This is a genomic window from Halomonas sp. BMC6, assembly GCF_964204995.1.
Taxonomy (GTDB): domain Bacteria; phylum Pseudomonadota; class Gammaproteobacteria; order Pseudomonadales; family Halomonadaceae; genus Vreelandella.
In genome coordinates this window covers 3472750-3932369 of sequence record NZ_CAXNSH010000001.1, presented here as the reverse complement: position 1 = coordinate 3932369, position 459620 = coordinate 3472750, and the positions used below count along the sequence as shown (strand labels likewise).

Annotated in this window: 411 protein-coding genes, 4 tRNA genes, 4 pseudogenes, 1 riboswitch and 2 other annotated features (1 of these 422 running past the window's edge); of the genes and pseudogenes, 264 read left to right on the top strand and 155 right to left on the bottom strand. The window is 58.0% G+C overall.

The annotated features are described in order from the left end of the window. The 3 genes and pseudogenes from AB6K10_RS18895 to AB6K10_RS18885 form a co-directional block, all read right to left on the bottom strand. A pseudogene (locus tag AB6K10_RS18895) lies at positions 1–2172 on the bottom strand (efflux RND transporter permease subunit); the annotation flags it as partial. After that, a complete protein-coding gene (locus AB6K10_RS18890; RefSeq protein WP_339119578.1) occupies positions 2169–2642 on the bottom strand; it encodes a hypothetical protein in 474 nt (157 codons plus the stop codon). The gene AB6K10_RS18890 and the pseudogene AB6K10_RS18895, both read right to left, overlap by 4 nt. Beyond that, entirely contained in the window at positions 2612–3373 is a 762-nt protein-coding gene (locus tag AB6K10_RS18885; RefSeq protein WP_339119577.1) for an HlyD family efflux transporter periplasmic adaptor subunit, read from the bottom strand. The genes AB6K10_RS18890 and AB6K10_RS18885 overlap by 31 nt, the downstream gene beginning before the upstream one ends. Before the next feature lie 215 nt (positions 3374–3588). Between AB6K10_RS18885 and AB6K10_RS18880 the strand changes: the two genes are divergently transcribed. Further along, positions 3589–4176 (top strand): TetR family transcriptional regulator C-terminal domain-containing protein, encoded by a 588-nt coding sequence (locus AB6K10_RS18880; RefSeq protein WP_339117707.1) that lies wholly within the window; start codon positions 3589–3591, stop codon positions 4174–4176. An 11-nt stretch (positions 4177–4187) separates the two neighbouring features. On the opposite strand, the gene AB6K10_RS18875 is transcribed toward AB6K10_RS18880, so the two are convergent. Next, positions 4188–4508, bottom strand: coding sequence for a helix-turn-helix transcriptional regulator (locus tag AB6K10_RS18875; protein WP_339117706.1), 321 nt, complete (start codon positions 4506–4508; stop codon positions 4188–4190). A 99-nt stretch (positions 4509–4607) separates the two neighbouring features. Beyond that, a complete protein-coding gene (locus AB6K10_RS18870) occupies positions 4608–5618 on the bottom strand; it encodes a zinc-binding alcohol dehydrogenase family protein (protein WP_062374058.1) in 1011 nt (336 codons plus the stop codon). A gap of 119 nt (positions 5619–5737) precedes the next feature. Between AB6K10_RS18870 and AB6K10_RS18865 the strand changes: the two genes are divergently transcribed. The 3 genes from AB6K10_RS18865 to AB6K10_RS18855 all read left to right on the top strand — a co-directional run bounded on the left by AB6K10_RS18865 (position 5738) and on the right by AB6K10_RS18855 (position 9159). Beyond that, positions 5738–6622, top strand: a complete 885-nt coding sequence (locus AB6K10_RS18865; protein WP_339117705.1) for a LysR family transcriptional regulator — start codon at positions 5738–5740, stop codon at positions 6620–6622. Between the two features lie 30 nt (positions 6623–6652). Further along, positions 6653–6823 (top strand): hypothetical protein, encoded by a 171-nt coding sequence (locus AB6K10_RS18860; protein ID WP_339117704.1) that lies wholly within the window; start codon positions 6653–6655, stop codon positions 6821–6823. Between the two features lie 143 nt (positions 6824–6966). Then, a complete protein-coding gene (locus tag AB6K10_RS18855) occupies positions 6967–9159 on the top strand; it encodes an OsmC domain/YcaO domain-containing protein (protein ID WP_339117703.1) in 2193 nt (730 codons plus the stop codon). A 247-nt stretch (positions 9160–9406) separates the two neighbouring features. Here AB6K10_RS18855 and AB6K10_RS18850 read toward each other — a convergent pair whose 3' ends face one another. The 4 genes from AB6K10_RS18850 to AB6K10_RS18835 all read right to left on the bottom strand — a co-directional run bounded on the left by AB6K10_RS18850 (position 9407) and on the right by AB6K10_RS18835 (position 13377). Continuing rightward, positions 9407–10636: a nucleoside recognition domain-containing protein gene (locus tag AB6K10_RS18850; RefSeq protein ID WP_339119576.1), complete on the bottom strand. Its 1230-nt coding sequence runs from the start codon at positions 10634–10636 to the stop codon at positions 9407–9409. Between the two features lie 75 nt (positions 10637–10711). Next, positions 10712–11644, bottom strand: coding sequence for a lysine exporter LysO family protein (locus AB6K10_RS18845; RefSeq protein WP_305946924.1), 933 nt, complete (start codon positions 11642–11644; stop codon positions 10712–10714). Further along, positions 11645–12286: a hypothetical protein gene (locus AB6K10_RS18840; RefSeq protein WP_305947007.1), complete on the bottom strand. Its 642-nt coding sequence runs from the start codon at positions 12284–12286 to the stop codon at positions 11645–11647. A 155-nt stretch (positions 12287–12441) separates the two neighbouring features. Continuing rightward, positions 12442–13377: a glyoxylate/hydroxypyruvate reductase A gene (locus tag AB6K10_RS18835; protein ID WP_159343046.1), complete on the bottom strand. Its 936-nt coding sequence runs from the start codon at positions 13375–13377 to the stop codon at positions 12442–12444. A gap of 313 nt (positions 13378–13690) precedes the next feature. On the opposite strand from AB6K10_RS18835, the gene doeA reads away from it, so the two are divergent. The 3 genes from doeA to AB6K10_RS18820 are packed head-to-tail and all read left to right on the top strand — an operon-like array spanning position 13691 to position 16438. Further along, positions 13691–14890: an ectoine hydrolase DoeA gene (doeA, locus tag AB6K10_RS18830; RefSeq protein ID WP_285262963.1), complete on the top strand. Its 1200-nt coding sequence runs from the start codon at positions 13691–13693 to the stop codon at positions 14888–14890. 25 nt (positions 14891–14915) lie between these two features. Next, positions 14916–15947: a N(2)-acetyl-L-2,4-diaminobutanoate deacetylase DoeB gene (gene doeB / locus AB6K10_RS18825; protein ID WP_159343044.1), complete on the top strand. Its 1032-nt coding sequence runs from the start codon at positions 14916–14918 to the stop codon at positions 15945–15947. Between the two features lie 8 nt (positions 15948–15955). After that, positions 15956–16438, top strand: a complete 483-nt coding sequence (locus AB6K10_RS18820) for an Lrp/AsnC family transcriptional regulator (protein WP_305946922.1) — start codon at positions 15956–15958, stop codon at positions 16436–16438. Here AB6K10_RS18820 and AB6K10_RS18815 read toward each other — a convergent pair. Continuing rightward, positions 16433–17662: a diguanylate cyclase gene (locus AB6K10_RS18815; protein WP_339119575.1), complete on the bottom strand. Its 1230-nt coding sequence runs from the start codon at positions 17660–17662 to the stop codon at positions 16433–16435. The genes AB6K10_RS18820 and AB6K10_RS18815 overlap by 6 nt on opposite strands. 346 nt (positions 17663–18008) lie before the next feature. On the opposite strand from AB6K10_RS18815, the gene AB6K10_RS18810 reads away from it, so the two are divergent. Together AB6K10_RS18810 and AB6K10_RS18805 are read left to right on the top strand one after the other, a co-directional pair. Next, positions 18009–19505 (top strand): NAD-dependent succinate-semialdehyde dehydrogenase, encoded by a 1497-nt coding sequence (locus tag AB6K10_RS18810; RefSeq protein WP_339119574.1) that lies wholly within the window; start codon positions 18009–18011, stop codon positions 19503–19505. 194 nt (positions 19506–19699) lie between these two features. Then, positions 19700–21133, top strand: a complete 1434-nt coding sequence (locus AB6K10_RS18805) for an aspartate aminotransferase family protein (RefSeq protein ID WP_339119573.1) — start codon at positions 19700–19702, stop codon at positions 21131–21133. 71 nt (positions 21134–21204) lie between these two features. Here the strand turns inward: AB6K10_RS18805 and AB6K10_RS18800 are convergent, their stop codons facing one another. The 3 genes from AB6K10_RS18800 to AB6K10_RS18790 all read right to left on the bottom strand — a co-directional run bounded on the left by AB6K10_RS18800 (position 21205) and on the right by AB6K10_RS18790 (position 25322). Next, the gene (locus AB6K10_RS18800) at positions 21205–23160 is read right to left on the bottom strand and encodes a TonB-dependent receptor (protein WP_339119572.1); all 1956 of its coding nucleotides are present in this window, start codon (positions 23158–23160) and stop codon (positions 21205–21207) included. A gap of 84 nt (positions 23161–23244) precedes the next feature. Next, positions 23245–24639: a histidine kinase sensor domain-containing protein gene (locus tag AB6K10_RS18795; protein WP_339119571.1), complete on the bottom strand. Its 1395-nt coding sequence runs from the start codon at positions 24637–24639 to the stop codon at positions 23245–23247. Continuing rightward, a complete protein-coding gene (locus AB6K10_RS18790; protein WP_339119570.1) occupies positions 24636–25322 on the bottom strand; it encodes a response regulator transcription factor in 687 nt (228 codons plus the stop codon). Before AB6K10_RS18790 ends, AB6K10_RS18795 begins: the two co-directional genes overlap by 4 nt. 159 nt (positions 25323–25481) lie before the next feature. Here AB6K10_RS18790 and AB6K10_RS18785 point away from each other — a divergent pair, with 159 nt between their 5' ends. The 3 genes from AB6K10_RS18785 to AB6K10_RS18775 all read left to right on the top strand — a co-directional run bounded on the left by AB6K10_RS18785 (position 25482) and on the right by AB6K10_RS18775 (position 27093). After that, complete coding sequence (locus AB6K10_RS18785; RefSeq protein WP_339119569.1) at positions 25482–26159, top strand: haloacid dehalogenase type II; 678 nt, start codon at positions 25482–25484, stop codon at positions 26157–26159. Between the two features lie 64 nt (positions 26160–26223). Further along, positions 26224–26571: a putative quinol monooxygenase gene (locus AB6K10_RS18780; RefSeq protein WP_062360950.1), complete on the top strand. Its 348-nt coding sequence runs from the start codon at positions 26224–26226 to the stop codon at positions 26569–26571. Between the two features lie 54 nt (positions 26572–26625). Beyond that, complete coding sequence (locus AB6K10_RS18775) at positions 26626–27093, top strand: S-ribosylhomocysteine lyase (RefSeq protein WP_285262969.1); 468 nt, start codon at positions 26626–26628, stop codon at positions 27091–27093. A gap of 92 nt (positions 27094–27185) precedes the next feature. On the opposite strand, the gene AB6K10_RS18770 is transcribed toward AB6K10_RS18775, so the two are convergent. Continuing rightward, entirely contained in the window at positions 27186–28457 is a 1272-nt protein-coding gene (locus tag AB6K10_RS18770; protein ID WP_339119568.1) for a PAS domain-containing methyl-accepting chemotaxis protein, read from the bottom strand. Between the two features lie 308 nt (positions 28458–28765). On the opposite strand from AB6K10_RS18770, the gene AB6K10_RS18765 reads away from it, so the two are divergent. From AB6K10_RS18765 to AB6K10_RS18745, 5 genes are all read left to right on the top strand, one after another. After that, positions 28766–30511 (top strand): diguanylate cyclase, encoded by a 1746-nt coding sequence (locus tag AB6K10_RS18765; protein WP_339119567.1) that lies wholly within the window; start codon positions 28766–28768, stop codon positions 30509–30511. Between the two features lie 23 nt (positions 30512–30534). Beyond that, positions 30535–31551: an IS30 family transposase gene (locus AB6K10_RS18760; RefSeq protein WP_339117984.1), complete on the top strand. Its 1017-nt coding sequence runs from the start codon at positions 30535–30537 to the stop codon at positions 31549–31551. Next, positions 31552–31827 carry a GGDEF domain-containing protein gene (locus AB6K10_RS18755; RefSeq protein WP_368473628.1) on the top strand — a complete coding sequence of 92 codons (276 nt, stop codon included), beginning with the start codon at positions 31552–31554 and terminating at the stop codon, positions 31825–31827. It abuts the gene before it with no gap. 97 nt (positions 31828–31924) lie between these two features. After that, complete coding sequence (locus AB6K10_RS18750) at positions 31925–32962, top strand: CNNM domain-containing protein (protein ID WP_159343034.1); 1038 nt, start codon at positions 31925–31927, stop codon at positions 32960–32962. 103 nt (positions 32963–33065) lie between these two features. Then, positions 33066–33716, top strand: coding sequence for a peroxiredoxin (locus tag AB6K10_RS18745; RefSeq protein ID WP_253017723.1), 651 nt, complete (start codon positions 33066–33068; stop codon positions 33714–33716). A 92-nt stretch (positions 33717–33808) separates the two neighbouring features. On the opposite strand, the gene AB6K10_RS18740 is transcribed toward AB6K10_RS18745, so the two are convergent. From AB6K10_RS18740 to AB6K10_RS18725, 4 genes are all read right to left on the bottom strand, one after another. Then, a complete protein-coding gene (locus AB6K10_RS18740; protein WP_339119566.1) occupies positions 33809–35077 on the bottom strand; it encodes a PAS domain-containing methyl-accepting chemotaxis protein in 1269 nt (422 codons plus the stop codon). Positions 35078–35215: 138 nt separating this feature from the next. Further along, positions 35216–35914, bottom strand: coding sequence for a DUF3047 domain-containing protein (locus AB6K10_RS18735; protein ID WP_253017725.1), 699 nt, complete (start codon positions 35912–35914; stop codon positions 35216–35218). Beyond that, positions 35904–36104: a zf-HC2 domain-containing protein gene (locus AB6K10_RS18730; RefSeq protein WP_253017727.1), complete on the bottom strand. Its 201-nt coding sequence runs from the start codon at positions 36102–36104 to the stop codon at positions 35904–35906. The genes AB6K10_RS18735 and AB6K10_RS18730 overlap by 11 nt, the downstream gene beginning before the upstream one ends. Before the next feature lie 6 nt (positions 36105–36110). After that, a complete protein-coding gene (locus AB6K10_RS18725) occupies positions 36111–36689 on the bottom strand; it encodes a sigma-70 family RNA polymerase sigma factor (protein ID WP_339119565.1) in 579 nt (192 codons plus the stop codon). A 56-nt stretch (positions 36690–36745) separates the two neighbouring features. Here AB6K10_RS18725 and AB6K10_RS18720 point away from each other — a divergent pair, with 56 nt between their 5' ends. After that, positions 36746–37522, top strand: a complete 777-nt coding sequence (locus tag AB6K10_RS18720) for a ZIP family metal transporter (RefSeq protein ID WP_159343029.1) — start codon at positions 36746–36748, stop codon at positions 37520–37522. 2 nt (positions 37523–37524) lie between these two features. Here the strand turns inward: AB6K10_RS18720 and AB6K10_RS18715 are convergent, their stop codons facing one another. Then, positions 37525–38538, bottom strand: coding sequence for an isocitrate dehydrogenase (locus AB6K10_RS18715; protein WP_339119564.1), 1014 nt, complete (start codon positions 38536–38538; stop codon positions 37525–37527). 509 nt (positions 38539–39047) lie between these two features. On the opposite strand from AB6K10_RS18715, the gene AB6K10_RS18710 reads away from it, so the two are divergent. Beyond that, complete coding sequence (locus AB6K10_RS18710) at positions 39048–40538, top strand: SulP family inorganic anion transporter (protein WP_339119563.1); 1491 nt, start codon at positions 39048–39050, stop codon at positions 40536–40538. Positions 40539–40568: 30 nt separating this feature from the next. Here the strand turns inward: AB6K10_RS18710 and AB6K10_RS18705 are convergent, their stop codons facing one another. The 3 genes from AB6K10_RS18705 to crcB (AB6K10_RS18695) are packed head-to-tail and all read right to left on the bottom strand — an operon-like array spanning position 40569 to position 42349. Further along, positions 40569–41558: an arsenic resistance protein gene (locus AB6K10_RS18705; RefSeq protein ID WP_339119562.1), complete on the bottom strand. Its 990-nt coding sequence runs from the start codon at positions 41556–41558 to the stop codon at positions 40569–40571. A 4-nt stretch (positions 41559–41562) separates the two neighbouring features. Next, positions 41563–41958, bottom strand: coding sequence for a fluoride efflux transporter CrcB (gene crcB, locus AB6K10_RS18700; RefSeq protein ID WP_339119561.1), 396 nt, complete (start codon positions 41956–41958; stop codon positions 41563–41565). Between the two features lie 13 nt (positions 41959–41971). Further along, entirely contained in the window at positions 41972–42349 is a 378-nt protein-coding gene (crcB, locus tag AB6K10_RS18695; protein ID WP_339119560.1) for a fluoride efflux transporter CrcB, read from the bottom strand. 186 nt (positions 42350–42535) lie between these two features. On the opposite strand from crcB (AB6K10_RS18695), the gene AB6K10_RS18690 reads away from it, so the two are divergent. Next, on the top strand, positions 42536–43390 hold the full coding sequence (locus AB6K10_RS18690) for a universal stress protein (protein WP_339119559.1): 855 nt from the start codon (positions 42536–42538) through the stop codon (positions 43388–43390). 59 nt (positions 43391–43449) lie between these two features. Here the strand turns inward: AB6K10_RS18690 and AB6K10_RS18685 are convergent, their stop codons facing one another. Further along, on the bottom strand, positions 43450–45132 hold the full coding sequence (locus AB6K10_RS18685; RefSeq protein WP_339119558.1) for a 2-isopropylmalate synthase: 1683 nt from the start codon (positions 45130–45132) through the stop codon (positions 43450–43452). Between the two features lie 248 nt (positions 45133–45380). Here AB6K10_RS18685 and AB6K10_RS18680 point away from each other — a divergent pair, with 248 nt between their 5' ends. After that, on the top strand, positions 45381–45857 hold the full coding sequence (locus tag AB6K10_RS18680) for an Lrp/AsnC family transcriptional regulator (RefSeq protein WP_285262983.1): 477 nt from the start codon (positions 45381–45383) through the stop codon (positions 45855–45857). Between the two features lie 81 nt (positions 45858–45938). Further along, positions 45939–46298 (top strand): RidA family protein, encoded by a 360-nt coding sequence (locus AB6K10_RS18675; protein ID WP_159343021.1) that lies wholly within the window; start codon positions 45939–45941, stop codon positions 46296–46298. Positions 46299–46310: 12 nt separating this feature from the next. On the opposite strand, the gene hexR is transcribed toward AB6K10_RS18675, so the two are convergent. From hexR to AB6K10_RS18655, 4 genes are all read right to left on the bottom strand, one after another. Further along, the gene (gene hexR / locus AB6K10_RS18670; protein WP_159343020.1) at positions 46311–47174 is read right to left on the bottom strand and encodes a transcriptional regulator HexR; all 864 of its coding nucleotides are present in this window, start codon (positions 47172–47174) and stop codon (positions 46311–46313) included. Further along, entirely contained in the window at positions 47164–48933 is a 1770-nt protein-coding gene (locus AB6K10_RS18665; protein ID WP_339119557.1) for an EAL domain-containing protein, read from the bottom strand. The genes hexR and AB6K10_RS18665 overlap by 11 nt, the downstream gene beginning before the upstream one ends. Then, positions 48930–51554 carry an ATP-binding protein gene (locus AB6K10_RS18660; RefSeq protein ID WP_339119556.1) on the bottom strand — a complete coding sequence of 875 codons (2625 nt, stop codon included), beginning with the start codon at positions 51552–51554 and terminating at the stop codon, positions 48930–48932. Before AB6K10_RS18660 ends, AB6K10_RS18665 begins: the two co-directional genes overlap by 4 nt. A 71-nt stretch (positions 51555–51625) precedes the next feature. Next, a complete protein-coding gene (locus AB6K10_RS18655; RefSeq protein ID WP_339119555.1) occupies positions 51626–52981 on the bottom strand; it encodes an aldehyde dehydrogenase family protein in 1356 nt (451 codons plus the stop codon). A gap of 170 nt (positions 52982–53151) precedes the next feature. Here AB6K10_RS18655 and AB6K10_RS18650 point away from each other — a divergent pair, with 170 nt between their 5' ends. The 12 genes from AB6K10_RS18650 (at position 53152) to lpxL (ending at position 63850) form a co-directional block, all read left to right on the top strand. Beyond that, the gene (locus AB6K10_RS18650; protein ID WP_339119554.1) at positions 53152–54300 is read left to right on the top strand and encodes a GNAT family N-acetyltransferase; all 1149 of its coding nucleotides are present in this window, start codon (positions 53152–53154) and stop codon (positions 54298–54300) included. Between the two features lie 82 nt (positions 54301–54382). Continuing rightward, the gene (ftsB, locus tag AB6K10_RS18645) at positions 54383–54748 is read left to right on the top strand and encodes a cell division protein FtsB (protein ID WP_159343015.1); all 366 of its coding nucleotides are present in this window, start codon (positions 54383–54385) and stop codon (positions 54746–54748) included. Then, positions 54745–55452, top strand: coding sequence for a 2-C-methyl-D-erythritol 4-phosphate cytidylyltransferase (gene ispD / locus AB6K10_RS18640; protein WP_339119553.1), 708 nt, complete (start codon positions 54745–54747; stop codon positions 55450–55452). The genes ftsB and ispD overlap by 4 nt, the downstream gene beginning before the upstream one ends. Then, on the top strand, positions 55452–55940 hold the full coding sequence (ispF, locus tag AB6K10_RS18635) for a 2-C-methyl-D-erythritol 2,4-cyclodiphosphate synthase (protein ID WP_339119552.1): 489 nt from the start codon (positions 55452–55454) through the stop codon (positions 55938–55940). The genes ispD and ispF overlap by 1 nt, the downstream gene beginning before the upstream one ends. After that, the gene (gene truD, locus AB6K10_RS18630; RefSeq protein ID WP_339119551.1) at positions 55933–56973 is read left to right on the top strand and encodes a tRNA pseudouridine(13) synthase TruD; all 1041 of its coding nucleotides are present in this window, start codon (positions 55933–55935) and stop codon (positions 56971–56973) included. The genes ispF and truD overlap by 8 nt, the downstream gene beginning before the upstream one ends. A 21-nt stretch (positions 56974–56994) precedes the next feature. Continuing rightward, positions 56995–57741 carry a 5'/3'-nucleotidase SurE gene (gene surE / locus AB6K10_RS18625; RefSeq protein WP_339119550.1) on the top strand — a complete coding sequence of 249 codons (747 nt, stop codon included), beginning with the start codon at positions 56995–56997 and terminating at the stop codon, positions 57739–57741. Beyond that, positions 57728–58405, top strand: a complete 678-nt coding sequence (locus AB6K10_RS18620; protein WP_159343010.1) for a protein-L-isoaspartate(D-aspartate) O-methyltransferase — start codon at positions 57728–57730, stop codon at positions 58403–58405. Before surE ends, AB6K10_RS18620 begins: the two co-directional genes overlap by 14 nt. Beyond that, positions 58402–59367 (top strand): DUF368 domain-containing protein, encoded by a 966-nt coding sequence (locus AB6K10_RS18615; protein ID WP_159343009.1) that lies wholly within the window; start codon positions 58402–58404, stop codon positions 59365–59367. The genes AB6K10_RS18620 and AB6K10_RS18615 overlap by 4 nt, the downstream gene beginning before the upstream one ends. Positions 59368–59395: 28 nt before the next feature. After that, positions 59396–60436, top strand: a complete 1041-nt coding sequence (locus tag AB6K10_RS18610; protein ID WP_339119549.1) for a peptidoglycan DD-metalloendopeptidase family protein — start codon at positions 59396–59398, stop codon at positions 60434–60436. A gap of 151 nt (positions 60437–60587) precedes the next feature. Beyond that, positions 60588–61562, top strand: coding sequence for an RNA polymerase sigma factor RpoS (gene rpoS / locus AB6K10_RS18605; RefSeq protein WP_159343007.1), 975 nt, complete (start codon positions 60588–60590; stop codon positions 61560–61562). Between the two features lie 260 nt (positions 61563–61822). Continuing rightward, on the top strand, positions 61823–62923 hold the full coding sequence (alr, locus tag AB6K10_RS18600; RefSeq protein ID WP_339119548.1) for an alanine racemase: 1101 nt from the start codon (positions 61823–61825) through the stop codon (positions 62921–62923). A 12-nt stretch (positions 62924–62935) separates the two neighbouring features. Continuing rightward, entirely contained in the window at positions 62936–63850 is a 915-nt protein-coding gene (lpxL, locus tag AB6K10_RS18595) for an LpxL/LpxP family Kdo(2)-lipid IV(A) lauroyl/palmitoleoyl acyltransferase (protein ID WP_339119547.1), read from the top strand. Between the two features lie 77 nt (positions 63851–63927). Here the strand turns inward: lpxL and speD are convergent, their stop codons facing one another. The 4 genes from speD to AB6K10_RS18575 all read right to left on the bottom strand — a co-directional run bounded on the left by speD (position 63928) and on the right by AB6K10_RS18575 (position 67125). After that, positions 63928–64722: an adenosylmethionine decarboxylase gene (speD, locus tag AB6K10_RS18590; RefSeq protein WP_159343004.1), complete on the bottom strand. Its 795-nt coding sequence runs from the start codon at positions 64720–64722 to the stop codon at positions 63928–63930. A 219-nt stretch (positions 64723–64941) separates the two neighbouring features. Then, positions 64942–65361, bottom strand: a complete 420-nt coding sequence (locus tag AB6K10_RS18585; protein WP_159343003.1) for an OsmC family protein — start codon at positions 65359–65361, stop codon at positions 64942–64944. Positions 65362–65455: 94 nt separating this feature from the next. After that, the gene (murU, locus tag AB6K10_RS18580) at positions 65456–66118 is read right to left on the bottom strand and encodes an N-acetylmuramate alpha-1-phosphate uridylyltransferase MurU (protein WP_339119546.1); all 663 of its coding nucleotides are present in this window, start codon (positions 66116–66118) and stop codon (positions 65456–65458) included. After that, on the bottom strand, positions 66115–67125 hold the full coding sequence (locus tag AB6K10_RS18575; protein ID WP_339119545.1) for a phosphotransferase: 1011 nt from the start codon (positions 67123–67125) through the stop codon (positions 66115–66117). Before AB6K10_RS18575 ends, murU begins: the two co-directional genes overlap by 4 nt. Before the next feature lie 70 nt (positions 67126–67195). Between AB6K10_RS18575 and AB6K10_RS18570 the strand changes: the two genes are divergently transcribed. The 7 genes from AB6K10_RS18570 to AB6K10_RS18540 are packed head-to-tail and all read left to right on the top strand — an operon-like array spanning position 67196 to position 74982. Beyond that, the gene (locus AB6K10_RS18570; RefSeq protein ID WP_253017751.1) at positions 67196–69643 is read left to right on the top strand and encodes an LPS-assembly protein LptD; all 2448 of its coding nucleotides are present in this window, start codon (positions 67196–67198) and stop codon (positions 69641–69643) included. Between the two features lie 37 nt (positions 69644–69680). Then, complete coding sequence (locus AB6K10_RS18565; protein ID WP_159342999.1) at positions 69681–70721, top strand: peptidylprolyl isomerase; 1041 nt, start codon at positions 69681–69683, stop codon at positions 70719–70721. Further along, the gene (gene pdxA / locus AB6K10_RS18560; protein WP_305946900.1) at positions 70721–71764 is read left to right on the top strand and encodes a 4-hydroxythreonine-4-phosphate dehydrogenase PdxA; all 1044 of its coding nucleotides are present in this window, start codon (positions 70721–70723) and stop codon (positions 71762–71764) included. The genes AB6K10_RS18565 and pdxA overlap by 1 nt, the downstream gene beginning before the upstream one ends. A gap of 26 nt (positions 71765–71790) precedes the next feature. Beyond that, positions 71791–72633: a 16S rRNA (adenine(1518)-N(6)/adenine(1519)-N(6))-dimethyltransferase RsmA gene (rsmA, locus tag AB6K10_RS18555; RefSeq protein WP_159342997.1), complete on the top strand. Its 843-nt coding sequence runs from the start codon at positions 71791–71793 to the stop codon at positions 72631–72633. Continuing rightward, positions 72630–73007, top strand: a complete 378-nt coding sequence (gene apaG / locus AB6K10_RS18550; RefSeq protein ID WP_139526510.1) for a Co2+/Mg2+ efflux protein ApaG — start codon at positions 72630–72632, stop codon at positions 73005–73007. Before rsmA ends, apaG begins: the two co-directional genes overlap by 4 nt. A gap of 22 nt (positions 73008–73029) precedes the next feature. After that, positions 73030–73845, top strand: coding sequence for a symmetrical bis(5'-nucleosyl)-tetraphosphatase (locus AB6K10_RS18545; RefSeq protein ID WP_159342996.1), 816 nt, complete (start codon positions 73030–73032; stop codon positions 73843–73845). After that, positions 73846–74982 carry a polynucleotide adenylyltransferase gene (locus tag AB6K10_RS18540; protein ID WP_339119544.1) on the top strand — a complete coding sequence of 379 codons (1137 nt, stop codon included), beginning with the start codon at positions 73846–73848 and terminating at the stop codon, positions 74980–74982. Here the strand turns inward: AB6K10_RS18540 and folK are convergent. Then, positions 74979–75524 carry a 2-amino-4-hydroxy-6-hydroxymethyldihydropteridine diphosphokinase gene (gene folK, locus AB6K10_RS18535; RefSeq protein WP_159342994.1) on the bottom strand — a complete coding sequence of 182 codons (546 nt, stop codon included), beginning with the start codon at positions 75522–75524 and terminating at the stop codon, positions 74979–74981. The genes AB6K10_RS18540 and folK overlap by 4 nt on opposite strands. After that, positions 75521–75901 carry a dihydroneopterin aldolase gene (gene folB / locus AB6K10_RS18530; RefSeq protein ID WP_159342993.1) on the bottom strand — a complete coding sequence of 127 codons (381 nt, stop codon included), beginning with the start codon at positions 75899–75901 and terminating at the stop codon, positions 75521–75523. The genes folK and folB overlap by 4 nt, the downstream gene beginning before the upstream one ends. Positions 75902–76003: 102 nt before the next feature. Here folB and AB6K10_RS18525 point away from each other — a divergent pair, with 102 nt between their 5' ends. Further along, complete coding sequence (locus AB6K10_RS18525) at positions 76004–76573, top strand: glycerol-3-phosphate acyltransferase (RefSeq protein WP_339119543.1); 570 nt, start codon at positions 76004–76006, stop codon at positions 76571–76573. A gap of 9 nt (positions 76574–76582) precedes the next feature. On the opposite strand, the gene tsaD is transcribed toward AB6K10_RS18525, so the two are convergent. Beyond that, the gene (tsaD, locus tag AB6K10_RS18520) at positions 76583–77626 is read right to left on the bottom strand and encodes a tRNA (adenosine(37)-N6)-threonylcarbamoyltransferase complex transferase subunit TsaD (protein WP_285263002.1); all 1044 of its coding nucleotides are present in this window, start codon (positions 77624–77626) and stop codon (positions 76583–76585) included. A gap of 200 nt (positions 77627–77826) precedes the next feature. Between tsaD and rpsU the strand changes: the two genes are divergently transcribed. The 3 genes from rpsU (at position 77827) to rpoD (ending at position 82181) form a co-directional block, all read left to right on the top strand. Next, positions 77827–78042: a 30S ribosomal protein S21 gene (gene rpsU / locus AB6K10_RS18515; RefSeq protein WP_016416934.1), complete on the top strand. Its 216-nt coding sequence runs from the start codon at positions 77827–77829 to the stop codon at positions 78040–78042. Between the two features lie 187 nt (positions 78043–78229). Next, a complete protein-coding gene (dnaG, locus tag AB6K10_RS18510; protein ID WP_339119542.1) occupies positions 78230–80089 on the top strand; it encodes a DNA primase in 1860 nt (619 codons plus the stop codon). A gap of 235 nt (positions 80090–80324) precedes the next feature. Then, positions 80325–82181 (top strand): RNA polymerase sigma factor RpoD, encoded by a 1857-nt coding sequence (rpoD, locus tag AB6K10_RS18505; protein WP_339119541.1) that lies wholly within the window; start codon positions 80325–80327, stop codon positions 82179–82181. 109 nt (positions 82182–82290) lie between these two features. On the opposite strand, the gene AB6K10_RS18500 is transcribed toward rpoD, so the two are convergent. After that, positions 82291–83862, bottom strand: coding sequence for an AbgT family transporter (locus AB6K10_RS18500; RefSeq protein WP_062361022.1), 1572 nt, complete (start codon positions 83860–83862; stop codon positions 82291–82293). Positions 83863–84040: 178 nt separating this feature from the next. Continuing rightward, positions 84041–84685 carry a hypothetical protein gene (locus tag AB6K10_RS18495; RefSeq protein ID WP_339119540.1) on the bottom strand — a complete coding sequence of 215 codons (645 nt, stop codon included), beginning with the start codon at positions 84683–84685 and terminating at the stop codon, positions 84041–84043. A gap of 186 nt (positions 84686–84871) precedes the next feature. Between AB6K10_RS18495 and AB6K10_RS18490 the strand changes: the two genes are divergently transcribed. After that, positions 84872–86239, top strand: coding sequence for an L-serine ammonia-lyase (locus tag AB6K10_RS18490; protein WP_172514801.1), 1368 nt, complete (start codon positions 84872–84874; stop codon positions 86237–86239). Here AB6K10_RS18490 and AB6K10_RS18485 read toward each other — a convergent pair. After that, positions 86236–87123 (bottom strand): LysR family transcriptional regulator, encoded by an 888-nt coding sequence (locus tag AB6K10_RS18485; RefSeq protein ID WP_339119539.1) that lies wholly within the window; start codon positions 87121–87123, stop codon positions 86236–86238. The genes AB6K10_RS18490 and AB6K10_RS18485 overlap by 4 nt on opposite strands. Positions 87124–87247: 124 nt before the next feature. On the opposite strand from AB6K10_RS18485, the gene AB6K10_RS18480 reads away from it, so the two are divergent. The 4 genes from AB6K10_RS18480 to mtgA all read left to right on the top strand — a co-directional run bounded on the left by AB6K10_RS18480 (position 87248) and on the right by mtgA (position 91076). After that, entirely contained in the window at positions 87248–88237 is a 990-nt protein-coding gene (locus AB6K10_RS18480; protein WP_339119538.1) for an MBL fold metallo-hydrolase, read from the top strand. Positions 88238–88302: 65 nt separating this feature from the next. Then, complete coding sequence (locus AB6K10_RS18475) at positions 88303–89412, top strand: S-(hydroxymethyl)glutathione dehydrogenase/class III alcohol dehydrogenase (protein WP_159342983.1); 1110 nt, start codon at positions 88303–88305, stop codon at positions 89410–89412. 82 nt (positions 89413–89494) lie between these two features. After that, positions 89495–90349 (top strand): S-formylglutathione hydrolase, encoded by an 855-nt coding sequence (gene fghA, locus AB6K10_RS18470; protein WP_159342982.1) that lies wholly within the window; start codon positions 89495–89497, stop codon positions 90347–90349. Between the two features lie 10 nt (positions 90350–90359). After that, on the top strand, positions 90360–91076 hold the full coding sequence (mtgA, locus tag AB6K10_RS18465) for a monofunctional biosynthetic peptidoglycan transglycosylase (protein ID WP_159342981.1): 717 nt from the start codon (positions 90360–90362) through the stop codon (positions 91074–91076). A 7-nt stretch (positions 91077–91083) separates the two neighbouring features. Here the strand turns inward: mtgA and AB6K10_RS18460 are convergent, their stop codons facing one another. Next, on the bottom strand, positions 91084–91773 hold the full coding sequence (locus tag AB6K10_RS18460) for an EAL domain-containing protein (protein WP_159343809.1): 690 nt from the start codon (positions 91771–91773) through the stop codon (positions 91084–91086). A 117-nt stretch (positions 91774–91890) separates the two neighbouring features. Further along, complete coding sequence (locus AB6K10_RS18455; RefSeq protein WP_253017767.1) at positions 91891–92814, bottom strand: DMT family transporter; 924 nt, start codon at positions 92812–92814, stop codon at positions 91891–91893. Positions 92815–92960: 146 nt separating this feature from the next. Between AB6K10_RS18455 and AB6K10_RS18450 the strand changes: the two genes are divergently transcribed. The 3 genes from AB6K10_RS18450 (at position 92961) to AB6K10_RS18440 (ending at position 96254) form a co-directional block, all read left to right on the top strand. Continuing rightward, the gene (locus tag AB6K10_RS18450; protein WP_159342979.1) at positions 92961–93350 is read left to right on the top strand and encodes a DUF4168 domain-containing protein; all 390 of its coding nucleotides are present in this window, start codon (positions 92961–92963) and stop codon (positions 93348–93350) included. Positions 93351–93616: 266 nt separating this feature from the next. Beyond that, entirely contained in the window at positions 93617–95527 is a 1911-nt protein-coding gene (locus AB6K10_RS18445) for a DUF294 nucleotidyltransferase-like domain-containing protein (protein ID WP_285263008.1), read from the top strand. 1 nt (position 95528) lies between these two features. Further along, positions 95529–96254 (top strand): 3'-5' exonuclease, encoded by a 726-nt coding sequence (locus AB6K10_RS18440; RefSeq protein WP_339119537.1) that lies wholly within the window; start codon positions 95529–95531, stop codon positions 96252–96254. Between the two features lie 81 nt (positions 96255–96335). Here the strand turns inward: AB6K10_RS18440 and AB6K10_RS18435 are convergent, their stop codons facing one another. The 4 genes from AB6K10_RS18435 to AB6K10_RS18420 all read right to left on the bottom strand — a co-directional run bounded on the left by AB6K10_RS18435 (position 96336) and on the right by AB6K10_RS18420 (position 101264). Beyond that, positions 96336–97976, bottom strand: coding sequence for a BCCT family transporter (locus AB6K10_RS18435; RefSeq protein WP_339119536.1), 1641 nt, complete (start codon positions 97974–97976; stop codon positions 96336–96338). A 228-nt stretch (positions 97977–98204) separates the two neighbouring features. Continuing rightward, positions 98205–99077 carry a glycine betaine ABC transporter substrate-binding protein gene (locus tag AB6K10_RS18430; protein WP_159342973.1) on the bottom strand — a complete coding sequence of 291 codons (873 nt, stop codon included), beginning with the start codon at positions 99075–99077 and terminating at the stop codon, positions 98205–98207. Positions 99078–99225: 148 nt separating this feature from the next. Next, a complete protein-coding gene (locus AB6K10_RS18425) occupies positions 99226–100062 on the bottom strand; it encodes a proline/glycine betaine ABC transporter permease (RefSeq protein ID WP_159342971.1) in 837 nt (278 codons plus the stop codon). Further along, complete coding sequence (locus AB6K10_RS18420; protein WP_285263011.1) at positions 100062–101264, bottom strand: glycine betaine/L-proline ABC transporter ATP-binding protein; 1203 nt, start codon at positions 101262–101264, stop codon at positions 100062–100064. The genes AB6K10_RS18425 and AB6K10_RS18420 overlap by 1 nt, the downstream gene beginning before the upstream one ends. 397 nt (positions 101265–101661) lie before the next feature. Here AB6K10_RS18420 and AB6K10_RS18415 point away from each other — a divergent pair, with 397 nt between their 5' ends. Then, positions 101662–102099 carry a hypothetical protein gene (locus AB6K10_RS18415; protein WP_159342968.1) on the top strand — a complete coding sequence of 146 codons (438 nt, stop codon included), beginning with the start codon at positions 101662–101664 and terminating at the stop codon, positions 102097–102099. 229 nt (positions 102100–102328) lie between these two features. Next, entirely contained in the window at positions 102329–102541 is a 213-nt protein-coding gene (locus AB6K10_RS18410; protein WP_159342967.1) for a hypothetical protein, read from the top strand. Positions 102542–102581: 40 nt separating this feature from the next. Here the strand turns inward: AB6K10_RS18410 and AB6K10_RS18405 are convergent, their stop codons facing one another. The 5 genes from AB6K10_RS18405 to AB6K10_RS18385 all read right to left on the bottom strand — a co-directional run bounded on the left by AB6K10_RS18405 (position 102582) and on the right by AB6K10_RS18385 (position 108606). Next, entirely contained in the window at positions 102582–103985 is a 1404-nt protein-coding gene (locus AB6K10_RS18405) for a sigma-54 dependent transcriptional regulator (RefSeq protein WP_159342966.1), read from the bottom strand. 11 nt (positions 103986–103996) lie between these two features. Continuing rightward, entirely contained in the window at positions 103997–105442 is a 1446-nt protein-coding gene (locus AB6K10_RS18400) for a sensor histidine kinase (protein WP_253017775.1), read from the bottom strand. A 25-nt stretch (positions 105443–105467) separates the two neighbouring features. After that, complete coding sequence (locus tag AB6K10_RS18395; protein ID WP_254436391.1) at positions 105468–106664, bottom strand: PQQ-dependent sugar dehydrogenase; 1197 nt, start codon at positions 106662–106664, stop codon at positions 105468–105470. A gap of 74 nt (positions 106665–106738) precedes the next feature. Continuing rightward, a complete protein-coding gene (locus AB6K10_RS18390; RefSeq protein WP_253017779.1) occupies positions 106739–107614 on the bottom strand; it encodes an AEC family transporter in 876 nt (291 codons plus the stop codon). 68 nt (positions 107615–107682) lie between these two features. Beyond that, positions 107683–108606 (bottom strand): LysR family transcriptional regulator, encoded by a 924-nt coding sequence (locus AB6K10_RS18385; RefSeq protein WP_159342963.1) that lies wholly within the window; start codon positions 108604–108606, stop codon positions 107683–107685. Between the two features lie 189 nt (positions 108607–108795). Between AB6K10_RS18385 and AB6K10_RS18380 the strand changes: the two genes are divergently transcribed. After that, positions 108796–110754, top strand: coding sequence for a ligand-gated channel protein (locus AB6K10_RS18380; RefSeq protein WP_339119535.1), 1959 nt, complete (start codon positions 108796–108798; stop codon positions 110752–110754). A 51-nt stretch (positions 110755–110805) separates the two neighbouring features. On the opposite strand, the gene AB6K10_RS18375 is transcribed toward AB6K10_RS18380, so the two are convergent. The 4 genes from AB6K10_RS18375 to AB6K10_RS18360 all read right to left on the bottom strand — a co-directional run bounded on the left by AB6K10_RS18375 (position 110806) and on the right by AB6K10_RS18360 (position 117425). Continuing rightward, entirely contained in the window at positions 110806–111429 is a 624-nt protein-coding gene (locus AB6K10_RS18375; RefSeq protein WP_339119534.1) for an efflux RND transporter permease subunit, read from the bottom strand. Continuing rightward, complete coding sequence (locus AB6K10_RS18370) at positions 111368–113953, bottom strand: efflux RND transporter permease subunit (RefSeq protein WP_339119533.1); 2586 nt, start codon at positions 113951–113953, stop codon at positions 111368–111370. The genes AB6K10_RS18375 and AB6K10_RS18370 overlap by 62 nt, the downstream gene beginning before the upstream one ends. Beyond that, entirely contained in the window at positions 113953–115053 is a 1101-nt protein-coding gene (locus AB6K10_RS18365; RefSeq protein ID WP_339119532.1) for an efflux RND transporter periplasmic adaptor subunit, read from the bottom strand. Before AB6K10_RS18365 ends, AB6K10_RS18370 begins: the two co-directional genes overlap by 1 nt. 239 nt (positions 115054–115292) lie before the next feature. Continuing rightward, positions 115293–117425, bottom strand: coding sequence for a TonB-dependent receptor (locus AB6K10_RS18360; protein ID WP_058577522.1), 2133 nt, complete (start codon positions 117423–117425; stop codon positions 115293–115295). 290 nt (positions 117426–117715) lie between these two features. Here AB6K10_RS18360 and AB6K10_RS18355 point away from each other — a divergent pair, with 290 nt between their 5' ends. The 5 genes from AB6K10_RS18355 (at position 117716) to AB6K10_RS18335 (ending at position 123513) form a co-directional block, all read left to right on the top strand. Then, complete coding sequence (locus tag AB6K10_RS18355) at positions 117716–118651, top strand: ABC transporter substrate-binding protein (RefSeq protein ID WP_339119531.1); 936 nt, start codon at positions 117716–117718, stop codon at positions 118649–118651. 56 nt (positions 118652–118707) lie between these two features. Further along, entirely contained in the window at positions 118708–119676 is a 969-nt protein-coding gene (locus tag AB6K10_RS18350) for an iron ABC transporter permease (protein WP_339119530.1), read from the top strand. Positions 119677–119702: 26 nt separating this feature from the next. Continuing rightward, positions 119703–120833: an iron ABC transporter permease gene (locus AB6K10_RS18345; protein ID WP_339119529.1), complete on the top strand. Its 1131-nt coding sequence runs from the start codon at positions 119703–119705 to the stop codon at positions 120831–120833. Then, a complete protein-coding gene (locus AB6K10_RS18340; RefSeq protein ID WP_339119528.1) occupies positions 120830–121630 on the top strand; it encodes an ABC transporter ATP-binding protein in 801 nt (266 codons plus the stop codon). Before AB6K10_RS18345 ends, AB6K10_RS18340 begins: the two co-directional genes overlap by 4 nt. A gap of 107 nt (positions 121631–121737) precedes the next feature. Then, a complete protein-coding gene (locus AB6K10_RS18335) occupies positions 121738–123513 on the top strand; it encodes an ABC transporter ATP-binding protein (protein ID WP_273682439.1) in 1776 nt (591 codons plus the stop codon). Positions 123514–123538: 25 nt separating this feature from the next. On the opposite strand, the gene AB6K10_RS18330 is transcribed toward AB6K10_RS18335, so the two are convergent. Next, positions 123539–124114 (bottom strand): hypothetical protein, encoded by a 576-nt coding sequence (locus AB6K10_RS18330; protein ID WP_339119527.1) that lies wholly within the window; start codon positions 124112–124114, stop codon positions 123539–123541. Positions 124115–124252: 138 nt separating this feature from the next. Here AB6K10_RS18330 and AB6K10_RS18325 point away from each other — a divergent pair. Beyond that, a tRNA-Ile gene (locus tag AB6K10_RS18325) sits at positions 124253–124329 on the top strand. A 39-nt stretch (positions 124330–124368) separates the two neighbouring features. Here AB6K10_RS18325 and AB6K10_RS18320 read toward each other — a convergent pair. Further along, complete coding sequence (locus AB6K10_RS18320; protein ID WP_339119526.1) at positions 124369–125367, bottom strand: integrase; 999 nt, start codon at positions 125365–125367, stop codon at positions 124369–124371. 448 nt (positions 125368–125815) lie between these two features. On the opposite strand from AB6K10_RS18320, the gene AB6K10_RS18315 reads away from it, so the two are divergent. Then, the gene (locus tag AB6K10_RS18315) at positions 125816–126895 is read left to right on the top strand and encodes a hypothetical protein (protein WP_239285475.1); all 1080 of its coding nucleotides are present in this window, start codon (positions 125816–125818) and stop codon (positions 126893–126895) included. A gap of 51 nt (positions 126896–126946) precedes the next feature. Here the strand turns inward: AB6K10_RS18315 and AB6K10_RS18310 are convergent, their stop codons facing one another. Beyond that, positions 126947–127747, bottom strand: coding sequence for a DUF3987 domain-containing protein (locus tag AB6K10_RS18310; protein WP_339119525.1), 801 nt, complete (start codon positions 127745–127747; stop codon positions 126947–126949). 73 nt (positions 127748–127820) lie between these two features. Here AB6K10_RS18310 and AB6K10_RS18305 point away from each other — a divergent pair, with 73 nt between their 5' ends. From AB6K10_RS18305 to AB6K10_RS18290, 4 genes are read left to right on the top strand one after another with little or no spacing between them, the layout of a single operon-like run. After that, a complete protein-coding gene (locus AB6K10_RS18305; RefSeq protein ID WP_016915086.1) occupies positions 127821–128108 on the top strand; it encodes a hypothetical protein in 288 nt (95 codons plus the stop codon). Further along, positions 128105–128449, top strand: a complete 345-nt coding sequence (gene tnpB, locus AB6K10_RS18300) for an IS66 family insertion sequence element accessory protein TnpB (RefSeq protein ID WP_044630870.1) — start codon at positions 128105–128107, stop codon at positions 128447–128449. The genes AB6K10_RS18305 and tnpB overlap by 4 nt, the downstream gene beginning before the upstream one ends. Before the next feature lie 28 nt (positions 128450–128477). Continuing rightward, positions 128478–130139, top strand: a complete 1662-nt coding sequence (locus AB6K10_RS18295) for an IS66 family transposase (RefSeq protein WP_339118472.1) — start codon at positions 128478–128480, stop codon at positions 130137–130139. Next, on the top strand, positions 130129–130398 hold the full coding sequence (locus AB6K10_RS18290; RefSeq protein ID WP_062375866.1) for a hypothetical protein: 270 nt from the start codon (positions 130129–130131) through the stop codon (positions 130396–130398). Before AB6K10_RS18295 ends, AB6K10_RS18290 begins: the two co-directional genes overlap by 11 nt. Positions 130399–130423: 25 nt before the next feature. Here the strand turns inward: AB6K10_RS18290 and AB6K10_RS18285 are convergent, their stop codons facing one another. Continuing rightward, positions 130424–131101 (bottom strand): DUF3987 domain-containing protein, encoded by a 678-nt coding sequence (locus tag AB6K10_RS18285; RefSeq protein WP_339119524.1) that lies wholly within the window; start codon positions 131099–131101, stop codon positions 130424–130426. A 479-nt stretch (positions 131102–131580) separates the two neighbouring features. After that, on the bottom strand, positions 131581–132267 hold the full coding sequence (locus AB6K10_RS18280) for an inovirus-type Gp2 protein (RefSeq protein WP_239285471.1): 687 nt from the start codon (positions 132265–132267) through the stop codon (positions 131581–131583). Positions 132268–132915: 648 nt separating this feature from the next. Here AB6K10_RS18280 and AB6K10_RS18275 point away from each other — a divergent pair. The 13 genes and pseudogenes from AB6K10_RS18275 (at position 132916) to AB6K10_RS18215 (ending at position 150576) form a co-directional block, all read left to right on the top strand. Next, a complete protein-coding gene (locus tag AB6K10_RS18275) occupies positions 132916–133254 on the top strand; it encodes a hypothetical protein (protein ID WP_239285469.1) in 339 nt (112 codons plus the stop codon). A gap of 98 nt (positions 133255–133352) precedes the next feature. Then, the gene (locus AB6K10_RS18270) at positions 133353–134321 is read left to right on the top strand and encodes a DUF932 domain-containing protein (protein WP_219862285.1); all 969 of its coding nucleotides are present in this window, start codon (positions 133353–133355) and stop codon (positions 134319–134321) included. Positions 134322–134445: 124 nt separating this feature from the next. After that, positions 134446–134640 (top strand): hypothetical protein, encoded by a 195-nt coding sequence (locus AB6K10_RS18265; protein ID WP_239285467.1) that lies wholly within the window; start codon positions 134446–134448, stop codon positions 134638–134640. A gap of 62 nt (positions 134641–134702) precedes the next feature. Then, a complete protein-coding gene (locus AB6K10_RS18260; protein ID WP_239285465.1) occupies positions 134703–135494 on the top strand; it encodes an ERF family protein in 792 nt (263 codons plus the stop codon). Continuing rightward, positions 135380–136137, top strand: a pseudogene (locus AB6K10_RS18255) (lambda exonuclease family protein). The gene AB6K10_RS18260 and the pseudogene AB6K10_RS18255 overlap by 115 nt, the downstream one beginning before the upstream one ends. Positions 136138–136227: 90 nt before the next feature. Continuing rightward, a complete protein-coding gene (gene radC, locus AB6K10_RS18250; RefSeq protein ID WP_239285462.1) occupies positions 136228–136725 on the top strand; it encodes a DNA repair protein RadC in 498 nt (165 codons plus the stop codon). Positions 136726–136785: 60 nt separating this feature from the next. After that, positions 136786–137199, top strand: coding sequence for a lysozyme inhibitor LprI family protein (locus tag AB6K10_RS18245; RefSeq protein WP_239285460.1), 414 nt, complete (start codon positions 136786–136788; stop codon positions 137197–137199). A 216-nt stretch (positions 137200–137415) separates the two neighbouring features. Next, a complete protein-coding gene (locus AB6K10_RS18240) occupies positions 137416–140967 on the top strand; it encodes a helicase-related protein (protein ID WP_239285458.1) in 3552 nt (1183 codons plus the stop codon). After that, positions 140964–142397, top strand: coding sequence for an AAA family ATPase (locus AB6K10_RS18235; protein ID WP_239285456.1), 1434 nt, complete (start codon positions 140964–140966; stop codon positions 142395–142397). Before AB6K10_RS18240 ends, AB6K10_RS18235 begins: the two co-directional genes overlap by 4 nt. A gap of 2 nt (positions 142398–142399) precedes the next feature. Further along, positions 142400–143044, top strand: a complete 645-nt coding sequence (gene ptuB, locus AB6K10_RS18230; protein WP_239285454.1) for a retron Ec78 anti-phage system effector HNH endonuclease PtuB — start codon at positions 142400–142402, stop codon at positions 143042–143044. Positions 143045–143053: 9 nt separating this feature from the next. Next, on the top strand, positions 143054–145945 hold the full coding sequence (locus tag AB6K10_RS18225; protein WP_239285452.1) for a DUF1156 domain-containing protein: 2892 nt from the start codon (positions 143054–143056) through the stop codon (positions 145943–145945). A gap of 54 nt (positions 145946–145999) precedes the next feature. Further along, positions 146000–147685, top strand: coding sequence for a DUF262 domain-containing protein (locus tag AB6K10_RS18220; protein WP_239285450.1), 1686 nt, complete (start codon positions 146000–146002; stop codon positions 147683–147685). A gap of 2 nt (positions 147686–147687) precedes the next feature. After that, the gene (locus AB6K10_RS18215; RefSeq protein ID WP_239285448.1) at positions 147688–150576 is read left to right on the top strand and encodes an ATP-binding protein; all 2889 of its coding nucleotides are present in this window, start codon (positions 147688–147690) and stop codon (positions 150574–150576) included. A 131-nt stretch (positions 150577–150707) separates the two neighbouring features. Here the strand turns inward: AB6K10_RS18215 and AB6K10_RS18210 are convergent. Next, positions 150708–151933, bottom strand: a protein-coding gene (locus AB6K10_RS18210; protein ID WP_339118477.1) for an IS3 family transposase whose coding sequence is annotated in 2 segments (ribosomal slippage) — positions 150708–151648 and positions 151648–151933 — 1227 coding nt in all. Because the reading frame shifts where the segments join, the coding sequence is not laid out codon by codon here. Next, positions 151539–151655 (bottom strand) — a sequence feature (AL1L pseudoknot). (Overlaps the previous gene by 117 nt.) Between AB6K10_RS18210 and AB6K10_RS18205 the strand changes: the two genes are divergently transcribed. Next, positions 151932–152768 (top strand): transposase, encoded by an 837-nt coding sequence (locus AB6K10_RS18205; protein WP_339119523.1) that lies wholly within the window; start codon positions 151932–151934, stop codon positions 152766–152768. The two genes, AB6K10_RS18210 and AB6K10_RS18205, sit on opposite strands and share 2 nt — an antisense overlap. Before the next feature lie 22 nt (positions 152769–152790). On the opposite strand, the gene AB6K10_RS18200 is transcribed toward AB6K10_RS18205, so the two are convergent. The 5 genes from AB6K10_RS18200 to AB6K10_RS18180 all read right to left on the bottom strand — a co-directional run bounded on the left by AB6K10_RS18200 (position 152791) and on the right by AB6K10_RS18180 (position 157701). Further along, complete coding sequence (locus tag AB6K10_RS18200) at positions 152791–155103, bottom strand: heavy metal translocating P-type ATPase (protein ID WP_339119522.1); 2313 nt, start codon at positions 155101–155103, stop codon at positions 152791–152793. Beyond that, a complete protein-coding gene (locus AB6K10_RS18195) occupies positions 155096–155554 on the bottom strand; it encodes a hypothetical protein (protein ID WP_008958467.1) in 459 nt (152 codons plus the stop codon). The genes AB6K10_RS18200 and AB6K10_RS18195 overlap by 8 nt, the downstream gene beginning before the upstream one ends. 27 nt (positions 155555–155581) lie before the next feature. Then, positions 155582–156919, bottom strand: coding sequence for an APC family permease (locus AB6K10_RS18190; RefSeq protein ID WP_008958468.1), 1338 nt, complete (start codon positions 156917–156919; stop codon positions 155582–155584). Between the two features lie 220 nt (positions 156920–157139). Further along, on the bottom strand, positions 157140–157484 hold the full coding sequence (locus tag AB6K10_RS18185) for a hypothetical protein (protein WP_022522184.1): 345 nt from the start codon (positions 157482–157484) through the stop codon (positions 157140–157142). Positions 157485–157524: 40 nt separating this feature from the next. After that, positions 157525–157701 (bottom strand): DUF2933 domain-containing protein, encoded by a 177-nt coding sequence (locus tag AB6K10_RS18180; protein WP_008958470.1) that lies wholly within the window; start codon positions 157699–157701, stop codon positions 157525–157527. Positions 157702–158756: 1055 nt separating this feature from the next. On the opposite strand from AB6K10_RS18180, the gene AB6K10_RS18175 reads away from it, so the two are divergent. Together AB6K10_RS18175 and AB6K10_RS18170 are read left to right on the top strand one after the other, a co-directional pair. Further along, complete coding sequence (locus tag AB6K10_RS18175; RefSeq protein WP_101147219.1) at positions 158757–159701, top strand: IS5 family transposase; 945 nt, start codon at positions 158757–158759, stop codon at positions 159699–159701. A 506-nt stretch (positions 159702–160207) separates the two neighbouring features. Next, positions 160208–162352 carry a TonB-dependent siderophore receptor gene (locus tag AB6K10_RS18170; protein WP_339119521.1) on the top strand — a complete coding sequence of 715 codons (2145 nt, stop codon included), beginning with the start codon at positions 160208–160210 and terminating at the stop codon, positions 162350–162352. A gap of 70 nt (positions 162353–162422) precedes the next feature. On the opposite strand, the gene AB6K10_RS18165 is transcribed toward AB6K10_RS18170, so the two are convergent. Together AB6K10_RS18165 and AB6K10_RS18160 are read right to left on the bottom strand one after the other, a co-directional pair. Further along, the gene (locus AB6K10_RS18165; RefSeq protein ID WP_339119520.1) at positions 162423–163136 is read right to left on the bottom strand and encodes a Crp/Fnr family transcriptional regulator; all 714 of its coding nucleotides are present in this window, start codon (positions 163134–163136) and stop codon (positions 162423–162425) included. 188 nt (positions 163137–163324) lie between these two features. Next, positions 163325–164053, bottom strand: coding sequence for a Crp/Fnr family transcriptional regulator (locus AB6K10_RS18160; protein ID WP_339119519.1), 729 nt, complete (start codon positions 164051–164053; stop codon positions 163325–163327). A gap of 455 nt (positions 164054–164508) precedes the next feature. Here AB6K10_RS18160 and AB6K10_RS18155 point away from each other — a divergent pair, with 455 nt between their 5' ends. Then, positions 164509–165543 (top strand): diguanylate cyclase, encoded by a 1035-nt coding sequence (locus AB6K10_RS18155; RefSeq protein ID WP_339119518.1) that lies wholly within the window; start codon positions 164509–164511, stop codon positions 165541–165543. Here the strand turns inward: AB6K10_RS18155 and AB6K10_RS18150 are convergent. The 4 genes from AB6K10_RS18150 to sstT all read right to left on the bottom strand — a co-directional run bounded on the left by AB6K10_RS18150 (position 165534) and on the right by sstT (position 168429). Further along, positions 165534–165866 carry an AzlD domain-containing protein gene (locus AB6K10_RS18150; protein ID WP_339119517.1) on the bottom strand — a complete coding sequence of 111 codons (333 nt, stop codon included), beginning with the start codon at positions 165864–165866 and terminating at the stop codon, positions 165534–165536. The genes AB6K10_RS18155 and AB6K10_RS18150 overlap by 10 nt on opposite strands. Then, positions 165863–166603 carry an AzlC family ABC transporter permease gene (locus tag AB6K10_RS18145; RefSeq protein WP_339119516.1) on the bottom strand — a complete coding sequence of 247 codons (741 nt, stop codon included), beginning with the start codon at positions 166601–166603 and terminating at the stop codon, positions 165863–165865. Before AB6K10_RS18145 ends, AB6K10_RS18150 begins: the two co-directional genes overlap by 4 nt. Continuing rightward, positions 166600–167130 carry an XRE family transcriptional regulator gene (locus AB6K10_RS18140; protein ID WP_339119515.1) on the bottom strand — a complete coding sequence of 177 codons (531 nt, stop codon included), beginning with the start codon at positions 167128–167130 and terminating at the stop codon, positions 166600–166602. Before AB6K10_RS18140 ends, AB6K10_RS18145 begins: the two co-directional genes overlap by 4 nt. Positions 167131–167211: 81 nt before the next feature. Then, the gene (gene sstT, locus AB6K10_RS18135) at positions 167212–168429 is read right to left on the bottom strand and encodes a serine/threonine transporter SstT (protein ID WP_339119514.1); all 1218 of its coding nucleotides are present in this window, start codon (positions 168427–168429) and stop codon (positions 167212–167214) included. A 234-nt stretch (positions 168430–168663) separates the two neighbouring features. On the opposite strand from sstT, the gene AB6K10_RS18130 reads away from it, so the two are divergent. After that, on the top strand, positions 168664–168993 hold the full coding sequence (locus AB6K10_RS18130; protein WP_339119513.1) for a hypothetical protein: 330 nt from the start codon (positions 168664–168666) through the stop codon (positions 168991–168993). A 75-nt stretch (positions 168994–169068) separates the two neighbouring features. On the opposite strand, the gene AB6K10_RS18125 is transcribed toward AB6K10_RS18130, so the two are convergent. Together AB6K10_RS18125 and AB6K10_RS18120 are read right to left on the bottom strand one after the other, a co-directional pair. After that, positions 169069–169386, bottom strand: a complete 318-nt coding sequence (locus AB6K10_RS18125; RefSeq protein WP_339119512.1) for a hypothetical protein — start codon at positions 169384–169386, stop codon at positions 169069–169071. A 572-nt stretch (positions 169387–169958) separates the two neighbouring features. Then, complete coding sequence (locus AB6K10_RS18120) at positions 169959–170570, bottom strand: CDP-alcohol phosphatidyltransferase family protein (RefSeq protein WP_159342917.1); 612 nt, start codon at positions 170568–170570, stop codon at positions 169959–169961. Between the two features lie 226 nt (positions 170571–170796). On the opposite strand from AB6K10_RS18120, the gene AB6K10_RS18115 reads away from it, so the two are divergent. The 6 genes from AB6K10_RS18115 to AB6K10_RS18090 all read left to right on the top strand — a co-directional run bounded on the left by AB6K10_RS18115 (position 170797) and on the right by AB6K10_RS18090 (position 179559). Continuing rightward, the gene (locus tag AB6K10_RS18115; protein WP_254436386.1) at positions 170797–172467 is read left to right on the top strand and encodes a DASS family sodium-coupled anion symporter; all 1671 of its coding nucleotides are present in this window, start codon (positions 170797–170799) and stop codon (positions 172465–172467) included. 183 nt (positions 172468–172650) lie between these two features. Further along, positions 172651–173973 (top strand): ammonia-dependent NAD(+) synthetase, encoded by a 1323-nt coding sequence (nadE, locus tag AB6K10_RS18110; protein ID WP_339119511.1) that lies wholly within the window; start codon positions 172651–172653, stop codon positions 173971–173973. Between the two features lie 61 nt (positions 173974–174034). Further along, the gene (locus tag AB6K10_RS18105; protein ID WP_339119510.1) at positions 174035–175183 is read left to right on the top strand and encodes an exonuclease SbcCD subunit D; all 1149 of its coding nucleotides are present in this window, start codon (positions 174035–174037) and stop codon (positions 175181–175183) included. Next, entirely contained in the window at positions 175180–178245 is a 3066-nt protein-coding gene (locus tag AB6K10_RS18100; RefSeq protein ID WP_339119509.1) for an SMC family ATPase, read from the top strand. Before AB6K10_RS18105 ends, AB6K10_RS18100 begins: the two co-directional genes overlap by 4 nt. 109 nt (positions 178246–178354) lie before the next feature. Continuing rightward, positions 178355–179083: a tellurite resistance TerB family protein gene (locus AB6K10_RS18095; RefSeq protein WP_159342913.1), complete on the top strand. Its 729-nt coding sequence runs from the start codon at positions 178355–178357 to the stop codon at positions 179081–179083. Then, positions 179083–179559 carry a phosphatidylglycerophosphatase A gene (locus AB6K10_RS18090; protein WP_339119508.1) on the top strand — a complete coding sequence of 159 codons (477 nt, stop codon included), beginning with the start codon at positions 179083–179085 and terminating at the stop codon, positions 179557–179559. Before AB6K10_RS18095 ends, AB6K10_RS18090 begins: the two co-directional genes overlap by 1 nt. Before the next feature lie 104 nt (positions 179560–179663). Here AB6K10_RS18090 and AB6K10_RS18085 read toward each other — a convergent pair whose 3' ends face one another. The 3 genes from AB6K10_RS18085 to AB6K10_RS18075 all read right to left on the bottom strand — a co-directional run bounded on the left by AB6K10_RS18085 (position 179664) and on the right by AB6K10_RS18075 (position 182882). Then, on the bottom strand, positions 179664–181046 hold the full coding sequence (locus tag AB6K10_RS18085; protein ID WP_339119507.1) for an NAD-dependent succinate-semialdehyde dehydrogenase: 1383 nt from the start codon (positions 181044–181046) through the stop codon (positions 179664–179666). Between the two features lie 230 nt (positions 181047–181276). Further along, on the bottom strand, positions 181277–181900 hold the full coding sequence (msrA, locus tag AB6K10_RS18080) for a peptide-methionine (S)-S-oxide reductase MsrA (RefSeq protein WP_159342910.1): 624 nt from the start codon (positions 181898–181900) through the stop codon (positions 181277–181279). Positions 181901–181973: 73 nt separating this feature from the next. Then, positions 181974–182882, bottom strand: coding sequence for a LysR family transcriptional regulator (locus tag AB6K10_RS18075; protein ID WP_253017857.1), 909 nt, complete (start codon positions 182880–182882; stop codon positions 181974–181976). Between the two features lie 138 nt (positions 182883–183020). Between AB6K10_RS18075 and AB6K10_RS18070 the strand changes: the two genes are divergently transcribed. From AB6K10_RS18070 to AB6K10_RS18045, 6 genes are all read left to right on the top strand, one after another. Beyond that, positions 183021–184532, top strand: coding sequence for a CoA-acylating methylmalonate-semialdehyde dehydrogenase (locus AB6K10_RS18070; RefSeq protein ID WP_305946854.1), 1512 nt, complete (start codon positions 183021–183023; stop codon positions 184530–184532). 27 nt (positions 184533–184559) lie between these two features. Then, positions 184560–186236 (top strand): GMC family oxidoreductase N-terminal domain-containing protein, encoded by a 1677-nt coding sequence (locus AB6K10_RS18065; RefSeq protein ID WP_339119506.1) that lies wholly within the window; start codon positions 184560–184562, stop codon positions 186234–186236. Positions 186237–186426: 190 nt separating this feature from the next. Next, positions 186427–186633 (top strand): cold-shock protein, encoded by a 207-nt coding sequence (locus tag AB6K10_RS18060; protein ID WP_054641278.1) that lies wholly within the window; start codon positions 186427–186429, stop codon positions 186631–186633. Positions 186634–186935: 302 nt separating this feature from the next. Then, positions 186936–188705: an SLC13 family permease gene (locus AB6K10_RS18055; RefSeq protein WP_253017860.1), complete on the top strand. Its 1770-nt coding sequence runs from the start codon at positions 186936–186938 to the stop codon at positions 188703–188705. 72 nt (positions 188706–188777) lie between these two features. Then, positions 188778–189443 carry an alpha/beta fold hydrolase gene (locus AB6K10_RS18050; protein WP_339119505.1) on the top strand — a complete coding sequence of 222 codons (666 nt, stop codon included), beginning with the start codon at positions 188778–188780 and terminating at the stop codon, positions 189441–189443. Then, positions 189444–190439, top strand: a complete 996-nt coding sequence (locus tag AB6K10_RS18045) for a YihY/virulence factor BrkB family protein (RefSeq protein WP_285263046.1) — start codon at positions 189444–189446, stop codon at positions 190437–190439. Between the two features lie 77 nt (positions 190440–190516). Here AB6K10_RS18045 and AB6K10_RS18040 read toward each other — a convergent pair whose 3' ends face one another. Both AB6K10_RS18040 and AB6K10_RS18035 read right to left on the bottom strand, forming a co-directional pair. Then, positions 190517–191926: a PhoH family protein gene (locus AB6K10_RS18040; protein WP_159342903.1), complete on the bottom strand. Its 1410-nt coding sequence runs from the start codon at positions 191924–191926 to the stop codon at positions 190517–190519. Positions 191927–192140: 214 nt separating this feature from the next. Beyond that, on the bottom strand, positions 192141–193010 hold the full coding sequence (locus tag AB6K10_RS18035) for a LysR family transcriptional regulator (protein ID WP_339119633.1): 870 nt from the start codon (positions 193008–193010) through the stop codon (positions 192141–192143). A 117-nt stretch (positions 193011–193127) separates the two neighbouring features. On the opposite strand from AB6K10_RS18035, the gene AB6K10_RS18030 reads away from it, so the two are divergent. Then, positions 193128–193991: a cation diffusion facilitator family transporter gene (locus AB6K10_RS18030; protein WP_339119504.1), complete on the top strand. Its 864-nt coding sequence runs from the start codon at positions 193128–193130 to the stop codon at positions 193989–193991. Positions 193992–194095: 104 nt separating this feature from the next. Then, a complete protein-coding gene (locus tag AB6K10_RS18025; RefSeq protein ID WP_159342901.1) occupies positions 194096–194365 on the top strand; it encodes a hypothetical protein in 270 nt (89 codons plus the stop codon). A 57-nt stretch (positions 194366–194422) separates the two neighbouring features. Here AB6K10_RS18025 and AB6K10_RS18020 read toward each other — a convergent pair whose 3' ends face one another. Continuing rightward, a complete protein-coding gene (locus AB6K10_RS18020) occupies positions 194423–194611 on the bottom strand; it encodes a DUF3008 family protein (RefSeq protein WP_139526597.1) in 189 nt (62 codons plus the stop codon). A 107-nt stretch (positions 194612–194718) separates the two neighbouring features. On the opposite strand from AB6K10_RS18020, the gene ybaK reads away from it, so the two are divergent. The 6 genes from ybaK to AB6K10_RS17990 all read left to right on the top strand — a co-directional run bounded on the left by ybaK (position 194719) and on the right by AB6K10_RS17990 (position 201752). Beyond that, positions 194719–195186 carry a Cys-tRNA(Pro) deacylase gene (gene ybaK, locus AB6K10_RS18015; RefSeq protein WP_339119503.1) on the top strand — a complete coding sequence of 156 codons (468 nt, stop codon included), beginning with the start codon at positions 194719–194721 and terminating at the stop codon, positions 195184–195186. A 108-nt stretch (positions 195187–195294) separates the two neighbouring features. Next, a complete protein-coding gene (gene dbpA / locus AB6K10_RS18010; RefSeq protein ID WP_159342899.1) occupies positions 195295–196692 on the top strand; it encodes an ATP-dependent RNA helicase DbpA in 1398 nt (465 codons plus the stop codon). 48 nt (positions 196693–196740) lie between these two features. Then, on the top strand, positions 196741–197598 hold the full coding sequence (locus AB6K10_RS18005; RefSeq protein ID WP_159342898.1) for a PA4780 family RIO1-like protein kinase: 858 nt from the start codon (positions 196741–196743) through the stop codon (positions 197596–197598). Between the two features lie 98 nt (positions 197599–197696). Further along, entirely contained in the window at positions 197697–198740 is a 1044-nt protein-coding gene (locus AB6K10_RS18000) for an AbrB family transcriptional regulator (RefSeq protein WP_339119502.1), read from the top strand. A gap of 67 nt (positions 198741–198807) precedes the next feature. Further along, positions 198808–200700, top strand: coding sequence for an ABC transporter ATP-binding protein (locus AB6K10_RS17995; RefSeq protein WP_339119501.1), 1893 nt, complete (start codon positions 198808–198810; stop codon positions 200698–200700). 44 nt (positions 200701–200744) lie between these two features. Continuing rightward, positions 200745–201752 (top strand): NAD(P)-dependent alcohol dehydrogenase, encoded by a 1008-nt coding sequence (locus tag AB6K10_RS17990; RefSeq protein WP_339119500.1) that lies wholly within the window; start codon positions 200745–200747, stop codon positions 201750–201752. A 102-nt stretch (positions 201753–201854) separates the two neighbouring features. Here the strand turns inward: AB6K10_RS17990 and AB6K10_RS17985 are convergent, their stop codons facing one another. Further along, positions 201855–202121 carry a hypothetical protein gene (locus tag AB6K10_RS17985; protein ID WP_159342894.1) on the bottom strand — a complete coding sequence of 89 codons (267 nt, stop codon included), beginning with the start codon at positions 202119–202121 and terminating at the stop codon, positions 201855–201857. Between the two features lie 137 nt (positions 202122–202258). Here AB6K10_RS17985 and AB6K10_RS17980 point away from each other — a divergent pair, with 137 nt between their 5' ends. From AB6K10_RS17980 to AB6K10_RS17970, 3 genes are read left to right on the top strand one after another with little or no spacing between them, the layout of a single operon-like run. Then, positions 202259–203437, top strand: a complete 1179-nt coding sequence (locus AB6K10_RS17980; RefSeq protein ID WP_305946846.1) for a hypothetical protein — start codon at positions 202259–202261, stop codon at positions 203435–203437. Positions 203438–203446: 9 nt separating this feature from the next. Then, a complete protein-coding gene (locus AB6K10_RS17975; RefSeq protein ID WP_339119499.1) occupies positions 203447–204274 on the top strand; it encodes a mechanosensitive ion channel domain-containing protein in 828 nt (275 codons plus the stop codon). Further along, the gene (locus tag AB6K10_RS17970) at positions 204274–205029 is read left to right on the top strand and encodes a DUF429 domain-containing protein (RefSeq protein WP_253017883.1); all 756 of its coding nucleotides are present in this window, start codon (positions 204274–204276) and stop codon (positions 205027–205029) included. Before AB6K10_RS17975 ends, AB6K10_RS17970 begins: the two co-directional genes overlap by 1 nt. Before the next feature lie 4 nt (positions 205030–205033). On the opposite strand, the gene AB6K10_RS17965 is transcribed toward AB6K10_RS17970, so the two are convergent. Then, positions 205034–205765, bottom strand: coding sequence for a YebC/PmpR family DNA-binding transcriptional regulator (locus tag AB6K10_RS17965; protein WP_159342890.1), 732 nt, complete (start codon positions 205763–205765; stop codon positions 205034–205036). Positions 205766–205997: 232 nt separating this feature from the next. Between AB6K10_RS17965 and AB6K10_RS17960 the strand changes: the two genes are divergently transcribed. Continuing rightward, positions 205998–206615: a LysE family translocator gene (locus tag AB6K10_RS17960; RefSeq protein ID WP_285263054.1), complete on the top strand. Its 618-nt coding sequence runs from the start codon at positions 205998–206000 to the stop codon at positions 206613–206615. A 76-nt stretch (positions 206616–206691) separates the two neighbouring features. Continuing rightward, the gene (locus AB6K10_RS17955) at positions 206692–207177 is read left to right on the top strand and encodes a glutathione peroxidase (RefSeq protein WP_159342888.1); all 486 of its coding nucleotides are present in this window, start codon (positions 206692–206694) and stop codon (positions 207175–207177) included. A gap of 18 nt (positions 207178–207195) precedes the next feature. Here AB6K10_RS17955 and AB6K10_RS17950 read toward each other — a convergent pair whose 3' ends face one another. Then, on the bottom strand, positions 207196–207579 hold the full coding sequence (locus AB6K10_RS17950) for a hypothetical protein (protein ID WP_159342887.1): 384 nt from the start codon (positions 207577–207579) through the stop codon (positions 207196–207198). 161 nt (positions 207580–207740) lie between these two features. Here AB6K10_RS17950 and fabV point away from each other — a divergent pair, with 161 nt between their 5' ends. The 4 genes from fabV to AB6K10_RS17930 all read left to right on the top strand — a co-directional run bounded on the left by fabV (position 207741) and on the right by AB6K10_RS17930 (position 211489). Continuing rightward, on the top strand, positions 207741–208946 hold the full coding sequence (gene fabV, locus AB6K10_RS17945) for an enoyl-ACP reductase FabV (protein WP_159342886.1): 1206 nt from the start codon (positions 207741–207743) through the stop codon (positions 208944–208946). 68 nt (positions 208947–209014) lie between these two features. Continuing rightward, the gene (locus tag AB6K10_RS17940) at positions 209015–209230 is read left to right on the top strand and encodes a hypothetical protein (RefSeq protein ID WP_253017884.1); all 216 of its coding nucleotides are present in this window, start codon (positions 209015–209017) and stop codon (positions 209228–209230) included. Between the two features lie 283 nt (positions 209231–209513). Next, a complete protein-coding gene (locus AB6K10_RS17935) occupies positions 209514–210359 on the top strand; it encodes a PRC-barrel domain-containing protein (RefSeq protein WP_339119498.1) in 846 nt (281 codons plus the stop codon). Positions 210360–210514: 155 nt separating this feature from the next. After that, positions 210515–211489 (top strand): GlxA family transcriptional regulator, encoded by a 975-nt coding sequence (locus AB6K10_RS17930; RefSeq protein WP_339119497.1) that lies wholly within the window; start codon positions 210515–210517, stop codon positions 211487–211489. Between the two features lie 4 nt (positions 211490–211493). Here the strand turns inward: AB6K10_RS17930 and AB6K10_RS17925 are convergent, their stop codons facing one another. Next, positions 211494–212288 (bottom strand): SDR family NAD(P)-dependent oxidoreductase, encoded by a 795-nt coding sequence (locus AB6K10_RS17925; RefSeq protein WP_253017887.1) that lies wholly within the window; start codon positions 212286–212288, stop codon positions 211494–211496. A gap of 229 nt (positions 212289–212517) precedes the next feature. On the opposite strand from AB6K10_RS17925, the gene AB6K10_RS17920 reads away from it, so the two are divergent. The 6 genes from AB6K10_RS17920 (at position 212518) to AB6K10_RS17895 (ending at position 219254) form a co-directional block, all read left to right on the top strand. Further along, positions 212518–213732, top strand: coding sequence for an aspartate aminotransferase family protein (locus AB6K10_RS17920; RefSeq protein WP_139526614.1), 1215 nt, complete (start codon positions 212518–212520; stop codon positions 213730–213732). A gap of 35 nt (positions 213733–213767) precedes the next feature. Further along, positions 213768–214832, top strand: a complete 1065-nt coding sequence (locus AB6K10_RS17915) for an arginine N-succinyltransferase (protein WP_339119496.1) — start codon at positions 213768–213770, stop codon at positions 214830–214832. Next, positions 214832–215863 carry an arginine N-succinyltransferase gene (gene astA / locus AB6K10_RS17910; RefSeq protein ID WP_339119495.1) on the top strand — a complete coding sequence of 344 codons (1032 nt, stop codon included), beginning with the start codon at positions 214832–214834 and terminating at the stop codon, positions 215861–215863. Before AB6K10_RS17915 ends, astA begins: the two co-directional genes overlap by 1 nt. Before the next feature lie 81 nt (positions 215864–215944). Beyond that, entirely contained in the window at positions 215945–217417 is a 1473-nt protein-coding gene (gene astD / locus AB6K10_RS17905; RefSeq protein WP_339119632.1) for a succinylglutamate-semialdehyde dehydrogenase, read from the top strand. After that, positions 217414–218772 (top strand): N-succinylarginine dihydrolase, encoded by a 1359-nt coding sequence (gene astB / locus AB6K10_RS17900; RefSeq protein ID WP_339119494.1) that lies wholly within the window; start codon positions 217414–217416, stop codon positions 218770–218772. The genes astD and astB overlap by 4 nt, the downstream gene beginning before the upstream one ends. 56 nt (positions 218773–218828) lie before the next feature. Beyond that, positions 218829–219254: a GNAT family N-acetyltransferase gene (locus AB6K10_RS17895; protein ID WP_339119493.1), complete on the top strand. Its 426-nt coding sequence runs from the start codon at positions 218829–218831 to the stop codon at positions 219252–219254. 28 nt (positions 219255–219282) lie between these two features. Here AB6K10_RS17895 and AB6K10_RS17890 read toward each other — a convergent pair whose 3' ends face one another. Next, entirely contained in the window at positions 219283–220461 is a 1179-nt protein-coding gene (locus tag AB6K10_RS17890) for a glycosyltransferase (RefSeq protein WP_339119492.1), read from the bottom strand. 106 nt (positions 220462–220567) lie between these two features. Between AB6K10_RS17890 and AB6K10_RS17885 the strand changes: the two genes are divergently transcribed. The 5 genes from AB6K10_RS17885 (at position 220568) to AB6K10_RS17865 (ending at position 225365) form a co-directional block, all read left to right on the top strand. After that, complete coding sequence (locus tag AB6K10_RS17885; protein WP_339119491.1) at positions 220568–220795, top strand: hypothetical protein; 228 nt, start codon at positions 220568–220570, stop codon at positions 220793–220795. After that, on the top strand, positions 220788–222278 hold the full coding sequence (locus AB6K10_RS17880) for a sodium:solute symporter family protein (protein ID WP_339119490.1): 1491 nt from the start codon (positions 220788–220790) through the stop codon (positions 222276–222278). The genes AB6K10_RS17885 and AB6K10_RS17880 overlap by 8 nt, the downstream gene beginning before the upstream one ends. 62 nt (positions 222279–222340) lie before the next feature. Beyond that, on the top strand, positions 222341–223669 hold the full coding sequence (locus tag AB6K10_RS17875; RefSeq protein WP_339119489.1) for a DUF2252 family protein: 1329 nt from the start codon (positions 222341–222343) through the stop codon (positions 223667–223669). Between the two features lie 562 nt (positions 223670–224231). Next, positions 224232–224567: a DUF305 domain-containing protein gene (locus tag AB6K10_RS17870; protein ID WP_339119488.1), complete on the top strand. Its 336-nt coding sequence runs from the start codon at positions 224232–224234 to the stop codon at positions 224565–224567. 84 nt (positions 224568–224651) lie between these two features. Beyond that, the gene (locus AB6K10_RS17865; RefSeq protein ID WP_339119487.1) at positions 224652–225365 is read left to right on the top strand and encodes a trimeric intracellular cation channel family protein; all 714 of its coding nucleotides are present in this window, start codon (positions 224652–224654) and stop codon (positions 225363–225365) included. On the opposite strand, the gene AB6K10_RS17860 is transcribed toward AB6K10_RS17865, so the two are convergent. Beyond that, positions 225362–228310, bottom strand: coding sequence for a hypothetical protein (locus AB6K10_RS17860; protein WP_339119486.1), 2949 nt, complete (start codon positions 228308–228310; stop codon positions 225362–225364). The genes AB6K10_RS17865 and AB6K10_RS17860 overlap by 4 nt on opposite strands. A 107-nt stretch (positions 228311–228417) precedes the next feature. On the opposite strand from AB6K10_RS17860, the gene AB6K10_RS17855 reads away from it, so the two are divergent. The 4 genes from AB6K10_RS17855 to AB6K10_RS17840 all read left to right on the top strand — a co-directional run bounded on the left by AB6K10_RS17855 (position 228418) and on the right by AB6K10_RS17840 (position 232089). Beyond that, positions 228418–229125, top strand: a complete 708-nt coding sequence (locus tag AB6K10_RS17855; protein ID WP_159342868.1) for a DUF3581 family protein — start codon at positions 228418–228420, stop codon at positions 229123–229125. A 135-nt stretch (positions 229126–229260) separates the two neighbouring features. Then, entirely contained in the window at positions 229261–230247 is a 987-nt protein-coding gene (locus tag AB6K10_RS17850; RefSeq protein ID WP_159342867.1) for a TRAP transporter substrate-binding protein, read from the top strand. Between the two features lie 43 nt (positions 230248–230290). Further along, positions 230291–230827, top strand: a complete 537-nt coding sequence (locus tag AB6K10_RS17845; RefSeq protein ID WP_159342866.1) for a TRAP transporter small permease — start codon at positions 230291–230293, stop codon at positions 230825–230827. Next, on the top strand, positions 230824–232089 hold the full coding sequence (locus AB6K10_RS17840) for a TRAP transporter large permease (RefSeq protein ID WP_253017935.1): 1266 nt from the start codon (positions 230824–230826) through the stop codon (positions 232087–232089). The genes AB6K10_RS17845 and AB6K10_RS17840 overlap by 4 nt, the downstream gene beginning before the upstream one ends. Before the next feature lie 18 nt (positions 232090–232107). On the opposite strand, the gene AB6K10_RS17835 is transcribed toward AB6K10_RS17840, so the two are convergent. From AB6K10_RS17835 to AB6K10_RS17825, 3 genes are all read right to left on the bottom strand, one after another. After that, positions 232108–232986, bottom strand: coding sequence for a transglutaminase family protein (locus AB6K10_RS17835; protein ID WP_159342864.1), 879 nt, complete (start codon positions 232984–232986; stop codon positions 232108–232110). After that, positions 232983–235391 carry a circularly permuted type 2 ATP-grasp protein gene (locus tag AB6K10_RS17830; protein ID WP_339119485.1) on the bottom strand — a complete coding sequence of 803 codons (2409 nt, stop codon included), beginning with the start codon at positions 235389–235391 and terminating at the stop codon, positions 232983–232985. Before AB6K10_RS17830 ends, AB6K10_RS17835 begins: the two co-directional genes overlap by 4 nt. Positions 235392–235464: 73 nt before the next feature. After that, positions 235465–238818: a transglutaminase family protein gene (locus tag AB6K10_RS17825; RefSeq protein WP_339119484.1), complete on the bottom strand. Its 3354-nt coding sequence runs from the start codon at positions 238816–238818 to the stop codon at positions 235465–235467. A gap of 434 nt (positions 238819–239252) precedes the next feature. On the opposite strand from AB6K10_RS17825, the gene AB6K10_RS17820 reads away from it, so the two are divergent. Both AB6K10_RS17820 and AB6K10_RS17815 read left to right on the top strand, forming a co-directional pair. Further along, positions 239253–240737, top strand: a complete 1485-nt coding sequence (locus AB6K10_RS17820) for a circularly permuted type 2 ATP-grasp protein (RefSeq protein ID WP_159342861.1) — start codon at positions 239253–239255, stop codon at positions 240735–240737. A gap of 4 nt (positions 240738–240741) precedes the next feature. Continuing rightward, complete coding sequence (locus AB6K10_RS17815; RefSeq protein WP_159342860.1) at positions 240742–241740, top strand: alpha-E domain-containing protein; 999 nt, start codon at positions 240742–240744, stop codon at positions 241738–241740. Here the strand turns inward: AB6K10_RS17815 and AB6K10_RS17810 are convergent, their stop codons facing one another. Continuing rightward, positions 241741–242802 (bottom strand): putative zinc-binding metallopeptidase, encoded by a 1062-nt coding sequence (locus tag AB6K10_RS17810; RefSeq protein WP_253017940.1) that lies wholly within the window; start codon positions 242800–242802, stop codon positions 241741–241743. It abuts the gene before it with no gap. Positions 242803–243024: 222 nt separating this feature from the next. Here AB6K10_RS17810 and AB6K10_RS17805 point away from each other — a divergent pair, with 222 nt between their 5' ends. After that, the gene (locus AB6K10_RS17805; RefSeq protein WP_305946825.1) at positions 243025–244521 is read left to right on the top strand and encodes a CoA-acylating methylmalonate-semialdehyde dehydrogenase; all 1497 of its coding nucleotides are present in this window, start codon (positions 243025–243027) and stop codon (positions 244519–244521) included. 49 nt (positions 244522–244570) lie between these two features. On the opposite strand, the gene AB6K10_RS17800 is transcribed toward AB6K10_RS17805, so the two are convergent. Continuing rightward, positions 244571–245260 carry a hypothetical protein gene (locus tag AB6K10_RS17800; protein ID WP_159342857.1) on the bottom strand — a complete coding sequence of 230 codons (690 nt, stop codon included), beginning with the start codon at positions 245258–245260 and terminating at the stop codon, positions 244571–244573. A 174-nt stretch (positions 245261–245434) separates the two neighbouring features. Here AB6K10_RS17800 and AB6K10_RS17795 point away from each other — a divergent pair, with 174 nt between their 5' ends. The 4 genes from AB6K10_RS17795 (at position 245435) to AB6K10_RS17780 (ending at position 250051) form a co-directional block, all read left to right on the top strand. Beyond that, positions 245435–246043: a peroxidase-related enzyme gene (locus tag AB6K10_RS17795; RefSeq protein ID WP_339119483.1), complete on the top strand. Its 609-nt coding sequence runs from the start codon at positions 245435–245437 to the stop codon at positions 246041–246043. Positions 246044–246087: 44 nt separating this feature from the next. Continuing rightward, positions 246088–246191: riboswitch (TPP riboswitch) on the top strand. Next, a complete protein-coding gene (locus tag AB6K10_RS17790) occupies positions 246181–247560 on the top strand; it encodes a sodium:solute symporter (protein WP_339119482.1) in 1380 nt (459 codons plus the stop codon). (Overlaps the previous riboswitch by 11 nt.) Before the next feature lie 74 nt (positions 247561–247634). Continuing rightward, complete coding sequence (locus AB6K10_RS17785; RefSeq protein WP_339119481.1) at positions 247635–249065, top strand: diguanylate cyclase; 1431 nt, start codon at positions 247635–247637, stop codon at positions 249063–249065. Positions 249066–249082: 17 nt separating this feature from the next. Then, on the top strand, positions 249083–250051 hold the full coding sequence (locus AB6K10_RS17780; RefSeq protein ID WP_159342853.1) for a magnesium transporter CorA family protein: 969 nt from the start codon (positions 249083–249085) through the stop codon (positions 250049–250051). Here AB6K10_RS17780 and AB6K10_RS17775 read toward each other — a convergent pair. Next, positions 250048–251226, bottom strand: coding sequence for an MFS transporter (locus tag AB6K10_RS17775; protein WP_339119480.1), 1179 nt, complete (start codon positions 251224–251226; stop codon positions 250048–250050). The genes AB6K10_RS17780 and AB6K10_RS17775 overlap by 4 nt on opposite strands. 164 nt (positions 251227–251390) lie before the next feature. Between AB6K10_RS17775 and AB6K10_RS17770 the strand changes: the two genes are divergently transcribed. The 3 genes from AB6K10_RS17770 to AB6K10_RS17760 all read left to right on the top strand — a co-directional run bounded on the left by AB6K10_RS17770 (position 251391) and on the right by AB6K10_RS17760 (position 254267). Next, positions 251391–251969 carry an NnrU family protein gene (locus AB6K10_RS17770; protein ID WP_339119479.1) on the top strand — a complete coding sequence of 193 codons (579 nt, stop codon included), beginning with the start codon at positions 251391–251393 and terminating at the stop codon, positions 251967–251969. Between the two features lie 64 nt (positions 251970–252033). After that, on the top strand, positions 252034–253206 hold the full coding sequence (locus tag AB6K10_RS17765) for a zinc-binding dehydrogenase (protein ID WP_339119478.1): 1173 nt from the start codon (positions 252034–252036) through the stop codon (positions 253204–253206). A gap of 11 nt (positions 253207–253217) precedes the next feature. After that, entirely contained in the window at positions 253218–254267 is a 1050-nt protein-coding gene (locus tag AB6K10_RS17760) for a proline racemase family protein (RefSeq protein ID WP_339119477.1), read from the top strand. Between the two features lie 14 nt (positions 254268–254281). Here the strand turns inward: AB6K10_RS17760 and AB6K10_RS17755 are convergent, their stop codons facing one another. Together AB6K10_RS17755 and arfB are read right to left on the bottom strand one after the other, a co-directional pair. Continuing rightward, positions 254282–254488, bottom strand: coding sequence for a DUF1289 domain-containing protein (locus tag AB6K10_RS17755; protein WP_253017970.1), 207 nt, complete (start codon positions 254486–254488; stop codon positions 254282–254284). Between the two features lie 44 nt (positions 254489–254532). Then, positions 254533–254949, bottom strand: coding sequence for an alternative ribosome rescue aminoacyl-tRNA hydrolase ArfB (gene arfB / locus AB6K10_RS17750; RefSeq protein ID WP_159342847.1), 417 nt, complete (start codon positions 254947–254949; stop codon positions 254533–254535). Positions 254950–255057: 108 nt separating this feature from the next. Between arfB and AB6K10_RS17745 the strand changes: the two genes are divergently transcribed. The 6 genes from AB6K10_RS17745 to AB6K10_RS17720 all read left to right on the top strand — a co-directional run bounded on the left by AB6K10_RS17745 (position 255058) and on the right by AB6K10_RS17720 (position 261048). Then, positions 255058–255669 (top strand): flavin reductase family protein, encoded by a 612-nt coding sequence (locus AB6K10_RS17745; RefSeq protein ID WP_339119476.1) that lies wholly within the window; start codon positions 255058–255060, stop codon positions 255667–255669. A gap of 103 nt (positions 255670–255772) precedes the next feature. Beyond that, positions 255773–256930: an ABC transporter substrate-binding protein gene (locus tag AB6K10_RS17740; RefSeq protein ID WP_339119475.1), complete on the top strand. Its 1158-nt coding sequence runs from the start codon at positions 255773–255775 to the stop codon at positions 256928–256930. 51 nt (positions 256931–256981) lie between these two features. Further along, entirely contained in the window at positions 256982–259093 is a 2112-nt protein-coding gene (locus AB6K10_RS17735) for a methyl-accepting chemotaxis protein (protein WP_339119474.1), read from the top strand. A gap of 126 nt (positions 259094–259219) precedes the next feature. Continuing rightward, positions 259220–259846 carry an SDR family oxidoreductase gene (locus AB6K10_RS17730; protein WP_339119473.1) on the top strand — a complete coding sequence of 209 codons (627 nt, stop codon included), beginning with the start codon at positions 259220–259222 and terminating at the stop codon, positions 259844–259846. A gap of 172 nt (positions 259847–260018) precedes the next feature. Beyond that, positions 260019–260588: a DJ-1/PfpI family protein gene (locus AB6K10_RS17725; RefSeq protein WP_339119472.1), complete on the top strand. Its 570-nt coding sequence runs from the start codon at positions 260019–260021 to the stop codon at positions 260586–260588. Between the two features lie 91 nt (positions 260589–260679). Continuing rightward, positions 260680–261048 (top strand): ribbon-helix-helix domain-containing protein, encoded by a 369-nt coding sequence (locus AB6K10_RS17720; protein WP_159342841.1) that lies wholly within the window; start codon positions 260680–260682, stop codon positions 261046–261048. 13 nt (positions 261049–261061) lie between these two features. Here the strand turns inward: AB6K10_RS17720 and AB6K10_RS17715 are convergent, their stop codons facing one another. After that, the gene (locus AB6K10_RS17715; protein WP_339119471.1) at positions 261062–261826 is read right to left on the bottom strand and encodes a DUF1499 domain-containing protein; all 765 of its coding nucleotides are present in this window, start codon (positions 261824–261826) and stop codon (positions 261062–261064) included. Positions 261827–261939: 113 nt separating this feature from the next. Between AB6K10_RS17715 and AB6K10_RS17710 the strand changes: the two genes are divergently transcribed. Continuing rightward, a complete protein-coding gene (locus tag AB6K10_RS17710) occupies positions 261940–262287 on the top strand; it encodes a hypothetical protein (protein ID WP_339119470.1) in 348 nt (115 codons plus the stop codon). Here AB6K10_RS17710 and AB6K10_RS17705 read toward each other — a convergent pair. Further along, a complete protein-coding gene (locus AB6K10_RS17705; protein ID WP_159342838.1) occupies positions 262284–262496 on the bottom strand; it encodes a DUF3820 family protein in 213 nt (70 codons plus the stop codon). The two genes, AB6K10_RS17710 and AB6K10_RS17705, sit on opposite strands and share 4 nt — an antisense overlap. 147 nt (positions 262497–262643) lie before the next feature. On the opposite strand from AB6K10_RS17705, the gene mqo reads away from it, so the two are divergent. After that, positions 262644–264317 carry a malate dehydrogenase (quinone) gene (gene mqo, locus AB6K10_RS17700; protein WP_305946812.1) on the top strand — a complete coding sequence of 558 codons (1674 nt, stop codon included), beginning with the start codon at positions 262644–262646 and terminating at the stop codon, positions 264315–264317. 64 nt (positions 264318–264381) lie between these two features. Here the strand turns inward: mqo and AB6K10_RS17695 are convergent, their stop codons facing one another. After that, a complete protein-coding gene (locus AB6K10_RS17695; RefSeq protein WP_253017985.1) occupies positions 264382–265251 on the bottom strand; it encodes a LysR substrate-binding domain-containing protein in 870 nt (289 codons plus the stop codon). Between the two features lie 145 nt (positions 265252–265396). On the opposite strand from AB6K10_RS17695, the gene AB6K10_RS17690 reads away from it, so the two are divergent. Next, complete coding sequence (locus tag AB6K10_RS17690; RefSeq protein WP_159342835.1) at positions 265397–265822, top strand: VOC family protein; 426 nt, start codon at positions 265397–265399, stop codon at positions 265820–265822. Between the two features lie 20 nt (positions 265823–265842). Here the strand turns inward: AB6K10_RS17690 and AB6K10_RS17685 are convergent, their stop codons facing one another. Then, entirely contained in the window at positions 265843–266736 is an 894-nt protein-coding gene (locus tag AB6K10_RS17685) for an AraC family transcriptional regulator (RefSeq protein ID WP_339119469.1), read from the bottom strand. A 195-nt stretch (positions 266737–266931) separates the two neighbouring features. Between AB6K10_RS17685 and AB6K10_RS17680 the strand changes: the two genes are divergently transcribed. Further along, a complete protein-coding gene (locus tag AB6K10_RS17680) occupies positions 266932–267993 on the top strand; it encodes an NAD(P)-dependent alcohol dehydrogenase (protein ID WP_285263086.1) in 1062 nt (353 codons plus the stop codon). Positions 267994–268164: 171 nt separating this feature from the next. Beyond that, on the top strand, positions 268165–269814 hold the full coding sequence (locus AB6K10_RS17675; protein ID WP_285263087.1) for a methyl-accepting chemotaxis protein: 1650 nt from the start codon (positions 268165–268167) through the stop codon (positions 269812–269814). A 97-nt stretch (positions 269815–269911) separates the two neighbouring features. Here the strand turns inward: AB6K10_RS17675 and AB6K10_RS17670 are convergent, their stop codons facing one another. Next, a complete protein-coding gene (locus AB6K10_RS17670) occupies positions 269912–270679 on the bottom strand; it encodes a class I SAM-dependent methyltransferase (RefSeq protein WP_285263088.1) in 768 nt (255 codons plus the stop codon). A gap of 178 nt (positions 270680–270857) precedes the next feature. Here AB6K10_RS17670 and AB6K10_RS17665 point away from each other — a divergent pair, with 178 nt between their 5' ends. Genes AB6K10_RS17665 through AB6K10_RS17655 form a run of 3 tightly spaced genes read left to right on the top strand, consistent with a single transcriptional unit; the run spans position 270858 to position 273219 of the window. Further along, positions 270858–271787 (top strand): formate/nitrite transporter family protein, encoded by a 930-nt coding sequence (locus AB6K10_RS17665; RefSeq protein ID WP_339119468.1) that lies wholly within the window; start codon positions 270858–270860, stop codon positions 271785–271787. 36 nt (positions 271788–271823) lie between these two features. Then, positions 271824–272555: an oxygen-insensitive NADPH nitroreductase gene (gene nfsA, locus AB6K10_RS17660; protein ID WP_339119467.1), complete on the top strand. Its 732-nt coding sequence runs from the start codon at positions 271824–271826 to the stop codon at positions 272553–272555. Positions 272556–272565: 10 nt separating this feature from the next. Next, positions 272566–273219 carry a hypothetical protein gene (locus tag AB6K10_RS17655; RefSeq protein WP_253018001.1) on the top strand — a complete coding sequence of 218 codons (654 nt, stop codon included), beginning with the start codon at positions 272566–272568 and terminating at the stop codon, positions 273217–273219. Here AB6K10_RS17655 and AB6K10_RS17650 read toward each other — a convergent pair. From AB6K10_RS17650 to AB6K10_RS17630, 5 genes are all read right to left on the bottom strand, one after another. Next, on the bottom strand, positions 273216–274058 hold the full coding sequence (locus tag AB6K10_RS17650; RefSeq protein ID WP_339119466.1) for a PEP-CTERM/exosortase system-associated acyltransferase: 843 nt from the start codon (positions 274056–274058) through the stop codon (positions 273216–273218). The genes AB6K10_RS17655 and AB6K10_RS17650 overlap by 4 nt on opposite strands. Before the next feature lie 6 nt (positions 274059–274064). Beyond that, a complete protein-coding gene (locus AB6K10_RS17645; protein WP_339119465.1) occupies positions 274065–276923 on the bottom strand; it encodes an EAL domain-containing protein in 2859 nt (952 codons plus the stop codon). A gap of 28 nt (positions 276924–276951) precedes the next feature. Next, entirely contained in the window at positions 276952–278163 is a 1212-nt protein-coding gene (locus AB6K10_RS17640; RefSeq protein ID WP_339119464.1) for a porin, read from the bottom strand. Continuing rightward, on the bottom strand, positions 278132–278599 hold the full coding sequence (locus tag AB6K10_RS17635) for a hypothetical protein (protein ID WP_339119463.1): 468 nt from the start codon (positions 278597–278599) through the stop codon (positions 278132–278134). The genes AB6K10_RS17640 and AB6K10_RS17635 overlap by 32 nt, the downstream gene beginning before the upstream one ends. Positions 278600–278863: 264 nt before the next feature. After that, positions 278864–279763 carry a glycerophosphodiester phosphodiesterase gene (locus tag AB6K10_RS17630; protein ID WP_368473631.1) on the bottom strand — a complete coding sequence of 300 codons (900 nt, stop codon included), beginning with the start codon at positions 279761–279763 and terminating at the stop codon, positions 278864–278866. Positions 279764–280043: 280 nt separating this feature from the next. On the opposite strand from AB6K10_RS17630, the gene AB6K10_RS17625 reads away from it, so the two are divergent. After that, positions 280044–280733: a VIT family protein gene (locus AB6K10_RS17625; RefSeq protein WP_253018011.1), complete on the top strand. Its 690-nt coding sequence runs from the start codon at positions 280044–280046 to the stop codon at positions 280731–280733. Positions 280734–280766: 33 nt separating this feature from the next. Next, positions 280767–281165 (top strand): VOC family protein, encoded by a 399-nt coding sequence (locus tag AB6K10_RS17620; protein ID WP_339119461.1) that lies wholly within the window; start codon positions 280767–280769, stop codon positions 281163–281165. On the opposite strand, the gene AB6K10_RS17615 is transcribed toward AB6K10_RS17620, so the two are convergent. Further along, positions 281162–282052, bottom strand: a complete 891-nt coding sequence (locus AB6K10_RS17615) for a LysR family transcriptional regulator (RefSeq protein ID WP_339119460.1) — start codon at positions 282050–282052, stop codon at positions 281162–281164. The two genes, AB6K10_RS17620 and AB6K10_RS17615, sit on opposite strands and share 4 nt — an antisense overlap. Before the next feature lie 123 nt (positions 282053–282175). Here AB6K10_RS17615 and trpB point away from each other — a divergent pair, with 123 nt between their 5' ends. The 6 genes from trpB (at position 282176) to AB6K10_RS17585 (ending at position 286174) form a co-directional block, all read left to right on the top strand. Beyond that, positions 282176–283393 carry a tryptophan synthase subunit beta gene (gene trpB / locus AB6K10_RS17610; protein ID WP_285263098.1) on the top strand — a complete coding sequence of 406 codons (1218 nt, stop codon included), beginning with the start codon at positions 282176–282178 and terminating at the stop codon, positions 283391–283393. Between the two features lie 20 nt (positions 283394–283413). Further along, the gene (gene trpA, locus AB6K10_RS17605) at positions 283414–284232 is read left to right on the top strand and encodes a tryptophan synthase subunit alpha (RefSeq protein ID WP_339119459.1); all 819 of its coding nucleotides are present in this window, start codon (positions 283414–283416) and stop codon (positions 284230–284232) included. Between the two features lie 112 nt (positions 284233–284344). Next, positions 284345–284596: a type II toxin-antitoxin system Phd/YefM family antitoxin gene (locus AB6K10_RS17600; RefSeq protein WP_062372637.1), complete on the top strand. Its 252-nt coding sequence runs from the start codon at positions 284345–284347 to the stop codon at positions 284594–284596. Next, positions 284586–284870, top strand: a complete 285-nt coding sequence (locus tag AB6K10_RS17595) for a type II toxin-antitoxin system RelE/ParE family toxin (protein ID WP_089675540.1) — start codon at positions 284586–284588, stop codon at positions 284868–284870. Before AB6K10_RS17600 ends, AB6K10_RS17595 begins: the two co-directional genes overlap by 11 nt. Positions 284871–284912: 42 nt before the next feature. Further along, positions 284913–285233 carry a hypothetical protein gene (locus tag AB6K10_RS17590; protein ID WP_253018019.1) on the top strand — a complete coding sequence of 107 codons (321 nt, stop codon included), beginning with the start codon at positions 284913–284915 and terminating at the stop codon, positions 285231–285233. 47 nt (positions 285234–285280) lie between these two features. Continuing rightward, on the top strand, positions 285281–286174 hold the full coding sequence (locus AB6K10_RS17585) for a dihydrodipicolinate synthase family protein (RefSeq protein ID WP_339119458.1): 894 nt from the start codon (positions 285281–285283) through the stop codon (positions 286172–286174). A gap of 29 nt (positions 286175–286203) precedes the next feature. Here AB6K10_RS17585 and AB6K10_RS17580 read toward each other — a convergent pair whose 3' ends face one another. From AB6K10_RS17580 to AB6K10_RS17570, 3 genes are all read right to left on the bottom strand, one after another. After that, positions 286204–287172: a putative zinc-binding metallopeptidase gene (locus tag AB6K10_RS17580; RefSeq protein ID WP_339119457.1), complete on the bottom strand. Its 969-nt coding sequence runs from the start codon at positions 287170–287172 to the stop codon at positions 286204–286206. Between the two features lie 85 nt (positions 287173–287257). Further along, the gene (locus AB6K10_RS17575) at positions 287258–288031 is read right to left on the bottom strand and encodes an SDR family oxidoreductase (RefSeq protein ID WP_339119456.1); all 774 of its coding nucleotides are present in this window, start codon (positions 288029–288031) and stop codon (positions 287258–287260) included. Then, positions 288028–288357 carry a nuclear transport factor 2 family protein gene (locus AB6K10_RS17570; RefSeq protein ID WP_339119455.1) on the bottom strand — a complete coding sequence of 110 codons (330 nt, stop codon included), beginning with the start codon at positions 288355–288357 and terminating at the stop codon, positions 288028–288030. The genes AB6K10_RS17575 and AB6K10_RS17570 overlap by 4 nt, the downstream gene beginning before the upstream one ends. Positions 288358–288449: 92 nt before the next feature. Here AB6K10_RS17570 and AB6K10_RS17565 point away from each other — a divergent pair, with 92 nt between their 5' ends. Both AB6K10_RS17565 and AB6K10_RS17560 read left to right on the top strand, forming a co-directional pair. Then, positions 288450–288824 (top strand): helix-turn-helix domain-containing protein, encoded by a 375-nt coding sequence (locus AB6K10_RS17565; protein ID WP_339119454.1) that lies wholly within the window; start codon positions 288450–288452, stop codon positions 288822–288824. Continuing rightward, positions 288808–289311, top strand: coding sequence for a GNAT family N-acetyltransferase (locus tag AB6K10_RS17560; RefSeq protein ID WP_339119453.1), 504 nt, complete (start codon positions 288808–288810; stop codon positions 289309–289311). The genes AB6K10_RS17565 and AB6K10_RS17560 overlap by 17 nt, the downstream gene beginning before the upstream one ends. Here the strand turns inward: AB6K10_RS17560 and AB6K10_RS17555 are convergent. Further along, positions 289286–289471 carry an ester cyclase gene (locus AB6K10_RS17555; protein ID WP_228168641.1) on the bottom strand — a complete coding sequence of 62 codons (186 nt, stop codon included), beginning with the start codon at positions 289469–289471 and terminating at the stop codon, positions 289286–289288. The two genes, AB6K10_RS17560 and AB6K10_RS17555, sit on opposite strands and share 26 nt — an antisense overlap. A gap of 57 nt (positions 289472–289528) precedes the next feature. On the opposite strand from AB6K10_RS17555, the gene AB6K10_RS17550 reads away from it, so the two are divergent. Next, positions 289529–289864, top strand: a complete 336-nt coding sequence (locus tag AB6K10_RS17550; RefSeq protein WP_044628437.1) for a zinc ribbon domain-containing protein YjdM — start codon at positions 289529–289531, stop codon at positions 289862–289864. Positions 289865–289932: 68 nt separating this feature from the next. Then, entirely contained in the window at positions 289933–290628 is a 696-nt protein-coding gene (locus AB6K10_RS17545) for a haloacid dehalogenase type II (RefSeq protein ID WP_044628438.1), read from the top strand. Between the two features lie 149 nt (positions 290629–290777). Here the strand turns inward: AB6K10_RS17545 and AB6K10_RS17540 are convergent, their stop codons facing one another. The 6 genes from AB6K10_RS17540 to AB6K10_RS17515 all read right to left on the bottom strand — a co-directional run bounded on the left by AB6K10_RS17540 (position 290778) and on the right by AB6K10_RS17515 (position 295843). Next, positions 290778–291638, bottom strand: coding sequence for a LysR family transcriptional regulator (locus AB6K10_RS17540; protein WP_009287603.1), 861 nt, complete (start codon positions 291636–291638; stop codon positions 290778–290780). Further along, a complete protein-coding gene (locus tag AB6K10_RS17535; protein ID WP_022522623.1) occupies positions 291632–292642 on the bottom strand; it encodes a phosphonate dehydrogenase in 1011 nt (336 codons plus the stop codon). Before AB6K10_RS17535 ends, AB6K10_RS17540 begins: the two co-directional genes overlap by 7 nt. Before the next feature lie 9 nt (positions 292643–292651). Then, positions 292652–293482 (bottom strand): phosphonate ABC transporter, permease protein PhnE, encoded by an 831-nt coding sequence (gene phnE / locus AB6K10_RS17530; protein WP_027960098.1) that lies wholly within the window; start codon positions 293480–293482, stop codon positions 292652–292654. A gap of 9 nt (positions 293483–293491) precedes the next feature. Further along, entirely contained in the window at positions 293492–294361 is an 870-nt protein-coding gene (gene phnD, locus AB6K10_RS17525; RefSeq protein ID WP_022522625.1) for a phosphate/phosphite/phosphonate ABC transporter substrate-binding protein, read from the bottom strand. Next, positions 294358–295203: a phosphonate ABC transporter ATP-binding protein gene (gene phnC, locus AB6K10_RS17520; protein ID WP_022522626.1), complete on the bottom strand. Its 846-nt coding sequence runs from the start codon at positions 295201–295203 to the stop codon at positions 294358–294360. The genes phnD and phnC overlap by 4 nt, the downstream gene beginning before the upstream one ends. Positions 295204–295453: 250 nt before the next feature. Further along, a complete protein-coding gene (locus tag AB6K10_RS17515; protein ID WP_022522627.1) occupies positions 295454–295843 on the bottom strand; it encodes an ester cyclase in 390 nt (129 codons plus the stop codon). A 99-nt stretch (positions 295844–295942) separates the two neighbouring features. On the opposite strand from AB6K10_RS17515, the pseudogene AB6K10_RS17510 reads away from it, so the two are divergent. The 3 genes and pseudogenes from AB6K10_RS17510 to AB6K10_RS17500 form a co-directional block, all read left to right on the top strand. After that, positions 295943–296065: pseudogene (locus AB6K10_RS17510) on the top strand (alkylphosphonate utilization protein); the annotation flags it as partial. A gap of 51 nt (positions 296066–296116) precedes the next feature. Next, positions 296117–297333 (top strand): IS3 family transposase gene (locus AB6K10_RS17505; RefSeq protein ID WP_339119452.1). Its coding sequence is split into 2 segments (ribosomal slippage): positions 296117–296402 and positions 296402–297333, totalling 1218 coding nucleotides; the frame shifts between segments, so codons are not numbered across the junction. Continuing rightward, positions 296392–296508: a sequence feature (AL1L pseudoknot), on the top strand. It overlaps the preceding gene by 117 nt. A gap of 45 nt (positions 297334–297378) precedes the next feature. Then, positions 297379–297600, top strand: a pseudogene (locus tag AB6K10_RS17500) (alkylphosphonate utilization protein); the annotation flags it as partial. A 456-nt stretch (positions 297601–298056) separates the two neighbouring features. Here the strand turns inward: AB6K10_RS17500 and AB6K10_RS17495 are convergent. Beyond that, a complete protein-coding gene (locus AB6K10_RS17495) occupies positions 298057–298950 on the bottom strand; it encodes a LysR family transcriptional regulator (protein ID WP_044628443.1) in 894 nt (297 codons plus the stop codon). A gap of 147 nt (positions 298951–299097) precedes the next feature. Here AB6K10_RS17495 and AB6K10_RS17490 point away from each other — a divergent pair, with 147 nt between their 5' ends. The 9 genes from AB6K10_RS17490 to AB6K10_RS17450 all read left to right on the top strand — a co-directional run bounded on the left by AB6K10_RS17490 (position 299098) and on the right by AB6K10_RS17450 (position 308430). Then, positions 299098–300345: a YbfB/YjiJ family MFS transporter gene (locus AB6K10_RS17490; RefSeq protein WP_339119451.1), complete on the top strand. Its 1248-nt coding sequence runs from the start codon at positions 299098–299100 to the stop codon at positions 300343–300345. Beyond that, complete coding sequence (locus AB6K10_RS17485) at positions 300345–300944, top strand: glutathione S-transferase N-terminal domain-containing protein (protein ID WP_153843793.1); 600 nt, start codon at positions 300345–300347, stop codon at positions 300942–300944. Before AB6K10_RS17490 ends, AB6K10_RS17485 begins: the two co-directional genes overlap by 1 nt. Before the next feature lie 572 nt (positions 300945–301516). Continuing rightward, positions 301517–302107 carry a TIR domain-containing protein gene (locus AB6K10_RS17480; RefSeq protein WP_153843792.1) on the top strand — a complete coding sequence of 197 codons (591 nt, stop codon included), beginning with the start codon at positions 301517–301519 and terminating at the stop codon, positions 302105–302107. 57 nt (positions 302108–302164) lie between these two features. Continuing rightward, entirely contained in the window at positions 302165–302653 is a 489-nt protein-coding gene (locus AB6K10_RS17475) for a TIR domain-containing protein (RefSeq protein ID WP_339119450.1), read from the top strand. Beyond that, positions 302647–303312, top strand: coding sequence for a hypothetical protein (locus AB6K10_RS17470; RefSeq protein WP_153843791.1), 666 nt, complete (start codon positions 302647–302649; stop codon positions 303310–303312). Before AB6K10_RS17475 ends, AB6K10_RS17470 begins: the two co-directional genes overlap by 7 nt. Before the next feature lie 15 nt (positions 303313–303327). After that, complete coding sequence (locus tag AB6K10_RS17465) at positions 303328–305340, top strand: TIR domain-containing protein (protein WP_339119449.1); 2013 nt, start codon at positions 303328–303330, stop codon at positions 305338–305340. Positions 305341–305374: 34 nt separating this feature from the next. Next, on the top strand, positions 305375–306544 hold the full coding sequence (locus tag AB6K10_RS17460; protein WP_196781555.1) for a nucleoside triphosphate pyrophosphohydrolase family protein: 1170 nt from the start codon (positions 305375–305377) through the stop codon (positions 306542–306544). Then, complete coding sequence (locus AB6K10_RS17455) at positions 306534–307205, top strand: uracil-DNA glycosylase (protein ID WP_153843789.1); 672 nt, start codon at positions 306534–306536, stop codon at positions 307203–307205. The genes AB6K10_RS17460 and AB6K10_RS17455 overlap by 11 nt, the downstream gene beginning before the upstream one ends. Positions 307206–307485: 280 nt before the next feature. Next, a complete protein-coding gene (locus tag AB6K10_RS17450; RefSeq protein WP_339119448.1) occupies positions 307486–308430 on the top strand; it encodes an IS5 family transposase in 945 nt (314 codons plus the stop codon). A gap of 796 nt (positions 308431–309226) precedes the next feature. Here AB6K10_RS17450 and recD read toward each other — a convergent pair. Together recD and recB are read right to left on the bottom strand one after the other, a co-directional pair. Further along, positions 309227–311425: an exodeoxyribonuclease V subunit alpha gene (recD, locus tag AB6K10_RS17445; RefSeq protein ID WP_339119447.1), complete on the bottom strand. Its 2199-nt coding sequence runs from the start codon at positions 311423–311425 to the stop codon at positions 309227–309229. Then, positions 311422–315204, bottom strand: coding sequence for an exodeoxyribonuclease V subunit beta (gene recB / locus AB6K10_RS17440; protein ID WP_339119446.1), 3783 nt, complete (start codon positions 315202–315204; stop codon positions 311422–311424). Before recB ends, recD begins: the two co-directional genes overlap by 4 nt. Positions 315205–315490: 286 nt before the next feature. On the opposite strand from recB, the gene pncB reads away from it, so the two are divergent. Continuing rightward, positions 315491–316666 (top strand): nicotinate phosphoribosyltransferase, encoded by a 1176-nt coding sequence (pncB, locus tag AB6K10_RS17435; protein WP_228168541.1) that lies wholly within the window; start codon positions 315491–315493, stop codon positions 316664–316666. Positions 316667–316676: 10 nt separating this feature from the next. Here the strand turns inward: pncB and recC are convergent, their stop codons facing one another. Further along, positions 316677–320240, bottom strand: a complete 3564-nt coding sequence (gene recC / locus AB6K10_RS17430) for an exodeoxyribonuclease V subunit gamma (protein ID WP_339119445.1) — start codon at positions 320238–320240, stop codon at positions 316677–316679. Positions 320241–320374: 134 nt separating this feature from the next. Here recC and ilvD (AB6K10_RS17425) point away from each other — a divergent pair, with 134 nt between their 5' ends. Both ilvD (AB6K10_RS17425) and chrA read left to right on the top strand, forming a co-directional pair. Continuing rightward, entirely contained in the window at positions 320375–322060 is a 1686-nt protein-coding gene (ilvD, locus tag AB6K10_RS17425; protein ID WP_339119444.1) for a dihydroxy-acid dehydratase, read from the top strand. Positions 322061–322161: 101 nt separating this feature from the next. After that, complete coding sequence (chrA, locus tag AB6K10_RS17420) at positions 322162–323358, top strand: chromate efflux transporter (protein WP_159342795.1); 1197 nt, start codon at positions 322162–322164, stop codon at positions 323356–323358. Positions 323359–323412: 54 nt separating this feature from the next. Here the strand turns inward: chrA and AB6K10_RS17415 are convergent, their stop codons facing one another. Next, entirely contained in the window at positions 323413–323685 is a 273-nt protein-coding gene (locus AB6K10_RS17415; protein WP_159342794.1) for an XRE family transcriptional regulator, read from the bottom strand. A gap of 215 nt (positions 323686–323900) precedes the next feature. Here AB6K10_RS17415 and purE point away from each other — a divergent pair, with 215 nt between their 5' ends. The 4 genes from purE (at position 323901) to AB6K10_RS17395 (ending at position 329229) form a co-directional block, all read left to right on the top strand. Continuing rightward, positions 323901–324419, top strand: a complete 519-nt coding sequence (gene purE, locus AB6K10_RS17410) for a 5-(carboxyamino)imidazole ribonucleotide mutase (RefSeq protein WP_159342793.1) — start codon at positions 323901–323903, stop codon at positions 324417–324419. 33 nt (positions 324420–324452) lie between these two features. Next, a complete protein-coding gene (locus tag AB6K10_RS17405; protein ID WP_339119443.1) occupies positions 324453–325583 on the top strand; it encodes a 5-(carboxyamino)imidazole ribonucleotide synthase in 1131 nt (376 codons plus the stop codon). Between the two features lie 223 nt (positions 325584–325806). Next, positions 325807–327405 (top strand): sensor domain-containing diguanylate cyclase, encoded by a 1599-nt coding sequence (locus AB6K10_RS17400; RefSeq protein WP_305946508.1) that lies wholly within the window; start codon positions 325807–325809, stop codon positions 327403–327405. Between the two features lie 204 nt (positions 327406–327609). Beyond that, positions 327610–329229, top strand: coding sequence for a diguanylate cyclase (locus tag AB6K10_RS17395; protein WP_339119442.1), 1620 nt, complete (start codon positions 327610–327612; stop codon positions 329227–329229). On the opposite strand, the gene AB6K10_RS17390 is transcribed toward AB6K10_RS17395, so the two are convergent. The 9 genes from AB6K10_RS17390 to AB6K10_RS17350 form a co-directional block, all read right to left on the bottom strand. Then, positions 329207–330031, bottom strand: coding sequence for a TraX family protein (locus tag AB6K10_RS17390; protein ID WP_285263119.1), 825 nt, complete (start codon positions 330029–330031; stop codon positions 329207–329209). The genes AB6K10_RS17395 and AB6K10_RS17390 overlap by 23 nt on opposite strands. Positions 330032–330106: 75 nt before the next feature. After that, a complete protein-coding gene (gene iadA / locus AB6K10_RS17385; RefSeq protein ID WP_339119441.1) occupies positions 330107–331252 on the bottom strand; it encodes a beta-aspartyl-peptidase in 1146 nt (381 codons plus the stop codon). Positions 331253–331342: 90 nt separating this feature from the next. Beyond that, positions 331343–332140 carry a transporter substrate-binding domain-containing protein gene (locus AB6K10_RS17380; protein WP_339119440.1) on the bottom strand — a complete coding sequence of 266 codons (798 nt, stop codon included), beginning with the start codon at positions 332138–332140 and terminating at the stop codon, positions 331343–331345. A 336-nt stretch (positions 332141–332476) separates the two neighbouring features. Further along, a complete protein-coding gene (locus AB6K10_RS17375) occupies positions 332477–333247 on the bottom strand; it encodes a transporter substrate-binding domain-containing protein (protein ID WP_159342787.1) in 771 nt (256 codons plus the stop codon). A 135-nt stretch (positions 333248–333382) separates the two neighbouring features. Continuing rightward, positions 333383–334114 (bottom strand): ABC transporter permease, encoded by a 732-nt coding sequence (locus tag AB6K10_RS17370; RefSeq protein ID WP_339119439.1) that lies wholly within the window; start codon positions 334112–334114, stop codon positions 333383–333385. 1 nt (position 334115) lies between these two features. Beyond that, positions 334116–334817, bottom strand: coding sequence for an ABC transporter permease (locus AB6K10_RS17365; RefSeq protein WP_253018065.1), 702 nt, complete (start codon positions 334815–334817; stop codon positions 334116–334118). A gap of 19 nt (positions 334818–334836) precedes the next feature. Then, on the bottom strand, positions 334837–335607 hold the full coding sequence (locus tag AB6K10_RS17360; protein WP_339119438.1) for an ATP-binding cassette domain-containing protein: 771 nt from the start codon (positions 335605–335607) through the stop codon (positions 334837–334839). Between the two features lie 228 nt (positions 335608–335835). Then, entirely contained in the window at positions 335836–336822 is a 987-nt protein-coding gene (locus tag AB6K10_RS17355) for a succinylglutamate desuccinylase (protein WP_159343795.1), read from the bottom strand. A 204-nt stretch (positions 336823–337026) separates the two neighbouring features. Continuing rightward, on the bottom strand, positions 337027–337467 hold the full coding sequence (locus AB6K10_RS17350) for a hemerythrin domain-containing protein (RefSeq protein ID WP_159342784.1): 441 nt from the start codon (positions 337465–337467) through the stop codon (positions 337027–337029). Between the two features lie 229 nt (positions 337468–337696). On the opposite strand from AB6K10_RS17350, the gene wrbA reads away from it, so the two are divergent. Next, complete coding sequence (gene wrbA / locus AB6K10_RS17345; RefSeq protein ID WP_339119437.1) at positions 337697–338296, top strand: NAD(P)H:quinone oxidoreductase; 600 nt, start codon at positions 337697–337699, stop codon at positions 338294–338296. Between the two features lie 95 nt (positions 338297–338391). Here the strand turns inward: wrbA and AB6K10_RS17340 are convergent, their stop codons facing one another. Then, positions 338392–339465: a tartrate dehydrogenase gene (locus AB6K10_RS17340; protein WP_159342782.1), complete on the bottom strand. Its 1074-nt coding sequence runs from the start codon at positions 339463–339465 to the stop codon at positions 338392–338394. Between the two features lie 131 nt (positions 339466–339596). Between AB6K10_RS17340 and AB6K10_RS17335 the strand changes: the two genes are divergently transcribed. Further along, positions 339597–340514 carry a LysR family transcriptional regulator gene (locus AB6K10_RS17335; RefSeq protein ID WP_339119436.1) on the top strand — a complete coding sequence of 306 codons (918 nt, stop codon included), beginning with the start codon at positions 339597–339599 and terminating at the stop codon, positions 340512–340514. Positions 340515–340518: 4 nt separating this feature from the next. Here AB6K10_RS17335 and AB6K10_RS17330 read toward each other — a convergent pair whose 3' ends face one another. After that, complete coding sequence (locus AB6K10_RS17330) at positions 340519–341010, bottom strand: lipocalin family protein (protein WP_253018163.1); 492 nt, start codon at positions 341008–341010, stop codon at positions 340519–340521. Positions 341011–341238: 228 nt separating this feature from the next. Here AB6K10_RS17330 and AB6K10_RS17325 point away from each other — a divergent pair, with 228 nt between their 5' ends. Further along, a complete protein-coding gene (locus AB6K10_RS17325; protein ID WP_159342780.1) occupies positions 341239–341667 on the top strand; it encodes a secondary thiamine-phosphate synthase enzyme YjbQ in 429 nt (142 codons plus the stop codon). Between the two features lie 42 nt (positions 341668–341709). After that, complete coding sequence (locus AB6K10_RS17320; RefSeq protein ID WP_159342779.1) at positions 341710–343986, top strand: glycosyltransferase; 2277 nt, start codon at positions 341710–341712, stop codon at positions 343984–343986. 8 nt (positions 343987–343994) lie between these two features. Here AB6K10_RS17320 and AB6K10_RS17315 read toward each other — a convergent pair whose 3' ends face one another. From AB6K10_RS17315 to AB6K10_RS17300, 4 genes are all read right to left on the bottom strand, one after another. Then, positions 343995–344687, bottom strand: a complete 693-nt coding sequence (locus AB6K10_RS17315) for a TVP38/TMEM64 family protein (RefSeq protein WP_305946518.1) — start codon at positions 344685–344687, stop codon at positions 343995–343997. 71 nt (positions 344688–344758) lie between these two features. Continuing rightward, positions 344759–345133 carry a glycine betaine ABC transporter substrate-binding protein gene (locus tag AB6K10_RS17310; protein WP_368473630.1) on the bottom strand — a complete coding sequence of 125 codons (375 nt, stop codon included), beginning with the start codon at positions 345131–345133 and terminating at the stop codon, positions 344759–344761. Continuing rightward, positions 345030–345689 (bottom strand): glycine betaine ABC transporter substrate-binding protein, encoded by a 660-nt coding sequence (locus AB6K10_RS17305; RefSeq protein WP_368473627.1) that lies wholly within the window; start codon positions 345687–345689, stop codon positions 345030–345032. Before AB6K10_RS17305 ends, AB6K10_RS17310 begins: the two co-directional genes overlap by 104 nt. Positions 345690–345721: 32 nt before the next feature. After that, positions 345722–346897 carry a TauD/TfdA family dioxygenase gene (locus tag AB6K10_RS17300; protein WP_339119435.1) on the bottom strand — a complete coding sequence of 392 codons (1176 nt, stop codon included), beginning with the start codon at positions 346895–346897 and terminating at the stop codon, positions 345722–345724. Positions 346898–347022: 125 nt separating this feature from the next. Between AB6K10_RS17300 and AB6K10_RS17295 the strand changes: the two genes are divergently transcribed. From AB6K10_RS17295 to AB6K10_RS17280, 4 genes are all read left to right on the top strand, one after another. Further along, positions 347023–347886 carry a LysR substrate-binding domain-containing protein gene (locus tag AB6K10_RS17295; RefSeq protein ID WP_339119434.1) on the top strand — a complete coding sequence of 288 codons (864 nt, stop codon included), beginning with the start codon at positions 347023–347025 and terminating at the stop codon, positions 347884–347886. Positions 347887–348018: 132 nt separating this feature from the next. Beyond that, positions 348019–349470 carry an alanine/glycine:cation symporter family protein gene (locus AB6K10_RS17290; RefSeq protein WP_339119433.1) on the top strand — a complete coding sequence of 484 codons (1452 nt, stop codon included), beginning with the start codon at positions 348019–348021 and terminating at the stop codon, positions 349468–349470. Between the two features lie 185 nt (positions 349471–349655). Then, positions 349656–350264, top strand: coding sequence for an NAD(P)H-dependent oxidoreductase (locus tag AB6K10_RS17285; protein WP_339119432.1), 609 nt, complete (start codon positions 349656–349658; stop codon positions 350262–350264). 29 nt (positions 350265–350293) lie between these two features. Continuing rightward, a complete protein-coding gene (locus AB6K10_RS17280; protein WP_159342773.1) occupies positions 350294–350596 on the top strand; it encodes an MGMT family protein in 303 nt (100 codons plus the stop codon). A 121-nt stretch (positions 350597–350717) separates the two neighbouring features. On the opposite strand, the gene AB6K10_RS17275 is transcribed toward AB6K10_RS17280, so the two are convergent. Together AB6K10_RS17275 and AB6K10_RS17270 are read right to left on the bottom strand one after the other, a co-directional pair. After that, complete coding sequence (locus AB6K10_RS17275; RefSeq protein ID WP_159342772.1) at positions 350718–352286, bottom strand: carbon-nitrogen hydrolase family protein; 1569 nt, start codon at positions 352284–352286, stop codon at positions 350718–350720. Between the two features lie 43 nt (positions 352287–352329). Then, entirely contained in the window at positions 352330–353247 is a 918-nt protein-coding gene (locus AB6K10_RS17270) for a DMT family transporter (RefSeq protein ID WP_159342771.1), read from the bottom strand. A gap of 214 nt (positions 353248–353461) precedes the next feature. Here AB6K10_RS17270 and AB6K10_RS17265 point away from each other — a divergent pair, with 214 nt between their 5' ends. The 5 genes from AB6K10_RS17265 (at position 353462) to AB6K10_RS17245 (ending at position 361808) form a co-directional block, all read left to right on the top strand. Continuing rightward, a complete protein-coding gene (locus tag AB6K10_RS17265) occupies positions 353462–355483 on the top strand; it encodes an NADPH-dependent 2,4-dienoyl-CoA reductase (RefSeq protein WP_159342770.1) in 2022 nt (673 codons plus the stop codon). 140 nt (positions 355484–355623) lie between these two features. Beyond that, the gene (locus AB6K10_RS17260) at positions 355624–356682 is read left to right on the top strand and encodes a low specificity L-threonine aldolase (protein ID WP_159342769.1); all 1059 of its coding nucleotides are present in this window, start codon (positions 355624–355626) and stop codon (positions 356680–356682) included. Between the two features lie 259 nt (positions 356683–356941). Next, complete coding sequence (locus tag AB6K10_RS17255; RefSeq protein ID WP_159342768.1) at positions 356942–358864, top strand: PrkA family serine protein kinase; 1923 nt, start codon at positions 356942–356944, stop codon at positions 358862–358864. Positions 358865–358935: 71 nt separating this feature from the next. After that, on the top strand, positions 358936–360225 hold the full coding sequence (locus AB6K10_RS17250) for a YeaH/YhbH family protein (protein WP_159342767.1): 1290 nt from the start codon (positions 358936–358938) through the stop codon (positions 360223–360225). Between the two features lie 20 nt (positions 360226–360245). Beyond that, a complete protein-coding gene (locus AB6K10_RS17245) occupies positions 360246–361808 on the top strand; it encodes a SpoVR family protein (protein ID WP_159342766.1) in 1563 nt (520 codons plus the stop codon). An 84-nt stretch (positions 361809–361892) separates the two neighbouring features. On the opposite strand, the gene AB6K10_RS17240 is transcribed toward AB6K10_RS17245, so the two are convergent. Continuing rightward, positions 361893–362207, bottom strand: a complete 315-nt coding sequence (locus AB6K10_RS17240; RefSeq protein WP_159342765.1) for a high-potential iron-sulfur protein — start codon at positions 362205–362207, stop codon at positions 361893–361895. Positions 362208–362459: 252 nt separating this feature from the next. Here AB6K10_RS17240 and AB6K10_RS17235 point away from each other — a divergent pair, with 252 nt between their 5' ends. Both AB6K10_RS17235 and AB6K10_RS17230 read left to right on the top strand, forming a co-directional pair. Further along, positions 362460–362735: an Lrp/AsnC family transcriptional regulator gene (locus tag AB6K10_RS17235; RefSeq protein WP_044628486.1), complete on the top strand. Its 276-nt coding sequence runs from the start codon at positions 362460–362462 to the stop codon at positions 362733–362735. A 64-nt stretch (positions 362736–362799) separates the two neighbouring features. Continuing rightward, the gene (locus AB6K10_RS17230) at positions 362800–363663 is read left to right on the top strand and encodes a DNA/RNA non-specific endonuclease (protein ID WP_254436377.1); all 864 of its coding nucleotides are present in this window, start codon (positions 362800–362802) and stop codon (positions 363661–363663) included. A 199-nt stretch (positions 363664–363862) separates the two neighbouring features. Here the strand turns inward: AB6K10_RS17230 and AB6K10_RS17225 are convergent. From AB6K10_RS17225 to AB6K10_RS17215, 3 genes are all read right to left on the bottom strand, one after another. Beyond that, positions 363863–363949, bottom strand: a tRNA-Leu gene (locus AB6K10_RS17225). 46 nt (positions 363950–363995) lie between these two features. Continuing rightward, positions 363996–364082: transfer RNA gene (locus AB6K10_RS17220), tRNA-Leu, on the bottom strand. Positions 364083–364169: 87 nt separating this feature from the next. Further along, a tRNA-Leu gene (locus AB6K10_RS17215) sits at positions 364170–364256 on the bottom strand. A gap of 270 nt (positions 364257–364526) precedes the next feature. Here AB6K10_RS17215 and rnr point away from each other — a divergent pair. From rnr to AB6K10_RS17170, 9 genes are all read left to right on the top strand, one after another. After that, entirely contained in the window at positions 364527–366911 is a 2385-nt protein-coding gene (gene rnr, locus AB6K10_RS17210) for a ribonuclease R (RefSeq protein WP_159342764.1), read from the top strand. A 2-nt stretch (positions 366912–366913) separates the two neighbouring features. Then, positions 366914–367708: a 23S rRNA (guanosine(2251)-2'-O)-methyltransferase RlmB gene (gene rlmB / locus AB6K10_RS17205; RefSeq protein ID WP_159342763.1), complete on the top strand. Its 795-nt coding sequence runs from the start codon at positions 366914–366916 to the stop codon at positions 367706–367708. A gap of 211 nt (positions 367709–367919) precedes the next feature. Further along, positions 367920–368297: a 30S ribosomal protein S6 gene (rpsF, locus tag AB6K10_RS17200; RefSeq protein WP_044628490.1), complete on the top strand. Its 378-nt coding sequence runs from the start codon at positions 367920–367922 to the stop codon at positions 368295–368297. A gap of 33 nt (positions 368298–368330) precedes the next feature. Further along, positions 368331–368558: a 30S ribosomal protein S18 gene (gene rpsR, locus AB6K10_RS17195; protein ID WP_009097135.1), complete on the top strand. Its 228-nt coding sequence runs from the start codon at positions 368331–368333 to the stop codon at positions 368556–368558. 12 nt (positions 368559–368570) lie between these two features. Beyond that, entirely contained in the window at positions 368571–369422 is an 852-nt protein-coding gene (locus AB6K10_RS17190) for a hypothetical protein (RefSeq protein WP_159343791.1), read from the top strand. A 15-nt stretch (positions 369423–369437) separates the two neighbouring features. Continuing rightward, positions 369438–369884, top strand: a complete 447-nt coding sequence (rplI, locus tag AB6K10_RS17185) for a 50S ribosomal protein L9 (protein ID WP_044628492.1) — start codon at positions 369438–369440, stop codon at positions 369882–369884. A gap of 158 nt (positions 369885–370042) precedes the next feature. Continuing rightward, positions 370043–371431, top strand: a complete 1389-nt coding sequence (gene dnaB, locus AB6K10_RS17180) for a replicative DNA helicase (protein WP_139526810.1) — start codon at positions 370043–370045, stop codon at positions 371429–371431. A gap of 82 nt (positions 371432–371513) precedes the next feature. Next, entirely contained in the window at positions 371514–371807 is a 294-nt protein-coding gene (locus AB6K10_RS17175) for a hypothetical protein (RefSeq protein ID WP_044628494.1), read from the top strand. A gap of 139 nt (positions 371808–371946) precedes the next feature. After that, complete coding sequence (locus AB6K10_RS17170) at positions 371947–372249, top strand: DUF6482 family protein (RefSeq protein WP_339119431.1); 303 nt, start codon at positions 371947–371949, stop codon at positions 372247–372249. A gap of 13 nt (positions 372250–372262) precedes the next feature. Here AB6K10_RS17170 and AB6K10_RS17165 read toward each other — a convergent pair whose 3' ends face one another. Both AB6K10_RS17165 and AB6K10_RS17160 read right to left on the bottom strand, forming a co-directional pair. Continuing rightward, positions 372263–372667, bottom strand: a complete 405-nt coding sequence (locus tag AB6K10_RS17165; protein WP_159342761.1) for a thiol-disulfide oxidoreductase DCC family protein — start codon at positions 372665–372667, stop codon at positions 372263–372265. Then, on the bottom strand, positions 372664–374277 hold the full coding sequence (locus AB6K10_RS17160) for a cryptochrome/photolyase family protein (protein WP_339119430.1): 1614 nt from the start codon (positions 374275–374277) through the stop codon (positions 372664–372666). Before AB6K10_RS17160 ends, AB6K10_RS17165 begins: the two co-directional genes overlap by 4 nt. A gap of 109 nt (positions 374278–374386) precedes the next feature. On the opposite strand from AB6K10_RS17160, the gene hemH reads away from it, so the two are divergent. The 13 genes from hemH to AB6K10_RS17095 all read left to right on the top strand — a co-directional run bounded on the left by hemH (position 374387) and on the right by AB6K10_RS17095 (position 385745). After that, on the top strand, positions 374387–375466 hold the full coding sequence (hemH, locus tag AB6K10_RS17155; RefSeq protein ID WP_253018100.1) for a ferrochelatase: 1080 nt from the start codon (positions 374387–374389) through the stop codon (positions 375464–375466). A gap of 200 nt (positions 375467–375666) precedes the next feature. Beyond that, entirely contained in the window at positions 375667–378015 is a 2349-nt protein-coding gene (locus AB6K10_RS17150; protein WP_339119429.1) for a putative monovalent cation/H+ antiporter subunit A, read from the top strand. Then, positions 378008–378439, top strand: coding sequence for a Na+/H+ antiporter subunit B (locus AB6K10_RS17145; protein ID WP_159342757.1), 432 nt, complete (start codon positions 378008–378010; stop codon positions 378437–378439). Before AB6K10_RS17150 ends, AB6K10_RS17145 begins: the two co-directional genes overlap by 8 nt. Positions 378440–378472: 33 nt before the next feature. After that, on the top strand, positions 378473–378820 hold the full coding sequence (locus AB6K10_RS17140) for a Na+/H+ antiporter subunit C (protein ID WP_159342756.1): 348 nt from the start codon (positions 378473–378475) through the stop codon (positions 378818–378820). Beyond that, entirely contained in the window at positions 378817–380418 is a 1602-nt protein-coding gene (locus tag AB6K10_RS17135; protein WP_339119428.1) for a Na+/H+ antiporter subunit D, read from the top strand. The genes AB6K10_RS17140 and AB6K10_RS17135 overlap by 4 nt, the downstream gene beginning before the upstream one ends. Further along, on the top strand, positions 380415–380888 hold the full coding sequence (locus AB6K10_RS17130; protein WP_159342754.1) for a Na+/H+ antiporter subunit E: 474 nt from the start codon (positions 380415–380417) through the stop codon (positions 380886–380888). Before AB6K10_RS17135 ends, AB6K10_RS17130 begins: the two co-directional genes overlap by 4 nt. After that, positions 380888–381157 (top strand): monovalent cation/H+ antiporter complex subunit F, encoded by a 270-nt coding sequence (locus AB6K10_RS17125; protein WP_044628502.1) that lies wholly within the window; start codon positions 380888–380890, stop codon positions 381155–381157. Before AB6K10_RS17130 ends, AB6K10_RS17125 begins: the two co-directional genes overlap by 1 nt. Beyond that, positions 381150–381554: a monovalent cation/H(+) antiporter subunit G gene (gene mnhG, locus AB6K10_RS17120; protein WP_044628503.1), complete on the top strand. Its 405-nt coding sequence runs from the start codon at positions 381150–381152 to the stop codon at positions 381552–381554. Before AB6K10_RS17125 ends, mnhG begins: the two co-directional genes overlap by 8 nt. A 194-nt stretch (positions 381555–381748) precedes the next feature. Then, a complete protein-coding gene (locus AB6K10_RS17115) occupies positions 381749–381925 on the top strand; it encodes a DUF2256 domain-containing protein (protein ID WP_083025732.1) in 177 nt (58 codons plus the stop codon). Next, positions 381909–383330, top strand: coding sequence for a DASH family cryptochrome (locus AB6K10_RS17110; protein ID WP_253018102.1), 1422 nt, complete (start codon positions 381909–381911; stop codon positions 383328–383330). Before AB6K10_RS17115 ends, AB6K10_RS17110 begins: the two co-directional genes overlap by 17 nt. A gap of 2 nt (positions 383331–383332) precedes the next feature. Further along, positions 383333–383779 carry a DUF3429 domain-containing protein gene (locus AB6K10_RS17105; protein ID WP_159342752.1) on the top strand — a complete coding sequence of 149 codons (447 nt, stop codon included), beginning with the start codon at positions 383333–383335 and terminating at the stop codon, positions 383777–383779. Between the two features lie 59 nt (positions 383780–383838). Next, complete coding sequence (locus AB6K10_RS17100; RefSeq protein WP_285263141.1) at positions 383839–385122, top strand: lytic murein transglycosylase; 1284 nt, start codon at positions 383839–383841, stop codon at positions 385120–385122. Between the two features lie 125 nt (positions 385123–385247). Further along, positions 385248–385745 (top strand): ATP-dependent zinc protease, encoded by a 498-nt coding sequence (locus AB6K10_RS17095; protein WP_167520899.1) that lies wholly within the window; start codon positions 385248–385250, stop codon positions 385743–385745. Between the two features lie 19 nt (positions 385746–385764). Here AB6K10_RS17095 and AB6K10_RS17090 read toward each other — a convergent pair whose 3' ends face one another. Further along, positions 385765–386475 (bottom strand): 16S rRNA (uracil(1498)-N(3))-methyltransferase, encoded by a 711-nt coding sequence (locus AB6K10_RS17090; protein ID WP_339119427.1) that lies wholly within the window; start codon positions 386473–386475, stop codon positions 385765–385767. Between the two features lie 135 nt (positions 386476–386610). Between AB6K10_RS17090 and phaR the strand changes: the two genes are divergently transcribed. The 5 genes from phaR (at position 386611) to AB6K10_RS17065 (ending at position 390184) form a co-directional block, all read left to right on the top strand. After that, positions 386611–387075 (top strand): polyhydroxyalkanoate synthesis repressor PhaR, encoded by a 465-nt coding sequence (gene phaR / locus AB6K10_RS17085; protein WP_159342748.1) that lies wholly within the window; start codon positions 386611–386613, stop codon positions 387073–387075. A 69-nt stretch (positions 387076–387144) separates the two neighbouring features. Further along, complete coding sequence (purD, locus tag AB6K10_RS17080) at positions 387145–388431, top strand: phosphoribosylamine--glycine ligase (protein ID WP_253018109.1); 1287 nt, start codon at positions 387145–387147, stop codon at positions 388429–388431. A 47-nt stretch (positions 388432–388478) separates the two neighbouring features. Continuing rightward, the gene (locus tag AB6K10_RS17075) at positions 388479–388919 is read left to right on the top strand and encodes a thioesterase family protein (RefSeq protein WP_339119426.1); all 441 of its coding nucleotides are present in this window, start codon (positions 388479–388481) and stop codon (positions 388917–388919) included. Further along, positions 388919–389791, top strand: a complete 873-nt coding sequence (locus tag AB6K10_RS17070; RefSeq protein ID WP_339119425.1) for a phosphoribulokinase — start codon at positions 388919–388921, stop codon at positions 389789–389791. Before AB6K10_RS17075 ends, AB6K10_RS17070 begins: the two co-directional genes overlap by 1 nt. Before the next feature lie 51 nt (positions 389792–389842). After that, positions 389843–390184, top strand: coding sequence for a histidine triad nucleotide-binding protein (locus tag AB6K10_RS17065; protein WP_159342744.1), 342 nt, complete (start codon positions 389843–389845; stop codon positions 390182–390184). Positions 390185–390261: 77 nt separating this feature from the next. On the opposite strand, the gene ettA is transcribed toward AB6K10_RS17065, so the two are convergent. The 4 genes from ettA to AB6K10_RS17045 form a co-directional block, all read right to left on the bottom strand. After that, on the bottom strand, positions 390262–391923 hold the full coding sequence (gene ettA / locus AB6K10_RS17060; protein ID WP_339119424.1) for an energy-dependent translational throttle protein EttA: 1662 nt from the start codon (positions 391921–391923) through the stop codon (positions 390262–390264). Between the two features lie 186 nt (positions 391924–392109). Next, positions 392110–392322 (bottom strand): PA3496 family putative envelope integrity protein, encoded by a 213-nt coding sequence (locus AB6K10_RS17055; RefSeq protein ID WP_044628513.1) that lies wholly within the window; start codon positions 392320–392322, stop codon positions 392110–392112. Positions 392323–392562: 240 nt separating this feature from the next. Further along, positions 392563–393000: a PAS domain S-box protein gene (locus AB6K10_RS17050; protein ID WP_139526853.1), complete on the bottom strand. Its 438-nt coding sequence runs from the start codon at positions 392998–393000 to the stop codon at positions 392563–392565. A gap of 187 nt (positions 393001–393187) precedes the next feature. After that, complete coding sequence (locus AB6K10_RS17045; RefSeq protein ID WP_339119423.1) at positions 393188–394501, bottom strand: MFS transporter; 1314 nt, start codon at positions 394499–394501, stop codon at positions 393188–393190. 125 nt (positions 394502–394626) lie between these two features. On the opposite strand from AB6K10_RS17045, the gene AB6K10_RS17040 reads away from it, so the two are divergent. The 12 genes from AB6K10_RS17040 (at position 394627) to AB6K10_RS16985 (ending at position 417244) form a co-directional block, all read left to right on the top strand. Then, positions 394627–394896 carry a SelT/SelW/SelH family protein gene (locus AB6K10_RS17040; RefSeq protein WP_253027689.1) on the top strand — a complete coding sequence of 90 codons (270 nt, stop codon included), beginning with the start codon at positions 394627–394629 and terminating at the stop codon, positions 394894–394896. Further along, positions 394893–395780 (top strand): DMT family transporter, encoded by an 888-nt coding sequence (locus AB6K10_RS17035; RefSeq protein ID WP_339119422.1) that lies wholly within the window; start codon positions 394893–394895, stop codon positions 395778–395780. The genes AB6K10_RS17040 and AB6K10_RS17035 overlap by 4 nt, the downstream gene beginning before the upstream one ends. Before the next feature lie 271 nt (positions 395781–396051). Further along, on the top strand, positions 396052–397860 hold the full coding sequence (locus AB6K10_RS17030; RefSeq protein ID WP_339119421.1) for a TolC family outer membrane protein: 1809 nt from the start codon (positions 396052–396054) through the stop codon (positions 397858–397860). A 123-nt stretch (positions 397861–397983) separates the two neighbouring features. Further along, on the top strand, positions 397984–400182 hold the full coding sequence (locus AB6K10_RS17025; RefSeq protein ID WP_285263150.1) for a type I secretion system permease/ATPase: 2199 nt from the start codon (positions 397984–397986) through the stop codon (positions 400180–400182). Then, positions 400182–401612 carry an HlyD family type I secretion periplasmic adaptor subunit gene (locus AB6K10_RS17020; RefSeq protein ID WP_253018125.1) on the top strand — a complete coding sequence of 477 codons (1431 nt, stop codon included), beginning with the start codon at positions 400182–400184 and terminating at the stop codon, positions 401610–401612. The genes AB6K10_RS17025 and AB6K10_RS17020 overlap by 1 nt, the downstream gene beginning before the upstream one ends. 194 nt (positions 401613–401806) lie before the next feature. Further along, positions 401807–402235: a response regulator transcription factor gene (locus tag AB6K10_RS17015; RefSeq protein WP_339119420.1), complete on the top strand. Its 429-nt coding sequence runs from the start codon at positions 401807–401809 to the stop codon at positions 402233–402235. Between the two features lie 50 nt (positions 402236–402285). Further along, on the top strand, positions 402286–405357 hold the full coding sequence (gene murF, locus AB6K10_RS17010; RefSeq protein WP_339119419.1) for a UDP-N-acetylmuramoyl-tripeptide--D-alanyl-D-alanine ligase: 3072 nt from the start codon (positions 402286–402288) through the stop codon (positions 405355–405357). Between the two features lie 64 nt (positions 405358–405421). After that, positions 405422–406387, top strand: coding sequence for a hypothetical protein (locus AB6K10_RS17005; RefSeq protein WP_339119418.1), 966 nt, complete (start codon positions 405422–405424; stop codon positions 406385–406387). A gap of 10 nt (positions 406388–406397) precedes the next feature. Next, the gene (locus AB6K10_RS17000; protein ID WP_339119417.1) at positions 406398–408173 is read left to right on the top strand and encodes an ABC transporter ATP-binding protein; all 1776 of its coding nucleotides are present in this window, start codon (positions 406398–406400) and stop codon (positions 408171–408173) included. Between the two features lie 521 nt (positions 408174–408694). Continuing rightward, complete coding sequence (locus tag AB6K10_RS16995; RefSeq protein ID WP_339119416.1) at positions 408695–412930, top strand: hypothetical protein; 4236 nt, start codon at positions 408695–408697, stop codon at positions 412928–412930. Next, positions 412927–416817 carry an Ig-like domain-containing protein gene (locus AB6K10_RS16990; RefSeq protein WP_339119415.1) on the top strand — a complete coding sequence of 1297 codons (3891 nt, stop codon included), beginning with the start codon at positions 412927–412929 and terminating at the stop codon, positions 416815–416817. The genes AB6K10_RS16995 and AB6K10_RS16990 overlap by 4 nt, the downstream gene beginning before the upstream one ends. A gap of 103 nt (positions 416818–416920) precedes the next feature. Continuing rightward, positions 416921–417244: a hypothetical protein gene (locus AB6K10_RS16985; RefSeq protein ID WP_044630740.1), complete on the top strand. Its 324-nt coding sequence runs from the start codon at positions 416921–416923 to the stop codon at positions 417242–417244. A gap of 60 nt (positions 417245–417304) precedes the next feature. Here the strand turns inward: AB6K10_RS16985 and AB6K10_RS16980 are convergent, their stop codons facing one another. The 3 genes from AB6K10_RS16980 to AB6K10_RS16970 all read right to left on the bottom strand — a co-directional run bounded on the left by AB6K10_RS16980 (position 417305) and on the right by AB6K10_RS16970 (position 420646). Next, the gene (locus tag AB6K10_RS16980) at positions 417305–419212 is read right to left on the bottom strand and encodes an EAL domain-containing protein (protein WP_339119414.1); all 1908 of its coding nucleotides are present in this window, start codon (positions 419210–419212) and stop codon (positions 417305–417307) included. A gap of 13 nt (positions 419213–419225) precedes the next feature. Further along, entirely contained in the window at positions 419226–419930 is a 705-nt protein-coding gene (locus AB6K10_RS16975; protein ID WP_339119413.1) for a transglutaminase-like cysteine peptidase, read from the bottom strand. Between the two features lie 104 nt (positions 419931–420034). Next, complete coding sequence (locus tag AB6K10_RS16970) at positions 420035–420646, bottom strand: arylesterase (RefSeq protein WP_339119631.1); 612 nt, start codon at positions 420644–420646, stop codon at positions 420035–420037. 124 nt (positions 420647–420770) lie between these two features. On the opposite strand from AB6K10_RS16970, the gene AB6K10_RS16965 reads away from it, so the two are divergent. The 4 genes from AB6K10_RS16965 (at position 420771) to glyA (ending at position 427303) form a co-directional block, all read left to right on the top strand. Then, positions 420771–421586 (top strand): ABC transporter ATP-binding protein, encoded by an 816-nt coding sequence (locus AB6K10_RS16965; RefSeq protein ID WP_339119412.1) that lies wholly within the window; start codon positions 420771–420773, stop codon positions 421584–421586. Continuing rightward, positions 421579–424143: an FtsX-like permease family protein gene (locus AB6K10_RS16960; RefSeq protein WP_339119411.1), complete on the top strand. Its 2565-nt coding sequence runs from the start codon at positions 421579–421581 to the stop codon at positions 424141–424143. Before AB6K10_RS16965 ends, AB6K10_RS16960 begins: the two co-directional genes overlap by 8 nt. Positions 424144–424477: 334 nt before the next feature. After that, complete coding sequence (locus AB6K10_RS16955; protein WP_339119410.1) at positions 424478–425881, top strand: hypothetical protein; 1404 nt, start codon at positions 424478–424480, stop codon at positions 425879–425881. Between the two features lie 156 nt (positions 425882–426037). Beyond that, positions 426038–427303 (top strand): serine hydroxymethyltransferase, encoded by a 1266-nt coding sequence (gene glyA, locus AB6K10_RS16950; protein ID WP_339119409.1) that lies wholly within the window; start codon positions 426038–426040, stop codon positions 427301–427303. 73 nt (positions 427304–427376) lie between these two features. Here the strand turns inward: glyA and AB6K10_RS16945 are convergent, their stop codons facing one another. From AB6K10_RS16945 to AB6K10_RS16935, 3 genes are all read right to left on the bottom strand, one after another. After that, positions 427377–428189, bottom strand: coding sequence for a glycosyltransferase (locus tag AB6K10_RS16945; RefSeq protein ID WP_339119408.1), 813 nt, complete (start codon positions 428187–428189; stop codon positions 427377–427379). An 80-nt stretch (positions 428190–428269) separates the two neighbouring features. Further along, positions 428270–428854, bottom strand: coding sequence for a FlgO family outer membrane protein (locus AB6K10_RS16940; RefSeq protein WP_339119407.1), 585 nt, complete (start codon positions 428852–428854; stop codon positions 428270–428272). A 5-nt stretch (positions 428855–428859) separates the two neighbouring features. Further along, positions 428860–429600 carry a hypothetical protein gene (locus AB6K10_RS16935; protein ID WP_368473626.1) on the bottom strand — a complete coding sequence of 247 codons (741 nt, stop codon included), beginning with the start codon at positions 429598–429600 and terminating at the stop codon, positions 428860–428862. Between the two features lie 104 nt (positions 429601–429704). Here AB6K10_RS16935 and AB6K10_RS16930 point away from each other — a divergent pair, with 104 nt between their 5' ends. The 3 genes from AB6K10_RS16930 (at position 429705) to AB6K10_RS16920 (ending at position 433414) form a co-directional block, all read left to right on the top strand. Further along, complete coding sequence (locus AB6K10_RS16930) at positions 429705–430775, top strand: OmpA family protein (RefSeq protein WP_339119405.1); 1071 nt, start codon at positions 429705–429707, stop codon at positions 430773–430775. Positions 430776–431227: 452 nt separating this feature from the next. Beyond that, the gene (locus AB6K10_RS16925; RefSeq protein ID WP_339119404.1) at positions 431228–432175 is read left to right on the top strand and encodes an HAD-IIB family hydrolase; all 948 of its coding nucleotides are present in this window, start codon (positions 431228–431230) and stop codon (positions 432173–432175) included. An 18-nt stretch (positions 432176–432193) separates the two neighbouring features. After that, entirely contained in the window at positions 432194–433414 is a 1221-nt protein-coding gene (locus tag AB6K10_RS16920; protein WP_339119403.1) for a glycosyl transferase, read from the top strand. A 52-nt stretch (positions 433415–433466) separates the two neighbouring features. Here AB6K10_RS16920 and AB6K10_RS16915 read toward each other — a convergent pair whose 3' ends face one another. Further along, positions 433467–435068: a methyl-accepting chemotaxis protein gene (locus AB6K10_RS16915; RefSeq protein WP_339119402.1), complete on the bottom strand. Its 1602-nt coding sequence runs from the start codon at positions 435066–435068 to the stop codon at positions 433467–433469. 200 nt (positions 435069–435268) lie between these two features. Here AB6K10_RS16915 and AB6K10_RS16910 point away from each other — a divergent pair, with 200 nt between their 5' ends. From AB6K10_RS16910 to AB6K10_RS16900, 3 genes are read left to right on the top strand one after another with little or no spacing between them, the layout of a single operon-like run. Beyond that, the gene (locus AB6K10_RS16910; RefSeq protein ID WP_339119401.1) at positions 435269–436135 is read left to right on the top strand and encodes an MBL fold metallo-hydrolase; all 867 of its coding nucleotides are present in this window, start codon (positions 435269–435271) and stop codon (positions 436133–436135) included. A gap of 44 nt (positions 436136–436179) precedes the next feature. Further along, positions 436180–436641, top strand: a complete 462-nt coding sequence (locus AB6K10_RS16905) for a YeeE/YedE family protein (protein ID WP_339119630.1) — start codon at positions 436180–436182, stop codon at positions 436639–436641. Next, positions 436638–437060, top strand: a complete 423-nt coding sequence (locus AB6K10_RS16900) for a DUF6691 family protein (protein WP_339119400.1) — start codon at positions 436638–436640, stop codon at positions 437058–437060. Before AB6K10_RS16905 ends, AB6K10_RS16900 begins: the two co-directional genes overlap by 4 nt. 187 nt (positions 437061–437247) lie before the next feature. Here the strand turns inward: AB6K10_RS16900 and dsbG are convergent, their stop codons facing one another. Both dsbG and AB6K10_RS16890 read right to left on the bottom strand, forming a co-directional pair. Further along, complete coding sequence (gene dsbG / locus AB6K10_RS16895) at positions 437248–438030, bottom strand: thiol:disulfide interchange protein DsbG (RefSeq protein ID WP_339119399.1); 783 nt, start codon at positions 438028–438030, stop codon at positions 437248–437250. Between the two features lie 126 nt (positions 438031–438156). Beyond that, positions 438157–439917 carry a sugar phosphorylase gene (locus AB6K10_RS16890; RefSeq protein WP_339119398.1) on the bottom strand — a complete coding sequence of 587 codons (1761 nt, stop codon included), beginning with the start codon at positions 439915–439917 and terminating at the stop codon, positions 438157–438159. Positions 439918–440172: 255 nt separating this feature from the next. Between AB6K10_RS16890 and nrdR the strand changes: the two genes are divergently transcribed. The 13 genes from nrdR (at position 440173) to AB6K10_RS16825 (ending at position 457282) form a co-directional block, all read left to right on the top strand. Continuing rightward, the gene (gene nrdR, locus AB6K10_RS16885) at positions 440173–440670 is read left to right on the top strand and encodes a transcriptional regulator NrdR (protein ID WP_159342716.1); all 498 of its coding nucleotides are present in this window, start codon (positions 440173–440175) and stop codon (positions 440668–440670) included. Then, the gene (ribD, locus tag AB6K10_RS16880; protein ID WP_339119629.1) at positions 440670–441818 is read left to right on the top strand and encodes a bifunctional diaminohydroxyphosphoribosylaminopyrimidine deaminase/5-amino-6-(5-phosphoribosylamino)uracil reductase RibD; all 1149 of its coding nucleotides are present in this window, start codon (positions 440670–440672) and stop codon (positions 441816–441818) included. Before nrdR ends, ribD begins: the two co-directional genes overlap by 1 nt. A 72-nt stretch (positions 441819–441890) precedes the next feature. Continuing rightward, positions 441891–443057, top strand: coding sequence for a bifunctional 3,4-dihydroxy-2-butanone-4-phosphate synthase/GTP cyclohydrolase II (gene ribBA / locus AB6K10_RS16875; RefSeq protein WP_339119397.1), 1167 nt, complete (start codon positions 441891–441893; stop codon positions 443055–443057). A gap of 4 nt (positions 443058–443061) precedes the next feature. Then, positions 443062–443550: a 6,7-dimethyl-8-ribityllumazine synthase gene (gene ribE / locus AB6K10_RS16870; protein WP_139526976.1), complete on the top strand. Its 489-nt coding sequence runs from the start codon at positions 443062–443064 to the stop codon at positions 443548–443550. Next, entirely contained in the window at positions 443547–444050 is a 504-nt protein-coding gene (gene nusB / locus AB6K10_RS16865) for a transcription antitermination factor NusB (RefSeq protein ID WP_159342714.1), read from the top strand. Before ribE ends, nusB begins: the two co-directional genes overlap by 4 nt. A gap of 34 nt (positions 444051–444084) precedes the next feature. Continuing rightward, entirely contained in the window at positions 444085–445062 is a 978-nt protein-coding gene (gene thiL, locus AB6K10_RS16860; RefSeq protein ID WP_285263524.1) for a thiamine-phosphate kinase, read from the top strand. Further along, the gene (locus AB6K10_RS16855; RefSeq protein WP_159342712.1) at positions 445059–445532 is read left to right on the top strand and encodes a phosphatidylglycerophosphatase A; all 474 of its coding nucleotides are present in this window, start codon (positions 445059–445061) and stop codon (positions 445530–445532) included. The genes thiL and AB6K10_RS16855 overlap by 4 nt, the downstream gene beginning before the upstream one ends. 53 nt (positions 445533–445585) lie before the next feature. Then, the gene (locus AB6K10_RS16850; protein WP_159342711.1) at positions 445586–446842 is read left to right on the top strand and encodes a DUF945 family protein; all 1257 of its coding nucleotides are present in this window, start codon (positions 445586–445588) and stop codon (positions 446840–446842) included. Positions 446843–446971: 129 nt separating this feature from the next. Further along, complete coding sequence (lon, locus tag AB6K10_RS16845) at positions 446972–449446, top strand: endopeptidase La (protein WP_339119396.1); 2475 nt, start codon at positions 446972–446974, stop codon at positions 449444–449446. A 148-nt stretch (positions 449447–449594) separates the two neighbouring features. Next, the gene (locus tag AB6K10_RS16840; RefSeq protein ID WP_285263522.1) at positions 449595–451778 is read left to right on the top strand and encodes a PAS domain-containing methyl-accepting chemotaxis protein; all 2184 of its coding nucleotides are present in this window, start codon (positions 449595–449597) and stop codon (positions 451776–451778) included. 219 nt (positions 451779–451997) lie between these two features. Beyond that, positions 451998–454169 carry a methyl-accepting chemotaxis protein gene (locus tag AB6K10_RS16835; RefSeq protein ID WP_339119395.1) on the top strand — a complete coding sequence of 724 codons (2172 nt, stop codon included), beginning with the start codon at positions 451998–452000 and terminating at the stop codon, positions 454167–454169. Between the two features lie 140 nt (positions 454170–454309). Next, the gene (gene ilvD / locus AB6K10_RS16830; protein WP_339119628.1) at positions 454310–456154 is read left to right on the top strand and encodes a dihydroxy-acid dehydratase; all 1845 of its coding nucleotides are present in this window, start codon (positions 454310–454312) and stop codon (positions 456152–456154) included. A gap of 72 nt (positions 456155–456226) precedes the next feature. Then, complete coding sequence (locus AB6K10_RS16825) at positions 456227–457282, top strand: oxidoreductase (protein WP_339119394.1); 1056 nt, start codon at positions 456227–456229, stop codon at positions 457280–457282. Positions 457283–457331: 49 nt separating this feature from the next. On the opposite strand, the gene nudE is transcribed toward AB6K10_RS16825, so the two are convergent. Further along, on the bottom strand, positions 457332–457946 hold the full coding sequence (gene nudE / locus AB6K10_RS16820; protein ID WP_339119393.1) for an ADP compounds hydrolase NudE: 615 nt from the start codon (positions 457944–457946) through the stop codon (positions 457332–457334). A 70-nt stretch (positions 457947–458016) separates the two neighbouring features. On the opposite strand from nudE, the gene yrfG reads away from it, so the two are divergent. The 3 genes in view from yrfG to hslO are tightly spaced (at most 53 nt apart) and all read left to right on the top strand, a layout consistent with a single transcriptional unit that may run on beyond the window. Beyond that, entirely contained in the window at positions 458017–458694 is a 678-nt protein-coding gene (yrfG, locus tag AB6K10_RS16815) for a GMP/IMP nucleotidase (protein WP_159342705.1), read from the top strand. A gap of 9 nt (positions 458695–458703) precedes the next feature. Next, the gene (hslR, locus tag AB6K10_RS16810) at positions 458704–459093 is read left to right on the top strand and encodes a ribosome-associated heat shock protein Hsp15 (protein ID WP_062361748.1); all 390 of its coding nucleotides are present in this window, start codon (positions 458704–458706) and stop codon (positions 459091–459093) included. A gap of 53 nt (positions 459094–459146) precedes the next feature. Continuing rightward, a protein-coding gene (hslO, locus tag AB6K10_RS16805; protein ID WP_253015678.1) for an Hsp33 family molecular chaperone HslO crosses the window boundary here: on the top strand, positions 459147–459620 show its 5' portion. 402 nt of this gene lie beyond the right edge of the window; 474 of the gene's 876 nt are visible here — the first part of the coding sequence; it begins with the start codon at positions 459147–459149; its stop codon lies off the right edge, out of view.

Below are 459620 nucleotides of genomic sequence, written 5' to 3'. Positions count from 1 at the left end.
TGCCGGTCAGCCCGAGTGAACGACCTTCGGCGGAGAGGCGCATCTCTAGCTGTGGCTTGCCATCGCCCAGGCCGCTGTCGATATCGGTCAAGCCATATTCGGCTAGCCGTTCGGCCAAATCTGCGGCGGCGGCCTCCAGCACTTGGGTATTGGGGTGAGAGAGGCGCAGGCTCAACGCCGCCCCGCTACCGGGGCCGCCAAAGTCAGACTCGAAGCGTACCGACTGCGCGCCTAACAGATCCCCGGTGAGGTCCGCCACTCCCGAGCGATGCGAGAAGGAGGCCAGGCATCCAGGCTTTCCGGCGCGATATCCAAACGCACTTCCAGGCTTTCGCCATCTAGGCTACTGCGGGTGCTGCTGAAGGTGAGGGTCTCTTCCTGCTCGCTGAGCTGTGCGGCGGCATCGAGGAGCTGTTGGCTTAGCTCGCGGCTTACGCTGATATGGCTGCCAATCGGCAGGGTGACGGTGGCTTGCACCTGATCAGACTCGACCCGAGGCATCAGCGAAAAACCTAACCGCCCGCTCATCGCCCAGGCCATGGTCACACAGAGAATGGCGACCCCCATAGCGACGGTGAGCAGGCGCTGATTGAGTGCGCGCTGTAACAGAGGCTCAAACTGTTGATAGGTGAAGTGATGCAGGCCGCGCTGCATACTGAGTCGCACCGCTTCGATAGGCCGCTGCCACGCGGGCGTTTGGCGGGGCTTGCTGGCGTGAGCCAAGTGGGCGGGCAGAATAAACAGCGCTTCTACCAGCGAAATCACAAACACGGTAATCACCACCACCGGCACGGTGGCAAAAATCAGCCCCAGAAATCCCGGCAGGAACAAGAGCGGTAGAAACGCGACGATATTGGAGAGGATGGCAAAGGTCAGCGGAGTGGCAATTTCTTGAGCGCCTTTAACCGCCGCATCTCGCAGCGAGTAGCCCTGCTCTCGGTAACTGTAGATGTTTTCGCCCACCATGATGGCGTCATCCACCACGATGCCGAGGGCAATGATAAAGGCGAACATCGACATCATATTGAGCGACACGCCGACCCAGGGTAGAAACAGCATGGCCCCTAAAAACGCCGTGGGAATGCCTAGCGTGACCCAAAAGGCCAGCCGCGCCTCTAAAAACAGCGCCATCAAAATCAGTACCAGCGCCAAACCCATCCAGGCGTTTTTCAGCAGTAGGCTGAGGCGGTCTTCGTACACTTCCGAGCTATCCCGTGAAACGTCCAGGCTGACGCCATCGGGCAGGCTGGCCCGCAGCCGCTCCAACTCGCCGTAAACCGCATTAGAAATACCAGTAGGCGTTTGGTCGCCGATTTGATACACGTCCACCGATAGCCCCGGCTGGCCGTTGTAGAACTCCTCCCGATCAGTTTCGGCAAAGCCCTCGCTCACCCTGGCAATATCGCCGAGCATAACGGGCGCGCCCTGGGCGGTGGTCAAGATGGGCAGTTCGGCAAACTCCTCGGCGCTGTTGCGCCGCCCCTGGTAGCGAATCAGCCACTCACCCTCGTCGGTTGTGAGCTGGCCGCTGGCAAGGTCCAGCGCTTCCTCGGCAATGCGGCTGGCTAGCTGTTGATGATCCAACCCGTAGCGCTCGATGGCCTCGTCATCCAAATGAACCTGGATTTCCCGTTCGCGGTTGCCGGAAAGCTCGGCGCGGGAAATACCGCTGGTGGCCTGCAGCTCGGCGCGTACGTTCTCTGCCGCATCGTGAAGCGCGGCCAAGCCCACGTTGCCATACACCTGAAGGCTGACCACGCTGCGCGAGCGGCCTGCCAGGGTGAAGCGGGGCGGGTCGGCGGCGGCGGGCAGGGTGGTGATGGCGTTCACGGATTGCTGAATATCCTGATACGCCCGCATCACGTCCACGCCATCAATCAGCGTGGCGCTCACCACGCCGCTGCCTTCGCTGGCGCTGGCGGTCAGTTCATCGATGCCTTCCACATCGGCAATCGCGGCCTCGACCGGCAGCAGCAGGCTCTGCTCCACATCCTCGGGCGTGGCACCCGGGTAGCTGATGGTGACCTGAACGATTTCGGTCTCGAATTCAGGGAAGACCTCTTTTTTAATCGCCAGCGATGCCATTAACCCGCCGATGATAAACAGCACCATCATCAGGTTAGGGGCGACGCCGTGATCGACCATCCACGCCAGCGGGCCTTTACGCATCATTGAGCCGCTCCCTCATCCTGAGCGGGGGTATCGCCACGCTGGCGAATCCGCACTTCCTGGCCCTCTCTGGGTTGGGCTAGCCCGGCAGTCACTACCCGCTGGCCGGGCTCCAGGCCGCTGCGTATCAGCACTTCTTCCTGGCCGCGATAGGCGAGCGTGACCTGGGTGCTTTGCAGGCGATTATCCTCATCCACCCACCACACCTGCTCGCCGGGGCGAAGTGCGGCTGAGGGCAGCGCAATCAAGGGCTCTTCGGCGGTGGTATGAAACGCCACGCGCAGCACATCTCCCAAGCGCAGGGCGGGGCCGTCCTGGTTGAGCGCCAGTGGATCATCCACGGCGATCAACAGCTGGGCCTGCAGGCCGTTCTCTTCGAGGTTGGGCAGAATAGAGAGCAACGTGCCTTCCCGAGAGGCCCCTTCTGGCCAGCCTTGGCTGGTCAGCGTGACGCTCCCCCCGGCGAGAGCCAATCCAGCGTTTCGCCCGGCAGCGAGGCGCGCACCCAGAACTGCTCGACGCCGACCAAACTCGCCACGGCGGTGCCTTGGCTCAGCAGGCTGCCAGCGCCCACCAAACGCTCTTGCACCATGGCGCGCCACGGGGCGGTCAAGGTCGCACGCTCCAGGTTGAGCGCCGCTTGGTCTCGCACCACGCGGGCTTGGGTCAGTTGAGCTTGGGCCTGACGGAGCTGTGGTTCACGCAGCACTAGCGCGCGGCGTTCGGCGCTGAGCTGGCGGCCAAAGGATTCGTACTCGCTGCGCGCACGCTGCTGCTCGGCCTGCTCTAAGGCGAGCTGCGCCTGGGCATTCGCCAACTGGGCTTCGGCGTCTTCTAGCGTTAAGCGCAGGTCGGCTTGGTCGATGTGGGCCACCGGCTCGCCCTGCTCCACGACTCGCCCAGGCAGCACGCCATCGCCAAAGCGCTCTAGCTGGCCCGCTACGCGGCTGGCAAGCTCGGTGGATTTTTCTGCCTCAACGCGGCCAAAGCCGTTCAGCGTGGGTGACTGCACCTGCTGTTCCGTAGTGATGACATCGACCACAGGCGGCGTTGGCAGTGGCGGCGGGCGGCGCTCGACCCGTGGCGGCTGGCTAACGATCCACCAAGCGAGAGCTAAACCACCGACAAACACCAATAGCGCTGCCAGCGCACCGAAGCCGATGCGACCTTGCTGAGAAAAAGCGTAAGAGCGAGAGGGGGTCATGGACGGGTGTTATCCGTTGGCTGAGAGCAAAAATTCCAGAAAAGAGCGCGTATCATGCTAGCATCACCGATTGCCACGCAGCGATTAGGTAAGCTTTGTGCAAAAAGTGTGCAACCCGACGTGACGGGGCTTTTTTGCACCAAACGCTGACGCAGCAAGTAATAGCTGCCATCATTCATGTGAAAAGCCATAGACTTCCTGGTCTGTATGACGTTATGAAAAACACCGCCACCCGCGACAAACTCATTGATTCTGGTGCCGAGCTGATTGCCCAGCAGGGCTATAATGCGACGGGTATCAATGCTGTATTAAAAACCTGCGGTGTCCCCAAAGGCTCGTTCTACCACTACTTTTCCAGCAAAGAAGACTTCGGTTTGGCGGTCATCGAGCGCTTTGCCGACGATTACGATGCGTCGTTAGCGGCGCTGCTGGAAGACCCCGCCCTGCCGCCCCTGGAGCGTTTGCGCCGCTACTTTGCCACCGGGCGCGCCCATATGCTCGACTGCGATCACACCACCGGCTGCTTGATCGGTAATCTCGGTCAGGAGCTTTCCGGCCAGAGTGATACCTTCCGTGATGCCCTGAATTTGGTGTTTCAGCGTTGGGAAAAACGCTTTGTGGTCTGCTTGAGCCAAGCCCAAGCCGACGGCACGATCAATGCCGCCATCCCGCCTGAGGCGCTGGCCAGCTTTATTCTCTCCGGATGGGAAGGGGCGATTCTGCGGGCTAAAACACTCAAATCTCTGGCCCCTATGGAACACTTCGAGGCCATTTTGTTCGATCAAGTGCTGGTGCCACGCTAGCAGGCGATACATCAATGGCAAGCGCGGAAGTGGTAATCACCGCTGGTCACGTCGTTGTTCACGGCGGCGAGCAGAGAGGTGCTCGCGGTGTCGGCATTGAGCTGGCCGGTTTGTACCAGCGCCCGAAAATCGTGGTGGGGTAGGGCAATGTCGTCCGGCGTGACGCCAAAAAAGTGGCAAATACGCTGGAGCGCGGCATGGCTGGGGTAGTAGCGTCCGCTGAGGTAGCGGTTGAACTGCGCCCGGTTGATGGGCAGGCGACGGCACACGTCGGCAATAGAGGGGTAGTAGCTGCACAGCAGGCGCAAATTGGCCACAAATTCATCGTGCATAGGCGTGACTCTTGGGCGGTGGCGGCTAATGTGCCGCCTTGCGCCCAAGAGTGCAACGGCTCGCTCTTTACGTCCGCTTAAAATAAGCCGTGCGCGTGGTTAGAAGCCCTCTAACACCAGCTTACCCACGGTGCGGTTGCTCTCAATCAGCGCGTGGGCACGCGTTAGGTTATCGGCAGTGATGGGGCCAAGCACCTCGCCCAGCGTCGTGGTTAAACGGCCGCTATCCACCATGGCGGCGACTTCGCTCAATAGGTCGTGCTGCTTGGCAATGTCCTCGGTGGTAAACAGCGGCCGCGTGAACATCAGCTCCCAGTGCAGTGACAGGCTTTTGAGCTTGAGTTTGCGCACATCGATCAGTTCCGGGTCATCGATCAGCGCCAGCTTGCCCTGGGGTTTTAGAGCATTGATGATCGCCTCGAAGTGGTGATCGGTTTGATTGAGGCTGACCACCATATCCACCTGCTCATAGCCTGCGGCTTTGAGCGCTTCATCCAGCGGTTGGCGGTGGTCGATCACCGCATCGGCGCCGAGCGACGTGACCCAGGCTTGGCTTTCCGGGCGTGAGGCTGTCCCAATCACGGTGATATCGGTGAGCTGCTTGGCGAGCTGAATCAGAATCGAGCCAACACCCCCCGCAGCGCCTACCACTAATAGGGTTTTGCCTTGGGTGTCGCGCATGCCCAGCTCTAGGCGGTCGAACAGCAGTTCCCAGGCAGTAATGGCGGTTAACGGCAGGGCGGCGGCCTGGGCGTCGGAGAGGCTCTTCGGCGCTAGGCTGGCGATGCGCTCATCGACCAGCTGGTACTCAGCGTTGGAGCCTTGGCGTGCGATGCTGCCCGCGTACCACACCCGGTCACCCGGCTGAAAGCGAGTGACCGCACTGCCCACGGCATCGACCACGCCCACCGCGTCGTAACCCAGCACGCGAGGCTCGCCGCCTTCGGGCAGCGCGCTCTTGCGCACCTTGGCATCCACCGGATTGACGGAAACTGCGCTCACCGCGACACGAATATCGTGGGGCTCAGGGGTGGGCAGTGGCAGCTCGACGGCGTGCAGGGCGTCTGGGTGGTCGATCGGCAGGCTTTTGGTAAACGCGAATGCTTTCATGGTCGTTCTCCAAGCGATGATGAATGGCGACATCATGCCTGGGTGTCGTTTTATGAAAAAGAGGGCTAATGTAGCTAACAGTTTCCAATTTTTTTTGAAAATAAGGGCGCTATCGCTCCATGCGTACCGATGACCTAAACGTGCTTGTCTATGCCGCCGAGCACGGCAGCCTTTCCGCCGCCGCGCGGGAGCTGGCGATTACCCCAGCGGTGGCTAGCGTGGCGATCAAACGGCTTGAAGACGCTCTAGGCACGCGGCTGTTGGTGCGCTCTACCCGCAGCTTGCGGCTAACGCCCGCTGGGGCGCACTATTTAGTGCACGCGAAAACGGCGCTGAGTGCCCTTGCCGAAGGGGAAAAAGAACTGCACCGCGAGCGCCAGGAGATAGCGGGAGAGCTCAGCCTCTCCATGCCGTCTGATCTGGGCCGCAACGTGCTGCTGGGCTGGCTGGATCGCTTTATGGCGCGGCATCCGCAGCTGCGCCTGCGGCTTCGGGTGAGTGACCGGGTGAGCGACCTGTTTCGCCAACCGGTGGAGATTGCCCTGCGCTACGGCGTGCCGGAGGATTCCAGCCTGGTAGCCCTGCCGCTAAAAAGCGATAACCACCGGGCGGTGTGCGCAGCACCAAGCTATATCGCGCGCCACGGCGAGCCTGCCACTCCAGATGAATTACGCCAGCACAACTGCCTCTGCTTCAACCTGGGCGAGCGGGTGCACAACCAGTGGCAGTTCGGCAGTGAGCGTATCAGCGTGCAGGGCAATCGAGTGAGCGACGATGCCGAGTGTGTGCGCCGCTGGGCGCTGGCGGGAGAGGGCATTGCCTATAAATCTCGCCTCGATGTTCAGGCGGATCTCCGCGCAGGCCGCTTGGTGGCGCTGTTGGCTGCGTTTCCTACCGAGCCCGCGCCGCTGTATCTCGTCTGCCCGCATCGGCTGTCGCTCACGCCCGCCGTGGTCGCGCTGAAAGACTTTCTGATCGAGCGGTTACAAGAGAACGCCAAGTGAAGAGCATCATCTATCCGCGAGGAGCTAGCCATGTTTAAAGGGCTTGAAAAACAGACACGCCGCGTTAACGGCGTCGATACTGCCTATCGGATGGGCACCCGCAGCGCGGGCATGGCACCGTTCGCCCCGGAAGCGCTGGCGGAGTACGAGCGCTGCCTTGCGGGCACTATATCGCCGAAGAGATTCCTGACCTGCTGCTAGAGGAGTCGCTGCCGTTCTTGCTGGAGCCGCAATAAGCGATTCACGCGACTGCCCAAGACGAAGCGGGCAAAAAACTGGATAATGGCCGCCATTCGCCTGATGCGTTGGCGCTCAGGCACACTCATTACTCTGGACGCCCGCTTATGGAAATCAAAGTTAACTATCTCGACAACCTCCGCCTGGAGTCCAAGTTCGACGATTTTACGGTCATCTCCGACCAGCCGATTCGCTACAAGGGCGACGGCTCGGCCCCTGGCCCGTTTGACTACTTCCTGGCGTCGTCGGCTATGTGTGCCGCCTACTTCGTCAAGGTGTACTGCAACGCGCGCAATATTCCCACCGAGAACATTCGCCTGTCGCAAAACAACATCGTCGACCCGGAAAACCGCTACAAGCAGATCTTCAAGATTCAGGTAGAGCTGCCGGAAGATATCTCGGAAAAGGATCGCGAAGGCATCCTGCGCTCCATCGACCGCTGCACGGTGAAGAAGGTTGTTCAGACCGGCCCCGAGTTCCAGATTGAAGTGGTCGAGAACATCGACGAGGACGCCCAAGCGCTGCTGATGGGCGCGCCGGAGGGGAGCAGCACCTACATCGAAGGCAAAGATCTGCCGCTGGAGCAGACCATTGCCAATATGAGCGGCATTTTGGCCGACCTCGGTATGAAGATTGAGATCGCCTCCTGGCGCAATATCGTGCCTCACGTTTGGTCGCTGCATATTCGCGATGCGGCGTCCCCCATGTGCTTTACCAACGGCAAAGGCGCGACCAAAGAGAGTGCGCTTTGTTCGGCGCTGGGCGAGTTTATCGAACGCCTGAGCTGCAACTTTTTCTATAACGACCAGTTTTTGGGTGAAGAGATTGCCAACAGTGAATTTGTTCACTACCCCAATGAGAAGTGGTTCAAGCCGGGCCCGAACGACGAGCTGCCCGCCGAAATTCTCGACGAGCACTGCCTGGCGATTTACAACCCTGAAGGCGAGCTGGGTGGCTCGAACCTGATCGATACCAACTCGGGTCGTGAAGACCGGGGCATCGTTTCGCTGCCCTTTGTGCGCCAAAGCGATGGCGAAACGGTCTACTTCCCCTCTAACCTGATCGAAAACCTGTTCCTCAGCAACGGCATGAGCGCGGGCAATACCCTGGTGGAAGCTCAGGTGCAGTGCCTTTCAGAAATTTTCGAGCGGGCGGTGAAGCGGGAGATTCTCGAACAGGAGCTGACCCTGCCCGACGTACCCCAAGAAGTGTTGGCCAAGTACCCGAACATTGTAGAGGGCATTAATGCCCTGGAAGCCCAAGGCTTCCCGGTGCTGGTGAAGGATGCCTCCATGGGCGGGCAGTTCCCGGTGATGTGCGTGACGCTGATGAACCCGCGTACCGGCGGCGTGTTTGCCTCCTTCGGTGCTCACCCAAGCTTTGAAGTAGCGCTGGAGCGCAGCTTGACCGAGCTGCTCCAAGGCCGCAGCTTCGAAGGCCTGAACGACCTGCCGCTGCCAACTTTCAACTCGCAGACTGTCTCTGAGCCGAACAACTTCGTCGAGCACTTCATCGACTCGGTAGGCGTAGTCTCCTGGCGCTTCTTCAGCGCCAAGCCCGACTTCGAGTTCAGCGAGTGGGACTTCTCCGGCAGCAACGAGGAAGAAGCCGAGACCCTGTTCGGTATTTTCGAAGAGCTGGGCGCGGAAGTGTACATGGCAGTGCACGAAGACCTGGGCGCGCCGGTATGCCGCATTCTGGTACCTGGCTACTCCGAGGTGTACCCCATCGAAGACCTGATTTGGGACAACACCAACAAGGCGCTGGACTACCGCGAAGATATTCTCAATCTGCATCGCCTGGATGACGAGCAGCTCACCGATCTCGTCGAGCGCTTGGAAGAGAGCCAGATGGACGACCACGCCGATATCATCACGCTGATTGGTATCGAGTTCGACGAGAACACCGTGTGGGGCCAGCTAACCATTCTGGAGCTGAAACTGCTGGTTTACCTGGCACTTGGCCGCCATGAAGAGGCGCTGGACTGCGTGCAGATGTTCCTCCAGTACAACGACAACACCGTTGAGCGCGGGCTGTTCTATCAGGCGGTCAACGCGGTGCTGGAAATTGCCCTGGACGACGAATTGGAGCTGGACGACTACCTCCCCAACTTCCAGCGCATGTTTGGCGAAGCGACTATGGAGGCGGTCGTGGGTTCAGTAGACGGCAGCGTGCGCTTCCACGGCCTCAAGCCCACCAATATGCAGTTAGAGGGCTTGGATCGCCACCAGCGCCTGATCGAAAGCTACAAGAAGCTTCACGCAGCGCGAGCGGCTAAAGCGGGGATTGCGCGCATGTAACCTGTAGAGGCGATTGGGGTTGACGAGGCATTAAGTACTCCGTAAGCTAGAAATTATCCACGCCTTAGGCAGTAAGCTTTCCCACATATCTCGGGATAAGCCGACCCCTAGGGCGTTTTTTGTTTGAAGCAGGAAAAGGCCCGCACCGTTTTTATGTGGTGCACTCTGGCGCAGTGAGTGCAATCAACTGCACCGCTGCGCCAAATTTAATTACATGCTTGGCTTGGTACAACACTCTTCGCGCAATTCAGCCAAAGAACCAGTAGCACACCAGAATGGCGGTGGTGATGCCTGCTATATCGGCGACCAGGGCGCATCCCAACCCATGGCGAATGCGGGTGATGCCTACGGCACCGAAGTAAACCGCCAGCACGTAAAACGTGGTTTCGGTGCTGCCTTGGAAGGTGGCTGCCAGTAGCCCAGGGAAGCTATCGACACCAAAGGTGTTCATGGTTTCGATCATCATGGCACGGGAGCCACTGCCGGAGAGGGGCTTCACAAAGGCGGTGGGCAGCGCATCCACAAAGCGGGTGTCCCAGCCGATGCCTTCAACCAGCCAGCGGATACCGCCAAGCCCGGCATCCAGCACGCCGCTGGCGCGTAGCACACCCACCGCGACTAGCATGGCAATCAGGAAGGGCAGCAGGGTGATGGTAAAGCTCATGCCCTCTTTAGCCCCTTCGATAAAGGCGTCGTACACCTTCACTCCGCGCAGCGCGCCAACCACCAGAAACATCATCACAATGCTAAACAGGGTCAGATTGCCCACCAGGGTTGAGGCCGCCGCCAGCGCCTGAGCGGACATCCCCGCCAAGGTAGTGATCAATAGCCCTAACGCTAACGCAGCCGCCACTAAATAGGCCAACACTACAGGGTGCCAGAGCTTTAAACGCTGCATCACCGCTACCGCCAACAGCCCAGCCAGGCTAGAGGCGCTTGTCGCTAACAAGATTGGTAAAAAGACCAGCGTCGGGTCGGTGGCTCCTTGCTGGGCTCGGTACATAAAAATAGTGACGGGCAGCAGGGTGAGCGACGAGGTATTGAGTACCAGAAATAGAATTTGCGCGTTGCTGGCAGTCTCACTGCTGGGATTAAGACTTTGCAGCGAATGCATCGCTTTGATACCGATTGGCGTGGCGGCGTTATCCAGGCCGAGAATGTTCGCCGCGAAGTTCATGCTGATTAGCCCCATGGCCGGGTGGCCACGGGGCACTTCTGGCATCAAGCGGCTAAACAACGGGTCGAGTACCCGCCCCAGCAGTCGTATTAATCCCGCCTTTTCGGCAATGGAAAGAAACCCCAGCCACAGCGTCATGGTGCCCAGCAGCACCAAGATAATATCGACGCTCACTTTCGCCATATCGAACAGTGACTGCACCAAGCGGGCAAACACGTCGCTGTCGCCACCCACCAGCCACTGCCAGAGCGATGCCGCAAAGGCGGCAATAAAGAAGCTTAACCAGATTCCGTTGAGCATGGCGGGTGGGCGTCCTTGGTCATAAAAGAGGGTATGCGCTTGCTGCGTATCCTAACCAAGGAGCGCCCGTGCGTGCTAACCCGAAAGCGAAAGAAAGAACAGTATCAGCGGCGGGGAGAGCAGCGAGAGGATAAAGCCGCTCACCACGGCAATGGGCACACAGGCCACGCCGCCGTGTTGTTGAATGACGGGCAGGGTGAAATCCATGGAGGTCGCCCCGCCGTAGCCAATCGCCAGCGCGGTGTGGCGGTGAATGACCAGCGGGATCAGGATGAACGCCAGCAGCTCGCGGGTGAGGTCGTTGAAGAACGCCACACCACCCATCAGCGGGCCAAGCTGGTCGCCAATCAGGATGGCGGACAGCGAGTACCAGCCGAAGCCTGAGGCCATGGCCAGGCCCTCGTTCCAGCTCAGCGAAAGCAGCGGGGCGGCCACTAAGCCCGCTAGCAGCGAGCTAACGGCCAGCGTGGCTGCAATGGCGAGCCCCAAGCGGTTGAGCAAAATTTGCTTCAGCGGCATACCGGAGTTGCGTAGCTGGCAGCCAATCAACACCAGCAGCAGGTACAGCACCCACTCGGCTAGCCAGTCAGCGGTGGTGAACAGCGCCTCGCCAACCATTGGCCCAAGCAGCAGCCCCATGGTGACGCCCGCCGCCACCACGCCCACCAGCAGCAGTGAGCCCTGCATGGCGGCCAGCTTGCTGGTAGGCGCATCTTTCACTACCGGCGAGCCGCCAGCGCTGAGTCGCACTCGCCGAGAAAGCCACCATAATGCGGCTAAGTTAAACAGCGTGGTGATGCTAAACAACAGTAGCGCATTGCCACCCAAGCGGGAGAGCTGGCTGCCCAAATTCTCAAGCCCGGCGAGGCTCACGCCCATCAACAGCAGAATCAGGTACACCGAGCCGCTAACGGCTCGGTTAATCAGATTCAGCAAGTGGGTCGAACGGACACGTACCAAGTAGCCCAAAAATAGCGGCAATAAAACGATCAATAGGCCAGAAAGCATTTAGGGAGCGTTACCCCCGGCGGGGTTGAATTGGGTCATGGTGAGCGTCGTTTGTCTGCGTCCCTCTTTCTCATACGTGGCAGAGAGGATGAGTCCCGGCCATTCGGGATGAAAATTGATCAGCAGGTGACGATCAGGCTTCTCGGCATCGATCAGCGTGACCTGTTTGGCCTCGAACTCACCGGCAGGCACGCGGGCTGTGGTGGGCGCATTCACATAGTACTGAAAGTTTTCGTCCCGCCCGCGATGGTCCACGAAGCTGATATCGCAGGGGCTGCTTTCTGTGCAGCCCTCGGTGCCTGCCCGGCGGGAGAGGTCGAAAAGCGCGGCCTGACGGTCGATGGAGCTAATATCACCCTCGTTGAGCTGATAGCTGTCACCCACCCCGAAGAGCGAATAGCTGCTGTTGTAGAGCAGTGAATGAGTGCTGTCGTCGTCAATCGAAAAGCGGCTGCGCTCCTGGCCGCGGGCCACCGCAATGGAGAAGCTCATATCGCTCAACCAGTGCGAGCTCTCGTTGGTGAGCGTGTGCGTGATGGTCGCGCCGGGCCAGCCGCGAATCTCTAGCCGGTACTGCGCCTCGAACGGTTGTGGAGACACCAATGACGCGCCATCATCGGCAAGCGCAGCGGTGCTTGTCATCAGCAGGGCACTCAAAGCAGCGCCAATCAAGCCGCGTTGCGCGGCACGAGCGAGTGTGTGATGCAAAGGCCCTTCCTCCATCCAGTCTGTTGTCCTAAGAGCCTTTAGCGAGCGCTTGGTTCCTTGGGCGAGTATAGCGAGCGCAGGGGGAGCCGTCAGTAGCCCATTGCCGGGTTCACGGTGGCCAGTGGCTCCCCTGCATCGAAAGCATGCAGGTACGAGATCACCTGATCGATGGCGTCGTTCAACGGCGTGGGCGCCGCCATATGGGGTGTGACGAGGACCTTGGGGTGTTGCCATAACGGGTGGTCAGCGGGCAGGGGCTCTTCATGGAAGACATCCAACAGCGCGCCGCGCAGATGACCTGAATGCTCGTCCGAACCCAACGCGTTCAGCAGCGCCTGCTCATCGATCAAGCTACCGCGCCCAGGATTGATGACACTTGCCCCTTTGGGCAGTTGGGCCAGCCGCTGGGCGTCGAGAATGTGCCGAGTCGCTGCCGTGTCAGGCAGGATCGTCACCACGCTTTGCACTTGGCTCAACAGCTCGTTCAACCCGTCATCGCCGTGTAGGCAACGCACGCCGCTGATCTTTTTAGGCGTGCGGCTCCAGCCCAAGACGGGAAAGCCCGCCTGTTGAAGAGCGCTGGCGACATAGCTGCCGATGGCTCCTAGCCCCAATACGCCCACTGGCCAGCTCGCTTTATCGGGCACGGCATGGGGCTGCCACCGAGCAGTGGGCTGCTGCGCGGCGTAGCGATCCATGCTGCGGTAGAAGTGCAGCACGCCATAGAGCACGTAATCGGCCATGAGCTCGCTCATACCCGCGTCGCGCAATTTCACGATGGGCACGTCTTTGGGCAGCCCGGGGGTCTTGAGCAGATGATCGACGCCTGCGCCTAGATTGATAATGCCTTTTAGCTGGGTTTGTTCCTGCAAAAGGTGCGCTGGCGCTTTCCATACGGCCAGGTAGTCGGCGTTGATGCGCTCGCTAGCAGGCGCGTCGCTGGTGAGAACGGTCGCCTGAGGCAGCGCTTCGGCAATGGCGTGTTGCCACTGTTCTGCGTCGTCGATATGCACCACGATTTTCATACCATCTCCTGATCATCTGCCCAATGCCGTTGCCCACTATCATGGGTGAGAGCGATAGGCGTGCGCAACCCGCGCTATGCCTGACGCTGACCTCGTAAAGGCGCTGTTAACATTCGAATGAAGGGGGCGTTAACGGCATATGAAATTTTTGTCATAAAGGTTTTGACCGGCAACCAAGGGTGGGTGCTAGTATCGGCTTAAGACGACATTGGCGGGCCAACAGCGGCGGTGGCCAGGTCGATCCTGTGGCCCAGCGCGGCAAGCCACTTTGGCTTGTGCTGGTTCTTAGTGATCTTTGATGGCGAGTTGCCCGATGACTGAGGTTTCCCTGCCTTTCACTCGTGAAGAGTATGCGAACCGCCTGTGGAAGGTGCGTACTGAAATGGCCGTTCGCGGCATCGATGTACTGATCGTCAGCGACCCTTCCAACATGGCGTGGCTGACCGGCTACGATGGCTGGTCATTTTACGTTCACCAGTGCGTATTGGTGGGGCTGGAAGGCGAGCCGGTATGGTTTGGTCGTCGTATGGATGCCAACGGCGCGTTGCGTACTTGCTGGATTCATCCCGACAACATCACCTACTACCCGGATTACTACGTCCAGAACCCCGATATGCACCCGATGGAGTATCTGGCGCAATCGATCATGCCTGATCGGGGCTGGCATACCGGCGTGGTGGGCATGGAGATGGACAACTACTACTTCTCCGCCAAAGCGTATCAGAGCCTATTGAAAGAGCTGCCCCATGCGCGGTTTATGGATGCTAACGCGCTGGTCAACTGGTGCCGGGCGATCAAGTCGCCCCAAGAAATTGCTTATATGCGGATTGCGGCCAAAATCGTCGAAGGGATGCACTCGCGCATTCTTGAAGTGATCGAACCCGGCCTGCCCAAGAGCAAACTGGTATCAGAAATTTATCGTGTCGGTATCGAAGGGTTTATCGACGAAAACGGCAAAGTATTCGGTGGTGACTACCCGGCCATCGTGCCCATGCTGCCGACCGGAAAAGACGCAGCTGCCCCGCATTTAACCTGGGACGACACGCCGTTTCGTACCGGAGAGGGCACGTTCTTCGAAATTGCTGGCGTGTTTAAACGCTACCACGCCCCTATGTCGCGCACGGTCTTTCTGGGCACACCTCCCACCGACTTCATTCGTGCGGAATCGGCGCTATTGGAAGGGATCGAAAACGGCTTAGCCGTTGCCAAGCCCGGCAACCGCACGGCAGATATCGCCATGGCGCTGGGGGCTGCGATGGATAAATACGGCTTTGACCGTGGCGGTGCCCGCTGTGGTTACCCCATCGGGATCTCCTATCCGCCCGACTGGGGCGAGCGCACCATGAGCCTGCGCCCCTCGGATGAAACCATCCTGCAGCCCGGCATGACGTTTCATTTCATGCCTGGCCTCTGGGTCGATGACTGGGGCCTGGAAATCACCGAAAGCATCCTCATTACCGAAGACGGCTGCGAAACCCTGGCAAACTTCCCCCGCCAGCTGTTCGTTAAATAGCCGCGCACAAGACAAGGGACACACAATGACGCATCAACCGAACCAACTGCGGCCAAGCCCCATTTCCGCCACCGTTGATTTCGACGCCGACGGCGTGCAGCACGGCTTTTTAAAGCTGCCAATCTCCACCGATGAATCGGCTTGGGGCGCGGTGATGATTCCCGTCACGGTAGTCAAGAATGGCGAAGGCCCCACGGCGCTGCTCACCGGCGGCAACCATGGCGATGAGTACGAGGGCATCACCTCGCTGCTGAAGCTCTCCTCAACGCTGAAAGCGGAAGACGTGACCGGTCGCGTGATCATCGTGCCCTGCATGAATACTCCCGCGGTGATGGCGGGCAAACGCACCTCGCCCATGGACAAAGGCAACCTGAACCGTAGCTTCCCTGGCGACCCTAACGGCACGGTGACCTCGCAAATTGCCGACTACTTCACCCGCGTGCTGGTGCCCATGAGCGATGTGGTGCTCGACCTGCACTCCGGCGGCCGCACGCTGGATATCCTGCCGTTTGGTGCGTCTCACGTATTGGACGACAAAAAGCAGCAGCAGGCAGCCTTAGAAGGTGCCAAAGCGTTTGGCGCACCTTACGCCATGGTGATGTTCGAGCTGGATGCCGAAAAGCTATTCGACACCGCCTGCGAGCGCCAGGGCAAAGTGTTTGTGGCCACTGAGTTGGGCGGCGGCGGCACCTCTACGCCGCAAAGCATTGCCATTGCCGAGCGTGGCGTGCGCAACTTCTTAATTCATTACGGCTTGGTAGCCGGTGAAGTGGAGATGCCCAAAGGCGGGCAGATGTACCTTGATATGCCGGATGCCAGTTGCTACGTGCAGAGCCAACACTCCGGCGTGTTGGAGCTGTTAGTGGCGCTGGGGGATGAAGTGAAGAAAGGCCAAACCATCGCCTACGTCTACGACATGACCCGCAGCGGCACGGCTCCGGTGGCCTACCAAGCTGAGCGTGACGGCATTCTCATGGCCCGCCGTGCGCCATCGCTGATCAATATGGGGGACACCCTGGCGGTGATCGCTGATGTTGTCGAACGCCTGGAGGCGTAGCCCCCGGCATGATGAAACTGGACCGTTTTGATCTCAAAATCCTCGATATCCTCTCTAGGGACGGGCGCATCACCAAATCGAAGCTGGCCGAGGCGATTAACCTTTCGGTCAGCCCCTGCTGGGAACGGGTGAAGCGCCTGGAAAAAGCCGGGGTGATTGAAGGGTATACGGCGCGCATCAATGCGGAGGTGTTGGTGCCGCGCAACCCTGTGTGGGTACAAATTGAGCTCAAACAGCACAACGCCGAAAGCTTTGCTCGTTTTGAAGCCTTGGTGATGCAAACCCCCGAGGTGACCGAGTGCGTGGCCGTTGGTGGCGGCGTCGATTATCTCGTGAAGTTCGAAGCTCGCACCATTGATAGCTACCAGCGCTTGATGGATAAGTGGCTGGTATCGGAGGCGGGCATTGAGCGCTACTTTACGTATATCGTGACGAAGACCGTAAAGCATGCGCCTATTGGTATTGAAACGGATACAAACGCTGCGCTATAGCGGATTATCCATATGTAAGGTAGACCGCTTAGGCAGATGAGAGGATTCGTCGCTAAGTTGCTGACTTAATCGAACACGGTTGCGGCCTTGTCGCTTCGCTTCATATAAGGCTGCATCCGCTGACTTGATCAACTGGCCTAGTTCTGTATCTGTACCCAGTGTGCCTATATAAACGCCAATGCTAATAGTCACTTTTTTCTCCTGGGTAGGCTGATGAGGGATGGCCAGTTCTACGACCTTGGAGCGAATGTTCTCTGCAAAGGCGAGTACATGGCTCGTCTGGGTGCTTTGATCTGATCGGACTATTAAAAACTCTTCGCCCCCAAAACGACATACCACATCGTCCGATCGACAGGCGCTACGAATAGCATTAGCAACGTCGCGCAGGCAGTTATCTCCCTCTGAATGTCCGTAAAAATCGTTAAAGGCTTTAAAGTGATCTACATCGATAATAATGGCGGCAATGCAGTGTTGCGCGTTGGGATGCTGCTGTAAATCATCCGCGTAGCGAGCCAAGCCTCGGCGATTGGTCAGACCCGTCAATGGGTCAATATGAGAAATCCTTTCGAGTTCTGCATTGCGGGCTGCCAGCTCTTCGCGAAGCTGCTCCACGCTGACGTTTTCTAAATAGAGCCGCAAAGATTCAGCAGAAAAGCGGTAATTGGCAATCAAGGTGAGCACCAACACAGGAGCGCCCAGCGATAAATGATTAATGACGTAAAAGCTTGTTGCGCCAGATAAAAACCAAATAGACGAGTAAAGACAAGCGAATACGAAAAGCGAGCTATAGAGACTCTGTTCGAAAGGCGGTGTTAAAACGATGGTCAGTACCATAAGAAAGACAAGGCCCGCATAAAAATAGCTGAGCACTCGCTCATTCTCAGAGCCAAGTAAAATGGCACACCAAACGACGGCTGATAAGGTGATGACAAGGACAGCTGCTAGCTCTTTACGGCGAATCGAAACAGGGCGTTTGTAGTAGGCAAAGAGAAAAAATGTCACTGGAAGCATGACCAGACCGCGAAGCAGCACCGAGCGCAGAGCAATATCTGGCAGCAGATAGATATCTACCAACGTGTAGGAGAAATAGAAGATAGCGAGAAGCGTGGTCAGCAGCCGCAACGTCTTGATCCGCTCATCATGGCGGTCAATGTCGTACTTCTCGCGTACCGTCATCGCGCCCATGCGCGTTGACAATTGTTGATAGTAAGTGGGTCGGTACACAACATGATCTCCCGGCCTATAGGGCTACTTCAGCTTAACCGGGAATCAATAGAAAAGGGCAAGTAAAAGGCGGCTGCCACAATTTTTCGTAGTTTAAAGGCATTGCAGAGACCGCTATGACTGCGGGCATGCGTCATCACCAAAAAAAAACGTTATAAATGGCCTCGCCACAAAAAATGTGGCTGAAATCAGCTGCGCTTTCAAAAACACTTCAAGGCGGTTCTCCCTTACGCTAAGTACATCAATTCAGCGCGGCCATTGGGCCGCTGTGATAACCCTTTTGATGTGCACGGTGTGTCGCCCTTAATGGGCCTCATCGTACTGGCTGCAACCTGGGGAGGTTCCCATGACCACACTATCGACCACGCTCGTGAAACGCCTGGAAGACCCGCGCTTGTTCCGGCAGTACGCCTACGTGAACGGCAAGTGGACCCACGGTGAAGGCGGCCGCGAAGAGGCTGTCTTTGATCCCGCCACCAACGAAGCCATTGGCCATATTCCGTTGCTGGAGGCGAATCAAATCACTGCGGCGGTGGATGCGGCGGAAGCAGCGTTTGTTCACTGGCGGGCACTGCGCGCCGACGAGCGCTGTGAACGCCTGCTGGCCTGGTACGACCTGATTCAAGCCAACCGCGAAGACCTAGCGACCATCATGACCCTGGAGCAGGGCAAACCGCTGCCCGATGCCCGTGGCGAGGTGGAGTATGGCGCAAGCTTTGTGCGCTGGTTCGCGGAAGAGGGCAAGCGCACCTACGGCGAGACCATCCCGAGCCATATTCCCAATGCATCGCTCGGCACCATTAAAGAGCCGGTGGGCATTGCCGCGATGATTACGCCTTGGAACTTCCCGCTGGCGATGATCACCCGTAAAGCCGCTGCCGCGCTGGCTGCAGGTTGCCCGGTGATTGTAAAACCCGCCAACGAAACGCCATTCTCGGCGCTGGCGCTGGCAGAACTCGCTGAGCGAGCGGGCATTCCCGAAGGTATCTTCAACGTGGTGCTGGGCGAGCCTGCGGAAGTCTCCAAGATTTTGTGCAGCGAACCGCGTATTCGTGCGCTCTCGTTTACTGGCTCCACCCGCGTTGGCCGCCTGCTCATCGAGCAGAGCGCGAACACCGTGAAGCGTCTTTCGCTAGAGCTGGGTGGTAACGCGCCGTTTATCGTCGGGCCGGATATGGACCCGAAAGAAGCCGCCTTCGCGGCGGTAGCGGCAAAGTTTCAAACGGCAGGGCAAGACTGCCTGGCCGCTAACCGGATTCTGGTACACGAATCGATTCACGATGAGTTCGTGGCCCAGTTCACCGAGCGTATGGCCGCCCTTACCGTGGGCAATGGCCTGCATGGCGAAGTCGATCTTGGCCCGCTCATTCACCGCCAAGCGGTCGAAAAAGCAGCCGCGATTGTGGACGACGCGATCTCCCAAGGCGCTACGATGGTGGCGGGCGACCAAAGCCAAGCGCCGGGCGACAACTTCTTTATGCCCGTGCTGCTGACCGGTGTGACACCGCAAATGAAAGTATGGCGGGAAGAGAACTTTGCCCCCGTGGCCGGCATTACCGCTTATAGTAGCGACGACGAAGTGATCGAGATGGCCAACGACACCGAATACGGCTTGGCCGCGTACATCTACACCCACGATATTCGTCGTATTTGGAAGCTGATGCGCGCACTGGAGTACGGCATGGTGAGCGTCAATTCCGTGAAGATGACCGGCCCGCCCGTGCCCTTCGGCGGCGTCAAACAGTCTGGCCTTGGCCGTGAAGGTGGCGCTACAGGTATCGATGAGTACCTGGAAACGAAGTACTACTGCCTTGGGGCGCTGGGTTCCGTATCGGGTAGTTAAAAAAGAGAGCAGATACTCAAGGATCAAGAGAGGCTGGTTAGGTGCTAAGCGAACCGTCTTTTTCAGGGATGAAAAAGCCGAGCGCCCAGGGAGGGGGTTACAGCATGTTCGTGTGTACCTAACCAGCCGGAAGCCTTCATTATTTAAATAACCTCCCCACTGTTTGGGGAGGTTTATCGTACAGAGAGAACGTTATGAGCTTGCATCAGGATCTGATCGAACGCGACCGCAAAGTCACCTTCCACGCCTCTACCCATCTGCGCGACTTCGCCCATGGCGATTTGCCTGGCCGAGTCATCACCGGCGGTAAAGGCATTCATATCGTGGATAAAGATGGCCGCGAGTTCATCGACGGTTTTGCAGGTCTTTACTGTGTGAACATCGGCTATGGCCGCACCGAAGTAGCAGAAGCGATTTATAAGCAGGCGCTGGAGCTCTCCTACTACCACACCTACGTAGGCCACTCCAACGAGCCGCAAATCGAGCTGTCCGAGCGCGTGCTGAAAATCGCAGGCCTCAACATGTCCAAGGTCTACTACGGCATGTCCGGCTCTGACGCCAACGAAACCCAGCTCAAAATCGTGCGTTACTACAACAACGTATTGGGTCGCCCGCAGAAGAAAAAAGTCATCTCGCGTATGCGCGGTTACCACGGCTCTGGCATCGCGTCTGGCTCACTCACTGGCCTGAAAGCGTTCCACGACCACTTCGATCTGCCGATTGACACCATTCGTCATACCGAAGCGCCGCACTACTACCTGCGCGCCGCCGAGCAGCACGGCATGACCGAGCGTGAATTCTCTGCCTACTGTGCGGATAAGCTCGAAGCGATGATTCTGGAAGAGGGCCCGGATACCGTGGCCGCCTTTATCGGTGAGCCGGTACTCGGCACCGGTGGTATCGTGCCGCCGCCGGAAGGCTACTGGGAAGCGATTCAGCCGGTACTGGATAAGTACGACGTACTGCTGATTGCCGACGAAGTGGTGTGTGGCTTTGGCCGTACCGGCTCCGACTTCGGTAGCCACCACTACAACATGAAGCCTGACCTGATCACTATCGCCAAAGGCCTGACCAGCGCCTACCAGCCGCTGTCGGGCGTGATTGTCGGCGATAAAGTGTGGAAAGTGCTAGAGCAGGGCACCGGTGAGTTCGGTCCCATCGGCCACGGCTGGACCTACTCAGGCCACGCTCTTGGCTGTGCGGCAGGCCTCGCCAACCTGGATATCATCGAGCGTGAAAATCTGGTGGGTAACGCGGCGGAAACCGGCGCTTACTTCCAGCAGCAGCTGAAAGCGACGTTTGAAGGCCACCCGCTGCTGGGTGATGTGCGCGGCGTTGGCCTGATGGCGGCGCTGGAGTTCTCCCCGGATGCGAAACAGCGTCTGCATTTCGACCCTGCGTTGAAAGTGGGCCCGCGTGTTGCCGCGGCGGCCATGGAAGAGAACCTGATTGCCCGCGCCATGCCCCAAGGCGACATTCTTGGCTTTGCTCCGCCGCTGACCATCAACCGTGGCGAAGTAGACGACATGATCGGCCGCGCCAAACGTGCCATCGACCGCGTGACCGATGAGCTCGTGCGCTCTGGCGATCTGAAAACGGGCCAACAAGAAGCGGCCTTCACGATCTAACGCCAGCGATCACCCGATTGGCGAAACACACACTGCCCGCTTGCTGCGGGCAGTGTCGTGTTAGCGCATCATCAGAAGCGGTAGTTGACGCCGAGACGAATATCGCGACCCGGCTCTGCCAGCCCCACGATGCCCTCATAACCGGGGATGTGCTCGAAGTCGGCGTTGCTAGCATGGTCCAGGTACTGTTTATCCAGCAGGTTATTGACGGTCAGCGTGACGGCGAGGTCGTCGCTTTGGGTGGGTAGCCAGCGAACGTAGGCATCGTGCACGCCATATCCCGGTTTACCGATGGTGCCTACCGAGGTATCCAGCGCGTCGATCCCCTCGACGAACTGGCCCCGCCAGCCTACCTGCCAAGCGCGGTTGACGTGGTAATCCACCTGCGCCGTCCACGTATCGCCCACCGTGTTACCAATACCGTTGTACTCATAGACGGTGAGCGGCTGGCCATTCAGTTCGATGTCATTGTGATGGAAACTGAGCCCGGCGGAGAGTGACGCCCACTGGTAATTCGCACTGAGCACATAACCGTTGGACTCTAGATCTCCCACGTTTTGGTAACGCGTGGGGCGACCCAGCGGGTCGGCAATGACGTCGTCGATAGTAGAGCGGTACAGCTCCGCGCTGAACTGCCAGGGGCCTTGCTCGAAGCGCGCTGCGAGTTCGCTGTTGCGAGCGTGTTCACCGCGTAAGTCCGGCGCATTGGTTGCTCCCTCTAACTTGAACGCGTCGTGCGCTTTGGGGCCCCGGAACGCGCGAGCATGAGCGGCACTCAGGGTGATCTGGTCAGTTACCATCCTCTGGGCGTCGATATTGGGGCTAATGTCATCCTCGCGGTAGGAGAGGCCGCTGTTATCGGTTAGGCGGTAGCGGTCATAGCGGGCGCCTAGCCCCAATTGAACGTCATCGGTGAGCTGTAGGGCGTTTTGCAAGAAGACGCCAGCGATGTCGCCACTTTCACGCTCCTGGGTAGGGTTATCGGCATAGCCCGCCGTGACCTCGTCGTCACGATAATCAAGGCCGTAAGTGAGTCGATGGCTACCTACCCGGCTGGTGTTGGCGATGGTCAGCCCGGTGGAAGCGGATTCACCAAAGTAGCGTCCCCAGCGGTCGGCAACGTTTTGCTCCACATCGGCGGTGGTGTGGTACAGCGTGGCCTCCAGGTCGAGCCGCTGTTGGCCTTGCGGGCGCAGCCGATAGTTGAGCGTGCTGGTTTGGCGCTCGGCGTCCAGTGTGTAGAGGCGGTTGAAACCGCTCACGATCCACTGCGGGCGTTGGGCGCGTTCGCCCTCGTCCTGACGAATCTCGTGACTGAGCGTAAAACGCTGGGCGCCAAAGTCCCCTAGCAGTTTCACTTGCCCCAACTGTTGATTGGCCTCGGTACCGGCCTGTTCGCTGCCGTTGCCATCTTCATAACGCTGCTGGTCGCGTTCGACGAGCGTGCCCATGGCGCTCCACTGGTCGTTGACGCGTCCAAATAGCGTGGTACTGACACGGTAACTCTCTGGGTTGGTGCCCGCGCCCGCTGACAATAGCCCGCCTAATCGCTCGCCGTCGCGTAACAGGTCATCCGGGTCTTTGGTGACGAAGCGGACGCTACCGCCTAGGGCACCTGGGCCGTCGGTAGCTCGACCAGCACCCGTGGTGACTTCGACACGCTTGAGTAGAGCTGGGTCGACGCCAATACGTCCCGTATGGTGAAACAGGCTGCCGCTTTGCGCCGCGCCATCAATGGTGACGTTTAGCAGCGGGTCTTCGACGCTACGCACGTAAAGCTTCTGTGCAATACCGAGCGCCCCCCCCACGCTGATTTGCGGGTCTTGGTCAAATAGATCGCCTAGGTCGTCGGCTTGGTAACGCTCCAGCGTGTCGGCGTCTACCACGCTATCCCTGTGGTGAAGCGCTTCCGCCACGACGTGGACGGTGTTTAGCGTTGGCGACGACTGAGCAAAGGCCGCGCTGCTCATCAGCGCAGCGATCGTCAGGCCGAGGGGGTGACGTAGAAAACGAGCGGTTGACGGCATGATAACGAGGAGGCTCCCAATGTTTTTCTATTTGATTATTATTCTCGTTTGAGAGAGTGTCGTTGGCTACCGTTTTTACAACTGTTACAACTGGCGGCGGGAGGAGAAGGCAACGTGCGGCTGGGCAGCGTTCTTTGGCAGCGTGATGACGTGTTCCAAACCGCCGTCGGGATGGTTACGCGTACTGATACCCCCCTGCACTGCCTGGATATGACGCAGTGCCAGCGCTAGTCCCAGCCCGGTACCCTCTGGGCGCGATTGACGCGCCTCCGCCGTGCGGTAGAAGGGCGTAAACACGTGTGGAAGCTGCGACGCCTCTACCCCCGGGCCGTTATCGCGTAGCGTTAACTGATAGCTATGTGGCCCGGCGCTTAAGGTGAGTGTCACCGTCGGCGGTTTGGCGACCCCGTGTGGCGCAGATGAATAGTGACAGGCGTTGCGCAAAAGGTTTTCCAACGCCTGGCCCAGCGCTCGCTGGTTGGAGTGCATTAGCAGAGCGCTTTCGGGCAGCGACACGCACCAGCGGTGATCGGGATACTCAAAGCGCACGTCATCCAGCAGAGCATCCAGCAAATCGACCAAATCAAACGTGTCGTTGCCCACCGCCGGTGTCTCGTGGGTGAGCCAGGCCAGCGTCAGCGCGTCGTTGACCAACTGACGCATCTGCTGGCTCTCCTGCTCTAGGCGGACAAGCGATGCCGGTGAGGTAGCGCCCGCTTTCATTTGCTCAATCGCCAAGCTAAGACGGGTCAGCGGCGCACGAATTTCATGGGAAAGGTCGGCCAACAGCTGCCGCTGGGCGGTAATGGTCGCTTGGGTTTTGCTCGCCATGCCATCGAACCGGAGCATCAGTTCGCCTAACTCATCATGCCGGGTCGGTAGGTTTCGGTTGGCATGGGGCTGACCCTCGGCAATGGCCGTCGTGGCATCTTGCAGGTAGCGCAGTGGTCCGCTGATATGTCGATATAGCAGCCAGCCAATAGCGAGTAGCGTCAACAGAGGAATTAGTCCATTGACGAGCCAAATCACGCTCTTGAGATGGCTACCGGGGCGCATACGCTGGGGTAGGGTGATCAAGAAGTGGCGGTGGCCACCTGCGAAGGTAATGTCCATGATGGGGTTGTCGGGAAAATAGAGGTGGATTGGCCATTCGATCAACCGACCCAACCGATACCCCTCCTCGAACTGGGCGGACAGCGTGCCCCCCGCCACCGGTGTCACGCTGGAGGTCACCACCGCTGCCCAGGTGTTCTCTTGCGCTTGCAAAGCCTCTAACCAGGCGGCCAATGCGGCGTCATCGCCCGCGCGGTAAAGCGCTTCGGCCGTGGCTCCCCAGTCGGCCAAGGTGCGCTGATGATGCGGGGCAATCACGCTCATTTGCCGTTCTGCCCATTTTTCGAGTAGCGACGTCGAGATCACCAAGGCAAGGCCGCCGGTCGCTACGATGCCGCACAACTTCCAGAGCAAACGCCGTTTCATTGTAAGCAGTAGCCTTTCCCGTGTTGCGTTTGCAGTCTCAGCGCATCGAAACCGGCGCCGCTGAGCTTGCGACGAATACGGCTCACATGCATGTCCAAACTGCGGTCATACGGGCTGTAATCGCGCTGAAATAAACGATGGTACAGGTACGTTTTACTCAGCGTTTGGCCTCGATGGTGCGCCAGCAGCCACAGTAAACGGAACTGTAGCGGAGTGAGTTCGACGGGCGTTCCTGATACCTTGAGTTCCACCCGGGCAGGGTCGAAAGAGAGGCTATCCACCTGCAAGCAGTGTGTGAGGTTGGCAGACTGCAGCCCCGTGCGGCGCAGCAACGCTTCGATCCGTAGTACCAGCTCCAGTGGGTGAAACGGCTTGGCTAAGTAGTCATCCGCTCCGTGCTGAAGTCCACGAATACGCGCTTCTTCGGCACCGCAGGCACTCAGCATCAACACCGGTAGCGTGGTGTTTTTGCGCAGCGCTGACAGCAGCTCTAAGCCGCTCATGCCGGGCAGCCGAACGTCCAACAGCAGCAGGTGAATGTCGCCCTCTAGCGCGCGTTGAAAGCCGCTGTTGGCATCGAGACAGTGGGTGACACGATACTCCCGCTGGCTAAGTAAATGGGTCAGCTGTTCGCCGAGGATGGGATCATCGTCGATCAATAAAAGATGATGTGGGGCAGACATGAGGAATTGGAAAACGCATTTTGCCAGTGAATGATAATAATGATTGTTTACATTCTTATTGGCAAGTGGAGACGCGAGGCGCGCGACATGAATGGAGGTTTTCGCTCGGCCCGCTACGCTTAACTCCATGGAGCCATCAACGTTGAGAAGGAGCCCGTTATGCAACCGGTACTCGCTTTTGATGTATACGGTACGCTAATCGATACCCTGGGGGTCACCATCGAGCTGGAGCGCCGCCTGAGCGATGCCAGCAAGGCAGGTGAGTTCGCCAAGCGCTGGCGAGAAAAGCAGTTGGAGTACAGCTTCCGGCACAGCCTGATGGGTGCGTATGTGCCTTTTGCCGAGTGCACCCGAGAAGCGCTGGTCTTTACGGACCGCGCGCTACAAACCGGCCTGTCCGATAACGATCGTGACCATTTGATGGCGGTTTATGCTGAGCTGCCCGCTTTCCCCGATGTGGTGCCAGCGCTGGATCGATTACGCGATGCCGGTATTCGCTGCGTGGCGTTCTCGAACGGCACCGAAGAGGCCGTCAATCAGCTACTGACGCGCGCTGAGGTGAAGAGCCATATGGACGCCGTGGTGAGTGTCGATGCCATCAAGCGCTTCAAGCCCGCCCCGGCCGTTTATGCCTATCTCCGTACGCGGCTGGAGACGCGACCGGAAGCAACATGGTTAGTATCCAGTAATCCGTTCGATGTGATTGGGGCCACCCACGCGGGCCTGCGCAGTGCTTGGATACGCCGCCACTCCGATGCACCGTTCGATCCATGGGGGATTGAACCCGATATGACGGTACCCGAGCTTGAAACCTTGGCAGACCGGATGATGCGCTAGGTTGGTATCTCGCGCTACCGGCCCCATAATGGAAGCGAGCCTTACTCTTAACTTGGAAGACGACATGTCGAAAAAAATCTACTGCATCGCGAGCTTCAAACCCAAAGCCGGTAAAGAAGAAGCCGTTTTCAAAGCGCTGCAGACCCTGGAGCCCAATACGCATCGCGAAGATGCCTGTCTGCACTACACGGTGACTCGCCAAATCGATAACCCGTTTGCCCAGGGCACGAGCTACCCGATCGTGTTCCACGAGATTTGGGCCAGTCGCGAAGAGTTCGAAGCCCACTGCCAGCGTAAGGAAATTCAGGACTTCTTCGCCAAGCATGTCGAGTCGCCAGAAGGCGATATCGAAGACGCCAACGTGTGCGTTTACACCGACGAGCCGTGGAATTTCGACGCTCCCAAGGTGTAACTCACGCTCAGCGTGTAGAATAGGCGAATGAAAGAGAGCGACTACGGAGCCAACATGACCGAAAAGAAGATGAACGTCGAAAGCTTTAACCTAGATCACACCAAGGTGAAAGCCCCCTACGTACGTTTGGCCGACATCAAAGAGGGCCAACACGGCGATCGTATCCATAAGTACGACCTGCGGATCTGCCAGCCCAACAAAGAGCACATGGAGATGCCCGCGCTGCACTCCCTAGAGCACTTGATGGCGGAAATGTCGCGCAACCATACCGATAAAGTGGTCGATATCAGCCCGATGGGCTGCCAGACCGGCTTCTACATCGCGTTGATCAACCACGATGATTACGACGACGTGCTGTCGATCATCGAGAAAACCCTTAACGACGTACTCACCGCCACCGAAGTGCCCGCCTGCAACGAAATGCAGTGCGGCTGGGCCGCCAGCCACAGCCTGGAAGGCGCCCAGAAGCTTGCCAAAGGTCTGCTAGACAAGCGCAGTGAGTGGACGGAAGTGTTTGCGTAAGCAGCCTTGCGTCGATTCAGAATGCAAAACGCCCCCTTATGGGGGCGTTTTGGTGTAAGGGTGCACGTCCCTGTGCATGAAAATCGGTCGCTCTAAATATGCGTATCCGCCGCCAACTGCTCGATGGAGTGGGCAACGCTTCTGGCGTCTTGCAGAATCTTGTTCACGATGGCGTCGATTTCGCTGACGCTGGACTGGCTGGCCTTACCTTGTTGAATGACCTGCTGCATGGCTTGCGTGGTGCGTTCGACTAGGCTGCTGTTGTCTTTGAGCACGCGGGTAATTTGGTCGACGGCTTCAGTAGCCCCTTTCGCCAGTTGGCGGACCTCGTTGGCGACTACCGCAAAGCCGCGACCTTGCTCTCCCGCGCGAGCGGCTTCTACGGCAGCGTTCAACGACAGAAGATTGGTTTGGCTAGCGATCTTGGCAATCGACTCCGTGATCGTGTTGATGCTTTGCGACTGCTTATGCAGCGCATCGATCAGTTCTTGCGCCTTTGCCAGGGTTTGGGCAGCCTGCTCGGAGCCTTTCACCATTTCATCCAAGTGGTCCAGGCTATCCTTGGCGGTGCGTTCGATTTGCGAGGTGCTGCTCTGGGCCGAACTGATGGTGCCTGATGTGGCATTGGCTTTTTCGACCAGTGGCGTGATGTCGCTGGCGAACTTGACGACTTCGACGACATTGCCATCAGCATCCGTCACCGGGTTATAGGTTGCTTCCAGCCAGACCGTTTTACCATGGGCATCTACTCGCTCGAACCGCCCTTTATTGAATTCCCCCTTAGCCAAGCGTTGCCAAAAATCCGGCTGTTGACGGTAAAAGTCGGGTCGGCAGAACATCTTATGGTGCTGTCCAATCAGCGTATCTCGACGATACCCCATCACGTTTTCAAAGTTCTGGTTGACGTCCAGTATGTAGCCTTCGGGAGAGAACTCAATCACCGCCATGGAGCGGTGCAGGGCGTGAAGCAAGGCATCTTGATGTCGCGCTTCCTGGTGGCTGCTGGTGACTTCATTGGCAACTTTAAAAATTTCCGTAACTTTGCCAGAGCGCGAGCAAATCGGTAGATAGGTAGCTTCCAGCCATACCTCGTCACCATTCTCTTTGAAACGGCGAAAGCGGCCGTGATGACTTTCACCCCTGGCAAGCTTTTGCCAAAACTGCTGATACTCTGGTCGTTGCGCTTCGGCGGCATCGCAAAAAATGCGGTGGTGCTGCCCCTTAATATCCTGTAACCGACAGTCCATGACGTCCAGAAACGGCTGGCTGGCGTGTTTGATCACTCCCTGCGGTGTAAAGAAGATACAGGCAGTGTGAGTAAGTAGCGCTTGATAAAGAGATGCATTTAAAAAAAGAGTATGCATTGTTGCCTTCTCTATTTTCAGTGTTCCATACAGGAGGAGGCGCAAGGGGAGGCACCTAAGATAAACATGGCATGGTTTTTCTTGGAAAGTTAATTTTTATTAGCCGTGCGCGATGTTTTTTCAAGCCGAGCCTTTATTCACTATAGTCGTTTTAATTAAAGCATAGGTTCATGGGGAATGTGAAAAAATGCAAACTTTATTACTCAAGTGATTGATACTAATAGCCCCCGAAAAAGCAGTGGTTTTTACGGATTGACACTGCTGCTTGTATCGCGTGATAAAGTAAACCTAAGCTCATGATGTGGGCAATGAAGTTTGCGCCACCCGGGTATAACGTGATGCTCAACAAACGCTGGCAACACATCAGTCAATACAAATTATCCCCTGACGTCGATACCGATGCATTGGACAGGCTCATTGCGTCGGTCGCCGATTTTTTTGAGTTCCCCATTGCGCTGGTGTCCGTTCTCGGCCAGAAACAGTGGTTCATCGCCAAGTCGGGGTTGGACGTGGACTTCACGTCGTTAGAGGACGCGTTTTGTCGCCATGTGGTTGCCTTAAGGGCACCGCTGGTCATTGAGGACGCCAGCCAGCATCCTGATTTTCGTGATAACCCGCTCGTGCTAGCCGCTCCGCATATTCGCTTCTATGCGGGTGTTCCGCTGACCGCAGGTGGGCGTGAAGTGGGGGCCGTGTGCTTGATCGACAGCCGTCCTAATACGCTCTCCGACAAAGATTTGCGCTTTTTGGAGTCGCTAAGCTATTTCATAAGCGACTATATCCATCTGATTGATAAACAACGGGCGGGAATCAGCGATGGCGATTTCGCCATGATGATCGAGTCCGCAGACGTAGGCGTTTGGGACTGGGAGATATCCAACGACCACAACGTGTTCAACCAGCGTTGGTGTGAGATGCTGGGTCTGGAGAGCGATGAGGTAGAGAGCCGCTCTAGCTTCTGGAAAAGTTTGATTCATTCCGACGACTTTACGTCGGTCAACAACGCCATTCGGCGGCACTTGGCGCAGGAAGACGAGGTATTGAACGTCGAGTATCGGATGCGTCATGCCGAAGGCCATTGGCTCTGGGTGAACACCTACGGCCGAGTGGTCGCCAACGACAGCGCAGGGCGACCACTGCGTTTAACCTGCGTGACTCGGGATATTTCGGACAAAAAGAGCGCCGAGCTGCGTGAGCGAAAGCAGGTGCAGTTACTCAACTTCATGAACCGCGCCCAGAGCGTTTTTCTTCACGAAAAAGACATCCGCCACTCCTGCGAGCTGATCTTCGACGAGCTATTACATCTCGCAGAGAGCCAGTTTGGGCTGATCGGCCAGGTGCAAGTGCGAAGCGACGGAGAGAAGTCCCTGTTCATCCACGCGCTTTCGAACATCAGCTGGAGCGAGGAGACCAATGAGCAGTACCGTGCCTACCAACGGGGCGAGCTATTTTTCAACAACCTAGACAATCTGTTTGGCCATGTGGTGACCAGTGGCCATGTCGTGTTAGCCAATCGCCCTCGCCAGCATCATGCGTCTCGCGGGACACCCACAGGCCACCCTCCCTTGCTGCGATTTTTGGGTTTACCGATCAAAATTGCCGATGAAACCGTTGGGATGATTGGGCTTGCCAATAAAGAAGAAGATTATACTGAAGAGGATGCGCTGTTTTTACAGCCCCTTTTAGATACATTGGGTGCGCTGTTTTATGCTTTGGACGTCGAAAAGTCACGTCACCATGCAGAACAGCAGTTGCGCTATCTTGCTGAAACGGATGTATTAACGAAATTACCCAATCGGCGTGCTTTTATAGAGCGCACATCGGCGTTTTATTCTCAGCTTAAATTTACTTTTTCTATTGCAGTTATTGATATCGACTATTTTAAATCGATTAACGACCAGTACGGGCATCAGGTCGGTGATGAAGTGCTTCAAGAGGTAGCGTTCCGCTTAAGTCACTCGCTGCGCTCCGATGACTTGGTCGCGCGGCTTGGGGGCGAAGAGTTTGGTATCTGTTTATACGACTTGGCCGCAGAAACTGAGTGCAACACCTGAGCATTTCGCTAAGGTGTTGTCCCATGTCTTACCTCGAACTCAGTATTGAAGAACGTGCCAGCATCCAAGTGGGTCAAGCCCAAGGGATGAGCCTTCGGCATATTGCCCAGCTCCTGGGGCGAGCTCCTTCAACCATCTCTCGTGAAATACGCCGTAACCAAATGGCCCAGAACGGTTACTGCGCCCGGTACGCCCAACGTCAGCGAGAAAAGCGTCGAGAGGTCTGTCGTCCTGCGCGTAAGCTTTTGCCAGGCACCGAGCGGTTTGATCTCATCGTGCATATGTTGCGGCGATGCTTGTCTCCCGAACAAATTAGCGGCAAGCTCAAGACGATGAAACTCCCTGATTTGCGCGATGCCTACGTCTGCCGAGAGACCATCTACACGGCCATTTATGCCTTGCCTGTTGGCCACCTTCGCAAGGAACTGATTCACTGCTTGCGACAAGGTAAAACCACACGCAAGCCTCGCCGTGGCGAAGTGGATCGACGTGGACAGATCCCTGACATGGTCAGCATTCACTTACGTCCGCCCGAGGTCAGTAAGCGTGAAATGCCCGGCCACTGGGAAGGCGATCTGATCAAAGGTAAGAATAACGCGTCCGCGGTAGGCACCTTGGTAGAGCTTAGCAGTGGCTATCTGATCCTCGCAAAAATGGACGACGCCACCGCCACATCCGCCGTAGCAGGGTTTAGTGCCGCCCTGAACCGAATGCCGGCCACCGCTCGAAAAAGCATGACCTATGATCAGGGGCGTGAAATGGCACAGCATGCAAAAATCACTCAAGAAACGGGCGTTGCGATTTATTTTTGCGATCCCCACAGCCCCTGGCAACGTGGGGCCAATGAGAATATCAATGGTCTTATCCGTCAATATTTACCGAAAGGAACGGACCTTTCAGCACATAGCCAGGAAGAGCTGGACGCCATTGCCTTTGAGCTGAATATGCGACCTCGAAAACGCTTTGGATTTAAATGTCCGATAGAAGTGATGAGCGAGCTGATGGCCAAGTACCATGAAAGCCCATCAACCATCCAATGAGTGTGTTGCACTCAGAGTCTGCATCCGCCCGATACCCACGATGCCCCGACGTTGGAGCTACTTCGCCGAGCGATCGCCGAGACCCCCATCTTGACCAGCGAAGGCGCAGTACATGTCACGGTAAGCATTGGTGCCTGCCAAGTGAAGCCGAGAGGCAGCGCGGAGCACTGGGAGGAAGACCTACGCCGTGCCGATATGGCACTGTATCGCGCCAAGAAAGAGGGACGTAATCGCGTTCGATGGCATATGCCGAGTAAGGAGACCAGTTTTACATAGGTGGGCTGGCGGCGCAGCGGTGAGTTGCCTAGGCTAGTGATTGACACCTGATGATCGAGTCTCTATAACGCTATTTCACCCACTACCTAGAGCTTCCATGTTCCTCCTCATCACGATTGCTACGTTCTCAATCGCGTTCTCCTTTCTGTGTTCTATTCTAGAGGCAGCGCTGCTGTCGATTACGCCGAGCTACATTGCCAAGCAAAAAGAAGACAATCCAAAGCTGCATACAGCGCTGACCAAGCTGAAAACCAATATCGACCGGCCGTTAGCCGCGATTTTGACCCTCAACACCATTGCCCACACGGTTGGTGCAACGGCCGTTGGTGCCCAAGCGGCGGTCGTATTCGGCGAGTCTTCCATCGCGATCGTCTCTGCCGTCATGACCATGTTGATTCTGGTCCTGTCAGAGATCATCCCCAAAACGATCGGCGCCACCTACTGGCGCGGCCTGGCTCCGCTGTTGCCGAAGCTTTTGAACCCGATGATCATTGGGCTGCTGCCCTTCATCTGGATGTCGGAGCAAATTACGCGTCGTCTAGGCAAATCTGAGCACGATGTGGACCTGCGTGACGAAATCAAAGTGCTCGCGCGAGTGGGTCTCGAAGAGGAGGTGCTGGATGCTGACGAATCACGCACCATCATCAACATGCTCAACCTGCACGATATTCTGGTGAACAAGGCCATGACGCCGCGCACCGTGTGCGAAACCGTGCCACCGAACATGACCGTCAGCGAATTCGACGAGCAGTACGGGAAAGCACCGTTCACCCGTTTCCCGGTGATGGACAACGGCGAGCAGGCGTTTGGGTATGTGCATAAGGCCGATATGTACCACGCCGACGACACCAAAACGATGCGTGAGTTGATGCATCCCATTGGCAGCGTCGACGTCTCCAATAATGTGGAGCAGGTCTTCACCTCCATGTTGAAAGATCACCTTCATATGCGAGTGGTCTACGATGAGCACGGCACCTTCGTGGGGCTGATCACGCTGGAGGACATTATCGAGACTATCTTGGGTCAAGATATCGTCGATGAAACCGACAGCGTGGCGAACCTGCGCCACTACGCGAAACAGCGCTGGGTCAAGCGGATTAAACGCGAAGAGAAAGACGTGAAACCGGCAGAGTGAACGCCGCCGTCATCTCATTGTCTTTAGCGCTAAACGTTCTATAGTGAAGGCGTTGAAAGTCATATAAGGTATGAGAACCACTTCACGTTAACGAGGAGCAACGATGTCATTACGTATCAATGCAGTCGTGCCTGATTTCGAAGCAGAGACGAGCCACGGTCCGATCCGTTTTCACGATTGGATCGGCGACAGCTGGGCGATTCTGTTCTCACACCCAAAAGATTTCACGCCGGTATGCACCACGGAGTTCGGCGCCGTCGCAACGCTGAGTGCCGAGTGGGAGAAGCGTGGCACCAAGGTCATCGGTGTGTCCGTCGATGGTGTAGAGGATCACAAGCGCTGGGCTGGCGACATCGAAACCGTGAGCGGCAGCAGCGTCGGCTTCCCGATCATTGCGGATGAGAGTCTCAAGGTCTCCAAGCTGTTCGATATGCTGCCGGAAGATGCTTACCTGCCCGATGGCCGCACCCCCGCCGACAGCGCTACGGTGCGTTCGGTCTTCATCATCGGTCCAGACAAGCAGCTCAAGCTTTCCATGACCTACCCGATGACCGTTGGCCGTAACTTTGCGGAAATTTTGCGCGCGTTGGACGCGCTGCAAACCACGGCAAAGCATGGCATTGCCACTCCGGCGGATTGGACGGTTGGCCAGGATGTTATCATCCCGCCCAGCGTCTCAGACGAAGACGCCAAGCAGAAATTCGGTGAGTTTGATGCCGTACTGCCTTATTTGCGCAAGACCAAGCTGCGTTAAGCACGCCGATAGTACGCGTTAAAGATAGTACGCGTTAAAAAAGCCCCGTCAGCACAAGCTGGCGGGGCTTTCGTGTTCCTAGGGCGTCACCGTTAGGAAGGTTCGAGCGTCAGACGTTCAATGGAGTGAGAAACGCTCTGTGCCCCTTGAAGAATTTCGTTCACGATCGACTCGATCTCCTGCACGCTGGTCTGGCTGGTTTGTCCCTGTTCCACTACCTGCTGCATCGCCTCAGTGGTGCGCAACACCAAGGCGCTATTCTCCTTGAGCACTCGGGTGATCTCGTTGACGGCATCGCTAGAGCCTCGGGCGAGCTGACGCACCTCGTTAGCTACGACTGCAAAGCCGCGCCCCTGCTCGCCCGCCCGTGCGGCTTCCACCGCCGCATTGAGAGAGAGCAAGTTGGTTTGGCTGGCAATTTGAGCAATCGTGTTGGCCGTTTTATTGATCTGCTCTGCCTGTGTATTGAGATCGCTAATCAAGCGCTGCGCGTCTCCCAGCGTGCTGCTGGCATGCTGAAAGTGAGTGATGACTTTACGCAGATGCTCAAGCCCCTCTTGTGCAATGCGCTCGGTCTGATTGGAAGAGGTACGAGCGCTGCCCACGGTGGCGCGAGCGGCTTCGGATGCTTCCATGGCGCGGGTAATGTCCGTGGCGAATTTCACCACCTTCACCACCTTGCCATCATCGTCCACGATGGGGTTGTACGTGGCTTCCAGCCATACCACGCGGCCCTTTGCATTCAAGCGCATGAACTTGCCTTGCTTGAACTCACCCTTGGCGAGCTGCTTCCAGAAGTCTGGGCGCTGCTGGTAGAACTCCTTCGTGCAGAACATACGATGATGCTCGCCACGGATGTCATGTAGCGAATAGCCCATGGCCTGCTCGAAGTTGCGGTTGGCGTCCAGAATGTAGCCATCGGGGGTGAACTCGATGACCGCCATCGAGCTATCCAGCGCCTGTAAGATGGCACGTTCACGAGCGGCGCGCTGATGCTTCTCGGTGACGTTGCTGGCCACTTTGAACACCTGCACGACGTTGCCTCGGCGATTTTTGATAGGAACGTAGGTGGCCTCTAGCCAAACCTCTTCACCGTAGGCATTGATACGGCGAAAACGTCCTTGCTGACCCTCTCCTGCGGCCAGCGCTTTCCAGAAGGCGGTATACGCTGCGCTCTGGGTGTCTTCTGGATAGCAGAACATACGGTGATGCTGCCCTTTGATCTCGTCCAGAGAGTAGCCCACCGTTTCTAGAAATAGCGGGCTAGCATCCTGAATGATGCCCTCGACAGAGAAGTAGATACAGGCCGTGTGCTGGGCCAGAGCGGCACGTAAATTTCCAGAGGAAAAGGGGCTGAACATGGGGGCAGACTCTCAAACGCAGTATTGTAAATGCGCTTAGAATAGACCAGTTTCTTATAGAAAACACTGTTTTGTATCGGTGTGGCACAAAATGTCACAATGGTAAGGTTAAGTATCTGTTTTAACGTAAGTTAACGATTAGGGGCAGGTAGGTGGGGTCGCCGTGGCGGAAAACCCGAGATGAGTAAACCAGGCGCTGGCGCTGCCGCCTGCGTTGTCCCCGTCGCTCATCAAGGCGATGCCGTGAATCTCGTCGGGCGCACTGCCAAACAGCGTTCGGTAGTCGGCGCGCACATCACGGACTTCTGCCTGCCACTGGCCGACGTTGTGTTCGCCACTTTGTAGGGCCAGAAGATGGGCGCGGTCGGTGAATGCGTTGGGCCAATGAGTGCCTTGCGGCTGTTGGGAAGCCCAGACGTAGTTTACGGATTCGACTTGCCAAGGCAGCAGGCCGGTTTTCCGGGCGACGTACACCCTCGCCGGATAGTCGTCGCCCGCTTGGGTGGTTTCGTCCAATCCTGGGTAGATCCCGCTCACTTGCCAGCACCAGTGCAGATACGGTGTGGCGTTCAGGTCGATGGTTCGCTCAAGATAGCGAGCGGAGGCTTGCCCCAAGGCATCTGCTTGAAGCACGCGCTGGCCGGATTTTTCCACCACCCGGTACTGCGTTTCTCCAGCGAAGCTACGCGTTGGCCATGTCATCATTCGCTCCGGTGTAAAGCGCACCTCCTGTGCCAAGGCCGCATGCGCGATGACGCTACTGACGCCCAGGCCCATGACCAAGCGTTGCCAAGCCGCATAGGACAGCGTGTGGTTCGGTCTTTGGCTACGCGTCATGGCGGTCATCTCCGGCGGGGGCCGCAGGGTGGCGGTGTCCTAGGTCGTGCATGAGATCGAACTGGCGCGCGCAAGCTCGGCAGGCGCTACAAATGGAGAGGTGTACACGCAGCGCCGTGCGCTCTTTGAAAGTCAGCTTTCTATCCAACTTGAGCGACATCAAGCGCGTCGCTTCTCGGCACATCAGCATACGGATTTACTCCTGCTCGCGAATCCAGCCGCGCTCTAAGCACTCTCGAAGGCGCAGCCGAGCCCGGTGTAAAATAACCCAACAGTTGGTTTCGGAGACGCCGGCCTCCTTACAGATATCGTCAGTGGAGAGCCCCATCAACTCCCGCAGGCTGAAGATACGGGCAATGTTCTCGGGGAGGGCAAGCATGCAGGCGTCGAACACTTGCCAAAAGCGCTGATTGTCGAGCACATGCTCAGGCTGCCCCCAGTCGTTGGGTCGCGCGTTGGGTTGCCAATGCCCATTGGCTTCGAACAGGCGGTCTAAGGTATCGTCATCGAGATCCTCGTTCAGCGGCTGCCAGCGCCCCTGCTTTTTTTGATGGCGCAGCTGATCGAGAATTTTGAATTTCAAAATGCCGAATACCCAGGTTTCGAACTCTGAGCGGCCCTCGAAGGTGGCGCTTTTTTCGAAGGCAGTCAGCAGCGTTTCCTGGACGGCATCTTCAGCGGCGGCGGCATCTCTGAGCTGCAAGCGCGCAAAGGCGACTAGGCGAGGGCGCATGTGGCTGAAGTGCGTAGCGGCCAGCGAAGCGGTGATGGTCACGGTGTCCCCTTGTCGTTGTTTATTCCTTCTCATCGCACATCGAGTTTACGATATTCATGGAAAATACGCTGTTATTAGGATTTTTAGGCAGTTTGGTGGCTGGGCTATTGACCGCCGTGGGGGCGTTGCCCGTGCTGCTGGGCAAAACGCCAAGTCGGGGGTTTCGTGATTTAGCGCTGGGCTTTGCGGCCGGGGTGATGCTGGCGGCTTCGTTTTTTTCCCTGATCATTCCTGCCCTGGAGGCCGCAGAAATCTACTACGCCGGTGGTCCGGTGCCCGCAGCGCTGGTATGCACTGCGATTTTGCTCGGCATGGGGGCCATTGCGCTGCTCAACGAAGGTTTGCCGCACGAACACTTCCAGCAGGGGAGAGAGGGGCCGGAAGCCGCTTCGCTGCGTCGCGTATGGCTGTTTGTGTTTGCCATTGCGATTCATAACCTGCCGGAAGGGCTGGCGGTCGGTGTGGGTTTCGGTGCCAATGGCTTAGAGGGTGGAATGCCGCTGGCGCTTGGCATTGGCTTGCAGAACATGCCGGAAGGGTTAGCGGTGGCCGTCGCGCTGATGGGGGAGGGCTACTCCAAGTGGCGCTCCTGGTCGATCGCGGCGCTGACCGGACTCATCGAGCCGATTGGCGGGCTGTTTGGCGCCAGCGTCGTCACCGTGTCTCAAGTGCTGCTGCCTTGGGGGTTGGCGTTTGCGGCAGGGGCCATGCTCTACGTGATCAGCCATGAGATCATTCCCGAAACCCACCGCTGCGGCCACCAGAAGAAAGCGACGTTTGGCCTAGCGATGGGCTTGGTGATCATGCTGTTTCTCGATGTGTGGCTGGGCTAGGCTCAGCCTTTTAAGTGCTCCACCAGCGCCTGGGCGAAGGTATCGGTGGTGCCGGTGCCGCCCATGTCGGGCGTGACCATATCGCGGCGATTCTCTAGCACGGCGCGAATCCCCTGACGAATGGCATCCCCCTTGGCGGTCATGCCGAGGTGGTCGAGCATCTGGGCGGCGGCGAGCAGCAGGGCGCAGGGATTGGCAATTTTCTTGCCTGCAATGTCCGGCGCCGAGCCGTGTACCGCTTCGAAAATCGCCGCTTTTTTACCGATGTTTGCCCCTGGGGCGAGGCCCAAGCCGCCTACTAGGCCAGCGCACAGGTCAGAAAGAATATCGCCGAACAGGTTGGTGGTGACGACCACATCGAACTGATGAGGGTTCATGACCAGCTGCATGCAGGCGTTATCCACGATCATCTCTTGGAATTCGATTTCGGGATACTCGCTGGCGATGTCGCGGGCTACGTCTAAAAATAGGCCGGAGCTGGTTTTGATGATGTTGGCTTTGTGAACGGCGGTGACTTTCTTGCGGCCATTCTGCTTGGCCAGCTCGAAGGCGTAGCGCACGATGCGCTCGGAGCCTTGGCGGGTCACTTTGATCACCGAGATGCCGGTATTGCCGTCATCGATCATTTCTTGACCGTCGGAGAGGTAAGCCCCTTCGGTGTTTTCCCGCACGGTGATCATGTCGATATCATCGTAGCGGGAGCGGGTGCCCGGAAAGCTGATGGCGGGGCGCACGTTGGCATAGAGGTCAAAGTGGCGGCGTAGCTGCACGTTAATCGATGAAAAGCCCTTACCAATCGGCGTGGTGAGCGGGCCTTTCAGGGCAATGCCGTGCTTTTCGATGGCATCCAACGAGGCTTGAGGAATCAGCGTGCCGTGCTTGTCGAGTGCGACCAAGCCCGCATCGATGAATTCGTAGGTCAACCCGCACTCGAGTGAGTCGAGCACTTGCAGGGTGGCGTCCATGATCTCAGGGCCGATGCCGTCACCTTTGATCACTGCGACTGTCTGGCTCATGTGCGGGTCCTCTCGTTCGGTAGCGTGGGGAAGATCAAGATGTCGAGAAGGCGACGGTAGTATCGCCGTGTGGGTGCCATGGTAAGCCAAGCTTGGGGGAAAGGTCATCGTCTAAACGTCTAGGGCGACGGGTGCGAACGGGCCTGTTTGCTGGTAGAATACCGCGCTCAAGACGACTGGAACGCACTTGGCTGCCGCTCCTCGCCTGAATAACGATGATAGAACAGCAAGGTTTATCTGTAATGAACAATGTCATGGCAGCCGTTGCTCTGCCGACACCAGGGCTGATGACTCCACCCTAGGTTTTCCCCTCCTTATCAGCGCCATAACGCTCTTCGCGTTATATCGGTGCTATGGCACCCCGTTGCCGCTATTTAGCTATCGGCGCATGTGCGTCTTCGATTGGTAGCATTCATCCGACAATCTATTCCTAACGTGCGCTCTTGTGCTGCCTTTGTGTGCGGCTGCGGTGCGCAATGTCTTTAACCCCCTAACCATGGACTCCCTGAATGGCACTTTTCAGTAAGCATGAGTGGTTCTCTAACATTAAGGGCGACACGCTCTCAGGTATTGTCGTCGCGCTGGCGCTAATTCCTGAAGCGATCGCCTTTTCCATTATCGCGGGCGTGGACCCGAAAGTGGGGCTGTATGCCTCGTTCTGTATTGCGGTCGTTATCGCCTTTACCGGTGGCCGCCCCGGCATGATCTCTGCGGCCACCGGGGCGATGGCGCTGCTGATGGTGACACTGGTGAAAGAGCACGGGCTCGAGTATTTGCTGGCCGCCACGCTGCTGACCGGGGTGCTGCAAATCATTGCGGGTTACCTGCGGCTGGCGGAACTCATGCGCTTCGTCTCTCGTTCGGTGGTCACTGGGTTCGTGAATGCGCTGGCGATCCTGATTTTCATGGCGCAACTGCCGGAGCTGACCAACGTGACGTGGCACGTGTATGCCATGACGCTGGCAGGCCTGGGGATTATCTATCTATTCCCTTATTTGCCGATGATTGGTAAATCGGTGCCTTCGCCGCTGGTATGCATCGTGGTGCTGACGGTGGTGTATATGGTGAGCGGTATGGATATTCGCACCGTGGGCGACATGGGCGAACTGCCCGACACGCTGCCGGTTTTCCTGTGGCCGAACGTGCCGCTGACTTTCGAAACGCTGATGATCATCTTCCCTTATGCGATCATGCTGGCAGTCGTGGGCCTGTTGGAATCGATGATGACCGCCACGATCGTGGACGATCTGACCGACACGCCCAGCGACAAGAACCGCGAGTGTAAAGGTCAGGGCGTCGCCAATATTGGTGCGGGTTTAATGGGTGGTATGGCCGGTTGCGCAATGATCGGACAGTCGGTGATCAACATCAAATCGGGGGGGCGTACGCGTTTATCGACGCTGATTGCGGGCGTGGTGCTGTTGCTGATGGTAGTGTTCTTGGCCGATTGGGTATCGCAAATCCCCATGGCGGCACTGGTGGCGGTGATGATCATGGTCTCGATTGGCACCTTTAGCTGGGCCTCCATTCGCGATCTGAAAAAGCATCCGATGAGTACCAATATCGTCATGCTGGCGACCGTCGCGGTCACGGTGGGAACGCATAACCTCGCCATTGGGGTTTTCGTGGGCGTACTGCTGGCAGCACTGTTCTTTGCCAACAAAGTCGGCAATATCATGTACGTGGGGTCGAAAGAGGTAGAGGCCGGCACACAGCGCGAGTATCAAGTGGTAGGGCAGGTGTTCTTTGCCTCTTCCGAGCGCTTTATGGCGGCGTTCGATTTCAAAGAGAGCATCGATAAGGTGACCATCAATCTCTCCAAGGCGCACTTTTGGGATGTCACCGCCGTTCAGGCGCTGGATCGCGTGGTGATCAAGTTCCGCCGTGAAGGAACCGAGGTAGAGCTGATAGGCCTGAACGAAGCCAGCGCTACCGTAGTAGACCGCTATGCCGTTCATAACGACCCGGTCGCAGTCGATAAACTGATGGGCGGCCACTAACTCTCACGGGCACCCTGTCATCGCCGACGCTTACTTGCCGTAAGCGTCGGCTTTTTTGTGACCTGAGCTGGGGATTAGCCGCTTCGGCACCCAGCGAAGGTATGCGACCATACCCAGCAGCTCGACCAGCGATTGGCATACGATGATGACCACCGCGGCTTGCCAACCGTTGGGCAGGGTGAGTGCAATGGGTAACATGACGAAGGAATTACGGGTGCCGAAGCTAAACACCAGGGTGCGAGTGCTGGTGGGCGGCAGGTTAAAGAGGTGGCCAAGCGCTTTGCCCAGCCACGCTGCAACGATCAAGAAGCCTACGAAGATCAACACTGCCTGCCAGAGAAGCTGACGCAAGGCCAACACTTGAGCGACTTGAGTAGCCGCAATGATCAGCACCACGCATGCCAAGAGCGGTACCGGCATCCAACCCAGTGCACGGGTAGCCCGTTCGATGGTGATGAATTTCTGCGCTGCGCGCTCGGTGAACCAGGCGAGCAGCAGGGGCAGCACCATCAAACTCAAAAAGGCGCTCAGTAGCGCAGGGGAGAGTGTCAATTGCAACCATTCGCTGCCTAGCAATAGCCATAGATAGGCCGGTAGTGCCGCCATCTGCACGAGCAGCAACAGGGGCGTCGCGGCAATGGCTCGGGCAGCGTCGCCTTTACCTAAATGCGCAAAAGTAACAAACCAGTCGGTGCAAGGCATCAGTAGCACCAATAGGATGCCCGCCAGCACGGGTGGCGGGAGGGGAAGCCACACCACTAACACGCCCAGCAGCGCAGGAATCACAACAAAGTTGCCTACCAACAGCGCCGTCATGAAGCGCGTATCTTGAAGACTTTGCGTTATTTGCAGCAGCGGGATTTGGGTGAAGGTGGCGAAGAGCAGGAAACCGAGCAGCGGCCATAGCGCCTGCCCAAACGCTGCCATCGCTTCTGGCGCCAGCAGGCCCAGGCAGAGCCCAAGCGCGATAAACGCTAGATAGATCCATGACTGCTGCTGTTCGAGCTGTTCGCGTTTCAAGAGATTAGGTCACGGTTGCTTTCAAAAAGGCTAGGCGCTCGCCCACCCAGGCGGCGGCGACGCACAGTGGTAAGCTGCCTACGCCGTAAAGCAGCGCCAGCCCTAGGTGGCTCTGCTGCGTCAGGCGCAGCGTTTCCAGGCTAAAGAGCGAAAAGGTAGTGAAGCCGCCGCAAAATCCTGCTATCAGCAGCGGTTGATGTCGTGCCAGCGCGCCTCGAGGCAGGCGGGACGTCGTCGCGGCTAGCCAGCCGATGAGGCAGGACCCCAACACGTTGACCAGCAGCGTCCCCCAAGGGAAGTGACTACCTAGCACGGCCATCGACACCAGCGAGACGCCATAGCGCAGCACGCTCCCCAGAGCGCTGCCAAGGCCGACGGCGAGATAGGCGTTAACGTTCATCGAGGGCTCCTCTTCAACCCTGAGCCAGCCACCAGCCCAATGCTGCCATGGCGATGCCCAGCAGTAGCGTAGCGACCATGTTGAGCGCGGCACGCATCGCCTGGCCGCGCTGGAACAGCTCAAGGGTCTGTAAGCTAAACGATGATACCGTGGTATAGCCACCGAGCAGGCCCGCTATCGCAAATAGCCAAAACGGTTGTGCGTTAGGCACGCCGTAAATGCCTAGCAGCCCTCCAGCAAAAAATGCACCGCTGGCATTTACAAGCAGCGTGCCCCACGGGAAGGCATTACCCAGTAAATGGGCCATGGCATTGGAGACGGCAAAGCGTGCCATCCCGCCCAGTGCGCCGCCCAAGCCGACAAGTACGACGTTGGTGATGCCATGTCCCATATGACGCCTCGCGCTGTGTTGGTGAAAATCGCTAGGCGGCTAAGTGTAACACCGCAAGGGAGCGCGCGCAGACAGCGGCAGTCGAGCAAAAAAGCAGGCGCTACGGTGTTGCCGATCCGCCTCTTCGTGTACAAAAGAGTCAGAATAACGATAACTTTTCATGCACTCGCGCAAGGAGACGCCCTTATGTCTGATTACGTGTTAGCAGCCATCGACGGTTCTCACTACTCAGAAAGTGTGTGTGACTATGCGGTGTGGGCCGCCACGGCACTCTCAGCCCCGCTGCGTTTTCTGCACACCGTCGACAATCACGCCCAGGTCGCAGAGCCTGACCTGACGGGCCATCTCGGCCTAGGCACCCGGGAGCACCTGTTGGAACAGCTCTCGGACATCGAAGAGCAGCGCGGAAAACTGGCCCGCGAACAGGGGCGGTTAATGTTGAATGCCGCGAGGGAGCGAAGCGAGGCGGCCGGCTTTTCAGAACCTCCCTGCATGCAGCGCAACGGCACCCTCGTGGATACTCTGGCGGAACATGAGAAAGAGATCCGACTGCTGGTGCTTGGTAAGCGAGGAGAAACGGCGCATCAGGCCAGCGGCCACCTTGGGTCTAACCTCGAGCGTGTCGTTCGCGAGCTTCATCGGCCCATTTTGATGGTGCCCAAAACGTTCACCCCGCCCAAGCGCATTCTCATGGCCTTCGATGGTAGCAACACGGCCCGTAAAGGGGTAGACATGCTGGCCAAAAGCCCGCTCTTTGACGGTGCAGAGTGTCACGTGGTGATTGTCGGGGCGGACACTGCAGAGAACCGCTCCCAGCTTGAGTGGGCTACCGAGGCCCTTCGCTCTGCGGGGCACCAAGCCGAGGGGGCGATTCGTGCGGGGGAGGTCGAAGAAGCACTACGTGCCTATAAAGAGGAGCAGGAAATCGATCTTCTCGTGATGGGCGCATACGGCCACTCGCGCATTCGTCATTTGCTAGTGGGCAGCACCACCACGGCAATGCTGCGTCACGCCCACTTGCCGGTCTTGATTTTACGCTGAGCCATGAGGGCCGCATAGCGTTGGCCGCTGCGCCGTCGGGCGGCGGCCAACGGTGCGATTCAAGCGAGGCTGGTCGCCACTTGCTGGGCAGCATGAGCAGGCTGTGCCGCATTGATTCCAGAAAGCACGGCTTTGAGTGACGCGCTCACCGTGTCGCTATCTTCCGCGACGGCGCATACGCGCTGACCATCGATGTTGAGCTGCACAAACGCGATGGCGTTGGCTTCACTATCGCCGCCCAGCGAGTGCTCGCTGTAATCGAGTATGGCAACGTGGCTGCCGGTATGGCGTTTCCAAGCGTCGGTGAAGGAGGACATCGCGCCATTCCCCGTGCCGGATAAACGCAGCGTGTCGGCACCTTGCCACAGCGTGATATCGATTCCCTCCTGCTGCCCCTTCGACAGCCGATAGTCGGCCAGCGCGAGCGGCGCACCATGGGAGAAATGATCGAACATCACTTGGCGAATCATCTCGCTGGAGAGTTCGCTATTACGGCGTTCGCTCTCTTTTTGCACGTAGGGAGCCAGCGCGAGCATCATCCAACGAGGCAGGTTGATGCCGTAGTCGCGCTCCAGCAGAAAGGCCATGCCGCCTTTACCCGACTGGCTGTTCACCCGAATGACGGCCTGATAATCCCGGCCAATGTCGTGAGGGTCGATGGGCAGATAGGCCACTTGCCACGGTTCGTCGGGTTTTTGATGTTTGAGCGACTTACGAATCGCATCCTGGTGGCTGCCAGAAAAAGCGGTATACACCATCTCACCCACCCAGGGGTGGCGGGGGTGCATCGCAATCCCGGTGCACTCGTGCACTACTTGAATGATCTCGTCGGGATTGGAAAGATCCAGCTCAGGGTCGATGCCCTGGCTATAGAGGTTCATGGCCAGCGTGACGATGTCCATGTTGCCGGTGCGTTCACCATTACCCAACAAGGTACCCTCGACCCGGTCGGCCCCCGCCAGCAGCGCCAGCTCCGCGGACGCCACGGCGCCGCCCCGGTCATTATGGGTATGCACCGAAATGATCACGCTGTCGCGGCGGCTAATATGCTGGCAGAAGTACTCGATCTGATCAGCGTGATGGTGGGGGCCTGCCACTTCCACGGTGGTGGGCAAATTGAGAATGCACTTGTTGTCTGAGGTGGGCTGCCAGACATCCATCACCGCTTCGCAGATGGCCAGCGAGAAATCGATTTCGGTGCTGGAGAAGCTCTCCGGCGAGTACTGAAAGCGCCAATCAACCTCGGGATACTGTTCGGCATACGTCTTCACCCACGTCGCCCCTTGAACGGCGATATCGGTGATACCGTCGCGGTCCATCTCGAACACCCGCTCTCGTTGGATCGTGGACGTGGAGTTGTACAGGTGAATGATGGCGCGCTTGACGCCCACCAATGACGCGAACGTTTTTTCGATCAGGTGTTCCCGGCACTGCACGAGCACGGCGATGGTCACGTCGTCAGGAATTTGATCCTCTTCGATCAACCAGCGCACGAAATCGTAATCCGGCTGGCTAGCGGAGGGAAAGCCGACCATCACTTCCTTGATACCGACCTTGATGATCTGATGCCAGAAGCGCTGTTTCTGTTCGACCGTCATCGGCTCGAGCAGGGCCTGATTGCCATCGCGTAGGTCTTCGCTCACCCAGATGGGCGCTTGGGTCAGCTCCCGGTCGGGCCACTGACGGTCAAACGTGGGCACCCGTGGAGCAGGACGATATTTGCGATGATCAAAAGCAGGCATGGTGAGTTTCCTGAAAACGGTGAGTTGTTTGGGGCGGCTGCTTGTGGCGCAAGCCGCTCGAGCGTGCTCTGTCAGGGTAAGAAGAGCCTTGGGGGACGCCTGGGTAAGGCGTCAATCGAGGACCGCTTGTGGCAGTCAACACAGTCTAAGGCATGGGTCGCGACAGGTTATTGCGAAAATATGGCTTTTTCAGGATTTAATGGCAGAATATATCAATAACTATTTTTAAATTGGCAGGAGTTACCGACATGGCTACCGCGCCTTTGACGCTCGACCGTTTCGACCGCCGTATTCTGGAGGTCCTGCAGCAGGAGGGACGCATCAGCAATCAGGAGCTTGCCGAGCGCATCGGGCTATCGCCTTCGCCCTGTTTACGGCGCGTGCGGGCCTTGGAGGAGCATGGGCTGATTACCCAATATCGGGCAGTGGTGGATGCGCGCCCGCTCGGGTATCAGCTCATGGCGCTTTTGCATATCTCGATGGACCAGCACACGCCCGAGCGCTTCGATAACTTCGAACGTCATATCCGTAACATTCCCAACGTGGTGGAGTGTTTGATCATTACCGGACAAGCGGCGGATTTTCAGCTCAAAATTCTGGTGAAGGACATGGATGATTACCAACACCTGCTCCTCCACGTGATCAACCGTATCGAAGGGGTCACCGGGGCCCACACGAGCTTCGTACTGCGCCGCGTGTTCGAGCATCGCCCCGTGCCGACCTAAGGCTCGCTGGCTAACGAAGCATAGGCAGCGGCTGGGTAGCGGTTTACACTGCCTTTTTGCATCGACCTAGGAGAACGAACTATGAGCATTCAGCGTCATGATACAAAAGCCCGCATGAGCCGTGCGGTGATTCATCAGGGCGTGGCCTATTTGTGCGGCCAGGTGGCGGGCCCCGACGCGCGCCATGGCGATATCACCGCCCAGACCGAGAGCATGCTGGCGCGGGTCGATGCACTGCTGACAGAGATCGGCTCCAGCCGTGAGCAGCTGCTGAGCGCCACGATTTACCTGAAAGATGGCGGTGATTTTGCCGCCATGAACGCGGTATGGGATGCCTGGGTACCGGAAGGTCATGCACCGGCACGCACCTGCGTATGCGCGCCAATGCCTGCCGACGAGTTGAAAGTCGAGATTACCGTGACGACGGCGGTGGATGCGTAACCCTAGCGACGCTTATTTGGTGGGTTTTTCCACTGGAAACCGAGTATCGCGCAGGCTGTCCTTGATCTTTTTTAGGTGCGGCAAGAAATCTTCGCCGCGCCTAAGCGTCACCCCAGTGGCGAGAGCATCGATCAGCGTAAGTTGAATGACCCGCGAAGTCATCGGCATGTAGTGGTCGGTATCTTCGGGAGTGGCGACTTCCAGCGTGGCCGTGCACTCCTGCGAGAGCGGAGAGTCTGGCGCGGTAATCCCCAACACCACGGCGCCAGCCTCTCTGGCTACCTTGGCAATGTCGACCAGCTCACGCGTGCGCCCGGTGTAGGAGATGATCACCACCACATCGCCGGTATGGCAGGCCGCTGCCACCATGCGCTGCATCAGCACGTCGACGTACGCCATGACCGGCAGGTTGAAGCGGAAGAATTTATGCTGGGCGTCCTGCGCGACGGCGCCGGATGCCCCCAACCCAAAAAAGTGAATCTGCTTGGCTTGCGTCAGATAATCCACCATCCGCTCGACGGCCGCCATGTCCACTTCCCGCTGAGCTTCATCAAGCGCGGCAATGGTCGCCCCAAAGATTTTATGGGTGTACTGCGTGGCGGTATCGCCGGGTTCGACGGCGCGGGTTACATAAGGCGTGCCGCCTGCTAGGCTTTGGGCCAGTTTGATTTTGAAATCGGGATAGCCCTTGGCGCCGAAATTACGGCAGAACCGGTTGACGGTAGGCTCACTGACGCTCGCCGCTTGGGCGAGGCTGGCGATGCTCAGGCTGGTGGCCGCTGCGGGATCTTCCAAGATGACGTTCGCGACTTTACGCTCAGAGCGGTTCAATTCTTCCAAGCGTTCCCGTAAGCGTTCTAGCAGGTCATGCGCCATTAACTGACTCCGTGGCAAGCGTTAGATGTGAATGGGGTGTCCAGTCCCTGCACCAGCGATAGAACTCATCGGCGGGCAGCGGACGAGCATAGTAATACCCTTGTGCAGCTTCGCAACCAATTGAACGTAAGTAGTCGGCCTGGGCCGCGGTTTCGATGCCTTCGGCCACCACGTTGCAGCCCACGGCATGGGCAAGCTGGGTGATGGTGAGCGCTAGATGCCGGTCGATTGGATCTTTTTCGATGTCCATGACGAAGGCACGGTCGATTTTCAACGTCGAGAACGGCAGCGTTTTGACATATGCCAGCGACGAGTGCCCGGTACCAAAGTCATCGATGGCCACGGCTATGTTCACCTCGGCCAGTTGTGCTAGCTGAATGCGCGCATTGTGCATATCACTAAGCAGGCCCGACTCGGTGACTTCCAGGGCGAAAAACCGCTCCGGTATGCCGTGCTTGGCCAGGCGAGCTAGCAGGTTTTCGGCAAAGTCCTTACGCGCCAGCTGGCGCGCCGCCACGTTCACGGCAATATGGAAATTGTCGTCCAGCAGCCCCTTGGCCCGCCAGTCGGCAATATAGCGCATGGCTTCTTCCAGCACCCATTCGCCAATCGAGAGGATATCACCGCTCGCCTCTGCCAGCGGAATGAAATCGCCGGGAGAGACGTGGCCCAGCTCTGGGTGATGCCAGCGTAGCAGCGCCTCAGCCCCGATCACGCGCTGGGTCTCGAGCGAGAGCTTGGGCTGAAAGGCGAGCGACATTTCCCCGCGCTGGGTCGCGCCACGAATGGCCTGCTGCAGATGCAGCCGATGGCGCTGCTGGTTTTCCAGGGTTTCGTTGTAGCTTTGCAGCCTGAGTGAGCCGCTTTGCGGCAGCGCCAGGGCGGCCATGTGCACCAAGCGCTCGGTCTTGAAATGGCCTTGAGACCAGCTGATGCCGATGCGGGCGTTCAGCGGTAGCAGCAGGTCGCCCAAGGTTTGATCGTGCTCGAAGCAGCTCAGCAGTCGCGAGGCCAACTGGCGCAGCTCGCTCAGCTCGGCCGTTGGGGTGATCACCAAGAGCTCGCTGCCGCCCCACAGCCCGAGCGTGCTGCTCGCTTCCAACTGATCGTCGAGCCGATGGCTGATATGCACCATGAGCTGGTCGGCAATGCCGTAGCCATGTAAACGGACGACATCATCGAGGTGATCCAGCGCGATGAACAACAGCCCCGTGGGGCGGCCCTGTCGCGCCGCGTCGGCCAGGTACTGCGTTAGCGCCCGCCGGTTGGGTAGTTGGGTGATGGGGTCGGTACGCGACTGGCGGTCCAGCTCTTCGGTGCGCTTGGCGACCATTTGCTCAAGCGTTTCGGCCTGCTTGTCGCGCACCTGATAGCGATGCTCCACGCTTAGGGTGTTGCGTATCCGCTGCAGCACTTCGTCATGCTTGAAGGGTTTGGTCAGAAAGTCGCGCACTCCCATGCTTAACGCTCGGTGACGCGTTTCGTCATCGATTTGTGCGGTCAGCACGATAACCGGCGGCGTATGTTCGGCAAACGTTGACTGCAGCTGCTCCATGACGCCGTAGCCATCGAGGTAGGGCATACGAATGTCGAGCAAGATCAGGTCGGGGAGTGCCGCTTGACAGTGCGCCAGCACAAGCCGCGGGTCGCTGAGGCCGTGCACATTGTCGAATCCCTGGTCGTCCAGCAGGTCCAGCAGTAACTCGACGTTGATGCTGTTGTCATCCACTACCAGTAGATGCTTGTTCATAAACGTCATGGCGCCTTCCTTGGTGTTTCTGTGACAGAGGCTGCCGATACGTAGCGACTCAGTGTCGAGGAGAGTTGGTCGATATCAATCGGCTTGGTGAGATAGTCGGCAAACCCAGCGGCTAAACCGTGCGCTCGGTCGCGCTCCATGGCGTTTGCGGAGAGTGCCACCACCGGAATATGCTGCAATCGCGGATCGTGCTGAATCGCATCCAACGCTTGATAGCCGTTCATGCCGGGCAAATGAATGTCCATCAGCACCAAATCGGGGGGAGAGTGGCGCATGATGTCGAGCCCCAACTCGGCACTGGTGACGGTCTGCAGCCGCACTTGATCAAAATCCTCCATGATATCTTCCATCAAACGCTGGTTAGTGGGGTTGTCTTCGATATACAGCAGGTGTAGGCGGCGCGGGTTCGCCGCGGCGTTGGATAGCGTTCTCGCCACCGATGACTCATTCGGGGGACTGGCCTCGGTGAGCGGAAGCGTGAACCAGAAGGTGGCGCCCTGCCCAGGCGTGCTCGTCACACCGATCTGCCCCCGCATGCGCTCCACCAACTCACGGGTGATCGCCAGCCCAATACCGGTGCCTTCGATGGTGCCATGCTCGGCATCGAGCCGATTGAACGGTTCGAAGAGTTCGTGTTGGCGCTCCGGCGCGATGCCATACCCAGAATCCGTCACGCGAACGCACAGCTCGCTGCCCTGCTGTTCGACGGTCATCCGTATCGAACCTTGCGGGCGATTGTATTTGATGGCGTTGGAGAGCAGGTTGAGCAGCACCTGCTTGGTACGGGTGTAGTCAGCGGCCACCTGCCATGGCTTGGCCAGCGGCGGGCGCTGAAGCGTCAGCCCGGCGGCATCGATACTGGCTTCCAGCGTGCTGCAGGCGTCGTCGATCACGCCCTCCATTGCAATGGGCTCGATGGAGAGCGTCATGTGGCCTGACTCGATTTTGGCCAAATCAAGCACTTCGTTGATCAAGCTCAGCAGGTGCTGCCCGCTCTTTTCGATTTGATTGACCTGGCGCTGCTGCTTCTCGCTGAGCGGGTCGCGGCGCCCTTTGCCCAATAGCTGCGCAAACCCGAGGATGGCGTTAAGCGGTGTGCGCAGCTCGTGGCTCATGGACGACAGGAACTCGCTTTTCGCCTTATTGGCCTGTTCGGCCTGATCTCTAGCGGCAGCAAGATCCCGGGTGACCTGCTCACGCTTGGCCATCTGCCGGTACAAATTGATCAGCAGGGCACAGGTGTCGGTAAACGGCTGCAGCCAATCCAACAGCGTCTGGCTGAGCGTTTGCTGGCTGTTGGCAATGGCGAACATGCCAATCAGCTTATCACCGCTGAAAATCGGCGCACCCAAGTAGTTGTCGATTCGCGGATGGCCGGTAGGGAAGCCGCCACGCTGGGCGTGGTGATACACGTCGTCGGTGATCACCACGTCGCCGTGGGCGAATACGCGTCCCAGCAACGAGTCGGGGTTAGTCAACCTCATATCCCCGCTGCGTAGCTGCTCCATCAAATGGCGCGATTCATCGCTCCAGGAGAGATCGGTGATGGCGTGAATTTTGAGGGCGTTCGTGGTGCTCGTCGGCAGCACTTCGCCAATCAGCGCATAATCGCTGTCGGTCAGCTCACGCAGCGCTTCCATGAGGAAGGACCACAGCTGCTCGCCGGACATCAAGGCTTGGTAGTCGGTAATTCCCTGGTGCAGCACCTTCAACAGGCTCTGCTCTTTATGCATTCGGTGGTTGGCGTCGTACACATCGCTCAGGTTGGTGAGAATGCCGAGAAACTCCACCACCTCGTCCTGTTCGTTGTGAATGGCGTTGACCGCAAGATGAACGGGGACGAGACGCCCCTCTTTATGCAGCGCCTCCACTTCCCGGCCTCGACCGATCACCTTGGGGTCGCTGCCCGTCAGAAAGCGCGCGATAAAGTGGTCGTGCTCCGCGCGAATCGCGGGCGGTGTTAGCATCGAGACGTTACGGCCAACGACCTCCTGTTTGGTATAGCCCAGCATCGTGAGCGCATAGGGGTTGATGCCCAGCACTTTGCCTTCGCGGTCGATACGCACGATGCCGGTTGCGCTCTCATTGAACAACGCCTCGTAACGCCGGGTGACCTGCGAGAGGGTATGACGCATTTGGTGCTGGCGTAGCAGCTCGTCCACTTGTCCTGCCAAGCGAGCCAGTATCTGCCTGTCTCGCGCCGAGAAAGTGCGAGGCCGGTCGCTGATCAAGCACAGGGTGCCCACGGCCAGCTCTCCGGTGGGTCTGAGCGGATGTCCGGCGTAAAAGCGGATATGGGGCATCCCTTGCACCAGCGGATTGTCGGCAAAGCGTGGATCATCGCCGGTATCTTCGATGACCAACGGCGTATTGGCAGCGACCGCATGGGCACAAAAGGAGATCTCGCGACGGGTTTCGCAGGCATCAAGCCCATGATGCGATTTGAACCACTGACGCTCCTCGTCCACGAGCGACACCAGCGCGGTCGGAACGTCGAAGAGATCGCAGGCAAGCTGGGTCAGCTGCTCGAAAGCGTCGTCGATGGGCGTATCGAGGATGCGTAACGCATGCAAGGCTGTCAGGCGCTGTGATTCATTCTCCGGTCGCTCGGCGGCTTGCATGGCGTTTCCTAAACGTGAGGGGCTTATGAAAAAAACGTATTAGAGAAGTATCGGACATTAGCCCGCTAGCTTTAGCCAAGGCGAAGTAATTTTAGCAGCCAGCGATGATAAGGCGGTCGTAGCCAGCGGCTGCTAGGGCGCTTGGACTGGTAAAACATGCTGCGAAGATGGCTAAACCGTTCGAAGCCGTGTCGACCGTGATACGCGCCGCTGCCGCTCTCGCCCACGCCGCCAAAGGGGAGCGAAGGGACGGCGTGGTGGATCAGGGTGTCGTTGAATACCAGCGCGCCGGAGCGGGTGCCGCGGCGCAGGGTTTCCTGCAGCGTCGTCTGGTGTGTAAAGGCATACAGCACCAAAGGGTGGGGACGTTGATTGATCAGCCGCACGGCGTCGTCAATTCGCTTGACGCTGATGACAGGCAGCGCACGTCCAAAAATCTCTTCTTGCATCAATGGCAGGCGCTGGTGCGGATCGATCACGAGGGCCGGTGCATGGTCGCCGTGCTCGATCACGCGGCAGCCGTGGTCACGGGCGTCGTTCAGTAATGCGTCGATCCGCACCCGGTGGGCCTCACTGACGTAGCCGGTCGCCTCGATGTCTGTGGGTCGCTGACGGCGAATGGCATGCTCCAGGGCATGGGTCAGCGCATCCAAGCGGCGGCTCTCCACGATCACGTAATCCGGCGCGATACAGGTTTGTCCGCCGTTGAAACCTTTACCGAAGATAATCGCGTCGGCGGCGCTGTCGAGATCCGCATCGCTGGCCACCAGGGCCGGTGACTTACCGCCCAGCTCCAAGGTGACGGGGGTAAGGTTCGCGGCGGCGGCCATCGCCACCTGACGGCCCACGTGGGTCGAACCCGTAAACACCAAATGATCAAACGGTAACGCGCTGAACGCTCTGGCCACCTCGATTCCGCCCTGAATCACGCAGAACTCCTCTGGCGTGAAGTATTGAGGCGCCAGCTTGGCGAGCAGCGCGCTGGTGTGGGGCGTCAACTCGCTGGGTTTGAGCATGACCGTGTTGCCCGCTGCCAACGCATCGATGACCGGCATCAAGCTGAGGCTCCATGGGTAGTTCCAGGGAGACATCACGCCCACGACGCCTAGAGGCTGCGGGGCAATGCGGGCGCGAGCGGGCCAGAGCCGCAGAGGAACGCCCGCGCGGCGAGGTCGCATCCAGTGCCAAAGGTGTCGGCGGGCGTGGCGCGCTGCGTGGAGTACCGGAATGATCTCGGCCAGGTGGATCTCGGTCTCGCTGCGTTGACCAAAATCGCGCTGGATGGCCCGTACGATCGCCTGCTGGTGGCGTTTCGTCATACTGGCGAGGCGTGCCAAGCGTTCACGACGAACGGCCAGCGTTGGAAAAGGCGCGGGGCCGGCTGCTTGGCGCTGCGCCTGTAAACTATCCGTCAAGTCGCGAGTCATGGCCTCTCCTTGGAGTCACGGGTGTCGGTACAGCGTGCTTGTGAGCGGCGTTGGCGCACTTCTGCCCAGCATCCCCGCTGGTTGATAAATGAAGGCGGTTCATACGCATAGGCGGCCGGAGTGGTACAGTAAGCCATCCGCCATTTGTGCCAGTGTGCCCGGGAGATGTTATGCCTCTACGTCCGCTCTCCTTCTCCATTCTACCTGCCATTGAGGCCGTTGCGGCAAGTCAGTGGGATACGCTCGTGCGTGACGATCAGCCTTTCCTGCGTCACGACTTTTTGCATGCGCTGGAGGTTAGCGGCTCTGTCAGCGCGGCGACCGGCTGGGAGCCTTGTCATCTATGTGTTTGGCAGGGCGAGACGCTGGTCGGTGCGCTGCCAATGTATCGTAAGCATCACTCCTACGGAGAGTACGTGTTCGACTGGGGGTGGGCCGAGGCGCTGGAGCGTGCGGGTGGGAAGTATTATCCGAAAGCACTGAGCGCCATTCCCTTCACGCCAGTGCCAGGTCCGCGAACCTTGATCGCTCCCGACGCCGATGCCGACGCTGTTCGAGCGCAGTTGGCGATGGGCTGGCGGGAGCAGTGTGACGCCATGGCGCTGTCGAGTTGGCATCTGCTGTTTGCCGACGAGCCGGAGGTCGAGGCGTGGCAGCGCCACTGTCCGGACTTGATCGCTCGGGAAGGCGTACAGTTTCAGTGGCGGGATCGCGGTTTCGGTGATTTCGACGGTTTTCTTGCCAGCCTCACCGCCAAACGGCGGAAAATGATCAAGCGCGAGCGGCGTTTAGTGGCCGACCAGGGGATTACCCTGCACCGCTTGGAAGGCGCGGAGATCAGCGAAGTGGACATGGCGCATTTTTACCGCTGCTACACCATCACTTACCACGAACGCGGACGTCCGCCCTATCTCAATCACGCCTTCTTCGAACGGTTGCGCCAAGTGATGCCCGAGGCGCTGATGCTGGTGCAGGCGCGGCTGGAGGGGCGCCCCGTCGCTGCAGCGCTCTATTTTCAGGGAGGGAGCACGCTCTATGGCCGTTATTGGGGAAGCGAAGTCGTGGCCGATTGCCTGCACTTCGAAGCCTGTTACTACCAGGGCATCGACGCCTGCTTGGCTAAAGGATTGACGCTGTTCGACCCTGGCACCCAGGGCGAACATAAGCTCGTGCGGGGCTTTGCCCCCCAACGGGTGCGTTCGCTGCACTATGTGGCACACCCGGGGCTGGCCGCTGGCGTGGCGCAGTTTTGTCAGCAAGAGGGTGTCCATATCATGGCCTATCGCCACGCCGCCGAAGAGGCGTTACCGTTTAAGTAACTCCCACCGCGTCGCGGCTCGCTGGACTCAGCCCTTAATGGCATAATGCGCGCCGTTTCCGCTTTCACAAAGGATGTCCGTGATGCACAAATGGCTCGTAGGCCTGCTGCTGGCCGTGCTGGGGTTGCTGCAGTACCAGCTTTGGCTGGGAAACGGCGGCTGGCAGGACCTGCAGCAGGTAGAGCAGCGGGTCGCCATTCAGGAAGCTGCCAACGACCCGCTGCGTGAGCGCAATGCGCGGCTGGCGGCGGAGGTCACCGACTTGAAAACCGGGCTGGATGCCATCGAAGAGCGGGCCCGCAGCGATATGGGCATGGTGCGTACCGACGAGCAGTTTTTCTGGGTGCCGGGCGTGGCCATCGAAAATGAGCTGGTCGGCATCCATGCCGGGCTCGTGGCCCAGCCTGGGGTCATCCCGCCAGACGAAGGTGAGGACGTGCACCCATGACGTCGCGACTCTGGCTCGTCGTGCCCGCTGCCGGGCAGGGTAAGCGCATGGGGGCCGACAAGCCCAAGCAGTACCTCCATCTGGAGGGCCAACCGATCTTGGCGCATACCTTGGCGCGTTTGCATGAAGCCTTCCCGCAGGCGCGTTTAGTGCTCTGTTTGGATCCCGAGGACCGCTGGTTTCAGCCAGACTGGGTGCCGTTTGCCCAGTGGCAGCGGGTGCCTGGGGGCGAAGAGCGCATGCACAGCGTCGTGAACGCCCTGCAGGCCATGGCCGCCGATGACGACGATCTGGTCATGGTCCATGACGTCGCACGGCCCTGCATCACCCGCGACGATCTTCGCGCTCTGTATCATGCGGCCCAGGCCCACCGGGGTGGGGCTTTGTTGGCCATGCCGGTCGCTGACACCATGAAGCGCGACCGGGGCGATCATTTGAGCCACGCTACCGAGCCGCGCGATGGCCTGTGGCACGCGCTGACGCCACAGGGGTTTCGCTATGCGCTGCTGCATCACGCGCTGACCCAGGCCCAGCAGCAGGGCACCGTGGTCACGGACGAAGCCTCCGCCGTCGAGGCGCTGGGGGAGGCCCCTAAGCTCGTCAGTGGGCGGCGCGACAACATGAAGGTCACCCACCCTGACGATTTAGCGCTGGCCGCTGCCATCATGGCTGCCCAGCGCAGCACGAGTAACAGGAGTTTCTAATGCGAATTGGCCACGGCTTCGATGTACACCGCTTTGGGCCGGGTGATCATTTGATGATCGGCGGCGTCAAGCTGCCGTTCGACCATGGGTTCGTTGCCCACTCCGATGGCGATGTCCTGCTTCACGCCATTAGCGACGCGCTGCTCGGTGCCTGCGCGCTAGGCGATATTGGCCGCCACTTTCCCGATACCGACCCGGCATGGAAGGGCGCGGACAGTCGCGGCCTGCTTCGTCATGTGGTCGCGCTGGTGCGGGGCGAAGGGTTCGAGGTCGTGAATCTAGACGCCACGATCATGGCACAAGCCCCCAAAATGGCGCCGCATATCGAGGCCATGCGCACCGCGATTGCCGAGACACTGGGCGTGACGCTGGGGCAGGTCAACGTCAAAGCCACCACGACCGAGCGTCTTGGTTTTACCGGGCGAGGGGAAGGAATCGCCGCCGAAGCGGTGGTGCTGCTGGCCGCGCAAGAGGCGTCGAATGCTTAACCTCCCCGCGTGGCAGCGCAGCTTGACGCCCACGTTGGGCGCGCCCGCCCCCGGCCAGTATCGCGTGCAGCCGGAAGACTTCATCGTCGATGAGCAGCTCGATTTCACCCCGGAAGCCCACGGTGAGCACCTGTGGCTACGTCTTGAAAAGCGCAATCAAACCACGTTAGATGTGGTGAAACTGCTCAGCCGTTTGTGCGGTGTCACCCCGCGCGATATCGGCTACTCCGGCATGAAAGATCGCGTGGCGGTGGCGCGCCAGTGGCTGAGCGTTCACTTGCCTGGTCGCGAAGCGCCTGAGAACTTATCCGCCGCCCTCGGCGCGGCGGGCATCACGGTGCTGGCCAAGGCGCGCCATCCGCGTAAATTGAAGCGGGGCGTGCACCGTACGAACCATTTCACGCTGCGCCTGAGCGGTGAAGCGGTTCGGCTAGACGCCTTACTCCCGCGCTGGGAAGCACTCTGTGCCCAGGGAGTGCCCAACTATTTTGGCCACCAGCGTTTCGGCGCCGGGGCGCGCAACTTGCAGCGCGCCGCTGCCGTGCTGGCCAAAGGTTGGCGTAAACGAGACGACCGCCAGGGGATGATGCTTTCCACGGCACGCAGCTTTCTATTCAACGAACTGCTGAGCGCTCGGCTGGCGGATGACAATTGGTGCCAGCCCATTGCAGGCGATACGCTCATGCTCGACGGCACCCAAAGCGTCTTTACCATCGATGACGTCGAGGAGAGCCTAGTGGCGCGTGCCGCCGCGCTGGATGTTCACCCCACGGGCGTCTTATGGGGCGTGGGGGAGGCGGCCGGCGGTGACGCTGGCCGCTACGAAGCGCAACTGGCGGCCCAGCACCCTGCGCTGTGCGCTGGGCTCGAACAGAGTGGCGTCAAACGCGGCCAACGTGCGCTGCGTGCCCGGCTGATCGCGCCCCAGGCCACGTTCGAGCAAGAGGCCGTGCTACTCTCATTCGCGCTGCCCCGTGGTAGCTTTGCCACGGCGGTGATTGGCGAACTAATTCATCATCCCGATACGGCATGATGCTGAGGTAAGGAGATTCTGATGCGGCGACTGCTGCTTTCCAACGATGACGGTGTTCACGCTCCCGGCCTGCGCGCGCTGTATGATGCGCTCTTGCCCCACGCCCATCTTCGCGTGGTCGCCCCGGATCGAGACCGCAGCGGCGCGAGCAATTCGCTCACGCTGTCGCGTCCGCTGTCGCTGAGCGCCTTAGAAAACGGCTTTTACAGTGTCGATGGCACGCCTGCGGACTGTGTCTACCTGGGTGTCAACGGCGTGTGGGACGAGCGGCCGGATCTGGTCATGTCGGGTATTAATCACGGCAGCAATCTGGGTGATGACGTACTCTACTCGGGCACGGTAGCCGCCGCAATGGAAGGGCGTAACCTCGGCATGACGGCCATTGCCATGTCGCTATGCGGCACCCAGCACTTTGCCACGGCGGCCAAATTCGCCGCGAGCTTGATCGGCGCTGCCGACCAGCTCTCGCTGCCGCCGCGCACGCTCCTGAACGTGAACGTGCCGGACGTGCCGTGGGAAGCGATCAAAGGTGTGAAGGTCACTCGCCTGGGCTACCGCGGGCCAGCAGAAAAGCCGGTACCCGTACAGGATCCCCGGGGGCGGACGCGCTACTGGATTGCGCCGGTCGCCGCCAATGCGGATGACGGCGAGGATACCGATTTTGCCGCCATCGAAGCAGGCTATGTATCGATCACGCCGCTGCAAACCGATTTAACGCGCCACCCGGCTCGTCGCGATGTGCAGGATTGGTTGGATGCCTTTGCCTGATCTGTCCCCTGGGGAGCTGCGCGGTAGTGGTATGACGTCTCAGCGCACCCGAGATCGTATGATCGAGCGCCTTGTGCAGCAGGGCGTGAGCGACCCGCGTGTGCTGGACGTCATGGCCAGCGAGCCGCGTCATCTGTTCGTCGATGAAGCGCTTGCCCACCGCGCCTATGAAGACACCGCGCTGCCCATCGGCTTCGGTCAAACGCTTTCGCAGCCCCTGACGGTGGCGCGAATGACGGAATTGGTGCTGCGCGCCTCGCCACGTCGCGTGCTGGAGGTGGGAACCGGCTCAGGTTATCAAACCCTGATCCTATCGCGTTTGGTAGAAACGCTTTACTCCCTGGAGCGAATCTATACCCTGCACGAGCGCGCGGCCGAACGGTTGTGGCGACTGCAGGCACCGGCCACCCTGGCCGTGGCGGATGGCGGTGAGGGGTGGCCGGAGGCGGCGCCTTTCGATGTCATTCTGCTCACCGCCTGTGCGCAAACGCTGCCGGAAGCGCTGCTCGAGCAGTTACGACCCGATGGTGTGATGATCGCACCGTTAGAAGCGTCAGACGGTAGCCAGTGGCTGACGCAAATCAAGCGGATTGGCTCCGCCTTTGAAAAGCGCCGACTAGAACCCGTGCGCTTCGTACCTTTATTGCAAGGAGTGGTGGATTGAAGCGTCGACCCCTAGGACTGTTTTTAAGAGGCGCCGGGATGGGCGCTGCCGATGCAGTTCCCGGCGTATCGGGAGGCACGATTGCCTTTATCACCGGTATTTATGAAGAACTCATCAATACCATCAAGCAGTTTGGTCCCAGCGCTCTCGGTGCCTGGCGCAGCGGCGGCTGGACAGGGCTGGCGCGGCATCTGAACGTAGCGTTCTTGATCCCCCTGCTGTCGGGCGTGGCGGTGAGCTTGGTCAGCGTAGCCCATCTCGCGCTGTGGCTGATGGAGGCCTATCCGCTGCTGCTGGAGGGCTTCTTTTTTGGGCTGGTTGCCGCGTCGGCACTGGTCGTCGGTCAAGCCGGTGAGCGGTGGAAAATGTGGTACTTGCTGCCGCTGCTCATTGGTTTGATGCTGGCCAAGCTGCTGCCGGGAATGATGCCGCTAGTGCTGATGGTGGGGAACGAGTCGCTGGTCGTCATCGTGGCGGGGGCCATAGCGATCAGCGCCATGCTGCTGCCTGGGGTGTCGGGCAGCTTCTTACTGCTGACCATGGGGCTCTACGGCACCATCATGGGGGCTATTCGCAGCTTCGATATCGGTATTATCATGCTGTTTGGAATGGGCTGTGTGGTGGGGTTGGCGCTCTCGTCGCGTCTGCTGTCATGGCTGCTACGGCGGTATCATGGCGCAACGCTGCAGCTACTGCTGGGCTTCATTATCGGCTCGCTGCCGGTTCTCTGGCCCTGGCGGGAGCTGTTACGCTACCAGTTAGGTCCTGATGGGCAGATGATTCCGCTGGCTTACCGCTATTTGTTACCCAGCGATTACGCCGTGCTGACAGGGGCGTCGGCGCAGGTAACTGGCGTGATAACGTTGATGGTCGTCGGCGCGCTACTCGTCGTAGCACTCAACCGTCGCGCGACTACTCATGCCCAGCATCACTCAACAGACAGTCATTCCATTGATCGCTAGCACGGCGTTGAACAGGAGTAGGGTTTGCATGCGTAAGGTTTTCATGATGACGGTACTCGCACTGGCGGTGAGTGGCTGTGCCAGTCAGCAGTCCAACACCCCCCAGGTGCGCGACTTGAGCGACGCCCGGCGCGCGGTGGAGAACGCGCCGCAGTACACGGTGAAAGCGGGCGATACGCTCTACGGCATCGCATGGCAGCACAATCTGGACTATCGCCAGCTCGCCGCCATCAACAATATCGATGCGCCCTACCAAATTTACCCCGGCCAAACCATCGCGCTGCGGGAAGGTGCGGGAGGCATGGCGGCGTCGTCTGGCGGCAACGGGTCCCCCGCTGCCACCAGCGGTGCCGTAGCCACGGGGCTACAGCCCCAAGCCACCGCCGTGGCGAGCAATGACCAAGAGCTCGACTGGCTGCTGCCGGACGAGAGCGCCATCGAGCGCAACCAGCGGTTGACGGCAGAGCGTGCCGAGCGCACGGCGGTCGAGGCGTCTCAACAAGTCGCTGCCGCTGCCGAGCCGTCTGAGGAGGCAGCTCCTCAAACGCCAAGCGTTCAGCCTGAACAAGAACCCGCGCCCGAGCCTACCCCAGAGCCGGAACCTGAGCCGACCCCGGCCGCCGCACCAGCGCCTGCCGCTGAGCCTACGCAGACGGCCCGCACCGATCGTTCGACACGGACCTTCACGCCGGCCGAAAACATCGACTGGCGTTGGCCCACCGATGGCCAAGTGACCGGTGAATTCGGGCAAGGAGGCAGCATCACCGCCGGGATTGATATCGCCGGGCAAAAGGGGCAACCTGTTCGTGCTGCAGGCCCGGGGATCGTGGTCTACGCCGGTAGCGGTGTGCGCGGCTACGGTAACCTAATACTACTGAAACATAACGATCAGTTTCTCAGTGCTTATGCACATAATGATAGCTTGAACGTCAAAGAGAATGATGTCGTCGAGGCAGGAGAAGTCATTGCCACGATGGGCGATAGCGATGCAGATGCCGTCAAACTGCATTTTGAGGTGCGCCGCGATGGCCAGCCGCAAGATCCGTTGGACTATCTGCCATCTCGCTAGCCATCCCTTGGCAGGTGTAGAGTGATGCCTGCTAGGAGTACCCGAATAGCTGAACCAGGGCGTCATATAACAATAAGGTGCACGCGCACAGGGAGTGCGACCACCCTTACTTTTTTACATGGCGGATAGGCGAGACCACGGGGGTATGACCATGAGTATGCTGGAGAAGGACCTACAGGAGATTGACCTGGATGAAGTTGAGGAGGCGTTGGACGACGCCGACGACGACGTTACGGCCGAGGAGGATGCGTTTGAAAAAGCGCTGGGCCGTGAAGACCGTCAATCGACTCAAAGCTTGGATGCGACACAGATCTACCTTAACGAGATCGGCTTTTCTCCGCTGCTGACGCCGGAAGAAGAAGTGTATTACGGCCGCCTGGCACGCAAGGGCGATGCGCTTGGTCGCTCCAGGATGATTGAATCTAACCTGCGCCTGGTGGTCAAGATTGCCAGACGCTACCTGAACCGAGGCTTAACGCTGCTCGATTTGATCGAGGAGGGGAATCTTGGTTTGATCCGTGCCGTCGAGAAGTTCGACCCCGAGCGGGGGTTTCGCTTCTCTACGTATGCCACCTGGTGGATTCGTCAGACCATTGAGCGTGCGCTAATGAATCAGACGCGCACCATTCGCCTGCCCATTCACGTGGTAAAAGAGCTCAATATCTATCTGCGCGCTGCTCGTGAGCTGACGCAAAAATTGGATCACGAAGCGACCGCCGAGGAGATCGCCGAGCATCTCGACAAGCCGGTCGAGACGGTCAAGAAGATGCTGGGGCTCAACGAACGAGTGTCGTCGGTGGATTACCCCATGGGCGGTGACAGCGACAAGCCGTTGATCGATACGCTCACTGACGACGAAGTCCTCGGTCCGGAAGCGTGTTTGGTGGATGGCGACGTGCGTGAGCACGTGGACCATTGGCTGGATGAGCTGAGCGAAAAGCAGCGCGAGGTCGTGGTACGCCGCTTTGGTCTACGCGGCCACGAAGCCGCGACGCTGGAAGAGGTTGGCGCGGAGATTGGTCTCACCCGTGAGCGGGTGCGCCAAATTCAGGTAGAAGCGTTAAAGAAGCTGCGCCGCTCGCTGGAAAAACAGGGACTCTCCCTCGACGCGATTTTCGAGAGTTAATCCAGGGTCGTGCGGTACGTCAGCCATTCTGGCCGAGCTTAGCGACGTTAACAAAGGCAACACCCATAGCGCACCGAGTTATCCACTCGGTGCGCTGTTTTTGGGCAGACGGTTTTTCACTCCCCGCTGTTGGGCCGCTGACTGTCCCAATGTGGCGAGCCTGCTGAGCCACTGCCCATCGGAGCCTGAGTGAATGAACGCGTGACGGACAGAGCGACGAAAAGAGTCAAGGAAACAGTCAATTGGAGAGTGAGAACGCTATGCGCCCGCTAGTGGCCCATATTGATTTGGACGCGCTGCGTCACAACTATCAGCTGGCGTGCCGCTGCGCCCCGCAAAGCCGCTCAGTGGCCGTGATCAAAGCCGATGCTTACGGTCACGGTGCGCTGGCCTGCGCTCGCGCGCTGGAAGCCGACGTGCCGGCCTTTGCCGTGGCTTGCATCGAAGAGGCGCTGAGCCTGCGAGAAGGCGGTATCCAAGCGCCCATCGTACTGCTCGAGGGTATCTTCAGCGCTGAAGAGCTGGCGCTGGTCGACCAGCACCGCCTCTGGATCAGCGTCCATAGCGCCTGGCAGGTGGAGGCGCTGCTGGCCTATTCGCCTCGGCAGCCAATTCCCGTGTGGCTGAAAGTGGATTCCGGCATGCACCGGCTGGGGTTCTCGCCGGAGCAAGCGCCCAGCGTGTGGCAGCGGCTGGTCGATGCGCCTCAAGTGACGGCGCTGCATCTGATGAGTCACTTTGCCAATGCCGATGCGCAAGATCCCAGCTACTTCAACCGCCAGATGCGCCTGCTGCAAGGACTGGCGGCCGAGCTGAAAGCGCCGCTCTGTTTGGCCAACTCCCCGGCGACGCTGGCGTGGCCAGCCGCTCATGGGGATTGGAACCGTCCCGGCGTGATGCTCTATGGCAGCGACCCGTTGGAAGTGGCCAACGACATCACCCGCCAGCTACGTCCGGTCATGTCGCTACGCTCAGAGATCATCGCGCTGCGCGAACTCGATACCGGCGAACAGGTGGGGTACGGCGGGCGCTGGAAAGCAGCACGCCCATCGCGCATTGCAGTGGTTGCCGCAGGCTATGGCGATGGCTATGACCGTCATGCCGTCGATGGCACGCCGGTACTGGTCAACGGCCAGCGCTGCCCGATTGCCGGTAAGGTCTCCATGGACATGCTGACGGTGGACGTGACCGACGTCCCTGACGCGGCCATTGGCAGTGACGTGGTGCTATGGGGAGCGGCCAGCAACGGTGCCGTCTTGCCCGTGGATGAAGTGGCTCGCTACTGCGATACCATCAGCTATACGCTGCTGACGGGGGTACTGCCTAGAGCCCCACGGCGTTATCATGGGGCTCACGTTTAAACGGTTATCGGTATGTCTAAAGCGTCTTATCCGCGCTCCTTTGCGCACCCTCGTTACTGGCCGACATGGCTGGCGATTGGCCTGATGTACGTGGCCGCATGGCTCCCCTGGCGCGTGAAGCTCTGGGTGGGGAAAGCGATTGGCCTGCTGGCGTGGCGCTTCGTAAAGCGTCGTCGGCACATCACCGCCACGAACATCGCGCTCTGCTTTCCAGAAAAAAGTGCCGATGAGCAGCGCCAACTGGTCAAAGAGACCTTCATTGCCAACGGGATTGGTTTGGTCGAAACCGCAACCGGCTGGTGTCGGGATGCCGAAGGGCTGCGTCATCGAGTGGCCTATCACGGCCAAGAGCACCTTGCACGCGCCAAAGCCCAGGGCAAAGGCGTGCTGGTGGTGGGTATCCACTTCTCGACGCTGGACCTAGGCGGGGCGTTACACTCGCTGTTTTTCCCGGCGGATGTGGTTTACCGCCCCCATAACAACCCGCTGTTCGAGCGCTTCATGACCCGTGCGCGTTCACGCATCTTTGGCCAAGCCATCGATCGCCATGACTTGCGCGGCGTGGTACGCCGCATCAAAGCGGGTCATATCGTGTGGTACTCACCGGATCAGGATTTTGGTCGCGATGTCAGCGTCTTTGCGCCGCTGTTTGGTCAGCAGGCGGCGACGATTCGTCTCACCTCGAAAATCGCCCGCATGACGGGCGCTCCTGTGGTGCCGCTGATGTTCCACCGCAACCCGGATAATCACACCTACACCATCGAGTGTTTGCCTGCCTTCGAAGATTTCCCCAGTGGTGATGAAATGGCCGATGCCACGCGGGTGAATGCCTTTATCGAGCGGGCGATTCGTAAGCACCCAGAGCAGTATCTGTGGCTGCATCGACGGTTCAAGACCCGCCCGGCGGGTGAAGAGGGCGTTTACTAGCGTTAGCCCGTATAGGTAAGAAAAAAGCTGCCCGTGGGCAGCTTTTCATTGGCATCGACGCGGCTGCAGGCCGTGCCTCAGTCGAAGTTGCGGGAGTAGAAAATCTCCAGCATCTCTTTGCGCAGACGACTTTCGATGTCGCGCGCTTCTTCGAAGGTGATGTCGCGGCGCGAGGTGCCGAACAGGTAGTTATCCAGTTCGAAGTCCTTGAGCAGCATCTTGGTGTGGAACATGTTCTCTTGATACACGTTCACGTCGATCATCTGGTAGGCCTGCTTGGTGTCTTCTGCCAAGTAGTCCTGAATCGAGGTGATGTCGTGGTCGATGAACAGTTTTTTGCCATCCACATCCCGCGTGAAGCCGCGCACGCGGTAATCCATGGTCACGATGTCGGAGTCGAAGCTATGGATCAGGTAGTTCAGCGCTTTCAGCGGGCTGATATGACCACAGGTCGACACGTCGATATCCAAACGGAAGGTGCTGATGCCGTTGTCCGGGTGGGATTCTGGATAGCTGTGCACCGTGACGTGGCTCTTGTCCAGGTGCGCCACGACGGTTTCAGGCAGCGGGCCCGGGCCTGGCTCGGTTTGACCCGGCGTGGGGTCATCCAGCTCGTGCTCGGCGATCAGGATGGTGACGCTCGCACCGTGCGGCTCGTAATCCTGGCGTGAAATATTCAGCACGTGGGCACCGATGATATTGGTCACGTCCTTGAGAATCTGCGTCAAACGTTCGGCGTTGTAGAGCTCATCGATATAGTCGATATAAGCCGCACGCTGCTCCTCGGTTTTGGCGTAACAGATGTCGTAAATATTGAAGCTCAACGAGCTTGTCAGGTTGTTGAACCCGTGGAGTCGGAGATTATCTGACACGTCCGAACCTCCCTATGGCAGATGAAGACACCCCGACGATCCAGCGCCGGAACCGATAAACACTTGTTACCGTGCTGACGCAGCCGCTGTGCATGGAGCGGCCCCGCACTACGCAGTAGGGGGAAAAACAAGCGGGCGTATTATGCCCGCCCGTGGCGCGGGTTGCATCCGGCCACACTACTTTTTTTGAACCTGAGCGAAAGTGTCGCAGCGTGGGGCTCAAGCGTCGACGATCTCGAAAGAGTGGGTAATCTCAACGCCACCGTTGACGAGCATGATCGAGGCGCTGCAGTACTTCTCTGCCGAGAGCTCCACGGCCCGCTGTACCTGCTTCTCTTTCAAGCCACGCCCCGTCACCACGAAGTGCACGTGGATCTTGGTGAACACGGACGGCACCTCATCGGCGCGCTCGGCGTCCAGCTCTGCCACGCAGTCAGTGACATCGGCGCGGGCTTTGTCGAGGATGTTTAAGATATCGAAGGCAGTGCAGCTACCCATGCCCATCAACAGCATTTCCATCGGCCGTGGGCCAGTGTTACGACCGCCGTGGTCGGGCGGGCCATCGATCACAACGCTGTGTCCGCTACCCGATTCTGCGACGAACTGACGACCATCGGTCCATTTTACCCGTGCTTTCACGTTGCTCTCCTCATCTTGGCGACGAAAGGTAAGTCGCGCAGCATAACATTTCTAGGCGACAGCGCACGGCTTCATCGTGCGCTGGTCATGGCGGTCAAGCCTGAGCCAAGTGCTGCTCCAGTTCGGTGAGCCGCTCTGGGGTGCCAACATCGACCCAGTGGCCGCAGTAATGTTCACCGCTGACGCGCTGTTCGGCCATGGCGCGCTTCAGTAGCGGAGCCAGTGCAAACGCTCTTGGTGGCTCTGTTGCGACGAGGTCAGGGTGCAGAACGCTAATGCCCGAGTAGGTCAGGCGTGACTCGCCCGTCTGCGTAACGCGGCCCCGGTCGAGCGCAAAATCGCCGCCAGGGTGGTGGTTAGGGTTATCCACGAGGATCAAGTGGGCGAGGTCGCCCTCTGCCAGCGTGGCAGCACTGGGTAGGTAGTCGCACCATACATCGCCATTGATCAGTAGAAACGGCGCTTCGCCCAGCAGAGGCAGCGCTTTCTGAATGCCGCCGCCGGTCTCGAGCGGGCTAGCCTCCTGGCTCCAGTGAATGCGCAGTTGGTGGGCAGAGCCGTCGCCTAGCGCGGCCATGATCTGCTCGGCGCGGTAGCTCACGTTGATCACCACCTCCTCGATACCCGCACGCTTCAAGCGCTCCAGATGATGGACGATCAGCGGCTTGTCTGCCACGGGCAGCAGCGGTTTCGGGCAGTGGTCGGTGAGTGGGCGCATCCGTTTGCCTAAGCCCGCCGCCAGAATCATCGCTTTCATGGCGCTGATGCCTCCAGTCGCTGGAGAATGGCCGGGCGCAGTACCCCGCGGACCCAGTCGGCAAAGTCACCGTGCTCGGGTAGGGCTGCCAAGCTATCATCCAAGTGGGTTAAAAAGTGTGGCAGGCGGGCCAGGTAGCCCTGTTTGCTGTCACGCAGGGTCAGCCGGCAAAAAATGCCCAGCACTTTCAGCGAGCGCTGAGCGGCCATAGTGTGGCACTGCGCTAAAAAAGTTTCCTCGCTGACCGAGCGGGTCAGGCGACCTTCCTGCCGCGCCTGCTGATAGAAGGTGCTCACAAACGTGGCAAACTGGTCAGGGCTGAAACGGCAGTAGCGGCCTCGCAGTAGCGAAATAACGTCGTAGCTGAGCGGACCTGCCACGGCGTCCTGAAAATCGATCATGTAAAGCGTTTGCTGGTGGAGCATCAGGTTCATCGCATCGAAATCACGATGAACGCTCACCACCGGTTGTTCCAGGGCGCGCTCGATCAATGTGCCGCGGAGCGCCTCCCAGCTATCCGGAACCGGCAGCGACAGCCAGCGACTCAGGCACCATTCGGGAAAAAGATCCAGCTCCCGGCCAAGTAGGGCGGCGTCGTAGGCGGGCAGGGCGGCTGGGTTGGCGCGGTTTTGCAATTCGGCAATCAGCGACAGCGCAGCGTGGTGGTGCTCCTCCGTGCGCGCCGGGTCAGTAAAGGTGGCTTGCAGGGGCGTATCGCCCAGATCATCCAGCAGCAAAAAGCCGGCGTCCAGATCACTGGCGTGAATGGCGGGCACCGGCAGTCCGGCGGCATGCCAGCGCTGGCCTATGGCCACAAACGGCGTGGAATCCTCCTGATCCGGCGGTGCATCCATGACGATTTGCGTGTTGCCATCCGGCAGCGTTAGTCGAAAATAGCGCCTAAAACTGGCGTCACCGCCCGCAGCAGAGAGGCGAAGAGTGGCGTGATCAAGGCCGTGTTGTTGCGCTGCCCACTGAGTGAGGGCGTCGATCCGAGAAGAGGACATGCAAGCTCCTTGCTGGTCGGGCATCATGCGGGCTGTATAATACCGATTCTGGATGCCAAGGATAACGAACATGGGCAAGCGAATCTCGCGCACCGTACCGGTTGCGCATACGCTGCTGGGCAGTTTGCTCGCTGGCGCCTCGTTTTCAGCGGTGGCGCAGGACCGAACCCTGCCCGCAGAGGCGCTGGACTGGCAGGCCTGGAGCCAAGACGAAGCGCCGCAACAGCTATGCCGGGGGCGCTATGTGATGCCCGGCTACCGCTTGCCAGCGGAACAGAACCCGGAAACGCTTTCGGTCGAAACCGAAGAGGTGGACTACGCCGCTGACGGCGAAGCCCTGCTGCGTGGCGATGTGGTACTGCGCCGGGGCAATACCGAGCTAGAGGCCGAACGTGTCTTTCTCCCGGCAGATCGCCAGCGGGTAGATGCCGAGGGCAACCTCGCCATTCGCGATGGTCAAGCCCTCGTGCGCGGCGAACACGCCACGTTGATGTTGAACGAAGATCGCGCCTCGCTACGTAACAGCCACTATGTGCTCTACGAGCAGCACCTGCGTGGGCAGGCGCGTGAGCTGCAACAGACCGGAGAGGAGCAGTACCGTCTGCAGGAAGCCACCTTCACGACCTGCGACCCCGGTGCTAACAGTTGGCAGTTGGTAGGTAGTGACATTCGTCTCGATCAGGCGGCAGGATTCGGCACTGCCCGCCACGCGCGGCTGGAAGTCAAAGACGTCCCGGTATTTTACTGGCCGTGGCTGCGTTTCCCCATCGATGATCGCCGTCATACGGGGCTGCTCTCGCCGTCAGTAAGCTTCTCAAGCGATGGCTTCGATTATACGCAGCCGTTTTACTGGAACATTTCGCCGAACCAGGATGCCACCATTACCCCGCGCTGGATGTCGGACCGGGGGCTGCTGCTCAATGGGGAATACCGCTACCTGCTCGAAGAGAGTCAGGGCTTGGTGGAGGGCGGCTACCTCGATAGCGACGGCGGCACCAATAACGGTGATAACCGCTTCGAGGGGGACGACCGCTGGTACATCGACGCCCAGCATGCAGGACGGCTCACGCCGCGCAGCGACTACCGGCTGCGCTACGGCGCGGCCAGCGACGGGCGCTACTTCGATGACTTTGGTGGCGAGTTCGGCAACAGCGACCGGGTCAGTATGGAGCGTCTGGCCCAGGTCGATTACCGCGGCGAACGCTGGCAGCTCGATGCGCGGGCCCAGGGCTTTCAGCGCCTGGAAGACCCGCTCAGCGACACCGATCGCCCGTTTTACCGCCTGCCTAGCCTGACCGCCAACTCCGATTGGCAGCTAGGCAACGGCCTCTATACGCAGTGGCGCTCCAACGCCACCTATTTCTGGCGCGATGTGGACGAGCGGCGGGTGCCGGAACGTGAGGCGGCCATTGGGTCGCGCCTGCACCTCACACCGGCGGTGGGCTGGCGTTACGAGCAGCCCTGGGGCTATATCGAACCCCGCACCGAGCTTTGGCACACGGCTTACGAGCTGGATTACGGCGACCGAGTGACCGATCGCACCACATCGCCTTCGCGCAGCGTCGCGATCACCTCCATCGACAGCGGCCTTGTCTTCGAGCGTGAACTGGAGCTTGGCGGGCGCGATTATCGCCAAACCCTCGAACCCCGCGTGAACTACGCCTACGTACCGCGCACCGACCAGACTCAGCTGCCCGATTTCGATAGCCGTGAACGGGCGTTTTCATGGGATCAGCTCTGGTCGCCGCACCGTTTCTCGGGGGCTGACCGCGTGGGGGATCTCAATCGCGTATCGCTCGGTGTCGAATCACGGTTGATCGAAGATAGTGCCGGGCGTGATCGTCTGACCTTTGGTGTCGGCCAGAGCTACTACTTCTCCGAGCGGCGCATCGATAGCGAAGGCGACCCGGACACGCTGCCAGCGCGCCCCAGTGAAGACCCTTCGGTGAATCCGGAAAGCCGCTATCAGGCCACCCGTGACCGCTCCCCGCTGGTCACTCGCCTGGATTGGCAAATATCGGATCGCTGGAGTACGGGCTACGAATGGCTCTACGATGACGAGCGTGAACAGACCGAGCGCTCTAGCGTAGATGTTCGCTACCGTCACCCGGAAGGGCACGTAGTGAACCTTGGCTACCGTTGGGAGATCGAAGGGTTCGATCCGAGCGTGGTGCCGGGCGACGACGGTTTCCGCGACTACAGCCGCGAAGAGTGGGATCTCTCGCTGGCGTGGAAAGCGAGCCCAAGGATTGATTTGATTGGCCGCTACCTGCACGATCAAACCAACAACCGTCCCCTGGAACAGCTCGCGGGCCTGCAGTGGAACGACTGCTGCTACGGGGTACAGCTGGTATGGCGTGAATGGATCGACGACAACGATACGGCGCGGGTTGGCGATGACTTCAACGACCGCGGGCTATTTTTGCGCTTCGTGTTTCGTGGTCTAGGTGGCGTGGGTCAAGAGGCCGACGGCTACTTTGAACAGGCGATTCCCGGCTACCGCCCTACGCCCCTATGAACGACCACTTTAAAATAGCGACTGAAAGAGACTTTTTATGATGATCAGAAAGACCTTGCTGAGCTGCGCGCTGAAGAAACGAGCCACCCAGCTGTCCGCAGGCAGCCTGATGGTGCTCTGCCTGGGCACGGGTGCGGCGCTGGTTCCGCTGACCGTTCATGCGCAAAATTTCGAGTCGGCCCAGCGTCAGCAGTTGGATAGCGTCGTCGCAGTCGTCAATGATGGCGTCATCATGCGCAGTGAGTTGGATGACCGCATTGCCCAGGTGGAGCAGCAAGCAGCGGCTCAGGGCGGCAATTTGCCGCCGCGTAATCAGCTGGCCCAGCAGGTGCTGGAGCGCATGGTCATGGATGAAATCCAGCTGCAGATGGCCCGCCAAGCCAACCTGAGCGTGGATGACACCGAACTCAACCGCCAGCTGCGCAGCATTGCCGAATCCAACAACATGACGTTGGACCAGTTTGCCGATGCGGTAGAAGCTGACGGCATTACCCTGGCCGACGTGCGCGAAGACGTACGCCGCGAAATGCTGATGCGCCAGGTACAGCAGCGCCAGATTAGCCAGCGCGTCACGGTTTCCGACCGCGATGTGGAGCGTTTCCTGAGCCAGCAGCCAAGCCAACAGCAGGGGCAGGCGTTTATCGAAGAGACCCGTGCTCGCCACGTGCTGGTGGAGCTGACGCCTACGCGTAACGAGAACCAAGCCCGCGCCCGCGCAGAAGAGGCTCGCCAGCGTTTGCAGCAGGGCGCAGACTTCGCGTCGGTGGCCCGTGAGTACAGCGACGACCGTGGTAGCGCCATGAACGGCGGCGACCTTGGCTGGGTGCGCCCTGGCCAAACGGTGCCTGCGTTCGAAGAAGCCATGACGTCTCTCAGCCCGAACCAGCTCTCCGAGCCAGTACGCTCTCAGTTCGGCTATCACGTCATCGAAGTGCTGGAGCGTCGCCGCCAGGACGTGACCGAAGAGAGCCGTCGTGAGCAGGTGCGCCAAGCGATTTTCCAGCGTCGTGCCAACGAAGAGCTGCAAACCTGGCAGCGTGAAATTCGCGAACAGGCCTTCGTGGATATTCGTCTCTAATGACGCGGCCGCTGCTGTTAACCACCGGTGAACCTGCGGGCATCGGGCCAGAGCTGACGCTGATGCTGGCCGCTCGTGGGCAATTAGCCAACACGGTGGCGGTGGGTGACCCGCAGATGCTGCGCCAGCGCGCCGAGCTGCTCGGGCTGGCCGTAGAGGTCGTCGAGGCCGCGCCGGGTAGCTTGGATATATCCTCTCCAGGGCGTTTGGTGGTGTGGCCCGCCGCACTGCGCGCGCCTTCCACGCCTGGGGTGCTCAATCCCGCCAATGCCAGCTACGTGTTGGAGACACTGCAAATCGCCGTAGACGCCTGCCAAGCAGGGCAGGCCGCGGCGATGGTCACCGCGCCGCTACATAAAGGGGTCATCATCGAAGGGGGCTTTCCCCACTTCACCGGCCATACCGAGTGGCTGCGCGATGCCTGCGGCGTGGATGACGTAGTGATGCTGCTGGCGACCGATGCCGCGCTGCATGCCAAGAACCCGCTGTGGCAAGGCAGCGGCGATTTGCGCGTGGCGCTGGTGACGACTCACCTGCCGCTGCGTGACGTGGCCGATGCCATCACGTTCGAGCGGGTCACCCAGATCAGCCGCTTACTGGCCGCTGACCTGCGGCGCCAATTCGGCATCTCGCATCCGTGCATTGCGGTATGCGGCCTCAACCCCCATGCGGGGGAAGAGGGGCATTTGGGGCGCGAAGAGCTGGATATTATTATTCCTGCCCTCGACGCGCTGCGTGCCGACGGGCTGGATATCCAAGGGCCGCTGCCTGCCGATACGCTGTTCACCCCGCGTCACCTAGCCGGAGTCGATGCGGTGCTGGCGATGTACCACGACCAGGGCTTGGCAGTGCTAAAATACGCCGGCTTTGGTCAGGCCGCGAACATTACCCTGGGGCTGCCGCTGGTGCGTACCTCGGTGGACCACGGCACCGCGCTGGATTTGGCGGGCCATGGTACTGCCGACCCCAATAGTCTGGGCGTCGCGCTTGCCCTCGCGCAGCGCCTTGCTGCTCAGCGTGCCAGCTCCCTGGCCGCTTCATGAATCAACCCTCCAAGGAACACTGTTAGATGTCTCAAGTGCCTCAGCAGCACCGTGCTCGTAAACGCTTCGGTCAAAACTTTCTGCGTGACCTCGGCATCATTTCGCGTATCGTCCGCGCCATCGGGCCACGCGAAGGCGACCGTCTCGTCGAAATTGGCCCCGGGCAAGGTGCACTGACGGCGCCGCTGCTGGAAGCGGCGGGGAAGCTGGAGGTGATCGAGCTGGACCGTGATCTGATTCCAGGCCTGCGGGTGCAGTTTTTTAACTACCCTGAGTTCGTGATTCATGAAGGCGACGCGCTGAAGTTCGATTTTGCCGAGCTCAAGGGCGATGGCCCGGCGCTGAGGGTGGTGGGCAACCTGCCTTACAACATCTCGACACCGCTGATCGTGCACCTTCTAAGCATGGGTAACGCCATTGCCGATATGCACTTCATGCTGCAAAAAGAGGTAGTGGAGCGCCTGGCCGCCGAGCCGGGTAGCACCGACTGGGGGCGCCTGTCGGTGATGGCGCAGTACTACTGCCAAGTGGACCAGCTGTTCATCGTACCGCCGGAGGCCTTCGTGCCGCGCCCGAAGGTGGACTCCGCGATCGTGCGTCTCACGCCCCATGAACATCTGCCCCACACCGCCGATGATCCGGCCCTGCTGTTCGAACTGGTCAAGCTGGCCTTTGGGCAGCGGCGTAAGACCCTGCGCAATAACCTGAAAGGGCGAGTCAGCGCCGAGACGCTGGAAGCGTTGGGCATCGACCCGGCGCGACGCCCGCAAACCCTGACGGTGGCGGAGTACGTCACCATCGCCAATCAGGTCGCGGCCAACGAGGCGGCCACTGCGGACGACGGCAACCAGGGGGGCGACGAGGCGTGAGTGGCTTGGAGATCGAGGTCAGCGTCACGCCCGAGTTTCGTGATGCAGAGTCGAGCGACAGCGAATCCCGCTACGTGTTTAGCTACACCGTAACGGTCCATAATCAAAGCCCGCACAGCGTGCAGCTAATGGCGCGTTACTGGAAGATCACTCAAGGCAGCGGCGATAGCCAAGAGGTGCGTGGTAAAGGCGTGGTGGGCCAGCAGCCGCTGATTGGCCCTGGTCAGCGTTTTCGCTACACCAGTCGGGCGATTCTGCAAACGCCGGTCGGGGTGATGGAAGGTGCCTATACGCTACTCAATACTTACACGCAGCGCGCCTTCGATGTGCCCATTGCGCCGTTTCGTTTGGCGGTGCCGCGTCAACTGCACTGAACTCTGTTAGTCGGGAATGCCCATGAGTACCTATGTCATAGGCGACCTGCACGGCTGCCATGCCGAGTTTGTTCGCCTACTGGACGCTGTGAATTTCAGCCCCACCCACGACACGCTCTGGCTGGTGGGCGATGTGATCAATCGAGGCCCCGGTTCGCTTGCCTGCTTGCAAGAAGCTCAGGCCCTCGGTAGCGCCGTGCGCTGCGTGCTGGGGAACCACGATTTTCACCTGCTGGTGGTGGCTCGTGGGGGCGGCAAGTTGAAAAAGAATGATACCTTGGACGATATTCTGGCCTCCTCCCAGCGGGAGTCGCTGCTGGATTGGCTGCAGAGCCAGCCCCTGGTCGTGCATGAGGGCAATACGCTTATGGCCCATGCCGGACTGCTGCCCAGTTGGAGTGCCGAACAGGCGCTGACGCTAAGCGGTGAAGTGCAGTCGGCGCTGCAAAGCGAGCACTCAGGCGCATTTTTAAGCCAGCTTTTCGGCAATCAGCCGGACCGTTTTCGGGACGACTTGGAAGGTATGGATCGCCTGCGCTGTATCGTCAATGTGTTGACCCGGATGCGCTTCATCGACGCCGAGGAGCGCCTCGATTTTGCGGCCAAAGAGGGACTCGATAGCGCCCCTGAAGGGTTCGCTCCCTGGTTTCAGTTTCCACGCCAGGATGATCTGCGCCTTCTGTTTGGCCACTGGGCCGCGCTGGAAGGGCGCACTCCCCACGCCAAGGTCAACGTCGAGGGATTGGATACCGGCTGCGTATGGGGCGGGGCCTTGACGGCGATGAACCTGGAGACCGGCGAGCGCACCCGCGTCCCTAGCCAGCAAGGAGGTCGTTAAGTGTTTCAACAGGATGCGCTCACCCAAGGGTTGTCGGTATACCGCGTAGGCGGCGCGGTGCGGGATGCGCTGCTGGGCTGGCCGGGGGTCGATCACGACTGGGTCGTGGTGGGAGCAACGCCGGACGACATGCGCCAGCGGGGCTTCAAGCCCGTAGGTCGCGACTTTCCAGTTTTTTTGCATCCCCATACGTCAGAAGAGTATGCGCTGGCGCGCACCGAGCGGAAATCCGGGCACGGCTACGGGGGGTTCGAGGTGTATGCCAGCCCGGATGTAACGCTGGAGGAGGATCTCTCCCGGCGTGACTTGACGATCAATGCCATTGCCCAGGGGCCCGAGGGGGAACTGACGGACCCGTTTCACGGCCAGCAGGATATCCGGCAGCGACTTTTACGCCACGTATCGCCTGCCTTCAGCGAAGATCCGCTGCGGGTGCTGCGCACTGCGCGCTTTTTAGCCCGCTATGCGCATCTGGGCTTTACCATCGCCCCAGACACCCACGCGCTGATGCGCCACGTCAGCGGCAGCGGCGAACTTGGCCACCTAGCCGCAGAGCGGGTGTGGGTAGAGACCGAAAAAGCGCTGGGAGAACCCAATCCAGAGCGCTATTTCACGACGCTAAACGAGTGCCAGGCGCTCGCCACTTGGTGGCCGGAACTTGACGATGACGACACATTGGCCGCTGCCCTCGACGCGCTAGCCAGCGCGCCTGAGACCTCTTCACCCGCGCTTGCCCACTGGCGCTATGCGCTGCTGGTTTCGGTGCTCAGTGACGAGCAGCGCGACGCGTTAGCGGGCAGGCTGCGGCTGCCCAACGCGGTGGCGCAGTTAGCTCGCCATACCGCGCTGACGACAGCGCTACTCGATGCACCGCTCAACGATGAGCGAGTGCTGCACTGGTTGGAGCGCTTGGATGGCTGGCGCAAACCTGCGCAGGTCGCTGCGCAGTTGCAGCTCGTCGGCCGTTTGGCTCCTGAGTACCAAGCCCTGCTGGAGGCGGCATGGCAGGCAGCCCAGGCAGTGAGCCCCCAGGCGCTGCTCGGTGAAGGGTACCGTGGTGCCGCTTTGGGAGATGCGCTGCGCCAGTATCGCCAGAGGGCGGTGGCAGGTGCGCTAGGCGAAAGGGCGTCGCACTAGCGCGCTATGGCCGCACGAAGCTGCGGGTCGGCTTGGGAAATCCAGCGGCCCCGCCAGTGAAAATCAATGGGCCAAAGGCGCTGGTCGCCCAACGCGAAGCGTTTCCAAAGCGTGGCATAGGAGGTGTGGCAGGCGGGGTGACGCGTGTTAGGTAGTAGCTCGGCCAGTGGCTGAAGCACGAAGGCATTGCGGGTGATCTCCCCGCGGGGCAGGGTGACATCATCGATGATCCCGCAGGCATCGCCGACGGTCAGTAAATCGATATCCAGCGCGCGGGGGCTGCACTTCTTCATGTCTGGCGTTCGGCCGTGGGCAATTTCGAGCGCTTTGGACCACGCTTGGAGGTCGCTCACCGACCAATCACTGTAAAATGCGACCACTAGGTTGTAGAAGTTACGGCTATCTTTAAAGCCTACCGGCTCGCTTTCAAAAATTCGCGAAATCTGCAGCGGGCCAAACGTCTCTTCTAGGGCATCCAGACAGAGCCGGATATGGGTGTCGGGGTCGATGTTGCTGCCCAGGCTCAGGGTCACCAGATTCATAACGTCGTGTCCTGCGTGGCCTCCGGCAGCGTGCCGCGGGTGATTTCCAGACCGACGCTGGCCGCTTGAGGGACGGCACCGGGCTTGCGGACGGTCATGCGTAGCCAGCGAATCGGGAATTCATGCTGTAGGCAGGCCGCGAGACGCTCCGCGAAGGTTTCCACCAGGGCAAACTGATGCTCGTCGGCGAACTGCTGGATTCGTTGGCAGATCGCGGCATAATCCAGCGTCAAGCGTAAATCATCCGTGGCGGCTGCGGGCCGAATGTCCGTTGCCAGCGATAGATCCAGGCTCAGCGATTGCGTTATCGTGCGTTCCCAGTCGTACACACCGATGACGGTGTCTACGGTGAGTGCTTCGATCAAAATGCGGTCCACAGGCCTTCCCCCAGGGTCAACAAGCGGGCGATTGTACTTGAGGATGACCAGAAACGACAGTAAGGCAGCGGCGTTGGCCGCCAATGCCAGGGTGGGCAGGCCATGATATGGATAGTGATCGGCTACTTGAGTGGCAGTTGGCTGGCGGCAGTGAGCGTGTGCCGCTGGGCAGGTGTCGACGATCCTCGGTTTTGTGGCTCCTACAACCCAGGGTTTTCCAACGTACTGCGCCTGTATGGCCCGCGACTGGCCGCCGCCACGCTGCTGCTGGATGCGATAAAAGGCGTGCCCGCAGTGCTGGCGGCCAAATGGCTAACGCTGCCGGTATGGCTCCAGGGAGTTGTGGGGCTCGCCGTGCTGCTGGGGCATAGCTACCCCCTTTGGTATGGCTTTCGCGGGGGAAAGTCGGTGTCCAGTGCGTTTGGCGTGCTGCTGGTGCTGGTGCCCAGCGTGGCGCTGCTGACGGCACTTGGTTGGACGCTGCTTGCGTGGCGGCTGCGCACTGCCGCAGCGGCATCGCTTGCCTGTGCGCTGCTGGCGCCGCTGCTGTGCCTCTGGCTGGCCCCCGGTTACGTGAGTGTCGTAGGGGGCTTTAGCCTACTGGTGCTGGCTCGACACGGCCTAAATATTCGCCGCTTGCGCCGAGGGGAAGAGCCGCACCTGCGTGGGTAGGCGCGGCGATTACTCGGGGGCGTTCAAGGTATCCAACGGCCAGCGGGGCGTGGCCTGCATCACGCCGTTGTCATCCCGCTCGCCTGCCGCCAAGCGCTGCGCCCCGACATAGGCAATCATGGCGCCGTTGTCGGTACAAAAACGCCCGCGGGGGTAATAAGCGCGGGCTTGGCGCTTTTGAGTCTCCAGCGCTAGCCGTTCACGCAGGCGGGTGTTGGCGCTCACGCCACCTGCCATCACGATGCGCTTTAGGCCGGTTTGATCGAGCGCACGGCGACATTTGATCACCAGCGTATCCACCACGGCCTCTTCAAAGGCCCGTGCAATATCGGCTTTCGACTGTTCATCCAGCTCACCTGCGGCTTCTAGCTGGCGAATCGCCGTTAGCGTATGGGTTTTTAGACCAGAGAAACTGAAGTCCAAGCCCGGACGGTCGGTCATCGGGCGCGGAAAACGAAACCGTTTCGGGTCGCCCTGTTCGGCGAGTTTGGCCACCAGCGGGCCGCCAGGATAGGCAAGGCCGAGCATCTTGGCGGCTTTGTCGAAGGCTTCTCCGGCCGCGTCATCCACCGATTCACCCAGCAGTTGGTAATGCCCTAACCCTTGTACCTCCACCAACTGGGTATGACCGCCCGAGACCAGAAGAGCGACGAACGGAAACTCGGGGGCATCGTCTTCCAGCATGGGGGCCAGCAGGTGGCCCTCCATGTGGTGAACGCCCAGCACCGGTATGTTCAGCGCTTTGGCCATGCCGTGGGCAGTGCTGGCACCCACCATCAGGGCGCCGACGAGGCCCGGTCCGGCGGTGTAAGCGATACCGTCCAGGTCTTGGCGGGTGAGCTGGGCGTCTTTTAGTACTTGCTCGATCAACGGCAGCAACTTGCGGGTGTGATCTCGGGAGGCCAGCTCCGGCACGACGCCGCCGTACTCCGCATGCATGGCGATTTGGCTATACAGCGCATCGGCCAGCAGGCCGCGCCCACCGGTAAACGCGGTATCGTAAATGGCGACGCCGGTTTCGTCGCAAGACGTTTCAATGCCCAGTACGCGCATAGCAAAAGAACTCGTATAGGTGGTAAGGCAGAAGCTTGAAACCGGCTAGTTTAGCATTATGGCAGTGAAGGGGCGTAAGCATTTGCAAAGATCGCCAACCACGACTAGACTACTGTGCGCTGTAAAACTGGGTCGTACACCGTCGTGTTCGGTGTGCGTACTATCCGAACTCAAGACTCCTTAAGGTAGGTGAGTGCTTAATGCCTTCTGTAAAAGTACGTGATAACGAGCCGTTTGACGTCGCCCTGCGTCGCTTCAAGCGTTCTTGCGAAAAAGCTGGCGTTCTGTCTGAAGTACGTCGTCGCGAGCACTACGAGAAGCCGACTGCTGAGCGCAAGCGCAAAGCGGCAGCTGCCGTAAAACGTCACGCTAAGAAATTGCAGCGTGAGCGTAAGCGTTTCGAACGGCTCTATTGATCCGTACCTGGGGATAGCCTGCGCTGTTAGCCGGTTATCTCAAGAGGGATGCCAAGCGGCCGCCACTAGGTGGCCGTTTGTTTTTCGTTCTGTGATGTGTGTTTTGCGCGGTTTAAGGTGATCAGGCGCGTTGCCTGATGACGTTAGACCCGCCCATAAGCGCTTCGCGCGAGGATGCCCGCAGTTCATGGCAGGCCAAATTCCACAGCGTTTCATTGACGACCTGCTTGGCCGCGTTGACGTGGTGGAAGTGGTCGGCGAGCGCGTGCAGCTCAAAAAAGCGGGCCGTAACTTCTCCGGTTTGTGTCCTTTCCATCAAGAAAAAACGCCGTCGTTTACGGTGAGTGCCGACAAGCAGTTTTATCACTGTTTTGGCTGTGGCGCTCACGGCAACGCGCTGCGCTTTTTGATGGAGTATGACAAGCTGCCGTTCCCCGAAGCGGTAGAGCAGTTGGCTGGACGTCTAGGGCTCGACGTACCCCGTGAGGGAGCGGATGACCCGCGTGCCCAGCAGCGCGAGAAGAAGCGTAAAGAGGGCGTCAATCTGCTGGAAGTGGCCGCTAGCTTCTATCGTGAACGGCTGAAAATGCAGGAGGGCCAGAGTGCCCAGCGCTATCTGCAGGGTCGCGGTCTATCGCCGGAGGTGATCGACACCTACGGTATCGGTTATGCGCCGGGTGGCTGGGAAGCGCTCAAACAGCATCTGTCGGCAAAAGGGATCGGCGAGCCGGTACAGGTCGAGTACGGCCTGCTGATCCACCGCGAAGACACTGGCCGCACCTATGACCGCTTTCGTGACCGGGTGATGTTTCCCATCCGCGACTTGCGTGGCCGAACCATCGCCTTTGGTGGCCGCGTTATGGGGGATGAGCAGCCTAAATACCTGAACTCTCCAGAAACCCCTGTCTTTCATAAGGGGCGCGAGCTGTATGGTTTGTATGAGGCGCGCCAAGCGTCCAGCAAACTCGAGCAGTTGGTGATGGTCGAAGGCTATATGGACGTGGTGGCGCTGGCTCAGTTCGGCATTCATAACGCCGTCGCTACGTTGGGCACGGCGACCACGGAAGATCACTTGAGCCGCCTGTTTCGTTTGGTGAGCCGGGTAGTGTTCTGCTTCGACGGTGACCGGGCGGGCCGCCAAGCGGCAAGTCGCGCGTTGGAAACCGCACTCCCGCAGATGATCGATGGGCGCGAGGCAAGGTTTCTGTTTTTGCCGGAAGGTGACGACCCGGATTCGCTGGTGCGTCGCGAGGGCAGAGAGGCGTTCGAAGATCGTGTCACCTGTGCGATGCCGCTCTCGGAGTTTCTCTTCGAGCAGGCCGCCCAGGGGCGCGATTTGAATACCGTGGAAGGGCGCGAGCGTTTTGCCACCCAGGTGCTAGAGGCATTGAACAAAGTGCCTGAAGGCATGCTCAAATCGCTACTGCTTGAATCACTGGCAAAGCGTAGCGGGCTGGCACAGTCGCAGTTGCAGGCGCTGTTAGATAGGCGCACGGCAGATGCCGCTGCAAAAGCGTTGCCGCAGTGGGGGCCTGTTGAGGAGCCAGCCGCTGAAATGGTGCCAGAGCAGGCGCCGCCTCGCGCGGCGGCGCGTGGCCGCCGTCAAGGGGCAAAGCTGCAAGCGCTCTCTACGGTGAGTCGTATTGTGCAACTGTTGCTTCATGAGCCGTGCTTGGTGACATCGTTGCCCGAATCGCTGGATTGGCTGCCAGAAAATAGTGAAGAGGCGCCGCTGTGCCGCGCTTTAATCGAGTTACTGCGTGCTGGGCGCTATCGCAGTCCGCAGGTGGTGCTAGCACACTTTCAGGGTAGTCATGAGGGGCAGATCTTAGCAGAGCTGGCGCAGCGGGAACTGCTGATTCCTAAGAGTACAAGGGAAGCAGAGCTAAGCGGGCTGGTAGAGCATTTGGTCGAGAAGCAGCGTAAGCGTTCGCCCCAGGAAGAGTACGATGCGCTGTTGGCACTAGAGCGTTCTGGCCAGAAGCTGGATAAAGCTCAGCGGCAGCGGTTGGCGAGTCTGATGATGGAGCTAATTCAGCGCACATGAGGGCGTCAAACCAAAGCAATTCGCACAATGGGGTTGAATTAACAAGCTTCAGCACCACATACAGGGTTAGTCGCCAGGCGCTGGCCTAACCGAACAACCTAACACACCTGAATGACCGCGCAAATACGTTTCGCTGGAAAAATTCCAGCTATTTACGCTATACTGTTCGGCTTGTTGAGTTTAATCGATTCAGCGCCCCAGGTGTTTCATTCTTCTTCGTCGAGATAGGGTTTCTATGGCTGGAAATGCGCAGCAGCAGTCACGTCTGAAGGAGTTGATCGCGCGCGGCAAGGAGCAGGGCTACCTGACCTATGCCGAGGTCAACGACCATCTACCCGAGGATATCGCCGACCCGGATCAAGTGGAAGACATCATTGGCATGATCAACGACATGGGTATCAGTGTCGTTGAGGAAGCGCCAGATGAAGACACTTTGATGATGTCGGATCACTCCACGGACGAGTCCGCTGCGGAAGAGGCCGTTGCGGCACTCGCCGCCGTGGAAAGCGACGTAGGTCGCACCACCGACCCCGTGCGCATGTACATGCGTGAAATGGGAACGGTTGAGCTTTTGACCCGCGAAGGCGAAATCGAAATCGCCAAGCGGATCGAAGAAGGCACGCGGGAAGTGATGTCCGCACTGGCGTATTTGCCGGGCGCGGTCGCGTCGATCCTCGAAGCCTACGACGCCACTCAGGACGAAGAAGCGCCTGGGCGCTTGTCCGATCTTTTCTCTGGTTTCATCGACCCCGACGAAGGTATCCCCGGGGTTGCCGAAGCAGAAACGCCGGAGCCTGACGTCGATACCGAGCTGAGCGACGATGACGATATCGATAGCGATGCCGACGATGACGAAGAAGACACCAGCGCCAGCGAAGGCGGTCCAGATCCAGAAGAAGCCAAAGCGCGTTTCGAGCAGATTCGTGAGCAGAACGCGGCGGTGGAAGCCGCGCTAGCTAAACACGGTCGTGGTAGCTCCGAATTGAAGTTCGAACAGGAGCGCCTCGCCGAGCTGTTCTCGCCGATCAAGCTGGTGCCGAAGCACTTCGAGCGACTGGTAGGCCAAGTGCGGATCAGCGTCGAGCAGGTGCGTGCCCAAGAAAAAGCGGTCATGCAGCTGTGCGTCAAGAAAGCCAAGGTGCCGCGCAAGACGTTCATCAAGTCGTTCCCGGGCCACGAGTCTGATCCGAAATGGCTCGACGCTTTCCAGGAAGCGCAGCCTAAATACGCTGACCGCCTAGAGCCGCTGCGTGCTGATATCGCCCGCGCTCAGCGTAAGATTGCCTTCGAAGAGGACATGGTGCAGCTCTCGGTTGCCGACCTCAAAGAGGTGAACCGCAAGCTGTCGATTGGTGAAGCAAAAGCTCGTCGCGCCAAGAAAGAGATGGTTGAGGCGAACTTGCGCTTGGTAATATCGATTGCCAAGAAGTACACCAACCGTGGCCTGCAGTTCCTGGACCTGATCCAGGAAGGCAACATCGGCTTGATGAAGGCGGTAGACAAGTTCGAATACCGTCGTGGCTACAAGTTCTCGACCTACGCGACATGGTGGATTCGTCAGGCCATCACTCGCTCGATTGCCGATCAGGCGCGGACCATTCGTATTCCGGTCCACATGATCGAGACGATCAACAAGCTCAACCGCGTCTCCCGTCAAATGCTGCAAGAGATGGGGCGCGAGCCGACGCCGGAAGAGCTGGGCGAGCGTCTGGAAATGCCTGAAGACAAGGTACGTAAGGTGCTCAAGATTGCCAAAGAGCCGATCTCCATGGAGACGCCGATTGGTGATGACGACGATTCGCACCTGGGGGATTTCATTGAGGACGGCACCATGCTGCTGCCGATCGATATGGCCACCGGCGAAGGCTTGATCGAGGCGACCCGCAACGTGCTGGGTGGTTTGACTGCCCGCGAAGCGAAAGTCCTGCGTATGCGTTTCGGTATCGACATGAATACCGACCACACGTTGGAAGAGGTGGGCAAACAGTTTGACGTCACCCGCGAGCGGATTCGTCAGATCGAAGCCAAAGCGCTGCGCAAGCTGCGCCACCCCAGCCGCTCAGAACCGCTTCGTTCGTTCCTGGACGAGTAAAGCCGCGAGTAGTGAAGAGTGAGTGGTGAAATAGAGTTGCCACGAAGACCGAAAAGCCCGCCGTTCTCTGAACGGCGGGCTTTTCGGTTTATGTTATGCCGTTTAAAGCTTAGAGCGTGTAGTAAGTGGCAGAGCCTGGACCAACCGGCAAGCCAAGAATAAACACCCAGATAAAGAACAGCACGCTCCAACCGATCAGCATGAACAGCGTGTAAGGCAGCATGAGAGCGACCAGCGTGCCGATGCCCATGTCGTTACGATAACGGGTCGCCACTGCGAGAATCAGGCCAAAGTAGCTCATCATGGGCGTAATCAGGTTGGTGACGGAATCGCCGATCCTATACGCCGCCTGAATGACTTCGGGCGCGTAACCCATGAGCATCAGCATGGGGACGAAGATAGGGGCAGTGACCGCCCACTGCGCCGACGCGCTACCCAGCGACAGGTTCACGAAGGCGCACATGAGGATGAACAGCGCAAACAGGCCAGGGCCGCGCAAGCCAAGGGAGTCCAGCAGGTCAGCGCCCGCCACGGCAGTCACGGTGCCAAAATTACTCCAGTTGAACAGCGCCACGAACTGAGCGGCAAAGAACACCAGTACAATATAGAGCCCCAGGCTGCTCATGCTTTTGGCCATGGCATCGACGATATCGCGATCGTTTTGCATGGTGCCCGCGAGTCGGCCATAGACAAAGCCCAGCACGGTGAAGGCAATGGCGACGATAACCACAATACCGCGCAGGAAGGGCGAGCCGCTCACAAGGCCCGTCTCCGGGTTGCGCAGAATGCCACTCTCCGGCACTACCATGACGGCCACTAACGCTACCAGCGCCAGGGCGGCCAAGCCCGTACCTTTGAGTGCCCGTTTCTCTGTAGCGGTCAGACCCTCCATACGGTGCTGGTCGATATCGCTATCGGCATAGGCTGAATCGAATTTGCCAAGCTTGGGTTCCACGATGCGTTCGGTAACCAAACCGCCAATCAGGGTGACGAAGAACGTGCTGGCAAACATGAAGAACCAGTTAGCCTCGGCGCCAACGATGTAGGCAGGGTCGAGTAGGCGTGCGGCTTCTTGGGTGATGCCGGAAAGCAGCGGGTCGACCGTGCCGATTAAAAGGTTGGCGCTATAGCCACCAGAAACGCCGCAGAAAGCTGCTGCCAAGCCAGCCAGTGGGTGGCGACCCAAAGAGTGGAAAATCATTGCAGCCAACGGAATGAGCACCACATAGCCAAGCTCGGAGGCCATGTTCGACATGATTCCGGCAAACACTACGGCATAAGTCACGATGCGCGGAGAGCGGTTGAGCACCAGCGCGCGCATACTCGCCGATAATAGGCCGGAGTGTTCGGCAACCCCGACTCCTAACATGGCCACCAGCACTGTGCCCAAAGGTGCAAAACCGGTGAAGTTGGTCACCATATTGGTGACGAGAAGGCGTAGCCCTTCCGCATTGAGCAGTGAATTCACCGCAATCCACTCGCCCTCGTTTGCTGGGCGCGGGTCGGCGACGGATATGCCCAGGGCGGCAGCGATACCGCTAGCCAGCACGACCAGTACACACAGAATGGCAAACAGTGTGACCGGGTGCGGTAATAGATTTCCCAGCCACTCGACGCTATCGAGAAAGCGGGTAAATGCTCCGCGTTTTAGGTTTTCTTCGCGATTTTGTGGGTTTGTCATAAGATTTATATCGTTGATAGGTTATTTTTCAGCAAAAATGCCCATGTAGGTTTGGTGGCTGACACTACGTTGATAATGCAAGCGGCGCAAATGGCTTTACGTATAGGGAGATGTAAAAAATGAAACACCGCTGATGCGGGGCGTCAGCGGTGTTTGGCTGGGGGGGATAAGTGATTGGTTAAGGTGTTTGCCGTGCGCGATAGATGCGTCGTGCGAGAAAGAGAAGCTCGATGGTGGCAAACAGAATCAAGCTGTAGCCGAGTAGTTCGATGGCCTCTTCGGCAATGTCTTTGAAGTCACGGATATAGTGCTCTTGCAACACGGCTCGCCAAAAATCTTGGCGTCCATAAAGGCGAGAAAAGATATAGGTGACCAGCACACCTGCCGCAAATAGACCAAACGAGAAGGTGTTGCTGTAGTGGCGAAACTCTTCCAAAAACCGCTGGCGGTGAAAGATGACCCAGCCAAGACTAGGGAGCACAATCAGCGCGACGAGATATTTCCAGGTGTCTTCCGCCACGTAGTGATCGAGAAAGTAGTCCTGCTCACGCACGAGCGAGGCACCGATAAACGCCAGCAGCAGCAGCGTGACGGTGGGCCATACGTTCAATACGTGGCGAATATAGATCAGTAGCGCGCAGCAGCTTGCCAATACCAAGGTTTGGGTGAATTCGGTAAAACCAAGCTCGGTGTAGCGAACCTCGGGCAGGTAAAGCACTTCCAGGTAACCGCCTTGGGCGATACCGCCGATGGCGAGCGTGTACAGAGTGGCACGAAGTAGCGCGGTGCGAAAGCTAATCGCCCAGGGAGGAGATGGTGACATACCAGTGTCCTTATCGGAGATAAAATGTTACGGGAGGCAAGCAAACATGCAGGGGTGAATGTTCATTATATCGTCACATTTCTATGCTCGCACGTCTAACTAACTGAGAATTGCTCGACGGCTAGCCGGTTAGGCTACAAAGTAACGCTACAAGCGTAATAATTACCTCTCGGGGCAGGCACTTTTATGGCAATTAGTGTGTTTGATCTGTTTCGGATTGGCATTGGCCCATCCAGCTCACATACCGTTGGGCCCATGCGGGCAGCGCGAGATTTCGTCATGGCGCTGACAGCGCCCAAGGTGAGCCGTGTTGTGGTAAGGCTGCACGGCTCGCTGGCAGCGACTGGTGTCGGTCACGGCACTGATAATGCCGTGGTGATGGGGTTGATGGGCGAGACGCCAGAGGCGGTTGACCTTGATACTATCGCCGAACGCTTAGCCGCATTGGATAACAGCGAGCCATTGAGGCTTCCCAACGGCCAAGCGCTAGCGTTTCAGCGCGCACGTGATATCGAATGGGATGAGGCCTGCCTGCCGTTTCATCCTAACGCCATGGTCCTCACGGCGTATGAAGGCGATACGGTGATCAGTACGAACACCTATTACTCCCTGGGCGGTGGATTTTATGTGGACCAGGCCTGCGCTGACCGAGGCGGGCTGGATGAAGACAAAACAGCGTTGCCTTATCCCTTTGAGTCAGCAAATGAGTTACTGACACTGTGCCAGCAGCACGGCCTAAGCATCAGCGAGCTGATGTTAGAAAACGAGAAAGCTTGGCGTAGCGAAGCCGCGATACGTGACGAATTACTCACCATCTGGCACGCCATGCGCCAGAGCATTGATAATGGCCTGGAGGCCACCGGGCGCCTACCGGGCGGCTTAAATGTCCGCCGCCGCGCCCATTCACTGCATCAGCAATTGCTCTCGCCGCCCGACAATCAGCGCCTGATTGTGACCAGTTTTACCGTGATGGACTGGGTCAACCTGTTTGCCCTGGCAGTTAACGAAGAGAATGCCGCTGGTAAGCGAATGGTGACCGCGCCTACCAACGGTGCCGCGGGTATCGTGCCCGCCGTGCTGGCGTACTATCTAAAGTTCGAGCCGGACGCCTGCGATGCCGATGTAGTGAATTTTTTGCTGACTGCCGGTGCCATGGGCATTCTATGCAAAAAGAACGCTTCAATTTCCGGTGCTGAAGTGGGGTGCCAAGGGGAGGTGGGCTCTGCCTGCGCCATGGCGGCGGCCGGGCTGGCCGAAGTGCTGGGCGGTACGCCGCGGCAGGTAGAAAACGCTGCGGAAATTGGCCTGGAGCATAACTTGGGGCTGACCTGCGACCCAGTGGCAGGACTCGTCCAGGTGCCCTGTATTGAGCGCAACGCGATTGCGTCTGTCAAGGCGATTAATGCCGCCCGCATGGCGCTACACGGTGACGGCGACCACTTCGTCTCGCTGGATAAAGTGATCCGCACCATGCGCGATACCGGTCGCGATATGCAGGATAAGTACAAAGAGACCTCGAAAGGTGGTCTCGCAGTCAATGCCATCGAATGCTAATGAGCGGGTAACAGAGTGTGGATATGGTCGACCAAATGGTCGACCAACTGACGAATCTTGGGCGATAAGTGGCGGTGGCGCGGGTAGACCGCCCACACCGCCGTGTCGTGGTGTTGGAACGGCTCCAGCACCGACACTAACTCTCCACTGGCCAGATAAGGCGCCACGTAGTAATCCGGCAGCTGGGCGAGCCCCAGCCCTTTGAGGGCGGCATCCAGCAGGGCAGGCCCCGAGTTGCTGCTCCAGCACCCCTCTACCTTGACCTCTCGCCGCTGACCGTGCACTTCGAACAGCCAGTTGGGGCGCGACCCCAGCAGGCAGCGGTGTTGGCTCAGTTCGCCCAGCGTGTGGGGACGGGGCGCCTGACGAAAATAGGCCTGTGAGCCCACCACGTATTCGCGGCGTCCGCACAGCCGCCGGGCAATCAGGCTGGAGTCTTTCAACACGCCCATGCGAATGGCGATGTCGAAACCCTCTTCGATCAACTCCACTGGGCGATTGGTGAAGTGCATGTGTACTTCCAACTGGGGGTGCAGGCGCTGGAAATCATTGACCAGCGGGGCAACGTAGCGCTCACCGAAAGTCGTTGCCGAGGTCAGTTTTAGTAGCCCATGGGGTTTGGCCTGCAGCTCGCTGATCGCCTGCTCGGCATCACGCAGCCCATCGAACAAATGGCGGCAGTGCTCCGCGTACAAGGCCCCAGCATCGGTCAGCCGAATCTGCCGTGTGGTGCGGTAGAGTAGCTGCACGCCTAGCTGGTTCTCTAGCTGGCTGACCAAACGGCTGATATGCGAGGTAGAGACTTTGAGGTGTCGAGCGGCGGCGGAAAAGGTGCCCAGCCTGACCACCTCGACGAAGGCTTCGATACGATCCCAGCGCTGCATGGCGAACCCTTAATTAAAGAGATTGTTGCTCAGGAGCAATAATCTTGTGAGTGTATCCCGCTTTATCTTTCTCGCCTAGCTGACCTACACTTCAGGTCTATCTCGCGTTTTCATGGAGTGTTTGATGATGTCGATGATCTCTTCACGCTGGTCTCGGCGTGCATTGGTGGCTGCTATCAGCGCCGGTTGGGTCGCTGCCGCTCAGGCAGAGGTGCCTGCCCAGCAGCAAGAGCAGGCATCGGGTTGGTTCCGTATGATGGTAGGCGATACCGAAGTGACGGCGCTGTACGATGGCCATACCACACTAGACACCTCGCTCTTAAAAGGCATGGAGCATGACGAGATTCTGCGCCATCTCGACGCATTGTTCATCGATGCCGAGAACGGCATGCAAACTGCCGTGAACGCTTTTTTGATTCACACCGGCCAGAACCTGGTGCTTGTTGATGCAGGGTCGGCGGCGTGCTTTGGTCCCACTCTGGGCCAGGTCGAGCAGAACTTACGCGCGTCGGGCTATGCACCGGAACAGGTCGATACGATCTTGATGACCCACCTGCACCCGGACCATGTGTGCGGTTTGGTGGATGAGAACGGTGAGGCGGTCTACCCCAATGCCGAGCTGCGCGCCAGCCAAGGCGACGCTGACTTCTGGTTGGACGAAGAGCGCTCTCAAGCGCTTCCAGAGGAGGAGCGTGCCTTCTTTACCATGGCACAAGAGGCCGTGGCGCCCTATCAAGAGGCTGGCCAGTTCAGCCCCTTTGTGCCGGGCGATGAGCTGCTGATGGGTATCGTCGCGCAGGATACGCACGGCCATACGCCGGGCCATGCGAGCTTTATGCTCAACAGTGACGACGACGCCATGTTGGTCTGGGGCGATGTCGTCCACAGCTACGGCGTGCAGTTTGCCGACCCTAGCGTTGCCATCGAGTTCGATTCCGACCCTGAGCAGGCGGTGCGCACCCGTGAAGCCGTGCTAGAGAGTGCGGTCGATGAGAAGCACTGGGTGGCCGGTGCTCACATGCCGTTCCCGGGCATTGGTCATATCGTCGAAGACGAGGAAGGCTACCGCTGGCTGCCCATTGAGTTTGGGCCGGTTTCTGGCGATAGCGAGTAACTCACCCCCTTTTTAGACGAGCACGTCGCGGCGTGCTCGCCCACTGCGAATCCATAGGAGTGACCATGAAATCACGTGCGGCAGTTGCGCTCGAAGCGGGTAAGCCACTCGAGCTGGTGGAGATCGATGTAGAAGGTCCGAAGGCTGGAGAAGTGCTGGTCAAAATGGCCGCCACCAGCGTGTGCCACACCGATGCCTATACGCTCTCCGGCGCTGACCCAGAAGGTAACTTCCCAGCGGTACTCGGCCATGAAGGCGCGGGTGTCGTTCAAGAAGTGGGGGAAGGCGTTACCAGCGTAAAGCCGGGTGACCACGTCATCCCGCTCTACACCGCAGAGTGTGGCAAGTGTAAATTCTGCCTCTCGGGTAAAACCAACCTGTGTGGCAGCGTACGTGCCACACAGGGTAAAGGCGTCATGCCGGACGGCACGTCGCGCTTCTCGCTAGACGGCAAGATGCTGCATCACTACATGGGCACCTCGACGTTCAGCGAGTACACGGTGCTGCCGGAGGTGTCGCTGGCGGTGGTGTCCAAAGAAGCGCCCATGGACAAAATCTGTCTGCTGGGCTGCGGCGTGACCACCGGTATCGGTGCCGTCTTGAACACCGCCAAAGTAGAGCCGGGGTCGACCATTGCCGTGTTTGGGTTGGGCGCCATTGGGTTGGCGGTCATTCAGGGCGCGGTGATGGCCAAAGCGTCCAAGATTATCGCGATCGACGTCAATCCGGATAAATTCGCCCTGGCCAAGCAGTTCGGCGCGACGGACTTCGTCAACCCGAAAGATTACAGCGACCCGATCCAGCAGGTTATCGTCGATATGACCGATGGCGGCGTCGACTACTCCTTCGAGTGTATCGGTAACGTCAACGTCATGCGCTCGGCGCTAGAGTGCTGCCACAAGGGCTGGGGGGAATCGATCATCATCGGCGTGGCAGGCGCTGGCGAAGAGATCTCCACACGTCCGTTCCAGCTAGTTACTGGCCGCGTGTGGAAAGGCTCCGCCTTTGGCGGCGTGAAGGGCCGCAGCGAGCTGCCGGGCTACGTGGAGCGCTACATGAACGGCGAGCTCAACATCGACGACTTCATTACCCACGATATGCCGTTCGAGAAGATCAACGAAGCCTTCGACCTGCTGCACGCGGGCAAGAGCATTCGTACCGTGCTGCATTACTGAGTATCATCGAGCTTAAGAAACCGGGTAAACGAACGCGGTAGGGGAGACCCGCCGCGTTTTCATCTTCTAAGGAGCCTGCCCCATGAGCATGAGTGAAACTTTAGAACTGGTGTCGGCCAACCGCAGCTGCGGTGGCTGGCACAAGCGCTACCGCCACTACTCCCGGGCGCTGGACTGCGACATGGTGTTCGCCGTGTACCTGCCGCCGCAAGCGGAAAACGAGCGCGTGCCGCTGCTGTGGTGGCTATCGGGCCTGACCTGCAACGACGAAAACTTCATGCAGAAGGCCGGCGCGCACCGAATTGCCGCCGAATTAGGTGTGGCGATTGTCTGTCCGGATACCAGCCCGCGTGGCACCGATCTTCCCGGCGAGCACGATAGTTACGATCTCGGCTCTGGGGCGGGCTTCTACGTGAATGCCACCCAGGCGCCGTGGAAGTCGCACTACCGTATGTACGACTACGTGATCGAAGAGCTGCCCTCGGTCGTGCGCCAGCACTTTCCCGTCAACGGGCGCGAATCGATCAGCGGCCACTCCATGGGCGGTCACGGCGCGCTCATTCTTGCCCTGCGCCATCCGGGTCGGTTCCGCTCGGTCTCCGCCTTTGCGCCTATCGTGAACCCGATGAATTGCCCTTGGGGCCAAAAAGCCTTTACCAGCTACTTGGGCGACGACCAGTCGCGCTGGCGCCAGTACGATGCCTGCGAGTTAGTGGCCAACGGGGCGTCCCGCCAGCGTCTGTTCATCGACCAGGGCGAAGCGGATCAGTTCTTGGAAGAGCAGCTCATGCCGGAGCGTCTGGAAGCCGTGTGTGACGAGCACGACCACCCGCTGACGCTGCGTCGCCAGCCGGGGTACGATCATAGCTACTTCTTCATCGCCTCGTTCATCGAGGATCATTTGCGCTATCATGCGGAACACCTCATGAAACGCTAAGGATTCCGAGATGCTCAATCGCGCGCTGCGCCGCTTTCTTCGTCTGTTATGGCGTCTTCTCTGGCGTGGTGCGCTTGGTTTCGTGGTGCTCTCGGTTGCCCTGGTGCTGCTATTTCGCTTCGTGCCCCCGCCTGGCTCCATGGTGATGGTCGAGCGTAAAGTGCAGAGCTGGATCAACAGCGAGCCCATCGATATTCAGCGCCAGTGGCGTGGTTGGGAGCAGTTGTCCAGCAATGCCAAGCTGGCAGTGATCTCCGCCGAGGATCAGCGTTTTCCCCAGCATCGCGGGTTCGATTTCGTCGAGATGCGTCGTGCCTGGGAAGCGAGCCGAGACGGCGAGCGGCTGCGTGGCGCCAGTACCTTGAGCCAGCAAACCGCTAAAAACGTGTTCTTGTGGAGTGGACGTAGCTGGATACGCAAAGGGCTGGAGGCGTGGTTCACGCTGCTGATCGAAACGCTATGGGGTAAACAGCGGATCTTAGAGGTCTACCTCAACGTTGCCGAGTGGGATACCGGCGTGTTCGGTCTGGAGGCGGCCGCCAGCCACTACTTCGGTGCCTCAGGCAGTGCGCTGACCGAACGTCAGGCGAGCCTGTTGGCTGCCATTCTACCGAGTCCGCGCACCCGCAGTGCCTCCCGTCCCGACGCCCAGGTCGAGCGTCGCAGCCAGTGGATTCGTCAGCAGATGCGCAACCTGGGCGGCACTGCCTACCTCGAACGGTTATAGCGCCGCGCTACTCGTATCTTTCTAGCGCAACGGTGGGGAGCTCGCCCACTTGAGGGCGGGCAAAATAGTACCCCTGCTGCACCGAAATACCCAGTGCCAGAAGGCAGCGAGACTCTTCTCGGGTCTCGACGCCTTCGGCCACGAGTTGCGTTCCCAAGGTGCGAGCCAGTGACACCATGCTTTTGAGGATGGCCTGACGGCGCACGTTGCTGTCGCAATCCATGACCAATTCTCGGTCGATTTTGAGCGTGTCGGGGCGAAGATCGGTCAATAAATCCAGGTTAGCGTAGCCGTTGCCAAAGTCGTCCAGCGATGTGGTGAAGCCCATTCGCCGGTAGCAGTCGATGATCGAACGCATGTGCGCGCGGTCGACCACGCGCTCGGTCTCGGTAATTTCAAAATTGAGTCTTTCGGCTGGCCAGCCCACGCGGTGTGATGTTTCGAGCGTGGACTGAATGCAGGCTTCTGGTTCGTACACGGCATTCGGTAGAAAGTTGATCGACAGCCGCGCGTTCATGCCCAGCTCGCTGGCCAATTCGATCGCCTTGACGCGGCAGGCTTGGTCGAAGCGATACATGAGTTCATCGGTCACTTGATCCAGGATCGAAAACGCCGATTCACCGTTCACGCCGCGAACCAGTGCTTCGTAGTACACCACTTGTCGCTGAGCGACATCGACGATGGGTTGAAAGGCCATCGTAAAGGCGAAGGGAACCGGCGTATCGCACCGGTTGCAGACGCCGTTGACCCTGGCGCAGTGAGGTTGTGCAGTCATTTTTCCAAGCCCTGGAAGATTCGTCTTTTTTCGTATTGGTTATGTCGTCGAGGGGCGCACGACCATGACCACGCCCATAATGGCGATGACCATGCCTGCCAAGCCAAGCAGCGGCAAACGCTCATCGAATAGCCACCACGCCTGTAGCGCAGTGACCGGTGGCACGAGATAAAAGAGACTCGCCACGCGGGAAGCCTCCCCCTTCTTTATCAATGCCATCAGTAGCAGGATAGCGGCAATCGACAGAATCAGCACGAGCCAACCAAGCGTCAGTATGAACGTCGTGCTCCACTCCACCTCGCGGCTTTCGAAAAGCAGGGCACCTACCCCCAGCAGTGCGCCCGCCGCCATGTACTGGATGACCGCGCCCGATAGCAGCGGCATGCTGGTGCAGTAACGCTTTTGGTACAGCGTGCCCAGCGAAATACCCATCAGGGCGGCCATCACGCTCACCAGCGCCCCAACCCCGAACCCGCTAAAAAGCGTACTGCCGAGTTCCAGCTTGCTACCCAGTACCAAACTGATGCCGAGTAAGCCCAAGAGCAGACCACACCACTGTCGTTTGGTCAGCCGCTCGCCTAGCAACGGTCCCGCGCAGGCCGCCGTGAGCAGTGGCTGTAGGCCAACCAGTAGGGCGGCCAAGCCGGCGGGCATGCCTAAATAAATGCCGTAAAACACGCCGCCCAGATAGGTGCCGTGGACCAGCAAACCCGATACCGCAATATGTTTCCATAACGTAGGTGATGAAGGCCAGGCAATGCGCATCAGCCACGTCAATGGCAGCAACAGCAGCAGTGTGAGCACGAAACGGATGAACAAAAAGGTGAAAGGTTCGGCGTAGGGCAGGCCAAACTTCGCGCCGATAAAGCCGGTGCTCCAGAGCAGAACGAAAAGCCCTGGCATGGCGGCCAGCCCAAGGGAGGCGGCGTCTTTCTCTCCTAACATTTTGAAATTAATAGACATAGTGCTCCTGGGATAGCATGATTCATGGGGTAGATAACTTACGTTTTGTTCTTTTTGTTACTGAGTTTTACATAAAAGATTGAACCAGCGCCCAAACGACGCGTCACACTGGGCACATTCATAACGCGCCAATGAGGTTTCTTACCATGCAACGTATGACTGCTTTGTTCTCTGCTGCACTTCTCGCCACGGGTCTGATGGCGGGCACCGCTCACGCCCAACAAGCTGAAGGTCAAGCGCAAGATCCAATGGCCACTCAGCAAGCCCCGGCTCAGGATTTTTCTGATCAGCAGCTACAGCAGTTCGCCGATGCTTCTCAAGAAATCGCCGTGATCTCACAAGAGTACACACAGCGTCTGCAGGAAGCAGAAGACGAAACCGCACAGCAGGAAGTTCGCGCTGAAGCCAATGACCGCATGATCGAAGTCGTCGAAGACAGCGGCTTGGATGTCGATACCTTCAACGCTATCGGTCAATCCATCCAGCAAGATCCGGAAATGATGCAGCGCGTTCAAGAAATGGCGAGCCAGTCGTAAACGCCATGAGTTGAATGTTTCATTCAAGGCTATGCGGATAGTGCCAGATTTTCCTTAACGTGCGAAGTATCCGCCACACCGCAAGTCGACCAAAGCCCAGCGCTCGTGCGCTGGGCTTTTTCGTGTCGGGCTATCCGTCCCGCTCTTTCGTTTCACCTTCAAAGGGTTGTCCATGGCGAGTGTTCACGACAAACTTAGCCCTTGACGACACCACTCTCGTCAAAGCACCGTCCGTTCAATAGAGTCAGCGCCCAGCAGGAGAGCGTATGGACGTCGAGTTATTAGAAATACGCCAACACATGGGGCAGTTTCCCCCGTTTGATGGTTTGTCGGATGAGTTGCTGGACGCCATTGCCGAGCAGGTAGAAGTCAGCTATTTCAAAACGGATAGCGATATTCTGACGCTGAACGATACGCTGAATGAGCTTTGCTACATTCGCAGCGGTGCGGTTGAGGTGTATCGCCGCCAGGGCGAGCTCTATAACCGCCTAGGTGAGGGCGATATCTTTGGCCACTTCAGCCTGTTGCGTAACCACAAGGTGCGTTTTCCCGCCAAGGCTATCGAAGACACGCTGATTTACTTTATCCCCGACGCAGTGTTTCAACGTCTATGCGAAGAGGATGACGACTTCGCCGATTTCGTCGAGCTAGAGCGTCCGCGGCTAGAGACCGCCGCCGAGCAGCAGAAGAAGTCGAACGACATGATGGTGACCCGCATTCGCAAACTGGTCACTCGCTACCCGGTGATGGTCGAATCCACCACCAGCGTACAGCAGGCAGCTCGACAGATTATCGACGCCCAAGCGTCTGCGGTGCTGGTCATCAATGAGGGGAGCGATAACCCCCGCTATAGCTTCCAGGATAGCGAGGGCAAAACTTGGCAGATGTGCGGCATTCTCACTGACAGCGACTTTCGCACGCGCGTCGTGGCCGAAGGTCTATCGCCCACGACCCCCATCGGAGAGGTGATTTCGGAACGACTCATTACCATCCAGTCCGATGCCTCGGTCTATGAAGCGATGCTGACCATGCTGCGTAGCAACGTTCATCACCTGCCCGTGCTGTATCGCCAGCGCCCGGTAGGCGTGGTGCACCTATCGGATATCATTCGCTACGAAACCCATAGCGGCCTTTATCTGGTGAGCAATATCTTCAACCAGTCCAGCGCCCAGGGGCTGGCCAAGCTGGCACCGGACGTTCGAGCGGCGTTCGTACGCATGGTGCAGGAGGGGGCGAACTCGCAAATGGTGGGCAGCGCGCTCTCCACGATTGGACGCAGTTTCACTCGCCGGTTGCTGGAGCTGGCCGAAGATACCCTCGGGCCGCCGCCAGTGCCTTATTGCTATATGGTCAATGGCTCCATGGCGCGTAATGAGCAGAGCATCGTCACCGACCAGGACAACGCGCTGATTCTTTCTGACGACTTCGTTCCCGAAGAGCACGACGAGTATTTTCGTGCCCTGGCGGCGTTCGTCAGCGATGGCCTGGCCGCCTGTGGCTACACCTACTGTAAGGGCGACGTGATGGCGACCAACCGCCAGTGGCGTCAGCCGCTGGCGGTATGGAAGCGCTATTTTCAGGACTGGATGGCGAACCCAACCCCCGAGAAACTGCTGCACAGCTCGATCTTTTTCGATCTGGATAGCATCTATGGGGAAGATTTGTTCGTCGAAACGCTCCAGGATTTGATTGCCCAAACCGCTCCCAAGTCGCCGCTGTTCCTGGCGGCCATGGCGCGCAATGCGCTCAATCGAACCCCACCCCTCGGCTTTTTCCGCACCTTCGTGATGGAGAAAGATGGCAAGCACAATAACTCCATCAATCTCAAGCGGCGCGGTACGGCACCGATGGTGGATTTGATTCGTGTGCATGCCTTGGCCTGCGGTTCCAAAGCGCAAAACTCTTTCCAGCGTCTGGACGACATCAGCAAAACCCAGCTGCTGGCGACGGGTGTCAGCGACAAGCTGAACTATGCGTTCGAGTTTTTGTGCATGTCGCGGATACGCCATCAAATGATCGACCTGCAGGAGGAGCGTGAGCCGGATAACAACATCGAGCCCGAGAACGTGGAAGATAGCGAACGCCATACCCTGAAAGACGCATTTCAGGTGTTGAGCAATGCCCAGAAGTTTTTGAAGTTCCGCTACCCCGTTCCCACCCAACGGCAGGGGCGCTGATATGCACGGCATACGACCGCGCCAAAAAGTCACCCAGGCCGACTGGCAGGGCTATATGGCCGCCCGGGCCGAGCGGGCCCAAGACGAGATGTTGAAGCGCTTTTTCGACACGCCCATGCCCGACCCGGATACCCCCTTGTCGGAAGTGCCCATGGTGGCGCTGGATATGGAAACCACTGGGCTCGACGAGCGCCGCCATGCGATTGTCAGTATTGGCGTCGTACCATTTACGTTGGGGCGTATTCCCATGGCCCAACGCCGTTACTGGGTCGTGAAGCCATCCCGGCCGCTGGACGAGACGTCGATTGCTTATCACCACATCACGCACTCGGAGATCGCCGATGCGCCAGACCTCGATGACGTGTTGGATGAACTGTTGACGGTGCTGGCAGGGCGTATCGTGGTGGTTCACTTTCGAAACATCGAACGCCCCTTTCTCGATGCGGCAGTGAAGGCGCGCCGGGGCGAAGGGGTGCTGTTTCCAATGATCGATACCATGTCGCTGGAAGCGCGACTGCATCGTCAAACTCTGTGGGCTCGTTTCCGCCGTTGGTTAGGTCGGCCGCCGGTATCGATTCGCCTCAACGCCAGTCGTGAGCGCTACGGTTTGCCTGCCTATCAAGGGCACCATGCGCTGGTCGACGCGCTGGCCACCGCGGAGCTTTTGCAGGCGCAAATCGCCAATCGCTATACGCCAGGCACGCCCTTAAAAGCGCTGTGGTGTTAACGCTTGAATCTCTCCACCCTGATAGGCAAACGGGCAGCCCATGGGCTGCCCGTTTGCGTCTTACCTAGGTAAAGCAGATCGTTAGACCGCTTTGGGCTCGCTCATCAAGCCTTTGATGATGGCGTAACACGCCACCAGAAGAATGATGGTGAACGGGAACCCGGTAGAGACGGCCATGGTCTGCAGTGCGGTCAAACCACCGCCCAGCAGCAGCGCAATGGCAATCGCACCTTCGATGATCGCCCAGAACACGCGCTGCGGTTTCGGGGCATCCACCTTGCCGCCTGCGGTGATGGAGTCGATCACCAGCGACCCGGAATCCGACGAGGTCACGAAGAAGACGATGACCAGCACGATGGCAATGAACGAGGTGATCTGCGAGAGCGGCAGTTGCTCCAGCATGATAAACAGCTGCAGATCCACGCCCGCATCGCGCACGGCTTCTATGCCTTGGCTGACGTACTGGTCGATGGCGGTGCCACCGAACGTCGTCATCCACAGAACCGAAACGACCGACGGTACGATCAGTACGGAGATCAGGAATTCACGAACGGTACGGCCACGGGATACCCGCGCGATGAACATACCGACGTACGGAGACCAGGAGATCCACCACGCCCAGTAGAAGGCCGTCCAGCCTTGGCTGAAGTTCGCGTCTTCACGGCCAAACGGGTTCGATAGCGCCGGCAGGTGAACCACGTAGTTCACCAGGTTTTCGAAGAAGCCAGTGGCAATCAGCAGCGTGGGGCCGACACCGATCACGAAGAACAGCAGCGCGGCGGCCATGGCAATGTTGATTTTCGATAGCAGCTGTACGCCTTTATCGACCCCGGCCACGATCGAGCAGATCGCGATCATGGTGATGCCGATGATCAACAGAATCATCGTGATGTCGCTTTCCGGCGCGCCAAACAGGTAGGTCAAACCGGCAGCGGCTTGGGTGGCGCCCAAGCCCAGCGACGTGGCCAGACCAAACAGCGTGGCAAAGACCGCCAGGATATCGATCAAGTGCCCCGGCCAGCCCCACACGCGCTCACCCAGCAGCGGGTAGAACACCGAGCGCATGGAGAGCGGCAAGCCTTTGTTGAACGAGAATAGCGCCAGTGACAGCGCTACGACGGCATAAATCGCCCACGGGTGCAGACCCCAGTGGAAGATCGTCGCCGCTATGCCGAGTGCCGCCGCACCCGCCGCATCGCCTTCAGCGCCAGCCAACGGTGCCCAATCGCCACCATCGAGAGAGGTGCCAAAGTGCGTCAGCGGTTCGTTGACGCCAAAGAACATCAGCCCGATGCCCATACCGGCCGCAAACAGCATCGAGAACCAGCCGGTGTAGGTAAAGTCCGGTTTGGCATCTGCCCCGCCAATTCGGATTTTACCCAGGGGCGATACGATCAAACCCAGGCAGAGGATGACGAAGATATTGGCGGCTAAAATGAAGAACCAGGCCAGGTTGCCGGTCAAAAAGCCAAAGATGGAATCATAAACCGGTGCAATCATGTCTTGCAGAGCAAGAGTCAGTACCACAAACAGCAGCACGATGAGCGCAGAAATGGTGAATACCTTGCCGTGCAGGTCAAGGTTGAAGCCCATTGCACTCGTCGTGATGTTGTCTTGACCGATCACGTAGTCGGTATCGATCAGGTTGGCCGGACCATCAGGGGCGGGGATGCCTTCTGATACCGGCTCATCAGCGGGACGCTTAGAGTCAGGATTATCCACGGGAGCCTCTCCATGTCGGACAGAAACCGCTAAACGCACGTTGATGGACCAGCGGTTTCCCTCTGGTCATCCATGGGTGCGGTAGCAGGCGTGCATTACATCAGTAACAGTAGCAAACGTTGCTTAATCTTTATTCAACGCGCGGGCACATTACCACGAAAAAGCGACATAACTATAACGACAACAGAGGGCCGTAGCCCCCTGTCATTAAACGCTTATGAGCGGGCGTTAGCTATTGAGCCACTGCTCGACGACGTCTTGGTTCTCTTCTACCCACTGTTTGGCATTGTCGTAGGGGTCGCTGCCTTCTTCCTGGTTCATCAGCATGACTTCGCCCATCTGCTCGGGCGTCCACTCGAAGGCATCCAGGATGGCATACGCGTCGGGCATGTCCTCTTCCAGGCCGCTACGAACCACGGTATGGATCTGCTCGGCACCGCCGTAGACGTTTTCCGGGTCTTCGAGGTATTTCAGATCGAAACGAGCAAACATCCAGTGCGGAGTCCAGCCGGTGACGACCACGTCCTCTTCGTTTTGAATGGCGCTGGCCAGGGCCGCTGTCATGGTGGCGCCGCTGCCGCTGCGCAGGTCCAGCCCAAGGTCATAGGTATCCACAACCTCTTCGGTGAGTGCCATTAGGCCTGCACCGGGGTCAATACCGATGATCTCGCCGTTGAAGCTGTCGGCGTTGTCGTTCAGATCGGCAATGGAGTCCACGTCGGTGTACTCAGGTACGACCAAGCCGAGTTTGGTGCCATCCAGGTTGGGGCCCAGGTCTTCGGTATTGCCACCGACGCGCTCCATGTAGTCCGCGTGGGTGGTGGGCAGCCAAGCGGCCACGATGGCATCGGCATCGCCCGTGGAGAGCGCTTGGAACATTGCCGCCGCGGACAGAGACGTCAGCTCCACTTCGAAGCCTGCTTGCTCGAGTACCGCCGCCATGACGTTGGTGGAGGCGACTTCAGACGACCACTCCACGTAGGCCAGGTTGATCGTGCCCTGGTCCTGTGCGTGGGCCAGGCTGCCAGCGGCGAGGCCAGTACCGGCGACCAGGGCCATAGAGGCGAGGCGGATGCGGTGATTCAACGTATGCGTTTTCATTCACTTGCTCCCTGTTGATGGGCAGTGGCACTCACCACTGCGGTATGAAGAGGTCTTTCTTGTCTTAACCTAAGTGATCGGTTGACCCGTTCAGCATGGTCACTCATGACCGGTGGTTCAAGTGCCCGGGTCAACGCAGCGTCGAGTGCTATGATGAGCGGCGCGATTTGCGCAGTGATTGCGTCAGGCGGTCTAGCAGCATGGCCAGGATCACCACGGCGATCCCTGCTTCGAAGCCGTCGCCCGGGCGTAGACGCTGAATGGCGCGCCACACTTCGCTACCCAAGCCATCGGCACCGATCATGGCCGCAATCACCACCATCGACAGCGCCAGCATGATGGTCTGGTTGATGCCTGCCATCACCGTGGGCAGCGAAAGCGGTAGCTGTACTTTGAACAGTTTTTGGCCCCGCGTGGCACCATAGGCGTCGGCAGCTTCGATGAGCTCGGTCGGCACTTGACGAATGCCCAGCGTGGTAAAACGAATCGCAGGAGGCATGGAGAAGATGACCGTGGCGAAAATCGCCGAGACCGAGCCAATCCCGAAGAACGGAATGGCAGGAATCAGGTACACGAACGCGGGCATGGTCTGCATGAAGTCCAGCACGGGCATGATCAGTCGGTAGAGCCGCTCGGAAAGCGCCGCGGCAATCCCCACGGGTAAGGCAATGACCACCGCCACTAGCGTAGCAATCACCACTAGCGTCAGCGTCTCGATCATCGGGTTCCAAAGCCCTAGATTCCAGATCAACGCCAGCCCGGCAACTGCACCAATGGCCAGGCGAGTACTGGCGAGTTTCCAGCACAGCAGCGCAATGATCGCCAGCAGTGCCCACTCGGGTAGCCACATCAGGCCATCGTTGAGGCTGTTGATCCCTGTTTGCGTCACGCGGGAAATGCCGCGCGTCACGACGGAGTATTCGCTGGTCAGCCACGTCAGGCCGCTTTCGATCCAGCTACCTAAAGGAATACGTGCGATCTCCATTACTGCTCTCCTGCTCGTGCCAGTTCATCCAGTACCGCGCCTTTCACCACAACGCCCAGCAGGCGCTGCTGCTCATCCACCACCGCAATCGGGTAGCTCTTTTCGCTAAACATGGCGAAGAGGTGTTGCAGCGGCTCGTCTGGCGGCACTTTGCGGAAGTCCTGAGTCAGGTGATGGGTAATGGTCTCGGCTTTTTCCTCGATGGCACGGCTGGCCGCATCGGCTTCGAGTAGCCCGAGCAGTTGGCGGTCACGGTCGGTCACGTAAATGGAATCGATGCTGTGATCGCGCATACGGTGCAGCGCCGTTCGCGGGCCGTCGCTGTCCCGTGCGGTGGTGCGCACCGGGCGCATGGCGCTCTCGGCGGTCAAAATGCGCGAGCGGTCCACCCCTTCAATAAAGCGGCGGACGTAGTCATCGGCGGGCTTGGTGAGGATCTCTTCCGGCGTGCCGATTTGTACGACTTCACCATCTTTTAGCAGCACGATGCGGTCGCCGATATTGAGCGCTTCATCCAGGTCGTGGGTGATGAAGACGGTGGTTTTCTGCATTTTGGTTTGCAGCTGCAGAAGCTCTTGCTGCATATCTTTCCGGATCAGCGGGTCGAGGGCCGAGAAGGCCTCGTCCATCAGCAGAACGCTGGCATCGTTCGCCAAGGCGCGGGCAAGCCCGACGCGCTGCTGCATGCCGCCCGACAGCTGGTTTGGGTAGGCGTCCTCCCAGCCTTCCAAGCCCACTTGCTTCAGCGCGTTATGAGCAATCGACTGGCGCTCCGATTTTTCGACGCCGCGAATTTCCAGGCCGAACTCGGCGTTCTGCTGAACCGTGCGGTGAGGAAAGAGCGCGAAGTTTTGAAACACCATCGAGAAGTGGCGACGGCGGCACTCCAGCAGGGCCTTTTCGCCCAGCGTTGGGATGTTTTCGCCATCAATGACGATCTCACCTTCGGTGGTGTCGATGAGGCGGTTCAAGCAGCGAATCAGGGTCGATTTACCCGAACCCGATAGGCCCATGATGACCAGTAGCTCGCCTTCGTAAACGTCGAAGGAGATATTGGAAAGGCCCAGGGTTTGGCCCGTTTTTTCGAGAATTTCAGGGCGCTTGAGGCCTTGGTCGCGTAGCTCGAGTGCTTTTTTGGGCTGCTTGCCAAATACCTTGCTCAAGCCGCGTACCTGAATTTTGACAGGGCGTGTCTCGTCCATCAGCGGTGCCTTTTGATTGAATGAGCAGCCTTGTGTCGTTACTCAATGCGCTTACCTGCGGCCTTTACGTGCTTCCTGCAAGCAGCGACACAAAACGGTTCATAAGTAGAAGTTAAGATTATATTTGATAAGTTATTACAAATTATTATACATAAGTGAGCGGGATGTGCCACAACGCTCCCGTCCATCCCGTCAATTTACGCCACATGTGCCATTTTGAACCCCCGTCTATGACCCTGTCATGACAGCGGATGGCATCCTGATTTTGTTTTTAAGATATTGTTTTTTAAACTTAAAAATTATTTTATGTGGATGTTGGCACGAAGTGTGAAGGTATCGTTTTAGAAATGCTTGGCAAGTGACGCAAGCACGTTAGTCGTCAATGGAGGCAACCCTTATGGACAAGCAAGTGAGCCAACCGCGTAAGCGTCCACGTGTACTGACGCTGTGTATGTTAGCGGCAACCGTCAGCACCCTGGCCTTGGCTGGCTGTGGTAATGGCGACGAGGAGATGCCCCCGGCACAGCAGCCCGACACGCTGGAGCAGGATGCCACCACCTCCACCGCCCCGGCTGCTGAGAACGAGCCTGCCATGGCAGACGAGCCGATGAACGAAGACCCCGGCCTGGGTGACGACCCGGCAGCAGCGCAAGAGCCGATGCCTGATGAGCAGGCGCCCATGCCGGAAGAGAATACATCGGCGGCCTCCGCAAACGATCCTGAAGAGAATCCTGGTTTCGGTGAAGGTACCGACCCCATGCCCGGTGCCGATGAAGCGGGTACCGATGACGCCCCTAGTGGCGATGAAGAGGAAGACATGACTAACGGCCAATAGTCGTCAACGCTCCCTACGATGGTAGGCCGACCCAGCTGTCTGTTCCCTGCGGCTGCTCCACGCGGTTTACCATCCTTTTCGCCCCCGCGCCCGCGGGGGCTTTTTTTTGCCTTAGGGCGGTGCATGCCGGGTGGCGCTCGGTTTTGCAAGATCGCGGACAGCCGCTAAGGTTAGGGGAGCAGTCGCTGCCTTGGCGGCTGTTTGCCCATGATCAAGGAAGGAGAACGACATGATGTCACGATTACACAACGCGCGTGGGTTGGCGTTACTGCTGAGCGCACTGCTCATGGCAGGCGTGCTGACGGGGTGCGGCGATTCAGAGGCACCGACCACCGATTCAGAAGCACCGGCAGACGAACCTCAAGAGCCCATGGATACCGGGCCCATGGCGAACGACGGCCAGGCAACACGGGAGTCGCCCGGCGAGGGCGTCACGGAGTAGGCGTTAAAAAGCCGGTCGTCGAACGGCGACCGGCATGGGATTACTCTTCGCTATCTTCCAACCGCCGGTAGAGCGTGCGGCGGGCAATCCCCAGCACTTCGGCCGTGCGCCGTTTATTCCCACCTGTGGCTTCCAACACCTTGCGAATATAGCGCTTCTCGACCTCTTCTAGGCTCGGCCAGCGGGCCGGTGCGGGTGCCGGGATCTGGGTGCCGGGCAGCACCTCACCGCTGAGCGTAGGCGTGGTGTCGGCACTGCTCTTTTGCTGGCTGGATTGTTCGCGCAGGCGTTCGGGCAGGTCCTGATGCTGCAGCACGCCCGCTTCGCTTAGTGTGACCGCGCGCATGATTGCATTCTCCAGTTCGCGTACGTTGCCTGGGTAGCTGTAGTTCAACAGGCTGTTGAGGGCCTCCGGCTCGATCTGCTCGATCTGTTTGTCCTGGGCTTCCGCGTGTTTGTCGATCAACGCAAAGACCAGGTGTTCGATATCCGTGCCGCGCTCGCGTAGCGGTGGAATGCGCAGTGAGAATGTTTCCAGGCGGTAAAACAGATCGCTTCGGAAGTTCTCCTGCTCGATCTCTTTTTCCAAGTGGCGGTGAGTGGCGGCAATGATGCGCACGTCCACCGGCTCCTCGCGCTCGCCCCCCACTGGGCGAACGGTTTTCTCTTGCAGGGCGCGCAGCAGCTTGGCCTGCAGATTGATCGGCATTTCGCCAATCTCATCGAGAAACAGGCTGCCGCCCTGGGCGCTGTGAAATAGGCCTTTACGGGCCTCGTTAGCGCCGGTAAAGGCGCCTTTCACGTGGCCAAAAAATTCGCTCTCCATCAGGTCGGCAGGAATGCTGGCGCAGTTCACGGGCACGAACGGAGCATCGTGGCGGCTGCTCTCCTGATGAATCGCTCGGGCCAGCAGCTCTTTCCCGGTACCGCTTTCACCCAAAATCAAAATAGGCGCATCGCTTTTCGCCAACCGCGACGCATCGTGAAACAGCGACTGCATGGCCGGGCTCTTGCCCACGATGCCGTGAAAATGGCTAAGTTCCGTATCATGGGAAAGGGACAAACGCTGGCGCTCCAGTACGCGAAAAACGGCCTCGCGGATAGCGTCTAAATCCAGAGGTTTGGTCAAAAAGTCGTCCGCCCCTAACTTGAGGGCCTCAACCGCTTGGTCAATGGTGCCAAATGCGGTAATCACGATGATGCCAAGCTCGCTGCCGCTCTGGCGGAGCTGTTGAAGTAACTGAATGCCGGTCATGCCCGGTAGCCGTACATCGGTAATCATCATGGCCACCGGCGTATGGCTCAGCAGAGCAATGGCCTCTTCTGCGCTGGGGACACCCAGTGTGTCGTAGCCCGCGTCGTTGAGCTCTTCCTCTAATAACTCACGGATAGCGGCGTCATCTTCCACCACCAATAACGGTAAAAGGTGTTCCTGATGGGTCACAAACGTCGTCCTCAAGCGGATGCGGTTTCACTAAGGGGTAGCGTAATTTCAAAGCCAGCGCCGCCAAGCGCGCTGTCAAATACGCCAATCGTCCCGCCGTGGTCGTTAATAATGCGGTGCACCATCGATAATCCCAAGCCGCTGCCTTGGCCCACCGGCTTGGTGGTGAAAAATGGATCGAACACTTGATGATGGTGCGAAGCTGGGATGCCAGGCCCGTCGTCTTCTACCCAAAGGGTCAGCTCTTCGCTGTGTGCCTGCGCGCGCACACGGATATGGCTGACCTGGGGAGCTTGGGCGGCGTTGCGTAATAAATTGGTCAGCACTTGAACGATTTGCTGACCATTGACCAATAAATGGGGGGTCGGAGTAGGAAGATCAATATCCAGATGGATATTTCGTGGTTCCAACTCCTCTTCGACCAGCTCACTGGCACTGATGATAAGCTGATCGAGCGCTTGGTGTCCTTTCTCCACGTTATGTTGTCGGCCAAGTTCCATCAGCTGACGGACGATCTCGACGATGCGTTCCACTTCGCCACGAATGCGGCCAAGCCGTGCCCGCTCATCGTCGCCAATCGTATGACGGCGAGCCAAGCGCTGAGCTTGGCCATTGATGACCGTCAAAGGGGCGCCGATCTCGTGGGCGACCCCAGCGGCGAGCACGCCCAGTTCGGCGAGCTTTTTGGACTTGCGTAGACGCTTTTCCAGCTCGATTTCGCGCCGCTGTCGCGCATCGATGTCGCGATCTTTTTCGGCCATGGCGTCCAGCATGCCGTTCAAGCCCGACGCAAGGCGGCGATACTCCGTGGGGCCATCTGCCGTGGCCCGCTGGCTGCGGTCGCCATCTTCGACGAGCAGCATGACGCGCAGCAGGCGGTTGAGCGGCCGCTCGATATAGTGGCGAAATCCCCACCAAATGCTGAACACGATGCCCGCTGCCCCAATCACGAAGACCAGTACGGCCACGATGCTAATAAACCCGGTGTAGTTCTCGATGCCGGTATTGAGGCGGTTCACCTGCAGCACGCCCTGCACGGTGCCATCTTGGGTGCGCAGGGGCGTCAGCGCGGAGTAGTAGGTCCAGCCCTCTTGCTGACGGTAGCTGCTGTGCATGTCGTCGGTGGCGATGACCTGTTGGATCTCTTCTGGCGTGAACAGGTCTTTCCCCAGGCCCAGGCCGTATATTTCTCGGCCTTGGGGGTCGAATACGTAAGCGCCATAAATGCGGTGAAACGAAAACGCCGATTGCAGCGCTTCTTCCAACGGCGTGGCGCTGTCGCGGGCCACTGCGTAGCTCAGCGAGGTGCTGAGTGCGCGGGTGATGATCTCGACTTCGGTTTGCAGCTTGGAGCGCACGTTGTCTTCCAGCGATTTGATCGCCACTAGACTAAACACCACCAGAATCACGAACAGCGGTACGATGACCGTTAAAATGATGAGGTTACGTAGTCGCATCGTGCTTCCTGGTGGTGGCTCGAGATTAGCGCTCGGTCGGTGTCAGGCGGTAAAGGCTGCCTTGGCTGCCGTCGGTTAGCAAGTAAATCGCCTCATCGGGCCCTTGGCGCACGTCGCGGATGCGGCCAATCTCGCCATCCAGAATCAGCTCTTCGTCGGCCACTTGGCCCTCGTCGAGGGTGAGGCGCAGCAGCTTTTGGCTGCCAAGGCCACCCGCCAGCAGGCTTCCTTGCCAGGGCTCAAAGGCATCGCTGGTCACTTCGGCAAGACCCGAAGGGGCAAAGCGCCCATCGAAGCGATAGACCGGGTCTTCCATGCCGGGTTTGGATTCCACACCAATGGGTTCGTTGGTGGCGTAATCGTTGCCCAGGCTCACCTCCGGCCAGCCGTAGTTGTTGCCAGGCACGATCTGGTTCAACTCATCGCCGGTGCGCGGGCCGTGCTCGGTGGCCCAGGGCTCGCCATTGCTTAGCACGGTCATGCCCTGAATATTGCGGTTGCCTAGGGTGTAAATCTCATCCAGCGTATCGTCGTCATCCACGAAGGGGTTGTCATCTGGCACGTCGCCGGTCTCGGTGAGCCGCAGCGTAGAGCCTGCGTGGTCATCGCGGGCTTGGGCGCGGGAAGGGTCGACGCCGCGGTCGCCAATGCTCATGAGTAGCGTGCCATCTTTGAGCCACGCCAAGCGGGAACCGTAGTGCCGGCCGGGAGAGGAGGCGCGATCCTGCTCGAACAAATGCTCGACCTCGCCCAAAGCGTCGTCTTGCCACTTGACGCGCGAGAGCGCCGAGCGGCTTTGACTGCCTTCTGGCTTGCTCCAGGTGAAGTAAATCCAATCGTGTTCGCCGTCGCCGAACTCAGGGTGCAGCGCCACATCGAGCAGGCCCCCCTGACCGTTTTGGCTGACTCGGGGCAGGCCACTCAACGCCTCGATGCGTCCCTCGGCGTCGACGAGGTTCAACCCCCCGCTGCGCTCGCTGACCAGATAGCGGCCATCGGGCAAGAACGCCACCGCCCAAGGGTTGTCGAGGCCGTCGGCCACGCGCTCGATGGTGAGGGCTAGATGCTCGGTGTCTAATGCTTGGTGAACGACGTCCGCATGAGCTGCGCTGGCGAGCAGAAGCCCCGTGACGCAAGGGGCCACCCAGCGAACGGCGCGATGGCAGAGCGAGCGGGGGTGTGGCGTTTGCGGTCGAACGGGCAGGGAGTGTCGCATTGGCATTGTATGTCCTCGAGTGGCGCAACGTCAGTAGTAGTCTAGCAGTGACTGCCAACGACGGGCAGGGGTTCCCGGCGCTACATCAGCAGCGCCAGCAAGGCCGGTAAATAGAACAGCGCCATCAAGGTCGAACAGAACACGAGGCTGGCCACATAGGCCGGTTCGCGCTGGGCACGTTGGGCGAATAAATAGTTGAAGACCGCCACCGGCATGCACATCTGTACCACCAGAATGTTCTGCGCCAGCGGTGGCAGACCTAGCCAGCCAGCGATAAGCCACGCAGCCGCCGCGGCCAGCGGAATACGGATGAGACTAAAGCCAACCCCAGAGCGCAGGCTTTTCACCTGAATGCTAGCCAGCGATACGCCGAGGGTGATGAGCATGAGCGGTACGGTGAAGCCCGACATGAGATCGACCGTGTTGGCCATCCATAGGGGCAGCGGGGTATCGGTCAGCAGCAGCGCCATGGAGATGGCGATGGCGTACACCGTCGGGGTTTTGAGCAGAGTTTTAACCGGGTTGCCCTGGCTACTGAGCACCGCCCCCAAGGTGAACTGAAACAACGAAACCGTCACCATCACCGTAATGCCGTAAGCAAAGCCCGCGCTGCCAAAGGCGTACAGCACCACCGGCAGCCCCATATTGCCCGTGTTGGGGTACATCATCGGCGCGATGAGCACTCGCCAATCTCGGCGCAGCACCTTGGCAACGGCAAAACTAGCGGCCCCCATGCCGACGATCACCAGGGCGGCAGCCAGCATGACTTGACCGAACGTGCTGGCATCGATCGTTGCCCCAGACAGCGACGCCAGCACCAGCGCGGGCGTACCAATATTGAAAACGAGGCGTGTCACAAAATCGACGGGGTAGGGTTGGCCGAGGCGAACCCATAGAAAGCCTAGCCCGGCACCGGCCAATACAGGGGCCATGACGGCGAAGAGTTCAGCGAGCATTAACGTTCCTTGACGATCATCGGCCGCCTATTGTGGGTAATTAGGCGGCTAACTGGCAAGGCGAATCGCTAGTGCGTGTGCACGGCGCCAGTGCGGGTTTGCCATGCGGTGGGCACCTGATCACGCAGAAAGTCCAGCAGCGCGTTGACCCGGCGGGAGTGGTGCCCGTAGGCATACAGCAGCGTCACGGGTAGGGGAGCAGGTTCCCAGCCGGGCAGGCAGTTGACCAGATCACCAGGGTGGTGGCGCTCGCGTTTCTCGACCACCCAGTGGGGCAGCAGGCCGATCCCTTGGCCATAGGCGATGGCATCGATGTGCAGTGCTGTAAGATCCACCCGGAGCCGCGAGCGGGGTGCGTTGAACAGGTAGTCGGCGTGTTCGGCGTGGTGCAGCAGTAGGCCGCTGGATGCAGTATCCAACAAGTCGATCCAGGCATGCGCATCCAGCTCTTGAGGGTGCTGCGGCGTTCCTGCGTGGGCTAAATAGTGCGGGTTGGCGTAGAGGCCGCGGGTGAGGTGGCCCAAACGCTCCTGATTCAGCCCGCACTCATGGGTGGCGCCTAGCCAAATGTGCACGCTGTTGCTGTGCATCTTAGTCGGCGGAGTCTCCCGGGTATGCAGGGTTAGCTCGACCTTGGGGTAGCGGGTCAAGAACGCATCCATGACGCCTGCCATCCAGCCTCGTGCCAGCGCGCCGTGTACTTCGAGCGTGACTTTACCGCTGATCTCCTCGCGCAGCTCCGCCAGCGCCTCTTGGCTGTGGGCGGCCATGGCCAGCAGCTCGGTGCAGTACTGATGAAACAGCAGGCCCGCTTCGGTGGGAATCAAACGGTTCGCCTGACGACGCAGCAGCGGTTGGTTTAGCCGGGCTTCTAGCTGGCTGATTCGGCGACTCAACGTCGATTTTGCCAGCCCGAGCTTCTGTGCGCTGCGTGTCAGACTGCCGGTGGTCATCACATCGGCAAAAGCGGCGAGTTCATCAAAATCGTACATAGTCGGGACCACTGGCGAAACGGAGTCACGCTATTGTGCCACTTAATTTGTTGAATGAAAATAATTGCTATTTGTGTTCCGATTAGTTGAACGTACCGTCCCGCCCCTTTGTGCAAAGAGTATGCAAAAATATAAATGCTAATAATTCGTATTTGTAAGCAAGTGCTCTTTATATCAAAGGAACCCGCTATGTCTTCTCGTTTGCGCCGTACGCTGCTGGCCAGCGCTATTTCATCTCTCGCCTGCGGGGCAGCCGTGGCTCAAGAAACGCCCCAGCTTAACGATATCGTGGTGACGGCCTCCGGCTTCGAGCAGCAGATCAGTAGCGCCCCCGCCTCGATCAGCGTGATCTCCCGTGAAGAGCTGGAGCGTGGTCACTACCAAAACGTCACCGATGCGCTGCGCGACGTACCGGGCGTGGTGGTCACGGGCGGCGGGCGTGGCGATGTCGGCAACGACATTTCCATTCGCGGTATGCCTTCCCAGTACACCCTGATCCTGGTGGATGGCCGCCCGATCAACTCACGCGAATCACGCCCCAACGGCGACGCGGGCTTCGAGCAGGACTGGCTGCCGCCGCTGCAGGCCATCGAGCGTATCGAGGTGGTGCGCGGGCCGATGTCGACCCTGTACGGCTCCGATGCCATCGGCGGGGTGATCAACGTGATTACCCGCAAGGTAGCGGATACCTGGCACGGCAACATCCAGCTCGATACGGTGCTGCAGGAGGACAGCGCCTCCGGCGACAGCCGCCAAGCGAACTTTTACCTCAGCGGGCCGTTGGTGGGCGAGCGCTTAGGGCTACAGCTCTATGGCCGCACCTCCGAGCGCGACGAAGACGACATCGAGTACGGCTACGAAGAAAAAAGCCTGCAAAGCCTGACCGCACGGCTAAGCCTGGCCGCTAGCGACAATCACGACTTTACCGCCGAAGCGGGCATTACCGAGCAAGACCGCCGCTCGCTGGTGGGGCGCTCCGGGCCGGTGGACGGCTGCCGTGGTGGCTGCACCGACAGCATCGGCGAGTACACCAACACCCACGTGGCGGTGACCCACAGCGGACGCTTCGATTGGGGCACCAGCGAAACCTTCGTGCAGCGCGAGCGCAGCGAAAACCAGTCTCGGGATATCGAGATTACCAACACCACCGCGAAAACCAGCGCCCTGATTCCCTTGGGTATGCACATGCTCACCGTCGGCGCGAGCTGGGAAGAGGAGTCGCTGGACGATAGCTCGACCAACCAAATCTCCGACCGGCAGACAATTGAAAACAGCCAGTGGGCGCTGTTCGTGGAAGACGAGTGGATGCTGACCGACGCCTGGGCACTGACCGGCGGGCTGCGCTTGGACGATGACGACAACTACGGCAGCCATCTGAGCCCGCGCCTTTACAGCGTTTGGAACATGACGCCGGAGTGGACGCTGAAAGGCGGTGTCTCCACCGGCTACCGCTCGCCCAACCTACGGGAAATCACCCCGGACTGGGGGCAAATCAGCCGTGGCGGTAATATTTACGGTAACCCGGATCTCGAGCCGGAAACCTCGCTCAACAAAGAGATCGCGCTGCTGTACGGCAACGACGCAGGCCTGAACGGCAGCCTCACGCTGTTCCACAACGACTTCGAAGACAAAATCACTCGCATCGCCTGCCCGACCGATATTTGCCGCGATGGAGCGAATGATTTCGGCAGTGACCCCACGTACCGGGTCAATATCGACGATGCAGTGACCCAAGGGGTCGAGGCCAGCCTAGGCGCACCGCTAACCGACACGCTAGCGCTAACCGCCAGCTACACCTTCACCGATTCCGAACAGAAAAGCGGCGAGTACGCTGGCGAGCCGCTGACCCAGCTGCCCCGCCACCAGGTGTCGGCCACGCTGGATTGGGACGTAAACGCACGGCTTAGCCAGTGGACTAAAGTGACCTACCGGGGTGAAGAGAGCCAGCCCACCACCGGGCCCTCGCAAAGCGCCATCGTCGCGCCGTCTTACACCTTCGTGGATGCCGGTATCGGCTATCAGCTCAACGATAGCACCACGGTGAACGCCGGTATCTACAACCTGTTTGATGAGCGCATCACCTACGACGAATACGGCTATGTGGATGACGGCCGCCGGGTATGGCTGGGCCTGAACGTCGCTTTCTAAACATATTGTTAGTAGGTAATAGACGCGGCCACCGATGGGTGGCCGCGTTTTTTATGCCCGTGAGCGGGCTGAGCGGCGCTCGGTGATCTTGAGCACGCTGATCATCAGCGCAGGCAGGAAGGTCACCGTGACCACCGCCGCACCCAGCAGGCCAAACAGCACAATCGCCCCCACGCCGCGATACAGCTCGGTGCCTTCGCCGGGTAAAAAGACCAGCGGCGACAGCCCGCACAGGGTGGTCAGCGTGGTGATGGCGATGGGGCGCAGGCGGGTTTGTACCGCCTGTGATACGGCCTCCTGAACGCTGAGCGTTTTGTCATGCAGCCGCCGTCTGGCCTGGTCGACTACCAGAATGGGGTTATTCACCACCGTACCCATCAAGATTAAAAAGCCCAGCATGGTAATCATATCGAAGGGCTGGCTGAGCGGTGCCACGCCGATTAACGGCAGCAGGCTACCCACGCCATTCATGGCGGCCAGCCCCATAATGCCGCCTACCACGCCTAGCGGTATCGAGGTTAAAATCAGCAGCGGATAGCCCCAATGGGAGAAGATCGCCACCAGCAGCAGGTAAACGATCACGATAGCGATCAGGAAGTTGCCGGTAAGCGCCTCACGGGTGGCGTTTAGCTGGTCGCTGGCGCCGGAAATTGAAACATCCACCGTCGAGGGCAACACGCCTTCCTGGCGCAGCCGCTCCAGCATCGCCTCGGCCTGCCTCTAATGCAATGCTGGCAGGGGGAATCACGTTCAGCGTTACCGTGCGGCTGCCGTCTACCCGGCGAATCACGCTGGTATCCATGGTTTCATCGATACGCGCCACTGCCGATAGCGGCAGCGTATAGCCATCGGGAGTGTGCAGCGGCAGGTTCGGCAACTGATCTAATGGCAACGACGCCTGCGGGCCATAGAGGTAAATATCGATCTTCTCATCGTCTAAAAAGAAGTCATCCACATACGCCCCTTCCCCCAGGGCAGAGACCGAAAACCCCACCGCCTCGGCGGAAATTCCCAGCTCCGCGACCCTGGCCCAGTCGGGGCGAATTTGAATCAAGGGCTGGTCGAGCGACAGCGACGAAGGCTGGCTTTGAATACGCGGATTGCCGAACTGCGCCTGGGCTTCCCGGTAGAGCGTATTGGCCGCGCCGTACACCGTGGCTAAGTCCGGGCCAGCCACATCCAGGTTGATGCTGCGCGTGCCGCCATCGTTGCTGGAAATAATCGAGCCTTTCGAGGCAAAGGCGCGCATGCCGGGGAAGCGCTCGTAGTAGTTCGTGAGTGCCTCCATCAATGCTTCGATATGCGAAGAGTCGACCGCTTCGGCAACAATGAAAAGCTGCGTGGGGGCCACACGCATGTTCATGTAAGCCAGCGGCGGCACCTCGGTATCGCCCGCTAAAAAGGCATCCGGCTCCGCCTGCACATGGGGTAGAAAGTACGCTTCGACCTGCTCGGCAATGCTGGCCATCTCCTGCAGGCTGTAGCCAGGGGGAGGGCTCATGCGTGCAAAGGTTTTGGGCTCCTCGCCTTCGGGCAAGTACTCGGCGGGCGGTGTCAGGGCCATGATCGTCCAGCCGCTGATCAGCAGCGTCAGCACTAGGATCACCCCACGGCGTAGCGGCGTCGCAATCAGCCGCTCAAGCAGCGCGCCCAGTCGAGAAGGGCGCTCGTCGCCGGGCGCTTGAACGCCATCGGGTTTAGCCGCGTGATGCATCGAAAAGCTGAATCGCGAGCAGAGCGAGGGCACCAGCGTGACGGCCACCAGCATGGAGGCAAATATCGCCGCCGACACCGCAATGGCCACGTCGGAGTAGAGCTGCCCGGCCTCCTCTTCGATGAAGAGAATCGGTAAAAACACCAGAATGGTGGTGGCGGTGGAGGCGAGTGTGGCGGGCCACACCTCCTGCACGCCGCGCAGTGCCGACTCAATACGGTCCAGCCCCTGGCGGCGGTAGCGCTCGATGTTCTCCAATACCACGATGCTGTTATCCACGCTCATGCCGATGGCAAAGGCAATGCCCGCCATAGAGATGACGTTGATGGTGCGGCCAGTCAGCATTAGCCCCAAAAAGGCGGCAATAGTGCAGAATGGAATGCCGATGACGCCGATAAACGTGGCGCGGGCCGAGCGCAAAAACAGGTACATCACCAGGGTTGCAAAGGCAGCCCCCAGCAGCAGGTTGCTCCACACGTTGCTCACGGAGGCTTCTACGTAGCGCACGTCATCGGCCGTCAGCACGATCTCCATGCCGGCAGGGCGCAGAATAGTCTCGTTGATCGCCGCCAGTTCATCCTGCACCGCGTATTTGATGTCGATGACATTGGCGCCGCTCTCACGGCGCAGGTCCATGCCAATCCCCGCCTGGCCGTTGTAGAACGACAGCTGGTTTAGCCGCGACTGCCCTTGGCGCACGTCTGCTACATCGGCCAGCCGCACGATGCTATCGCCCTCGCGGGCCACCACCAGCTCTGCCAGCGCCTCGGCGCTATCAAACCGGCCCAGCGTGCGCACCAGGTAACGCCGTTTTCCCGCGTCCAGCTCGCCGCCGGAGATATCCCGGTTGCGCTGGGTAATCGCTTCGCGCAGCTCCAGCAGCGAGATGCCGCGCTGGGCCAGGGCGGCGGGGTCGACCAAAATTTGCAGCTGGCGCTGAGCGCCGCCGTTTACGCCGACTTCCGAGACCCCTTCAATGCCTTCCAAGCGCGGGCGCACGCGGTCTTCGATGAAGTCGCTCATCAGCTGGATATCCAGCGCGTTGGGGTTGCCGGGCAGGGTGCCGACGTGAAAACGCAAAAACGCATCGGTGGAGAACGCGGCCGACACCACCCGAGGCTGGTCGACGTTATTGGGGTAGGAGGAGACCTGGCTTAAGGCGTTGTTCACCTGAATCAGCGCGGCGGTCATGTCCACGCTGAACGGAAACTCCAGCTCGATCTCGGCGCTGCCGCTTTCCGCTACCGCCGTCATGCGGGTGAGGTTGGGCACGTTGCGCAGGTACTGCTCCTGCTCCACCAGGATCTCTTTTTCGATATCCTGGGGCGTCGCGCCCGCCCAGCGCGTTTCCACGGTAATGGTGCGCGCTTCGATATCCGGAATCATCTGTACCGGAATACGCAGCGTCGCGGCGATGCCTAGCAGCAGGAAAATCAGCGCAATCACGGTCACCAGCGTTTGCTGGCGCAGCAGGGCAGCAAACATTATTCGCCACCCTCCGAGACGGCTTCAACGCTGACGCCTTCCACCAAGGATTCATTGCCGCGAACCACTACCTGCTCACTGCCGGAAAGCCCGCTGGTAATTTCCACGCGCTCAGCGAAGTTGATGCCCACCTCGACCCTTTGTTCGCGCACCTGGTGCGTGCCGCTGTCGTCAGGCGTGGCGACCCAAACCGTGACTCGGCCATCAGGGTAACGGCTAAGCGCATCCCGGGAGACGGTGATGCCATCGCGCCCGGTGGCGGCTTTCACCACGGCGTCGACCGCATTGCCAGGGTAGAGCGGCAGCGCCTCGGGCACCTCGGCACGCAGCAAAAACGTCCGCGCGCTAGAGGCGCTGACCGGCACTAAGGTCGCGATGCGGGCTTCAGCGCTCTGCTCGCCTGCCGTGAGGGTGAGTGTAGCGTTCTCGTCCAGGGCGGTATAAAACGCTTCGGGCACCTGAAAATCGGCGCGCAGGGCGTTGAGGTTGACCAAGCGGGCGACGCTGTCGCCTGGCGTTACCCACTCGCCCAGGTTGACGCTTCGCTCGCTGACCACACCGCTGAACGGTGCAGTCATCGTGTGGCGCTCCAACAGCGCGTTGAGCCGTGACTGTTCGGCGTTCAGGCGAGAAAGCGCTGCGTTGGCGACGCTCACCGCGCTGCGCCGGGCGCTCACTTCCGTAGCGGCAATGTTGCGCCCCGCCCCCACGGATTCCGCCTCCCGCAGCAGCCGCTGCGCTTCGCTAAGCGCGGCCTGGGCTTCCTCTTCTGCCGCTTGCGCCCCGGCTAGCTCAAAGCGCGCTAAATCATCATCCAGCGCCACCAGCGTGTCGCCTGCTTCGACTCGGTCGCCCGGGTTCACGTTAATCGCCGCGACCAGCCCGGCCACCGACGAGGAGAGCAGCGCATCCTCCAGGGAGTTCACCGTGCCGACCAGGTTAAGCTCTTGATAAATCGGCTCACGGTTGACGCTGGCCAGCTCAACCCGTGGGGCAGATTGGGCCAGCGCGGTGCCAGCAACGAGTGAAAAAGCCAGTAGCAGCACCAAGCGAGCTAAGGGAACTAAGGGAAGAGGGTGGGCAAGTAAAGGCACCGTCATAACAGGTTGTTTCCTAACTTAGGTGAAGGGCAGTCAAGGCGCAGACGAGCAAGTAACGTACTGAGCTCATACTACCCAAGCGAATGCGTTGAAATAGATTAAAACCATGAATCATGACCATAGAGGGAAGCTACTGCGGGACGATCCAACCAAAAGCGCGCCATAAAAAAAGCCCCGACGCGTAGCCGGGGCAGCAAGTGAGCATTGAAACAGTAAGCAGAAACTACATGGGCGTCTGTTTAGAACTCATAGCGAGCAGATAGCCACAAGCGGCGACCCTCTTCGCTGTTGGCGTAAACGTTGCCGAAGCTGGTGCCATCGCCGTAGGCGCGGTAGTCGACAAAGTCTTTGTCAAATAGGTTGTAGAGGGTGGCGCTGACGTTAAATTGGTCGGTAAACGCGTAACTGCCGCCTAGGTGAAACAGCGAGTAGGCTTTGAAATCCCCCAGGTCAGCGAAGGAGGGCGCGCCCCTAACACGTTCACGGTTGCGATAACGCTCGCTGCGGTACTCGGCAGAGAGCCAAGTATCTAGCTTCGGTGTCGCCTGCCAACGCAGCGTGGCGTTCAGTGCGTGTTCGGGCGTATCGGTCAGCGGTTCGCCACGATTATTGCCGCTTTTCTGCTCGCTATCGGTGTAGGTGTAATTAGCGGATAAGCGCCAATCGGGGGTGAATTGATAGCTGGTGGAGAGCTCGACCCCCTGAGTCACCGCTTCATCGATATTCACGTCCTGGCTATACACGCCATCCGGGATAAGCGGGTCGTTTTCAATCAGGATATCGTTGCCGCTGGCAATTTTATCGTCGAACTGGTTGTAGAACAGCGTCGCGCTGGCGGTAAAGCCTGTTTGACTATCGTAGTGCGCGCCGATTTCGCTGCTGGTGCTGGTTTCCGGCTCAAGGTCCGGGTTGCCGATCGTCAGGATCGTGCCCTGGCCGGTCACCCCGTTAATACCCGAGTGAAGGTCATTCAGGGTCGGGGTCTTGTAGCCACGGCTCACACCGCCTTTTAGCGTCCAGTTCGGCGTGGTGTTCCAGACTAAATAGCTACGGGGGCTGAACTGGCTGCCAAACGCATCGTGGTGGTCGTAGCGGCCGCCCAGCGTCAGCGCGAGATCATCACGCAGCATCCACTCGTCTTCCGCAAAGAGCGACCAGGTGGTTTGCTCGAAAGTCTCATTGGCCAAGCCATCATCCAACTCAGCATCCCACCACTGTAGGCCAACGGTGGTCATGTGGTTACCCAGCGGCATAATAAACTTGCTATCCAGTACCGTATTGGTGGTTTCCAGCTTACGCGGGGCACCGCCAATAATGCTGGGGAAGCCCTCATAGGCAACACCCTCTTCACCGGGAATCGTACGGCCAGTGGTTTCCGTGGTGTTACGCATTAGGCTCGATTCCAGCGTGCCTGTGGCAAAGCGTCCAGTATGGCCGATAGCCACCTGTTCCCGCTCAAAACGCAGCTCGTCGGCATAGCCGTTTGCCACGCCAGGGTTGGGCGCACAGCTGCGGGTACGGCCGTCCAACGTGCCGAGTTGGCACTCGTCGTTGTTGTAGCGCTGGCGGTTCACTTCCCCGTCCAGCCAAAGGTCGTGGCTGTCGTTAGGCGTCCAGGTTAGTTTGCCGCCCAGGTTGTACACATCGCCCTCTACCGGGCTAGGGCCACGCTGGCTCACCTCAACCGGGTTGCCGTTAGCGTCGGTGTAGACAAGCTCTGATGCGTCACGCTCATAAAAACGCCCGCGCAGTTGAACGCCCAGCGTGTCCTCTACCAGCGGGCCGCTGGTGTAGAGGTTAATTTCACGGCGGTCGCCAAAGTCACGATCTTCATTAAAGGTACTCTCGACGCCGACCGAGCCAACCCATTCGCGGTCTACTCGGCGGGTAATAATGTTGATCACGCCGCCCATGGCATCTGAACCGTATAGGGTGGACATCGGCCCGCGAATCACCTCAATACGCTCAATGCTGGAAACCGGCGGGAAGAAGCTAGTCGAGGTTTCGCCAAAACCGTTAGGCGTGACGCTTCCAGCCGCATTTTGGCGGCGGCCATCAATCAGGATTAGCGTGTAGTCGCTGGGCATACCGCGAATGCTGATATTGCTGCCACCGGTTTTGCCCACTTGTCCGCCAACATCGACTCCTTCTACATTACGCAGTGCATCAGCCACGCTGGTAATGCGTTCGCGCTGAAGCTCTTCTCTGGAAATAACCGAGATACTCGCCGGAGCATCCACCATTGCCTGCTCAAACCCACTGGCAGAGACAACAATGTTATCCAGTTGCGCTGATTCTTGCGCATTAGCCACCGAGGCAGTAACGCTAAGCGCGATGGCACTGGCTAGGGCGGTGCGAGTAAAGCGTGGCATGGCGATCCCCTGATATGAGTCTTGTTTGCTAATGAAACTGATTATCAAATGAGTTGCGGATTCTAAGAAGAAAAGTTCCCACTTGCGAGATGGTTTGATCGAACATGGTGTTGCTATTAATGGAACAGTGCCGGGTGGGGAGCGCCTGCCTGCAGAAGGTTGTTAGACCGCTAGCTAATATGGGCAGCCTGACGTTGCAGTAACTGCAACACGTCATTCGGTGTAATAGGAGTGCAAGTGATTTTGAGAATCGTTACTATTGGGTTAACGGTTAATCAGGAGAGGCTCACATGCGACACACGTTACTGCAGCGAGGTTTACTGGGAATGTTGATGGGCGGCTTGCTGGTGGGCACCGCCCAAGCGCGCACGCTGGAGACGGCCTACGGCGACGTGGAGGTTGCTGATAACCCGGTGCGTGTCGTCACGCTGTATGAAGGCGCGCTGGATGCCGCGCTGGCGGCGGGCGTGACGCCGATAGGGGCCGTCACCACCCGTGGCGGCGATAACGTAGCGCAATACGTTACTGACTACCTGAATGCCCATGAGCTTGCGCACCCCGAGATCGTGGGCGTCGTGCGGGAAATCAATATCGAAGCCGTGTTGGCCCAGCAGCCGGATCTGATTCTAGCCGCAGCACAGCTGCCGGAGGAGCAGTACCAGCTTTTGTCACAAATCGCCCCTACCGTAGTGCCCCACACGCAACCACTGGCGGCCGACAACTGGGAAGCTGAAGCGCGCCTGTTCGGCCAGGCTTTGAACCAGAAAGAGGCCATTGACGAAGCGATCAGCGCCGTCGATCAGCGGGTCGACGCTATGTCAGACGCAGTAGCTGAAGCCGAGGTGGGCAGCAACGCCTATCTGGTGCGCTGGATGCCCGGCGGCCCCATGGTGATGTCGGAAAACCTGATTGCCACCGGCCTGTTAGAGCGCGTAGGCCTGGATGTGCAAGGCGGCGAGCTGATCGGTGAACGGGGCGTGCATAGCGACGTATTAAGCCTTGAAAATCTCTCTCAGGTAGACGGCGACTGGCTGTTTTTAGCCACGCTAAATGATGACGGCCAAGCCGCGTTAGATAGCGCCAAACAGAGCCCCGCCTTCAACCGCTTGAACGTGGTACAGAACGAACGAGTGGTGCCGGTCAACGGCCAGCTCTGGAGCAGTGCCAACGGCCCGCTGGCGGCCCAGGCGATTCTGGATGACATCGAGAACGCCCTGTTGCCGTGATGCTACTTACCAAGGCAGGGAGTAGCGCCAGGTGGCGCTGTTCATCCCGACACTGGATGCTGATTCTGCTCACCGCCCTTGTGGCGGTGAGCGTCGTTAGTTTGTTGATAGGCGCAGGCAGCGTTGGCCCCCGCCAAGTGCTGGGGCTGCTAAGCGGTAGTGATCACGCGGAAGCGCGCTTTATCGTCTGGGAGATGCGCGCCCCTCGCACGCTAATTGGTATTGCCGTTGGCGTTGCGCTGGGCGTAGCGGGGGCGCTGTTGCAAGCGGTTTCACGCAACCCGCTGGCCGAGCCGGGCTTGTTGGGCGTGAGCGCAGGCGCTGCGTTTGCTGTTTCCCTGGCACTGGTGTTAGGGGCCAGCGCGGCCACTTTACGCATTCCCGTGGCCCAGTTAGGCGCGCTGATCGGCTGCGTGTGCGTACTCAGCGTGGCGCGGCTGCGCGGTGTGGGGAGCGACCCGGTGCGCTTGGTGTTAGCGGGTGCCGCGTTTTCCGGGCTGCTTGGCTCGCTCAGCGCACTGATGCTGCTCTACGACCAGCGCGCCGCCGATGAGATTCGCTTTTGGGTGGTGGGCAGCTTGGCCGGTAGGCGGCTAGACGATTTATGGGCCGTGCTGCCCAGCCTGCTGGTAGCAGGAGTAGGCGTTGTATTGATTGCCCGGCCGCTGGCCGCGCTGGCGCTGGGGGAGCGGGCAGCCAGCGGTTTAGGGCACCGTCCTGGGCTGATTCGCTGGCTGGCCGTGGGCTGTGTGGCGCTATTGGTCGGTGCAGCCACCGCCATTGCCGGGCCGATTGCGTTTGTGGGGCTGGTAGTGCCTTTTGTGGCGCGGGCCATCGCCGGGCCGGATATTCGCCGCACGCTCTGGTTCTGCCTGCCTGTCGGCCCGCTGATCGTACTCACCGCCGATATTATCTCCCGTGTCGTCGTTGCTCCCTCCGAGCTGCCCTTGGGCGTACTCACCGCGCTATGCGGTGCGCCGGTGCTGATTGCGGTGGTGCGGGCCAAGCGCCTGCCGATGCTCTAACGCACTCTCTTTGGTTATCTGATGCTATGAAAATGACGGCAAAACAGTCGATGAGCGGTGTGGTACTGCCCCGCACATCCACCGCTTATCAAGAAGAGGTGAGTGCCCAAGCGGTCGCGGCTCCGCAGGGCTACTGGCGCGCCGCGCTGCCTCGTTATGGGGTGAGCGTGCTGCTGGAAAAACGTGCCGTGGCAGTAAATATAGGGCTTAGCGCCGCGCTGCTGGCCGCCTGCGTGCTCTATTTAAGCCTGGGCAGCGTGACGCTTTCCCCCAATGCGGTGGTGGCTTCCTTGGTGGGGCAGGGCGATAGCATGACCGCGTTTATGGTGCAGCAGCTGCGCCTGCCGCGCCTGATCGCCGCCTGTTTCACTGGAGCTGCGTTTGCGCTGGCCGGGGTATTAATGCAAACCCTGGCCCGTAACCGCTTGGCGACCCCTGGCATCATCGGCATCGATAACGGTGCCACCGCCTTTGCGGTGGCCTCGATTGTTGGGTTAGGAGTAGGGATTGCCCCGCCCGCCATGGCGCTGACGGGGGCGACCACCGCCGCCGTGCTCACTTTTGGCTTGGCCGCAGGCAGCGGCACCCAGGGCTACCGCTTTATCGTGGCGGGCATCGGCGTGGGCGCGGTATTTGGTGCGGTCACGCAGCTGATGCTGGCGCGGGTAGCGATCGATACCGCCAACGCCGCCTACCCCTGGACCGTCGGTTCCCTCAATGCCCGCCCGGCAAGCGCGGTAAAGCTATTGGGTATTGGCTTGGCGCTTGGGCTGGTGGCCGCGCTGGCGCTGGCCCGCTCGCTCACGCTGCTGCGCTTTAAGGATGCCATCGCCAGTGGCTTGGGCACCGCTGTGAAAGCGCGGCGGCTGCAGGTGCTGTTACTGTCAGTGGTGATCACTGCGCTAGCGGTTGCCGTGGCGGGGCCGGTGGGCTTGGTGGCGCTGATTGGCCCTGAAATCGCCCGTTCGCTCTCCAGTGCCCGCCATGTGCCCATTTTAGCCGCCACGCTGGCGGGGGCGCTGGTGATGGTGCTGGCCGATTTAGCGGGCCGCACGCTGTTTGCTCCCATTGAGATCCCCGTGGGGATTGTTACCGCCGTAGTGGGTGGCCCCTGGCTACTCTGGATACTAATGCGCCCGCAACGGAGCCGCCCATGACTTCATTACCCACGCTTTCCACCGATGCGCTCAGCATGAGCTACGGCCAGCGCCAAGTGATTCACGAACTCGGCGTTAGCTTGCCCAGCGGGCAGGTAACCGCCATTGTTGGCCCCAACGGCTGTGGTAAATCCACGCTGCTCTCTGGGCTTGCCCGCCTGCATAAACCCGACTGCGGTGCCGTGCTGCTCAACGGCCACGACATCGCCCAGATGCCCGCCCGCAAATTGGCTACTAAGCTAGCGCTACTGCCCCAAGAGGCGGTCGCTCCGGAAGGGCTGACCGTCACCGAACTGATTCGCTTTGGCCGTCAGCCCCACCAAGGCTGGCTGCGCCAGTGGTCGGCGGAAGATCAACAGGTGGTGCACCATGCGCTTGCCGCTGCCGGGTTGGAAGCGCTTGCCGACCGGCCGTTGGAAGCGCTTTCCGGCGGCCAACGCCAGCGCGCCTGGATCGCCATGACCATCGCACAGCAAACGCCGCTTTTACTACTCGACGAGCCCACCTCCGCGTTAGACTTAGGCCACCAAATCGAAGTATTCGAGCTGGTGCGCGACCTGGCCTGCCAAGGCCGCACCGTGGTGATGGTGCTGCACGACCTCGCCAGCGCCTGCCGCTACGCCGACCACCTGATTGCCATGCGCGACGGGCAGATTGTTGCCCAGGGCGCGCCCGCTGAGGTGGTGACGCCTGCGCTGGTGCGGGAGCTGTATCAGGTAGACTGCACGCTGCTGCTCGACCCCGATACCGGCAGCCCTTTGCTTGCCAACGTACGGCGGGCGAGCCAACCCGCGTAACGTGTCGACGGGTAACCACCCTAGATAACAACGTAAAAGGAATTGATGTGGCTTCTTCCCCGACCCCCGCTGACAAAGCGTCCGTCAATCAAAGCTTTCACGCCTTAATGCGCCTGCTGCGCTACGCCAAAGGCTATCGACGGCAGATTATCACCGCCACGATGTGCTCGATCATCAACAAGCTGTTCGATATCGCCCCGGAAATTCTGATTGGCGTGGCGATCGATGTGGTGGTGAACCAGGAAAACAGCTTTGTGGCGCGGCTGGGGTTTGAATCGCCTCAAGAGCAGATCACCATTTTGGCGGTGCTCACCTTCTTTATTTGGGCGGGGGAGTCGCTGTTTGAGTACCTGTTCCAGATTCTCTGGCGCAACCTAGCCCAGCGGCTGCAAGCGGATATGCGCCAAGACACTTACGAGCACGCCCAGCGCCTCGACATGGCGTTTTTTGAATCGAAAAGCTCCGGTCAGCTAGTGGCCACCATGAACGATGACGTCAACCAGCTAGAGCGCTTTCTGGATGGCGGTGCCAACGCGCTGATTCAAGTAGTGGTCACGGTGGTGGCCGTAGGCGCGGTGTTCTTCGTGCTTTCTCCGCTCATCGCGCTGCTAGCGTTTACGCCGATTCCGCTGATCGTTTGGGGCGCGTTCTTCTTCCAGCGCAAAGCCGGGCCGCTGTACAGCGACGTGCGCGAAAAAGTAGGCGACCTTGCCAGCCGTCTCTCCAACAATCTCAGCGGTATCGCTACGATTAAAAGCTTCACCAGTGAAGCGCGGGAAGCCGAGCGGCTGCGGGATGCCAGTGAAGCCTATGTGGAAGCCAACCGTCGCGCGATTAAAGTCAGTTCTGCGTTTATTCCGGTTATCCGCATGGCGATTTTGGCGGGCTTTCTCGCCACCTTTACTGTTGGTGGCATGATGGCGCTGAACGGCAGCCTCAACGTGGGCGCTTACGGCGTGCTGGTGTTTCTGACCCAACGCCTGCTGTGGCCGCTCACCGGCCTTGCCCAGGTGATTGACCTGTTCGAGCGCGCCATGGCCAGCACCAAACGGATTCTGGATTTGCTCGAAGTGCCGATTACCGTAAAGGACGACAGCACCACGCCCTTGGCTGCCCCGGTAAAAGGCGACGTGCGTTTCGAAGCGGTGAGTTTCCAATATGAGGCTAGCCAAGTAGGCGTGAACGGCGTTGATCTACACGTTCCCGCTGGCAATACGCTGGCGCTAGTGGGGGCCACCGGCTCGGGTAAATCGACGTTGATCAAACTGCTGCTGCGCTTCTACGACCCCGCCAGCGGCCGTGTGTTGGTAGATGGCCAGCCGATCACCGACGTAAGTATGCACTCACTTCGTCAAGCGATTGGCCTGGTCAGCCAGGACGTGTATCTGTTTGAAGGCAGCATTCGCGACAACATCGCCTACGGCCAGCCGGATGCCAACGATGCCGCGATTATCGACGCCGCTAAAACCGCCGAAGCCTGGAGCTTTATCGAAACGCTGCCCCAAGGGCTGGATACACCGGTGGGCGAGCGGGGTGTGCGACTTTCTGGCGGCCAACGCCAGCGGCTTTCTCTGGCGCGGGCGCTGTTAAAAGACCCACCGATTCTGGTGCTGGATGAAGCCACCAGCGCGGTGGATAACGAAACCGAAGCGGCCATTCAGCGCTCGCTAAAACGCATCGCCCACGGCCGCACGGTGATTATGATTGCCCACCGGCTTTCCACCATTGTGCACGCCGATGAGATTGTGGTGATCGAAAAAGGCCAAGTGGCCGAGCGCGGCACCCATGCCAGCCTGCTAGACGCTGACGGCCACTACGCTGCCCAGTGGCGGGTACAAACCGGGGCCGCCCAAGCAGGCGATGTTGAAGCGCTTAGCCACTAAATACCCATAAATGGCTAAGCTAACGTTAACGGTTCACCAGCAGCGCATTTAGCGTGACGGGCACATGCTCATCGATCTGCTGGTAGCCCAACATCGACAGTACGGTGCGTACCGTGCTGTTGGCCATCAGCGCGTTGCCATCCAGCGCCATGGGTTCGGCGTGGGTCACGCGCACCTCGTTTAACCCTTCGCGGGTAAAGCGCAGTGGCACCGCCTCTTCTTGGTTAATCAGGTCGGTTTGCACCCGAAAGGTGAGGGTTTCCACCATCGACTCGCCAATATCCAAGCCGTCTAACCGCTCCGGCGGCATTTGCGCCACCAGCGTCACCAGCGTGGTGTTCGCCAGCAAGCCCACCCACGGCGGCAGCTCTCCAAAGCGACTGAGCAGGTCGGTTTGGCTCAAGCGCAGCGGCAGGCGCAGCGTGCCATCGGCCGAAATATCACCCTGCAAATTGCTCACTTGATGGTGATGGGTTTGCGGGGCCTCACCATCCAATTGGGTAATCGACGCCCGCACCTGGGACTCGCCAGGATCAAGCTGCCAATCCGCCTGCACCGGCAACGCTAACAGCAGCGGGAAAAGAGCCATCAAAGCTTTCAAAGCGATTCTCCATAGAAGCATTCACCACCAGACCCCAGCGCCGCCAATTAGTGCCGAAAAAATGCCGATCACGCCTTAAGATAGCGCCCCAAGGGGTAGCCTCGCTCCCTCACATTCGCTATTATATGCACGCTTTTCGGGCCTATAGCTCAGTTGGTTAGAGCAGGGGACTCATAATCCCTTGGTCGTAGGTTCAAGTCCTACTGGGCCCACCAATGAAATCAATTGGTTACAGAGATTAGAGCTTGTTTCTGTCAGTGCTTGGTTGCCATTTGGTTGCTAATGCGCGGCAATCTGGCAACCACGCTATCCCATCGTGTCGGATCAGCATGAGCATATCGGCTGGTCACAGTCAGCGATGAGTGCCCCAACAAATCCCTGATACTCGTTAGTGATTCCCCCTTGCTGGCTAGCAACGAAGCATAGCAATGCCGCATATCGTGAAAACGGATGTCTGGCCGTCCAATAGCTTCGCGTGCTCTCTCAAACGCTCCCCTGACTCTATCCCCCGTTGTATCAAACGGTAAGCTTTCAAGCAGCGGTATCGCTTCTTCGGAAAGCGGGATGACCCTTGGTTTGCCGTTTTTCGTTTGGTGTGGTTTGAGAACAATCCGGCCGTTGTAAACATTCCCCGGCTCTAACGCCATCAGCTCGCCACGTCTCATCCCTGTCAGCATGGCTAACAAAATCACCTTCCGTTCGACTTCGTATCGTGGTGGTACCGCTTCTAGTAGCTCAGCAAGTTCTAATTCAGAAAGGTAAACGTGGCGCTCGTTTTTAGGCGAGGGCTTGCGTAGCTTGCCGTCAAGTGGCAAGTCTATCCAATCCCATTCGCGATACGATAGCGAGAGCACTCGCTTGACAGCCTGTATGCGGTTGTTGATGGTCGACTGTGCCAATCCCTTTTCTTTCAGAGCCTTCTGCATCCTACGAGCCGCGTCTAGCAGTTCCTGGCCGATGATGACGCCTGGAGCATGCTCATCCATCCACCTAGCGACCAATAGGATGTGCTGCTTCTGAGAGCGAACGTCATATTCGCTGACCATCCGTTGCAGCCCCTCTGAGAAGGTGTATTTGGGCTTGCGGCCCATAACACCATTAAACTCATCTTCTTGGCGCTGGGCTTCTGCCTTTAACGCGTACTGCCTCGCTTCTCCTTCTGTGCGAAAAGTTCGTTGAGTACGCTGGCCGTTGACCCTGGCGCGCACGATCCACGTGCCACGATCTTTCCTTTGTGAGACGGTGTATCCCATTTTCGATCCTCCTTACGCTGAGGACCGCGCCTGCAGTTCCTAGCGTACTCCTCAACCTCTTGCTGATCAAAGCGCACAGCGCTCCCAAATTGAACGAATCCGATGTCTTGCTTGTGCTCGTATACCCAGCTCAGGCTCATACCCAACTGCTCTGCTACCTGCTCTGGTTTTATTAGCGATCTGGCCATAAGTATCCTCGCCACTGAAGAAGTTGACGAAAATATGATTGCGAAAAGTCTTGGCTTTTTCATACTGTCTGCTAAGCGACAGTTTTTTAGACAAGCAGAGGTGTTGACTTTTTTAGTGAGTCGTGAGCCGTGGATCGTGAGTCGCTTGAGGAGCTGCTCTGAATCGATTAGGTGGATGCGTCTAAGGCTGAATAAAGAGTTTTCTAGTTCGCATTGATTTTTGGTCTGCTTAAACTTTGGTAATGATTAGGTGGTGTTTTATGCGTGGGGATGAGATGGGGCTAAATATGGTAGGTGATGAGAGGCCTGGGGAAGAGATATTGCGCCCTAAGTCGATCGGGGCTATGTTTTGGGTTTTCCAAGAGTTAGGTGCTTGTGCGCAGAAAGTTGTCAATCAGGCTTTCAAGCGTTTAAGTATTTTCGATGAAAATAAGCGAGAAGAATACTTATCAAAGCTTGAGAAAAGTATCGTTGATATCCGTTTTAAGGATCGTAAGTTATATCAAGCTATCGAGTTTAATCAGTATGAAGTTAAAGGTGTTGAGTTTCGGAGGCTCTGTGCTGACCAAGCGATGCGATATGCTGTTGCAGTTTTGGAGGAGTTCAATAGAAATGTAAAAACCTCGCTAGTATACCCTGAAGAACCTTTTTTAAAACAATCAGCTGAGTCCTTTCAGCTCATGATAAGCTGGCTCGTTGAATCGCATCGGCACTTGGCCGCATTAGATGTTTTGGAAAATGTTAGGAAGGAGACTTATACCATTCGAGCGGCCAAAGGTGGGCACTCACGATCACGATCTGCTTCAGAAAAAGATCAGCGGAAACTTCTAGAAGTCATGATAAAAGGATTGATGATCTCAGATCCAAAGGCGCCAAGCCGAGTTGAGCGGAATGTTACAGCAGTAGTAGATGAGTGGGCAGAAAAAATTTACGAGATTAATAAGAGAATTCCTATTTTTAGCTGGGGCGGTGGGCTTGATAAGTTTCAAGGAGAAGTTCTAGATGTATTAATAAAGAAACGTAGTAAGAGTGAAGGTGTTAGCGAAAGTCAAATGCGTTCAAGATTGAAACTTCAAGGCCTTTCAGAAAGGAACAGTAAGTCTAGTAGTGACGATAGCAGGTGTGAAGATGCAGAGCTGATACGCGAGCAAGGTCAAAGAGAAGGGTTTCAATTCGCTCTAATAAATGTGTTAGAGCAACGTTTCGGTGAATTGCCAGATGAAGGGCTAGATCTGGTTCTTTCGATTTCTGATATTGATAACCTCCAGGCCTGCCTTGGTCGGTTGCCCGAAGCGGTGTCTTGGCAAGCCGTGCTGCAGGTGCCTGAAGAAGACAAATGATGTAATTGTACTTGCCGCCCAACCCAGCTGGGCGGCAATAAACCACGAATGTCAGTAAATGCTCGGGTTCTGCGGACCCAGCCAAGGAGCGATGTCGATGTGGCGGGTTCGGTTGAGAGTAAAAACAGCCACTTGCTGATGGTTAAGCAGCACATCAAGCGCTGCTTTGAGCCGCTTCTTATCACGCAACGGGCGTGGACCGCGTTGACGCACTTCGTTGTACCGAATAATACGCCAGTTGAATTGCCTCAGCTCATTGAACCACTCGTTTAGCCGCTGAGCATCTTGCTCCTCTTGTGGAGGTGGCATGAAAACCTGCATGAAGTGGCCAGAGTAATAGAGGCTGATATCCATTGCCATCAACACTGTCTCTTGTGTGATACCCCCGTCATAATCCTCGAGCAAGTGGATCAATGCCGCGATGCGAGCCACGTTTTCCGCCAGCTTCGAGCCATGGTCGGGACACGCTTCAAAGTATCCCCCGGGGCGCATCTGTTGCTCGATCTCATTGGCCATCTGTATCCAGCAGGCTGCACCTTCTTGCGTAAATTCAAGTACCTCTCTTGGTGTGTCTGGTTCGTTTGTCAGGATCAGGTTCTCCCGCATCAGAGTGGTCAGGCGTACTTCAGCTTGTTCCCAAGCATCCCATGTCGAGGAGGACGGTTGCGAGTGGAGCCGTTGACCGCGAGTCGGTAGCGGTGCACAGACGAGAAAGCGAGCGAGCATGCCGGAGTCTCTTGCCTGTCGACCCTGTGCTTCTATGTAATTGTCCAGGATGCCGGGCTGCACCATCAGTAGCAGCATCAGGCGGACATCATCTAAGGCAATATCTTCTTTAGTGTAAGCGTTCATTCCACGACGTTCTGCCACCCTGCTGAAAATCGCCCTACAGTAACCTCACACTTTCCAACACGAGGTTACCCCCATGAGAAAGCACCGCACACCCGAACAGTGGCAGGCTCTGGTCAATCAGCAGCGTGACAGTGGTCTGTCAGCTTCGAAGTTCTGCAAACAAGAGAACATCGGCTACGCCAGTTTCTGTAACTGGCGCAAGCGCCTGTCCGATCAGGCGGCCGGTGACTCAGCGGATTCCGGCGAAGCCGGTTTTCTGGACCTGTCCTCTCTGATGGGTGCGGCGCAGTCCGGCCCAGGCTGGAACATTGTGCTGAGCCTGGGCAACGGCGTCGAACTGCGGCTGAGCCAGAACGGATGATCGGGCTCGATAGCCAGGCGCGCATCTGGCTGTGCACCGAGCCCACCGACATGCGCAAATCGTTCCGGGGCCTGAGCGCCCTGGTTCGGAATCAATTGAAGCACGACCCCCTCAGCGGTCAGTATTTTGTCTTCGTCAATCGCCGTAAGACCCAGATGAAGATGCTCTACTTTACCGCCACCGGTTACTGTCTGTGGGCCAAGCGCCTGGAGCAGGGCCAGTTCCGGGTGCCGTTATCCGCCTCCGGTCAGCGAACCCTGACCCTGACGGATTTGCAGCTGCTGATTGACGGCATTGAGGTGCAGAAATACCGCCAGTTCAAGCGTTTTCGAGGGGTATAGAAGACAGAGTTCCGGTATAATATCGGCCATGAATTCAACGGCTTCAGCTTCTTCTCCCGGTACACTTTCCTCCTCGGCTCTGGCCGAGGAGAATGCACTGTTGCGGGAGCAGTTGGAGGCCCAGGCGGAATCCATTCGGCAGTTGAAACACCAGTTAGACTGGTTCAAGAAGCAGCTGTTCGGCCCCAAATCCGAGAAGCAGGTGGTCGATCTGCCCGGGCAGGACAGCTTGTTCCAGCCAGAGGAGGCACCGCGACCGGAACAGCCTGCCGATGAAGAAAAACGCACTATTAAGGCTTACCAGCGCGGCACCGGCAAGAAGCAGCGGGACGACGATTGTCTGAACGACACTGGCCTGCGCTTTACTGCCGGGGTGCCGGTGGAAGTCATTGAACACCTGCCACCGGAGCTGACCGGTCCGGACGCCGACCAGTACGACATCATTGGCACTAAAACGACTTATCGCCTGGCCCAGCGCGCCTCCAGCTATGTGGTGCTCAAATGCGAACGCCCGGTGTTCCGTCGTAAGGGCACTGACTCAAAACCTGTGACGACGCCAGCCCCGTTCAACGTGCTGGACAACAGCCTGGCCGATGTCAGCCTGCTGGCCGGGTTGCTGGTGGACAAGTTCCAGTTCCACCTGCCGCTGTATCGCCAGCACCAGCGCATTCAACAAGCGGGTATTACCCTCAGCCGCAGCACCCTGACGAACCTGGTGAAGCGGGCCATCGACCTGCTTCGGCCCATTGTGGACGCCCAGACCGACAACGTGCTGCGCAGCCGGGTGCTGGCCATGGACGAAACACCCATCAAAGCGGGCCACCAGGGCCGGGCAGGCCCGCAGAAAGGCAAGATGAAAACAGGCTGGTTCTGGCCCCTATACGGTGATGACGACGAAGTGGTGTTTACCTACTCGAACAGTCGGGGCCGACTGCACATCGAGCAGGTTCTGAACGACCAATTCAGTGGCACTCTGATCAGCGATGGTTATGCCGCATATGCCCGCTATGCCGCGGCCCAGAAAGGTATTACTCATGCTCAATGCTGGGTGCATAGTCGCCGTTGCTTCGTTGAGGCCCAAAAGGATCATCCTGAGAAGGCCACCGAAGCCCTGCAACAGATCGCGAAGCTGTACCAGATTGAAGATACCATTAAGGAAAAGGAGCTCACCGGCGAGAAGAAGCGCCAATACCGGCTGGACCATGCGAAGCCGGTCGTCAGCGGCTTCTTCCAGTGGTGCCGGGATCAGTTGGCACAAGGCGGCCTCGTGCCCAGCGACCCGCTGACCAAGGCCCTGAACTACGTGCTCGGTCGCGAAGCGAGCCTGACCGTGTTCCTGGAAAACCCGGACGTGCAGCCAGACACCAACCACCTGGAACGGGCGCTACGCCCCATTCCAATGGGCAAGAAAAACTGGATGTTCTGCTGGACCGAACTGGGCGCGGAACACCTGGGCATCATCCAGAGCCTGATCAGCACCTGCAAGCTGCACGATATTAACCCCTACACTTACCTGGTGGACGTGCTGCAACGCGTCAGTCAGCATCCCGCCAGTGAAGTGGCGAACCTGACTCCGCGGCGCTGGAAAATCCGGTTCGCCGAGAATCCGCTACGGGCTCTGATCGATCCCCGTCATCCGGACCGACAAGCCACGCAACTCACACCGGTGGAGGTCGTCCATGCGCATTGAGGACATGAGCATCGACGAGTTGCTGGAACTGAACCAGTACATCTGCCAGCGCATTGATGAACTGCAAGAACAGGAAACCCTGCAAGCCTTGAGTCGGTTGCGGGTTGGTCTGAAAGTGACCTTCGAAGGCCGAGAAGGACCGGTGTTGGGGATCGTCACCAAGATCAACCGCAAGAGTGTGATCGTGCTGGGCGAGGAAGGCAGGAAACAGTACAAGGTCTCGCCGGAGTTACTTAGGCCTCTGCGTGACGTGAAGTAGGTCAACTACGTCGTAGGATGAACGCTTACTCTTTAGTAGCCCTGGTGATGATTGTGCTACCACCGCTCCATAAGGAGTTGATATGGCTGCGTGCCCGATTCATAGGGCCCTTGAAGAATAGCTCCGCTTCGTCTGTCGCCAACGCGGCGCTTGGCACCCTTTTGTCCAGTCCTGAAAAGAGTGCTTCTGGTGAGGTGTCGTCATACAGTAACCGGAACTCGCGTGGTAATTGGGGCCGGCGTTGATGCAGCTCTTGCAGCAATTGTCGTTCACGCTCCGCTGTACCGCCTTTGGTCCGTTTGCGATAGATTGATTGAGTCAGCACCTTCTCCTCGGTTCGCCACTCCTCTAGCTCCCCTTGATAGGTATCCAGCTGTTTGCGCCACTCCTTGCGCTGCCTGCGCTGTTCTTCTTGAATGGGGTGTAGCACTTTGTCGAAGAGCGGAGATTTACCTTCGCCGGAGCCAGCAACTCCTAGCACGTTGATAGAGATTGGTTTGATCGCACCAAAGGGCATCCTCAAATCGTAGCGACCCTGAGCCACTATACTGACCCCTGCTAACAGGGTCAGAGTGGTGAGGTCTTGCGACGCCTGGCAATTCTGACTGAGCTCATTGCTGGATCGCCACAATAGAGTTGATGCGACGCGTTGGGGATTGAAACTGCCCGGGGCAGGCAGTATCGGGTAAAAGAGATAGCTCATTGTCACTCTCCTAATTCGTGTGGTTGGGCTCCATCGAGCCTGTTTCGGTGTCAGTGAAGAGAGTGAGGCTTGTTGAAAGTGGTGAAACTAGCGCTGCTTACAAGCGAGACGGCTGGATAAGCAGAGGGGTTGACAAAAGAATTAAAATAATGACGAGGTTTTTGAATATTTAAAGGTAAACAGTCAATCTAGCCGGTCATTTTGGCTACGGATAGCCAAAATGACCGGCTTTTACACTGGCAGTAGGAGCTATGCCCCATACCGATGAGCACCTACAGGGTGTGGGTGGTTAAAATTTATATTCTATTTCTTTATATACTAAGTTGATAATGGATGGTTTATGGGAGGTTTCTAGCTTGCCGCGCTACATGCCAATGAGTAAAGACGTTGCTTTAATCAGTCGATACGGGGGTGATGGAATTACGTTCTGAGCTTGGAACAACTTAGAGATAATCCAAATATGGGGTCCAATTAAAGACTTAACGGCTACTGCCTTGGTGACAGCGGATTCTTTGGGCGATGGGCTTGGAGTAGGCTTTGCTCAGATAGGAGGCTGCGTAGAAAACCTGTGCAAAAGTTTCCGCGTCATTTCGGTGCATTCGATACACATAGGGCTGCTTTGTCAGCTTGTCCGTGGCGACATGGAGTAGTCCAGCCATGTCGTAAATCGGCCAGTTGATGGCCCAGCTCCAAGCCCTAACGCAGCGGTGGTAGAGATTGCCCTGCTCGTATTTACCACTGAAGGAGGGGGAGAAGCACCCCAGTGAACAAAAGGCATCATAGTTAAGCAATAACTGCATATGGTAGTGAGGCTTGTCGCTAGTGTCCTGCTCTCGGGCCCACAGGTAGCGGATTTCGGTGTGATACTTGGTGCCTGCCGCTTCAAGCTCCTTCCGCAAGGCATAAAAAAACCGGTTAAGGCACGCGTTGTCAGCGTGGATCGGCCCAACTGGCATTGCTTGGGGGAAGCGCAGGTCGAGGCGAAACGCCAAGGTTCGGTTCTGCTCGTAGGTAGTGTGCTGTAGTACCCGCAGAGTGGTCTCCAGATAGTTCTCAATCTGAGGGCCCTGTAGACGCTGCTGAACTGGTAGCCCCTGGTACCAGCTATCGTAATAGAGGCGTAGCTTTGGGTTGTAAGGGTGGCGTTTTGGTTTATTCGTGAACATGAGAGTCTCTTAGATGTAGTTAATGACACACGCGTACACGGCACTCTCCGCAGTTAAGCGGTGGCTTTGATTGATGGTCATTGGGTGAACGTCAATGCCCTTACATGGGGTGGCCTTGGGCGAATAAGGAAGCGCAGCGCTGTAAGGGGTGGTCAGTAGAAGGGTTGTCTGTGTATCGCCTTTTGGAAAGGCGATCTTCTGAGGTGGCCTTATTGTCATGGCGTTATTCGCCATCAAGTTGCTGTCGGTGTGATCCTTCCTGTTGATACTGTGAGGAACAGCATTTCTCTGGCCTCTTTTATGGGATGGTCGGAGCCTCCGAAAGTCCTCCTCCCTGGTAAATCTGTTTCTCAACCTCCTCAGTACCTTTATTACTATTAGTTATGAATTTGCTATTGCATATTACTATTACCGTCATTATTCCTATTCTTATGGTGGTGTCGGCACCATTCGAGGCATGATGTTCAGTGATAGATGTGTTGAGGGACTATCCCTGAAGATGAAAAAAATAATTCCATTTAATCAATGAGATAATAAGAAAGCTTTCAGGCTCACAGTATCAGTCACGCCAGTAAAAAATATTCAGACCTATATCACTCCTATGCATCCACCCCACGGGAACCTTTTCCGCTGCATAGGAGCTTCAATATGTCCCTACCCTGTAAGCGTTGTGCATCAACACGCCTGCTGAACCTGGAGACTGCCCAACGCGTGAGCGTGGTAGGCAGCACATTGATTGGCGGTGCTATTGGCGCATGGCGCGCAACCGCCGTCACCGGCCCATTGCCATTGGCGGTGACTCGCTTTCCACTGGCAAAACTGCCTGCCGCCATGATGGGGGCCGTGGTCGGTGGCCAAACCGGCTCGCGCATGGCCACCTCATTGTTTGAACAGTGGCTGCCAGTAGGTAGCGGAACACCATGGTTATGCTTGTCGTGCGGCTGCACCTACCGCGACGCCTATCCGCCTTTAGCACCTAACGCTTAACCTATCGTTGTTCGCCCTGTGTGGGGCGAATGATCCGCCTATTCACTTTCTCGCGCTGGCCTTTGGTCGGCGCTTTTTTTATGTCTGGAGAATGACTCATGGCACATCTCGTTGAACACATGGCTTACGTAGGCGATACCCCTTGGCATGGCCTGGGGCAACAGCTGTCTCGTCATCAACCGCTGGAGGTCTGGCAGCAACAGGCCGGTATGAATTGGCATATCGAAGAAGCGCCGGTGCGCTTTATTGCCGAAGGGGCTAGTCACCTGGGCAGCATTCACTCGTTCCCTGAGCAAAAGGTGCTCTACCGCTCAGATACCAAAGCACCGCTGTCGGTGGTGTCTCAGCGCTATAAGGTGGTGCAGCCCGAGGAGATTTTGGAGTTTTACCGTGACCTGACCGAGTACGCCGGTTATGAGCTAGAAACCGCTGGCGTGCTCAAAGGCGGACGTAAGTTCTGGGCCCTGGCGCGTAGCGGCTTAAGCACGTCACTCAAAGGTCAGGATGAGGTCAACGACTACTTGCTGTTGGCCACTTCCTGCGATGGCACCCTTGCCACCATGGCAACGCCCACCACGGTGCGGGTGGTGTGCAACAACACGCTGCAAATTGCCGTCGATGGCACGTCGCAAGCGGTGAAAGTGCCCCATCGTTCAGAGTTTGATCCGCGTGCCGTGAAGCGTCAGTTAGGCATTTCGGTGTCGCAATGGAATGACTTCATGTACCGGATGAAAACCCTAGCGGAGCGTAAAATTACTCGGCAGGAAGCACAGCAGTATCTTCAGTCGGTGATTTGTGGGGCCGAGAAGCCGCTGGACGATCCCTCCAAACTGCCCAACTACCGGGCGCTGAACAAGGTGCAGAAGCTCTACCACGGCGAAGGGCGTGGAGCTCACTTGGTGACCGCCAAAGACACGGCCTGGGGCCTGCTTAATGCCGTGACTGAGTACGTCGATCACGACAAGCGGGCACGCAGTAACGATACCCGTATGGACTCAGCCTGGTTTGGTCAGGGGGCACAGCTCAAACAAGAGGCCTTAGATGCCGCCCTTCAGCTGGTGTCTTAACCATCAATACACCCACCCCCACAAGCGATTCACCTAATGATCATCCTAACCCTCACGGCATAGACGCCCAGCCCCTGAAAAGGCTGGGCGTTTTGCTGTGAGGCTTATGCCGAGAGGTAACTGCATGAGCTTTATTTCCGACGCCATTGAGATGGCGCTCACTCGACTAACCAAACAACTGCTAGAGCACGACGCCCACAACGCAACGTCGCTGGTGTGCGCCCAGGGCGAGTTTTATCGCGCGGAGATACGCCTGGAGCGTATCGATCCCGCTGACATTGCGCGTCACTTACCCGACGTTCCGGCGCTCGTTAAATGACACACCCCATGAACAGGGCTGACTAGCCCGCATTTCTCTATTCACATAAAAGGAGGTGCCCCATGGCACAGCGTACTCATGTAGTAAATGCGTCTCCCCAAAAAGGCCCAGTACCTTCCATTCCAGCAGACGCCAACGCTCAACATTCCCCAAGCTCAGCGGCGCTAGAAGCGCATCCTACAGCTGATAGCACCGCGATCATCCAGGTAATCGAACGTGCTGCTCTTAACCCAGACGTTGATATCGACAAGATGGAGCGCCTGCTGCAAATGCAGGAGCGCGTGATGGACCGCCAGGCCATGATGGCCTACAGCGCTGCTATGGCAGCGATGCAGACCGAGTTGCCCAGCATTGAAGAGCGCGGCCAAACCAACAACGGTTGCTACGCCACGCTGGAGGATATCGTCGATACTGTGCGGCCCATCCTGCAAAAACACGGCTTCGCAGTGAGCTTCCGTATTCAGACCCAGGAACGCGGTATCCAAGTAACGGGCGTGCTGATGCACAAGGACGGCCATCGGGAAGAGACCAGCATGCTATTGCCTGCGGATATGAGCGGTAACAAGAATGCCGTTCAGGCCTTTGGATCGTCTACCAGCTACGGCAAGCGCTACGTACTCTGCGCCTTGCTCAATATCACCACACGCGGGCAAGACGATAATGGCCAGACCAGCACACGAGCAGCTGTAAAGAGGGTTACGGCCTTTCAGGCGGGGCAGATTCAGCGTTTGATCAGCCAATGCCCAGCCACAACGCAAGAGTGGTTCAGCGGCAAATACGGCGCTGCGGTTCAGGTGCCTCAGGCAGATTTCGACAAACTCCGCGCATCCCTCACCAAACGAGCCGTGAAATAGCGGCTCAGCCCGACCACTCATCGCCTAAAGGAGGCGTTATGAAGATACTCACCATGCCACAAGGCTCGCCGGAGTGGCTGGCGGCGCGTCTTGGGCGCGTCACCATGTCAGAACTCAAGGCATTGCTGGTAAATGGCAAAGGTCCCGGCGGGTTGGGTACCGGAGCCATAACCTATATGCACCAGTTGATCGGTGAGCGTATGACCGGAGAGCTGGCCGAGCCGTTTCAAGGCAATGCCCACACCAAGCGAGGGCAGGAGCTAGAGAGCGTCGCCCGCTCGCTGTATCGCGATATGACCGGCGCACCGAAACCCCAAGAAGTGGGCCTGATCCTCAACTACGACGTGGACCGGATAGCTTGATCGGCAGAAACGGCCTGCTGGAGATCAAAACCAAGCTGCCTAAGTTCCAAATTGAGGTGCTGCTCAGCGGGGAAATACCCGACGAACACGTGCCCCAATGCCAAGGTGGGCTATGGGTCAGTGAACGGGAATGGATCGACTTTGTGAGCTATTGGCCCGGAATGCCGCTGTTTGTGAAACGCGCTTACCGAGACGAGGCTCTGATCCGCACGATTGCCGAGCGGGTTGATGCCTTTCATGAAGAGATGGAGCGACGCATCAGCCAAGTGATGGCCGCGTGACTTGCCCACTGAACCACAATACACATCCACAATTAACGACATAGATGCCGGGGCCACCACCCCGGCATCTTTATTTTTTTGGAGGTCATCATGCCCCATAGCAAACTCAAAGCCGGTGAAGTGGCAGGCACCTACTTAGTCACTTCGCCGGTCACGGAAACTGACATCATTACGATGGCCAAGCGTTTCGCACGCCGCAAGCTCGCCAAAGGCCGCAAGATATCCAAGCCCTCGCAAGCGTTTGAGCACCTGCAGCTCCTGCTTCAGGACTATGAGTACGAGGTCTTCAGCGTTCTATTCCTCGATAGCCAACACCGTGTCATCCGCTTTGAAGAGCTGTTTCGCGGCACAATTGATTCTGCCAGCGTGTACCCACGAGAGGTACTAAAAGCGGCACTCGCTTACAACGCCGCCGCTGTCATTCTGGTACATAACCACCCCAGCGGTGATCCTGAGCCTAGCGATGCGGATCGGCGTATTACTGAACGCCTCAAAGAAGCGCTTGGCTTGATGGATATACGGGTGATTGATCATGTGGTAGTGGGAAGCGATGGGTGCAAATCACTTGCTGAGATGGGATATATCTAAGAATGATGAGACTATGGTGCTACCCATTCACTTTATATTGATCATGAAGCGGAGCAGTAAATGAAGAGTCAGACAGCTATCAAGGCGGCGTTGATTGTTGGGGCATGTGTTACTGCATTAGTGTCGTTGCCTGTTGCCGCAGAAACAGCGTATTCAGACCAGTACTATGCGTGCTTAGGCAATATTGATGATAGTGCTTTTAGAAACTCTCAGCTAGATAACTGCGTAGAAGGCGAGCTTGAAAGGCAGGATGTGGTGCTTAATCGCGAGTACCAACAGCTACGTGGAAGCTTTTCGCAAGATCAGCAGTCAGCACTGCTTGCTGGTCAGCGAGCGTGGCTCAATTTTCGAGAGAGCTGGTGCCAGCTTGAAGGCGTGACAGATTACGCCCCAGGTGGTGAATTAAATTATAAGCTTTGTATGATGAGCCAAACCGCTAAGCAGATTGATCTGATTGTGTCGCTGCAACCTTGATGTGCCCCATAAAGCCGCCTCATTTGGCGGCTTGTTTGTCACAGTATTTTTTTTGATTTTTGTAGGCAATTAAGTGAGCAGCGGCTGAGTTTCTGTGGGAGCGCTGAAGAAATGCAGCGTATCAGTTAGTATTAGCCCAGTAGGGGCAATACTCCAGCTGGCCTAGATCGACGATAAATGAAGAAACGGCAAAAGCCGACTTGCGGAGGGAGCTGCATGCTGAAGCTGGAAGAGATCAAACAGGATGCTCAGGTTCGTGGCATCAAGCCTGATGAGGTGGTACGAGTTGTAGCCGTGGTGCCAGTGGGCGCCGATGCGCTGACCATTTACTACAAGGATAGCCAGGGCGCGGTTCATGAGCAGATGCTGTTTCGTGACAACGAGCCCAACCTCTCGCTGGCCCAGGCTGGGCGTCCTTGGGCCTTTGACGCCCCAGGCGCTGACTTCAAGCTGGGCCTAGAGGCCTACCGCATCAGCCAGGCTGCGCTGTTTGATCCCATGATGGCGGTGCATACCTCCAACGTGGAGCCTTTACCCCACCAAATATCTGCTGTCTACGAGGCTATGCTACCTCGTCAGCCGCTACGTTTTGTACTGGCTGATGATCCCGGTGCTGGTAAAACCATCATGGCGGGCCTGTTGATTCGCGAGCTGCTGATGCGTGCCGATGCTAAGCGCATCCTCATCGTGTCGCCCGGCGGGCTGACCGACCAATGGCAGGATGAGCTGCTAGAGAAATTTGGCGTGCAGTTCGAAATCTTTAGCCGCGAGAAACAGGAGCAGTGCGCTTCTGGTAACTATTTCGATGAGCAAAACCAACTGATCTGCCGCTTGGACCAGCTCTCGCGCAACGAGCTTTATCAACAGAAGCTCGCCAATACGGAGTGGGATCTGATAATTGTCGATGAGGCCCACAAGCTATCGGCCAACTACTTCGGCAATAAGATCAACAAGACCAAGCGCTTCCAACTCGGTGAGCTGCTAGGCTCGATTACCCGCCACTTTTTGTTGATGACGGCCACCCCGCATAATGGCAAGGAAGAAGACTTCCAGATTTGGCTATCGCTGATTGATAGCGACCGCTTCTACGGCAAGTTCCGCGAAGGTGCCCACAAGGTCGATGTTTCCGACATGATGCAGCGTAGGGTTAAGGAAGAGCTGCTCAAGTTCGATGGCACCCCACTTTTCCCTGAGCGCCGCGCCTACACCGCTAATTACGACCTCTCCGACTCAGAGGCTTCGCTCTACGAGCAAGTGACCGACTACGTTCGCAACGAAATGAACCGAGCCGATGCGCTCTCTGGTAAACGAAAGGGCACTGTAGGTTTCGCGCTAACTCAGCTGCAGCGGCGGTTGGCGTCCAGCCCAGAAGCGATTTACCAGTCTCTCAAGCGGCGCCGTCGCAAGTTGGAAGACCGCCTAAATGAGATGAAGCTTATGGCTCGTGGTCAGGCTATTCATGAAGGGAAGGTCGCCTCCACCCTGGGCACTTATGCGGTACAGAAGCAGATTGAACTGCCAGATAATTTAGACGAGCTAGATGAAGAACTGAGCGCCGAGGAGTACGAGCTCTACGCCGAACAGGTAGTGGATCAGGCCACCGCCGCGGAGACTGTGCCTGAATTGGAGGCTGAGATACTGATTCTTCAGGACTTAGAGGAGCAGGCCTCGCAGCTGGTCGCATCTGGTAACGACCGCAAGTGGGAAGAGCTTTCGCACCTGCTACAAGACAGCCCTGAGATGTACACGTCCGGCGGCAGCCGCCGAAAGCTGATCATCTTCACCGAGCACAAGGATACGCTCAACTATCTGGTTGATCGCATCCGCAGCCTGTTGGGCTGCCCTGAGGCGGTGATCACCATCCATGGCGGCACTAACCGTGATGAGCGCCGTAAAGCCCAAGAGCAGTTCCGCAACGACCCGGATGTGCTGGTATTAGTGGCCACTGATGCCGCCGGTGAGGGCGTTAACCTACAGAATGCCAACTTGATGGCGAATTATGATTTGCCTTGGAACCCAAACCGGTTGGAACAGCGCTTCGGGCGAATTCACCGCATCGGCCAGACTGAGGTCTGCCACCTATGGAACCTGGTGGCTAATGAGACGCGTGAAGGTGCCGTATTTCAGAAGCTTTTCGACAAGCTCGAGGTGGAGAAGAGCGCGCTTGGTGGCAAGGTCTTCGATATTCTTGGTGAGGCGTTTGAGAATACTTCGCTGAAAGACCTGTTAGTAGAAGCCATTCGCTATGGCGAGTCCGACGAAGTGAAGTCGCGGTTAGAGCAGGTGATTGAAGGTGCGTTGGATACCGACCACTTGCGCGAGATCATTCGCCGGAATGCCCTCGTCGAACAGCATATGGGCCTGGAAGAGCTCTACGCGGTGAAGGAGGAGATGGAAAAGGCCGAAGCACGCAAGCTACAGCCCTACTTTATCCGCGCTTTTTTCACTGAAGCATTTCAAGGGCTGCGAGGCGAAATGCGCCCAAGAGAGCAAGGGCGCTATGAAGTACGCCACGTTCCCGCCGCCATACGTGAGCGGGATCGCATCGTTGGGGAAAGTAGAACGCCAGTGCTGAGAAAATATGAGCGTATCTGCTTTGAGAAAGAGCATGTACGCCTGCCTGGCAAGCCAATGGCGGACTTGATTCACCCCATGCACCCGCTAATGCATGCCACGACCGATTTGGTGCTGCAGGCCCACAGGGCCAAGCTAAAGCAGGGCGCCGTGCTTGTCGACCCCAACGACGACGGCACTGAGCCTAAAGTGCTGTTCATGGTCGATCACTCGGTGCGTGAAGTTGAGAAACAGATCAACGGCTCACCCCGGGTGGTTTCACGCCGCCTACAGTTCGTGGAAATCGACGAGCAGGGCAGAGCGATCCATGCGGGCTGGGCGCCGCATTTGGACATGCAGCCCGTTGATGATCATGAACTCAACCTGGTGCAGGATGTGCTCAAAGCGCCTTGGATCACTGGCGACCTAGAGGCCCTAGCGCTCAATCACGCTGTGGAGGCGCTTGTGCCAGAGCACTTCCGCGAGGTGAAGGGGCGCCGCGAACGCCACGCCGACAAGGTGCTCAATGCCGTCAACGAGCGGCTGGTTAAAGAGATTAATTATTGGTCGGATCGCTATATCAAACTCACCGACGACATGAAGGCCGGAAAGCAGCCACGCATGCAGCCAGAGATGGCGCGCAGGCGGGTGGATGAATTGACCGAGCGGCTCAACCAGCGCCGCAGCGAGCTCGATGCCATGAAGCAGGTGGTCTCCAGCACGCCAGTGGTGATTGGCGGTGCCTTGGTGATTCCGCAGGGGCTGCTGGCCCAGCGCCAAGGTGAGACCCAGTTCAGCGTCGATGCTCAGGCCCGTGCCCGCATCGAACAGCTTGCCATGCAGGCGGTAATGGACGCCGAGCGTGCCATGGGTAATCAAGTGTTTGACGTATCTGACCAGAAATGTGGTTGGGATGTAACGGCTCGCCCGCCAGCCAACCCGGATGGCTCGATTCTGCCTGACCGCCATATTGAGGTGAAGGGGCGTGCAAAAGGGCAGAGCACCATTACTGTTTCACGTAACGAGATTATCTATGGCCTTAACCAAGCCGACAAATTCTGGCTGGCTATCGCCATTGTTGAGGGCGATAGCGTAGATGGGCCTTATTACGTGCAGAAGCCCTTCACGAGTGAACCTGACTTTGGCGTGGCCAGTATCAACTATGACCTGGAGGAGCTGCTTTCTAAAGCAGCGCCAGTGGGTGTCCTCGAATGAAGCTCTCCCAACTACGTATCAAGAATTTTCGCTGCTTCACCGACCTTGAGTTGGAACTCAACGAACAATTGACGGTTCTTGTTGCAGAGAACGGCCAGGGTAAATCGGCACTGCTGGATGCCATTCGTATTGGTCTATGGCCATTTGTTAGTAGTTTTGATCTTGCTCGGTCAGCTTTTAATCCGCCGGGCAATGCTATCGCTATTAGTGATGTTCGCTTGGTTCGTTTACCAAATGGAGATATGGCTAGGCAGCTACCTACCGAAGTGGCGCTCACTGGTGATTTCGGTATGGGAAGCTCTGATACCTGGGTACGCTATCGTGATAGTGAAGCAAAGGCGACCAAGACCAAAGACGATGGCGATACCAGTAAGATGAAAAACTGGAGCTCTGCCGTTCAAGCCCAGATTAGGAGCCCCGACAAACCTACGCTGGACCTGCCAGTTTTTGGTTACTACGGTACAGGAAGGCTCTGGGCGCAAAAGCGTCTGATTGAAAAGCCAAAAGGGAAAGATGATACGCAGGATCCTGATTTTTATATTCGAACCTTTGGCTATGTGAACTGCCTTGACCCAGCTTCTTCTTACAAGCACTTCAAAGAGTGGTTTATCTGGGCCTATGAGAGCCTGCGAGAGCAGCAGATCAACAAGATGGAAGGTCGTGCCAACGACGAGGAGCTGAGCGCAGCACAGGGCCGCATCCGTGTGGTTCAGCAGGCGATCGATACCTTTTTAAAGCCCATCACCGGCTGGCATACGCTGGAATACAGCATCAGCCGCGAGAAATCGCTGATTCTGCACCATGAGGATCAAGGCACTCTCGATGTCGAACAGCTCAGCGACGGCATTCGCAGCGTATTGGCCATGGTGGGGGACATTGCTTACCGCTGCATCAAACTTAACCCACACATGGGCGTCAATGCCGCACGGGAAACGATAGGCGTGGTAATGATTGATGAAGTGGATATGCACCTGCACCCACGCTGGCAGCAGGTGGTGCTGCAGCAGCTGCAAGAGGCTTTTCCACAAGTGCAATTCATCGTCACTACGCACAGCCCTCAGGTGCTTAGTACCATTCCGGCTGAATGCATTCGAATCCTGGTGTCGGAGTTGGATGAGGAACGTGACCAGCAACGCATCGTGGTTCATCCGGTGACTCGTCAGACTCAAGGGGTCGCAAGCTCAGATTTGCTGGCAGAGATCATGGGTACCGACCCATTACCGAATATCGAGATTGTCCGCCAGCTCAGCCACTACATGGCGCTGATTCAGCAAGACTTGGAATCAAGCGATGAGGCAAACCAGTTACGCTCGCTGTTGGAAGTGCACTATGGAAAGCATCATCCACACATGCTGGAGTGTGATCGGTTAATCAGGCTGCAGGCGCTTAAACGGCGTAAGCATACTCGGCGTAATGAAGAGGGGCGCTAGGAATGCATTTTCTCGCCCGTGGCCAAGCGCCTGATTGCCTAAAAAACTACCAGCATGGCCGAGATAACTGGCGCGACTTAAGCCATGACGACCGAGTTGAACTCTGGCAGGCACTTGAAGCCATGCAGGGAAACCGCTGCGCCTACTGTGAGGCAGAGCTTCAGCAGGGTCGGCGTCATGTAGAACATTTTGTTCAGAAAGGTCGAGACCCTCGTGTGACGTTTCAGTGGGATAACCTCTTTGGCTCGTGTAACCGCCAAGATACCTGCGGTAAGCACAAGGATCATGACGCTGGACACTACCATGCGGCTGACCTACTAAAACCTGATACTGATGACCCCGATGATTTTTTTGTATTTGTTCCAGACGGAACGATTTATCCACGGCAATGGCTCAATGCTGAGCAACAGCGCAGGGCAGAAGAAACCCTGCGCATCTTCAACCTGGATGCTGAGCACGGTGCGTTGCGCCGAATGCGTAAAGCCGCGACGGCTGGCTATTTAGACACTGCCGAAGAACTTTGGTCGTTAGTTAACGAATTCTCTGATGAAGAGTGGCAAGCGCTGCTCGATGAAGAACTTGCTGCTATTGAACACCTCCCGTTTGTCACTGCCATTCGGCACACGTTGTGCCGGGTGAGCGGATAAGGAATACCGATGCACCCGATTAAATCCCCCAAAAAGCTGATCGAAGTGGCGTTGCCGCTGGACGATATCAACGTTGCGGCCGCCCGTGAGAAATCGATCCGCCATGGCCACCCCAGCACATTGCACCTGTGGTGGGCACGTCGCCCCTTGGCGGCGGCTCGGGCGGTGCTGTTTGCCCAGTTGGTTAACGACCCCGGCTATCAGCGCGAATTAGGCTACGGGGTGAATAAGCAAGAAGCCGAGCTTAAACGCGAGAAGCTGTTCGATATCATCCGCGACTTGGTGAAGTGGGAGAACACCAATAACGAAGAGGTGTTGAATCGTGCCCGTGAGGCGATTTGGGAGAGCTGGCGGGAGACTTGTCATCTCAATCGCAACCACCCCGAGGCAACCGAGTTATTCAACCCTGAGAAGCTGCCAGCCTTTCACGATCCATTTGCCGGTGGTGGCGCGATACCACTAGAAGCCCAGCGGCTGGGGCTTGAGAGCTACGCCTCGGACCTCAATCCCGTAGCGGTGATGATCAACAAAGCGATGATCGAGATACCGCCTAAGTTTGCTGGTCAGCCGCCAGTGGGGCCGATTCCCGAGGGCGAAAAGCAGCAAAAAATGCATGAGGACTGGTCCGGCGCCAAGGGCTTGGCAGAAGACGTGCGCCGCTATGGCCACTGGATGCGCGAAGAAGCTTTCAAGCGGATTGGGCACCTTTATCCTAAAGTAGAGATCACTTCGGAAATGGTCGCTGAACGACTTGATTTGAAGCAGTATGAAGGTGAAAAGCTGACGGTGATTGCCTGGCTGTGGGCCAGAACGGTGAAAAGCCCTAACCCGGCGTTCAATGATGTCGATGTTCCCTTGGTGCGTTCGTTTGTTCTTTCCTCCAAAAAGGGCAAAGAAGTTTGGGTCGAGCCTGTTATTGAGGGTGACAACTATCGCTTTGAAGTCAGAATGGGGCAGCAACCCGACGAAGCAATTGAAGGGACGGTAAAGCGCACCGGTGCTACTTGCATCATGTCGCAAACCGCTATGCCATTTAAGTACGTCAGGGCAGAGGGTAAAGCTGGTCGTATGGGCGAACGACTGATGGCAGTTGTTGCAGAGGGAGCCCGAGGTAGAGTTTACCTCTCACCGACTGAAGAAATGGTGCAGATGGCTCGAATAGCTCAACCTGAGTGGAAGCCAGAACATGCTTTGCCAGTGAACCCACGAGATTTCAAAACACCTAACTATGGGCTTAACACTTTTGGAGACCTGTTTACTTCTCGCCAATTAGTAGCATTAAACACCTTTTCTGACTTGGCACAGGAAGCCCGAATAAAAGCTATTGCCGATGCCAGAGCAGCCGGAATTGCGGATGACAATCAGGGGCTTGCAAAAGGAGGTTCAGGGCCGACTGCTTATGGGGATGCAGTAGGAGTATATTTAGGTTTTGGTGTCAGTAGACTAGCAGACATACTTAACTCACTTTGTAGTTGGGAGTCTTCCAAGACCCAAGTGCGTCACTTGTTTACGAAACAAGCTATACCTATGCTTTGGGATTTCGGTGAAAATAACCCTTTTGGAAAAGCTGCAGGTGGCTTTTTAGTAAGCCTAAGCAGTCTTCTAAAAGTAGTTTATAAGCTGCCTGCTTTTATCGGAAGTAGTGCGCAACAACTAGATGCAGCTTCGCAAAACTTGAGTGTCAATAAGGTTATTTCGACTGATCCTCCTTATTACGACAACATTGGCTATGCCGACTTATCAGATTTTTTCTATGTATGGATGCGCCGCTCCTTGCGAAGTATTTATCCTTCGCTGTTTGGAACGATGGCTGTCCCCAAGGCAGAGGAGCTGGTTGCCACGCCTTACCGGCATGGGAACAAAGAAAAAGCCGATGCCTTCTTTATGGATGGCATGACACGAGCTATTCATAACCTGGCAGAGCAGGCTCATCCAGCTTTTCCAGTTTCTATTTACTATGCTTTTAAGCAGTCTGAAACCAAAGACGGCAGCACCACCAGTACCGGCTGGGTCACCTTTCTTGAGGCAGTTATACAAGCCGGCTTTTCAATTGACGGCACCTGGCCCATGCGCACTGAAATGGCTAACCGGATGATCGGTTCAGGCACCAACGCCCTTGCGTCCTCAATCGTGCTTGTCTGCCGCAAACGCTTAATTACCGCTGAGACCATTTCTCGCCGCGACTTTCAACGTCAGCTTCGCGAGGAAATGCCCGAAGCCTTGGAAACAATGATCGGCGGCGTTACCGGCCAGGCGCCAATTGCACCGGTGGATCTAGCCCAGGCGGCGATCGGCCCAGGTATGGCAATCTATTCCAAGTACGAAGCAGTGCTGAACCAGGATGGCTCAAAAATGAGTGTCCACGATGCCCTGGTGCTGATCAACCGTGCAATTACCGAGTTCTTAAGCCCCGATTCCGGCAACTTCGATGCCGATACTCAGTTCTGTGCCAGCTGGTTCGACCAGTACGCCTGGAGCGCTGGACCTTTCGGTGAAGCGGATACGCTTGCACGGGCCAAGGGCACCAGTGAGGCTGGCTTAAAGGAAGCCGGTGTTATCGAATCCGGTAGCGGCAAGGTGCGCCTGCTTAAGTGGGGCGAGTACCAATCTGAATGGAACCCGACCACCGACAAGCGCACGCCGGTGTGGGAAGCCTGCCATCAGATGATCCGCCGCCTGCAGAACCATGGCGAATCCGCTGCCGGTGAGCTGCTGGCCAAGATGCCGGAGAAGGGCGAGGCGATCCGTCAGCTGTCGTACCACCTCTACACTCTCTGCGAGCGCAGGAAGTGGGCCGAGGAAGCACGCGCCTACAACGAGCTAATTGGCTCCTGGCATGCCATCGTGGCGGCGTCACATGAATCGGGACATGCGGGTGAGCAAGGCGGGCTTGGGTTCTGACGAAGATCCTGAACGGAAATAATTATCGAATAGCAAGGTTAAGGACAGAGCACGATGCCGAGTAAATCAATCAAGGCGATGGTTCAGGATATTAATAACCCGGAAGCTGACGGTGGCGGGCTTTGGCTGCCTAATATCCAACGGGAATTCGTATGGGAAGAAGAGCAGATTGAACGGCTGTTTGACTCAATCATGCGTCAGTACCCCCTGTCATCAATGTTGATCTGGAAAACACGTGATGATATTAAGCACCGTGCCTTCATCCAGAGCTACAACGATGCGAAGGTTAGTCTAAAGTCGCACTATCAGAACAATCACAAATGCACCAAGCGCCTGGTGCTGGATGGTCAGCAGCGTCTACAAAGCCTTTATCTGGGCCTGCGCGGCAGCATCGATGGCCGTGAGTTGCACTTTGATATTCTCAGCGGTGATGCCAGCCCTACAGATGACGTGCGTTATCGCTTCAGTTTTATGAATTCCAAAGACTCAGGCTGGCCTTGGGTGTCGGTGGCTAATTTGGTATTCACCAATGATTTGCCATCTCAAATACTTCCAAGGCTGATGAAGTTACACGACGTTAAGTTGTCGTCAGCTGAGAAGGATCAGGCTTCGATTAACATTGAGAGGGTTTCTCGCGAATTCAGCAACGAAGGCAGCCTGCTCTATCAGGAACTGGATAACACCTACGAAGATAACGGCATGTCGTTTGAAGACGTCGTTGAGGTGTTTATTCGTGCTAACTCTGGCGGTACCAAACTCAGCAAGTCTGATCTGATGTTCACCTTGCTGACAACGGAATGGTCAGATGCGGATATTGAGCTGGAAGACTTCTTAGAAGATATTAACGACAACGACCGCTTCCAATTCACGCGTGACTTCATGATCAAACTGAGCACAACTCTGCTTGGCTACGGTGCCAAATACGATGTTGATAAACTACGCAGAGAGGATGTCAGAAAGTCCATCAGCGAGCGTTGGACGGATATTGAAAAGGCGCTGCGGTTCGTTAAGGATGAGGTAGTCAAGAAAACTTATATACGTTCTGGCAAGGCGATGGTGTCTTACAATGCATTGATTCCGCTGGTGTATACCTATTATCACTACCCCGAAAGCTGGGGCCGAGCGGTATTTTTGCCCAAGTACTTGATTCGTGCGCTACTGAGCGGTGCCTTCTCAGGTCAGCCGGATGGCTTGATTGATCGCATGATCAACACCATCAAAGAAGACCAAGGTTTTAAGCTTAACAGTATCTTCGACACCATCCGAGATAATGGGCGCACACTCGATATCAGTGAAGAAAAGCTGCTGTACCGTTGCGGGTATGGCAGCGGCAATATCCACCTGCTGTTTAATCTCTGGTATGGCGCTGAGTACAAGGCGTCCAGCATCAAACATGAACCTCAAATCGATCACATTTTTGCCCGCACTATTCTGAAACAACAGAAAGAGGTAAGTCCCGATACGGGACGAATGGTGCAACGCTATAGCAAGCGTGAAATTGATCAGCTAGCAAATTGCATGCTCTTGCCTGCACACCAAAACAGTGTGGGCGATAAAGGCGCGAAATCCTTAGATCAATGGCTTAAAACAGTCGATGATGATTTTCTCGATTTGCACTGCATACCGCGTAAAAAGTCTTTATGGAAACCGGAAAAATTTGAAGAGTTCATCGAGCAACGGCAGGTGCTGATCCTTGAGAAGTTCAAAGCGATGGACTTGCTAGATGATGAGGAGCATTGAGTATGAGCCTAAAGCCCTGGCGTGAAATCGCCCGTCCCCATAAAGATGTTCAAAAAGGCTTGTTCCAACAAGCGGAGTTTGCTGCGGATATCACTCAGGTAGCAACCGGTACGGCGCCCGAGGAGTACCAAGACGCAGAGAAATTCTTCTCACGTACCTATATTACCGAGGGTATGCGCCTACTTCTGATTTCGGTAGCCCAGCGCCTCTCTGGCAACGGTGGCGACCCAGTTATTCAGCTGCAGACAGCTTTCGGTGGTGGCAAAACCCACACGATGCTGGCGGTCTATCACCTCGCATCTCGCAAGACTTCTACCGATAAGCTGCATGGCATTCCCCCTATTTTAGATGAGGCTCGTATTCATGAGCTGCCCCATGCTCGTGTAGCCGTTATCGACGGTATCAACATGGCTCCGAGCCAGCAGTCGGTTAAAAAGCAGGGGCAAAAAGTCACGACCCTATGGGGTGAGCTGGCGTGGCAGCTGCTGGGTGATGAAGGCCTGGCGTTGGTAAAAGAATCCCACGAGCAGGGCACGTCGCCGGGTAAGCAGGTGCTGGTCGATTTGCTACAGCGAGCCGCTCCCTGTGTAGTGCTGGTAGATGAGCTGTTAGCTTATATTCGTCAGTTTGAGCTAGGAAAATCGTATTCTGCAGGTACCTACGACAGCAATATCAGCTTCATCCAAGCGCTGACTGAGGCGATGAAGGCGGTTCCCAGTGCCATCCTGCTGGCTTCGTTGCCGGAGTCTGAGCTCGAAGTAGGCGGCACAATGGGCCAGCAAACGCTGACGGCCCTTGAGAAGTATTTTGGTCGTGTAGAATCGGTGTGGAAGCCGGTGGCTACCGAAGAGGCATTCGAGATTGTTCGCCGCCGCCTGTTTGAACATGCCGGTGAGCGTGCCGAAATAGAAGGCATCAGCCGTCAGTTTTCTGACTTTTACCGGCAGTACGCCGGGCAGTTTCCTAACGAGACGCAGTCCAACGAGTATTTTGAGCGACTTTGCCGCTCTTATCCGATCCATCCCGAGGTGTTCGACCGCCTTTACGAAGATTGGTCAACACTGGATAAATTCCAACGCACCCGTGGTGTGCTGCAGTACATGGCGTTCGTGATCCACAAATTGTGGGAGTCGGGCAATCATGACGCTTTAATTATGCCTGGGTCGCTGCCTTTAGAAGACAGCCATGTGCGAGATAAGAGCATTCACTATCTGCCCGGAGGTTGGCAGCCGGTGATTGAGCGAGAGATAGATGGGCCTCGTTCGGCAGCACAAACGCTTGATAATGAGGTTGCCCTCTTTGGTGGCGTGCATGCAGCCCGTCGTGCTGCGCGCACCATCTTTTTGGGTAGTGCTGCTTCCAACAGCATCCAGGCCGCTAGAGGTATCAAGCAAGAGCGTATCTTGCTGGGTGCTGTTCAACCGGGGCAGTCAATTGGCATTTTTGAAGATGTGCTCAAACGCCTGCGTGATCGGTTGCACTACCTCTACTCCGAGCAGGATCGTTTTTGGTTCGATACGAAGCCTAACCTCCGAAAGGAGATGGAAAGCCGCAAGCAGAACATTAGCGACCGTGATGCACTGATTCCACTGCTTAAAGATCGCACGACCCGTCTAATGGGACGTCAACACCACTTTGCGGGCATCCACGTATTCACTCAATCTAGCGATGTGCCGGATGAATACGGAATTGGGCCACGTTTGGTGGTGTTGCCGACAGAGTCCGCTTATAGCCGCACAGAGAGTAATCAGGCTTATCTGGCGGCGCAGGACATTTTGCAAACCCGTGGTGAACAACCACGCCAGAAGCGGAACCGGTTGATTTTTTTGGCAGCCGACTTTGATGTAGTAAGCCGCTTGAAGGATCAAGGTCGTACCTATCTAGCGTGGAAATCGATTGTGGAGGACATCGAAAATGGTTCTCTGAATCACGATATGACGCACTTACGGCAGGCCAAACAAAGCCGTGATTCGGCAGATTCGTCGCTGTCTCAGTTAATCCGCGAGACTTATAAGTGGCTGATGGCGCCGGTAGAGGAGTTCGTAAAAGGTAAACCAACACTGGAGTGGGAAGTGGTTCAGGTCTCGACCACAACGACGAACTTAGTAGATACCATTGAGAACAAACTGCGTGAAGAAGAGTGGCTGATTTACGAATGGTCGCCAATCTTCTTACGCAATATCCTCAATCAATGGTATTTCAAGGATGGCGTGACCGCGGTCAGCGCCCTGAAGGTGTGGCAAGACAGTTGTCATTATCTTTACTTGCCACGCCTTGTGAATGATCAGGTATTTAAAAATGCCATGAACCAAGGTGTCGCCTCGGAGGATTTCTTTGGCTACGCCTCTGGAAAAGAGGGCGACACTTATCTTGGCTTTACCTTTGGGGAAGGGAGTATTGGTGGGCTGGATGGTGAGGCACGCATTATCGAGCGTGAGGCTGCTAAAGCCTACCGAGACAAGCTCGTGGCCGACGCTGCCCAGCGGCGCGCTAGAGAGATTGCTGATCGCAACACAGACGATTCATCTGGCCAAAGCGATGAAAGGGTAAGAGGTGGTGGTTCAGGCGTAGGGGTAGGCAGTGGAATAGCTCACCCTATGGGCGCTGGAGTAAGCAGCGGTAGTTCGGCTGGGCCAGAGGCTGCTCCTACTCATATTGCCAAGAAGCAATTCTACGGTACGGTGAGTCTTGATCCGGTAAAGGCCAAAATGGACTTTGCGACCGTCGTTGATGAGATTGTCGAGCAGTTTACTCTGCGCACAGGCGTAGAGGTGAAGATCTCCGTAGAGATTGAAGCAACGAGTACCGATGGCTTTGATGAGGCGCTTCAGCGGACAATCAAAGAGAACTGCAATGTGTTGAAATTTAGCAGCTCAGAGTTTGAGGGGTAGTGGCGTATAGGAGCGCTACAACGCTCCTTTTTTAAAGAATACAATAATTGGGGTCGTGTCATGAAAGAAAAAGAATACTTTGACAGTAAAATTGAACCGTACCGGTTTTCTCGGAGACCCGTTAGTTTGAGTCAAGCAGCCTTATTTGCCTGACTCTGTTGCTCATAATACATGGCTTCTCGCTCTGCTGGTGGGATGTGGCCAATCGGCTCCAGTAACCGCCGGTGATTGAACCAGTCGACCCACTCCAACGTTGCAAACTCAACCGCTTCTAGTTGCCGCCATGGTCCGCGTCGGCGAATCACTTCGGTCTTGAAAAGCCCTATCACGGTTTCAGCCATTGCGTTGTCGTACGAATCGCCCACGCTTCCGACAGAGGGCTCAATGCCGGCATCTGCTAAACGTTCCGTGTAGCGAATTGAGACGTATTGAACGCCTCGGTCGCTGTGGTGAATAAGATCACCTTTAGGTCGCTGAGGGCGCTCATGAAGCGCCTGTTCAAGCGCATCCAACACCATATCGGTTCGAGGTGTACTGGAAACTCGCCAGCCGATGATTCGGCGAGCAAACGCATCAATGACGAAGGCGACATAAACAAAGCCCTTCCATGTGGCAACGTAGGTAAAATCTGATACCCACAGTGCGTTCGGCTGAGCTGGCTGAAACTGCCGCTTGACCAAATCCGCCGGACAGGCCTTGTTAGGGTCAGATACAGTCGTACGCACCGGCTTACCACGTATCACACCGCGCAGCCCCATTTGGCGCATCAGGCGAGCGACGGTGCAGCGAGCCACCGGAGTGCCTTCTCGGTGTAGTTGACGCCAGACTTTGCGGATGCCGTAGACACCGAAGTTCTCTTCCCAGACGCGCTGAATTTCGGCCCTCAGCCAGCGCTCACGTTTATTGCGGGGAGGCGCTCGGTTGGGCTCGCGTGCGCGGGCACGATGCTCATAGTACGTCGACGGGGCGATCGGCAGGACACGGCAGATCGGCTCGACCCCGTATAACGCTCGGTAATCTTCGATAAAGTTGATCATCACTTCCCGCGGCGGTCGAGCTCCGCCTGGGCAAAATATGCAGAGGCCTTTCGTAGGATCTCGTTGGCTTGCTTCAACTCTCGGTTTTCACGCTCTAGCGCTTTGATCTGTTCACGCTCGGAGGTCGTAGCGCCTTCCCGACGCCCTGTGTCACGCTCGGCCTGTCGGACCCAACTGCGCAGTGTTTCAGGCGTACAGCCGATTTTTGGGGCGATGGCACCGAGGGCTGCCCACTGGGAGGAATAATCGGCCTCGTGGTCGAAGACCATACGTACCGCCCGCTGGCGAACTTCAGGGGAATATCGATTTGATTTGCTCATGGCTCCATCCTCTCAAGGTTTGGAGCCTCCGGGAATCCCGGTACGGTTCACAATCGTCCCGCATCCCCGCTTTCTGAAACTTAGCGGAAGCATTCCGGTGTTCCTCGACATGCAGCGCAAGCGGGAACCGGTTATCTTTGCCGTCCCAGGCTGCGGCAAGGATGCCATCCAGGCTTTCAGCGCCTTCCTGGCGGCCCATGGCGGCGACCCGAATAATGTGGTCGAGGTCGTCTGCGATATGTCGCCAGCCTTCCTTAGCGGCGTGACCGAGCACCTTCCCAAGGCCGAGGTAACGGTCGACTGGTTCCATATCGTACAGACCTTCACCAAGCGGCTGGACGAGGTACGCAAGAAAGAGCGCCGGGAGCAGGGGCACCCCAAGTCGCTGCGCTGGGCCCTGCTGAAGAACCTGGATAACAAGAACCTGACACCCAAACAGCTTTCGGCGCTCCAGGAGTTGGTGGCCGATCAGAGCGCCACGGCCGATGCCTGGGTGATCAAGGAGAAGCTACGCTGGATCCAGAAGGCTCCAACGCCCAGAGCGGCTCGGTGGCGCATCACGAACTACCTCAAGGTCATGCAGGCGGCGGTGTCTGAAAAGCCACTGCTGAAGCCGATGGGGAAAGCCCTGGCGACGCTTGAGCGGCACGCCGACGCGGTGGTCAGACGCTGGCTCTCGGGACTGACGAACGCAAGACTGGAAGGAATGAATGGTCTGTTCCAAGCGGCTCGGTCACGAGCACGTGGCTACCGGAACGAGGCCAACTTTATCGCCATGATCTACCTGATTGGCAGCCCGGTGGGCCGCCTATTCGATCAGGCCAAATCCACGTGAAGTGACGAAGAACCAGATATTGTTACTTAATAGCAATCATCCTAAGTCGTAAAGCATTGCCAATCACGCTCACTGAAGAGAGTGACATCGCCGCCGCCGCGATAATCGGTGATAACAGCATACCTGTGAAGGGGTACAAAATCCCTGCGGCAATGGGGATGCCTGCCGCGTTGTAAGCAAAGGCAAAAAAGAGATTTTGGCGAATATTACGCATGGTGGCTTTTGAGAGCTTATGCGCCGTGGCAATACCGGTAAGATCTCCTCGCAGTAGAGTAACCCCAGCGCTTTCTATCGCCACATCGGTGCCGGTTCCCATGGCAATGCCGACATCCGCTGTAGCCAGCGCAGGTGCATCGTTCACGCCGTCGCCGGCCATGACAACAATGCGCCCTTCATCACGGAGACGCTGAATCACTCGGCCTTTATCCTCTGGAAGCACTTCAGCTTCGACCTCATCAATGCCTAGCCGACGTGCCACAGCGTTGGCGGAGGTGCGATTATCGCCTGTCAGCATCACCACTCGAATGCCGTCAGCCTGGAGTGAACGAATGGCTTCTTCGGTGGTTTCCTTGACCGGATCGGCAATGGCGAGCAGCCCAGCTAAATTCCCGTCGATGCTCGCAAAGATGACAGTAGCACCGTCGCTGCGCAATTGATCGGCATGTGTGTCTTGAGACTGGGTGTTAACGCCCTCGCTTTCCATCAATAGCCGGTTGCCCAGGGCAATACGCTTGCCATCTATCTGGCCTATAACGCCCATGCCATTGGGAGCCTCGAAGTCCAACGCTTCTGTTAATTTTACCTCTGCCTCTTTAGCCTTTTCGACTATTGCATGGGCCAAGGGGTGCTCGCTGCCTCGCTCAAGACTAGCTGCCAAGCGCAAAAGCTCCGATTCAGCAATGCCTTCAGTGAGAATCAACTCGGTCACTCGTGGTTTGCCTTCGGTAAGCGTGCCGGTTTTGTCGACGACGACGGTGTCGACCTTCTCTAGACGTTCAAGAGCTTCGGCATCGCGAATCAACACGCCTAACTGGGCACCGCGCCCTACACCGACCATAATTGACATGGGGGTAGCAAGACCTAGCGCGCACGGGCAGGCAATGATCAGAACACTAACCGCCGCAATAAGGCCAAACGCCATCGGCGGGGTAGGGCCCCACAATGACCAGGCGATGAAAGCCACAACAGCAATGAGAATAACGACGGGTACAAAGATGCTGGCGACTTTGTCGGCAAGCCCTTGAATGGGTGCGCGGCTGCGCTGGGCGCTGGCGACCATTTGCACAATCTGCGACAGCATCGTGTCCTGGCCCACCTTGTCAGCGCGCATGACAAAGGATCCTTGACCATTGATGCTGCCGCCAATGACGCCATCGCCGACTTCCTTTTTCACCGCTAGTGGTTCACCGGTAACCATGGATTCGTCAACGTTGGAGCGACCTTCCATCACTTCGCCATCTAATGGCACCTTATCGCCGGGGCGCACCCGGAGACGATCCCCTACCTGAACCTGGTCAAGAGAGATATCTTCCTCATTGCCCTGATCATCAAGGCGTCGAGCGGTAGCAGGCGCCAAGTCGAGCAGAGCACGAATAGCGCCAGAGGTTTTTTCACGAGCGCGTAGCTCTAATACTTGTCCCAGTAAAACTAAAACGACAATCACTGCCGCTGCTTCGAAATAAACGGCCACCGAACCATCGGCTTGACGGAAGGCGTCGGGAAAGATGCCCGGTGTGAGGGTGGCCAGCAAACTGTAGAGCAACGCGGTGCCGGTACCGATCGCGATTAGCGTGAACATATTAAGGCTGCGATGCACTAGCGAACGCCATCCGCGTACAAAGAATGGCCAACCTGCCCAGACGACTACCGGCGTTGCCAGCAGCAGTTGAATCCAGTTAGAGGTTTGCTGGGAAATAAAATGCATAAGGCCAAACACGTGGCCACCCATTTCTAGGGCAAACACGGGGAGGGTCAGTACTAGGCCGATCCAGAAACGCCTGGTCATGTCCTTGAGTTCGTCCGAAGGGCCGGTGTCAGCAGAGACGGTCTCAGGTTCCAGCGCCATGCCACAGATTGGACAGTCGCCTGGGCCTTCTCGTCGAACTTCTGGGTGCATCGGGCAAGTATAAATAGACCCCGAGGGTACTGACGCTTGTGACTGTTTGCTTGGCTCAAGATACGCATCAGGCTTGGCAATAAACTTTTCCTGACACTTTTCTGAGCAGAAGTACCAAGTCTTACCCGTGTGATCGGCACGGTGGCGGGAGGTATGGGGATCAACGTCCATGCCACAAACAGGGTCTTTCACCTTTGTCTCGTTATGGTCTTCAGACATCGTTCATTCTCCCCGTTTGGCGAACAAGGCGCATGGCTTCGTGCTCTTCAAGTGCTAAAAGGGAATCTAAGAGCTCTTTAGCCTCAGGAATTTCCGCTTTGCCAACGAGGGTTCGATAAAGGTTTATCGTTTGTTCATGGAAATCAAAAACCTCTCGGCAAATGTCGTCAACACTTAGCGTGGAATAGGGCGCATCGCAGGTACGATGCGTACGGATAGGTTTATGCTCCAAATAGTCATAAACGTAGGTTTTTAATGCTTTCGCGTCAGCAGTCTGTTCAAAGCGCGCCACAACGCGCTGCATTTCCGCTTCCTGTGCAGCTAAGTAATTGAGCAACATGCGAGCGCGCTCTTCTTCGTGTATATCGGCGCAATGAGCAAGGCAAGCTGCAAGATGCTCGTGTAACTGACGGGTCCAATCGATCAATTCACCAAAGGTTCTAACGTCCATTTGGTACCTCCTATAACGCTATTAACGTTAATGAGTGTGAGAGTGCTCGCTATCGTTTGAAGCGTCGCGTTTGGATAGGAAAATCCATTCGCCGAGTAAAAGAGTAGCCATTACTACGCCAGCAACGATGAGCACCATGGGGTCCGAGATGGCTTTTACCCATAAAAAGCCGATTAACACGACAGCATCTAGTAGTATGGCAATGCTAGGAATAACAGGATTAGCCCCCACTCTGTCCTTGAGATGACGAAGCACACCCCAGTGGATGGCCATATCCATGATCAGGTAGAAAATGATGCCTAATGCTGCGATGCGGCTCAGGTCAAAAAAAGCGGTGAGCACTAAGCCAAATACGATGGTGTACACCAGTGTATGCTTTTGTACACTGCCGGGCATGTGGAAATGGCGGTGAGGAACCAGCTTCATTTCTGTCAGCATGGCGAGCATGCGTGAAACGGCAAAGACGCTGGCGATGATACCGCCCGCCGTTGCCAACATGGCGAGAATGACGGTAAACGCAACTGCCGCTTCACCCAGTGCGGGACGGGCAGCGGCGGCCAGGGAGTAGTCTTGGGTTTCGATAATTTCAGGCAAAGATAGGTTGCTGGCAACGGCAAAACCGACAAGGGCATAGATCACCACGCATAGCGCAATCGAGATCGTGATAGCTTTGCCAAGATTCCGCTTAGGATCTTTAAGCTCCGAACCACTATTGGTAATCGTCGTGAAGCCTTTAAATGCCAGTATGCCGAGCGCCGTAGCACCTAAAAAGCCCGTTATCGTAGGCGTAGGTGCATCGTTGCCAGCACCCATTTCGATGGAGTCGGCAATAAACACGCCGACAATACCAAACACTATAATGCCACCTATTTTGATAAATCCGAGCACCGAGGCGACGGTCTCGATCAAGCGGTTGGCGGATAAATTGATCAAAAAGGCTATTAGCAGTAAACCAACCCCGAGTAGGGGCACAAATAGTGAACGATCCCCCAGGTCAAACAACTCAAGCGTGTAGGAACCAAACGTTCTCGCCAAAAAACTCTGTGCGATCACCATGGAAAAATACATCAGGAGGGCATGAAAGGCGGTGGGAAGCGTCGGGCCATACGCTTTCTGTAAATACATGCCAATCCCACCTGCTGATGGGAAGGTATTGGACATTTTAACGTAAGAATAAGCGCTGAAAGAGACAATGACGGCAGCGGCCAGAAAGGCTAGAGGAAATAGCCGACCAGTCATTTCGGCCATTTGGCCGGTTAGCGCAAAAATACCGGCCCCAATCATCACGCCGGTGCCTAATGCAACGGCACCGACCAACGAAAGACTGTTTTCTTTATATTGTGGCGTTCTATCCTGCCCAACCATGAAAGCGACTCCTTGTATTAACGGCAACCACAGCAGCAATAACTGCCGAGGACTCCTGTGCGGTGTTTTTTGATGCTATATAAATTAAATATAGAACCTATGTGCAGCCACATGGCAAATGACTAACGGAAGGTCTGATTTTGCGAGGCCACAGGCAAGCAGCTCTTACCCTAAACTAGCTAGTCTTGCTCCTGGTTGTGTCATGTAGCCGTTATGACTATTAATGACAGCTCCAAGGTTCCTGTTTAGCGTTGTCTTTAACGTTCTGATCGACGAAACGGTAATACTCCTTCTTAAAGCGGTTCCACCGATCAGCGCTGACCTGTATGTCATGGAGCTTGAGAATTTTTTCAACGTCATCGATGCAGAGCCTCAGCGCATCGTAAGCAAGGCTGATATTTCGGTTTTTCTCGTTGTAGACCACCTTATCCATTCCATAGAGTCGGTCGATATCTGACAGCGCTTCTTCAATGCGTTTGGATTTACTAGGCTTGATTTTTAAATTCCGAGTCACCAGTGTGTTTTTGGAAACACCCAAGCGGTGCTCTTGTTGTGTCGTTTTCATGGTCTTTCTCCCAGGCGCGTACATGTATATATAGAGTGGTTCAGTCCTTGTCTATTTTGTCCTTATGACCGCCGTGGTGTTTATGCATGAAAATATGCATCAGTGGGCATGCTGCCAAAAAGAGGAAAGGTAAGAACTGAAATAGGTGGAGACGGTGCTCGGTTCCAATCAGGTATCCCGCCCAAATGACAAACCCAGCAAGTGGCACCCACAACATCAGCAAACGACTACTTGTACTGTTACTCATAATCACCTCAGTAACTCGCCCAAAGAGCCAACAGCAGTTAAGGCCGTTGGTTTGGGAAAAATCAAATAAATAACCCCAATAACATCATGGATGATTTGTCTGAACGCAACCTGAACAGCATCGGAGGGAAATATGATCCTGATCAAGCGCCTCGCAAAAAGTAGGCGATAATTACCCAAGCGGTATCCATAGCCTCATTCCCATCATCATTAGGTTTTCGGTGAGCGATACAAAGCTTAATGGGTATTACTGTTGCCGACACAGGCGCACTTGAGCTCACGTTTATCGAGGTATATCGCTTTAAAGACAGAACCTGTCACACGGTGCCAACGAATAGCGCCAGTGGCGCAGCCAGCCAGATAAGCGTATCGGCCAGCAATTAGTAGCTTCGGAAGTATCTAGGCGTGAAGGTAAACGTAACTGAAGGGGACTTGGCGCTGGGCGTGCAGGTCATAGTTGAGAAACATGGCGCTAAAGCTCGCTACGCCCTGCAGCTTTTGCAGACCCGGGGGTATGATCGCTGTGGCTACGGCATACTCTAGCACGCGTGCAGTGAATATTATGCACTGAACCTCCCAACTGGCAGAAAAATCGATGAGTAACGCAGTGGCAAAAATTGCCAGCACAGGGCGATAGGTGGTCGCATTAGGGTCTGAAACGCTAACTCCCAGGTGCTCATGAAGCTCTTCATAGCCGCCAATACGTTCATAGCCCAGATATCCCTGGGAAATCGTATCGACATGTTCCTGCTCTGTAAACGCGTCAATCTCTTATCGCGAAGTCAGCAGGTTTACGTTCACCTAAGGCCCATGTGCACGAGCAGGTCAACGATCTACAAGCCAAACGGACATATGTACTCTCCTGTTTGCAACCATAAGCGCGAGCGCTGGAGTGGGTCGTTGTCACCGTTATGAACCTCTTAGTTGTTTATTAACACTATATTGCTTACCTAAGGAAGCTCTGAAAAAGTCACTGCCATCAGCGATAATACGGCTATCGTCAACTGCATAGGATTCAGTGCTGCCATGGATCAAATCACCTTCTCAGAAGCCGAGTACCAGAACAAGAAGCGAAAGACCCGCCGCGAACTCTTTCTGGAGCGGATGGACAAGCTGATCCCCTGGACGCAGTTGGAGAAGAAGGTAGCCCGTTATTACCCCAAGGGCGAGAGCGGGCGGCCTCCGTATCAACTGTCTGCCATGCTCCGCGTCCATTGCATGCAATTGTTTTACAACCTGAGCGATCCGGCCATGGAAGACGCCCTCTACGAGATCGAGTCCATGCGCCAATTCGCCGGTTTGAAACTGGACCGATTGCCGGACGAAACCACGATTCTCAAGTTTCGCCATTTTCTGGAACGCCACGGCCTTGGCAAGGTGCTGTTCCAGGAAGTGAACAACCACCTGGAGAAAAATGGCCTGATGCTGCGCGAAGGGAGCATTGTCGATGCCACTATCATTTCTGCGCCTAGTTCCACCAAAAACAAAAAAGGCGAGCGCGATCCGCAAATGCACCAAACTAAAAAAGGTAGCTCTTGGCACTTTGGCATGAAAATGCACATAGGGGTCGACGATAAGCTTGGGTTGATTCACAGCATTGAGACCACGGCTGCCAATGTCCATGACATTGTGCCTGCCGATAAGCTCCTTCACGGTGAAGAGCAACGCGTCTTCGGTGATGCCGGTTACCTTGGTATTCAAAAACGAGACGAGCACAAGCACCGCAACGATGTCTCTTGGTATATTGCCAAACGGCCTGGCACCCGCAAGCAGCTAGATGCCAGGCGACAGAAAGTCGAAAAAATCAAAGCCAGTATCCGTGCCAAGGTGGAGCACCCCTTTCGGTACATCAAACAAGTTTTTGGTTATGGCAAGGCTCGCTATCGTGGACTGGCCAAAAACACTCAGCGCCTGCACTTGCTGGCGGCGTTCAGCAACCTGCTGATCAGTGAGAAATACCTATGGGAATAGGGCGATTGCGCCCGTTTTCCGCTCAATGAGCGGGAAACGGGCAAAAATACACAAAGAACGGGAGAAGAATGTCTGAATTTTCGATTTTTTCTCGGCTCAAGTGAGCGGTGATGAATATCGGCAGTTATTCAGACCTTCCTTAGAGTCTGCTTAGACATGTACAAGTAACTGGAAAAACGGCCAAAGGCAATTATTGGCACGCTTTGTAAGCGGCTCATAATCCCTTGGTCGTAGGTTCAAGTCCTACTGGGCCGACCATTTCTTAGTCTCTCCCCCTAGATCGCCTTCTTTTTAAGCCGCTGACCAACGTCAGTAAACGGCTCCTTTGCCATATTCGCAGTTTCTCAAAACCTCATTTGTCTCTATTGGTTCTTCCACCGATCCTCCTTCGAACACCCCGTTCCTCCCCAAACCTCTTGCCTCAACAGAGTGATTGTGGTTGTGAATAAAAATCCGTATCATTCGTCTTACTATAACGAACTCCTCATACCCGTTGAGACTCACTCATGCTCCGTAAAACCATGCTGTTTTCCGTCGCGCCGTTGCCTGCCGCTATTCGTCGTTCACTGGTGGTGTCGCTCGGTGGAATGCTGAGCGTTGCGCCGTTGGCCGCGCTTGCCCAAGAAGAAACCATTAACACCGGTACCACCGTGGTCACCGCTACCGCGTTGAAGGTAGATACCCCCGAGGTAGAAACGCCTCGCGCGATCTCTACCGTGAGCGCGGCAGAGCTGGAAACCCGTGGCGTTAATAAGTATGACGAAACGTTCCAGTATCGTTCTGGCGTTGTTTCTCAGCCTTACGGTGATGACAACAACACGGATTGGTTCTTCTTACGTGGCTTCAGCGCGGAAAGCGCGACCTACCAAGATGGCCTGCGTTTATTCCGCACTGGCGGCTACTTCTGGTGGATGAATGAAACGTTTGGCGTTGAGCGGGTGGATCTGCTCAAAGGCCCGGCTTCTATTTTGTACGGTGAAGCGCCTCCCGGCGGTGTGATTAACGCCATCAGCAAGCGCCCGACCAGCGAGCCACAGGGCACGTTGGAAATTGAGGCGGGCAACCAGCAGCATCGCCAAGTGGGCATTGATGTCTCTGGTCCGGTGGCCGAGCGTGACGATATGCGTTACCGCATGGTCGGGCTGTATCGCGATGGGGAAGGGGAGCTTAACGGTAGCGAGAAAGAGCGCTACTACTTTGCGCCTAGCCTGGAAATGGATGTCAGCGACGATACCACGGTCACTTTCCTGGCCAGCGTGCAGAAAGATGAGGGCGTGCCCACTACCGGTTTCTTCCCTGCGCTGGGTACGCTGAACGACTCTCCGTTCGGCCAAATCGACCCCGAGACCAACCTGGGCCAGCCGGATTACGACCGTCTGGATCAGCGCCAAGTGGGCATTGGTTACGAGCTTGAGCACCAGATCAACGATACGTGGGAGTTCCAGCAGAACGCTCGCTATACGCATTTAGATCTTGAGTTGCGTAACGTTTATCCCAACTCGTTTGTTACCCCGCCGCGCAGTATTTCCCGTGGCGTGATTGATCGCGACGGCGAGTACGATGCGTTCAACATCGATAACCGCTTGATTGCACGCACCTACACCGACAACACGGAAAACACATTGCTGGTGGGCGCGGGCTATCAAGAGTTGAACCTGAACTACACCAACCGCGATAGCTTCCGTACCCTGGGCGATGGCTCTACGTTCTTCGCCAACGTCGATACCGTAGACCTCTACAACCCGGATTACGCCGCCTTTACCGCGCCGGATACCGGCGACCCCACCCAGCATGATGTGGACCGCCGCCAGTTTGGTATTTACGTGCAGGACCAGCTGCGCGTCGCGGATAAATGGGTCTTCCTCGCGGGTGCACGCTACGACAGCGTGGATAGCAGCGACGACTTCAGCGATGTCACCGGTAGCAGCAGCCAGGGCTACGATGACGAGCAGCTATCACTCACCGCTGGCGCCATGTACCTGGGCGATAACGGCATTTCACCTTACCTTAGCTACAGCGAGTCGTTTACACCTGTCGCGGGTATCGGGCCGGATGGTGCTAGCTATGAGCCGCTGGAAGGTAGCCAGCTAGAAGCCGGTGTGAAAATTGCCCCGTTTGATGTGGATGGCTATGTGACCGTTGCCGTGTTTGACGTGGAAGAAGACAACACGCTGATTTCCACCGGTGCGCCGGTGCAAGAGCAGGCTGGCGAGCGTCGTTCGCAGGGTGTGGAGATTGAAGGTGTGGGCTACCTCACTGATGATCTACAGCTCACCGCGGCGTATACCTACACCGATGCGCGCTACGATGTTAGCGATGCCCAGCAGGATGAGCGTGTGCCGCTGGTGCCTTTCCATATGGCTTCAGCGTGGCTGGATTACGATATGAGCAGCAGCTTGCCTGGGCTTTCCGTTGGGGCGGGCGTGCGTTATATCGGTGAAACGTCACCGAGTCCTGGCAGTGGCATTAACCGCGATGTGCCTTCCACCACACTTTACGATGCCATGGCCAGCTACGATATTAACGACAGCTGGACCGCGCAGGTGAACGTGAACAATATCACCGATGAAGAGTACGTGAGCGGCTGCGATTTCTACTGCTATTATGGTGCTTCTCGCAGTGTGATCGGCAGCGTGAAATACCACTGGTAAGTAATCGCTAATCGCCAAGCACTAACGAACCGCGCCCGGCTTAAAGCCGGGCGTAGTCGTTGTGGGCCCGTTAAGGCGTGGCCATGGCGTTGGCGTACAGCGCGCAATCCTGGGTATAGCACTGGCAGGCGGCGGCCATTAAGCCGCTGCGGTTTAGAATGATGATGTCGCCACGGTGGTAGCGAATCAATCCGCGTTGCTGCAGGGCAAGGGCGGCGAGGGTAATGCCTGCCCGTCGAACGCCTAACATCATGGCAAGAAATTCATGGGTAAGCTGTAAATGGTCGCTTTGAGCGCGGTCCTGCGTCATCAGCAGCCAGCGGGCGAGCCGCTCTTCAATGCGGTGAAAGTGGATGCAGGCCGCTGAATTGGCCAGCTGATTCATCACGATATAGAGATAGCGTATGAGCCGCTGGTGCAGCGTTGGGCTGCTGGGTAGCAATGCTTGAAACTGTGTCGCAGGGATACGCAGGGCAACGCCAGCACCTTGCACCACGGCCAGCAGCGGCGCTTTGTTGAAGCCCAGCACCAGGTCAATACCGAGCATGCCTTCAAGGCCTGCCATGGTAACTTCGAGGCGGCTATCGTTGTTAAGAATGACGATATTGGAGACGAAGCTATCGATAGGGAAATAGGCGTACGTCACCGTGTCGGTCGGCTGATAGATAACTTCGCCAAAGGCGAGCGGCACTACTTCACAGCAGGCGGCTAAAGCAGCCTGTTCGGCGCTTGGCAGGTCTGCCAGCAGTCGGTTGGTATTGATCGCGCGGGAAATAGAAATCATGCGCCTCTCCGGTCAAATGAACCTGGCAAACGGCACAATGATGGTGGTTCTCATTTTGATGTCGGCTGCAGATGGGGTTCCAGAGATGGATAACCCATCTGAATATTACCATTTGGTAAATCACCCGTCGGCACGCTAGCGTACACAACTCGTGCTTATCTTAGAGCGCTTAGGGATCTATGGCGGGATTAGCAAGCCATTGTCACGGCTGGATATTTCAGCAGTCGGTCATATTCGTTTTTGACCCCCGCATAACATTCACAGACGCGGGCTTCTAACCCCTGCCTGTCTAGCACCGTAATATGGCCCCGGTTGTAGGAGATCAGCCCCGCCTTTTGCAGTTTTCCGGCAGATTCTGTCACCCCTTCACGGCGCACGCCCAGCATGTTGGCAATCAGCTCTTGCGTCATAATCAGCTCATTACCGGGCAGCCGGTCTAGACTGAGGAGTAGCCACCGACACAGCTGTTGATCCAAGCTATGGTGGCGGTTGCACACCGCCGTTTGCGCCATCTGCGTGAGTAATGCTTGGGTATAGCGCAGCAGTAGGCGTTGCATGGTGCCTGCTCGGTCAAACTCACGCTTGAGCAGGTGGCTTTTTAGGCGATAGGCTTGCCCAGCACTTTGTACGATGGCGCTAGTTAATGTGGTTTCTCCCCCCATAAACTGAGAAACGCCCACTAAGCCTTCGTGGCCTACCACGGCAATTTCTGTTGAATCACCGTTCTCCATAACGCACAGCAGTGAGACGATAGCATCCAATGGGAAGTAGACGTGGCTCATGTGCCGGCCAGATTCAGACAGCGATTGGCCCAGGGTCAGTGATACTTCTTCAAGATGTGGCAACAGGTGTTCGAGTTCTTTTTCAGGCAGTAGGCCAAGCAAGGCATTTTGCTGAAAATGACGCGTTTGAAGCATTGAATATCTCCCTTATTCCTAGCTTTCGCGCAGCGTCTGGTGAAATTGAACGATGTGAGGCGCTTTTTTAAGTGTTTTTTAATCGGCCACTTTGAATGTCGTCCGTCGCCGAACGTACCGTTCTTAAGTATAGGGCGCACGGTAAAAAACTCTGTACGCTATCGCACATAGGGTAGTGGATTCATGAAAGAGTGCGCTGCCCAAAGTGGTAAAAGATCGCGACAAATAACAAACGTTACACATATTTTGTTGCCATGTTCGGTAGCGCACAGTCAATAATGTCAACGGCGTCTAAGGTTGCTTCAGTGAGGCAACGGAGATGCCTAAACAGGATGTTGCACTGCACGCTGCAGGGATCGCGGCGCCACCCTATCGATGAGTATTGCTGCACTGTTACACCACACCAAAGAATAAAAAATGCATCCCGGACCAGATTACACATGGGGAGTGATGTCATGCTGTACGGTGATTGCCATCGCAATAATGATTCTTCAAAAGAGGGGGGAGAGCAGAGTACCGACGAGCGGTTACGCGGTGCCGAGGCCGCCCTGCAGGCCGAAAGAGAGTGGGCACAGGTAACGCTAAACTCGATCGGCGATGCTGTTTTAACCACTGATGTGCAGGGCCGAGTGACTTACTTGAACCGGGTGGCAGAGGAGCTTACCGGTTGGGCCAGCAGCGATGCGCTGGGAAAGCCCGTGGAGCACATCCTAAAACTCGTCAATAACCAAACCTTTCACACGGCGACGAACCCTGCACGTCGGGCCATGACGGAAAATAGAACCGTCGGTTTGGCCATGAACTGTATGCTGATTCGTCAAGATGGCAGCCAGCTAGAAATCGAAGATTCGGCGGCTCCTATTCATAACCATCAAGGGTTCACGGTGGGCGCGGTGGTGGTATTTCACGATGCCTGCCAGTCGCTGACGCGTTCTGCGCAGTTTGCTTACCAAGCGCAGTATGATGCGCTAACGTCACTCCCCAATCGTTTTCTGTTTGCCGAGCGGCTTTCCCGTGCTATTGGCTTGGCCAAACGCCATCGGCATCAAGTGGCGCTGCTGTACCTGGATATCGACAACTTTAAGTGTATCAACGATTCCCTAGGCCATGCTTTGGGTGATCGTTTGCTACAAGCAGTGGCTGAACGCCTGGGCGAGTGTATCCGCATTACGGATACCGTCTGTCGTCAAGGGGGCGATGAGTTCGTCATTCTGCTCAGTGAGATTGAGCACGCGCAGGATGCGGTAAGAGTCGCTGAAAAAATTCTAGCCACGTTAGCTAAACCCTGCCTGATGGGGCATGTCGAGCGCTCTATCAGCGCCAGTATCGGGGTTAGTTTATATCCAGACCACGCCAGCAACGAACACGAATTACTCAATAACGCCGACGCCGCCATGTATCACGCCAAGCGAAGTGGCCGTAACCAGTATCAGGTATTTCAGGACGGTATTGATGTCATGCACCTGTCGCTGAAGCATTATCAAATGTAGGCGATCACCTCCACCGCTCCAAAAACCGCCACCCCTGCCGCCACCGGCCAGCCCAGTGAGCGCAGGCGACGCCACACCAGTAGGGTGACGCTCAGGCCAATTGCGGTGGCCAACCAAGAGATAGCGCTGGGGTTGACGGGCACTATCGAGACGCCCAGTACGGCAGCAATCATCATGGGGCCCAGAATCACCAGCCATTGGGGCATGGCGTTCATTCCCGTTGCGCTGCCCAACCGCCGCTGCATCCATAAAAAGGGCACCACTCGCATAAGCAGCGTGCCGAGTGCGCAGATAATGACGGCGATCCACATGGCGCTGCTCATGGGCGGCTCCTCCGTGGTTGGAACGTGACCGTGTAGAAGCACAGCGCGCCGCAGGCGGCTGCAAGGGGAATCGCCACGTTGCTCCACCCGGCCAGGTTTAACCCTAGCGCGGCGAGAATGGTACAAAGCATAGCGGCGGCCCAGCGCTTGTCGGTAAAGCGCGGTGCCACCATGGTGAGAAACAGCGCGGGGAGGGCGAAGGGCATGATCTCCCCCAGCAGCGGCCAGCGGGCGGTAACTGCTTCGCCGCCGGTCGCGCCTATTACCGTGCCGATAATCCACACCGCCCACGCCAGCAGCGAGGCACCCACAAACCAGCTAAACCGCTTTACTTCCGGTAGTTGGGGGAGCCGTGTGAGCGCCAAAGCAAAGACTTGATCGGTCAGGCCGTGCATTAGCCAAGGCCAGTGGCGGCTACTAGGCAGCAGCGCGGCCAAGTTGGGGCCGTACACCACGTGGCGCACGTTGATGAGTAGCGTCATGGCCACCACCAGCCATAGCGGCGCACCAGCGGCAATCATGCCCACGAACAGAAACTGCGAGGCACCCGCGTAGATCAGCGCTGAAATGGCGGCCGCTTCCCAAGTGGTAAAACCGGCCTGGGTCGCGACCAAACCAAACGAGAGCGCGACCGGAATATAGCCGCCTAACAACGGAATTGCTTCACGCACGCCCTGTAAGGCAGAGCGCAGCGGTGAGTGGTTGGCGTGCACCGTGTGATCGGCTGGCTGGCTCATGGTGGGGTCCCTTCTTGGCCGTAGGTGACGGTGAGTAGCAGGGTGGCTTCATCGGTGTGCGTACGGTACAGGTGCGGCTGGTCGGCCTGAAAGGTGATGCTTTCGCCAGGGGTGAGCGTGGTGGTAGCACCCTCTGGGCCTACTTCTAACCATCCGCTAATGAGCGTCAGCGTTTCCCGCGTGCCCGGGGTATGGGCCTCGGCGTGGCGCAGCGTATTGGGCGCGCAGCGCATCCAGTAGGCATCCACCTGTGGCACGCCCTTACCCTGGTCGATCAACTGTACCTGCACGCCATCCTCACCGAGCGGTACGCTAATCGGTGCCACCAGGGTGCCAAACGGAACGTTGAGTTGGACGGCCAGCCGCCAAATGGTGTCCAGCGTGGGGTTACCGTTGCCCTGTTCTAAGCGGCATAGGTTGGATTTCGCGATGCCTGCCGCGCTGGCAAGCTGCGACAGCGAGAAGCCCTGAGTTTTACGAAGCGTTTGGAGGTGTTGGCCTAACGTAACAAGAGAGTGCGCGTCCATGGTGATTGCCCGTTGTTCCTTTTATAGAACGTTCTATATAAGGAACAGCGGGCTGTCAATCGACAAGCAATAAAGAAGTGGTTAGGTGAGCTTGCGCGCTCGGCAGGCGGCGGCGGTAAACAGCACGTCGGTGGAGGAGTTGAGCGCTGTTTCGGTGGAGTCTTGTATCACGCTAATCACAAAGCCAATGGCCACCGCTTGCATGGCGACTTCGGTAGGAATGCCGAACAGGCTAGCGGCCATAGGGATCAGCATTAATGAACCGCCCGCCACGCCAGAAACGCCGCAGGCCGCGAGGGCCGACACCACGCAGAGCAGCAGCGCGGTGGGGAAGTCGACGCTAATGCCCAGCGTATGCGTGGTGGCCAGGGTGATCACGGTAATCGTGATCGCCGCGCCGCACATATTGATGGTGGCGCCCAGCGGAATGGAGATCGCGTAGGTATCGGCATCCAGGTCCAATTGGCGGCACAGCTCCAGGTTCACCGGAATATTGGCCGCCGAGCTGCGGGTGAAAAACGCCGTAATGGCGCTGCCCCGTAGGCAGGCGAATACCAGCGGGTAAGGATTTTGGCGGGTGGCTAAATAGACCAGCAGCGGGTTACTCACCAGCGCCACAAATAGCATACAGCCAACGATCACCCCCAATAGCTGGGCGTAGTTCAGCAGTGCCTGAACGCCAGACTCCGCCAGCGTACCGGCCACCAAGCCGAAAATACCCAGCGGCGCTAAGCGAATCACTAGCGTGACAATACGCGTAACCGCCGCCGATAAATCGCTAAGCGCTTGGCGGGTAGTGTCGCTGGCCTGGCGCAGCGTTAGACCTAAGCCAATTGCCCAGGCCAGAATGGCAATGAAGTTGGCTTTCATCAGGGCCGTCACGGGATTGGCGACCGCGTTGAGCAGCAGATCACGCAGCACGCTAAGAATATCGCTGGGAGGGTTGCCATCAACTTGGCCTGCATCCAGCGCCAGCTCCGTAGGGAACGCAAAGCTGGCCGCCACAGCAATTAGCGCGGCAATCAGCGTACCCGCGACATACAGCACCAATACCGAGCGGATATGGGTGGGTTGGCCTGCTTGGTGGGCGGCAATGGCCGCCGCCACCAGTACGAAGACTAAAATCGGCGCAACCGCTTGCAGCGCAGCAATAAACAGCTGGCCAAGTAGCGCAACATCGCTGGCAATCCCAGGGGTGAATAGAGCTAGCAGCACCCCAGCGGCAATACCAATCACAATTTGAGGGATAAGGCCCAGCCGTAAAATTGGCCGAAAAATGGCATTGACGGTGGCAATCATTGCGCGACTCTCAGGTAGTAGGAGGAGGGATGCGGTGAGGCGGTTAGCCACCACACGCCTGAAAGGGGCAGCATTCTACCAGTTGCGGGCGCATCTTGGGCGTGCATGTAAAAAAACGTGACCCGCTATCTTTGGCCTCAGCGCCAGATTATACTTTGTTGGCTGTGGGGCATTACCGCAGCGCGGCACTTATGCCACCTCCCGCCTGTTAAAAAAAAGAAAAAGGAACGTTCCATGCGTATGAAAGTGTTGTTAGCTGCACTGCTGTTGATGTGTAGTTCGTCGTTGGTCATGGCCGCCGACTACTATGTGGATATCACCAACCGTACTGGCTATACCATTTACTATATGTACGTAAGCCCAGGTGACTCAAAGAGTTGGGAAGAGGATGTACTGGGAAGTGACGTGCTCGCAGATGGGGACACGCAGCGTGTCACGCTAACGGGCTACACGAGCCCCTACTTCGATATCCGTTTGGTCGATGAAGACGACGACAGCTATACCTTCTGGAACGTCGATGTCTCTACCCAGGACATCGTCGTGACGCTGGATCATTTGGACTGAACATAAAAACGGCTTGCCACTTGGAAAGAGGCAAGCCGTTTATAGCGATAGGGAGTTACACGGTCGCTTGAACGCTTAAGCAACGGCGCTAGAAGTGGTCAAGGCTGAGGCGCGCTGAGACATCGCCACGGACGCGTGGGCGGCATGCTGCGCGTTTAAGCTCGCCATGTCGGCATAGGCGCGTTCGGTCAGGGCTACGACGTCCGGGGAAGCTCCCCACTTCAATAGCATGTCGTCGATGTGTCGCTCGGCGGCGTCGAACTGGCCACAGTGGCTCAGCAGTTTCGCAATGGTGTAGTCACACTGCGGGGTATCGAACATCTCTTCCTTGATTTCTTGAATGGCGAGTTTCAAGCCCGCTTGTGAGATATCGACTAGAGAATGAGTATGCATGCCACGACTCCTTGTGAATGCCAACGGCTGCTCGGCAAGAGCAACAGAAATATCAAAACGCTATTTATACGCGTCTTGTACTCTTCGAGAGTAATACAGGGGTGGGTGAGAATCAATCACCCGTTTCGGCTGTCTGCAAAAATTCACATGAATCAAGCAGGACAAAAAAATCCCCACGTTTCACGTGGGGATTTCGCTGTCTGTGGGCACAAAGCGGTGTGTGCTAGAACGTGAAGGTGGCTAGTAAAGTGACCAGGCATCCCGCGAAGAACGACACGGTCGCGACGGTCACTACGTCTAGCTGTTTTGCTTTTTCACGACTATGTTTTTGTTCCATAAGATATTTCTCAAGATGTTCTCGGCTGCCAGGCTGAGTGCCTTTGAAAATATGTTGACGGATCATCTGACCTCCCCAATTCGGGTAATGTGGGTGATCCCCCTCAAAGAGAGCAGCCGTGTCGTCTTCCAGACCCCTTAGGCACGGCTGACTCATACTCACAGAATAGACCAGCGACTCGGGAAAGGCGTTCATAAAAGCTATACAAAATGTTAACAATGGTGTCATCGTCGGGTCATGCGCGCAGTGTCCAGTAGCCGCCCCATAGACGTGTGACCGTTGTGATTAGACAGGCAGCGGCGAACAGGCTGGCCAGCAGCGGAAACGCCTTCGGAAACAGGCAGAACAGTACCAGGGCGGCAACCGTCTCAGTGCCTTCGGTCAAGCCCTCTAAATAATAAAATGCTTTCTTAGGAAAATTGGGGCGCTCTACTTGGCGGGCTTTGGCGGCAATAGCAAAGGCCAAAAAGGAGGTGCCGGTACCAATGAACGCAAACAGCAGTAGCGCGGCGGGGAGGGCATTTTGCGCCGAGTCCGCCAGTGCAAAACCGAGCACCACCGCCGCATAAAAGACAAAGTCGAGCCCAATGTCCAGAAAGCCCCCTGCATCGCTTTGCTGGCCGCTCAGGCGGGCCAAGGCGCCGTCTACCCCATCTCCCAGACGATTGAGCACGATGGCGGCCAGTGCCAACCCATACTGTTCGAACGCCAGCAGCGGCAGGGCGCAGATGCCAATGATAAAAGCTGCCAGCGTGACCTGATCCGGGGTGATGTGTCGATGATGCAAGGCGTGCGCCAGATAGCGAAGCGGGCGCTGGGTCATCGGCATGGTAAAGCGGTCTAACACGATGATATCTCCGTAAAAGGTGGTTTCGTTTAATGTTAGTAGTGACTAAACATTGCGACTAAAGTGGTTAGACTTTGGTTGTAATCGTCGCCAATTGACTGGACTAATGGCCTATTGCAGTGAATAAAGGGCACCGAAAACGCCAGTGGCGTTGGTTAGACATGCCATCGGGCCAGCCACCTCCTGAGCCCTTTCGTTCCCCCTGACTGCGAGCGGTACATTTATAATGCGCAGAACTGCCACGATGACGCTGTGGGACCACCTCTGGCACTCCCACGACCAAGTCAAAAACCTCCTGATGTGTGCGTTGCCGACCTCGAGTGCGGGTGGCGCTGCATCGCGCGGAGAGTCACACGACGCCCAAGACGGTCACGGCCCCGGCGGCCAACCACCAAAACCCCCTGCCTACAACCGGGCTCAGACGATCGGTCTGGTGCTGGGCCCGCTGCTGTTTGCACTGGTGGTGCTGTTTTTCCACCCGGCCGATCTGAGCTTCGAAGGGCGCATGGTGTTGGCCACCACCTTATGGGTGGCGGTGTGGTGGATCACCGAGGCCATTCCCATTCCCGTGACCTCGCTACTGCCGATTATACTGCTGCCCATTACCGGTGCGCTGGAGGGTAGCGCCGTCACGGCGGCTTACGGTAACCCGATCATCTTCCTGTTCTTGGGCGGCTTCATGATTGCCTTGGCCATGGAGAAGTGGGATCTGCACAAGCGTATTGCGCTGTCGATCATCTCCGTGCTCGGCACCAGCATTAACAGCATCGTGTTCGGTTTCATGGCGGCAACGGGCTTTTTGTCCATGTGGGTATCCAACACCGCCGCCGTCATGATGATGCTGCCCATTGGCACCGCGATTGTCTACCAGGTCACCCAGGAGCTGAACAAAACCGAAGGTGACCACAGTGAAGAGATCGATAAGTTCAGCAAAGCGCTGATTTTTGGTGTGGGCTATGGCGGCACCATTGGCGGTTTGGGCACCCTGATTGGCACGCCGCCGAACATTATCCTGGCAGCCATCGTCAATGAACTGTTTGGCGTCGAGATTTCGTTCGCGGGGTGGCTGATGTTCGCTTTCCCGGTGGTCGTTTCGCTGCTGGTGATTGGCTGGGTGATGCTGACGCGCTTCATCTACCCGATCAAGCTCGCCAAACTGCCGGGCGGCCGTGCGCTGATCCGTAAAGAGAAAGAGGCGCTGGGTAAGATCACCTTCGAAGAGAAGGCGGTACTCGGTGTGTTCCTGTTCGCCGCGTTCTTCTGGATCACTCGGTCGTTTTTATGGCAAGGCCAGATCATTAACATCCCTGGCATTAACGACACCATGATTGCGATCACCGCTGCTGTGGCGCTGTTTCTCATTCCTTCCCCCAACAAAGGCGGCTGCCTGCTGGGGTGGGACGTGGCCAAAGACGTACCGTGGGGCATCTTGCTGCTGTTCGGCGGCGGCTTGGCGATTGCTGCAGGCTTTGGCTCGTCGGGTCTGGCTTCCTGGATTGGCGGCCAAATGAGCGTGCTGGAAGGCGTGAACTTCCTGCTAGTGATTCTGCTGGCCACCGGTATGGTGCTGTTCCTGACCGAAATCACCTCCAACACGGCCACGGCCACCATGATCCTGCCGGTACTGGCGTCGCTGGCGCTGGCGCTGAATATTCACCCGTTCGTGCTAATGGTACCGGCGGCCATGGCGGCGAACTGCGCCTTCATGCTGCCCGTGGGCACGCCGCCTAACGCGATCATTTTCGCCACCGGCAAAATCAAAATCATCGAGATGGTGCGTAACGGCTTCTGGCTGAACATCATTGCGATGTTCCTCATCGTGGCCGCGGTCTACTTCCTGCTGCCGATGCTGTGGGGCGTTGACTTAACGACCTATCCGGATGCGTTTCGGGACTAATCTAGATTAAATTTATCCGGTAAGCCTTCAGCCCCCATCCTGCGATGGGGGCTTTTTTATGCGGCTTTCAGCGCGAAACGGCATGCCGGGGTGGGTTGGCCGCCTTTCGACAAATGGCAGGGATTACCTATAGTGGCTTGAGGGATTTCAACACGCAGGCATACCCCAAAAAAGGAAATGGCAATGGAACTGCTCGAACATGTCCGCGACTATCTGCAAAAGCACGCCTTGAAACTCGCCACCGCCGAGTCCTGCACGGCTGGGCTGATCGTGTCGGAGCTAGCGCGAGTGCCCGGCAGCGGCCAATCAATAGATGGTGGCTTGGCCGTCTACTCCCCGGACGCGAAGCAGCGCTATCTCTCCGTGAGCGCCCATACCATTGAGACGTGCGGATTAACCAGCGAGGCCACCTCCAAAGAGATGGCGCTGGGGGCGTTGGCCAACAACGATGCCAACGTGGCCCTGGCTAATACCGGCATTGCCGGGCCAGAGCCCCACGACGGCATTCCAGTAGGTACGGTATGTTTTGCTTGGGCGTTTTACCACGAACAGCAGTACTACCTGATATCCGAGACGCGGCGCTTTTCCGGTGACCGCAACGAGGTGCGTTTAGCTGCCGCCCACTACGCGCTGAAGCGCCTACCTGAGCATCACTCAGCCGTGGTAGAGGGGCAGGGGAGTGCCATCGCTCATCAAGCCAATCAGGCCCATATCCAGACAGCGCTACAGGTGTCGCCCACCCTTGATCCGCAGCAGGAAGTGGAGCGTCGCGTGGCATTTTTATATCGCCAGCTAGTGAGCACTGGGCAGAAGAGCTTGGTGCTGGGCATTAGCGGCGGTGTCGATTCCACTGTGGCCGGTCGGCTGGCGCAGCTAGCGGTCGAAAAAGCCCGCCAAGAGGGAGTCGAGGCGCACTTCTACGCTATGCGTTTGCCCTACGACACCCAGCAGGATGAAGAAGACGCCCTGCAGGCGCTGGCGTTTATCCAGCCGGATAACGTACTGACGGTCAATATTCAGGCGGCCAGCGATGCGCTGTTGGCCTCGCTTGAAGCCGGTGGGCTGGGCTTTACCGACGCCCATCAGCGGGATTTCGTGCTGGGTAACATTAAAGCGCGCCAGCGGATGGTGGCCCAGTACGCCGTAGCAGGCGCCAACGCAGGGTTGGTGGTAGGTACCGACCAAGCGGCCGAAGCGTTGATGGGCTTTTTTACCAAGTATGGCGACGGTGCCTGCGATATTGCGCCGCTCACCGGGTTGACCAAAGCCCAGGTGCGGCAGCTCGGCGCCGTGCTAGGGGCACCGGAAGCGCTGGTAGAAAAACAGCCCACCGCCGACCTGGAAACCCTCAAACCACAGCTCGCCGACGAAGAAGCGCTGGGCGTTAGCTATGCGGATATCGATGCCTTTCTTACCGGCGAGCAAATAAGCGAGAGCGCCCGTGCTACCATTATCCAAACCTACCAGCGCTCGGCGCACAAGCGTCAGCTGCCTATCACTCCCTAAGCGCTAGCGTCGCGGTGTCAGGTTGTTATGATGCAGCTAACGTTTCTGTGTCGAGCCTGTCATGCGATTACTTCATACCGCCGATTGGCATTTAGGGCGGCTGTTTCACAACCTTTCCCTGCTGGAAGACCAGCGTCATGTGTTGCAGCAGCTGCTGGAGATCATCGACCGCGAGCAAGTGGATGCCGTGCTGGTGGCGGGCGATATTTACGACCGCTCGGTGCCTCCGGCAGCGGCGGTCACGCTGCTGGATGAGATCTTAGGCGAGCTGTGCGAGAAGCGTGGCCTGCCGGTCGTGATGATTTCCGGTAATCACGACGGTGCCGAGCGGCTGGGGTTTGGCGCACGCCACCTGCGCCAGGCCGGGCTGCATATTCTCACCGACCTAGCCACCTGCGACCAGCCGGTCACGCTCACGATTGGCGATGACACGTTGGATATCTTCGGCATCCCCTACGCCGACCCAGAATATGTACGCAGCGAGTTTGGCGAAGACGTGCGCGACTTCGACAGTGCCCACCGCTACCTGCTGGAGCGCATTGAGGCACAGCGCCAGCCGGGCCGCCCGACGCTACTGATGAGCCACTGTTTTGTGGATGGCGGAACCGCCAGCGACTCCGAACGCCCGCTCACCCTGGGCGGAGCGGAAAGCGTTGCTTGGGAACCCATGCAGGGCTTTGACTACGTGGCGCTGGGCCACCTTCACGGTCCTCAAATTCGCGGTGGCGAACATATTCGCTATAGCGGCTCGCTGCTGAAGTACAGCTTTTCCGAAGCCACCCAGCGCAAAGGCGTCACCCTTGTTGAGGTGGGCAGCGAAGGCGTCACCCAAATAGCCCACCATCCGCTGCTGCCCCGCCGGGACGTGCGCGTGCTAGAAGGTGAGCTGGACCAGCTTTTGGCCCAAGCGGCCGCTGACCCCCACGCCGATGACTATCTGCTGGTGCGCCTCACCGACCGCCACGCCATTCTCGACCCCATGGGCAAACTGCGGGCGGTGTACCCCAACGTGCTGCACTTGGAAAAGCCCGGCATGCTGGAAGCGAAAGGCCGCCAACAGCTAGACCGCGAGCGGCTCGCGTTCAGCGCGCTGGATATGTTTAGCGACTTCTTCACTCAAACCAGCGGCGAGCCAATGAGCGACGCCCAGGCCCGTGCCATGGGCGAGTTGATCACTACCCTGAGCTGTGAGCAGGAGGGCCAAGCATGACGCCATTAACGCTGACCATGCAGGCCTTTGGCCCCTTTGCGGGCAGGGAGACGATTGATTTTACTGCGCTAGGCAGAAGCCCGCTGTTTCTGATTAACGGCCCCACCGGCGCGGGTAAAAGCTCGATCCTCGATGCGATTTGTTTTGCTTTGTACGGCCAAACCACCGGCAACGAGCGGGACGCGGGCCAGATGCGCTGCGACCAAGCGGATGCTTCTCTGCTCACCGAAGTCAGCCTGACGTTTCGCCTGCGTGATGCCATGTATCGGGTGCGCCGAGTGCCTCTGCAGGAGCGTCCCAAAGCCAGCGGCGAAGGCACAATGACACAAACCGCAGAAGCCCAGCTGTGGCGACTCACTCCAGAAGGCGAGGAGGACGAGTGCCTAGTGGCGCGTAAGGTCACCGATGCCACGGCCGAGCTGCAAGCGCTAATAGGCCTAGACGCCAATCAGTTTCGTCAGGTGATGGTGCTCCCCCAGGGTAAGTTCCGCGAACTGCTGCTGGCAGGCTCCAAAGATCGCGAAGTCATTTTCTCCCAGCTGTTTCAAACCCAGGTATTCCAGCGTATTGAAGAGCGCCTGCGCACTCAGGCTAATCAAATCGAGCGGGCGGTGAGCGATCATCGCCAGCATATCAATGGCATTCTTGCCGGGGGGGATCTTGAGAGCGAAGCCGCGTTGGCGCAAGAGATGGAGGCGCTTACCCCTCAGGTGGGCCAGTCGCGTGAGCGCTTTGAAACGGCACAGCAGCAACGCCGCCGCGCCGAACAGCAGCGCGATGAAGCCCTGGCGCTGCAGCGCCAATTTGAGGCTCGGGACGCACTGGCTGCCGATAAAGCTCGCCATCTTGGGCAGCGCGGCGAGGTCGACAACAGCCAATTACGGTTAGCGCAAAGCGCCCATGCCCAAGCGCTGCGCCCCCAAAAAGCCGCTTTAGACCAAGCGCAGCAGGCGTTGGCTACTGCTCAGGCGGAACAGCACCAGGCGCACGCCGCGTTAACGACGCAGCGCACTAGCGCTGAGCAGGCGCAGCAGGCGTTAGAATCGGCGCGCCAGCGTCAGGTAGAGCTTCCAGAACTAAGGGAGCGGCACCGTCAATTGGGAGAGTTTATTCAAAAGAGCCAGCAGCTCAGTGAGCTGCAGCGGCACTTTCAAACGTCTCAGACTGCCTGGCAACAAGCCGATGAGGCGCTTAAGCGCGATGAGCGGCAGCTAGATGGCATTCGCCAACAGGGCGAAGCCATTGGCGTTCACCTGGAACGCTTGCAGAGTGAGTTTCAGCAACTGGCGAGCGCCCCCGCTGAGCTAAGCCGCCATCACCACCTGCTAGCCCTGCGCCAAGAGCTGGATGAACTCACCCAGCGGCGCCAGGGGTTAACCACGCAACAGCAGCAGGCTAAAAACGCGCTCAGCCACCAACAAGGCGAGACCGAGCGTGCCGAACGCTACGCCACTGAGCAGGAGATGCGTTGGCACCAGGGCCAGGCCGCGCTGTTAGCGCTGACCCTTGAGCAGGATGCCCCCTGCCCGGTATGTGGAAGCCTGGAGCATCCCGCCCCAGCGATAAATCGCGCCGAGTTGGTCACCCAGGCTCAGGTGGAAGACGCTAGAACGGTGCAAGAACAGGCGCGCCAGGCACTGCAACGTGCAGAGCGTCACCACCATCAGCTCACTCAGCACATCGACAGCCACAACGAGCAGGCTCAGCGGCTTACCCAGCAGTTGGGGGAGTGGGCTAGCCAGCCGTTGCTTGCACTACAACAGGCCTATGAAGACCTGCGCCAACAGGTACAGCGCCGGGAGCAGGTTGAGGCTGAGATTCGCCAGCAAACCGCTGCACGGGAGTCGCTGCGACGTGAGTGGGGCACGCTGGATAAGCAGCTCAAAGCCCAGCGTCCTGAGGTGGAAAAGGCAAAAGAGAGCGCGTTACGCCTAGAGAGCCGACGTGATCAGCTGAGCCAGTCGCTGCCGGAAGACGCCCGTCATCCTGAAGCAATGCGCCAAACCCTGGATGAGCTGGAGCAGCACATCGCCCAGCTTGAAAAGGCCTGGGAGAGCGCCCAGCAAGCGCTTTCGACTAGCCAGACCCAACTGGCGCGGGCGGAAGAGCAGTTACGCGGGGCGAACGAGCGGGTCGAGCGTAGCGAGCAGTCGCTTCAGCAGGCTCACGCCGAGTGGCAGGCCGCGTTGCAGGCTAGCCCCTTTGGTGATGAAGCGGAATATCAGGCCGCCCAACTGAATGATGCCCAGCGGCATGAGCTGACGCATCGGGTGGAGGCGTATCAACGCCGCTTGGCCGAGCTTGAGGGCGCGCTAGAGAATTACCAAACCCAGCTGGTGGAAAAAACGCCGCCGGATCTCGCCGCACTGACTGCCCAGGCTGAAAGTGCACAGGCTCAAGAAAACAGCCAGCTAGAGACCTGGCGGCAACTGGATGGGCGATTAACCACGTTGCAAAACATTCACCAAAAGCTGGCGGCTGCCCACGCCTCCCAGGCGGAGCTGGAAGCCCAATACCAGCTGTGGGGCACGCTGAGCGATGTCGCCAACGGCCGCACCGGCCACCGCATCAGCCTGCAGCGCTTTGTACTGGGCGTGCTGCTGGATGATGTGTTGATTCAAGCATCTGAACGTTTGGTGCGCATGAGCCGTGGGCGCTACCAGTTGGTGCGCCGGGAAGACCCCTCTAAAGGCAATAAAGCGTCTGGACTAGAGCTAGACGTGGCTGATACCTACACCGGCAAAAATCGCCCGGTGGCCACGCTCTCTGGTGGGGAGTCGTTTATGGCGGCGCTGTCGCTGGCGCTGGGGCTTTCCGATGTGGTGCAGGCCTACGCGGGCGGTATTCAGCTCGATACGCTATTTATCGATGAAGGCTTTGGCAGCCTGGACCAAGACGCCCTGGATCAAGCCATTGCCATGCTGAGCGAGCTGCAAATGAGCGGCCGCATGATTGGGATTATTTCCCACGTCAGCGAACTCAAAGAGCAGATGCCGGTTCGTATTGAGGTGAGCGCTAGCCGTCATGGCAGTTCGGTCGCGGTGAAAGGGGCGCTGAGCTAAGCGCTAGCGCGGGGTTAATTCATGCTGCATTCATGTAGCATGCGTTATAACAAGGGTTAAACGACCCGCGTTTGCCCCGTCGAACGAATGTTTATTGAGGAGTGCAAGGATGAACGCAAGCAAAATTCTACAGCAGCTGATGAGCCAGGCCAGTGGTAGCAAAGGCAGCAGCGGCGGCATGGATGTCAAAGGTGTGATTGATGGGCTCTCCCGCCATTTAGGCGGTAATAGCAGCCAAGGTACACGTCAAAGCAGCGGTTCCAGCGGTTTTGATGTGAAAAGCCTGCTGGGCGGCGGTGCCATGGGCATGCTGGTGGGTTCCAAACGTGGCCGTAGCATGGGCGGTAAAGCGTTGAAATATGGCGCGATTGCGGGTGTAGGCATGCTGGCGTGGAAAGCGTGGCAAAGCTCGCAGGAAAAGAAAGGAGCGGCGACCCAATCCTCATCAGAAGGCGAGCGCGTCGAGGTGCTGAGCGGTGAGTATCAAGAGCGCCGCAGCCTGGAGCTGTTGCAGGCAATGATCATGGCCGCCCGGGCGGATGGTCATATCGATGAGCAGGAGCAGGCGCTAATTACCGATCAGATTGATGCCCTTGGCGCGGATGAGGAGATGCACCGCTGGGTGGAACAGCAGCTAAAAGCGCCGCTGGATGCCCAGTCACTCGCCCGTGAGGCGGATTCCCCCCAGGCAGCTCGCGAGATGTATCTGATCAGCGTGGCAGTGATTGACGACCAAAACCCCATGGAGCGGGCATGGTTGGATCAACTCGCCAGCGCGCTAAACCTAACGCCAGAGATGGCGGCAGAGCTTGAACGTCAGGCACAGCAGGCTGGCTAATGCTCGATACGATTAATTTTTGGCTAGCGACCGGCTTTGGGCTAGGGCTAGCGCCCGTTGCGCCAGGCACCTTTGGTTCATTGATTGGCTTGCCGCTGGCGTGGTGGCTCTTGGGTCGCCCGACCGGACAGCAGGCTGCCATCATCGCGCTGATGCTGGTGGCCGCGGTGCCGGTGTGCCATATCGCGGCGTGGCACTACGATGGTTTGGATCACGGTAGCATTGTCGCCGATGAGTACGTCGCCTTCCCGCTGGTAGTGCTGGGGCTAAAAGCCGCTCGCCATCCGCTGGTACTGGCCTTGGCGTTTGGCGTCTACCGCTTCTTCGATGGCTTGAAACCGCCACCTATTCATTTAGCGGAATACGTTAACGGCGGGTTGGGCATCGTGTTGGATGACGTGATCGCCGCGCTGGTAAGCTGGCTGGTGGTGGCACTGTTGATGACGCTATGGCAGCGTCGGCGGCAAATCGCCTAACGCTGCTTTTAGAATACGCTATCCATAAAAACGCCGCAGGTCGTGAAACGACACTGCGGCGTTTTTATGGGTTAGCCCATCGTGAGCCGATGGGCTTGGTGATGTTAGCTTTGCACCACAATCACCGATTTCGCATTAACGAACTCATGCATACCAAAGCCGCCGTGCTCACGGCCATAGCCTGAATCTTTCACGCCGCCAAACGGCATTTCAGGCGTTGCCACACCAAAGCCGTTGATAAACACCATGCCGGTATCGAAATACTTGCTGGCAAGCTCGGTGGCACGCTTCACGTCTTTGGAGATGATGCCGCCGCCCAAGCCGTAGCGGCTGTCGTTGGCGATGCGCATGGCGTCTTCATCATCTTTGGCGCGAATCAACGCGGCAACCGGGCCAAACAGCTCGTCGTCGTAGGCGGGCTGTCCGGGGGTGACGTTATCCAGCACGGTGACCGGGTAGAACGCCCCTTTGCCTTCCGGCTTCTCACCGCCGCAGAGGATTTTCGCGCCTTTACGCACGCTCTCTTCCACCTGCTCGTGAAGGCCGTCGCGAAGATCGACACGGGCCATCGGGCCTAGGTCGCTATCTTCTTTGGTCGGGTCGCCCGCTTTCAAGTCCTTCATGCGTGCCACGTAGCGCTCTTTGAACGCTTCGTAGTTTTTCTCGGTGACCACAAAGCGTTTTGCCGCCACACAGGTTTGGCCGCCGTTAAACACGCGGCCAGTGACACAGGTATCTACTGCCACGTCCAGGTCGGCATCGTCCAACACCAGGTAGGCATCGTTGGAGCCTAGCTCTAGTACGGTCTTTTTCAGATGCTCGGCGGCTTTAGCGGCCACTTTGCGGCCAGCGCCGTCGCTACCGGTCAAGGTCACGCCACGTACGGCTTTATGGGCGATGACAGTGTCGGACACATCGTGTGAAATGACGAGCGTACGGAAAACGTTTTCCGGCAGGCCCGCTTCACGGTAGATTTTTTCCAGCAGCAGGCCGCTGCCCGTCACGTTTTCAGCGTGTTTTAGCAGCACGCTGTTACCTGCCATAATATTGGCGATGGAGTAGCGCACTACTTGGTAAGCAGGGAAGTTCCACGGCTGAATGCCGTAAATCACGCCCATGGGGGAGTAGGTGACGATGCCGCGCTCGCCGTTACCGGGTTTGCGCTCTTCATCAGCCAGCTTGGTGGGACCATGCTCGGCGGTGTAATCACAAATGCCGACGCAAAGATCCACTTCCTGACGCGCTTGCGAGGGCAGCTTGCCCATCTCTTTAACCATTAGGTCGGCAAGCTCTTCTTTATGCGCGCTCATTGCTTCGCCAATGGCTTTCACCACCTTGGCGCGGTGCTCGAGCGGCTTGAGCCGCCAATCCAGAAACGCCTCATGACTGGCCTCGACTACCTGCTTGGCCTGGCTTTCATCCATCAGCGTATAGGTCTCAAGCGTTTCGCCGGTGGTCGGGTTCACTGTCGTAATGGTGTTGCTCATAAGATCTCCTATCTTTAGATCAACGGGGCGTTTAATCAGATAGAGCAGCCCTTTAGCCGACTGGTCTATTAATGCTGACTTTCTACCTTAGTAGAAAAATGGCGGTTTGCCCAAATGAATGAGTCGCCATCATATAAACCTGCTAGTAGGGCAGGGCGCATAGGGAATCGTTCCATAAAAACGCCAAGGCGAATCAACCGCCTTGGCGTTTTGAGGCTAACGGGGTGAGATTACTCGACAGTAGGGCCGCCCGCTTCTTCGCCCCACACTTCTTCTAGACGGTCATCCCGACCGCAGCTCAGGCGGTAGAATTTGTAGCGTAGCGGATTTTTTTCGTAGTAATCCTGGTGATACTCCTCGGCTGCCCAAAACTCGCTGGCAGGAACGATTTGAGTCGCTATCTCTTGATCGAAACGGGCTTCCATCTCGGCTTTCGACGCTTCGGCCAAGGCCCGCTGCTCATCATTATGATAAAAGATCGCCGACCGGTACTGATCACCGCTATCGCAGAACTGGCGGTCGACGGCGAAGGGGTCTATGTTCCTCCAGAAAATCTCCAACAGCTGTTCATAGCTGATTTGGCTGTCGTCATACTCAATTTGCACGACTTCCGCATGGCCAGTACCGCCTCGGGATATCTGCTCGTAGGTCGGATTCTCAAGCTCGCCGCCCATGTAGCCGGATATGGTGGCGCTCACGCCCGGCTGTTTGTCGTAAGGCGGTTCCATGCACCAGAAGCAGCCGCCAGCAAAGGTCGCCTCGCTATTGGACTGCGCGTGAAGCGATGCGCTTGCCAGACCGGCGGCGGCCATCACGCACAGGGTTAAAGGGCGAAAAGAGGGAAATCGGATCATTGTAAACACTCCGGTGGCGGTGACGAATCAATGCTCGTTATTGAGCCCATTAGTGTCGAGAGGTTCCGCTTCCTTACAGCGACCTTAGACGATGCGGCCATACCGTATCGAGGGTGTCCAGCGCCGCCTTAATCGTAGGCTCGGTGGCGCGGTCGCTGCGCCAGATCAGGCTTAATGCGCAGGGCAGGCGAACGTTGTCCGCCACCGCCAAGCCGCTCTCTTGGCGTTCGGCCATGGCCAGCGCGTCTCGCGCTAGGCTCAGGCCCACGCCTGCTCTGACTAAATCCAGCATACACGCCTCTTGGTCGACCTGGGCAACACGGTTCGGGGTCGCGCCGCTTGCGGCTAACGCTCGCTTGAGTAGCCGGGAGTGCGCTGACACAGCGGGGGTCACAATCCAGGGCAGTTGCGCAAGCGCCTCCCAGCGGGTGTCGGCAAGTTTGGCTTCCCAGCCCGGCGGTGCCACCACGTGGTAGTGAAAGTGGGTTAACTCTCGCCATGCTAGCGTAGGATTGCCAGTGCCTTCGCCGGGCGGGGCGAGAAAAAAGCCCACATCTAACTCCCCCTGCTCGACGTTGTCCAATACGCTGCCGCTCATGCCGTGGTGAAGCTCGGTTTCCAGCTGTGGCGCGCGGGCCATCAAGCGGCTGAGAAAATCACCCAAGCGAATAAATTCCGGGTCAACAATGGTGCCAATGCGCAGCTTGCCCCGCAGCGTGCTGTGTAACGCGCTGGCGCTCTGCTCGAAGGCCAGCGCGCTGGCCAGGGCATTTTCAGCGGCCGGTAGCAAGGCGTAACCATCGGCGGTCAGCGTTAACCCTTGCGGGCGGCGGGTAAACAGCGTTAGTCCCAGATGTTGCTGTAGCTGCTTCAACTTTAGGCTAACGGCGGGCTGGGTCAGGTGGAGCTGCTCGGCCGCCTTTGAGACGCTGCCGGTATGGGCAACGGCCACAAAGGCCCGCAGCGTGGCGTACTCCTGCATGGTGGTGAACCTTCATTGTTATGTTATTAGCAAAGCTTATATCTGGGTTAAAAATTACTCAATTGCTTGGCCTGTTAGGCGGGGTAGTCTAGTGATCATCCTCCGATCACTTAAGCTTTTGTTATAAAGGTAGCGACAATGACAACCAACGCCATCCACCACTTTATTAACGGCCAACGCAGCGAAGGCGCCTCCGGCAGCGCCCAGGATGTCTTTAACCCTGCCACCGGGCAGGTCACCGGCCGCGTTGCCCTGGCTTCGGCCGCCGATGTAGACACCGCCGTGCAAGCCGCCCAAGCAGCATTTCCAGCCTGGGCCGATACGCCGCCTATTCGCCGCGCTCGGGTCATGTTCAAATTCCTGGAGCTGCTGAACGCCAATAAAGATGCCCTGGCCGAAGCAATCACCAAAGAGCACGGCAAGGTATTTACCGATGCCCAGGGCGAAGTGGCACGGGGTATTGATATTGTCGAGTTTGCCTGCGGTATTCCCCAGCTATTAAAGGGTGATTACACCGAGCAGGTTAGCACCGGCATCGATAACTGGACCGTGCGCCAGCCGCTGGGCGTGGTCGCCGGTATTACGCCGTTTAACTTCCCGGCGATGGTGCCGATGTGGATGTTCCCCATCGCCATTGCCGCCGGTAATACCTTTATTCTCAAGCCCAGCCCGCTGGACCCTAGCGCCTCGCTGATGATCGCGGATCTGTTGACACAAGCAGGCCTGCCCGATGGCGTGTTCAACGTGGTGCAGGGCGATAAAGACTCCGTTGAAGCGCTGATCGACCACCCACACGTTAAAGCGCTGTCGTTCGTCGGCTCTACGCCGATTGCCAACCTGATTTACGAGCGCGGGGCTAAGCACGGCAAACGCGTGCAGGCACTGGGCGGGGCGAAAAACCATATGGTGGTCATGCCAGACGCCCATCTTGATAAAGCAGTGGATGCGTTAATTGGCGCAGCCTACGGCAGTGCGGGCGAGCGCTGCATGGCGATTAGCGTGGCCGTGCTGGTCGGCGATGTGGCCGATAAAGTCGTGCCGATGCTCACCGAGCGGGCTAAGACGCTGAAAGTCAAAGATGGCATGCAGCTGGATGCAGAAATGGGGCCCATCGTGACCCGCCAAGCGCATCAGCGGATCACCGGGTACATCGAAAAGGGTGTGGCAGAAGGCGCGCAGCTTATTGTCGATGGGCGCGAGTTTGATAGCACTCAAGCGGGTGAGGGCTGTGCTGACGGTTTCTGGATGGGCGGCACCCTGTTCGACCACGTCACGCCAGAGATGACTATCTATAAAGAGGAGATCTTTGGCCCGGTGCTGGTATGCGTGCGCGTGCCGGATGTGGCGACCGCCATTCAACTGATCAACGACCATGAGTTTGGCAACGGGGTGAGCTGCTTTACCGAAAGCGGCAGCGTTGCCCGGGAATTTGGCCGCCGGATTCAGGTGGGCATGGTCGGCATCAACGTACCGATTCCGGTGCCTATGGCGTGGCACGGTTTTGGCGGCTGGAAGCGCTCGCTGTTTGGCGATACCCACGCGTATGGCGAAGAGGGTGTGCGCTTCTACACCAAGCAGAAGTCGATCATGCAGCGCTGGTCGGACTCCATCGACGCGGGTGCAGAGTTTGTGATGCCGACGGCGAAGTAGCGCCTGACCGTTACGGGAGCCAAACCCATGCCAACAAATACAACCACTCATCCCACCGCAGAAGCATTTGATTACATCGTGATTGGCGCAGGCACCGCAGGGTGCCTGATGGCCAATCGACTGAGCGCCGACCCCAATAATCGGGTGCTGCTGATTGAGGCAGGCGGTCGGGATAACTACCACTGGATTCATATTCCAGTGGGCTACCTTTATTGTATCAATAATCCGCGCACCGACTGGCTGTTTCGTACCGAGCCGGACAAAGGGCTCAATGGCCGCTCGCTGATCTACCCACGGGGGAAAACCCTGGGGGGCTGTTCTAGCATCAACGGCATGATCTACATGCGCGGTCAGGCCAGGGATTACGACCACTGGGCCGAGGTCACCGGCAGCGACGAGTGGCGTTGGGAGAACTGCCTGCCCGACTTTATCAAACACGAAAACCACTACCGGCTGGATGAAGGCAGCGACGGTGATGAGACTCACCGCGCTTTTCATGGCCATGGCGGCGAGTGGCGGGTCGAGAAGCAGCGCCTGAAATGGGAAGTGCTGGATGACTTTGCCGAAGCAGCGGTGCAGGCGGGCATCCCCCGCACCGACGACTTCAACCGGGGGAGTAATGAAGGGGTTGCCTATTTTGAGGTAAACCAGCGGGATGGTTGGCGTTGGAACACCGCCAAGGCATTTTTGCGTAGCGCGCTAAAGCGGGACAACCTGACGCTTTGGCACTCCACCCAGGTGAATCGGTTCTGCTTCGATCATACGCAAGCGCTTCGTTGTACGGGGGTAGAGGTAGTGCGCAGCGGCAAAACCCAGCGCGTGCAGGCGCGAAAAGAGGTAGTGCTGTGTGCAGGGGCCATTGGCTCGCCTCACCTTTTACAGCTGTCGGGTATTGGGCCTGCTGAGCATTTGCGTGAGCACGGCATTGAAGTGGTGCACGACCTGCCTGGGGTAGGTGAAAACCTGCAAGATCATCTCCAGATTCGCTCGGTGTATCGTGTCAGTAATGCCAAAACGCTCAATGCTATTGCCAGTACGCTGTGGGGCAAGGCGGGGATTGGCTGGGAGTATGTGACCAAGCGCACCGGGCCGATGAGCATGGCGCCTTCGCAGCTTGGTGCGTTTACCCGCAGTTCTGACGATCAGCCGTACCCCAATATTCAGTATCACGTTCAGCCGCTCAGCTTAGAGGCCTTTGGGCAGCCGCTGCATCCGTATCCGGCCATTACGGCGAGCGTATGCAACTTGAACCCTACCAGCCGAGGAACGGTGCGTTTGAAAAGCGCCGACCCGCGTCAGGCACCGGCGATTTCGCCGAACTATCTCAGCACGCCGGAGGATCGCAAGGTAGCGGCTGATTCGCTGCGGGTGACTCGGCGTATCGCCGAACAGCCTGCCTTCGCTAAATATTCGCCTGAAGAAGTGAAGCCGGGCGTTGAGTATCAAACCGATGACGAGCTAACGCGACTCGCAGGGGATATTGGCACAACGATTTTTCACCCGGTCGGCACCACGCGGATGGGGAAACGTGATGACCCAATGGCGGTGGTGGATGAAAAATTGCGGGTGCGCGGGGTGGCGGGATTGCGGGTCGCAGACGCGGGTGTGATGCCGACCATCACCAGTGGGAACACCAATTCTCCGACGTTAATGATCGCCGAAAAGGCGGCGGGATGGATTTTGAAAGAAAATTCATTGCATTGACTTTTTTTTCCATCATAGTGTTGACGTGCGGCGTCGTTAAGCGCATGCTGCATGCAGTTGGTTAGCAAGTCGAACGTTGTCAGCAGTATCGAAACGCTCTAGCGTTGAGTCTGGTGAAAGTTTCTTGTTCTACCCACTGCAACTCGGGTATTACCCGGCTCTACATTAAGCTAAATCGAGGATTTCGATCATGGCAACTGGTACCGTTAAGTGGTTTAACGACACTAAAGGCTTCGGCTTCATTTCTCCGGACGACAACGGCGACGACCTGTTCGCGCACTTCTCCGAAATTCAAGCTGACGGCTTCAAAACTCTGCAAGACGGCCAGAAGGTTTCCTTCGACGTCACTCAGGGTAAAAAAGGCCTTCAGGCTTCCAACATCAAAGTTCTGGGTTAATCCAGCTTGATGTTTGCCGCTAGCACTCGATGCTAGCGCGCTAGAAAAACCCCGCCTTGTGCGGGGTTTTTTGCTTGTGGATTACTATCTGACTCACACCTCACACCTCACACCTCACACCTCACACCTCACACCTCACACCTCACACCTCACACCTCACACCTCACACCTCACACGCATATTCTTTTTTGTTCTGACTGTGTTTCTAAAAATAACTTTTTAGAATATCTGCTAGGCGGCACAATGCCCTTCATATTGTTCGGTTATATCAGTTGAGTGGGCTTGAGAAAGGATGTGGGGTTATGTCGCTGGATGCTTGGATTGCAATAGGGGTCGTGCTGACGATTTTTCCGCTGATGGCGCTCTCTCGCCTCGGTCCGGACATCATTTTAATGGGCGCAGTAGTGGTGTTAATGACACTGGGCGTCATCGATCCTCAACAGGCGCTGGGTGGATTTTCCAATAGCGGCCTGTTTACCGTCGCGTTCATGTACGTGCTGGTGGCTAGTATTCGTGAGACTGGCGGTATCGATCTGATCATTCGCTACGTGTTGGGGCGTCCATCGAGTGAACGCGGCGCGCTGACACGTCTATTGTTACCCGTAGCGTCGCTCAGCGGCTTTCTCAATAACACCCCGGTGGTGGCGACCTATATTCCCGCCGTTTTGAGTTGGAGCCGCCGTTTGCGGCTTTCCCCACAGCGTTTGCTCATGCCGCTGAGCTTTGCCTCTATTTTAGGCGGTACTATCACGCTATTTGGTACCAGCACTAACCTGGTAGTGCATGGGCTGCTGATCGAGCGCTACCCTGATTTGGCCATGGGGCTTTTCGACTTGGCGAGGGTAGGCATTCCGGTCGCGGTCGCGGGCTTGGCATACCTGATTTTCCTTGGCCCGCGTTTATTGCCCGCCCGTGGCGGCACGGCTAAAGCCTTTGCCAACCCACGCGAGTTCACGATCGAAATGGAAGTCGACCCGGCAGGGGTGCTGGTAGACCGCACGGTCGAAGAGGCGGGGCTGCGCCATTTGCAGGAACTGTTCCTTGTAGAGATTGAGCGTGCCGGTAACGTGGTCAGTGTAGTTGGACCAGGGGAGCAGCTCAAAGGCGGGGATCGTTTGGTGTTCGTGGGTACCTCGGATGCCGCTGTGGAGCTTCAGCAGATCCGTGGGCTGATCCCTTCTCGGGATGGCGCTTCTAGCTTAGAAAAAGAGTTCAAAGAGCGCCGTTTGGTCGAGGCGGTGGTCTCCAATCAATGCCAGTTTATTGGTCAACGGATTCGTGACGGTCGATTTAGAACGCTATACGGCGCGGCCGTGCTGGCGATTTGTCGCGGCGGCGAGCGCGTGAGAGGGAACCTCGGCCAAGTGCGCTTGCAGCCTGCCGATGTATTGCTATTGGAGGCACGCCCGCCGTTCATCGAGCGCCACCGGCAGTCGAAAGATTTCTTATTGATCAGCGAACTCAACGGCTCGGCGCGGCCCATTCATGAAAAGGCGCCGCTGGCGTGGGGAATTTTAATAGGTGCGGTGCTGCTGGCGGCGTTGGGCGTGCTGAGCATGCTCAATGCCGCCATGCTGGGCGCGGCCATGGCACTGTTGACCGGCTGTTGTACGGTGGGCGCCGCCAAGCGCGGGCTAGACACCCAAGTGCTTTTGACCATCGCCGCTTCGTTTGGGGTGGGGGCAGCGTTACAGTCGTCAGGTGCTGCGGATGCCATGGCAGGCAGCGTGCTATCGCTGGTGGCGGGCAGCCCGTGGCTGCTGCTGGTGGGAACTTACTGCGTCGTGGCGCTGCTTACGGAGTTAGTGACCAACAACGCGGCGGCGGTAATCATCTTTCCGGTGGTTATGGCGGCCGCAGAAAGCCTCGGCGTCAGCCCCATGCCTTACGTAGTCGCGGTGATGTTTGCTGCGTCGGCCAGCTTTCTTACCCCGATTGGCTATCAAACCAACTTAATGGTGCATGGCCCCGGTGGTTATCGCATCACTGATTTTCTCCGCGTCGGCGGCGGCTTGAACGTGCTGACGGGGGGGATTGCCGTGAGCCTGATTCCTTGGGTATGGCCGTTCTAAGCCGCTAATGACTCGCTCCCCGCGCTGCTTTACGCTAGGGTGGCGCTTTTCATATCAGCAAGGACATAGCCCATGACAGCCTCAGGCGAACTGATTATTGAACCGAAAAATGGTCAACCCGCCGATGCGTGTGTGTTCATCATTCACGGCTTAGGTGCCGATGGGCACGATTTCGAGCCGCTAGTGCCTGCCTTGGCGCTGCCGGACAGCGTCAACGTGCGCTTCATCATGCCCCATGCCCCGCGCCTACCGGTGACCATCAACGGCGGCATGGTGATGCCCGCTTGGTACGACATCCTGGCGATGGACTTGGGGCGTCGGGTCGATGAGGTGCAGCTGAAAACATCCGCCGAGCGTATTCAGGCGCTGATCCAAGAGCAGATCGACCAAAGCATGGATAGTCGGCGCATCATCGTGGCGGGCTTTTCCCAGGGCGGGGCAGTGGCGTATCAGGCCGCGCTGTCGTTTCCTCAGCCGCTGGGTGGGCTGTTGGCGATGTCGACCTACTTTGCCACCGCCGACAGCATCGAGCCTGCTGAGGCGAACCGTCACGTGCCGATCGACGTTCATCACGGTAACTTCGACCCCATCGTGCCCGAAACCCTGGGCCGTAGTGGCGTCGAGCGTTTGAAGGCCATGGGATATAACGTCAACTATCGCCAGTACCCGATGGCCCATGCGCTCTGCCCGCAGCAGGTCAACGATATCGGCAAGTGGCTGAGCGAGCGGTTGGGCTAAATGGATAGCCACCGTCGAGGTCGCGCCGCCGACGTGCCCAGCGATATCCCGCGGCGGGGCTGGCACGATATTGCCTGGCGCGTTGTGCGTGCGGCTCGCCGGGATCGAATCACCATGTTTGCCGCAGGGGTGGCGTTTTACGCGCTGCTGGCGCTGTTTCCAACCATTGCGGCGGTGATCTCGGTGTGGGGGCTGCTGTTCGATCCGGTGGAGGCGGGGCGTCAGCTCTACACGATCAGCCGTTTCATGCCACCAGATGCGGCCAATTTGATCGATCAACAGGCGCAGGAAGTGGTCGAGAGCACCGAAGCGGGTAACGTCATGACCGCGTTGGCGGGGCTACTCATTGCCATGTTCATTGCCTCGAAAGCCGTTTCGGTGCTGGTGATCGGTCTCAATGCGGTATACGGCGAGCAGGAAAAGCGCTCGCTGCTCTACCGGGGCGTGGTGCTGGTGTCGCTGACCCTGGGCTTGATTGGCATGACGTTGGTCTCGTTGGGGTTCATCGCCATCGTGCCTGCCATGGTGGATAGGCTCATGATCGATCCTCCCTTGGATCGCGTGCTGCAGTGGCTGCGCTGGCCGGCCCTGTTGGTGTTGATGAGCCTGCTGATCGCGCTGCTCTACCGCTTCGCGCCTTATCGGCGCTCACCGCAGTGGCGCTGGCTGAGTTACGGCACCCTGTTTGCGACGCTAATGTGGTTGCTAGGCTCTGGCGCGCTGTCACTCTATGTGCGCTACTTTTCGACGTTTAGCGAGCTGTACGGCTCGATAGGGGCGGTCGTGGCGCTGATGCTGTGGTTTTGGCTCTCGGCATTCGTCGTGCTGTTCGGGGCGGAGCTCAATAGCGAAATGGAGCGCCAAACCTGCCATGACACCACCGTGGGCGAAGCGCGCCCGCTAGGTGAGCGCGAGGCGTTTGCTGCCGATACCATCGGCGTCGAGAACCCCTGGAACAGCGACAATGCCGCAAAACGGCAGCCGCCGTGCGATTGAAGACAAAGGAGAACCGCCCAGCGAGCTGGGCGGGGTAGAGTAGCGAGAGAAGGGTAACGACAGAAGTGCAAAGAGCGCTACAGCAGCTCTTCGGCCGCCAGGGCCAAGCGAGAGCGCTCGACGCTTTTCAAAGTGATATGCCCGGCGTGAGGCCAATCTCTGAACCGCTCGACCACGGCGGCCATGCCGCAGGTATTGGCGGTGAGGTAGGGCGTATCGATCTGCCCGACGTTGCCCAAGCAAACGATCTTGGTATTGCGCCCTGCACGAGTGACCAACGACTTTAGCTGTTTAGGGGTGAAGTTTTGCGCCTCGTCGATGATCAAGAAGGTATCGTTCAGGGTGCGCCCGCGCATAAAGCTCGGTGAGCGGATTTGTACCCGTGAACCAATTAGCTGTCGTGTGGCACCGTTGTCCCACGTCGACTCTCCCTCTTCGTTGCGCAGCAGGTTATCCATGTTGTCGTGGAAGGCGCCCATCCACGGTGACATTTTCTCCTCCTCGGTACCTGGCAAGAAACCAATGTCCTCGCCCATGGGAATCGGCGCGCGGGTGAAGACGATACGCTCGAAGCGCTTGGCGTCCAGGGTTTGCTGGAAAGCCGCCGCCAGGGTCATGAAGGTTTTACCGGTGCCCGCATTACCGGCAATGGTGACGAGGTCGATCTCAGGGTCCATCAGCAGGTTGAGGGTGAAGTTCTGACGGCTGTCGTGGGCGTGCACGCCCCACACCCCTGCGTGGTGGCGATAGTTGGTGAGTAGCTGCAGCCGCGCAGAAGAGGATGACAGCTCCCGCACGATGGCCTCGAACTCGGCGCCGTTCTCGCTATCGGAGACCAGCATGCCCACGTGCCAGTCGCGAGGCATTTGGCCACTGAGCTGATAGAAAGTGTGATGGCCCACGCGCTCGACGGTGACGTCGACATTCAGCGCTTCCCATAGCGAAGCGCCGTCATGCCCTGCCTGGCTGTATACCTGCGCGCCCTCGATCATCGCATCGCTATCGGAGAAGGCGCGGTCGTTGAGGTAATCCTCTACCGGTACTTTCAGCGCGGCGGCTTTGACCCTGAGGTTAATGTCTTTCGTAATCAGAATGACCGAGGCATCCGGGCGTTCGTCACGCAAACGGCAGGTTTCTGCCAGGATTCGGTTGTCGGGACTATCGTCTAACGAGTCGAAGGGCTTGAGGTCGTTGTAGCACAGAAAGTGCAGGCGGCCGGATTCTCCGCTGATGCGGGGGATGGGAATGCCTTGCTGTATTTCGTCGAACGTCACTTGGCTGGTGAGATCGGACAGGGTGCGGCTGATTTGCCGTGCCGTACGGGCGATTTCGCGGATGCCGTTCTTGTGCTTGTCCAGCTCTTCGAGCACGGTCATGGGGATGACCACATCATGCTCATCGAAATGGTAGAGCGCGGCGGGGTCGTGGATCAGGACATTCGTGTCTAGGACGTACAGCCTAGTCGCTTTCTTATCGAGTCGTACCATCGCGGAAACTACTCCTTGGTTGACGGCAACATCGACACTGGCAGATGCACTTTACGCTTAGATGACACTTGCCTGTGTCGGTTCTCTAGCGTGTCCTTTGGGCTCCTTCAATGGCCTGTTTTTTTACAGCGTGGCGGGCAATTGCTTTTTTCGCCACTGCTAAATTTCAACGCTGCTCATGCGCGGTGCTCCGCTTTTCGACTGAGAGGGGCGCTTAGCGTGTGGTGCCTAAAAAACGGATGACGTTGGTCAGCAGCGCCGTGGCGACCACGCCGAGACTCTCGCCTTCCACGTAACGGTAGTAGTGACTTTCCAGCAGCAGGTCGTGGTTGAGCGCACACAGACTGTGGCTGGCCAATGCCTCTTTGACGAGCGGGTAGGGAAGCAGTGCCCAGCCGGTGCCATTGATCACTGCATCGCGAATCACCTCGAACATGGTCAGGCCAAGATAGTTGGTGGAAAACAGCGCTTCGCTCACCAGTTTGTCGCCCTGATCGAAGGTCAGACATACCTGGGTGTACTGGGCCAAATCATCTTTAGTGACGTTCGGCAGGCGGCTGAGTGGATGGCCTGGCGCCGCGACCAGGCTCATGCTCACAGGCGCAAGGTTGCTGGCATTCACCGCCGCCCCTTCGGCGGTATACAGCCCAAAGGCGATATCCACCGTTTGACGCAGCACGAACTGGGCGTGCTCTTGGGGGGGCAGCAGGTACACCGAAATGGCCGTGAGTGGGTAGCGCTGTTTCAGGTCGTGCATGACCTGTCGCCAAAATGCCTCGGGCAGCGCGTCGTCCCGCGCGATGCAAAGCTGACTCTCCACGCCTTGTAAGTGTTGCTGGCAGTGCTTATTGATGCGGTTGGCACTGGTCAGCAGGCGATAGCAGTCGGGCAGCACGCTTTCCCCCACGGCCGTGAGCTGAAGGCTGTTCCCCGAACGCTCGAAGAGTGCCACGCCCAGGTTATCTTCCAGCGCATTGACGGCGGCGCTTAGCGTGCTGCGCTTCATGCCGGTGTGCCGTGCGGCGGCGGCAAACGATCCGTGCTCCGTGACATCGATAAACGCCTGGACTTGTTCTGCGCGCATGATGGTCTCTTGATTAACGTGCTTAGTGCCAAAATAGTTGGCGCTGAGCGACTGGTGAAGCGTCAGTGTACTCACTATGATGGCCTGCGTTTACCACTCTTTACTGGAGCAACCCGCGTGACCCCCTTTGTCGCCGAGCGCCGTGCGCTGAGATTTTCCGCCATTTCCGCTAGCCTGTTTGCCTTTACCGGGCTTGCCTTGGGCCTTGCGAGTGGCTCGATAACGATACTCTTCGATAGTGGCTATTCGCTATTAAGTTTAGTGCTGGCATCGCTCTCTCTGTTTGCGCTGCAACAGGCTCGCAAACCGGCGGATGATCACTACCCCTTTGGGCGGCTGACGGTCGAACCGCTGGCCGTGCTGCTCAAAGGCGTGGTGATTGCGCTGGTGTGTTTGTTTTCATTGGTCTCAGCACTTTGGAGTCTGGCGCAAGGAGGGCGTCTGGTCACGTTGGACTTGGCGCTGATGTTTGGCGTGGTCAACGTGACCGGTTGTTTGCTCACTTGGTGGTGGCTGACCCGCTATGCCAAGGTAGCGCAGTCCTCGCTACTGGCCGCAGAGCTTCGCCAGTGGCAGATGGATACCTGGTTAAGTGCGGCTGTGATGCTGGGCTTTGCCCTCACTTGGGGGCTTACGCTCTCGCCTTGGGCGCACTTGGCACGTTTTGCCGACCCGGTGATGGTCCTGATTATTGCCGGTTACTTCCTGCCCATGCCGATTCGCATGGTCAAAGGAGCGCTGCGTGAGCTGATGTTTGGCGAACCGGTAGGCAGCGTCCGCCAAGAAGTGGTGCAAGAAGTGGCGGATTTCGATATCGCCGACGACGATGTGCGCCTTGCCCAGGTAGGCAGCTTCTTGATGGTCGACATTCAGCTCGATAAGCAGCAGATCGATGACGCAGAAGAGATCGTCGAGAGCGTCGAGCAGCACTGTAAGCTGCGTAATTTGCGCCCGGTGACGAGCATTACGCTGGTCACGTAATGCTTGCATTGAAAAAGTGTTGACGCTGTCGAAGGTGTGGTGATATTTAGCGCTACCGACAACTGGTGTCGGCCTAACACTGCACTTTTGAGGGTTGCAAAAACATGCCACTGCGCCGCTGTTTGCCCGTGCTGCTGGTCACCGCTTTGGTGGCTGGCTGCGCAAGTTCTACCATTGCCCCACGTTACACCACTGAAAATCCGGACGTCATGCGGATCGGCGGAGAGCGCCCCGTCAGCGCGGACCCACGTACCGAAAACGCCGGTTCGTTCTGCCTGGAAACCACCGAGCGTTGGAACGAACATGGCCGCACGCCGGATGGCCAAACGCTGTGGGCGAAAGATACGCTGCGCCGCGTGGTGCCTTGCCAATAATTGGCTGACATAGGTTCACGCAAGCTGCGCCAGCGCAAGCCGCTGGCGCAGCATCGATCAATCGTCCTCTTTCTTTTGCGGTTTGCCCTTACGCTGGGTACCCGCCATCTCTTCCAACTCCTCTTCGCTCATCGAGTCATACATCTCTTTCGAAGCGTCATATAGCTCGCTCGGCTTGGTCTCACCGCGTTTGGCGGAAAGGGCCGCGCCAGCGGCTTTCTGCTGTGCTTTAGAGGTGGCTTTCATTTAACGACTCCTGTCAGTTGACTTCCATGAGGTGCTCACGCTATTAAGCCTAGCAGTGGGAAGTGATGTTTTCAGATAGGCTGACGCGTTTAACTTAAGAGAACTCCATGACACCGGCGATTAACAGCGCAAGGCATGCAGGTATTGCGTTTCAACTCCATGAGTATCAGCACGATGCCGCCGCCCCGTCCTATGGGCTGGAAGCGGCGGACAAACTTGGCGTGACGGCCGAGCAAGTGTTCAAAACCCTCGTCGTTAGCTTGGATGGCAAGCAGTTGGCCGTTGGTATCGTCCCCGTGAATAGCCATTTGGGGCTGAAGCAGATCGCCAAAGCCGCTGGCGCTAAAAAGGCCGTGATGGCCGCACCGGATGTCGTCGAGCGTACCACCGGCTACGTGCTGGGCGGTGTGAGCCCGCTGGGCCAAAAAAAGCGCCTGCCTACCTTTATAGATGCGTCGGCGCAGGCGTGGTCGACGCTATACGTGAGCGCCGGGCGGCGTGGGTTGGAAATCGAGCTCTCGCCGGAGGACCTTGCCGCACTCAGCCAAGGGCGATTCGCAGCGCTCTCTGCGTAGGCACGACGCGTCAGGATCAGCGCGTGGCAAAGCAGGGGGTGGCACTTTCTGGTATGGTGCTTCACATTATCGGTTTGCTGGGCATCACGCCCCCTTCAGGAATTTTTCGTGTCAGATACCTCGTTTGCCTCTCTTGCCCTCTCGCCCGCGCTGCTGAGCACGCTCGACTCCCTGGGCTATCACGCGATGACGCCCGTTCAAGCACAAAGCCTGCCACCCATGCTGGTGGGACGCGATGTGATGGCGCAAGCCAAAACGGGGTCAGGCAAGACCGCCGCCTTTGGCTTGGCGATTCTTTCCCAGTTGCGCCTCGAGGCGTTTAGCGTCCAGGGTTTGGTCCTGTGTCCCACCCGTGAACTGGCCGACCAAGTGGCGGAAGAGTTGCGCCGTCTAGCCCGTGGAATGCCCAACGTGAAAGTGCTCACACTCTGCGGCGGCGCCCCGTTTGGCCCGCAGCTCGCATCGCTGGAGCACGGCGCCCACATCGTGGTGGGCACGCCGGGCCGGGTGGATGAGCATCTGCGCAAGGGTTCGCTCACCCTTGGGTCACTCACCACGCTGGTGCTGGATGAAGCGGACCGCATGTTAGACATGGGTTTTCAGGTCACCATCGACGATATCATTGCCGATACGCCTGCCGACCGCCAAACGCTGCTTTTTAGCGCGACATTCCCTGATGAGCAGGCCTCCGGCGGTCTCGCAGCTATGACGCGTGGCGTCATGCGCGATCCGGTCAGCGTTAAAGTCGCAGAGACCCATGACGCGACGACCATCGAGCAGCACTTTTACCGTGTGTCTCATGACGACGACCGTTTTGCTGCATTGACCGAGCTGCTGCTCGCCACGCGTCCTACCACCAGCGTGGTGTTCTGTAACACCAAGCGAGAAACCCAGGCGGTAGCCGATGGTTTGGTCGACGCGGGCTTCAGCGCCGTCGCTTTGCACGGCGATCTCGAGCAGAAAGACCGCGACCGGCTGCTGGTGCTGTTTGCCAACCAGAGCGCATCGATTTTGGTCGCCACCGATGTCGCCGCCCGCGGGCTGGACATTGCCCAGCTGGACGCCGTCTTCAATTACCAAATCGCCCGCGAGCTGGACGTCCACGTTCATCGGGTAGGCCGAACGGGGCGCGCCGGGGCCAGCGGTATCGCCTGTACCCTGGTGACACCGCAGGAAGATTATCGACTCGAACGCCTCGCTGAGCTGTTGGGCGAGCCGCTCTCGACCGAGCCGCTGCCGACAGCGGCTAACGGCACACCGTTCGAGGCTCCCATGGCTACGCTACAGTTGGCGGGTGGTAAAAAGGATAAGCTGCGCCCAGGCGATATTCTGGGAGCATTGACCAGCGAAGGCGGCTTGCGCGGGGATCAGGTGGGCAAAATCAAAGTGCTGGCCCGAAGTGCATACGTCGCGGTCGAGCGCAGCGTCGTCCAGAAAGCTCAGGCCAAGCTGGAGCGGGATAAACTCAAAGGGCGCGCTTTCCGCGTGCGACGCATTCGCCATTGACGACCCCCACGACGGGGTCGTTACCAGAAGGAGCCTTCGCAGCAAGCTATGAAAACACCCAAACGATTACAGCCCTTGGTCGATGATGGTCTGATCGATGAGGTGCTGATGCAGTTGATGAGCGGCAAGGAAGCGCAGGTGTATGTGGTGCGCTGCGGCGACGACACGCGCTGTGCCAAAGTCTTCAAAGAGGCCAAGCAACGCAGTTTCAAACAGGCGGTGCAGTACCAAGAGGGGCGTAAAGAGCGCAACAGCCGCCGGGCCCGTGCCATGGCCAAGAAAACCCGCTACGGCCAGAAAGAGCAGGAGCAGGCGTGGCTCACTGCCGAGGTGGACGCGCTGTACCGCCTAGCCGCCGCCGATGTGCGCGTACCTAAGCCGTACGGTTTCGTGGATGGCGTGCTGCTGATGGAGATGATCACCGATGCCGAAGGCGACGTGGCACCGCGCTTGGACGATGTCACCCTGACCGAAGAGCAGGCGCTGCGCTATCACGCCAAAGTGATTCAAGACGTGGTGAAAATGCTTTGCGCTGGTCTGATTCACGGTGACCTTTCTGAGTTCAACGTGCTCGTCGATGCCGATGGCCCGGTCATTATCGACTTGCCCCAAGCGGTCGATGCGGCCGGTAATAACAGCGCCGCCGCCATGCTGGAGCGCGATGTCGATAACATGCGCGCTTATTTTGGTCGCTTTGCTCCCGAGCTGCTCACTACTCACTACGGTAAGGAGATGTGGGCGCTCTATGAAGCGGGTGAGCTGCACCCCGATAGCAAACTCACCGGCCACTTCGAGTTTGATAGCCACATTGCCAACGTGGATGAGCTGATGGAAGTCATCGACGACGCCAAAGAAGAAGAGGCCGAGCGCCAAGCGCGAATGCGTGATGACGACGACGAGGATTAACCCCAATAGTGATAAACTGAGGCAACGCTTAGCAGAGTAAGTAGTTGGATGAAACGACTCTGCCATATCGCATAGCCGAAAGATCACCGGAGGGGAGTGTGAAGGGCAGCCGTTTCAGTGCAGGGAGAGCCAAAGCGCTTGTCTTATCGCTCAGTGTTGGTGCAGCAGGCGGTGTGCTGTTTCACATTTCGGGGCTGCCGCTGGCCTGGATGCTTGGCCCCTTGGTGGCGAACCTGCTGGTGTCTGCCAAAGGGGTGAAGGTTGAAGTGCCTGAATCGCTGCGCAGCGTGTTTTTAGCGGTGATGGGCATGGTTCTCGGCAGCCAAGTCACGCCTGAGCTGGCCCACCGGGTGCTGGATTGGCCCGTTTCGGCCATGCTGCTGTTGGCGGGGGTCGCGGCGTCAACCGCCGTGGCGTCAGCCTGGTACCGCCGCTGCGGTTTCGACCCGGTCAGCGCCTGGTTTGGTGCCTCGCCGGGCGCCATGACCGCGATGATCCTACTGGGTGAACGATGCGGCGGCGACCCGCAGCGCATTGCCATTGCCCAGTCGCTGCGTATCGTGCTGGTGATCCTCTTTCTACCGCCGCTGTTTTGGGCATTCGAAGGGGGAGAAGGCACACTGGGTCCGACAGCGTCAGCACTTACCGATGGCTGGCTGTTGCTGGCTATTCCACTGTTGCTGCCGTTGGGTCAATGGCTACGCCTGCCAAGCCCCGCGCTGCTCGCTCCCTTGTTAGCCACCGCGCTACTCTCCGGGCTGGATATTGCTAGCCTCGCCTTGCCAAGCTGGGGTATGAATCTGATGCTCTGGGTGCTGGGCAGCGCCATTGGTTCACGCTTTCAAGGTATGACGCGGCGGCTCTTGGGGCGCTATCTTTGGCAATCCGGAGTGGCGACGCTGTTGGCCCTCATCGTGCTGGCCGTGTTTGCCGAACTGATCCACCAAACCGTGGGCGTGGGTCGCGATGTGGCGCTCTTGGCGCTGGCCCCTGGTGGTATTGGCGAAATGGCGATACTTGCCGTCGCGCTCAACATTGACCCAGTGTTTGTGGCGTTTCACCACCTGCTGCGGATGGTCACCCTGATGATTGTCGCTCCCTTCTGGGCCCGCTGGTTAATGCGTCATCATCCTGACGCCTGACATCGCGATCATTATGCAAACATTCCTACGCTGTACTCCCTTTTATCGCGTCTTGTAAGGACTTTCCATGCTGTCACGTCTGCTCTCGCCGCTGTTCCGTTTCTTTGAGGAGCGCGTCAACCCTTATCCAGAGGGTGAGGTCACCACGCCGCCCAAAGGGCTGTTGCCGTTTATCTGGCACTTTTCGCGCCCGGTGTGGCCGTGGCTGCTGGTGATGTCGCTGATTACGGCGGTGGTATCCGCCGCAGAGGTGGTGTTTTTTAGCTATATGGGCGATTTGGTGGATTGGCTGGGCGGCGTCGAGGGCGCCGATTTTTGGGCCAACCACGGGCTGTGGCTGGCGGGCCTTGGTTTGTTAGTGGTAGTGGGCCTGCCGCTATTGGTGCTGCTGCAGTCGCTGGTCACTCACCAGAGCATTTTTGGTAACTACCCGATGATTGGCCGCTGGCTCTCTCATCGCCATATGCTCAGCCAGAGCCTGGCATTCTATCAGGATGAGTTTGCCGGGCGGGTATCGCAAAAAGTGATGCAAACCGCGCTGGCCGTGCGGGAAACCGTCACGAAAGTGATGGATCTGCTGGTCTACGCCATCGTCTATTTTACCGGGGCGGCCATCTTACTAGGCCGCGCCGATCCATGGCTGCTGCTGCCGCTAGGGCTTTGGCTGATCGGTTACTTGGGCATCATGCGCTTTTTCGTACCGCGCCTGCGGGATGTTTCCATGGCCCAGGCGGATGCTCGCGCGCAAATGACTGGCCGCGTGGTGGATAGCTACAGCAATATCCAGACTATCAAGCTGTTTGCCGATACTCAGCGCGAAGAGCGCTACGCCAAAGATGCTATGGAGGGCTTTATGGTCACCGTGCATCGCCAGATGCGCTTGGTCACGGTGATGAGCGTCTGCTTGACGCTGCTTAATACCCTGCTGCTGGTCGGCACGGCAGGCATGGCGATTGCAGCGTGGTACATGGAGGCGATCTCTCTGGGTGTGCTGGCCATCGCCATTGCCCTGGTGATGCGGATCCGTTTTATGTCCGACTGGATTTTATGGGAAGTCGCCGGGCTATTTGAAAACATCGGCACGGTGCAGGATGGCATGAACACCATCGCCCAGGAGCCGACGGTGAAAGACGCGCCCAACGCCAAAGCGCTGACCGTGCCCAACGGCGAGATCGTCTTCGATACGCTGCGCTTCCAGTATGCCCAGGCAAAAGGGGAGAGCAAAAACGTGTTCGATGGGCTGAACCTGACCATCAAGCCCGGTGAAAAGATCGGCCTGATTGGCCGTTCCGGGGCGGGAAAATCGACCCTGGCGAACCTGCTGCTGCGCTTTTACGACCTGCAGGGCGGGCGCATTTTGATCGACGGACAAAACATTGCTGAGGTCACCCAGACCTCGCTGCGCCACCAGATCGGCATGGTGACCCAAGACACCTCGCTGCTGCACCGCTCGCTGCGGGACAACATCCGCTATGGCAGCCCGAATGCCAGCGATGAGGATGTCTGGCAGGCGGTATGCCGTGCCCATGCCGATACCTTCATCAATGACCTAGTCGATCCCAAAGGGCGGCGCGGTTTGGATGCTCATGTGGGCGAGCGGGGCGTGAAGCTCTCCGGCGGCCAGCGCCAGCGCATTGCCATCGCCCGGGTGCTGCTTAAAGACGCCCCCATCCTGGTGTTGGATGAAGCCACCTCGGCGCTGGATTCCGAAGTCGAAGCGGCGATTCAAGAGCAGTTGGATGCCTTGATGGAGGGCAAAACGGTGATTGCCATCGCCCATCGGCTCTCTACCATTGCCATGCTAGACCGTTTGATTGTGGTGGATGAAGGGCGCATGGTGGAGAGCGGCACCCATCAGGAGTTGCTCGCCCGAAACGGCATCTACGCAGGCCTATGGCAGCGTCAGTCGGGCGGCTTTTTGGGCAACGACCTTGATCCTGATGACAACGCCCCCATTTGAGGCTAGACCGGTCGCCTACAAGGGCGCGTTAACAGGAGAGAGTGATGCAAGCGATTGAGCTTCAACAACCCGGCGGTTTAGATAAATTGAACGTTGTCGACGTGGCAGCCCCAGGGGAGCCAGGCCCCGGCGAGATCAAAGTGCGCCTGCACGCCAGCTCACTGAACTTTCACGACTACGCGGTCGTGGCGGGGATGATTCCCACCGATGATAAGCGCATCCCGATGTCCGACGGTGCGGGCGTTGTGGAAGCCGTTGGCGAAGGTGTGGAAGAGTTTGCCGTGGGCGATGCGGTCGTCTCGACTTTCTTCCCTTACTGGCTGGAAGGCCCGGCGCGCGTAGGCGATTTCACCACCACCCCAGGCGATGGCGTCGATGGCTATGCCCGCGAGCAGGTGATTCGCCCGGCCACGTGGTTTACTCGCCAGCCGCAAGGTTACAGCCATGCCGAGTCCGCCACGCTGACCACCGCAGGTCTAACCGCTTGGCGCGCGCTAGTAGTGGACGGCGGTTTGAAGGCTGGCGATACCGTGCTGGTACTGGGCACCGGCGGCGTCTCCATTTTCGCCTTACAGTTTGCCAAACTGATGGGCGCTCGGGTGATCGCAACGTCTTCGTCTAATGAAAAGCTGGAACGCCTGCGCACGCTAGGCGCGGAGCACACCATCAACTACCGTGAGACCCCGGAGTGGGGCAAAGCCGTGCAAGCGCTCACCCATGGCGAAGGCGTGGATCACGTGGTCGAAGTAGGTGGCCCCGGTACGCTGCCGCAATCCATCGATGCGGTGAAGATTGGCGGGCATATCTCACTGATTGGTGTGCTCACCGGCCGTGAAGGTGAGATTCCGACGGCTAAGCTGATGGCAAAACAGGCTAAATTGCAGGGGCTTATCGTAGGTAGCCGTCGTCATCAGATCGAGATGATCCAAGCGATCGAAGCGGCGAAGCTCAAACCGATCATTGACCGTGAATTCCCGCTCAGCGAGATCGCCGATGCGTTTCGTCATCAAGAGTCAGGCAAGCACTTTGGTAAGATCTGTCTGACCTATTGAGCGAAGCGCGACGCTTTGCACAATGAGTAAAAAAAGCGACGAGTCAAAAGCGCGTCTGCCAAAAGCAGGCGCGCTTTTTTTGCCATGAGGGGGGAAGCTACGTTACTCCCCCAGTCGGCTGTAGACCACGCCTTTGACTTCCAGCTCCCAAATATCGTCGTAGGGCACGGTCACGCCATCCATATCCCCTGGGTCACCGGTACTGTTTTTGATGACGGTTTCAGGAATGACTTTTACCCCCATCACACCGACATGCTGGATACGGCCGCTGAATCGATTCCCTTCCTGCTCAATGAGCACCCGCTCGCCCGCAATGCACTTTGCAAGCTTCTCGTGAAGCTCCGCCATCGTGACATTCACCACGCTCATCGTTGCCTCCTGCACATCGCTCAAAGGGGAGTTGCTTGGCTATAACGACTTTATTCTAGACGATAAGTTCGACTAGCCCCGAGGGCAGCGCCTCAGGCATGCTAACCTTAATCTACTTTACCGAACCGAGGCAGACGATGGCGCAAGGCTCAACGAACGCGGCGTTATCGCCATGGAACGTGGTGGCACTGGACACCTTTCACACCCCCGAACGCACCCAGGCCAGCCAGTGGCGGCGTAGCTGGCGAGCAGCCACGACTTGGATGATCGGCCGCGAGGCCTCAGAGCGCCAAGCCAAGCAGGAGAGCGAGCTGCGCGCGCTGCCGGAGGTCAAGCTGGCCCACTGGGCACCCAGTATCGATTGGACGCCTGCCGCCCACCGTTTGGAGCAGGCACTACGCGCCTATGAAGAAACGCCCGTCGTGCTGTTCATTTCACCGCCCCACGGTGGGCACGAAGCGGTAGTGAGCCACTGGGCCGCGCAGCAAGGTATCGAGTGCCTCACGGCTCCTACGTTGTCCGAGCTGGTCGACGGGCGTTTGGCCTGGGTCGATCATGCCACGCCACTCAAACGCTGGGCCATCCCAGCGCTGGAGCGTCACTTTCTGAGACATACCAACGGCCTTCAGGGCGTGCGTGAACTGGTCGAACGCGCTCTGAGCGGGCGTCTGGGCATGAGCGTGATCGGCTGTGATAGCTGGACGTATGCCTACTTGCAGCACGCCGTCGGCCTCGAGGGCGTACCGGTATTGACTCTGCAAGGGCTCGAAGGCGAGCAGTTGGCCCACTACTTCTCCCACCGCGTGACCCAAACGGCGGGAGCATGTCCGACGGTATATAGCACGCGGACCGGGAAACCGATTCTATCGAGCGAAAGCGATAGTAAGGCCGTTTACAAAGAACTGCAGCGGCTGGCAGCGCACTGCCGCGGACATTTGGGAATTGCGTGGCACTACTGGCGAGAGCGACTGCGGGAGCCGTCGGAGGCGAATACCTCCGACGACGCGCCAGAGACGCGCAGCAACGCGCAAGAGCTATGGCTACTCGATGCCCTAGCCGATGCCGAGCTTCCGGCAGATACCGGCGACTTAGCCACGCTGCTACTGCACACGCTGCTGATTCACGGCGGGCTTGAAGACCAAGCCCTGAAGCACGTGCTGCCGTTTTCCGATCACGAAGCGCTGAACGCACGTTTTGCGCTGGCGCGGCGTGGCATTCTCAGCCGTCAGCAGGGGCGTTGGCAGGTCGCACCGTTGAGCTATGCCAGCGTACGGCAACTGCTAGAGTCGCGTAATTATCTGGTAGACCCGCTTTAAGGAGCGTAGATGGACGATCAAGGGCAGTACGCCAAACTGTTTAACGAGATGGACAGTCAAGCGCTGATCACGCTGGGCATCATTTTAGGTAGTACGATCTTGTTGATCATTGCCAGTCAGCGTGGTCTCAACTGGCTGGCCAATCGGCTGCATGGTCAAGTGCGCTTCCGCGTCTTTGCACTGGTACCGCTGACGCGGCTGATCATTCTGATCGTTGCGCTGGCCATCGCCGTCCCGATCATCATTGAGCCGTCGCTACGCAATATGGTCACTCTGCTGGGTGCCATTGGCTTGGCCATTGGCTTTGCGCTGAAAGATTATGTGAGCAGCCTGATCGCTGGGGTCGTCTCGGCGGTGGAGCTGCCTTATCGCCCCGGCGACTGGGTCAATATCGAAGGCACGTACGGTGAGGTGAAACACGTTGGCATGCGCACGGTGGAAGTGCAGACTCCCGATGATGACTTGGTCGCCGTACCACACTTGAAGCTGTGGGATTCGGCGATCTATAACGCCAATAACGGTGGCACCAGCCTTCAGTGCGTGGCGAGTTTTTATCTACACCCCGAGCACGAGGCGGGTTGGGTGCGCAAAGCGCTGCGCGATGTCGCGCTGACCAGCGCTTATTTGAAGTTCGACGAGCCGATTGTCGTGGTCGCCGAAGAGAAACCCTGGGGAACTCACTACCGTATTCGCGCGTATCCGGTAGACCCGCGTCAGCAGTTTCTCTTTATTACCGATTTGACGGTGCGTGGCAAGGCGGTACTGAGTGCGGCAGGCGTCACTCCCGCGCTGCTACCGCCCGATGCGGCACTCGATGCCAAAGGCGCGGTCAGCTAATGACGACGACCACCCTATATCTTGGATGGGATGTGGGCGGCTGGAACTGCGACCACAATCCCGCCAGCCGCGATGCGCTGGTCGTACTGGACGAGTCGCTGACCTTGCTGGGCACGCCCTGGCGGGGCAATCTACGCCAAACGCTCAACGATGCGAGCTCGACTCGTGACCTGTTGAATCGCTTGTTGGCGCTGTGCCAAATCACGGCCAGTGGCCAAGAACGGGTCGTCATGGCCATCGACACGCCTTTGGCGTTTCCCCAAGCACTGCTGGCCCTCGCTCAGGGTCAGCCCGTCGATGCCCTGGGCCGCTCGCAGGACAATCCATACCTGTATCGCCAAACGGAGCGTTGGCTCTTTGCTCGTGGGGTGACGCCGCTCTCTCCGATCAAGGACATGATTGGTAGCCAGGCCACCAAGGGCATGCACGTGCTGGCGCGCTTTGCGCCCCATCGCGTGCAGTGCGGCCAGTGGACGAGCGAGCAGGGAGAGCTGTTGGCCGTCGAGGGGTATCCGTCGCCGGCGAAACGCTCGGTAGCGTTTGCCGCATTGCTAGAGAGGGTTCGCGCCCCCGAGGCCGTCGTTACCCTGCTGCATCAGCCAACGCCGAAGCAGCAGGATAGCCAGGATGCCTGCTTTTGTGCCCTGCTTGCCTGGAGTCTCGAGCAGGCGCCTGCGCAGATTGCGTGGCCGCCGGCAGAGATGCCAGCGGCGGAAGGGTGGATCTTCGTGCCGAGGGATGCGTTGAGCGACTAGCGGCTCAAGCCTCGTCTTCCGGCAGTTCCGCGTTATGGAAGACGTTCTGGACGTCGTCCAGCTCGTTGAGCATGCCCAGAAACTTTTCAAACATAGCCACGTCGTCGCCTTCGATGGGCGTGGTGGTTTGTGGCAAGAACTGGATTTCGTCGACTTCGAAGTCGATCTCACCCAGCGCATCCAACAGTGCCTGCTTGGCTTTGGCGTAGTCGGTATGCGGCGCAAAGACGGTGATGCGACCCTCTTCCTGTTCGATATCGGTCACGTCCACGTCGGCTTCCATCAGCGCTTCCAGTACGGTTTCTTCATCGCTACCAGCGAAAGAGAAGATCGCACAGTGGTCGAACATGTGGCTCACGCTGCCCGGCGTGCCGATTTTGCTTTTGGTTTTGGTGAAGCAGCCGCGCACGTCGCCAAAGGTGCGGTTGGGGTTATCGGTCAGGCAGTCGACGATCACCATAGCGTTGCCGGGGCCAAAGCCTTCGTAGCGCGCCGGGGAGAAATCTTCACCGCCCGCGCCGCTGGCTTTGTCCAGGGCCTTGTCGATCACGTGGGACGGCACCTGATCTTTCTTGGCGCGCTCCATCAATCCACGCAGCGCGAGGTTACCGTTGGGGTCCGTACCGCCAGCTTTGGCACAGACGTAGATTTCACGCCCATACTTGCTGTACACCTTGGTTTTCGCAGCGGCCGTTTTGGCCATGGATTCCTTACGGTTTTGAAACGCCCTACCCATATTGAAGTCCTTTATTAGCCATGAACCGCCTGCATGGCAGGCGTCATCGTGTTCAAAAAGGGGAAAATTTTACCCAACAGCGTACCATGCTAACAGCGTTATTTAAGCGTCTGACACGTTAATGCGGTGCTGCGAGGTGTTGCGGCCACTCCCGACGTTAGGACGAGCGCCGAAGAGGCCAGCGCTGGCGTATACTGGCACGCTTGTTCCATAACGTTTCAGGGAGGACACCATGCCGCTGACCCTTTGGCTTTCGCTGGCTGCCATTTGTGCGATGGGGGCCATGTCGCCCGGACCAAGCCTTGCGCTGGTGCTGCGCCACACCTTGGGAGGTGGCCGTGTGCCGGGCGTAACGGCAGCCATCTTCCATGCCCTGGGTGTCGGATTTTACGCGTTGCTGACGGTCTTGGGATTAGGCGCGGTCATGGTGCGCTTTCCCGAACTGTTTCACATCATTACCTGGTGTGGCGCGGCCTATTTGGCGTGGTTGGGAGTCAAAGCGTTACGAGCGGGCCGAGGCGGCGCACTGTCGCCGAACGCTGTGGTCACCACGCCGCGCCAGGCGGCCAAAGAGGCCGTGTTGGTGGCACTGGGTAACCCGAAGCTGATCATCTTTTTCGTTGCGCTGTTAAGCCAGTTCGTCACGCCGGACATGAGTCTGCTGGCCAAGGCGATTATCGTCGCCACGGCTATTATGATTGATGGTGGCTGGTACGTGTTGGTGGCCGTTGGGTTGTCTCACTCGCGGGTGTTGCCCTGGCTGCAGCGCCGCGCCCACTGGATCAACCGCCTCACCGGTGTGCTGCTGATCGCGCTGGCGCTGCGGGTGGTGGCAGGGCCCATCATTTAATCTCCATGCTGGTGTCGTTACCGTTGCCGTGGCAAGGTAAGGCGCATGCTGGTAAAGGCATTCTAGAGGCCTGGCGATGACGATTTACGAGCAGGATTGTTATACCCACCAAGGTAAGCCGTTCAACCTTCGCGCGCTGCGCGGACAGGTGTTGCTGGTGGTCAATGTGGCCAGCCAGTGCGGTTTTACCCCCCAGTTGAAAGAGCTGGAAGGGCTTTACCAGCGGTACCGGGATCGTGGCTTTACCGTGCTGGGGTTCCCCTGTAACCAGTTTGGCCGTCAGTCTCCTGAAAGTGCCGAAGCGTTTTGCGCCTTTGGCGAGCAGCAGTTTGGCGTGAGCTTTCCGCTCATGGAGAAAGTGAAGGTCAACGGCAACGATGCCCATCCGCTGTTCGTTCAGCTCAAGCAAGAGGCGCCGGGGATCTTGGGAACCAAGGCTGTGAAGTGGAATTTCACCAAGTTCTTGGTGGGGCGCGATGGCAAGGTGGTGGCTCGTTTTGGCCCCAAAGATCGCGGGCTGACGCTGCGCTTGGCCCTGGAGGCCGCTCTGGACAAAGAGTAAGCCTCACGACGTGACGCGCTACACCTCACCTCGGGCGACCACCAGACGCTGCATCAGCTCGTTCCAACGGTGACGCACCATCATGGTCGTCAGCCCTGAAAAGAGTGCCCAGCTTTTGCGTCGCCAGCCGGTCAGCTTCATGTTGTGGCTCACGAGTTGCTTCATCAGTTTATAATCGTCGAACTTGCGCCACTCGCTGGCGACCGAGAGCTGGTGGCGCGACATGACCGGTGCCAGCTCTAGACGCAGCATCCACTCCAACTCCTTGAGCGACATCTGGTGCTGTTCGATCACTTCGATCATACGGGCGTAGTCGCGCTCGCTGGGTTCGCGATCAAGCCAGAGCGGGGCCAGGGCAAGCCACAGATCGCCTCGCTCATCGACTAGCTGCTGTGCATTCATCAAAGGTCTCGTCGGCAAGTGGTGGGCAGGCCGCTATCCTGCCGCGAATGGCGAAGAAGCTCAAGAGCGGACAGGGCGCGCCGAGACCGCTAGAATACCCCTCATTGGTAACTCGGCACTGCCGTGCCGAACGCAATACTCATCTGATGAAGGGGTCCAATGTGATCATTAAACCGAAAGTGCGTGGCTTTATCTGCACCACCACCCACCCGAAAGGCTGCGAGCAGAACGTTCTCGAGCAGATCGAAGCGACCCGCGCCCGTGGTTTGGATAAACGCCAAGGCCCGAAGAAAGTGCTGGTGATCGGTGCCTCTAGCGGTTACGGCCTAGCGGCACGTATTACCGCCGCCTTTGGTTATGGCGCCGACACCTTGGGCGTGTTTTTCGAAAAGCCGGGCACCGAGAAAAAGCCGGGCACGGCGGGCTGGTACAACAGCGCGGCCTTCGATAAATTTGCCAAGCAGGAAGGTCTGTACAGCAAGTCCATCAACGGCGATGCGTTCTCCCACGAAGCGCGGGAAAAAGCCATCGAGCTGATCAAGCAGGACATGGGTGAGATTGATCTCGTGGTCTACTCGCTGGCGTCTCCCGTGCGCAAACTGCCTGACAGCGGTGAGCTGAAGCGCTCCAGCCTGAAGCCGATTGGTGAAACCTACCGCGCCACGGCGATCGATACCAACAAAGACGCCATCATCGAAGCCGAAGTGGAACCGGCCACCCAGCAAGAAATCGACGACACCATCACCGTGATGGGCGGCGAAGATTGGGAACTGTGGATGAGCGCTCTGGATGACGCGGGCGTGCTCGCCAAAGGCGCGCGCAGCGTGGCCTTTAGCTACATCGGCACCGAAATTACCTGGCCGATCTACTGGCACGGCGCTCTGGGTAAAGCCAAAGAGGACCTGGACCGCGCAGCGTCCGCCATCGATGCCAAGCTCAAAGAGAGCGGCGGTGGTGCCAACGTGGCCGTGCTGAAATCCGTGGTGACTCAGGCCAGCGCCGCGATTCCGGTCATGCCGCTGTATATCGCCATGGTCTACCGCATCATGAAAGAGCAGGGCCTGCACGAAGGCACCATCGATCAGCTGAACCGCCTGTTCGGCGAAAGGCTTTACTCCGGTGAGCCCGGCGACATGGTTACCGACGACCAAGGCCGCCTGCGCCTGGACGACTGGGAACTGCGCGACGACGTTCAAAAAGCCTGCCAAGACCTGTGGCCGGAAGTCACGACGGACAACCTCTTCGACATTACCGACTATGCTGGTTACAAGCATGAGTTTTTGAAGCTGTTTGGCTTCGAGCGTAACGACGTGGATTACGACGCCGATGTGAACCCGGACGTGGAATTCGATGTCGTGACGTTATAAGGCGACGCGCGACGGGTAACGCTGGCCGCCGCGCTGTTGATCATCGACCGGACTGGATGAGGTGCCGTATGGATACCCGAGAGAGCAAAACCCCGGAAGAAGAGAAAGAGCACGTATTGAGCGAGCGCTTACCCGAAGATTTCGAAACCTCGCAACCTCAGCAGCAGCCAGAAGCGAAGAAATCCGCTAACGGGCTGCACAACATGCTGCCGCTGATCATCATAGTGATGGGGATCATCGTGGCGGGTATTGTCATGCTGGGAATGGGCAATAGCGGCGGCTGAGACGTCGTTGTTGCAGCGCATATCGCCGGGCCTGTGGCCCGGCGATATGCGTTTCAGGCCTTTGGTAGCGAACGTTCCATAGCGGTCACTAGGAGTGCCTGTGTTTAATGTTTGTCAGCTTTTGTGCCCATCTTCTGCTAAACGTCCGTTAATCTAGGTACAACGTAGCGGTTGTGTGCCGTTTCATCTTGCCTCGATGCGCCGTGCTTAACTAGTGTGCAACGTGTACTTCAGCACAAAGTGTGCTTTAGAAACGATGCACGTCAGTAAACGGAGAACGAGCATGAAACGGACAGCACTCGCAGTCGCCATGGGCACGGTATGCGCTAGCCTCTCAGGTATTGCCCTCGCGCAAAACGATGATCACACCGATCCTTCGACCACCCGAGACATGTCGCAACAGCGACAGAACGAAGTGGCCGAACAGCAGCGCCAAAACAGCCAAACCCCAGATGGCAACGAGACGATGGATGTCACGGTTGACCAAGCGCCTGCGGATGTTCAGGTGCAGCAGGAGTCGCCCAACATCACGGTCGAACAGTCAAAACCTGACGTCACCATCGAGCAGCCTAAGCCCGACGTGACCATTGAACAGCCCGAGCCAGAAGTCACGGTGGAAGAGGCGGAGCCGAACGTCACCGTTGAGCAGCGCGGTGAACCGGAGGTGACTATTGAGCAGGCTGACACTGCAGAGGTAGAGGTTAACCGGGATAACGAAGGGCGCGATCAAGAACAGACGTCAGCGCAGCAGCAGAATCAACAAGTCGTGCAGGAAGACGTTCAGCAAAGCGACCAGGGTAACTCGCTGATGGCAGAGCGCGCAAGGGATCTTGAGGGCATTACCGTCGCTAATCAGCAGGGTGATGAAGTGGGTGAAATCCAGCACATTGCCCGTCATCAAGAGAGTGGCGAGCTGTTTGCGATTGTCTCGATTGGCGGCATCTGGGGCTTCGGCGCTAGTGATGTAGCGCTCCCCGTGAAAGAGATGCAGCGCGAAGGAGACCAGTTGGTCGTCAACACCGACTACGGTAGCGAAGAGATCGAAGCGTCCGCCGACGAATACCGCGAGAGTGACTACCAGATTATTGATAACCAAACGACGCTTTCAGACGCGGAAGAGAACAGGTAACACTCACTCGCTATAGCCCTGCGACGTCTTTTTTGAGATAGCGACAGCAGGCGCTGCCTTCAGTGGCACAATTGGGTAAGATGTTGGTAACACAAATGACCCAGTTAGCCAGCGGCGGTTTTCATGCATCGCAATAGGCAGTACAGCGAACCCACATGCACTCCAGTACGTTAACGCCACCCCCTAGCCACCGCAGGCGGGTGGCGTTTGTGCTGCTGCCGGGGTTTTCGCTGTTGGCTCACGCCAGCGCTATTGAGCCGCTGCAAATGGCCAACCAGCTGAGCGGCCAGATGCTGTACCACACCGTTACCCTCAGCCTGGATGAAGAGCCCGTGCGCAGCGGCGCGCAGCTATCACTTATCGCGCAGCATTCGTTAGGAGCCCCCCTTGGCCCGCTGGATTTACTGCTGGTGTGTGCGCCTACGCCGCTACCCTACGTATTGCCCGCGAAGCTCAACGAGTGGCTGCGTAGCCACCAGGGCCGAGGCGTGGCCTTTGGCGGTTTGGCCGGTGGCACCGAGGTGCTGGCCCGCTGTGGTTTGCTGGAAGGCTACCGCGCTACTTTGCCTTGGCAGCGCTTCGATGCGTTTGCCCAAGCCTACCCCCAAGTCACGCTCTCTCAGCAGCTCTTCGAGATTGATCGTGACCGCCTGACCTGCGCGGGCGGCACCGCCGCTATGGATATGATGCTCACGCTAATTGGCAAGCATCACGGCCCACGCCTAGCCGAGCAGGTCTCCGAACAGTTCGTCTGCGACCGTATTCGCTTGGCTGATGAACGCCAGCACGTGCCGCTGCGCAACCGTTTGGGCCACGCGCCCCAAAGCTTGGTGGATGCGGTCACCCTGATGGAAGCCAATATCGAAGAGCCGCTCTCGACGTTGGAACTGGCCGAGCATTTGGGGATCTCTCGGCGTCAGTTGGAGCGATTATTCAAGAAGTACTTGCAGGCGGTGCCCAGCCGCTACTACCTCGACCTGCGTTTGCAGGAAGCACGCAAACAGCTGCGTGAGAGCGACCGGGCCGTCGGTGATATTGCCTTTGCCACTGGGTTTTCTTCAGGGGCTCACTTCTCAACCGCCTATCGCCACCATTTCGGTATGACGCCGAGAGAGGAACGGCTCGGATAACGCTTTACGTCAGCGTATCCACAATGCCGCCCTCTACGCGAAGCGCGGCACCGGTAGTGGCACTGGCTTGTGGCGAGGCTGCATAGACGCTCATGTGGGCGACTTCTTCGGGCGTCGCCAAGCGCTGAATGATCGACGACGGACGGTTCTCTTTGACGAAACGCGCTTCTACTTCCTGCTGCGAGATACCCTCTTTCTGAGCGATGTCGCTGAGCATGTTCAACACGCCCTCTGAGCGCGTGGGTCCTGGAAGAATAGCGTTGACCGTGACTTGGGTGCCACTCAATACTTTTGCCAATCCTCGTGAAATGGACAGTAGCGCAGACTTTGTCATGCCGTAGTGAACCATTTCGCTGGGAATGTTGATCCCGGATTCGCTGGACACGAACTGGATGCGGCCCCAATCGCGCTCACGCATGCCCTTGGCGTAATGACGCGACAAACGAACCGCGCTCATGATGTTAACATCGAAGAATTGTTGCCAAGTGGCGTCATCTACGTCGAAGAAGTCTTGTGGGCCAAAGATGCCTACGTTATTGATAAGGATGTCGGTCTCGGGCTGCTGGTCAATCAGAGCCTGACACCCTTCTGCAGTACCTAGATCGGCGGCTACCCCGGTCGCGCGGGCCTCGGGGAGGCGCTTTTTTAGGGCAGCGATGGCATCATCCACCCGCTGCTGCGTGCGCCCGGTAACGACTATTTCTGCGCCCGCGTTGGCCAGTCCTTCTGCGATGGCATAGCCGATACCGGCGGTAGATCCGGTGATAATGGCATGCTTGCCGCGTAGATCGATCTTCATGGTTCAGCTCCTTGGGTCAAAAATGTCCGTGCCGCTCCACAAGGCACTAGTGAATGCCCTACTAATGACAATGGGGCGCTTTAGACATTCTTCAAGGTGATGCGAGCCAGTACTTAGATGTAAATGCACACGTCTCTATTCATAATTTACCGTCCCAATACTGAAAGCAGGGCGTCCTACGCCCCCCGTATACTGATTCAATCGCTTACTCCACTGGAGGTACTGTCCCATGAGCCACACCCCGAACCGTCAAGACTTCGACCACTACATGGCGCCTAACTACGCGCCGCAGCAGATTATTCCGGTACGTGGTGAAGGCAGCCGCTTGTGGGACCAAGAAGGCCGTGAGTACATCGATTTCGCTGGCGGTATTGCGGTGAACTCCCTGGGTCACTGCCATCCGGTGCTGGTCAATGCGCTGAAAGAGCAGGGCGAAAAGCTTTGGCATCTCTCCAACGTATTCACCAACGAACCGGCGCTCAAACTGGCCAAAACCCTTACCGAGCGCACCTTCGCCGATAAGGTCTTTTTATGCTCCTCCGGCGGTGAAGCTAACGAAGCTGCGCTGAAGCTGGCCCGCCGCTGGGCGGTCGACCACTACGGCGAGCATAAAGACAAAATCATCTCGTTCTACCAGTCGTTCCACGGCCGCACCTTCTTTACCGTCAGCGTAGGCGGCCAGCCCAAGTACTCCCAAGGCTTTGGCCCGGTACCGGGCGGCATTCTGCACGCCAACTTCAACGACCTGGAGAGCGTGCGTAAGCTCGTGGGCGACGACACCTGCGCCATCATGGTCGAGCCGATGCAGGGCGAGGGCGGCATCGTTCCCGCTACTCAGGAATTCCTGCAGGGCCTGCGCGATTTGTGTGACGAGCACAACGCGCTGCTGATTTTCGATGAAGTGCAAACCGGCGTTGGCCGTAGCGGTGAGCTCTACGCCTACAAGAACTTCGGTATCACGCCAGACATTCTCACCAGCGCCAAATCGCTGGGCGGCGGCTTCCCGATTGGTGCCACGCTGACCACCGACGCTATCGCCAAATCGCTGGCCATCGGTACCCACGGCTCTACCTACGGGGGCAACGCGCTGGCCTCAGCGGTAGCGCTGGCGGCGGTCGAGTTCATCGATACACCGGAGGTGCTGCAAGGTGTCAAACATCGCCACGACCTGTTCCGCGAGCACCTGGAAACCATCAACCGCAAGCACGGCGTTTTCAAAGAGATCCGTGGTATGGGCATGCTGATGGGGGCCCAGATGTCGGACGCCTTCGAAGGCCGCGCCAAGGATATTCTGCCGCTGGCGATTGAAGAGGGCGTGATGGCGCTCATCGCGGGGCCCAACGTGCTGCGGATGGCCCCCTCGCTGGTGATTCCCGAGGAAGACATTGCCGAAGGCATGGCGCGCCTAGAACGTGCCATCGAGCGACTTGTCGCCAGCGCATGAGTAGAGCGCAAGTCACACAAGAGGGGGCGCTGAACATGTTGGTAATCCGACCGGTCACCCTGGCTGACCTTCCCGCCTTGGAGCAACTGGCAGAGCACGCGGTGCCACGGCTGACCAACCTGCCCGCCAACCGTGAACGCCTTGAGGAGCGCATTGTGCGCTCCCAGGAAGCATTCGCCAGCGAGATCGAGTTTCCCGGTAACGAGCACTATATGTTCGTGCTAGCGGACGATAGCCGCAATGACGTGCTGGGCACGGCCACTATCCGTGCCCAGGCGGGGGCCGCCGAGGCCTACTACACCTACCGCCAAGAGACGCTGATTCACGCCTCTCAGCAGCTTAACGTTCGCCGTGAAGTGCAAACGCTGGCGCTGTCTCATGAAGCCTCGGATGCCACGCTGCTTTGCGCGCTGTCGCTCAACCCACGCTACAAAGGCACCAGCGCGGAGAGCTTGCTGCGCCGGGCGCGGCTGATGTTTATCGCCCAATACCCGGAGCGCTTCTCGCGGATATTAGCAGTGGCCTTCCCCGGCTATTTGGATAGCCAGAACGAATCCCCCTTTTGGGAGAGCGTGGGCCGCCACTTCTTTGCCCGCAGCTTCCAAGAGATGAATCACATGGCAGGCGTGCGTTCGAAAAGCTTTATTGCGGAAGTGATGCCGCAGTTTCCGCTCTACTTGCCGCTACTCACGCCCCAGGCCCGCGCTGCGATTGGCCGCGAGCATCCGGCCCATGAAGAGGCATTGGCGGAAATGCTGGCCGAAGGCTTCGTGCGCTCCCGGCATGTGGATATTTTCGATGCGGGCCCCATCCTCAAAGCCGAACGCGAGCGCCTGGAAACGTTCCGCCGCGCGGCCTGGCACCCGGTGCGGATACGCCCCGAGCACGCGCTGCCGGATGCCGAACCGGCGATGATTGCCAATCAAACGCTGAGCGATTTCCGCTGTATCGTCGCGCGCTACGCGCTCTCGCCCACGGGACAGCTGATGCTCTCCCCGCAGCACGCGGAGCGCTTGGGCGTAGAAGAGGGTCGGGCGGTGCTGGCGGCACCGTTAACCCTGCCAAGCGCCATCGATGCGCTTGATGAAGGAGAGATGTAATGCGCATTCGACCCATTGCCCGTAATGATCTGGATGGGCTCCAGGCGCTTGCGCAGCAGGCCGGTGTTGGCTTTACCTCGCTGCCGGATAACCGCGAGTTTTTGGCCGGTAAGATCGAGTCTGCCGCCCGCGCGTTCGAAGAGCGTACGCCGGTGGATGACCGTCTCTACTTCTTTGTGCTGGAAGATGAAACCAACGGCGAGCTAGCAGGCTGCTGCGCCATCGAAGGCCAGGTAGGGCGTGAAGTGCCGTTCTACAACTACCGGCTTGGCACGCTGGCGCACTCGTCGGTACAGCTCGATCTGCATCGCACCATCGACACGCTGTTCTTAAGCTCCGACCACACCGGCGACGCCGAAGTGTGTTCGCTATTTCTGCGTCCGGAGTATCGCGGCGAGGCCAACAAATACCTGCGTAACGGGGCGCTGCTTTCCAAAGCGCGCTGGCTGTTTATTGCCCAGTTCCGCGACCGCTTTCCGCAGAAAGTGCTGGCCGAGATGCGCGGCGTGTTCGATGAGAACAACGTTAGCCCCTTCTGGGAGAGCCTGGGGAAACACTTCTTCCCCATGGATTTCAACGAAGCCGACCGCTTGACCGGCCTGGGCCAGAAGAGCTTTATCGGCGAGCTGATGCCCAAGTTCCCGATCTACACCACCTTCATGTCGGAAGAGGCGCGGGCTTGTATTGGGCAGGTGCACCGGCACACCCGGCCAGCGCTGGAGATGCTCAAAAAAGAGGGGCTGCGCTGGGAAGGCTACATCGACATCTTCGATGGTGGACCCACGGTGGAGGCCTACATCGATGACGTGCGGGCGATTCGCAACTCGCAGCTTTATCAGGTGGAAGTTTCCTCTAACGCGCCACAAGAGAGCGTTAGCCGCTGGCTGGCGGCATCTACCCAGATGCTGAACTTTACCGCGAGCTGGATCGGCCGCGGCCCGGCAGATAGCAGCACAATTGTGCTCACCCCCGACGAGGCCGAGCGGCTAGGCGTTTCCACCGGCGACGCCGTTCGCCTGCTGGAAACCTAATATTGGCAATCTAAGCGCCCCCTCGACCCGCGCCAAGACGACAAAAACTCAGTGAAGGAGAGCACGATGCACACCCAGAACATGCACGCCCAGCAGCAGCAACTGATCAACGGCGCCTGGGTCGTCGGCGACGCCGAGCCCTTTACCAAGCACGACCCCGTTGCGGGAACGCTGCTATGGCAAGGGGCGGCTGCCTCTAGCCGTCAGGTAAGCACGGCGGTGGAGGCAGCCCGTGCGGCGTTTCCTGCCTGGGCGCGCACGCCCTTTGCTGAGCGCCAGGCGCTGGTGGAGCGCTTTGTAGACGTATTGACCGCACGTCGCGAGGACTTGGCCATTGCCATCGCCTCGGAAACCGGCAAGCCATTGTGGGAAGCACGCACCGAAGCAGGCGCGATGATTGGCAAGGTCGCGCTCTCCATCAAGGCGTACCACGAGCGCACCGGGGAGCGCGAAAAAGAAGTGGGCAGCGCCAAAGCGGTTCTGCGCCACCGCCCCCACGGCGTGATGGCGGTGTTTGGCCCCTATAACTTCCCTGGCCACCTTCCCAACGGCCATATGGTGCCTGCCCTGTTGGCGGGGAACACCGTGGTGTTCAAACCCAGCGACCAAACCCCGCTCACTGCGGATTTCACCCTGCAGTGCTGGTTAGAAGCCGGATTGCCTGCCGGCGTGATCAACCTCGTGCAGGGCGGTGTCCCGGTCGGGCAGGCGCTCTCCGCCCATCCCGGTATCGATGGCCTGCTGTTTACCGGCAGCGCCAAAGTGGGTGGAATGCTGCAGCAGCAGTTCGCCGGGCAGCTGGATAAAATCCTCGCGCTGGAATTAGGCGGCAATAACCCGCTGGTGGTGAAGGATATCGACGACGAGCGCGCAGCGGTGCTGACGATTCTGCAATCAGCGTTTCTCTCCGGCGGCCAGCGCTGCACCTGTGCGCGCCGCTTGATGGTGCCCCAAGGCGAGGTGGGCGACCGTCTCATCGACGCGCTCTCTGAGGCTATCGCCAAGCTTCATGTGGCGGGGCAGTTCGACGAGGAGCCCGCGCCGTTCTATGGCGGCTTGGTAAGCGTTGCCGCAGCCGATGGCCTGCTCAACGCCCAGGATGAATTGGAAGCCATGGGCGGTACGGTCATTAACCGTATGCAGCGCCTCAAAGAGAACACCAGCCTGCTCAGCCCCGCGCTGATCGACGTGACGGGCCTGGACGTGCCCGACGAGGAGCACTTCGGCCCGCTGCTGAAAATCCATCGCTACGCGGGTTGGGATGAGGCGCTCGCCCTTGCCAACGACACCCGTTACGGCCTTTCTGCCGGGTTGATCGGTGGCGAGCAGGCGGATTGGGACGACTTCTTATTGCGTATTCGCGCAGGCATTGTGAACTGGAACCGTCAGACCACCGGTGCCTCTGGCGATGCGCCCTTCGGCGGCGTAGGCGACAGCGGCAACCACCGCCCCAGCGCCTACTACGCGGCGGATTACTGCGCCTATCCGGTCGCTTCCATGGAAGCCGAAAGCCTGGAAATGCCCGAAACCCTGCCGCCGGGAGTCAACCTATGAGCGTCAACAGCATTCGCGAAGTCAACTTCGATGGCTTGGTAGGGCTTACCCACAACTACTCGGGGCTTGCCCACGGCAACGTGGCCTCCATGAGTCACGGCGGCTTGGTCTCCAACCCCAAAGAGGGGGCGCTGCAGGGGCTGGCCAAAATGAAGTCGCTGATGGACGCAGGCTACGCCCAGGGCGTGCTGCCCCCTCAGCAGCGCCCAGACTTAGGTGCGCTGCGTGATTTAGGCTTTAGCGGCAGCAATAGCGAGATCCTCGCTAAAGCCGCGAAGCAAGCGCCGCAGCTGCTGCGGGCGGTATGTTCAGCCTCCAGCATGTGGACGGCTAACGCAGGCACCATTACGCCTAGCGTCGATGCACCGGATGGCCGGGTGCACTTCACCCCCGCCAACCTGCAGTCCAGCTTTCACCGCTACCTAGAGCCGAAGACTACCGGCCGCGTGCTACAAGCGATTTTCCGCGACGAGCAGCGCTTTGCCCATCACCCGGTGCTGCCCGCCACGCCCGCGTTTTCTGATGAAGGGGCGGCCAACCATACTCGCCTGTGCGGCGAATACGGCGAGCCAGGCGTTCATCTCTTCGTTTACGGCCGCCAAGCGTTTGGCGACCCGAGTAGCAGTGGGCGCGAACCCAAGCGCTATCCCGCCCGCCAAACCCTGGAAGCCAGCCAAGCGGTGGCTCGTCAGCACGGGCTGAGCGACGCGCAAACCGTCTTCGCCCAGCAGCACCCGGAGGCCATCGATGCTGGGGTGTTCCACAACGATGTGATTGCCGTGGGTAACGGCCCGGTGTTGCTCTACCACGAAATGGCGTTTCTTGATGAAGAACGCACGCTGGACGAGCTGCGCGCCAAGATGAGCACGCCGCTGATTCCCGTTCGGGTGCCGGTGGAAGCGGTGAGCATGGAAGACGCGGTGGCGTCGTACCTGTTCAACTCCCAACTGCTCTCCAACCCAGACGGCACCATGACCCTGGTGGTGCCCAGCGAGTGCCAAGAGCGTGAAGCCGTTTGGAACACGATTCAGAACTTCATCCTGGCGGGCAATAACCCCATTGGCGAAGTGATCGTCAAAGACGTGAAGCAGAGCATGCGCAACGGCGGCGGCCCCGCCTGCCTGCGCCTGCGGGTGGTGCTAACGGAAGCCGAGCGCGCCGCCCTTACCGGCCGCGTACTGCTCAGCGATGCACTTTATAGCGACCTCACCGCCTGGGTGAACCGCCACTACCGCGACCACCTCACCAGTGAAGACCTCGCCGACCCCCAGCTCGCCACCGAAGTGCTCACCGCGCTGGACGAACTCACTCAGCTACTGCAAATTGGCCCGGTGTATCCGTTCCAGTTGGGGTAGGCAATGAACGGCCAAATTCGTGTTTGCCAACGGCCGGATGGTTCAGGTGTTAAACGATGACGCCTGTGATCCAGCCGACGGGCGATAAGGCGTTTGCCGAAACGCTCATTCGTCACAACATGGCGGCTTACCACCAGCAGCTAGGATGGCACTGGGACTCCGCCCTGTTCCATCAGCAGTGGCGCGAGTTAGAGAGCTTTGAGTTAGTCATCAATGCGACCCCTGTGGGCGTGCTATGCCTCCATCAGGAAGGTGACGCCTACCATATTCGAGAGCTGCAAATTGCCCCGCCGTGGCAGCGCCAAGGCTTGGGAACGGCGGCGCTCCACTTCGCCGAAGCGCATGCCCGGCAAGCGGGTATTCACCGACTGCGGCTGCGGGTATTTAGTATCAACCCCGCCATGGATTTATACGAGCGCATGGGGTTTCGAGTGCTGAACACCGAAGACGCAGTGCACGCCATGGAGCGGTGTATTGTGTGATCCTCTCTATCGACAACTATATCGACAACTAAGCAGGCGATGAAGCAAACGCTTTAGGGCATTGGCTCTCATAAAGCGCTGACAGTGCTTCGGCTTTGGTATCTTCATTCCAGCGCTGGGCGTAAGCTTGGCCGCGGTGGGCGAGGGTGGTGCGAAGCGCGTCATCAGAGAGCAGTCGGCTGACGTGTTCTGCAAAGCGGGCAGGGTGCTCTTCCGCGATCAGGCAGCCCTCATCCTGTTGCAATACATCTTGAGTGCCCATGATGGCGGTTGAGACGACCGGAGTGCCCAACGCCATGGCTTCCAGCAGTACCAAGCCTTGGGTTTCGGTGCGGGAGGCAAACACAAAGGCATCGGCTGCTCGGTAGGCATCTTGCAGTGCGCCATCTCTGGGAAGGTAGCCTAAAAAGTGAACCGCATCGGATAGGCCTGCTTGCTGGGCCTGCTGTTTCAGTGAGGCGAGTGCCGGGCCTTCTCCGACGATGACTAGGTGAGTCTCCGGGTGTTGGTGGCGCACCTGAGGCAGCATATCGATCAAAAAGCCGACATTTTTCTCATACGCGGCGCGCCCTACAAACAGCAGCAGTCGACCCTGTATTGGGAGGCCATGACGCTCGCGAAACTCTCCGCCAGCGGTTTGCGCGACGAAATGAGTGAGCGACAAGCCCGTAGCGATGGTCGCGATCGGGGAGCGAACGCCATAGACCGATAGGGCAGTGGTCATGGCGGACGAAGGAGCGACGACGGCGGAGAGCTGATGGCACTGGTGCACCGAAAATCGCCGGGCGGCAAAGCGCAGGCTGCGGCGAGGCAGCCACGGCACGTAGTGGTGTAGATACTCTTCAAACAGCGTGTGGTAGGTGCCCACCACGGGTACGCCGAGCCCTTTACTTAATGCCACGCCCGCGTAGTGCGCCACAAACGGGGTGTGAATGTGGATTAGGTCGAACTCGATGGCGTGCAGTGACGGAACCAGCGCCATGATGGCTTGGTAGCGCATCATGCGGTCTTCCGGGTCACCTAATACGCCTCGTGAATCGATACGCCAAAGGCGCGGGTCTTCGTTGGCGTGATCCATATAGCGAGGGCAAATCAGATGTACTTCGTGGCCCAAGCGCTCCAGCGCCCCACGAAAGCTTTCAATCGACGTGGAAACGCCGTTCACCCGGGGGAAGTAGACGTCGGAAAGCATTAAAATCTTCATCATAAGCGGCTTAACGGCTGGCATTGCGGCCTAGTGTGGCAATGTGCCGTGACACCGCCATGACAGCCGCTGAGGCTACCACTTCTTTTCATCATCTTATGGATATGACATGCGACGTTTTTTAGTGCTGCCCACGTCTCGGGCGGGCTGGGGGCTTTTCATTGCCTTTGTGGCGCTGGTATTGGCCGGTATTTGGCCAGTGATTGGTTGGGTGAACCGGGCCACGCTGGTGATGGGACTGCCACTGCTGGTGGTGTGGAGCTACATGATCATGTTTGCCTGCGTGGCGGTCATGCTAGTGGGCAACCGCATTGTAGAGCGAGACGACCATGAGTAGTGCCTGGCCGCTGGTCATTACGCTTTTATACGTGGCCACCGCGATGCTGATCGGCCTTCGCGCACGGGCAGGCCGATCCATGAACAGTCTTGAAGAGTGGGGCGTGGCGGGGCGCAGCATGGGGCCAGTGACGCTTTACCTGCTGATCGCGGCGGGTAGTGTGAGTGCTTACACCTTCATGGGCGCGCCGGGCTGGGCTTATTCCAAAGGCGTGGCGGTTTTTTATGTAGCGATTTATCTGGCGTATTTGGCGCTGGTGGCGTGGTATTTCGGGCCAAAGGTATGGCAGTTCGGCGAGCAGTTTGGCCATGTGACGCAGGCAAGCGCCATTGCCGACCGCTACCAAAGCCCTGCATTGGGGGCGCTGTCCGCGCTGGTCATGGCGGTAGGCTCCGTGGCCTACGCGGTGCTACAAACGATTGGCTCTGCTTATATTCTGTTTGTGATGAGCGGCGGGTTGATTCCCGTTTGGCTGGGCGTACTGTTGGTGCTGGCCTGCATTGCCGTTTATCTCTACGCCAGCGGGCAGCGGGCAATTGGCCGCACCAACGCGTTCCAGGGCGTGCTGATGCTGGTGGTGGCCTGGGCGGTAGGCCTGTGGGCCATATACAGTGCCACCGGCGGGCTGAGTTTTGCGGGCGTGTTTAAACGCATCGCCGCCGAGCACCCCGAGTTTCTGACCCTACCCGGCGCGGGGGGCGATATGAGTTTTAGCTTCTGGACCACGTCGATCATCGTCTCGATGTTCTCGTTTATGCCCCCCGTCTGGACGCAGTGGATGAGCGCCTCTTCAGCGCGCACCATCCGCCGCAGCGCGACGTGGTTACCCACCTACTACGTGGTGATTCTGCCCATGGTGGTGGTGGGCTTTATCGGTATTTTCTCGCTGCCGGAGCTGGCGCGGGCAGATACCGTGGTGCTGGAGTACGCTATGCAGCACTTGCCCGTGGTGTTAGTTGGACTGCTGGGCGCGGGCACCTTGGCCGCCTCTATGTCCTCCAGCGAGCCGTTTATTCATTCGGTTTCCCTTTCCGTGAGTAAAGACGTGCTGCAGCCGTTGCTCAAGCTCTCGGAGGGCACCACCGCCAAGCTGGCGCGTCTTTTGATTCTGCCCATTATGTTTCTGGTGATTGCGCCGCTGGCGATTGCTGAGCCGGGGAGCCTAGTGATGATTTTGCTGGTGGGGCTTGGCTTTGCCTCGCAGGTTTTGCCCGCCTTTATCGGCATGTTCTTTTGGCCTCGCGCCTCAAGGCTGGGCGTTATGGCGGGCATTTTAGGCGGTTTTATAGTTACCGTGGCGTTCACCACCTTATGGCGGCATCCGCTCGGCATTCATGCAGGGTTTTGGGGGCTGATGGTCAATTTGCCGCTGTTTGTGCTGGTGTCGCTAGTGACCCCTGCTACGCGTGAAGAGGTGGTCGAGCGCTTCTTTCGCATTTCAGCGCCCCGTGGTCTGACGCGTTTGGGCAAGCGGGTGTCTTAATCTGTTAACGTGCATCGTCTACGCTTAACCTAAGCGATTTAATGCACACATAAAGGGACTGTATGAGCCACGCATTGACAGGACATAACCGCCCTCAGCAGGTCATTGAGGCCATTCAAAAGGCGAATGCACCGCTGAGTACGGCGCATCGGCAGGCGAAATACGCCAAAATGGCGGCCTCTCCCTATCGCTTCTTTCGAGGCTCAAATCACCTTTATTGGCAAGACGTATGGCACGACTGGCGCTTTGCGCTGTTCGGCGGTTGGCCGAATACGCAAACCTGGCTTCAGGGCGATGCCCATGCCTACAATTTTGGCGCTTACGGCCATCACGATGACCAAGTACGCTACGGCATGGATGACTTCGACGATGCGTTGATTGGGGATTATCAGTACGACGTGTGGCGGCTGGCGATTAGCCTAGTGCTGGATGCCCGCGAGAACGCCGAGCTGAGCCCCAAAGCCATTGATAAAGCGCTGAGCAAACTGTTAGAAGGGTATATAGACACCCTTAGCATTCATCGTGAGGATGACGTGGCGATCCATGCGATTACGCTGGATAGCGCCAAAGACCCGCTCAAATCCTTTATGGGCAAGGTGGCCGATAAACAGAGCCGTGCCCGCATGCTGGAGAAGTGGACGACGCTAGACCCAGATAAAGGGCGTCAGTTTGCCGAGCGCCCCGGCAAGCTCGCCAATCTGCCAGCCGATGTGGCAAGCCAGCTACGGCGCATCATTGAGCAGGAGTACCAGCAAACGCTGCAGCACCCTATTAAGGAGAGCGACCCGCAGCACTTCTTCGTTAAAGATACCGCGCGGCGCTTGGATGCAGGCACTGGGTCGCTGGGCGTCGAGCGGTACTACGTGCTGATTGAGGGCGGGGCGGATCATGAACACGACGATGTGATTCTGGACATCAAAGAACAGGTGACGCCAGAAGCCTACCGCCTGATGGACAAAGCGCAGCAGCAGGCGTGGCGTAAGCTGTTTCCCAATGAAGGTATTCGCCATGCCGCGGCGTTCCATGCCATTGCGGAGCACCCGGATGCTTACCTTGGCTGGTTGACCATGAACGGCAAGGTGTTCTCGGTACGCGAACGCTCGCCTTTCAAAAAGGATTACCCCACCCATAAGCTCTCTGGCGGTAAAGCCTACCGCAAGCTGGCGCGCCAGTGGGGTGAAATTCTAGCCCGTGAACACCTGCGGGGTGCGCAGGCACTTAACCGAGGCAAAGCCTCACCGTTTGCCGACGCGGTATGCCAGCGGTTAGAAGGGCGTGAGGAGCAGTTTATCGGCGTGGTCTCAACGCTTGCTAAGGCCTACGCCGACTGTGTGAATCAAGACTACCAAGTGTTTATGGAGCATTTTCTAGCCACTGACACGGCATCATAGGCTGATCAGTACCGTGCCAGTGGCGTAACGCGTTAGCTGCTACTGGCACCACCGAGAATGCCACTTCTTAAGCCGCTTTCCTGACCGGAGCGGCTTTTAGCGGGAGTTCTCTTCGTTACCGCCGATAGCGCTAAGCACCCGCTTGATGGACTCCTACTCTTCTTGGGCGCGCAAAATGGCAGATTCTTTATCGCCTTGAACGTACAAGATGGCGGATTACCGCTGGCCCTGGGCCATAGCAGCGATACTGGGCGTCAACAGCACCATCGCGCCAGCGGTCAGTTCGGGTACGCCCAACAACAGGACGAGTACCAGTCAGCCGTAAGCAGGGTGCTAGTCCATGTGTACTCCATGACTAATGGCGAAGGGGATTAACAGAGTAACGCGATTAGCGCATCTTGACCTGTGGGCAGCCTGTAAGTTTTAGACTTCGATGATCTATCTTGCTGAGAAGAGCGCTGCTATGCCGATCTCTAGTTCTGTTAGCCAAGTGTTAATTTCCCGGCCACTCTTTGCACACCGTATGGCTGTTCCTTTATGGGTTTTAGCAGGATTACTGATCGTGCCGCCTGCTATTGCTCAGCAGCAAGTCCACTCTGGTAGCCACGACGAGCACACCAATACCGCTCACTCTCGCAGTGATAACCCTGCGGTAGCCGCCTACCAAGCGGCCAGCGCGCGTATGCACGAAGAGCTGGCGACAGCATTGACAGGCGATCCTGATGTGGATTTCGCCCAAGGTATGATTCCCCATCACGAAGGTGCCATTGCCATGGCGGAAATCGTGCTGGAGCACGGCGAAGATGATGAGATTCGTCAACTGGCTGAAGAAATTATTGCTGCTCAAGAGAGTGAAATTGCTTTCCTAAAAGAGTGGTTGCAGCGTCACGGCTATTAAGCCGACCGGCTCTCTGATCACTACACCCCTGCCGAATGAGTGATATTCTGCCCGCTTAAACAGCAGGTGATGAGGGAGAGCCGCGTGTCGGGTGTGATTTATTGGTTGGATATGGCGGGGGTGATTGTGTTTGCCCTGTCGGGCGTGATTTTGGCATGCCGCTCGCGGATGGACCCTTTCGGTATGCTGGTGCTGGCGGCGGTGACGGGCATTGGGGGCGGTACGCTGCGTGATTTGGTGCTGGGCGTTAGGCCGGTGTTCTGGGTGACCGACCCGACCTACCTGTGGGTGATCTTGGCCACGGTGGGCGTGTCGCTGGTGGGGTTTCACTACATTCATCGTCTTTCCCGAGGCTTTTTGCCCGTAGCCGACGCCTTTGGGCTGGCGCTATTTACCGTGATCGGCACGCACAAAGCGCTGCTGCTGGGAACCTCTGGCGTGGTGGCGGTACTGATGGGCATGATGACCGGCGTGGCGGGCGGCATGATTCGTGATGTGCTGGCCCAGCGGGTGCCGATGGTGCTGCGTGAAGAGATTTATGCCACCGCCGCCATGGCGGGCGGGATTGTTTATGTTGCGCTGCAGGCGCTCGATGCGCCGTTAACATCCACCATTGCCGCCTCATTGAGCGTGACGCTGGGCCTGCGCTTAGCGGCAATTCATTGGCACTTGGCCCTGCCGGTGTTTGCCTGGGTCACGGTGCCGCCTAAACACCAAGACGCCAACGCGCCGCTGTCTACACCTCAAAAGGCCAAAGAGCGCGTGCGTATGATTCGTCGAGAACGCACACGCCGCTAAGGCCTTGGAAAGCGCTGGGCCTCTCGCCAGCGGTCAAACCAGCGCTTGGGTTGTAGCACGCGCAGGGCCGGTTCGCTGTCGTTCAGCTCCACGCCGAGACCCACGGCGCCCAGCCGCGCATAGAGCGCGCCGTTGGCTTGGCCGTCCGCTAAGGTAACATCGGAAAGCAGAAGCAGCGGGCCGCCTGTGAGCGTGAGGTCATGCAGGCGTATTTGCTCGTCGCTCACTGTGAGTAGGGCGTGACCGTTGATGTCATGCACGTTTAAAAGCCTGCCCAGCCAGTCGCTCTCCCGGGCACGGGCGAGAAATAGCCGTGCCAGCAGCCCAGTATCGCGCATGTCTAACCGTAGCTGGCTGGTGAGGTGTATCGGGTCGCCCCAGTTGAGTTGGGCTTCTTCCATGGTGAGCTGCACCCACCAGCCTGCGTCCTGAGTGCCGTCGTCGCTTCGGCGAAAGACGTTTTCCAGGCGCAGGTAGGAGTCATTGGCGACAAAGCGGCGCGTCTCGATATCGCCCTCGGTGTGCTGTAAATGCAGCGTCACATCGCCCTTTAGGCGCTGTTCCAGTAGCGCCATCTCCGTTTCAAAAGCGCGCAGCGTGATATCACCTTGGGCGCGCAGTCCCTCTAGCAGCCATTCGCTGGCTAGGCTGGCGTTGCCGGAGAGTAGCTCAACCCCCGCATCTTCTGGCAGGTAGCGGTTGTAGCGGGTAATGTCCGGCACCTCGGTGATTGGCAGCGCAACGCGAGTGGTGAAGTGTTCGGGAGCGGGGGCGTCCAGCACGTCACTAAAGCGATCGGTTTGGGTAGTGAGCGCAAAATGGCGGCCTTCCAGATGCGGGCGGTCATCATCTTGCCGACGTAGGGCGAACTGTGGAATGCCCAGCGAAAGCTGTGCTTGCTCGGGGCTATCTAACTGTGCGGTCAGCTCGCCGCGCCCGGTGGCCAAGTAGTCGAGAAACGTCACTTCCAACTGGTTAGCATTAACCCGTAGCCGTGTAGGGGCTTGCAGCGTGTCGTCTATAAACGCTCCCTGTAAAAAAAGCTGACCGTTGCCGGAAAGCGATACGCCGTGAGCGTCCGGTAAAAACGTGTTGAGAAACCCTAGCCGCTGCACGCTGCCTTCCAGCGTGAACTGCCCGCTTGGGGTGGCGTTTTGGCGCTGAAAGCGACCGTCGCGCAGCACCAGCGTGCTCTCCAGCGCTACGCCGGGATGTTGCGGGTCGGCCACCTGCCAGCTTAACCGCGAGCCGCTGATGTCCAGCGCTGTGCCATCCAGCGCCGCTTGGTTGATGGCCAGCGCAAGCTGCGTATCGCTCACCAACGTGCCGCTCTGCTCGCTTCGTTGCCAGCCGGTGGTCAGCGCGTTGCCAGCTAAATAAAGCTCTCCGCTCAGTTGCTCGGTCGTGAAGCGAAGCTGACCGTGGCTGGTGGCTGAGCCGCTGTTTAACGTTAGCGGAGAAGGGCTGGGCAACACTGACGCAAGGTAGGGTTGTAGCGCTTGAATATTGGGCAGCGTTGCTTCTTCCCAGCTCAGTTGCGCCGTGGCGCTTTGTTGTGCCTGTTCGGGGTCGAGGGGGCTTTGTGCGGCTAGCGTTAGCGCTGCGTCCGCCAGTAAGGTTCGCTCCTGATGGCGCAGCGTGGCGTCTGAGAAGGCCAGCGATGCCGCTACTTGCTCATCGGGGGAGAGCGTCGCGTCGAGCGTACCGCTGCCTTGCGCGATGAGTTCAAGCAGCTCTGCGCCTAGCGTGGGGGCTTGAACGGTCAGCGATGCTTCATAAGGGCGCGCATCCCGCAGCGTCGCGCTCGCGGTGATACTTCCCTGGCCGGTTAGCCGAATCCCTTGGCCATCGAAGGCCGTTGCGAGATAGCGGTCAAGCATGTCCAGGCGCGTTACCTCGCCCGATAGCTCAAGTGAGGCGCCAGTGGGCAAGTCGAGCTGATCCAGGCGCTGGTTGGGGATGTGTGTAGAAAGGGCGAGCCGTGTGTTTGTAGCGTAGGGGTGCGTGTCGGCTAGCGTGACGTCTTCCAATTGAGTAGCGAAGCGTAGTTGCCTATCTTCCACGGCGAGCCTGACGCGCCCCTGGCCCGTGGCGGTATGCGGCGGCGGTGTGTCATCCGCTACCAGCCAGCGGCGCGTGTTATCGGTACTCCTCAAGCGCTGCTCATCGATAGAGAGCGCAAGCCTTGGGGCTGCTAATGTGAGTTCGCTGCCCGGCTGTAGTTGGCCCTCGGCAAGCGCAAGCTCACCTTCCAATACGCCGCTGCCTGCCAGGCTCAACCAGGGTAGCGCTTCTAGGTAGGGCATGAACACGTCCCAAGCATCCGCTTGAGCTGTGATGGCAAGTTGGGCGGTGAGGGCGTCGAGCAGCGCCTCCGTCAGCGCATCGTTACTTTGCTGGGTAGAAAGTGAGTCCAGTGACGCCGTACTGCGTAGCTGAATGTCCTGCACCAGCGTGGTTTGATCGCTCAAGCGGACGAGGCGGCCTTGGGTAATGTCCAAACCTACATAAGGCACGCTAAGGGTCTCTTGGCTGAACTGGGTATCCTCGACCTTCAGCTGGCCCTCTGCCTCCAGGGCAATGTCCCCGACGGTAAAGCGGCGAATGCCGTTCGCTTCCAGTGCTTGGATATGTAGCTCTCCGCGCAGCAGGGCAAGCAGCGATAGCGACAGGGTGGCTTGGCTGGCCTCGACGGTAATCGGTAGCGCTTCGTCTTCCCGGGCTAGGTAGAGGTTGTCGACCTCCCAACGCCCTGGGTGAAGGCTCTGGGCGTTAGACCAGCGCACCTCGACCCCTTCTATGGTGGAGATTCGTTGCGGTAGCCACTGGCTGTTGAGTAGCCAGTAGCTGCCTATCAGCCAAATCAGCACAAGCGCTAGCGCGCCAAACAGCAAGGCGATGAGAAGGCGAAAACGGCGTGGAGTAGCGGGCGTGTCACTCGTCATACGGGCTTCCTAGCAGATGACTCCTGTTGGCGCGTGTTTTATGGCATTATGCGCGACGTGGGGCAGTTTTGGGTTTTCGATTTCAACGCTAGGCAGGCAGCAAAGCCATGTTCAAGGATTTTTACGCGCAGCGCGGAGAGTATGTGGTGATCTCCGCTGAGCAGGCCAGCCGCTTCGCTAAAGGTGTGGCCGGCGACTACAACCCGATTCACAATCCGGATGCACGGCGCTTTTGCGTCCCCGGCGACCTGCTATTTACGCTGGTACTGGTGAAGTTCGGGCTGTCGCGACAAATGGAATTTCGCTTCACCAATATGGTGGGTGCTGATACACCCATCAAGTTCAGTGAAACCGAGAACGGGGATATCCACGTCTGTGACGACAGTGGCAAGTGCTACTTGCAGGTTGTTCGCAGTGGCGAGATGACCCGCGATGAAGCGGTGGTAGAAGGGTTTGCCCGCTGCTACGTAGCGTTTTCGGGTAAGAACTTCCCCCACTATCTCAAACCGCTTATGGAGCAGCATGGGGTGATGTTCAACCCCAAACGTCCGTTAGTGATTTACGACAGCATGGGGTTCTGTCTGGAGCGTTTGGATGGCTTCTCGCCCAACTTGGCGCTCACACAATCCTCGTTAGACGTACAAGGCAAGCGTGCCGATGCCTTGTTGGAGTTTTCCATCGAGTCTGCCGGTGAATCGGTCGGCGTGGGCTCGAAGAAGCTCGTGGTGAGCGGGCTGTGTGACTACGATGCCACCGAAATGGCGGCCATCGTCGACGAGTTTTATCGCTTGAAAGCCGCCTACGAAGCTGCCTAAGTAGCCGACCGCGCTACGCTGCGTTAGCGCAATGGCGGGTGCCATAAACGCCATCGCTAAGGTATTCTCAAAGCCGCTAATTAAAAAAACACCCAAAGCGCCGTATGGCGCTTTGGCTGGACAACGAGGCTTTGCATGAACCGAATGAAAACGCTGACGCTTGCCTGCGCCGCAGCCGCTCTGGCCGTTTCTTCCGTTAGCGCCCAGGCGCGTGATTTCCGTTTGGGGCTGATTACCCCCGCCCAGCATCTGTGGTCTACCGAAGCTGAAGCGTTTGCCCAAACGCTGAGCGAGCGCTCAGGCGGTGAGCATAGCGTAAGCGTGTTTCCTGCTCAGCAGTTAGGTAACGAAGCGCAGATGGTGCAGCAGCTGCAAACCGGCGCGTTGGACATGGCCTTTCTGACCATTGCCGAAATCTCCAACCGCATTCCTGATTTTGGCGCGCTCTACGCCCCGTATCTGGTGGACGACGTGAATCACGCTGCGCGCCTGCTGCGCTCCGATGCCGCCGGAGAGTTGCTGGACCTGATGCCGGAAGGTGTCGGCTTGGTCGGTGTGGGTTACGGCATGGTAGGCATGCGTCAAGTATTGAGCCGCAGCCCCATCGAGAGCGCTGACGATCTGCAAGGTCAGCGGCTGCGTATTACGCCCTTCGAGCCGATCCGTGACTTCTACACCGCGACTGGCGCGGCCCCTGCGCCCATGCCGCTGTTGGAAGTCTACGATGCCCTCGCCAATGGGCAGGTCGACGCCATCGACATGGACTTCGATTCCATTCTGATTCTGAAATTCTACGAGCAGGCGAATAACCTGCTGATCTCCAACCATATGATGTTCCCGATGGTGGGGGTGGTGTCTGGGCGCGTCTGGCGCGAGCTCTCTGAAGAAGATCGTGAGTTGATCGATACCGCCATGGCCGAACACCTGGAAAACGTGCTGACGGGGTTCGAAGAGATGGACGCCGCTCAGGAAGAGGAGATTCGCGGGTTGGACATCAATATCGTCGAAGCCGATGCCGAGTTCTTCTCCGAGGCGATTGCCGAGTGGGAACGTATTTGGGCACCCAAAGCGCCCATGCTGGAAACCCTGCGCGCCGAGGCGGACCGCCTGCGCGACGAGTAATCCTTAACGTCAAACAAGCCGTTGATAAAGGCCTTTAATCATCATGTTGCAACGCCTGTCCAACGGGCTGGCCCGCTGTGAAGAGATCACCGCCGCTGTCTTGGCAGCGGCGGTGACGTGTTTGATCCTTACGAACATCGCCTTTCGCGCGCTGGGCAGCCCGCTTTACTGGGTCAGTGAACTGGCGATCTACGCCATGATCTGGATGACGTTTTTGATTGCCGGGGCAGTGCTGAAACGCCGCCAGGGCATCGCGGTGACGCTGTTGAGCGACCTGCTGCCGCCAACGGGTAGAAAGCTGGTTGGCGTGGCGGTGGATGCCATGGTGCTGCTGTTCGCCCTGCTGCTGGTATGGCTCTGCTGGCGCTGGTACCAGCCGCTGACGCTGGCCCAAACCGGCTTCGATACGCGAGCCTTCCAGGGGCAAACGTTCAATTTCATCTATGCGGAAAACACCTCCACGCTGGGCATTAAGAAGTTCTGGGCGTGGCTGATCGTGCCCTGGTTTGCGCTCTCGCTGAGCCTACACGGCGTGTCGAATCTGGTGCAATCGCTAACGGCCAAGAGGGGGCGCGTATGACAGTCGTGGTGTTTCTGTTGCTGTTACTGGGGGCGGTCCCCATTGCTTTGGTGCTAGCGCTCACGGCGATGTGGTACATCCAAGCTTCCGGCAATACGGTGTTATTCGACTCCTATCCGCAGCAGTTGTTTAGTGCCATTGAAAGCTACGGCCTGTTGGCGATCCCGCTGTTCATGCTGGCCGGGGAGTTGATGAACGAGGGCGGACTCACCAAGCGCTTGATTGCCCTCGCGCGGATTCTGGTGGGAGGCTTTCGCGGTGGCTTGGCCTATATCAACTTGGTGGCCAACATGATGATGGCGGCGATCATTGGGTCGGCGGCGTCACAAATCGCCATCATGTCCCGTGCCATGGTGCCTGCGATGGAGGAGGAGGGGTATGACACGCCCTACAGCGCGGCGATTACGGCGGCGGGCGGGCTGCTGTCGCCGATCATTCCGCCCTCCATGCTGTTCGTGCTGTTTGGTGTGATGGCCCAAGTACCCATTGCGGAGATGTTTATCGCCGGGCTACTGCCGGGGCTGTTATTGGGCGCGAGCTTTTTTATAGTCATCGCTCTGGTGGGGCTGGTGCAGCAATACCCGAAAGGGCAGTGGCCCAGTCGGCAACAGGCGCTGCACGATGCGCTATGGGGGATGCCTGCACTGCTGATTCCGGTAATTATCATCGGCGGCATTCTGCTGGGCATTGCCACGCCCACGGAGTCGGCGGCGCTGGCCTCGCTGGCGGCGCTGTTAATGGGACGCTTTGTGTACGGCGATCTGCGTTTGAGTCAGCTTCCTCAGGTGCTCACGCGCACGGCGATCAATGCCGGACTGGTGATCATGTTGATTGCCGCAGCGGGCGTGTTTGGCTGGGTGGTGATTTACGAGCAGCTGCCGCAAATGGCCGCTGAATGGATTGCCGCGCTGACCAGCAGCCCGTTTCTCTTTCTGCTGTTGGTGATTGGGGCGCTACTGCTGGTGGGAATGGTGATCGATGGCATTGCCGCGCTGATTTTGGTGGTGCCCATTTTGATGCCCATCGCCCAGAGCCAGTTTGCCATCAGCCCCTATCAGTTTGGCGTGGTGGTTTGCTTGACGCTGGTGATGGGCTTGCTGACGCCCCCGGTGGGGGCTGGGCTATTCATTGCGTCCTCCATGACCGGCGCGCCGCCGCTGAAAATTTTCCGAGCGCTGCTGCCTTTTCTATTGGCGACGCTGGTCACGCTGGTGCTGCTGGCGTGGTTGCCGTGGTTAACCAACGGGTTGATTCAACGGTGATCGTTCCACGGGCGCGGCTCAGGCCGCGCTGTTGTCGGTGAGGGGCATGACGTCCACCTCCACCTCTAGACGGTGGTCGCCGCCGCCGTTCATCACGCCTTTGAGCGGTGCTACGTCCGCGTAATCGCGACCCCACGCCAGCACCGGATGCTGTTCTCCGGCCACCGTGCCGTTGGTCGGGTCCAGCGCCAGCCAGCCCCAGTCGGGAATCCATGCGGCCAGCCACGCGTGGGAGGCATCGGCACCTATCAGCCGTGGCTGCCCAGGCGGCGGCTGAGTTTCCAAATAGCCGCTCACGTAGCGTGCCGCCAAGCCGACCGAGCGCAGTGCACCAATGGCCAGGTGGGCGAAGTCTTGGCAAACCCCCCGTCGGTTGGCCAGCACCTCGCTGAGTGGTGTCGCCAGGGTGGTGAAGCTGGGGTCGTAGTCGAAGGTGTCGTAAATCAATTGGTTGAGCGCCAGCGCGGCATCGACGAGCGGGCGGCCGGGCGTGAAACAGCTGCGGGCAAACGCCGCCAGCTCGTCGTTACGACGAATGAACGGCGAGTCGAGCCGGTAGAGCTGCCGATCGAAGCGGCTGTCTTTGCTCAGCTGGTCGGCTACACGCTCCCACGCTGGCGAGCTGCCTGGCAGTGGTCCCAGAGGTTGGGTGTTGAGCGGCGTCACGACGGTCACGTCCAGCGTTTGGTGCACGTCCTCTAGTGCGAAGTAGAGCACGCGGTTGCCAAACACATCGCGCCGCTCGGCCTGCACCTGGGGCTCGGGGCTGATGGTAAGCGTGGATGCACCGCACTGCTGGTGCTGGGTTTTGCGCGGCAGCACGCGTGCCTCGCTATGGCAGAGCGTCACCGGCGCGCTGTAGTGGTAGCGTGTGGTGTGCCGCAGCGTGTAATTCATTCGTCGGGCTCCATGCTGACAAGTTGGCGCGGCCGCTCCACGTGGCTAAAGTGGCTGTGGCTAATGGCATCGGAGAGCGCGTTGAGCGGGGCAATCAGCTCGTCCAGCAGTTGCTCCAGCGCGGCCTGCGCATCCGGGGTATCGGCCAAGTGGCTGATCCGGTCGATATCGGCGAGATGCAGCGCGGCGTTGGCTTGAATGAGCAAACGCCGTTCGGCATTCCGGTAGGGCGATGAGCTGCCGGGCAGTCGGTCCATCTGCCGCTCCAAGCGCTTGAGCATATAGCCCACCGAGCGCGGGTTGGTCTCATCGAATAGCAGTAGATCGAGAATCGCTTCTGGGTGCAGCTCGCTGCGGTAGCGCCGCCGGTAGGCGGTAAAGTTATCGGTGGTGGCAAGCACCACTTCCCATAGCGCCAGCCCCGGCGAGTGGGGCGCGTTGAGGGTGAGTTTGAGCAGCGACAGCAGCCCCAGTACGCGATCCAGGAAGCGGCCGATATCCATGAAGCGCCAGCCGTAGTGGTGGGGCATGGTTTCGTTACACAAGCCAAAGAACGCAGCGATCTGCGCGGAAAGCCCTTCGCAGGCGCGGCGTGCGGCGCTGGCGCCGAGGCTTGGATTGAACGTATCCACCCGCTGGCGCAGTTGGTGAACGACTCGCCAGGAGTCATCTCCCAGGTGGTCGCGAACGCTGCGGGCATTGCGCAGCATGTTCGCAAAGAGCGGCTGCAGGGCTTGAGGGTCGCGTTCATCGAACTGGGCCAACAGCGCCGTGCGTTTTTGTGTAAAGCCGACGAGCGGCGGTTTGGCATCCTCACCATCACGATGGAGCGTGGTGATGTCGAGGGCTAGCAGCAGCTCATCCAGCAGTTGGTCTGCGATTTCGTCCTGATCGTACTCCATCAGCCGCATCAGCGCTTCACGCAGCAAGCGGGCGCGCGCATCCAAGCGCTCGCCGTAGCGACCCAGCCAAAACAGGCTTTCCGCCACTCGGCTGGGCAGGTCGGTGCCATCGCGGGTGGCGACCACCGGGCCACGCGCTTGGCGTAGCTGGCTGACATGGGGTTGGGGCGTATTTGCGGTCACCCACACATCTTTGACGATCGGGCTGCTCAGTGATGGAGACCCCGGCGTACCCACCCACGCAAGCCCGCCTGGCATGACGTGGTAGTCGCTGGGCTGCTGGCGCTGTGTCGCGACGCTGCCCGGCATCCGCGAGACGAAGCAGCGTAGGTTGAGCGTCGCTGGGGATAACCGCTGCATATGGGCATCGAACACCGGTGCCGTGGCCGATCGAGTGCTCGTGTCGGCATTGGGCAGCAGCAGCTCTTCGCCCAGCACATGCTGGCAAAGGGCAGGCAGGTAGTCTGCCAGCTCGGCCATCTCCAGCACTCCCACGCCTAGCGCATTCGACATGGCCACACCGCTGGCGCGGGTCGCTTGTAGCAGCCCCGGCACGCCCAGTTGCGAGTCACCGCGCAGCTCCAGCGGGTCGCAGTAAGCGTCGTCGCAGTGGCGCAGCACCACATCCACGGGCTGCAATCCCCCTAAAGTGCGCAGCCATAGCTGACTATCGCGCACGACCATGTCTTGTCCTTCGGCGAGGTCGATGTTCAGGTAGTTCGCCAGATACGCGTGCTCGAAGTAGCGTGGGCTGCCAGGACCGGGGGTGAGCAGCACGATCGTTGGGTTATCGCGGTGCTGGTAGGCCAGCGCGGTCAGGGTGCGGTGGTACTTGTCCAAGAAGCCGGCCAACCGCTTGAGCGGCGCGTTGCGGTACATCTCCGGCAACGCGCGGGCCATCAAGATCCGGTTTTCAAGCGCGAACCCGGTGCCCGAAGGGGCCTGCAGGCGATCCCCGATCACCCGCCACTGGCCGTCGGTATCTTGGATAACGTCAATGCCATGAAAGCTGATCGCGGGGCGGTCGCTGGGTTGCGAACCGTGGCAAGGCAGCAAAAAGTGGGGAGAAGCGAGAATGGCCTGGGTCGGTAGTAGCCCCGCGTCGACCAGTTTGCGCGGGCCATACAGGTCATCGTAGAGCGCATTGAACAGGCGCGTGCGCTGCATCAATCCGACTTCTAGCGCTTGCCACTGCACTTGATCGATCACCCAGGGGAGCGGGTCGAGCCGCCAGGAGCGGCCCTGGGTATCTTCGTGCATATTGAAAATCACGCCGTTTTCCGCCAGCAGGCGCTGAATCTCTTCGTGCTGCTGGTAGCGGCCATCCGCGCCGAGTGTTTCCAGGGCGTTGAGCAAGCTCTGCCAGCCGGGGCGCAGTTGCCCCTGACGATCGAGCATCGCATCAAACGTGCCGGGCTGTCCCTTGCCTAGCTGATTCGAGTAATCCTCAACGAGCCCGGCAGCGCCGAGCTCGAGCAGTGAGGGAGAGACAGGGGCGGTCATGATCCTGTTTGTCCTAAGCGGGTAGGGGGAGGATTATCCTGTAGCTAGCGCGGATAAGAAAGCATTAGCCGTTTCATGAGCGTGGGTTCCAGCGTAGATCCAGCGTGCAGGGCAGCTCCTGGCTCGGCATTTCGGGCGTAGGAACCCGATAGCCATGGGTATGGCCACTGTCGCTGAAACGCCCTAAACGGCGGGCTTCGGCTTCAAACGCATTCACAGGGAAGGTTTCAAAGCTGCGCCCTGTGGGATGTACCACATAGTAGGTGCAGCCTGCTACTGAACGTTGGTTCCAGGTGTCGATGACATCGAACACCAGCGGCGCGTGAATCGGAATCTGCGGATGCAGCGCAGAAGGGGGCTGCCAAGCGCGGTAGCGTACCCCAGCCACGGCTTCACCGTTACGTCCGGTGGCGGCCAACGGCACCGGACGGCCGTTGCAGGTAACGACGTAGCGGTCGCCGCTCATGCCGCTCACTTTGACTTCCAAACGCTCCACCGATGAGTCGACGTAGCGTGCGGTACCGCCTGCGGTCGCCTCTTCGCCCAGTACGTGCCAGGGCTCGATGGCTTGGCGAAGCTCGATCGAGAGCATCGGCGTATGCAGACGACCGTGCACCGGGAAGCGGAACTCCAAGAACGGCGCAAACCAAGCCAGCTCGAAATCGAAGCCATGATGGCGCAGGTCGCTGAGCACGTCGTTCAAGTCTTCCCATAAATAGTGGGGCAGCATCCAGCGGTCTTGTAGCGCACTTCCCCAGCGAACCGGTTTGGCACGGTACGGCGTTTTCCAGCAGCGGGCGACCAGCGCGCGAATCAACAACATTTGCATCAGTCCCATCCGCGCGTGGGGAGGCATTTCGAAGCCACGCAGCTCCAGTAGCCCCAGGCGGCCGCTGTCGCTATCCGGCGAATAGAGTTTATCGATACAGAACTCGGCGCGGTGAGTGTTGCCGGTCAGGTCGGTGAGAAGGTGCCGCAGTAGGCGGTCGACCAGCCATGGCTGTACTACCTCGCCCTTGGGCATTTGCTGTAGGGCAATTTCCAGTTCGTAGAGTGCTTCGTGGCGCGCTTCATCGACGCGCGGCGCTTGGCTGGTGGGGCCAATGAACAGCCCAGAAAACAAGTACGACAGGCTCGGGTGATGCTGCCAGAAAGTCACTAGGCTGGCCAGCAAGTCGGGACGACGTAAGAACGGCGAATCGTCCGGGGTGACGCCGCCCAAGGTCACGTGATTGCCGCCTCCGGTGCCGGTATGGCGGCCATCCAGCATGAACTTTTCGGTACCCAGGCGTGCTTGACGCGCTTCGTCATAGAGCCGTTCGGTCTGTGCGACCAGCGTCTGCCAGCTGGCGGCGGGCATGATGTTGACTTCGATGACGCCCGGGTCGGGAGTGATCTGGAAACTTTCCAGGCGCGGGTCACGGGGCGGGGCGTAGCCTTCGATCATGACTGGGCAGGCAAGCTCGCGGGCGCACTCTTCGATGCTGCTGAGCAGGTCGAGGTAGTGCTCGAGCTGAGTCAGGGGCGGCAAGAAAACATGCAATCGTCCCTCACGGGGTTCGACACACAGGCTCGTATGGATGATCGTGTGCTCTCGATCCTCCTCTGCGCTGGGTTGCTGCTGCACCGATTCGCCTTCCGGGTGACCATGGCTTGGATGGGTGGTCTGCCCCAAGCGCTCGGCATTCGTGAAGCGGTGCTGTTCGGCGTTACGGCGGGCCACTTCGCCATGGATGTCGCCCAGCGCCGGGCGTGGGGCAAACAGCGACTGCGGCTGGGGCTGGTCTTCTGGGTCGGCCCAGGGCAGGGCAGAGAGCGGCAGGCGCAGCCCCATGGGCGAGTCGCCGGGCACCAGGAAAAGGTGGTCGCGCTTCAACGGCCAGCGACCGCTTTCCCAGCGATGCGACTGGGCGATAGAGTGGCGTAGCGGCAGCGCATAGCCAACGACCGCGCTGAGATCCTGCTCCAACAGGCGAGCGAGGCGTCGGCGCTCGGCGTCGTCTTTCAAATCAGCTTTACGTGGGTCCACGTTGATCGGCAGCGTTTGCTCTTTCCACAGGTAGTAGTAGGCATCTTCAAAGGCAGGAATCCAGTGGCGCTCGGCAATACCCAACTGTTTGCTAAGCGCACGGGTAAAGCGCTGCGCCATAGCATCATCGACGGCCACAGAGGGCGCACCCTCCATACAGGCAAGCCAGGTCGGGTCGCGCCACAGCGGTACGCCATCTTTGCGCCAGTAACAGGCCAATGCCCAGCGGGGAAGCGGCTCGCCGGGGTACCACTTGCCTTGCTGTTGTTGGATGACGCTGCCCGGAGCGTAGGCAGCTTGAAGCCGTGTTAGCAGCGCTTCGGCACGTTCGCGCTTATGCTCACCCAATGCTTCAGTGTTCCACTGGGGGCTTTCCATATCATCAATGGAAACAAACGTTGGCTCACCGCCCATGGTGAGGCGAACATCCTGCTCGTTGAGCTCGCGATCCACTTGGTCGCCTAGCTTAAGAATTTTTTCCCACTGTTGGTCGCTGTACGGTTTGGTGACACGCGGGTCTTCATGAATGCGCTCAACGCGCATTTCCACATCAAACTCCACCTCGCACTTATCAGAAAAACCAGTGATGGCCGCAGCGCTGCCGGTGGTGGGGGTGGCGGCTAGCGGGATATGCCCTTCACCGGCAAAGAGGCCAGAGGTGGGATCGAGGCCGACCCAGCCTGCACCAGGTAGGAAGACTTCGGTCCAGGCGTGGAGGTCGGTAAAGTCCACGTCGGTGCCGCTGGGGCCATCAAGCGCTTTGACATCCGGCGTGAGCTGAATCAGATAGCCCGACACAAACCGCGACGCCAGGCCCAAATGGCGCAGTATCTGCACCAACAGCCAAGCGCTGTCGCGACAAGAGCCGCTCGCCAGGGCCAGCGTCTCTTCGCAGCTTTGTACGCCAGGCTCCATGCGTACCAAGTAGCTGATGTCTTTCTGCAGGCGCTGGTTGAGGGCGACGAGGAAGTCGACGCTGGTGGTCGGCTCGAGAGAGACGTCTTTTAGCCACTCCAGCAGCCGTGGTCCCGCTTCTGTCACCTCCAGGTAAGGGCCAAGCTCTTTGGTGAGCTCGTCGGGGTAGGTGAACGGAATCTTCTGGGCAGCGTCATCCAAAAAGAAGTCGAACGGATTGATCACCGTCATCGGCGCAACGAGTTCGACGGCAATGGTCAGCTCTTTGCGCGGTTCAGGAAATACCACACGAGCATTGAAGTTACCGAACGGATCTTGCTGCCAATTCAGAAAATGATCATCCCCAGAGATAGTCAGCGAATAGGCATCGATATGAGTACGGCAGTGAGGGGCCGGGCGTAACCGGATCACATGAGGTGACAGCTTGACGGGGCGGTCGAAGCGGTAGGTCGTGCGGTGATGCAAGGCAACGCGAATGGTCATGAGCCACCCTCAAAGAAAGCCAAAAGTCACCGCGCGACGCCAGCGTAACGCGACGGTGAAGAAAATAAGTACCCAGAAGTATCGTTGGAGTTGAACCATTTTGCAGCTGCAATATGAACTAAGACGTTTAAAGAGTGTGGAAAATTGTCATCGCCTCATGAGTATTAACTTTCATGCACTGTTTTGGTGCCTTTAGTTTAATGGGGGACTAAAAAGGAGCAGTGTCAGTGCATTTATGCATAACAAGGGGACCAATAACGTTAGATAGAGAGAAACGCGAGTATCAAACTCGAATTAAGCGTTGAAATAGCGGGAAATATGGTACGAGTTTTGCGTGTTTATATGGTCAAGTTGCTACGTACATTGCACGCGGCAGGCCTACACTACTGAATTAAGGAAGTTGCCGCTTCCACCCTAGCGCCAGGAGAGCGCCCATGAGCCAAGTCGATTGGAATAACTATGCGTGCCGTGATTTTTACGATGAGCTGCTGGCGGCACCGGGCAAACCACGTGCTTCTGCGGATGAGTTATGTAACATGTTGGCGCGCTTCAGCGCTGAAGAGTTGGCCGAACGCAAAACGGCGGCAGAAATTGCCATTCGCACGATGGGTATTACGTTTACCGTTTATTCAGAAGGGGCGATGATCGACCGTGCTTGGCCTTTCGATATCGTTCCCCGCATCATACCCGCCAATGAGTGGCGTAAAACGGAAGCGGGCTTGAAGCAGCGGGTGCAAGCGCTGAACTTGTTTATCGACGATCTGTATCACGAACAGAGCGTCGTGAAAGATAAAGTACTCCCTGCGGAAGTATTGGCTCAGTCGGCCAATTTCCGACCTCAATGTGTAGGCATCAATCCTCCCCATGGCGTTTGGGCACATATTTGCGGGTCTGACTTGGTGCGTGGCGGTGATGGCACGCTCTATGTGTTGGAAGATAACCTGCGCATTCCGTCGGGCGTTTCGTACATGCTGGAAAACCGCAACGTCACCAAACGCGTACTACCGGAGCTGTTCGCGTCGGGCAAGATCTTGCCGGTGGATGACTATGTCGCGCAGCTTTACGACATGCTGGCAGCCATGTCGCCGCGCCCGGGTGATGACCCACAGGTGGTCGTGTTGACACCGGGGATCTATAACTCTGCCTATTTCGAACACGCTTACCTTGCCCAACAAATGGGCGTCGAGCTGGTACAAGGCAGCGATCTGCTGGTCGATGACGACGACGTGGTTTACATGCGCACGGTAGAGGGCCTGCGCCGTGTCGACGTGATCTATCGCCGGGTGGACGATGAGTTCCTCGATCCAGAGGCGTTCAACCCTCACTCCATGCTGGGCGTGCCGGGGCTGATGCGCGCCTGGCGCGCAGGAAAGGTCGCGCTGGCCAACGCACCTGGGGCAGGGGTTGCCGACGACAAAGTCGTCTACGCCTTCGTCCCTGAGCTGATCCGCTACTACCTGGATCAAGAGCCGTTGCTGCCAAACGTGCCGAGTTATTTGTGCATGTTCGAAGAGGATCGCAAGTACGTGCTGGACCATCTGGATGAGCTGGTGGTGAAACCCGCCAACGAGTCCGGCGGCTACGGCATGCTGATCGGCCCACGCTCCACCAAAGAGACGCGCGACGAGTTCGCGCGCTTGATCAACGAAAATCCGCGTAACTACATGGCCCAGCCGACGCTGGCCCTCTCGACCACGCCAACGCTGGCCAACGGCTTGCCTCAGCCTCGCCACGTCGATCTGCGTCCCTTCATTCTCTCCGGCCCGGAAACCCACGTCACCACCGGTGGACTCACTCGCGTGGCGCTGGTAGAGGGTTCGTTGGTGGTCAATTCGTCCCAAGGGGGCGGTAGTAAAGACACCTGGATCGTCGAGACCGACGAGAACGCGGCGGGTGCCGCTGAGCAGAAAGGAGCCTAGCGCCATGCTGTCACGCGTTGCTGAAAACCTCTACTGGATGGCGCGCTACATCGAGCGTGCCGAAGATACCGCGCGGTTACTGAGCGTCAACAGCCATTTGATGCTGGACTTGCCTCGGCATTTGCCACTGGGCTGGGCGCCGCTCATCGAAATGACCGGGACGCTGGAGGCCTTCAATGCCCGCCACTCCAGTTTCGACGAGCGTAGCGTGGTGCACTTTTTGTGTGCCGATGCCCAAAACGGCAGCTCGATTCTCTCGGCGCTGGCGAGCGCCCGGGAGAACTTACGCACCACCCGGGACGTAGTGCCCCGCGAGATTTGGGAAGAGGTCAATCAGCTCTATCTCAACGTCGCGGACCACGCGGAAAACGGCGTGAGCCCTCGACGTCGAGACGCATTTTTGAAAAACGTCATTCGTGGCTGCCAAACGTTGACCGGGTTGATCGAAGGCACCTTGAGCCACGGCCCGGCGCGCACGTTCATCAAACTGGGCCGCCAGCTTGAGCGGGCAGATATGACCACGCGGATCGTCGATGTGCGTTCGGCCAGCCTGCTGCCGCAAAACCCTGAAGAGCTGCTGCCGTTCGAGAACCTGCAGTGGATGAGCGTCTTGAAGTCACTCACCGCGTATCAGATGTATCGTCAACAGGTCAGGCTACGGGTGCGCGGCCCGGACGTGCTGCGTTTTCTGCTGCAAGATCCGCATTTGCCTCGCTCCATTGCCTGTAGTTTGGAAACCTTGGGGCACGAGCTACAGCTACTGCCCCGCCAAGACCGCGTCGCGGCGACGGTGTCGTTGGTACGGGCCGACGTGGTCGATGCGGATATTCAGGCGCTGGCGCACTCGCCGAGCAAGCTGCACGCTTTCGTGGACGAACTGCAAATTGGCTTTGCCGCCATCCACGATACGCTTAGCGCTACCTACTTCGTGAACGGCGACGGCGTTCCTCGGGTCACCCAGCGTCAAACCCAAAGCCACACAGGCGACCATGACAACGATTAACTAGGCCGCTTGAGAGCTGGCGTTCGCCTGTTGAATGAGTTCATGCAGGTACGCCAGCTTCTCACGCACCGCCGGGGCGATGACGCCGGGTGCCAAGTCCAGCAGGCCCATGTCACGATTGAGTTCGTTCACTGCCATGCCCACCTGATGAAACGCCTGAAGCATGCTCTCCAAAGAGCCGTCGTACTCGGCACGTGAGAGGCCCATGTGCAGTGCCGTATCCAGCACGGCCACCATGTCCAGATAGAAGGCAAACGTCTCGGCGAAATCCTCCCACGGATGCATGGCGGCGTAGGCGGAAATGAACCGCGAGGGCCAGTCTGCCGGCGCGCCTTGCTGATAGTACTGCTCCAGGGCTTCGCCATAGGTAGGGTGGTTGTGGTCGCCGAATACGCGAATGCTGGCGGCTTCGTCTTGGTCTTTGACCAGCAGATCCCAGTAGTAGTGGCCGATTTCGTGACGAAAATGGCCGATCAGCGTGCGGTGGGATTCGTTCATGTCGACACGCAGCCGCTCACGCTCTACGTCATCGGCTTCTTTGACGTTGATGGTGATATGGCCGTTGGCGTGGCCAGTGTAGACCTTCTCTTGGTTCGCCGTGGAGCGCCATAGTCCTTGGTCGGGCAGCGCATCGGCCATGAACGAAAAGCTCAGCGGAACGCGGATGTCCTCGCCCTCGACGCCATGGGGAAGCTTGAGCAAATCCAGCGTATAGAAAAGCCGCCGTTTGGCACTCTCCAGCGCTGCCCAACGCTCCCGGTTGCCGTCGACCTCTAAATCGGGAATCACCTCGTTATAGCGGCAGCAGTCGCACAGCGTATCCGCGTGCCCTTCGGCCATCACGACCATCCGATTACAAACGTTTTCGACGGCGTAGTTGTGGCACTTCATCAGCGCCGTACCGCAGCCTTCATGGGTGCAGCGGTAGCCGCCGCTATCCAGCGGTGCCAGTGCCACGATATGACGACAAGCGGGGCACCAGCCTACCTCCGACTCACAGGCCAAGCAGTGAGTGTTCTCGAAAAACAGCGGATTGCCACAGCGGCAGCTAAACGTCTGCATGGATGCCTCCTTGTGATCACCACAGCGCATCTCACGAAGGTGAGTGCTGATACGCAACTGTCTCAGCATAGCGAGGCCCTGACTGAGAGGGAAAGCCAAATCGTCGCTCGATGCGGAAATTATCTTTGCCCAGAGGCTAATTGACGTTTACGTCAACTTGCTGATATACCCTAGTAGCGCCTTATTCGATCCCATAACAAACACAACCCGAGGAAACGCATCATGTCTGTTCGTGAAATACCGATGTATATCGATGGCCAGCCAGTCATGTCCCAAAGCCAAGAGTGGCGCGACGTGGTGAACCCAGCGACTCAAGAAGTGGTCGCCCGGGTGCCCTTCTGTACGTCCGACGAGGTCGAGCGCGCCATCGCCAGCGCCAAGACGGCGTTCAAAGAGTGGCGTAAAGTGCCGCTGGGCAAACGCATGCGCATCATGCTCAAACTGCAGGCGCTCATCCGAGACAACACGGCGGAGCTAGCGGCACTGATTACCGAAGAGCATGGCAAAACCCTGCCGGATGCGGAAGGTGAAGTGGGGCGCGGCTTGGAAGTGGTCGAGCATGCGTGCTCCATTACCTCGCTTCAGCTAGGCGAGCTGGCCGAAAATGCCGCCAATGACGTCGATGTATACACCATGCACCAGCCGCTGGGCGTGGGAGCGGGCATTACGGCCTTCAACTTCCCGATCATGCTGCCCTGTTTCATGTTTCCGCTGGCTATTGCCACGGGCAACACCTTCGTGTTGAAGCCCTCCGAGCAGGACCCCAGCTCGACCATGCGGCTCGTGGAGCTGGCGCACGAAGCGGGTATTCCTGCCGGGGTCTTGAACGTGGTCCACGGTGGGCCGGATGTCGCTAACCAAATTGCCGACCATCAGGATATCAAGGCACTGTCGTTCATCGGTTCGACCCATGTGGGGTCACTGCTGTACAACCGCGCTGCCGCCGCTGGCAAGCGCATGCAGGCCATGATGGGCGCAAAAAACCACTGTGTCGTCATGCCGGATGCCAACCGTAGTCAAGCCATCGATAGCCTGCTGGGCTCTGCTTTTGGTGCCGCCGGTCAGCGCTGCATGGCGAACTCGGTGGTCGTGCTGGTGGGAGAGGCGCGCGAGTGGATCAAGGATATCGAAGCCGGTGCGCGCGGTATGACCGTGGGGCCGGGCACTCAGCGTGAAGCGGACCTAGGGCCGCTGGTATCGCCACAGGCCAAGGCCCGCGTCGAGCGCTTGATTACCGCAGGCGAAGCAGAGGGCGCCACGCTGCTGGTGGATGGTCGCGGCTACACGGTCGACGGCTACCCGGATGGTAACTTCGTCGGACCGACTCTGTTTTCCGATGTGACGGCAGACATGACGATCTATCGCGAAGAAATTTTTGGCCCAGTGTTGTGCGTCGTCAACGTCGAGACGCTGGACGACGCCATCGCTTTCATTAATGCCAACCCGAATGGCAACGGCACCTCGATCTTCACCAACTCGGGCTGGGTAGCACGGCGCTTCGAGACCGACATCGACGTGGGCCAAATCGGTATCAACGTGCCGATTCCAGTGCCGGTGGCTTACTTCAGCTTTACCGGCTCTCGGGCCTCGAAACTGGGTGACTTGGGGCCCAACGGTAAGCAGGCGATTGCCTTCTGGACCCAAACCAAAACGGTCACTGCCCGCTGGTTCGAGCCGGAAAACGTCTCAAGCGGTATCAACAGCACGATTTCGCTATAGCGCGCCCCGGGCGCAGTAAAGCGCCTCCTCGGCCGAGGAGGCGCGCAGCTCAATAACGTTCGAACAGCGGCAGGCTTTCCGAGAGCAGTTGGGCGATGGGACCCAGCTGACTTTCGTGAAGGACTAGCAAATAAGGCGCGTCCTGCTCCTCGCTGATGGGCACCAGCAGCGCAAACTCACCCTCCTCTAAATGAAACTCATGGATCTCGCGAGGGCCGTGGGGGGTGTCGCACTGGGAGCAGCGGTAGGTGTCATCTTCGCCGTAAACCAAGCGGTGGTACATCTTGAACAGCGTGTAGAGGGCGAGCCCACCTTCGAACGCGGGCCAACGGGCCGGCGTTTCGCGGATGTCGTCGGTCAGTGCGTTGCCATCTGCTTCGGCATCGGCAATGGCGTCGGCTAGCGGCTCGGCCAGGATGGCGGTTTGATCCGCAGGCAACGGTGCGTTTTTCTCGGCAGCCGTAGCGAAGCGCGTCACGGCAGCATCGAAATCTGTCAGGCTGTGCAGGGTAAAGTCGGCGTGCTGCAGGTCGGCGGGTTCGAAGCCACCGTTCTCCCAGCCGTGAATCACACGAAGCGTTACCTGACCTCGCTTCATGGGGCGGGCCAGCAGGGTGTGAAGCATGACGCGGATATGCAGCTGACGCTCATCCGTATCGTTTTCGAACGCACGGTAAGGGTCGGCGAACAGTTCATGCAAACGCCCTGGCGTGTGCTCTTTTGCTTCGGAGTATGACATGGTGGTTTCCCTGTTAGTACACCGCTTGGCTAATAGCGTACGGCTCTTATGACATTAAATCATTAAGAGTATGGCGAGCGTTAAGGCGTATTGAAAGACTCTTTAGTTAGCAATTTGTTACGAGTAAACGCCATTCAGCAGTTAGGCGCCACGTTACAAAAAACAGGAGTGCGTATGTCTGTCTCGATAAGTCGATTTACACTTCCTGAGACGCTAGAAGAAGTTCCCGAGGATATCCGGGAAGCCATGTTAGCGGTGCAGGAAAAAGCGGGCTTCGTACCCAACGTATTTCTCATGCTCGCGCATCGTCCCCAGGAGTTCCGTGCTTTTTTTGCCTATCACGATGCGTTGATGGAGCGGGCGTCCGATACGCTGACGAAAGCGGAAAAAGAGATGATCGTCGTGGCCACCAGTGCCCGTAATCGCTGTTTGTACTGCGTTGTTGCCCATGGCGCGCTGGTGCGTATTTATAGTAAAGACCCTTTGCTGGCGGACAATATCGCCATTAACCATCGCGTGGCGGGACTCAGCGAGCGTCATCGGTTGATGCTCGATTTTGCGCTGCATAGCGCCATCGAGCTGGGGGAGTTTTCAACCGAGTGGCAAATGCGCCTGGAAACCGTTGGGTTTACCCTGGACGACTGTTGGGACATTGGCGCCATTGCGGCCTTTTTCGGCATGTCCAACCGCTTGGTGACGCTGGCGGGAACGCCGCCCAACGCCGAGTTCTATACGATGGGGCGCGTCCCCAAACAGCCGGAGGAGAGTGCTCGACAGACCTGAGACTTTACTAATGCGCTAGTTTGATTGAGGATGTCGCCTCCATTCACTGTCGCCAGGGGAGCCCCATCGGGGCTGAGAATGCGCGTAACGCAGACCCTGGAACCTGATCCGGTTCGTACCGGCGGAGGAAGCGCGACATGCCTTACCTAACGTCTCTCGTATTAGGCGCAGCGTTGTGCTGCTTTGCTTTTTTGGGCCTTCGGGCCCGCTTTGGTGGCAGCTCGTTGGATGACTATGTCACCGCCCGCAATTCTCAAACCGCGTCTACCTTGGGGCTCTCCTTTTTGGCCTCGGGTATGGGGGCGTGGATTCTGTTTGCGCCCCCGGAAATTGGCGCGTTCGTGGGCCCCGTAGCGCTGCTGGGCTATGCGCTTGGCTCGGCGCTGCCTTTCATCGTGCTGGGCCTTTATGGCCCCAAAATACGCCAAGCGCTGCCGGAAGGGCGCAGCATCGCCGAGTTTGCTGATACGTGCTACGGCACGGGCGTGCGCCGCTTCGTCGCGCTCGTTTCCGTGGCTTACATGGGCTGCTTCCTGGCTGCTGAACTCACCGCCATCGGGGCGATTACCGCGCTACTCTCCGACGTGCCTCCTGCCGTGGTCATCATCGGGGTGGCGCTCACCACGCTGGTCTACACCGTGATGGGTGGGCTTCGGGCAAGTCTCGCCACCGACCGCTGGCAAGCGTGGCTGCTTTTGGCACTGCTGCTCGCCGTCGCCAGCGTAACGCTCTGGCGACTACCCAATATGCCGAGTGACGCACAACTCCCGTCGCTCCCCATCGGTAGCTCGCTCAGCGTCGCGTTGACGCTGGTGATCGCCGTGACGGCAGCGAACTTGTTTCACCAAGGCTATTGGCAGCGGGTATGGGCGGCCCAAGACGACGCGAGCCTGGGGCGCGGTGCCTTGCTGGGCGGCGGCCTGACCGTTCTGGTCGTCATGGTGATCGGTGGTGTTGGCATCATGGCAGCGATGAGCGGGGTCAGCCTCGGCGAGCCGCCCATGCCGTTTTTTGCGCTGCTTAGCGATGCCCCGGTATGGATCACGCTGCCATCCCTGGTCCTGGCCGTCACGCTGGTCACCTCGAGCGTCGACACTTTACAAAACGGTATTGCGTCACTGTGGGCCAGCGGCCACCGGCCCGAGGCCCTCAACAAAGCGCGCTGGCTCACCGTGGCCATCATGCTGCCCGTGATCATGATTGCTTTACAGGGGCTGTCGGTGCTGCGGCTGTTTTTGATTGCCGACCTGCTGTGTGCAGCGATCGTGGTGCCGGTGCTGCTGGGCTTGTGGCAACGAATGACACCGACGGCTGCGATCAGCGGTGGGCTAGCGGGGCTAGTAGGCGCCGTGCTGCCTGGCTGGCTGAGTCAAGGTAGCGTCAGCGCGGGAGTATTGGCCGCGACGTTCCCCGGTAGCGTACCGACACTGGGGCCGTTCGTGGGGGCGCTGCTGCTCTCCACGGTGGTGAGCGTGGTGTGGGCCGGGTTGACCCCGCGGCGTATCGCCGTGCGTTAAGTGGGGCGTTGAGCAGAAAATTCCGTTTCACGGTATGCTGTTAGGGGACTGATGACCACTTAGGTGTGATCGCCATGAGCCACCTGTTACCCCCTAACGAAACCGCCCGTTTGGCTGCGCTTAACGAGCTGGCCCTGCTGGATACGCCGAACGAGCCCGTTTTCGATCGCATCACGCGGTTGGTCACCGTGCTGCTCGGCGTTCCTAAGTCCACCATCAGCTTGATCGATACCGACCGTCAATGGTTCAAGTCGCAAGTAGGCATGGAGTTCTCCGAGAGCCCCCGGGACATGGCATTTTGCGCCTATACCGTGCTGGAGGACGAACCGCTGGTGGTCGAAGACGCTCAGAGTCACGAGCGCTTCGCTACCAATCCCATCGTGACGAAACCCGGCGGCATCCGTTTTTATGCCGGGATACCGTTGCGCAACTCCCATGGTCTAGTGCTTGGATCGCTGTGTGCGATGGATACGCAGCCGCGCCAGTTGACTCCTCAGGAACAAGCTGCGATGCAGGATTTGGCCGATATCGTGATCGGCGAAATTCATCTGCGCGAGCGGCTCATCAACGAGCAGAAAATTCGCGCTGCCACTCAGCAGTCGCTCACGGCGCTTCATCAAAGTCTTGAACAGCGTATTGAGCAGCGCACGCGTGAGCTCAATTTGGTGATCGAGTCTGCCTACGACGCCTATCTGAGCATCGATGCGCAGGGGCGCGTGTTGGACTGGAACCGGGCCGCCGAAAGCATGTTCGGCTGGAGCCGCAAAGACGCGTTGACGCGCCCACTCACCTCGCTCATGTTCCCACAGGGGCTGACCTGTGACGACGCCGCGATGCCCTTGACCTGCGACGCCATACGACGAGACGGGGTTCGCTTGCCGGTCGAGGTGCGGCTAAAGAGCTTTGAAGTGAATGGCCGCCCGCGCCGCAGCGTCTTCATCCACGACATTACCGAACGCCAGCAGCTTGAGCGTCTGCGTGACCAGCAGGCCCGAGAGGACGTACTGACGCGCTTGCCCAATCGTCGCGCACTGGATGAGCGGCTTCCCGAAGCGATGGCGCGGGTACGTCGTACCCTGGCGCCGCTTGTCGTGCTGTTTCTGGACCTCGACGGGTTCAAGCGCATCAACGACCAGCACGGCCACGGCATGGGCGATGAGCTGCTGCGTGAGGTCGCGCAGCGCCTTCAGAACGCCGTCCGCGAGACGGACTTCATTGCCCGTTGGGCGGGAGATGAGTTCGTCGTACTGCTCGAAGGGGTGACTACCGAGGCTCTTGAACCGTTGGCAAACAAGCTGATTCAGGTGATCGAAGAGCCGCTACACGTGGGGAGTGCCACGCTGCGAGTGAGCACCAGCATTGGCGTGGCGCTGTTCGTGCCCAACGCGGCTGAGACGCCACAGGAGCTGCTGAAACGTGCCGACGACGCCATGTATAACGCCAAACGCGCAGGTAAAGCGCGTGTCGCGTTGGCGCGTCCGGCGGATACCCCCAACCCTCTTTAACGAACCCAGGGACGCGTATGATTCGTTGTTTATTGACCACCCCAGAAGGCGATGTGCGTGAGGGCGATTTGAGCCTGATGGACGAGTGGAAACGCATGCCCACGGCACATCTGTGGGTCGATATGAAAGGCGAGAGCGAAACGCAGGAGCGTGACGTGCTAGAGCGTTTCGATTGCCACCCCATGGCGATCCAAGATGCTCATAAAGAGCGCCACCCCCCAAAGATCGAAGAGTTCGACAATCACACGCTGATCATCTATCGCGGTATTTCGTCGTTCGATGCCCAGCTCAATTTCGTGCCCCAGCAGGTCTGTTTCTTTGTTGGCGAGCGTTTTCTGGTCACGCTGCACCCCGGCGAGGCGCTCAGTATCGAGCGTTTATTCAATGAGCACGGCAAAGCCCTGCTGGCCCAATCGCCCGAGCAGGTCGCGTTAAGAGTGATGTATACCTCTGCGGGCTTTTACATCGACAGCTTGCTGGAGTTCGAGACGGAGTTGAGCGATCTCGAAGATGAGCTGCTGGAGAACGGCAACGATGTGTTGATGCGTAAAATCACCACTTATCGTTCTCGTCTGGTCAAAATGCGCCGCATCTTCAGCTACCACAAAGGCATCACACAAGAGCTGACGGCGTATGATTACGCGCATTTACCCCGAGGCGAAAGCGAAACGCTGCATGCCATTACCGATGTCGAAGAGCGTTTCGAGCGACTCTATACGCTGACGCAGATGTACTACGACATTTGTGGTGATTTGGTCGATGGCTATATCTCCATTTCGTCTCACCAGCTGAACATCACCATGCGCGTATTGACGGTGATTACCGCTATTTTCGTTCCGTTGACGTTTATCGCCGGTATTTACGGCATGAATTTCGAGTACATGCCTGAACTGAGCTATCAGTACGGCTACTTTTTCGTTTGGGGCGCCATGCTCGGAATTGGTGGGATTCTCATTTGGCTGTTCAAACGGAAAGACTGGTTTTAAAGCCCTTGCCGAGCCGTCAACTGCCGCAGACGGTACGCCAGCAGCATCAGCCCCAGTGCAATCAGTAGCCAAAGCGTGGCCAGTAGAATGGGAAACGCCTGGGCCCCCGCCATATCCAACAGTGGGCCGGTCAGTGACGGGATGACCAGCGCACCGCTGCCCGCAGCGGTGAAGATGGCGCCGGTGGTGCGTCCTCGCATGACGATCGACTGGTTGCACAGCGCAAACAGCGTGGGGAAGAAAGCCGAGGCGGATAGGCCAAACAGCAGCGCGCCGACGCTAAGCGGCAGCGCGTTGGCGTGCAGCCCTGCCGCCGCGCTCAACCCCAGCGCCAAGCAGCCGGCAAGCACCTGCCAAGGTGAGCAAACGCGCAGCAGCGGAATCGCCAGCAGACGCCCTGCCGATAGCGCCAGCCAAAACAGCGTTGCCAGCAGCGCCGCCTGCTCGGTGCTCAACCCAGAGAGCGTGCCATACGCGGTAACCCAACCGGCGAACGTAATCTCGATGCCCACATAAACGGAAAACAGCAGCATGAATAGCCCCAGCAGCAGCGGGTCTCGGTGCTTGAGGGCGGCCGCGGTGTCGGGATGAGGGTCGACGGTGGGCATGGTCGGGCTGACGAAGCGGGACAGCGGCCACAACATGACCGCCACGCTAGCCGCAACGATCCAAAACGTGAGATGGAACTGCCCGGTGAGCGATAGCGCGGCAATCATGATCAGCGGCGTCAGCATGTTGCCGAAACTAAAGCAGAAGTGCAGGGCGCTCACGTTGGGGCCTGCCGCATCTCGATGCAGCCATAGCAGCAGCGTGTTGCCTCCCGCGTTGAGCGATACCTCCGCAAACCCCAGCAGCATGAATAGAAGCGTCAACAGCAGCAAAAGCGGGCTAAGCGGAGCCACGGCTAGCCCAGCTACCGCCAGCACGCCCATCATCACCAGCACGCGGTGGCCGTTGAAGCGGTCCATGAGCAGCCCGGTGACCATCGCGCCGCTCATGTTGCCCACGGCGCGTGCGGTAAACAGCACGGCGATCTGGCTCATGGAGGCACCGCTGACCTCGGCCAGGTGCGGCAGGGCCGGGCCAAGCAGGCCGCCGGTCATGCCAATGGCAATGAACAGCCCAAAATAGGTCCAGGTGAGACGGCAATGGTACGTCGAGGGGAAGTGAAGCATACCGATCCTTGGCGAGGGCAGAGGCACAGTCAGTCGTCTAGCTTGACGGGTTTTGCTCTCCATCACTATTGGCGAAAAGTTGACGCCGCGCCATGTGGTTTGCCAAGGAGTGTGGCATGCTCCCACTCGACCAACGACTTGCAACTCACCGGAGAGTGACCACCATGACCCTCATGATCTTAGGCCTGCTGATCTTTTTAGGCGGGCACTCGGTACGTATCTTTGCGGAATCCTGGCGACAGCAACAGATCGCTAACCGTGGCCAGAGCACGTGGAAGCTGGCTTACTCCGTGGTGGCCCTCATTGGCCTTGCCATCGCCATATATGGCTACGGTCAAACGCGCCTCGACCCTATCCACCTATGGTTTCCGCCGATGGGCTTACGCCATGCAGTGGCGCTACTGATGCTGCCCGCCTTCATCATGCTGGTGGCGGCGTATGTGCCGGGCAATGCGATCAAAGCCAAGCTGGGCCATCCGATGATGCTGGCCGTCAAAATTTGGGCGTTTTCGCACCTGCTTGTGAATGGCCGACTAGGCGATGTGCTCTTCTTTGCTGCGTTTCTCGTCTGGGCAATCTTGGCGTTTAAAGCCGCGAAACAGCGTAGCCGTCAACAGCCCGCTGCACCGGCATCGACCTCGCTGGCGGCGACGCTGGCCACGGTGGCGATCGGCGTAGTGGCGTATGCCCTGTTTGCCTTCTACTTACACCCGGTGCTCATCGGTGTGCCGGTCTTCGGCTAGTCCCTTGAACCTCGCCCGGCGTTTGTTATTGTCGCGGCATATCCACTGAATAAGGAGCCCACCCATGGCCCATACGGATAACAGCGCGGCGATACCGGCCACGATGTCAGCGATGCTCTTAACCGGCCACGGTGATGTGGACGCGCTGCAGTACCGCCAAGACGTGTGCACGCCACAACCTGGCCCCGGCCAGGTGTTGGTGCAGGTCACGGCCACGGCGAAAAACAACACCGACCGCAAAGCACGCGAAGGGCTATACCCCACCAAAGGGAAAGAGGACGTCACTTCGTTTGCCATGGGCGGCTCCCCAACGCTGACGTTCCCTCGCATACAGGGGGCCGACGTGGCTGGGCGGATCGTCGCCGTGGGGGAGGGCGTTGACGCCCAGCGTATCGGCGAGCGCGGTCTGCTGGATTTCAACCTATACGCCGACGAGCGTCGTGACATCAACCTGACGCCGGACTACTACGGCCACGGTGCCGATGGCGGCTACGCCGAGTACGTGGCGGTGCCTGCCGACCAGTTCCACCACGTGGCCAACCCCGAATTGCACGATGCGGAGCTGGCGGCCATGGGCATGTGCTCCTATCAAACGGCCTACCACATGATGACTGCCGCCAACGTTCAGGCGGGCGAGCGCGTGCTGGTCAGCGGTGCCAGCGGAGGGGTCGGCACGGCATTGATTCAACTCTGCCGCATCGTCGGCGCGATTCCCTACGCCGTCAGTCAGCTTGATAAAGCCGACGCGCTGCGCGCGCTCGGCGCAGAAGCGGTGATAGATCGCGGTGACTTACCGACGTTTGTCGAGCGTGTGTTGGCAGAAACCAAGGGGCAAGCCATCGATGCCGTGATGGATCTCGTGGGCGGTGAGATGACCGACCTGTTTATCGACACCATGATTGGCGATATGCAGCGCCGCACCACGTATCCTCGGCTTTCCATTGCCGGTGCCAGCGGTGGCAATCTTAGCGAGATTATGTGGACCCGCATTTATCTGTATCAGGTGCAGATATTCGGGGTCTCCCACGGCACTCGCGAGGAGGCCGAGCAGCTAATCGCCTGGATTCGTAGCGGTGAGTTGAAGCCGGTGCTGCACGGCGCGTTCAAACTCTCGGAATTACATCAGGCCGAGCGCTACTTTGTGAACCGGGGCAGCAACTACCTGGGGAAAATCGTTATTGTCCCCGATGCTCAGTGGGACACCCACGGTGCACCGTTTGCCATTACCACTGCCTAGGAGCCGGGTGAGTGAAAAACCTTCATACGATTCAATTGTTGGACACACATGCCGGGGGCGATGTGAGCCGCATCGTCACTGGCGGTATCGATACGCTGCCCGGTGCCACGGTTCGCCAGCAGATGGAGTACCTGCGTGACGACGCCGATGGGTTGCGCCGTTTGCTACTGGAAGAACCTTACGGCATTCCCGAAATGTCGGTGGATCTATTGGTGCCCGCCACCGACCCAGAAGCAGTTGCCGGGTACATCATCATGGAAGTGATGGGTTACCCAATTTACTCGGGCTCGAACACGCTGTGTACGGCGACGGCCGTGCTGGAGACCGGTATCGTGCCCAAGCAGGAGGGGGTTCAGCGCTTCAAGCTGGAAGCCCCGGCGGGCTTGGTGCAAATCGAAGCGCAGGTGCATAACGGCGTGGTGGAATCCGTGACTTGCGAAGGCTTGCCCAGCTATATCGACACCTACCGCGACACCATCCAAGTCCCGGGTATCGGTGAAGTGACTTACTCGGTCGCTTACAGCGGCGGCTTTTACGCCCTGGTCGATGCCGAGGCGCTGGGCTTCAAACTGGTGCGTGATGAAGAGCAGGCGCTGGCGGCGTGCGCTCACAAAATCGTCGAGGCGATTCAGGCGCAGCGCGGCTTCTCCCACTACACCCTCGGGGATGTGGGGCCGCTGCCGTTTTTGCACTTCATGGGGCCAGAAGAGCCGGTGGCGGAAGGCTATATCCGCTCTCGCTCCACGACGTATGTTCACCCTGGCGTGATTTGTCGCAGCACGACGGGCACCGGTACGTCGGCACGGCTGGCATTGATGAATTACGAAGGGCGGTTAAAGCTGGGCGACAAGTTAGAAACGATATCGCTGCGGGAGACCGGTTTCATCGGTACCTTTACCGGTACGCATCAAGAAGGCGCTTACCAAGTAGTAGAAAACACCATTACCGGACGCAGCTACGTGCTGGCGGAGTCTAATATTGTCATCAACTGCGATGATCCGATGGTGGCCTGTGGTGAACTTCACCATATCTTGAGCGACCGCCACGACGAAGAGCGTTGAGCGATCCCAAGCGTTCACTCTGGGGCGGCATCATCGGACTGCCGCTCGACATAGCCCGCTTGTTCGATACGTTCCCACACCGGGGCCTTCTCGGCCTCGGTCATGCTTCCCCAGCAGGCAATTTCATCCAGCGTACGTCCGCACCCTTTGCACATCTGGGTGCTTGGCACGATTTGGCAAACGTGGATACAGGGCGAAAGCGGACGGGGTGTCGTTGGCATCAAGGTCACTGTGTCAGGTAGAGAGTAAAGCGGCGCGTGCAGCGCTAGCTCACCGGCACTTTACCACGCAGCGACTTGATTTTGCCTTTGCGGGTTTTGTGATCGACCCGGCGGCGCTGGGAGCCCTTCGTGGGTTTGGTGGGACGGCGCGTTTTGGGCTGTTTGGCTACGCTCTTGATCAGCGCCTGAAGACGCTTCAAGGCATCCTCTTTGTTCAGCTCCAGCGTGCGGTAACTCTGGGCTTTGATGATCACCACGCCCTCTTTGCTAATGCGCTGATCCGAGAGGGCCATCAGCCGCTCTTTGTAAACCGGCGGTAGCGTCGAGCGCTGAATGTCGAAACGCAGGTGCACGGCAGAGGCGACTTTGTTGACGTTTTGACCGCCAGCCCCCTGCGCGCGAATTTGGCTCAAGTCGATTTCCCAATCGGCCAAGCTAACGCTGTTGGAAATAGTGAGCATTCAGATCCTTCGTCTTTCAATGTGCGTACAAGGCTAACACACTTGACAGGGGGCGGGCGTCGGCGGCCTATTAAGGGCATCGTTATCACCCAGTGATCAGGAGCGCCCATGGATACCCTACTTGAACAGTCCCCTCTCAGTGCAGGCACGCTCTACCGCTTGCTGTCGGGCAGCGTGTGCCCAAGGCCCATTGCGTGGGTGGCCACCCAAGACAAGCACGGTAACGCCAATTTGGCGCCGTTCTCGTTTTTCAACGTCGCCAGCATCGATCCACCCATCTTGGCGTTTTCGCCTTTGCTGGATGGTAGCGCGCAGCCCAAAGATACGCTGCGCAACTTGGCAGAGGTCGATGAGTGCGTGGTGCATGTAGGCACGGAAGGGCTGGTCGACGCGCTCAACACCACCAGCGCGAGCCTGCCCAGGGGGGAGGACGAGTTCACCCTGGCAGGGCTCGAGAAGGCCGCCATGCCGGGCGTTCGCGTGCCTCGCATCGCAGCAGCCCCGGTGGCGTTTGGCTGCAAGCTGGTGGACGTGGTTCGCTTTGGCGACCGGCCGCTGGCAGGCAGCCTGGTGCTGGCGCAAGTCGTCGCGATACATATCGACGATGCGCTCTGGGATGGACGGCATGTGGATATGGAGGCGCTCCAGCCCATCGGCCGTTTGGCTGGGAGCGACTACGTGCGTATCACCGACCGTTTCGCCATCGAACGCCCCTCCTAGTCCAAGACACGTTTTATTACATTCTGTTTAAAGCTAGCTAGGCTTAAGTCGTATATTCTTCCGCCGATAAGAGAAAAAAGCATCACGATGTGGGGGAGAATCGATGCGACGAATCACGACATGGCTCATGACGGCGGGACTATTGGCCGCACCACTGGCGCACGCAGCGCTTGAGGTTGGCATGGTGGCCCCAGCGAGCGGCAGCGCGGCGCCGTTGGGCATCGGCATGCAGCAAGGGGTGCAGGCCTATTTCGCCCAACTCAACAGCGAAGGCGGCATCGATGGAGAAACGCTCAGCCTAACGACCTTCGATGACCAATACTCGCCGTTGCTGGCGGCCAAACACACCCGCGACCTGGTGGGAAATGACAACCTGTTGGCGGCCATCGGCAACGTAGGAACACCCACCGCCGCCGTCACTATACCCATCTATAACCAGGAAAAGACGCTGCTATTTGGGGCCTTTACCGGCGCCGGTATTTTGCGTCGCTCCCCGCCAGACCGCTACGTGATCAACTATCGGGCCAGCTACGTGCAAGAGACGGCGACGATGATCGAGGGGTTGTTGGCCGCCGGTATCGAGCCTGAGGAAATCGCATTTTTTACCCAGAACGATAGCTTCGGCGATGCGGGCTACAACGGCGCGATTCGCGCGCTCAATGCGCAGGGCTTTTCGAACACGTCTCAGCTCGTGCATGGCCGCTTCACTCGCGGTACGCGTAACATTCACCAAGGTCTTGCCAGCATTCTGCAAGCGCCGGTCACTCCTCGGGCGGTGATCATTGTCGGCACGTTTGGCCCCGCTGCGGATTTCATTCGCGAAGCACGACAAGACCTGCCCGATGCACTGTTCCTGAACGTCTCGTTCGTGGGTAGCCAAGCGCTGCTGGACACGCTCGGCCCGCTGGCCGAAGGCGTCATCGTGACGCAAGTCGTGCCCCCGTTGGACGCCGACCTGCCTGCGGTCGAAGAGTACCGTCAGGCACTGGCGGAATTCGCGCCCAATGCCAGCCCGGACTTTATCTCCTTGGAAGGCTATTTGGCCGCCAAACTGTTTGCCGAAGGCGTCAAAGCCGCAGGTGATCATCCTGATCGTGAAGCCATCGTGGATGGCCTGCTGAGCCTGGGCAGCATCGATATCGGCGTTGGCGAGCCGCTGACGCTAGGGCCGAACGACCATCAAGCCAGCGATGCCGTATGGCCCACCATTATCCGAAACGGCCAGTTCGAGCCGGTGGATTGGAACAACTTAGTGCAGTAATCGTGGTTCCATATTCCGTATGCATTATCTCTGACACAGCGAATACCCCTGATGAAAAAAACCATAAGTATCCGCGCGATGCTCATTAGCCTCTTTGCTGCCGCCGTGCTGGGTAGCATGGTGCTGGCAGGTACGGGTTGGATGACCAACCAGCGGCTGATCAACGTCCAGCACTTTGTGACCGATGAGGTGCTGCCGCTGCAAGACGCCAGCCGTAGCATGGTGTTGACCATGGGGGCCTTTGGGCAGCGCCATGCCGACCTGCTGGCGGTCGACAGCAACCAAGCGCTAGATGACGTGACGCCTCGTAGTGAGTTGGACGCGCGCTATCGCCAAGCGCGTACGGGGCTGGCGCGTATCGAGCAAACCGATGCCGCCGAACAGCTTGCCGCGCTGGACAACGAGTATGACGCATTGCTGGCCGGTGACGAGGCGCTGGAAAACGTGCGCCGTGATGCGCTGACTCTGCAAGCGCAGATGGACGAGCAGATCGTTCAGATGCAAGCGGCCATCACCAACGTCATGCGCAGTGCCGAAGACATTGCCGGACGTACTGCCTTGGCTCAAGTGCGTGAAGAGCGCCGCCAGCGGGAACTGATGGAAGCCTGGCGGGAGGAGGGCACCACGACGCTGCCTACCCAGCTGCTGGATAACATGTTTACCGCCCGAGTCGATATTGGTCGCCTGAGTGGCAATGCGCGCATGGCCGTTGCCACGCTGTCCGATTTAGGGCGGCAAATGATGCAGGTGGATAGCATCGATGCCCTGGTCAACCTGCGCAGCAACGAGATTTCCCAACAGGTGTCGCTGGCGCGCCAGTCCCTGGCGGCGATCGCCGAGGCGCCCAGCACCACCGTCGAGCAGCGCGCCCTGATCAGCGAACTCGATGAGGTTATCGTCGAGTTGAACGGCGTGATGGTGGAAGACGCCGATTCGGTCTATGCGCTGCGCCAGCAGCAGTTGGAGCTGGGGGCCCAAGTACAGGCCGCACTGACCAACGTGGCTGCCGCGACGACCGAAATGCGCGCAGCGCTTAGTGACATCGAAGCCTATACCGTTGCCCAGGCAGCCAGCGCCAGCGAAGAAGCCGAAACGCTGGCCAATGCAGGGCGTACGCTACTGATTTTGGTGACGGCAGGGGTCATCGGGGTGCTGGCCATCTTTGGCTGGCGCACGCTGGTACGTGTGCTTGGCCCGCTGGTGGCCATGCGTCGTCAAATGGAGAGCATTAGCGGTGCCGCCGGTGAAAACGCCGACCTCTCCATGCGGTTAGCGCTTCAGCGTAACGATGAGGTCGGCCAAGCCGCCCAGGCGTTCAACCGGATGATGGACACCTTCGAAGGCATGGTGTCGCAGATTCGTGAAAGCGCCGAGGCGATTGCCGCCAGCAGCCGCCAAATCGCTTCCGGCAATGAAAACCTGTCACAGCGCACGGACCAACAGGCGGCATCGCTGGCGGAGACGGCCTCCAGCCTCGAGCAGATTACCGCCACGGTCAAGCAGACCGCTGACTACGCCGATCAGGCCAAAGGCGCCAGCAGCAGTGTGGATGATCGGGCGCGCTCTGCAGGCGACGTGGCTAAACGCACCACGGCCGCCATGAGCGATATTCGTCAGGCGAGCGAGAAGATCACGTCCATCATCAAAGCCATCGACGACATCGCCTTCCAGACCAACCTGCTGGCGCTGAACGCCTCGGTAGAAGCGGCCCGTGCCGGTGAGCAGGGGCGCGGTTTTGCCGTGGTAGCACAGGAAGTACGCAAGCTGGCGGGGCGCAGCGCAGAAGAAGCAGCGCAGATTCGCCATCTAGTGGACGACAGCGTGCAAAAAGTGAGCGAAGGCGAGCAGTTGGTCAACGCGTCGAGCCATCACTTGCAGGACATCATCGACAGCCTCTCGGAGGTAACCCGCTACGTCACCGAAATTGCCGATGCCACAAAAGAGCAGTCGGCGGGTATCGATCAGATCAACCAAGCCATCTCCCAGTTGGATCAGGTGACGCATCAAAACGCGCGCTTGGTTCAAGATGCCTCCAGCGCTAGCCAAACGCTGGATGAGCGCGCGGGCGACATGCATACGCTGGTCAGCCGCTTTCACGTCAGTCCCAGCGCCGGACAACAGGCTGCGCTGCCTGCTCGTGAGGAGCACGCGCGCCTGACGTAAGCCGATGAGCGGGACCGACGTTCTTACCGCGGGCACCGAAAGGTGCCCGCGGTTTTTGCCTCTAGGGTTGAACTTTAGGCGTGCCGCCTACACTGATAAAGCAGACACGATAGACAAGGAGGCAAAATGAAGACCCTAGTGATTGGTGCCAATGGTCAGATCGGTAAACAGTTCTGCGCGTTAGCCCAAGAGGCTGGCACGCCCATCAAAGCCATGATTCGCCATGAAGAGCAGGCCGCCTGGTTCCAAGAGCGGGGCATTCAAACCGTCGTGGGCGACTTGGAAGGCGACATGGAACACGCCTTCGAAGGGTGCGATCAAGTCGTCTTTACCGCCGGTTCTGGCCCGCACACCGGGCCGGACAAAACGCTACTCATCGATCTGTTTGGCGCGATCCGTGCGGCGGATATCGCCAGCCAGCAGGGCCTGTCGCGTTACATCATGGTCAGCGCCATTCGGGCGGAAAAACCCTTGGAAGCCCCCGAAAAAATGCGCCCCTACATGGCCGCCAAATTCGCAGCCGATGCGCATCTGCGGCACAGCGACGTTTCCCATGTGATTTTGAAGCCCGGCCGTCTCACCGATGAGGCGCCGACGCACAAATTCGCCAACAGCGTCGAGGAAGCGGGAGACAACCAGATCTCCCGGGCCAACGTGGCTTATGCACTGCTTCGCGTGGTGCAGACCCCGAGTCTCATCAACCAGGAGATAACGCTGCTGGATGGGCAGCGGCCCATCGACGCGCTGCTGTAATCGATATCCATCCAGCTCAAGCCCGCTCGTTCGTAGCGGGCTTTTTTTATGATGAACGGGTGCCATTGGGCGTGTAGTAACGGCGTACTACCTATCCCACCTGATGGCTTGCTAGTCTGCCATGACACGCCCACCGCGTGCTCGACCGACGACAATCACAAGGAGAACGGAGATGAGCAGCAAACGCATTTTAATGATCACCGGCGACTTCACCGAAGATTACGAAACCATGGTGCCTTTCCAAGCGCTGATGGCGGTCGGGCATTGCGTCGATGCAGTCTGCCCGGGTAAGGCTTCGGGAGATACCGTGGCCACAGCCATTCACGACTTCGAAGGCGACCAAACGTATACCGAAAAGCCAGGCCACCGGTTTGCCCTCAATGCGGATTTCGCAAGCGTCGACCCGGCGGATTACGACGCCCTGGTCGTGCCCGGCGGTCGAGCGCCGGAGTACCTGCGGCTCAATCAAGACGTGCTCGCCATGGTGAAACACTTTTTCGATACCCAGAAACCGGTCGCGGCGATCTGCCACGGGGCTCAACTGCTGGCGGCAGCCAAGGTGCTGGAGGGCAAGCAGTGCTCGGCGTACCCCGCTTGCCAGCCCGAGGTCGAACTGGCCGGTGGTCGGTTCGCAGCGTTAGACGTCACCGAGGCGGTGACCGATGGCAACCTCGTCACGGCCCCCGCTTGGCCCGCCCACCCCGCTTGGCTGGCGCAGTTCATGGCGCTACTCGACAAATAGTGGCCTCGTCGTGAAGGTGCGCGCCTCTGCTGGGCGCGCACTCGCTCAGCCGCTATGCTGATCGGAGACGGTTGGTTTGGAGGAAGTGACCATGTGCAAACTGTTTATCGATGCGGACCCGGCACTGTGGCGCAGCGCCACGCACTCACTGCGTATCGATGGCATGGTGACCAGCGTGCGGATGGAGAACTATTTCTGGCAACTGCTGGAAGAGATTGCCCAGCGCGACGGAATGAACACCGCGCAGATGATCACCCGGCTGTACCATGAATCGATCGATGCCGGGCATGACCTGGGTAACTTCACCTCGTTCTTGCGGGTGTGTGCGCTGCGCTACCAGGCGCTACAGCTAAGTGGGGAGATTCCCGCCAGCGTGACAGTGCCCATTGGCGAGCTGGACGCCCAGCAGATTTTGGCCCGCGAACGTACGCGGCATGACCACCAAAAACGCGTTCACTAAGGTCGGCGCGGTGCTACTCCAACCGCTTGCGTAGTGCGTTCAAAAAGGTCTCGATGCGCAGCGCATTGGTGCCCACGTCGCTGGCACCCAGTCGCGATGCCGACCGCATGTCCACCTGAGTACGCTCGCCCTGTTCGGTCAGTCGAATCACCACGTCATCCTCAAAGCCAAACCAGCGCGTCACGGCAGTGGCTTCCAAACGGGTCGGGGTGATCTCGGCAATGTCCCAGCCGGCGGCATCTACTTCGGCTTGAACCGCGGCCAGCACGGTCGCGGCGGGAGCATTCACCACCAGGGGTTGTACGTTCGGGTAAGCGGTCCGCTGCTGCTCGGCGGTGTCATCGCCTGGATACGCCACCCCGTTAGGGGCCGCCTCGCGCTCATCACGTAGGGCAACGAATGGGGGCGGCTGCTGGGTATCGGTGGTGATGTCATGAATCACCGGCGCTTCTTGGGCGCGCTGCCACTGTTGCCATGGCATGTAAAGTAGGGCGGCCGTGGCAAGCAGAACGCCAATGGCCGCGATAGCCGTTCCCCCGCGCCGTAGGATGGCACTGAACAGCAGCACGAGTACGCTCAGCGCGACGGCGGCCGTCGCCGCATAAACGCCGTTTCGCAGTAGGTTGAAGGCCTCCCCTAAGGAGATCCACTGCCAGCGATAGGCGGGACCAGCGCCTGCCATGAGTAGTGCCGCTGCCAGCAGCGCCAGCACGCTCAACCAAACGATGACATGGAGCCAGCGGCGTCTGGCGGGCAGATGTGGGTGTTGTCTAACCATAAGCTCCCTCTTGGTGATTGCCACTCAATCGTCACGCATTGGCCACAGCATAGCCAGCGATGTGGTAGCGTGGCTATCTTTCTCTACCGCCGCTTAGAACGAGTAACTCCCTTATGCGCTCAGCCGATGTCGACGCTCTTGCCCGCCAAGTCCGTGCCCTTCTGATGCAAGCTCCCGCCAACGCGTTGCCGATGACCTATCAGCACGTTGCCAACGCGCTAGGGCTGACGCCCCCGCGCACCATTGCACGGGTGGCCCAAGCGCTCGAGCAGTTGATGGACGAGGACGTCGCCGCTGGGCGGCCCATGATCGCCGCGCTGGTCATCAGCCGTCGGGGTGACGACATACCGGCCACCGGCTTTTTCGAGAAAGCCGTCGCGCTAGGCCGGTTTCCGGACGACCCCGACCAGCATCGCCACCGTTACATGGAAGAGCGAGCGCAGGCGCTGCGCGCTCGTTAACGGTTGCGTAGCGGTGTGAGCAGGTCGCTCAGGCCGTTATGGTCGATCTCATGCATCAGTTGCAAGAGCTGTCCAATCTCGCCGTTGGGAAACCCCTCCCGGGCAAACCAGTTCAAATAAGGGCCCGGTAGATCGGCGATGAGCCAGCCTTCGTATTTGCCAAACGGCATCGTTCGCGTCACCAAGGTTTCCAGGTCTTCTGGCTTCATGCGTTAATTCCTTTCATTCTCATTTAAGATTTCTTTTATGTTCCCGTGAACAGGGTTATTTGTTAGACTTTCGTCGCAATTTTTATCCCCTCGACGCTGGGCACCCGCTGTTCCGGCACGTCATTTCTGTATCGTCAGGGACATGACATGCAAAAACGTTTAAGTCTGTTACTTTGTTCACCACTGTTAGCCCTTGCCGCCATGCCCGTTGCCGCCGATGAACCGGTCGACGTAGTGCTGATTGGCGGCGGTATCATGAGCGCGACCCTGGGCACTTACTTGCAAGAGTTAGAGCCTGAGTGGGACATTCATCTCTATGAGCGCCTGGATCAAGTCGCTCAAGAGAGTTCCAATGCTTGGAACAACGCCGGTAGCGGCCACTCTGCGTTCATGGAAATGAACTACACGCCGGATGCCAGTGGCCGTGTCGAGATCCAGCGCGCGATCAACGTCACCGAGCAGTTCGAGATCTCTCGTCAGTTCTGGGCGCATCAGGTCGAGAACGGCATTCTTGGTGAGCCCTCCTCATTTATCAATAGCGTGCCGCACATTGCCGTGGTGTGGGGCGATGAGGACGTCAATTTCCTGCGCGAGCGTTACGACGCCATGACGCAGAATCCGCTGTACGCGGGCATGGAGTACTCGGAAGATCGCGCTGAGCTGGCCGAGTGGATGCCGCTGGTCATGGACGGTCGTGAAAACGACGACCGCCCGGTGGCTGCCACGCGCATGCAGATGGGAACCGAAGTTAACTACGGGGCTCAGGCCCGTGAGATGGTCGAAGCGCTGACGCGCAGCGAGCATTTCACGCTGGGGTTGAACAGCGAAGTGCGCGACCTGACCCGCAACGACGATGACACTTGGCACGTCACCATTGCCAACTTGGAAAGCGGTGAAGAGAGCACCGTCGATGCGCGCTATGTGTTCATCGGCGCAGGCGGGGCTGCGCTTCCGCTGCTGCAGGCATCGGGGATTCCCGAGGCCGAGGCTTACGCGGGCTTCCCCGTTGGCGGCCAGTTCCTCTACACCACCAACCCGGACGTGGTGTCGCAGCACGACGTGAAAGCGTACGGTAAAGCGGGGGAAGGGTCGCCGCCCATGTCCGTTCCGCACCTGGACCTGCGCTACTTGGATGGTGAACCAGCGCTGTTCTTCGGCCCCTTCGCCACGTTCTCCAGCAAGTTCTTGAAAGAGGGCTCTTGGACGGACTTGTTTGGCTCCATGACGCTGGACAACACCTGGCCCATGGTGGAAGTCGGTCTGGATAACTTCAATCTGGTGAGCTACCTCGTGGGCCAGGTACTGATGTCTGACGATGACCGCTTCGAAGCGCTGCAAGCCTACTACCCCAACGCTAACCGCGACGACTGGGAACTGTGGACGGCGGGTCAGCGCGTACAGATCATCAAGAACGATCCCGAGCGTGGCGGCGTGCTGCAATTCGGTACGGAAGTCGTGACGTCGCAAGACGGCACCATGTCTGCGCTGCTAGGCGCTTCGCCGGGTGCTTCGACTGCGCCGTCGATCATGCTTGGCCTGCTGGATCGCGTATTCCCGACTCACGTGGCAAGCGACGAGTGGCAGGCCACGCTGACCGAGATCATTCCTTCCTACGGCCAAAAGCTGGCAGAGAACCCTGAGCTGTTGAGCGAGGTGCGCGCTTACACGGCACGGACGCTCGCGCTAGACGAGCCCATGAATCTGTCCAACGAGGCCGACGCCGCAGACGAATCCAACCAAGCCGCTGACGAGGCATCGCAAGAAGAGCCGAGCGCTACAGAAGACAGCGCTACGGAAGACGAGAACACCACCGAGGCCTAGGCCACGTGCAGGATGGGCTCATTTGCGCCAGCCTTCGGGCTGGCGTTTTAGTGTGCAGCAGCGGTTACTTGGTGGCTACTTGCGTCAGCAGGGCGGCCAGGGCCTGGGCCGGTTCGCTGAGCTGACCGCTGGCGCGGTGAACGATACCGATATCGCGATGGAAGGTGTGCTCGTTCAAGTCGATGGCCCGCACGCCAGTGGGCCAGCGCTGGAGAGCGCTTGGTTGCGGTGCCAGCGCGACGCCCACGCCGTTGGCCACTAGCTGTACGATGGCGTCGAGCTCGTCGACTTCACACACATCATGTACTTGGCAGTGATTGTCTCTCAGAAAGCGGTCGACCTGGCGCCCGCCAAACGAGGCGCGGTCATAGCGCACGAACGGCTGGCTGGAGAGTAACTCACGCCAATCGTTACCGGCCATTTGGCGGGGCACCAGTAACCGAAACGGCTCATGGGCAAGAGGCTGCCAGCGTAGGTCGCTGTGTAGCGAAAAAGGTGGACGAATGATCACCGCCATATCCAGTTCTCCCGCATCCACCTGATTCATCAGCGCCAGTGACAGTCCCGGCACCACGCGGGAGCGGCATTCGGGAAATTGGCGATGAAAGCGCGCCAATACGCTTGGTAGCAGCGAGCGCTGAATGGAGGCTATCGCCCCCAAGGTAACGCGGGTAGCGGCCTCTTGCCCAGCGGAGGAGGCGCCTAAGGTGCCGTACAGGGCCAGCAGTGCCTGGGCTTGTTGTAGCGTTTCGTGTCCGCGCTGGGTGAGAACCGCTGCCCGCCCGCTGCGTTCGAACAGCGCCACGCCAAGCTCGGCCTCCAAGCGCTTCATCTGCGCGCTGACGGCGGCTTGGGTCAAGCCGATACGTTGGCCCGCTGCCGCAAAGGTGCCGTGCTGGGCAACGGCGATGAGCGTCCTGAGTTCGCGGATCATGGTCTATGTATTCATCAATAAAAGTTGTGAATAGATCAAAAAACAATTGATTTTATTTTTACATGTCGCCTTTTAGGATAGTGACACGGGCCTAGCGCAGCGCGCTAGCCATCTACCAACAAAAGCACCCTATCAGGAGACACCCATGAGCCTTTCCCCTTTCCACTTAGCGATTCCGGTGTACGACGTTGCCTTGGCGCGTACTTTTTACAATGACGTGTTTGGTCTGGAAGAGGGTCGCTCCAGCGATCACTGGGTCGACTTCAACTTCTTCGGCCATCAGCTCGTCATTCATGAGCACCCCAAAACGCCGGGTCAGGAGAGCGCCCATACCAACCCGGTAGATGGTCATAACGTGCCGGTGCCGCACTTTGGGGTGATTTTGGAGTGGGACGAGTGGGAAGCGCTGGCCGAGCGGTTGAAAGCGCGTGGCACTGACTTCGTCATCGAGCCTTACATTCGCTTCAAAGGCGAAGTGGGCGAGCAGGCCACCATGTTCCTGCTCGACCCCTGCGGTAACGCGCTGGAGTTCAAGGCCTTCAAAGACAAGCGCCAAATCTTCGCTAAATAAGCGTCGAACGCCCGTGCGCCTCACGCGCGCAGCGCCTGCTCCTGGCGGCGATGCTGGAGGGGCGACTCACCAAAATAGCGTTTATAGTCGCGGCTGAACTGCGGCACGCTGCGGTAACCCACCGCCAGTGCCGCTTGATTCACGTTGTGGCTATCCTGCAAGAGGAGCTGCTGCGCTTTGATCAAGCGCAGCCGTTTGAGGTACTGGGCAGGCGAGGCGCGGGTAATTTGCTTGAAGTGCTGGTGAAACGTCGACACGCTCATGTTCGCTTGCTGCGCGAGCTGCTCTACTGAAAAATCGTCAGCAAAGTGGCTGTGGAGCTGCGAGAGCACTTGCACGATACGTGAGTAGTTGCCGTGCCCCTGTACCAGCGCGCGCAAGGCAGGCCCTTGTTCGCCCTTGAGCGCCTCGAATACCACGTCGCGTATGCGGGCATCGCCCATGGTGCTGCACTCCACCGCATCGTGCAGGGTGCGCGCCAAGCGTAAGACGGCCGCCTGCATCCCCTCGTTCATTGCCACCGAGGCCATCGGCAGGGGCGTGATGTCCGGCTGGTAACGGTCGCCCATGGCGGTGACCATTTCACTGAGCAGTGCCGGGTCGAGTTTGACCGAAATGCCCAGCAGCGGCGCCTCCGGAGAGCCGTGGGTCTCGCACTCGAATGGCAGAGGAAGCGTTTGAACCAGGTAGTGCCCAGGGTTGTAGTGAATCTCTCGGTCGCCTAGATAGCCTACTTTACGCCCCTGGGCGATGATGATGAGACTCGGTTCATACATTAGCGGCGTGCGTACCTGGTGTCGGCCTAGGCAGAGCAGGCTGACGCGGTTCAGGCGGGAGGGGCTGGGTCCATCGCTCTTTACGAGCGGAGTGATGAGGTCGGCAAGGGCATTGCCGACACGGGCGGTGCTGGCCATGGACTCTCCTTACGCTTTGCAATCGTTGGGTTGCGAGAATTATGACGTTTTTCTGACTTATTTTGTTATTTTATTGCACCTTATTAGAGAAATAAGCAAAAAAAACGTAGCTTCGTTCATCGCTATCTCCCCTTAGGCGGCCAATAATGGAAGCACCTTTCCGCACCTGCGGGATGTATTTAAAAAGGAGTTTTCATGAGCCAAGCAAAATCTTACGCCGCGTTTTCCGCTGACAAGCCCCTCGCGCCGTTTACCTTTGATCGTCGTGAGCCGCGTCCCGACGATGTTGCCATTGAAATCCTTTACTGCGGCGTATGCCACAGCGACCTGCACTTTGCCCGTAACGACTGGGGCATGAGCCAGTACCCGGTCGTGCCGGGCCACGAAATCGTGGGCCGTGTCACGGCCGTGGGCAGCGACGTGACCCGTTTCAAAGCCGGTGACCTGGTCGGCGTGGGTTGCATGGTCGATTCCTGCCGCACCTGCTCTGCCTGTCAAGATGGCGTAGAGCAGTACTGCCTGGAAGGGTTCACCATGACCTACGGCAGCCCGGACCGCCAGGACGGTACCCTGACTCAGGGCGGCTACTCCGACTCCATCGTGGTCAGCGAGCACTTCGTTCTGCAGATGCCTGACGGTATCGATCTGGCCTCCGCTGCGCCCATCCTGTGTGCCGGTATCACCACCTACTCGCCGCTGAAGCATCACGGCGTGGGCAAAGGCCACAAGGTCGGCGTGATCGGCATGGGCGGTCTGGGCCACATGGGCGTCAAACTGGCCAAGGCGCTGGGTGCCGAAGTGACCGTATTCACGCGCTCCGATGCCAAAGTCGAAGAAGCCAAGCGCAACGGTGCCGACCACGTGGTGGTCTCCAGCGACCAAGCACAAATGGATGCCGTGGCCGAAACCTTCGACTTCATGCTCGATACCGTGCCGGTTCAGCACGACTTGAACCCCTACTTGGCGTCGCTGAAGTATGACGGTACGCACATTCTGGTCGGCCTGCTAGAGCCCATCGAACCAGCCATCGAAGCGTTCAACCTCGTGTTCAAGCGTCGCGTCGTGGCAGGCTCTTTGATCGGCGGCATTGCGGAAACCGAGGAGCTACTCAAGCTGTGCGCCGAGCAGAACATCACCTGCGATATCGAAATGCTCGATATCAACAAGATCAACGAAGGCTTCGAGCGCATGGAGAAAGGTGACGTGCGCTATCGTTTCGTGATCGACATGGCGACTCTAAAAGAGACCGCTGCCTAAGCCATCGAGCATCGGCAAGCCCACCCCCTCAAGGCGGTGGGCTTTTTTGTTTTGTCGTTATGTAAAATTTATTGGTATACAAAGGTCGTAGTGGCGTCATATTTCTGCTCGTCTTGCTTTACCCTCCTGACAGGTGGGGTAACAACTAATAAAGCAGAAGGGAACGCAGCGATGAAACAACTCTCCATCAAGTGGAGCCTGACGGCTGCCTTGGCACTGCTCGTAGTGATGATCGGCTTGATCAGCGCGTTGGGGTTTTACACCAATACCACCAGCGATCGAGCACTCAGCGAGATCAATAACATCAACGTGCGACTCGCCAACTTGGCGAACCGCACCCAAGTGAATGCGCTTAGGGCGCAAACCTTCCTCGACCGCTCGGCCAGTTTCAGTACCCAGGGCAATCCGGATAAAGGGCAGGAGAGCCTGGCCATGGCGGCAGACGCCGTAACGGCAGCGCAAAGCCGCTTTGACGAGTTCTCGGCGATTCCCGTAACACCGGAAAGCGAGCTGGCCCAGCGGCGTGACAACGTGATCGCGGCCTATCACGCCTTTGTGACTGACGGCATCGTGCCGTTATTGGATGCCGCGCCGTTTCAAATTCAGCGCCAACAGGAAGCGTTGGGCGAGCTGGGGGCTAACCTGGATACCGCGATGGGCGAGTTCGTGGCCTACACCGAGGCACGCGGCCAGCAAGTCATGGGCCAGGTGGAGCGCTTGGCGACGATTGGCGGTGCGGTAGCGGTTGGTCTGCTGCTGTTTTCCCTGCTGGCGGCGGTCGTCATTCGTATGGCGATGATGCGTGGCGTGGTGACCCCGCTCCAGCAGGCGCTGGGGCATTTTGACCGCATTGCCAACGGTGATTTGACCGGGCGTATCGAAGACCGTGGCCGTAACGAAATTGGTCAGCTCTTCATCGGTTTAGCGACCATGCAAGAGAAGCTGAAGACGCTGGTGATGTCGCTGCGTAGCAGCAGTGAACACGTCTACAGCGGCGCCAGCGATATCTCGTCGGGCAGTCAAGACCTCTCTTCACGTACCGAGCAGCAGGCCTCGGCGCTGCAACAAACGGCCTCCAGCATGGAGCAAATGGCCACCACGGTGAGCAAAAATGCCGAAATAGCCCAGGAGGCCGACCAGCTCTCGGTCGCGGCCTCCCAATCTGCCGAGGCGAGCGGCGAAGAGGTCGAGCGTACTGTCCAGCTCATGCGCGAGATCGCCGCCAGCGCCGATCGGGTCAACGATATCATCGGTGTGATCGACTCGATTGCCTTCCAAACCAACATTCTGGCGCTCAACGCCTCGGTAGAGGCGGCGCGGGCAGGCGAGCAGGGGCGTGGCTTTGCGGTGGTGGCGAGCGAAGTGCGCTCGCTGGCGACCCGCAGTGCGGAGTCGGCCAAAGAGATTCGGGGGCTGATCGAACAAACCACCACCCAAATCAACAGCGGCGCCACGCAGGCCGAACGGAGCGGCGAGACGCTGAGCCAGACCGTCGACGCCATTCGTCAGGTCACCACGCTGATGGGGGAGATCTCCACGGCTACCCGAGAGCAAAACAGCGGCATCGAACAGATCAACGCCGCACTGACGGAAATGGACTCGGTGACCCAGCAAAACGCTGCGCTGGTGCAGCAAACCAGCTCGGCGGCAAGCGCGCTGGAAGGGCAAGCCAGCCAGCTTGCGACGCTCATGGCGACGTTCCGGCTAGCCGAAGGGAGCCAGCCGCCTGCGGCTAGTGCCCCGTTGGTGGAGCAGCGCCCGGCGGCCAAGCCTGCTGCGCAGTCGACGGTGTCGAGCAGCGACGACTGGGATGAGTTCTAGCCAGCGGCCCTATCTGTCTATCTTTCTCATCCGTACATCCCTCTCAGGGCGGCTATCGAGCCGCCCTGTTTTTTTGGAGCGATAAGAGGAAACGCGTTTAAACGTGGGCGACGACGCGGATGCGCACGTAGTCTGCCGTCCAGTTACCGTGGCCGTCGCTCAGGCTGTGGGCCAGCAGGTTGAGGGTGTTATCGAAAATGGCATCTTTCAGGTCCTCTTCCAGGCCGTGGAAGAAAGGACTGGCAAAGGTATCCAGCCAGCTCGCCATGCCCGTCGGCAGCGGCGTAGGGCGGGGAATGAGCTCGACGCTATCGACCCGAAAACCGACCGTTTGCAGCAGGTTGGTGTACTCCTGGGTAGTGGGGAAGTACCACGGGTGACGGCCCTTCGAGCTGATACCGCGGAACTGGAGCGAGGCAATCAGCGCGGTGCAGATAGCCGCCACGTTGCCATGGCCACCAAACTCTGCCACGAAACGCCCACCGGGCTTCAAGGCGCGTTTTATGCCCGCCAGTACGGCTTGCGGGTCGAGCATCCAGTGCAGCGCCGCGTTGCTGAAGACCGCGTCGAATTCGTGGTCGAAGGGCAGCTGATGCCCGTCGATCACGCGCGCCGTTACGCCGCGCTGTTGGGCGGCGGCAACCATCTCTGCTGAGGCATCGATTCCTACGACGTCCGCGCCAAGCTGCATGATGCGTTCGGTGAGGGCACCGTCGCCGCAGCCCACGTCCAAAATGCGCTGCCCTGGTTGGGGCGAAAGCAGGCGGAGGACCTCCGTACCTAGATCGGGAACAAAGCTGGCGTGCTCCGCATACCGACCGGCGTTCCATGCCTGGCCGGGCGGTGTGTGAGAGGCGTTAGACATATCGGCTTCCTAGCAACGTGATGAGGCCTGAGGGTTAGAAATAGTATAGCGAGCGTTGTCTTTCTCGCGTGCAACATCGCGTAAAAATTCTTTATCCACCGTACGTTAACCCCCTTGAGTGGCTACCCAATCTTAGACAATAGCGTTACGCTGAAAACTCACTAGGGAGAGAGCCAGCATGAACCAACAGTACCAAGCGGATGACAATTTTGAAGGGGGGGATCAGCGTCGTGAGGAGCACGGCCAGCATGAGCCAACTTCCCAGGCGTCGGGTAATCAGCAGGAAGCGCGAGAGGCGAACTTGCCCTCCAGAGCTGCCGTGGTGCATCAGCATTTACGCTTAGAGGGGCAAAAGGAGCTCTCGCGAGACTCCATGGCGCTGCTATGGTCGGCCATTGCGGCGGGTATCTCGATGAGTTTCTCCATGGTGGCGCGCGGCGTCATGCATGCCCATCTGCCGCAAACCGACATTGGTTTTTTAGTCGAGTGCCTAGGCTATACCGTGGGCTTCATTGCCGTCATTTTGGCCCGCCAACAGCTCTTTACCGAAAACACGGTCACGGCCGTGCTGCCCGTCATGAGCCGCCCAACGTTGCCGAACCTTGGAGCACTGGGCAGGTTATGGGGCGTGGTACTGGTAGGCAACCTGATGGGGGCCGCGCTCTCTTCCTTTACCTTCCTGCACATGCCGATGTTCGACGAGGCAACGCACCAAGCGTTCATCGCCCTTGGGGAGCACATGATGGCGAATACGCCCATGGAAATGTTCTCTAAAGGGATTCTCGCTGGCTGGATGATTGCGACCCTGGTGTGGCTGATTCCCGCCGCCGACCAGGCCAAGGTGTGGATCATCATCATCGTGACCTACGTCATGGCGATTGGAGAGTTCACTCACATCATCGTCGGCACCAGCGAAGCGCTGTATTTGGTGTTCGATGGCCATATTTCCTGGTATGACGCGGTGGTGGGTTTTGCACTGCCGACGCTGGCCGGTAACGTCATTGGCGGCACCTTCATTTTCGCGCTGATCAGCCATGCACAGATTCGTGGCGACGTCGAGGCGCAGCGGGAGTGTAAGCAGGGCCTGTTCAACCGCCGTAAACACTAACCCGCCCAATGGACAACCACCCAAGAGGTACGTGATATGAACGATGTGATCAAGCTACTCAATGCCCACCGGTCGATTCGTAAATTCACCGATCAAGCGATTCCCCAGGGGCTACTGCGTGAACTGATTCAAGCGGGCCAAGCGGCAGCGACATCGAGCCATGTGCAGGCGTACACGGTGATTCATGTCAAAGATACCGCCAATCGCGAAGCGATTGCCGAGCTGGCCGGTGGCCAAGGTTACGTGGCTAGCAGCGCGGCGTTTTTGGTCTTCTGTGCCGACATGAAGCGCCCCACCGACTCCTCTGAGCGTACCGGCGCCAACGTCGAGCGCGGCATGACCGAACAGCTACTGGTCGCCACCGTGGATACGGCGCTCATGGCGCAAAACGTGGCGGTCGCCGCCGAATCAGAAGGCCTGGGTATTTGCTACATCGGCGGTATTCGCAATGACCCGGACGCCGTCAGTGAGCTGCTGCGTCTGCCAGCCCATGTCTACCCGGTGTTCGGCATGTGTCTGGGCTACCCAGCGCATCAGCCGGAAGTGAAGCCGCGCCTGCCCGTTGAAGCGATTCTGAAAGAGGACTACTACACTGATGATAGCGATCATGTGGCCGCCTTTGACGACACCATGCAGGCGTACTATCAGTCTCGGAGTAGCGGCAATAAAAACAGTGATTGGTCGCACAACCTAACCCCTCTGTTCGATAGCAAGCTGCGCCCCCATATGCGTGACTTCTTGGTGAAACGCGGCTTTACCATGAAATAAGGAGTCCTCTATGTCTCTACAGCGTGCCTACGTGCTACTGGCCGGACTTTATAGCCTGCTACCCGTGATGGGAGTCGTGGCGATCTTTTCCGGTGGGGGAACACCGCTTGCCATGGCGCACCTGTTTTTCGGGGCGCTGGGCGTGGCAGGGCTGTGGGGATACATCTTGAATCGCGCCGTCATGAGTCAGCGCATGTGGCGACCATTGGCAGCGGTCTTGTCGTTGGGGAGTTTGCTGCAGCTCGTCATCATGCTGACCATGCCGGTGTCCGGCGTGCTGCTGACCTGGATGCTCACCAGCAGCATTTTCGCCGTGCTGCTGGCGGTGCTGCTCTACCACTACGGCAACCGCGACCAGCCGCTATGGGCCACTGACGAAGAGCGTGACGCGGCCCAGCGGCTAGCGACGCTGCTGGCGCAGCAGCCAAACGTCACGCTGTTACACCGGGAGCCGGGCCATGAAAACAGCGTCAAGGTGGCGAAGGTGGGCAGCGACTACCTCGCCAACGTCACGCGTCGCTATCACACCGAAGACGAGGTTCGCCAGGAAACCTTCGAACGTCGCTTCCGACATCCCGAAACGCTGGTCTATTTCGTCGACAAGTTTGCCAGCATCACCCCCCAAAGCGTGTCGACACCATCTACCGCTGCGCCTGCGGCTTAATGAGCATAGACGCAGGTGGTGGCCGGTAGTTGGGCGGCAAGCTGCGTCTTGATGGTGTGGTAAAGCGGAACGATGCGCTTAGGCAGGCTCTCTTCCGCGACCCGCTGGTCGATGTAGTAGGGCGCGCGACTGCCGCAGTAATTGATGACCCCACCTACCTGATGGAAATGCAGCCCCGAGGCTTTCAATAAACGGCTAAAGCGCGGCTCTAACATGGCAAAAACATGGTAGCGCCCGCTGAGCCCCACCATGGCCGTGGCCGCTAAAAAGAGGCTCAGGCTTAAGAGCGCCGGGCTCTCTTTGATGCTTTCGTAAGGCGTTTGAAGCGCTGGAAAAGGCGAGGGACGTCGTGCATCAGAGGTGGAAGCGGCTGGCCCAGCGCGGCCTTTCGGCTTTTTACGAACGGTGGGGTGAACGGCTAAGCGCGATACTTCGCAGGTTTTATGAAGTGGAAACGTATGCGGGTGGGCGTCGGGAATAAAGAGGTGGGCATGATAGTAATCTTCCAGCGGTAGGCCTCGGGCGGGTTGTCCTGGGGCGGGGTCGATCAATACCACCCTGACGCAGCCCACGTCGATCCCCGTGGCGTTATGGTGAAGCAAACAGAGCAGCGAGTGTTGATCGTGCTCGTCGCGCTCGATGTTCAGAGCGCTTTTCTTGCCAATGGCGTAGTTGAGTTCTTCGATGAAGACCGCGTGGCGCAGTGCAAACGCCCGGTGCTGCTCGTCGAGGGTTTGGGCAATCAGCAGCCTGAAGTGGTCGTTGAAAAACGTAGGGCTAAAGGTCGTGTCTTCGAGGATCTCTGGAGTGGTCATAGCGGGGGTTATTGTCGTTATCACCAGCGTTCATCCTTTTAGTAGCTGCGCCAGGGGCAGGGGTTTGCCTACATAAAAGCCTTGTCCGTAAGCAATGCCGTACTCTTTTAAAATAGGCAGCAGTGCCGCCTGGTCGACAAACTCTGCAATGGTTTGTTTGCCAAACCCTTTGGCGATGTCGGCGATGGCTTTCACAATGGTATGGCTATCGGGATTGATCAATAAGCTGCGAATGAACGAGCCATCTATTTTGATGTAGTCCACCGGTAGCTGACCCAAGTAGTGAAAGCTGCTGAACCCAATGCCGAAGTCGTCCAGGGCCGTACGGCAGCCTAAATCGCGTACGGTTTGCAGCACGTTGCGCGCGGTCGAAAAGTCGGTGATCGCGGCGGTTTCGGTGACTTCCAGAATCAAATGGTGGGGGTCGGTGCCGCTGCGCTGTAACTCGTCGGTCAAGTACTGTTTGAGCTCCAGGTCGTGCAGCGACTGCCCCGACAAATTCACAGCCAAGGAAATGCCCCGCGCTTGCAGCGTACCCAGGGCTTCCAGGCTATGTCGGAGGACCCATCGGTCAAGCGGCACGACCAAGCCGCTCTGTTCGGCAATGGCAATGAAGTGCTGAGGGGCGATCAGGCTGCCGTCCGGCGCGCGAAGACGCAGCAGCACTTCATAGTGCTTCATTGATTGGTCGGACAAGTGCACGATGGGTTGCACCATCAGTTCGAAGCTGTCGTTCTCCAGCGCGTGATGGAGCTGCTCGACCCAGTAAACGCGATCTTGTAGTTCGTCTTTGGCGTTCTCGGCCTGAGAGAGTAGATACCAGCGCTGGTGAGTGCTCTCTTTGGCCTTGTACATCGCCATATCGGCGCTTGCCAGCAGGTCGGCGGGGGTGCGGCCATGTAGAGGGAAAAGCGCAATGCCCATGCTGGCAGAAATATGGTGCTTTCGGCCTGCCGATTGAAAACCGATGCCGCTCAGTAGCTGGCTGATGTACCCCGCCATGCTAATGGCCTGCTCACTGCTGACGCCCTCCAGTAGCAGGGCGAATTCGTCGCCTCCCAGACGGGCGATGATGCTGCGCTGGCCGAGGTTCAAGAACAGCGTCTCGGCGACCTCACGCAGCAAGTGATCGCCGACATGGTGGCCGCTGAGTTCATTGATCTCTTTGAACTGATCCAAATCCAGCAGCACGATGGCCCCTTCGCTGTTCTTCAGCAGGGCGCTCTGCAGCGCATCCTGGAAATAGCGACGGTTGAACAGCTCGGTCAGCGGGTCGCGCTCAGCGAGCCAGGTCAGTCGCTCTTCGGCGGCTTTGCGTTCGGTAATGTCCAGCCCGACCGAAATGCGCAGCGCATCGTCTCGGGGGCTGACTGGCAGCACGGAGTGGTACCAGACCACGGTACAGCAGCGCTTGTCGGCGGTTTGCAGGATTTTTTCTTCCTGCTGGGGCGTGGTCAGGGCGGTATCGAGTGGCGCGTCTTTTGCAATGAAACGGCTTGGCAGCCCGGTGAGCGGGGCATGGTCAAAAATGTCCGCAAAATACCGGCCCATCAGTTCGCTATCTTTCAGCGCGAGCCGGGTGCGCGTGTACGCGTTGACTCGCTGAATGCGCCCCTCACGGTCGTGTACCACGATGAAGACCTGAGCGGTATCCAACAGGCTATTCACGAAGTCTCTTTCATGGGCCAGCTCGTCGATGCGCTCGGCAAGCTGGCTGCTGTGCTCGGTCACGCTGGACTCCAAGTGCTCGAGCTGGTTCGCCAGGGTGCGGGTCGCGTTCTCCAGGACATCGATCTCATTGGAGAGCCGAGGCGCGCGCTGGGGCAGCTTGCCTCGCACTCCCGTAAAGTCGCCCCTCGCTAGTGCTGGTAGCAGCGCGGCGACCCGGCGCAGCCGGGCCATGGGCCCGAGCAGAATGGCGAGCAGCAGCAGCTCGGCGGCCAGCCAGCCCACCACGCCGAGTAAGAGCAGCGTATTGGTGGCTTTCTGAATGGCCACGGTTTGCGCCGTGACATCGGAAATCAGTAGAAAATAGCCCGTGCTGCGCCAGTCGGCATCGTCCTCCATGTACACGGCGCTGAGTTCCAGGTAGCGCTCCGCGTACGGCAAATTCAGCGGCCGCTCGGCCAGCTCCACGATGGGCGCCGTGAGCGCAGCGCGCTCCAATAAGGGGAGCGTGATCTCGCGGCTGGTGAGGGCAACCAAATGGCCGTTCCACTGTGCTATCCGGCGGCTGGCGTCTATGCCGGGCGTGCCGCTATAGCCCGTCACCATCAACGCGACTTCGCTGCCGGACACCTCTCTGGCTTCGCGGGTCACGTCGGCCAGCGAGCGGGATAGCACCACCATGCCAATGCTGCTGCCCTCCATCAAAATGGGCACGGCCGCATACTGCTGGCAGTTCAGCCCACAGCGTAGCGTGGTGATGGGGGCCTCGCGGGCGAGCACGTCCTCCACCCACCCCTCGACGGGGATATCCACCGCGCTTTGAATGCCGCCGGAGTGGCCGAGCAAGCGCCCTAGCGGATCGAAGACGAAGACCTCATCGATTCCCGCCTCCAACTGCAAAGAGGGCCACTGAGCGCGTAGGGCGTCGTCGATGGCGGTGGTGTCCCCCACGGCCAGCGCATCCACGAGGGGCGGTGCCGAGGCGGTCAATCCTGCTAGTTGACGCAGGTTGTTTGCTGAGCGCTGAAGAGCGAGCCGTATTTCGCGCTGCTGGCGCTCATGGTGGGCCAAGCGGCTACTTTCGAACTGCTGGGCAAGATGGTGATGCCCTAACCAAATGAACAGCGCGACCAATATCAGCAACAGCAGGCTGCTAAGCGCGGTGACCCGCCAGGCGAGACTAAACCGATGACGTGCTGGCAATGGTGAAAACCGATTCATCACGGCAGTTCCCGATCCGTTCAATGGGCTAGAAGCGCAGCGATAGTTGAAACAGCAGCATGTTCCAGTGTTGGTGTGTGGCGCTGGCCTCTGGGTTGTCTTGTTTCGGCAGCCAACCGGTGCCATCCACGGCGTGGTACTCACCCGCTAACATGAGCGTAGGCGTGGGCGACCACTGTACGCCCAGCGTGACGTCATCGGCGAACTGTGAGTGGGCTGGGCCGAGGCTTGACTGTTCGTAACGCTGGCCCGAGCGGTCGTCGGTATTGTTGATCAGGCGATCAAAACGAACTAGCCCACTCCAGCTAGGCGTGAAGCGATACTGATACTGCACGTACCAACTCTCGCCGGTGATATCGAACGTGCGCGGCAGGTTTTCGCCAGCCAACGACTGCTGGCGTAGCGCGTATTCCGCCGTCAGGCTCCAGAACTCTTCGTTGTATTGAAGCGACACAATCCAGGGCTGGAAATCGAAGTCGGCCGCTTGCCCGCCGAACGAGGTGTCGAGGTTCACCGTGGCGGTGCTTAGCGCCGCGACCCACTGGCCGGAAGGGGCTTCGTATAACAGCTGGGCAATCGCGGAAGGCTCTGCTGCCGAGACATCGTTGGCCGCACCGTTGAAGAGCTGTCGCGTTAGCTCCGAGCCCGTTTGCGGGCGGCCCAGCCCGCTACGAAAACGCAGTGTGCCCGCGTCCGTGTGCTCTTCCCAATAAAAGCTAACGCCGTCGGCGGCTAAGCCAAGGGCGCGGGTGCGGTCAAAATAGATGGATTGCGGCAACAAGATGCTGGGCCGGGTAAACGCCACGTCGCGGGTTTGGTTGTACAGGCCAAAAGGGTTCTTGAAGCGACCTAGCTGGACACCCAGCGTGCGCGAGGTGGTCGAGCGCATTTGGTAGTCGATCACCCCGTAATCCAGCGTTGGCACGGCATCCTCGGTATCGCCGCCGGCACGGCGGCTGAGCAGTTGGGCGGCCACCAGCACCTGACGGTGAGGGCGGTACGAGGCATTCAGCCCCAGCTCGGTGAACTCCAGACTACCCGCGTGATCGCTACTGGCACCAAAAACGTCGTTATCATCGGTAATGACCAACGCCTGACTGAGAAAACCGTGAACCTGAAGCGTATCCCAGCGGCCTCCATCGCCATGGACGCTCAGGGGCAGCAGGGCCAACAGCCCTGCGGCTAGCCACGCCGTCGGCGCTCGGTATTCACTCCATTGAAATGACAAGGACGCTCTCATCCAAGTACTCCCTTTCAAGGTAACCCAGCGCACCCGGAGTGCCAGCGACCCGCTCACGCATCTCGGCTTGGTCGCGTACTCGGTTGGGGGCTTGCCCCATGCCGGAAAACACCATTCGATCCCACGCTAACTGTAGCTGATGGGGATAGACCCCCAGCTGCTCCTTGGTAAACCGGCCATGAACGGGATCTCGGTTAGGCAGCACGAAGACTTGGGCGGCTTGCCCATTGGGCCACGTGCGCTGGCGCATGGCGAACATGGCCCGCACCGTATCGCGGTGCACCTTTAGCGTGCCCACGGACGGGTGGGCAATCAACACGATCGTATCGGGTAATTCGTTGGGCTGGGCTGACGTCGTCACCAAGAACAGGCCGAGCGTCATTAACGCTGTCAGTGAAGCGCTAATGAGCGTGCGTCGCGGCCTCTTAAACGGCATGGCTCAGGGGGTACCTTGGCTTGCCGAACGTCAGGTTCATGCACCCTGTGGGGGTGGCCCACACGTTAGCTGTGAATGAGTGAATGACGTTTCTCCCTTACGGCGATCAACCAAAAAGATGAGTTAGAGAAAAGAGCTTATCGGCTTTTTTACGTAACGCAAGCAACAAAAAATGGCAAAAAGTGACAGGGCGCTTAGGGTAATTTACATCACCCCAAGCGCCCTTGCGCTGCGGCGTATCAACGTTGCCACTCACTTTCCGGCTTATTCGTTTACCAGTTCCAGCAGGCGGTCAGGGTAATCGGTAAACAGGCCATTGACGCCCAGCGCCATCAAACGCTTCATGTCCTCTTGTTCATTGATGGTGTACACGTGAACCGGCAGGCCATTTGCCTGTGCCTGACGAACAAACGCAGCATCGATCACGGGTTGGCCCTGGTAGGCGGCATTGGTGCCAATCCCCACGGCGTATTCAGCAATGCGCTCGAAATCCTCGTCACGGATCGTGTCGGCCCCCGGCGTGATGTCGTTCCACTCGGTGAAAGTGGCGTTATCTTGCTCGCTGGGGGAGTACCACAACAGTTGAATGAGCGGTATGTCTGGGTTCAGGTCGCGCACTTTCAGCAAACTCTCCTGATCGAAGGACTGCACCAGGACGCGGCCTTGCTCGATCATGTCGTAGGCTTCCAGACGCGTCACCAGGGCTTCTTCCAACCCAGGGTTGAGATCGGGAGACTTGGTTTCGATGTAGTAACGGGTGGTATGGCCGAAATGATCGAAGAGCTCATCGAGCGTCAGGATCTGCGCGCCGCGATAATCCTCGTCCAAGCGATCAGGATAGGCTTCATGGAACCACGAACCGGTATCCAACGCTTTCAGTTCGGCCAAGGTGTAATCGTGGATATGCCCTTCACCGTCACTGGTGCGCTCGATGGTGCCATCGTGAAACAGCACCACCTCGCCATCGGCTCTGAGCTGTGCATCCAATTCCAGGTAATCCGCCCCCCAGCGGTGGGCTAGCTCATAAGCGGCCAGCGTGCTTTCCGGGGCGTGCCCGCTGGCCCCTCGGTGAGCAATGACCTGAAAGCGATTCAGATCATCGAGTTGTTCAGCTAGCGGGGTGGCGTCGGCTGCCAGGGCCAACGAGGAAGTGCTGGCCAGCAGAGTGAAGGTGGTGGTCCATAAATAGCGCAACGTCATCACTCCTTAAAGTAGGTAAGTGTAATGACCTTACTCGCCTCACATGACAAACGCACGAAGTTGTGGGGCAGGCAGCAATGAGCGGCTCGCCATCCCACTAAATGAAGTGAGGGAGCCAGTCACTGCGCGGCGTGAGGGGGAGGCAGACAATATGCCTGCTGCGGTCGGGTCATAACCTGCTAGTTTAAAAAGAGGGCCGATGAGACATCAGCGCCACGTCACTCATCCAACGGATAGGATAGCCATGACCCATCAAGAACATCACCGCTCTCATCGCTCAGGTTGGTTAAGAGCCGCCGTGCTTGGTGCCAACGATGGGATCGTGTCCACCAGTAGCCTGATTTTAGGGGTGGCAGCGGCGTCAACTGCGCAAAATGAGATCGTGTTGGCGGGGCTTGCGGGGTTGGTCGCGGGGGCCATGTCGATGGCGGCGGGGGAGTATGTCTCGGTCAGCTCGCAATCGGATACCGAGCGCGCCGATTTGGCCATGGAGCGAAAAGCGTTAGATCACCATTTCGACGACGAGAAAGAGGAACTGGCCGCTATTTATGTCGAGCGAGGATTAACGCCAGATCTAGCCCGTCAAGTGGCCGATCAACTAATGCAAAAAGATGCCTTGGGCGCTCATGCCCGCGATGAAATCGGCATCACTACTGTCAGCCAAGCGCGGCCGTTGCAGGCCGCGTTCTCATCGGCGGCGATGTTTACCCTGGGGGCACTGCTGCCGCTGCTCGTCGCTTGGTGGGCACCCTCGGTGCTGCTGATCCCACTGGTGGCCATGGCCTCGTTAGCGTGCTTGGCGCTCCTGGGCGCGCTGGCTGCCAAAGTGGGCGGCGCTCCGGTGCGAACTGCCGCCCTGCGTGTGCTGTTTTGGGGAGCGCTGGCCATGGCGTTGACGTCGCTGATTGGCCGACTGTTTGGCGTTATGGCATAACCTAGGGGGACCAAGCGCGATAAGGAGAACCGTATGCTGGCTTATACAATGGTGGGAACCCAAGACCTAGCGCGTGCCCTGCAATTTTATACGCCGCTGTTCAATGCCATGGGGCTGGATATTTGCTGGCAGGACGATAGCGGTGTCTCGTTTGGCGACCCGGACGATGTCAACGTACCCCAGTACTTCGTGGGCTATCCCTTCGATGGCCACGACGCCACCGTGGGCAACGGGACCATGACCGCCTTTCAATTCACCGACATCAAAGAAGTCGACACGCTGCACCAGCTCGCCCTGGAAAGCGGCGGAAGCGACGAAGGCGCACCGGGCTTTCGCCCGCAGTACGGCGAAGGCTTCTACGCCGCCTACGTCCGCGACCCGGATGGCAACAAGCTAGCGTTTGTGGTGTACCCGCACCGGGTAGGGCTTTAGCCTTCCAAAGCCTTGCGTAACCAATCAGCCAGCGATTCGCTGCGGCGGGCGTTGGCGTGTTTGGGTAGCCACAGGCAGAGCTGTGCCGGGGTTTCGATGCTGCCCCAAGGGGCGACAAGTCGTCCGCTTTTCAGATCATCTTCTACGAGTAGCTTCGGGGCAATGGCGACCCCTAGGCCCGCCACGGCAGCCTCTATGAGGTAGTAAAGATGCGCAAAGCCTTGGCCCTGTTGGAGGGCCGTTTCCAACGCGGCGGTTTCCAGCCCTTGGGCGTCTGCCCACTGGGGCCACGCTTGGGGGCGTGAGGCGGTGTAAAGGAGCTTGTTGGTAAACAGCGATGCGGGATGAGCGGCATCGCACCCATCCACCAAACGTGGGCTGGCCACGGCGCAAATTTCCTCAGACATCAGCTCAATCAGCTCGCCCTCGTCAGGCCACGGAGGCTCGAAAAAGGCCAGCGTTGCGCTGGTCTCCGGCTGGCCGGGCTGCTCAGAATCGCTCACTACCACCTGAAGTTTTAGCTCCGGTAGCGCCTGGTTTAAGCGGTCTAAACGGGGAATCAACCAGCGGGCCAGCAGGCTGCCGGGGCAGGCCAGGGTAAACGGCGCTTCTTCCACCTCATGCTTGAGCCGGGTGCAACTATCTCTGAGTTTAGCGAAGGCTCCCCCCACGCCGCTTTGCAACCGTTCACCGTGGTGAGTGAGCACTAGGCCCCGCCCGGCTTTGGCGAACAGCGCCACGCCAAAATGCTCATCCAGGCTCTTTAGCTGGCGGCTTACCGCGCCGTGGGTCACGCTTAGCTCATCGGCGGCGGCGGTCACGCTGCCTAGCCGGGCGGTGGCTTCAAAGGCGCGCAGAGCACTTAAGGGCGGCAGGCTGTGTTGCATGGGTGTCTCTTTCAATAGTTGCGTAAAACTCACAGGTTGATGCCATCTTATCGATTTTTCTTCCCGCCTGCCTGCGCTAACGTCATCACAACCCTAAATCGCACCCAAAACGCAGAGGTCGTGATGAACAAACCTTTAAGCCTACCCGATGCCAACGGGCTGTTTGGCAGTTTCGGTGGCCGCTTTGTCGCTGAAACCCTGATGCCGCTGATTCTTGAGCTGCAGGATGAGTACACCACCGCCAAAAACGACCCGGAGTTTCAGCGCCAGCTCGCCTATTTTCAGGGTGATTACGTCGGCCGCCCTAGCCCGCTCTACTTTGCCGAGCGGCTCACCGAGCACTTCGGCGGCGCGAGCATTTATCTCAAGCGTGAAGAGCTTAACCACACCGGCGCGCACAAGATTAACAACTGCATTGGTCAAGTATTGTTGGCCAAGCAGATGGGCAAAAAGCGCATCATCGCGGAAACCGGCGCAGGCATGCACGGCGTTGCCACCGCTACCGTGGCTGCGCGTTTTGGTTTGCCCTGCGTGATTTACATGGGCGCCACCGACATCGAACGCCAGCAGCCCAACGTGTTCCGCATGAAGCTGCTGGGCGCAGAGATCGTGCCGGTCACTTCCGGCACCGGCACGCTGAAAGATGCCATGAACGAAGCGCTGCGCGACTGGGTCACGAACGTCGACGACACCTTCTACATCATTGGCACTGTGGCAGGCCCGCACCCGTACCCAGCCATGGTGCGCGATTTCCAAGCGGTCATTGGCCACGAAACCCGCACCCAAATGCTCGAAAAACAGGGGCGTTTGCCGGATTCGCTGATTGCCTGCGTGGGCGGCGGCTCTAATGCCATGGGCCTGTTCTACCCGTTCATTAATGACGACAGCGTTCACATGGTGGGAGTGGAAGCAGGCGGCAAAGGCGTCAACAGCGGCCTGCACGCCGCCAGCCTGAACGGCGGCACCCCCGGCGTGCTACACGGCAACCGCACCTACCTGCTGCAAAACGAAGATGGTCAGATTATCGACGCTCACTCGATTTCCGCAGGGCTGGACTACCCCGGTATCGGCCCCGAACACGCCTGGCTGCACGAGCAAGGGCGGGTCGAGTACGTTTCCGCCACCGATGACGAAGCGCTGGAAGCGTTCCAAATCTGCTGCCGCCAAGAGGGCATCATCCCCGCGCTAGAAACTGCCCACGCCCTGGCGGAAGTGGCTAAGCGCGCGCCGACACTTCCCCGCGAGCACCTGATGGTGGTCAACCTAAGTGGCCGTGGTGATAAAGACATGATGAGCGTGGCCCATCATCTGGGGGATAAGTTCGGAGTAAAAAACGTATGAGCGCGATACAGGAGAACGACATGACTAGCACCTCTCGTCTTGAACACTGCTTTACCGCGCTCAAGCAACAAAACCGCCCCGCGCTGGTCAGCTACCTTACCGCTGGCGACCCGGACGCCGAGACCTCCCGCCGCCTGCTGCACGGGCTGCCGGAAGCAGGCGTGGATATCATCGAACTCGGCATGCCGTTCAGCGACCCCATGGCCGATGGCCCCGCCATACAAAAAGCCGCCTTGCGAGCGCTGGAAAACGGCCAGACCCAAGCCAAAACGCTGGAGATGGTGCGCCAGTTCCGTGAGCAGAACAGCACCACCCCCATCGTGCTGATGGGCTACTACAACCCGATTTACTGCTATGGCGTCGAGCGCTTCTTAACCGATGCCGCCAAGGCCGGGGTAGACGGGCTGATCGTGGTAGATCTACCGCCCGAACATGACGAAGAGCTGTGCCAGCCTGCCGCTCAGCACGGCATCGATTTTATCCGCCTCGCCACGCCCACCACCGATGCCAAGCGCCTGCCCAAAGTACTGGCCAACGCTTCCGGGTTTATCTACTACGTTTCCGTGGCGGGGGTGACGGGCGGCAGCGCCCCCACACCGGAGCGTTTAGAAAGCGCCGTTAATCAGCTGCGCGAACACACGCCGCTGCCCATCACCGTAGGCTTTGGTATTCGCACCGCCGAACAGGCCGCCACCATTGGCCGCTTCAGCGACGCCGTGGTCGTGGGCTCTGCGCTGGTAGATTGCATCGAACACGCCAGCAGCGGTGATGACGCTGTGACGCGGGTGCATGGGCTGGTGAAAGAACTTGCGGAAAGTGTGAGAGGGTGTAGACATTAGGCATCGCATCGTTGAGCAGTGAATGTAAACAGCGAACGCTTGGAGTAGTTGCAAAAAAAGAGCTAATATGAGGGCTAGAAAAGGAGCTTTTTTATGGCTTCAGGAGGTTTCCATGCACCAAGTATTAGCTAACTTTTCGGTCAGTATTTCTGAGCTAAAGAAAAACCCTTCGGCACTGCTGAGCCAGGCAAGCGGTGCCCCCATTGCTGTGTTGAATCACAACAAGCCCGCCGCTTACCTTGTCCCTGTAGAAACTTATGAGGCGATGATGGAGATGCTGGAAGACTACGAGCTGGCCAAGCTAGTTGAAGAGCGTCGCGCCGATAAAGACAAGGCCGTCACGGTATCACTGGATGACCTATAAGCTACGCTTTTTGCCCGCGGCCTTGAAAGAGTGGGAAAAGCTTAGCCCACCCGTCAAACAACAGTTCAAAAAGAAGCTGGCTGAAAGGCTAGAAACCCCACGTGTGCCTGCCGATAAACTCAGTGGTTTCGATGCCTGCTATAAAATAAAGCTTCGAAGCGTAGGCTATCGTCTGGTCTATGAAGTAGTGGATGATGAACTGTTTATCTACGTTATTGCTGTGGGTAAGCGTGACAAAGGCAAAGTCTACGCGTCGCTAAAGCGCCGGATGTAATCCATCACCTATCGTGCAAATGACCACAAACAGAGGCAAATAATGGGCAAGCTCTTTTCATTGCTGGTACTGCTGGGGCTGGGCTACGCAGGTCTCTATTTTTACTACGGCGTGGTGGTTGAGAAGGAAGTCGCGGAGCAGTTAGAAGCCCGTGGGCTGTCGTCGGTGAGTGTGGATAACGTCGAGTACGATTGGCTGGCCCCAGTGAGTGACAGCGCCTATGTGGCCGTCACGCTTGGCTACCGTGGCTCTCAAGCAGCGGTCAACATGCAGCTACAAGGCCACCCGCTGTTTTCTGATGAGGTCACGGTACAGCTCGATAGCCTGCAAGCGCTGCGCTTGGGCCTTAGCTTTGGGCAGTAGTCTTGAGTAGCCGTCTCGTGAAATAACTCCCCAAAAAGGACACCCCCATGTTTACCGGCCTGAGTGCGTTTCCGCTAACCCCCATGAATGAGCAAGGCATTAACGAGCAGGAGTTTACCCAGCTCGTGGCCCGTTTGGCCCAAGCGCAGGTGGATTCCATTGGCGTGCTGGGTTCTACCGGTAGCTACGCTTATTTAAGCGTGGAAGAGCGGACGCGGGTGGCCAAGCTGAGTGTGGAGAGTGCGGCGGGGGTGCCGGTGGTAGTAGGCATTGGCGCGCTGCGCACCCGCGATGTGCTGGCCAATGCCGAGCACGCCCAGCAGGCCGGAGCGAGCGGGCTGCTGTTAGCGCCTGTGTCGTACCAAAAGCTGACAGATGACGACGTGTTCAACCTGTTCAGTACCGTCAGCCGCGCCATCAGCGTGCCGCTGTGCGTGTACGACAACCCCGGCACCACCCACTTCACGTTCAGCGACGAGCTGCACGGGCGCATTGCCGAGTTGCCCCAGGTGCGCTCAATCAAAATTCCGCCAGTGCCCAACAACCTTGAAGATGCCAAAGCCCGCGTGGCGTGGCTGCGGGCGCTGATTCCTGATGATGTAACCATCGGCATCAGCGGCGACCCCGCCGCCGCGACGGGCCTGCTGGCAGGCTGCGAGGCGTGGTATTCGGTGATGGGCGGGCTCTACCCAGAATTAGCGCTGGCGCTAACACGCGCCGCCCAAGCGGGCGACGCCGAACAGGCTCAAACCCGCTCAGACGCCTTAGCACCGCTCTGGGCGCTGTATCACGACTATGGCGGCAGCCTGCGGGTGGCGGCGACCATTGCCGAACTCACCGGGCGCGTTAGCGCCCCCTGCCTACCCCAACCGTTGAACACCCTGCAAGGGGAAGCACGCCAACGGGTCGCAGCGGTGATTGAGGCGCTAGGCCTTCACTAAACCGCATCAAGCGAAGCGCCAGGGCTGGCTTACAGCCCTTGCGCCCCACGCCGCAGCCAGTCGTGAACGAACGCCAGCTTGCGCAGCGCCACTTCGGAAAGCACAAACGGGTAGAGATCCGATAGCCCCATCGAACGGTTTACATGGTTCACGCCCGCCACTAAGGATGCTGCAATATGAATCAGCCGCTCTGAATCCGGTTCAGCGTAGGCATCCCAGTTGTGGTCGTCCGGTAGCGCGGGTGACGTCATGCCCGAGGATACGAAGCTGTCGGTGATATCCGTTAGGTGCAGCAGGTGCGAGGCGGTTTCCGCCCAATCCTCGTGGGGGTGGGAAGACGCATAGGTGGAGAGAAAGCGCGTTTGCCAATCCGCCGGCGGGCCGTTTTGGTAGTGGCGCTGCAAGGCCGCCGGGTAATCCTCCCGCTCATCGCCAAACATCTCGCGGAAGGCCGCCAGAAAATCCTCCCGCAGGCTAAGCCGCCACCAGAGCATATGGGCAATTTCATGGCGCATATGGCCAATCATAGTGCGGTAAGGCTCATCCAACGCCTCTTTGCGGGTGGTGCGCACCACGGCATCCGCTTCCGCCACGCTGATCGTTACCACGCCGCCCACGTGCCCCATAGGGACAGGCGTTCCGCCTTCCGCCAGCATATGAAATACCGGCGGCGCGCCGGGGTCTTCCGGGCGAAACCAGTGCCAGCGGCCCAGGTTATCGATCACCCAGCGCTTGGCCGCCTCGGTGTGTGCCCAGTTGGGTATCGCATCGGAAATGGAAGGGTCTGGGGCCAGGGCGGTCATCGCGCAGGCACGGCAGAACTCGCCCTGCTTCGGGGCAATCCAGTTACAGCCAATCACGTCGCGGTTGGCACAGAAGGGCGGCATGGGAATGAACGCCCGCGCCTGGGGGTCGTAGGCCACCGGCACACCATCCGCCGTGACCAAATTATCGAACCAGAGTGAACCGGCACCGACCGGATTAGAAAAAACGCGCATAGGTCGGGTATCTCAAGAGAAACGAAGCTTCAGTCTAGGAGCCGCCGCCCGCCAACGCCAATTGAGATACCCGCCGACTCAAGCGCTACGCCACCGGCACCGTGCCGCCATCAATCACAAACTCGGTGCCCGTGATTGAGCCCGCCAGCGGCGAGGCCACGAACGCAATCAGGTTCGCCACTTCCGCCGGGGTAGAAGGCCTGCCCAGCGGGATGCCGCCCAGCGCGCCCATGATGATCTGCTTGCCGCCCTCGTAATCGGTGCCTGCCTGCTCAGCCAGACGCTCCGCCAAGGCAACGGCGGCTTCCGTCTCTATCCAACCCGGCGAGACGCGTACCACCCGCACCCCTTGTGGCGACACCTCCTTCGACAAACTCTTGCTATAGGTCGAGAGCGCCGCCTTGGCCGCCGCGTAGGCGGTGGTGGATTCCGGCAAAGGCAGCTCCCGCTGAATCGAGGTCACGTGAACGATCACCCCTTCACCCTGGGCCAGCATGCCCGGCAGCAGGGCGCGGTCTAACCGCACGGCGGGGAACAGGTTCAGGTTCAGCTCCTGCTGCCACTCGTCTTCACCTAGGGCCGCAAAGCCGCCCGCCGGGGCGGATGAGCCGCCCACTACGTGCACGATGATATCCATGCCGCCCATGCGCGCCTTCACGGCTTCCGCCACGGTGGCGCAGCCTTCGGCCGTGGTGAGATCGGCGGCGACGAACAGCTCTTCAGGCAGGGCAGCGGGGCGGTTACGGGCGGTGGTTAGCACCTGCGCGCCCTCTTCACGAAACAGCGCCACCACCGCCGCGCCCGCACCTTTACCGCCACCCGTGATCAATACGCGACGCCCGCTAAGCTGCAGGTTCATGGGGTAATCTCCAAGCTTTGAATGCGTTCATCGGCCAGTTCGATATGGTGAAACAGCTGCACCGGGCTGCCGGGAAAATCGCCGGTCACGGTGGTGGTAATCACCATCTTGTCGCCATCACGAGAGACGTCGGTGGGCGCCACGTGGTACTCAAACTGGCGGCGGGTGTCGCGTAACCAGGCACGAATGGCGGCAATGCCCTGGTGGGTTTGCCCTTCATCCACCACGCGAGCATCGGCGGTAAAGCACTCCGCCAGTGGGGCATCATCCGCGCCGTTGCTAATGGCGATATAGGTGGCAATGGGAGTGGAGAGTGACACGCTCATGGTAAGCCTTCCTCATCGTGGTTGCTGTACGAGGATCTTCTGCTTAGGCTTACCGATTATCAAGAACGCACAAAAAGGTAAGTGGCTTACCCATGAGAAGGATTTACACGCCCACTAGCGCGGCCAGCGGAGTGGAAGATGTATTAAAAATGCTGGAAGGGCGCTGGAAGCTGATTATTCTCTTCCACCTCTTCGACGGTAACGTGCAGCGCTACTCCGATTTTGAAAAGCTGATCCCTGGCATCTCGCAAAAGATGCTCGCCCAGCAGCTACGGCAACTGGAAGCCGACGGCATTGTGGCGCGCAAGGTGTACCCGCAAGTGCCGCCCAAAGTGGAGTACCGCCTAACCGAGTGGGGCCAAGCGCTCTGCCCCGCGTTGGATGCGCTGCTGAAATGGGCTGAGCAGAAGGATCACTTCAACCACCTTACCGAGCAGAACGAACAAGACGATGTTGCCACCCAATGAGAACCGCCTGATGCGCTACCGCACCATGACGATCAACGACTACGAAGCCGCCATTGCCCTGTGGAGCGAAAGCCAAGGCGTGCGGCTACGCGATGCCGATTCACGGGAAGGCATCGAGAAGTACCTACTGCGCAATCCCGGCCTGAGTTTTGTGGCCGAATTAGAAGGCGAAGGAGAGAGCAAAGAGGGAGATAGAAACCAAGAGAGAGCAGGAGAGCTGGTGGGTACCATCATGGCGGGCCACGATGGCAAGCGCGGCTATGTGCAGCACTTGTCGGTATCACATACACACCGCCGATTAGGCATTGCCACACAGCTGGTTAGCCTCTGCCTGGAAGCATTGAAGAACGAAGGTATTTTAAAATCACACCTGATGATTCTTCCTGAGAACGAAGCCGCCCAGCGGTTTTGGGCAAGCCAAGGCTGGGCCTACCGATCTGATATTTTGCTTTATTCGTTTGTTAACGGGGATAACCACAACGTTTAACTGAGCTGAGCCTCAATCGCAGCCTGCACGCGACATGGGGTGAATCAATCGCCAAAAGCTCAATATTGAAGTGAAGGTCCGGTATCTGCTCATAATTGGCTTCAAGCATAGCGCGATAACCCTCAAGCCCTAGACTGGTTGGCGTGCGGGCATTCGCCAAGGGTAAGCAGGCTCAGTATCATACGCAGTCTAAACCAAGCCAAAGAAGTTATCGTTTATGTCATGCCCACCGTGCCCCCATTGCCAATCCGAATTCGTCTATCAAGATCAAAGCCTATTCATCTGCCCCGAATGCGCCCACGAATGGAACCCTGCTGAGGTTCAGGCGGAAGACACCGTCACGGTAAAAGATGCCCACGGCACGCTGTTAGCGGAAGGCGACAAGGTCACGATGATCAAAGACCTCAAGGTCAAAGGCAGCTCACTGGTACTCAAGGTGGGCACCAAAGCCGTGATCAAGAGATTAATGGACAGCAAGGATCACCAACTAGACTGTAAGGTAGATGGCGTCGGCGACATGATGGTGACCGCCCACTTTGTGAAAAAAGCCTAAACCAGCCCAGGATGCTTCTTGCCACCTCACGACGCCGTCAGCAATAACCATCCAACAAGGAGATACGAATGAAAGCCATCGTGTTTGACGTATTTGGCACTATTGTTGATTGGCGATCCAGCTTGATTCATCAGTTCAGGGGACTTGAGAAAGAACTGGGGATCGATCTACTCAGTGAAGAACTGGCTGACCAATGGCGGCAGCTTTATGCGCCTTCCATGGACAGGGTGCGCAGAGGGGAAATCCCCTGGACGGTACTCGATGAGCTGCATCGAGAAAGCTTGGTCAAACTATTCGATCAACAAGGCATAGCGCTAGACGAAGCGACCATTGATCGCGTCAATCACTTTTGGCACCAATTAGACCCCTGGCCGGATGTACCGCTAGGCCTACAGCGCTTGAAAGAGCACGGCATCATCGCCACGCTAACCAACGGTAATGTCTCATTAATGGTCGATGTTGCCCGTCACGCCAAGCTACCGTGGGATATGATTTTTTGCGCCGAGTTATTCGAGCACTACAAGCCTGACCCAGAGGTTTATTTAGGGGCTTGCCGCTTGCTACGCCTGCCGCCGGAAGAGGTAATGCTGTGCGCCGCGCATAATGCTGACCTGCGTGCTGCCCGCGCAGTGGGCATGAAAACGGCGTTTATCCCCCGGCGCACCGAGTATGGGCCCCACCAGAGCAAAGATTTAGAAGCTGAAGAAGCGTGGGATTTTGTGGCTGAAGATCTCGTCGCGTTGAGCGAGCATCTAAGACAGTGAGCCAACAACACGCACCTTAAGCGCACGGCGGCGTTGGTTCGAAAGCGGGTTGGAAAGGGCACGCGGGGGCCGTTTAAAGGCGACACACTCTAAAAGTGTATTCTTCTAGCATCCCGCGTGCACCGCAGTCATCACTAGTCCCTCCCTTCTCACTGACAGATATGACTAACGAAAGTGGAGACTGGTGGTTGCCGTGCAAGCGTCTCCGGGCAGATGACGCTCAGGTTCTTGGCCAGCCCGGCATCACTGACCGGGATAGCACACAAAGTGCCCGCTCGGATCTCCGCTTCGACGCAAGCCGCCAGCACCAGTGATACGCCCAGGCCTGCTTTGACAGCCTGTTTAACCGCTTCGGTACTGCCCAGTTGCATTGAAACCTTCGGGAACGGCCCTCTTTCGCCGAAGAAACTCGCCAGCAACCGGCCCGTACCTGTTCCGGGTTCACCGCCCAGCAGGCTCATTCCTGCGAGGGTTTTCCGGTCTATTTCATGCCATTCCGCACAGGGGTGATCGGGTGAAGTAATTAACACCACGGGCTCCTGTCGCCAATCCATTGCCTGGAAGCCAGATTTCGGGTGCCACCACTCCATCACCGCTATATCCAGCTCGCCGCTAGTCAGTTGTCTAGCAATGTTAGGATTGTTATCAATCACAAGATCCAGCTCAGGTACCGCCGGAATGTTCTTGAACGTGCTCACGTAGGGCTGGAGCATGTAAATACCGATGTTGGAACTTGCCCCTACGCGTAAACGCGTACCGCTAACGACTTCTCGAGCACGCTCGTCCAGTTGCAACATACTAAGCGCAAGCGGCATAAGCGCCAGGGCTGCTTTGGTGGGCTCGCAACCCGTTTTACTGCGGCGTATCAACAGGGCACCTAGCTGTTCTTCGAGCTTTTGAATGTGCTGTGAAAGCGTGGGTTGTGCGATACCGAGAGCTTGGGCGGCGGCCTGAAAACGTCGGTGCTGAACCAGTGTGGTAAAACTTTTCAGCCAGACCAAGTTCAGCATGGAGTTGTCTCAGTGATAGTGGGCGAATTAGCCGCATCCTGAGGGCATTCTCCTTGTAACGCTTGAAGAATGTTGTCGGCAGCACGCTGTTCAATCATCAGCCGCACATCCTGGACGGCAGAGCCAATGTGTGCCGTAAATAGCGTGTTGGGATGTGCTCGCAAGGTGGGGCAAATCTCTTGCGGGCGATCCTCTCGAGCCCAATCTTCCATTTCAAAAACATCCGCTGCGTAGCCGCCTAACTGCCCTGACTCCAATGCTTCCAAAACGGCAGCTTCCTGCACTACAGAACCCCGGCATGGGTTGATCAAAAAAGCGCCTGGTTGCATCAGGGCCAAGCGCGCAGTGTTCATGGTATGCAGGGTTTGTTTATTGAGCGGCAGGGCCAAAATGACAATGTCGGCTTGCCCGAGCAGCTCTTCAAGCGACTTGCGCGCCACGCCTAGCGCGGCCTCCTCAGCAGCGGGCAAGGCGTCTGGCTGAGAATACAGCAAGCTCGCGCCCCACCCCTGGAGCCGTGTTGCCACTGCCTGGCCGATGGGACCCATGCCGACGATACCCACGGTCGCGCCGGCAACCCCCAGCCCATAAAACGTGGGCTGCCATCCCTTGAACTGGCCGGAACGAACGTACTCATCGGCCGCTCGGACATGGCGGATTAGGCTAATGGTTAGCCCGATGGTTAGCTCAGCCGTTGGCACCGTCAGCAGATCCGGCACGAAGGTCAGCCAAACGCCATGACGCGTACAGGCCTCCACATCAAAATTATCGTATCCCTTCAGGGCGGCACCAATAACTTTCAGCTTGGGACAGCCCGCTAGAAATTCCTCGCTGACCTGGTCCGGCATAAACACCATCATGGCGTCTGCGGTTGCCGCGCGGGCCTTTACCTCGGCGGCGGTCAAGGTAGTGGCTGACTGGTTGGTGATCACTTCACAGTGTTGTTCCAGCCTTTCCAACACACTGTTGTGTACCCGGTGGGTAATGAAAACCCTTGGTTTCATTTGATTTCCTTACTTGAATTTCTTACGAAGATGGCCGCTAAGGCTATCCACCATCGTCACCATAACGAGTATGACAATCAGGATGGCGCTGACTTCCTGGTACTGCATGACGCGTAAAGAGCCCATTAGCTCGAAGCCGATCCCGCCAGCCCCCACCATGCCCATCACCGTAGAGGCGCGGAAATTGTATTCCCAGCGGTAGATAGAGACATCAGCAAACTGCGGAAGCACCTGCGGGAGCACCGCGTGCCAATGAACCTGTAATCGCGTCGCGCCAGCGGCATTGGCGGCCTCTACCGGGGCTGGGTCGACATGCTCGATCGCTTCGGCAAAGAATTTACCCACCATGCCGATAGAATGAAGGCCGAGCGCGAGCACGCCCGGTAAGGCGCCAAACCCCACGGCAGCAACGAAAATAATGCCCATAATCAGCTCGGGCACCGAGCGAAGAGCGTTCAGCAGCGTGCGGGTTACGTGGAATACCACGGGGTGGGGCGAGGTATTGCGAGCGGCCAGGAACGCCAGGGGTACGGAAGCAGTGACCGCTATCGCCGTGCCGGCAATGCTCATGGCAAGGGTATCGACCAGCGGCGCTATCCAATCCATGGCGTTGGTAAAGTCGGGCGGTAGGGATTCTCCCATTAGGGTAGCGATGGCAGGCACCCCGTTGGCCAGGGTGCGAAAATCCAGCAGATCTACATACCAACTCGCCAGAAGAACCACTGCCAGCACCAAGCCCGCTTGGAAGAGCTTGCTCCGCCAGCCGCGGGCGTGTTCGTCCAACACGGCGTCAGGAGAAAGCGATGAAAGGGGTGGCGGCACTGTTTTGGACGGATTCATCATGCCCCCTTACATCTTGCCGAAGTCGAGGTTGAGCAGACTACCCATTTCCCGAATCACATCGTAATCGGCGTCCGTGATAACGGCGAAACCTTCGGCTTTTAGGTTGTCCAGAATCTCTTCATCATCGATGCTGATGAAGGCATCCTGGATCTGCTGCTTGAGTTCAGGGTCCAGGTTGGAACGCATCGCCCAAGGGTACTGAGGGTACTCCCCGCTGTGACCCAACACCCTAACCTGGTTGCGGTCTATCAGGCCGCGGTCCATTACGTGCTCAAAGATCACTTCCGATAGCCCGCCTGCATCCGCATTACCATTGGCCACGTTCACCGCCACGGCATCATGGGAGCCAACGAAATGGGCTTCATAGTCCTCGCCTGCTTCCAGCCCCGCCGATTCAAGCAGCACGGTTTTGGGAATCAGGTGGCTTGACGTAGAGGCACGGTCGCCATAGGCCATTTTCATGCCTTCGATATCCGCATAGGACTCAACGCCGGAATCGACATTGGCAATAATGATGGAGCGATAGGTGGGCTTGCCATCCACAATCATGGCGGCAAAGGGTTCGATCTCACTTTTGCTTCTTGCCATCACATAGGAGAGCGGGCCGAAGTAGGCGAGGTCGATGCGACCAAAGCGCATGGCTTCGATCATGGAGGAGTAATCCGTGGTGACGATTAACTCAATTTCTTTCCCAAGGGTACTTTCAAGATACTCTTTCAATGGCTGGTTGCGTTTGATCAGTTCAGAAGCGTTTTCATCGGGGAGTAGCGCGACTTTTAATAGATCCGGATTTGGATCAGGGTCCGCCGCCAAGGCCGGCATGGCGATTCCAAACATAAGACAGATGGCAAAGAAAAAGCTGAATAGCGGTTTCATTGGGCAATCTCCAGTTTTATCGGGGAGGGAGTGGTGGTTTGAGGGTTGGGTTCGGTGGTCTCAGCGGCGTCGGTCACAGCTCCGCGCGTGCCGTGGTAGATCTCGTTCAGGTGGCGTTGCTGTAACTGTGAGGGGGCCGCATCGAAAACGATTTGGGCATTCGCTAACCCGATAATGCGGTCAGCAAACCGCTGGGCATACTCCAGCTGGTGCAGTGAAATAATGGCGGTAATACCATCCTCACGGCATATATCTCGCAGTAGCGTTAGCACTCGCTCAGAGGTTGCCGGGTCAAGGCTGGCCACTGGCTCGTCCGCCAATATCATGGCGGGCTGCTGCGCCAAGGCACGCGCAATGCCCACCCGCTGTTGCTGCCCGCCGGAGAGTTGATCGACCCGGGTAAGCGCTTTCTCGGCCATGCCTACGCGGTCCAGGCAGTGCAGAGCAAGCGCCTGTTCCTGCCTGGGTAGCGGAAACAAACTGCGCCAGGTGCTGTGGTAAGCAAGCCGACCGGTCAGCACATTCTGGAGCGCCGTATGGCGTTCAATGAGCTGATGGTGCTGGAAAACCATGGCGGTTTTGCACCGATGGCGGCGTACCGTAGACCGGGTTTCGAGCGCACCTAGCTCGGCCGAGATCACTTTGCCAGTGCTGGGCCGCACCAAGTGGTTGAGAGAACGCAGTAACGTCGATTTACCCGCACCGGAAAGGCCGAGTAGTACCGTAAACTCCCCTTTGTGGAAATCGACGGTGGTGGGGCGGAGTGCGAGGACATTCCCAGGATATGTCACCCCCATTTTCTCGATGCGGAGCATTAAGTCAGAGGATTGAATAGGCTCCATTGGATCACCTTCTGCAATGTATAAGCTCACTTTATTGTGACTTACAATGCAACGGTAGCCCGCCTAAGTGACAAAGCTGTGTCGTTCAGGTGATAAGTTAATGACTATCCAAGGAGCGCAGGTAGCCAGTCAAACGGCTCAGATAACGCTTCTCTAGACCAATATCGTCACAAAACGAGGCCCACCAAGGCTGGGCGTACCGATCCGATATTCTGCTCTATTCGTTTGTTAATGGAGATAACCACAACGTTTAACCAAGCTGAGCCTCAATCGCGGCTTTATCAATGACCGACCAGACCTCCCTAATCTTGCCATCGCTAAACAGGTAGAACGCGTTTTCGCAAAACGTCACGTTTTTGCCATCCACCGCAAGGCCAAGGAAGCTACCTTTGGGTGTGACATCGAATCGCAACCTGCACGCGACATGGGGTGAATCAACGGCCAAAAGCTCAATGTTAAAGTGAAGATCCGGTATCTGCTCGTAATCGGCTTCCAGCATGGCGCGATAACCATCAAGCCCTAGGCGCCTGCCGTTGTGGTGGACATCGTCATGCACGAACTGGTCAAGGTTCGTCCAGTCTTGATTATTGAGGCAGGTGATGTAATCACGGTAGGTTGCTTCCAGGTCACGTTTGTTCATCCTGGTTCTCCTTTCTTGGGCAGGCGTGAAGGCATTCGCCAAGGGTATACAGGCTCAGTATCATAAGCAGCCTAAACCAAACCACAGAAGTCATCATTCATGTCGTGCCCACCTTGCCCCCATTGCCAATCCGAATTCGTCTATCAGGATCAAAGCCTGTTCATCTGCCCCGAATGCGCTCACGAATGGAACCCTTCTGAGGCTGAGGCAGAAGAGACCGTGATGAACCGCCCCGGCTTTACCGGAGACTCCATATCTTGAGAGGATGGAGTTATGAACTCACCAAAACGATATTCCCCAGAAGTCCGGGAGCGAGCTGTTCGATTAGTCCTTGAACAGCAAGACGAATACCCGTCCAAGTGGGCGGCGATCTGCTCCATTGCCAGCAAGTTCGGTTGTACACCAGAGACTTTGAGAGCCTGGTGCAAACGCACAGAACTCACGCAGGAAAACAGCTCGGTTAACTTGTCTGAACATGAACGACTCAAGCAGCTAGAGCGTGAAAACACCGAATTGAAGCGTGCCAATGAAATTCTCCGTAAGGCGGCTGCTTTTTTCGCCCAGGCGGAGCTCGACCGCAAACCCAATTGATGGTGTCATTTATCGACGAGCATCGTGCTCAGTTCGGGGTCGAGTCGATTTGTAGTCAACTGCCAATCGCCCCATCGACGTATTACCACCACAAGGCACTTGAAGCTGATCCTGAACGGCGGGCAGACCGGTATCGACAGGATGCGTTTCTTACCGCTGAGATTCAGCGCGTGTGGGAAGAAAACTTCTGCGTCTACGGTGCCCGTAAGGTCTGGCGGCAACTCCGCCGTGAAGGCGTTAATGTTGCTCGTTGCACTGTAGAACGGCTCATGCGCCGCCTAGGAATTCGCGGCGTGGTGCGAGGCCAACGCCCCTTCACGACCATCAGTGATCCCGGCCAGAAACGGGCACCTGATTTAGTGAAACGTGACTTTACGGCCATGCGTCCTAATCAGCTTTGGGTGGCCGATTTTACCTATGTCGCTACCTGGTCTGGCTTCGTTTACGTTGCGTTCGTTATCGATGTTTATGCACGCTGTATCGTGGGTTGGCGTGTAGCGACGTCGATGAGAACGGCACTGGTGCTGGACGCTCTGGAGCAAGCTCTGTGGGCACGAAAACACAGACAAGGGTTGATCCACCATAGTGATAGGGGAAGCCAATATCTCTCGATCCGCTACACCGAGCGTATGGCTGACGAGGGTATCAATGCCTCAGTCGGCACCACCGGCGACTCCTACGACAATGCGCTGGCTGAAACCATCATCGGCTTGTTCAAAACGGAGGTGATCCATCATCGTGGCCCATGGAGGGGACTGGATGCCGTTGAGTATGCCACGCTGGAGTGGGTTGACTGGTTCAACAACCGCCGACTGCTGGAACCCATCGGAAACGTTCCACCAGCAGAACGAGAAAGGACGTATTATCATCAACTGGAAGAGTCGGGTGAAGCTGCCTGACTCAAACAAACCGGTCTCCGGAATAACCGGGGCGGTTCAGTGACGGTAAAAGATGCCCACGGCACCCTGTTAGCGGAAGGCGACAAGGTAACGATGATCAAAGACCTCAAGGTCAAAGGCAGCTCATTGGTACTCAAGGTGGGCACCAAAGCGGTTATCAAGCGGCTCTTGGATAGCAAGAATCACCAACTGGACTGCAAGGTCGACGGCGTCGGCGACATGATGGTGACGGCCCATTTTGTGAAGAAGGCCTGCAGGAGCCAGTAGGCATCAGTAGCATTTGTTGGGATAGTGGCAGTTATAGGTATTAAGTATTTAAGCCGTGAGTTGGATTCCTGGGCCCAGGCTCAAGCAGATAGCGGAGGCAATCAAAAATATTTAAAAGGACACGCGATGTATTTGCAGAAAATGGCATAAACCGCAACATTCACGGTAACCCAAGGTAACCTATAAAAGTATTTTCTACGTACCTAAAAAAGGTAGTCACCATGTCAGCCACGATGAGCAAAGATGACGCGCACAAGCTAATTGAGCAACATTCCTGTGAATGCCACCTGGGAAGACCTTATGCATGAGATCTACATCCGGGAGACCATCGAAAAGGGCATGGCAAATAGCCAAGCGGGTAACATTACGAGTGTGGCGGATATTCGCAAGAAATACGGCTTGCCTGAATGAATGTGTTTTGGACAGCAACGCTATAGCGTATTGTCGCTACCCCATTCACGACGCAGTCAACTGAAGTTCATCCTCCACCACCGCATCACGCAACGTCTCAGCGAAGCTTGCCAGGGCGGGTGTCCAGGTTTCTGGTTCGGGGGCGACAAAATAGGTATCTATATTGGCGATGGACGCGGGCAGTGCCAGCGTGTGAATCCCGAACCGGTGCTGGTGGGCTTCAACCGTGCCACGGGGGAGCACCGTGTAACCCATTCCGGCAGCAACGCAGCCAAGCATTGCGTCCAGTGAACCAAACTCGAAGATCCGACCTGCATTGACACCCTGGGAGGCCAGCAGCAGCTCGATACGCTGGCGGTAGCTGCATCCCTGGCGAAACGCCAAGAAGGCAGATGTCAGCAGCGCTTGTGAAGAGGGCATCTTCGTCATCGGCGCAGAGCCGACTAATACAAGCTGCTCGCTAAACGCTTTGAGCGAGTGGTAGCGGCCATGCTCGAGCCGACCGGCCACGAAAACACAGTCCACCTGCCCGTTAAGCAACAACTCGACCAACTCAGCCGTAGGCCCGGTCTTGATCTGGATATCAACGTCAGGCTGCGCTGCGTGGTACGCCGCTAGTATCGGCGGAAGGCGCAACGCCGTCGTGGTCTCCATGGCGCCGATGCGCAGCCGCCCACACGCCTTCTCCTGGCCTTTGAACAGCGACACCGCTTCATCGTGGGCCGACAGCATGCGCTCGGCGTACTCCACCAGCGCCAACCCGGCACTGGTAGGGCGAACCCGCCCCGCACGGTGAATCAGCTGTACGCCTAACTCCTCCTCGAGCTTTTTAATGTGGGTGGTCACATTGGATTGCACCGTGTGCAGCTGCTTGGCCGCCGCACCAAAGCTGCCGGTGTCGGCCACGGCCACGAGCAGTCGCAGCGATTTAAGTTGCACGCGCCGTCTCCCTGTCAGGTTATCTATAAACAAGATAGTAGCTATCAAAACTAATCGTTTCTAGAAATAATTCCTCGCGCGTAGTCTGGCGATGTACCAACGTGCTGACGACCCCACCAAAGGGTGGCACAAAAAGGAATTGGCGTGATGAAGCGAACACTCACTACCCACGATCTGCCCGCGCTGATGACAGGCATAATGGCTACCCTGGCGGCGATTGGCATCGCACGCTTCGCCTATACGCCGCTATTGCCTGCGATCATTCAAGAGGGTTGGTTCACCGCGAGCCAAGGCGCTTACCTGGGGGCCGCCAACCTGCTGGGATATTTTATCGGCGCACTCGCCGCCCACTCGCTGAGTGAGCGCTTTTCTCCTCGCATGGTGATGGCCGCAAGCTTCGCGGGTATCGCGCTCAGCTTTGTGCTCTGCGCCGGGGCGGGTGGTTTTCTATGGTTCTTCTTCTGGCGGCTGGTCTCGGGGGTTGCCGGGGCCATCTTAATGGTCGTTGGCCCCTCGCTGGCGCTAGCAGCCACGCCACCTGAAAGGCGAACGCGTGTCGGTGCCATGGTGTTTACCGGCATTGGCTTTGGGGCACTGCTTTCGGCCTTTATCGTACCGCTACTCCTAGCGTTAAGCCTCTCCGTCACCTGGGGCACGCTTGGGCTGCTGTGTGTTGCCGCTGGCCTTTTGTGCGACTGGGGTGTAGCACACTTGGCCTCACCGATCACTGCTAACCCAAAGGGGAATAGCCCTTCAGGGTATGCGGGGGTAAAGATAATCGTGATGTTGGTGGTGGGCGCTTATGCCCTAGATGCGATTGGCTTTGTGCCCCATACCGTGTTCTGGGTGGACTATCTCGCCAGGGAAAACGCCCTAGGCAATCAAGCGGCTTCACTGCAGTGGGGAATCTTCGGGTTAGGCGCCCTGTGTGGGCCGTTCATGGTAGGCACGCTGGCGCATCGAGTAGGTTGGCAGGGTGGCTTGATGATCGCCTTTGCGGCGAAGGCCGCCGCCGTCTTGCTGCCGGTCTTCTCGCTCGCACTGCTAAGCCAGTCAGTTTCCTCGTTCATGGTGGGAGCGATGATCCCCGGCATTGTCGCCCTTACCTCTGGCCGCCTTGCAGAGCTGGTAGGGCCAACCGCCCACAAGAAGCTCTGGGGGCAAGCCACCGCCGCTTTTGCAGCCGCCCAGGCAGTGGCAGGCTATGCCATGTCGGCGCTTTATGGCAGCTGGGGCAGCTACACACCACTATTTGCCATCAGCGGCCTTATCCTCGTCGCGGGCTTTTTGCTGGTGCTGCTTAGCCGGGGCGTACAGCATCGCCACACGCAACGTTCTGCCCAACAAATCACAAAGCACGCTACCCAGCACTCTACACACCACGGGAGGCAATAATGGAACTCTACCTAAACGCAACCTCGCCCTATGCACGCCTAGTGCGCATCGTATTACTAGAAAAAGGCTTGATGGATGCCGTGACGCTGAAGTGGTGCGACCCCTGGGCAGACGATGCCGAGCTGTTAAAGGCCAACCCCGCCGGGCGCATTCCCGCACTGGTAACGGAGGAGGGCACCACGCTTAGTGAATCCATGCTGATTGCCGTGTACCTGGATAGCGTAAGCCCCAACCCGCCCATGCTGCCAGCAGCCAGTTTGGGGAATGTGCTACACCTAGCGGGGCTGGGCCAAAACCTGATGGACGCCGCGTTCACCACCGTGATTGCCAGAAAGCATTACGGCAACGAGATTGACAATAGCGAGCTGGGCCAGCGGCGCTCGCGAGCCATTCAGCGGCTGTTGAATCAACTGAACAGCGAGCTTGGCGACAAACAGCAGGCCTCTATTAACCTGGGTGAAATCGCTATTGCGGTCGCGCTGGATTATTTGGCATTCAGGCTGCCAGAGGTGAATTGGAAAGAAGAGTATCCGCGGCTTCAGGCATGGCATACTGGTGTGACTGCACGCGATAGCTTTCAGGAAACTGCATTCGCTTAGCATAACCGCCCAATAAACTCATTGCCTTCATCGCCTCGCTACTGCGAGGCGTTTTCGTGATGCCTTCCTGCAATGCATGATACTCAAAATATTACAGATCCTAGCCGTACTGTTCTGGAGTAGCTTAGGAAGGAGTAGGGCGGTAATGAGGTATGAGCATGACTTAGGCCATAGCCGTAGCCTAAAGTTTAATGAATCAAACATGGGCTTCAGCGAAATTAGCTGCTAGTCTGAAATAGTTAGGGCAAAAAATCGCCATAACAAACAACTAAAATGGGAATGGCTCTCGCATCGGGCTTCAGTCCCATCGTAAAATCTTGCAAATTATTGACAACGGATGTTACTTAAAAATGCCACTGAAAATCCGCTAGTGCGTCTAAACAAAACGGCATTAATTTTTTATTGGCGCGATATAAGCATATTTTTCATTCATTAAATAGTATATGCATGGAGCGTTTTACTTTAGTGCGTCCACTCTTTTGGTCATATTTCTGCTCGGTTATATGAGAAGAAAATTTTAAAGAAAGTGTATGGTTTTTACGAGAGGTTTTTTTAATTTTTAGGGGGTGGTTATGTTATTCGAAGAAGCAAATGTTAAAAAAAGAGCTCAAGAAGAAAAATCAAAATATTTTTTTAAAAGTGAAAGTGAGATTTTAACGGAATCTCTAGAGTCATTTGATGAAAATAAAAATTATAATATTTTTTTATCTCATAGCCTAAATGATGCTGACATTATTTTAGGTATTAAAGGAATTTTGGAAGATTTGCAATATTCTGTTTATGTGGATTGGATAGAAGACCCCTTTTTAGATCGAGAAAGAGTAAATAGAAATACAGCAGAAGCACTAAAAAACAGAATGAAATCGTGTGATTCTTTATTTTATATTACTACTGAAAATTCTTTCCATTCAAAATGGATGCCTTGGGAGTGTGGTTTTTTTGACGGTTTTAAGGGGAAAGTTGCTATAACTCCTGTTGTAAAAAAATCGTATGATAATGATTTTAAAGGACAAGAATATCTTGGGCTATATCCGTATAGTGTTAAACAAAAAAGCAAATCAGGACGAGATGTTTTATTTATATTTAAAAATAATTCAACTTATGCAACATATGACCATTGGGTTTCAAGTAAAAATGAACATATAGAATGGAAAGATATGTAAAGTGTAAGTTATAACTTTTTAAGATTAATATGAGCATTCGGTTAGAAGGGGGCTGGCGTGACTAAAAAAATTAAGAATGTATTTGTGAGCCACCATCACAAAGATGATTCAAGCGTCGATGGTTTAACTAAAATGCTATCTGGAAAAGAATATAAAATAAGGAATAGCTCAATTCGTGTAAAACCAGAAAATCAAGAGCGTATTGATAAAGATAAGATTAGTAATAGAACAATTGAAAGACTTTTGAGAATGAAGATGCGGTGGGCGAGCCAAGTTATAGTCATTATTGGCAAAGAAACACATCAAAGAAAATGGGTGAACTGGGAAATACAAGCAGCACATAAGCTCGGTAAACCTATAATTGGAGTTTATGAGAGTGGCTTGAAAAATAAAGTCGAGCTACCTGAGAACCTTAAGAAATATGCAACCTCAATCGTAGGCTGGAGATCAGCTACAGTGATAAGTGCTCTTGAGGGTGAAAGTCAATTTCAGAACCCAGATGGTACACCATCTCCTAAAACTGATGGACGGCACATAGTATGTTAATAGAACCAAATTCCCGTCTGTTTACATATGTCATAGCAAGAGACTTTGGTTTTGCACCTAACCCTTTCCATGGTATATGTACACTTGCCACATGTAAGCCAGGCATCAGGAGGTCAGCATGTGTTGGCGATTGGATTTTAGGAGTGGCTGGCAAAAGGCTAGGCTCTGTTCACAAAAAATGTATTCTTCTGATGAAGGTTACTGAAAAAATTAGTTTTCAGGAGTACTGGGAAGATGAACGTTTTTTATTAAAAAAGCCTTGTCGCAATGGCAGTAATGTAATGATGCTTGGTGATAATATTTACCATCAAGATATTGAAGGTAAGTGGGTTCAAGAAGATTCCCATCATAGTAATCCAGATGGGAGCCTCAATATAGAGAATTTAGAAAGAGATACGGGTACTTCTGATAAGGTTTTAATTTCAAATTTTTTTTTCTATTTTGGTTCACAAGCCATACCAGTAAACTTGGCTTCTATCAATTATAAATCTGGAGTTGGTTTTAAAAAGACAGAAATTTCACAATCCAATGAAGGAAGAAAGTTGATAGAGAGAGTCTATGAGCATTATTTTAATGATTTGAATAGTGTGGTATCAGATCCTTGTCAGTTTATTGATTCCCAAAAAAGGGTTAATCAGAAATTGGGTAAAATATACTAATTGGAAGGTAGGTAAATGAAAGAATCGTATATGTCACCTTTGGCTGTAAGTTTTGTTTGGAATCTTTCAGATCAAGAATATGTATTGCCGATAATAGAAGTTCTTAGAGTTAGTTTGGCACGTGACAAAAATAGACCCTTTTCCCGTGGCTTAAACATTCCTTTATTTTTTTTTAATTCATCAAGCCCTGTGATTCCACCTAAGAATAAACCAAAAAAATTAGCTTTAAAGAACATTATTTTTGTTTTTACAAGTGTAAATACATTGGGTAATGAAAAATGGAAAAAGTATATTGAATCAATTCCAGCAGGTGATTCTTTTCATATTATTCCTGTGGCTGTAGACAGAAATGGGTTAGCTCATAATGGCGCGCTATTTGGTCTAAACTGTATTCGTATGTATGAATGGGCTCAAGTTGATATAGGCCTTTATGCTACGGTTTTTTTATCTCACGAAATTTATCGTTTTGGACTGTGTACGCTTAACCCAAATAAGGAGGGTAAAAGTTCATCTATCTCTATATTTTTAAGTCATGCAAAAGCTGGCGATACAGGACGTATTTATTCTGAGAGAATCAAACAGTTTATCGATAATACAAATATGAATAGATTTTTCGATGCTAATGAAATATCTCCTGGCTATGGATTTGATAATGAGATTATTGAACATATAAAAAAGTCAACATTAGTTGCGCTCGAAAGTGATGCTTATTCTTCTAGGTACTGGTGTCAACGTGAGATATTGTTGGCTAAAGAGTATAATCGCCCAGTGATAGTAGTCAACTGCCTTGAGGATTATGAAGACCGTATTTTTCCAGCAGCATCAAATGTACCATGTGTTCATTTAGCATCTTCTGGTGACATTACCGATAAAGATATTTTAAGAATACTTGCTGCTACTATCATAGAGGCAATTCGTTTTGAATATTCGATGAAATGCCTAGAATCTTATAAACGTGCAAGATGGATTAACAGTGACTGTGCTCTAGTGGCAAGACCGCCAGAAATTAGGCAGGTCATAAAATTAAAAAAAGAAAATAAGAAGATGATTTGTTATCCTGAGCCTCCTATTTATTCTGAAGAAGCTGATTGGCATGAGTTTATAGGGATAGAAGCATTTACTCCTCTTTGGAATAAGGAAGATCAAAATTGTTTTTATCAAAAAAGAGTTGGTCTATCAATTTCAGATTTTACTACATCTTATTCTTCTAGTGAAAACATTCATCAAGATTGTTTAGTAAATCTCTCGCAAGACATTGCAAGGCACTTATTAGCTCGATCGGCGATTCTTATTTATGGTGGGGATTTGAGGCCGGGTGGGTTTACAGAGTTTATATTAGATGAGGCACGGATATTAAATGAGAGACTTACAGAACCCTCTATTCATGTAGAAAACCACTTGGCTTGGCCTTTGTATATTTCTAATACAGAAGTTGTAGCTTGGAGAGCAAGATATAATGATGTAATGAGTACTAAAGAGCATCCAATACCTAGTGATTTGGCCGGAGAGGTAAGCGAGAATACTTTTCTACCTCCAGATACGCCTCAGAATCTATACATATGGTCTAGGTGTCTAACTGAGATGCGAAGGTCTTCTATTCTTAATTCCACTGCAAGGATCTGTGCTGGTGGTAGAGTTTCTGGCTATAAAGGCAAGATGCCGGGAGTGTTAGAAGAAATAATCATTGCTTTAGAAGAAAACAAACCCATTTTTTTATTGGGCGCATTCGGTGGAATTGTTAAGGATGTTTGTGAAGCTATTATTGATAAAAAAACCCCCGATTCATTAACCTTAAAATGGCAGGTTGCTCATAACGCAGGTTATGATGAATTACAAAAAATAGCCAGCGAACAAGGTTTTGATGCCAAATATTATGAAATTTTAAAAGTTTTACAGAATACGCAATTATCTAGTTTGGCATCATTGTGTGGGTTGGATGAAAATGAATACAAGAAGTTGATGACCTCTCCTTTTATAGATGAGTGCGTACATATAGTATTAAAAGGCTTGAAAAATATAAAAAACTAATTGTATATGATTAAGTCAAAGGAGATATTGTTTTATGGAAAGGTTAAGCCCAAAAGATTTTGAAATCATGAGCGGTTCTATTCCTCTGTGCGAATATGAGCGTTTAATAAAAGAAACCGACCGGTTTGAAGAAGATGTTATAACGCCGATCCTTCTAGGACTTTATGGTGAAGTTGGTAGCATTATGTCAGCGTCAAAGAAATACCATAGAGAAAAGCAGGCTTACATTGGTTATAAAGAGGCTGTTGAAGAAGAGTTCGGTGATGCGCTATGGTATTTTACAGCCTTATGTCGTCGTGTGTCTTTAAATATATCAGAGGTATTTGACGAAGCAACTATTAGAAGTTTAAGTAAATTAATATCGGCAAATGATCAAGAGCATGCACCCATTTCTCAACTTATATTTGCTGAGAATGCAGAGAGTCTCGATGCCTCTTTGTTGGAACTAGGATACATTGCTGCGCAGCTTTTAAAAGTCGATGTGAATTCGGATGATGGAAGAAAGACATTAGTTGCATTTGCACGTGTCTATGTTCAAGCGTTACAGACAACAAAGCTTTCATTTGCAAAGGTTATAAAAGGAAACGTCAAAAAAACATTCGGCAGATTTTCAAAACCAGTAATAGAAAACTTACCAGATTTTGATGTGTTTTTTCCAGAAGAAGAACAGCTTCCTCGATATTTTGAAATTTATATTTCTGAGCGAAAAAGCGGACAATCATATATGAGGTGGAATGGTGTTTTTATTGGTTCCCCTTTAACTGATAATATTAAAAACCCAGACGGATATAGATTTCACGATGTGTTTCATTTTGCTTATGCTGCAATTTTACACTGGTCTCCAACATTCAGGGCATTAATAAAGCATAAGCGGAAAAGTGATCCTTTCTACGACGAAGCTCAAGATAGTGGGAGAGCAATCGTTGTAGAGGAGGGGCTGACTGCGTGGATTTATTCTTATTCTAAAGGTCTTAATTATTTTGATGGTCATGATGGAGTATCTTTTGACGTCTTAAAAACAATTCAGAAATTTATTCAAGGTTATGAGGTGGAAGAATGCCCTCTTAAATTATGGGAAGATGCTATTCTTCAGGGATATTCAGTCTTTAGGAAGGTCAAAGATAATAATGGTGGAATTGTTATCGGCGATAGAGAAAAAAGAACATTAAAGTATAGAGCTATTGGAGAAGAGAATGAGGGCTGATAAATTCATTCAGAAAATAAGTGATTTTCATTTTGAAAATGTTTTTAATCCTTATTCTGATCGTTGTGAAGTTTATGATTATGCTGATGCGCCTAAGAAGCGCCGTGTTCTATTGAAAAAAATGCTTTGCGCAGCAAGTGAAGTTGAAATTGATTCGATATGGATAGGTCGGGATTTGGGATATCGTGGGGGACGACGTACAGGATTAGCCTTAACTGATGATATTCATTTGATACATCATGCTAATCGCTGGGGTATTGCATGTGAAAAAATCAATAAAGGCAATGCTGTTCCAGAGAGAACAGCGGCTGTAATTTGGAGTGCACTGGCCCATATTTCAGCGCCAGTTTTTTTATGGAACGTTTTCCCGTTTCACCCATTTGAGTCTGGTAAGCCTTTTAGTAACAGACCTCATAATGCTGCAGAAAGGAAAGTGGGCGAGGAATTGCTTGATGATCTAATTGGAATTTTAAAACCTAAAAGACTTATTGCTATTGGTAATGATGCTGAGAAAACTGCTCGCCGATATAGCGATAAGTGTGAATACGTAAAAGTAAGGCATCCAAGCTATGGTGGTCAGAATGTTTTTCTTGAACAGATTGAATTGCTTTATAAAATAAAAGAACGCTCTTTGACATACAATCTTTTTGAAGAAACTTAATCTAATCCGTTGGTTGATGATTGATTTTTTTTAAATAAATATAATATGTTTGTATCTGGGTGTTCGAGATTATAAATGTTTGTTTTATTTTTTCAATATTTAATATTTATTAATATGCACTGTGTTAGTGTAATTTTTTAAGTTTATAAGTAATAGTAGAACATAGTTAAACCATCGATATCTTCTCTTCAGCTGTTTTCTTTGTTAGGGAAGCTCTGAAAAAGTCACTGCCATCAGCGATAATACGGCTATCGTCAACTGCATAGGATTCAGTGCGGCCATGGATCAAATCACCTTCTCCGAAGCCGAGTACCAGAACAAGAAGCGAAAGACCCGCCGCGAACTCTTTCTGGAGCGGATGGACAAGCTGATCCCCTGGACGCAGCTGGAGAAGAAGGTAGCCCGTTATTACCCTAAGGGCGAGAGCGGGCGGCCTCCTTATCCGTTGTCTGCCATGCTCCGAGTCCATTGCATGCAGTTGTTTTACAACCTGAGCGATCCAGCCATGGAAGACGCCCTCTACGAGATCGAGTCCATGCGCCAATTTGCCGGTTTGAAACTGGACCGATTGCCGGACGAAACCACGATTCTCAAATTTCGCCATTTTCTGGAACGCCACGGCCTTGGCAAGGTGTTATTCCAGGAGGTGAACAAGTACCTGGCGAAAAATGGCCTGATGCTGCGCGAAGGGAGCATTGTCGATGCCACGATCATCTCTGCGCCTAGTTCCACCAAAAACAAAAAAGGCGAGCGGGATTCGGAAATGCACCAGACTAAAAAAGGTAGCTCTTGGCACTTTGGCATGAAAATGCACATCGGTGTCGACGATAAGCTTGGGCTAATTCACAGCATCGAGACCACGGCTGCCAATGTCCATGACATTGTGCTTGCCGATAAGCTCCTTCACGGTGAAGAGCAACGTGTCTTCGGTGATGCCGGTTACCTGGGTATTCAAAAGCGAGACGAGCACAAGCACCGCAACGATGTCTCTTGGTATATTGCCAAACGGCCTGGCACCCGCCAGAAGCTAGATGCCAGGCGACAGAAAGTCGAAAAAATCAAAGCCAGTATCCGTGCCAAGGTGGAGCACCCCTTTCGGTACATCAAACACGTTTTTGGTTATGGCAAGGCTCGCTATCGTGGACTGGCCAAAAACACTCAGCGCCTGCACTGGCTGGCGGCGTTCAGCAACCTGCTGATCAGTGAGAAATACCTATGGGAATAGGGCGATTGCGCCCGTTTTCCGCTCAATGAGCGGGAAAGGGGCAAAAATACACAAAGAACAGGAGAAGAGTGTCTGAGTTTTCGATTTTTTGTCGGCTCAAGTGAGCGTTGATGAATATCGGCAATTATTCAGACCTTCCTTAGAAAAGTTGCCCTATCCCACTAACCCTCATAACCTCCCTCATCACCGCATTCTTCAAAATCTCGTATTTGGTTTCGATCAGCATGAGCCATTCGCGGGCGCGGGTGATGTCGACCAGGTCGCGTGTGATAATCGGTCTGGACGTTTATGGTAGATGGGGAATGATCTTTAAAAAAATCGATGGTTTATTTAATTTTAATATTTTTGTTGTATGATTTTATTTATAGTGATTTTAGTTTTAAAGAACAGTATTTTTTATGAGGTGGTTTTATGCAATATGAAACAATTGAAAGTAAGAAAATGAAAATTGATTACTTGAAGTTTGTGGTAAAATTTTTAATGCTTACAGTAGGTGGGATGCTAACTATTTCAAGTGTTTATTTTTAAAATTCAGAGCATGATTTTTTCTTATGGTTAGCTGTTTTTTTAAGTGTTCTAGCCGCAGCGGTAGCAATGACTATAGCTGAAGGCATAATTCTTAAAATGACTCCTCAGCCTAGTTGGTCTTTGCTAGCAAAGATTGTAAGAAAAATCCCAAATGGTACAAATGCAGAGTATATTCGCTCTACTCTATCAGGTGTTTTGATAGCTTGTTCTTGGATTTCTTTCTTTATTTTTGTCTTGCTTTCTAGGTAGTGTTTTTATTAAGCGGTATTTACCTCTTCACTCCACTAACTCTCATAACCTCTCGAGTCACCGCCTCATTCAACACCCCGCGTTTGGCTTCCGCCACCGTAAGCCATTCGCGGGCGCGGGTGATGCCGGTGTACACCAGCTCGCGGGTCAGAATGGGGTTTAGTGTGGGCGGCAGCAGTAGGGCGGTGTGCAAAAACTCCGAGCCTTGGGATTTGTGAACCGTCATCGCAAACACGGTTTCTACCGCGTGCAGGCGGGAGGGCAGCACCCAGCGGATAGGCTTTTCCTTGTCGCTGCTGGGGAAGGCGACTCTTAATAGCATTTGCTGAGGGTTGCGCGGGTCGGGCACGGCCAGGGTAATACCGATATCGCCGTTCATTAGTTTCAGGCCGTAGTCGTTTTGGGTGACCAGTACCGGGCGGCCCTCATACCAGCCTTTCTCCAGCGTGACGTCGCTGCCGTACAGCAGCTTTTCGCGGCGCAATGTGCTGGCGATGCGCTGGTTTAACCCTTCTACCCCCCAGGGGCCTTTGCGCAGCGCGCACAGCAGTTGGAAGTGGCTGTAGGCGCTGAGCACCTCACTGGCCCAGGCGTTGTAGGCAGTTGTGTTCTCCTCGAACGACTCCCCCCGTGGGCGCTGTGCGTGCAGCACGTTTAAATAGTGGCGGTAGCCGGTGGGCGGGGCGATGGGCTGGCTTTGGTGGTCGGTGCGGCCTTCGCCGTTGCCTGCAAAACCGCTGGGGCTGCCGTGAATCACCAGCTTATCTAGCGCGGCGTCGTCACTCATCACTAGGTGGTGAATATCCGGGTAGCCGTGGCGCAGCACGGCTGTGACCGCCTGCTGTTTTTCCCGTTCGCTTTGCGCATGGCCCGGCTGGTTAATGGCTTTGGCGAGCTGGCCGATGCCGCTGTGTTCATTGAAGCGGTGGCTAACCCGCAGCATGGTAATGGCTTGGTCGAGCGGTTGGCCTGCGGGGTCGATGAACTCGGCTGGCAGCGGCTGGCCGGTGGCTTGGGCCAGCCATTCGGCGGTGGCCGGGGTGTAGTGGGCGGCGTCGGCGCGGCGGCATAGGTCGCCGAGTACCGAGCCTGCCTCTACCGAGGCGAGCTGGTCTTTATCCCCCAGCAGAATGCACTGGGCGTGGGCGGGTAGGGCGCTGAGGGTCGCGGCCATCATTTCAATATCCACCATCGAGGCTTCGTCGATCACCAGCACGTCCAGCGCCAGCGGGTTGGCGGCGCTGTGGCGGAAGTGGCGAGTGTCGGGGCGTGCGCCGAGTAGGCGGTGGAGGGTGGTCACTTCCGTAGGAATCGCGATCTCGCTGGTTGCCGGCGCAGGTGAGTGTTCACTGAGTAGCGTTGCCAATTCAGCGAGCGGTAACGCATTCACCTGTCCGGCGATGGATTCGTTCAAGCGGGCGGCGGCTTTGCCGGTGGGGGCGGCTAGGCGGATGCGCAGCGGCTGGCTGGGGTGCTGGGCCAGTTGCAGGGTTTGCAGCAGGGCGAGCAGGCGTACCACGGTGGTGGTTTTACCGGTGCCGGGGCCGCCGGTAATGATGCCGAAACGGCTGCGGGCGGCCAGGGCGCAGGCGGTTTTTTGCCAGTCTAGGCCGTTGCTTTGTTTAAAGAGGATGTTGAGCGCTTGGGGGAGTAAGCCCGAGTCGCTGGCGTCATTCGTCGTTTCCAGGCGGGCGGCGATGTGTTGGTGCAGGCTTTGTTCGTACTGCCAGTAGCGGCGCAGGTAGAGCCGTGTGCTGGGGGTGCCGCTGGCTGAGTGAGTGGTTACTACTACCAGCGGCGTGTTGCCGGGGCCTTCGCTGGTGAGCAGCGGGTGGTGCAGGGCGGCTTGCCATTCGCTGAGCGTGAGCGTGGCCAGCACGTCGCTGGGCAGCGGCGGCGGGTCGGTGAGGTCGTCGCCTTCGGGCGGTAGCGACAGGGCGAAATCCGGCGCGTTGAGCGTGGCGTTGATATCCAGGCATACGTGGCCGCGGCCTAGCTGGTGGCTGGCCAGCGCTGCCGCCAGTAGTAGCAGCGTGGGGGCGTCTGGGGCTTCACTGGCGAGAAAGCGCACCAGGGCGCGGTCTAAATCCCGCAGCCAGCCTCGCGCTACCCAGCGTTCGCACAGGGCCAGCAATTCCGGGGTGCTGCTGAGTGCCGGGTGGGCGCTGGCGGCTTCGCCGAACATATCGAAGGTGTGGGTGTCGTGCTGGCGGCTCATGCCGTGGCCTCCTGCTGGGTGGCGTGTGGCTCGCCTGCAAACAGGCTATCCAGGGCTTCGATGAGGGCAACCGGGGCGGGTTCGCCCACCACCCCGCGCCCAGGGCTGCGGCTGCCGCGCAGGAATACCGTCATCGAACCGCCCAAATGCTGGTGCGGGTCGTAATCCGGCAGGCGCGCTTTTAACAGCCGGTGCATGGCGAGCAGGTAGAGCGCAGCCTGCAGGTCGTAGCGTTTGGCCAGCAGCGCGTGGCGCAGGGCCTCGGGTTCGTAGGCGCTGTCGTTGGGGCCCAGGTAGTTCGATTTCCAGTCCAGCACGTAAAAGCGCCCCTGGTGCTCGAAGGCCAAGTCAATGAAGCCTTTCAGCATGCCGTTGAGGGTGTCGGCATCCAATGCTGGGCGCTCGATGCCTGGCAGTAAGTGCTTGCTTACCAGCGCGTCGATGGCTTGGGTGTTCACCCGCTTGGCGGCAAACCAGAACTCCAGCTCTACTTGGTAGCTTTCTAGTTCATTCAGCGCCACGCTTTGCGGGGTAGGCGCGGCCAGCGGTAGCGGTGTGGTGAGCAGGGCGCTTAGCCAGCCTGCCAGCGGTTCTTGCCATGCTTGCCAGCCACGTAGCTGCACCCGCCGCCACAGCATGTCGTTAAGGGCGTCCATATCGTTGGCGGCGGTGTCGAAGCCTTGCTTGCCCGCCCACTCCAGCAGCCCGTGCAGGAAGGTGCCGGGGCCGGGGCCACGGGGGAATTTGTGCAGGTGATATGCTTCCGGTTGAGATAGATCCCGAGGTTCATCCAGCACTTCAAACGCGGTGGCTTCCTGGGCGGTGGTGGGCTCCAGCGGTGGCAGTACCGGGGCGGTGAGCGTGCCGGAAAGCCGCAGCGCGGAGTAACTGGCAATCCACCAGTGCTCTTTGGCGGGGCGCGTGGGCGTGCGGGCGTGGCCCAGCTCACTGCTTTGCGCCACTTGTGCCACGCGCTCTGTGGTGGGCGCGGGCGGTTGGTGAACCTGTATCTCGCTGCCTTCCACCAGCTTACCAAGCGCGTTATTGAGCGCCTCCGGTGACAGGGCATTGCCGCCTTTTAGCAGGTAGCCCAGCGCGCTGTTCTCCAGGCCTTTCAGCGGGGCCAGCCCCAGCCAGGTGGCGTGGCGGGCGCGGGTAAGCGCGACGTAGAGTTTGCGCAGGTCTTCCCCCAGCCGTTCGCGGTCGGCGATGGCGAGTATCGTGTCATCCGCTTCTAAGCTGAGCTGTAGGTTGCCTTCGCCGTCGTGCCAGCGCAGCGGTACGTCCTCGGCTTTGACCGGGCGGTGGTTGGCGATGAAGGGCAGGAACACCAGCGGGTACTCCAGGCCTTTGGATTTGTGGATGGTGACCACTTTGACCAAATCCGCGTCGCTCTCCAGGCGCAGTTTGTGGCTGTCGCCGTGGCTTTCCGGGTCGGCAATGGCGTCAAACAGAAAGCGAATCAGCGCGTGTTCGCCGTCCAGTTCGGCGCTGGCCTGCTGCAGCAGTTCGCCCAGGTGCAGCAGGTCGGTGAGCAAGCGCTCACCCTCTTCAAACTCCGCCAGCAGGCGGGAGGGAATATCAAAATCCACCATCATGCGTCGCACCAGCGGCAGTACCCCCTGGCGCTGCCATAGGCGGTGGTAGCGGCTGAACTGCTCGACTCGCGCTTCCCAGGCCAGCTCGTTTTGCTGCAGGTGGTCCAGCTCCGCCAAGCTTAGCCCCAGCACCGGCGTGGCCAGCGCGGCGCGCAGGTGCGCTTCGGCCTGGCGGGAGCTAGCCAGCGGCTCGGCGCAGGCGCGCAGCCAGCGCTCTACCTGGGCGGCCATGGGCGAGCTAAACACCTTATCGTGATCAGAAAGATACACGCTCTTCACCCCACGACTGGCCAGCGCTAGGCGAATGGCGCGGGCTTCCTGCAGGCCGTTCACCAGCACCGCCATATCCGAGGGCTTGAGCGGGGTGAGCGTGTCGTCGGTTTGAAAGCCGCTCTCGCCTTTTTGGCCTGCGTTGAGCAGTTCCGCCATGTACGAGGCGCAGCGTTCGGCCATTTCGGTTTGGTAGGCGGTTTTGGAGAGCGGCTCGTCGGCTTCCAGCGGCCAGAGCGTCATGGCGGGCAGCGGCTGGCCTTGGTGAATGAGCTGTTCACTTCGGCCTTTGGCGTCTACCGGCAGAAACGGTAGCGGGTTATTGCCGCCTTCTTCGCGGAACAGGAACGCTCCGGCCGGGTGCTGGTCGGCGTAGCGGAAGCAGTGGTTCACCGCCTCGACCATGGCGCGGCTGGAACGGAAGTTGGTGCCCAGCGTCACGTGGCGACCTGCGGTGTCTTCGCGAGCTTTTAAGTAGGTGAAGATATCCGCGCCGCGAAAGGCGTAAATGGCCTGCTTGGGGTCACCGATCAGCAGCATGGCGGCGTCTCGGCGGGGCTTGGCGACCTCATACACCGCGTTGAAAATGCGGTACTGGATGGGGTCGGTGTCCTGGAACTCGTCGATCAGCGCCACGGGGAACTGGCGCAGTATCTGCGCGGCTAGCGCCTCTTTGTTGGGGCCTTGCAAGGCGCGGTCCAGGTGGGTGAGCAGGTCGTTGGGGCCCATTTCGGCGCGGCGCTCTTGCTCCCGCTCCAGGCGCACTTTGCACCATTGCACGGCGTGAATCAGCAGGTCGTTGCGTGGCTCGGGCAGGGTGTTTAGCGCAGCGGGCAGCTCGGCCAGTGCTTCCCAGGCGGCGGGGCAAGGGGGCACGCCCTCTTTCCATATCTCGGCCATGCCGTCTGGGGTGAGGCGTTTCCAGGCGGCATTGGTGAGCGCGGGGCGGGTAGCGTCGCTGTCGCACCACTCCCGTAGTGCGCCTAGCCAGTTGGCGCGGCTTTTGGCGTTGAAGCTTTGGCCTTTGAAGGCTTTGCGTTTGGCGGCGTCTTCCAGTGCGGGAACTAGGTCGTCTAGCCATGCGGGCCAGGGGGCTTTTAGCTCGGCTAGGCGTGCGCTGCGCTCGGCTTGGGCGGCGCTTAGGGTCTGCTTGGGTTCGGGGCGTGGGGCGCCCAGCGCGTCGCTTTCGTGAAGCAGTTTGCGCACGTCTTGGTGTAGTTGATCGGGGGATTTCCAGTAGCCGGTGATGCTGCCCAGGGCCTCGGCGTCCAGCGGGTAGTAGAAGGTGCGCCAGTAGTCGCGCACTACCTCTTGCTCCAGCTCTTGCTGGTCGTTTTCCAAATTGAGCGAGAACAGGCTGCCGCTATCGAAGGCGTGCTCCCGCAACATGCGGTAGCACCAGCTATGGATGGTGGAAACGGCGGCTTCGTCCATCCACTCAGCGGCCAGCTCTAAGCGGCGGGCGCAGGCGGGCCAAGTGGCCTCGGGGTATTGGCTGCGTAGTTGGACAAGTAAAGGGTCGTCAGCAGACTCGGAAGCAGGCCACTCCGAGGGCGCTGTGAACCCATCCTTGGGCGCTACTTTTTCCATCCCTGGAAAAAGACCCTCTCCGTGGCCTGCTTCCTTCGTGTTTGGTGCTTTCCTAAACACCGCCGCTGCTTCCACCAGCCGATGGCGGATACGTTCGCGTAATTCTTGCGTGGCGGCGTTGGTAAACGTGACCACCAAAATTTCCGGCGGGGTGAGCGGGCGTACGAAGGCGGTGTCGTCTTCACTGTGCTGCCCGCCCAGCACCAAGCGCACGTACAGCAGCGCAATGGTGAAGGTTTTCCCTGTACCCGCGCTGGCTTCAATCAAACGGCTGCCGTGAAGCGGTAGCGTCAGCGGGTTCAGCGGGGCGGGCTGGCTCATTCTCATTCTCCGAACATCACGGCAGGCGGAAAGCAAAGCGCCTTTGGCGGGTAGCCAAAGGCACCGGCACTATATCGCGTTGCCAAGAGCTGGGCAAAAGAGCAAAGCAGCGTTAGAGGTTGGTTTGAAAGACGGTGTCGAATTCGTTGTAAACAGGTAGGCACGCTCGGCTTCCATGGCCGTAAGCCACAGTAAACAGGGGTTAGGCTGTGAGGTATCGTCGCCAACTGGTAATCTAGCGGGCTAGCCGCTCTTGGCGATCTGTTGATGCTGGTGAAGGGATCTCATGCTGACCTCGCTTCTGGATAACGATTTTTACAAGATCACGATGCAGAATGCCGTGATTAAACGCTTCCCCTATGCCCATGCCCGCTACGCGTTTATCAATCGCGGCGAGCATGCGTTTCCTGAGGGTTTTGGTGAGGCGCTGCGTGGTGAAGTGGATCGCATGGCGACGCTGCGCTTGTCGGATGAAGAGAAGCGCTACCTGCAAACCACCTGCCCTTACCTAGACCCCACCTATCTCGATTTTCTGGCGGGCTTTCGTTACGACCCCAGTGAAGTGACGATCGAGCAGCAGGGCAGCGAGCTCTCGGTGGTGATGGAAGGCCCGTGGTACCGCACCATTTTGTGGGAAGTGCCGCTGATGGCGCTGATCAGCGAGCTTTGGTACCAACTGCGCGGCGTGGGGGTGTCGGAGGATGACGAAGCGCTCATCGAGCAGCGCACGCGGGAGAAAATCGAGCTGTACCGCCAGCACGGGTTGAAGATAGCCGAGTTTGGCACCCGTCGGCGTTTCTCATTTGCGGTGCACGACCGAGTCGTCAAAGCGCTGCGCCACTACGGCGGCGAGGCGTTTAGCGGCACCAGCAACGTGCTGCTGGCCATGCGACACGGGGTGAAGCCCATCGGCACCCACGCCCACGAGTGGTTTATGTTCCACGGCGCTCGCTTTGGTTTCAAAATGGCCAACAGTTTGGCGCTGGAGCACTGGGTGGACGTGTACCGGGGAGATTTGGGTATCGCGCTGACCGATACCTTTACTACCCGCGCCTTTTTCGAGAGCTTCGATAAGAAGTTCGCCAAGCTGTTCGATGGCGTGCGCCACGATAGCGGCGACCCGATTGAATTTGCCGATGCCACCATTGCCCACTACCAGCGCCTGGGCATTAACCCGCTGAGCAAAACCATCATCTTCTCCGATGCCCTCACGCCTGAAAAAGTGGAGCGCATCCGTGCCTTCTGCCAAGGGCGAATTGGCATGGCCTTTGGGATTGGAACCAACTTCACCAACGATATTGGCGTGGCGCCCATGAACATGGTGATCAAAATGGTCGAGGCCCGCCCCGAAGGGCAAGGCTGGCTGCCAGTGGTGAAGCTGTCCGATGTGCCCACTAAGAACACCGGCGACCCGGAGATGATTGCGTTGGCGAAGAAAGTGCTCAGTATGGGCAGCTCGTAGCTGCTTGGCTTTACTCTTTTTTGCCTTTAACAGCGAAAAAGAGCGGCGCGTAGAGCGCTTCTGTGAGCGTAGCAAAGGTGTGCCCGTTGGCTTGCTCGAAGAACAACCGCTCGAAGCGGGGCCACTGGCGGCTTAAATACGCGCTTTGGGCCACTTCACCGGCTTGGAAGCGGCCGCCTTCATAGGCGGTTTCAGAGGCGGCGTAGGCGTCGCTGTCTCGGCCTTTTTCTTGCGCCATATCCGGCGTGCCTTGCTTACTTAGCCAAGCAAACGCGGCTTGCGGTGCGAGCGGCAGCGGGGTTTCTAGGCCCGCTTGCCACGCGGCTAGCTGGGTTTCTAAATGCTGGCGGGCGGTCTCGGCATCCACCGGCGCTAACGAGACATGCCCCGCTTTGGAGAGCAGTTGCGTCGTCATCGGGCCATCCAGGTTGCCCGCTAGGTGCGCGACCCAGGGGCGCAGCAGGTGGCTCCAGCGGTACTGGCCGCGCCCGCTGCCTTGGCTAATCAGGCTGCTACTGAGCAGCAGCAGGCGGCAGCGGTGGCCTGCTTCGTCCTGGCGCAGCTCGCCCAAGGGTTCTTCCAGCGTGAGGCCGTGGGCTTCGAAGTGAATCATGGTGTCGGGCAGGAGATGCGGCCATGCGTCTAGCGCTTCTTCGTAGGCGTTGAAAAGCGCCTCCATGGGTTCAGCGAGTGCCGCGCGCATGCGTTCGCCGAACGCGCCCATGGCCAGCACGCCTTGGCCTTGAAAGCGCTCTAACGCGTCATGCAATGCTTGCATGCGAGGCTGGCCGTTATCCACCGCGTGGCGTTGGGCGGCAATCAGCTGGTCTTGGAGCTGCCAGTTTTGCAGGCCATCCAGGGCGAAGGGCTCGGCGTCCAGCTCGGCGATAGCTTCCTGCTCGAAATAGACCCCCAAGCGAGTATTAAAGAAGCTGCGCACCGGCTCGCGTAGAAAGCTGCCTAGCTGCCCAAGCGAGAGGCTGGTGGGGGCGTGTTCCGGCGCTGGCAGCGTGCGGCTAGCGGCGGGTGGAGTGCGTGGGGCGTGCACCTCGCGCCATTCGTGGGCGTAGGTGAACAGTCGGCTTGCTGAGTGGTGGAAGTAAGCGCGGCTAAAAGGCTGCAGCGGATGCTCGGTGGTGAGTGTTTCCAGCAGCGGTGCGCCGTTTTCCGTTTGCCAGCCGGCTTCCAAGTGGTCGCGTAGTTGGCCCACCAGCACCGAGGGCGGCAGCGGCGTATTGTCGATCTGGCTGCGGCCGACCCAACTCACGTAGAGCTGGTCGCGGGCGGAGAGCAGCGCTTCCAGAAACAGGTAGCGGTCGTCTTCCCGGCGGGAGCGGTCGCCGGGGCGGTAGTCGCTGCCCATTAGGTCGAAATCCAGCGGCGGCTGGGAGCGGGGGTACTCGCCGTCGTTCATGCCCAGTAGGCACACCCGCTTGAAGGGAATGGCGCGCATGGGCATCAGCGTGGCGAAGTTGACCGCCCCGGCCAAGAAGCGTTGAGAAAGGCTGTGCTCATCAATCTGCGCCAGCCAGTGCTCCCGCACCATCGAGAGCGGCAGCGGGTCGTTGAGTTCGGCTTCCCGGCTGCTTTCCAGCATCTGCTGCAAGCCGCTTTCCAGCTTGGTGAGCATGATGCTCTCTTGGGCGTCGTCGGTAAGAAAGAAAGTTTCCAGCAGCTCCCGTAGCCGTGCGACCCAAGTAGCGGCATCGGTGGGTTGGCAGAAGCTCTCCCAGGTGGCTTCTAGCTTCTCCAGCAGCGTCGCCAGCGGCCCAGCCAAGCCCGCCTCCAGCCCGCCGATATCATCAAACGGTTCAATACCTTGCCACGCGTGGCCGTCGCCCACGGTGTAGCCCAGCAGCAGGCGGCGCAGGCCGAATGCCCAGGTGTTTTGGCTCAGCCCGCCGGGCAGTTCCAGCCGCTGGCGCTGCTTGGCGTTGAGCCCCCAGCGGATGCCCGCGCCTTCTATCCAGCGCTCTAGCACCGGCAAGTCGCGCTCTTCTAGGCCGAAGCGCTGGCGCAGGGCGGGTACATCCAGCAGGTCGAGTAAATCGCTCACCGACAGGCGCAGCTCCGGCAGCCGTAGCAGCTTTTCCAACGCAATCATCAGCGGCAGGCGGTGGCGGCTGGCCTGGTCGGAGAGCGTGTAGGGAATGTGCCGCGGGTCGTCGGTGGGCAACTGGCCGAACACCGCTTCGATGTGCGGCGCGTAGCGGTCGATATCCGGCACCATGACGATGATGTCTCGCGGGCGCAGGTGCGGGTCGGCACTGAAGGCGGCCAGCAGCTGGTCATGGAGAATCTCCACTTCCCGCTGGGGGCCGTGGGCGATATGGAACACGATGGAGTCATCGGAAGCGGGCAGGGCGGGCCAGTGGCCTTGCGTTTCCGCCACGGGGCGCAGCTCGCGGATGTCGTCTTGCAGCTGGCTGAGCAGGCAGTGGCGATCCTCGCCGCTGAACGGCTCGAACATATCGATGCGCAGTGCCTGCTGCTCGAATAGAGTTTGGTAGTTGCCCGCGTCGTCGTGCTCATCGAGCAGGCGCAGGTAGTCGCGGCCCTGCTTGCCCCAGGCGGCTAGCAGCGGCTGGGCGTGCAGGTGCAGGGCGTCATCGGCATCGCCAGTGCCCAGTACATCCAGCGCTTCGGGCATGCCGGTTTTGCGCCGCTGGCGGTAGCGCTGGGCGCGCAGCAGGTCTTTGTGCTCGATGATATCCGCCCAGTAGAACTGGCAGGGGTTGTGAACGCACAGCACGATTTGGCAGCAGCGGGAGAGCGCCGCCAGCGCTTCCAGGGTTTGCTGGGGCAGCGATGAAATACCGAAGATGATCAGCCGACGAGGCAGCCCCGGCGGGCAGTCTTGGCCTTCCAGGTGCTCGGTGGCCTTCAAGAAACGCTGGTGAACCTGGGCGCGGCTGCTGTTCAATCCGGCATCGCCTTGGGTGGCGGCCACATCGTCCCGCAGGATGCGCCAGAGCGCGGGCTGCCAGCGCTGATGCTCTTCCAAAGGGCGGTGCTCGCCTCTGGCGGTAATTAGCACATCGTGGCCGTTAGCCCAGGCGTCCAGCCAGTCGGCGCGGTAGACCTGGTACTGGTCGAAGAGATCCGCCAGCCGCTCGGCTAATTGGTAATGCTTGCGCTGGTCGCGGTCGATTTCTAGAAACTGCGCCAGCGGCTCAAACACCGGCTGCCCGGCCAGGGTAGGCAGCAGGCGCAGCAGCCGCCATACCAAGCGCGATTTATCGAACGGCGAGGTTTCCGGCACGGCATCGGCGTTTTGCGACACGTGAGTGAGCACCGTGCGGTAGGCCTGCCATAGAAACCGCGCGGGCAGCATCACCTCTAGCGCCGCCGCAATGCCCGCGCCGCCATTCTTAGGGTCTTCCGCCAACGCCAGTTTTAGCCACTGCCCAATACCGTTGCTCTGCACCAGAATGGTTTCGTTCTCCAACGGCCCCAACGGCTGGCGGCGCATCCACTCCACCGCTAAACCGCGTAAATCTTCCAAGCGGTTAGCATGTACCACCATAAAACCGGGGGGGAGCGAAGTGGGGGAGAACAAAGCATTGGCAGGCATACGGCGGCGTTCCTTCACGGCAATCAGCGTCACGGGTGGTGGTGAGGCTATGGTGCCATAAGTTAAGTACCTTGCGGGATGTAAGATATATCGCCAAGCTGTGGCCTTTGCCATGCAATTGAGAGGAGTCCGTGATGACCGAGCCGACCAACCATAATACCCGCCGCCACTCTGCCCCGGTGGTGGATGGCCCCGGTAAAGCGGCTAGCCGCGCCATGCTGCGCGCCGTGGGCTTCAACGATGACGATTTTCAAAAGCCTCAGGTAGGTATCGCGTCTACCTGGAGCATGGTGACGCCGTGTAATAGCCATATTGGTGAGCTGGCGGAGTTTGCCCGGGAGGGGGCTGATGCCGCAGGCGGCAAAGGCGTGGTGTTCAATACCATCACCATTTCCGATGGCATTGCCAACGGCACCGAAGGCATGAAGTACTCGCTGGTCTCGCGGGAAGTGATTGCCGACTCCATCGAAACCGTGGCGGGCTGCGAAGGCTTTGATGGCCTGGTGGCGATTGGCGGCTGCGATAAGAACATGCCGGGCTGCGTGATGGGGCTGGCACGGCTCGACCGCCCCAGCGTGTTCGTTTATGGCGGCACCATCATGCCCGGCAAGGGCCACACCGATATTGTCTCGGTGTTCGAGGCGATGGGCGCCCACTCCCGTGGCGACATCGACCTGATCGAGCTTAAAAACATCGAAGAGACCGCGATTCCTGGCCCTGGCTCCTGTGGGGGCATGTACACCGCCAACACCATGGCCTCGGCCATCGAGGCGCTGGGCATGAGCCTGCCGGGAAGCTCGGCGCAAAACGCAATATCACAAGAGAAGCGCGATGACTGCAAAGCCGCTGGCGAAGCCGTGCTGGCGCTGCTGGCGCAAGACATCAAGCCCTCCGATATCATGACCCGCGAGGCGTTCGAGAACGCCGTGACCGTGGTGATTGCCCTGGGTGGCTCCACCAATGCGGTGCTGCACCTGATTGGCATGGCGCGCACCATCGGTGTCGAGCTGACCCTGGCGGACTTCACCGAGATTGGTAAGCGCGTGCCGGTGCTGGCCGACCTGCGCCCCAGCGGCCACTACATGATGAGCGAGCTGGTGGCGATTGGCGGCATTCAGCCGCTGATGAGAATCCTGCTGGATGCTGGGCTGCTTAACGGCAACTGTTTAACGGTGACCGGTAAAACGCTGGCCGAGAACCTCACTAACGTCGAGCCGTACCCGATGGATCAGCAAATCATCGCGCCGCTGGGTAACCCGATCAAAGCCGAAAGCCACCTGCGTATTCTGTTTGGTAACTTAGCGCCGGAAGGGGCGGTGGCGAAAATTACCGGCAAAGAGGGCACGCGCTTTAGCGGCTCGGCACGGGTGTTTGGCTCGGAAGAGGAAGCTCAGGCACGCATCAATGACGGCACCGTGGTGGCGGGCGATGTGGTGGTGATTCGCTACGAAGGCCCGAAAGGCGGCCCCGGCATGCGCGAAATGCTCACGCCGACCTCAGCCATTATGGGCCGTGGCTTGGGCAACGATGTGGCGCTGATTACCGACGGCCGCTTCTCCGGCGGCAGCCACGGTTTCGTGGTGGGGCATGTGTCTCCAGAAGCTTTCGACGGTGGCCCGCTGGCGCTGGTGGAAGATGGCGACCCGATCACCATTGATGCCGAAGCCGATACCATTGATGTGCATATCAGCGATGAAGAGATGATGCGCCGCCGTGCGGCCTGGCAACAGCCTGAGCCGCGCTATCGTAAAGGCGTGTTGGCGAAGTATGCCAAATTGGTCAGCTCGGCCAGTACCGGTGCGGTGACCGACCAAGAATAATCTGTGAAGAGTCACCGGCACGATTAGGCTGTCACTAAGTCGTCAAGCGCAAGGCGTACCCTGAACGCTTTGCGCTTTTTAATGGGTAAACGGTGGGCACGATGTCAGAAAAGAATCCGGTTCGAGGGCGGGCCAACGAGGTGTTCTGGGCATTTTTGGCGCTGGGGCTGACCTCGTTCGGTGGCCCCGTGGCGCACCTGGGCTACTTTCGCACGGCGTTTGTCGAACGCCGCCAGTGGCTCAGCGAGCAGGCCTACGCGGATTTGGTCGCGCTGTGCCAGTTTCTGCCGGGTCCCGCCAGTAGCCAGGTAGGCTTTGCCTTAGGGTTGATGCGCGCAGGCCCCTGGGGGGCGGCAATGGCGTGGCTGGCGTTTACGCTGCCCTCTGCCATCGTGCTGGTGCTGTTTGCATTGGGTACGGCAGTGCTGGATGGCCCGGTGGCCAGCGGCATCATTCACGGCTTGAAAGTGGTGGCGGTGGCTATTGTGGCCCACGCGGTGTGGGGCATGGCGCGTAACCTCTGCCCGGATAAAACCCGCACGGGCATTGCCCTGGCAGCGGTGTTCGCGGTGGTGCTGGTCAGCGGGCCGTTGGGGCAGGTGGCGGCGATTGTGCTGGGTGGCGTGGCGGGTCTGCTGCTGTGTCGCCAAAGCGCTGCAGCATCGTCTAGCGAATCGCTGCACTTCCCGGTAACGCGTAGAGCGGGCACGCTAGCATTAGGTTTATTCGCCGCTTTGTTGGTGCTCTTACCGCTGTTAGCGGCGAGCACCGGTTGGTTGAACGTCGTCGATGCGTTCTACCGTTCAGGCGCGCTGGTATTTGGCGGTGGCCATGTGGTGCTGCCGCTGCTGGAAGCGGAAGTGGTGCAATCGGGTTGGGTCACGGCAGATGAGTTCTTGGCGGGGTACGGCGCAGCTCAGGCGGTGCCGGGGCCGCTGTTTACGTTTGCTGCTTACTTGGGGGCGCTGCTGCCAGGGATACCCAGCGTGATTGGCGCGTTACTGGCGCTGCTGGCGATTTTTGTGCCGGGATTTTTGCTGCTGGTCGGCGTGCTGCCGTTTTGGAATCAGTTTCGCCAGTGGAGCAGTGCTCAAGCGCTGATGCGTGGTGCCAATGCGGCGGTGGTGGGGATTTTAGGCGCGGCGCTCTATCAGCCGGTGTGGACCAGCGCCATTCTTGGGCCTTACGAGTTCGTGCTGGCGTTGACGGGCTTTTTGCTGCTCACCGTGTGGAAACTGCCGGCTTGGCTGGTGGTCATCGTAGTGGCGTTGGGCGGCGTCATGATTCCGCCCCAGTAACCGGGGCGGGAAGATGCTCAAGCGGTGATAGTTAGCGTGGCGGTGGCGTGGCTGCTATGGCGCCTCCAGCTCTAACGTGCGACGCAGGACATTCAGTTCATCGATGTCCAGATGCTCCAGCCTTCCGGCGAGCAGGTCGCTGATCTTTTGCACTGGTAGGCCAGCCCGGCGGGCGATTTCACGGCTTCCCAGGTCTGATACGGCGATCAGGCGGGTAATGATGCGCATGAGGCGCGTACGTTTTTCAAGTTCCCTGACATCGAGGTCAGGGCTGCTTCGCGGAGGATCCAGCGCTTCTGCGTGAGCAGTTGAGTATGCCGTACTCATGTGACTCCATCAGTCGGAAGTGACAAGCACACAATGCCGCCAACTCACGCGGTTTTCAATGCTTAATTTGAGGAAAATTTCACGCCTCTCGTCACCCCCGCAAACGCCCGTAGCTCTGGTAAACTATGCGCCTTCCTATTTCTGAGTGAGCGGCGCGTTGCGCGGCTTATGGACTGCTTTCTAGCTTGAAGAGGCCGTTGGCCGAGGAGTTTTGCATGTCGAACAGCGCACCCAAGGTGGGCGTAATCATGGGGTCGAAGTCGGATTGGCCGGTCATGGAGCACGCGGTGGCGATGTTGGAGCGGCTGGGCGTTCCCTACGAAACCCGTGTGGTCTCGGCGCATCGCACCCCCGACCTGCTGTTCGAATATGCGAAAAGCGCCTCTGAGCGCGGCCTGCAGGTGATCGTGGCCGGCGCCGGTGGTGCCGCTCATTTGCCGGGTATGGTCGCATCACAAACGGCGCTGCCGGTACTGGGTGTGCCGGTAGAGTCCAAAGCGCTCAAGGGCTTGGATTCGCTGCTCTCGATTGCTCAAATGCCGGGCGGCATTGCGGTCGGCACCCTGGCCATCGGCAAAGCCGGTGCGACCAATGCGGGCCTTTTGGCGGCACAAATCGTGGGCCTGCAGGACAGCGCCGTACGTGACGCCGTCGAAGCCTTCCGTACCGAACAGACCCAGCTTGTTCTGGATAACCCCGACCCGCGCCCCGACGCCGACCCTCAGGCCCAATAGGTAGCCATCATGAGCGCACAGAGTGCAAACCGTATGATTGCAAAAAATATTGGTGTCCTTGGGGCAGGCCAGTTGGGCCGTATGCTGGCACTGGCGGGCTATCCGCTAGGTAACACCTTCACGTTTTTGGATACCACCGGTAACCCCAGTGCGGGTATCGGCGAGGTGATCGTCGACCCGGATAACCAGCACCTGGCGGCGTTTCTCGATAAGGTCGATGTGGTGACCTACGAGTTCGAACACCTGCCCGTGGCGCTGGTCCAGCAGATCGAGCAGCATAAGCCGGTGTACCCTGGCAGTCGCGCCATTGCGGTGTGCCAAAACCGGGTAGAAGAGAAGGCGCTGTTTGATCGCTTGGATATTCCGACACCCGCTTACCGCGTGGTAGAAAGCGCTGAGCAGCTCGCCGCCGCTGCCGCCGAATTAGGCTGCCCTGTGGTGGCCAAGTCGGTCACTGAAGGCTACGACGGCAAGGGGCAAGCGGTGCTGAAAGCGCCGGAGCAGGCCCAAGAGGCGTGGGAGGCCATTGGCCATTCACAGCTCATCGTCGAGGCTTTCGTCGATTTCGTGCGCGAAGTCTCGATGATTGCCGTGCGCGGCCGCGATGGAGAGGTGGTGTTCTACCCTATGGCCGAAAACCAGCACGTGGGCGGCATTCTGCGCTACTCCGTGGCGCCGCTACCGGATTTGGACGCCAGCGTTCAGCAGACGGCCGACAGCTACATCCGAGCGCTGCTGGATGAGCTGGATTACGTAGGCGTACTGGCGCTGGAGCTGTTCCAAACCCGCGACGGCAGCCTGTTGGCCAATGAGATGGCCCCCCGGGTGCATAACTCCGGCCACTGGACGATGGATGGCGCGGCTACCAGCCAGTTCGAGAACCATTTGCGGGCGGTACAGGGCTTGCCGTTAGGTGCCACGAATGCCATTGCGCCCACCTGCATGGTGAACGTGATTGGCCTAGAAGGCGATAACGCCGCACTGCTAGCCATTGCCGACACTCACTTGCACCGCTACGACAAAGCCGAGCGTCCAGGGCGTAAACTAGCCCACGTTAACGTTGTGGCCGCCACCCACGCCGAGCTGTTGGAGAAAGTCCGCGCTTGCCAAGCGTTGATCCCCGATGCGCCTCCCGTAGAGTGGAGTTTCGAATCGACGCTATAGGGATTCCTACAGGTCGACCCCTCGCCTTTTACTACTGCACCTCCATCGTTGGATGCCCCAGCGATGGAGGTGAATTTTTGTGACAAGGACTCCTCAAACGACGCCACCATGGTACAAGGACGAAACCGTCTGGATGTCGCCACCGTTCCCCCATGAATGCGTGAAAGGCATTACCTACGTGAAAGGTCGCTCTCCGTATCACTGAACGTATGGTGTCTTGCCCATGATAACGTCTTCAGGCTTGCCCAGTGATTTTCCTCAACCATGCTCGGTAGACACCATGCGTTTACGCAGCGAAAAAGTGCGCCTTCTTTACGCCAACATCTGGCAGCCTGTGTCAGCAGGCATTTTAGGTGCTCTCGTATTAGCGGCCGTCATGCGAAACGTAGTGGATACGGCACATGTAGTGATGTGGTTTATCGTCCTTTTAGCCGTGTCTGCCTGGCGGTTGTGTGACGCCCGTCGTTTTTTGCGGTCGTCGCTGGAAGAACAGGCGAATGCCCAGTGGCTGTGGCGATTCGCTCTGGGAGCGCTGGTGGCGGGGTGCACGTGGGGCGGCGGTGGCGTCTTGATGTTTCAGGGTGAGCAAACGGATTATGTGGCTTTTCTCGTGATTGTGCTGTCAGGCGTGGCAGCGGGTAGCGTTACGATGCTTTCGGCTGTGTGGTGGGTGGCCGTATGCTTCATCATCCCGATTAGCTTGCCCTTGCAAGTGCTGCTACTGCTCTCGCCAGCGCCGACCCAGCAGGCTATCGGTGGGTTGATTATTGTGTTTGTCGGTTTGTTGATTCTTACCAGCCGACGCCTGGGACAAGTCATTCACGATAATATTTCGCTACGCATGAGCATGGCCGATCGTGAAGCGCAGCTGCTTGAGAGCGAAAATCGCTACCGCTCCATCTTTCAAAACTCACCGCTGGGCGTGCTTCACTTCGATGAAGACGGCAAGGTGACGGACTGCAATAGCAAGCTGCCGGTGATCCTGGGCGTTGATCGTCGTTGCATCGTGGGCCATGACTTGCTTGTGCCTTCCGCAGACCCCCGGGTGGCCGACAGCGTCAGGGATGCGATTGAAAAAGGGGCGGGTTACTACGAAGGCACGTACCATCTCCCCAACACTCAAAAAAAGACGCCACTGCGTGCTTTTTTTAACGGTGTGCACGGCATGGACAATCGCATCATCGGTGGGGTGGCCATTATCGAGGACTTCACCGAGCGTAAACGCAGTGAAGAGATCATTTATCGCCAAGCCTATTACGATGCGCTCACGGATTTGCCCAATCGGCGCCTGTTCATCGAACGGCTGGAATCGCTCGATACCCACACGATCGACCAAAAGCGCAGCGGGTTGGTTCTGTTTCTAGACATGGACCGCTTCAAGTTGATCAACGACACCCTGGGGCATGCGGCTGGGGATGCATTGCTGGTGCAGGTCGCGCGGCGCTTGGAGTCTTGCCTACGCGACGGCGATATGGCCGCACGGTTAAGTGGCGATGAATTTGTTTTGCTGGCCCTGTTTGACGAAGGGGACGCGAGCCAAACGGACGCTCTTGCCGAGCAGTACATGGCCCGCGTTCAGCAGGCGCTGTCGGGGAAATACTGGTTGGAAAACCGCTTGGTCGATGTTACTCCGAGTATGGGTTACACCTGCTTTGATACGGCGGCCTATAACCATGTCGACGTGCTCAAGCAGGCCGATATCGCCATGTATCAGGCCAAATCCGAAGGCCGTGCGCGGCTGCGTCGCTATCAGCCATGGATGAGTGATGAGATCAACAGGCGTGTTAGCGAACAATCTTCCCATGTGGCCCCGCGCCACTAGATCTCTAGGGCATGAAGCGATCCAGGCAGTCCTGATGGGCTGACGTCACCGCCCTCTTTTCGTAAGGCAAGCCGCTTAATAACGCGGCTTTTTTATTGTCGGCGGCTACTCCTTAATAGCGCGTAAACGTGCTAAAACAGGTGTATTAAAAACAACCTAACCAATAAGATTGGCGCTAAGCCGACTGAAGAACAGGGAGTTTGTATGTCGCCCCCCACCCCCCTTACTGCCACGGCCTCCGGGCTACGCAGTGGTTATCAACGTGACCACCACATCACCATGCAGCGTTTGCGCGGTGAAAAAGTGCGCTTGCTCTACGACAACCTATGGCAACCGGTACTGAGCAGCGTGCTGGCGGGGGGATTGCTGGTGGCGGCTATGTGGCCGGTGGTGGAGGCTTGGCTGCTGCTGGGGTGGTTTGCGGCGCTGACCGTGATCTCCGTGCTCAGGCTACTGCTGGCGCAGCGGTTCAAGCGACTGCCCGCGCTCCAACAGCAGCGTCAACGCTGGTTGCGCTGGTTTGCCATTGGAGCCATTGCGTCAGGCTGCGTCTGGGGGGCATCCGGCGTGCTGCTGTTCAGTCATGATCACCCCGGCCAAATTGCGGCGCTCTCGATCGTACTGGCTGGCATTGCGGCAGGGGGCGTGACCACGCTTTCCTCGGTGGGCTGGATTGCGGTTGGCTTCGTACTACCTATTTTATTGCCGCTGAAGATACAGTTCTGGCTCCAGGGCTCGCCACTCTCCATTCTGATTGGCCTCATGCTTGTGCTTTTTTTGGGGTTGATCATTGCCACCAGCCGCCGCTTTAGCCGCACCATCCATGACAACATTGCCCTGCGGGTAAGTATGGCGGCGCGGGAAGCGCAGCTTCGCGAAAGCGAAAATCGCTATCGCTCCATTTTTCAGCACTCGCCGCTGGGGGTGCTGCACTTCGATGAGCAAGGGCAGATTACCGACTGCAACGGCAAGCTGCTGGATATTCTGGGCGTGGAGCGGCCGAAGCTACTCGGCTACCGCATGCTGGACCGCTCTGCTGACCCTGACGTGGCGCAAGCCGTGAGAGACGCGCTGGAAAAAGGCACCGGGTACTACGAAGGCACCTACCGGTTGCCCAACGCCAGTGTGGGGATCCCTTTGCGGGCGTTTTTCAACGGCGTCCATAGCGCCAGCAATCAAAGGGTAGGCGGCGTGGCGATTATCGAGGACTTCACCGAACGAAAGCGCAGCGAGGCGATCATTTACCGCCAAGCCTACTACGATGCGCTGACCGATTTACCCAATCGACGGCTGTTCATCGAGCGTTTAGAAGCGCTGTGCGGCGAGCAGGCCAGCGACCGGCGCGGTGGTTTGGTGATGTTCATGGACATGGACCGCTTCAAGCTGATCAACGATACCTTGGGCCACGCGGCGGGGGATGACCTACTGGTACAGGTGGCACGCCGCTTGGAGTCCTGTTTACAGAACGATGATATGGCCGCCCGTCTGAGTGGCGACGAGTTCGTGCTGCTCGCCCTTTTTGAAGTGACGGAGGGGGAGGCGCTCATCGCCGCCGCTGCCCGCTATATGGAGACCGTGCAGCAGGCGCTGGCGGGCAAGTACCGCCTGGAGAGCCGCTGGGTCGAGGTCACCCCCAGCATGGGCTATACCTGCTTCAATGCGGCCGACTGCGACCATGCGGATGTGCTCAAACAAGCCGATACGGCGATGTATCAAGCGAAAACCGAGGGCCGGGCGCGGCTACGCCGCTACCAGCCCTGGATGAGTGACGAAATCAATAAGCGCGTGGCCGAACAGGCTCCTAACCTGCCAGTTGACCGCTAAGCAGCAACCACACGGCAATCAACGCAAAGTGCCCAGGGTACCACGCCAGCCATAAACGGCGGGGCATGGCTAAAGCTACGGGCGGCACTCGCTGAGCCGCGCCTGCGGCAAGCATCAAGACCAGTACGCAGGTGGCGACGGTGAACGATTTGGCCATGTCGGAGGCGTTCATCTGCCCGGCAATCCATAGTACGGGAAACGCCGCTAGCCCCGCCCAGAGGCGAGATTTCAGCACGTTACGAGTTTCGCTGAGCGTCTGCATGGCAAACATAAACAGCGGAATCAGCAGTAGGCCGTTGTGACCATACTCCACCCAGAACCCGAGCAGGTACCACGCGGTCACGCCGACGGCGGCTCCCAGCATCAACCAGCCCAAACCTAAGGTTTGTTGCTGGTAGTGCTGCCACCCCTGGCGCACCAAAGCACCCAGTGCCAAGCCGCTGGCCAGGGTAAAGCAGACGTTCAAGATGAACGCATCGGAGGCGCGGGGCATCAGCATATAGGGGAGCTGCGCGGCGATCCCGATGATCAATATTCGCCGTGAATAGCGCAGCGGGTTGCGGGTGTTGAACAAGCCGTGCCACGCCACCATGGCGGCAAACAGCGGAAACGCTATGCGCCCAATCGAAGAGCCCGCCCAGCTTAAATCCCAATCCCCCGGCAGTACGTAGCGGGTGAGGTGATCCACGGTCATGGTGAAGAGCGCCAGCCACTGCCCCCAGGCCGTCCAGTGGGATGAGGGCCGTAGCGCGGCCGCCGCATCTGTGGCTGGGGCCGAGTGAGCCGCCGTTGTTTCAGCCATGCTACCTCCTTGTATGTGGTTCAGTGATAGTAAAGACCCGGTTTGGCTGAGCAAGTTCGCTGAGGGGATGGGGGATTAGCTGGCGCTGAAAATCGGTTTACCCAGCGCCCAAACATGATCAATGGCCCAGCCTTGTTCGCTTAGCACGATGAAATCCGCATCCGCGCCGGGCTGAAGGCGGCCTTTTTGGGGTAGCTTCAGGGCATCGGCCGCAGTGGTGGAAGCACAGCGCAGCGCGTGCTCCATGCTGATCTGGTGGTCGTTGACGCACTCGCCCAGCACCTCGAATAGGCTGCTGAGTTTACCGGGTTTCAAGCCAATAAACCGGTGTTGATCATCAAATTCCGGCAGCGAGGCGTTGGCATCGGAGGAGAGGCTGAGTTGGCTCGGTTCGATCCGTGCTTTTAGCGCCCGCGCCACGGCTTCAGAAGCGGGTACTTCGCCACCGGCCAGCAGCTCCGGCGTGGTGCTGGTGGTGAAGTCGATGCGCCCGCCTTCACGGGCAAAGCGCAGGCCATCTTCGAACAGCGCGGCAGTGCGGTTGATGTGAGTGGGGTAGAACTGCGCCAGCGGAATGGCGCTGTTTTTGGCGACCTGGCGCAGCGGCTCCAAGTGGGAGTCGGCGTCGCCGGTGTGAATGAACACGATGCCCGATTTGCCTGCCAGCAGCCCGGCGGTGCGGGCGTCAGACGCCAACCGTGTCAGCTCTTGGGTGGTGGGCTGGGAGCCGCGATGGTCGCTGATAGCCACTTCGCCCACGCCGATGAATTCAGGAATATACAGAATGTCGCTGGCCACCGAGCCGGTCAGCGTGACGGGCGGCAGCTGATAAGAGCCGGTGTAGGCGTAAGTGCTCAGACCGCCTGCCGCCAGCTCCCGCGCTTTGCCAACCAGGTTGGCGGGGGTGCGGGTGAGGGCATCGGTGCCCAGCGCGCCAATCAGCGTGGTAACGCCAGAGGCGCAGGCGTCTTCCAGGCTGAGTTCGGCGGTGCGGTTGCCAAAGCCGCCTTCACCGCCGCCACCGATGTAGTGCACCAGTGGGTCGACCAGGCCGGGAATCACGCGTCGGCCCTCCAGGTCGATGGTCTGAATGAGCGTACCAAGCTGGTACGCCTCGCTGGCATCCAGTACCGCCGCAATGCGCTGGTCGGCAATCAGCAGGTGGCACAACCCGCGAGGTTCAGGGGCAAAGAGCTGGGCGTTTTTTACAAGTGTCAGCATGGGTTTCCCAGGAGAGTAATGGGCAAACGATAAGCGCCGACCTGGGGTCGGCGCTGGTGTTGGTATCGTTACGCTATTTAAACAGATCGCTTATAAGCGTACATCGTAGTTGAAGTAACGGTTCATGATCTCATCATAAGTGCCGTTCTCTTTGAGCGCACGCAGAGCCTCGTTAAAGCGTTCGGCGAGCGCTTCATCACGGGGACGAAATGCCATGCCCACGCCTTGACCAAGGATATCTTCGGGCTGCTTGATGAAGTCGCTGATGCGCTGGAAATCGCTTTCCGGGGTGTCGATGTCGATGGTGGCTTCGGCGATGGGGTAGTCCATGAAGGTGAGGTCCAGGCGGCCCCCCATCAGGTCAGTGACCACATCGTCCGCGCCGGTATAGCGACGGATCTCCAAGACATCGCCATAAAGCTGAGTGACGTAGTTGTCCTGCAACGTCGCCCGCTGCACGCCAACGGTCAATCCTTCCAGGCTGGCACGGTCTTCGATATCGATTTCTTTATCGCGGGTGGTGATCCAGGCGCTGGGCGTGGTGTAGTACGCCTCGGAGAACAGCACCCGCTGGGCGCGCTCGTCGGTGATTGCCATGGAGGACATGATGGCGTCGTAGTTGCGTGCCAGCAGGCCGGGAATGATGCCGTCCCAGTCCTGCTCTACCCAGGTGCAGCTGACTTCTAAGTAGTCGCAGGCGGCGTTGCCTAGCTCGATTTCAAAACCGGTGAGCGTGCCGTCGGCCTCGCGGTACATAAACGGCTCGTAAGGAACATCGACACCCAGACGGATTTCGTCGTAGTCCCGCGCCAGTGCGGCAGTGGATACCAATGAGAGTGAAACACCTGCCGCAAGAATAGCGGCCACGGACAGCGTTGCATAACGCATAGTCAGTCTCCTGAAGCGATTGTTAGTAGCGATGATGGTGTTACTGAATGCCAAGTGCCGCGTACGTAAGGCAGCTATGGCAAGGGGTGCGCTAAGCGCGGGAGTGCCGTGCGTCGTTTACGCATGGCAACGTACACGCAGGGCGCGCGTTGGCACGGGCGTGCCAAAGGGGAAGGCTATTCGTCGAACCACTCGCTCAGGTAGAAACGGGCAATAGTGCCCTGGGTACCTGGGCGAAGCGCATGCAGCGCGGGGGATATGAGGCGGCGTGAGGGCATGATGGCGTCTCGCTTGCATGCCTCCCCTGGCGGGGAGGCACACCTAAGCAGCTAGCGCTTACTCTTCGCCGAAGTAACGGGCGTAGATTTCATCGTAAGTGCCGTCTTCCTGAAGCTCAGCCAGAGCTTCGTTGAACTGTTCGGCCAGCGCTTCATCACGCTGACGGAAGGCGATACCGAAACCGTCGCCGAAGTACTCTTTCGGTTCGCTGATGCGCTCACCTACCACCACGTACTCAGCTTCTTCGCTCTCTAGCAGCGTGGACTGGCCGATCGGGAAGTCGAGAAAGACGATATCCAGACGCTGTGCTTCCATGTCCAGCACCATGTCGTCGGCGGTGGAGTAGCGGCTGATGTCAGCGACGCTGCTGAAGTTATCGGTGACGTAGTTATCCTGCAGGGTGCCACGCTGAACGCCGATGGTTTTGCCTGCCAGGGTCTCTTCGTTGGCTTCGCTGATGTCGAGGCTGCTGGGTGCGAACCAGGCAGACGGCATGGTGATGTAGGGGTCGGAGAACAGCACCTGCTGGCGGCGTTCGTCGTTGATGGTCATGGAGGACATGATGGCATCGTAGTTACGCGACATCAGGCCCGGAATGATGCCGTCCCACTCTTGCTCGACCCACTCGCAGGTAATGCCGATGCGCTCGCAAAGAGCGTTGCCCAGGTCGATATCGAAACCGGTCAGCTCGCCTTCAGCGGTGCGGTACTCCATGGGCTCGTAGGGAACGTCAACGCCAATACGCACGTTGTCGTAGTCGCGCGCTTGCGCAGAAGATGCCGCCGCAACGGCCAAGCCCAGCAGAGAAACAGTCAGTAGTTTTTTCATTTTTAAACTCCAAAAGAAGCAGGTTCACCCAAGGTGATCCCCTTTAACGTACCCCAGGTTGAGGTTGGCGAAAAGGGGGAGCCTGCATATAAACCAACGTTTGTTTTACGCTGGCGCGTGTTGGATTTGTTAGGGCTAGCCATTTAGCGGCCGCAGATGGGCCAGCAGTCTTTTCTCCAAGAACCGGAAGAAGTACAAAATTGCGAAGGTCAAGCAGAGGTAGATCGCCGCGACGAACAGGAAGGCATCGAAGGGCGCATAAAAACGGGCGTACACAAAGCGTGCCGCGCCGGTCAGGTCCATCAGCGTCACCACGCTGGCAATGGCGCTGGCGTGTAGCATGAAGATCACTTCGTTGCCATACGCGGGCAGTGCACGACGGAACGCGCTGGGCAGAATGATCCGCCGCATCATTAGGCGTTGCGACATGCCGTAGGCGCGTGCAGCCTCGATTTCACCTTGCGAGGTGGCTTTGATTGCCCCGCGGAAGATCTCGGTGGTGTAGGCCGCCGTATTCAGCGTAAAGGCAATCAGGGCGGGGTAGAAGGCCTCTTTCAACACGGCCCACAGGAAGGTCTCCTGAATACCGTCGATGAACACCACGCCGTAGTAGATGATATAGAGCTGGATCAGCAGCGGCGTGCCGCGGAACACGTAGGTATAGAGATAGACCGGCAGGCTGATCCACTTGCGCTTGGAGCTGCGCATGATGGCCAGGGGCACCGCCAGAATCAAACCTGCCACCAGCGAGAGAAACACTAGCTGCGTGGTGGTCACCAAACCTTCCCAATAGTAGCCCAGGGTGGTGGGCGTAAAAATCAGGTTGTCTGCCAGCAGGTCATTGAACCATGCAGAGATATCTAGCATGTCACTGCCCCCCAAAGCCGATGTCGTAACGTTTTTGTAGCCGTGCAAAGATCCACTCGGACACGCTGGCGATCAGGAGATAAGCCAGCGCGACGGGAATCAGGAACACGAAAGGCTCGTGGGTCGCGCGGGAGGCTTCGGCGGCGACGCGGACCATATCGGTCAGGCCGATCACCGAGACCAGCGCGGTGGTTTTGAGCAGCACCATCCAGTTGTTGGAGAGGCCGGGTAGGGCGTGGCGCATCATTTGTGGAAAGCGAATGCGCCGAAAGACCAAGCCACTGCTCATGCCGTAGGCTTTACCGGCTTCGATTTGGCCGTTGTCCACCGCCATGAACGCTCCCCGAAAGGTTTCGCCCATGTAGGCACCGAAAATGAAGCCAATGGTGAGCACGCCAGCGGCAAAGGCGTTGAAATTGATATAAATATCGATCTCATAGTTATAGTACAGCAGGTCGCTGATGGCGTTGACACCGATCTGGCCGCCGAAGAACAGCAGCATCATCAGGACCAAATCCGGTACGCCACGGATGACCGTGGTGTAGACGGTCGCCGTGCGGCGTAATAGCCAGTTACGCGACATCTTGGCGCTAGCGGTGAGAAGGCCCAGGACGATCGCCAGGATCAGCGATAGAACGGCCAATTGAACGGTGACGCCCGCCCCTTCGATCAGGCGGGGGCCGTAACCTTGCAAATCGAGCATGGTGTGCGTGCCTCGCGGATCAGTATTTGGGAGCCAGGAACTGCTTCAGGCGCGGTGACTGCGGGTTACCAAGCACATCGTCGGGTGCCCCTTGCTCTTCTACCAAGCCTTGGTGCAAGTAAATCACTTTACTGGAAACGTCACGGGCAAAGCTCATCTCGTGAGTGACCACGACCATGGTGCGTCCCTCATCGGCCAGGTCACGCATGACCTTTAGGACATCGCCCACCAGTTCGGGGTCCAGCGCCGAGGTCGGCTCGTCGAACAGCATCACCTCTGGATCCATGGCGAGTGCTCGGGCAATGGCACCGCGCTGCTGCTGGCCACCGGACATTTGTGCTGGGTAGGCGTTGGCGCGAGCGCTCAGTCCTACGCGGTCCAGAAGCGCATGGGCGTGCTCGATGGCCTCGTTTTTCGGCTTGCCGAGCACGTGAATCGGCGCTTCGATGATGTTCTCCAGCAGCGTCATGTGCGCCCATAGATTGAAACTCTGGAACACCATCGAGAGCTTGGCGCGCATCTGTACCACCTGTTTCCAGTCGGCGGGTTCGCGGCCATGCTTGGTGGTCTTGAAGCGGATTTGCTCGCCGTGAACGTACAGCTCGCCATCGTCGGGCTGTTCCAGCAGGTTCATGCAGCGCAAGAAGGTGCTTTTGCCTGACCCTGAGGCACCAATGAGGGTGATGACGTCACCTTTTTGGGCTTCCAGAGAGAGGCCTTTGAGGACTTCTGTATCGCCAAAGCGCTTTTTGATATTGCGCACTTCAAGGGGAGTAGGCGTAGCGGCCATAACTTAGGCTCCAGTACAGGGTTGCCGCAGCAGCAACGGATGAATCAATGTGCTTTCGGTGCGGCTGGCGCGAAAAAAGGGGCGATTCTATCAGGACTGTGCCAAATGCGCGTACTTTATCAGGGCGACATTGGTCTTGGTACGTTGCCGTGCGTCCTGACGGCCCCTTACGTTGTTGTTATGAAAGCGACTTTGTGACGCTAATCGGTTGTACGGGTGGTATGACGGTCACGTGATGGCATGACTTGGCACCACCAGCAGGGCAGCGCGTGCGCCGATGTCGACCTGGGCATTGGGAAACACGACGTGCAGCGGCGTCTCTTCTACCACGAAGTCGCCTGCCGTCGCATCTTTGGCTAAGCAGGTACCGGGTTCGAAGCGGCTGAAATTGGGCACGTCGTCGTCGAAGCAGAGGGTAAAGTCCTCCGCTTGGCGCATCAGCTCGTGCTGCACTTTGAAAAAGACCATGCTGTCGGCGGGCTGTTTCGGCGGTTCGTAACCCGCGCTGAGCGCGCTCAGCATACGCAACATTGGCGCCAGCGCCGCCATGTCGTTGGCACCGAACGGGGCGACGCGGCCAAGCTCGAAGGTAAACGCTTGAGCGTGGTGGTAATGCTTGCTGTAGTGGGAAAAGGTCCAACTGTGCTGATGCTGGTGAAGCACCGCCTGCATGTCAGCAGCGGCCAGCCACTGCCACTGCTCTGCATCGGTGGTCGAGAGCGCATAAGGCTCTACCACGAAACGGGTGTACAAGCTGCCACGAATGGCCGTGTGCAGGTCGTAGTGCAGCTTCGGCAGCGCATGATGGCGGGCAAAGAACGCATCCACGGCTTCCATCAACGCCCGCGCTCGATCGGGTTCGCTGCCCTTGTCGTCGAGGTCGCGTTTGAACAGCCGGTTGAGATTGGTGGTGATGAAGCGTTTTTGTGCTTTTAGCGCCGGAATATTGCCCAAGATCACCAGCACCGGAGCGCCTAGCTGCAGCGTGCTGGCTTCCAAGGCACTCAGCCAGTCGCCGATCAGTTCTACCGGGGCGGTTTCATTGCCATGAATGGCTGCAGAGAAAACGCAGGCACGGGCGCCGGGGCGAAGAATGTTAGGGGTGAGCTCCAGAATCCCTGGCCCGTGAAGATGATACGTGCCGCTTGGGAAGCGGCCGATGCGCGGGGTGGGGCGTTCCTCGTCGAGGGTCCAGTCGAGCCATTGGCCTAGCATGAAAGTGTCCTTGAGCATGGGCATTCGCTTTTTTATTGCTCCTACCTTTAACCACGCTCGCGGCTGTTCACAAGGGGAGGCGTCGTTCGCGTGAAAATGGCCGGTGGGATGATGAAAGTGGCCGGTACAAAAAAGCGCTCATGGCCCGTGGCCACAAGCGCTTTGTTCACCGGTGCGTATGAGCGTGTCACGCACGAGAGACGTTTAGCCTGCTCGCTGTCGCTGCATTTCCTCTTGGTACTCTTTGGCCAGCGAGGACTTTTGGTTCTCTTGCAGGCCACGACCTGCCAACTGAAAGACTTCTTGCTCCTCTTCATCGAGATGGTGCGTGACCAGATGCTGAAGCTGTTTGGCATGGGTGAGCCAGTGGCTAGCGCTGTAGTCGGTGTCGTCCAACAGTTCGATCAGTTCGTCGATCTCGTGGTGCTCGGCCACGCTGTGGCGCGCTTTTTCTTGGGTGAGGTCGATGTCCATCATAGGGATGTACAGCGCGCGCTCTTCGGCGTTAGCGTGATATTTCAGCTCGGCACGCACCTGTTGATAGAGCGTGTCGCGCTCTTCGCTATCGCCATGGGTCTCTACCAGGCGGGCCAGCAGGTCTCGCTGAATGTCGTGGTCTTTGCGCAGGGCTTCGAAAATCGTCATGCCGGACTCCTTGGCGTTATACGTGAATGAAACATACCGTAAAAACGATACAAGAAAAATTAGTGCCGAAGTGGCAAAAGCGCAAGGTCGGCGCATCGATGAAATCGAAGCGGGGCGTCGAAAACATTCGCTTTTCTCTACGCTTGATTAGGCTATGTTTGAATGAGTTTTCGCCGCCCGCTACGGGCAACCTGTCTGATGCTTGAATGCAGATGCAAAGGAGTGAGTAATGACGAAGGTACTGGTGCTGTATTATTCCATGTATGGACATATCGATACCTTAGCAGCCGCTGTGGCGGAAGGTGCAAAAGGTGTTGATGGCGTAGAGGTCACGGTAAAACGCGTGCCCGAAACTATGCCAGACGAGGCGTATAAAAACGCCGGCGGCAAGCAGGATTTCACCACGCCGGAAGCCACACCCCAAGAGCTGGCCGATTACGATGCCATCATCTTTGGTACGCCGACTCGCTTTGGCAATATGGCTGGCCAGATGCGTACCTTCCTCGACCAAACCGGTGGTTTGTGGGCCAACGGCGCGCTGCGTGGCAAGGTGGCGAGCGTGTTCACCTCGACCGGTACCGGCGGTGGCGATGAGATGACCATTACGTCCACCTGGACCACGCTGGCCCACCACGGCATGGTCATCGTGCCGATTGGCTACGGCATCGAAGAGCAGTTCGATATTTCGAAAGTAAGCGGCGGCACGCCCTACGGTGCCGCGACGCTGGCCGGTGGCGATGGCTCCCGCCAGCCGGATGATCGCGAGCTGAAAATCGCCCGCTTCCAGGGTAAACACGTGGCTGAGATTGCCGCTAAGCTGGCGAATTAATCGTTAGCTAAAAATGCTAACCGAAAACGAGCAACGCCTCGCTGTTAATGCAGCGAGGTGTTGCTCGTTGTGAGGCGTTGTTTTTGTAGGGGAGATTAGCCGCCAATCCGCTCGGCAATGGCTTTGCCCAAGCTTTCCGTGGTGCCCTTGCCGCCTACATCGCGGGTGAGCACTTGGCTATCGCCTTCGCTCAGCACCGCTTCAATGGCATCGACCATGGCATCGCCCGCTTCTTTATAGCCCAGGTGTTCCAGCATCATCGCCCCAGACCAGATTTGGCCGATGGGGTTGGCGATGCCTTTCCCGGCGATATCCGGCGCGCTGCCGTGTACCGGCTCGAACAGGCTGGGGAACTTGCCTTCCGGGTTGATGTTGGCGGAGGGTGCAATACCGATGGTACCAGTGCAGGCTGGGCCTAAGTCGGAAAGAATATCGCCAAACAGGTTGCTGCCCACCACCACGTCGAACCAGTCGGGGTGCAGCACAAAGTTGGCGGTCAAAATATCAATGTGGAACTTATCTACCGCCACCTCGGGGTACTGCTTGGCCATTTCGGCTACGCGCTCATCCCAGTAGGGCATGGTGATGGAGATACCGTTGGACTTCGTGGCCGAGGTAAGCTTTTTACGCGGGCGGGTTTGCGCTAAATCGAAGGCGTATTTCAGCACGCGGTCCACGCCGGTACGGCTCATCACCGTTTCCTGAATGACGATTTCGCGCTCGGTGCCTTCATACATCTTGCCGCCGATGCTGGAGTACTCGCCCTCGGTGTTTTCACGCACTACGTAAAAGTCGATGTCGCCGGGCTTGCGGCCCGCCAGCGGACTTTTAATGCCGGGCATCAATCGGCAGGGGCGCAGATTGATGTACTGGTCGAATTGACGACGGAACTGCAGCAGCGAACCCCACAGTGAAATATGGTCCGGCACTTTTTCTGGCCAGCCCACGGCTCCGTAAAACAGTGCATCAAAGTCTTTGAGCTGCTCGAACCAGTCGTCGGGCAACATTTGGCCGTGTTCCAGGTAGTAGTCGCAGCTACCGAACTCGAACGTGGTGAATGCCAAGTCGATGTCGAAGCGTTTGGCGGCGGCTTCCAGCGCGCGGATGCCTTCGGGCATCACTTCGGTACCGATACCGTCGCCAGCGATGACTGCAATACGATGGGCCATGGGGGCTCCTTGTGTTGTTAGATGTCGCGAGAAAGGCAGGGCGTATTTGCTTGGTAGAAGTGTAGCGCCTGTTGGCGACGAGATAATCAGGCTACTATGCAAGCTATTGTTGCCTTAAAGTGAAGAATCCCATGATGCTGGATGACCTCGCCTTTTTTCAGCAGCTTGCTCGGGCAGGAAGCTTGACCGCCACGGCCCGTGAGTTGGGGCTGTCACTCTCGGCCGTCAGCAAGCGCTTAAAGCAGCTAGAAGCACGGCTTGGCGTGACGCTTGCGGCGCGTACCACTCGCCGCCTGACGCTGACTGCGGAAGGGGAGCGCTACCTTTCCCAAGGCGGTCTCATTTTGGAAGAGCTGCAGGCGTTGGAGAGTGCGCTGGGTGAGACGGCCAACCAAGCGCTGGCCGGTCGACTGCGGATCAACGCGACCTTTGGCTTTGGCAGGCGGCATATCGCGCCTCTGCTGTCGCGGTTTTGCATCGAGCACCCCGCCGTGGAAAGCTGGCTGGAGCTGACCAACTTTCCGCTCAACTTGAGCGATCACGGTTTTGACGTGGGCATTCGCATTGGTGAACCGCCGGATTCGCGTCTGGTCGCCAAGCGCATTCTGCCCAACCGACGCGTGCTGTGCGCCTCGCCGGATTACATGGCCAGGATGCCGCCTTTGAACGCGCCGAGCGATCTTGCTCAGCACAGTTGTTTGGTGGTGCGCGAGAACGATAGCGACTTTCCGCTTTGGCGCTTCGAGCACCGGAATTCGTCGCAGCGTCAGGCGGTAAAGGTCAGCGGGCCGTTGGCCAGTAACGACGGCGAAGTCATGACCCGCCTAGCGCTGGATGGCCACGGAGTGATGCTGCGCTCCTGGTGGGATGTGAACGAGCATCTCGCCAGCGGCGCGCTGCACACGCTGCTGCCCGAATGGCAGGGCGTGCGCGCTGACTTTTACGCCGTCTTCGAGCACCGCCGTCACGTACCGGCGCGCATCAGCGCGTTCATCGACTTCTTACAGCGTGAAATGGAGGGCCGGGTGCCCGCCTTGCCGAAGGGCTAACCGATCAGCGGCCAGGGCAGGTTTGATCTTGCACCACGTCGATCAGCTCGTCGGTGGGGAAGTCCAACTCGGCGGCGCGCTGGCGTAGTCGCTGCGCCACGTCGGGCTCTAAGGTTGGCGTACGGGCCAGAATCCATAGGTAGTCGCGGTTAGGGCCTGCCACCAGCGCCCACTGGTAGTCGTCATCCAGTTCGAGGACGTTGTAGCCACCGTAGAACGGGCCAAAGAAGCTGACCTTCAGCCGCCCCACGCTCTCGTCATCGATGAAGTAGGCGCGCCCCTCGGCTTCGTCCCAGGCTTGCTCCTCCAAGTTGTAGCCCCGGTTGATCACCTTCACTCCGCCATCGTCGCGCAGGCTGTAGGTGGCGGTGACGCAGTCCAGCCCCTCTTCAAAGGAGTGGTCCAGGCGGGCGATTTCATACCACTCGCCCAGATAGCGCTCTAGCTCGAATCCGGTCACCGGTTCGGTGCCCTCGGGAATGCCAGTGCAGCCCATCAAGAGAGTGCCGGTAGCGGCGATGGCTGCCAGCGTGGCCAGGTTCCTTGGCCGCGATGCGGGTGTCATCATCTTGCTCCTTACGGTGAACAATAAACGTTAAACCTATCAGGGTGGGCCACTGGACGCTATTTCTCTCACGGTGGCCCGATGCGGCAGGTAAATGAAATAGGCTATGGTATGTCTGTTACCGTATCCTCTGACAATGCATATAACAAAGGAGTGATTATGTGGCATCAACAGGAGATCCACTTACCGGAAATGCCCCGCGGCTTTCATCTGATAACCGACGAGATCGCCAGAGCGCTGCCCTGTTTGGCAGAGTGCCATCAGGGGTTGCTGCATTTGCAGCTCATGCACACCTCCGCCTCGCTGACCCTCAATGAGAACACCGACCCGGACGTTCGCCATGATCTAGATGCCTTCATTCGCCGGTTGGTACCAGAAGAGCTGAGCTATTTTCGCCACACCTTGGAAGGTCCCGATGACATGCCCGCCCACGTGGCTTCTAGCCTGCTGGGCACTCAGCTTAGCCTCGCGGTCCGCGATGGCCGCTTAGCGCTTGGCACGTGGCAAGGGGTGTGGTTAGGTGAGCACCGTGAACAGGGTGGTTCGCGCCGCTTACTGGCCACATTGAACGGCTGTACTGCGCCCTAGCGGCAGTCCATTGAATGACTTTTTTGAGATAAGCGCCCCGACATGCCTCGACGTCTTTTTCGCCTCTCCCGCCAGCGGTGGTTGAGGCTGTTTTTCGTATTGAACCTTGCGCTAGTGGCGGGGTTGATCATTCATCAGGTGTGGCTCTACGTCGCCGAACCCGAATTCGAGTCGCTGCACACGCGCGAAGTCGCCGAAATACGCGACCAGTTGGCGGGGCGGGATACCTACCGCTTTGCGGTGGTGGGCAACATCAATAACTCGGTGAACGTCTTTCAAGACGAAATCATCCCGCTGCTGAACCAGGGAGACATCGACTTCATGGTGTCGGCGGGCAATGCGGTGAGCGGGGGACAGCAGGAGAGCTATCAGGCGATCACCCACAGCCTCGAGCTACTCAATATGCCTTACCTGCTGACCTATGGCGATAACGAAGACAGCGACTTCGGCAGCTACCTGTTTTACGACTACTTCGGCCCGCACTTCTACGCGTTCGTGGCGGGCAATAGCCACTTCATCTTTCTAGACGGCACCGGCAAATCGTCGACCTCCTGGCAGCTAGATTGGTTGGAGCGCGAGCTGGCCGCTTCTGACGCGGCCCATCGGTTCGTGTTCGTCGGCTTGCCGCTGCATAACGTCATCCAGGATGCCCCGCTGTTCGAAGAGGACAACTACCTCAACGACCCTCGGCTTGCCGAAGGCATCATGCGATTGGCCGAGCGCCATGGGGTCGATACGGTGTTCTCCGCCAATCTTTCGCTCTATGCCCAGCAAACCGTCAACGGGGTAAACTACGTCACCACGGGGGGCGCAGGTGGCCTGCTGCTGGATGCCGATGAGAGCTTCCATCACTACGTGGTGGTGGAAGTGGCGGGCGATAGCGTGGGCATCTCGCCCGTTCGTTTGAACGTCGACCGCCCCGGCTGGTGGCGCATGCTGAGCAGCGTGGGCTCGACGATTTATGCCTTCTTCTACGTCAGCTATCCACGGTTCTTGCTGATCGTTGGGCTGCTGACACTGCTGGCCATGCGCCTGTATCGGCTGATTTTCGAAGAGCGCGACTACTACCCCGATTTCGACATCGACCCCACGCCCTACCTGGAAAAAAGTCTGCGGGTGGCGATGGTGTCGAACAACTACTTTCCGTTTGTTTCTGGGGTGTCGGTTTCTGTGGAGCGGCTGCGTCAGGGGCTGGGCGACCTTAACCACCGCGTTCAACTCCTGGTGCCGCGCTACCGGGAGTCGTGGCAGGATGATGACACCATTCTGCGAGTGCCAACGCTCATGGCGTTTGGTGAGAAGCGTGAGTTTCGCTTGACCAATCCGTTCAGCGCCCGTTTTCGCCGCTGCCTGCGTGCGTTCAAGCCCGATGTGATTCACGTGCATCATCCGTTCTGGCTGGGGTCGATGGGCCTGTGGATGGGGCGCAGGCTGAAAGTGCCGGTCATCTATACCTACCACACCCGCTTGGAGCACTACGCCCACTTCGTACCGCTGCCGGGGGCGCTATTTCGCAACCTGATCTCTCACTACCTGATCAAGCGCTTCTCCAACCGCTGCCAGGGCGTCATCGTGCCGACCTATTCGGCGGAGGAGTATCTGCGCATGATCGGGGTCAAGACGCCGACGCTGGTGCAGCCCACAGGTATCGATGCGGCGCGCTTTGCCGATGCCGATGAGGATGACGTGGCGTCGCTTCGTCAGCAGTTGGATATCGCGGCCAACGATACGGTGCTGGTGAGTGTCTCCCGCATCAGCAAAGAGAAGAACATCGGCTTTATGCTGGAAGCGCTGGCAGAGCTAAAGCGCCAGAGGAACACAGCGCTGCGCCTGCTGTTGGTCGGTGACGGGCCGGATCGTCAGGCGATTCAAACACAGATCGAAACGCTGGGTTTAGACGCGCAGGTGACCTTGGTCGGTGCCGTGCCGCCGGAAGAGATGGCGCTTTACTATCACGTGGGGGATGTGTTCGTGTTTGCCTCGACCTCGGAAACACAAGGTATGGTGATTCTAGAGGCCATGGCCGCTGGGCTTCCGGTGGTCGCCGTACGCTCAAGCGGTATTGATGACGTGGTGCGCGATGGCTACAACGGTTTTAAAACGCCGCAAAATCGCCAAAAGTGGGGGCAGCGTGTGGTGGAACTGGCCGAGGATGAGGCACTACGCGATACCCTAGGCAGCCAAGCAAAAACCTTCTCCGCTGACTACGATATTGCCAAGTTTGCCGGTGCCGTCGCGCATTTTTATGCCGAGGTGCTAGCGAAGCACGACTCTTCAGAGCATCCTTCACAAGAGGGCGAGGCCAAGCAACGTGGCTGACTGAGACGTTAGGCGTCGTGTCGTTTGTTGGCCGTACGGGCAGTCGCCGCGCGCTTGAGTAGCCACAACAAGCCGATGCCCGCGACCAAACCGGCCACGGCCAGTGCCAACTCCTGCTTGGAGGCGGCGGTGAACAGCGCGCCTAACTGGCTGCCGAGCAGAATGACCGCCGCCAGCCCCGGCACGATGCCAAGCGTCGAGCCGATCATGTAGTCGCGGAAATTGAGATGAAACGCCCCGGCCAGCATGTTGGTGAGCGTGAAGGGAGCCAGCGGCAGCAGGTTAATGACCGTCATGGTGCGTATGCCGCGCTTGGAGAGGTAGCCGGAAAGCCCGCGCAGGTGGCGGCCGCCGTAGCGCATTAGGGCATCTCGCCCCAGCCAGTGTCCCACCCAGTAAGAGACCACCGAGGAACTCAGCGTACCCAAAGTGGCGTAGGCCAAGCCCCACACTGGGCCAAACAACAAGCCGGTCAACACGACCAGCAAGCTCAACGGGAACATCACTAACAGCGAGCTGGTGTACACGGCCATAACGGCGGCAAACATCCAAGGGGCTCGTTGCCACTGGCTAATGGTGTTGGTGAGTTCTTCGAGATGCGTCTGAGTCAGCAGCCCTTGCTGCTGCAGGTAGCGCCACATCACGCCTAGTATCACCAGCGTGATCAGTAAGCCTAGCCCTTTTAGCAACGTCCGTGACATTCCATCCCCACCGCCTGTTTGGCAAAAGAGCGATAGCATACGCCACTGCGGCGGCGGGGTGAACGAACGCGTTACGGTAGGCGCGCTTCAATGACCGGCCAAGCAGCGTCACCCTCGGTGGTCGTCACATCGGCCAGCATGGCTTCCACGCGCTCGGGGTGGTCGTGGATCCACTGCTGGGCCACCTCGGCAAGGTCACGCTCCTCTTGGCCAAAGGCTTGGATCATCCAGCTCTGCTCGTCGGCGGTAAAGCTAAACTGTTCAAAGAACGTGACCAGCGCCGGGTGAGCATTGGCGTAGTCGCTGCGCAGTAGGGTGCGTACGTCGCTTTCGCCGTTGTTCTCACCGAACAGGTTTTCCGGGTCTTCCAGGTAGCGCATGGGCAGCTCGAGGTTCATCCAGTGGGGCGTCCAACCGACCCACACAATGGCCTCTTCTCTGGAAATCGCGTCTTGAGCGGCGGAGAGCATGCCCACTTCGCTGGTATCCACTAAGCTCCAGTCCCCAAGTGTCGTTATCCATCGCGTTATGGAGAATCTCGCTCGCCGCTGAGCCTGCGCCAAAGCCATGAATTTGGCCGTTGAACTCATCACGGTGTTCATCTAAATCCGCGAAGCTTTGAATGCCGCGCTCATGCAGGTACGCCGGTACGGCCAGCGTCATCTGAGCGCCATCGACGTTGTTGGCGACATCGGTGAGCACGCCAGAGGCTTTACGCGGTTCGAACATCTCTTTTTGTGCAGGTAGCCAAGCGCCTAAAAAGGCGTCGACGTCGCCACTCTCCATGCCTTGGTAGATCACCTGCAGGCCTATTTCGTGGGTTTGAGTGTCGTAGCCCAACGGGTTAAGGAGCTGCTCGGCAATTTCGGTTTTTACCGTAATACCGGGCCAAGCGGGTACGCCGAAATCGAGCGTGGCGTCATCGGCAAGGGCGGCTTGGGTGGTAACGCCTGCGAGGCTTAGGGCGATGGTAGAGACGATGGGACGGATCGAGCGCGTCATGGAAGGGGATCTCCTTGCTTAGGTTATTGTGATTACGCGGTGGTACGGGCAAGAACACGCAGGCGCGAAGCCAGCATATCGCGGTCTAGATAGGTGCCCTGAAGATGGCGAGCACCGCTATTGGGATCGAACTCCCGGCGGCCGTGAAGCACGCGCCGATTATCGAACGCCACCATCTGGCCCGGTGTTAGGGTGAACTCTAGCTGGTGAACGTCGCTGTGGAAGAGCTGCCACAGCACTTTATAGGCGCGGTACCAGTCCGCCATTTTTTCAGCGGGCAGGTGGAGGGTGTCGCGTATCCAGTTATTAAGGCGTATCTCCACTAGCTCGCCTTGGCTATCGAGGGTGATCACTGGGGCTTTGATGGCGATATCGTGGGTGTCGTCCTGGAAGCGAAAATCGATGGGCGTTTCGCTGAGAATAGCGAGCGCTTCCGGGTCCTGTTCGCGTAGGGCATTGATCACTCGGGCACCGTCAGCAAACAGCGACTCGCCACCGCTGGCGTCGTTTTGCAGGCAGTAGAGCAGTTGAATATCCGGCGGCTGCTGCCAGTTGGGCAAGTCGATATGCAGCGGTAGCCCGACGGCGGTATAGGCCGCGTTGTTGGGGTTGGGCTTGGAGCGAACATTAAAGCGCCCGCCAAAGTTGGTAGCGCGTTGCGGGCCAATGCGCTCAGCAAGGCGGCTGACTTCCTCTTCCACCAGCGGTGCGTCGGTGACCAGTGCCAAGCCGTCGCGTAGCAGGGCGGTCAGCCAGGTTTTCTCGCCTTCTGGGGTCAGGAAGTCGGCGTGGCGAACGCCTTCGGGGAAGAAGTCGTCTCGCCACGGCTGCGGGGCGGGCAGTGCAGAAAAGCGCGTCGCCTCAGGGCGGCGCTGGTACAGCCAGCCGCTATGAAAGGCGCTCACATGACCATCCTGCCACTGCAAGTAGAGGTGACCATCGGCCAAGGTAACGCTGGGTGCTTGTTCGATATCGTCTAGCGGTAGGTAGAGGCGTTCGCGGGTTTGCGGATGGCGACACTCGGCGCAGGCGCAGTGGTCGCGAAACCATAGCAGAGGCAGCGTCGTTCGCGTACCGTCTTCCCAGGTCAGCGCAAGCCTGCTGTCGGTAAGCGTGGCATCGCTGAGTGCCGGGCCATGGTCATAAGGCGCGAGTTCGCTCATTAGAGGAGCTGAACGCTTTTCCGGGGTGGCTAGTACGCTGGTCATAGGGGCCTCGCTGTAGGTAGGTGACGTATTGCTCGATTTGCTTGTTAGGATGCGGAGTCCCTTGCGCAGTGACAAACGATGAATCTGGCCCCAAAGACCCTGTTTAGCTTATAGGTTGCTTTTTCATGAGTTCACTCCCCCCGCTGTTATGGCTACAAGCGTTTGAGTCGGCCGCCCGCACCCTGAGTTTTACGGCGGCGGGTAACGAGCTGGGCGTGACCCAGGCCGCCATCAGCCAGCGCATTCGGCTGCTGGAGGATCGCCTGGGGCAAAAGCTGTTCGTTCGCCACGCGCGCAGCCTTTCGTTGACCCCGGCAGGTCAAGCGTGGCTGCCCAGCATTCACGATGCGTTTTCACGCATCAGTGAAGGGACCTCGGAGGTGTTCGGTGTGACCAGCGAACGGCCGGTGACGCTACGGACCACGCCGGTGATCCAACAATCTTGGCTCGCGCCAAGGCTCGTGGCCCTGCATCGACAGAAACCAACGATTTTGCTGCGCTTGGTCAGCGCGATTTGGCCCGACGACTTTGGGCCCGAAGGGGCCGACATCGAGATCCGCTACGGTCGGGGAGAGTGGAGCGGGCTGGAGATGCTGCCCTTGGGCGACGAGCATTTGTTGCCCGTGTGCTCCCCCGCGCTGGCCCGCTCGCTGAACGAACCCGCCGATTTAGCAGGACACACGCTATTGCATGCGGTGGGCTTTGGCGTTGGGTGGCCGGGTTGGCTGCAGGCGGCGGGAATGACCCACTTGGAGTCTGAGTGTCTATCGCTAACGTGCGATAATCAGGTGATGACGCTAGCGCTCGCCAGCCAGGGCGGCGGGGTGGCGCTCACGCACCGTCGACTGTTGGAGCAGCGTGATGATTTGGTGGCCCCCTTCGATATGGGCGTACCCAGCGATGAGCGTTTTTGGCTGGTGCGGCCCAGCAAGCGCCACGTCAGCGATGAGGCGGCAGACGTGTGGGAGTGGCTGGCAGCGTCTCGTTAAGTCTTCTTCGTGAGCTTGAGGCATCCAGCAGAGGTTACGACTGCTGGGCAGGAAATTTGCCAATTTTCTTGCCATTTTGGTGCAACCGTGAAGAATGATGCGCCTTCATTGTTTCAAAAAGGCGTGTTTCCTATGGACTTTACTCTTCCTCCCCTGTTGACCGCGATGGTGGATCGCGGCAACGGGCTGTTGTGGGGCAGCGTGCTGATTTATCTGCTTATTGGCGCTGGCCTCTATTTCACGGTCATGACCCGCGCCATCCAGATTCGCTACTTCGGCCATATGTTCAAGTTGCTGCGCAGCTCTCGGGCATCCAATGGCGGTATCTCGTCGTTTCAGGCGCTCTCGACCAGCCTGGCCGCTCGCGTCGGCACCGGCAACTTGGCCGGGGTAGCCGTCGCCATCTACTTCGGCGGCCCAGGCGCGATTTTCTGGATGTGGATGACGGCCATGGTGGGCATGGCGACCAGCTTCGTGGAGTCCACGCTGGCGCAGGCGTACAAAACCGACCATGGCGACAACACCTTCCGCGGTGGCCCGGCGCGCTACATCGAACGCGGCTTGGGGCTGCGCTGGCTCGCGGTGCTGTTTTCGATCTGCCTGATCATTGCGTTTGGGCTGGCGTTCAACAGCGTACAGGCCAACTCCATCGCCCAGGCCATGGAGCAGGCGTTTGCCATTCCCACCTGGGCCATGGGGTTAGTCTTGATGGCCATCGTCGCGCCGATCATCTTCGGTGGCCTGAAGTCGATTGCGAAAGTGGCTGAGTTAGTGGTGCCGCTGATGGCGCTGCTGTACCTGATCTTGGCGCTGGTCGTCGTGGCGCTCAATATCAGCGACCTACCCGCTGCCATCATGACGATCGTGCAGAGCGCTTTTGGTATCGAGCAGGCGGCCGGCGGTGCGATGGGCTATGCCATCTCGCAAGCGATCATGAACGGTATTCAGCGCGGCCTGTTCTCCAATGAGGCGGGCATGGGCTCGGCGCCTAACGCCGCCGCAACTGCCAGCACCCGCCCGGATCACCCGGCGGCCCAGGGCTTCATTCAAATGCTGGGCGTTTTTCTAGATACCCTAGTGATCTGTACCGCGACGGCGGCCATCATCATCATGGCGGGCCCTGAGCTGCTAGCGGGTGAAGAGAATAACGGCATTCAGCTAACGCAGATGGCGCTGTCCAGCCATGTGGGCGATTGGGGCGGCATGTTTATCGCCATTGCCATCCTGCTGTTTGCCTTCACCTCGGTGATTGCTAACTACTCCTACGGCGAATCCAACATCGAGTACCTAGCGGGCCGCCGTGCGCCGCTGGCGGTGATGATTTACCGCTTTGCCGTGCTGGGCATGATCATGGTGGGGTCCGTGGCCAGCCTGGGGGCGATCTGGAATTTTGCGGATCTCTCCATGGGGATGATGGCAATCATCAACCTGGTGGCGATTCTGCTGCTATCGCCCATCGCCTTCGCGCTGTTCAAAGATTACGACACTCAGCTCAAGGCGGGTAAAGAGCCGGTCTTCGACCCCAGCCAGTTCCCGAAGCTGGCCAAAAAGGTCGATCCCAACGCGTGGCCTAAGCAGAAGTAACAGGCGCGAGTTAAGTGCTTAACGCCCCGCTTCACGTTGCCAAAGTGCAGCGTGGGGCGGGGCGTTTTCATGAGGTCAGAAGATTCGATTTTGTCGAATGAAACTCGGAAAACGTTGCGCTGTTGCTTCGTCAAAAGCGCCGTAGAATAGCGCCTAACCTTACCACTGATTTTCAAGGAATTTTCATGACCACTCGTGCCCTGTTAGTGACCTCTTCTATCCTTGGTGATAACGGCCAGTCCAACGCGCTGGCGACTCATTTTCAACAGCAGGCCGCTGCACGCGATGGCGTTGCCGTTACCCACCGCGATGTCGTTGCCAACGCGCTGCCGCACCTCGCCATCGAAGAGCTCGGTGCGTGGCAGACCCCGGCTGAAGAGCGCACCGCTGAGCAACAGGCACTGGCTGCTCACTCTGATGAGCTGCTGGCGGAGCTGCGCGCTAACGACGTGCTGGTACTTGCGGTGCCGATGTACAACCTGGGCATTCCGTCACAGCTGAAAGCGTGGTTTGACCGCGTGCTGCGCGCCGGTGAAACCTTCCGCTACACTGAAAACGGCCCGCAGGGGCTGATCGAAGGCAAACGGGCGATTATTCTGGCTGCTCGTGGCGGTCAATACGCGGGCACTGAGTTCGATAGCCAAACGCCACACCTGAAAACCATGCTGGGCCTGATGGGCATCAGTGATGTGGAAGTGGTGTTTGCTGAAGGTTTGAACATGGGCGACGCTCACCGCGATGCTGCCCTGAAAGAAGCCTTCCAAGCCATCGATCAGCTCGTCGATGCGCTCTAAACCAACGCCATAAGTCAAACGAGGTTGTCATGCCGCGCCCGGAACTGCTCGAACAGATTTACACCATTGTCGATCAAATTCCGTCGGGGCGGGTGACGACCTACGGGCGCATTGCCAACATGACCGAAGGCGCCACGGCGCGCATGGTGGGGTCGGCCATGCGCCACTTGCCCGAGGGGCACCAGTTGCCCTGGCATCGTGTGATTGCGGCGTCTCTCAAACTGGCTGACCACGGCGGCGCGGCGCGCCAGCACGAAAAGCTGCGTGCCGAAGGCGTCGCGTTCGATGCCAAAGGCCGCGTGCCGCGCCACCTCGTTTGGCCGGATGAGTAGCTTTGTGGTGAGTGGTGATTTGTAAGTGGTGAATGGAGAGGTGTGAATAGAAAGTTGTGAATGGCAAAACGCCGCCCGGTGGGCGGCGTTTTTTATGCGCAGTGATGTCGGTCGACTGTCTTTAATCTTCCTGCTTACTGCCGGACTTCCACGACCAATCGCGCCAGCGCAGATCGAAGAGATCCTTCCGGCGGTCTTTCAGGTTGGTGACCGAGCCTTCGGCACGTACAACGGTGAGGCGGGTCAGGTCCAAGTCGGAGAAGAAGATCATCTCCGTGTTGGGCGTGGTTTCAGCCAGTACCGCGTCGTGGGGGAACGCGAAGTCGGACGGCGTGAACACCGCCGATTGAGCGTACTGGATATCCAGGTTCTCAATGGAGGGCAGATTGCCGACGCTGCCACAAATGACCACGTAGCACTCGTTCTCAATGGCGCGGGCCTGGGCACAGTGGCGCACGCGCAGGTAGCCGTTTTTGGTGTCGACCCAGAACGGTACGAAGAGAATATCCATGTCCTGGTCGGCCAGCAGACGGCCCAGCTCCGGAAACTCCACGTCGTAACAGATCAAGATGCCAACGCGCCCTGCGTCGGTGTCGAAGACCTGCAGATTGTCGCCCCCTTCGATCACCCAGTCGCGGCGCTCTTGCGGGGTGATATGAAGCTTGAGCTGCTTCTCGACCTCGCCATCCCGGTGGAACAGGTAGGCCACGTTGTAAAGACGGTCATCGTCACCCACCTCAATCATCGAACCGCCGATGATGTTGATGTTGTAAGAAACCGCCATGCGTGACAGTTCGCTCTTGAAACGATCGGTAAAGCCCGCCAAAAAGCGAATCGCCGCCATTTGGTCTTTCTGGGCAGCACGATCTTGGAGGCCCATCAGCGGCGTGGTGAACAGCTCCGGGAAGACGGCGAAGTCACTCTGGTAATCCGACAGCGCATCCACGAAGTACTCAATCTGCTGCAGTGCCGCTTCCACGGAAGCGAATTCACGCATTTGCCACTGCACCGCCCCCACGCGCACCTGCGTTGGGCGAGTGTCCAGCACGTTTTCAGCGGGCTCGAACAGGATGTTGTTCCATTCCAGCAGCGTGGCGTAGCCACGGGACTGCTCATCTTCCGGCAGGTACTTGCGTAGCAGGCGCTTGACCTGGAAATCGTTGGCGAGCTGGAACGACAGAATCGGGTCATAGATCTCTTTGCGAGAGACTTTGTCGATGTACTGTGCAGGCGTCAGCTCGGCGGCGTGCTGGTGATACTCGGGAATACGCCCGCCTGCCAAAATGGCGCGCAGATTGAGCGAGCGGCACAGCTCTTTACGCGCTTCGTACAGGCGGCGGCCCAGGCGGTAGCCGCGGTAGTCCGGGTGAATCAGAACATCCAGCCCGTACATGGCATCGCCATCCTGATCGTTCAGGATGATTTCACGATGGCCGATCAGATCGTCGTACTTATGCGGGTTGGAGAACTCGTCGTAATCCACCTGCACGGTGAGGGCCACACCAACCAGCACGCCGTCATCCTCGATGGCAATCTGACCTTCAGGAAACTCCTGAATCAGCTTGTCGATGGTGTGCTTCGGCCAAGCGCCACCAATGTCGTGATACACCGCGTCCATGAGCGATTTCAACTGGCCGTAGTCGTCGCTGGCAAGGTTACGCAGGTTAAGGTGCAGTTCTTCTAGGGACATAGTTCAGGGGTTCCCAGTCGTCGAATGAAGTTGGCCTATTGTATCACTGCTGCGCGCTGCGCGTTTTATGAGGGGCGGCGGCACGTACCAACGGGCGTGTCAGCGTTTGTGCCATGATCACCCCGGCAAGAATCAACAGCCCACCCATGAAGTGGAATCCCGATACCTGTTCACCCAGTAGCGCCATGGCAATCAGCGCACTAAACAGTGGCATGAGGTTGATGAAGATACTCGATTGGTTGGCGCCGATTTGACGTACCGCACGCATCCATAAAAACGTCGTGATGACCGAGGCGGGAATGCCTGCGTAAAGGATCAACCACACGTTTTGCCCATCCACCGGCGTCATGGGGCCCATCACGTAGGGCGGTAATAAAAACAGGACGGCAAAGCAGACCTGCGCATAGAGCATGACCCAAGGAGGCAGGTTCATCGCCCAGCGCTTGAGCATGACACCGTATAGCGCGTAGCAGGTGGCGGCGACCACCATCAGCGCGTCGCCTTGAGCCACCTCCAACTGCAGCAGTGAGAGCGGGTTGCCGCGGCCAAGCAGCACGGTGACGCCGATAAAGGCGAGCACGCCGCCTACGACACCGCCCAGCGTGGGGGGTTCCTTGAGAATCAAAGCGCTGAGCAGCACCGTTAGCAGTGGCACCATGGCGGCCAAAATGCCCATGTTGGTGGCGGTGGTGGTCTCTGCCGCCACGTAGGCGAGGCCTTGCCACAATCCCATGCCCAGCAAGCCCAGTAGTGCCAGCTTCGGCCAGTTACGCTGTATCTCCTGGCGATGGCGCAGAGCGGCGGGTAGCACGAAGGGGGTCATGACCAGCAGCGCCAGCAGCCAGCGCAAAAAGGCGATGCTGCTAGGGGCAATCGCACCCACGGTCAGCTGGTTGATGGTCATGTTACCCGACCAGATCAGCACCGTGGCCAGCGGCGGTAAAAAGTAAATCAATGGCATAGCACGTTCCCTTAAAACAGTCCCTTATCGTTAGCCGGTTAATGTGACGCGCTTTGCCGCGATGAGCAAGGGTAAGGCGTTGGGCAAACCGCTGAGCTATACCAAAGAGCAGCCCCACGGGGCGGCTAAAAGTCTGTACGTCGAACTCGCTATGTCATACGCTTGTTTGAATACGAATGGCTAGCCGTTTCAATAACATTAAAGGAGCGCCGTGATGCACCCAGCGCCAGCTTATCCGCATCTGTTTCGTCCGCTGACCGTCGGCCACTTGACGCTGCCCAACCGCGTCTTGATGGGGTCCATGCACACCAATCTGGAAGAAGCGCCGAACGGCTTCGAGCGCTTGGCGGCGTTCTATGCAGAGCGGGCGCGTGCAGGGGTAAGCTTGATCGTCACGGGCGGCATTGCGCCGAACCCCGAAGGGGCGGTCTTTCAGGGCGCCAACGCGCTGACGGATGCGTCGCAGGTCGCGGCGCATCGCCAAGTGGTCGAAGCGGTTCACGCCGAAGGTGGCCATTTGTGCATGCAGATTTTACATGCTGGGCGCTACGCCTACTCCCCAGAGCTGGTCGCGCCGTCGGCGTTGCAAGCGCCGATCAATCCCTTTACCCCTCGGGCGCTCTCCAGTGACGACGTCGAGCAGCAAATTACCGACTATGTTCGCTGCGCTACGCTCGCCCAGCAGGCGGGCTACGACGGCGTTGAGGTGATGGGCTCGGAAGGCTATTTGATCAACCAGTTTATTTGCCGCCGCACCAACCAGCGTGACGACGACTGGGGTGGCGATTTCGAGCGGCGTATGCGCTTCCCGGTTGAGATTGTCAAGCGTATTCGTCAGGCCGTTGGCGAACGTTTCCTACTGATCTTCCGCCTCTCGATGATCGATTTGGTGGAAGAGGGCAGCTCCTGGGACGAGGTCGTACAGCTGGGCCAGGCCATTGAAGCCGCTGGCGCGAACGTCATCAATACCGGCATTGGCTGGCACGAGGCGCGGGTGCCCACCATTGTCACCAGCGTGCCACGGGCGGCGTTTACCGAGGTTAGCCGACGCATGCGCACGGCGCTGTCGATTCCGCTGATCACCACCAACCGCATCAATATGCCGGAGGTGGCCGAGCGGGTACTGGCAGACGGCCATGCGGATATGGTGTCGATGGCGCGTCCGTTTTTGGCGGACCCGGAGTGGGTGCGTAAAGCCGAGGCCGGCTTGTCGGAGGAAATTAATACCTGCATCGCCTGCAACCAAGCCTGCCTAGATCACACCTTCATGGGCAAGCTGACCTCGTGCTTGGTCAACCCCCGCGCTTGCCACGAAACCGAGATTTCCCTGGCACCGGCGCAAACGCCCAAGCGGGTGGCGGTCGTTGGCGGCGGCCCGGCGGGGTTGGCCACGGCGGTGGCAGCGGCCAGCCGTGGGCACGCCGTGGTGCTTTTCGAGCGTCGCGCCGAGCTGGGTGGGCAGTTCAATTATGCCCGTAAAATTCCGGGCAAAGAGGAGTTCAATGAAACCCTGCGCTACTTCCGAGTGATGCTGAAGAAACATGCCGTCGATGTGCGGCTGAATACCGACGCCACCGCAGAGGCGTTGGCCGATTTCGATGAGATCGTGATGGCCACGGGGGTCGTGCCCCGTGAGTTGACGCTACCCGGCGCTAACCACCCCAGCGTGCTGAGCTACGCCGATGCCATCGAGCAGCCTGAGCGGGTGGGCAAGCGCGTGGCGGTGATCGGCGCGGGAGGCATTGGTTTCGATGTCTCTGAGTTGCTTTCCCATGAAGGGCACCCCGCCATGGAGGTGGCCGCATGGTGCGACGAGTGGGGCGTGGATTTGGCAGTGGGCGAGCGGGGCGGTTTGAAAGCACCGCAGCCGCCGCGTTCACCGCGCAGTATCGTGATGCTGCAGCGGAAAAGCTCTAAGCCGGGCAAAAACCTGGGCAAGACCACGGGCTGGGTACACCGCGCCTCGCTCAAGCAGCGCGGCGTAGAAACACTGACTGGCTGCGAGTACGTACGTATCGATGATGCCGGTTTGCACATTCGCCGCGACGGACAAGAGCAGGTGATCGAGGTGGACACCATCGTGGTATGCGCGGGACAAGAGTCCGTGCGTGACCTGATGACCCCGCTGCAACAGGTGGGCGGGCGCGTGCATGTGATTGGTGGCGCTGCGGAAGCGGCCGAACTGGATGCCAAGCGCGCCATCGATCAAGGCACACGGTTGGCGGCGTCGCTGTAACGCTCATTGGGGGCGTGACGTTGACGGCAAAATGGCGATAGACTGATGAATCACCCTAACCACTAAGCCACGTTAGGGATTTAAGGCGCGGGTGGCACCCAGCCTGCGCCGCACGACCGCCAGACAAAAGGATTATCGTCATGCCCTCGGAGTGTACCCCACGATTTTTAGCCAGTGATAACACCTCCGGTATCTGCCCGGAGGCAATGCAGTACTTACTCGAAGCCAATCAGGCGGACGATCTCGCCTATGGTAACGATCGCTGGACCGCCCGCGCCGCCGACCGTTTTCGGGAAATGTTCGACTACGACTGCGACGTGTTTTTCGTGTTCAACGGCACTGCAGCCAATTCACTGGCGCTCTCGGCGATGGGGCGCAGCTACCACAGCGTGATTTGTCATGAGCTGGCGCATATCGAAACCGACGAGTGCGGCGGCCCTGAGTTCTTCTCGAACGGCGCGAAGCTGCTGACCTCCCCGGGGGCGAATGGCAAGCTGACCCCCAAAGGGATCGAAGCGCTGGTCACCAAGCGCAGCGACATTCACTATCCGAAACCGAAAGTCGTCTCGCTCACCCAGGCCACCGAAGTCGGCACCGTTTACTCCCGTGAGGAGCTGTTGGCCATTCGCGCCATGGCGGACAAGCATGATTTGCGTCTGCACATGGACGGAGCGCGGTTTGCCAACGCCTGCGCCAGTTTGAACGCTTCGCCTGCCGAGTTGACTTGGCAGGTAGGGGTCGATGCCCTGTGCTTCTCGGGCACCAAAAACGGCTTGGCGTTTGGCGAGGCGATCCTATTCTTCAATCGCGAGCTGGCGGAAGACTTCTCCTACCGCTGCAAGCAGGCGGGGCAGTTGGCGTCGAAAATGCGCTATGTCTCTGCGCCGTGGCTGGGGTTGTTGGAGAGCGGTGCGTGGCTGACCAACGCCGAACATGCCAACGCCATGGCACGCTATCTATCAGAGGGGCTGCAGGCGCTGCCGGGTGTCTCGCTGATGTTCCCCACCCAGGCGAACAGCGTGTTCGTTGAATTGCCGCCTCACGCCATCGAAGCGTTGAAAACCAAAGGGTGGACGTTTTACACCTTCATCGGCGCTGGCGGAGCGCGTTTTGTGTGCGCGTGGAACACCACCGTTGAATTACTCGACCAGCTATTGGCCGACGTCAAAGAGGTGCTGGAGCAGCCCCCCGCTGCCTAGCTCGATGCGGCTCTTGGACCGCCTGCACGCCACCGCTGCGGTGGCGTGTTGCGTTGTAGTGCTCTGTAGAATTCAACGCAACTAAAGCTCTCCTCCGATGCTCATAGGTTTATCTCAGCGGTCAGATGCGCTGCGTTGAAGGTGATGTCATCACTTTTTGCTAATGCTGACTACGCTGATAGAGCGACACCTCAAATAGCACGCCGCCTGGGGTATTGGCTTGGCGGTCGCGCTGGGGGATGGGCCACAGGAGAGTTCCATGAGCATCTTTGATCACGTTCAAGACCGATTTGCCCGCGTTCAGCAAGAGGACATGAGCCTTGAGGAGTACTTGGCGCTTTGTCGCCGCGACCCTAAGGTGTATGCCAGCGCCGCCGAGCGCATGCTGGAAGCGATAGGCGAGCCTGAAGTGATCGACACGGCGAAAGACCCGCGTCTATCACGCATTTTTTCGAACAAGGTGATTCGCCGCTATCCTGCCTTCGCCGAGTTTCATGGCATGGAAGAGGCCATCGAACAGATCGTGGCTTATTTCCGCCACGCGGCCCAGGGGCTCGAAGAGCGCAAGCAGATTCTTTACTTGCTGGGTCCGGTCGGCGGCGGTAAGTCGTCGTTGGCCGAACGCCTGAAGCTATTGATGGAGCGCATTCCTTTCTATGCCATCAAAGGCTCGCCGGTCTATGAATCGCCCCTTGGGCTCTTCTCACCGGAAGAGGATGGCGAGCTGCTGGAACAAGAGTACGGCATTCCTGCACGCTATCTGCGCAGCGTCATGTCGCCTTGGGCCGCCAAACGCCTAAAAGAGTACGGCGGCGATATTTCCCAGTTCCGCGTGGTGCGGCTCTATCCGTCACGGCTGAATCAAATTGCCATCTCCAAAACCGAGCCGGGGGACGAGAACAATCAGGATATCTCGTCGCTGGTCGGTAAGGTGGATATTCGTCAGTTGGAGCTTTACTCCCAAGACGACCCGGATGCTTACAGTTTCTCAGGCGGGCTTTGTCGCGCCAACCAGGGGCTGATGGAGTTCGTGGAGATGTTCAAGGCACCCATCAAGGTGCTTCACCCGCTGCTGACCGCCACCCAAGAGGGCAACTACAACCCCACGGAAGGCATGGGCGCGATTCCTTTCGATGGCGTGATTCTGGCCCACTCCAACGAATCGGAATGGCAGGCGTTCCGCAATAACCGTAACAACGAGGCTTTCCTGGACCGCGTCTACATCGTCAAGGTGCCTTACTGCCTGCGTGTGTCGGAAGAGATCAAGATCTATCAAAAGCTGCTGGAAGACTCCTCCCTCAACGCAGCGCCCTGCGCGCCGGATACGCTGCGTATGCTGGCGCAGTTCTCGGTGTTGTCGCGGCTCAAGGTGCCGGAGAACTCCAGCATCTACTCCAAGATGCGGGTATATGACGGGGAGAATTTGAAAGACACCGACCCGCGCGCCAAATCGATCCAGGAGTACCGCGATGCGGCAGGCGTAGACGAGGGCATGCAGGGCCTCTCGACCCGCTTTGCCTTCAAAATTCTCTCCAAGGTGTTCAACTTCGATAGTACCGAAGTCGCGGCCAACCCGGTGCATCTGCTGTACGTGTTGGAGCAGGCGTTGGAGCGCGAGCAGCTGCCGTCCGAAGTATTCGAGCGCTACCTGGGCTTCATCAAGGAGTTTTTGGCCCCGCGTTACGTGGACTTCATCGGCAAAGAGATTCAGACCGCGTATCTCGAGTCTTACAGCGAGTACGGTCAGAACATCTTTGACCGCTATGTGACCTATGCCGACTTCTGGATTCAAGACCAGGAGTACCGTGACCCTGAAACCGGCGAGCTGCTCAACCGCCAATCGCTGAACGAGGAACTCGAGAAGATCGAGAAACCGGCGGGTATCTCCAACCCGAAAGATTTCCGCCATGAGGTCGTGAACTTCGTGTTGCGGGCGCGGGCGCAAAACAACGGTATGAACCCTAGCTGGCAGTCGTATGAGAAGCTGAAAGGCGTCATCGAACACAAGATGTTTGCCAACACCGAAGAGCTGTTGCCGGTGATCTCGTTCAACGCCAAAGCGTCGAAGTCGGATCAAAAAAAGCACGAGGATTTCGTGGCGCGCATGGTGGACCGTGGCTATACCGAAAAACAGGTGCGGCTGCTCTCCGAATGGTACCTGCGCGTGCGTAAGTCTCAGTAGCGGGCCGCTGTCGGCCCGCACACAAGAGCGCCAAGAGTCGGCGCTCAAGATCGAGGTGTTGAGGAGGTCGAATGACCTACTTTATTGATCGCAGACCTAACGCTAAGCACAAGAGCGCGGTCAATCGGCAGCGCTTCTTGGAGCGTTATCGCAAGCACATCAAGCGCTCGGTGGAGGAGGCGGTCAACCGCCGCTCCATCACCGACATGGAGCGTGGCGAGAAAATTTCGATTCCTGCCAAGGACATTTCAGAGCCCGTGTTTCAGCACGGGCCGGGCGGGGCGCGTAATATCGTCTCGCCGGGTAATAAGGAGTTTCTGGAGGGGGATAAGATTCGTCGCCCGGCGGGCCAGGGGGGCGGCAATGGAGCGGGCGAGGGCGGCGCCTCCAACCAGGGGGAAGGAAACGACGAGTTTGCCTTCACCCTCAGCCGTGAAGAGTTCTTGGAGTTTGTGTTCGACGGCTTGGAGCTGCCCCATTTGCAGCGCAAGCCGCTAAAGTCGCTGGAAGAGATCAAAATGGTGCGGGCAGGCCTTGCGCGAGATGGCGTGCCCTCGCGCATTAGCATTACCCGCTCGATGCGCGAAGCCTATGCACGGCGTATCGCCATGCGCGCGCCCATCAAACGTGCTTTGAAAGAGGCGCAAGAGGCGCTAGCGGCCGAGGAGCGCAAAGACCCGGTGCTGCGTAACCCGGCGCGTATCGTGGAGCTCAAAGCCGAGATCGAGCGGCTGGAGAAGCGCATCGACGCCATTCCCTTCATCGATACCTACGACCTGCGCTACCACCAGTTGGCTGCTCAGCCACAGCCGTCGAGCCAGGCAGTGATGTTCTGCGTGATGGACGTGTCGGGCTCCATGACACAGAACCATAAAGACATCGCCAAGCGTTTCTTTTTACTGCTCTATCTTTTTTTGGAGAAGCACTACGAGAAGGTGGAGTTGGTGTTCGTGCGCCACCATACCGCCGCCAGGGAGGTGAACGAGGAGGAGTTCTTCTACTCTCGCGAAACCGGCGGCACCATCGTGTCCAGCGCACTGAATCTGGTCAATAAAATCATCGAAAAACGCTACCCCGCTGGGCAATGGAATTTGTATGTGGCGCAGGCATCCGATGGCGACAACTGGGACGACGACTCCAACATCTGTCGTGATCTGCTGGTAAAGCAGTTGATGCCCCAGCTGCAGTATTACGCCTACGTGGAGATTACCCCGCACGATCATCAGTCGTTGTGGCACGAGTACGAAACCGTAGCAGCACAGTTTCCCGAGCGGTTTGCGATGCGCCAGATCGTCGATGCGGGAGATATCTACCCCGTTTTTCGTGAGCTATTCAAGCGCCGCTTGAGTCAAGAGCGCTAGTGCGAGTCGAGGAGGGCGCCATGAGTGTAACCCGCAAGCCCATCGCCACTGGGTCGGACTGGAATTTCAGCGTGCTGGAGCGCTTCGACGAGGAACTCGCCAGGCTCGCCGATGAGTACCGGCTGGATACCTATCCCAATCAGATCGAAGTCATCACTACCGAGCAGATGATGGATGCTTACGCCAGCGTCGGCATGCCGGTGGGGTATCACCACTGGTCGTTCGGGAAGCAGTTTCTTGCCGTGGAGCAGGCCTATAAACGGGGACAAATGGGGCTGGCCTATGAACTGGTGATCAACTCCAACCCCTGCATTGCCTACTTGATGGAGGAGAATACTTTGATGATGCAGGTGCTGGTCATTGCCCACGCCTGCTACGGTCATAACTCCTTCTTCAAGGGCAACTACTTATTCCGCACTTGGACCGATGCGGAGTCCATCGTCGATTACCTGGTATTCGCCCGCAAATACATCGCGCAGTGCGAAGAGCGCCACGGCGTGCACGCCGTCGAGCAACTGCTGGATGCCTGTCATGCGCTACAAAACTACGGGGTAGACCGCTACAAGCGGCCATCACCCATCTCGGCGGAGGAGGAAGCCAAACGCCAAGACGAGCGCGAGGCGTACCTGCAAACCCAGGTCAACATGCTGTGGCGAACGATCCCCGAGCCGCCGGCTGGCATGGCACCGTTGCCGGGTAGCTTGCACAGCGACGACGACCCGTTGGGACTGCATACGGGCGGTCGCTACCCCTCAGAGCCCCAGGAGAACCTGCTCTACTTCATCGAAAAGAATGCTCCACTGTTGGCCCCTTGGCAGCGTGAGATCGTACGTATCGTGCGTAAGCTGGCGCAGTACTTCTACCCGCAGCGGCAAACGCAGGTAATGAACGAGGGGTGGGCATGTTTTTGGCACTACACGTTGATGAACCGGCTATACGATGAAGGCAAGGTGGATGAAGGGCTGATGCTGGAGTTCTTGCAGTCCCACGCGGCGGTCATCAACCAGCCGGGGTTCGATAGCCCCTATTACAGCGGGCTGAACCCTTACGCTTTGGGTTTTGCCATCTTCATGGACATTAAGCGGATATGTGACGCGCCGACGGCGGAAGATCGTGAGTGGTTCCCCGACATAGCGGGCAGCCCCTGGCGAGACACCCTGGAGTTCGCGATGCGCAACTTCAAGGATGAGTCTTTCATTCAGCAGTTTCTCTCCCCCAAAGTCATTCGCGACCTAAAGCTCTTTTTGATCGTCGATGATGATCAGTCCGAGACGCTGGAAGTCGCCGCGATACATGACGATCGGGGCTACAAGCGTGTTCGGGAGGCGCTCTCCAGCCAATACGCGCTCTCCGTTCGCGAGCCCAATATTCAGGTGGTGGAAGCCGCCATCCGAGGAGATCGCTCGCTGACGCTGCACCATATTCAAGACAATCGCCGCCCTTTGGGCCGAAGCGTATACCCGGTGATTCGCCATTTACAGCAGCTGTGGGGGTTCCCCGTACACTTGGTGTCCATGGAGGAGGGAAAAGTGACACGACGCTACCACTGGCCGGTAGAAGAGGAGAGCAAAGAGGCGAGTTGATGGCGAACGTGTTTTATACGTCTTCAAACGTCATCACCCCGCGCAAGGCGCGGGGTGAGTCGTTTTAACCGCTGGCACAGCGTATTACGCTTTGGCGGTCCAGGATTGGCACCAACCTTCCGGGGCGACACTGTTTTCGGGGAACAGCTGGCAGCCTTGCGTATCGGTATTGAAGAACATGCAGTTAGAGCAGAGTTCGCCCTCTTCGTAAGCAGGGTGATCGCTGGCTTCGCTGGCCACTTCAACGTAGTTGAGCGCCTGGGCGGTAGGTGAGGAGGGATCCAAACGCGGGAGTTCCTGGGCAAAAGCAGTCTTCGACAGGATTCCAGCACCAAACGGCAGGGCGGCGAGGCCTAGCACGCTGTTACGCATGAACTTACGACGGCTCTGATTAGCCATGGTGTCTCCTTATCGTCACGGTCTGACGTTTTGCTACGGTGATCGGGTGGTGGTCCACCTCTTAATACTCCGACAAGTCTTATAAATCGGAGGTCTAAGGTACATGCTAGCGCATGCTCAAAATTAGTGCGAATAACCTTATAAATAGCGCGACAATTAGCCACGCAGGTGAGCAGCGCTTGGCCCTACCCCGCAGGCTGCTATACTCGCCCCGTAGCCTGATATCCACCTTTCATGAGCAACGAGGGCGCCATGCAGAACGCAGTGATCTTGATCAATACCGAAAAAGGCCAGGTAAAAGCAGTGGCCGAGCGTCTAGCAGATGTAGAGGGGATCAGTGAGGTCTACTCTACCTGTGGTCGTTACGACTTAGTCGCCATTGCCCGCACCCGTGACTTCGAGAGCTTGGCAGAACTGGTCACCGAGCGTCTCAATGCGGTAGAGGGGATCAGCGATACTGAAACGTTGAACGCCATGCAGGTGCACTCTCGTCACGATCTGGAAACCATGTTTTCACTCGGCTGGTAACCCTCGCTATCGCGGCAACGGATAGACGAGTGGATGAAAAGAATATCGTAGGGGAGTGACTTCGTTGGGGAATTCGTTCGTGCGCTGGCGTCGCCAAGGGCGACGTCTGGGCATTGCTGTGCTGTTTGTAATCGTAGGTACTGGTCTGTGGGAGTTTCAGGGCCGTCAACATCAAGATGCGTACACGTGGAAAGGCGTGCCCACGTGGGAGTCGTTTCAACCGACGACGTTTCATCGCGTATTGCGCAACGATGGGTTTTTAGCGGGATGGTCGGATGTACGCGTCGGGGCGCTGTGGGTCAGCTACCAAGTCACCGCCGTGCCAGACGATACGCGCATCGGCAGTCGGCCCAATTTCCAAGCAGACTGGCGCACGCTATGGCCCGTAGATACGGACAGCTATTCCGGCAGTGGCTACGACCGAGGGCATCTAGCCCCCAACTATGCCATTGCCGCCGTGCATGGCCGCCGTGCGCAAATCGATACCTTCTTGATGAGCAACATGGCGCCTCAACGGCCTAATTTGAATCGTCAGCTTTGGCAGCGTTTGGAAGAGTCGGTCATGGACCACTTTGCCCCTCGCTTTGAGCGCTTGCAGGTAATCACCGGGCCCATCTACCCGGAGCACTTTATGGATAACGTGTTCAATCGCGTGGGTTTCGTGGAAGTGCCGTCGGCGTTTTATAAAATCATCGTCGCCCCTCACGAAGAGGCGCCGTTAGCGCTAGCGTTCATCATGCCTCAAGACGTAAGAGGCAACGAGCCGCTGGATGACTATCTCGTCACTATCGATGAGGTGGAAGCGCGAACGGGACTGGATTTCTTTCCTGATTTGACACCCGCAATGGAGTCCGTACTCGAAGGTGAGTTGCGCACCCAAGACTGGGCGTTGGAAGAGGTGGCGCGTCGTCCCGGACGCTATCAGTAAATCGGCGGGCGGGGGCTTGACCCTCGCTTGTCGCAATGCGCCACCGTGTTAACGTGCAGGCGCTACAACACACCACGCTAGGGCGGTGATCGGAAAAGCGCATAGGGCACGTGGCTTATACTAGAAAAAATACACAGAGAAAAAGAGAAATAAGAGGGGATAGCATGGATGAAAGAGTGATGCGGAAGGGACCATGTCATGGTGCCCAGGAGAGGACTTGAACCTCCACGTCCGTACGGACACTAGCACCTGAAGCTAGCGCGTCTACCAATTCCGCCACCTGGGCGCATCATCTTTTCGTTTGCAGTTACAGCGCGGCGTTTGTATTCGCATGGTGCCCAGGAGAGGACTTGAACCTCCACGACCATACGGTCACTAGCACCTGAAGCTAGCGCGTCTACCAATTCCGCCACCTGGGCGAATACAAACTAACCTTCTACTGCTGTCACCGCTAACTTGCCGCTGCACCTTATAACGTCATGAAAAGGGGATAACATGATGTTATTTGGTGCCCAGAAGAGGACTTGAACCTCCACGACCATACGGTCACTAGCACCTGAAGCTAGCGCGTCTACCAATTCCGCCATCTGGGCAAGTGGCGCGTATGATACCGGGGCCGTGGTTAAATGCAAGCCCTGAGGCGAATTTTTTAACACTGAAATCATATTAATGCAGCGTTAGGTGGTTGGGTGATTGAACCGGCAGCGCTATACTGCGCCCATGACCAAACAAAACATGACACGCGCTAGCTCATTAACCGCTTGCGCCGACGCCAATAGCGTCGATACCGAATCCCGCCCGCAGTGCCAAGCCGCTGCGCTAACTGTCCGCCTCCCGCAAACGCCATCAAGGATGTTGATCGCATGAAGTACTGGACGTTGAGTGATGATCCGCACGCCGAGCGCGAGGCGCAAAAGTACGATAACCCTGCGCCTAGCCGCGAATACTTATTGGCTGCCCTAGAAAGTTATGGCAAGCCCATTACCCATGAAAACATGAGCCGCATGCTGGGCATCGAGGATGAAGACCATCTCGAAGCCGTGCGTCGGCGCATGGCGGCCATGGAACGCGACGGGCAGGTGCTACGGGACCGTCGTGGCGCCTACGCGCTCATCGACAAGCTCGACCTAATCAAAGGTAAGGTCTTGGGGCATCGCGATGGTTTTGGTTTCGTGCTGCGGGATGACGGTAAGAAGCCAGATCTCGTGTTGCCGCCACGTCAAATGCGTCGTGTCTTTCACGGTGATCACGTGCTGGTACGCATCAGTGGCCGTGACCGTCGCGGCCGTGACGAAGCCACCATTGCCGATGTCATCGCGCGCAATACCCAAACCATCGTGGGTGTCTACCGCAGCAATACCCCGGAGTTTGGGGTGTTGATTCCCGAAAACCCGCGCATTACGCAAGAAGTCATCATACCGCACACCTCCTGTGGGGGGGCAAAGGATGGCCAGGTCATTTCGGCCAGGATCGTGCAGCAGCCCGCTACTCGGGTGCAGCCGGTGGGTGAAGTGATCGAAGTGCTGGGCGAGCGTATGGATCCCGGCATGGAGATCGATATTGCCATCCGCAGCTACGACATCCCTGCCGAGTTTCCGCCAGAGGTGCTGGATCAAACCAGCGACATCTCTGCAGAGGTCTTGGAGGAGGATAAACAGCATCGCGTCGATTTGCGTGATATTCCGCTCGTCACCATCGACGATGAGTCCGCCAAAGATTTCGACGACGCAGTCTGTGCCTGGAAGACCAAGTCCGGCAGCTGGAAGCTGTTGGTGGCGATTGCCGACGTTTCCCACTATGTACGCCCCGGCACTGCGCTGGATGATGAGGCGCGCACGCGAGGGAACTCGGTCTACTTCCCGGGGCAGGTCGTGCCGATGCTGCCAGAGCTGCTCTCCAACGGCCTCTGTTCACTGAACCCTCACGTCGATCGTTTGGTGATGGTGTGCGAGATGAACATCTCCAAAACCGGCGCCATCAGTCGCTACTCGTTTTATGAAGCCGTGATGAACTCCCATGCACGCCTGACCTATAACAAGGTGGCGGCGATGTTGGACGGCGAGAGCGAGGAGGGCGAAGCGCTGCGTCGTGAGCATGCGGAACTGGTCAAGCCGCTCAAAAATCTGCACGAGCTGTATGGCCTACTGCGCTCTGCGCGGGAAGAGCGTGGCGCGATCGATTTCGATACCACGGAAACGGCGATCATCTTCAATGACGAGCGCAAGATCGAAAAAATCGTGCCGCGTACCCGTAACGACGCTCACAAGCTCATCGAGGAGTGCATGCTGGCCGCCAACGTGGCCACGGCGCGCTTCCTGGACAAGCACGACCTGCCAGCGCTCTACCGTATTCACGAGCGTCCCACGCCCGAGCGTTTGGACAAGCTGCGCCTGTTCTTGAGTGAGCTGGGACTTTCCGTCGGAGGGGGCGACGAGCCCACGCCGCAAGATTACCAAGCGCTTCGCGAAGCCATTGCCGACCGACCGGACGCCGATATCATTCAAACGGTCATGCTGCGCTCGATGAATCAGGCCGTCTATTCGCCTCAGAACGAAGGCCACTTTGGTTTGGCGTACCAGGCGTACGCCCACTTTACCTCGCCGATCCGCCGTTATCCGGATCTGCTGGTTCACCGCGCCATTCGCTCGGTGATTCGTGGCCCGCGTCAAACCAATACGGTCGTGCGGGTAGAGGGTGCGCCGGTAGAGCCACCGAGCAAATGGTGCCCCTATACCTTCGAACAAATGCTGGAGCTGGGCGAGCACTGCTCGATGACCGAGCGGCGTGCGGATGAAGCGACCCGCGATGTCGAGAGCTGGCTCAAGTGTGAGTTCATGTCCGATAAGCTCGGAGAGACTTTCGAAGGTACGATTGCCTCGGTGACCCAGTTTGGCCTGTTCGTGCGTCTCGATGACTTCTATGTCGAGGGCTTGGTACACGTGACCTCGCTGCCGTCGGACTACTATCACTACGAAGCCGAAAAGCATCGCCTGAAAGGGGAGCGTACCGGCACCACCTACCGCCTGGGGGATGGCTTGACCGTTCAGGTGGCGCGCGTGGACATGGACGACCGGAAAATCGACTTTGGCTTGGCCGATGACAAGCCGCGCCCGCGTCGCCAGCCGCGTAAGCGTCGTGGTGAAAGTGGTGGCCCCAAGGCAGTCGCTGCCCAGGATAAGCCGTCAACGCGTCGTGGCCCGCGCCGCACGCGCAACGGCTCGCGCAAACCATCAGCGAAAAAGGGGTGAGCATGAAGTCGTCGTCTCGACGCCCCCCGCGTACGGCCATTCGCACGCCGGATGGCTTGGATCACGTGTACGGCGTTCACGCGCTGGAGAGCTTGCTAGGGCGTGGCGAGTCCCCTCAGGAGCTGTGGGTTCAGCAGGGGGCGGGTAACCGTTTGAAAGAGTTGGTCGCCACGGCCCAGTCCGGCGGTGCGCGTATCAGAGAGCAGCCCCGTGACGTGCTCGATCAGCTCACCCAGGGCGCAGCGCACCAAGGCGTGGTGGCATTTTGTGCCCCTTTGATGCCCGAAGGTGAAGAGTCGCTGTGGTTGAAACTGCGTGCCTGGCAGGCATCCGCACCGCCGCTGTTGCTGGTGCTGGATGGCGTCACCGATGTGCATAACTTCGGTGCCTGCCTGCGTAGCGCCGATGCCGCCGGCGCCCACGGCGTGATCGTGGCGAAAGACAAGGCCGCGCCGCTCAATGCCACGGTCAGGAAAGTGGCCTGCGGTGCTGCAGAAGTCGTGCCGGTCTATCAGGTCACGAATCTTTCGCGCACGTTGGCCAAGCTCAAAGATGCGGGTGTTTGGATTACCGGTACCGCCGGTGAGGCGGAGGCCAGCGTGTTCGAGATCGACATGACCGGTCCTACCGCGCTGGTGATGGGCGCCGAAGGGAAGGGCATGCGCCGTTTGACCCGCGAAGCCTGCGATAATCTCGCCAAACTGCCCATGGCCGGGCAGGTGTCGAGCTTGAATGTCTCTGTGGCCACCGGTATCTGCCTGTTTGAAGCCGTTCGCCAGCGGCAGCTTGCAAGTTAGCGGCCAGCCCACTAGAATGCTTGCGCTCGTTTATTCATAAGCGGGCGTTCGTATGGGTAACTCATCTGTACGATCAACAGTTCTGCTTGATGCGCTATCTCGGCTGTTCGCGGCCTAGAAAGGGCATTTCAGTTAACTCCTTGCTTCCCTGTCGCCGTTGAGGTATCTGCCCCAGCGCACATCGGAAGCTGCCAAACCGCAAGGAGATTCCATGCGTCATTACGAAATCGTGTTTATGGTCCACCCGGATCAGAGCGAGCAAGTGCCGGCTATGGTCGAGCGCTACACCAGCATCGTTACCGAAAACGCTGGTACTGTGCATCGCCTGGAAGATTGGGGCCGTCGTCACCTGGCTTACCCGATCAACAAGATCCACAAAGCCCACTACGTGCTGATGAACGTTGAGTGCACCGGCGAGACTCTCGAAGAAATCGAGAACATCTTCCGTTTCAACGACGCCATCATCCGCAGCTTGGTCGTTCGTTGCAAAGAAGCGATCACCGAAGCGTCTCCGATGATGAAGCCGGCAGAAGAAAAGCGTCCGCGTCGCGAAGAAAAACCGCGCGCTGAAGCTGAAGAAACTGCCTGATTTTATCCACCGCACGTTTTAAGGAGCTAGTCCATGGCACGTTTTTTCCGTCGCCGTAAGTTTTGCCGCTTCACCGCTGAAGGCGTCAAGCAGATCGACTACAAAGATCTCGACACGCTGAAGGCTTACATCACCGAAACCGGCAAGATCGTTCCGAGCCGCATCACCGGCACCAAAGCACGCTATCAGCGTCAGCTGGCGACCGCTATCAAGCGTTCACGCTACCTGGCACTGCTGCCCTACTCCGATAGCCACCAGTAAGCGTTTAACGTGATGCTGGCACTAGCAAGATGGCTGATGCGTGGTACGCCCTATGCCGCAGGCGGGGCAGCGCTAGCAGCGTTAGTGCCCTGGCTGTTTTGGTTAGGTGCGGCCATTGCGGCGTTAGTGACGCTGCGCAAGGGCTTTGCTCCCGCGCTTCCCGTCATTATCGCTGCGGCATTACCAGCCGGTTTCTGGTGGGCGCAGGGTGATGTGATTCCGCTGGCGAGCGTACTACTCGTTTCGCTCATGGCGGTCATATTGCGCGAGAGGATGCGCTGGAGTGAAGCCTTGATCGTTGGCACCTTAGCGGCCGCGGTCATGGTGCAGCTTGGCATCTTCAGCCCACCGGGCGGCACAGAGCTCATGCTGGAGCAGTTGCGCGAGAGCTCGGAAGAGATCGACCGCATGCTCACAGAGTTTGCCAACCAAGGCGTCGACACGACGACTCTGGCCTCCATGGTGATCGGGGGCGTAACGGGGTTGGTTGTGCTGTTAGCGGCCATCGCATGTTTGGCGCTAGCACGCAGCTGGCAGGCTGGGCTTTATAACCCAGGCGGCTTTCGTGAAGAGTTCCATGCGCTGCGCCTGGCTCCCAAAGAACTCGCTATTTTAGTAGTGCTTGGGGTGGCAGGTATGGTGCTAGGTGCGCAGGCGCTGGCCATGCTTAGCTGGATTCCGCTGTTGATAGCCGGTATTGCGTTAGTGCACGGGTTTATTGGAATAAAGGGGATGAACGGGCTGTGGCTGGTAGCATTTTATGTGCTGCTGATCACGACCTGGCCCACGATTCTCATTGTGCTGCTGTTGGGGCTGATCGATACATTCGCGAACGTTCGCGCACGCCTTGCCCGCAGCAATTGACAAGAGGTTTACGAGATGGAAGTCATTCTGCTCGACAACATTGGTAAGCTGGGCGGCCTGGGTGACAAGGTCACTGTTAAGCCCGGTTATGGTCGTAACTACTTGGTGCCTTACGGCTTAGCCGTACCGGCCACCAAAGAAAACGTAGAAGCGTTTGAAGCACAGCGTGCCGAGCTCGAAGCTCAAGCCGCTGAGCGTAAAGCAGAAGCCCAAGCACGCGCTGAGCAACTGAACGACATCGAACTGTCGTTGGTTTCTAAAGCGGGCGACGAAGGCAAGCTGTTCGGCTCTATCGGTCCGCGTGATCTGGCCGACGCCATCTCCTCTGCTGGCATCGAAGTTGCCAAGAGCGAAGTGCGTATGCCGCAGGGCCCGATTCGTCAAACTGGCGAATACGACATCGACCTCCACCTGCATGCAGAAGTGGATGCCGTTGTACGCGTGGTGGTTGTCGCCGAGTAATCTCGCTCGTCAACGCTAACGCCTCAAAGGGCGCGGGACCTCCCGCGCCCTTTGTCTTTTCTGAGCCGCTGACGAGTGTGATTTGGCCAGTGGTGTGAAGGAAGCAGCCCGGCTAAGATAAGCGCCGTTGGCAATGCGTTACTTTTAAGGAGCTCGCTATGCAGGACCAGCCCTCTGCTGATCAGGAAACGGCGGCGTTAAAGCTGCCGCCGCACTCGCTAGAGGCGGAGCAGTCGGTGTTAGGCGGGCTCATGCTAGATAACCAAGCCTGGGATAACGTATCCGAGCGTTTGGTAGCAGACGATTTTTATCGCTATGAGCACCGTTTGGTGTTCAACGTCATGATTCACTTGGCGGAATCGGGACAGCCGCTCGATGTCGTCACGCTTTCTGAAGCGCTGGAAGCGCGGGACCAGTTGGATACCGTCGGCGGGCTTGGGTTTCTGGCGGAGCTTGCCCGCAATACGCCCTCGGCCAGCAACATACGCGCCTACGCGGATATCGTTCGCGAACGTGCCACGCTGCGTAAGCTGATTCGGGCAGCTAACCAAATTGCCGAAGGGGCGTTCTCGCCGCAGGGGCGACCTGCCGATGAGCTGTTGAACGAAGCCGAGCGGCTGGTGTTTCAAATTGCCGAAGAGCGCCCCAAAACCGGTGGTCCGATCGGTATGAGCGACCTGCTCACCAAAGCGGTCGACCGCATCGATGAGCTCTTCAACCTCAAAGGGGAGATGACCGGCCTCTCCACCGGTTTCCGCGATCTGGACGAGATGACCTCGGGCCTGCAGCCCTCCGACTTGGTGATCATCGCCGGGCGTCCGTCGATGGGTAAGACGACTTTCGCCATGAACTTGGTCGAGCATGCAGTCATCTCCAGCGACAAGCCGGTCATGGTGTTTTCCATGGAGATGCCCGCAGAATCGCTGATGCTGCGTATGCTCTCTTCACTGGGGCGCATCGACCAAACGCGAGTTCGCTCGGGCCAGCTGGAAGATGAGGATTGGCCGCGACTTACGTCGGCCGTCAATCTTCTAAAAGACAAGCAGCTGTTCATCGATGATACCGCCGCGCTCTCACCCAACGAGATGCGTTCGCGGCTGCGTCGTATCGTACGTGAGCACGGCAACATGGCGCTGATCATGATCGACTATCTGCAGCTGATGCAGATCCCCGGCTTTTCCGAAAACCGTACGGGGGAGATCTCCGAGATTTCGCGCTCCTTGAAAGGCTTGGCAAAAGAGTTCAACTGCCCGGTCGTGGCGCTTTCGCAGCTGAACCGCTCGCTAGAGCAGCGCCCCAACAAGCGACCCGTGATGTCGGATTTGAGGGAGTCGGGCGCGATCGAGCAGGATGCGGACGTCATCGCCTTCGTGTACCGAGATGAGGTGTATAACCCGGACAACCCGGATAACCAGGGTATTGCGGAGCTCATCATTGGTAAGCAGCGTAACGGGCCGATTGGCACCGTCCACATGGCCTTCATAGGCAAGTACACGCGCTTCGAGGACTTGGCACCCGACAGCTACGGCGAAGCGTTTGGCGATTAACTTGAGCGTCATGGGGGAGAACGTATAATGCGCACCCTCATGAGCAGTTCGCCTCGAGCAGATAGAGAGACAGGAGTAACAAATGGCAGGTGGTTTTAGGCGCGGTAACCGCAAACGTCTTCCGAAACTGGAAGGCCGTGGTGAGCTCCAGTCGCTAGAGCGCGAAGGCCCTTTCAAAGAGTGGCTGGGCATGCCCGACCTTTATCGCTACTTTTTGGTGGTGGAAGGGGAGAAGTACAGTTACCAAACCGAAGATGCTGAACTTCCCGTCGCGGTGGGCGACAAAGTGGTCTTTCGTTACAAAGAGACCAAAGGCGGTAACTGGATCGATCGTAACTCGCTGGGCAAGGCGATTGACCCGTCCGAGTATCAATAAGTCGACCATAAGTTGACGATAAAGGCAGGAACTCTTTTCTGTTATTGCCGTCTTAGGCGGTTAGTGCCAAGGTAATATAATTGTCATGGAGCCACGTCATGCTGTGCTCCATGACGATGACCAATAACAGGAGGGAACCATGGAACTGAAAGCGTTAAAACAGTTCGTCGCGAATCACGACAATTTCGAAATTCGTGTCATTACCCATTCGGGTAGCCGTTTTTATCAAGTCGAGCTGGAAGATGTCGAAGGCGAGCGTCACACGCTGATGCAGCGCGGCAAGCCGATGCTGTTTCGCTCACTGGACGACGTTTATTTAGAGCTAAAACGCGCAGGCATTCATCGCGCTTACTTGGTGCAGCACGTGCCCCAAGACGAAGTGATTGGTCGCGACGCTCATTACAGCGCGCCGCTCACCTCGCGTATGCCTCTGGTGTTTTAATTCCTCCGCTGAATCATTGAGCGGCGTTACCCTGACGTTTTTCCCACCACCGCCCCAGCCGAATACGGCGACGGGCAAAGAAACGGTAGCCTGCATCCATCATGCTGCGCAGGCCCGGTAAGCAAGATAGCCTTACCAGCCGCCGGTAGCCCAACACCGCATAGAGGGCCCGGCTGGCGTCCATACCGATGAACCATCTCCCCTCGCGATCTTGCAAATGCAGTTGACCCATCATGGTGTCGAAACTGCGGCCTACCTCCTCTGGTTTGAACTCGCTGCTCTGAATATCGACGAGCCGAACGCGTGACCGATGGCGATGTTTGGCAAGCCAAGCGACTTCCACTCGGCAAAAGGGGCAATGCCCGTCATGGTAGAGCGTGACCGGGGCTTGGGCATCTAGCGTGGCGAAGCGGCTCATGAGCGTTTCTCCGAGTCAGACGTAGAGGAGGAGTGTTGGGCTGTAGAGGCATAGCCCTTCGTGTGCGCCGGTTGGCCGTAACCGGCGCTGGTGGGTAGTTTGGCAAGGAATTGCTCGGCCTGCTGGCGAATGGCCTCGCGCTTCTCCTCTTTCATGCGTCCTAGCGATCCATAGATGAGCTTCATTCGTGGGTTACGGTTGAGCTGTTCCGCATTGGTTTCCAAAAAATGCCAGTAAAGGCTGTTGAAGGGGCAGGCTTTGGGGCCGGTCATCTGTTTAGGGGAGTAGCGACAGTGTTGGCAGTGATCAGACATTTTGTCGATGTATTTACCCGAGGCACAGTAAGGCTTGGAGCCCATCAAGCCGCCATCGGCGTGCAGCACCATGCCCAGCGTGTTGGGCAGTTCGACCCATTCGCAAGCATCGGCATATACGGCGAGGTACCAATCGCACAGCGCTTCAGGCTTGACGCCGCACAGCAGGGCAAAGTTGCCGGTGACCATGAGGCGCTGAATATGATGCGCGTAGCTATTGTCGATGGTCATTTGAATGGCGCGTTGGAGGCAGCGCATGTCGGTGTTGGCGTCCCAGTAAAACCCGGGCAGCTCGCGGGTGAAGCCTAGCTGGTTTGCCTGCTTGTACCCGGGCATTTGCGTCCAGTAGAGCCCGCGCACGTATTCGCGCCAGCCGAGTATTTGGCGGATGAAACCCTCTACCGCATTGATAGGAGCTTTGCCAGCATGGTAGTGCGCCTCGGCGGCGTCACACACTTCCATCGGTGAGAGCAGACCGATATTCATCGCTGCAGAGAGGCGTGAGTGATACAAAAAGGGTTCTCGGTCGCTGATGGCATCTTGATAGCGGCCAAAGTCTGCCAGCCCGTGTTCGATGAAGTGATTCAGGTCGACCAGTGCCTGCCGCCGGGTGACCGGCAAGTTGAAGGTCTCCAACGTTCCCATGTGATCAGGGAAGTGGTCAGCGGCATCCTGGAGCGCTGCTTGAGTCACGTCATCCTTGCCGTGGTTAGGCAGCGCAGGAAAGCTCAGCGATGCGTCGATGGGCTCGCGGTTGTCATGGTCGTAGTTCCACTGCCCGCCAAGCGGCGTGTCGCCTTCCATGAGCAGGCCGGTGCGCTTGCGTTGCTCGCGGTAGAAGTACTCTAGGCGCAGCTGTTTGCGGCCCTCCGCCCAGCGTGAAAAGTCGTCCGGTGTGGTGAAGAAGCGGTCATCTTCCCATAGCTGCCAGGGGAGGGCGTTGTGTTGGCGCTGCTGCATATCGTTCCACAGCCGCCACTCGCCGGGGCGGGTAACGCGAATTTCATCACAGCCGTACTGGTTGGCGAGCCGCTCGGCTTCTTCTATCAACGACTGGGTGTTATCGCCATCATTGATGCGGCTGTAGTGCACCGTATAGCCTTTGTCTCTCAAGGCGTCGGCAAAGTGGCGCATGGCGGCCATGAAAAGACCGATCTTATGCAGATGATGCGGCACGTAGCGTGCCTCTTCGGCCACTTCGCACATCGCCACCACCGCATTGGAAGGCGCTTCGCGAAGGGTTGGCAGCGTCAGCGTGAGCTGATCACCCAGTACCAGGAGTAACGGCTTGGACATGAGTTGGCCTGCAGTTATACAAATAATGCTGATAGTATAACTTTATGCCGCGACTTTGCCGAAAAGTGTTAAGATTTTGCCCATTACGTACACCCGAGGAGTTAGCGAGATGGCCGATAGCATCGTGAAGGATCAACCTGGTGAGGGGCGCTTGGCCCACGCGCCCAGCAGCCACCCTGCCGTTCCCCGCGCCAAGGTGGGCGTCGTTCTAGCGAACCTGGGAACGCCCGATGCCACCGACTACTGGTCCATGCGTCGCTATCTCAGCGAGTTTTTGTCCGATAAACGAGTCGTAGATTATGCCGGATGGAAATGGCAGCCTCTTTTGCAGCTCATCATCCTAACCAAGCGTCCGTTCTCCTCGGGCAACGCGTACAAAAGCATCTGGAATAACGAGAAGAACGAAAGCCCGTTGCTGACCATCACTCGGGCGCAAACGGAAAAAATGACCGAGCGCCTGAAAGCGCTTTACGGCGACGATGTCGAGGTCGATTTCTGTATGCGCTACGGCAATCCTTCCACGGACAGCGTGCTCAAACGCATGAAAGAGAAGGGTTGTGAGCGCATCGTCTTCTTCCCGCTCTATCCGCAGTACGGCTCGCCCACTACCGCTACTGCCAATGACCAAGCGTTTCGCACGCTGATGAAAATGAAGTGGCAGCCCTATATCCGTACCGTACCGGCCTATTTCGAGCATCCGGCGTATATTCAGGCGTTGGCTAACTCGGTACAAGAGGCGTACGACGGCTTCGAGAGCCGTCCTACCAAGCTCGTGGCGAGCTATCACGGCGTGCCGGAGCGCTATCTGATGGAAGGGGACCCTTACCACTGCCAGTGTCAGAAAACCACGCGTCTACTGCGTGAAGCGCTGGGGCTGAGCAAAGAGGAGGTCGATACCGCTTTCCAGTCCCAGTTTGGCCCTGAGAAGTGGGTGGGTCCGCAAACGGTGGATCACGTTGCCGAGCTGGCGAAACAGGGGCACAAGCATATTGCCATCCTCTCTCCAGCGTTTTCTTCCGACTGTGTGGAAACCCTGGAAGAGATCAAAGAGGAGATCCACGACAGCTTCATGGAGGCTGGCGGTGAAACCTTCAGCTACATTCCCTGCTTGAATGATCGTGATGATCATATCGACGCCTTGCTGGCGGTGGTCAATAACGAGCTGTCAGGCTGGCTGCCGACACCGTAACGTCACACGGTTGCTATCAAAACCGTCTAGCGTATCGCGCTAGGCGGTTTTTTATTGGAACCGACTTTTCTAGAAAACGAAGCAGGGCTGGTATAAGGTTTGTGTATATAAAATCACACTTATTCAACGCTCAAGCAGCTTATGCAAATGTGTAAGCCGCTGGTTAGGATGAAAAAACGTCACTAGGGAGAAAGCGTCGGATGCAATTTGCCGTATTAATGGGCTTCGTGTTGGCAGCGTTGTCGCCGCTGCTCAACCGCTGGTTTGGAGAGCGCGCAAGCCTCGTGCTTGCGCTGTTTCCGGCGCTCCTGGCCGGTTGGCTGCTGAGTCAGGCACCTCTGGTCCTCCAAGAAGGCCCGCAGTTGTTGGCGTGGGCGTGGGTGCCTTCGCTGGGTATCAGCCTGAGTTTTCTGCTCGATGGCTTGTCGTTGCTGTTTGGTTTGCTGATCACGGTGATCGGCACCTGCGTACTGGTTTATGCCGGTGGCTATTTGAAAGGCCACCCCGATGTCGCTCGTTTCCACTTGGCCCTGGTTGCCTTCATGGCATCCATGCTGGGGCTCGTACTCGCCGATGGATTGCTCACGCTCTTTATCTTTTGGGAGCTGACCAGCATCACGTCTTATCTGCTGATTGGCTTCAATCACACGGATATCGAGGCGCGTAAATCTGCGCGGCAAGGTCTATTCGTCACGGTTGCCGGAGGCCTGGCCCTAATGGCCGGGCTGGTGCTACTGGGGGTAGCCAGCGGTCACTGGTCGTTCCATGAGATTCTGCAGTCAGATGAAGACCTACGTCAGCATGCTCTCTACACTCCCATGCTGATCTGTCTGTTGCTGGGGGCCTTTACCAAGTCGGCACAGTTCCCGTTTCACTTTTGGTTGCCCAACGCCATGGCCGCTCCGACCCCCGTATCGGCTTACCTGCACTCTGCCACCATGGTGAAAGCGGGCATTTATTTACTGGCGCGGCTGCAGCCGGAACTGGGCGGCACGGCCATGTGGATGACGCTGCTCTCTGTGGTCGGGGCGACGACCATGCTGACCGGCGCTTTTCTGGCGATTCACCACACCAATATCAAGAAGCTGTTGGCGTACTCGACGATCATGGCGCTGGGAACGTTGACCATGCTGTTGGGGATTGGCTCGGAGTACGCCATGACCGCGTTCGTCACCTTTTTGCTGGCCCACTCCTTGTATAAAGGAGCGTTGTTCATGGTCGCGGGTATTCTGGACCATGAAACGGGCACCAAAGACGTGACTGCCATGGGAGGGCTACGCAGCGTCATGCCCGTGACGGCAGTGATTGCCATGGTGGCGGCGCTTTCTCTGGCGGGGGTGCCGCCGCTGCTGGGCTTTATCGGTAAAGAGCTGATGCTGGAAGCAGCGCTAGGCGCCGAGCGCGTTCAATGGATGTTGGTGGTGTTTGCCTTCCTAGCCGCCGTTCTGACCATTGCGGTGGCGACCATCATCGCGCTGAGACCTTTTTATGGCGCACGCCATGAGACGCCCCAAACGCCACATGAGGCGCCGCTGAGCATGCTGATTGGCCCCGCGCTGCTAGCCTTTGGCTCCCTCGCGCTGGGTTTGGCGCCAGCTATGTTAGGGGCTGACGCGTTATTGACGTCGGCCGCCACGGCCGTTGCGGGGCAGTCACTGCCGGTCTCGCTATCGTTGTGGTATGGCATCAATGTGGCGCTGATCATGTCGGTGGTTAGCCTGATGCTCGGTTTCTTGCTCTTCAAACGGTGGGACAGCGTGCGCGGCCAGCTAGCCAGATTGTCGCCCGTGATGCGCTACGGCCCTGAAGCGGGCTATGAAGGGCTGATGAACGGCATCGTGCATTTTTCGGAATGGCAAACGCGCGTGCTACAAAATGGCTACATGCGTAACTACATTCTGGTCATGCTGGTGGTGCTCATTGCGCTGATCGGTAACTCCATCCTACTGCGCCATTCGCCTCAGCTGGCGCTTACGCTAGACGTGCGTTTTCACGAAGTGATCGTGGTGGGCACCATGGCCATGGGGGCTCTGTTTGCCACGATTTCACGCTCCCGCCTGGGGGCGGTGGTATCCGTGGGGATTATGGGCTTCTCGATTGCGCTGATCTTCATTCTTTTCAGCGCGCCAGACCTCGGGATCACGCAGCTGCTCGTGGAGACCATGACGGTCATCCTGCTGGTACTGGTGCTCTTCCGTTTGCCGCGTTTCTCCAACCTCTCCACCCATCTGGAGCGCATTCGCGATGGGGCCGTGGCGGCAACCATGGGCGTGCTGATTTTCCTGCTGATCATGACCGCTTGGAGCATCGACCAGTTCGAAACCATTTCGACCTATATGGTGGAGAACAGCGCACCGCTTGCCCATGGCCGGAATATCGTCAACGTCATCTTGGTCGATTACCGTGCCCTCGATACGCTGGGTGAGATGTTCGTGTTGGCGCTGGCCGCGATTGGCGTGATCGCCATGCTGAAGCTTCGCCACGGCGGAAAGGCAGGCAACACCGCGGACGGTGAGAAAACCAGCGTGAAGGAGCCCTACGATGGTTAAGTCAGGCACGATTATTTTGAATACGGCGGCGCGCTTTCTTATGCCGCTGCAGCTCATGTTCTCGGTATTTCTGTTACTGCGAGGCCACGATGAGCCGGGGGGCGGCTTTATTGCCGGGCTAGTGGCTGCGGGGGCCTTCACCCTGTACCTGTTCGCCTTTGGGGTGAGTGCCACCAAGGAGGTGCTGCGCATGGTCGACCCACGGGATTTGATTGGCGCAGGCCTGCTGTTGGGGATGATCTCGGTGGTACCCGCGTGGTTCATGGGGCAACCCTTTCTTACCGCCCAGTGGTGGACGATTCCGGTGATCGACTTCAAAGCCTCGACGCCGCTGATTTTCGATATCGGGGTGTACTTGGCGGTACTGGGCTCGGTCACCGGCATGGTCATGGCGCTGATGGAGGTGGATAAAGATGAGCCTTGAGTTACCCCTTCCGATGACCGCAGGAGGATACCCATGGAACCGTTGATGGCATTGGCGATTGGCCTGCTATACGCGACCGCTATTTTCATGATGTTGCGCCGCTCCATCGTCAAGCTGGTGATTGGCTTATTGCTGCTTTCCAACGCCGCCAACTTGCTGATTTTTACCACCGCTGGGATGACCCGAGGCGCGCCGCCGCTGATCCCCGAGGGGATGATGCAGCCGCTTGGCGAAGTCGCTGACCCGCTGCCACAAGCGGTGGTGTTGACCGCCATCGTGATTGCTTTTGGGGTGCTGGCGTTTGCGGTGGTGCTGATTCGCCGGGCCTACGAAATCGTTAAGGCAGATGATTTGGACAAGATGAAGGATACCGACACGTGAGGCCTGAAGTCGCACTTCCCATTCTACTGCCGCTGCTTTCGGGGGCCGTTTCGCTGATGTTCTGGCGCTCGCGGCCCATGCAGCGCTTTATCGCCGTCGCGGGCAATGTCGCGTTATTCCTCGTGAGCCTTTGGCTGTTTGTCGCGGTGTTGGAGGATGGCTACATCACCATGCAAATGGGTAGCTGGCCAGCGCCGTTCGGCATTACCCTCGTCGCCGACATGCTCAGTGCGGTGATGATTCTGCTCACCGGGATCATTGGCTTGACCATGGGGGTCTACTCGCTGGCGACCACTGGTCGAGGGCATGAACGGTTTGGCTACTATCCCCTCATGCATCTGCTGCTGGCCGGTGTGGCGGGGGCTTTTCTGACTGGCGATATCTTCAACCTCTATGTGTGGTTCGAAGTCATGCTGGTGGCCTCGTTTGCGCTACTGACGCTGGGAGGCGAACGCGCGCAGATGGAAGGGGCCATCAAGTACGTGACGCTCAACCTGCTGGCGTCAGTGATTTTCCTCAGTGCCGTTGGGTTGCTCTACGGGACGGTGGGGACACTCAACATGGCCGATATCGCCCTGCGCATGGATGTCGCCGAACACAGCGGCATGGTCGAGGTGTTGGCAGTGATGTTCATGGTGGCCTTTGGTATCAAGGCGGCCGCTTTTCCGCTGTTTTTCTGGTTGCCCGCCTCTTACCATACGCCGCCTGTGGCGGTCTCCGCGCTGTTTGCGGGCCTGCTGACCAAGGTGGGGGTTTACTCGCTGTTTCGGGTGTTCACGCTGATTTTCGATCAGACCATGGGCTACCTTCAGGACATCATGCTGTGGGGGGCGGTCATCACCATGGTGACCGGCGTATTGGGCGCCGCCGCCCAGTACGAGTTTCGACGTATCCTCTCGTTCCATATCGTCAGCCAAATTGGCTATATGTTGTTGGGGCTGGCGCTCTACACACCGCTGGCGATTGCCGGCGGCGTGTTCGCCATCATGCACAACATCATCGTCAAGACGAACTTGTTCTTGATCAGCGGTATTACACATCGCCTGCAGGGCACTTATCAGCTCAAGAAGATGGGCGGGCTCTATCGTGAGCGTCCCTGGCTGGCCGTGGCGTTTTTCATCAGCGCTTTCTCTCTGGCGGGCATCCCACCGCTATCGGGCTTCTTTGCGAAGTTCGTGCTGGTGCGTGCAGGCCTGGAGGCCGAGGCATACGTAGCGACCGGCATTGCCTTGGCCGTGGGGCTGATGACGCTCTACTCCATGGTGAAGATCTGGAACGAAGTGTTCTGGAAAGCGCTGCCGGAGGAGAACCAAGTGCCGCAAACGCCGACTCCGACAGGGGACGATGGGCGATTATTGAAGCCTAGCCTGTGGATGATGTATCTGCCTGTCGTGGTGCTCGCGACGATGTCGCTGCTGATTGGCGTCTTTGCAGAGCCCCTCATGCTGGTGATGAACCAAATAGGGGAGCAGTTGATGACGCCTTCAGGCTATATCGAAGCGGTTCTGGGCGCCTCCGCCAGTGCAGAAGCGGCGCTACTGGAGCCCGTCGACATACAGGCCGAACGTGTCGATAACCACCTGGAGGAGACACCATGACGGGCGCCATTTGGAACCTTTTGCTTGGTTTGGCCTGGGTCCTGCTCAGCGGCGATTTCTCCGGGTTGAACTTATTGGTGGGGATGATTTTTGGCTACATCGCGTTGCTGCTGATCGAGCCTCAAGTCGACGGGTTGAAGGGCTATCCGGCCCGCGTGCCGCGCTTCATTGGCTTTCTTGGATTTTTCATCAAAGAGCTGGTGCAGGCTAACCTGCGCGTGGCGTTCGATATCTTGACGCCGCCGTGGCACATGCAGCCAGGGGTCATCGCTTTGCCGCTTTCGGCGCGTACCGAGATGGAGATTACCATGGTGGCCAATTTGATTTCCCTGACGCCTGGGACCCTCAGTTTGGACGTGTCGGATGATCGTAAGGTGCTGTATATCCACGCGATGTTCCTAGATGACGAAGAGGAGCTACGACGCAACTTGAAAGAGATGGAACACCGTGCACTGGAGCTATTTCGTTAATGGAAACCGTGATCTTAATCAGTCAGGTGATTATGGGGCTCGCGCTGGTACTCACGTTCGTGCGCGTGGTCCGCGGCCCCAGCCTGCCAGACCGCGTCGTGGCGCTGGAGCTGTTCTCGACGACGGTCGTAGGCCTGGTCGGCGTGTATGCCATTCAATCGGGCGTCTCCAGCTTTTTGGATGCGGCCATCGTCATCGCGCTGATGGGCTTTTTGGCTGCCATTGGCTTTGCACGCTTTTTGGAACGAGGAGGGCCGCGGGATGATTGATGTCATTAAGGGCGCCATGCTGCTCACCGGCTCGAGCTTCATGCTGTTGGCTGCCGTGGGGTTACTGCGCTTGCCCGATTTGTTGACCCGCATGCACGCCACCACCAAGGCGGCGGCCCTCGGGGTAATCCTCATCATGCTGGCCTCGGCCATGCATTTTGCCGAGGTAGGGGTCGTCGCGCGTTCGTTCGCGATCATCGTATTCATCTTGATCACTGCGCCCATTGCCGCCCACGTGATTGGCAGAGCTGGCTACTTCGTGGGCTCTCGGCTTTGGAGCGGCACGGTCAAAGATGAGCTGCGCCCTAACTACGATCCGCTCACCCACGAGCTGAAAAGCGGTATGGAGACGCAAGAAAACGCTAAGCGTCACCCACGTAATACCGATCCCGACTAACGTTAGGAGTCAACGTTATCGATGGAAGCCACCCGAGTTGGGTGGCTTTTTTTATGCCCATCGTAAAAGAGCGCAGGTGCGTGTTACGGCAAAGTCGAGGTGTCAATTTATATACAATAATTGTACTGTATAAGTTATTATGTCCATGTATTACGGCGTAGCGTGGCACAGCCAGCACGCAGCGAGATGAATAGATGAGACGTAAACAAGACTTACCGCAAAAAGACTGCGTTCAATGCCAGCGCCCATTTACTTGGCGGAAAAAATGGGCGCGCTGCTGGGACGAGGTGCGCTTCTGCAGCGAACGCTGCCGTCGCGAGGCCAAGCAGCACAGCACGCCGAGGAGGCAAGAGCATGAACAGCACGACTGATATTGTCTGGCTGCAGGACAATCTGCGCGTTGCCGACAATCCTTTATTACATTTCGAACATTCCCCACACCAGCTGCTTTGTCTGTACGTGCTCGACCAGCGTTGGTTAACGGCTGCCGTGCCGGGGGAGTCCACGCCCAGGCTGGGTCCAGCGCGGCTGCGCTTTTTATGGCAAAGCCTGATGGAACTGCGTGGCGAGCTGTTGCAGCGTGGCAGCGATCTGTTAGTGCGTATTGGCGACCCGGCCGAGGTCGTGGTCGAGTTGGCGACCACGCTCAATGCGCGGCAAGTGCGGGTAGCCGAACACTCCGGCTGTGAAGAGTCGGATAACATCACCCGTGCGGCTGCCAACCTGCCCAAAGGCTGTCAGCTCTATCGTGCGGATAGCGGTTACTTGATCGATGCCGCTGCGCTGCCGTTCGATCTAGCAGACCTGCCAGCCAGCTTCTCTGCCTTTCGGCGTAGCGTCGAAAAGCAGTGTGAAATACCGGCTCCCAAGCCTGCGCCAATCACCTTACCGTGTTGGCCCGAAGGCGCGCCGCGCGGTTTCCCGCCGTTAAAATCCGTGTGTGAAACCAGTGCAGCCTGGCAGCCCGACCAGCGTCAGGGGTTCGTGTTCGTGGGCGGCGAGTCGGCGGCCAACGACCGATTACAGCACTATATCTGGCGTCAGAACGGGGCGGAGTCTTACAAGAAAACGCGTAACGGTCTGTTGGGTGCCAACTTTTCGACGCGTTTTTCTCCGTGGCTTGCCCGTGGCTGCTTGTCTGCTCGTCAAGCGCATCGAGAAGTCAAAGCGTGGGAGTCCGAACACGGTAGCTGCGAATCGAGCTACTGGATTGTCTTCGAGCTTCTATGGCGCGACTACTTTCACCGCGCCGCACAGTTGGAAGGGGCCTCCCTGTTTGGTCGGGAGTCGCTGCCGCCAGCGAGCGAAGCCTTCGACACTTGGCGCAACGCGGAGACCGGCGTGCCGTTCATTGATGCGGCCATGCTCGAATTGAAGCGAACCGGCTGGATTTCCAACCGTGCCCGTCAGAACGTCGCCAGCTTCTTGGTAAAAGATTTGCAGGTAGATTGGCGGCTAGGCGCTTGGTGGTTCGAGCACTGCCTGATCGACTACGACGTGGCCAGCAACTGGGGCAATTGGCGCTACATTGCCGGGGTTGGGCGTGATCCGCGTCAGGATCGCTACTTCAATGTGTTGAAGCAAGCAGGGCATTACGATCCGAAAGGGCTGTACGTGGCCTATTGGTTACCCGCGCTGGAATCGTTACCCTTCGGTCTGGAGCGCCAACAGCCCTGGCGAGTGGCACCTTCTCAATTTCAACCGCCCTGCGTGCTACCGGATGAGTGGCAGCGCTGGTTGATTGCCGCAACCGAATTCGAAGAGACGGATGAGTAACGATGGCGTTAATGGAGAGTGATCGGCGCGTCGCCTGGGGATTGGGCTTGGCGGGGCTGCTGCCGTTCATCGGTGGCGGCCTCGCCGCTTGGTGGGCACCGCCTGTCTGGCAGGTCAGTGCCATCTATGGCTTTACTTACTACAGTGCCGTGATTTTGTCGTTTTTAGGGGGCATTCATTGGGGCAGTGCGCTTCAAGTGCCCCGTGACAACAACGTACGGCGGCTAGTACTGGCCATGGTGCCCAGCCTGATCGCGTGGCCTGCTTTGCTGTTCAACACGGTGACCGGGCTTTGGGTACTGTTGGCAGGGTTTCTGTTAATGGGGGGCTACGATATTAGCCGGGAAGGGCGCGAAGGCTTTCCCAAGTGGTATCTCAGCTTGCGCTGTGTGCTAACGGCGGTCGTCGCCATATTCCATCTTATCGTGTTGTGGCGCTTGTCTCTCTGAGGCTGGTAACTCGCTTGTTTCTGAGCCATCATCAGCCTCACGCTAAGGATTGCCAAGAGATGAGTACTATGACGTCAAGCCCCAAGTCATTGACATGTAATGGTTCATTACGTGCCCGCCGCCATTTGCTATGGCCGCTGTTAGCTGCTGCGGCGGCAACTACTTTTTACGCCCCTGCTGTGATGGCTAACCCCCAGCTCATGACGGAAGTCGATGCCCGCGCGGCCGAAGAGGTGCGCTACGGTAACTTCAATGAGTGGCTCCGCGAGTTCCGCCGCTATGCGGCGAACCAAGGCATTAGCGAGGCGACCCTCGCATCGGCGTTCGATGGGCTGCGCTACCGCGAACGGGTCATTGAGTTAGATCGTTACCAGCCTGAGTTCGTCCGCGCGATTTGGCAATATTTGGACAGCGCCGTATCGAGCACGCGTGTCGCCAACGGTCAGGAAAAGCTCGCACAACATCGCGACACTGCTCAGGCGATGCAGCAGCGCTATGGCGTGCCCGCTGAGATCATCGTAGCGATTTGGGGCGTCGAGAGTAACTACGGCAGCAATTTTGGTGATTTTTCGACGCTCGAATCCCTCGCAACACTGGCTTACGACGGCCGCCGCCGGGAGTTCGCCCGGGGTGAGCTGCTGGCAGCGCTGCGTATCATCGATCAAGGGGATATTGCGGCCGAGCAGATGAAAGGCTCCTGGGCCGGGGCGATGGGGCATACCCAGTTCATTCCCAGCAGTTTCGAAGCCTACGCCGTGGATGGCGATGATGACGGGCGACGCGATATCTGGGGCAGTATTCCCGATGTCATGGCGTCGACGGCGAACTATCTGGCGCGCGCTGGCTGGCAGGCAGGCCAACCCTGGGGCGCCGAGGTCAGGCTACCCGACGACTTTGATTACGCGCAAACCGACCGCAAGAGCAGCGCCGACTGGGCTGCCCAGGGCGTGCGTGCCGTTCGTGGCGAGCTGCCGACTTTCGATAGCGCTGCGGTCATCGTTCCCGCCGGAGCGAGCGGTCCTGCGTTTATCGTCGGTCCCAACTTCCGTGCGATTCTGCGCTACAACAACGCCACGAGCTATGCTCTGGCGGTGGCGACGCTGGCCGATGCCATCGCTGGCCGTGACGGTATCGCACAGTCATGGCCAAGAGATGAGGCACCTTTGACGCGAGACGATGTCCGAACGCTCCAGCAGCGGTTGAACGAGGCCGGTTACGGCGTGGGTACGGCAGATGGCATCATGGGGCCGAATACCCAAGCGGGCCTGAGGGCGTTTCAGCGTGACCAAGGGCTCGTACCGGACGGCTTTGCGACTCAGTCGCTGCTGGAGCGGCTGCGCTAGGTAATATGCGCGGCTACGGTTGTTACGCATGATTCGAATCGTCAATGCCTCACCAAGGATGAGTCGTTATGGGAAAAGCAGGTCTAGGAGTATGGGGAGCCAGCGTGCTGGCCAGTGCTTTACTGATGGGAACGAGCGCGCAAGCGGAAGACAAGGTGTTTGGTTGGGTTGAAAACGCCTACATCGAGCCGTGGGGAATTGCCGTCAAAGCCAAGCTGGATAGCGGTGCGTTGACCTCTTCACTGGATGCCCGCGACATTGAAATGTTCGAAAAAGAGGGGGAAGAGTGGGTTCGCTTTCGCCTGAAGCTGGAAGATCAAGACAGTGGTGAAACGTTCAGCGACCAGATCGAGCGTCCGCTCTACCGTGAACAAACCGTTCGAGGCGCTGGTGGCCGCGACGAGCGTCCGGTCGTGCTCATGGATGTTTGCATGGGCGATACCGTGTATGAAGAGCAGTTCAGCCTACGCAACCGTGAAGAGATGAACTACCCGCTGCTGCTAGGACGCCGCACCATCAGTCATTTAGGCTTGTTAGACGTGCGTAATACCTTCCTGCAAGAGCCCGGGTGTGGAGAAAACGCCCCCTACGTTCCCCACGACCCAGAAGACGAGCAGTCTTGATCGTCTAATTAGGCATGACTCAAAACAGCCGTGACAGCAGCGCCGTCACGGCTGTTTCGACGCGCAAAATGCGTGGACCCAAGTGCATGCCTTCGCACCCTGCTTGAATTAGCTGTTCGACTTCCCATGGAATGAACCCGCCTTCTGGGCCGACCAGCAGCAGCGTTGGCGTATCGATACCGCGTGGGCAGGCATTCTCCATGCCGGGGTGGGCGACCAGCCCGCGGCGCTCTGCCAACAGCTCAGGAAGCTGCTCCTCTAGAAACGCTTTGAACCCTTTGCACAGCGTCACGTTGGGCAGCTGCGTATCCCGCGCTTGTTCAAGGCCCAGCACGAGGTGCTGGTGAATCTTGTCGGGCCGCAGCTCTGGCGATTGCCAGTAGCTCTTCTCCACCCGTTTCGTATGCAATAACGTGACCTCTTTCACGCCCAGCGCCGTGACGTGCTCCAGCGTTCGCGCCAACATGCGCGGGCGTGGTAGGGCCAGCACGAGATGAACGGGCAGGGCGGGAGGTGGCGTCTCCTTGAGCTCCTCCAGTGCGAACAGCGCCTGGTCAGGGCTGAGCGCTAACAGCGTGGCCTTTCCCATGGCACCGCCCTGAATGCCTACTGTGAGTCGGTCTCCCTCCTGAGCGCGATGCACGTCATGTAGATGGGTCAAGCGGCGCGCATCGGTAATCCGAGCGTGGTGAGCGTCGACCTCGCTCGGGTCTAGCAGTATCAAATTCATAGTCGTCGTCTATTGGTCAAAGGAAAGGCGTGCTTACCACCACTAATCCGCTAAGCTGGCTTGCATGGGCGCGTGTTGCAGGCACAATAGCAGCAACGGCGACAAAAGCCTTTATCGCGTTTAAGGAGATGCGCTGTGCGCGTAATTCGTAAATATGCCAACCGCAGGTTGTACGACACCCAGCAGAGCCGTTACGTCACGCTCGAGGATCTGCGGCGTCTCATCATTGAAGAAGAGCCGTTTCGCGTCGAAGATGCGAAAAGCGGCGAGGACCTGACGCGCACCATTCTACTGTCGATCATTATCGAACAAGAGCAGGCGGATAGTGAAGCCGAAGTGTTTTCGAACGATCTATTGGCGCAGTTGATTCGTGTGTATGACATGTCGTCACCGCTGCCGTTGGCGCGCTATTTGGAGCAGGGCACGCAGCTGATGCTGGAGCAGCAAAAGCGCATGCAGACTCAGTGGCAGCAAGCCATGCGCCACTCTCCCATGGAATTCATGCGTGAGTTGGCCGAAGAGAATATGCGCTTTTGGCAAAACGCGCTCCATCAGCCCAATCCATCGGACGATGACGATACGTCGGATAAGCGTTCCTAAAGCCACGTTTTACGGTCCGTTGTGGCATAATGCCGCCCATCGACGCTCTCCCGTTTGAGAAGGATACCCATGAAAGTTTTGATGATCGGTGGCGGTGGCCGCGAACATGCTCTGGCTTGGAAACTTGCCCAATCCCGTGATGTCGAGCAGGTGTTCGTCGCGCCTGGCAATGCAGGCACCGCGACGGAGCCCAAGCTGACCAATGTTGCGATCGGCGCAACCGACCTGGAAGCTCTGGTGGCGTTTGCGCAGCAAGAGCAGGTAGCGTTGACCGTCGTTGGCCCTGAAGCGCCGCTCGTCGAAGGCGTCGTAGACCGCTTCCAAGCCGCCGGTTTGACGATTTTCGGCCCCAGCCAGCGCGCGGCTCAGCTCGAAGGCTCCAAGTCGTTCACCAAAGACTTTCTGGCCCGCCATGCTATTCCCACAGCGGCCTATCAAACCTTCACGGCTGTAGAGCCTGCGTTGGCGTATCTAGCCGACATGGGCGCGCCGATCGTCATCAAAGCCGACGGCTTGGCGGCGGGTAAAGGCGTCATCGTAGCCATGAGCGAGGCCGAAGCCGAGGCGGCGATCCGCGATATGCTCGAAGCCAACGCCTTTGGTGATGCGGGCGCCCGTGTCGTCATCGAAGAGTTTCTCGAAGGTGAAGAGGCGAGCTTCATCGTCATGGTGGATGGCGACAACGTCGTGCCCATGGCCACCAGCCAGGATCACAAGCGTGCCTACGACGGCGATACCGGCCCCAATACCGGGGGCATGGGAGCCTACTCACCGGCGCCCGTCGTCACGCCAGAGGTCGATGCGCGAATCATGGAGCAGGTCATTCTGCCCACCGTGCGTGGTATGGCGGCAGAGGGAAATGCGTATACCGGTTTCTTGTATGCAGGCCTGATGATCGATCCACAGGGCAACCCTAAAGTGATCGAGTACAACTGCCGGTTCGGTGATCCAGAAACCCAGCCGATCATGATGCGTCTGACTTCGGATCTGGCGGCGCTCTGCCTGGCAGGCGCCAAAGGCGAGCTGGCCGGCAAACAGTGCGAGTGGGACCCCCGCGCAGCCGTGGGCGTGGTGCTGGCCGCTGGTGGGTATCCTGGCAATTACCGTAAAGGCGACGTGATTCACGGCTTGGCCGATGCCGAACGGGCGCAGTGCAAGGTCTTCCACGCGGGGACGGCGCAAAATGCAGACGGTGAGATCACCACGGCCGGTGGGCGTGTGCTGTGTGTAACAGCGCTGGGCGATAGCGTGTCGGCGGCTCAGCAGCAGGCGTACCAAGGCGTTAACGCGATTCACTGGGACGGCGTCGAATTTCGTCGTGATATCGCGTTCCGTGCCATCGCGCGGGAGCAGTAAATAGCGGCTTTTCGAGGTCATATCGTCACCCGACAAGGAGTAGAGCAATGGAGCGTGTCTCGCTGGACTTCCCTTTGGCAGCGGTCATTCACCGTCATCCGCTGACGGTGCGGGTGACGGATATGAACTATGGCCGCCACTTGGGGCACGATGCCCTGGTGTCGTTGCTCCATGAAGCGCGAGTGCAGGCCTTTGCGTCTCTGGATCTACCAGAGTGGGATATGCACGGTTATCCCAGCGTAGTCGTAGACCTCGCCGTGCAGTATCAGCAGGAGGCGCGCTTTCCCGATGCGCTGGTGATCGAAACGGCGGTGCCCGAACCAGAGGGTAAAGCCTTGACGGTCTACCAGCGGGTTACCAAGGCAGAGACGGGCGACGTGGTGGCGACTGCACGTGTGACCAAACTGCTGCTGGACCTGGCGGCAGGCCGTCCGGTGGCGATTCCAGATGCGCTCAAGCAAACGCTTGCGGATGCCAGGGGGGGATAATGTCACGAGAGTATCCCATTATCGCGGTGACAGGCTCCTCCGGGGCGGGCACCACCACCGTGCGCCGCAGCTTCGAGCGTATGTTCCTGCGTGAAGACGTTCATGCCGCCATGGTGGATGGCGATGCCTTCCACCGCTATACCCGTGATGATCTCAAGCGTATTTTTCGCGAAGAGCCGGAGCGCAAGGACGAACTCTCCCACTTTGCCGTCGAAGCCAACCTGCTCGACCGCCTGGAAGGGCTGTTCATCGAGTATGGGGAGCACGGGACCGGCACGTTTCGTCACTACATTCATGCAGAAGATAAGCAGAAGATCGAAGCGGGCTACCGGGTGGGCACCTTCACCGAGTGGCAGTCGCTGCCCTGCGGTACCGACCTGCTGTTCTATGAGGGGCTACATGGCGGCTTGGTGACGCAAGAGTACGATATTGCCCGTCACGTCGATCTGCTGGTAGGCGTGGCGCCCACCATGAACCTGGAGTGGATTCAAAAGATCGACCGCGACACCAAGTTGCGCGGCTACTCCCAGGAAGCGGTGATCGACACGATTTTGGGGCGTATGGATGACTACGTGCGCTATATCCAGCCGCAGTTTTCTCGCACCCACATCAATTTCCAGCGAGTGCCCACGGTCGATACGTCCAACCCTTTCGAGGTACAGGATATTCCCACCGATGCTGAGTCGTTCGTGGTGATTCGTTTCCGGGACCCTTCGACGGTGGATTTTCCTTGGCTGCTGGCGATGATCAAAGACGCCTTTATGACTCGCCCGCATAATCTGGTGGTGCCCGGTGCTCGTATGTCCTTGGCGATGGAGCTGATTCTCGCTCCCCTGGTTCGCCATCTGCTCTCCCAGCGCCGTTTTCGCTAACGCGGCGCTGCCCGAACCGACCATAAACGCGCCAAACATAAGGAGGCTGCGATGGAGTGCCTGTTCTGTAAGATCATTAACCGCGATATTCCGGCGGACATCGTGTTCGAGGATGAGCACGTTCTGGCGTTCAATGACATCAGCCCTCAAGCGCCGACACATCAGCTCATCATTCCCAAGAAGCATATCCCTACGCTGAACGATATCGAAGCCGACGATTTGGCGCTCGTGGGTCGCTTACAGCACACCGCGGCGCAGCTCGCCAAGCAGCAAGGCTTTGCCGAAGAGGGTTACCGGGTCGTCATGAACTGCAACGAGATGGGAGGGCAGACCGTCTACCATATTCATATGCATCTACTGGGCGGGCGTGAGTTTACGTGGCCCGCTGGATGAATCATTCGGCAGACGCGTTCCCATCGCCATAAAAAAGCCCTGCATCAGCAGGGCTTTTTGTGTCGAGCAACGCGACGTTAGGCGTCGATGCGCTTGTACTTCATGCGCTTCGGTGTGTCATTGCCCACGCGTCTCTTGTGATCCTCTTCGTACTCGGTATAGTTGCCGTCGAAGAACACCACTTCAGAGTCGCCTTCGAACGCCAAGATGTGCGTGGCGATACGATCCAGGAACCAGCGGTCGTGAGAGATCACCATCGCGCAGCCGGGGAAGGCGAGCAGCGCCTCTTCCAGCGCGCGCAGGGTTTCGATATCCAGGTCGTTCGAGGGTTCATCCAACAACAGGACGTTGGCTCCCTGCTTCAGCGTTTGAGCCAACTGCAGGCGGCCACGCTCACCGCCGGAGAGCTCGTCCAGACGCTTCTGCTGGTCGTTACCCTTGAAGTTGAAGCGACCCACGTAAGCCCGTGAAGACACCTCATAACCGTTGATGTTGAGGATATCCTGACCATCGGATACCGCCTCCCAAACGGTTTGCTTGTCATCCAGCGCGTCCCGCAACTGTTCGACATAGGCAATATCGACGGTGTCGCCGATCACCACGTCACCGCTATCCGGCTGCTCTTTGCCGGTCACTAGCTTGAACAGCGTCGATTTACCGGCACCGTTACCCCCCACGATGCCCACGATCGCACCCGGCGGAATGGTAAAGGAGAGGTCCTGATAGAGCAGTTTGTCATCGAAGCGCTTAGTGACGTTATGAAACTCGATGACCTTGTCACCCAGGCGCGGGCCGGGCGGAATGTAGATCTCGTTGGTCTCGTTACGTTTCTGGAAGTCGCCCGACTGCATCTCTTCGAAGCGGTTAAGACGCGCTTTGCTCTTCGCTTGGCGGCCTTTGGCATTGCTGCGCACCCACTCAAGCTCTTGCTTGATGGCTTTCTGACGAGACGCTTCTTGCTTCGCTTCTTGGGTCAGGCGCTGCTCTTTCTGCTCTAGCCACTGAGAGTAGTTACCTTCGAACGGAATGCCCTGCCCCCGGTCGAGCTCGAGAATCCAGCCTGCGACGTTATCGAGGAAGTAGCGGTCGTGGGTGATTGCCACGACGGTGCCGTTGTAGTCGTGCAGGAAGCGCTCAAGCCAAGCAACGGACTCGGCATCCAAGTGGTTGGTTGGTTCGTCCAGCAGCAGCATGTCCGGGCTGGATAGCAGCAGGCGGCATAGCGCCACACGGCGGCGCTCGCCCCCAGAGAGGTGGCCGACTTTTGCCTCCCACGGCGGCAGACGCAGCGCCTCTGCGGCCACTTCCAGCTTACGCTCGAGGTTGTGCGCATCGGCTGCTTCGATGATGTTCTCAAGGCGCGCTTGCTCGCTGGCCAGGGCATCGAAATCCGCGTCAGGTTCAGCGTAGGCGGCGTAGACCGCGTCGAGCTTTTCCTGTGCTTCTTTGATGGCACCCAGCGCCTCTTCGACGGTATCCCGGACGTTTTTCTCGTCGTCGAGCTGCGGCTCCTGGGGCAGGTAGCCCACATTGATACCGGGCATCGGACGAGCTTCACCTTCAAACTCTTTATCGACACCGGCCATAATGCGCAGCAGCGTGGATTTACCGGCACCGTTCAAGCCCAGCACACCAATCTTGGCGCCAGGAAAGAACGAGAGGGAAATATCCTTGAGAATTTGCTTTTTGGGCGGCACTACTTTGCCAACCCGATTCATGGTGAATACGTATTGCGCCATGGAAATCCGTTAGGTTGTGGTAAAAGCGAGACCAGCACGAGGCTGGCTTGGTGCACAGATGATAGTGCCCAGCGCGGCTAAAGGCCAGTAAACCGGCGGCGCAAGCAGCGCCAAAAAAGAAGGGCACGCGCTCGGTGCCCCTCGGGTCGTCATTACCTTGGAACTGCTTGGCAGATTGGCAAGGCGTTACTCTTCTTCATCCCAATCGTCTTCGATTGCGCGCTGTAAACGCCGCTCTTCCAGCCACGCTTCTACCTGGCGACGGGCGCGCAGTGTATCCGCTTTACTGGGTTTGCTTTTACCGTAGTGATCGTCGTTGACGGCATCTAGGTTGTCGAACTCGTCTGCGTCAAGCCCGTCGTTGGTGTAGGTTTCACGATTTAAGGGGTCACGGCTCATGGTATGCCCTCCAACCCAAGCCGGCGCACCGGCATCACAACGGCTTCTTGCGCCATACCAATACAACCGACGTATGAAGCAAGAAGCGCCTAACGCTCATTAAGCGCCTAGGCGCTATATAGCGCCACTGGGTTGGAAGTTCAAGCGTTTTTGAAGAATGTTTGCAGCACTGCGGGCATGGGGCAGTTGGCGCGCGTTCGAGTCTCTTTGCTAAAGGTAAGCGCCCATGGCGGCTAACCGTTACTCCGCGTGCTCTTGCTGTTTTTTTAGTTCTGCCAGCGCCAACTGCGCTTCGACACGCTCCGTGACGTCTTTTTGTACCCCGATGTAGTACATCAGTTTGTCGGCTTCGTCGTAAACCGGCGTGATCGATAGCTCGTTCCAAAACATCGTGCCGTCTTTGCGGTAGTTACGCAGCACTTCACGAGAAGGGCGGCCATCCTGAAGCGCCTCACGGATCGACATGAGGGCATCTTGATCGCGATCTTCGTTTTGAAGGAAGCGGCAGTCGCGATAGAGGATTTCATCCGCACTGTAGCCCGTTAAACGTTCAAAACCTTTGTTCACGTATATCAGGATGTTTTCGTCACCTTCCTGCTCTGCAACGACGATGCCATCTTCAGAAGCGTCAACAATGCGTTCGAGTAACTCCGGGCTTATCAAGGGAGATCGTTTCATCAATGGGTTCCTGTTGCTTCTCGTCTTTCTTCGCCGTGGCGCTGTGCGTCAGCGCGGGGCGCTCTTAAGTGCAGGACGATGCAGTCTTTCACACCATCAAACAAAGGTAGGATAGCAAAAAAACAGCTAGCCACCGTGATTTGCTGACCATCATGGCGAGCGTGGTTCGGCTTTGCAATCGGCAATGCTATTCGGCCTCCGGGAGGCGCTGTGCACTGAGCATGGCGCCGATGGCCGTCAACGCCAATATCACCAGCAGCATAGCGCTGCCCAGCCACTGTGCCAATGCGCCCATCATGCCACCAACGACCAGCATTAGCACCCCGGTGAAGGTGTTGGAAAGCGCGACATACAGGGCTCTATTGTCTTGATTAGCGATGTCGACCAAATAGGTTTTACGCCCTAAACGTACGCCATGGTGAACCACCACCAGTAACGCGTACACGCCTGCGTAGGGCAGTACGCTCTGTGTCCAACTGCCCGGCAACCACGCAATCAGAGCACCCAACAGGCAGCAAATGGCCGTGCCGATGGCCGCGTCACGCATCACCCGGCGGCTGGAACGGTCCGCTCGTTTCCCCCAAATCGGGCTGGCGACCATAGCGGCTAACCCCGAGACCACGACTAGAATGCCCAGCCCGCCAAGTTCGGTGCCGCTTTGCTGTTGGCCAAGCAGGGCCACGTAGGGCAAAGCGAGTGCGCTTGATAGCAGCAGTGCCCGGGCAAGGTTGAAGTGCAGGAACGTGGCATCCTCGCGCATTAGAGACATCCCGAGCTTGATGCTGTCCCAGGCATTCTCGCCGCCTTCCACGGCACCGGGCACTTCGTTGATGCGCGCCGCGCATAGCGCATTGAGCAACCACCCGCCGGCAGCGACTCCTAATAGGGTAGCCAAGGCAACATGGCCCGGTCGGTCACCGAAGGCTACCAATACCCCGCCGGCCACCAGTGTGGCAGCACCGGCGATACTGCCACTCCAACCCATCAGCGTACCGCGACGGCGCTTGGCAATGGTCTTACCCAGTACGTCCTTGGTGGCAATCGAAGAGAGCCCCCGCGCTAGTGAGAGCAGTATGAGCGCCGCCAAGACCAGCGCCCCGCCCATCGCACCGCTTCCCATCAAAGCAAGCAGAGCAAGCACTACAGCGGCGATTGCCTGCACGGTGGCGCCCGCGACCCAGACCCATTTACGCTGTGGCTTCAAACGAATGAAGCCCGCCACGAACAGTTGCGGTAGCAGCGCGCCTGCTTCGCGGATGGGGACGAGCAAGCCCACCATCCACACCGGCGCACCGATGATACCCAGCAGCCAGGGCAGCACTAGCCGTGCGCTCGACAGCTCATCGGCGAGCTTGTTGCCTAGCGATGCCAGTAGATGAAGGAAAAAGTTGCGCGGCTGTTCTTGGCACGCGCCATCAGGAATGTCGTCGCACATCCGGCTGTCGTCGTCGCCGGTTAGCCACTCGTAAAGCTGTGTCTGTGAAACGTCCTTTTGGGCCATTGTCGGTTCCTTGGCGGTGACTCGTATAAGATGACAGAATGTCTTTAGGATGCCACATAATGCTGACGAAAGGCTTCATCGAACGCCGCGCGTAGCAAAGGAACTGATCGATAAGGATTTATACGATGGCACGCATTCATATTCGCTACTGCACCCAGTGTCAGTGGCTGCTACGCAGCGCTTGGTACGCCCAAGAGCTTCTGTCCACGTTTGGCGAACAGCTGACGGAAGTCGCACTGTCTCCCTCCCATGGCGGTACTTTCGAAATCTGGTGTGATGACACGCTGCTCTGGGAGCGCAAGCGGGATGGTGGGTTTCCCGATATCAAAACGCTCAAACGGCAGGTGCGCGACCAGATCGACCCTGCTCAGGATCTAGGACACATCGATCGATGACGCAAGATCAACGGGCGATGCTTTATGGCCTTGGGGCGGTGGCTCTGTGGTCGACCGTGGCGACGGCATTCAAGGTGGCGCTGGCGTGGATGAGCCCGCTCGAATTGATGTGGTGGGCAGCGCTGGTGTCATGGCTGCTCATGGGCGTCATCGTTCTCAAGCAAGGCAATATGGGGGTCGCGCTTCGCCGGGGGTGGCGAACAGCTCTGTGGGCGGGTGTGATGAACCCGGTAGCCTACTACCTAGTGCTATTTGCAGCCTACGATCGGCTGCCTGGCCAAGAGGCCATGGCACTGAACTATACGTGGGCATTGGCGATGGCTTTCTTGGCGGTGCCCATTTTAGGTCATCGGCTGACGCGTCTGGACGTGGTGGCAGGCCTGGTGGCCTATAGCGGTGTTTGGGTGATTGCCACCCGAGGGGAGGTGTTCAACGTCGCCTTCGAAAACCCGCTTGGGGTCGTGTTTGCGCTAGCATCCACGCTGCTATGGGCGCTCTATTGGCTGCTCAATGCCAAGGACTCCCGCCAGCCGCTGGTCGGGCAGTGGCAGAACTTCAGTGTTGGGTTACCTGTTTTAACAATTCTGTTACTTTTGGGGCCTGGGTTTCAGTGGCACGGATGGGCTGCCCTGGGGGCTGGGGTGTATGTCGGGCTGTTTGAAATGGGCATTGCTTTCGTACTATGGCAGATGGCGGTCCAGAGCATTTCTCGAACTGCCAAGGTGTCCAACCTGATTTTTCTGTCCCCTCCTGTCTCTTTATTGCTGCTTTTCTTGATCGTTGGCGAGCCCATGCGGCTCTCTACCTTGGTGGGGCTAGTGTTGATTCTATGCGGCTTGGCGATTCAGCAACTGCCGCAAGCGCGGCATGCGTCGACAGCGTAGTGTGTTTTTTTGAGGTTTTATTGTAAATTTTTGTGACTTTTGTTTTTATAGCTTGTCACTGCCGCTAAGGCGATTAACTTAAGCTAATATCATTCATCTAAGGTGCTTCTGCTCAGGCAAAATCACCAGCGATGCCATACAGCTTATTGTCAGTCAGGTAGTGCTCAGCAGCGGGTAAGCAGCCCAGGGGGTGACAATGCGTCGGTGCGTTGTTGCAAAGGAAAGGCTACTTGCTCACCAGTAGCGAAAACGATCATTAGGGAACATGGCCATGAAAGACAACGTTACAATGAAAAGAACACCTCTCGCATTTCAGCGCGCATTGCGCCCCTTGACGCTCACCACCATTGCCTGCTTGCCGCTCACGGCGCTCGCGCAGCAGCTTCCCTCCACGCTGTATGCACCTGGCACGACCGATCTCAATACCACCATCCAACAAACCATCGTGAGCAACCCGCAGGTCAACGCTGCCTGGAACAATTTCAGTGCAGCGGGAAGCGACGTTCGCGTGGCACAAGGTAACTATCTGCCATCTATTGATGTCCGGGCTGGGGTGGGGCGCCAAGACCAACAAAACGATGGTCGTGGTAGCTACAGCAGCGACTTTGCCGAGCTCACGCTGACGCAGATGGTGTTTGACGGGTTTGCGACGCGTAGCGAAGTCGAGCGATTGGACCGCACCCGACTAATTGCGTACTTCGAGCTATTGGGTGCCAGTGAAACGGTGGCGCTCGAAGCGTTTGAAACGTACCTGGATGTCTTGCGTTTCCGTGAAATGGTGCGTCTGGCGCAGGACAACTACCGCGAGCACCAGCGCGTCTTTTCGCAAATCGAAGAGCGGGCGCTTTCCGGCGCAGGGCGAGGGGTGGATCTTGAGCAAATCAGCGGTCGCCTGGCGCTGGCCGAATCCAACCTCATGACCGAAGCATCGAACCTTCACGACGTGACGGCGCGCTATCAGCGGATCGTGGGCGAGCTGCCGCCTCAAAACATGTCACCCGCACCCTCTCTGGCCGATGAACTGCCTAGTGATGTCAGTGAAGCCGTGCGGATGGCCTTCGAGGGCAACCCCGATTTTCATGCCGCCATCGAGAATATTGCCGTTCAGCGGGCGGAGCAGAACGCCGCACGGGCAGCCTTCATGCCCCGTTTGGACATTCAAGGCCGTACTGGCACGAATAACCAAGATGACGCCATTGCAGGTCGCAGCGACGAGCACAGCATTCAGCTCGTGGCAAGCATGAACCTTTACCGAGGCGGTTCTGACAGTGCTGCCTTCGACGCGGCCGCAACGCGTATCGAGCAAGCGGTCAATCAGCGTGAAGTGGCGTGTACCAACGTGCGTCAAACGACGCAAATCGCCTACAACGATACGCAACGCCTGAATGAGCAGCTGCGCTATCTGAACGATCACCGCCAATCCATCGACCGCGTCCGGGGTGCTTATCAGCAACAGTTCGATATTGGTCAGCGCACTCTGCTAGACGTTTTGGACAGCGAGAACGAATACTTCGAAGCCAGCCGGGCGTATGCCAATGCCGAATTCGATCTGACCCTGGCACATGCGCGTACGCTGGCTGCCATGGGGCAGCTCATGCAAACGTTGGAAGTCGTCCGCGACGATATTCCCACGCTGGCAGAACTGGGCTATGAAGACTTGGCGCAAGACCCAGAGATGGCGTGTGCCACCGATGGTCCGCGCGGTTTCACCCTGGAAGATTTCACGCGCGGCATTTCCGCAGCGACGATGACGAGTGAGGCCCCCGCTACCGCGTACGACGCGCCGAGCGAATCGGTAGTCATGCCGTCCGATGCGGCTGCCTATACCTACGAGGCGGTTGAGCCAGCGGCGATTGAAAGCAGTCTCTACATTCAAGTCGCATCGCTGACGGCAGAAACCCGCGCGCAGCAGCTGAGCGCCGAGTTGAGCGAGCAGCTAACGAGCCCGTCACGGGTGTATGCATCGGCGGGTAACTACCGTGTCCAGTTGGGGCCGGTGGCATCGCTGAGCGACGCACAAGTACTCCGACAAACACTTCACGGAATGGGGTATGGTGATGCCTTCGTCACCAATGGCTAGCACTACGTGCCAATGCTGGCACCCGTAATAGTCGTCGCCTGCCGTGTCATCGCGGCGGGCAGACGCATCCTCTTGGGTGCGTAGCACGAGTCGCATAATGAGTATTAGGGCAACGAGGTCTTTGTGACACAAGCAAACCTGAGTAATACGGAAGCGCCAGACTCGCTTTCGGATGAAGCCGTTTCCAATGAGCGGGATACAGGCGATGAGCTGCTCGAGTGTCTTAAGGCCATTGCCTCGTTTCATCAGCATGATGTGTCATCAGAAGCACTTCGGGCAGGTTTGCCTCTCGAACAGGGTAAGTTGACACCCTCGGTGTTTGGGCGAGCAGCTTCTCGAGCGGGGTTGACCGCGCGGATCGTAAAAAGTCGGCTGTCTGGTCTCAACCCAGCGCTGTTCCCCGCGATTCTTTTGTTAGAGCCTGGCCGTGCCTGCGTCTTGTTAGGGCTGGATGTTAAGCAAAAAAAAGCCCGCGTCATTTTCCCAGAACTCTCCGAGTCGGACGTAGAGATCTCTCTGGATGAGCTTCACGCTGGCTATAGCGGCGAAGCGATTTATGTCCGTCCCAAATTCTTAGCCGATAATGCGTCCGAACCGGGTGTCAAAAAGCGCCGAGACCAGCACTGGTTTTGGGGGGTTATTCGGGAAAATCGTCGGCTATACCGCGATATCGTTCTAGGCTCGGTGGCGATCAACCTGTTCGCCATTGCCATGCCACTGTTCGTACTCAACGTTTATGATCGCGTGGTACCTAATCAGGCAACAGAAACGCTCTGGGTGCTTGCCGTTGGTATCTTCATCGTACTTTGCTTCGACTTGGCCCTGCGGCTCATGCGCAGCAGCTTCGTCGATCTTGCCGCCAGCCGGGCAGACGTCAAACTCTCCTCGTCGATTATGGCTAAATCGCTGGGGCTGCGTTTAGAAGAGCGTCCAGCCTCGACAGGGTCGTTCACTTCCACGCTGCAGTCGTTTGAATCGGTGCGCGCTTTTATCGGTTCTGCGACCATCCTCGGCATCGTAGACTTGCCGTTCGTTCTAATGTTTGCGGCCATCATCGCGCTGATCAACCCCTGGCTGGTGTTGCCAGTATTGGTCGGGATCGTCTTTGTGCTGCTCTATGCCCTAGCGGCGCAAGGCAAGCTGCACGAACTCTCGCAAACCACCTGGGAGGTTGGGGCGCAGCGTAACTCCTTACTGGTGGAATCCATTTCCCAGTTGGAAAACGTCAAAGCGCTGCGAGCGGAAAGCCGTATTCAGCGTCATTGGGAGAAGGCCTCGGCGTTTCTATCCAAGACGGGCGCGCAGCTGAAGATGGTCAGCACATCGGTCTCGAATGTCGCGCAATGGGCGCAGCACAGCGTGGCCGTTTGCGTCATCATCGTCGGTGTGTACCAAATCATTGAAGGCAACCTCACCCAGGGAGGCTTGATCGCCGCCTATATGCTCTCTTCACGAGCCATGGCACCCATCAGCCAAGCCGCTGCGCTGCTGGCGCAGTACCACCAGTCTTCCACCGCATTGGATTCCTTGAATGCGGTCATGGATAAAAAAGTGGAGCGTCACGAAGGTAAAGCGTACGTAGAGAAGCCCAGCTTTGCGGGTAACATTCGTTTGGAAAAAGTGACGCTGCGCTACCCCAACGAAGAGCGAGACGCTTTGAAGGATGTCTCCATTACGGTCAAGGCCGGCGAGAAAGTGGCGCTTCTTGGGCGCATCGGCTGCGGAAAGTCGTCACTCAACAAGCTCGTGCTGGGGTTCTATCAGCCCACCTCTGGGGCGGTGCTGGTCGACAACGTCGATATTCGTCAGCTCGACCCGTTGCAGCTACGTCGCCATATCGGCTACGTACCCCAGGATGTCAGCCTGTTTTCGGGCTCACTGCGGGATAATATCGTGGCCGGGGGCGGCAGTGACCGCGTGGACGACGATGCATTGCTTCGAGCGATTGAGTTAGCGGGTCTGGAAAACTTGGTTAATAGCCATCCTCATGGGGTCGACCTCCAAGTCGGTGAGCGTGGCCAAGCGCTGTCGGGAGGCCAGAAACAGTCGGTCGCCATCGCGCGAGCGCTGGTCCAAGACCCTCCGATTCTGCTGCTGGATGAGCCCACCAGCTCCATGGATAACGCCAGTGAAGAGGCGTTCAAAGCCAACTTAAAAAACGTCGCGGCGGGTAAAACCATTCTTGTGGTGACTCACCGTACCTCGCTGCTCTCCCTGGTAGATCGCATTATTGTGATGGATGCAGGCAAAGTGGTGGCCGATGGCCCGCGGGATACCGTGGTTGAAGCACTACGTAAAGGGCAAATCGGGAGGGCCTCATAATGGCGCGTAAATCCTCCTCTACGTCCGAGCAGAAAGGCTTTGAAGCGATTGGCCGTTTCTCTGAAAAGGGCCAAAAACCGTTCCGTCCCTTCATGGATCGCCTGTTTGCCAAGCGGGTGACCTCCGCCCACCTCAATCGTGATTGGGCCAGCGACACCGACTGGGCGCGAATGCAGCAAGAACCCATTCGTGCGCGATTATTTCTGTACACCGTACTGTTGACCATCATCGCGCTGTTGGTATGGGCCTACTTTGCCGCGATCGATGAAGTAACGCGAGGGGCAGGGCGCGTGATTCCCGCCAGTCAGCTTCAGCGTATCCAGTCATTCGATGGTGGCGTCGTCGAGCAAATCATGGTGCGAGAAGGGCAGGTCGTGAGCGCGGGTGAAGTACTGATGCAGATCGACCCTACCCGGTTCGTGTCTGACTTTCGTGAAAACCGTGCCCAGCGATTTGCATTGGAAGCGCGTGCCGAGCGCCTTCGCGCGCTGGCGACCGGCACCGCCTTCGAGCCTTCCGAAGAGCTGCGTCAGGAAGTGCCCAATATCGTCATGCAAGAGCGTGAAGTGTACGAAAGTCGTCGCGAAGAGCTGCGTGAGCAAGAGAACGTGTTGGAAGACAGAATTCGCCAGCGTGAACAAGAGCTTCGCGAGGCCGAGGCCCGCCGAGACACGGCAGGGCGCGAAGCCAGCATGGCGAGCCAGGAGCTCAATTTGACGCGCCCGCTGCTGGCGTCAGGCGCAGTGTCCGAAGTCGAAGTGCTGCGCTTGCAAAGGGAAGTGTCCCGCGCCACCGGCGAGCGTAACCAAGCCGACGCGGCCGTTTCTCGTTTAGAAGCGGCGGTCGAAGAGGCTGAAACACAGCTACGTGAACTAGGTGCCGAGCGCCGCAGCGAGTGGCGTAATGACCTAGCCCAGGCGCTAGGTGATCTCAACGCGCTGCAGCAGTCCGGAACCGGGCTTCAAGACCGGGTGCGGCTGACGGAAATTCGCTCACCGGTCGATGGGATCGTTCAACGTATCCACATCAATACGATTGGCGGAGTGGCCCAGCCGGGGCAAGAAGTCGTGGAGATCGTCCCCAGCGATGACCAACTACTGGTTGAAGCGCGTATTGCGCCTCAAGACATCGCGTTTCTACACCCGGGACAGCCTGCGACGATCAAACTGACCGCCTACGATTACGCCATCTATGGTGGGCTGCAAGCCGAACTTGAGCACATCAGTGCCGACACCATTACAGATGAAGAGGGCAATACCTTCTACTTGGTACGGGTGCGCAGTTTAGAAAACGAAAACGTCGCCGACCGGCTGCAGGTAATACCGGGTATGACGGCGCAGGTGGATATCGTCACCGGTAAGCGAACGGTGATGCAGTTCATGCTAAAACCTGTTTTGAGAGCGTGGCGAGATTCCATGGGGGAGCGCTGATGAAACATTGGTTCATAACAACGGATGGCAGTATCAAAGCCCGCTGGAAAAAAGCGTTTCGAGATATCTCGCCGCTTTCACCTAATGCCTGTCATCAGGTAACTACGAATGATCTCGTTTGGATTTCGACCACTTTAAATGAATGGCCTGCGCTGGTACCCCTGTTGGCGGGGCAGGGTGCCATAGTGGTTGTCATGAGCTACACGCCCGATGACCGTCAAGCACTTACCGCTCTAGATTTAGGCGCACGCGGCTATGTTCATACTCTGGCTGCTTCCGAAGTGCTGAATCAGGTAGCCCTGGTGGTCACTAATAAAGGTGTGTGGGTAGGGCAAGAGCTGCTGACTAAGGTGCTGGCGGGGTCATTTAAGGCTCTTCAGCAGCGTGTGGAGCCTGATCGCTACCAACATAGCGAATACTTAGCGTTACTCTCCGAGCGCGAGCGGGGCGTCGCGCTGGCGGTGGCACGCGGTGCCACCAACAAAGAAGTTGCTCTCCAGTTAAATATTACCGAACGAACGGTGAAGGCACATATGAGCGCTATTTTCAAAAAGCTGGCCGTACGCGACCGGCTTCAACTGATTTTGAAGTTAGCGCCGGTGGCTGAGAGTGTATCCCAGTAATGAGTGACCCTAGAACACAGGAGGCGCTAGAAAGCTTAGGCAATACGATAATGCCAATGTGGTTAAACCGGCATGCAGTACCACTAGCCTTTCAGCCATTAATGTTGGTGTCTGTCAGTGACGGGCGTCAACGCGCACAGGTCGCCACTGTATCGTTGGATGTAGCTAGCTTGCAGGAAGGCCGCTGGTCATCGCTATGGCCTATCGTGTTGCAAGAGGTGAATCGGCTCCAGCATAAATTCCAACACCCTTTGATATGGTGCCGTGTAGAGTGGCCTTTTGCGGTACGTGAATGGCGCTGGGGTGACTTCAAGCAAGAGCTTAAACGTTACAAGCGTAGCTACTTTCGCAGCGGCTTGGCATTTGAAGGTAAGCGCGCGCCAAGGCTGCTGTTGAGCGAGATGGAGCTGAACGCCAATGCCTGCCTGTATGCGGGACACCAGGTGGGGCATGCGGATATTCATCAGGCGCACCTTGAGCGCTATTTCAAGGCCCGCCATGGCTCCAGCCAAATGCCGAGCTTTGCGGATGATATGCCGGTCTGGAGTTTCTCTACCGCAGGGGTGTTTGTCGATCTCAGTGATGAAGCGCCAAGCGTTCATGCGTTGAGCACCCAGCCGCGATTCTGGGGCCGTCGAGAGGTCTCTCCTTTAAGTGCTGCTTCCACAGCAGCGCTCATTGCACGTTCTACCCGCTTTTTAGGCCAACAAGTAAAGCCGAATGGTCGCTACGTATATGGCTATTTTCCCTGTTTTCATCGTGAAATCGGCACTTATAACGTGCTTCGTCATGCTAGTAGTACTTACGCCCTACTGGAAGGCTATGAAACGTGCCGTGCCCAACGGTTGCTTGATGAGGGGCAGCTAGCGCAGTTACGCCAGCAAATTAGCGCTGCGCTCTCAAGTCTGTGCGCCCAAGATATTATTCAACGCGAAGAGGCGGCTTACGTCGTTGATACGGGCAACCTGATTAAACTGGGCGCCAATGCGGTCGCTATTCTTGCTCTCGTTAAGTATCAGCAGGTGATGGGCGATGAGCGCTATGAAAGTGTGGCCAGTGCGCTGGCACTGGGCATTGTGCGTATGCAGGAGCCGGACGGAAGCTTTGTCCATGTTCTGAACGCGGATGATTTGTCGGTTAAAGAAAAGACGCGGATTATCTATTACGACGGGGAAGCCGCGTTTGCGCTGATGCGGCTTTATGGGCAAACCCAACACCGCCCGTGGCTGGACTGTGTGGTGAAAGCATTTGATTTTTTTATCGCCAATGGTCATGAGAAAGCGCACGATCACTGGTTGGCCTACTGTACGAATGAGCTACTGGCGTATCGTCCAGAGCGTCGCTACTTCGACTTTGCCGTACGCAATGTCGCGGGGTATGTTGATTTTATCCGTGATCGCATCACGACTTTCCCCACGCTCCTTGAACTCTCTATGGCGTTTCATAAAACGCTACTGAAGCTGGAAAGCGTGCCAGAGTTCGCTGATGTGATGCATCACTTTAACGTTGATGAGTTTTATCAGGCCCTGCATACCCGAGCTAACTACCTGCTCAATGGTTTTTTCTGGCCAGAAGTGGCCATGTATTTTAAAGCTCCTCATACGGTGCTTGATGGTTTCTTTATTCGCCATCATGGCTTTCGGGTACGTATCGATGATGTTGAACACTACCTTTCTGGTTTAGTGGCTTATCAACAGATGCTGCTGCATGGGCGGCAGGCGAAGATACGCCAACCTGGACAAGGCATATTAGATGCTGAATCGCTGGTAATGGTAGCCAAAGGCCATTGGAGCGAGGCACCCCCGGCAGGCTGGCAGGCAGAGGGACTGTGTTGTAAACAGCAATTCTTTCAACTTGGCCAAATAGTTGTTGATTTTGGTAAACACAAAGATAAAAGCTTTTTAACTCCTAATGTAGTGTTGGAATTATCTAGAAAAGGTGCTGCTGCAGTACTGTGTGAAGAAGCTAGCGCGTATCGTGAGGCAGGCGTTCCAGTGCTTCAGGTAGATGACGTACGCAAAGCAGTGCTAGCGATTGGCCAGCACCAGCGTCGGCAGTTTACAGGACGAGTGGTCGGTGTCACCGGTAGTGCGGGGAAGACCACAGTGGTGGCGATGCTGGCGCATGCATTGCGTAGCGACAAAGCGGTCGGGTATAGCCGGGGAAGCGCAAACTTACCGGTAGGGGTTGCCTGGAATCTCGCTTCCATGCCACAGACGGCACAGTACTGGGCGGTCGAAATGGCCATTGGCTCCATGTTGGTTAATACTGAGCTGGCGCGACCTGATCTCGCTATTATTACCAATATTGCTGCTTCTCATCTTATTTATCACCGCTCTTTGGATGAAATCGCCCGAAAAAAAGCCCATATATTCAAGAGAATGTCGCCAGGAGGCGTCGCCATTCTCTATCGAGATGGTGCCCATTATGAGTATTTAGCACAGCAGGCGACACACCATCGTTTAAACGTCATCACCTTTGGGGAGCACGCTGAGGCAGATATACGGCTGGTGCAGTACACCGAGAAGGCTGGCCTAGTGAGCATTGATGGTGCTTTATACCCCGTGACTCTTGGTGCTGCCGGGCGTCACATGCTGCTGAACGCAATGGCAGTATTGGCTGTGGCACGGCACGATCATGTAAATATATCGGCGGTGATCGAGCGCTTGAGTACTTTTCAGGCAGTTGCCGGAAGAGGTGAGGTCAAACATCTCCACCATCACGGCATGCCCATCACGGTGCATGATGAAGCCTACAATGCGAACCCCCTCTCGATGGGGATGGCCTTAGAAACCTTTGCTTCACTGCCTGTTCAGGCTGACGAAAAACTCGTGATCCTTGGGGATATGCTGGAGCTAGGGGAAGAGGCTGACACCTTGCATCTTCGCTTGGCTCCTCACATCAGCGCAGTGGGTGCTCGCCGAGTGTTGTTATGTGGCCCGCTTTGCCAAACGCTGGTGCCCGCATTGGGCGGGGAAGCCAACGGCGTCTTTCATTACCCTAACGTCGTAGCGCTGAAAGAGGCACTCGTGCAGCATTTACGACCCAGTGATAACGTGTTGGTGAAAGCGTCTCATGGTGTAGGCCTTTATTCGTTGTTTGCTGACTCTTCTCGTGACTAAACCCTGGTGGGTGAGCGCGTTTCGGGCTGGGGCACTGCTGTTACTCAGCGCTGTGTGGAGTGTAATGCCTACCATGGCAGAGGAGATGGTAGCGTCTCAGCCTGCGGGTATCTGCCATCTCCTATCGCGTGAGCCGCCCCTTGCATCCGTAGCAGCTACTCACGCTTTTGCCCCGCGGGCGGATGCCACTAGTGATACAGGCGTGCGTTTCTTTGTGGATTCCGTTCATGAACGTGACATAGACCACATGCGGCAAGAGGATATAGAGCGTCAGCTAGCGGCAGCGGATGCGCTCTACCAAGAGGTGCTTCACCTGACACCGCCGCTGCAAATGCCCCGCTACCAGCAGGCCGATTTTATGATGGTGATTCTGCGCGCTGACCAAACCAGTGGCGGCCAAGCCTATGATGAAGTAGTTCGCACTCCCTCGGTGCCAGAGTGTCATATCCGTATGGCGCTGGGTGGGCAAGTGGATGCGGCCCATAATCTCACCCCTGCCCATGAGCTTTTCCACCTCTATCAGAACGCCCATATGATGTTTAAGCAGGCTTGGGTGCATGAAGGGCTGGCGCGATGGTCGGAATCGCTGCTCCGCGGGGATGGCCATCCAGGGCCAGCACTACCTGCCGACAGAGACGCGTTGGAAGCGGTCATGCAATCCTCTTATTCAGCGGTCGCTTTCTGGCAGCGGCTGTTTTATCTGACAGACACTCAGGGCGATGTTGCTGTTCCTGAGGCGCTGGTCAGCCAGCGCTATCACAACGGTCAACCCATCGTGGCCTTGGGCCGCCTTTATGGTGCTGACTTTATGCCGCACCTGTTCGCTGAGCTACATCAAGCAGGGGTAGCGGTGTCTTATCGAGAACAGTGGCCCATCTATGGCTGGGCCGAGGCAGAGCAGCGCAGCCCAAGGCATAACCCCGCTATCCTTTCCGCTTTATATAAAGCCGTGTCAACGTATCTCCCGGTAGCATCACAGCCAGATGAATTGCGGGCGTTTATGCAATTAATTGCCCCTCTTATGGAGTAGTCAGCCGCTCATGTCAGGAAGAGAAGGGCAAGCCGTCCACCGAGCGCACATCCGCGCGCTGATGCGTGCACTGGCCAGTGAAGTGCTATGGCCATTTCGCTGGCGTGTACTGACCATCCTCCTGATGCAGGTGGCGACCCAGGTGCTCTTGTTAGCCAGCTTGGTCCTTCCATGGCAGCTTCTTCAGGTGCTAATGACTGGCCAAAGCCGGCTGACGGGATGGATGCCCTGTATCCACAGTGATCAAGATCAAATCGCTATTTTGTTAGCGTTAGCTGTTTTCTGCTTTTGTGCTTACGCCCTACTTCAGTGGCTGATCAGGCATGCCATCGCACATTTTGCCAGTGCCATACTGCAATCCCTAAATAAAACACGACTGGTTGCGAATCACCGTTTGCTGGGCAATCGTGTACTTACCGTTGTGTTAAACGCGTTGTCTTCTTCGGTGATTGCTCTGCTGTTTTGTTGTGTGATTGCCCTGTTGCACCCGCTGCTAGCGTTACTAGCGGCCATATGTGTGCTGATATTGACAGCTGTGGTTATGCACTACTACCGCTATGAAAAAGTACAGATCATTCAGGATACGTTGCAAAGCAATGTCCTTACCGTGATCAATATCAGCTTTGCGTTAGGCTTTTCGATCCTCGTGCTAGATTATCTTTACGGATCTGTTCGTCCGCTGTTAACGCTTTTTATTTTACTTATTTCAATGCGCCAAATGATGGCGGCCAGCTTGAATGGATTAGTCAACTTCCTGGGTGTTATCAAACATTTTCAGTCGATTAACATGCTATTGCTGCCGCGTGACCGGCATGTTTCGCTGTTAGAAACCACCGACTTTGTAAAACGTTTTGAATCCAACACCCTGCCACAGTGGCTAACAGCATGGATCGCGGAACGTTATGGCCACCACATGTCGTATCACATCATCGAGTGCCGACTGTTACATGGGCGTTCGGTGGCACAGGTGTTAATACAGGTTATTGATGAAAGCGATTGCACGCACTACTGGCTGTTGAAATGCTACAAACCGTCACGGGAAAATGAAGCCTTACATGAAAGTGCGCTTTTAACAGAAGTGGGTGGCTATCGTATGGATACACAGCTGACGGTGCCGATATTGTGTGACCACGGCCGATTGCCTTGGTGCTATTACCTCCTCCTGGAGATGGGAGAGCAGCAGCCTAGGTGGCTAAATTCCGAAGAGCGTAAGCCTTGGATGGCAGCGCTTCGCCAAACCCTTATGAAAATGCCGTTATCGCATGCGCTGCACACGCAATACATGGCTACTTTTGCCTCCCTCCCAGAGCGCATGAAAAAAATAGAGGCCAAGCACTTTGGCTACTTAACTCACGATGATCAGCAGGCCTTTCAAGTAGAGCCCTTTATGCAGCGTTGGCCTCATATTATTGCCGCCGTGGAAAAAGTGCCTTACTGCCTTACCCTTCATAATCCGAGTAGTGCCCGCTTCGCTATGCTTGAAACACATCCACTTCTGCTGGATTGGCAGGGGTGGAGCTATGACTCTTTGGGGGCCCACTGGCCGCTTTCTGCCAAGCTATATAAAGAAGTATTGAAGGTGGTGAGTGCTCAATGGGCACAACTGAGTGAAAGGCAGGAGTGGTTAGCGCTCTCTTCACCTGAAAGAGCTTCTCATCACATTGCCTTAGCCGCCCGTGCCCATGAGTTTTGCCAGCGTTGCCAAACGCACAACGACTCAGGCGCCCTGAATATGCTGAATGGCATTATCAAAGCCTACGACGCTATGAGTGGGGTAAACACATAAATCAACGCCTCTAAGTACCCGCTAATACAGAGTTTTAGAGCCCTCTGACAACGTTTGCCGCTCCCTATGTACGTATTGTCCACCGGTACAATATAAATACGCCGTTAACAGGGCTAGCCTTAGTACAAAATGCCGCTAATAGTCCTCTATTTTGCTGAGTGCTTACCAATGCGGCGACCCCTTAAATGTAGCGGTGGGCGGAGTAAACAACATGGCAACAGTAATCGCGATCACAGGTCAAGCATGGGCGCGTGATGAAGACGGTAACCTGCGTGAGTTGCGCATCGGTGACGTGATTCAAGAAGGCGAAACGCTCATAACGTCTGCAGATGGTCGAGTAGACCTGGACTTTGCCGACGGCACAGGTGCCAATGTTGTTGAAGGTGGACAAGAAGTCACCCTCACGCCTGAGCTCGGCAATGACGCGATTGTTGCTACCGACGCCAGTGCGCTGGACGACGATCTAGAAGCACTTCTCGCTGCATTGGATGATGAAGAAGGCGACCTGCTCGATCTGCTCGATGCCACCGCAGCAGGTGGTGGCGCCGGTGGCGGCGGCGGTGGTGGCAGCAGCTTCGTGCGCGTTGCCCGTATTGCCGAAGAAACAGACCCACTCAACTTCAGTACAGAAGGCGGTCTGGAAGGCGCTGAATTCGCAGAATTCGATGGCGGTATTGCGGCTGCAGATGATACCGATGCAGATGCGGACGCGGATGCCGATGCGGATGCCGACGCAGATGCCGATGCTGACGCGGATACAGATGCCGACGCGGATGCTGACGCAGACGCCGATGCGGATGCCGATGCCGATGCCGACGCTGATGCTGATGCTGATGCGGACGCCGATGCCGACGCAGATGCCGACGCCGACGCGGACGCAGATGCTGATGCTGATGCGGACGCCGATGCGGATGCAGATGCTGATGCTGATGCGGATGCTGACGCAGACGCAGACGCAGACGCAGACGCAGACGCAGACGCCGACGCCGATGCAGATGCGGATGCGGACGCAGATGCAGATGCAGATGCCGATGCCGACGCGGATGCGGATGCGGACGCCGATGCGGACGCGGATGCCGATTCAGATGCGGATGCGGATGCCGACGCTGATGCAGATGCAGATGCAGATGCCGATGCTGACGCAGACGCAGACGCGGATGCAGATGCCGACGCGGATGCCGACGCGGATGCGGACGCAGACGCCGATGCAGATGCCGACGCGGATGCGGACGCAGACGCCGATGCAGATGCAGACGCCGATGCGGATGCGGATGCAGACGCGGACGCCGATGCGGACGCCGACGCCGACGCGGATGCAGATGCCGACGCTGATGCAGATGCTGACGCTGATGCGGACGCCGACGCCGACGCGGATGCAGATGCAGATGCGGACGCCGATGCCGACGCAGATTCGGATTCGGATGCCGACGCTGACGCAGACGCCGATGCAGATGCCGATGCCGATGCCGATGCGGATTCTGACGCGGATGCCGATGCCGATGCCGATGCGGATTCTGACGCGGATGCGGATGCGGATGCGGATGCGGACGCGGACGCTGATGCCGATGCCGATGCCGATGCCGACGCTGATGCCGATGCAGATGCCGATGCCGACGCTGATGCGGACGCGGATGCTGACGCCGATGCCGACGCGGATGCCGATTCAGATGCAGATGCCGATGCCGATGCCGACGCGGATGCAGACGCTGATGCTGACGCCGATGCGGACGCGGATGCTGATGCCGATGCGGACGCAGACGCCGATGCCGATGCCGACGCGGATGCCGATTCAGATGCAGATGCGGATGCAGACGCTGATGCGGACGCGGACGCCGATGCCGATGCCGACGCAGATGCCGACGCCGACGCAGATGCCGATGCCGATGCTGATGCGGACGCCGATGCGGATGCTGATGCGGATGCGGACGCCGATGCGGATGCTGACGCAGACGCCGATGCAGACGCTGATGCTGATGCCGATGCCGACGCTGATGCAGATGCAGATGCAGATGCGGATGCAGACGCTGATGCTGATGCGGACGCAGATGCAGATGCAGATGCCGATGCCGACGCGGATGCGGATGCGGACGCCGATGCCGATGCCGATTCAGATGCGGATGCGGATGCCGACGCTGATGCAGATGCAGATGCCGATGCTGACGCAGACGCGGATGCAGATGCCGACGCGGATGCGGACGCAGACGCCGATGCAGATGCAGACGCGGACGCCGATGCGGACGCCGACGCGGATGCAGATGCCGACGCTGATGCAGATGCAGATGCTGACGCTGATGCGGACGCCGACGCGGATGCAGATGCCGATGCGGACGCCGATGCCGACGCAGATTCGGATTCGGATGCCGACGCTGACGCAGACGCCGATGCAGATGCCGATGCCGATGCGGATTCTGACGCGGATGCAGATGCGGACGCTGATGCCGATGCCGATGCCGATGCCGATGCAGATGCTGACGCCGATGCAGATGCGGATGCGGATGCGGACGCCGATGCGGACGCCGACGCGGATGCAGATGCCGACGCTGATGCAGATGCTGACGCTGATGCGGACGCCGACGCCGACGCCGACGCCGACGCGGATGCAGATGCCGATGCGGACGCCGATGCCGACGCAGATTCGGATGCCGACGCTGACGCAGACGCCGATGCAGATGCCGATGCCGACGCCGATGCGGACGCGGATGCTGATGCCGATGCGGACGCAGACGCCGATGCCGATTCAGATGCAGATGCAGATGCGGATGCGGATGCGGATGCGGACGCTGACGCAGACGCCGATGCAGATGCAGATGCCGACGCGGATGCCGACGCGGATGCGGATGCGGACGCGGACGCGGATGCTGATGCCGATGCGGACGCAGACGCCGATGCCGATGCCGACGCGGATGCCGATTCAGATGCGGACGCTGACGCAGACGCCGATGCAGATGCAGATGCAGATGCAGATGCCGACGCGGATGCGGATGCGGACGCCGATGCGGATGCCGACGCAGACGCAGACGCGGATGCAGATGCCGACGCGGATGCTGACGCTGACGCAGACGCCGATGCAGATGCCGATGCCGACGCGGATGCCGATTCAGATGCAGATGCGGATGCAGACGCTGATGCGGACGCGGACGCGGACGCCGATGCGGATGCCGACGCGGATGCAGACGCGGACGCAGATGCGGATGCCGATGCAGACGCAGACGCAGACGCCGATGCCGATGCCGATGCCGATGCCGACGCGGATGCGGACGCCGATGCCGATGCCGACGCGGATGCCGATTCAGATGCAGATGCGGATGCAGACGCTGACGCCGATGCCGACGCGGACGCCGATGCCGATGCTGATGCGGACGCCGATGCGGATGCTGATGCTGATGCGGATGCCGATGCTGACGCAGACGCCGATGCCGATGCCGACGCTGATGCGGACGCTGACGCCGATGCAGATGCAGATGCAGATGCCGACGCGGATGCGGACGCGGACGCCGATGCGGATGCCGACGCAGATGCCGACGCCGACGCGGATGCAGACGCGGACGCAGATGCGGATGCCGATGCAGACGCAGACGCCGATGCAGATGCCGATGCCGACGCGGATGCGGACGCCGATGCAGATGCAGATGCCGACGCGGATGCAGACGCTGATGCTGATGCGGACGCCGATGCGGACGCGGACGCGGATGCAGACGCTGATGCTGATGCCGACGCGGATGCCGATTCAGATGCGGATGCGGACGCTGACGCAGACGCCGATGCAGATGCAGATGCCGACGCGGATGCCGACGCAGACGCAGACGCGGACGCAGATGCGGATGCGGATGCGGATGCCGATGCTGACGCGGATGCCGACGCAGACGCAGACGCGGATGCAGATGCCGACGCGGATGCTGACGCAGACGCCGATGCAGATGCAGATGCAGATGCAGATGCAGATGCAGATGCGGATGCCGACGCAGACGCGGATGCAGATGCCGACGCGGATGCTGACGCAGACGCAGATGCAGATGCAGATGCAGATGCCGATGCCGACGCAGACGCAGACGCAGATGCAGATGCGGATGCCGATGCTGACGCCGATGCCGACGCGGATGCCGATTCAGATGCAGATGCCGATGCCGACGCGGACGCCGACGCGGATGCAGACGCTGACGCTGATGCTGATGCTGATGCTGATGCTGATGCGGACGCTGATGCGGACGCCGATGCGGACGCGGATGCTGATGCCGACGCGGATGCCGATTCAGATGCGGATGCAGACGCTGATGCGGACGCGGACGCCGATGCGGATGCCGACGCAGATGCCGACGCCGACGCGGATGCAGACGCTGACGCGGACGCCGATGCAGACGCCGATGCAGATGCCGATGCCGATGCCGACGCTGATGCAGATGCCGACGCAGACGCCGATGCGGATGCTGACGCGGATGCCGACGCAGACGCCGATGCAGATGCCGACGCGGATGCAGACGCTGACGCCGATGCTGATGCAGATGCAGATGCAGATGCAGATGCAGATGCAGATGCAGATGCGGATGCCGACGCTGACGCCGACGCTGATGCGGATGCCGATGCCGATGCGGATGCCGACGCTGACGCTGACGCAGACGCCGATGCTGATGCAGATGCCGACGCAGATGCGGACGCCGATGCAGATGCCGACGCGGACGCGGACGCTGACGCAGATGCCGATGCGGATGCGGATGCGGATGCGGATGCCGATTCCGACGCTGATGCCAGCCCTACTTTGACGGTTGACATCGTCGAAGAGAGCCTCGCGCTTGAGAACGGCGAGGTGACCACCAGCGACGTCACCTTCACCTTCAGCGAAGCCGTCCAAGGCTTTGATCTGAACGACGTCACCGTGGTGGGTGGCAGCGTGACCAACCTGAGTGGCCCGGTGACCAATGAAGATGGCAGCGTCACCTACACCGCCACCTTCACCCCGGACGCCGAGTTTGAAGGCACGGCCAGCGTCAGCGTGGCTGACGACAGCTACACCGACGTCGCCGGCAACCCCGGCACCGGCGGCAGTGACACCGTGGCGGTCGACGTGGCGGGCCCAAGCCTGACGGTCGACATCGTCGAAGAGAGCCTCGCGCTTGAGAACGGCGAGGTGACCACCAGCGACGTCACCTTCACCTTCAGCGAAGCCGTCCAAGGCTTTGATCTGAACGACGTCACCGTGGTGGGTGGCAGCGTGACCAACCTGAGTGGCCCGGTGACCAATGAAGATGGCAGCGTCACCTACACCGCCACCTTCACCCCGGACGCCGAGTTTGAAGGCACGGCCAGCGTCAGCGTGGCTGACGACAGCTACACCGACGTCGCCGGCAACCCCGGCACCGGCGGCAGTGATGAGATATTGATCGACACCAACACCCCCCCAGTAGCCATCGACGACTACGCCGATAGCACCGGGCTAACCGAAATCTTCACTGAGTCTTTTGAAGATGGAGAGATTAAAGGCCGGTGGCAGATCCTGGATGATTATAATAATTGGACATTAACTAACGACATCGAAATTCAAAATGCAGGTGTGACCGTAGAGCAAGCCTCAGATGGCAGCCGTTTAGCAGAGCTTGATCCTAACCGTTCGACTAAAATTTCAAGAGAGATAGATACAGACTTAGGCAAAACATACACACTTACTTTTGATTATCAAGCGCGGCCTGGCCATTTAGCCGACAGTGCTATGAAGGTGACCTTCGGCAATGTCACGTTTGAGGTGAGCACCGATAATGATCGTGTCGTGACAGTTAGTGGTAATAATAGCGACCAAGTGACTTCAGACTCGGTTGAGGGTGGCTGGACACGGATTAGCTTAGATATAGAAGCTAATAGTAGTGAGTCAATGCTAGCTTTTAAAGACTTAGGTCAACCCAATAGCTTCGGCGCCTTGCTGGATAATATTCGTGTTTTTGAGCATGGCGGCGGTGATACGCCTTTCGAGGTTAAGGCGGGTGAGTCTATTACTTTTGATCCAGCCGATCTGCTGAGTAACGATAGCGATGCTGATGGTGACGATCTAATAATCACTAACGTATTTGGTGCGCTAGGCGGTGAGGTTTTCAGAAACACCGATGGTGATATAACGTTTACTGCTAATAGCAGTGGCAACGGCCCTGCACAGTTCCAATACACTGTTTCTGATGGAAAAGGTGGTCTAGATACAGCCAAGGTATATCTGAACGTTTTGGAAGTTGACAGCGTACCGACCTCCACGGGTGGCTATGCAATAGGTAACGAAGATAGCTCAAACGGTGAAAATGATGATTTCTTACTGAAATGGGAAGACTTCAATATTGTCGATAGCGATGCCAACAGTGCTGGCTTGGGTATCATCATCACTAAACTACCTGAAGATGGCGTATTACAGTTCAAAGGGAATGGCGGTGAATGGCAAGACATCAATGATTCAAATATTGGTAGCAATGGCTTTGAGTTCTCAAAATCTCAAATCGATGATGGCGTGTTGCGCTTTAAGCCTGTACCCAATGAATCTGGTTTTGATGGCTATGGCGGCAATGGTGTAGGCGATCAACAGGCGGATTATGCTCAATTCAGCTTTAAACCGATTGATAGCCAGGTTGAGGGTGAAGAAACTATCTTTACGGTTGATGTCAAACCAGTCGCTGATACGCCTATCGTCAAGCTAGAGATTTCTAAAGGTGAGCTTATTGGGGATAGTGACGGTGAAATCATCCAGGTGAATGGCGGTAGCGGCCAAGCCGGTGGGTTTGATATTCAAGGGGGAAATATCGTTGCAATTGGTTCAGGTGTCCGTGTATGGGGTACGGTGGACCTTGATGGTAAAAATCCGTCAGGACAACCCGTGGATAACCTGGCTGGCATTAAAATACCCGACGGCGCAGATGCAAGTAGCGTACTGCTAGCGTACGGCAATGCGAATGGCGGTACGAATGCCAATTCAACAGCCCAAGGGCTGACCGATATTTTCATCTTGAATGAAAACAGTGGTTATTTTAAAGACAATAATCACTGGGCCTCGATGGATGCCTTTACGGGCAACCGTGGAGCAGGGCACTCGCCAGATTACGTGTTTATTGATGCAACATCGGGCCACTCTTATGACATTTCAGGGTGGACGAATACTCGTAATGGCCAAATCAATACCTATGAGAATGTCAACATCAGTGGTGTTGTAAAAGGGCCCAACCATATAGAAGCCATATTTGATGGTAATGGGTTGAAATTGCCACCTGCGGGGCCTAAGACCACCGAGGTCACCACTACTGAAAGCACTGGCAACTTCCAAGAGTTTTTAATAGAAGTATCTGCTCTTCTAACAGATAAAGATGGCAGTGAAGTTTTGTCAAATATCACGTTAACGCGTGTGCCCATGAGCGCAACGCTTGAACTGCTAAGTGCTCCAGATAGCGTGACTCTTGTAAAGAGCAGCGATGGTCAATGGGTGCTGAATAACCCGGCTGGGAAATCACTGCAAGACATCCAGTTACAGTTGACCGTGCCTGCTGATACTAGTGATTTTGAGCTGAAAGCAGAAGCCACGGCCACTGAAGTAGGAGGCGACGGTAACGCGTTGGAAGGAATTGAGCCGGCCATAGGCTTCGCTAGCGCTAATGTTAGTGTGATGGTGCTGCCTGAGTTGGATTACCCAGACCACGATACGAGTGTGTCATCTCCTATAGAATCTATCTGGGCACAGAAAGGGGACGGCGGCGGAAGCGCTTTTAAAGGAAGTGGTAATTTCAATCAATTCAATGCCACGGAATTAATTACTAAATACGGCTATGGTGTTGAGCAGAACCCCCAAAATAAAGTTGTTGAAGGAGAACCTGCAAGGAAAGATGCTATTCAGAGCAATGAAGAGCTCATGTTTGTGTTGTCGGAACCCGTGAGTCGTTTTATCTTTAGCGTGCATGAGGCAGAGGGGGAAAAAGGAAAAAATAGTTTGGAGGGCCGCTATGAACTGTTGGATGCAGACCGTAAGGTCGTCGCTGAGGGCACTTTTGATAATGATGGCCAAGTGTCGATAGAAACAGGTAAAAACTTTAAATATGTCTTGATTTCCGGAGAGGCTAGTGGCAATAAAACGGGCTTTTTCATTGAGATTGAGCAAGTGGGAGACATTACCTTGACCCCGGCTGCCGGTGGAAAAGTGGAGGGGAGTGGCGGTGATGACACCTTAATGGGAGGTGCAGTTGATGACACGCTATTCGGTGGTGCAGGCAGTGATCTTCTGATTGGTGGCGACGGTGACGATATCCTGTTTGGGGGGGCAGGTAATGATAGCCTGGTTGGGGGAGCAGGTAATGATACCTTCCTATGGAAGGGCGGAGATCAAGGTCAGGCAGGCGCACCAGCGTTGGATCTTGTTCAGGACTTTGGCACGGGTAGCAACACGCTGGATCTGAGTGATTTGTTGCAAGGTGAGTCCGAGGGCACCATCGACAGCTTTATCATCGCTAAAGAAGAAGGTGACGATACTTTGCTGTATATCAGCTCCAAGGGTGAGTTGAATGGCAACATAGGTAACGCCGATCAGGTCATCCATTTAGAGGGTCAAAGCTTGAATGACTTGGGAGGTGCGTCAAGCAATTCGCTAGATGTGATCCAGCACATGATCAATAACGGCAAGCTAGACATCGAGTAACTATCCACCCAACCCAAAGGCCGCCTCCGGGCGGCCTTGTTGTATCTCATTAAGATTTACTTTTCGCAACCAATCAGCGCGTTTACTTACAGAGGAAGCCGCTATGCTCTACATCAAACGAAATGCCCGTGGGGAGATTGTGATGCTCAGCAAAGAGCCCTCGCCTGAGTGTAATGACACCATCGCGGCGGATTCGCCAGAGGTGTTTGCCTTTCTGGCCCAGCAAACGGGGCAGTCGGCGCAAATGATTGCGTCGGATTTAGCGTTTGTGCGGGTAGTGGAAGATATGCTGGAAGTGCTGCTAGAGAAGGGCGTGCTCAGCTTTACCGATTTGCCCGCTGCCGCTCAGAGTAAGGTGATGGAGCGTAAGTCGCTGCGCGCTAAGAACGATGTGAATTTGATTAGTGATGATGGCGGTATTATTTGACGCGGCAGAGGCCGCGTCGTGGTTTATCTGAACAACCTTACTAAAGAGAAGCTTGAGCGATTAACTCAAGCGCACGCCTGGTCCCGTCGCTCCATCCACACCTGTGCGGAATAGGCTTTCTAGCTCTTCAGAGGTTGTGACTCCTTCGGCAATCACCTGAATCCCCAGAGAGTGGCACAGCGTGGCCATGCCGCGCACGATGGTTTGCTGCTCATTCGAGACATGAATATCGCGAATCAAGCTGCTATCCACTTTGAGATAGGCAAGCCCTACATCGTGTAAGTCGGCCAACTTAGTGAATTCCGCGCCCACATGCTCGATACCAAACTGGCAGCCCAGAGGCCGCAGTGCGCTGCACAGCCCGCGCAGACTTCCAATGGAATGCGCTGTCAGTGTAGCAGGCACCTCGAAGCAGAGCTTGCTGGCGAGAGTCGGCTGCTTCTCAAGCAGCAAACGCAGCTCGTTGACGAATTGCGCATTGTTGATCGACGCAATCGAGAGGTTGACACCGATACTTTGCTCTGGATTGGTTTCTAACTGAACCAGGGCCTGTTTGACGACGGCAATATCCAACGCGGGCTCGAGAGCAAAACGGGTCACCCAAGGAATGAACAGGCCTGCCGTTTGCCATGCGTTGGCTAGCTCAAGGCGTGCCGGGCATTCATAGTGTAGAACACGGTTCTGTGCGTCGACCACGGGGAAGTAGGCAAGCTGCGGGCCTTGGGCAATGGCCACGGTGAGTGCCGTCCGCCATTCGTTATGGTTACCAAATAGGGAGCCTTGTTCCCGTTGGCGTAGGGCGATATTGGTCGCACTGCTGTCGCTTTCTGCCTCGGCCAAGGCATCGTCCAAAGTGGCCAGTAGCGGGCCGCGCTCGTCGTCCGGATGATACGCCACGATAGCGGTGGCTAAGCGTACGTCGGTGTCTGGAACGCTCGTCGTCGTGTTGTCCAGTGCTTGTTGCAAACGCGGAAGCAGTGAATCGGGCGCCTCCTCTAATGGCAGCATGAGCAGGAAATCGCTGCCGTTTAAGCGCCCAATCAGGGCTTCATCGGCGCTGGTTTCCAAGGCGGACAGCTCCATGACCAGTGTGCTGAGCAACTGGTCGGTCGCTTGGTGGCCTAGCTGGTCGTTCAAACTCTCTAGGGCTTGCACGCGTACCATCACCATCAGGCCTGTGGCGCGGGCATCGTCGCTGCCTAATAGCGAGGCCAGCCTGCCCATGAGCACCTCACGGTTCAAAGCCCCTGTGACGCGGTCATGCTGCAAATGGCGGCGCAGTTCATCGAGCTTTTGGCTCTCTTGGCTGAGCATTTGGCGTACGTTAGCGGACAGCACGTTCATCGCTTGAGCGACTTCACGCAGCTCTAAGGTGCGGGGTTCCTGAATGGTAGTAAAACGTCGCGCGCTGATATCCTTTGCCTGCGCGACGACACGTACCAGCGGGTGCTTGATGCCCCGCACCATGACGGTGGCAATCGCTAAGCTAATCGCCCCAGCTAATACAAACCAGCCAGCGAGTTCCAACATACTGCGCCACAAAGAGGCATAGGCGTAGCTGTGCTGGCTCTCCAGCTCTAGCGTGCCGAACTGCCGCCAGCCATCTTGAATCGTCGCGGTGCCGGTGGGTACATCGAACTGCACTAGGCTGCGAAACCAAGCCGGAACATTGCCGCTGTACTCACCGGCGCGGCGCTCAACCAACACTTCGCCTTCGGCATCGCGCAGAAGGATTGAGCGGTAGTAACCGGTATCGAACTGCGCCGAGATCAGCAGCTCTAAAATCACTAAATCTTTGTCGAGCTGGCTCATGGAGAGCGCCAGAGTCGTGGCATTGTCTTCGTTTTTGATGCGCACTTCCTGCTCGATATAGTCACGGCTGCTGGTAATACTGATCGCCAAGCTGCCGACAAACGACAACAGTAAGAGCGCAATAATGGCCAGCCAAAGCTGTTTAATCAGCGACATAGCGCCAGTCCTCTTAAATGAATCCTTGTGATTGCATCCGTCCGATCACGCTACGCCAGCGCGACAGCCGTGCCAGCGGGTCGGCACGGGATTCTGAACCGCCACCTGCCCAAAGGCCGTCGCTGTTAAAGCTGAAGACGGGGTCTAAATCATTGCGCTGAGAAGCCGGTGAAATGGAGGGTGCAATGTTGTCCAGTACCAGCGGTTCGGCATTTGGCGTTGAGTAGTAGCCTAGCACCATGTGAGCCTGGGTGATTTGGCTACGGCCAATGCGGGCGCGAACGTAGATCATACGCAAACGTTCCCCCGGCACACCCAACTGCTTCAGGGTGATGTATTTAGCAATGGAGTAATCCTCACAGTCGCCTTGCCCTTTACCCAATGCTTCTAAGGGCGTTGCCCAAAAGTCCTCTTCTCCCCACACGCGGATATCTTCTACCCAGCGCACACGGCGATTGAAAAAGTCGTTCACATCGCGAAGCTGAGCTTGCACATCCTGGCCACGTAAGCGCTCCAGCAATGCAAACCACTCTTCTAAGACGCTGAGAGCGCCTTGTCCATAAAGTTGCTGCATGCTTTGCCGCAGCTGTTGGGGATTGAAGGCTACGGCAGAGGAGGGCGAAATACCCAGCTTGGCCCCCAACAGCAACGCGCCAGCAGTGGCTAAAAACTGCCGACGCGACAAGGTGGAAGGCGGGGGGGAGGAGGAAGTAGACATGGACGCCATTAGCGTTGGTCAAATATCGCTTAAGACTACAAGCTAAGGCAAAAAAGCGCTATATCTCCTCAGAAGAAAGTATCAACGGTGATGGGGTGAGCCTCTTATTCAGCCGCTACTTGTTGAGACTCTTCCAACAGCGGTTCAAGCGCTGGCCAAACGTTGTCGAGAATGATCGGCTGAGCGTCTGCTGTGGGGTGAATGCCATCGCTTTGCATCAACTGTTGGTTGAGGGCGATATCTTCCAGTAAGAAGGGCACGAGCGAGAGGTCGTACTCCTCCGCCAGAGAGTGATAGACCCCGGTGAAGGCATCGCGGTAGGCTTGACCGTAATTCGGTGGAATATCGATACCTAACAGCAGCACCTCTGCGCCTGCTTGCTGGCTTTGCTCGATCATGGTGGCGAGATTGGCGCGCATTTGGGCGGGTGGTAAACCGCGCAGGCCATCGTTGCCGCCCAGTTCTAACAGAACGATATCCGGCTCACGCTGTCCGATAATATCGGAAAATCGCTGAGCACCGCCTGAGGTGGTTTCGCCGCTGATGCTGGCATTCACCACTTGCGCCTCACCCTCAAGGCGCTCTGCTAGCAACGCGACCCAACCCTGCTCTTGCTCAATACCATATGCCGCGCTCAAGCTGTCACCCATCACAAGGAGCGTCAGCAAGTTTTCTTCAGAGGTGCTGGCATATATCGGAGCAGCACCCAACAACATTACCAGCATCAGGGCGCTCGCCACGCCGCGTCGGGCCGTCGTTTGCTCCCGTCGAAAGGTCAGCGCCTGAGCCAAACATTGTTGAACCGCTCGTTTTCGAATTGCTACAGGGAATCCATGTTTCATGTCTTACTCCTCTGACCCAACATCCTATACCTCGACCGAAGATGCGCCATCGCGCTCGCCCAACACCGACCCCTCTGCTATCCCGAAGGTTCCCGAAGAAGCTGTGAGCCAGCCAGTGCTGCATGCGGAAAAGCTGGCCAAACGAGTGACCAGCGGTGAACGCACGCTAACCATCTTACACGACCTGTCGTTAAGCGTAGCGTCGGGAGAGAGCGTTGCCATTTTAGGCAAAAGCGGCGCGGGTAAATCCACACTGCTGGGCCTGTTGGCCGGGTTGGATACGCCCAGCGACGGTGAGTTGACACTCTTTGGCCATGCGCTGAGCCGCTTGGATGAGGATGGCCGCGCGGCATTGCGGGCAGGGCGAGTAGGGTTTGTGTTCCAGAACTTTCAACTGCTGCCGACGCTCAGTGCGCTGGAAAACGTGCTGCTGCCGTTGGAGCTTTCGCCCCGCGCCGGAGAAACACGTACCGCCCAGCAGTGGTTGGAGCGTGTAGGGCTTGGCGAACGTACTTCCCACCAGCCTAAACAGCTCTCTGGCGGTGAGCAGCAGCGTGTCGCCATTGCGCGTGCCTTCGTGACGGACCCTGAGCTGGTGTTCGCCGATGAGCCGACTGGCAACCTGGACCCGGATACCGGCGCGCAGATCATCGACCTGCTTTTCACGTTGAATAAAGAAGCGGGCACGACGCTGATTCTCGTCACCCACGACCACGCCTTAGCGCGCCGCTGCGACCGCTGCCTGCGCCTCACTAACGGCCAGCTCGTCCCGTTCGAGCCAGCCCCAGCCAACAGCGAGGAAGGCGATGAGTGATATCAACTGGCGATTAGCAGCGCGAAGTCTCAAGCGCGACCTGCGCGCGGCGGATGTGCGGGCGCTGTTTGTCGCGTTGGTACTAGCGGTGGCCGCTTCCACCATGATTGCTTTCTTTCTTGATCGCTTGGAGCGCGGCCTTGAGCGCCAAGCCGGGCAGATGCTGGGTGGCGATTTAGTACTTGAACAGCGCGACCCTTTCCCAGAAGAGCTGCGCAATACGCTAGAGCAGGCGGGTTTTACGCTGAGCGACCAAGTGGATCTGGTCTCCATGATCAGCCAGGGGGAGCGCTTCCAGCCCGCCAGCCTCAAAGCGGTGGATGACGTGTACCCGCATTACGGTGTTTCTCACGTAGATAGGGGCAGCGGCGTCGAGCAAATCGCCTCTGGCCCACCTGCGGGAGAAGCCTGGGCAGACCCACGGCTAGCCGAGCTGATCGATATCGAGATTGGCGACCGCGTGCAGGTGGGGCAAACGGAGCTGACCATTAGCGGGATTATCGAGCGCGAAGCGGACCAGTCTGCAGGTTTTGGTAACTTCAACCCGCGCTTGATGCTCAATACCGCTGACCTTGAAGCTACTGGGTTGGTACAGCCAGGGTCACGCATTGAGTTTGAACTGCTGGCTGCCGGGCCGCCCGCCGCGTTAGAGCAAGTGCAGAGCTTATTGGCACAGCTACGGCGTGATGGGGTAGAGGTGCGTGATGTGCGGGTAGACCGCCCGCAGTTGGGTAACGCCCTGCAACGTGCGGAAAGCTACTTAGGCCTTGCCGGGTTAGCAGCGGTGCTGTTGGCTGGGGTGGCGGTTGCTATGTCGACCCGCCGCTACGTAGAGCGTCACCTGGATACCGCTGCGCTGCTGCGCTGCTTTGGGGCCAGCCAGTATCAGCTTGTGACAGTTTTCAGCCTGCAACTCATTGGGCTGGCATTAATGGCCTCCCTCATTGGTGCGCTGCTGGGCTTGGTCGGCCAAGCGGTGCTGTTGTGGCTATTGACCAGCTTTCTGCCCATGACGCTGCCACCCCCTGGTATTATGCCGCTGTGGCTCGGTATCTTCACCGCGCTGGCGGTGCTGGTGGGGTTTGCAGGGCCAACGCTGCTGCGTATCAAGCAGGTAAGCGCGCTTAAAGTCCTGCGGCGAGAGCTGGACCCGCTACCGCCCGCCGCTTGGCTGGTGGTTGGCGTTGCCAGTATCGTGTTTGGTGGCCTGCTGTGGCTCTATTCAGGCAGCTTTCCTCTGGCCTTGGCGCTTCTGGTGGGGGGCTCGGCGTTACTGGCGCTGCTATGGGGCGTGAGTTCTTTATTGCTGAATGGTTTGCTCCGCGCTGTGCAGCGCCTTAAGGGGGGCGGCGAGTGGGTTCAGGCATTTCGCTTGGGCGGGCGTCAGCTGGCCCGCCGCAAGCAGGCAGGGCTTGGCCAGCTATTAGCTTTCTCGGTGACGTTTTTTGCCATGGCGATGATCGTCCTGGTGCGTGGGGATCTGCTCACTACTTGGCAAGACCAGCTCCCAGAAGATACGCCCAACTACTTTGCCATCAACATTCAGCCCGGCGAGCGGGATGCGTTCGAGCAAGCGGTGGCACCTCGGGTCGATACCCAAAGCACCCTTTATCCCATGGTACGTGGGCGTATTACCGAGATTAACGGACAAGCGCCCAGAGATGCAGTGCCCGCCGATGCCCGAGGCGACAACTCGCTGCGCCGTGAACTTAACTTGACGTGGCAATCCGAACTGCCCGAAGGCAACCAAGTGGTGGCAGGGCAGTGGTTCACACCCGCCAGTGAGCCAGAAGGCTGGATGAGCGAAGTGGACGCGACGCCTTCGAGCGATTCAGAAACTGTTCCCATTTCGGTGGAGGATGGTTTGGCTGAGCGTCTTGGTTTGGGATTGGGAGACGAAATCACGTTCGCCGTGGGCAGCGACAGCATCACGACACGCATTGAAAGCCTGCGCAGCCTGAATTGGGACAGCTTCAACCCGAACTTCTTCGTAATCTTCCCGCCCGGCGTGCTGGAATCGTTCGGCCATAGCTTCATCACCGCTTTCCATCTGCCAGACGAAGAGCAGGCCTTGGTGCGCGAGCTGGTTAGCGACTTCCCCGGCGTTTCGCTGCTCAACGTGGATGCCATCCTAGGGCAGGTGCGCGATGTATTGACCCAAGTGACTCGCGCGGTGGAGCTTGTGCTAATCCTGGTGCTGTTGGCGGGCGTGAGTGTGCTCTACGCCGCGCTTACCGCCAGCCGCCCGGTACGCGCCCATGAGAGTGGCCTGCTGCGGGTGTTTGGTGCAGGCAACCGAATGATCTCCCGCGTGCAAGGGGCCGAATATGCCTTGCTTGGGTTCGCCAGCGGCCTGCTAGGGGCGGTGCTTGCAGAGTCCGCCACCGCCGCGCTCTACCTCTACTGGCTCGACTTAACCCCGCGCCTGCATATCGGCCTATGGCTAACGCTACCCACCGGCGGCGCGCTGCTGATAGGTGTCATCGGTCATGCGCTCTCCTACAGCCTGCGTAGGCAAGCCCCCGCCGCTAGTTTAGGGCTGCTAGGTGAAGCTTAATCTACAACCATAAAAGCTCCCTCCTACAGCAGTTTATCGGGGCATTGCCGAAGGCAGTTGTAGGAGGGCACCTGATTAGGCGATGAAGCAACCGTCGTAGTGGCTAATTGATTAGGCGATGAAGACACGATTGTGGGAGGCCAATTTATTGGGCGACGGCGGCGTCAGCCGCCCTTAGCCTGCCGAGGCACCAGTGCCTTCATCATCGCGAGCTAAAGCTCCCTCCTACATCACTTTATTTCTATGGCTGACATCATCCATCTACACCTCAAATCGAGATGGCGGCGCTGCAGCTTGGTGATATGCTAAAACCTTTCAACAGGGAGGTCGTGTCATGCAGGCGAAGGTGATGAAGTGGGGCGCTGCAGGGGTATCGCTTTGGCTAGTGGCGGGAGCCGCGCAGGCGTCGCTGCAACAGCTAGAGGCCGATTTACAAGCAGAGCTGGCAGGCGATGGCGCTAGTATGGTTATCGGGCAGCTTGTGGAAGAAGCCAACAGCTACGTGGCGGAAGATGTGGCGATTACCTATACCAACGGTGATTTGCTCTCGATTGATCGTTACCGCGTGGAAGGTCGTTACGCACGGCCAGCGTCAATTACCCTAGATGGCATCAGTATGACTGAATTGGGGTTCGACTCGCCGGTGTTGACCGTGGGCGAGCTGGTACTACGAGAGCCTGGCGCTGCCGTTCCCATGTTAGAAACCTTCGAAGCGGAAGGTAGCATCATCAACGCACTCAGCCTGAGCGATATTACCTTCCGGCTAGAGGGCAGCCTGGCAGATGAGCTAGCCGCTGAGCTTGAGAGCCAAGCACTAGCCGGTGTTCTCTCCATTGATTCCCTAGAGCTAGAAGACGCGAGCAGCAGTGCCGTTGGCCTCATCGCGTTACAAGGAGTTAGCGGTGAGCTGAACGACTTCGCTACCGGCATTTCCGCGACGTTGGCATTAGGGGATATGCGCATTGAAGCGTTAGAAGGGCTCGACCGCCCCGGAGAAGAGCGCCTTGAGCATGCCGAATTGAACGGTTTCAGTTTAACCGGCGAGCAGTGGAGCGTATTACTGGATAACGCTTGGGTAAAAGGCAATAGCTACGTAGGCGAAGCGGGCTTTAGCGGCGCGGAATTTGATCTGGGCGAGTTAATCAATCTAGTGCCTCCCTCCGAGCGTGAAGAGCTACAAGCCTTGAACCGTGTGCTGACGGGCGGGACCGGGCGTTTAAGTGCCGAGGGGCAAAGTGCCTCCCAGTGGCAGGAATCACCCTCTGACGAATCGAGCAACCGCAACCGCCTTACCTCGGAAGGGTATTTGCAGTTGGACGGAGCCGGTGGCCTTGAGTTCTCCATGGATGTGCCCATCAGCTTGCCCAAAGGGGCCAGCTTAGAGCAGGCCACACAAAACCCCGCCCTGTTTGAAGCGGCGACGCTGTATGGTGGTAATGTCACCGTGGCTTACAGTGATGAAGGCATGTTACCGCGCATTGCCACTGAAATAGCGGCTCAAGAAGGGATCAGCGAAGAGCAGGCGATCTCTCAAGCCTGGGCGCAGGCGCAGCAGTTAGGGCCGCTGCTTGGCCCGCAAATCACCAAACTCATGGTGGGCATGGTAGATATTATGGCGGGCAAAGCCCAGTCATTGACCGTTAATGTGGCGCTGCCCAATCCGTTTATGCTTAACCAATTCATAATGAACCCAATGGCCAGCAGCGAGCGCCTCACCTTCACCTTTGAGCTGAAGTAGCGTGGTTGTCCGGTCGGTCAGGTTTGAGGGTCGGCTAGCAACATGAAACATGCTCATGCAGGACCTGACGCGGATGCGATGAAAGTCGCGTCAGGCTGCGGTATGATAGCCGCCTCGCTTCTCCATGATGATCCTTTTGTAACGAGGTTCCCGCCGATGTTCAGCCGCGATATGACAATTGCCGGATTCGATGATGCACTGTTTGATGCCATGCAAAAAGAAGTGGCACGCCAAGAAGCTCACATCGAACTCATTGCTTCTGAAAACTACGCCAGCCCCCGCGTACTAGAAGCGCAAGGCAGCCAGCTGACCAACAAATACGCCGAAGGCTACCCAGGCAAGCGCTACTACGGCGGCTGTGAGTTTGTCGATATCGCTGAAAACCTGGCCATCGACTACGCCAAGCAGCTGTTCGGCGCGACCTACGTTAACGTGCAGCCGCACTCTGGCTCTCAAGCCAACAGCGCCGTTTTCCAAGCGCTGGTTACGCCGGGCGACACCATCCTCGGTATGAGCCTGGATGCGGGTGGTCACCTGACCCACGGTGCCAAGCCCAACTTCTCTGGCAAGCACTACAACGCCATTCAGTACGGCCTGAATGAGCAAGGCCTGATCGATTACAACCAAGTCGCTGAACTGGCCCGTGAGCACAAGCCGAAGATGATCATCGCCGGTTTCTCTGCCTATTCTCAGATTGTGGACTGGGCAAAATTCCGTGAGATTGCTGACGAAGTAGGCGCTTACTTGCTGGTGGATATGGCGCACGTTTCTGGCTTGGTCGCTGCTGGCGTTTACCCCAGCCCGCTGCCCCACGCCCATGTGGTCACGTCCACGACGCACAAAACTCTGCGCGGCCCGCGTAGCGGCGTGATTCTCTCGGCAGAGAACAACCCGGATATCGAGAAGAAGCTGCAGTCGGCGGTCTTCCCCGGTGGCCAGGGCGGCCCGTTGATGCACGTGATTGCTGCCAAAGCGATCTGCTTCAAAGAAGCCATGGAACCTGAGTTCAAAACCTACCAGCAGCAGGTGGTTAAGAACGCCCAAGCCATGGCGAAGGTCTTCATCGACCGCGGTTACGACATCGTGTCCGGTGGCACCGAAGACCACCTGTTCTTGCTATCACTGATCAAGCAGGGCGTGACCGGTAAAGATGCGGATGCAGCCCTTGGCCGCGCCCACATCACCGTCAACAAAAACGCCGTACCGAACGACCCGCAAAGCCCGTTTGTCACCTCTGGCCTTCGTATCGGCACCCCGGCCGTCACCACGCGCGGCTTTGGTGAAGAGGAGTGTACGCAGCTGGCAGGCTGGATTTGCGATATCCTTGACGTACTAGCCAAAGGCGAAGACACCAGCAGCGTTGAAGCTCAAGTGTTGGATAAAGTTGCTGAAGTTTGTGGCCGCTTCCCGGTTTATAAATAAATACCGTTTTGCCACATAGTGTGCAAAAAGCGCTAGCCCTTTGGGCTAGCGCTTTTTATTTGAGGGGAGTTAATTAGGGCTTCGGCGAGTCTTGGCGAATGATGCTCACCTTTTGCTGTTCCTTGGTCCACTTGCCCGCTTTCTTATCAATATATTGGAAGTGTTCATTGGTAAAGCTGCCTTGGTTACAAGCATGACGGTAGGAGACCGTGGGCACGTGAGCTTGATCCAAAAGCTTGATGAAAACGCCCGGCCCCGTCAGCTCAAACACGTTAGTAAGCTGATTCTCTACGATGTTGTGATGGACCTGCTCAATTAATTTAAGCAGGTTGGGGTTGCCAGGTCGACTGGCAATAAAGTAATTGCTCAACTCTCCTTTGCGGGTCGTTACATATAATTCGTCAATATCTGCGGGTACAACCCGGCCCAATGGCCAGATGGCATGGGCGTCGATGTCAAGGTAAACGCCACCATGCTTATAAAGCGCCAATAGCCGCCAAAAATCGGCCTGAGCGGCACCAATCTGCAGTTTGTCGTAGCTCTCGAGCCACGCAGGTTCGAAGTTCTGTTCAATGAAGTTCTGGCGCGCTTGGGTGATCATGAAACGATACTCAAAGCGCGGTGCCATCAGGCGGTTAAAGAGATAATTGAGATAAACCGGCAGCGTCACCTTATTGGTGAAATTGGTTTGCCAAATAACACGAGGGATGACGGTATCTTGCTTGGCGGGTAGCCAGGGGGCCGCACGTTCTGGCAGCGTAAAACGCTTGTTGGGAAAAAGCGCATGGAATCCATAGCTCAACACTTTGGTGATATTGGCAAACAGTTTGATCACCCGGCTGACGGCCACGATGTGAGGCTGGCGGGTACGGCGACGTGAAGACATAGTCGTCCTTTCGATGAGCAAATGAAAAGCCTAGCGTGTTGGCTAGGCTTTCAGTACGTCAGGGGTTTAAGAGCGGGGTATTACCAACCGCCCTGTGCCTCTAACAAGCTGCGCATATTATTATCCAATGGCAGTTGGAAGTCTGCACTTCCCAGTACCATGGCATCGCCAGCGCGCACAACGCGAGCGCTCACGTATAAATAGTCCTGGCCCTGAGCATAGGTGCCCATCAGGATAGAGCGTGCATTGTGCTGAGAGCTTAATCGTTGAACCTGACGAGAGAGGATGAGTTCCCCCACGCTCTCTTCAATAAACATGCTATCGCGCATTTTGACTTCGCGAACCTGCATCCCCTGCTGAGCCAGTGCCGAGGCCATGATCTCAGAACTGATCCGGCCAAAGGTCGAGGATTGGCTCAGGTTGTCGATACTGACAAAGGTAGCTGCAATCATGGGGCTGTAGCGAGTTAAATCGGGGTTGTTAATGACCATCTGTTGCGCTGCTTCATGGGCAAGTTCAGAAAGGTCAGGCTCTGGCTCTTGAGGCTGGGAATTATTGCCTAGGTTCGCGCAGCCTGTCAGCAGCAGCGTAAGGCATAACGTAGCCAAGACGTCAGTGCGAAACAGGCGCACTGACGTTAACGCAAAGATCGAACGTAAAGACATAAACATTACCAAGTATCAGTGATAGAAACGGTCGGCGTCGTAGGTGTTCTGGGTACCCGATGAGGGGCATATTGGCGGCGATCACCCGAATTAATGTAATAGATATTGGATGAGGAGTAGAGGATTTGATCCTGTTCCACTATCTGGGTGGTGATGATGATTTCTTCGTTGCCCTTGGAGGTCCAGCTACCGTTGGTGGTGTCGGCCGCCATAGCCGCTGGGATGAGTGCCAGTGCGGGCTCGCTCCAGTTGCCCAAAGGGATACTGGCCACTGCAATACCACTCGCCAAAGCGGTATAGGCCCCGAAGGGTGGCCGCGTATAGCCACGGTCTCGGTGCTCGACCACTTCTACATCAATTTGTATGGTGGCACCGTTGGTACGCGGCTGAGTCGTCACGCTGCCGCCGCCCGAAACCAGCTCGCTGGTCAGTAGCGTTCTGAAGCCGCGCTCGAACTCGCCTCCGCTGTAGTATGAGCCGTACTGCTCATGTTCAGGGGCCGCAATGTGTAAATCACGGAAGCGCACCCGTTCGCTGGATAAAATGCCGCCCGCTTCGTGCTGAGCGAGCACTTCCCAGTGCTGGGCGGCCTGCATTTTTTGCTGTTCCGTGTAGGGGTAAGTCGTGGCAATGGGGGCCTGAGAAGTGCTGGCGTAAAAACAGCCGCTGAGCATCAGGCTCGCAAGTCCCAGGCCAACGGGGCGTAAAAAATGGACAATGGAGTGTGACATAGGACGAGTGCGCACCTGGTAGTTCCTTATCGCTACTAATCGGCTTTTTGATAGACTAGTTTGCCATGCTTAGCATAGATCGGCCACGAGGTTAAAAACTTGAATGAGTAATCATACCAATGCTTGAAGACCATCGCAGCGGCCCACGTCATGATTCTCTGCTCTCCAACTACCCCGAAGACGATAGCAACAACGGTTGGATGATCAGCTATATCGATATCATGACGCTGCTGGTGGCGCTATTTGTCATTATTATTGCCGCTGCCGGGGTGACTAGCCCTGATTGGTCGCCTGCCACGGCAGAGCCTGATACGGGTGACAGCATTGCTGCACCGCTGGGAGTACCGTTGCCCGCTGTGTTGGATGAGCGCCGCCAGCAGAGAAGCACCACGCTGGCGGCCGTGCCCGGCACTCTTAGTCCGATGGCTATTAGCGCTGCGCTAGGGGTGGCAGGCTTACCGCCTCGTCCTACCACCGTTCCCAGCGTGCCGCCGCTGATAGCACTGCCCGTTCAACCTGAGCCCACTCCGGTGTCAGAGACGCCATTGGTGGCGTCGTTAGTGGAGCGCTTTCACGCTTCGTTACCCACTTCCACATTGTTACCGATCCCTACATTACCGACTCCGTTAGTGCGCATTGAAGAAGAGGTTGCCGCAGCGCCGTTGGCTGATTACATGGTGCTGTTGACCGATCGCCCCCCAGTAAACGTACAGGAAGTCAGTGATGAGGCGATCAGCAGTGCGTTAGCAATCGATGCCCGTTTGGCTGAGCAGGTTGAAACATCGCCCTATTTACCCAACCTTGAGGGCGTAGAGGTCTCTCGAGTGGCGGAAGGCATCAGCCTGCGGGTACAAGATAGGCTGCTGTTTCCCTCTGCGACGGCAGAGCTAACCGAAGGCGGCTCATCGCTGGTAGGGAGTCTGTTAGACACGATTCAGCGCTACGATGGCGAAGTGTGGGTAGAAGGCCACTCCGACAGTCAAAGTATTAACACCCCAGAATTCTCCTCTAATTGGGCGCTCTCCAGCGCACGTGCTATTGCCATTGTTGAAGCCTTGGAAGCGGCGGGTGTGGCCGCTGAACGCTTGCGAGCCGTAGGGTTAGCCGCCACTCAACCCTTGGAAGATAACAGCACCGCCGAGGGGCGTGCGCGTAACCGCCGAGTGGAGGTGGTCATTCATGCTCAATAGGTGGCATCCAGCAATGAACAACGCTTTTGTATAAGGCGATAGAAACAGAGATAGATACAGCATAAAAAAAGCCCGCCGGGGGAGGCGGGCTTGAAAGGGCTTGGCTCACTGCAGCCCACTGACATCAGGTGAGGGGGTGTACAAGGTTGCCAGTGGGTACAATTCGAGTATAGCTATTTGTGAGCGTTTGCCAAGGGCTTGTGCAATTTTTTTGCGAATTTCTTGTACTTATTTTTATGCATAAAACTGATTGAATAAAAAAGAGGGCGTTTTTGCACTGTTTTGGTGCTTTTTAAGTGCGCTTTTTTGGTGCTTGGTAGTCGGAGATTATTTTCTGTGGTTTAAGTAATTGATTTTTTTTATCTAAACTTCATTGGCATGCATTCTGCTTTATTGCTTATCTGAGAACGACGCCCGCGTAACGGCTTTAAAGATTGCAATAAGGTGGTGCCATGACAAAACACACCCGCACTACAAGCACTCACTTTGAGTGGGTGAATCTCGCCCAGCCTCCTGGAAGCCCCGACCCGGCCCTTCAGCCGCGTTTAGTGGTTACTGACCTAGACGGTTCGCTGCTTGATCACCACAGTTACGACTTCTCTCCTGCAGCGCCTTGGCTGGCGCGCCTAAAACAGCTGGGCGTGCCCGTTATTCCAGTCACCAGTAAAACCCGTGCCGAACTGATCTCCCTGCGTGAAGCGTTAGGCCTAACGGCGACGCCGTTCGTGGCGGAAAACGGCGCTGTGATTGGCCTGCCGCCGGGCTGGTGTCACGCACGGTTAGATCGCCCTGGCAGCGGGCTAGACGGCGTGGTGGTGAAACACACCGGTGTTGACGTGGGGTTTATCCGTGCACGGTTGAACGTCTGGCGCAAGCGTTTGGGCGTGCGCTTTACCCGGATGAGCGAACTGGATATGGCGGCTGTGATGTCGCTCACCGGTTTAGACGAAACCCGCGCCAAAGCGGCCCGGCAGCGTGAAGGCAGCGAGCCGCTTATCTGGGAAGACGACGAAGCTGCGCTGGCCAATTTCCGGTTAGCGCTGGAAGGCGATGGCTTGATGCTCACCCAAGGCGGACGCTTTTGGCATGTGATGGGGAAAGCCTCGGATAAGGGCAGCGCCGTTGATTGGCTCATCAAGCGCTTTACCGCGTTGCGTGGCCGTGAGCCGCTCTCATTAGGACTAGGTGACGGCCCGAACGATATATCCATGCTCGATGCCGTCGATCAGGCCGTCGTGATCAAAGGGTGCCACGACTTGACCGTCACGCCGACGAATACAGCGCTATATCGCACTCAGGAAACCGGGCCGACAGGCTGGGCCGAGGGGGTGGCCCACTGGTGGGGGCGAGACGACCGCCGGTTAGCGGCGGCACCTACCCAAGCGTCCGTTACGGCCTAATCAACGAGGGATCAGCGTATGAGTGATTTTCATCAGAATGGCGTCATTACCGATTTCCACAACCTCACTCGCCGTCCGGTGGAGGCGCTAGAGCAGGAGCTAGGCCAGTTTGCCAAGCGTCGTCCGATGGGGCTGATACTCCCGTCGCTATTTTCCGAGTTGGAAGGCCCAGCGCTTTCGGCCATTGTCGATGAGTTGGTGAAAGTGCCTTATCTCAATGAGATTGTGATCGGCCTGGACCGGGCAGACCGTGAGCAATTCCTATATGCCCGCGAATTCTTCTCTCGTCTTCCCCAGCACACCCGCATTCTATGGAACGACGGTCCACGCCTGCGTGAGCTAGACGCCGAGCTGGAAAGCCACGGTTTAGGGGCCTTAGAGCCCGGCAAAGGGCGCAACGTGTGGTATTGCGCAGGATACGTGCTGGCCTCTGGCCGCTCGTCGGTGGTTGGTCTGCACGACTGCGATATTCTGACCTATGACCGTAGCCTGCTGGCGCGGCTCATGTATCCCGTGGCTCACCCACGGTTCAATTACAGTTTCTGCAAAGGCTATTACCCCCGCATTGCCGAAGGAAAGCTCAACGGCCGGGTGTCTCGGCTGATGGTGACGCCGCTACTGCGAGCGCTCAAAACCGTATGCGGGCCGCTGCCCTATTTGGACTACTTGGATAGCTTCCGTTATCCGCTCTCGGGGGAGTTTGCGATGCGCAGCGATGTGCTGGAAGGCATTCGTATCCCCGCTGACTGGGGCCTGGAGATTGGGGTGTTGTCTGAACTGCAGCGTAACTATTCACACCGCCAGCTGTGTCAGGTCGATATTGCCGATGCCTACGACCACAAGCATCAGCCCGTTAGCGAGGATGATGTCAACGGCGGCCTGAATCGCATGAGCCTGGATATCGCCAAAGCACTGTACCGTAAGCTGGCCACCCAAGGCGTGAGCTTCAGCAGTGAAGATTTCCGCACGCTAAAAGCGACGTACTACCGTCTAGCACTCGATTTGATCGAAGCCTACGACCACGACGCCACCATGAATGGCCTGAGTTTGGATCGCCACTGTGAAGAGCAGGCGGTGGAGCTGTTTGCCAGCAATCTGCTGGAAGCAGGCAATCTGTTCTTGGATAACCCCCGCGAACGGCCGTTCATTCCTAGCTGGAACCGGGTACAGGCCGCCGTACCCGATATACTGGCGCGAATGCACGAAGCAGTAGAGTTGGATAACCAGGGCAAGGTGTAGCTGGGAAATAAGGTGAGCAAGCCCCCGCCTGGTTGGGCGGGGGCTATGACTATTAGAAGTCGCTGAAGGAAGAGGGTTGGGCTGCGGGCGCGGCAATGACAGGCTGGTGGATTTCTTTGTTCAACTTGAAGTTAGTCACCAAGTGGCGAAGCTGGGTGCTTAGCTGCGCTAGCTGCTGGGTCGCGTGGTTACTCTGCTGTACCAGTCCCGCGTTTTGCTGGGTCATTTGATCCATCTGCGTCACGGCCTGATTGACCTGCTCGATACCGCTGCTCTGCTCGATGGTAGCTGCCGAGATTTCCTGTACAAGTGTACTGAGCTGCTGAATATCGGCGACCACACCGGTAATCATCTCACCCGTGTTTTTGACTTGGCGGCTGCCTTCGACCACCTGCGCATCCGCGTTTTCGATCAATCCTTTGATCTCTTGGGCGGCGGACGCCGAGCGGCTGGCCAGCTGGCGCACTTCATTGGCGACGACGGCAAAACCACGGCCTTGCTCGCCTGCGCGGGCCGCTTCCACCGAGGCGTTCAGCGCCAGAATATTGGTCTGAAAAGCGATGGCATCAATGGTATTCACGATGCTGCTCATTTGCGTCGCGCTGTTGTTGATGTTCTCCATTGTGTGAATCACTGACGCCATAGCGTCGCTACCGCGTTGGGCGCTTTCAGCGGTTTTGGTGGCCAGGGTGCGGGCATGGTCAGCGTGGTCGGCGTTCTGTTTCACCGTGGCCGTTAATTGCTCCATGCTGGAGGCGGTTTCTGCCAAGGAGGCCGCCTGCTCTTCAGTTCGGGTGGAGAGCTCTTCGTTGACACCGACGATCTGCTCCACGCCATGATTCACCTGATCGGCACCGTGGTGAATGTCGCTGATGGTGCCTGCCAACGTCTCGCGCATGCGATTAATGTCATACAGCAAGCTGTGCTGATCCTTGGCGGAGAGTGTGGCGGCTTGGGTAAGGTCACCATCGGCAATATGGCGTACCACCGTGGCTGCATAGCGCGGGTCGCCGCCTAGACGACGGGCAACGTCACGAATGACCCAGCCCATTAGCAGCGTCACCGGCACGCCAATCACTAATAAAATGATCGCTGAGCGAATCAGGCCGGTAATGAAGGCGGCATTGATGTCGTCGACATAGACGCCGGCGGCCAATGACCAACCCCACTCTGGCAGGTGTGCGACATAGCTCACTTTGGGCACTTGGTCATCCCCGCTGATGCGGCGCGAGTAGTAGTCCACATGACCGCCACCGGCTTGGGCAACGTCCAAGAAGGCAGCGTACAGCCGCATGCCGCTGGCATCTTGATAAGCGCTCATATCCTCGCCTCGTGGGCGATTAGGGTGCGACACGATCGCCAAGTCGTTATCGAAGGCAAACACATACTCGCCTTCGCCAAAGCGGACGCTGGCAATGTTATCGATGGCTCGCTGCTGCGCTTCGTCTTCCGTCAATTCGCCGCGCTCGGCGCGCGCCTGTAGCGCTTCCAGCTGTCCATGGATACTGCCCACGATATGTTGAATGCTGTCGCGACGTTCACTTTCGATAGTTTGGCGGTTCTCCCACGCCAACCAGCCCACTAGCAGTAGCATCGCCACCCAAATGATACCGAGGGTGCTCCAAAGTTTCTGTGTCGTTGTCAAACGGTTCATGGTGTCCCTGTGAAAAATCCAATCAGTAATTAAGCCCTTACTGCTATCGGCCAATATTGCTCATACCTTAGTCGAATTAAGAAAAAGTTGACGATAGAGACTTATCTATAATTCTAAAAAGATATAAATATATAACTTAAAATTGCGCTATGCTCAGTGCACGGACTTAATGCCCGTCAGCTATCCATGGGAGGCCCTCGATGCAACGACCCATCGTCACCCACTTTTTCGACGAACCGACCAATACGTTCAGCTATGTGGTGGAAGACCCCAACAGCGATGCATGCGCCATCATCGACTCGGTACTCGACTTCGATTACGCCGCCGGTCGCACCGACGTTCGTTCGGCGGAGCAGATCATTGCGTATGTGTGCGGCAAAGGGCTGAAAGTGGAGTGGATACTAGAGACCCATGTCCACGCGGATCATCTATCCGCCGCACCGTACCTACATACCAAGCTGGGCGGCAGCACCGGCATTGGCGCCCACATCGTCGACGTGCAGGAAATTTTTGGGAAAGCCTTTAATGCAGGCACTGAGTTTGCGCGGGACGGCAGCCAGTTCGATGCGCTCTTTAAAGAAGGCGACACCTTCAACATCGGTGGGCTTGAAGGGCGGGTGCTGCATACGCCGGGTCATACGCCAGCCTGCTTGACCTATGTGGTGGGCGATGCCGCCTTTGTGGGTGATACCTTATTCATGCCGGACTACGGCACGGCGCGCTGTGATTTCCCAGGCGGCGACGCCCGCACGCTTTACCACTCCATTCAGAAAGTACTGGCACTGTCCGAGCAAACGCGGCTGTTCTTATGCCACGACTACAAAGCGCCGGGGCGAGACGCCTATCAGCATGAAACTACCGTTGCCGAACAGCGCCAAGCCAACGTCCATGTGCACGACGGCATTAGCGAGGAAGAGTTCGTCAAGATGCGCACCGAGCGAGATGCCACGTTAGGCATGCCGCGCCTGATTATTCCTTCTGTGCAGGTCAATATGCGGGCTGGTGAGCTACCGCCTGCCGAAGATGACGGCCAGGTGTACTTAAAAGTACCGCTCAATCGGTTTTGATGTTTGAGCACTATGAGGCGAGATACACAGTAATGAGTGAAACGATCCGTTGGATAGCAAGCCTGCAAGGGCTGGTAGGTGGCGTGCTGATTGGGCTTTCAGCGGTGTGGCTGATGGGCGCGCTAGGGCGTATTGCCGGTATTAGCGGGATTATAGGAGGATTAATCACCCAGCGGCCTAAAGGAGACAGTGCTTGGCGGGTGGCGTTTTTAGCGGGGCTAATTAGCGGCCCGCTGCTCGTCATGGCCGTTGGGGGTGAGCTGGGTAACGTGGCAGGCGTGCCCGGTGCGGTGATTGGTGAACCTGCAGGCGGCGTGCCGCTTATGTTGTTAGCAGGCCTGCTGGTGGGGATAGGCACGGGGCTTGGCAGTGGCTGCACCAGCGGCCATGGCGTATGTGGCTTGGCGCGGTTAGCGCCCCGGTCTATGGCGGCTACTGGAACCTTCCTGGTCGCGGCCATTGCGACGGTCTATGTGGTACGGCATGTCATCGGAGGTGGGGTATGAGCACACCGGCCGTCAAAACCGCAGCGGGATACCTCGCTGGCATGCTGTTTGGTTTGGGGCTCGCGATTTCTGGGATGACCGACCCCGCGCGGGTACTCGGCTTTTTGGATATTGCCGGTGCCTGGGACCCAACGCTGATATTTGTACTGGGAGCCGCAGTGGGCACCACCTTTGTGGGCTACCGGTCAGTCTTCGCCCGCGGTACGCCACTGTTTAGCACCCAATTCCAACTGCCGACCAAGCAAGAGCTGGATGCCAAACTGTTAGGCGGCGCGGCGCTGTTTGGAGTGGGGTGGGGCCTCTCAGGTTACTGCCCTGGGCCTGCGATTGCCTCTATCGGTGGGCTAACGCTGCCACTGCTGGCGCTACTGGCGGCGATGGTAGTGGGTTGGTGGATCGCTCAGCGACTCTCCCAATAGTTGATCAGCGTTGCGGATAGCGCTCGGCCGGGCTCAGTGGAGCATCGTCATTCAGCGACTAAAGTTAGTGCAGGGGTGTCGGCATGCCACGAATCGAACAAGGCGCTGATGCCTCAGGAGTAGCAAATAACACGAAAGGGCGGCTATGAGGCCGCCCTTTCGTTGAACGCTAAGAACTGATCGAGCATTAAGGTGCTTCGCTACCCATCATCTCGATAAGGCGCTCTTGGCTGGGTAAGCCTTGGATACGGTCGATACGCACCGTGCCGCCTTCCGTCTCACGCTGGAAAGCGCTGGTGGGCGTGGCATAGAGACCCAGCTCTTCAAAAAGTTGATTGTTGGCGTAGACCTGCTCTTCGATATCCCTTGGCTGCGCGCTGGGGGCGAACTCATCGCCTTCACTGTGGCGGTGCAAGGCGGCGGAAGGGTCGTCTGCACCGAGTAGCGTAGCGGCTAACGCAGGGCTATTGGGGGCGAGAATGCCGACCATGATATGGCGAAACTGGACCTCACCCGCCTCTACCCAGGGGCGCGTTTGTTGCCACAGCTGACGGCAGTAAGGGCAGTTGGCGTCGGTGAAGGTATAGATGACGCGTGGGGCGTCTGGGTCGCCATCTTGAATCCAGTGGCTCTCTTCGAGCAGTGCCCAGGTATCGGCTTCCAGTGGCGCACGTACGTGCTCATCGAGCTGAGCCTCAGTCAGGTCGCTGCCTTCGCTGTCGACCAGCGTACCAATGATCGCATGTTCTCCATCAGGCGTGAGATAAATCGCTATATCCTGGCCTTGTACGCTGGCCCCAAAGCCGCGCATTCCACCCGGCGCTTCAAATTCGCCATGAACCGTCAATCCTTGGTTGGCGAGCGCCTGCACGGGGGCGGGTAGCTCATCGGCGTGGCTGGTGACGGTGCCACAGGTTACGGCGGCCAGTAGGCTGAAACGACAGAAACGCTTTAACGAAACGCATGACATTGCATCATCCTTTTTGCAAAACGAAACGGGGCACTATGCCCCGTCAGGTGATCGACTACCAGTATCGCAGGTGATGACGAGGTCAGAACGACGTTCGCGCACGGCTGAGGCGTTTTGTCGCAAGTCTTACGCATCGGCCACCAGCCAGCGGACGGCATAGGGCGGCAGTGTTTCCTCGTGGTGAGCGGTCAGCGTGTCTAGCGGCTGCCAGTGGTGCTGAGTGAGCGCTTGGTTCAGAGCATCGCCTGCGTGGGCGAGGTCAACCTTGCCATCGGTGACGTTGTACAGGGCGAGTAGGCGTCGGCCGCTGGCGAGCGGGCCGCGCTCGATCGCCAGCAGTTCAGGGGGCGTTTCTATGACGCGCTGCGGTGCGTTGGGGTGAAAGCAGGACTCTTGACGGCGCTGTGTTAGCAGCCGATGCAGGGCGTGGAACACGTCGTGGGTCGGGGTGGAAGGGCTCTCTAATAGCAGAGCTAGCTTATCGAGCTGCCAGCGGCGACGGTTGATCGAGCGTAAGCGGCCGCTGCGTTCCACGCCTTCGACATCGTTCAGCGTGCCGGTGAGCGTATGGATATAGAGCGCGGGTATCCCTTGCAGGCTCAGCATGATCGCCTGGCTGCATAAAAAGCGCGCAATTTGCCACGGGTCTGGCCCGCGGCGGGTGCCGCGCATGGCTTCAAACCAGGTAATGTTGATCTCGTAGGGCGTGTCGCTACCGTCAGGGTTGCTGCGCATACTGACAAACCCACCAAAGCGGTGCATCAGCTCCAGCAGCGCGTCGCGCTCATGGTCGGGCAGCAGGCCTTCTAGCGGTCGTACGCCGATACCGTCGTGGCTGGCGGTGAAATTTAGGTAGGTGCACTGCTTCGGTAGTACTGGCAGGCTGTTCAGCCACGTTTGCAGCGTCGTCGCTTCGCCGCGAGTCAAGGTGTGCAGTAGCAGCGGGGGCAGGGCGAACTGGTACACCATGTGGGCTTCATCGGGCGCGCCTTCCGCTAATCGCTCCAAGCCAAAGTAGCTGATGTTTTCGGCATGGGGCACGTTGGTTTCGGTGATCAGCAGCGTACCGGGGGCTATTTCATCCACGATGGCGCGAAGTAAGCGCACCACCGTATGGGTTTCGGGCAGGTGAATGCAGGAGGTGCCCAGGCGCTTCCACAAAAATGCCACCGCGTCCAAGCGAATAATGCGCACTCCTTGCTGTAGGTAGAACAGCAAAATACCCACGAACTCGAGCAACACATCCGGGTTTTCGAAGTTGAGATCTATTTGGTCTTCCGAGAAAGTCGCCCACACGTGGCGCGTCCCCCGGCGCGTAGAGATCGGCACTAGGAGTGGGCTACTGCGTGGTCGGGTGACCTGGGAAACATCGGTATCCGGATCGACTTCAATAAAGTAGTCGCGACCAGGCAGGCTGCCGGTCAGGTAATCGACGAACCAGAGCGACTCCCGCGAGACATGATTGAGCACTAAATCGGCCATCAAATCATAGTGGCTGGCCAAGTTTTGAATATGCGCCCACTCGCCCAGCTCGCTATTGACCTCGCGGTAATGAATCACCGAAAAACCGTCGTCACTGCTCCAGGGGAAAAAGGGCAGCACGTGGACCCCGCTGATGGCATTCCCCAGGTAGCGCTGCAGAATGTTATCCAGCACCGCTAACGGCGGCGTTCCCTCTTCCACAATGGAGTCGCCGTAACAGATGACCCACTGATCTTGTTCGCTCCAGGTTGGTGCATCGTGAGGCGTCTCGCTCGTCGTTGGGGCGGTCGTCGACGTCGCGCGAAAATGCGCAAGGTGCTGTCCTATTCGCCGCTGAACCTCCCCGGCGCGCGGGCCATATAGATGGGTGAGGTAGCGGTGAACGGTCTGTTCGAAAGCGGTCATAGCGGGCGTCCTATCAATCAACTTCGACAAACGCTGCAGCTTGTGTGCCAAATCGTTACAATACGATGAGATACGCGTCGTATAACACCGCTATGCCATCAGGTCGTGGCTGACGCTGCCACCGACCCGTTGGCGATAAAACAGTTTATAAAATGGCGAAGCGCGCTAGGGCCGACGCCTTGACGCTGCTCGTTCGCCCAGGCTGACACGCTGCACGCACTGGTTCTAGTGCGTACTGATAATAGGTTGACTGCCATGCATTGCCCTTTTTGTGGTGCAAACGATACAAGAGTGACAGATTCCAGGCTGGTGGCAGAGGGTGACCAGGTGCGCCGTCGTCGCCAGTGCGCCAACTGCCATGAACGCTTTACGACTTACGAAACCGCCGAGCTGATTATGCCGCGGGTGGTGAAATCCGACGGCTCTCGTGAAAGCTTCAATGAAGCGAAGTTACGCGACGGCATGCTGCGCGCGCTGGAAAAGCGTCCGGTCAGCGCCGAAGCCATCGAGGCCTCGGTCGAGCGTATACGGCAAACGCTGCGCGCCCGCGGCGACCGTGAAGTGAACGCCCGCGAGATCGGTGAGGCCGTGATGAAAGCGCTTCGTAGTCTCGATCAAGTCGCCTACATTCGCTTTGCCTCGGTATACCGCAAGTTTCAGGATCTCGACGAATTCCGCGCTGAAATCGACCGGCTCTCCCAGGAGCCCTCCGATGAGTCGGCCGGACAGGGTTCATCGAACGGAGCATCATGATGGGTGAGTTCTCCACCGCCGACCATCGCTATATGGCCCGCGCGATTCAATTGGCCAAGCGGGGGGTGTATACCACCGACCCCAATCCGAGAGTGGGGTGCGTGATCGTGTCCTTCGCGGACAGCGAAGAGGGCCATATCGTGGGGGAGGGGTACCATGTGCGTGCCGGAGAACCCCACGCAGAAATCCATGCGCTGCAGGCAGCGGGCAGCGAGGCTCGAGGCGCTACCGCCTATGTCACGCTCGAGCCCTGCTCTCATACCGGACGGACCGGCCCCTGCGCCGTGGCACTGGCCGATGCCGGTGTTGCCCGTGTCGTCGTGGCGATGCAGGACCCGAACCCTCGGGTTAGTGGGGGTGGCATCGCCCATTTAGAGGCGGCGGGCATCCAGGTGCAGGTGGGGCTGCTCGAGACCGACGCCAAGGCGCTCAACCCAGGGTTCATCTCCCGGATGGAGCGCAGCCGCCCCTACGTGCGGTTGAAAATGGCCATGAGTCTGGATGGTCGTACCGCGATGGGGTCAGGTGAGTCGCAGTGGATCACCGGGCCCCAGGCGCGCACGCAGGTGCAGCGTCTGCGTGCCCGGTCAAGCGCCATACTGAGCGGCGTGGAGTCTCTGATCATGGATGACTCCCGCCTCACTCTCAGGGCCGACCAGTTAGCGCTGGACAACGCCGATGACATCGTCCAGCGCCAACCGCTACGGGTGATCCTCGATTCGCGCCTTCGTCTTCCACTAGCGGCTGCCTGCCTGCGCGAGCCGGGGCGCACGCTCATCATCACGACGGATCAACACAGCGAAGAGAAACGGCGTAAACTGGCAGAAGCCGGGGCCGAGATTCAGGTAGTACCTGCCGAAAACGGGCGTATTGCGCTGGCTGACATGCTGCGCTGGCTAGCGGATAATGAGCAGGTTAACGAACTGTTGGTGGAAACGGGTGCCACGCTGGCGGGCGCACTGCTAGAGGCGGATTTGATCGATGAGCTGCAGCTTTTTGTCGCGCCCACGCTATTGGGCGGCGAGGCCAGGCCGCTATTTGCTCTGCCGGGGATTACCCAGATGGCCGATCAGAAACGTTTGACGGTGACGGCATCGCGAACCGTTGGGAGCGACTGGTGGATCATTGCCACCCCGCAGGCTGACTAGCGCAAGCCGTCATTGCAAGGTACCCTGACGCCCGAATTCGCATACGATGCGAGCCTATTTTTTGGAGATTCCATGGCGCACTCCTCTTCAGAGGGTTTATCCCCCATCGCTGAGCTGGTAGATGACATTCGCCAGGGCAAAATGGTGATTCTCATGGACGATGAGGATCGCGAGAACGAAGGTGATATCATCATGGCCGCCGAAATGGTGAAGCCTGAGCATATCAACTTCATGGCGCGGTATGCCTGCGGTCTAATTTGTATGCCGATGACCCGCGAGCGCTGCGAGCAGCTCAACCTGCCGCTGATGGTGCGGGACAATGGCTCCGGTTTTGGTACCAAGTTCACGCTCTCCATCGAGGCGACCGAAGGGGTCACCACCGGTATTTCCGCTGCCGATCGTGCTCGGACGGTGCAGGCCGCCGTTGCTCCGAATGCCAAGCCCTCGGATATCGTTCAGCCGGGCCACATTTTCCCGCTGATGGCCGAGCCAGGCGGCGTACTGCGCCGCGCAGGGCATACCGAAGCCGCCTGCGATCTGGCAGCGCTGGCGGGTTTGGACCCCAGCGGCGTCATTTGCGAGATCATGAACGATGATGGCAGTATGGCCCGCCGCCCGGAGCTGGAGGCCTTTGCCAAGGCGCACGGTATCAAGATGGGCACCATTGCCGATTTGATCCACTATCGTATCGTGAATGAGCAGACGGTGGATCACGTCGAAACGACCCAGGTCTCCACTGTGCATGGCGAACTGGCGCTTCACGTCTTCCGTGATCGTATCCAGGGCGCTCACCATCTGGCCCTCGTGAAGGGGCAGCCAACGCCCGAGCAGGCGACCACCGTTCGCGTGCATTTGGCCGATACGCTGCGCGATGTAATGGGGTTGATGAAAGGCGAGCAGTGCCGTTGGGACGCGCATCGTGCCATTGATCAAATTGCCCAAGCGCCTGCAGGCGTGTTCGTTTTGATCGACGACGGACGGCCGAATCAAGATTTGAAAGACCAGCTAGATATCTATCTGGATCGGGTGCGTCAGCCGCGCACCAGCGATTCCGATGGCTCTGGCAATTATTTAACGATTGGTACGGGTTCGCAGATTCTGCGCCATCTTGGCGTGGGTAAGATGCGGTTACTCAGCTCACCGTGGAAGTTCTCCGCGCTCTCTGGGTTCGACCTGGAAGTCGTCGAGCGCTTGGGTCCGAATGACACGGCCGGCGAGCCAACTTTTCAGCAGGTATAAATTGATGCAATCCCTTTCGCAAATCGAAGGCACTTTTGTAGACGTCGATGGGCGCTACGTCATCGTGGTGGGCCGCTTTAATCACCACGTCGTGGATAGCTTGGTAGAAGGCGCTGTCGACAGCCTGACGCGTCACGGTGTGGACATGGAGAATATCCATATCGTTCACGTTCCTGGCGCCTGGGAATTGCCCCTGGCCGTCAAGCGAGTGCTCAACGTGATGAAGCCCGATGCAGTGATCGCCCTTGGCGCGGTCATTCGTGGCGGCACGCCGCACTTCGAGTACGTGGCCGGTGGCTGTAACACGGCCATCAATCATCTCCAGTTGGAGTTCGATACGCCAGTTGCCAACGGCGTACTGACCGTTGAGTCCATCGAGCAGGCCATCGAGCGTGCAGGCACCAAAGCCGGCAACAAAGGCACCGAAGCTGCCATGGCGGCGATGGAAATGGTCTCACTGCTGCGCGCGCTGCCGGTCGGAGATTCCCAATGAGTGAGCGTCGTGAGCGCAAGCCCTCAGCCGCACAGCAGGGGCGTCACGCCGCAAGGGAATTAGCGGTACAAGGGCTTTACCAGTGGCAGATGACCGGTAAGTCCATTACCACCATCGAGGCGGAATTTCGCAGCCAGGTGGCCGACGACGATCTCGAAGATCATGAGAACTGGGTGAAGGTCATGGAGATCGCGGACAAAGCGCTGTTCCATGAGCTGCTGCACAACACGGTACGCTTCAAAGCCGAGCTGGACCGTGAAATTGCCCCGTTGCTGGATCGTCGTCTGGAAGATTTGGACGCGGTAGAACTGGCCATTCTTCGCCTGGGGGCGTACGAGCTTTCCCGGCGGATGGAAGTGCCTTACCGCGTGGTGATTAACGAAGGCGTTGAGCTGGCAAAATCATTTGGCGCCACCGACGGCCATAAATACGTGAATGGCATTCTCGATAAGCTGGCGAACCGCTTACGAAGTGCCGAAGTCAGCGCCCGCCGCCTGTAAGCGGCAGGGCTGATCAAGCGTTTAAGGGGCCTTTGTGCTTGCCGAATTCGATCTGATTCGACGTTACTTCATGTCGCCGCAGGAGGCGCAAGCGACAGATGGCGTTGCCCTAGGATGCGGCGATGACGCCACGTTATTGATTCCCCAGTCTGGCCAGCAGCTGGCTGTTAGCGTGGATACGTCAGTGGTGAACGTCCACTTCCCCCACGATGCCCCTGCCCATGCGGTGGGGCATCGCGCGTTGGCAGTCGCGCTGAGCGATTTGGCGGCCATGGGCGCAGCTCCGCGCTGGTGCCTCATGGCGCTGACCCTCGACCAGCGGGCATTCAACGATGATGCCGCTGCTGAGCGGTGGCTATCTCGCTATGCCAGTGGCTTTCATGCGCTTTGTCAGCAGTACGACACAGCGCTGGTGGGCGGCGATGTGACTTCTGGCGAGCTGAGTATCGGGGTGACGGTCATGGGCGAGGTGCCGACGGGGTTAGCGATGACTCGGTCAGGTGCACGGCCAGGCGATGTCGTCGCGGTGACCGGCGCCCTAGGTGGCGGTGCAGGCGGGCTAGCGCTGTGGCAACAGGGTGAGCGAGACCTCGGGCACCCGTTGCTTCAGCGCTATCTTTTGCCGCAGCCGAGGCTCGGCGCGGGCATCGTGCTTCGCGGGTTGGCGTCGGCGGCCATGGATGTTTCCGACGGTCTGCTGGCGGATTTGGCTCATTTGCGAGCCGCATCCGGCGTGGGAGTCGACCTCATCCCCGACGCGCTGCCGCTGGTCGAGGGGCTGGTCGAGACGCTCGGTCATGAGCAGGCGCTGACTGCAGCGCTCTCCGGCGGAGATGATTACGAACTTCTGGTGACGCTGCCGCCTGACCGGCTCGAAGAGGCTGCCGCGCAGCTTGCCGAGAGTGGCCTTGCGCTAAGCGTGATCGGCTATTGCACGCAAGCGCTCGGCGTGACGGGGGTGCCTGCCGAAGGGGCGATGGGCTGGCAGCACTTCCGTGGGGGTGCCCGATGAATCGTGCACCGGCGAGCGTTTGGCGACGCCCCACTCACTTTTTTGCGTTTGGCCTGGGCAGCGGCACGGTGCCGTGGGCTCCGGGTACCTTCGGCACGCTGGCCGCCATTCCCTTTTACTGGATGATGGCCGACTTAAGCCTGGGTTGGTACCTGGGAATCGTGTTGGCCGCGTTTGTCGTCGGGGTTTGGCTATGTGACAAGACCTCCCACGACCTGGGCGTGCATGACCACTCGGGGATCGTGTGGGATGAGTTCGTTGGCTATTGGATTACCATGGCAGCCGTGCCATTCTCCTGGGAAGCGGCGCTATGGGGATTCGTGGTGTTCCGCATTTTCGATGTTTTCAAACCTTGGCCCATTCGCTGGGCCGACCGCCGGGTCGCGGGCGGATTTGGCATCATGATCGATGATGTCATGGCAGGGATCTACGCCTGGAGCACCATGCACCTATGGTTTTGGCTGCATTGAGCGATCGGTGGCATGGAGTCGGGTCTCGTTGAGAGACCGTTCAAGGAGATAGCATGCGCAAGGAACGTTTGATCGTGCCTATTCTCGCGACAATAGCCGTCGTGTGGATGGTCGCGCAACTGCTATCCAGCGTACTTTTCGAGCGCAGCCTTCGTCAGGCGCTGGAGGACTTAGAGGCCCGAGGCGAATGGCGAGTCAGCCGAGTGGAGAGTCGCCAAGGGTGGCTCACGTCCCGGGGGCGGCTCATTCTCTCGCCACTGTTGGGCCGTCCCTGGCGTTTGGAACTCTCCTACCGAGCCCGACACGGAGTATTGAGCACCGATGTCGAAGGCACGCTGCTGCCGCGTTTGGATAGCGTGCTGCAAAAAGCGGTGGGGGAGGTCTCCGCGCCCTCCGTGCCGCGCTGGCAGGGCCGCTATCAGACCTTGAGCGGTCATACCGAACTTCGCTTAGCACTGGCCCCCTTCGTCATTCAGCAAAATGGACGCGAGCTGGACGTACGTGGCGCACGGGTTCGTCTGGAGGGAGTGTTTGGTGACTGGCGCTTACGCGGGCTGCTGGATCAACTCACGCTGACCGACGGCCTGTCGCAGCTCACGCTTGGCCCCGCCACTTTGGAAAGTCGCTACACCTACATCGACGATGCCTACCATTTTGCCCAGCGGGATCACCTGCATATCGAGCAGCTGGCGCTGCATTATCCGGCTTACGACATTCACGTCGCTCCCCTGGATCTCCATAGCCATATGGAGCTGGACGAGAGCGAGCTACGCCTGAAAGGCGAGCTGATCGTAGGCGAGGTGCGCGTGCCCAGTGAAGCGCCCGACACCCCGCTTCTCAGCGGTCGTATCGAGGCAGAGCTGTCGCGTTTGAATGGCGACGCCGTTCGGCAAACGATTCGTCGTTTGCGCCAAGAGGCTGCCTGGGGCGACGCGAGCTTGCCCATGGCGGAGGGCCTGTTGGCGCGTTTGGAGCCTGATCTGCGCCAAGTCTTGAGCGATTCACCACGGCTCGATGTCACCACCATTGCTTTGGATAGCCCGCTGTTGGGGTTGCAAGTGGACGCAGAGGGCGCGCTATTCTTCGATGCGCGGCGCCTCGAAGAGCTGAGCATTACCGCGCTGGACAAACCGGTCGAACGCGCACGCTGGATCGAGCGCATCGATGGGGACTTCATTTGGCACGACGCCCCAACCGTGGCGGCACTCTGGCTCGGCCTACCGTTGGGCACTCGCGAGCTACAGTTCGATGTGATTCGAGGGGTATGGCGTGTCAACGGGCGGCCGATGCCGCCGCTATGGCAGCCGTGAGTGCTCCTGATAGAGGTCAGTAGGCGGCTAGGTAAATCGTCTTTAGGGTTGAAGTTTTCACTCTGTGCCCACATTCCTTGAAGCATGCTAAGCGGCGAAAGCCGCGGGTCACTGTTGATGGGAGGGCGCATGAGCGACCAGGATTACGACCGCGATCACGAACACCACGACTGGCTCACCGATGCTGAGTCTCCAGATTCCCAGGGACAGGATGCTCACGCAGAGAGTGCGCACAGCGATGACTACCGTTCGGACGGCGAACGGGTAAGCTCGTTAGTACCCGCCAGCGACATGCTGCCCGAGCGCATTTATCTCCTACCGATCCATAATCGCCCCTTTTTCCCTGCCCAGGTGCAGCCGCTGGTGATCAACCGCGAACGCTGGGAAGAGACCATGCGTCGCGTTGGCAATACGCCGCACCACACGATTGGCGTGGCCTTCGTGGGCGAGCAGGGCGTCGAATCGCTGGACCATGAGGGCTTTCCCGAGATCGGTACAGCGGTCAAGGTTCATAAACTCAAGAGCGAAGATCAGCAGATTCAGTTCATCGCTCAGGGGCTTCAGCGCTTCAAAATTCAGCGCTGGCTCTCCAAAGAGCCGCCGTATTTGGTCGAAGTGACCTACCCCAAAGAGCCGGTCAATGCCGAAGACGAAGAGACCCGTGCCTATGCCATGGCGATCATCAACGGCATCAAAGAACTGCTGCCGATCAACCCGCTGTATGGGGAAGAGCTGAAGCACTACCTAAACCGTTTCAGTCCGCATCAGCCCGGCCCACTGACCGATTTCGCGGCGGCCATCACGTCGGCCAAAGGCCCGGAGCTGCAGGATGTGCTGGCCACGCTGCCTGTTGCTGAACGTATGCACAAAGTGCTGCCGCTGCTGCGCAAAGAGATCGATGTCGCCCAACTCCAAAGCGAAATCAGCGAGCAGGTCAACGCGCAGATGCAGGAGCGTCAGCGGGAATTCTTCCTACGCGAACAGCTCAAGGTCATTCAGCGCGAACTGGGTATCTCCAAAGATGATCGTGAAAACGACGTCGATACGTTTAGAAACCGCCTGGAATCGCTGGTGGTGCCCGAGCGGGTGCAGGCGCGCATCGATGACGAGTTGAATAAGCTCAGCGTGTTGGAAACCGGCTCCCCGGAATACGGCACCACGCGTAACTACCTCGACTGGCTGACCTCGCTGCCTTGGGGCGTCACCAGCCAGGATAAGTTGGATCTTGCCCATGCCCGGCAAGTCCTCGACCGCGACCACGACGGTTTAAAAGATGTCAAAGAGCGCATCATCGAGTTTCTGGCCGAAGGTACCTTCAAAGGCGATGTAGGCGGTTCCATCGTGCTGTTGGTAGGCCCGCCAGGGGTGGGTAAAACCTCTATTGGGCGCTCCATCGCCGAGGCGCTGGGCCGTGAGTTCTACCGCTTTTCCGTGGGGGGCATGCGAGACGAGGCCGAGATCAAAGGCCATCGTCGCACCTACGTGGGGGCAATGCCCGGTAAGCTGGTCCAGGCCTTCAAAGAGGTGGAGGTCGAGAACCCGGTCATCATGCTCGATGAGATCGATAAGCTGGGGCAATCCTTCCAGGGCGACCCTGCGTCGGCACTGCTCGAAGTCCTCGATCCTGAGCAGAACGTCGATTTTCTGGATCACTACCTCGACGTGCGCATGGATCTCTCCAAGGTGCTCTTCGTATGTACCGCCAACACACTGGATAGCATTCCCGGCCCGCTCTTGGACCGCATGGAGCAGATTCGTCTCTCAGGCTATATCGCTGAAGAGAAGCTGCAAATCGCCAAGCATCACCTCTGGCCGAAGCTGCTCAAACGCGACAATCTGCCGAAGAAGCGTATCAATCTCAGCGACGCGGCGTTAAAGCAGGTCATCGATGGGTATGCCCGCGAGGCCGGTGTTCGCCAACTGGAAAAACAGCTCCACCGTATCGTACGCAAAGCGGCAGTGAAATTGCTCGAAGAGGAGGTTGATACCGTCAAGATTTCGGTGAAAAACCTCGAAGAGTTTCTCGGTGCGCCGCTCTTCCGTAAAGAGAAAGTGCTCAAAGGTGAAGGGGTGGTGACCGGGCTGGCCTGGACCTCCATGGGTGGCGCCACGCTCCCCATCGAAGCCGGAAAAGTGCATTCGTTGGATCGCGGTTTCAAGCTGACCGGCAAGCTGGGCGATGTCATGAAGGAGTCTGCCAACATCGCCTATAGCTATACCCTTGGCCATTTGGCCGAGTATGGCGCGGATGCCGACTTCTTCGACTCCGCGTTCGTCCACCTGCACGTGCCTGAAGGCGCTACGCCCAAAGATGGCCCTTCCGCCGGGGTGACCATGACGACGGCGCTGCTATCGCTGGCGAAGCACCAAGCCATCGATCGTCCGCTGGCCATGACCGGTGAGCTGACCCTGACAGGGCAAGTTCTACCGGTGGGAGGCATTCGTGAGAAAGTCATCGCTGCGCGGCGCAGCGAGATCTTCGAGGTGATTCTCCCCGAGGCCAACCGTCGAGATTACGAGGAGCTGCCCGACTACCTCAAAGAGGGCATGACCGTTCATTTCGCCAATCGCTATAAAGACGTGGCGAACGTGGTCTTCAAATAGCGTGTGACGCCCTAAGCCTTTTCGTTCACCCCAGCGCCGCTCTGAAGAGAGCGGCGCTTTTTTACATCTGTTTACTGGTTAAGTTCCCCGGAAATTCGTGATAATGGTGCAAAATCAATTATTAAAAATAAAGCGTCAGGGAGCTTCTATGCGCAATAACCAGCCCGTTACTCAACGTGAATACGTGCTCGATGAAGAGACCGTACTCATTTCACGTTCTGATTTGAAAGGTAACGTGACCTATGCCAACGCTGCCTTCGTGGAGGTCAGCGGCTACTCGCGGGATGAGCTGCTGGGCGCACCGCACAATCTGATCCGCCACCCCGATATGCCCGAAGCGGCGTACGCCGATTTTTGGAAAACCATTCAAGCGGGCGGTACTTGGCAGGGGACGGTCAAGAATCGACGCAAAAACGGTGATTACTATTGGGTCAACGCCACGGTTGCTCCCTTGCGAGATGGCGACCGCATCGTGGGCTATACCTCGCTGCGCCGTAAAGCGTCGGCCAAGCGTATCGCGCTGGCCGAACAGGTTTATGCCGACATACGTGAAAAAGGCAAGTCACGCCGCTATGCGCTACACCAAGGGGCGTTGAAGCGTCGCGGTTTGGGCGGCATTGTGGCGCGCTTTCAATTTACTAGCCTCAAAGCCAAGCTGACGGGAATGGTCATCGCGGCGGTTGTGCTGTTAGGGCTGTCGGGCGGGCTGGGTCTGTACGGTTTGAACGTTTCCGGCGAGCGCCTGGAAACGCTCAATCGCGCCGGACTAGAGTCCGTTGCTGACCTGCAGCTCATCGAGCGCCACATTGGGTTGGCCGTGGAGGAGTTGGAACCTGCGGTCAGAAATCCGCGTCGTGTGGATATGGAGGCCGTCTCGACGCAATTAGCGGCCAACACGCAAAGTGCCCAAACACTATGGGAGACGTATCGCCAAACCAGTAGCGCGTCGCAAACGGTGCTTCAGGGGTTCGATGAGGCCTTCGCTGCTTGGCGCGCTGGCGTGACGGGGGCCGTCGATGCGATCGACCAAGCCAACGGCTTCGCAGCGTTCGAGGCGCTCAATAGCGAGGTGCTGCCCGCCACGGCCAGTATCCGCGAGCTCAACAGTCAGCTAGTGGATGAGGAGCGAGCGGGCGCCGCCGATTTGATGGACGATGCGCGTCAAGGCCGACATCAGATGTTTCTTGCTCAGTCGGTGCTCCTACTCATTGGTATCTGCGTCCTAGTGGCGCTCAGCGTATTCATTTTGAAATCGGTGTTTCGCAGTCTGGCGGGCGCGCGCTACATGACGTTTCAAATCGCCGCGGGTAATTTGGCGGCTCGAGAGCGCCGCCAGAGCAATGACGAGTTGGGAGAGCTGCTCTACTCCCTGGATACGATGCGCTTCAGTCTTTCGAGCATCGTCGGCGACGTGGAGAACCGTGTTTCCGTGGTAACTCCTGCGATTCAGCAAATTGCCGCTGAGAACGAGGAGCTTGCCTCGCGGACGGAGCAGCAGGCGTCTTCGTTGCAGCAAACGGCGTCGAGCATGGAGGAGATGACATCGACCGTTCAGCAAAACAACGACAATGCCCGCCAAGCCACGGAATTGGCTCAGCAAAATGCCGCCAGCACGCGGGATACCCGCCAGCAGATGGAGCAGCTCGTCGAGCGCATGCAGCGCATTGCCAAAAGCGCTGAGAAGATGACCGAGATGATCGGTGTCATCGACAGTATTGCTTTCCAAACCAACATTCTGGCGCTCAATGCGTCGGTCGAAGCAGCCCGGGCGGGCGAGCATGGGCGAGGCTTTGCCGTGGTCGCCAGCGAGGTACGCACGTTGGCAAGCCGCAGTGCCGACGCCGCCCAAGAAATTCGCAAAATGATCGATAGCACCACCCAAGAGGTGAGCGGCGGTCGAAGCGCCGTCGAGCAAGCCGAGCGCGCGATCGAAAACGTGGTGGAGCAGGTGAGCCGCGTGAGCGATCTCATGGCCTCGATTAGTACTGCGTCGAGCGAGCAGAGCAGCGGAATTGGCCAGATCAATGCCGCCATTGCCGAAATGGATGGGGTGACCCAGCAAAACGCCACCAAAGTGCAGTCGATCGCGGCCTCGGCAGACAACCTGGCGCTGGAAGCCTTCGAGCTTGCCAACGTCGTCGATGCCTTCCGCCTCGAAGGCGCTCAGGCCGAGAGCACCAGTACGGCCCGTGAAAAGCTGGCGCGGGCTCAGAAAGCCGTCAAGCAGAACGTAGCAGCCCTGCCGAGTGACGCGCCGACGCAAGAATCGAGCGCTCGCCAGCGTGCGCATACGCCGGCTCACAATGAGAACGAGGAGTGGGATGCGTTTTGAATGAGGTGAGGCGCAGCGCTGCGTTTAATCACCATTGATGTATCGCATGATCGATCATTTGAATATGCCTCCCGCCGGGTGGCATATTTTTTGCTGCATCTTTTGGTGTGAGGCGTTGGTCGGAAAGCGGCTCGACGTCAGGTCACGGCTTGGTAAAAAGGACGTCGCTGGGTCATAGGCAAAACAGGCCTTTCTCAAAAATAACAGGTGGGGTTCTTGATGAGCATATCCAGCCAGGCAGCATTCGAATTGTCAGACGATCAGGTGTTGATTTCACGCTCTGACCGGCAGGGAAAGATCACCTACGTCAACCAGACATTCATCGATGTCAGTGGTTACTCACAGACGGCGCTGATGGGCGAACCCCACAGCATCTTTCGTGATCCAGACATGCCCGCGTTGGTCTTCAGCAATATGTGGGCCACCATCGAAAAAGGTAGAACGTGGCAAGGGGTCGTCAAAAACCGCTGTAAGAATGGCGATACGTATTGGGTGCATACCACGGTAGCGCCGCTGCTCGACGGCAACCGAGTGGCAGGTTACACGGCAATTCGTCGTAAAGCCGGGCAAAAAGCCATCGCTCGTGCCGCCAAGGCGTATAGCGCCATGCAACAGGGGCGAAGCCGACGGTTCAAGCTCCATTATGGTGCATTACGACGCACCGGCGTGCGTGGTTGGGTGCAGCGCTTTAGTTTCAGCAGTATGAAGGCCAAGCTGATGGGAATGGTCATTGTCGCCATTGCGCTGCTGGCCGTCGCAGGGGCGGCAGGCGTCTACGGGATCACCAGCTCCGCTGACCGGTTACGCACGCTGAATCAAACGGGCCTCGAAGGCGTCGCCGACCTCCAACAAATCGAGCAGGGCACCGGGCAGCTTTTGCAGGCGCTAGAACCCGCCGTGCGCAATCCGCGCCGGGCCGACCTGGATCTGCTCGAAGAGCAGTTGAGCGCACTCCAGGGGGACATCAACCAAACATGGCAAGCGTTCACTGCCCAGCGCACGGAAGCCAGCGGCGTTCAGCAGGGGCTAACGGCGCATTTGGCGACGTTCTTGAGCGGCGCTGATACGGCGTTCACCGCGATACGCGATGGCAATGGGTTCGCCGCGTTCGAGGCGTTCAATGATGTCGTGAAGCCGACCTCCGATAGCATCAGCGCCACCATCAATCTACTGGTCGATAACGAGCGTAGCGCAGCGCAAACGCTCATGGCCAATGCCGAGCGTCAGCAGCAGTGGTTACTGTGGGGCCAGTTGGGCGTTCTCCTGTTCGGTATTTTGATGATGGTGGGGCTCAGCGTGGCCGTGCTGCGTTCACTGATCCGCTCTCTCAACGAGGCGCGCCGTGTGACGTTTCAAATTGCGGCGGGCAATTTGGCCAACCGTGTCACTCTCAAACGCGACGATGAGTTGGGGGAGCTGCTGGCTTCCCTGGAAACCATGCGCGCCAGTCTCTCTGGCTTGATTACCGAAGTCGGTAACAAAGTGGAGATCGTCACGCCTGCCTCGGAGCATATCCAGCAGCAAAACGAGGAGTTGGCGTCGCGCACCGAGCAGCAGGCCTCTTCGCTGCAACAAACGGCGTCCAGCATGGATCAAATGACGGCCACGGTGCAGCAGAACACCGAGAACGCACGCCAGGCCAATCAACTGGCCATGCAAAATGCCACCACCAGCCGTGAAACGGGGGAGCGCATGCAGGCGCTGGTGGAGCGAATGGAGCGCATCGCGGCCAGTGCCGACAAAATGAACGACATCATCACCGTCATCGATGGCATCGCCTTCCAGACCAATATTCTGGCCTTGAACGCGTCGGTCGAAGCCGCCAGGGCAGGGGAGCAGGGGCGCGGCTTTGCCGTGGTCGCCAACGAGGTACGCAACTTGGCCGGGCGCAGTGCCGATGCGGCGGGTGAGATTCGTCGGTTGATCGATACCTCCTCTCAAGAGATTGCCGGTGGCGCGGATGCCGTCAAAGAGGCCGAACGGGCCATCGACCAGGTCGTCAACCAAGTGATGCGTGTCAGCGATATCATGGAAGAGATCAGCACCGCCTCGGACGAGCAGAGCAGCGGTATCGCCCAGATCAATACGGCGGTCTCTGAGATGGATCATGTCACCCAGCAGAACGCGAGCAAAGTACAATCGATCTCCGGCGCCGCCCAGCGGTTGACCAACGAAGCGCTCGATCTAGCGAACGTGATTGCCGCCTTCCGTTTAGAAGGCGCAGAGGAGGAGAGCAGCGAAGCCGCGCGGATGCGACTGTCTCGGCGTGATGCCCCTACTTCCAGCCTGCCGTCGCAGCGCCAAGACGAGGCGCAGGCAGAAGCGCCATCCCGTCCGGCGCTCAACCGGCCTGAAACCGCCCCCGCCGAAGAGGAATGGGAGACCTTTTAACCGTCCATGGGCATCACACGCGTTTGGTTGCCCTCTACATCTAGTCTCTGCGGTGCGCTCATGCCACAATCTAAGGCCGCTGGATTCAATTGCCTGCCGCCACGTATGCGGCAGGCCACGATAAAGATGTAGAGGACACCATGCCCGAGTACCGCTCCCGTACCACCACCGCTGGCCGCAATATGGCTGGCGCTCGTGCCCTTTGGCGTGCCACCGGTATGAAAGACGACGACTTTCATAAACCGATCATTGCGGTCGCCAACTCGTTTACCCAGTTCGTCCCGGGCCATGTTCACCTAAAAGACATGGGCCAACTGGTGGCGCGTGAAATCGAAAAAGCGGGTGGCGTTGCCAAGGAGTTCAGCACCATCGCCGTGGACGATGGGATCGCCATGGGCCACGACGGTATGCTCTATTCGCTGCCGAGTCGCGACATCATTGCCGATAGCGTCGAGTACATGTGCAACGCCCACTGTGCCGATGCGCTGGTGTGTATCTCCAACTGCGACAAGATCACCCCTGGCATGCTGATGGCCGCGATGCGCCTCAATATTCCGGTCATTTTCGTCTCCGGCGGCCCGATGGAAGCCGGTAAGACCAAACTCCTGGATCACGGCCTCGACCTCGTCGATGCCATGGTCATGGCGGCCGATGACAGTGTCGATGACGAAACCCTGGCCGAAGTCGAGCGCAGTGCGTGCCCTACCTGCGGAAGCTGCTCGGGTATGTTCACCGCCAACTCCATGAACTGTCTCACCGAAGCATTGGGGTTGGCCTTGCCGGGTAACGGCACCGTCCTGGCGACCCACGCCGATCGTCGCCGTCTGTTCGAGACCGCAGGTCATCGCATCGTCGAGCTGGCCAAACGCTATTACGAGGGCGAAGAGGCGCACCTGCTCCCCCGCGCGATTGGTAGCAAAGCCGCCTTCAAGAACGCCATGACGCTGGATATCGCCATGGGCGGCTCGACCAACACCATTCTTCACCTGCTGGCCGCCGCCCAAGAAGCGGAAGTTGACTTCACCATGGCGGATATCGACCGTCTCTCTCGGGAAGTGCCGCAGCTGTGCAAGGTGGCCCCCAATACCCAGAAGTACCACATCGAGGACGTCCACCGTGCCGGTGGGATCATGGCCATTCTCGGTGAGCTGGACCGGGCAGGCGTGCTCGATACCTCGGTGCCGACCGTCTACGGCGACAGCCTAAAAGCGGCGTTGGACGAGTGGGACATCATGCGCTCGCCAAGCCCTGACGTGGTGGAGTTCTTCAAAGCAGGCCCGGGCGGTGTTCCGACACAAACCGCTTTCTCTCAAAGCGCCCGCTGGCCAAGCCTGGATGGCGACCGCGCCACCGGCTGTATCCGTGATTTGGAACATGCGTTCTCCCGCGAGGGCGGTTTGGCCGTGCTGTACGGCAACATCGCGCTGGATGGCTGCGTGGTGAAAACCGCCGGCGTCGATGACTCCATTCTAGTGTTTGAAGGCAAAGCCCACGTGGTGGAGTCTCAAGACCAAGCGGTGGCCAACGTATTGGAAGGCAAAGTGAAAGAGGGCGATGTGGTCGTCATCCGCTACGAAGGCCCCAAAGGTGGCCCCGGTATGCAGGAGATGCTGTATCCGACCTCGTATCTGAAATCGAAAGGGCTGGGCAAGGCTTGTGCATTGCTCACCGATGGCCGTTTCTCTGGCGGTACCTCGGGCCTGTCGATCGGTCATGTCTCTCCGGAAGCGGCAGCAGGGGGCGCCATTGGTTTGGTCGAGCAAGGGGATACCATCCTGATCGACATTCCCAACCGCTCGATCAACGTGCAGCTGAGCGACGCCGAGCTGGCCAAACGCCGTGAAGCGATGGACGCCAAAGGCAAAGACGCCTGGAAACCAGTCGAGCAGCGCCCGCGTAAGGTCACTCCAGCGCTCAAGGCCTATGCGCTACTCGCTACCTCCGCTGACAAAGGCGCGGTACGCGACCTCTCCAAGCTGGATTAAGCGACATCACAGCCCGTCTCGTGCGGGCTGTTTTTTTGCCAACCTGAACCGTCACATCGACTAAGGATTGTAATGAAGGCGATCATCAACGTTGGCCTCGTTGGCTATGGGTTTGCGAGCAAGACGTTTCACGCCCCTTTGATTCAAGCGACCGAAGGGCTGGATTTAGTGGCCGTCTCGTCGAGCGATGCGGCCAAGGTGAAAGCGGATCTGCCCAATGTCGAGGTAGAAAGCCAAGCGCTGGCGCTATGTAAGCGACCGGATATCGATCTCATCGTCATTCCCACGCCGAACGACACACACTTCCCGTTGGCCAAAGCGGCCCTCACGGCAGGGAAACACGTGGTGGTCGATAAGCCGTTTACCGTTACGCTCTCCGAGGCCAAACAGCTTAAAGCCCTGGCGGTTGATAAAGAGCGGCTGATATCGGTCTTTCATAACCGCCGTTGGGATAGCGATTTCCTGACACTGAAAGCGCTCTTGGAAGCAGGGACGCTGGGGCGGATAACGGGATTCGAATCGCGCTTTGACCGTTTCCGCCCAGAAGTACGGGATCGCTGGCGAGAAAAGGCCACGCCAGGGGGCGGGATCTGGTACGACTTGGGGCCTCACCTGCTGGATCAAGCGTGCGAACTGTTCGGTCTGCCCCATGCCATATTCCTAGAGCTGGGCGTACGGCGTGATGGCGCCAAAGCCGATGATGACTTTCTCGCCCTGCTAGAGTACGACGGTCGACGCGTCAGTTTGAGTGCGGGCACGCTGGTTGCCGAGCCGACGCCGCGTTACCGTCTCCACGGCACGAAAGGTAGCTATATCAAATATGGCCTAGATCCGCAGGAAGATCGCTTGAAAGCCGGAGAGGTGCCGTCCCCATCCTGGGGAGAGGATAGCCCTGGAACGCTTACCCTGCGCGAGGGAGACGGCGAAGACGCACCGCTCGTCCGTCACGAGCACCCCACGCTACCGGGTGATTACCTAGCGTATTACCAAGGCGTGAGTGCGGCGATTCGTGATAAAGCGCCGCTGCCCGTGGATATCGATGACGCCCTGCGTAGCATGGCCCTGCTGGAAGCTGGCCTAGATAGCCACCGCCAGCGTCGCTGGATCTCGCTCAAGCATCATCTGTAATGCACCGCAGCCAGAACGCCTAGCGCGTTCTGACTGTGGAGCCAAACAGTTACAGCAAATCCATGTTGCTACTGCGCCGCTCTTCGCGCAACTTATCCCGCGCAATATAGAGCGCCGCGATGGCGCGCGCTTCGTGGAAGTCCTCGCGCATGAGTAGGGCAGGCAGCTCTTCGATGGCATGGGTCTCCACAATCAGCGGCTCTGGCTCGTCACCCGGTAAGCGCTTGGGGTAGAGGTCCGTTGCCATTAACACCTGCATGCGGTGGCGCATATAGTTGGGTGCTAGTGACAGCTCCACCAACGGCTCAATGCGGTGTGCACCGAAGCCGCACTCCTCCATCAGCTCGCGATTGGCGGCGGTGATTATGTCTTCGCCGGGGTCGACCAAACCTTTGGGAAGCGTCAGCACATAATCTTCGAACCCCGCAGCATACTCCCGAATGAGCAGTACATGGTCCGGGTCGGGCATGGCAATAATCATCACCGCGCCGCGGTCAGCGCCCGTGAGTCGCTCGAACTGTCGCTCCTCGCCGTTGGAGAAACGTAAATCCAACGACTCGATTTGGAACAGGCGGCTTTGGGCAACGCGCTGTCGCCCCAGTATTTGCGGCTTGCGTGGATAGCCGCTCGGCGTATGGTCGTTGGCTGTATCGTCGCGTGACATTCTGCCTCCGTGGCTGCAAAAAACGGGTTACGCTACAATAGCACGCTTACTCTTTCAGACTGGAGCGGCAATGATTGATTGGCGCGAGATCGATACCGTCCTGCTCGACATGGACGGCACGCTGCTAGACCTTCACTTCGACAGCCACTTTTGGCTCGAACATCTGCCACGTCGCTACGTAGAGCTGCATCAGCTCGACCAAGCCAGTCAGGATGCACTCAAAGCACGCATCATGGGTGAGCAGGGCACGCTGAACTGGTACAGCCTCGCCTACTGGAGCCGCGAGCTGAACGTGGATATCGTTGCCCTCAAGCGCGAAGTGCAGCACTTGATTGGGCTACGCAGCGATGCTTTGGATTTCCTCACATGGCTCAAGCAAGCTCACCCCAGAGTGGTGCTTGCTACGAATGCCGACCGCGCAAGCCTCGCATTAAAACTCCCGCTCACGGGGTTGGAAAACTACCTAGACGCCATCATCTCATCAGAAGACGTGGGCGCGGCCAAAGAGGAGCAAGCCTTCTGGTTTGCACTTCAAGAACGCGAGCCGTTCGACCCTGCCCGCACGCTCTTCATCGATGATAACCCCCGCGTGTTGGAGAGCGCCCGCGAGTTTGGCATCCGACATCTGCTGGGTATCAAGCAGCCCGATAGCCAGCGCCCTGAAAAAGAGCTACAGGAATTCATTGCCCTTGACCGATTTGCCCAACTGCTGCCCGCTGACCTGCCGGGGCAGCACTCACCTAGCTGAGGAGAGCGTATGAGTGACAGCGTTCGCTTGGATAAGTGGCTGTGGGCAGCGCGGTTTTTCAAAACCCGTGCCCTAGCCAAAAAAGCCATTGAGGGCGGAAAGGTCCACTACGACGGTGCCCGTGTCAAAACCAGCAAGAACGTTGAGCTGGGAGCCCTGATTCGTGTACCTCAAGGCTGGGATATTTTCGAGGTGGAGGTCACTGCGCTTTCGGATCAGCGTCGTGGCGCCCCAGAAGCACGTAAGCTCTATGCAGAAACCGAAGAGAGCGCGAAACGCCGTGCCAAAGAAGCCGAGGCGCGCCGTTTGACCAATGAAGCCATGCAGCATCCTCTCAAGCGTCCCGATAAAAAGCAGCGGCGCGATATCCAGCGTTTTCAGCGTCAGCAAGGGGAGTAAGCCGTCGCTTACCCCTACGCTCTCCCATGACTCCTTCTTCTTATGGTCTCGTTATGTCCGATCAAATCCAACGTTTTCTGTTCGACCAAACCAACGTGCGGGGCGAAATCGTCACGCTCGGCACCGCTTACCATGAAGTGCTCGACCGCCACGCCTACCCACCTGCGGTCAACCAGCTGCTAGGTGAGCTGCTGGCGGCGGTGGCGTTACTGACCGATACCGTAAAGCTCGATGGCACGCTGAGCATCGAGGTCCGCGGCCAAGGGGCGCTCGCCCTGCTCATGGCCGAATCCAACCCTGGTGGCGAGCTGCGAGCCATTGCCCGTATTGCCGAAGACGCCGCGTTGCCCAGCGAGCACGCCAGCTTCCGCGAGCTGGTAGGCGAGGGCCAAATCGTGATTACCCTCGACCCGCGCGAAGGGCACCGCTACCAAGGGATCGTCGCGCTGGACCACGATACTCTGGGCGGGTGTTTGGAAGCCTATTTCGGCCAATCTGAGCAGTTGCCGACTCGGTTATGGCTGGCG

Coding starts and splice junctions, on each gene's coding strand:
- AB6K10_RS18885 (WP_339119577.1), bottom strand. CDS start 3,373: ATGACCCCCTCTCGCTCTTACGCTTTTTCTCAGCAAGGTCGCATCGGC.
- AB6K10_RS18880 (WP_339117707.1), top strand. CDS start 3,589: ATGAAAAACACCGCCACCCGCGACAAACTCATTGATTCTGGTGCCGAG.
- AB6K10_RS18875 (WP_339117706.1), bottom strand. CDS start 4,508: ATGCACGATGAATTTGTGGCCAATTTGCGCCTGCTGTGCAGCTACTAC.
- AB6K10_RS18870 (WP_062374058.1), bottom strand. CDS start 5,618: ATGAAAGCATTCGCGTTTACCAAAAGCCTGCCGATCGACCACCCAGAC.
- AB6K10_RS18865 (WP_339117705.1), top strand. CDS start 5,738: ATGCGTACCGATGACCTAAACGTGCTTGTCTATGCCGCCGAGCACGGC.
- AB6K10_RS18860 (WP_339117704.1), top strand. CDS start 6,653: ATGTTTAAAGGGCTTGAAAAACAGACACGCCGCGTTAACGGCGTCGAT.
- AB6K10_RS18855 (WP_339117703.1), top strand. CDS start 6,967: ATGGAAATCAAAGTTAACTATCTCGACAACCTCCGCCTGGAGTCCAAG.
- AB6K10_RS18850 (WP_339119576.1), bottom strand. CDS start 10,636: ATGCTCAACGGAATCTGGTTAAGCTTCTTTATTGCCGCCTTTGCGGCA.
- AB6K10_RS18845 (WP_305946924.1), bottom strand. CDS start 11,644: ATGCTTTCTGGCCTATTGATCGTTTTATTGCCGCTATTTTTGGGCTAC.
- AB6K10_RS18840 (WP_305947007.1), bottom strand. CDS start 12,286: ATGACAAGCACCGCTGCGCTTGCCGATGATGGCGCGTCATTGGTGTCT.
- AB6K10_RS18835 (WP_159343046.1), bottom strand. CDS start 13,377: ATGAAAATCGTGGTGCATATCGACGACGCAGAACAGTGGCAACACGCC.
- doeA (WP_285262963.1), top strand. CDS start 13,691: ATGACTGAGGTTTCCCTGCCTTTCACTCGTGAAGAGTATGCGAACCGC.
- doeB (WP_159343044.1), top strand. CDS start 14,916: ATGACGCATCAACCGAACCAACTGCGGCCAAGCCCCATTTCCGCCACC.
- AB6K10_RS18820 (WP_305946922.1), top strand. CDS start 15,956: ATGATGAAACTGGACCGTTTTGATCTCAAAATCCTCGATATCCTCTCT.
- AB6K10_RS18810 (WP_339119574.1), top strand. CDS start 18,009: ATGACCACACTATCGACCACGCTCGTGAAACGCCTGGAAGACCCGCGC.
- AB6K10_RS18805 (WP_339119573.1), top strand. CDS start 19,700: ATGAGCTTGCATCAGGATCTGATCGAACGCGACCGCAAAGTCACCTTC.
- AB6K10_RS18800 (WP_339119572.1), bottom strand. CDS start 23,160: ATGCCGTCAACCGCTCGTTTTCTACGTCACCCCCTCGGCCTGACGATC.
- AB6K10_RS18795 (WP_339119571.1), bottom strand. CDS start 24,639: ATGAAACGGCGTTTGCTCTGGAAGTTGTGCGGCATCGTAGCGACCGGC.
- AB6K10_RS18790 (WP_339119570.1), bottom strand. CDS start 25,322: ATGTCTGCCCCACATCATCTTTTATTGATCGACGATGATCCCATCCTC.
- AB6K10_RS18785 (WP_339119569.1), top strand. CDS start 25,482: ATGCAACCGGTACTCGCTTTTGATGTATACGGTACGCTAATCGATACC.
- AB6K10_RS18780 (WP_062360950.1), top strand. CDS start 26,224: ATGTCGAAAAAAATCTACTGCATCGCGAGCTTCAAACCCAAAGCCGGT.
- AB6K10_RS18775 (WP_285262969.1), top strand. CDS start 26,626: ATGACCGAAAAGAAGATGAACGTCGAAAGCTTTAACCTAGATCACACC.
- AB6K10_RS18770 (WP_339119568.1), bottom strand. CDS start 28,457: ATGCATACTCTTTTTTTAAATGCATCTCTTTATCAAGCGCTACTTACT.
- AB6K10_RS18765 (WP_339119567.1), top strand. CDS start 28,766: ATGAAGTTTGCGCCACCCGGGTATAACGTGATGCTCAACAAACGCTGG.
- AB6K10_RS18760 (WP_339117984.1), top strand. CDS start 30,535: ATGTCTTACCTCGAACTCAGTATTGAAGAACGTGCCAGCATCCAAGTG.
- AB6K10_RS18750 (WP_159343034.1), top strand. CDS start 31,925: ATGTTCCTCCTCATCACGATTGCTACGTTCTCAATCGCGTTCTCCTTT.
- AB6K10_RS18745 (WP_253017723.1), top strand. CDS start 33,066: ATGTCATTACGTATCAATGCAGTCGTGCCTGATTTCGAAGCAGAGACG.
- AB6K10_RS18740 (WP_339119566.1), bottom strand. CDS start 35,077: ATGTTCAGCCCCTTTTCCTCTGGAAATTTACGTGCCGCTCTGGCCCAG.
- AB6K10_RS18735 (WP_253017725.1), bottom strand. CDS start 35,914: ATGACGCGTAGCCAAAGACCGAACCACACGCTGTCCTATGCGGCTTGG.
- AB6K10_RS18730 (WP_253017727.1), bottom strand. CDS start 36,104: ATGCTGATGTGCCGAGAAGCGACGCGCTTGATGTCGCTCAAGTTGGAT.
- AB6K10_RS18720 (WP_159343029.1), top strand. CDS start 36,746: ATGGAAAATACGCTGTTATTAGGATTTTTAGGCAGTTTGGTGGCTGGG.
- AB6K10_RS18715 (WP_339119564.1), bottom strand. CDS start 38,538: ATGAGCCAGACAGTCGCAGTGATCAAAGGTGACGGCATCGGCCCTGAG.
- AB6K10_RS18710 (WP_339119563.1), top strand. CDS start 39,048: ATGGCACTTTTCAGTAAGCATGAGTGGTTCTCTAACATTAAGGGCGAC.
- crcB (WP_339119561.1), bottom strand. CDS start 41,958: ATGAACGTTAACGCCTATCTCGCCGTCGGCCTTGGCAGCGCTCTGGGG.
- crcB (WP_339119560.1), bottom strand. CDS start 42,349: ATGGGACATGGCATCACCAACGTCGTACTTGTCGGCTTGGGCGGCGCA.
- AB6K10_RS18690 (WP_339119559.1), top strand. CDS start 42,536: ATGTCTGATTACGTGTTAGCAGCCATCGACGGTTCTCACTACTCAGAA.
- AB6K10_RS18685 (WP_339119558.1), bottom strand. CDS start 45,132: ATGCCTGCTTTTGATCATCGCAAATATCGTCCTGCTCCACGGGTGCCC.
- AB6K10_RS18680 (WP_285262983.1), top strand. CDS start 45,381: ATGGCTACCGCGCCTTTGACGCTCGACCGTTTCGACCGCCGTATTCTG.
- AB6K10_RS18675 (WP_159343021.1), top strand. CDS start 45,939: ATGAGCATTCAGCGTCATGATACAAAAGCCCGCATGAGCCGTGCGGTG.
- hexR (WP_159343020.1), bottom strand. CDS start 47,174: ATGGCGCATGACCTGCTAGAACGCTTACGGGAACGCTTGGAAGAATTG.
- AB6K10_RS18665 (WP_339119557.1), bottom strand. CDS start 48,933: ATGACGTTTATGAACAAGCATCTACTGGTAGTGGATGACAACAGCATC.
- AB6K10_RS18660 (WP_339119556.1), bottom strand. CDS start 51,554: ATGCAAGCCGCCGAGCGACCGGAGAATGAATCACAGCGCCTGACAGCC.
- AB6K10_RS18655 (WP_339119555.1), bottom strand. CDS start 52,981: ATGACTCGCGACTTGACGGATAGTTTACAGGCGCAGCGCCAAGCAGCC.
- AB6K10_RS18650 (WP_339119554.1), top strand. CDS start 53,152: ATGCCTCTACGTCCGCTCTCCTTCTCCATTCTACCTGCCATTGAGGCC.
- ftsB (WP_159343015.1), top strand. CDS start 54,383: ATGCACAAATGGCTCGTAGGCCTGCTGCTGGCCGTGCTGGGGTTGCTG.
- ispD (WP_339119553.1), top strand. CDS start 54,745: ATGACGTCGCGACTCTGGCTCGTCGTGCCCGCTGCCGGGCAGGGTAAG.
- ispF (WP_339119552.1), top strand. CDS start 55,452: ATGCGAATTGGCCACGGCTTCGATGTACACCGCTTTGGGCCGGGTGAT.
- truD (WP_339119551.1), top strand. CDS start 55,933: ATGCTTAACCTCCCCGCGTGGCAGCGCAGCTTGACGCCCACGTTGGGC.
- surE (WP_339119550.1), top strand. CDS start 56,995: ATGCGGCGACTGCTGCTTTCCAACGATGACGGTGTTCACGCTCCCGGC.
- AB6K10_RS18620 (WP_159343010.1), top strand. CDS start 57,728: ATGCCTTTGCCTGATCTGTCCCCTGGGGAGCTGCGCGGTAGTGGTATG.
- AB6K10_RS18610 (WP_339119549.1), top strand. CDS start 59,396: ATGCGTAAGGTTTTCATGATGACGGTACTCGCACTGGCGGTGAGTGGC.
- rpoS (WP_159343007.1), top strand. CDS start 60,588: ATGAGTATGCTGGAGAAGGACCTACAGGAGATTGACCTGGATGAAGTT.
- alr (WP_339119548.1), top strand. CDS start 61,823: ATGCGCCCGCTAGTGGCCCATATTGATTTGGACGCGCTGCGTCACAAC.
- lpxL (WP_339119547.1), top strand. CDS start 62,936: ATGTCTAAAGCGTCTTATCCGCGCTCCTTTGCGCACCCTCGTTACTGG.
- murU (WP_339119546.1), bottom strand. CDS start 66,118: ATGAAAGCGATGATTCTGGCGGCGGGCTTAGGCAAACGGATGCGCCCA.
- AB6K10_RS18575 (WP_339119545.1), bottom strand. CDS start 67,125: ATGTCCTCTTCTCGGATCGACGCCCTCACTCAGTGGGCAGCGCAACAA.
- AB6K10_RS18570 (WP_253017751.1), top strand. CDS start 67,196: ATGGGCAAGCGAATCTCGCGCACCGTACCGGTTGCGCATACGCTGCTG.
- AB6K10_RS18565 (WP_159342999.1), top strand. CDS start 69,681: ATGATGATCAGAAAGACCTTGCTGAGCTGCGCGCTGAAGAAACGAGCC.
- pdxA (WP_305946900.1), top strand. CDS start 70,721: ATGACGCGGCCGCTGCTGTTAACCACCGGTGAACCTGCGGGCATCGGG.
- rsmA (WP_159342997.1), top strand. CDS start 71,791: ATGTCTCAAGTGCCTCAGCAGCACCGTGCTCGTAAACGCTTCGGTCAA.
- AB6K10_RS18545 (WP_159342996.1), top strand. CDS start 73,030: ATGAGTACCTATGTCATAGGCGACCTGCACGGCTGCCATGCCGAGTTT.
- folK (WP_159342994.1), bottom strand. CDS start 75,524: ATGAATCTGGTGACCCTGAGCCTGGGCAGCAACATCGACCCCGACACC.
- AB6K10_RS18525 (WP_339119543.1), top strand. CDS start 76,004: ATGATATGGATAGTGATCGGCTACTTGAGTGGCAGTTGGCTGGCGGCA.
- tsaD (WP_285263002.1), bottom strand. CDS start 77,626: ATGCGCGTACTGGGCATTGAAACGTCTTGCGACGAAACCGGCGTCGCC.
- rpsU (WP_016416934.1), top strand. CDS start 77,827: ATGCCTTCTGTAAAAGTACGTGATAACGAGCCGTTTGACGTCGCCCTG.
- dnaG (WP_339119542.1), top strand. CDS start 78,230: ATGGCAGGCCAAATTCCACAGCGTTTCATTGACGACCTGCTTGGCCGC.
- rpoD (WP_339119541.1), top strand. CDS start 80,325: ATGGCTGGAAATGCGCAGCAGCAGTCACGTCTGAAGGAGTTGATCGCG.
- AB6K10_RS18500 (WP_062361022.1), bottom strand. CDS start 83,862: ATGACAAACCCACAAAATCGCGAAGAAAACCTAAAACGCGGAGCATTT.
- AB6K10_RS18495 (WP_339119540.1), bottom strand. CDS start 84,685: ATGTCACCATCTCCTCCCTGGGCGATTAGCTTTCGCACCGCGCTACTT.
- AB6K10_RS18490 (WP_172514801.1), top strand. CDS start 84,872: ATGGCAATTAGTGTGTTTGATCTGTTTCGGATTGGCATTGGCCCATCC.
- AB6K10_RS18485 (WP_339119539.1), bottom strand. CDS start 87,123: ATGCAGCGCTGGGATCGTATCGAAGCCTTCGTCGAGGTGGTCAGGCTG.
- AB6K10_RS18480 (WP_339119538.1), top strand. CDS start 87,248: ATGATGTCGATGATCTCTTCACGCTGGTCTCGGCGTGCATTGGTGGCT.
- AB6K10_RS18475 (WP_159342983.1), top strand. CDS start 88,303: ATGAAATCACGTGCGGCAGTTGCGCTCGAAGCGGGTAAGCCACTCGAG.
- fghA (WP_159342982.1), top strand. CDS start 89,495: ATGAGCATGAGTGAAACTTTAGAACTGGTGTCGGCCAACCGCAGCTGC.
- mtgA (WP_159342981.1), top strand. CDS start 90,360: ATGCTCAATCGCGCGCTGCGCCGCTTTCTTCGTCTGTTATGGCGTCTT.
- AB6K10_RS18460 (WP_159343809.1), bottom strand. CDS start 91,773: ATGGCCTTTCAACCCATCGTCGATGTCGCTCAGCGACAAGTGGTGTAC.
- AB6K10_RS18455 (WP_253017767.1), bottom strand. CDS start 92,814: ATGTCTATTAATTTCAAAATGTTAGGAGAGAAAGACGCCGCCTCCCTT.
- AB6K10_RS18450 (WP_159342979.1), top strand. CDS start 92,961: ATGCAACGTATGACTGCTTTGTTCTCTGCTGCACTTCTCGCCACGGGT.
- AB6K10_RS18445 (WP_285263008.1), top strand. CDS start 93,617: ATGGACGTCGAGTTATTAGAAATACGCCAACACATGGGGCAGTTTCCC.
- AB6K10_RS18440 (WP_339119537.1), top strand. CDS start 95,529: ATGCACGGCATACGACCGCGCCAAAAAGTCACCCAGGCCGACTGGCAG.
- AB6K10_RS18430 (WP_159342973.1), bottom strand. CDS start 99,077: ATGAAAACGCATACGTTGAATCACCGCATCCGCCTCGCCTCTATGGCC.
- AB6K10_RS18425 (WP_159342971.1), bottom strand. CDS start 100,062: ATGGAGATCGCACGTATTCCTTTAGGTAGCTGGATCGAAAGCGGCCTG.
- AB6K10_RS18420 (WP_285263011.1), bottom strand. CDS start 101,264: ATGGACGAGACACGCCCTGTCAAAATTCAGGTACGCGGCTTGAGCAAG.
- AB6K10_RS18415 (WP_159342968.1), top strand. CDS start 101,662: ATGGACAAGCAAGTGAGCCAACCGCGTAAGCGTCCACGTGTACTGACG.
- AB6K10_RS18410 (WP_159342967.1), top strand. CDS start 102,329: ATGATGTCACGATTACACAACGCGCGTGGGTTGGCGTTACTGCTGAGC.
- AB6K10_RS18400 (WP_253017775.1), bottom strand. CDS start 105,442: ATGCGACTACGTAACCTCATCATTTTAACGGTCATCGTACCGCTGTTC.
- AB6K10_RS18395 (WP_254436391.1), bottom strand. CDS start 106,664: ATGCCAATGCGACACTCCCTGCCCGTTCGACCGCAAACGCCACACCCC.
- AB6K10_RS18390 (WP_253017779.1), bottom strand. CDS start 107,614: ATGCTCGCTGAACTCTTCGCCGTCATGGCCCCTGTATTGGCCGGTGCC.
- AB6K10_RS18385 (WP_159342963.1), bottom strand. CDS start 108,606: ATGTACGATTTTGATGAACTCGCCGCTTTTGCCGATGTGATGACCACC.
- AB6K10_RS18380 (WP_339119535.1), top strand. CDS start 108,796: ATGTCTTCTCGTTTGCGCCGTACGCTGCTGGCCAGCGCTATTTCATCT.
- AB6K10_RS18370 (WP_339119533.1), bottom strand. CDS start 113,953: ATGTTTGCTGCCCTGCTGCGCCAGCAAACGCTGGTGACCGTGATTGCG.
- AB6K10_RS18365 (WP_339119532.1), bottom strand. CDS start 115,053: ATGACGGTGCCTTTACTTGCCCACCCTCTTCCCTTAGTTCCCTTAGCT.
- AB6K10_RS18360 (WP_058577522.1), bottom strand. CDS start 117,425: ATGCCACGCTTTACTCGCACCGCCCTAGCCAGTGCCATCGCGCTTAGC.
- AB6K10_RS18355 (WP_339119531.1), top strand. CDS start 117,716: ATGCGACACACGTTACTGCAGCGAGGTTTACTGGGAATGTTGATGGGC.
- AB6K10_RS18350 (WP_339119530.1), top strand. CDS start 118,708: ATGCTGATTCTGCTCACCGCCCTTGTGGCGGTGAGCGTCGTTAGTTTG.
- AB6K10_RS18345 (WP_339119529.1), top strand. CDS start 119,703: ATGAAAATGACGGCAAAACAGTCGATGAGCGGTGTGGTACTGCCCCGC.
- AB6K10_RS18340 (WP_339119528.1), top strand. CDS start 120,830: ATGACTTCATTACCCACGCTTTCCACCGATGCGCTCAGCATGAGCTAC.
- AB6K10_RS18335 (WP_273682439.1), top strand. CDS start 121,738: ATGCGCCTGCTGCGCTACGCCAAAGGCTATCGACGGCAGATTATCACC.
- AB6K10_RS18320 (WP_339119526.1), bottom strand. CDS start 125,367: ATGGGATACACCGTCTCACAAAGGAAAGATCGTGGCACGTGGATCGTG.
- AB6K10_RS18315 (WP_239285475.1), top strand. CDS start 125,816: ATGCGTGGGGATGAGATGGGGCTAAATATGGTAGGTGATGAGAGGCCT.
- AB6K10_RS18310 (WP_339119525.1), bottom strand. CDS start 127,747: ATGAACGCTTACACTAAAGAAGATATTGCCTTAGATGATGTCCGCCTG.
- AB6K10_RS18305 (WP_016915086.1), top strand. CDS start 127,821: ATGAGAAAGCACCGCACACCCGAACAGTGGCAGGCTCTGGTCAATCAG.
- tnpB (WP_044630870.1), top strand. CDS start 128,105: ATGATCGGGCTCGATAGCCAGGCGCGCATCTGGCTGTGCACCGAGCCC.
- AB6K10_RS18295 (WP_339118472.1), top strand. CDS start 128,478: ATGAATTCAACGGCTTCAGCTTCTTCTCCCGGTACACTTTCCTCCTCG.
- AB6K10_RS18290 (WP_062375866.1), top strand. CDS start 130,129: ATGCGCATTGAGGACATGAGCATCGACGAGTTGCTGGAACTGAACCAG.
- AB6K10_RS18285 (WP_339119524.1), bottom strand. CDS start 131,101: ATGAGCTATCTCTTTTACCCGATACTGCCTGCCCCGGGCAGTTTCAAT.
- AB6K10_RS18280 (WP_239285471.1), bottom strand. CDS start 132,267: ATGTTCACGAATAAACCAAAACGCCACCCTTACAACCCAAAGCTACGC.
- AB6K10_RS18275 (WP_239285469.1), top strand. CDS start 132,916: ATGTCCCTACCCTGTAAGCGTTGTGCATCAACACGCCTGCTGAACCTG.
- AB6K10_RS18270 (WP_219862285.1), top strand. CDS start 133,353: ATGGCACATCTCGTTGAACACATGGCTTACGTAGGCGATACCCCTTGG.
- AB6K10_RS18265 (WP_239285467.1), top strand. CDS start 134,446: ATGAGCTTTATTTCCGACGCCATTGAGATGGCGCTCACTCGACTAACC.
- AB6K10_RS18260 (WP_239285465.1), top strand. CDS start 134,703: ATGGCACAGCGTACTCATGTAGTAAATGCGTCTCCCCAAAAAGGCCCA.
- radC (WP_239285462.1), top strand. CDS start 136,228: ATGCCCCATAGCAAACTCAAAGCCGGTGAAGTGGCAGGCACCTACTTA.
- AB6K10_RS18245 (WP_239285460.1), top strand. CDS start 136,786: ATGAAGAGTCAGACAGCTATCAAGGCGGCGTTGATTGTTGGGGCATGT.
- AB6K10_RS18240 (WP_239285458.1), top strand. CDS start 137,416: ATGCTGAAGCTGGAAGAGATCAAACAGGATGCTCAGGTTCGTGGCATC.
- AB6K10_RS18235 (WP_239285456.1), top strand. CDS start 140,964: ATGAAGCTCTCCCAACTACGTATCAAGAATTTTCGCTGCTTCACCGAC.
- ptuB (WP_239285454.1), top strand. CDS start 142,400: ATGCATTTTCTCGCCCGTGGCCAAGCGCCTGATTGCCTAAAAAACTAC.
- AB6K10_RS18225 (WP_239285452.1), top strand. CDS start 143,054: ATGCACCCGATTAAATCCCCCAAAAAGCTGATCGAAGTGGCGTTGCCG.
- AB6K10_RS18220 (WP_239285450.1), top strand. CDS start 146,000: ATGCCGAGTAAATCAATCAAGGCGATGGTTCAGGATATTAATAACCCG.
- AB6K10_RS18215 (WP_239285448.1), top strand. CDS start 147,688: ATGAGCCTAAAGCCCTGGCGTGAAATCGCCCGTCCCCATAAAGATGTT.
- AB6K10_RS18205 (WP_339119523.1), top strand. CDS start 151,932: ATGGCTCCATCCTCTCAAGGTTTGGAGCCTCCGGGAATCCCGGTACGG.
- AB6K10_RS18200 (WP_339119522.1), bottom strand. CDS start 155,103: ATGTCTGAAGACCATAACGAGACAAAGGTGAAAGACCCTGTTTGTGGC.
- AB6K10_RS18195 (WP_008958467.1), bottom strand. CDS start 155,554: ATGGACGTTAGAACCTTTGGTGAATTGATCGATTGGACCCGTCAGTTA.
- AB6K10_RS18190 (WP_008958468.1), bottom strand. CDS start 156,919: ATGGTTGGGCAGGATAGAACGCCACAATATAAAGAAAACAGTCTTTCG.
- AB6K10_RS18185 (WP_022522184.1), bottom strand. CDS start 157,484: ATGAAAACGACACAACAAGAGCACCGCTTGGGTGTTTCCAAAAACACA.
- AB6K10_RS18180 (WP_008958470.1), bottom strand. CDS start 157,701: ATGTTGTGGGTGCCACTTGCTGGGTTTGTCATTTGGGCGGGATACCTG.
- AB6K10_RS18175 (WP_101147219.1), top strand. CDS start 158,757: ATGGATCAAATCACCTTCTCAGAAGCCGAGTACCAGAACAAGAAGCGA.
- AB6K10_RS18170 (WP_339119521.1), top strand. CDS start 160,208: ATGCTCCGTAAAACCATGCTGTTTTCCGTCGCGCCGTTGCCTGCCGCT.
- AB6K10_RS18165 (WP_339119520.1), bottom strand. CDS start 163,136: ATGATTTCTATTTCCCGCGCGATCAATACCAACCGACTGCTGGCAGAC.
- AB6K10_RS18160 (WP_339119519.1), bottom strand. CDS start 164,053: ATGCTTCAAACGCGTCATTTTCAGCAAAATGCCTTGCTTGGCCTACTG.
- AB6K10_RS18155 (WP_339119518.1), top strand. CDS start 164,509: ATGCTGTACGGTGATTGCCATCGCAATAATGATTCTTCAAAAGAGGGG.
- AB6K10_RS18150 (WP_339119517.1), bottom strand. CDS start 165,866: ATGAGCAGCGCCATGTGGATCGCCGTCATTATCTGCGCACTCGGCACG.
- AB6K10_RS18145 (WP_339119516.1), bottom strand. CDS start 166,603: ATGAGCCAGCCAGCCGATCACACGGTGCACGCCAACCACTCACCGCTG.
- AB6K10_RS18140 (WP_339119515.1), bottom strand. CDS start 167,130: ATGGACGCGCACTCTCTTGTTACGTTAGGCCAACACCTCCAAACGCTT.
- sstT (WP_339119514.1), bottom strand. CDS start 168,429: ATGATTGCCACCGTCAATGCCATTTTTCGGCCAATTTTACGGCTGGGC.
- AB6K10_RS18130 (WP_339119513.1), top strand. CDS start 168,664: ATGCGTATGAAAGTGTTGTTAGCTGCACTGCTGTTGATGTGTAGTTCG.
- AB6K10_RS18125 (WP_339119512.1), bottom strand. CDS start 169,386: ATGCATACTCATTCTCTAGTCGATATCTCACAAGCGGGCTTGAAACTC.
- AB6K10_RS18115 (WP_254436386.1), top strand. CDS start 170,797: ATGCGCAGAACTGCCACGATGACGCTGTGGGACCACCTCTGGCACTCC.
- nadE (WP_339119511.1), top strand. CDS start 172,651: ATGGAACTGCTCGAACATGTCCGCGACTATCTGCAAAAGCACGCCTTG.
- AB6K10_RS18105 (WP_339119510.1), top strand. CDS start 174,035: ATGCGATTACTTCATACCGCCGATTGGCATTTAGGGCGGCTGTTTCAC.
- AB6K10_RS18100 (WP_339119509.1), top strand. CDS start 175,180: ATGACGCCATTAACGCTGACCATGCAGGCCTTTGGCCCCTTTGCGGGC.
- AB6K10_RS18095 (WP_159342913.1), top strand. CDS start 178,355: ATGAACGCAAGCAAAATTCTACAGCAGCTGATGAGCCAGGCCAGTGGT.
- AB6K10_RS18090 (WP_339119508.1), top strand. CDS start 179,083: ATGCTCGATACGATTAATTTTTGGCTAGCGACCGGCTTTGGGCTAGGG.
- AB6K10_RS18085 (WP_339119507.1), bottom strand. CDS start 181,046: ATGAGCAACACCATTACGACAGTGAACCCGACCACCGGCGAAACGCTT.
- msrA (WP_159342910.1), bottom strand. CDS start 181,900: ATGATCCGATTTCCCTCTTTTCGCCCTTTAACCCTGTGCGTGATGGCC.
- AB6K10_RS18075 (WP_253017857.1), bottom strand. CDS start 182,882: ATGCAGGAGTACGCCACGCTGCGGGCCTTTGTGGCCGTTGCCCATACC.
- AB6K10_RS18070 (WP_305946854.1), top strand. CDS start 183,021: ATGACAACCAACGCCATCCACCACTTTATTAACGGCCAACGCAGCGAA.
- AB6K10_RS18065 (WP_339119506.1), top strand. CDS start 184,560: ATGCCAACAAATACAACCACTCATCCCACCGCAGAAGCATTTGATTAC.
- AB6K10_RS18060 (WP_054641278.1), top strand. CDS start 186,427: ATGGCAACTGGTACCGTTAAGTGGTTTAACGACACTAAAGGCTTCGGC.
- AB6K10_RS18055 (WP_253017860.1), top strand. CDS start 186,936: ATGTCGCTGGATGCTTGGATTGCAATAGGGGTCGTGCTGACGATTTTT.
- AB6K10_RS18050 (WP_339119505.1), top strand. CDS start 188,778: ATGACAGCCTCAGGCGAACTGATTATTGAACCGAAAAATGGTCAACCC.
- AB6K10_RS18045 (WP_285263046.1), top strand. CDS start 189,444: ATGGATAGCCACCGTCGAGGTCGCGCCGCCGACGTGCCCAGCGATATC.
- AB6K10_RS18040 (WP_159342903.1), bottom strand. CDS start 191,926: ATGGTACGACTCGATAAGAAAGCGACTAGGCTGTACGTCCTAGACACG.
- AB6K10_RS18035 (WP_339119633.1), bottom strand. CDS start 193,010: ATGCGCGCAGAACAAGTCCAGGCGTTTATCGATGTCACGGAGCACGGA.
- AB6K10_RS18025 (WP_159342901.1), top strand. CDS start 194,096: ATGCCACTGCGCCGCTGTTTGCCCGTGCTGCTGGTCACCGCTTTGGTG.
- AB6K10_RS18020 (WP_139526597.1), bottom strand. CDS start 194,611: ATGAAAGCCACCTCTAAAGCACAGCAGAAAGCCGCTGGCGCGGCCCTT.
- ybaK (WP_339119503.1), top strand. CDS start 194,719: ATGACACCGGCGATTAACAGCGCAAGGCATGCAGGTATTGCGTTTCAA.
- AB6K10_RS18005 (WP_159342898.1), top strand. CDS start 196,741: ATGAAAACACCCAAACGATTACAGCCCTTGGTCGATGATGGTCTGATC.
- AB6K10_RS17995 (WP_339119501.1), top strand. CDS start 198,808: ATGCTGTCACGTCTGCTCTCGCCGCTGTTCCGTTTCTTTGAGGAGCGC.
- AB6K10_RS17990 (WP_339119500.1), top strand. CDS start 200,745: ATGCAAGCGATTGAGCTTCAACAACCCGGCGGTTTAGATAAATTGAAC.
- AB6K10_RS17985 (WP_159342894.1), bottom strand. CDS start 202,121: ATGAGCGTGGTGAATGTCACGATGGCGGAGCTTCACGAGAAGCTTGCA.
- AB6K10_RS17980 (WP_305946846.1), top strand. CDS start 202,259: ATGGCGCAAGGCTCAACGAACGCGGCGTTATCGCCATGGAACGTGGTG.
- AB6K10_RS17975 (WP_339119499.1), top strand. CDS start 203,447: ATGGACGATCAAGGGCAGTACGCCAAACTGTTTAACGAGATGGACAGT.
- AB6K10_RS17970 (WP_253017883.1), top strand. CDS start 204,274: ATGACGACGACCACCCTATATCTTGGATGGGATGTGGGCGGCTGGAAC.
- AB6K10_RS17965 (WP_159342890.1), bottom strand. CDS start 205,765: ATGGGTAGGGCGTTTCAAAACCGTAAGGAATCCATGGCCAAAACGGCC.
- AB6K10_RS17960 (WP_285263054.1), top strand. CDS start 205,998: ATGCCGCTGACCCTTTGGCTTTCGCTGGCTGCCATTTGTGCGATGGGG.
- AB6K10_RS17955 (WP_159342888.1), top strand. CDS start 206,692: ATGACGATTTACGAGCAGGATTGTTATACCCACCAAGGTAAGCCGTTC.
- AB6K10_RS17950 (WP_159342887.1), bottom strand. CDS start 207,579: ATGAATGCACAGCAGCTAGTCGATGAGCGAGGCGATCTGTGGCTTGCC.
- AB6K10_RS17940 (WP_253017884.1), top strand. CDS start 209,015: ATGGATACCCGAGAGAGCAAAACCCCGGAAGAAGAGAAAGAGCACGTA.
- AB6K10_RS17935 (WP_339119498.1), top strand. CDS start 209,514: ATGAAACGGACAGCACTCGCAGTCGCCATGGGCACGGTATGCGCTAGC.
- AB6K10_RS17930 (WP_339119497.1), top strand. CDS start 210,515: ATGCACTCCAGTACGTTAACGCCACCCCCTAGCCACCGCAGGCGGGTG.
- AB6K10_RS17925 (WP_253017887.1), bottom strand. CDS start 212,288: ATGAAGATCGATCTACGCGGCAAGCATGCCATTATCACCGGATCTACC.
- AB6K10_RS17920 (WP_139526614.1), top strand. CDS start 212,518: ATGAGCCACACCCCGAACCGTCAAGACTTCGACCACTACATGGCGCCT.
- AB6K10_RS17915 (WP_339119496.1), top strand. CDS start 213,768: ATGTTGGTAATCCGACCGGTCACCCTGGCTGACCTTCCCGCCTTGGAG.
- astA (WP_339119495.1), top strand. CDS start 214,832: ATGCGCATTCGACCCATTGCCCGTAATGATCTGGATGGGCTCCAGGCG.
- astD (WP_339119632.1), top strand. CDS start 215,945: ATGCACGCCCAGCAGCAGCAACTGATCAACGGCGCCTGGGTCGTCGGC.
- astB (WP_339119494.1), top strand. CDS start 217,414: ATGAGCGTCAACAGCATTCGCGAAGTCAACTTCGATGGCTTGGTAGGG.
- AB6K10_RS17895 (WP_339119493.1), top strand. CDS start 218,829: ATGACGCCTGTGATCCAGCCGACGGGCGATAAGGCGTTTGCCGAAACG.
- AB6K10_RS17890 (WP_339119492.1), bottom strand. CDS start 220,461: ATGATGAAGATTTTAATGCTTTCCGACGTCTACTTCCCCCGGGTGAAC.
- AB6K10_RS17885 (WP_339119491.1), top strand. CDS start 220,568: ATGCGACGTTTTTTAGTGCTGCCCACGTCTCGGGCGGGCTGGGGGCTT.
- AB6K10_RS17880 (WP_339119490.1), top strand. CDS start 220,788: ATGAGTAGTGCCTGGCCGCTGGTCATTACGCTTTTATACGTGGCCACC.
- AB6K10_RS17875 (WP_339119489.1), top strand. CDS start 222,341: ATGAGCCACGCATTGACAGGACATAACCGCCCTCAGCAGGTCATTGAG.
- AB6K10_RS17860 (WP_339119486.1), bottom strand. CDS start 228,310: ATGACGAGTGACACGCCCGCTACTCCACGCCGTTTTCGCCTTCTCATC.
- AB6K10_RS17855 (WP_159342868.1), top strand. CDS start 228,418: ATGTTCAAGGATTTTTACGCGCAGCGCGGAGAGTATGTGGTGATCTCC.
- AB6K10_RS17850 (WP_159342867.1), top strand. CDS start 229,261: ATGAACCGAATGAAAACGCTGACGCTTGCCTGCGCCGCAGCCGCTCTG.
- AB6K10_RS17845 (WP_159342866.1), top strand. CDS start 230,291: ATGTTGCAACGCCTGTCCAACGGGCTGGCCCGCTGTGAAGAGATCACC.
- AB6K10_RS17840 (WP_253017935.1), top strand. CDS start 230,824: ATGACAGTCGTGGTGTTTCTGTTGCTGTTACTGGGGGCGGTCCCCATT.
- AB6K10_RS17835 (WP_159342864.1), bottom strand. CDS start 232,986: ATGAATTACACGCTGCGGCACACCACACGCTACCACTACAGCGCGCCG.
- AB6K10_RS17830 (WP_339119485.1), bottom strand. CDS start 235,391: ATGACCGCCCCTGTCTCTCCCTCACTGCTCGAGCTCGGCGCTGCCGGG.
- AB6K10_RS17825 (WP_339119484.1), bottom strand. CDS start 238,818: ATGACCATTCGCGTTGCCTTGCATCACCGCACGACCTACCGCTTCGAC.
- AB6K10_RS17820 (WP_159342861.1), top strand. CDS start 239,253: ATGAGCCAAGTCGATTGGAATAACTATGCGTGCCGTGATTTTTACGAT.
- AB6K10_RS17815 (WP_159342860.1), top strand. CDS start 240,742: ATGCTGTCACGCGTTGCTGAAAACCTCTACTGGATGGCGCGCTACATC.
- AB6K10_RS17810 (WP_253017940.1), bottom strand. CDS start 242,802: ATGCAGACGTTTAGCTGCCGCTGTGGCAATCCGCTGTTTTTCGAGAAC.
- AB6K10_RS17805 (WP_305946825.1), top strand. CDS start 243,025: ATGTCTGTTCGTGAAATACCGATGTATATCGATGGCCAGCCAGTCATG.
- AB6K10_RS17800 (WP_159342857.1), bottom strand. CDS start 245,260: ATGTCATACTCCGAAGCAAAAGAGCACACGCCAGGGCGTTTGCATGAA.
- AB6K10_RS17795 (WP_339119483.1), top strand. CDS start 245,435: ATGTCTGTCTCGATAAGTCGATTTACACTTCCTGAGACGCTAGAAGAA.
- AB6K10_RS17790 (WP_339119482.1), top strand. CDS start 246,181: ATGCCTTACCTAACGTCTCTCGTATTAGGCGCAGCGTTGTGCTGCTTT.
- AB6K10_RS17785 (WP_339119481.1), top strand. CDS start 247,635: ATGAGCCACCTGTTACCCCCTAACGAAACCGCCCGTTTGGCTGCGCTT.
- AB6K10_RS17780 (WP_159342853.1), top strand. CDS start 249,083: ATGATTCGTTGTTTATTGACCACCCCAGAAGGCGATGTGCGTGAGGGC.
- AB6K10_RS17775 (WP_339119480.1), bottom strand. CDS start 251,226: ATGCTTCACTTCCCCTCGACGTACCATTGCCGTCTCACCTGGACCTAT.
- AB6K10_RS17770 (WP_339119479.1), top strand. CDS start 251,391: ATGACCCTCATGATCTTAGGCCTGCTGATCTTTTTAGGCGGGCACTCG.
- AB6K10_RS17765 (WP_339119478.1), top strand. CDS start 252,034: ATGGCCCATACGGATAACAGCGCGGCGATACCGGCCACGATGTCAGCG.
- AB6K10_RS17755 (WP_253017970.1), bottom strand. CDS start 254,488: ATGCCAACGACACCCCGTCCGCTTTCGCCCTGTATCCACGTTTGCCAA.
- arfB (WP_159342847.1), bottom strand. CDS start 254,949: ATGCTCACTATTTCCAACAGCGTTAGCTTGGCCGATTGGGAAATCGAC.
- AB6K10_RS17745 (WP_339119476.1), top strand. CDS start 255,058: ATGGATACCCTACTTGAACAGTCCCCTCTCAGTGCAGGCACGCTCTAC.
- AB6K10_RS17740 (WP_339119475.1), top strand. CDS start 255,773: ATGCGACGAATCACGACATGGCTCATGACGGCGGGACTATTGGCCGCA.
- AB6K10_RS17735 (WP_339119474.1), top strand. CDS start 256,982: ATGAAAAAAACCATAAGTATCCGCGCGATGCTCATTAGCCTCTTTGCT.
- AB6K10_RS17730 (WP_339119473.1), top strand. CDS start 259,220: ATGAAGACCCTAGTGATTGGTGCCAATGGTCAGATCGGTAAACAGTTC.
- AB6K10_RS17725 (WP_339119472.1), top strand. CDS start 260,019: ATGAGCAGCAAACGCATTTTAATGATCACCGGCGACTTCACCGAAGAT.
- AB6K10_RS17720 (WP_159342841.1), top strand. CDS start 260,680: ATGTGCAAACTGTTTATCGATGCGGACCCGGCACTGTGGCGCAGCGCC.
- AB6K10_RS17715 (WP_339119471.1), bottom strand. CDS start 261,826: ATGGTTAGACAACACCCACATCTGCCCGCCAGACGCCGCTGGCTCCAT.
- AB6K10_RS17710 (WP_339119470.1), top strand. CDS start 261,940: ATGCGCTCAGCCGATGTCGACGCTCTTGCCCGCCAAGTCCGTGCCCTT.
- AB6K10_RS17705 (WP_159342838.1), bottom strand. CDS start 262,496: ATGAAGCCAGAAGACCTGGAAACCTTGGTGACGCGAACGATGCCGTTT.
- mqo (WP_305946812.1), top strand. CDS start 262,644: ATGCAAAAACGTTTAAGTCTGTTACTTTGTTCACCACTGTTAGCCCTT.
- AB6K10_RS17695 (WP_253017985.1), bottom strand. CDS start 265,251: ATGATCCGCGAACTCAGGACGCTCATCGCCGTTGCCCAGCACGGCACC.
- AB6K10_RS17690 (WP_159342835.1), top strand. CDS start 265,397: ATGAGCCTTTCCCCTTTCCACTTAGCGATTCCGGTGTACGACGTTGCC.
- AB6K10_RS17685 (WP_339119469.1), bottom strand. CDS start 266,736: ATGGCCAGCACCGCCCGTGTCGGCAATGCCCTTGCCGACCTCATCACT.
- AB6K10_RS17680 (WP_285263086.1), top strand. CDS start 266,932: ATGAGCCAAGCAAAATCTTACGCCGCGTTTTCCGCTGACAAGCCCCTC.
- AB6K10_RS17675 (WP_285263087.1), top strand. CDS start 268,165: ATGAAACAACTCTCCATCAAGTGGAGCCTGACGGCTGCCTTGGCACTG.
- AB6K10_RS17670 (WP_285263088.1), bottom strand. CDS start 270,679: ATGTCTAACGCCTCTCACACACCGCCCGGCCAGGCATGGAACGCCGGT.
- AB6K10_RS17665 (WP_339119468.1), top strand. CDS start 270,858: ATGAACCAACAGTACCAAGCGGATGACAATTTTGAAGGGGGGGATCAG.
- nfsA (WP_339119467.1), top strand. CDS start 271,824: ATGAACGATGTGATCAAGCTACTCAATGCCCACCGGTCGATTCGTAAA.
- AB6K10_RS17655 (WP_253018001.1), top strand. CDS start 272,566: ATGTCTCTACAGCGTGCCTACGTGCTACTGGCCGGACTTTATAGCCTG.
- AB6K10_RS17645 (WP_339119465.1), bottom strand. CDS start 276,923: ATGAATCGGTTTTCACCATTGCCAGCACGTCATCGGTTTAGTCTCGCC.
- AB6K10_RS17640 (WP_339119464.1), bottom strand. CDS start 278,163: ATGAGAGCGTCCTTGTCATTTCAATGGAGTGAATACCGAGCGCCGACG.
- AB6K10_RS17635 (WP_339119463.1), bottom strand. CDS start 278,599: ATGCCGTTTAAGAGGCCGCGACGCACGCTCATTAGCGCTTCACTGACA.
- AB6K10_RS17625 (WP_253018011.1), top strand. CDS start 280,044: ATGACCCATCAAGAACATCACCGCTCTCATCGCTCAGGTTGGTTAAGA.
- AB6K10_RS17620 (WP_339119461.1), top strand. CDS start 280,767: ATGCTGGCTTATACAATGGTGGGAACCCAAGACCTAGCGCGTGCCCTG.
- AB6K10_RS17615 (WP_339119460.1), bottom strand. CDS start 282,052: ATGCAACACAGCCTGCCGCCCTTAAGTGCTCTGCGCGCCTTTGAAGCC.
- trpB (WP_285263098.1), top strand. CDS start 282,176: ATGAACAAACCTTTAAGCCTACCCGATGCCAACGGGCTGTTTGGCAGT.
- trpA (WP_339119459.1), top strand. CDS start 283,414: ATGACTAGCACCTCTCGTCTTGAACACTGCTTTACCGCGCTCAAGCAA.
- AB6K10_RS17600 (WP_062372637.1), top strand. CDS start 284,345: ATGCACCAAGTATTAGCTAACTTTTCGGTCAGTATTTCTGAGCTAAAG.
- AB6K10_RS17595 (WP_089675540.1), top strand. CDS start 284,586: ATGACCTATAAGCTACGCTTTTTGCCCGCGGCCTTGAAAGAGTGGGAA.
- AB6K10_RS17590 (WP_253018019.1), top strand. CDS start 284,913: ATGGGCAAGCTCTTTTCATTGCTGGTACTGCTGGGGCTGGGCTACGCA.
- AB6K10_RS17585 (WP_339119458.1), top strand. CDS start 285,281: ATGTTTACCGGCCTGAGTGCGTTTCCGCTAACCCCCATGAATGAGCAA.
- AB6K10_RS17580 (WP_339119457.1), bottom strand. CDS start 287,172: ATGCGCGTTTTTTCTAATCCGGTCGGTGCCGGTTCACTCTGGTTCGAT.
- AB6K10_RS17575 (WP_339119456.1), bottom strand. CDS start 288,031: ATGAACCTGCAGCTTAGCGGGCGTCGCGTATTGATCACGGGTGGCGGT.
- AB6K10_RS17570 (WP_339119455.1), bottom strand. CDS start 288,357: ATGAGCGTGTCACTCTCCACTCCCATTGCCACCTATATCGCCATTAGC.
- AB6K10_RS17565 (WP_339119454.1), top strand. CDS start 288,450: ATGAGAAGGATTTACACGCCCACTAGCGCGGCCAGCGGAGTGGAAGAT.
- AB6K10_RS17560 (WP_339119453.1), top strand. CDS start 288,808: ATGTTGCCACCCAATGAGAACCGCCTGATGCGCTACCGCACCATGACG.
- AB6K10_RS17550 (WP_044628437.1), top strand. CDS start 289,529: ATGTCATGCCCACCGTGCCCCCATTGCCAATCCGAATTCGTCTATCAA.
- AB6K10_RS17545 (WP_044628438.1), top strand. CDS start 289,933: ATGAAAGCCATCGTGTTTGACGTATTTGGCACTATTGTTGATTGGCGA.
- AB6K10_RS17540 (WP_009287603.1), bottom strand. CDS start 291,638: ATGCTGAACTTGGTCTGGCTGAAAAGTTTTACCACACTGGTTCAGCAC.
- AB6K10_RS17535 (WP_022522623.1), bottom strand. CDS start 292,642: ATGAAACCAAGGGTTTTCATTACCCACCGGGTACACAACAGTGTGTTG.
- phnE (WP_027960098.1), bottom strand. CDS start 293,482: ATGAATCCGTCCAAAACAGTGCCGCCACCCCTTTCATCGCTTTCTCCT.
- phnD (WP_022522625.1), bottom strand. CDS start 294,361: ATGAAACCGCTATTCAGCTTTTTCTTTGCCATCTGTCTTATGTTTGGA.
- phnC (WP_022522626.1), bottom strand. CDS start 295,203: ATGGAGCCTATTCAATCCTCTGACTTAATGCTCCGCATCGAGAAAATG.
- AB6K10_RS17515 (WP_022522627.1), bottom strand. CDS start 295,843: ATGAACAAACGTGACCTGGAAGCAACCTACCGTGATTACATCACCTGC.
- AB6K10_RS17490 (WP_339119451.1), top strand. CDS start 299,098: ATGAAGCGAACACTCACTACCCACGATCTGCCCGCGCTGATGACAGGC.
- AB6K10_RS17485 (WP_153843793.1), top strand. CDS start 300,345: ATGGAACTCTACCTAAACGCAACCTCGCCCTATGCACGCCTAGTGCGC.
- AB6K10_RS17480 (WP_153843792.1), top strand. CDS start 301,517: ATGTTATTCGAAGAAGCAAATGTTAAAAAAAGAGCTCAAGAAGAAAAA.
- AB6K10_RS17470 (WP_153843791.1), top strand. CDS start 302,647: ATGTTAATAGAACCAAATTCCCGTCTGTTTACATATGTCATAGCAAGA.
- AB6K10_RS17465 (WP_339119449.1), top strand. CDS start 303,328: ATGAAAGAATCGTATATGTCACCTTTGGCTGTAAGTTTTGTTTGGAAT.
- AB6K10_RS17460 (WP_196781555.1), top strand. CDS start 305,375: ATGGAAAGGTTAAGCCCAAAAGATTTTGAAATCATGAGCGGTTCTATT.
- AB6K10_RS17455 (WP_153843789.1), top strand. CDS start 306,534: ATGAGGGCTGATAAATTCATTCAGAAAATAAGTGATTTTCATTTTGAA.
- AB6K10_RS17450 (WP_339119448.1), top strand. CDS start 307,486: ATGGATCAAATCACCTTCTCCGAAGCCGAGTACCAGAACAAGAAGCGA.
- recD (WP_339119447.1), bottom strand. CDS start 311,425: ATGAGCCGCCAGCACGACACCCACACCTTCGATATGTTCGGCGAAGCC.
- recB (WP_339119446.1), bottom strand. CDS start 315,204: ATGAGCCAGCCCGCCCCGCTGAACCCGCTGACGCTACCGCTTCACGGC.
- pncB (WP_228168541.1), top strand. CDS start 315,491: ATGCTGACCTCGCTTCTGGATAACGATTTTTACAAGATCACGATGCAG.
- recC (WP_339119445.1), bottom strand. CDS start 320,240: ATGCCTGCCAATGCTTTGTTCTCCCCCACTTCGCTCCCCCCCGGTTTT.
- ilvD (WP_339119444.1), top strand. CDS start 320,375: ATGACCGAGCCGACCAACCATAATACCCGCCGCCACTCTGCCCCGGTG.
- chrA (WP_159342795.1), top strand. CDS start 322,162: ATGTCAGAAAAGAATCCGGTTCGAGGGCGGGCCAACGAGGTGTTCTGG.
- AB6K10_RS17415 (WP_159342794.1), bottom strand. CDS start 323,685: ATGAGTACGGCATACTCAACTGCTCACGCAGAAGCGCTGGATCCTCCG.
- purE (WP_159342793.1), top strand. CDS start 323,901: ATGTCGAACAGCGCACCCAAGGTGGGCGTAATCATGGGGTCGAAGTCG.
- AB6K10_RS17405 (WP_339119443.1), top strand. CDS start 324,453: ATGATTGCAAAAAATATTGGTGTCCTTGGGGCAGGCCAGTTGGGCCGT.
- AB6K10_RS17400 (WP_305946508.1), top strand. CDS start 325,807: ATGATAACGTCTTCAGGCTTGCCCAGTGATTTTCCTCAACCATGCTCG.
- AB6K10_RS17395 (WP_339119442.1), top strand. CDS start 327,610: ATGTCGCCCCCCACCCCCCTTACTGCCACGGCCTCCGGGCTACGCAGT.
- AB6K10_RS17390 (WP_285263119.1), bottom strand. CDS start 330,031: ATGGCTGAAACAACGGCGGCTCACTCGGCCCCAGCCACAGATGCGGCG.
- iadA (WP_339119441.1), bottom strand. CDS start 331,252: ATGCTGACACTTGTAAAAAACGCCCAGCTCTTTGCCCCTGAACCTCGC.
- AB6K10_RS17380 (WP_339119440.1), bottom strand. CDS start 332,140: ATGCGTTATGCAACGCTGTCCGTGGCCGCTATTCTTGCGGCAGGTGTT.
- AB6K10_RS17375 (WP_159342787.1), bottom strand. CDS start 333,247: ATGAAAAAACTACTGACTGTTTCTCTGCTGGGCTTGGCCGTTGCGGCG.
- AB6K10_RS17370 (WP_339119439.1), bottom strand. CDS start 334,114: ATGCTAGATATCTCTGCATGGTTCAATGACCTGCTGGCAGACAACCTG.
- AB6K10_RS17365 (WP_253018065.1), bottom strand. CDS start 334,817: ATGCTCGATTTGCAAGGTTACGGCCCCCGCCTGATCGAAGGGGCGGGC.
- AB6K10_RS17360 (WP_339119438.1), bottom strand. CDS start 335,607: ATGGCCGCTACGCCTACTCCCCTTGAAGTGCGCAATATCAAAAAGCGC.
- AB6K10_RS17355 (WP_159343795.1), bottom strand. CDS start 336,822: ATGCTAGGCCAATGGCTCGACTGGACCCTCGACGAGGAACGCCCCACC.
- AB6K10_RS17350 (WP_159342784.1), bottom strand. CDS start 337,467: ATGACGATTTTCGAAGCCCTGCGCAAAGACCACGACATTCAGCGAGAC.
- wrbA (WP_339119437.1), top strand. CDS start 337,697: ATGACGAAGGTACTGGTGCTGTATTATTCCATGTATGGACATATCGAT.
- AB6K10_RS17340 (WP_159342782.1), bottom strand. CDS start 339,465: ATGGCCCATCGTATTGCAGTCATCGCTGGCGACGGTATCGGTACCGAA.
- AB6K10_RS17335 (WP_339119436.1), top strand. CDS start 339,597: ATGATGCTGGATGACCTCGCCTTTTTTCAGCAGCTTGCTCGGGCAGGA.
- AB6K10_RS17330 (WP_253018163.1), bottom strand. CDS start 341,010: ATGGGCTGCACTGGCATTCCCGAGGGCACCGAACCGGTGACCGGATTC.
- AB6K10_RS17325 (WP_159342780.1), top strand. CDS start 341,239: ATGTGGCATCAACAGGAGATCCACTTACCGGAAATGCCCCGCGGCTTT.
- AB6K10_RS17320 (WP_159342779.1), top strand. CDS start 341,710: ATGCCTCGACGTCTTTTTCGCCTCTCCCGCCAGCGGTGGTTGAGGCTG.
- AB6K10_RS17315 (WP_305946518.1), bottom strand. CDS start 344,687: ATGTCACGGACGTTGCTAAAAGGGCTAGGCTTACTGATCACGCTGGTG.
- AB6K10_RS17305 (WP_368473627.1), bottom strand. CDS start 345,689: ATGACGCGCTCGATCCGTCCCATCGTCTCTACCATCGCCCTAAGCCTC.
- AB6K10_RS17300 (WP_339119435.1), bottom strand. CDS start 346,897: ATGACCAGCGTACTAGCCACCCCGGAAAAGCGTTCAGCTCCTCTAATG.
- AB6K10_RS17295 (WP_339119434.1), top strand. CDS start 347,023: ATGAGTTCACTCCCCCCGCTGTTATGGCTACAAGCGTTTGAGTCGGCC.
- AB6K10_RS17290 (WP_339119433.1), top strand. CDS start 348,019: ATGGACTTTACTCTTCCTCCCCTGTTGACCGCGATGGTGGATCGCGGC.
- AB6K10_RS17285 (WP_339119432.1), top strand. CDS start 349,656: ATGACCACTCGTGCCCTGTTAGTGACCTCTTCTATCCTTGGTGATAAC.
- AB6K10_RS17280 (WP_159342773.1), top strand. CDS start 350,294: ATGCCGCGCCCGGAACTGCTCGAACAGATTTACACCATTGTCGATCAA.
- AB6K10_RS17275 (WP_159342772.1), bottom strand. CDS start 352,286: ATGTCCCTAGAAGAACTGCACCTTAACCTGCGTAACCTTGCCAGCGAC.
- AB6K10_RS17270 (WP_159342771.1), bottom strand. CDS start 353,247: ATGCCATTGATTTACTTTTTACCGCCGCTGGCCACGGTGCTGATCTGG.
- AB6K10_RS17265 (WP_159342770.1), top strand. CDS start 353,462: ATGCACCCAGCGCCAGCTTATCCGCATCTGTTTCGTCCGCTGACCGTC.
- AB6K10_RS17260 (WP_159342769.1), top strand. CDS start 355,624: ATGCCCTCGGAGTGTACCCCACGATTTTTAGCCAGTGATAACACCTCC.
- AB6K10_RS17255 (WP_159342768.1), top strand. CDS start 356,942: ATGAGCATCTTTGATCACGTTCAAGACCGATTTGCCCGCGTTCAGCAA.
- AB6K10_RS17250 (WP_159342767.1), top strand. CDS start 358,936: ATGACCTACTTTATTGATCGCAGACCTAACGCTAAGCACAAGAGCGCG.
- AB6K10_RS17245 (WP_159342766.1), top strand. CDS start 360,246: ATGAGTGTAACCCGCAAGCCCATCGCCACTGGGTCGGACTGGAATTTC.
- AB6K10_RS17240 (WP_159342765.1), bottom strand. CDS start 362,207: ATGGCTAATCAGAGCCGTCGTAAGTTCATGCGTAACAGCGTGCTAGGC.
- AB6K10_RS17235 (WP_044628486.1), top strand. CDS start 362,460: ATGCAGAACGCAGTGATCTTGATCAATACCGAAAAAGGCCAGGTAAAA.
- rnr (WP_159342764.1), top strand. CDS start 364,527: ATGAAGTACTGGACGTTGAGTGATGATCCGCACGCCGAGCGCGAGGCG.
- rlmB (WP_159342763.1), top strand. CDS start 366,914: ATGAAGTCGTCGTCTCGACGCCCCCCGCGTACGGCCATTCGCACGCCG.
- rpsF (WP_044628490.1), top strand. CDS start 367,920: ATGCGTCATTACGAAATCGTGTTTATGGTCCACCCGGATCAGAGCGAG.
- rpsR (WP_009097135.1), top strand. CDS start 368,331: ATGGCACGTTTTTTCCGTCGCCGTAAGTTTTGCCGCTTCACCGCTGAA.
- AB6K10_RS17190 (WP_159343791.1), top strand. CDS start 368,571: ATGCTGGCACTAGCAAGATGGCTGATGCGTGGTACGCCCTATGCCGCA.
- rplI (WP_044628492.1), top strand. CDS start 369,438: ATGGAAGTCATTCTGCTCGACAACATTGGTAAGCTGGGCGGCCTGGGT.
- dnaB (WP_139526810.1), top strand. CDS start 370,043: ATGCAGGACCAGCCCTCTGCTGATCAGGAAACGGCGGCGTTAAAGCTG.
- AB6K10_RS17175 (WP_044628494.1), top strand. CDS start 371,514: ATGGCAGGTGGTTTTAGGCGCGGTAACCGCAAACGTCTTCCGAAACTG.
- AB6K10_RS17170 (WP_339119431.1), top strand. CDS start 371,947: ATGGAACTGAAAGCGTTAAAACAGTTCGTCGCGAATCACGACAATTTC.
- AB6K10_RS17165 (WP_159342761.1), bottom strand. CDS start 372,667: ATGAGCCGCTTCGCCACGCTAGATGCCCAAGCCCCGGTCACGCTCTAC.
- AB6K10_RS17160 (WP_339119430.1), bottom strand. CDS start 374,277: ATGTCCAAGCCGTTACTCCTGGTACTGGGTGATCAGCTCACGCTGACG.
- hemH (WP_253018100.1), top strand. CDS start 374,387: ATGGCCGATAGCATCGTGAAGGATCAACCTGGTGAGGGGCGCTTGGCC.
- AB6K10_RS17150 (WP_339119429.1), top strand. CDS start 375,667: ATGCAATTTGCCGTATTAATGGGCTTCGTGTTGGCAGCGTTGTCGCCG.
- AB6K10_RS17145 (WP_159342757.1), top strand. CDS start 378,008: ATGGTTAAGTCAGGCACGATTATTTTGAATACGGCGGCGCGCTTTCTT.
- AB6K10_RS17140 (WP_159342756.1), top strand. CDS start 378,473: ATGGAACCGTTGATGGCATTGGCGATTGGCCTGCTATACGCGACCGCT.
- AB6K10_RS17130 (WP_159342754.1), top strand. CDS start 380,415: ATGACGGGCGCCATTTGGAACCTTTTGCTTGGTTTGGCCTGGGTCCTG.
- AB6K10_RS17125 (WP_044628502.1), top strand. CDS start 380,888: ATGGAAACCGTGATCTTAATCAGTCAGGTGATTATGGGGCTCGCGCTG.
- mnhG (WP_044628503.1), top strand. CDS start 381,150: ATGATTGATGTCATTAAGGGCGCCATGCTGCTCACCGGCTCGAGCTTC.
- AB6K10_RS17115 (WP_083025732.1), top strand. CDS start 381,749: ATGAGACGTAAACAAGACTTACCGCAAAAAGACTGCGTTCAATGCCAG.
- AB6K10_RS17110 (WP_253018102.1), top strand. CDS start 381,909: ATGAACAGCACGACTGATATTGTCTGGCTGCAGGACAATCTGCGCGTT.
- AB6K10_RS17105 (WP_159342752.1), top strand. CDS start 383,333: ATGGCGTTAATGGAGAGTGATCGGCGCGTCGCCTGGGGATTGGGCTTG.
- AB6K10_RS17100 (WP_285263141.1), top strand. CDS start 383,839: ATGAGTACTATGACGTCAAGCCCCAAGTCATTGACATGTAATGGTTCA.
- AB6K10_RS17095 (WP_167520899.1), top strand. CDS start 385,248: ATGGGAACGAGCGCGCAAGCGGAAGACAAGGTGTTTGGTTGGGTTGAA.
- AB6K10_RS17090 (WP_339119427.1), bottom strand. CDS start 386,475: ATGAATTTGATACTGCTAGACCCGAGCGAGGTCGACGCTCACCACGCT.
- purD (WP_253018109.1), top strand. CDS start 387,145: ATGAAAGTTTTGATGATCGGTGGCGGTGGCCGCGAACATGCTCTGGCT.
- AB6K10_RS17075 (WP_339119426.1), top strand. CDS start 388,479: ATGGAGCGTGTCTCGCTGGACTTCCCTTTGGCAGCGGTCATTCACCGT.
- AB6K10_RS17070 (WP_339119425.1), top strand. CDS start 388,919: ATGTCACGAGAGTATCCCATTATCGCGGTGACAGGCTCCTCCGGGGCG.
- AB6K10_RS17065 (WP_159342744.1), top strand. CDS start 389,843: ATGGAGTGCCTGTTCTGTAAGATCATTAACCGCGATATTCCGGCGGAC.
- ettA (WP_339119424.1), bottom strand. CDS start 391,923: ATGGCGCAATACGTATTCACCATGAATCGGGTTGGCAAAGTAGTGCCG.
- AB6K10_RS17055 (WP_044628513.1), bottom strand. CDS start 392,322: ATGAGCCGTGACCCCTTAAATCGTGAAACCTACACCAACGACGGGCTT.
- AB6K10_RS17050 (WP_139526853.1), bottom strand. CDS start 393,000: ATGAAACGATCTCCCTTGATAAGCCCGGAGTTACTCGAACGCATTGTT.
- AB6K10_RS17045 (WP_339119423.1), bottom strand. CDS start 394,501: ATGGCCCAAAAGGACGTTTCACAGACACAGCTTTACGAGTGGCTAACC.
- AB6K10_RS17040 (WP_253027689.1), top strand. CDS start 394,627: ATGGCACGCATTCATATTCGCTACTGCACCCAGTGTCAGTGGCTGCTA.
- AB6K10_RS17035 (WP_339119422.1), top strand. CDS start 394,893: ATGACGCAAGATCAACGGGCGATGCTTTATGGCCTTGGGGCGGTGGCT.
- AB6K10_RS17030 (WP_339119421.1), top strand. CDS start 396,052: ATGAAAGACAACGTTACAATGAAAAGAACACCTCTCGCATTTCAGCGC.
- AB6K10_RS17020 (WP_253018125.1), top strand. CDS start 400,182: ATGGCGCGTAAATCCTCCTCTACGTCCGAGCAGAAAGGCTTTGAAGCG.
- AB6K10_RS17015 (WP_339119420.1), top strand. CDS start 401,807: ATGAGCTACACGCCCGATGACCGTCAAGCACTTACCGCTCTAGATTTA.
- murF (WP_339119419.1), top strand. CDS start 402,286: ATGCCAATGTGGTTAAACCGGCATGCAGTACCACTAGCCTTTCAGCCA.
- AB6K10_RS17005 (WP_339119418.1), top strand. CDS start 405,422: ATGCCTACCATGGCAGAGGAGATGGTAGCGTCTCAGCCTGCGGGTATC.
- AB6K10_RS17000 (WP_339119417.1), top strand. CDS start 406,398: ATGTCAGGAAGAGAAGGGCAAGCCGTCCACCGAGCGCACATCCGCGCG.
- AB6K10_RS16995 (WP_339119416.1), top strand. CDS start 408,695: ATGCCACCGCAGCAGGTGGTGGCGCCGGTGGCGGCGGCGGTGGTGGCA.
- AB6K10_RS16985 (WP_044630740.1), top strand. CDS start 416,921: ATGCTCTACATCAAACGAAATGCCCGTGGGGAGATTGTGATGCTCAGC.
- AB6K10_RS16980 (WP_339119414.1), bottom strand. CDS start 419,212: ATGTCGCTGATTAAACAGCTTTGGCTGGCCATTATTGCGCTCTTACTG.
- AB6K10_RS16975 (WP_339119413.1), bottom strand. CDS start 419,930: ATGTCTACTTCCTCCTCCCCCCCGCCTTCCACCTTGTCGCGTCGGCAG.
- AB6K10_RS16970 (WP_339119631.1), bottom strand. CDS start 420,646: ATGTTGTTGGGTGCTGCTCCGATATATGCCAGCACCTCTGAAGAAAAC.
- AB6K10_RS16965 (WP_339119412.1), top strand. CDS start 420,771: ATGTCTTACTCCTCTGACCCAACATCCTATACCTCGACCGAAGATGCG.
- AB6K10_RS16960 (WP_339119411.1), top strand. CDS start 421,579: ATGAGTGATATCAACTGGCGATTAGCAGCGCGAAGTCTCAAGCGCGAC.
- AB6K10_RS16955 (WP_339119410.1), top strand. CDS start 424,478: ATGCAGGCGAAGGTGATGAAGTGGGGCGCTGCAGGGGTATCGCTTTGG.
- glyA (WP_339119409.1), top strand. CDS start 426,038: ATGTTCAGCCGCGATATGACAATTGCCGGATTCGATGATGCACTGTTT.
- AB6K10_RS16945 (WP_339119408.1), bottom strand. CDS start 428,189: ATGTCTTCACGTCGCCGTACCCGCCAGCCTCACATCGTGGCCGTCAGC.
- AB6K10_RS16940 (WP_339119407.1), bottom strand. CDS start 428,854: ATGTCTTTACGTTCGATCTTTGCGTTAACGTCAGTGCGCCTGTTTCGC.
- AB6K10_RS16930 (WP_339119405.1), top strand. CDS start 429,705: ATGCTTGAAGACCATCGCAGCGGCCCACGTCATGATTCTCTGCTCTCC.
- AB6K10_RS16925 (WP_339119404.1), top strand. CDS start 431,228: ATGACAAAACACACCCGCACTACAAGCACTCACTTTGAGTGGGTGAAT.
- AB6K10_RS16920 (WP_339119403.1), top strand. CDS start 432,194: ATGAGTGATTTTCATCAGAATGGCGTCATTACCGATTTCCACAACCTC.
- AB6K10_RS16915 (WP_339119402.1), bottom strand. CDS start 435,068: ATGAACCGTTTGACAACGACACAGAAACTTTGGAGCACCCTCGGTATC.
- AB6K10_RS16910 (WP_339119401.1), top strand. CDS start 435,269: ATGCAACGACCCATCGTCACCCACTTTTTCGACGAACCGACCAATACG.
- AB6K10_RS16900 (WP_339119400.1), top strand. CDS start 436,638: ATGAGCACACCGGCCGTCAAAACCGCAGCGGGATACCTCGCTGGCATG.
- dsbG (WP_339119399.1), bottom strand. CDS start 438,030: ATGTCATGCGTTTCGTTAAAGCGTTTCTGTCGTTTCAGCCTACTGGCC.
- AB6K10_RS16890 (WP_339119398.1), bottom strand. CDS start 439,917: ATGACCGCTTTCGAACAGACCGTTCACCGCTACCTCACCCATCTATAT.
- nrdR (WP_159342716.1), top strand. CDS start 440,173: ATGCATTGCCCTTTTTGTGGTGCAAACGATACAAGAGTGACAGATTCC.
- ribD (WP_339119629.1), top strand. CDS start 440,670: ATGGGTGAGTTCTCCACCGCCGACCATCGCTATATGGCCCGCGCGATT.
- ribBA (WP_339119397.1), top strand. CDS start 441,891: ATGGCGCACTCCTCTTCAGAGGGTTTATCCCCCATCGCTGAGCTGGTA.
- ribE (WP_139526976.1), top strand. CDS start 443,062: ATGCAATCCCTTTCGCAAATCGAAGGCACTTTTGTAGACGTCGATGGG.
- nusB (WP_159342714.1), top strand. CDS start 443,547: ATGAGTGAGCGTCGTGAGCGCAAGCCCTCAGCCGCACAGCAGGGGCGT.
- AB6K10_RS16855 (WP_159342712.1), top strand. CDS start 445,059: ATGAATCGTGCACCGGCGAGCGTTTGGCGACGCCCCACTCACTTTTTT.
- AB6K10_RS16850 (WP_159342711.1), top strand. CDS start 445,586: ATGCGCAAGGAACGTTTGATCGTGCCTATTCTCGCGACAATAGCCGTC.
- lon (WP_339119396.1), top strand. CDS start 446,972: ATGAGCGACCAGGATTACGACCGCGATCACGAACACCACGACTGGCTC.
- AB6K10_RS16840 (WP_285263522.1), top strand. CDS start 449,595: ATGCGCAATAACCAGCCCGTTACTCAACGTGAATACGTGCTCGATGAA.
- AB6K10_RS16835 (WP_339119395.1), top strand. CDS start 451,998: ATGAGCATATCCAGCCAGGCAGCATTCGAATTGTCAGACGATCAGGTG.
- ilvD (WP_339119628.1), top strand. CDS start 454,310: ATGCCCGAGTACCGCTCCCGTACCACCACCGCTGGCCGCAATATGGCT.
- AB6K10_RS16825 (WP_339119394.1), top strand. CDS start 456,227: ATGAAGGCGATCATCAACGTTGGCCTCGTTGGCTATGGGTTTGCGAGC.
- nudE (WP_339119393.1), bottom strand. CDS start 457,946: ATGTCACGCGACGATACAGCCAACGACCATACGCCGAGCGGCTATCCA.
- yrfG (WP_159342705.1), top strand. CDS start 458,017: ATGATTGATTGGCGCGAGATCGATACCGTCCTGCTCGACATGGACGGC.
- hslR (WP_062361748.1), top strand. CDS start 458,704: ATGAGTGACAGCGTTCGCTTGGATAAGTGGCTGTGGGCAGCGCGGTTT.